This is a genomic window from Pseudomonas oryzicola (genome assembly GCF_014269185.2).
Classification (GTDB): Bacteria; Pseudomonadota; Gammaproteobacteria; order Pseudomonadales; family Pseudomonadaceae; genus Aquipseudomonas; species Aquipseudomonas oryzicola.
Genome location: NZ_JABWRZ020000001.1, coordinates 3,260,842 through 3,710,923, shown reverse-complemented (window position 1 = coordinate 3,710,923; position 450,082 = coordinate 3,260,842). Strand labels below are relative to the sequence as shown.

The following is a 450,082-nucleotide window of genomic DNA, read 5'->3' as shown; positions in this document are numbered from 1 at the left end:
GCGTATCGGCCGCCCGCTGGAGATGCTGCGCTTTCGCCCCAACCTGGTGGTGCAGGGGGCGGCGCCTTTTGCCGAGGATGGCTGGAAGCGGATTCGCATCGGCAGCCTGGAGTTTCGCGTGCTCAAGCCCAGTGTGCGCTGCATCTTCACCACCATCGACCCGGCGACTGGCGAGCGCAGTGCCGACCGCGAACCGATGGCCACGCTCAGGACCTTCCGCGAAAAAGAGGGGAATGTGTTGTTCGGGCAGAACCTGGCGGTGGATGGTAGTGGGCAGCTTGAAGTAGGGATGGAAGTCGAAATCCTCGAATGACAAGGCGGCCTGCACCGGCCTCGTCGCGCGCTTGCCCGCGACGAGGCCGGTGCAGTTTCAGCGACCCTCACATGTCGTCAAAGTACCGCTCATGCCAATCCACCAGCGGCTGCGGCGAGTTGAGCTTCTGCCCGTAGATCACCGAATACGACAGCACGTTCTGCACATACTGGCGGGTCTCGTCGAACGGGATGGATTCTACCCACACATCGAAGCTCAGGTGCTTGGCGCCTTTGAGCCACTGCCGCACCCGCCCTGGGCCGGCGTTGTAGGCCGCCGAAGCGAGCACGCGGTTGCCGTTGAACTGGCTGTGCACCTGGCTCAGATAGGCGGCGCCGAGCTGGATGTTCTTGTCCGGGTTGAGCACCTGTGCTGGCGATGCCAAGGGAATGCTGAACTTGCGCGCGGTTTCCTTGGCAGTGGAGGGCATCAACTGCATCAGGCCGCTGGCGCCCACCGGGGAGCGTGCATCTTCCATGAAGGCGCTCTCCTGGCGGGTAATGGCGAATACCCAGCTCGAGTGCAGGCCGCGGACCTTGGCTTCACGCACCAGGGTGTCGCGGTGGGCCATCGGGAAGCGGATGTCCAGGTCGTCCCAGTACTGTGCCTGGCTGATGGTGCGAATGGCCGGGAAGTACCAGCGCAGGTCGTAGCCCAGGCGCGCCTGGGCGACCATTTCGTCACGGTTGAAGTGGCGGCTGACGTGGTACCACTCACGGCGCCCTTCGACGATCTGGCCGCGGGCATGGAACTCCAGTGCGCGGCGGATGCCCGGGGTGTTGCGCACCTTGTTGACCAGCTGCGGGCTCAGCACCAGCGGCTTGTTGTTCAGCTGGTAAGGGGTCTGCGCCCGGTCGGCGGCGAGGAAACCATAGAAGTCACGTTCGCGTGCCACATTCTTGTACAGCAGCGGGATTTGCGGGTTGTTCGGCTGCGCCAGCTCCAGGCTGCGGGCTTGCCAGTACTTCCAGCGGCTGCTGCTGGCCAGGTCCTGCGGCAAGCGCTTGGTCAGCTCGTAGGCGTCCTCCCAGCGGCCCAGGCGCAGCAGCAGGCGCAGGCGCCATTCGCTGACGATGTTATCGCGCAGCTCCGGGTCGTAGCGGGTCATCAGGTCGAGTGCGCGCGGGTCGTAGCGACGGGCCAGGGTCAGGCCGATCTCGCGGGCGATCGCCACCTTCTCGTCGCGGGAAAAATGCATGCGCTGGGCGTAGTCGTCGAGCAGCGCCATGGCCCGCTCCGGGTCCTGCCGGGCCAGGCGGCGCAGGCCGAGGCTGACCACGTCGGACATGGCTTCGTTGGCCGGGGTGAAGCGCGACGGCTGATTGAGCAGTTCGGGCTTTTGCGCCACGTCGACCAGCAGGCGCCCCTGTGGGCCGAGGGTGGTCAGGGTCTGGACCAGGTTGTTGGCCAGGCTGTAGTTGCGCGCCTGGGCCGCCAGCTTGGTGCGTTGCCAGCGCTTGGCCTCGGTCAGCTGGCCTTCGGCCGCCCACATGGCGAACAGCGTGTCGCAGGTGGCCGGCTGCGACTTGCCGACATTCCACAATTTGTCGGCGGTGGCGTAGCCCTCGGCACGCAGGCCATGGCTGAGCTGGTACTGGCCGTTGAGGCAGTCCAGTTCGGTGAAGTTGAGCTTGGGGTCGTAATACTTGACGAAGGTGTCCCAGTCGCCGCGTTCGGCCAGCCAGCGCAGCCAGCGCAGTTTCATCCAGTTGGCCTGGGGCAGGTCGCCATGCTTGGCGAGGAAGTCTTCGATTTCCTGATTGCTGGCGCTTTTCAGGCGCGCGGTGAGCTCGTCGTAGGCCAGGTAGGGCGTCAGCGGGTAGTCGCTGAGGGCCTGGGCATAGCGCAGGTACGGGCCCTTGTCGCCCTTGGCCAGCGCGCGCTTGGCCTCGTCATAGTACTGGCGTTGCAGGGTAAGGTCGGCGGCCTGCGCCGCGCAGGTGGCGGCAGAGAGCAGCAGGCAGGATGCAATATGTAACAGGCGGCTGCGCATGATACGTCCGGGCAGTTGAACCATGGGGAAGTGACGGCGGAGCCAGCACTGTTGGAAGCTATAGCCTTAGCTTAGCCGTTTGCCGGCGGCGGGTGAAAGCACTGTGCTTGTATCGGGATATTAAGTTCGACCAATTGTCGCCCAACCTTGGTCCGCCGGCCCGGCAGATGCCGTCCGGGACCAAGTCAGGTAGAATGCGCGCCCGATTTATGGAGACCAACATGACCCTGCTCAAATTCAGCGATGTGTCCCTTGCATTCGGCGCCATGCCGCTGCTGGACCACGTGTCCTGGCAGATCGCTCGTGGCGAGCGGGTGTGCATCATCGGCCGCAACGGCACCGGTAAGTCGAGCATGCTGCGCCTGGTCAAGGGCGAGCAGAAGGGAGACGACGGCGAGATCTGGCGTGCCCCGGGGCTGAAGATCGGTGAGCTGCCACAGGAGCTGCCGGTGGCCGACGAGCGCACGGTGTTCGACGTGGTGGCCGCCGGCCTGGATGGCGTCGGCGAGTTGCTGGCGCAGTTCCATCACCTGAGCCTGAATATCCAGGGTGATGAAGACCTGGAAAAACTCATGCACGTGCAGCACGAGCTGGAAGCCCGTGACGGCTGGCGCCTGCAGCAGGTGGTGGAAAGCACCCTCAGCCGCCTGCAACTGCCGGCCGACAAGACCCTGGCCGAGCTGTCCGGTGGCTGGCGCCGCCGTGTGCTCCTGGCCCAGGCGCTGGTGTCGGAACCCGACCTGCTGCTGCTCGATGAGCCCACCAACCACCTGGATATCGGTGCCATCGCCTGGCTCGAAGAGGCCCTGCGCGGCTTCAACGGCGCGGTGCTGTTCATTACCCACGACCGGTCCTTCCTGCAGAACCTGGCTACCCGTATCCTCGAACTGGACCGTGGCGGCCTGATCGACTGGAACGGCGACTATGCCAGCTTCCTGGTGCACAAGGAGGCTGCGCTGGCTGCCGAGGAAACCGCCAATGCGCTGTTCGACAAGCGCCTGGCCCAGGAAGAGGTATGGATCCGCCAGGGCATCAAGGCCCGCCGCACTCGCAACGAAGGCCGGGTGCGCGCACTCAAGGCTTTGCGTGTGGAGCGCAGCGAACGCCGCGAGCGCCAGGGCAAGGCCAACATCCAGATCGAGGCGGCGGAAAAGTCCGGCAAGCAGGTGATGGTGCTGGAGAACGTCAGCTTCCATCACCCGGACGGGCCGATGCTGGTGAAGGATTTTTCCATGGTCCTGCAGCGCGAAGACCGCATCGGCCTGCTGGGTGCCAACGGTACCGGCAAGACCACCTTGCTCAAGCTGATGCTCGGCGACCTGCAGCCGACCTCGGGCAAGGTCGAGCGCGGAACCAAGCTGGAAGTGGCCTATTTCGACCAGATGCGCCACCAGCTGGACCTGGAAAAGACGGTGATCGACAACCTGGCCGAAGGCCGCGACTTCATCGAGATCGATGGCCAGAACCGCCACGTGCTGAGCTACCTGGGCGATTTCCTGTTCAGCCCGCAGCGTGCCCGTACGCCGGTCAAGGCGCTGTCCGGTGGTGAACGTGCACGGCTGTTGCTGGCCAAGTTGTTCAGCAAGCCGGCCAACCTGCTGGTGCTGGACGAACCGACCAACGACCTGGACGTGGAAACCCTCGAGCTGCTCGAAGAAGTGCTGTCCAACTACAAGGGTACCGTGCTGATGGTCAGCCACGACCGGGCCTTCCTCGACAACGTCGTCACCAGCACCCTGGTGTTCGAGGGCGAGGGCAAGGTGCGCGAGTACGTGGGGGGTTATGAAGACTGGATCCGCCAGGGTGGTTCGCCGAAGTTGCTGGGCGTGACCGAGAGCAAAGGCGGCAAGTCCGAGCTCAACAGCGCGGTGGTGGAGAAGGTCGAAGCCAAGCCTGCTCCTGCGCCGGTTGCTGCGGCGGCCGATGCCTCGAAGAAGAAGCTCAGTTACAAGCTGCAGCGCGAGCTGGAGATGCTGCCTGGGCAGATCGACGAACTGGAGCAGCGCATGGCCGAAGCTCAGGAAGAGGTGAATGCGGCGGGCTTCTATCAGCGGCCGATTGCGGAAACCTCGGCAGTGCTGGCGAAGATCGAGAAGCTGCAGGCCGAGCTGGATGTGTTGGTCGAGCGCTGGGCCGAGCTGGAAGGCTGATCGGCGTCAGCCTGGGCCGGCGTCTTCGCGGGCAAGCCCGCGAAAGGGCCGGTACAGGTCAAATCATTCTTTTTTCTGCAGCCTTACCGCCAGCACATCGCACGGCGCGCCATGCAGCACGTCATTGGCCGTGGAGCCCAGCAGCAACGCCAGGCCATGGCGGCCGTGGCTGCCGACCACGATCAGGTCGCACTTCTGGTCCTTGGCCAGCTGGTGGATTTCCTGGCGCGGCTGGCCATAGGTCAGGTGCGAGTCGCCGCGGTGGATGTCCGGGTACTTGTTGAACAGGCGTTCCATGCGCTCCTTGGCCTGGTCGAACTGCTGCTGTTGCAGTTGCGACAGGTCCATGGGTACGTCACCGCCGAACGCCATGGCCATCGGCTCGACGATATGTACCAGTGAAACCTTGGCATTTGACGGTGTCGCCAGCGCCATGGCGCGTTTGATCACCGGGTCGCATTCTTCGGTCAGGTCGACGGCGACCAGAAGATGTTCGTATTGCATGAGCGGAACTCCTGACAATCGCGATAGAAGAAGTATGGTCGCTTTCGGGCGGGTCTTCCGTGAAAAATGGCTAACCGGCTCATTTGCAACGTTTTATGGGAGCTACTGATATGACGGTATTGCTGGTGGTGTCAATCCTTGCGCTGATCCTCAGCCCGCTTTCCTGGTTGCGCACCTCGCGCAAGCAGAGCGAGCAGATGAAGTTGCGCCTGGAGGCACGGCGCATGGGCCTGGCCATGCAACTGGCGCCCCAGCAGTGGCCGCACTGGCTGGAACGGCAACCGCCAAGCCCGTGCCCGCAATACCATCGGGCGCGTCGACGCGGGCATGAGGATAGTTTCAGCTTCTGGCAGATCAGCCCGGGGGTATGGTGGAACCAGTGGCGTGAGCCCTGTGAAGACCCCCGTTTCATGGAGGCCTTGGCGCGCTTGCCAGCGAGCGCCTACAAGGTCGAAGCCGATGCGCGGATGATCGCCCTGTACTGGACCGAGCGGGGCGATACGGCAGTGTTGCGGGATGTTGCCTACGTCCTTGAAACCCTGGCCTGATCATTCACCACTCCCACAAGGGCTACGGCGTCTTCTACAGCGTTAACGACAAAGCGGCGGCCTGGCATACCCCTGAAGGGATGGGGTGCCAAGTCGCCGCTTTGCGTTCTGCTACGCAGAAAGGCCAGGCAGGCCGGGTATTCAATCATGCAAGTGGCAGTGTAGCTGCCAGGCATTGTCGCGCAAGCTGAAAAGCCGCAGCGCTTCCCCGTCGTCTGTGGTCAATCGCTGACATGAATGGTCAGCGATCACTGTCATCATGTTTTGCCCCTGGGCGATACAAAATGACTGGAAAGTCGCTTTTTCAACCAGTTCGGGAGCATTTGACAACGCCGATCTTTTCGGAGAATGTGTGCACACCCAAATCAAACGGGCGTATGAATTGAGCGTTTGTATGTCACCACGCCAAGCCATACTCCCGAATAGCGCGCTGACGGGTGTGCCTGGGGCAGGGCAGCTAGGCCTGCTTTTGCTGCAGCGATCGGCGTGTACGTTCAGCTTCCATATCGTGGAGATCAGTTGATGATTTACGAAGGTAAAGCCATCACGGTTAAGGCTCTTGAAAGTGGCATCGTCGAGCTCAAGTTCGACCTCAAGGGTGAGTCCGTCAACAAGTTCAACCGCCTGACCCTGAACGAGCTTCGCCAGGCCGTCGATGCCATCCAGGCCGACGCCTCGGTCAAGGGCGTGATCGTCAGCAGTGGCAAGGACGTGTTCATCGTCGGCGCCGACATCACCGAGTTCGTCGACAACTTCAAGCTGCCCGAGGCCGAACTGGTCGCCGGCAACCTGGAAGCCAACCGCATCTTCAACGCCTTTGAAGACCTCGAAGTACCGACCGTGGCCGCCATCAACGGCATCGCCCTGGGCGGTGGCCTGGAAATGTGCCTGGCCGCCGACTATCGGATCATGTCCAGCAGCGCCAAGATCGGCCTGCCGGAAGTCAAGCTGGGTATCTACCCGGGCTTCGGTGGTACCGTGCGCCTGCCGCGCCTGATCGGTTCGGACAATGCCATCGAGTGGATCGCCGCCGGCAAGGAAAACCGAGCCGAAGACGCCTTGAAAGTCGGGGCTGTCGACGCCGTCGTTGCGCCTGAATTGCTGATGGCCGGTGCCCTCGACCTGATCAAGCGCGCCATCAGTGGCGAACTGGACTACAAGGCCAAGCGCCAGCCCAAGCTGGAAAAGCTCAAGCTCAACGCCATCGAGCAGATGATGGCCTTCGAAACCGCCAAGGGCTTCGTCGCCGGCCAGGCCGGCCCGAACTACCCGGCGCCGGTCGAAGCCATCAAGACCATCCAGAAGGCCGCCAATTTCGGCCGTGACAAAGCCCTGGAAGTGGAAGCGGCAGGCTTTGCCAAGCTGGCCAGGACTTCGGTTGCCGAAAGCCTGGTTGGCCTGTTCCTGAACGACCAGGAGCTCAAGCGCAAAGCCAAGGCCCACGACGAAATCGCCCACGACGTGAAGCAGGCCGCCGTGCTCGGTGCCGGCATCATGGGTGGCGGCATCGCCTACCAGTCGGCGGTCAAGGGCACCCCGATCCTGATGAAGGATATCCGCGAAGAAGCCATCCAGCTGGGCCTGAACGAGGCTTCCAAGCTGCTTGGCAATCGTGTCGAGAAGGGTCGCCTGACCCCGGCCAAGATGGCCGAGGCACTCAACGCCATCCGTCCGACCCTGTCCTATGGCGATTTCGCCAATGTCGACATCGTTGTCGAAGCGGTGGTCGAGAACCCGAAGGTCAAGCAGGCGGTGCTGGCTGAAGTCGAGGGCCAGGTGAAGGACGATGCGATCCTCGCCTCGAACACTTCGACCATTTCCATCAACCTGCTGGCCAAGGCGCTCAAGCGCCCGGAAAACTTCGTTGGCATGCACTTCTTCAACCCGGTGCACATGATGCCGCTGGTGGAAGTCATCCGTGGCGAGAAGTCCAGTGACGTGGCGGTCGCTACCACCGTTGCCTACGCCAAGAAAATGGGCAAGAACCCGATCGTGGTCAACGACTGCCCGGGCTTCCTGGTCAACCGCGTGCTGTTCCCGTACTTCGGCGGTTTCGCCAAGCTGGTCAGTGCCGGTGTCGACTTCGTGCGTATCGACAAGGTCATGGAAAAGTTCGGCTGGCCGATGGGCCCGGCGTACCTGATGGACGTGGTTGGCATCGACACCGGCCACCACGGTCGTGACGTGATGGCCGAAGGCTTCCCCGACCGCATGAAGGACGAGCGTCGCTCGGCCGTCGACGCCCTGTACGAGGCCAACCGCCTGGGCCAGAAGAATGGCAAAGGCTTCTACGCCTACGAAACCGACAAGCGTGGCAAGCCGAAGAAGGTCGCCGACGCCAGCGTGCTCGACGTGCTCAAGCCGATCGTCTTCGAGCAGCGTGAAGTCAGCGACGAAGACATCATCAACTGGATGATGATCCCGCTGTGCCTGGAGACTGTGCGCTGCCTGGAAGACGGCATCGTCGAAACCGCTGCCGAAGCCGACATGGGCCTGGTCTATGGCATTGGCTTCCCTCCCTTCCGCGGTGGCGCGCTGCGTTACATCGACTCGATCGGTGTGGCCGAATTCGTTGCCCTGGCCGATCAGTACGCCGACCTGGGGCCGCTGTACCACCCGACCGCCAAGCTGCGTGAAATGGCCAAGAACGGCCAGCGCTTCTTCAACTGAGCGGTCAACGAGCTAGAGCGAGAGATTTGATATGAGCCTGAATCCAAGAGACGTGGTGATTGTCGACTTCGGTCGCACGCCAATGGGCCGCTCCAAGGGTGGCATGCATCGCAATACCCGTGCCGAAGACATGTCGGCACACCTGATCAGCAAGCTGCTGGAACGCAACGGCAAGGTCGACCCGAAAGAGGTCGAGGACGTGATCTGGGGCTGCGTCAACCAGACCCTGGAGCAGGGCTGGAACATCGCCCGCATGGCCTCGCTGATGACCCAGATCCCGCATACTTCCGCAGCGCAGACTGTCAGCCGTCTGTGCGGCTCGTCGATGAGCGCGCTGCACACCGCCGCACAGGCAATCATGACCGGTAACGGTGATGTGTTCGTGGTCGGTGGTGTGGAGCACATGGGCCACGTCAGCATGATGCATGGCGTGGATCCCAACCCGCACCTGTCCCTGCACGCCGCCAAGGCCTCTGGGATGATGGGTCTGACCGCGGAAATGCTCGGCAAGATGCACGGCATTAGCCGTGAGCAGCAGGACCTGTTCGGCCTGCGTTCGCACCAGCTGGCCCACAAGGCCACGGTCGAAGGCAAGTTCAAGGACGAAATCATCCCGATGCAGGGCTATGACGAGAACGGCTTCCTGAAGGTGTTCGACTTCGACGAAACCATTCGCCCGGAAACCACCCTCGAAGGCCTGGCCTCGCTCAAGCCGGCGTTCAACCCCAAGGGCGGTACCGTCACTGCCGGCACCTCGTCGCAGATCACCGACGGTGCTTCGTGCATGATCGTCATGTCCGGCCAGCGCGCCATGGACCTGGGCATCCAGCCGTTGGCCGTCATCCGTGCCATGGCAGTGGCCGGTGTCGACCCGGCGATCATGGGCTACGGCCCGGTGCCATCGACCCAGAAAGCCCTCAAGCGTGCCGGCCTGACCATGGCCGACATCGACTTCATCGAGCTCAACGAAGCCTTCGCTGCACAGGCCCTGCCAGTGCTGAAAGATTTGAAAGTGCTCGACAAGATGGATGAGAAGGTTAACCTGCACGGCGGCGCCATTGCCTTGGGCCACCCGTTCGGTTGTTCCGGGGCACGGATTTCCGGCACCCTGCTCAACGTCATGAAGCAGAATGGCGGTACCCTGGGGGTGGCGACCATGTGTGTCGGCCTCGGCCAAGGTATCACCACTGTCTTTGAACGCGTCTGATCGCGTTGAGGGACAGCGACCGGGGCCTTGTGCCCCGGTTTTGTTTTTTTCAGGTTTTTTTCAAGAGGGTGGGCAACATGCAGATACAACCAGGCATATACCGGCACTACAAAGGGCCTGAGTACCGTGTCTTCAGTGTTGCACGGCACTCCGAAAGCGAAGAGTGGATGGTGTTCTACCAATGCCTGTATGGTGATTACAGCTTCTGGGTACGGCCACTTTCGATGTTCCAGGAGTCCGTCGAGGTTGACGGCGAGCAGGTGCCACGCTTTGCTTTGGTCAAGGCCGAAGAGGGGCTGTCCGGGCCGCCGGGCAAGTCGCAAGCGTGATAGTCCGAACTTGACCTCACACTTTTGCCACTATATATAGCGGTGCCGCGTCTGGCACCTGACGCGTTTTTCATCTTCAGATTCAGGAATACTCCGATCCATGGGCAAATCGCTGGTCATTGTGGAATCCCCGGCCAAGGCCAAGACCATCAACAAGTACCTGGGCAACCAGTACGTGGTGAAGTCGAGTATCGGCCATATCCGAGACCTCCCCACCAGCGGTTCGGCCAGCGCCAGCAAAGAGCCGGCCGCCAAGCGTGGCAAGGCTGCGGCTGAGGCGCCGGCGCTGTCGCCGAAGGAAAAGGCCCGGCGCCAGCTGGTCGCACGCATGGGCGTCGACCCTGACCACGGCTGGAAGGCCAAGTACGAGATCCTGCCTGGCAAGGAAAAGGTGATCGAAGAACTGCGCCGCCTGGCCAAGGATGCCGACACCATCTATCTCGCAACCGACTTGGACCGCGAAGGGGAGGCCATCGCCTGGCACCTGCGCGAGGCCATTGGCGGCGACGACAGCCGCTACAAGCGCGTGGTGTTCAACGAAATTACCAAGAAGGCCATCCAGGACGCCTTCTCGCAGCCGGGCGAGCTGGATATCGACCGGGTCAATGCCCAGCAGGCGCGGCGCTTCCTTGACCGTGTTGTCGGCTACATGGTTTCGCCACTGCTGTGGGCCAAGATTGCCCGCGGCCTGTCCGCCGGCCGTGTACAGTCGGTGGCGGTGAAGCTGGTGGTGGAGCGCGAGCGCGAGATCCGCGCGTTCATCCCGGAAGAATACTGGGAAATCCACGCCGACCTCGGCACGGCCAAGAACGCCAAGGTGCGCTTCGAAGTGGCGCGCGAGAAGGGCGAGGCCTTCAAGCCGCTGAACGAAGCCCAGGCCATGGCTGCGCTGGAAAAGCTCAAGGCGTCCAGTTACAGCGTGGTCAAGCGCGAAGACCGTCCGACCAGCAGCAAGCCGTCGGCACCGTTCATTACCTCCACCTTGCAGCAGGCCGCCAGCAACCGCCTGGGCTTCGGGGTGAAGAAAACCATGATGATGGCCCAGCGCTTGTACGAAGCCGGCTACATCACCTACATGCGTACCGACTCGACCAACCTGTCGGCCGACGCTCTGGACATGGCGCGCAGCTACATCGAGCGTGAATTCGGCAAGCAGTACCTGCCGGATGCACCGTTGGTGTATGGCAGCAAGGAAGGCGCCCAGGAGGCGCACGAAGCGATTCGCCCTTCCGACGTCAATACCCACCCGACCAAGCTCAGTGGCATGGAACGTGACGCCGAGCGCCTGTACGAGCTGATCTGGCGCCAGTTCCTGGCCTGCCAGATGCCGCCGGCGCAGTACCTGTCCACCAGCGTCACCGTGGCAGCTGGCGACTTCGAGCTGCGCGCCAAGGGGCGTATCCTCAAGTTCGACGGTTATACCCGTGTGCTGCCGCAGCAGAGCAAACCGGGCGAAGACGACGTGTTGCCGGAGATGGTCCAGGGTGAAGCGCTGAAGCTGATTCAGATCGACCCGAGCCAGCACTTCACCAAGCCACCGGCGCGCTTCACCGAAGCCAGCCTGGTCAAGGAAATGGAGAAGCGCGGCATCGGCCGTCCGTCGACCTACGCGGCGATCATCTCGACCATCCAGGACCGTGGTTATGTGACCCTGCACAACCGCCGCTTCTACTCGGAAAAAATGGGCGACATCGTCACCGAGCGCCTGTCCGAGAGCTTCTCCAACCTGATGGACTACGGCTTTACCGCCGACATGGAAGAGAACCTCGACGACGTGGCCCAGGGTGAGCGTGACTGGAAGAACGTGCTCGACGAGTTCTATGGCGACTTCAGCAAGAAGCTGCAGACTGCCGAGTCCAGTGAAGACGGCATGCGCGCCAACCAGCCGACCATGACCAACATTCCGTGCAAGGAATGTGGCCGCCCGATGATGATTCGTACCGCTTCGACCGGCGTGTTCCTCGGCTGCTCGGGCTACAGCCTGCCGCCTAAAGAGCGCTGCAAGGCCACCGTCAACCTGGTGCCCGGCGATGAGATTGCTGCCGACGACGAGGGTGAATCGGAATCCCGTGTGCTGCTGGGCAAGCACCGCTGCCCGATCTGCGCCACGGCGATGGATGCCTACCTGCTGGACGAGAAGCACAAGCTGCACATCTGCGGCAACAACCCGGATTGCGCCGGCTACGAGATCGAGGAAGGCAACTATCGCATCAAGGGCTACGAAGGGCCGAGCCTGGAGTGCGACAAGTGCGGCAGCGAGATGCAGCTGAAGACTGGCCGCTTCGGCAAGTTCTTCGGTTGCACCAACCCGGCCTGCAAGAACACCCGCAAGCTGCTCAAGAGCGGCGAGGCAGCGCCACCGAAGATGGACAAGGTGGATATGCCGGAGCTCAAGTGCGAGAAGGTCGACGACACCTACGTGTTGCGTGATGGCGCTTCGGGGCTGTTCCTGGCTGCCAGCCAGTTCCCCAAGAACCGTGAGACGCGTGCGCCGCTGGTGCTGGAGATCGTGCCGCACAAGCACGAGATCGATCCGAAGTACCACTTCTTGTGCGATGCGCCACAGAAGGATCCGGACGGCCGGCCTGCGGTGATCCGCTACAGCCGCAAGACCAAGGAGCAATACGTGCAGTCCGAAGTCGACGGCAAGCCGACCGGCTGGAAGGCGTTCTACGACGGTGGTGCATGGAAGGTTGAAGACAAGCGCTGATCCTTCGGTGCTGTGATTGGGGCCGCTTTGCGGCCCCAATCATTTATGATGCAGCTATCCGCCTTGCAACCTCATGGGAGGGCACTGAGATGGCCCAGGAACTCTACACCCGCACCAACCAGAAACTGTTCTTCGCCGGCCTCGCCCTGGAGTCCATGGCCAAGGCCGAACAAAGCCAGGCGATGAACGCCCAGGGCCTGGTCCAGGCCGAGCGCGAGTCGGCACTGTTCCATCTGTACGGCGCGCTGCTGGGGCTGTGCCATGAGATCGGTGGTTTCTACCGCCTGCCTGTCGTCGCTAGCGTCGAACAGGCACTGGCCGACGATGCCTTGAACGGTATCGCCATCCCGGAAGTGGCCGAACTACTGGAACTCGCCCGCCAGCGCGAAACCTGGCTGGCACAGATGCTAGGTGCTTATGCCGATTTGTTCCGACCACCGGTCGCGAAAAAAGCGCCAAAAACCGACGTCACCCAGCCACTGATCCAGGCTGTCAACCTCGATGAGGCCGAGCATCCGGCGCTGTCGCGCATCGAGCTGGAAAGCTGGCGCAACAACCTCAAGGGCTTGGTGAGACGTTTCCGCGACGCGTTGAGTGAGTGCTGATAGCCGCTACGGCTGGTACAATACTGGCCTTTCGCGGAGAACTGCCATTTATGTCTACGTCGTTTCTGGAAATTGTCGAGTTGCCTGATGGCCGCATCGAACTGCGTCGCGCCGAGGATGAGGGCTCTCTGGTAACCCTGGATTTCTCGGAAGACGCCAAGGCGTTCCTGCAGGGTCAGCATGTGGAAGTGGCCAAGGCCATGCTCAGTGTGGGCGTGCAAATGGCCGGTCGCCTGATGGATGGCGAACTCGAGCGTGACGAGGGGCCGCGCGTGCTGCACTGAGAGGCAGCGCGGCATCAGGTGTCATGCGGTAACAGGCAAAGCCTGAACATCAGCCGAGGCGGATGTTCAGGCTTTGTGCGTTTCCGGCACTGGCTGCACGCAGCAATTGCTGGCGTGCAGTGGCATTCACATTGCCGAGCCAGCTGACCACGGTGTGGCTGCGGCCCAGGCGCAGTGCTTCGCAGGCCAGTTGCAGTGGGCTTTGATTGCCTCGGGGTTGCAGCAGCAGAATGCGTTCACGGTTGAGCCCGGCATCACGCAGCCAGGCCTGGGTCAGACTCGATGGCGGAGCGATCAAGGTCAGCCAACGGGCCTCGTCCTCTTCGCTCAGCTCGCGCAGTACCGGTGCCAGCAGGCTTTGGCAGTGCCCGGGAGCGCCGCGCAGCGAGAGTTCGCTGAACAGCTCGGGCTGGCTGCTCTTGCGTGCCAGCTCAGTGGTTTTCAGGCCTGGCAAGACTGGCTGGGCGAGGAAGGCTTCGAACAATGGCAACTGGGCTTGCTCGGGTGCGTGAATGAACTGCTGCATGACGCCTCCTGGATCAGCGGCGAATGACGCCGACGCTCAAACCCTCGATCACCAGTTCCTGTTCTTTCAGGTCGACTTCGATAGGGGCGAATTCGGGGTTTTCGGCAAGCAACCAGACCTTGCTGCCTTCACGCTTGAACCGCTTGACGGTGACTTCGTCGCCGATACGGGCCACGACGATCTGGCCGTTGCGCGCTTCGCGGCAGGTATGTACCGCCAGCAGGTCGCCATCGAGGATGCCGATGTCCTTCATGCTCATGCCGTGCACGCGCAACAGGTAGTCGGCCTGGGGGTGGAAAAAGTCGGGATTGATATTGCAGGATTGCTCGATGTGTTGTTCGGCAAGGATTGGCGCACCGGCGGCGACCCGACCGATGATCGGCAGGCCGCTTTCTTCGGCCTTGGCTTCGAAGCCGGGGATGCGAATGCCGCGAGAGGCGCCCGGGGTCATTTCGATCGCGCCTTTGCGGGCGAGGGCCTTGAGGTGTTCCTCGGCGGCATTGGGCGACTTGAAGCCCAGCTCCTGAGCGATCTCGGCGCGCGTTGGCGGGAAGCCGTTGTCTTCCAGGCAACGCTTGATGAACGCGAGAATTTCGGCTTGGCGTGGCGTCAGTTTCAACATGTTGGGCGCTCTGTCTTTTTGTACAGTGACTGGGATTATATACAGTGCCGAGTGCGCTGCAAGCTACCCGTAGCAAGAAAATGCGAAACGGCGCTGCAGCTCCTGGCTAGCGCCGCTCCTGTTTTGAAGCTTGCAGCGTGAAGCGCGCCGTCTTTTAATGGCGACCGACCAGTCATCGAGCCTTGACATAAGCAGGGCTGAAACGTATGTTTCAAACACCTGTTTGTCTGGCGGAGTAGTCGGAGTAGTCATGGCCCAATCGGAAACCGTTGAACGCATTCTCGATGCTGCCGAGCAGCTGTTCGCGGAAAGGGGGTTCGCCGAAACCTCGTTGCGGCTGATTACCAGCAAGGCCGGGGTCAACCTGGCGGCGGTCAACTATCACTTCGGTTCCAAGAAGGCCCTGATCCAGGCAGTATTCTCGCGCTTCCTCGGGCCATTCTGCGCCAGCCTCGAGCGCGAGCTGGAGCGGCGCCAGGCAAAGCCTGAGCACAAGCCCAGCCTCGAAGAGCTGCTGGAAATGCTGGTGGAGCAGGCCCTGGCCGTGCAGCCACGCAGCAACAACGACCTGTCGATCTTCATGCGCCTGCTGGGCCTGGCCTTCAGCCAGAGCCAGGGCCACCTGCGGCGGTACCTGGAAGACATGTATGGCAAGGTGTTCCGCCGCTACATGCTGCTGGTCAACGAGGCCGCACCGCGCATCCCGCCGCTCGAGCTGTTCTGGCGGGTGCACTTCATGCTCGGTGCCGCAGCCTTCAGCATGTCTGGTATCAAGGCCCTGCGCGCGATCGCCGAGACCGACTTCGGCATCAACACCTCGATCGAGCAGGTAATGCGCCTGATGGTGCCGTTCCTGGCAGCTGGCATGCGCGCTGATAGTGGCGTCACCGATGACGCCATGGCCGCCGCCCAGTTGCGCCCGCGCAGCAAGACCGGCACCGTCACTGCCAAGGCCTGAAGGCTGGGCGGGGCAGGGCGCTTCGGCTAAGCTAGCGCCCATGTCCGATCTCGATCTGCTGCACATTTCCCTTGCCGATCAGTGCCTGTATGGTTTCAGCCGTGGCCAGCTATGCCTGCGCCTGCCGGTTTCCACCGCGCGCAACGGTGCCGGCGAACGCAATGGCTCGGGCTGCACGCCGTGCGGCTTGCACCAGGTGCGGGCGAAGATCGGCGCAGGCCTGCCGTTGAATGCGGTACTGGCCGGGCGGCGCTGGACCGGCGAGGTGTGGTCGCCGGCTTTGCAGGCGCGGTATCCCGGCCGTGACTGGATCCTCACCCGCATCCTCTGGCTCAGCGGTTGCGAACCCGGGGTCAACCGCCTTGGCGCGGTCGATACCTTCCGCCGCTATATCTACCTGCATGGCACGCCGGATACGGAACCCATGGGTGTAGCGCTGTCCCATGGTTGCATACGCCTGCGCAATACCGATTTGCTCAGCCTGTTCGAGCGCGTGCCGGCCCATTGCCTGGTACGCATCGAGCAGGCCGCTTGCCCCCAGTGGGCTTCTCTCAGTCTCCAATGAAGGATTTCCCATGACTGTCAGCCTGCAAGGCTCCTTGATGGTGGACATCGCCGGTAAATGGCTGACCGCCGAAGACCGTCACCTGCTGCGCCAGCCTGAAGTGGCCGGCCTGATCATCTTTGCCCGCAACGTCGACAGCCCGCGCCAGGTGCGTGAGCTGTGCGCCTCCATTCGTGCCATCCGCCCCGACCTGATCCTGGCGGTGGACCAGGAAGGTGGTCGCGTGCAGCGCCTGCGCCAGGGGTTCGTGCGCCTGCCAGCCATGCGCGCGCTGGCCGACAACGATAACGCCGAGTACCTGGCCGAGCAGTGCGGCTGGCTGATGGCGACCGAGGTGTTGGCGGTTGGCCTGGACCTCAGCTTCGCCCCGGTGCTCGACCTGGACCACCAGCGCAGCGCGGTGGTTGGCAGCCGCGCCTTCGAGGGTGACCCGTTGCGCGCCACGCAACTGGCCGCGGCGTTCATCCGTGGCATGAACGCGGCTGGCATGGCCGCATGTGGCAAACATTTCCCGGGCCACGGCTGGGCCGAGGCGGACTCGCATGTGGCGATCCCCACGGATGAGCGCAGCCTCGAGCAACTGCGTCAGGCCGACCTGGTGCCGTTCACCCGTTTGAGTGGGCAGTTGGCGGCAGTGATGCCGGCGCATGTCATTTACCCGCAGGTCGACAATCAGCCGGCCGGCTTCTCGCGGCGCTGGCTGCAGGACATCCTGCGTGGCGAGCTGGGCTTTGACGGGGTGATCTTCAGTGACGACCTGTCGATGGCCGGCGCGCATGTGGTCGGCGATGCGGCCAGCCGGATAGAAGCGGCCTTGACTGCAGGCTGCGACATGGGGCTGGTGTGCAACGACCGGGCGGCCGCAGAGCTGGCACTGAGCGCGGCCCAGCGGATGAAGGTCAAGCCTTCGCCGCGGATTGCACGGATGCGCGGGCGTGGCTTCGCGCGCACCGACTACCGCCAGCAGCCCCGGTGGCTGGAGGCGTTGGGGGCGTTGAAGGAAGCGCAATTGGTCGACTGACCGCGTCGACCTCTTCGCGGGCACGCCCGCTCCCACAGGTGCGGCACCGCCCTTGAGAGCACTGATATCCCTGTGGGAGCGGGCGAGCCCGCGAAGAGGTCGGTACCGGCAGTGAAGGTATCTGGGCTATCGCCCGCGCTTCCCGGGCAACGGCGCGAACAACGCCTCGATTTCTTCATCCCCCAGCCGCCACTGGCCGGCCTGGCCACCATCCAGCAGGCCCGCTGCCAGCGCCGCTTTTTCCTGCTGCAACAGCTGGATCTTCTCTTCCACCGTGCCCCGGGTGATCAGCTTGAACACGAACACCGGTTTGTCCTGGCCAATGCGGTAGGCGCGATCGGTGGCCTGGTTCTCGCTGGCCGGGTTCCACCAAGGGTCGAAGTGGATCACCGTGTCTGCCGCCGTCAGGTTCAGCCCCACGCCACCTGCCTTGAGGCTGATCAGGAACACTTCGCTGTCACCCTGCTGGAATTGCTGCACCGGCGTGCGCCGGTCGCGGGTATCGCCGGTCAGCAGACTATAGCGGATCTTGCGCTTGTGCAGTTCCTCCTCGATCAGCGCCAGCATCGAGGTGAACTGTGAAAACAGCAGCACCCGGCGCCCTTCGCTGAGCAGCTCTTCGAGCATTTCCAGCAGCGCGCCCAGCTTGCCCTTGTCTGCCTGGTTGCCTTTGCTTTCCACCCCTTTGACCAGGCGCAGGTCGCAACATACCTGGCGCAGCTTGAGCAGGGCGTCGAGGATGACGATCTGGCTGCGTGCGGCACCATTGCGGGCGATTTCGTCGCGGACTTTCTTGTCCATGGCTACCCGCACGGCCTCGTAGGTGTCACGCTGGGCATCGCTGAGTTCGACCCAGTGCACCATTTCGGTCTTGGCCGGCAGCTCGGTGGCCACTTGCTCCTTGGTGCGGCGCAGCAGGAACGGGCGGATGCGGTTGGCCAGGTGGGCCATGCGCTCACTGTCGCCGTGGCGTTCGATCGGTGTGCGGTAGTCCTGGTTGAAGCGCTTCAGGTCGCCCAGCCAGCCGGGCATGAGGAAGTGGAAGATCGACCACAGCTCGCCGAGGTTGTTCTCCATCGGCGTGCCGGTCAGGCATACGCGCTGCCCGGCCTGCAACTCGCAGACGGCGAGGGCGGCCTTGCTGGTGCTGCTCTTGATGTTCTGCGCCTCGTCCAGCACCAGCACCTGCCAGGTGTGGGCGCGCAGGTGTTCGAGGTCGCGGGGTACCAGGGCATAGGTAGTCAGCACCAGGTCATAATCATGCAGCTTGGCGAAATGCTTGCTGCGCCCTGGGCCGTGCAGGGCCAGAACCCGCAGATCGGGGGCGAAGCGTTGAGCTTCATCGAGCCAGTTCGGTATCAGGCTGGTGGGCATGACGGCCAGGGCCGGTGCACTCAGGCGACCGGACTCCTTTTCCAGCAGCAGGTGCGCCAGGGCCTGCAAGGTCTTGCCCAGGCCCATGTCGTCGCCAAGGATGCCGCCGGTACCCATTTCCCGCAGCGCCTGCAGCCAGTTCAGGCCTTGTTGCTGGTAAGGGCGCAGGCTGGCCTGCAGGCCGGCTGGTGGTTGCACCTGCAGGTCGCGGGCATCGCGCAGGCGGCGGCCGAGATCGCGCACCTGCTCGCCGCCTTCCCAGCGCAACGGCAGGCCTTCGATTTCGTTCAGGCGCGCAGCGTCGGCACGGTCCAGGCGCAGCGATGGGCCTGTGGCATCGTCGTGCAGGTAAAGTTCGCCAAGGGTCCCCATGACCGCCTTGATCCGCCCGTAAGGCAGGGCGACACGCAAGGCCGGGGCGTCCAGGCGCCCGCGGTTGAGGTCGATCAGCAGGTGTTCGTCATCGCTGCGCCGGGCCAGTTCACTGGGGCGCAGCAGTTCCGGGTTGCTGCGCAGCAGTTGCAGCACGATCGGCAGCAGGCTGTGGCGCTGGCCATCGACCACGATGCCCAGCTCCAGGTCGAACCATTCATGGCCGGGCGCTTCGTCAATGCTGGCGTACCAGTCGTCAACCTCCTGCAGGTTGAAGGCAAAGTCGCGCTGGATGTCGATGTTCCAGCCGGCCTCGCGCAGGCGTGGCAAGCCTTCGCGGGCGAAGCGCAGCCAGGCTTCGTCGTCGGGCAGCTGGAGCATCTCGCCAGCGCTGTCCGGCAGCGCCTTGCTCTGCCGGGTCGCGGCTTTGAAACCGAAGTCGCGCAGCACCTTGCGCAGCGCTTGCTCCGCCTGTGGCTGGCGCTGGATGCGCTGGCTGGTGTTGCCTATCAGGCGTGTCAGTGGCTTGTCATCATTGCCGCTGGCGCGCAGCCCGTCGTAGTCGAATGCCAGCGCTGCACGGTGCTGCAACTGCCGTTGCATGCGGCCGGTCTTGGGCATGTAGGCGCTGAATTCGAGGCTGCCCAGGGTCAGACGCCCTGTAGGCCGGATGCCTTCGATTTGTTCGGTGCTGACGGCGGTTGGCGTGGGAACCTGGCGGTTCAGCGCGTTCAGGCGATGGCTCAAAGGAATGACCAGGTGCTCAGGGACAACAGGCGCGCGCGCGAGCTGGCTGGCAATGAAGGGGTCGAGGTCATGGCGCAGCTTGCCGGTCTGATGCGACTGCCGGTCAACATAGTGCATGGGCTCGATGGGTAGCACCTGCAGCGGCAGATGGCCGTCATGGTACCAGGCGCCGCGGTAGCTGCCGTTGTCCAGCCTGACCCAGCGGAATTCGGCGTCCAGCTCCGGCCCAGGGCAAAGTGGTGCAACGTCGTCTTCGAACAGAAGGCGACCCGTGGCCAGGGCATAGTCGTAGAGCTCCGCGCCCTGCTTGCCTTCCAGTTGCACCACCGGGGTGATCGTCTGGCTGCGCGCATCAATCAGGCGCAGCAGCCGGGCATCGTCCTCTGTGACGTAGCGGGGGGTGTAGTAGATCATCTCGGGCATCGATGTGATGCGGCTGATCTTCAGGGTGCCGTCTGCTTGCCGGGTAGCCTTGAGCGGTTCGAGCCGACAGTGCTCACGTTCCATGTGAATGCGGTAGTAGATGGCCGGGCCCTTGCGCGCGGGCTCGAGAGCGGGGGCGGGCTGGGCGGGTGATTCAAGGGCCTGGACCCACAGGTTGAGGTCGGGTGGCAGTGACAGTGCGGCTTGCTCCGCAGGGGCGGCGGTGTCTGGCCCGTGGGGCCCGTCCTGCAGTTGCAGCAGCGCTGCAACGCAGTGCTTGCAGTTGAGCGCGACGGGGCAGGAGCAGCGCCCGAACACGCGCAGGTCACCGTGATTGAGGAGCAGCTGGATGGTCTGCTGGTAGGTCTGGCCGGCCGAGCCCTTGCAGGTTGCCTCGACCGTTGCGCCATGCTGCGACAGGATACGCGTCCGCTCTTGGGCCGCATAAGTGCGGCCTCGTGCCAGTGCGCCGGCCTCGATGAACTTCACCCAGCCGGGGTGGGCCCTCAGCAGTTGCTGCGCATCGCCGCTGCTCACATCACTGCTCCATCATCTCCGGGTCCATTACCGGCATCTTCGGCGTGCCCGGTGGGGTCACCTTCAGCAGCAGCGCCAGGTGCCCGCCGTCAAGGAAGGTCAGCTGCCCACCCTTGACGTTGCTGTTGCTCTGCCTGAACTGCTCGCTTTGCAGCACGCTGCCGTTGCCGTCCAGCTGGTTGACCCAGAAGTTGGCCTCGACCGCGATGAAGCGGCCCTCGGTGATGCTCAGGTTGCCTTCGATGGGAAAGTGGCCGAACTGCTCGGCGCCTTCGCCCAGGGCGATGCGGCTGGGTTCGCTGCCGACCCGCTGCTGCCACGCCTTGTGCATCAGTACGGTGTAGTCGGCAGTGGCTTCCAGGCGGGTGGCTTCGTCTTCCAGGGCCGGGCGGCGCTCGGCGTCCTGTTCCAGGCGCGGGGCGCCGGCGCTCCAGTTTTCCGGGGCGAACGGGCTGGTGAAGGCGGGCACGCTGTTCTGCCGCACCAGGATCATTTCCACCTGATACAAGCCTTCGGCGAAGGCGGCCGGGGCGAACAGCGCCAGCAGCAGGGTCAGGCAACGGATGGCACGCATGGGTCTTCCTTAAGCAGGCTGTGGGGTCAGGCGCTCGAACAGCGCCTCCAGGGTATTGAAGCGTTCGTCAGAGCGTTCCATCGGTACCAGGAAGCGGAACTGGGTAGCGCCTTCGAACTTGTAGCGTTTGGGCTGGCCCTGGATCAGCTTGATCAGGGTCAGCGGGTCGACCGGGGTCTCGGCCTCGAACTCGAGCTTGCCGCCATTGGGGCCGGCATCGACTTTCTTGATGCCGAGCTTTTCCGCCTGCAGCTTGAGCGAGGTCAGGCGCATCAGGTTCTTGGTCGGCTCGGGCAGCAGGCCGAAGCGGTCGATCATCTCCACCTGCAGGTCCTTGAGGCCTTCTTCGTCGGCGGCCGAGGCGATGCGCTTGTACAGGATCAGCCGCGCGTGCACGTCGGGCAGGTAGTCCTCGGGAATCAGGGCCGGCAGGCGCAGGTTGATTTCCGGGCCGCCGCCCAGCGGTTGCTCGAGGTTGGGCTGGGTGCCCTTGCGAATCGCCTTGACTGCGCGTTCGAGCATTTCCATGTACAGGGTGAAGCCCACCGCCTGGATCTGCCCGCTCTGGCCTTCGCCCAGCAGCTCGCCGGCACCGCGGATTTCCAGGTCGTTGGTGGCCAGCACGAAGCCGGCACCGAGGTCCTGCGTGTTGGCGATCGCCTCCAGGCGTTTCTCGGCATCGGCGCTGACCTTCTGCCGGGTCGGCGTCAGCAGGTAGGCGTAGGCCTGGTGATGGCTACGGCCAACCCGGCCGCGCAACTGGTGCAACTGGGCCAGGCCAAACTTGTCGGCACGTTCGATGACGATGGTGTTGGCGCTGGGCACGTCGATGCCGGTTTCGATGATGGTCGAGGCCACCAGCACGTTGAAGCGCTTGTGGTAGAAGTCGCTCATCACCTGTTCCAGCTCGCGCTCACGCATCTGCCCATGGCCGATGCCGATGCGCGCCTCGGGGACCAGTTCGGCAAGGTCGGCGGCGCATTTTTCGATGGTTTTCACATCGTTGTGCAGGTAGTACACCTGGCCGCCGCGCAACAGTTCGCGCAGCAGCGCCTCTTTCACGGTGCTCTTGTTCTGCTCCATGACGAAGGTGCGAACCGACAGGCGCCGCGCCGGTGGCGTGGCGATGATGGACAGGTCGCGCATGCCTGCCACGGCCATGTTCAGCGTGCGCGGAATCGGCGTGGCGGTGAGGGTGAGGATGTCCACCTCGCTGCGCAGGGCCTTGAGCTGTTCCTTCTGGCGCACGCCGAAGCGGTGTTCTTCGTCGATGATGGCCAGGCCGAGGTCCTTGAAGCGCACGTCGTCCTGCAGCAGCTTGTGGGTGCCGATGAGGATGTCGATCTTGCCTTCGGCCAGGTCGGCGGCGGCGGCGGCCACTTCCTTGGCCGACTTGAAGCGGCTCATCACCTCCACGGTCACCGGCCAGTCGGCGAAGCGGTCGCGGAAGCTGTTGTAGTGCTGCTGGGCGAGCAGGGTGGTGGGCACCAGTACGGCCACCTGGCGTCCACTGTGCACGGCAATGAACGCCGCGCGCATGGCCACTTCGGTCTTGCCGAAACCGACATCGCCGCACACCAGGCGGTCCATCGGCTTGGGCGCGAGCATGTCGGCGCGCACGGCTTCGATGGCGGCTTGCTGGTCCGGGGTTTCCTCGAACGGGAAGCCGGCGCTGAAGGTGGCATAGTCTGCAGCCGGGTCGGCGAACGCATAGCCCTTGCGCGCGGCGCGGCGGGCATAGATGTCGAGCAGTTCGGCGGCGACATCGCGCACCTGTTCGGCAGCCTTGCGCTTGGCCTTCTGCCAGGCCTCCGAGCCCAGCCGGTGCAACGGCGCCAGGGCATCGTCGCTGCCGGTGTAGCGGGCGATCAGGTGCAGGTTGGCCACGGGCACGTACAGCTTGGCGCCCTCGGCATATTCCAGGGTCAGGAACTCGGCGGCCTGGCCTTCGATTTCCAGGGTGGCCAGGCCCAGGTAGCGGCCTACACCATGGTCGATGTGCACCACTGGTGCGCCTTCACGCAGTTCGGTGAGGTTCTTGATTACCGCGTCGTTGGCGGTTTCGCCGCGCTTGTCGCGGCGGCGGCGCTGCATGACGCGCTGGCCGAACAACGGGCTTTCGGCGATGAGGGCGACGGCCGGGTCGTCCAGCAGCAGGCCGTCGTCCAGCGGGGCGATGGTGATCGCCAGGCGCTCGGCGCCGGTGATGAAGTCGGCCCAGCCATCGACGTTCTGCGGTCGCAGTTTGAGCCGTTCGAGCAGCTCCAGCAGCACTTCGCGGCGGCCTGCAGATTCGGCGGTGAACAGCACGCGGCCAGGGAACTGGTCGAGGAAGTTGGCCAGTTCGGCCAGCGGCTGGTTGGCCTTGGCCTCGATCGCCAGGTTGGGCAGCGCGCGCGCCGGGAAGCGTTCGCGACCCACCCCGGCGTCGAGGTCCTCGCTACTGACCACCACCCGTGGCCATTGCTTGAGCCGGGCAAAGCAGTCTTCCACCGGCAGGAACAGCTCGGCGGGCGGCAGCAAGGGCCGGCTCAGGTCGCCACGGCGCTCTTCATAACGCCCGCGCACGTCGTTCCAGAAATGCTCGGCGGCCTGTTCCACGCCGGGCAGCGAGAACACCTGGGTGTCGGCCGGCAGGTAGTCGAACAGGGTCGATGTCTCTTCGAAGAACAGCGGCAGGTAGTACTCGATACCGGCGGGGATGATGCCGCTGGCCAGGTCCTGGAAGATCGCGCTGCGGCGGAAGTCGACATCGAAGCGTTCACGGAAGCGCGCCTTGAAGCGGGTCACTTCCTCTTTCTGCATCGGGAACTCGCGCGCCGGCAGCAGGCGTACCGAGTCGACCTTGTCGATCGAGCGCTGGGTTTCGGGGTCGAAGGTGCGCAGCGTTTCGATCTCGTCATCGAACAGGTCGATGCGGTAGGGCAGCTTGCTGCCCATCGGGAACAGGTCGATCAACGCACCACGCACGGCGAACTCGCCATGCTCGTAGACGGTATCGACGCAGCGATAGCCGCTGGCCTCCAGGCGCGTGCGCATCTGTTCGACGTCGACGGTCTGGCCGACGTCCAGCACCAGGCTGCTGCCCAGCAGGAAGCGCGTCGGTGCCAGGCGGTGCAGGGCGGTGGTGACCGGTACCACGAGGATGCCATGGTTCAGCTCCGGCAAGCGGTACAGGCTGGCGATGCGCTGGGAGATGATGTCCTGGTGCGGTGAGAACAGGTCGTAGGGCAGGGTTTCCCAATCGGGGAACGGCAGCACCGGCAGGTCCGGGGCAAAGAAGCGGAGTTCCTGTTCCAGACGATCGGCCGCCTGGCTGTCGGCGGTCAGCAGCAGGGTGAAGCGGCCCGCGCTGCTGGCGGCCTCGGCGATGGCCAGGCTGAGGGCGGCACCGGGCAGATTACCCCAGGTTTGTTTGCCGGCCGTGGCCGACATTTGCGGTAGGCGCAGAACTGACACGGGAGATTGCACTCCAAGCGTTGCGGCAAAGAGATCGATTGTACCGGTGACGGTGCCGGCTGTCAGGCTCGAAAGGGCATGAACGCTGGCTCGCATGCCGCGACAGGCGCTCATTGCCGGTTACGCGTTGGGGCGTCATAATGTAGCCCCTTTTTTCTGTCCCTACATGTGGAAGGTTCCCGTGACTCAGAAGCCCGACCAGTGTCTTGGTGAGTGGATCGATCGTGAAGCCCTGGCTGAAGCGATGATCCCGCTTATCGGTCAGCTCTACCGCAACAACAATGTGGTGAGCTCGATTTATGGCCGTAGCCTGATCAACCGTTCGGTTATCTCGATCCTCAAGGCGCACCGCTTTGCGCGTCATCGTCAAGCCGACGAAACCGAACTGTCCGTCCACGAGACATTCCCCCTGCTCAAGGCCATGAGCGAGCTGAAACTGGGCGCCGCCTCGGTCGACCTCGGCAAGCTGGCCAACAAGTTCAAGCAGGAAGGCAATGGCCGTACTGCCGAGCAGTTCGTCCGTGAGGAACTGGCCGAAGTGGTTGGCCAGCAGAACGCCTCGGCGCGCAAGGGCACCGACGTCGTACTGTACGGCTTCGGCCGCATCGGTCGCCTGCTGGCGCGCATCCTGATCGAGAAGACCGGCGGCGGCGACGGCCTGCGCCTGCGTGCCATCGTCGTGCGCAAGGGCGCCGAGAACGACCTGGTCAAGCGTGCCAGCCTGCTGCGCCGTGACTCGGTGCACGGCCCGTTCGATGGCACCATCACCATCGACGAAGCCAACAACACCATCACCGCCAACGGCAACCTGATCCAGGTTATCTATGCCAAGAGCCCGAGCGAAGTCGACTATACCCAGTACGGCATCGAAAACGCACTGATCGTCGACAACACCGGCGTATGGCGTGATGCCGATGGCCTGGGCCAGCACCTGGCCTGCCCGGGCGCTGCCCGCGTGATCCTCACCGCACCTGGCAAGGGCGCGCTGAAGAACATCGTGCACGGCATCAACCATGGTGACATCGCTGCCGATGACAAGATCATCTCGGCCGCTTCCTGCACCACCAACGCCATCGTGCCGGTGCTCAAGGCCATCAACGACCAGTACGGCATCGTCAACGGCCACGTCGAAACCGTTCACTCGTTCACCAACGACCAGAACCTGATCGACAACTTCCACAAGGGCAGCCGCCGTGGCCGTGCCGCGCCGCTGAACATGGTCATCACCGAAACCGGCGCCGCCACCGCTGCCGCCAAGGCACTGCCGGTGCTCAAGGGCAAGCTGACCGGCAACGCCATTCGCGTACCGACGCCGAACGTTTCGATGGCCATCCTCAACCTGAACCTGGAAAAGCCCACCTCGCGCGACGAGATCAACGAGTACCTGCGCCAGACCGCCATGCACTCGGAACTGCACAAGCAGATCGACTACGTCAGCTCGCAGGAAGTGGTTTCGACCGACTTCGTCGGTTCGCGCCACGCCGGTGTGGTTGACGCTGAAGCGACCATCGCCAACGACAACCGCGTTGTCCTGTACGTCTGGTACGACAACGAATTCGGTTACAGCTGCCAGGTGGTTCGCGTGATGGAAGAGATGGCCGGTGTGAACCCGCCAGCGTTTCCGCGCTGATTCGCTTGTAAGGCAATGAAAAAAAACGGGAACCTTCGGGTTCCCGTTTTTTTGTCCGGATTTTGTGTTGTCTATGCTGGCCTCATCGCGGATAAATCCGCTCCTGCACAGGCGGTGCATATCCTGCAGGAGCGGATTTATCCGCGATAAGGCCAGCACAGCCACCGAGAACCCACCCTTTGCGCAGAGCCCTCCTGTTCATCCTGATGCTCCTGACCGCCTGTAACCAGGGCCCGACCGTCGAACGCCTGGGTGGCCCGACCATGGGCAGCAGTTACAGCATCCAGTACATCCGCGAGCCTGGTGGCCCGGCGCCGGCCCAAGTCCAGGCGGCGGTCGAGGCCATCCTCAACGGCATCGATCAGCACTACTCAACCTACCGCGGCGACTCCACCGTCAGCCAGTTCAACTTGCTGCCCGCCAACCAGTGCATGGCCTTGCCGGCCGACATGCTCGAACTGGTCAGCCTGGGCCAGCAACTGGCCGAGCAGAGCGATGGCGCCTTCGACCTCACCGTCGAGCCGTTGCTCGACCTGTGGGGGTTCGGCCCCCAGGCACGCCACGCGCGGGTGCCCGACCCGCAGGCCCTGGCGCGGGTGCGTCAGCGGGTGGGCTACCGGCACCTGCATATCCAGGGCCAGGCCCTGTGCAAGGATGCCCCGGTGCAGCTCGACTTCAACAGCATTGCCGCCGGCCATGCCGTCGACCTTATCGCTGCACGCCTGCAGGCCATGGGGGTGGCCAGCTTCATTGCTGAAGCGACCGGCGAGCTCAAGGCAGTCGGTCACAAGCCTGACGGCAGCCGCTGGCGCATTGCCCTGGAGCTACCCCGCGAAGACCGCCAGATCGCCCGGCAGATCATTCCGCTCAATGGCCTTTCAGTATCAACCTCGGGTGACTATCGGCACTATTTCGAGGACAATGGCCGGCGCTATTCGCATACCTTCGATGCCCGCCTCGGGCGCCCGGTGCAGCATGACCTGGCCGCGGTCACCGTGCTCGATGCCTCGGCACTGCGGGCAGACGGCTATTCGACACTGCTGTTGATCCTGGGCCCGCAACGTGGCTGGGATTTTGCCGTGGCGCATGGCCTGCCCGCTGTTCTGGTGACTCGGGCCGAGGGTGGCTTCGTCTCCCGAGCTACGCCCGCGTTCGAACGGGCAGTGAAAGGCGAGTGAAAGCGCAAACAGGGATGATCGCCGCCAGGGAGTGGGTGAACCACATGTAGTGCGGGCAAAATTGGCCTACGACGCGACCAAGGGTTAATGTGCGCGGCGTTCACGCTTGATTAGACTGCACCCGAATTTTCTCATGGCGCCCCGGCGGCATGATCGCGCCCCGCGAGCGACCGTGGCTTGCGGGCCAGTTCTGAAGGAGTACGCATGGCTGTCTACAACTACGACGTAGTGGTGCTGGGTTCCGGCCCGGCCGGGGAAGGCGCGGCAATGAACGCCGCCAAAGCAGGGCGCAAGGTGGCGATGGTCGACAGCCGTCGCCAGGTCGGGGGCAACTGCACCCACCTGGGTACCATCCCGTCCAAGGCACTGCGTCACTCGGTGCGGCAGATCATGCAGTTCAACACCAACCCGATGTTCCGTGCCATCGGCGAGCCGCGCTGGTTCTCGTTCCCCGACGTGCTGAAGAGCGCCGAGAAGGTCATCGCCAAGCAGGTGGCCTCGCGCACCGGCTATTACGCGCGTAACCGCGTCGATGTGTTCGTCGGTACCGGCAGCTTCGCCGACGAGCAGACCATCGAAGTGGTCTGCCCGAACGGTGTGGTGGAAAAGCTCAACGCCAAGCACATCATCATCGCCACCGGCTCGCGCCCATACCGCCCGGCCGACATCGACTTCAACCACCCGCGCGTCTACGACAGCGACACCATCCTCAGCCTCAGCCACACCCCGCGTAAACTGATCGTGTACGGCGCCGGCGTGATCGGTTGCGAATACGCCTCGATCTTCAGCGGCCTGGGCGTGCTGGTGGAACTGGTGGACAACCGTGGCCAGCTGCTGAGTTTCCTCGATTCGGAAATTTCCCAGGCGCTGAGCTACCACTTCAGCAACAACAACATCACCGTGCGCCACAACGAAGACTATGAGCGCGTCGAAGGCCTGGACAACGGCGTGATCCTGCACCTCAAGTCCGGCAAGAAGATCAAGGCCGACGCCTTGCTGTGGTGCAACGGCCGTACCGGCAACACCGACAAGCTGGGCCTGGAAAACATCGGCATCAAGGTCAACAGCCGCGGCCAGATCGAGGTCGACGAGAGCTACCGCACCAGCGTGCCGAACATCTACGGTGCCGGTGATGTGATCGGCTGGCCGAGCCTGGCCAGTGCCGCCCACGACCAGGGCCGCTCGGCAGCGGGCAGCATCGTCGACAATGGCAGCTGGCGTTTCGTCAACGACGTGCCGACCGGCATCTACACCATTCCCGAGATCAGTTCGATCGGCAAGAACGAGCAGGAGCTGACCCAGGCCAAGGTGCCGTACGAAGTGGGCAAGGCCTTCTTCAAGAGCATGGCCCGTGCGCAGATTGCCGGCGAGCCGCAAGGCATGCTGAAGATCCTGTTCCATCGCGAAACCTTGGAAGTGCTGGGCGTGCACTGCTTCGGCTACCAGGCTTCGGAAATCGTCCACATCGGCCAGGCGGTGATGAACCAGCCGGGCGAGCTGAACAACCTGAAGTACTTCGTCAACACCACGTTCAACTACCCGACCATGGCCGAAGCCTATCGGGTAGCTGCCTACGACGGCCTGAACCGGCTTTTTTGAGCGGCTCCGACCGGTGGCCTGAGCCGGTCGGAGAGACCGATTTCAACCCTGCCCGAGGGTGGTCTTGGCCAAACCGGGAAAGTCTGTAATCAGGCTGTCCACGCCAAAGTCAGCGAGCCGGCGCATCAGTGCCGGTTCGTTGACCGTCCATACCGACACGTGCAACCCCTGGCTCTGCGCTTTCAGCAGGCGCTCCGGCGTGCACAGTGTCCAGTTCAATGCCAGCAGATTGCAGCCATAGTTCTGCGCCACCTTCAACGGGTCGAGCCAGGCGTATTCGGCTACCAGCCCGCGTTTCACGTCCGGTACCAGTTCCTGTGCGGCGCCCAGCACTTCGCGCGAGCTGGAGGTGATGGTCACCTTGTCCAGCAGGCCGTACTGCTGGGCCAGTTCACGGATCGCCAGCACGGTGGTGGCGGCGCGGGTGCGCGAAGCGCTTTTCACTTCCAGCTGCCAGTGCTCGAACGGGCACTTCTGGAACAGTTCTTCCAGCCTCGGGATGGGGCAGGGCTGGACGTGGCCGGGGCCGCCTTTGCGGGCGTCGATCCGGACCAGGTCGGCGGCGGTGTGTTCGACCACCTTGCCGCGCTTGCCGGTGGTGCGCTTGAGGGTGGGGTCGTGGATCACCATCAGCTCGTTGTCGGCCGACAGGTGCAGGTCCAGCTCGCAGCGGGTCACGCCGTGGGCCAGGCATTGCTGGAAGCTCTTCAGGGTATTCTCGGGCGCTTCGCCCTTGGCGCCGCGATGGCCGTAGATCAGGGTCACGTTCGTTCCTTCAAATCAGGGAAAAATGGGCTCAGGAGGCGGGGTCGTTCTGTTCCAGCTGCTGGCGCCGTTGTTGTTGCTGGCGCTGCAGGATGTAGCGCGCCAGCAGTTGACGCTGGGCATCGGTCATGTCGGTGAATTCGGTGCCGACCTCGAAGCCGCCCTCCGGGCGCGGGTCGCAATGGGTGACCTTGCCGCGCAGCAGCAGGCCATGGGCGCGCGGCATCAGCACCATCTTCACCTTTACCCGGGTACCGGGGGCCAGCCGCGTGGCTTGCGTGAATTCGATGCCGCCCTCGGAAATGACCACCGGCTGGGGCTGGCCCACTTCGCCGATCAGGGTCTGGGCAACCACCGCGCTGAGCAGATCGAGGCGTTTGTTCTGCGCGCGCAGGAACGCGGCGAGGGTGCGGTCCTTTTCGCTCAGCTGGCGCAGCAGGTGCTGCGACTCGAAGTCGGACAGGTGCAGCTCGCTGAGCAGGTTGAACAGCGGCGAATCATCTTGCAACACATCTGGGTCAAGGGCTTCGGCCGCGCTGAGGGGGCTGATTTGAAGTGCGATCTGATCTTCGATGCGGTAGTATTCGCGGCGATCTTCTTCGTCTAATGTCGTCATGGCGAACCCAAGGTAGCGGCGGTGGTCCGAGTGTAAAGCCGCCGCAGGCGCCTCGCCACAAGGACGTTCCCTTTCATCCGAACAAGCCCCGACATGTTCAGACCTCTTTTCGCATTCATCGGCACGCGTTATACCCGTGCCAAACGTCGCAATCACTTCGTCTCGTTCATTTCCCTGACCTCGATGATCGGCCTCGCCCTGGGCGTGGTGGTGATGATCGTGGTGCTCTCGGTGATGAACGGTTTCGACCACGAGATGCGCACCCGCGTGCTGGGCATGATCCCGCATGCCACGCTGGAGAGCGGCCAGCCTATAGCCGACTGGCCTGCCCTTGCCCAACAAGTAAAGCAGAATCCGCAGGTACAGGCGGTTGCGCCCTTCACCCAGATGCAAGGCCTGCTGACCCATGACGGCAAGGTGCAGAAGGTGCTGCTCAACGGCATCGACCCGGCCCGCGAGCGCGAGGTGTCGATCATCGACAAGTTCGTCCTGCAGGGCCGCCTCGACCAGCTGGCGCCGGGCGAGTGGGGCATCATGATCGGCGACAAGGCCGCGGCCAAGCTGGGGGTGTCGATTGGCGACAAACTCACCTTCGTCGCCCCCGAGGTCAGTGTGACCCCGGCCGGCATGTTCCCGCGCATGAAGCGCTTCACCGTGGTCGGTACCTTCCACGTCGGGGCGGGCGAGATCGACGGCTACCTGGGCCTGACCAACATCAGCGACCTGTCCCGCCTGCACCGCTGGAAACCCGACCAGGTGCAGGGCCTGCGCCTGAAGTTCGACGACCTGTTCCAGGCGCCGCGAGTGGCCTGGGACATCGCCCAGCGCCTGGGTGACCAGGAGTTCTACAGCCGTGACTGGACCCGCACCCATGGCAACCTGTACCAGGCGATCCGCATGGAAAAGGCCATGATCGGCCTGCTGTTGCTGCTGATCGTGGCCGTGGCGGCGTTCAACATCATTTCCACCCTGGTGATGGTGGTCAACGACAAGCGCGGCGACATCGCCATCCTGCGCACCCTGGGCGCCACGCCCGGGCAGATCATGCTCATCTTCATGGTCCAGGGCACGGTGATCGGGGTGATCGGTACCCTGATCGGCGCCGTGGTCGGGATCGTCGCCGCGCTGAACGTCAGTGCGGTGATCGCCGGCATCGAGAAACTGATCGGGCACAAGTTCCTCAATGCCGACGTGTACTTCATCGATTACCTGCCGTCGCAGATCCAGGCCCAGGACGTGTACATGGTCTGTGCTGCGGCGCTGGTCCTGAGTTTCTTCGCCACCCTGTACCCGGCCTGGCGTGCGGCGCGCACCCAGCCTGCAGAGGCGCTACGTTATGAGTGAGTCGCGCATGAGTGATAAAGCCGTTCTGAGTTGCCGCAACCTGGGCAAGTCCTACGACGAGGGCCCGGAGTCGGTGCAGGTGCTGTCCGGGCTCAACCTCGAGCTGCACGCCGGTGAGCGCGTGGCCATCGTCGGCAGCTCAGGCTCCGGCAAGAGTACCTTGCTCAACCTGCTGGGTGGCCTCGACCGGCCGACCCAGGGCAGTGTCTGGCTGGCCGGCGAGGAGCTGTCGGCGCTGGGCGAGCGGGCGCGTGGCCTGCTGCGCAACCGGGAGCTGGGCTTTGTCTACCAGTTCCACCACCTGTTGCCGGAGTTCACGGCCATCGAGAACGTGTGCATGCCGTTGCTGATCGGCCGTACCCCCATCCCCGAGGCCCGTGAGCGTGCCGAGGCGCTGCTCAAGCGTGTCGGCCTGGCCCACCGTTACAACCACAAGCCGGCCGAGCTGTCCGGCGGCGAGCGCCAGCGGGTGGCGATTGCCCGGGCGCTGGTCAACCGCCCCGGGCTGGTGATGCTCGACGAGCCCACCGGCAACCTCGACCACCACACCGCGCAGGGCATCCAGGAATTGATGCAGGAACTCTCCAGTGCCTCGCGTACCGCGTTCCTGGTGGTGACCCACGACCTCAACCTGGCGCGCCAGATGGACCGCGTGCTGAAGCTCGACGACGGTCACCTGGTGGCGATCTGATCGACTGCACGGGGTGGCCGCGCTGCCCCGTTTTCCTGTTTTCATTGGGTGTTTCCGCACATGTTCAGACCCTTGCCCATCTTCATCGGCGCGCGCTACACCCGAGCCAAGCGCCGCAACCACTTCATCTCGTTCATCTCGATGACTTCGATGATCGGCCTGTCGCTGGGCGTGCTGGCGATGATCGTGGTGCTGTCGGTGATGAACGGTTTCCAGCGCGAAATGAGCTCGCGCATTCTCGGCCTGGTACCGCACGCCGCCATCCTCGGCGTGCAGCCGCTGGACGACTGGCACAAGGTGGCCGATGCGGCCCTGCAGGACCCGGCAGTGATGGCGGCGGCGCCGATTACCGAAATGGAAGGCATGCTGTCGTACAAGGGGGCGATGCAGCCGATCCAGGTCGGCGGTATCGACCCGGCCGAGGAGGGCAAGGTCTCGATCGTCGGTCAGCACATCGTCCAGGGCCGCCTGCAGGACCTGCAGCCGGGTGAGTTCGGTGTGGTCATCGGCGAGCTGACCGCGCGGCGCTTCCGCCTCAACACCGGTGACAAGCTGACGTTGATCGTGCCGGAAATCAGCAAGGAACCCGGCGGGATCACCCCGCGCATGCAGCGCCTGACCGTGGTCGGCATCTTCAAGGTGGGTGCCGAGCTGGACGGCTCGCAGGCCTACATCCACGTGGCCGATGCTGGCACCATGCAGCGCTGGGCGCCGGGCCAGGTGCAGGGCGTGCGCCTGAAACTGCACGACCTGTATGCCGCACCGCAGGTGTCCAAGGCCATCGCAGCCAGGCTGGGCGATGCCTACCGTGCCGATGACTGGTCGCATACCCAGGGCAGCCTGTTCAGCGCCATGAAGATGGAAAAGACCATGATCGGCCTGCTGCTGATGATGATCATCGCGGTGGCGGCGTTCAACATCATCGCCACCCTGGTGATGGTGGTGAACGACAAGGGCCCGGACATCGCCATCCTGCGCACCCTGGGCGCCACGCCGGCACAGATCATGGGCACGTTCATGGTTCAGGGCAGCCTGATCGGCATTGTCGGTACGCTGATTGGCGGCGTGCTGGGGGTGATTGCAGCGTTCAATGTCAGCCAGATCGTCGGCTGGCTGGAACGGGTGAGCGGGCAGCACATCTTTACTTCGGATGTGTACTTCATCAGCAGCCTGCCTTCGCAGTTGCAATGGGGCGATGTAGCGATCATCTGCACGGCCGGGTTGGTGATGAGCTTCCTGGCGACCATCTACCCGGCTTATCGGGCATCGCAGGTGCAGCCGGCGATTGGCCTGGCTGTCTGATGTCTGCTTGAGATTTTGCGGGCGCTTTGCGCCCCATCGCGACACAAGGGTTTGAGCTCAACCTGATCGCTGTCCCCTGTAGGAGGCCTTGTGTCGCGATGGGCTGCAAAGCAACCCCCGGTTCACCGATCTTCGGTAAACTCGATCACGAACCGCGTCCAGCCATCCACACACTCTGCGCGAATGCGCCCGCCATGGGCCTGCACGATCGACCGGGTAATCGCCAGCCCCAACCCCGCATGCTCGCTATTGCCTTCGCGCCGCGCCGGGTCCACCCGGTAGAAGCGGTCGAACAGGCGCGGTAATGCGGCCGGGTCGATGGCCCCTCCGGTATTGGCCACGCACAGCGTCGGCCCAGGTGCCAGCGTCACCTGTATCTGCCCGCCCGCGGGGGTAAAGCGCAAGGCATTGTCGAGCAGGTTGGACAGCGCTCGGCGCAGCATGTGCCGGTCGCCCTGCAGGCAGGCCTCACCCTCGTGCGACAGCTGTACGTTGCTGTCCTCGGCCAATGGGGCGTAGTACTCCAGCAGCGCATCCACTTCCTCATGCAGCGCCAGCGGCGCTCGCCCCGGTACCAGCAGGCCATGGTCGGCCTTGGCCAGGAACAGCATGTCGTTGATCATCTGCGCCATCGGCTGCAGTTCCTCCAGGTTGCCATGCAGGGCCTCGCGGTACTCCTCGAGGCTGCGCGGGCGGGTGAGGGTGACCTGGGTATGGGTCAGCAGGTTGGACAGCGGTGTGCGCAGCTCGTGGGCGATGTCGGCGGAAAATGCCGACAGGCGCTGGAAGGCATCGTCCAGACGCTGCAGCATGGCGTTCATGGCGGTGGCCAGCTCGGCCAGCTCTTCAGGCATCTGCGCCACCGGCAGGCGGGTGGTCAGCGAACGCGCCGACACGCTGGCGGCCACCTGGCCCATCTGCCGCAACGGGCGCAGCCCGCGGCGTGCGGCCCAGGCACCGAGCAGTGCGGTGGCCAGCGCCGACAGGCCGACCGTCAACCAGATCAGGCGCTGCATGCCTTGCAGGAAGTGCTGATGGTGGGTGATGTCGAGGTACAGGGTCAGTTGCGGCGACTGCGCGGTGTCTTGTACCAGGCGCACGGCCAGGCTGCGGTAGTCCGTGCCTTGTTCATGCAAGGTCGCCAGCCCGTCAGGCAACGGTGCCTGGGGCAGGCCCGAGCGGCTTTCGAACCAGGTAGCGCCGTCGCTGCCACTGATGCGCAGGGCCAGGTCTGCCTGGTGGCCCAGTTCATCGCGCAGGCCGGGCAGGCGCGCCTGCAGTTCGGCCGGGGTGCTGAGGCCGGCCAGCTGGGAACGGAACAGCGACAGGCGCGAGTCGAGCAGTTGCTGGTCCAGTTCGACGAAGTGCTGCGCACTGGCCCGGCTGAATATCAGGCCTGCGCCGAGCGAGACGGCGGCAGTGCAGGCGGCGAACAGCAGGGCCAGGCGGCTGCCAAGGGAAACCCGGCGCATCATTCTTCGCGCTCTTCGAGGACGTAGCCCATGCCGCGCACGGTGTGGATCAGTTTGTTGGGGTGCGGGTCGTCGATTTTCAGGCGCAGGCGGCGGATAGCCACCTCGATCACATTGGTGTCGCTGTCGAAATTCATGTCCCACACCTGCGAGGCGATCAGCGATTTGGGCAGCACCTCGCCCTGGCGGCGCAGCAGCAGTTCGAGCAGGGCGAACTCCTTGGCGGTCAGGTCGATGCGCTGGCCGGCGCGCTCGGCGCGGCGCCGGATCAGGTCCAGGCGCAGGTCGGCCAGGCCCAGGGTGGTGTCCTGGCTAGGGCTGGTGCCCCGGCGCAGCAGGCTGCGCACCCGCGCCAGCAGTTCGGAGAAGGCGAACGGCTTGACCAGGTAATCGTCGGCACCCAGCTCCAGCCCGTGTACCCGGTCCTCGACAGCGTCGCGGGCGGTGAGGAACAGCACTGGTGTGTCCAGGCCCGCCTGGCGCACGGCCTGGAGAATCTGCCAGCCGTCCCGCCCGGGCAGCATCACGTCGAGGATCAGCAGGTCGTGGTCGCCGGTCAGGGCGAGGAACTGGCCGGTCTCGCCGTCGGTGGCCAGTTCGGTGGCGAAGCCGGCTTCGTTCAGGCCTTGGCTCAGGTACTGGCCGGTGCGGGCCTGGTCTTCGACGATCAGCAGTTTCATTGGGGACATAGCTCCAGATAGCGGCGCCGAAACCTGTGGCAGCGGCCCGCTCACACATTGATAGCGCAGGGCTTTGGCCGAGATGATACGTGACGATGCCGCCGCCCGCCCAAACTGACAAAGTTGTAATTACCTGTTGACCGCCCGGTGACTTGCGCTCCAAGGCAGGGCATAAAACCGGTAGACTAGGCACAATTTCGAACCTTCAGGTCAGTTTCCATGCATCCCGCTGCCGAACATTCCCCGCTGGGCAAGTCCAGCGAATACATTGCCACTTATTCCCCGCAGCTGCTGTTCCCGATCCCGCGTACCGCGAAATGGGCCGAACTGGGGGTCACTGCCCAGACCTTGCCCTGGCAGGGCGTGGATTACTGGAACTGCTTCGAGCTGAGCTGGCTGCTGCCGTCGGGCAAGCCGGTGGTGGCGATCGGCGAGTTCGCCATCCCCGCCGATTCGCCGAATATCATCGAGTCGAAGTCGTTCAAGCTGTACCTCAATTCGCTGAACCAGACCGTGTTCGCCTCGCCTGGCGAGCTGCAGGCCTGCCTGGAGAAAGACTTGTCCGCCGCTGCCGGCAAGCCGGTTGGGGTGAAGGTGCGCAGCCTGGCCGAGGTCGAGGCGCAGGGCGTGGTGGCCTTGCCAGGGCAGTGCATCGATGCGCTGGACGTTGCCATCAGCAACTACCAGCAGCCGCAGCCCGAACTGCTGCGCTGCAACCCGGATCAGGTGGTGGAGGAAACCCTGCACAGCCACCTGCTGAAATCCAACTGCCCGGTCACCGGCCAGCCGGACTGGGGCAGCGTGGTGGTCGAATACAAGGGCCGGGCGCTGGCCCCTGCCAGCCTGCTGACCTACCTGATCAGCTTCCGCCAGCACGCCGACTTCCATGAGCAGTGCGTGGAACGGATCTACCTCGACCTGAAGAACCTGCTGCAGCCGGAGCATTTGACCGTGTATGCGCGCTATGTACGCCGCGGCGGGCTGGATATCAACCCGTACCGCAGCACCCGTGCGATCAGCCCGCAGAACCAGCGCCTGGTTCGCCAGTAAGGTATCGGGGCTGCTTTGCGGCCCATCGCCGGCAAGCCGGCTCCCACAGGATTGCCAATGACCCAAGGCCGATACGGTCGAGCTGGGAGCTGGCGTGCCGGCGAAAGGGGGCAAGGCACCCCCGCTTTTTCAGATGCCCATGCTGTGCAGTGAGTTGGCAATGCTGCGCAGGGTGGCGGTGAGGTCGGGGTGGTCGGCCTCGAAGCGTTCGATCGCCAGGTTCACGCCGTCCACCAGGTTATGGTCTGGGGTGGCTTCTTCAAGTTTCAGTTGCGCCTCGATCTGGCGCGCTTCTTCATGCAGCGCGGCCAGTTCTTCGTCAGAAAGCGGCACGTTGCGGTCCAGTTGCTCGCGCAAGCTGTTCAGGCGCTCTTGCAATTCGCGGGCAGGCATTGGTAGTTCTCCATCAATGGCTTGGCAAGCCATGGACCTCAGCGAAGCGGCAAAGGTTCTGGCTTGTGTTCAGCGTAATCCACCTGCCGCAGCTTTGCATGATCCGTGTCAACGGTGCTGTATCAGGGTTTTTCGCCCTTGCGCCGGCGCTGGGCGATGTCCAGCAGGCAGGTGTCCAGCGCTTCCAGGTGGTCGATCACCGAATGCACACCCAGGCTGAACAGTTCCAGCGTCGCCTTGCCCCGGGCCAGGTCCTGTTCCCGCGCGGTCATGGCTTGCCATTGCCGCGAGCTGTGGTCGCAGAACGGGCTGCAAGCGGCCAGCCCCACCGTCCACAGCCCCGCGTTGAGGCCAGACTGCAGCAGGCGCGGCTCGCCGCTGACCAGCACGCAGCCATCCAGGCGTGCACTGCCTAGCGTCATCAGCGCCTGCCAGCAGGCGTTCGGCGCCGGCCAGCGTGCGCTGTTCACCGTGTGCCCCGGCAACCAGTCGGGCAGTACCTGGGCCAGGCGCTGGCTGTGGCTGGCGTCGAGCTCATCCACCCAGATGCACGGCACCTGGCGCTGGCGCAGGCTGGCAAGGCTGGCCAGTGCGCCAGGGGCAGGCGAGAGGGTGCTACTGGCGGCTTGCACCAGGCAGCCGCGCAAGCCGAACAGCACAGCGGTAAAGGCGGGTGCAGCGTCCATGGCAACGTCCCTCAAATAGTCCGCAGGCTATTCGGCGATTGTTACCGCTCCGTGACAGCGGGTATGGCGCAACAGTTGTTCACAAATTCTTGAGCAGAGCTGTGTAAAGCTGCTTATCAGCGCGCAAGCCTCTATACTGCCGCCGTACAGCAGCGCCCCGTTGCGCTTGCGACCGAGAAATCCGATGGAGAAACACCTATGCGTAGGATCGGTGCCAGTGTGATCGAACGTGTCACCCAGGCCTGTGTCTGCGCCAGCATGTTGCTGGCGCCCGTGGCAGCTACCCAGGCTGCCACCGAGGAAGATCCCTGGGAAGCGGTCAACCGCCCGATCTTCCGCTTCAACGATACGCTTGACACCTATGCCCTCAAGCCTCTGGCCAAGGGCTACCAGGCGGTCACCCCACAGTTCCTCGAAGATGGCATCCACAACATCTTCCGCAACCTCGGTGACGTGACCAACCTGGCCAACGACCTGCTGCAGTTCAAGCCCCATGCTGCGGGCGTGGACACGGCGCGGCTGATCGTCAACACCACCTTCGGCCTGGGCGGCTTCTTCGATGTGGGTACCAAGATGGGCCTGCAGCGCAACGACGAGGACTTCGGCCAGACCCTCGGCTACTGGGGCGTGCCGAGCGGCCCGTACGTGGTCATCCCGCTGCTGGGCCCGAGCACCGTGCGTGACGGCGTGGCCAAGTACCCGGATACCTACACCGAACCTTACCGCTACATCGACCATGTACCGACGCGCAATTCGATCTTCGCCCTGGACGTGATCGACACCCGCGCCGACCTGCTATCGGCCGAGAAGCTGATCCAGGGTGACAAGTACATCTTCATTCGCAATGCCTACCTGCAGAACCGCGAGTTCAAGGTCAAGGATGGCGAGGTCGAGGACGACTTCTGATCGGGTGCCTGCCTGATCCTGCGCTGCTACACGGGGCGTGCCAGGCAGGTCAATCAATGCATGGCCAGAATCCGTAGGCCGAACTTCTGCTGGCCACCCGGCTGGTCGGCAATCCACACCACTTCGGTGCTGGCATGCAACCCCTTCAGCGCCGGATGCTCGGATTCGATCCGCACTTCGATACGGTCCCCTACCTGGAAGTGCTGCGCTGCCTGTACCTGCATGCCACTGCTGGACAGGTCCAGGCACACTGCGGCAATCACCTGGCCTTCATGCAACAGGCTGACCTCGGTGTCGATGCGCATGCGGATGAAGTCACGTTTCTCGGCATGGCTGGAGGGCGTGTGGGACATGCTGCATGCTTCCTGTCGGTTACGCTGGGCGACTTTCTTATAACTCCCGGTGATTTGCCCTGTAAAGTGCGCCGAGGTCGATCCTTGCATGCTTGAAACGCCTGCCGGATGGGAGTACCGTCTGCGCCTTACAAGGTAGCTCTCGCAGTTGCCGGGCAGGTGTTCTTGTCCTACAACTCAAGTAGAGTGTGACCATAAAGAATTCCCGTAGCTGGCCGTCTGCCTTGCCGACACCGCTGCACCAACCCCAATCGGCGCCGTTCGCCCACATGCAGAAAACCAGTGCAACGCTGCTGATCATCGATGACGACGACGTGGTCCGTGCAAGCCTCGCCGCCTATCTTGAAGACAGCGGTTTCAGCGTCCTTCAGGCCGGCAATGGCCAGCAGGGGCTTCAGGTCTTCGAAGAACACCAGCCCGACCTCGTGATCTGCGATCTGCGCATGCCGCAGATGGGCGGCCTCGAACTGATCCGCCAGGTCAGCGAGCGCGCGCCGCAGTTGCCGGTGATCGTGGTGTCTGGTGCCGGCGTCATGAGTGATGCGGTGGAAGCGTTGCGCCTGGGCGCGGCCGACTACCTGATCAAGCCGCTGGAAGACCTGGCAGTGCTCGAGCACTCGGTGCGTCGGGCGCTCGACCGTTCGCGCCTGGTGCTGGAAAACCAGCGCTACCGCGACAAGCTCGAAGCCGCCAACCGCGAACTGGAGGCCAGCCTGCACTTGTTGCAGGAGGACCAGACCGCCGGGCGCCAGGTGCAGATGAACATGCTGCCGGAAAGCCCCTGGGTGGCCGGCGAGTTCGCCTTCGAGCACCAGATCATCCCGTCGCTGTACCTGTCGGGTGACTTTGCCGATTATTTCCGCGTGGACGACCGGCGCATCGCTTTCTACCTTGCCGACGTCTCCGGGCATGGCGCGTCGTCGGCGTTCGTTACCGTGCTGCTGAAGTTCATGACTACGCGGCTATTGTTCGAATTCAAGCGCGGCGGCAAGATGCGCGAGTTCAAACCTTCGCAGGTGCTCAGCCACATCAACCGCGGGCTGATCAACTGCAAGCTGGGCAAGCACGTGACCATGGTCGGTGGGGTGATCGACGAGGACACCGGCCTGCTGACCTACGCCGTGGGCGGCCATCTGCCGTTGCCGGTGCTGCATACCCCTGAGCATACCCGTTACCTGGAAGGCCGCGGCCTGCCGGTGGGGTTGTTCGACGAGGCCAACTACCAGGACCTGGTCGTGGAACTGCCGCCGCGGTTCAGCCTCACGCTGATGTCCGATGGCATTCTGGACCTTTTGCCAGGTGACACGCTCAAAGATAAAGAAACCGCCCTGCCGGAAATCGTCAGGGCAGCAGGTGGCAGCCTGGATGGGCTGCGTCAACGTTTTGGATTAGCTACGCTTGGGGAGATGCCGGATGATATCGCCCTATTGGTGTTGAGCAGGAACCTTCAATGAGTACCGGTAGAATTCAGTTCGCCGAGCAGAGCGGTACCTTTGTACTGAAATTCGTCGGTGAAGTGCGTCTGACCCTGTGTTCGGCGCTGGATGCGACGATCGAGAAGATCTTCACGGCGTTGAACTTCTCGGCGATTGTCATCGACCTGACCGAAACCGAGAGCATCGACAGCACTACCCTGGGTCTGCTGGCCAAGCTGTCGATTCTGTCGCGCCAGAAAGTGGGCCTGCTGCCTACCGTGGTCACCACCAACCCGGACATTTCCCGGTTGCTGCAGTCGATGGGCTTCGATCAGGTGTTCAACATCGTTGATCGTCCGATTCCGTGCCCGGAGTGCCTGACCGACCTGCCGTCGCAGGACCAGAATGAGGACGTGGTGCGCTCCAAGGTGCTGGAGGCGCACAAGATCCTGATGGGCCTGAACGACTCCAACCGCGAAGCCTTTCACGATCTGGTCAGTGCGCTGGAGCGGACCTGATCGTCAACCTGCGCCGGCCGCTTCGCGAGCCAACCCGCGAAGCGGCCGGCGCAGGCAGTAGAACCCCGCATCCCGCTACGCTTTGCCAACAAACTCGGTCGCTTCACCCCCACCCGCATCCAGCTGATACACCCGTGCCGGCCGCCCCTCTCGATCGAAGAACACCTGCCCCAGGCCGGCGCCATTCCACAACCGTTCGCCGGCCTTGCTACGGCTGGGCGTTCGCGGCGCCACCTCCATCTCGCGGCGCTTGGTAAACCAGTTGAGCGGCGAGCGCGGCGCATACAGCCAGCGGTTCAGCCGGTCGAGCACATCCAGCAAACGGCGGGGGAATTCGTTCTTGATCCCGCTGCTGGTCACCTGCCACAAATGCGGGCTGCGCTGGCGGTGGCGGATCAGCACTTCATAGACGAACGAGTAATGCACGTCCCCGGACAGCACCACGTAATGCCCTGGCGTGCGTGAGTGGCGGAAGATGTTGAGGATGACCTGCGCCGCACCGCGATGGGCCATCCAGTTCTCGGCATCCACCAGCAGTGGGTAGCCCAACCAGCTGAATACCTTCTGCACCGTCTCGATCAGCTTTACGCCAAAGATCGGCGCAGGCGACACGATGATTGCCGAGGGGTGGTCCAGCAACGCTTGCTGCAGCTCGCTCAACGCCTCCCAGTCCAGCAAGCCGGAGGGCTTGGCCAGGCTGCTCTCGCTGCGCCAGCGGCGGGTGCGGGTGTCCAGCACCAGCAAGGGCGGGTTGCTGGGCAGGCTGAACTGCCAGCCCTGGAAGCGCAGCAGTTCACCGATCAGCTCATCCTGGGGCTGGCTGCCAAGTGCCTGGCATCGGCCGATCAGTGCTTTGCAAGCGTCCGGGTCGTTACCCCAGGCCTGGCACAGCAGGTAGCCGAGCAGGGCGTTGCCGATGATCCGCCGCGAGAAGGGGTGGCCATAGGCGCTTTCTTCCCATTGCGCCGACAGGTTCCAGTCGTCGGTGATGTCATGGTCGTCGAAGATCATCAGGCAGGGCAGGTGGGCCATTACCCGTGCAACCTGGCCGAGGTTGTCGGCGAATGCCTGGATCAGCGGCAACTCCTGCTGGTAGCGGGCCTGGCGCGGTGCGGTGAGCCCGCTGGGCATGTCCAGGTTCACCAACTGCCAGGGCACGGGGGACCACACCAGCAAGTACATGGCCATGACCTCGGCGAAGGTCACCAGGTGGTTGTCGGCGTTGCTGGACGAGAAGATCGGCTTGCGCTTGCCGCCGAAAAAGCGCGCGCGCAGGGTTTCGTTGCGTTGCTGGGCCGGCAGCAGGTCGGCGCGGTGGTAGTAGCAGGCCGGGTGCCGGTACAGCGCCTGGCTGTCGGCGACCACAGCGCCATCAAGGGCTTCGTCGAACAGGCCCAGACGCGTGATCAGCGCGTGGATGGCGCGCAGCATCGGGCCGGCGACGTCGTCGGCGTACACTTGGTCGCCGGTCATCAGCAGCACGGCGGGGCGGTCCGCCGGTGCTGTGCAGGCCTGCAGCAGGCGGTCGGCACACAGCAGGCCATCGGCGGCCGCGTGGTGCGGCTTGCGGCAGGAACCGTGCAGCAGATGGTCGAGGCGGTCGCGCAGTACCAGGCTTGGGCGCCGGGTGCCGGGGTAAAGCAGGTGCGGTGCCCAGTCGGCAATGCCCTCGCCGTTGATCAGCAGGTCATAATCAAGCAGTTGATTGCAGGGCAAGGGGCGAGCGAACTGGATGTCCAGCAGGTGGATGAAGGCGTGCCGACCCACAGCAACCACCTGGCAATCGGCCTGTGCTTGGCCTGCCGGGCAGAGGAATTCGGCTTGCAGCGGTTGGCTGGCGACCAGCCAGATGGCCAGGCGCTGAGGTTCCAGGCGGCGCAGGATCGGGCCGGCGAGTACGAGGGGCAATGGGGTAGAGGAGGTCATCGACAGCTCGGGTGGCTATGTGGGCTGCTTCGGCGGCAAGCCCGTTCGCACAGGTACGGTGCCGACCTGGAGCCTGTCGCAACCCCTGTGGGAGCGGGCTTGCCCGCGAAGAGGCCCTGGAATTCAGTGCACTACTAACGCCAGATAAACAGACGGGCGGAAAATGCGGAACACTTCCCGCCCGTCGGTGAACGCCGAAATGTATCAGGCCTTTTCGGCCATCAACTTCTCCAGCTTCTCCTGGTCCCGGGCGAACTGGCGAATGCCCTCGGCCAGTTTCTCGGTGCCCATGGCATCCTCGTTCATCGCCCAGCGGAACTGACTTTCGTTCAGCTGTTGCTTGGCCTCGCCAGCCTTGCCCGGCTGCAGTACCCGGGGCAATGCGCCGTGATCATCGCTCAGTTGCTGCAGCAGTTCCGGGCTGATTGTCAGGCGGTCACAGCCGGCCAGCTGTTCGATCTGGCCGATATTGCGGAAGCTGGCGCCCATGACCACGGTGTTGTAGCCATTGGCCTTGTAGTAGTTGTAGATACGCGTGACCGACTGCACGCCCGGGTCATCGGCACCGACGTATTCCTGGCCGGTGCTTTTCTTGTACCAGTCGTAGATACGCCCCACGAACGGCGAAATCAGGAACACCCCGGCATCGGCGCAGGCCTGGGCCTGGGCGAAGGAGAACAGCAGGGTGAGGTTGGTCTGGATGCCTTCCTTCTCCAGTTTCTCGGCGGCGCGGATGCCTTCCCAGGTGGAAGCCAGCTTGATCAGCACACGGTTGCGGCCCACGCCGGCGGCCTCATACAGGTCGATCAGCTTGCGGGCTTTTGCCAGCAGGGCCGGTTCATCGAACGACAGGCGGGCGTCCACCTCGGTGGAAATACGCCCCGGGATGACCTTGAGGATGCCCGAACCCACGGCCACCGCGAAGCGGTCGCAGGCCAGGTCGACATCGCCCTTGGCGTCGGCTTTCACCTGCTTGAGCAGGTCGGCATAGCCGGGGATGGCGGCGGCTTTGAGCAACAGCGACGGGTTGGTGGTGGCATCGACCGGTTTCAGCCGGGTGATGGCGTCCAGGTCCCCGGTGTCGGCGACCACGGTGGTGAACTGCTTGAGTTGTTCCAGCTTGGAGGTCATGGGCGTGCTCTGTCCTGTGCAATGACTCGACATTACCCGAGCCCCAGCGGCCGCTCAAGGGCCTGGGCGCGGGCTTGCCCGGGAAGGGCAGTGCGAAAGGTGAAGATTCGAGTCGCAAGCTGGCCTGAGGTTCCGCAGCGGGTTGCCTGACGGCACATCTACTGGCTGGCGTAAGTGTCTTGCTCGGGATCCACAGGTTGCACACTCTTTGTGGCAGTGGGTATGCCCGCGGACACCGGCTAGGCCGATGCCAGCCACCGCGCCGCCTGCATCGCGGATAAATCCGCTCCTACAGTTATAGTCGTACTTGTAGGAGCGGCTTCAGCCGCGATCACCGACGAAGCCGGTGCCAGCCACATGCCACCTGCTTCAGGGGTAAATTGCTCAGCGCCCCTGCAGCAGCTCCACCGCCTGGTCGAACACCGCCAGCGGCTCCGCCGCCTTGTGGATGTCTGCCGACAGCAACTGACGGAACCGCCGCGCGCCTTTGAACCCTTGGGCCAGCCCCAGGATATGCCGGGTAACGTGATGCATGGCCCCGCCCGCCTGCATATGCGCGACGATATAAGGCCGCAACTGCGCCAGCGCCTCGCTACGGCTGACTACCGGCGCTTCGCTGCCGAACAGTTGCTGGTCCACCTCGGCCAGCAAGTAGGGGTTATGGTACGCCTCACGCCCGAGCATCACGCCGTCGAAGGTCTGCAGGTGCGCCTGGCACTCGGCCAGGGTCTTGATCCCGCCATTGAGCACGATCTCCAGGTCCGGGAAGTCCGCCTTCAACTGCGCCGCCACGTCATAGCGCAACGGTGGGATCTCGCGGTTCTCCTTCGGCGACAACCCTTCCAGGATCGCGATGCGCGCATGCACGGTAAAACTGCGGCAGCCGGCCTCGCGCACCTGGCCGACGAAGTCGCACAACTCGGCGTAGCTGTCACGGCCATTGATGCCGATGCGGTGCTTGACCGTCACCGGGGTCGACACGGCATCGCGCATGGCCTTCACGCAATCGGCCACCAGTGCCGGGTGGGCCATCAGGCAGGCGCCGATCATGTTGTTCTGCACTCGGTCACTCGGGCAGCCGACGTTGAGGTTGACCTCGTCGTAGCCGGCCTCTTCGGCCAGGCGGGCGCAGGCCGCCAGGTCGGCCGGCACGCTGCCGCCCAGTTGCAAGGCCAGCGGATGCTCGGAGGTGTCGTGGCGCAGGAAGCGGTGAGCGTCGTTGTGCAGCAGGGCGCCGGTGGTGACCATTTCGGTGTAGAGCAGGGTTTGCCTGGAGAGTAGGCGCAGGAAGAACCGGCAGTGGCGGTCGGTCCAGTCCATCATCGGCGCAACGCTGAAGCGGCGGGACGGCTCAGGGCGCGTGGTTTGTGGCTTTGAGGCTGATTCTAGGGGCATTCTGGTCTACGCATTTTTGTACCATTTTTGGGGGTTTTTGGGCGTTTTTGGTGTGACAGTGGTACGATGTACCACCGCCACTCACGCTTGTACCACCGAAAATCATGGCAACGATCAGAGCAAGGAAAAAGGCCGATGGGACGGTCAGCTACACCGTCCAGATCCGCCTCAAGAAAAAGGGTGTCATAGTTTACCAAGAAGCCCAGACATTCGCCCGCAAGCAGGCCGCTCAAGCCTGGGCGAAGCGACGAGAGACCGAGTTGGCGGTGCCTGGTGCGATTGAACGGGCCAGCCGCCAGGGGCACACGGTCAAGGAGATGATCGAGCGCTACCTGATCGAGGCGGAGAAAGCCCGGCCTCTCGGTGAAACCAAGCGGCTTACTCTCAATGCCATCAAGAAGAGCTACTTGGGGGAGAAGATCGACTCGGACATCAGCCAGCAGGTCCTGGTGGATTATGCACTTTGGCGCATGGAGCCCGAGGGCGGCTCCGTCAAGCCTCAGACTGCCGGCAATGATTTGGCTCATCTGGGATCGGTTCTGTCCTTGGCCAGGGCGGCTTGGGGGTACGAGATCAATCCCTTGGCAATGCCCGACGCTCGTCTCGTCCTGAAAAAGTTTGGTTACAACATGCGGAGCCGCGAGCGAGATCGCAGGCCTACATTGGATGAGCTCGATAAAGTGATGGAGCACTTCTTCGAGATGCTGCAGCGCAGGCCGTCAGTCATCCACATGCCTAAGGTGGTGGCGTTCGCGATATTTTCGACAAGACGAATGGACGAAATCACGCGCATCCTCTGGGACGATCTGGATGAGCACCGGAAAGCAGTGAAAGTGCGGGATATGAAAAACCCCGGTCAGAAGCTGGGTAATGATGTCTGGTGTCACTTACCAGATGAGGCATGGCAGATTGTGCAGAGCATGCCGAGGGAGTGCCCGGAGATATTCCCGTACAACACTGACTCGGTCGGTGCTGCTTGGGCTAAAGCGTGCAAGATGAAAGGTATCGAGGACCTGCACTTTCACGATCTACGCCACGAAGGTGTGAGCCGGCTGTTCGAGATGGATTGGGATATACCCAGAGTTTCGAGTGTATCTGGCCATCGCGATTGGAACTCGATGCGGCGTTATACCCATTTGCGCGGTCGAGGAGACGTGTATAAGGGCTGGAAGTGGTTGGACCAGATTATCCAGGCGCCGGTGAAGCTCGGCGCCCGGGTAGGCTAGTTAGCTTGCGCGTAGAGGTTTGTTTAACTGCGCGCATTCAAGCCGCGCAGCTTCCCTTTGTCGGTCCAGGTACATGGCCAGATCAGCGATATGCACGCCTCTGGCACTTTTCTGACTAGCTTCGAGCCTGGTTATCGGAAGCTGGATTTGTCCGGCCAGCACCTTTCTTTGAAACATATCAGGCGTCAAGTGCGTGAAATAGTCGGTGCATACCTGCTCTATTGAGATAATGGCTTTGCCATTGTATTGCGCCATTAGAACGAAAGCGGTGTTCATGCACGCCTCCCCAGTGCTCGTTTTGCCGCCACATTAGCCATGTAGGCTGACCATTTATCGCTCTCGCGCAGTTGGCGGATTCGACTGCATTTCGAGTGTCGCCTAGCCGACCTGCCTTTGCCGCATACATCGCAGATGGCAGGCAGATCGAGGCTGTGTGAGGCCATGGGTGGCCTGGTGCGCTCAGTCATAACTCACTGCCTCGCTGCCATTGTTGATGGCGTCCAGTGCGGCTTGGTCAAGCAAACGATGCATGTGGTTAGTACCTTGCTCGTCCTCACGCTGCAGTTCGTGGATGATTTCCTGTATCAATAACGTGCCGTTCTGGATGCTGATCGGAGCGCCTCTGTAGTCGACCGGCCATTCCGGTGAGCAAGTGACTGCGTGCAAGAGGCACTCGGTGGTGATGCGGATAACCAGTTGGTCGCCTTCGACTCCCACCGTTGGCAGCACGTCGATTAGCTTGGCCGATTTCGCAGTTGTTGGAGTTAGGATGCGATCCAGCTCATCAGCTACGTCCTGCATGCCAACAGCTGCTGCTGCGTCAAGGGCTTGCTCCAGCAGCTCATTGGGCACACTAACCATTCGGTTGGTGTCGTTCATGGCTGCGCCTCACGTGCCATTTGGCGATCCAGGCGTTCGATCTCGGCCAAGATCAGGGCGCCGGCCTTGATGAGCATCAATCGCGGGCTGGTTGGCTTCCAGTGCTCTTTCGCCCAAGGCCAGAGTCCTGTTGGTCTTGAATTGAGGTAGTCGATGTGATCGTCTTGGCTAGCGCCCCTAGGATCTGCCCAGAATGCGTAGGCGCCTGCAGCCTGGGCGAGTTGCCCCATGGTGTATTGGTCGTCACGCTCAAGGGTGTGGCCCTCTTCGCGAACTTGACGGCGCCGTTCAGCCAGCAGGTCTCGGATTGCAGTGCTCCAGGTTGGGCTCTGTTCCTCAAGCAGCTCGCGGGTCTCCTTGATCTGGTCGTTGAGGCCCTGGTCACTCACGCTGGTGTGTTGGACCCAGTCCTCCAGTAGGGAGCAGGATCTTTCGGCCAACAGGAGAAGCTGGAAGTTGAGGTCGGGCTGCTCGCCCTCCGCTTTGTCGAGGCTGTGGCAAGACGCTGCACCGGCGCAGGGGAGGCCGGAGAGCTGGATATTGCTGTCGGGCTTACAGCCCTCGGCGTTTATATGGCGGTGGCGCTCGATCTCGGCGATCAAGCCCAACACTGTCGCGGGCGGTAGTGCCGTCCCATAGTCATTCAGCGCGGCGGAGTCGTATTGGTTTGCGGCAGCAGCAGTGGCGAGTGCCTTCAGTCTGATGATGTCGATTGTCATGCTGTAGCCCTCCGGCTGATGATGAAGCCAGCTGCCTGGCGGACCTTCGAGCAACTCTCGTGATTGCCTTTGGTTCGCGGCTTGTTGCAGACATCACACATAACGGACATCGCCGCCCGGCAGAGGGGCTGCATGCCTGTTGGGGTGCGTGTCGTAGGGGTGTAGGTCCGTGAGGTGGTCACAGCGAATACCTCTCATGGGGGCGGCGGGCGTTCGGGCTTAGTGCTAGGTGCTCGTAGCCGGTGATGTTGTTAACAGTCGGTAACGTGCTTTCCGGAGTGTTTACAGTCGGGCGCTGGTGCGGCTGGACCAGGGCAGCGATGAGCACGCAGGCCAAGATCAAGCTGACCAGTTGCCAGATGCGTGTTGCTTTATGCACTTTGGCGGCCCTCGTTGAGCTGGCTCAGTACCTGTTTGCTAGCCAGATCGAACAGTTCGTCTGCGGAAACAGGCCTGACGGACTGCTCGAAGTTGCGCACGGCGTCAAACCGGGTGCGGTACAGCCCGGCCTGGCCGAGCCAAGCGGCTGCATTGTGCTCGGCGTTTGACACCGGACAGCCGTGAGCTTCTGGGACTGAGCCATCATGGGTGCGCCTGCATTTCCGGCAGTGATACAGGCCGCCGTCGTCTGCCTCGCTCATGTACCAATCATGGTGATGCGTGCTCATGCGGCCTCCCGCTGGTACAGATCGATCAGATCTTTGGCGTTTGCGGCGATCAGGTCTTCCGCCTCGTCGGGGCATACGCTGTTGCCAATCAGCCGGATCTGGTTGGTGTTACTGATGGCGCGCCACTCCAACTCGCCGGTGCGCTGGTTCTCGAATAGCCCGCGATCAAGGATGTAGTCAGGGCTGAAGCCCTGAGCAAGCTTCAACTCTGGCGCCTTCAGCATGCGCAGGGTGAAGTCGACCAGCGCGTAGTCGCCCAACAGCACCAGGTCGGCCGGCTCAGGGAAGTGCTCGGGCAGATAGGTGTGCAGGAAATGGGCGCACTTCCGGGCTCGCTCCATCAGTTCCGGCGGCAGAATGGCGGCTGGCACTTGCACGATGGTGACCAGCGCCATGCGCTCTCTCGTTGGCAGCGTGTGCATAGGCTCTTCCACGCCTTGCCACTGCCCGCCCGTGCCGTAGTACTTCACCAGGTAGGCGGTGGCCAGCCGCTGATTAGTGCCTCGTCCGAGAATGGTGCTCAGTGGAGCCTTTGCAGCCCGCCCGTCACCGTTGTAGAACCCGCCGTTAGCCTGCTCGAAGTGACACGCGGCCAAAGCGTGGTGCCCGCTGCCTGTGGTCAGGGCGTTGACGGGCTGCAAAAGGCTGCTGCTGGTGCAGCCCTTGCGCAGCGTCACCATGGCGGCAGTGGCCATTGCCTGTTCGCCCCGGTTTGCTCCGGTAATGGTTCGAACTGCCTCTGTGACAGGATAACCCGAGCGCTCACCATGGTGGGTCAGATGCGTGAGGTGTGCTGCTGCCATGGCGAAGTGGCCACCCTTCACTTGGGCAACCTGGGTGCGCAAAGGCTCTGCAATGCTGAAGGTTCGCTGGTTGCTCGCGTTGGCGAACTCGGTGAGGCTGGCGGCAGCCAGCTGCCGATCGTTCAACGGGATGACAAACGGTTGCTCGGCCAGCACGGTGTGCCGCCAGAATCCCTTCGCGACCCGGCGGCAGGTGTTGTCTACCAGCGGGCGCTTGCGGTCGAGGATGCTTTTGCCCAGGTCGGAAAAGTCGATGCACTCCGCCGCGGTTCGCCATGGCAACTGGTCGGCCTGAGGGTTCTCGTGTCTCTTGGGTTTGGTCCACACAATGGGACGGCCATCGGTGCGACCGATCAGGAACAGGCGCTTGCGGATGGTCGGTGACCCAGCGTTGGACGCACGGCGTTCTTTCCATTGCACGTTGCAGCCTAGGCCGCGCACCAGAGCTTCCATGGGAACCCACTGGCCGATGCAGTCCATGATTTCCGCCATGTCGGGATGATCGGCAGGCAGGCCGGTGGTAAGGCAGGATACGAACGCCCTGAAGGTGCGGCCCATCTCGGTCTTGAGCGGTTTACCAGCATCGTCCAGCGGTCCCCAAGCCTGGAACTCCTCGACGTTCTCCATGAGGAACAGGCGCGGGCGTGTCGCAAATACCCAGCGGACAACGACCCATGGCAAGGAGCGAACGCTTTTGCTGCGTGGCGCGCCACCTTTGGCCTTGGAGAAGTGCCGGCAGTCCGGTGAAGCCCACAGGATGCCAACTGGCTGGCCGCCGGTGGCCTTCAGTGGATCAACTTCGTAAATGTCGCTGATGTAATGTCGGGTCTTGCGGTGATTAGCTCGATGAACAGCGATAGCAATAGGGTTGTGGTTTATGGCCACATCCGGGTCGCGATAGGCGCGTGCGCCGCCGCTGCTGGCTCCGCCCGCGCCTGCGAACAGATCCACGTACAGCTCCCGCTGGAAGGGAAGGGCCTGCTGCTGCGCGCCTGCAACGTTGATGTGCTGAGCGGTCGTCATGCTGCCACCTCAGCGCTTGCGGCACTGGCTGGGGTTTTGCGCAGTTGGGTGTGAATGCGTTTAGCCAGACCGTCCAGTCCTGCGGCTTGTAGCCTGGCACGTGATGCCTGCTGAGTTGCCTTCATTGCGGTTAACGTCCGCTCGGTGAGGCTCAGGGTTTCCAAGGCGCTGATGAGCAGCTCGTAATCCGCCCTGGTCACTGCCAGTCCGGTATACGACATGATCCTGGCTTCGAGCTCGCGGACGTTGCCTTTGAGATCGGCTACAGCTATGTGGTGCTTGCGCTGGCTCGCCTCGGCTTGAATTCGCGCTTCGTCCAGGTCCACTTGCAGGCTTTGTATCTGCAATTTCAGATCGGCTTGCAGACGCTCTTTCCCGATTTCCAAGCCCCTGTTGAAGGCACGATGCCGAGCTTTCGCGAACAGGAAAGGCAGGATGGCCAGGGTGACCAGAAAAATGATGCCCAGGGCAAGAACTTGTTGATGCGGTTGCATGTGCTGTGCTCCAAATGTAGCCCTCCGCCGTTGGTGTGAGAGTCGGCGGGGGCCATGTGCCCCTGATGGCCGGGGCCGCCAGGTCAAGCAGATTGGGTAGATCGTTCGGCCTGCCGGTCGAGATAAGCGGCAAGGTTGTGCAGGTAGATCACGTGCTGGGCTTTCTTTGAGCTGTCGATCTTGCTCAACTGAAGATCAATACGCCCTTTGTTGATCAGCTCTTTGAATCGCCTGTCTGACCCGATGTGGGGGAAATATCGCTCTCTGACAGCAGTGAGCGTTGGGCAGGGGGTGGTCCACTCGCTGCGGAGCTGTTCCAGCGTACTCATGCGCATTTCCCGATACCGTCAGGGCTGGGCCGAAGCTTCGCGCGGACTGCTGCTGCGAGCTGCTCTTTAGTGGCTCCCGTCACTGCAGCGCAGACATCACCCTGGTCGTCAGTCACCACGGCGCCAAGGGGAAACTGTCGGTTTACGGTGGCGATTACGTAGGCTGTCTGACCCGTCCGCAGGACCTCTTCAACGCTGACTTGCGCCTCCATGAGAGCAAGCGCTTCTTCCGCCTGGGCTGCGGAGTCATCCCGGCCATTCGCGATGTCCTGCACAAAATCTCTTAAGGACTGGCACTTGGTGGAGAGGGCGCGCGGAAGTTTCAGGCGGCTGCAAAGCGGCCCAAGGGTCACCTTGATGCTGTGATGCGTACTGTCATTTTCGATCTCGATCTGAGCGTCGACCGTGACTTCAGGACGCTGCAATTTGCAGGTCGCAGTGCCGCCGTTATCCAAGGTGCGTTGCAGCAGCATGATCTGACGAAGGGGGATCCTGAATTCGCTCATGCAGCACCCCCATTGGCAGGTACAGCCTGGGCTTTACCTTCGAGCGTGACGACCAGCTGCAAGCCGGTGCTGCGCTGGAATGCCTGTATTTTTGCCACGCTGTTGCAGGCGGTTGGATGGATCAGAATTGCTACCGATCCGTTGTGCTGTGCTGGTTTCATTCTTCGTGTCCTTGATGTGAGAGAGGGGCACGAAGCTGAAATTAGCAAAAGCTAAATCATTGTTCAATAGCAGATGCTAAATTGTCCGAGCGTGGTTGCGCCCCGGCGGATGGCCGGTATGACACAACCCAAGAAGGCGTTAGAGCTTTTTCGCGTTCCAGGCCAGTAGGACACGGGCCTGGATATGCATACGCTCGATCATCGACTCGTCGATGGTAATCGGCGGGTAGATAGGATTGTCGGAGATCATTCGGAGCTGGCCTCCAGTCAGACGCTGCAGGCGTTTGATGTAGAGATCGCCGTCGAGGGTGAAGACATAAATTGCGTCTGTCTTCACCTCGGTGATCCCGCGATCCACAAGCAGGGCATCGCCGTCAGCGAATGTGCCAGACATGCTGTCGCCATCGCCAGTGATGATCGCCAGGTTGTCGATGTTGGAAAAACTAAGGCCCTGCATCCTGAGCCAGTCTAGGTGAACCGTCATGTCGCGGATGACTTCAATGTGCATTTCCGGGGCTGCCTTGCCATGCCCCATAGAAGCCGCGACATCGAGATGCGGAATCAGAACGTAGTTCTTGTCCTTTGCTGCCCTGGTGGGCAGGCGAACCACGTTGGTTGGGGCTGCGATGGAGGGTTCCTCCATTGGAGGAGATGTCAGCGTCCCTGCTGCAAGCCCAATCTTGAGCTCGAGATTAAGCGCAGCCTTTTCCCCCAGCTTGCGGTGGCCGTTGAGCAGTTGCGACAGGTACGACGCGTCTAGGTCGTGAGCCTCGGCGAATTCCTTCTGGCTCAGGTTCCCCATGATCGTACGGAGGGAGGCGATGCGCCTTTCGTTAATGTCCATCAGCAGATGATTGCTTTCCGTTAGCAAACAGTAAATTACGAGTTGCTATTGCCTTCATAATTAGCAATTGCTAATCTGCCGGGCATTGGAGGTGTCTATGACGCTTAGCGAATATTTGAAAACGATAGACAAGGACGGGGTCGACGCCCTCGCACGGCACTGCGGAACATCGGTCGGCCAACTGAAGCAAGTGGCTTATGGAAACCGCCGCGCAGGTGCGGGGTTGGCTGTCAATTTGGATCGAGAAACGGGAGGGGAGGTTACTTGTGAGTCGCTGCGACCGGACATTGACTGGGGGTACTTAAGACAAGGAAAGGGGTAAGAACGCTGGGCCAGGTCTCTCACCTCCCAGCCCAGCTATGACAGTACGAAGCACCATCACTCTCGTCGGCCGGTGGCCTCTCTCACAAGTTCAGCCGGACGACTATTACCACATGCCATGCCCGCACAGCACGCAGGGCACAGCACACAGGTCGTGGTCGTAGGATAGGTCTTACATGATCCTATGACTAGGCCGTAAACCGAGGATTTACGGTTATGAGCAGGATTGATCTTTTGCCGGGCGCAGGTCCGGTTCTCACTTTGCGGCAAGCGCTCTACCGCGCGGGTCGTGATTATCACGGCGGTATCACCAGACTCGCGTTTGACATGGGGCTCGAAGTGGATGCCCTGCAGAAGAAGTTGCACCATGCCGACGACCGCCGCTGGCCAACCCCTGACGAGCTGGAAGAGATCGTGCAGTGGACCGCTGATCCTCGGTTGCTCGATGCGCTGGTTCGTCCTGCCGGTGCGGTCTGGTATCGCCCCAAGCCTGTGCCTGCTACCAACGATGCCTTGCAGGCGGTTGCGAAGCTTCTGGCCGAGTCCGGTCAATTCGTGGGTAGCCTGCATAATGGTGCCTCGGACAACGTTTGGACCTTGGCGGAGGTGTTGAATCTGGAGCAGCGTGGCATGGAAGTTATCCGGCAAGTTCTCGCCATCATGGCGGGCGCGCGCGAAGCCATGGAGGACGCAAGCCATGGCTGATGCCGTCGATTTTGCCAATGACCGCGCTGAGTATTTCCTCCAGTTGTCGCTGCAGCGTCTTGCGCGACTCCCGGTCAAGCCAAGCGCGCAGATCTGCGAGGACTGCGATGAGCCGATTCCGCTGGCCCGTCAATTGTCGGTCTCCGGCTGCGAAACCTGCATCGATTGCCAGGAGTTGCGGGAGCGCCGGAGATGAGCGAACGCCCAACTCCTACCACAGCTGATTGGGCGCGGCGTTACATTGAAACCTTCGGTCTGGCTCTGGTTCCTATCGAACCGGGTGAAAAGGGACCGAAGGGGGCTGGATGGAACAAGCCTGGTGGCTATTTCACGGATGCCTCGAAAGCTGAAGCGTTTTGGACTGCGAGCCCGAACCACAACCTCGGAGTTGTGCTTGGGCCGAGTCGTGTCTGCTCGCTCGATGTTGATGATGTCGAGCTGACCCGGCAGGTGCTGCAGCAGACGCTTGGGCTTGATGTCGACGCACTCGCTGACGCGTACCCCACCTCCGTGGGCAACCCTGAACGATTCCGCGTGATGTTCCGCGTCCCTGAGGGGGTGGAGCTGAGTCGCCACGCCTTGGTTTGGCCAAATAAAAACGACCCGGATGGCACCATCTACAAAGGGCTCATGGTGCAAGTGAAGGCTGCCATGGACGCGGGGGATGCAGGCCGCGAGGCCGCCTTCCGCATGGCGGCTGAGCCTTTCAAGAAAGTGACAGTCTTCGAGTTGCGGGGTGGCCTGGTGCAGGACGTATTGCCACCATCCATTCACCCGGGTACTCACAAGCCTTACACATGGCGTACCCCTCCGACAGCTGAAGGCTTGCCAGAGCTGCCTGCCGACTTGTTGGCCATCTGGCAGGACTGGGATGAGTTCAAACCGAAGGGGGAGGCCGTTTGCCCGTGGAAACCGAAGGCGGCAACGCCTGCGCCTGCAGCTCGTCCCATGGCCAAACCATCAACAGCTGCAGCACGATCTCGTGACCGGCTCCCCGAGGTTATCCCTGAATTCAATCGTACCCATGACATCGCAACGATGATTGAGGCGCACGGTTACAAGCGCGTCGATGGGAAGTGGTTGAGCCCGCACAGCAGCTCTGGCCTACCCGGTGTGACAATCACGGAGGGCAAGCTCTACTCGCATCACACCTCGGACCCACTGGCAAACGGACACAAGAACGATGCGTTCGATGTGTTCTGCATCCTAGAGCACGACGGCGACCAGAAGGCTGCGACTAGGGCGGCAGCTCGGATCCTGGGTATTGACGCGAAGTCCCGTCCGCCGGCACCGCCGCCATTGGGCGAACTTCCCCGTGCCCCATCGGTGGTGGAGCCGGCCGAGCTGCCTCTGGTCGTCGATAGCAATGTCGAGCATCTTCCCCGCACCCCATCAGACGTCGAGGCCATCAGCCCGGCCGACTCCTCGGCCACCGGGGGGCCGGGGGGAGATACCTTGGACATTGATGCTGCGATGCGCCGATTTGCCCTGGTCGAAGGTTCCACGAACGTATGGGACTTCGACAAGCGACGGTCGATGAAGCGGACAGGCTTCGAGGCCTTGGTCGGCAAGCCACTCTCGAAAGCGTGGATGGAGCGGACCGACAAGAAGCTCATCGCCTCCGAGCAGGTGCAAGAGCTTGAGCAGGCCCGGAAGATGTCCAGCAAGAAGGGTGGAGCGCTGAAGCTTGAACCGCTCGACCGGTACATCTACATCGATGGGACAAAAGAGGCCTGGGATCGTGAGAAGAAGCGTCGGTTGCCCGAGGGCAGCGTCAAGATGGCCTTGGGGGATGCCTACCAGCTCTGGCTGAACAGCCCGGAACGGCGGGTGGTGGACGTCGATCACATCGTGTTCGACCCAACGATGACCAAGGACCCGGCGATCTACATCAACACTTTTGAGGGCTTGCCGCTTGAGCCGGTCCGTGACGATGCTGCGTGCGAGAACCTGCGGTGGCTGATCTCGTTCCTTTGCAACAATGACGCCGAAGCGTTGGATTGGCTGGTCAAGTGGCTGGCCTACCCGCTGCAGCACATGGGCGCAAAGATGGACACCGCGATTCTGTTCCACTCAACCATGGAGGGCTCGGGCAAAAGCCTGCTGTTCGCGGACATCATGGGCGAGCTGTACGGTCGTTACGGTGCCACGGTTGGCCAAGCACAGCTGGAGGGCAATTTCAACGCCTGGCAAAGCGGCAAGCTTTGGGCCGTGTTTGAAGAGGTGGTGAGCCGTGACCAGCGCTACAACCAGGTAGGCAAGATCAAGCACATGATCACCGGCAAGACGGTGCGCATGGAATCCAAGTTCATCAACGGCTGGGAAGAATCCAACCACATGAACTCGGCGTTCTTGAGCAACGAGATAATGCCGTGGCCGATCAGTGAAGACGACCGCCGGATGCTAGTGATGTGGCCAATGGAGACTCTGCCCGCCGAAAGGCAGAAGGCTATCGCCCGAGAGTTGGCCAACGGTGGGGTGGCAGCCTTGTACGGGTGGCTGCTCGATGTCGACCTTGGGGATTTCAACCAGCGCACGCGTCCGCCAAAAACTGAAGCCCGCCAGAGGCTTGTTGAGCTGAGTCGCACGGCTTGGCAGACCTTCTTCTACCTCTGGCGAAACGGTGAGTTGGGGCACGGTCTATGGGGCTGCTGCCTGACTTCCGATGTGTACGCCATGTTCCTTGAGTGGTGCTCCCACAACAAAGAGAACTCCATGAGCCACACGAAGTTCTCGCTGATGTTAAGCGCGAAGGTGGAGAAGACACGCCCTATCCCCTGGACTGATGGCAGTTCTCGCCGATTTGCGGCGTTCTTTGTGCCCAGCGAGGGCGATCCTTCCCTGCCCCCATCCATGAAGTCGGCCGAGCTGGGCAAGACCGTTGTCGAGTGGCGTGCCCGAGCAAAGCTGGCGGGCTGGAGCGTGGACAGTTGGGACCACATCAAGAGGCTTGCGGCATGACTCTGCCATTAAGTGTGTTGGGTGTGTTGGGTTTGTGTTGGGTTGGTTTCGGTAAGCCAACACACATTCAGGCCCCGGAATCTGTGGCTTTGGGGGTATGTGTGTTGGGTGTGTTGGGTTTGTGCGCACGCGCGCGCGCGCGATTTTTTTTAATCGCTGAAATCGAAGGGGGAAGAAATCTCTATGCGAACCCTGAAAAACCCAACACACCCAACACACTCAACACAGTTACTTCCAATCCATTGAATTCATTAAGTTCTGAGTGTGTTGGGTTTGTGTTGGGTTTGCCAAATGCGTGTTGGGTATTGGCCGGGGAGGGCTGGCGATGACGAAGGACCAAGGATTGCGCCTACAGGGGCAGGTGGATCACGCGCTGCACCGCATCAGTATGGCGGCACTTATCGACCAGTCCGAACGCCTGCGTCTGGTTGCCGAGCTGATGAAGCATTGGGGAGAGCGGCGTGGACAGCTTGGGTTGGATGCCAGCTTGGGCAGTCAAATGGGCAGCATTATGGAATGGAAGGGGGCTGCACCGCGCGGAGGCTCATCCGGTTCGCGAATTTTGGTCGGCGGTGCAGGCCTTGATCACGCGGCAGCAGAGGTTGACGCGGCAGTGGTCCAGCTGGAGCGGCGTGATCCGCGCGGGGCTACGCTGGCCAAGCTGGCCCAACTGCGCTACCTGTATGGGGCCACGGTGCGCGAGCAGATGCGCGAGGTTGGGCTGGCTGAGGACGCCGACCGCACCTACCGAAACTGGGTTAAGGCTCTTCACCTGCAGGTGTTTGCCATCCTGGCCGCCCGCGCTGGCCGCGTCCGCCAGCAGACCGTTCGTCGGGTGAATATGCGACTTGCGTGCAACATTGATGAGACATAGCCACCACATGGCGACGAACCGAAAATAGGCCCTTTTCGGTTTTTCCGGTGGCATGTAAAAAGGCGCCACGATATCAAAAGTGCGCTTAGGCGCTTCCCCCACAAGCACTGTGCTGTGCAAGCCGCTCCGAATTGTCGGCGCATCGAGAACCCTGCCAAGTGGCGGGGTTTTCTTTTTCCGGCGCCGTGCTTTGCCAATGAGGCTTACATGAACAGCGAGCAACAAACGTTAGCCGAACTGCCGATCTGGATGGTGATCGTGTTGTCCTTGGTCGGCGGTGTTTCGGGAGAGATGTGGCGGGCGGACATGGCGGGCGCTCGCGGTTGGGGGCTGATTCGTCGATTGGCGTTACGCTCTGGAGCCTGCGTGACCTGCGGTCTTTCGACCAACATGCTGCTGTACGCCCTCGGCGTTTCGGTATGGGCGGCAGCAGCGGTTGGATGCTTGGCTGCGATGGCCGGCGCCGATGTCGCTATCAACCTCTACATGCGCTGGGCCGCCAAGCGGCTGGGCGTGAGCGAGATGCCACCGCCCAGTCACCCTGGTGCCAGTTAAGACAAGCGCTTCTGTTTAGTCGTCAACCTCATTGATGCTGACTTTGAGCGTCCTCGCGAAGTAGCCGTGATGCTCTATAGCCTCGATAACCTCTTTCTTATTTAGTCCCAAGGGGAGGCTACCGACTTCGCTATCGACTTGGTTTGGTCGTTCAAGCACGTTCAGAAAACTAGGTTGGAGATCTTTAAGCTGATTGATGCTTGTGCCGCGCTTCACGATCAGAAGTCTCTCAAGCGCCTGATCGCGGTAGATATCGAACTGCATTTTCAAGTCCTTTTTGATGGGGCGTCAGAACGATGCCGCCAACCGGACTTGTTACCACGACTGCTCTTATTTTTACAGCTCACCAATCTGTGAGCTCAACCTACCTGTGAGGTGCTTATGACTCAGAAAACTTACACCGTGTTTCTGCCTGATCGTCCCTTGCCCATTTGTATCGAGGCTGACGATTTCGCGCCTTTGGGTTGCGAGCTGGTTCTGCGTAAGGGCGACGAAGCGGTGGCGCGTACTTCTGATCGCGGTTTTGTGGTTCGTACCGATTTGGCGCACGAGTCTTGCGCAAATGCTGAACTGTTGCCCTGGGAACCGAAGCGTTCGACCGTGGAGACAATTGCGCCTGGCGCCGTTGCGGAGATCAAAAGCCATCCTGCCCCTGTGTGGCCTTTTTTGGCCGGTGTCGGTGCGGCGTTGGCTGGCCTTTATGGGATCGGCTGCTGGTTGGTGTGATGAAGTACTCCGGTCGTTATTGGCTAGGGCCGGGGACCCTGGCGATATGGCCGGGGTACGGGGCAGGAAACCCGCGGCTCTTTGCTAGCGGGAGGCTTGCCAGCTTACTGAAATTCAACCTGTTGAAATTGAAAGGTTGTTCGTTGAAATGTCTCTGAAAGGGAAGGCTCATGACGGATTCGAATTTCATGTCAAAGAGCGCCTTCGCGGCTCGCATAGGGAGATCACCCAGTTACATCACCTGGCTGAAAAACAATGACCGGTTGGTGCTTTCCCCCGATGGCAAATTGGTAGACGTGCAGGCTACCGAAGCCAAGATTCAGGAGACAGCGGACCCAAGCAAATTAGCCGTCGCGGCCCGGCATGAAGAAAACCGCATCGAGCGGGATGTCCGGGCCCACCTCCAACCCGGCGCCGACACACCTCCGGTGCAGCAACCGGATCACGCGCCAGGTGGAGGGCCCAACTTCCAGCGGGCCAAGGCGCATCGAGAGTTCTATCTCGCAGGACTGGCTGAGACCGAGTTTTACAAAGTGCGGGGCAGCTTGGTCGAACGGGTTGCAGTCGAAGACGCTGCGTTCGCTGCAGGGCGGATGCTTCGCGAGCAGTTTTTCGGGCTTGCCCCCCAGCTCGCTGGCGAAGTGGTGGGCATGAATGACCTGTGGGAAGTCGAGAAACACCTCACCGACACCTTCCGGCGTGTGTTCACTGACGCAGCCAAGATGAACAGCGCCGACCTGGAAAAAGCCATTAACCACAATCGAGCCGAAAAGCAGAGCTGAGCCTATGAACACCGGATACGCAGACGGTGCAGAGGTGTACCGCGAAGCGTTTTGCCGGGGGCTGATGCCTGACCCAGATCTGTGGGTCGACGAGTGGGCCGATGAGTACATGCGCATCCCGCGAGGTACTGGTGCCGCAGAGCCTGGCAAATACCGAACTGAGCGTACCCCGTATGCACGCGAACCCATGCGCTGCCTTTCTCCCGCACATCCGTGTAAGCGGGTGGTGACCAAAATCGCTTCGCAGCTCATGAAAACACAGATCGCCCTAAACTGGATCGGGGCCCTGATCCATATGGCGCCGGCCAACATCCTTACGCTCCTTCCCACTGGCAGCCTGGCGAAGCGGGTATCTTCCCGGATTGGCAAGACCATTGATGCAGTACCGGAACTGAAGGAGCGCGTCGCGGCGGTTCGTTCCAGAGATTCCCGTAACACCCTCGACACAAAGGAATTTGATGGTGGCGCGTTGTTTGCCACAACGGCTGGTTCGGCGGCCAACCTTTCCGAGTTATCGGCGCGGTACGTGTACGGCGATGAGGTTGATCGCTGGGAGGTAGACGTTAACCAAGAAGGTGACCCCATCAAGCTGGCCGAAGCGAGGGGAAGTACCTTTGGGCGTAAGGCGAAGTTCTACTTTTCCAGCTCTCCGCTCATCAAGGGTATGTCGCGAATAGATGATCTCTACATGATGGGGGATCAGCGGCATTACTACGTGCCTTGTCCGCATTGCGGGCACATGCAGGTGTTTGTCTGGGAACGGTTGTTGTATTCACCTGATTTCAGTACCGCGCACTACCAATGTGCTGGGCCTGAGTGTGATGTGCTGATCGAAGAGCACCACAAGGCAGAGATGCTTGCCAAAGGGGAATGGCGTGCACATGCGCAGGGAGATGGCGAGACGGTGAGCTTTCACCTCAATGCGCTTTATGCCCCGTTGGGCTGGCAGTCCTGGGCCACGCTTGCCCGAGAATTTGAAGAAGCTAAGCGGGCCCAGGGCCGAGGTAACCTGTATCCCATGCAGGTGTTTTACAACACCCGCCTAGCAGAGGTCTGGGATAGCGCACTTGAGCAAACCAAGGCAGAGGTGCTGCAGGCCCGCGCTCTTCAAGAGGACTATGTACTGGGTACCTTGCCTGTGGGGGCGCTCGCGCTAACGGCCTCCGTCGACGTTCAGGCCAACCGTTTGGAAATGATGGTCATGGGGTGGGGGGCAGGCATGGAGCGCTGGGTGGTCGATCACCAGGTTATCCCCGGCGATCCAGCTGATGAACGCACTTGGGCGCTGTTGGATGAGCGCTTGAAAGTTCGATATCGGCATCCTTGCGGCGTAGCTCTAGGCATCCTAGCTACGGGCATCGACTCCGGCGGTCATCACACCCATGAGGTCTACCAGTTCGCTCGCGTACGTCGTTGGCGCAACGTGTTTGCGCTCAAAGGCGCTAGTAAACCGAACAAGCCTGTGATCGCGCAGCGCCCGTCCTTGGTGGATGTTACCTGGCGGGGCCAGACTGAACGCAACGGCGCCGAGCTGTGGATCGTCGGTACCGACACGGCCAAGGACTGGATTTACAACCGCTACAACTTCGAGTCTGGCCCAGGCGCGCTTCACTTCGCCAAGGACCTGCCGGATGAATTCTTCCAGCAGTGCGTAGCAGAACGGAAGGTCGTCCGCTATGTGAAGGGGCATGAGCGGTTCGATTGGGTGAAAAGCAAGGCCGAGCGCAACGAAGCGCTCGACCTAATGGTGTACAACCTGGCCATGGCGTACTACCTGGGTCTACATCGCTACGGCGAGCAGGAGTGGGACAAGCTACGTCAGGCCCTGGCCCAGGTGAACCTGTTCGATGAGCCGCCCACTGCGAAACCGCAGGCCATTGAGCAAGAGGACGATGACGGCGGTGCAGAGCTCGAGTCTGAAGTCCTGGCTCAGCCGCCAGCCCGGCCCGCTCCTACGGCCCCGCCAACGCCGCCTCGTCCGGCACCTCCAACAATGCAACGCCGCAGCTCAAGCAGCGGCTATCTGAAGAGACGCTGACATGGCATACACCCAGGCACACCTTGCGGCTGTCGAAGGTGCGATTGCCCGTGGCGAACGTATCGTTCGCTACAGCGACCGCACCGTCGAGTATCGGACGGTGGACGAACTCATCAAGGCCCGCGATCTGATCCGCACCGAGCTGGCCCAGGCAGCTGGCCGACGCTCACGCGTGGTTCGGCTTTACCACGGAGGTAAGGGCTTGTGAGCGGCCGCTATATCTCCACGCGCTCAGGCCTGTTGGTACCGGAGCGCATCAAGGCCAGCTACGAGGGCGCCGCCGAAGGGCGGCGTTCCTCTAACTGGGATGCCCCTGATACGGGGCCAAACAGCCTGATCATGCCCGCCCTGCGCAACCTGCGTTCGCGCTCGCGGGCAGCGGTGCGCAACGACCCGTATGCGGCCAACATCATCGACAAACGCGTCAGCAACCTGATCGGTACCGGCATCACGCCTCAACCGCGCTTGCTCGACAAGGCGCTGCGCAAGGCCATGCAGGTGTTGTGGGAGGATTGGGTGGACGAATCGGATGCGGATGAGCGCACCGACTTCTACGGACAGCAGGCGCTGGTAGCACGGACGGTCGAGCAATCCGGTGAGTGTTTCGTCCGCTTGCGGCCACGCCGGCTGGAGGATGGACTGGCGGTCCCGCTGCAGGTGCAGTGCCTTGCACCTGAATTCGTCCCGCATGACAAGTTCGAAGTGACGCGGTCCGGCAACGTCATCCGCGCCGGGATCGAGTTCAACAGCATAGGGCGGCGCGTTGCTTACTGGTGCTACCGCAACCACCCGAGCGATAAGGCCTCGCTCAGCGCCGGCTACAACCCTTTGGTACGCGTCCCGGCCGAGCAGATGTTACACATCTTCGAGCCCTTGGAACCCGGCCAGTTGCGCGGTGTGCCTCGGCTCGCGCCGATCCTGAAGCGCCTGCGCAGCCTGGACAACTACGACGACGCGGTGCTGTTTCGCCAGGAAGTGGCGAACCTGTTCGCGGGCTTCGTTCGCAAGCCCGCCCCGGAAGGGCCAGGGCATCCGCCGATGGACATGCTGACCGGCGCACCGGTTGTCCATGACCGAGATGCGTTCACGCCAATGGTGGCATTGGAGCCCGGCACCATGCAGGAACTCGGGCCGGGGGAACAGGTGGAATTCTCCGACCCGCCTGATGGCGGTAATAACTACCCCGACTTCATGCGGCAGCAACTGATGGCTGCGGCCGCTGGCGCAGGTCTGCCTTACGAGCTGATGACCGGTGACATGCGCGATGTGAACGACCGAGCGATTCGCGTGGTGCTCACTGAGTTTCGCCGCCGGCTGGAGCAGTTGCAGTTCCAGGTGTACGTCCACCAGTTGTGTCGCCCTGTGCGAGCCGCATGGATGGACATGGCGGTGCTGGCCGGGGCGTTGGAACTGGAAGACTACGTCCTGCGGCGGCGTGAGTACTTGCGCACGCGGTGGGTGCCACAGGGCTGGGCCTACATCCATCCCGTTCAAGACGTTCAGTCGCGGATGCTCGAGGTGGGGGCGGGTTTCGCCTCGCGTACGGAGATGTGCCTTCGCTCTGGTACGGACGCGGAAGTCGTGGACGAAGAGAACGCCGCAGATATCGCCCGGGCCAAGGACCTGGGCCTCAACTACAGCAGCTTGTCGGCCATCAAGGATGAGCCGGATGAGCCCGACGAGAAGGGGAAAACATGAAATCGTTGATGCCGTTCCGCATCTTCAACAAGGCCAAGTCCATGCCGCAGGTAGAGGATGGGCATTGGTACAAGATCGCTGCAGCCGCCGAGGGGAAGGCCGGGGCCAAGGTCATCGAAGTCTATGTCTACGGCGAGATTGGCGCCTGGGGCATCACCGCGAACCAGTTCATTCAGGACCTCAAGGCGGTGGACGATGGCGTTTCGGAAGTGGTGGTGGCCTTCAATACCAACGGGGGCGATCTGTTCGAAGGCCTCGCGATTCACAATGCACTGAGCCGACTGGGTGAGCGCTGCACCGGCCGGGTCGATGCCCTGGCGGCCAGTGCTGGCAGCGTGGCGGTATGTGGTGCGCACCGCGTGGTGATGGCATCGAACGCCATGCTGATGATCCACAACCCCTACACATGGGTCGGCGGCGATGCTGAGGACCTCCGCCGGGTCGCGAATGTTCTCGACCAGGCGCTCGAGGCCATCATCGCTGCTTACAAGGCCAAGGCGCCGAGCATTGATGACGCTGAGCTACGGCGTCTGGTCGATGCGGAAACCTGGCTCACCGCCCAGGAGGCATTGGACCTGGGCCTGGCCGACGAGATCGGCAACGGCGTCAAGGTCCAGGCTTGCTTAGGGCAGGGTGCCACCCTGGCGCGGTACCGAAACACCCCGCAGGCGTTGTTGGACCAGCTCCAGGCCAGCCAGGCCGAGCCGGAAGCCTCGAGCGAGCCCGCTCCGGTCGATGAGCCCCCAGCTCCCAGCACGGGTAACTCGACGGCGTTGGCTTTGATGATCACGCAGGCTTGTGCGAAAGCGGGCATCAGCAACCTGGTCGAACCGCTGATCGCATCGACCAAGCTGGCCGACGAAGCCACGGTCCAGGCAGCGTTGACTCGCGCCAAAGCCGTGCGAGACCTCTGCGTAGCGGCGCGCTTGCCCGAGATGGCGGTCGAATATGTCGGCGCTGGCCTGGACGCGACCGTGGTTCGGGCGCGCCTGTTCGACAAGCTGGTCGGCTCGGGCAAGGGCTTCGAGATCGACAACACCCTTCCACCGGCTGCCGATGATCCTGAGACAGTCCAGGCGAAGCTTCCAAACCCCAGCAATATTTGGTCTGCGCGACGGCAGGCCGCTCAACAACGCACCGGCAAAGGAGCCTAAGCATGAGCAAAAACTATGTGGAACCGGTGCATGCCGGTGAATTCCTGCTGTCCGAGGGCGCAGGAAAGATCTCCCGCGAAGTCATTGAGCTGGCACCTGGTGCTGCCTTGGTAGCCGGCCAGCTTCTTGGGCAGCTCACTGCCTCCGGCCAATTCGCTCCGTACAACCCAGAGGCCGCTGACGGCAGCGAGACGGCCAAGTGCATCTTGTTTGCGTCCGTTGGCGAATCGGACGTAGCCCGGCGCGGGCGTGCGGTAGTGCGTTTGGCCGAGGTGAGCGAGGGGCTGCTGACGGGCCTCGACCTTGATGCCGAGAAAGCCCTGGCGGCGCAATTCATCATCGTTCGCTGATAGCGAGCCAACCCATTTTCAGCCCCGCCAAGTGCGGGGTTTTGCATTTCTGGAGGGCCTTCATGGCTGACATCGATATCTTTGAAGACAACGCTTTCTCGGTTCCCGCGCTCACGGCGGCGATCAACGAGCAGCCATTCGTGCCAGGGCGCCTGGCTGAACTGGGACTGTTCGAGGAAGAGGGCGTGACCACGGTGACCGTCCAGGTCGAGAAGGACGGCGAAACTCTGGCCTTGGTGCCAGCGGGCGAGCGGGGTACTTCAGGGCTGGTGGTCAACGGTAGCAAGCGAATCCTGCTGCCATTCAATACCGTTCACCTGCCCGAGCGCTTCGCCATCAAGGCGGACGAGATCCAGGGCATCCGCGCCTTCGGTGAGCAAACTGAGCTGCAGGCGGTCCAGGACGTGGTCAACAAGCGTCTGGCGAAGGCCCGGCGGCAACTGGATGCCACGCATGAATTCCATCGCATGGGCGCGCTCAACGGCCACGTGCTGGATGCGGACGGCAAGACAGTGTTGCTCAATATCTATGCCCGCTTCGATCTTGATCCCATCGAGATCCCGATGGAGCTGACCAACCCGGACACCAATGTCCGGGTGAAATGCGTGGATGCGCTGGATGCCCAGGAGGAAGCCTTGGGCGCCGCTACCACCAGTGGCGCCCGGGCCTTCTGCGGTAAGAACTTCTGGCGAGCGCTGATCGGACACAAGAGCGTTGCGAAAACCTACGAGGGCACCCAGTACGCTGCGGCGTTGCGGGCTGACGGTCGCGAAACCTTCGAATTCGGCGGCATCACCTGGGAGCGCTACCGGGGCAAGGTTGGCGGAATCGCCTTTGTCGCGGACGACGAGGCGCGTCTGGTTCCAGAAGGTGTACCCGGCCTTTGCATCACTCGCTTCGCGCCGGCTGACTACATGGACACGGTCAACACCGAGGGCCTGCCGTACTACAGCCAGTTGGAAATGATGCCGTTCAAGAAAGGTGTGGCCGGTGAGGCCCAGTCGAACCCGCTGCACCTGGTGACCCGTCCTCGCGCCATTCTCCGCTTGAAGCTCTGACCATGGCTTTCCGGGACCTGATACCCGACGTCGACGCCACGGTGTTCGAGATCCTGGGCGATACGGTGCTGATCGAGGGGCGTGAGGTGCTGGGTATGTTCTCAGCCCCTTGGCTGCAGCCCAAGGTCGGCCAGATAAGAACCGCTTTGCGTGAGCCTCATCTGGTCATCCGCGTACAGGACAACATCGGCATCGAAGTGAAGCACAAGGTCTTCTTCGGCGTGCCCCCGGAGGATGGCGGCGGCAATTACCTCATCACCAGCATCGAGCCGGGTGGCGACGGCTTGGTGACGCTCATTCTGAGGAAGTCGTTATGAGTGTGGGCAGTTACCACAAGCAGTCGGCCAGCAGCGGGTTGATCTCGTTGCACGCCAACCCGCAGGACGTGAAGGGCTTCAAGGACTTCGCGAAGCTGGTTCCCAAGGCGGTGGCGGCGGCGCAGCGAAGGGCCGTGAACAAGGTGCTTCGCTGGCTGCGCACGCATATCGCTCGCGATGTGGGCCGGCAGGAGCGGATCGCCATCACTGCGGTGAGGCAGCGCCTCAAGGCTTTCCCAGTGTCCAGCAATGGCCAGGGGCGGCTGTGGTTTGGCATCAACCCCATCGAAGCCAGCCGAGCAGGCCGGCCCCGGCAGTCCCGTACTGGCGTGTCAGTTGCTGGTCGTCGCTACCAGGGCGCGTTCTTCAAGCGGGTATATGGCGGTAACCCGGATATCTGGATCCGCACGGCCAGCAAGCACTTCGATGCCAAGGACTACCCGGACAGTGAGGTTTCAGGTCGGGGAGGGCGCCGGACGGGGTGGGTTGCCGAGAACGACAGTCGCTTCCCCTTGGCCAAGGCCAAGATCTCGCTGGAGGAAGTCCGGCCGCATTTTGAGGCCTGGACCAATCGAGCGCATGAACGGCTGCTGGTGGTGATGGAGCAGGAGCTGAATTTCGAACTGCAGAAGTACCTACGGAGAACAGGCAATGGATGACGGGCCGATTCCCCTTGGTGCGGTGTACACCGCTATCGAGGAACACATCAAGGACGCGATTCCGGGCCTGGCCTATGTCGGGACCATGCCGGAGGGTATCGAAGTAGTGACCCCGCCAGCGGTTGTGCTCGAGCTGGTTGGGTTTGGGGACGCCGACAAGGATCCCGGCACAGGCGAGGTCGCAGTCGAGGCTCGTTTCGAGGCGCGGGTTATCGTCGGGCAAGAGGAGCCCAACTGCTTGCATGTCGCAGCATTCGTTGCAGCGCAGTTAGCGGTGCTATTGCGCATGCAGTCCTGGGGCCTTCTGGTTGAGTTCGCTGAGTTCGTGCGGGCAGAACGCGATTGGAGCCGTCCTGAGCTGGATAGCTTCGCGGTTTGGGTCGTCGAATGGACGCAGATCATCTACCTGGGCGAAGAAGAGTGGCCATGGCCCCGAGAGCCTGGCCCAGTGAAGTTCGCCTTCGATCCTGACTGTGGCCCCGGCAACGAGGGCCAGTATCGAGAACCGGAGGCGCTGGCATGAGTTACGCGGCAGCGCAGATGGATCGCATGCTGGCGGGCCTGGTAATCCCCTGTTACGTCGTGGCGGTCGACCTGGCCGCCGCGAAGGTGCGGGTATCCGACGGCGGCGCCTGGACCAGTGCCTGGGTTCGCTGGCATGCCCAATCCGCCGGCAAGGCCCGCCACTGGCGAGCGCCGAGCCTGGGTGAGCAAGGCGTGCTGGTAAGCCCGAGCGGCGAGCCCGCTCAAGGCACGTTCGTTCCTGGGCTGTACGGCAACACCGGCCCGCCGCCGGACAATCGCGATCATGTCGAGACGTGGCGGTTTGAGGATGGCGGCTCCCTGGTTTACGACTGGGCCGCCAACAGCTACACCATCAAGCTGCCCAGCGGCACGGTCAACATCGAGGTCGGCAGTAGCAAGGCGGTTATCACCGGCGCCGCGATCAACGCCGAGTCGGCCGCGATCAAGGCCAAGGCGCCAGTCATCACCCTGGAAGGCAGCGTGGAGATTGTCGGGCCGTTACGCGTAACGGGCGACATCCTCGGACTGGGCAAAATCATTGATACCGCCGGCAACACGGCAAACCACAAACACTGACAGCCCGCATTCGCGGGCTTTGTCTTTTCTGGAGCATCACATATGGCAGTCAAGAAAACCGCCGAGACTGACGCGGCAACGGATGCGGCCGAATCCGCAGTTGCACCTGGTGCCGACGGCACCGACACCGTCGTTGCAGCCGCTGAGCCGGCCGGCGTGACCTTCACCGACCGCGTTTTCACCTCGCGCTCGCTATTCCTGCAGGCCGGTGATGACCTGCGCGAGTTCAAGGTGCAGGCCGGCCGCGTGACCGTCAAGGCCAACGACGCCGAGGCGCTGGCGTTCCTGCGTGGCCATACCGACCTGCAGCAGCTGGATGGCTAAGCATGATCGGCCTGGACCGCAGGACCGGCCAGAAATCCACCGGCCTCGATCATCTGAAACAGTCGATTGAGGACATCCTGACCACGCCCCTGGGTAGCCGCCGGATGCGGCCTGAATACGGCTGCAACCTGCGCCGCTTTGTCGACCTGCCGGTTAACGAGGGCTGGAAAAGCGCCGTGCAGGCCGAGGTTGCCCGCGCCCTGGGCCGCTGGGAACCGCGCCTGCAGCTGGAGCGGGTCAAGGTCGTTTCGGTGCTGGATGGCCAAATCGGCCTGTTGCTGACGGGCCAGTATCTGGGTAGCTCGGCCGTAGTTGAGGTGAGCGCATGATTGACCTGTCTTTACTGCCCCCGCCCGACGTGGTGGAAACCCTGGCGTTCGAGACGCTGTATCAGGAGGTCCTTGGTATTTTCCGCGCCCATATGGGCGACCAGTGGACCGCGCTGTTGGAATCCGACCCGGTGGTCAAGCTGATGGAGGTCATGGCCTACCGTGAGCTGATGGTGCGCGCCCGTGTCAACGCGGCGGCCAAGGCCAGCTTGCTCGCCTATGCCAAGGGCGCCGACCTCGACAACCGCGCGGCTGACTACGGTGTGCAACGCCTGACCATCCGCGCGGCTGACCCCGACGTGGTGCCGCCCCTGGAGGCGGTGATGGAAAGCGACGAAGCGCTGCGCTACCGCACGCGGCTGTCGCTGGAGGCACTGTCCGTCGCCGGCAGTAGCGGGGCGTATGAATATCACGCGCTGAGTTCGTCAGCCGAGCTGGTGCACGTTTCGGTCGATTCGCCCCGGTTTTCCGGGGTGCCGGTGCCAGCCGCGGTTAAAGCGCAGTTGCCGGCCGGGGCCATTGTCGTGGTCTGCGACTACGATGCTGGCCTGGCCAACCCGCTGCCTGGCGATGTTTCTCTGGCCGTGTTGGCACGGCCTGAAAGCACCGTGTCGGAGGCGCAGCTGGTGACCACTGTTCTCAAGGCGCTGTCGGCCGATGACGTGCGACCGGTGACGGATCGGCCGCGCGTACAGGGCGGCATCCCGACTGACTTTCAGGTTGAGGCGGTGCTGTGGGTGGAGGCCGGGCCAGACCCTGACGTTGTCCTTGCGGCGGCCAGGGCCAGCCTGGACAAGGCCATTGCCGCAGCGCGTCGGCTGGAGGGGCAACTGCCCGTCTCGGCCGTCTACGCGTCGTTACACGTAACGGGCATCAGTCGTGTCGACCTGATCAAGCCGGCGGCAGGAGTGGTGTGTGACAAGCGGCATTACCCGCGTGCCACGTCCATTGCCCTTACCACCAAGGTGGTCACATGAGCCTGTTACCGCATAACGCCACGCTGCTGGAGCGCGCACTGGAACGCGCCGGCGAGTTCGGTGTGGACCCGGACATTATTCGGGGCGTGGCCGACTCGGCGCGCTGCCCGCCAAACTTCCTGCCCTGGTTGGGCTGGGCGCTCAAGGTTGAAGGCTGGGAAGCGGCCTACACCGACGAGCAGCGCCGCGCGCTGAGTCGCGAGGCGATCCCGGTACACAAGACCAAGGGCACCGTTGGCGCAATCCGGCGAGTGCTCAAGGCGGTGCGAGTCAATGGGGAGTTCAGGGAGTGGCACCAAATACCGAACGCTGCCCCGTACACATTCCAGGTCACGGCCTGGGCCAATGACAACCGGGCGGGCGAGGGTTCGATTATCTCGCCCGAGCTGGGCGCGCGCCTGCGTGCTTTGGTCGACGCGGCGAAGAACGAGCGCAGCCATTACGAGTTTCGGCTGGGTGCGCGCTTTGACGGCGGCCTGGTGCTGGGTAACGCGTTCCAGGCGCGTGCCGTGCAGCATCAGTCCATGGATGCCCAGGCGGTGCCGGTCGATCCCACAGCGCAGACGGCGCTGTTTGCCAACGCCATCAACGCGTCCAGTGTGTCCCGGCGGTTTGCCGAGGCGCAGGGCGTACCCATTCAAGCAGAAGGTGCCCCGCTGGTGGCCAACGCGGCGCAGGTGCGCACGGTCGTGCGGGGCTACATGGAGGCTGTTCTATGAGTACAGGTTTGCAACCTGTCATCACCAAGGCCGGCCTGGCTGCGATCCTAACGGCGACGAAAACCGGTCTCTCGGCTGAAATCGGATTTATCGCCTTGGGCAGCCAGGCCTACACCCCGTCAGCAGATCAAAAGACCTTGCGCAACGAGGTGGCGCGCTTTCCGATTTCCAGTGGCGAGAAGCTGAGCAGCACCCTGTTGCACCTGACCGCTGTCGCGTCCGGTACGACCGGCTACTGGGTCCGCGAGATTGGCATTTTTCTCACGGACGGCACGCTGTTGGCAGTTTGGTCGCACCTCACCGAGGCCCTGGCCTACAAGGCCGCCAACATCGACCTACTGCTTGCTTACGACCTGTCGCTGGCGGCGCTGCCGGCGGATAGCGTGACCATCATCAGCACGGCCGCCGGCCTAAACCTGACGCTGGCTGAGCCTCTGGCCGCGATGGCTACGGCGCTTATTGCCGAACAGCTTCGGGGCCGGGAGCAGGAGGAGCGGCTGGCCAGCCAAGAGCGCCTGCAGCGCATTGCGGGGGAGCAAATCGGCGGTCTGCTGGACCGCATGGCTACTGCCGAAAAGTCCGCTTCCGAAACGCGTGATGCTCTGCTGAGCGCGACGGTTGCCAATGCCACGGGCCTCATGGCCCTTCAATACACCGTTCTCCAACACATCTATGGATCATAACCATGAGCCTTGAAACCGAAATCGCCGCGCTGGTCGCGGTTAACAACAAGCTGGTCGACTATTACAGCGGCAAGAAGGCTGCGATTGATGCAGCTGTGTCTGCAGCTGTCGCCGCCGCGCCGTCCATTGTCCGTGTCTACTGGGTAGACCAGCAGCTGGGGGACGATGCCAATGGCCTGGGCACCGAGGCCAGTCCATTCAAGACCTTGCAGCGGGCTGTCGATGCTACCCCTGACGGGGGGCGGGTGCAGGCGTGGCTGTCCAAGGATTATGTGTTGGACAAGCACATCAACCTGACCGGCCGGCGGCTAATCGTTGCTGGCGCTGCAGGATCGGGCCGAAAGCTCATTTGCAACGAGTTCATGCCCGAGGGCGACACCCAGCTGCGCGTGGGGTCGTTCTGGCTATCGAACGACTCAACCGTACAGCTGGTGAACGTGACGGTCAGTCTCCCGGCTTCGAGCGCTGGCGAGCTGAGTGCTTACTACGCCCTTGTGTTTGCCAGCGGTTCGTCGGCGCCGATCTTGATGCAATTGCGCATGTACAACTGTGCATTCGAGCTGCGCGGCACCTACCGGGGCAAGCTGTTCGGTCCGGGCTCCGTACTGTTCGTGTTGTCGATGATCGGCACGGCGGTGCCTTCTGCACTCAATGGTCTGCTGATACCCGGCATCGCCGCCGGCACCCTGTCGAAGGATGTAGGCCACGTCATCACTAACCTGTCGAGCCTGTGAGGCAACCATGCAAAAAACCTTTCTGAACGTCGTCTACGGCGACAGCACCTATAACGGCTTTGACTTCGAGGCGCTGCCCATCGGGGCTGCGCTGCTGGTCGCCCAGCAGCAAATCGAGCAGGCGGCCGACCAGGCGCTGGCGGCGACACTGGGCGACCCGCTGCGCGCTATCGAGAACCAGTTGGCCGAGGCCGAGGCGAAGGCCTTCAAGCTGGCAGGCTACGCCGGTGAGGTGCCGCTGACTGTACAGGCCATGGTCGAGGCCCAGGGCGTCGAGCCCTCGGAGGCGGCTGAGTCGATCCTGCAGGAGGCGCAGGTCTGGCACGCGGCGGTCTGTTCGATCCGCGCAGCCCGACTCAAAGGCAAGGTCGAGGTGCTCAAGGCTACTACCCATGCGCAGGCCGAGGCCTACGCAGACGAGGCAATCAACGCCATCCGCGCGAGCGTGCCCGGCGCCGTCTGACACTCTCGCCGCATTCCCTTGAGCGCCCCGGTTTCGGGGCGTTTTCGTTTCTGCAGGGCCGCCGCGTGCGGCCCTTTCTTTTGGAGCTTTCCATGGCTGGATTCTTTCACGGCGTTACCGTAACGAACGTGGACACCGGCGCGCGCAATGTCGCGCTGCCGTCTTCCTCGATCATCGGCCTGGTCGATACCTTCACCGAGGGCGCGAACGTCTCGGCTAAGGTCGGTGACCTGTTGCTGATTACCAACGAGCGCGAGGCCGTTGCCGCGTTCGGTGCCGATGCCGCCATCACCAAGGCCTGCCGGGCGATCTATACGCGTTCCAAGGCGGTTATCGTCGCCACGGGCGTGGCCAAGGGCGCCGACGCCGCCGCGCAGATTTCCGCGATCATTGGTGGAGTGCAGGCCAGCGGCAAACGTACCGGCCTGCAGGCGCTGCTCGACGGCAAGAGCCGTTTCAACACCCAACCACGCCTGATCGTCGCGCCCAAGCACAGCGCGACTCAGGCGGTCGCGACCGCAATGCAGTCGATTGCAGAAAAACTGCGCGCCGTGGCAATTGTCGACGGCCCCAACACCACTGACGAGGCGGCGACCGCCTACGCCAAGTCGTTCGGCTCCAAGCGCATTTACATGGTCGATCCGGGCGTGCAGGTATGGGACACCGCTACCAACGCGACGATCGACGCGCCGGCCTCGGCGTGGGCTGCAGGCGTGTTCGCCTGGACCGACAGTGAGTATGGCTTCTGGTCCTCGCCATCGAACAAAGAGTTCGTCGGCATCACCGGCACCACCCGCGCCATCGAGTACCTGGATGGCGATGAGACGTGCCGGGCCAACCTGCTCAACAACGCCAATATCGCGACCATCATCCGTGACGACGGATTCCGCCTGTGGGGTAACCGCACGCTGTCGAGCGATCCGAAGTGGGCGTTCGTCACCCGCGTGAGAACCATGGACATGGTCATGGACGCGATCCTGTACGGGCACAAGTGGGCGGTGGACCGGGGTATTACCTCGACCTATATCCGCGACGTAACCGAAGGCCTGCAGGCCTTCATGCGCGATCTGAAAGCCCAGGGCGCAATCATCAACTTCGAGGTCTACGCCGACCCGGTGCTGAACACGGCCAGCCAGCTGGAGCAGGGCAAGGTGTACTGGAACATCCGCTTCACCGATGTTCCGCCGGCCGAGAACCCCAACTTCCGCATCGAGGTCACCAATCAATGGCTGACCGAAGTCCTCGACCAAGTCGCGTAAGGAGCGCATCACATGGCAATGATTCCCGAAATTCTGGCCAACATGAACCTGTTTGTGGACGGGATCAGCTTCCAGGGCGATGTGCCCAGCCTGACCCTACCCAAGCTCACGCTGAAGATGGAAGAGCACCGCCCCGGTGGCATGGATATGCCGATTGAGATGGATGTGGGCATGGACAAGATGGAGTCCAACTTCACCACCACCGGCGTGCGCAAGGAGTCGCTGAAGTTCTTCGGCCTGGCTGACGGCAACGCGTTCAACGGGACGTTCCGGGGTTCGTTCAAGGGCCAGCGGGGCGAGACCAAAGCGGTGATCGTCACTCAGCGCGGCACCCTGAAAGAGCTGGATATGGGGGACTGGAAGCCGGGCGACAAGGCTGAGTTCAAGCACTCCGTGGCGTTGACCTACTACAAGCTCGAGGTCGGTGGTGAGGTTATCTATGAGATCGATCCCGTGGCGATGAAGCGCGTCATCAACGGTGTAGACCAGCTGGCCAGCCAGCGCCGCGACCTCGGCCTGTAATCCCCGGCAACCTTTCCGCATCCTTTTCAGATTCAAGGACACCGAGTCATGAGCAAGCCAGCACCGAAGTACCTCAAGCTGACCGCCGAAAATGTCACCGTCACCCTGACCAAGCCAGCCGAGATGAATGGTATCAAGGTGGACACAATCACCCTGCGCGCGCCGACCGTGCGCGATATGCGCCTGTCCAGCCAGACCTCGGATGGCGACGACGAGCAACGCGAACTGAACCTGTTCGCCTCCCTGGCCGAGGTCAGTATCAAGGACCTGGAGGGCCTGACCTACAAGGATTACAACCGTATCTCGTCCGGTTATACCTTTCTGGTGCGAGAAGACGAACTGTAATCCTCAGACGATGAAGGCCGCCGCCAAGCGACTGGCGGCCGAGCTGAATTTCTCGGCCGAGGAAATCATGACCATGTCCTATGCCGACGTGGTCTGGTGGCTTACAGATTGAGCTTTGCATAGGGGGCTCCGGTGGCGAACAAACTAGCGTTAGCGCTGGTGATCGGCGGCACGGTCGCCTCATCGGTAGGCGCCGCATTCAAAACGGTTGAAAACGGCATCCAGAGACTGGAGGCCAAGGGCAACAGGGCCAAGGTGCTAAAAAGCACGATTGGCGAAACCATCAAGCTGCGTGAGGAATGGAAGCGCGCCCACGACAGTGGTGCTGCCGGTGCCGACAAGCTGTTGCGCAAGCTGAACGGCAACCTTGAGGCGCTGCGCAACCAGGGCGTCGAAGTCGGGCGCCTTAAGCGCGAGTATGAGCGCCTTGGCCGCGAAGCTCGTGCCACCGGTCTGCAGATGAAGGGACACCAGCAGCTGCAGGCGGGCAAGGAATCGCTCAAGTCGAACGTAGGGAAGGCAGTGGCTGCCACGGCCGCTGTCGCTGCGCCGACGATGATCAGCGCGAATTACCAGGCGATCATCCGCGACATTGCGATCAAGGCTGACATCGTCAACAAGCCCCAGGAACAGCAGCTAACCCGGACGGTAATTGGCACGGCCGCTGACACCGGGATGGCGCGCAACGACGTGGCCGCCCTGGTCAATCAGTTGGTCGGCGCCGGCATGGAGCTGGATAAAGCGCTGGCCTACGCGCCGGTGGCGGCCAAGTTCGCCGTCGGGCAAGGCGCCTCGGGCGTCGACACGGCGTCAATGATTCAGGCGCTCGAGCAGAACGCCAAGATCAGCGATCCGAAGGTCATGCAACAGGCGCTGGAGGCGATCGCCTATCAAGGGCAGGCGGGTAGCTTCGAGGCCAGCGATATGGCCCGGTGGTTCCCGCAACTGCTGGCCGGCATGGAGAAGAGCGGCATCACCGGGCTGGATGCGGTGACTTCGCTGGGCTCCATGCTGCAGGTGCAGATGAAGACCGCCGGTGGTTCTGACGAGGCTGCCAACAACCTCAAGAACTGGATGGAGAAAATCGGTTCCGGCGACGTGGTCAAGGCCTACAAAGACGCTGGCATCGATTATCAGGCTTCGCTGAATACCGGCCTGCAGAAGGGGATGAATGTCATTGAGGCGTCCATGGCCTTGGCCATGAAGTACGTTGAAAAGACTGACCCGGACAAGGCCAAGAAGATCGAGGCGGCCAAGGCGCAGATCGACAAGGAGGTCGACCCGGAGAAGGCCAGGGCAGCACTGGACGCCTTGGAGAAGACCCTGCGTACCGGCGATATCTTTGCCGACATGCAGGTCAAGGCGGCGCTGACCGCCTACGGGCAGAACCGGGGATTGTATGAGGAGCTGAAGGCCAACTCTGCCAACGTGCAGAAGGTCGGCGGCATCCTCGACAAGAACCTGGCCGAGCGTCGCGAAACCTCGGCCCAGCAATGGGCAGAGACGGTGCAAGCGGCTGACGACGCCATGCGCAGCATTGGCGATGCCATCCGCCCAGCGACTGACATGGCGGCCAAAGGGCTGACAGCGGTTGCCCGTGGCATCACCTCCCTGTCGGACACCTTCCCGGCGGTCGTGACGGGCATTGCTGGTACCGTGGCGGCCATCCTGGCGTTACGGACCGCGTCTAGCGCGTTCAAGATCGGCAAGGGTGTGGTCAACATCGCGCGCGGCCGTGGCCTGGAGCGTTTCGCCGGCCGTGCTGCACAGGCGCCCATCAAACTGCCCAAGACAGGCAACAAGGTACTCGATACCGGTTTGGGTGCGTTGGGCAAGGTGTTTGGAGCGACGACCAGTAATGATCCCGCCCCAATCGCCGACAGCGATCCGCAGCGCGTGTTTGTAGTCAATGCCGACGCTATTGGACGGGTCGGCGGTAGCGTCGCCTCTTCTGGGCCTGCCGAGCCCGGTAGCCGTCGTGCACGCCGTCGACGGCGGCGTCGAGCTGGTACGTCGACCAATGCGCGGCGCTCGCCTGTTCCGTCCGCAGCCAAGGCGCATGTGCCAACGGCGGGCGTTACGGCGCTCGCTGGTGCTGCCGAGGCAAACAGGCTGGGGCGCATGGTGCGAGGTGTGCGCGGCATCACCAAGGCTGCCGGCAAGCTGCCTGGGGGCAAGCTGATTGATGCGGTGCCCGGCGTGCTCGACGTAGCGCTGAATGCCGAAACCCAAGACGAGAAGGCCGAGGGTTACGGTGGCGTGGCGGGCGGCATGGCCGGGGCCATGGCGGGAGCAGCAGCAGGTGCGGCGATTGGTTCGATTGTGCCGGTCATTGGCACTACTGTGGGTGGCATCGTCGGGGCGGCCCTGGGCGGCCTCGGTGGCGAGTCCATCGGCGGTTGGTTGGGTAAGCGCTGGTTTGGGGAAGAAGCGCCCGAGACGGAAGAAAAGGTGCCGGTGCCGGCGGCACCAGGCGAGGCGCTACGCGTAACGCTGCAGCCGCAGGGGAACAAGCCTGTTAATCCGGTCGTGCTCGAGGCTGGCAAGCCGGCGCCGGTGCAGCCCACCATGGGCGAGTCCGTGCGCAGCCAGCCCAAGGCCAGCGCGGCCGACCCCGTTCCGCCACAGGTTAGGCCGGTGGTCATGCCAGCACCGCACGCGCTGATGGTCCCGGCAGCACCGGTGGCACCTCTGGTGCTGGCGACAACTCCGACCAAAGCCGCCCAGGTCCCGACACACCAAGCGGCCACCCAGCCGGCGCCCCGGCCGGATGCGTTGGGTGGTGTGGTGCGCGACATGCCGACCCAGGCAAAGGGGCCGGAACCAAAGCTCCCCGAGCCGGCTAAGCCAGCCCAGGCGGCCCCGCTCAAGCCGCCGGCGCCGAAGGTGGACCAGGCCTTTACGTTCGCACCGTCGATCAAGGTCGAGGTACTCGGGGATGTGAAAGAGCCAGAGCAGCTGGTGCGCGAAATTGAGTCGCCGCTGCGCCGCCTGTTTGAGGCTTGGCAGCGCGAAGCGGAGGCGCGCATGGCGTCGGCCCAGTTGTTCGATCAACCACACGTTTAAGGAGGCTCTATGCCCTACATGGAACAGCTGGAATCGTCCCTATCCGGGCTGGTTTCAGCTGGGGAGGCTGGGCGCAAGGGGGTGGATGGCATGCTGTCACCGCTCAATGGTGCTGTCGGCAGCATCACAGGCGCCGCATCCGAGCTGGAAAACATCCCGTTTGTCGGACACGAGGCCGGGGAAAAGCTAGGGCGCATCGTGCGTAGTATCAACGTGGCCCAGTCCCAGGTGGGGCAAGTGGCTTCGATGTATAGCCGTGCCGTCACCGGCGCCACCCAGGTGCAGGAGCGCCTGGGCACGTTCAAGACGATGGCGGCCAAGGTCACGGCCGAGGCCAAGCGGGTGGCGGGACTGGTTAGCCCGTCGCTGGCCAACATCCTACCTTCGGGCGGGCTGCTGGGCTCGGCCACGCCACTGCCCGAGGCGGTCGCGCCGTTTCCCCACCTGCTGATCATCCAGCCGCACGACCCCAAGCTACAGCCGTATTACTTCAACCTGGACACCGCCGCTTTTGACGAACTGCGCCGGCAGGCGTCGTTCCGCTGGGCCGGCCAGGAACGCTTGCGCCGCAGTGTGGCGCAGCAAGCCGTTGGCCTGGGTGAGGAAAAGATAACGCTCAAGGGCGCGATCTTCCCGCACCACAAGGGCGGCATTAAGCAGCTGACCGTGCTGCGCAGCATCGGCCGCAACCTGCAGGCGCTGAAGCTGGTCACGGGCTACGGCGAGGTACTGGGCGACTGGTGCCTGGTGAGCGTGGAGGAAGAACAGGGCCACCTGCTGGCAGGTGGCATCCCCCGGAAACAAGGGTTCACCCTGGAGTTTGTGAGCTATGGCAACGATCTGCAGAACGTCTAGCGGGGATTTGTTGGATGTGATCTGCCAGCACCATTACGGGCACCTCAATGGCACCGTCGAGGCGGTGCTGGAGGCCAACCCGGACTTGGCCAGGGAGGTGCAGCCGTACCGCGCTGGCCTGCTGATCCAGTTGCCCGACCTGTCGGCGCCGGCGGTGGAACTGCTGCAGCTGTTCGACCGATAACCCGGCGTTACGCGTAACGAGCCCCGCCCTGTGCGGGTTTTTCATTTCTGGAGCAAGCATGAAACCGACGTACCGTATCGTCGCGGATGGCAAGGACATTACCGCGCTGATCAATGACCGCCTGTTGCTGTTGCGGATATCGGACAAGCCCGGCATGGAGTCGGACGAGTTCGAGCTGCGCATTGACGACCGTGACCAGGCTGTTGCGCTCCCTGGGCGTGGCGGTCGGGTGGAGGTGCTGCTGGGCTATGAAGGCCAGCCCCTCAAGCGCATGGGCGCTTTTACCGTCGACGAGGTGCAGCTGTCCGGCCCGCCGGACACCATGACCATTCGCGGCAAGGCCAGCGACATGCGCGGCAGCGGCAAGACCGTGCGTAGCGGCAGCTGGGAAAACGTGCCGCTGTCGCAAATCGTCAACGATGTGGCCAAGCGCAACGGTTGGGAACCGGTGTGCCCGGTAACCACCAAGATCGAGCGCGTCGACCAGCGCAACGAGTCGGACTTCAACTTCGTCACGCGCCTGGCCAAGCAGTACGACAGCACCGCCAAAGTGGCCGAGGGCAAGCTGTTGGTCATCCCCCGGCAGGGTGGGAAAAGCATCAGCGGCAAGGCCCTGCAGGTCGTAACCCTCAACAAAACAGACGTCGAGCGTTACCAGTTTCGCCTCGGGGATCGCGGCGCGCAAAAGGCTGTGCGGACCCAGCACCAAGATCAGAAGACTGGTGCGCTGCAGGTGGTCCAGCTGGACAACGACGAGGCCCCCGACGGCCTGCCCCCGGTGCATACCGACCGCCATATCTACCCCGACAAGACCGCCGCCGAGCAGGCCGCCAAGGCGCGCCTGGCCGCGTTCAACCGCAGCACCGCCGGTGTGCGCCTGGAAATGGCCGGGCGTACTGACCTGTTTGCCGAATGCACGATCAACGCCCAAGGCTTCAAGGTCGGCCTGGATGGTGACTACCTGGTGGACAGCGTCGAGCAGGTATTCACCGCTAGCGGCTGGTCTACCACCGTGGAATGCAACGGCGGCAAGAAGGGCAAAGCCAAGGCCTCGGGCAAAAAGAAGAGAGACGACAAGCCGCTCAGGGTCGAGCAGCTGTAATCCCAAAGCCGCACGCGGCAGCAATCGGAGAAATGAATGGCTATCTCAGTACAACAGCTACACAAGATCTACCCGAACGCCGGCCCGAAAGCCGGCGTTTTTGTTCCCGGCCTCAACGCCACCATGGGTAAGTTCGCCATCATCACACGCCTGCGTATGGCTGCCTTCCTCGCCCAGATAGGGCATGAGTCGGGCCAGCTGCAATACGTGCGTGAGCTTGGCAATGACAGGTACCTGTCGAAGTACGACACCGGGCGTCTGGCCCAGCGTCTGGGCAACACGCCTGACGCAGATGGAGATGGCCAGTTCTTTCGAGGTCGTGGCCTCATCCAGGTAACAGGCCGCTTCAACTACGAAGCCTGCAGCGAGGCTCTGTTCGGTGACAGCCGTCTGCTCAATACACCGGAGCTGCTCGAGCATCCGGTCTATGCATCGATGTCGGCCGGCTGGTTCTGGCAGAAGGAGGGGCTTAACAGCCTGGCCGACAAGGGCGACATGCTGGCCATCACGAAGCGGATCAACGGCGGTACCAACGGCCTGGATGATCGCATGGCCATCTACAAGCGAGCCCTGGAGGTGCTGCAGTGATCGCCTGGGGCGGTCGCCTGTTCGCCGTGGCGACCTTGGCGCTCGCTTGCGCCATCGGTGCCCGGGCAGCGTGGGTATGGCAGGCGAACGCCTATGGGAAGCAGCTCGCCGAACAGGCTGACGACCACCGCAAGCAGCTGGCGGAAAAGGATCGCCTGCACGGCCGTGAACGTGAGGAGGCAGCTGCAGCTGCGCTCAACCAACTGGCAGAGCAGCAGGATGCGCGCCGCGCCCTGGAGGCTCGCCTGCAGGATCAGAACAACACGCACTGGAAGGAAATGAACGATGCTCAACAAGCTCAGGCTCGTCTCCGTGACCGGCTTGCTACCGCTGATTTGCGGCTGTCAGTCCTTGTCGACACCGGAGCCCTTACCGCCCAGGGTTGTGACCGTGGGATGCGAGAAGCCGCCGGCTCCGGAGGCGTGGTACATGGCGCCGTACGCGCCCAACTTGACCGAGCGCATGCTCAACGAATTGTCGCCATCACCGATGAAGGCGACCGGGGACTGATTGCGCTGCAGGCCTGCCAGGCCTACGTCCGCGAAGTCACCAAGTGAAAAGAGGCGAGCCGGGTGGATGCGCCAACATCCAGCCCGGCCCGCCGAACCCGCAGACCCTTCCTGCAAGTCCAGCCGTGGCCTCTGCCTTGTGCACAAAGCGCGGCGAGCCTAACACCTGTTTATCCATACAGTAAAGACTTGCATACCTATGACCTCTCCAATCATCCCCTGGATGGGTGGCAAACGCCGCCTGGCCGACCGCTTGATCCCTCTATTCCCCCCTCATGAATGCTATGTCGAAGTCTTCGCCGGCGGAGCCGCGTTGTACTTCATGCGTCCCCAGCCCGCCCCGGTGGAGGTGCTGAACGATCTCAACGGTGACCTGGTCATTCTTTACCGCGTTGTGCAGAACCACTTGGAGGAGTTCGTGCGCCAGTTCAAGTGGGCGCTCAGTTCCCGTCAGATCTTCGAATGGCAGAAGATGACCCGTCCCGAAACGCTGACGGACATCCAACGTGCTGCCCGGTTCTTCTACCTGCAGCAGCACGCTTTCGGTGGCAAAGTCACCGGGCAGACGTTCGGTACCGCGACCACCGGGCCGGCCATCAATCTGTTGCGTATCGAGGAAAACCTATCCGCCGCGTGGCAGCGACTCGCCGGCACCTACGTCGAGAACCTGTCCTGGCTCGCCTGCGCCGAGCGCTACGATCGAGCACACACGTTCTTCTACATGGACCCGCCTTATTGGCAGACCGCCGGCTACGGCGTGGATTTCCCCTTCGAGGAGTACGAGCGCATGGCGGACTTCATGCGGCGCTGCAAGGGCAGGGTGATGGTCAGCATCAACGACCATCCAGACATTCGGCGTGCCTTTGACGGCTTCCACTTCGAGTGTCTGGATATCCGCTACAGCAATACGAACCAGCGTCAGGGCAAGGCCGATGTGACGGGGGAACTGGTTATCATGAATTGGGACCCAGCCCCGCTAGGGCAACTGTTCTGATACCTGCACAGGCTCGATGAGCTCTGCTCCCTGATTGCGCACATTGCCAACCAGCTTGCTCACTGGATGCCACTTGAAGTCGCCGGCTGGGCGGCAGCCCAGCTGTGCGATCTCTTCGGCGCGCGCTGCTGTTGTAGTTGGATCTATCCATTCCCTGGCCAGCTCGGGCCTTAGGACAAGTGGCTTGCGGTCATGGATATCGACCATGCCTTGGTCGGCTGCGGCGGTGATAATCACAAACCCGTCGCGGTCGTCGGGCTCGATCCCTTCATGCACTTCAGCCAGTGCTGCGAAGAACAGCGGCTCATCGTCTGCAGCCGCTATGTAATAGGGCTGTTTCCGCTTCGGATCGGCTGGGTCGGGTATCCACTCGAACCAGCCGTTAGCCGGTGCGAGAGCGCGGCCTACTGGCCATAGCGCCCTAAAGAATTTCCCTGTCATCACCGTCTCGGCCCTCGCATTAATCGGGTCGGGACGCTTCCCCTTCGCCCAAAAGGGTGCCCATCCCCATTTGACTCGATCCACCCGAAGCCCTGCAGCGTTCTGCCGGATCAGCTCGACCCGTGTTGATGGCGCGACGTTATAGCGGTTGATCCGATCATGGTCATAGCCATTGATCACCACCAGATCGAGTGCCAGCTGCCTGAGGTAAACATCCATTGCCTCGTAGATCGAGTACCTTCCGCACATACTCACCTCTAACGTTTATCGGGATCCTCTCGCTCAGACATTGACCGGAGCGCGATCTATCAGTTAACTGTATGTTTATACAGTTTTCCGAGTCCGTCCATCATGTCCATCACATTTTGGGGAACGCCAATCGGTGGCCCCACGCAGTTGCCGGTGTATTCGTTCCGCGTGCCTGCAGGCTTCCCGTCGCCGGCGGCGGATCACCTCGAGCGGCACATTTCCCTGGACGAGCTCTTCGATCTTCGGGCGCCGCATATGTACCTGGTGCAGGTTGAGGGCGACAGCATGCAGGGCGCCGGCATTTACTCCGGGGATTTGCTGATCGTAGATCGTAGTCGTGATGCCGAGCACGGTGACATCGTGATAGCGGCCATCAACACGGAGCCGGTCTGTAAGCGGCTATACCGGGGTAACGGTGTGGTGATACTGCAATCTGAAAACCCAGCCTATCCACCGAGGTATGTGATGGAAGGTGATGACCTTGTGATCTGGGGTGTGGTCCGCTACAGCGTGCGTGACCATGCGCAGTGACCAAGTGTTCGCGCTGATTGACTGCAACTCGTTCTATGCGAGCTGTGAGCGTGTGTTCCGGCCGGATCTGGCCAAGACTCCCATCGTGGTTCTGAGCAACAACGACGGTTGCGTGATCGCCAGGTCATACGACGCGAAGCCGTTCGTCAAAATGGGCGCGCCTTATTTCCAATGCAGGGACACACTGCAGCGGCATGGCATCGTGGCCTTTTCATCAAATTATGCGCTTTACGGAGACATGAGCGAGCGCGTCATGTCGCTGATTGAGTCGATGGTGCCAGCCGCAGAGGTGTATTCGATTGATGAGTGCTTTGCCGATCTGACTGGGGTCCAGGGCAGTCTCACCGAGTTCGGCCGCCAGGTGCGGGCCAAGGTGCTCAAGTGCACCGGCATCCCGGTAGGGGTAGGTATTGCCCCTACCAAGACACTGGCAAAACTGGCCAACCATACCGCGAAGCGCCTGCAGGCGCAGACCGGAGGCGTGGTTGATATTTGCGACCCGTTCAAGCGGGACTGGGTGTTGCGCAACACCGAGGTCAAGGAAGTCTGGGGGATCGGCCGGCGGATGACGGCGCACCTTGAGACGATGGGAATTCGCACGGCGATGGACTTGGCCAAGACGGACCCGTGGACTCTGCGCCAGAAATTCAGTGTGGTCGTTGAGAAAACAGCCAGAGAGCTCGCCGGCACACCGTGCCTTGAACTCGAGGAGGCTGCCCCGCCCAAGCAAGAGATTTGCTGCAGCCGTATGTTTGGCAAGCGCCTGACTGAATTGGCGCCGATCAAACAGGCGGTGGCCAGCTATGCCGGCCGAGCGGCCGAGAAACTCCGGGCGCAGGGTTCTGTGTGCAAGCGTATGCGAGTGAGCATCCGCACGGGCATGTTCAACCCGGACGAAGCCAAGTATGCCAAGGGCGTGTTGGTGGAGCTGCCGTATCCCACCAACGATACGTTGCTGCTCACCAGGGCGGCCACCGAGGCGGTGGAGCAGGTCTACCGGCCAGGGTATCGGTACAGCAAAGCCGAGGTGCTACTGATGGATCTGCGGCAGCCGGGCGAGTTCACCGATGACTTGTTCGCGGTGACGCAGCCGGTGGCATGCGACCGGCTGATGTCGGTGCTGGACGCGATAAATGAGAAGTACGGCAGGGGAACGATGCGTTCGGCCAGCGTCCCACGCGCACCCGATTGGGGGATGCGCCGCGAGATGATGAGCCGTTCGTATACCACTCGAATCGACCAACTTTGGCGGGTGGGGTAGGTTGATCAGAGCTTGTATGGTTTTGTGTGTAGAGACATCATTTGGTGGTGAGCTCTCATGTGAGGAAAACCAATGGTTACCGCTGATCTGATCGCCATTCTCCGAGCGGAAATCGCTACTGCTAGGCGGAACGGCTTATCTGAGGTTTCGCTTGATAGCCTTTCGAAACTAATCGACATCATCGAGGCGGATAACCAGAATTCTCCGGATGGAGTTGACCGATCGCAGGAGGCCCTTGAAAGATTCAAGTCAATCCTGGGGGATTGGCAGAACAACAATCAGCGCGATCATGAAACCCGGTTAGAAATGCTGCGCGCCACAATTAGCACCTCACACCTTGCTATTAAGAGCGCTTTACTCATCAACGGTGGCGCGGCCGTTGCGTTTTTGGCATTCCTCGGTACGGCCTGGTCAAGATTCCCGAGTGCTGCCGTTAAGGAGCTTTTTGCCGGTTCACTTGGATACTTCATCGGGGGCGTAATGTTAACTGGCATCGGCGCTGGTTTGGCCTATATCTGCCAAGCTGCGTTCGGAGGTGAACTGGGGAAGTATGGCGACAAGATCGCCGAACCGCTGCGGTGGTTGGCCACCCTGTTAGTCCTGGGTTCATTCGTGTTGTTTTATCTGGGGTGCAGCGCAGCGATTAAGGCGTTTGTGATGGCCGGTTGATAGTGGTGGGGGTGTTCTGTCTGCGGCGAAATTTGAGAGCCGTCGCTGGCTGAGTTTTCGCTCACCCCCGCAGGCGTTCTATGCCAGATGAAATTGCTTCAGCGTGGATGTCGAGGGTTGCTAAGGCGGCCATGACGTTTTCATGTATGTGAACTGAGCCGCGATGGCTCACCCATAGCGAGAGCTCCTCCAGAGCTGCTCTGATGGCAATCTGATTCAGATGCAACAGCTCAAGGGTGTCAGCTACGGTCGAGGCTTGGTCATCCATGCGCCTGCTCCAGGTACGAGAATTTTTAAGGCAAAATTAGGGCGATACCAAGGCGTGTGAGGCCGACTGGGTGTTGCGTGTGGGGCAAAATCGGGGCAAATATACGCCATTTTACCCCAATGCATACTCTGGTGCTGGAAGGCAAAAAGGCGCTTAAGTCCCAGTAGTCCGGGGTTTGGCGCCTTCCTGTTGTGACTATAACGCAAGCAGAGTGTGTGGCTTCGAATGGCTCTAGGAAGTTACAAATTATCCAGTAGCCACTTGTTCGGACAAATGCTTTTGCTCCAAGCGGCAGTTCGTCCCGATTGAACGATGAAAACCCGGCCGTCGCTGCCTTGGCTTTCAACTAAATTCTTCAGCTCGTCTCGCAAAAACTTAGGTTCTCTGTCTGTGACGACTGCCCATAAGTTCTCGGTGATTTGCACGTGATCTCCGTATGTGCTGAGTACTATCTCCACCCCTTGGAGAAGTTCAGGGATTGTTGCCTGACAGCAAACTATAAAAGTAGCCATTACTAATCCTTTGCAAAGTAGTAGCCAATCACCATTGAGACGATTGGAATAATACTCTGCAGAACGTTGTCTATGATTTTCTCTCCGCGAGACGTTAGTTCTCCGTCGGCTACAAATGCTGATGCGAAAACAGCGGCTACGAATAGAGCCAAAACAAGCAAGATCGACTTTGCGAGCCCGATCTTAGCCTCGCTAATATTGAAGTTGCCCACGTCTTGTGCGGCTAGAGAGAACTCTTCATGGCTTTTAGGCATGTATTATAATCCGAGAATCCTGCCCACGATTTCGACTTCATCTTGCTCGTTTTCTTTTGCGACAGCTAAGAAACGACCTTTGCTCTTTTCATTCTCTGCAAGATTGAATAAGGCGAATGCGCGTCGGATGACTTCATTCTTTGAGATTTTCTCTTTTCTAGCAGTCGCCTCGACCAATGCTTCCATTTCTGGCGACAGGTTTACGCTCATTCTAGACATTTGAATTTCTCCTTTAGACGCGGCAAAATAGCAGATCGCAGTGACACCATCATGGTGCATTTTTGGTGATTTTGCAATCAATTTGACAAGGAACCGGGTAAGTGGCTAGCGAAATTGAATCTGGGGATGCAAAAAGCGAGCCACTTCCGCCTCGAGATCCTGCGCAGACAGATCCTATGCCAGAGAAGACAGTTGGGGGTTCTGGGGAGTTCCCTCCTGCTGACGGACTGGAGTCACTCGTCGAGTCCCCTGCTTACGCGGAGCCGGAGGAGGGTATCGCCAGTGATGATGACAAGGGGGAGACGCCTGGTTCTGATGGTGACTCCTTGACCCATCTTCGGATGCCGGTGTCCAGCGCAGCCATTTTTGAGTTTTTGAAGACCATTCGCTCGCGTCAATCTGATGGCGCTGAGGATGATGTCGCCAATCGAATTGACCCGGTTCCGACACCCAAGCCTGAGCCTAAATCTGAGCGCAAGATTCGTAACTTGTCTTACGTTTCAGAATTGGTCGAGAAGGCGCCAACTGATGAGCTTCTACTCGCAATGATCGAGAAAGAAATCTCGGAAATTGTGAGTGAACATGATGTTCTCGATAAGTTTGAGGTCATGTTCATTTATGATCATGCTCCTCTTAATCGTACTCATGCGAGCGCCATGTATCAGGGCTTGTCAATATGTAAGAAAAATAAAGACGTGCTGGTCGTGTTGAAGAGCGTTGGGGGTAAGGTTGAACCGGCTTATCTTATGAGTAAGCTGTGCAATCGTTTCAAGAAGGACAAGTTTTTTGTGGTGGTTCCGGCGGAGGCTAAATCAGCAGCTACGCTGTTTGCGCTTGGCGCTGACGAGATTCACATGGGGGCTATGAGTGAGCTAGGCCCTATCGATCCGCAAATCAATGACTATCCAGCGCTGGCGTTTTCGAGCGCTTTAGAAAAAATTGCACAGATTGCCCAGTTGTATCCAGGGGCCAGCGATATGCTCGCTCGGTATTTAAAAGATAGCGGCTTGAATATTCAAGATTTGGGCCACTACGATCGTATAACTGAGTCATCAACTCAATATGCGATGCGATTACTAGAATCGAAAATTGAGGAAACCGAAGGGGCGGAGCGTGTAAGGGATCTGGCAAGTTACTTTACAAATCACTATAAAGATCACAACTTTGTTATTGATGTAGAGGAGGCTCAGAAGCTGCTATCTAAAGAGGTGGTTAAGTCAGAGACTGATATTTATCATGCATGCCATGAGGTCCATAGGTTTATTGAACTGGCTGAGTTCTCGCTTAGTGTAAAGGGGCGAGCTAAGAAGGTCGTCGCAATGGGGCGTCGGTTTCATCTGCGCACTCTTGATAAAACCGCATCCCAGGAAAAGAAGTAGGCTACCGTCCTTCTGTTATGGGGCTGCCCGATCCGCCAGATGGAGCTTGGCATAGCGCATCCTCGATGAGATGGATGCTAGCGGGTGCTGGGAAGGTCCGCCTCTTGCTCGTAGCGTATGGTAGGAGCTACGGCGCAGGCCCACCATTTCGCTAGCGAGGGCAGTTGTGAGGCGTCCAGGTCAGCGCTACCCATCACAATTAGGTCATCCCGTCTAGGCGATACGACGGCATCCAGCCCGCTAAATAAAGCTAGAGCCCTAGCTGTCTAGGTACTGGTCCATGTCCAGTTCGGGAAACTTGCGCGTCATGAATTGCAGCGCATCCGGGTCACGGTTGTCCCGATAACGTCGTACGGCATTCAGGACATCGATTCCGCTCCACATCTCAGTCCATAGGATTTCAGGTTTGTGGCGCAGTAAAACCTTCAGCGCCTCCAGAGAAGTACCGCCCAAAGTAGTTACATGTCTTGCCGCTGAACGCCCGTGACGGTCGACAGCGTCAATATCGGCTCCCGCCTGCAACAGGCGCTCCATGATCTCGGGGTGATGTCTGCTGGCCGCCCACATCAAGGGTGTCATTCCATGGTAAAGCGGGTCCTTGAAGGGTTCGTCCGGATGCTTCCCGGCTGATAACAGCGCTTCGACCACTGTCAGGTCACCATTCATCGCCGCTAGCGCCAAGGTGCCATCCTCGGCATACATCCCGCCACGTCGCACTAGCTCCACAGCCAGGGCGGATTGATTGTAGCCGATGGCACAACGGACAGCGGATTCTCCCCATTCGCCACGCAAATAACGCAACCTCCACGGCTGCGCCAACTGCAACGCGGCTTGGTGATTGCCAAGTTCGATCTCTTGAAAAAGTCGAGAACGAATGGTTCGGCGAAACCAATGGTTCAAATGGTAAGAGTTCCAGTTTTCAGGAATAGTGAAAACGAAAGTTCTCCACCCAGGGATCCGTATAACGAAAACACTTGCCATTATGCACTCGGCGCTGAAATAGGTGGCCATATGCTACCACCACGCGTTGCACTCCAGAACCCACAGCTTTTACACGCACTCCTGAAACACCTCATGTGTGCCGACGCAGCCGACGCGATGACGCATTACCAAAAAGCGCAGGCCGATAGCAGCATCAGAGAGTTCATCTAAAAGTGTCCCAGTTAGGCCGAATGGAAAAATGGTTGGTACGAAATTGGTACGAAAATCGTTGGCTTAGGATGAAACGCCTGTAAACGCTGGGTCGGGTGAAGAACCAGCCCAATCCATCATCGGCGCGACAGAAAATCTCCTGACTACCGTATCGCCTGGGGTTGCCGGGTTTTCTGCTTGTTTCTGTTGCATTTCTCAATCTCTGATTGTTGCCGCTTCGTTCCGGTTCTTGCCGGTTTTGCTACTGCGGCTGCTGCAATGCAGCAATCGCAAACAGCCGTGTAGCAAATCATGGGAGCCATCACGCAGCGCAAGCGCAAGGACGGGTCTTCTGGCTTCACCGCCCAGATCCGCATTATGGAGGAAGGGAAGGCAGTTTATCAGGAAAGCCAGACGTTCGACCGGAAGGCGACAGCGCAGGCCTGGATCAGGAAGCGCGAGGCCGAGCTGGTGCTGTTCGCGCTGTTCTCCACCCGCCGCCAGGAATAGATCACACGGATTCGCTGGGATGCGCTCAACGAGCAGGAGCAGACCGCGCTGATTACCGACATAAAGAACCTCGGCCAGAAGTACGGTAACGACGTCTGGTGCCACACCGCTGTGGTTGCTGATCTGGTTGTTCATCGGTTGCTGATCGTTTGGACTAACCATCCCATGCCGCGTGTGGCAGCTGAAAAACCAAGGGTCCAATGGGGCTTACAGCGCCGATGCTGATCAGGCGATCAACGAGCGAGCGGACCTTCTGCCTGGTAGGGGATCCAGACTCGTGCCGCCCGCGAGTGGGAGCAATATGAAACGAGCACGACTCTCTGCAACTGGGCGCTGGCCGATGTAACGGCTTGCCTGGCTGTCATGGGCGACCGCGTTGACTCGGGAAGCCTCTCCCCGATCGAGCGCGTTGCTCAGAAGGCCTCCACCGCCCTGGCTGAAAAGCTGATTAAGGTGTGGGAAACTGCCGTTTCATTGGGCGCATGATCGACACGAAGATGACTGAGCTTTGATGGGGGACTCGATGATAAGGAAATTGAAGAAGCCGCTGCATTGGGTTGGAGTTTTGCTGATCGGAGGAGTTGCCATTGCCCTAGGCAAGGGGGTAGGAGGCTATTTCGCCGAGCCTGACCAGGACGAACTTCTTAAGGCCGCCATGACAAAGGGTATTCAGCTTATAAACACCAAGGCCCCAATGAAGATCGATGAATTCGCCACCTTGGTTCGAGCCGAGCAAGGGCCAGGTAGCAACGTGATCGTCCACTACGAGCTTGCGAAATTCGATGAGTGGGGCGCGTCTGCCGACTTAGCTGCGTGGAAGGCTGATGTTCTCGAAACTGTGTGTACCATGTCCAAGCAGCCGATGGCAAAAACTCTGAGCATGGGCGTAGTGTACAACTACGTCTATCATGACGAGCGCGGCAAAGAGGTATACCGCTTCAAGATCGGTATGAGTGATTGCACATAGAAAGCAGTTCCGAAAAACGATCCGCCCCGAGCGGGATTTCTTTGCCCGCTAGAAATTTTTTGCGCTTGACGCAAATCCAACTCTGCGCATAACGCAATCCCTGTTCTGCGCAGGGCGCAGATTCATGGTGGAGAGCCGGAGCCTGGCCATCTATAACCGCTGGGAGGACCGCCTGCACGGCCGTGAACGTGAGGAGGCGTGCGGCTGCGCTCAACCAACTGGCAGAGCAGCAGCATGCGCGTCGCGTCCTGGAGGCTCGCCTGCAGGATCAGAACAAAACGCACTGGAAGGAAATGAACGACGCTCAACAAGCTCAGACTCGTCTGCGTGATCGGCTTGCTACCGCTGATCCGCGGTTGTCAGTCCTTGTCCACACCGGAGTCTTTGCCGGCCAGGGTGGTGACCGCCGTACGCGCCCAACTTGACCGAGCGCATGCTCAATGAATTGTCGCCATCACCGACGAAGGCGAGCGGGGGCTGATCGCGCTGCAGGCCTGCCAGGCCTATGTCTGCGCAGTCACCAAGTGAAAAGAGGCGAGCCTAGTAGATGCATCAACATCAGGCCCGTCGACCCCGCAGAAAAGCGCGGCGAGCCTAACACCTGATTATTCAGTAATGACTTGCATACTAGGCGCTGTAATGTCGTAGACACCGGCACCAGCAAGCCCGCGTGACCAATGCGCCAAAACTTTCCGCCAGCTTGCAGTAGCGTGTATCCGGGCGGCGGTTCTGCCTCAGCCCTACGGGATCGATTATCTTAGCTGACTATGGAACTCTTTTTCAGTATTTCCCTTGACGCTGAATTTTTTCGCGACTTTACTGTTTATGCAGTATCGCGGCGGAAGGAATCCGCACCGTATGCATGTCATTCCATGGAGTGGACATATGAAATCCTCTCTTTATATCGACAGATTTGTCTCATGTCTGTCAGATCACACGTGGTTCGCCGTCATTCTGTTCAGGTATAAGGCGCAGCGCGTCCAATGGATTGAAATCAAACTCTGGTTATTGGGTTGTCCATCATTCAGGTAAGAGTGATTGCTCCCGATTCCAGGCTTTGTGCGCACCAAAGAAAGCTCAACATAACCTTTGAAATTACAAGGAGTGTCATCATGGGTTCTATTACTGATCATGATCAGCTGATCGCCTGGGTTCAATCGCTGGATATTCCTGAGTCCACCAGGACTGTTGCTCGGGCACGCAAAGCGGCGGTTCGCGCCAAGAGTGAAGAAGAAGGAGCGGCAGTGGTGCGCGGTAGCATCACATCGTTCGTTACCGGATTGGAGCAGCAAGCGCGGGAGGATGTGCAAAACAGTACGCTGCTGATGCAACTGGCGGCCGACAAGAAATACAACCCCGATACGCAGCGGGAGCAGTGGTTCAAGTTCTACACCGACGGTTTGGCCAACCTGGGCTGGGGGCGCGTCAGTTCGTTGTACCAGCAATACAACCCGCGTAACACTAATGTCACCATGGATGAAGTGGTGCTGGAGGTGATCGCTGCGGTTGTAGGGGCTGACAGTGCTGTGTACAAGGTCACCCAGAAAACCTTCGCGGCTCTGGAGAGCAATCCGAAGAATCAGGGTGCGCTGAAGCTGTTCGACAGTACCACCACTCGCGATGACATCGGCACGTTCCAGATCCTTCCGGTCATGCAGGACCGCGATGGCAACGTGGTCATGGTGCTGACCGCGGTCAACGCCAGCACCACCGTGCAGAAGGGTAGCTTCCTGTTCTGGAGCTGGAGCAAGACCACGGCCTGGATGTATCGCGCTGCGCAGCAGACGGTGCTCAATGAATCGGTGTACGCGCGCGTGCGTGAGTCGGTGATCCAGAAGCTGGGCAAAAATGCTGAAGATTTTATCGATGGTCTTGATATCTGACTGACCACAGTGGGGCTGGTGTTCGAGGCTGGCCCCACTGGCTTTGCACAGGATAGGTTCACGGAGGAACGGTCATGGCGTTATCAGTCGATGAAGTTTATGTGGTTTCGGGTAACCTGCTGTCTGCAATGCCCAAGCTCGTTGACCCAGGGGTATTCGAAGATTTTGCCAATTCCAATTTGCTCTGCCAATTGGCGGCGGACAAGAATCAAGGCGCGCGGTTTGTTGATCCGCCCGCCTGGCTGGATTTCTACAGGAACGCATTGGGCAAGGTGTTCTGGAGAATCATAAGTTCGGGGACGGTCAGTTTCAACATACCGCCTCTGGTTCGCAGTATAACGATAAAGGAAGTACTGGAAAAAACGTTCTATAAAACACTGGATCATGAGGTTGCGCTGCAATTCGATGACAGTATCGAACGTTTGGAGGAACAATCGGAAGCGAGTGATGCTGCACGTTTGTACCGTGCAAAGACCCAGGTCACTTACAAATCCGACGTCTCGGATTCAGCAGCCCGACCGCATCCCATCTCGTCCATCAACCTGCAGGTCAGCGTGGTGCAAGGTGGAGATAAAATATCGGTTTGCAGTGTCTACTTTACAACCTTGGCTGACATAGAGAGTGATGTGTTTAACCAGAAGTTTCTAGTCAGCCAGTTACGGGGAAATGTCAGTGTAAGTTCGTTTGATGCGAAATTGCTGGAGTCGAGTTACGCCGGCATCCGACAGAGCGTTATTGAAAAGTTGGGGCCTGAAAATATCCGCGAGAACATCATCCCGGTGTCAACCGAGGTGTGCTCCCTCGCGGGCCCTCGCCATGCCGGTGCCAAACGGTTCATCCAGGAGCTGGAAATCTAGGGGCTGTATGAATTGTGTCTGTGCGAAGGCCGAACAAGGCGAAACGGGGGAGGAAGCGGAGTGTGCTGGAGGACATGAGCGTTCCGAGCCCCGTTTCAACGCAGTATGGGCGAGTGCAGATACACTTCGTACAGAGCCTGTGAGCTTTCCAGTCATCTCGCTGGATGGGCTTGGCCCAGCCATGCGTCTGGATGAGTGGTGGTCGGCCTTCAAGCTCCTCAACCCCCAACCTATTTCAGCGGAACGTAAACATCCGTCTCCCACTGCTCCACCGGTGTATCCGGATACACGCTCAAGTAATGAAAGAACAACGGGTGGTCACGCAGCTCTTCATTACTCGACGGCAACCAGTCCCGATACAGCGGATAGATCGTCTCGCCGATGTAGTCCGGCGACCCACGATGGCGAACAACCGCACAGCGCCCTGCCGGCAAGGTCAGCTCATGCACTCCAAGATCATTGGCCAGCAAGGCCCCGTCAATCTCCCCGCAAATCGCGAAGCGAAAATCCTGCGCCGGGGTGGTGTCCGGGTTGTCGTACGGAATGCCGAAGGTGCGGCTGCTGGCCACCGGTGACTGGCCACTCTGCAGGCGCCACTGGCGAAAACGCGCGACGCTGTCGCCGACGCTGGCCGGCGCGCCGCGGTGTTCGAGCGCGGCCACACGGGTTTCGGCAAAGTCCACGATACGTATCTGCATGGTAATACTCCTGGATAACTGGGGAACAACGAATACCGCACTCCAGGTGTGCCAGTTAGGGGCCTTGGCGAACACGCTCGGTGTCATGCCGAAGGCTCGCCGGAACGCCCTTGCAAAGGCCTCGGGGCTTTCGAACCCGGCCGCCGACGCGGCTTCCAGTACCGAAGTGGCAGGCGAGGCGGCCAACTGATGGGCCGCGCGCCGCAGACGCATCAGTTGCACATACCGAGAAACCGGCACGCCCATGTACGCCGAAAACTGCCGATGAAAGTGAAACGCCGAGAAGTGGGCGATCCGGCTCAAGGCCGCTACCGACAGGTCACCTTCAAGATGGCTGTCGATATAGGCAAGCACGGCCTCGAACCGTTTTGCGTAAGCATGGCCGTGCTGTTGGTCAGTCAACGAACGATGTCTCCGGAGGTGCGGTGGGCGCTAGCATCCGCCGTTTCGCCAGTATTGTGCCTAGCCGTGGTTGCTATTTTCCAACACCTCGGGCGTTCAGAGCGCGCCAATGCGATCCAGCGCCTTCTGCAACCCGTCGCGATCCAGCGAGGCAAACGGCAAGCTGAAGAACGCTTCGCAGCGCTTTTGGATGTGCGCCAGGGTGGCGCGGAAGGCGGCGTCGATCAGCGTTTCGTCACCCTGGACCTCGGACGGGTCTTCCAGCCCCCAGTGGGCTTTCAGCGCGGCGCCGAAGTATACCGGGCAGGCTTCGCCGGCGGCCTTGTCGCAGACGGTGATGACGATGTCCGGCGGGTTGCCTGCAAAGGCATCGTTGCCTTTGCTGCTGAGGCCCTCGGTGGCTATGCCGGCGCGCTGCAGGGTGGTGAGGCTGCGTGGCAATACCTGCCCCCTGGGGAAACTGCCGGCGCTGATCGCCTCGAACCCTGCAGGCGCCATATGGTTGAACAGGGCTTCGGAAAGGATGCTGCGGCAACTATTGGCGGTGCACATGAACAGAACTCGCATGGAAACTCCTCGCGTGGGGCGAAATATCAGAGGCTCAGGCGCAATGCCAGCGCCGACAGGGTGATCAGCAGCACCGGCAGGGTCAGCAAAATGCCGACCTTGAAGTAATACCCCCAGGTGATGCGCACTCCCTTGCGTTCCAGCACATGCAACCACAGCAGCGTGGCGAGGCTGCCGATCGGGGTGATCTTCGGCCCCAGGTCACAGCCGATGACGTTGGCGTAGACCATGGCCTCGCGCACCAGTCCCTCGGCGCCGCTGGCCTGGATCGACAGGGCACCCACCAGCACACTGGGCATGTTGTTCATCACCGATGACAGCAGCGCCGACAGCAGGCCGGTGCCGATGGCCGCGCCCCACACGCCATGCTCGGCAAAGCGCTCGAGCAGGTGGCTGAGGAAATCGGTCAGGCCGGCGTTCTTCAGGCCGTAGACCACCAGATACATGCCAAGGGAAAAGATCACCACCTGCCACGGCGCTTCGCGCAGCACGCGGCGGGTGGAGATCCGGTGGCCGCGCGCGGCGACCGCGAACAGCAACGCGGCACATACGGCCGCGACTGCGCTGATCGGGATACCGAGCGGCTCCAGGGCGAACAGGCCGACCAGCAAGACCAGCAGCGTCCACCAACCCACCACGAACGTCGCCTGGTCGCGAATCGCCGCCCGCGGCACCTGCAGGGCCTCGACGGCGTACTGCTTCGGCAGGTCGCGACGGAAGTACAGGAACAACACCAGCAAGGTGGCAGCCACGCTCGCCAGGTTCACTGGCACCATCACCGAGGCGTACTCGGCGAACCCCAGCCCGAAATAATCGGCGGACACGATGTTCACCAGGTTGGACACCACCAGCGGCAGGCTGGCGGTGTCGGCAATGAAACCCGCAGCCATGACGAATGCCAGTGTGGCTGCCGGCGAGAAGCGCAAGGCCATCAGCATCGACATGACGATGGGGGTGAGGATCAGCGCCGCCCCATCGTTGGCGAACAGCGCCGATACCGCGGCGCCCAGCAGCACGCAGAAGGCGAACAACCGGTAGCCGCTGCCGTTGGCCCAGCGCGCCACGTGCAGCGCCGCCCACTCGAAGAAACCGGCTTCGTCCAGCAGCAGGCTGATGATGATGACGGCGATGAAGGTGGCGGTGGCGTTCCAGACGATGGCCCACACGGTCGGGATGTCGCTCAGCGATACCGCGCCGGCCGCCAGCGCGATCAGCGCACCGAGCGCGGCGCTCCAGCCGACGCCAAGGCCCTTGGGTTGCCAGATGACCAGGATCAGGGTGAACAGGAAAACGGAAGATGCGACTAGCATGGCACGCTCGAAGAAAGTGGTTCAGCAGCAGGAGGTGGTTCGGACAGGGCGACCGTCCATGTTCTGCAGGCGCTCGGTGTTGGCTTGCAACCATTGGGCATTGGCTTTCAGGGTCACCTGCAGCAGCTCGATGGCCCAGCCGGGCAGTGCCGGATTGAGGCGGTAATACACCCACTGGCCCTGGCGGCGGTCCAGCAGCAAGCCACTGCTACGCAGTTGCGCCAGGTGCCGGCTGATTTTCGGCTGGCTGTCGCCCAGGGCGCACATCAGCTCGCACACGCAGAGCTCGCCGAGGCTGGCGATCAGCAGGGTGGCACGCGCGCGGGTTTCATCGGCCAGGCTTTTGAAGAGTTCTGGAGGACTGATCATGCTGGGGCTCGTTACATATGGATGGGCGAATATACGGATTTTCATATGTTTTTCGCAAGCAGCGGATAGCCCGCGGGCCAGACGGCTTGCAGCATGGCGCGCTTGTCATGAAGGTCTGCGGACTTGACTCGTGAAATTTTTAATGTATTTTTTCATGAAAAATAACTCTAAAAATTTCACGGCAGTCCGAATCGATGAAGATGCACGAAGAGGTTGAAGCCCTCGCGATCCTTATTCACGACCTGCGCAAATTCAAGAACCTGACTCTGGGCGAGCTGGCTGCGCGCATCAATCGCTCGGTTGGCTTCCTTTCCCAGGTCGAGCGCGGGGTTTCGCGCCCGAGCGTGGCCGACCTCACCGCTATCAGCGAAGCGCTCGGCGTATCCACCGGGTATTTCTACAACCTGAGCAAGCCCCGCAGCATCAGCTGGGTCACGCGCCCTCACGAACGGCGCACGCTGTACCTGGGGTCGGGCATCACCGATGTGCTGGCCTCGCCGACCATCACCGGTGCCTTTTCCGTGCTCGACAGCCATCTTGAGCCAGGCGCCTGCAGTGGCGAGCCTCACCTGACCGACCGTTCCGAGCAGGGGGGCTTCGTGCTCGATGGCGAACTCACGGTATGGCTGGATGACGGCGACCCCGTGACCCTGCAGGCCAACGACTGTTTCCAGCTGCAACCCCACGCGCAGCTCCGTTACGCCAACCTGACGGAAAACATCACCCGTGTGCTCTGGGTCTTCAACTGAATTCGTTCACCTCACAAGGACAAGAAGATGAGTGTCATCTTTCCGGATCTGCTGACAGAAGTGCGCGCATTCCGCGCCAAGTACCCAGAAGTACGTTATGTCGACCTGATTGCGCTGGATATCCCCGGGCACTTCTACGGCAAGCGCTACCCCATGGACATGCTGGAAAAGGTGGCTGCCGGCACGCCGCTGAAACTGCCGCAGAACTGTGTGCTGCTGGGAACCCAGGGTGGCCTGTACCCGATCGGGGAATACTGCTTCGCCGATGGCGACCCGGATGCCGCCCGGCGCCTGGTGCCGGGTACCCTGAAGCCGGTGCGTTGGGAGCAGGAAGTGATTGCCCAGATGCTGATCACCTCCGACGGGACTGCCAAGCCGATCGAGTTCGAACCCCGTGAAGTACTGGCCCGCGTGCTGCAGCGCCTGGCCAGGCGTGGCATCCATCCAGTGGTAGCCTTCGAACTGGAGTTCTACCTGTTCGACCGCCAGCTCGCCAACGGCCTGCCGCAGTATCCGCGCGACACGGCGACAGGCGACCAGGATGACCAGCCAAACATGCACATCGAGCGGTTGTCGCGCTTTTCGTCGGTGCTGCACGAAATGGTCGACGCTGCCAACGAGCAAGGCGTGCCGGCCAACGTGATCACCGCCGAGCTGGGCCCGGGCCAGTTCGAGATCAACTTCTCCCACAGCGACGATGCCCTGAGTGCGGCGGACTGGTCGGCGCTGTTCTGCCGCAGCACCCGTGGTGTCGCGATGAAACATGGCTACCGTGCCAGCTTCATGAGCAAGCCGTACCTGGACGCGCCGGGCAGCGGCATGCATGTGCACGTCAGCCTGTACGACAACGCCGGCAACAACATCCTGGCGGATGCCGAGCAACGCAAGCTGCGCCATGCCGTGGCAGGCTGCCTGGAGTTGCTGCCCCACTGCATGCCGATCTTCGCCCCCAACCACAATGCCTACCGCCGCTACGGCGCGATGGTCAATGCGGCGAGCAAGGCCAGCTGGGGCTTCGAAGATCGCGATGCGTGCATTCGCATCCCCGAGTCCGATCCGCACAACCTGCGCATCGAACACCGCCTGGCGGGTGCCGATGCCAACCCTTACCTGGTGCTGGCGGCCATTCTGATCGGCCTGGAGCACGGCCTGAAGCGAGGTGTCGAACCCATTGCCCCGCTGAACGACAACCGCCAGAGCGGCATCGATTTTCCCAAGGAGGCCTTCAGCGCCCTGGCCGCCATGCGGCACCACCCGGTGGTCAACCAAGGGCTGGGCAGTGAGTTCGTGATGGTCTATTGCGAAAACAAGTACCAGGAGCAACTGGACTTCATGCGCCACATCGATGCCCGTGAATACCGCTGGTTCCTGTAGACACCAGGGTTCCCCTGAGCCCTCTCTTTCTAGCGTTTCAATACAACGCGCAACAAGGATTTGCCGGAGGAAGATATGCCACGTGTGCCCGTGATCGGCATCACCGCATGCACCCGCGTGATCGAGCTGCATGCCACCCAGACCATCAGCGAGAAGTACGCACGTGCGGCGGCCAAGGCGGCGTGCGGGTTGCCAATCGTGATTCCCAGCCTCGCCGACCTGATGGACAGCGCCGATATTCTCGACGTGGTGGATGGCCTGATCTTCACCGGTTCGCCGTCCAACATCGAACCGTTGCACTACAACGGCCCGCCCAGTGCTGCGGGCACCCATCACGATCCGCTGCGGGATGCCACCACCTTGCCGCTGATGCGTGCGGCCATTGCCGCCGGTGTGCCGGTGCTCGGCATCTGCCGTGGCTTTCAGGAAATGAACGTGGCGCTGGGTGGCACCTTGCACCAGAACGTCCACGAAACCGGGCTGTTCATGGATCACCGCGAAGGCAACGGCGAGCCCATCGAAAAGCAGTATGGCCCCCGGCACGCGCTGCATATCGAACCCGGCGGCATGCTCGACCGCATGGGTTTGCCGGCGCTCATCGAGGTCAACTCCATCCACGGCCAGGGCATCGATGTGCTGGCCGCCGGGCTGCGGGTGGAAGCGCTGGCACCCGATGGCTTGGTAGAAGCGATCTCGGTGGAGAACAGCAAGGGGTTTGCCCTGGCCGTGCAATGGCACCCGGAGTACCAGGTCATGGATAACCCGCACTACCTGACCATCTTCCAGTCCTTCGGCAAGGCCTGCCGGCAGCGTTCGGTACTCCGTCAGAAGCTGATGCTGTCCGCCTGAACGCGATCGTGCGCAACTTACAAAAATACGGCGCAGCCCGGCTGCGCAAGCAGATGGAGTGAGATCAATGAGTGAACAGAATCCCCGGACCCTGGCCTGGCAGGCAATGAGCCGCGATCATCACCTGGCGCCGTTCAGCGATGTCAGGCAACTGGCCGAGAAAGGTCCGCGCATCATCACCTCGGCCAAGGGCGTGTACCTGTGGGACAGCGAAGGCAACAAGATACTCGATGGCATGGCCGGCCTGTGGTGCGTGGCGGTCGGCTACGGCCGCGATGAGCTGGCCGAGGTCGCCAGCCAGCAGATGAAGCAGTTGCCGTATTACAACCTGTTCTTCCAGACTGCGCACCCGCCGGCGCTGGAACTGGCCAAGGCGATCGCCGATGTCGCCCCGCCAGGCATGAACCATGTGTTTTTCACCGGCTCCGGCTCTGAAGGCAACGACACCGTGCTGCGCATGGTCCGCCATTACTGGGCGATCAAGGGCCAGAAGCAGAAGAAGGTAATCATTGGCCGCATCAATGGTTACCACGGTTCCACCGTGGCCGGTGCGGGCCTGGGTGGCATGAGCGGCATGCACCAGCAGGGCGGGCTGATCCCGGATATCGTGCATATCCCGCAGCCGTACTGGTATGGCGAAGGCGGCGACATGACCGAGGCCGACTTCGGCGTGTGGGCGGCGGAGCAACTGGAGAAGAAGATTCTCGAGGTTGGCGTGGACAACGTCGCTGCTTTTATCGCCGAACCGATCCAGGGCGCCGGTGGTGTGATCATACCGCCGCAAAGCTACTGGCCCAAGGTCAAGGAGATCCTGGCCCGGTACGACATCCTGTTCGTTGCCGACGAGGTGATCTGCGGCTTCGGCCGAACTGGTGAGTGGTTCGGTAGCGACTATTACGGCCTCAAGCCCGACCTGATGACCATCGCCAAGGGCCTTACCTCCGGCTACATCCCCATGGGTGGTGTGATCGTACGTGATGAAGTGGCCAAAGTGATCAGCGAAGGCGGCGACTTCAACCACGGCTTCACCTATTCCGGCCACCCGGTGGCGGCCGCAGTGGGCCTGGAGAACCTGCGCATCCTGCGTGATGAGCAGATCATCGAGCAGGTGCGCAGGCAAACCGCGCCTTACCTGCAGCAGCGTCTGCGCGAGCTGGCCGACCACCCGCTGGTGGGCGAGGTACGCGGCCTGGGCATGCTCGGTGCGATCGAGTTGGTGCAGGACAAGGCCAGCCGCACCCGTTACCAAGGCAAAGGTGTCGGCATGATCTGTCGCCAGCACTGCTTCGATAATGGCCTGATCATGCGCGCCGTCGGCGATACCATGATCATCGCGCCACCGCTGGTGATCAGCATGGCGGAAATCGACGAACTGGTGGAAAAGGCCCGCAAGTGCCTGGACCTGACGTACGCGGCTGTCAGCTAAGCGCCAGGCAGCGTCATCGGGGCCGCAAGGCGGCCCCAATCGGCTCAGGTGAAATCTTGCTTTGTGCAATGAATCCTGTACTTTTCAGGGCACCAATTTTCCTGTCCGATAGTCGCGATTCAACATGAAAGTGCACGAAGAGATCGAAGGCCTGGCCGTACTGATTCGCGACCTGCGCAAGTTCAAGGGCCTGACACTGGGCGAACTGGCTCAGCGCATTGGCCGTTCGGTCGGTTTTCTTTCCCAGGTCGAGCGGGGCGTCTCGCGGCCAACCGTGGCCGACCTCACCGCTATCAGCGAAGAACTCGGTGTCTCGACCGCCTATTTCTACAAACTGGACAAGCCTCGCGAGCTCGACTGGGTCACCCGGCCGCACGAGCGCCGTACACTTCATCTGGCCGGCGGCATCACCGATGTGCTGGCATCGCCCACCATATCGGGGGCGTTCTCCATGCTCGACAGCCACCTGGAGCCTGGCGCCAGCAGTGGTGAGGAGTACCTGGACGACAGCTCGGAACAAGGCTGTTTCGTGCTCGAAGGTGAACTGACCGTCTGGCTGGATGGCGGTGAGCCGGTAACGCTGCGCGCCAGTGACAGCTTCCAGCTGCAACCCCATGCCAGTTTTCGTTACGCCAACCTGACCGACAAGCCTACCCGGGTGCTCTGGGTGTTCAGCTGAGTCGATAGCATTCAAGGCCTGTAACGGTTATTAACGCGCTTGGTCATAAAGCGCAGGATCTTGCGGCTGTCAGGGAGACTGCCAGCACGCCAGGAAGGAACCTTCACATGTCATACCGACTTGCCATTTTCGACTTTGACGGCACGCTCGCTGATTCCTTTCCATTCTTCGTTGCGGTGTTCAACCAGGTTGCCGACAAGCATGCCTTCAACCGCATTCACCCGGAAGAACTGGACGCCTTACGCAAACTGGGGGCCCGGGAGATCATGTCGCACATCGGCATGCCGCGCTGGAAGTTGCCGTTGGTAGCGCGAACCTTCATGGGCCTGATGAAGAAACATCGCAGCGCGATCGCACTGTTCCAGGACATCGCCGATACGTTGCGCCATCTTGATGAGCAGGGGCTGATCCTGGCGGTGGTATCTTCCAACTCCCGGGACAATGTCACGCAAGTGCTGGGCCCCAGCTGTCGACATATCCGCGTCTTCGAGTGCGGGGCTTCCATTTTCGGCAAGGCATCGCGCTTGCGTCGGGTCATGCGCAAATTCGCCGTGGCGCCAGAGCAGGTCATCTATATCGGTGACCAACCTACCGATGGTGAAGCCGCCGCAACGGCCGGTATCACCTTCGGCGCGGTTGCCTGGGGCTACGGAACCCATGAAGCATTCGGCATGCTTCACGACCATGAGTGGTTTGCCGAGGTAGGCGAATTACGACGCCTGGCAGCAAGCCCTGAACCTTCGGCAGTTGGCAGTTTCAAGCCACCTCAGGCACATGAATGATCTCGGCTTTCGTCGCTGAAGAGCTGGCCAAGCAGCCTTCAGCGTCTTGAAGACACTGCGGGGCCCATCCGGAGCTTCGCGGTCTATCGCTGGCTCAAGGCCGCAATCGAAACGCCGGAGGCGACGAAGGTGAGCCCTGCGCTCACGTTCAGACCATTCACCAGCTGCGGCCGTTGGTACCGATAGCGGGAAAGCACCGTGGCGAAAACGCCCGGGACGCCGGCAGACCTGAGCAGCAATGCAAAAAAAGGTTAACGCAATGGCCGGCGTGTCTCTAATATGAAGCGCTTTCGTACGAAACGAAATCGATCACTGGCAAAGGAATGCATCACCATGAACAACCCCGACCGGGCCTTGCTGGGCTCAGGGCTATTGATTCCAGTCTGGCTCCTGCTTGGCGTATCACTCACTTCGCTTGGCTATCCTGGCTACAGCCACCTCGATCAGGCGATGAGCCAGTTAGGGGCGACAGGCGCCCCCACTCATGCGTATTCCGCGTGGGTGAACAATTTTCCTTTGGGGCTGCTGTTCGCGCTTTTCGCGTTGGGTGTGGCGCGACGTTTCGCCGGTTCGCGCCTGGCCCTGTTCAGCGCCGCGTTGATATTGCTTCACGGCCTGGCCAGTTTCGCCACGGGCCTGTTCGCCTGTGACGAGGGCTGCACCCCGGCACAGCCGTCCATTTCCCAGCACATCCACAATGCGGCGGGCCTGGTCATGTTCCTCTCGTTGACGCTGGCGAGCGCGCTGTGGTGTTTTCTGGGCAAGCGATTGCTCTGCTCGCCGGTGTTTGTTGGCTTCTCCGGGCTTTGTCTGGTCCTGGCAATCGCCACCGTGGCGATGATGGGCAAAGCCATGGCGGACGGGCACGGGTTTGGCCTGTATCAACGACTCAATTACGGCGTGTCTGTGGTCTGGGTCGCTGCGCTGGCATGGGCTGCGCTGCGGGGCAACCAGACACAGTCCGCAGCGCTGCTCCAGCGGTAGCTGTGAGCGCCTGCCGGCCCTGCATGGACAAGGCAGTGGGCTGACGCCGGGGCCGAGCGGTTTGGCACCCTGCCAGTATTGTCTGATCAGCGCGCAGGGTTTAGCTTGCAAGGTTCTTTTCAAGGAAGATTTGCCAATGAAACGGACCCTGCCGCTGTTATTCGCCTGCACGCTCTTCCCTTTGCAAGCCTGGTCGGCGCTGGAAGTCGGCCAGTTCACCCTGGGCATGCCCAAGCCCCAGGCCACGGCCATCCTGCAGCAGCAGTTCGGCGAAGTTAAGCAATTCACGGGCTATCACTACCAGGTGCCCACCGAGTTCGTTCAGGGGCGTAAGCCGAAGGGCGATTTCAACCTTGGCGGGATTCCCATCACGCAGGTGAAGGCGTCGTTCAACGAGGCCGACCAGCTTCGTCAGGTGGAGGTGCGGCTGGCCAGCACCGACGAGGCGCGGGTTCAGCAACTGCTGCCGATGGCTCGGCAGGCCAGGCCTGTGCCGAACAGCGGTGGCCGGCTCGAGGCGTTTTCTGCCGACGGTGAGCTGGTGTACTGGGTGTCCAGGGATCGCGGCTGGACAGTGGTGACCATCGCCGACAAGGCCAGCTCGGAGCAGAACATCAAGGCCCGGGCCAGGAGCGATGAACGATTCGTCCAGCCGAACCGCAAGTTTGACAAGCTGATCGAGACGGCCGAAGCGGTGGAAGGGAAGCACTGATCGCCAGGCTGGTCCTGCAAGAGCACCCCAGCGCAGCCCGAACAGCAGTCCGAACCCCGCGTCGGTTTCAGGATGCGCCTGGTCGCTCGCACGCAATCCTCCGGCGCCACAAGTGCCATGCTTGCAGGATGCCTCGGACCAGCACGCGCAGACGTGCGGCCGCAGGCAAGGAGGCCGCTGGCACCACGCAACCGTGACGTGGCCGGTGCGCCGCAGCAGAACACGCCGGATACCTGCCCATACAACCATTCAGGCGGGTCCGTGATGCCGAGGTCCGCTGTATGCCTGAAGATTTGCTCCACCTGCCCGTGATCCACGACATCCTGGCGCGCGACAAGGATACCCCCGGCGCCCTGTTGCCGATCCTGCATGCCATCCAGCACGCCATCGGCTACGTCCCCGATGCCGCTGTCCCCGAAATTGCTCATGCCCTCAACCTCAGCCTGGCCGAGGTCCGCGGGGTGATCAGCTTCTACCACGATTTCCGTACCACACCGCCGGCACGCCACACCCTGCGCCTGTGCCGCGCCGAGTCGTGCCAGAGCCGTGGCGCCGAGGCGCTGGCCGCGCAGCTACGCGAGCAGCTGGCGCTGGACGACCATGGCACCAGCGCCGACGGCGCCATCAGCCTGCGCCCGGTGTATTGCCTGGGGGCCTGCGCCTGCTCGCCGGCACTGGAGCTGGATGGCCAGCTACATGCGCGCCTCACCCCTGAACGCCTGCGGGCGTTGGTCGACGCCTGCCGGGAGGACGCCGCATGCTGAAGCTCTACATGCCCTGCGATTCGGTAGCCCGTGCGGTTGGCGCTGACCAGGTCGTCGATGCCTTGCAGCGCGAGGCCGAACACCGCCAGCTGGCCGTGGATATCCAGCGCACCAGCTCACGCGGGCTCTACTGGCTGGAGCCGCTGCTGGAGTGCGACAGCGCGCAAGGGCGCCTGGGTTTCGGCCCGCTCACCCCTGAAGACGTACCGGCCTTGCTCGATGCCCTGGTCGCTGAACCCGCTGGCCACTCGCTGGCACTCGGGCCGGTCGAACAAATTCCGTATCTCCAGACCCAGCAGCGCCTGTTGTTCGCCCGCGCCGGCATCACCCGGCCTTTGTCGCTGGACGATTACCGTGCCCATGGCGGTTTCGCCGGCCTTCAAGCGGCTGTGGCTTTGGGCGGTGCCGATGTAGTCGCCGCCGTGCTCGATTCCGGCTTGCGTGGCCGGGGTGGCGCGGCCTTCCCGGCCGGCATCAAGTGGCGTACCGTGCGTGACGCCGGGGCAGGGCAGAAGTACGTGGTGTGCAATGCCGACGAAGGCGACTCGGGGACTTTCGCCGACCGCATGCTGATGGAAGGCGACCCGTTCCTGCTGATCGAAGGGATGATCATCGCCGGCCTCGCCGTGGGCGCCGACAAGGGCTACATCTACGTGCGCTCGGAATACCCCGACGCCATTCGCGTGCTCGACCAGGCCTTCGCCATCGCCCGTGATGCTGGCTACCTCGGCAGCGACGTGGCCGGCAGCGGCCAGGCGTTCGAGCTGGAAGTGCGGGTTGGCGCCGGTGCCTATATCTGCGGTGAAGAAACCGCACTGCTCGAGTCCATCGAAGGCAAGCGCGGCATCGTCCGTGCCAAGCCGCCGCTGCCCGCGCTGCAAGGCCTGTTCGGCCTGCCGACGCTGGTGCACAACGTACTGACCCTGGCCTCGGTGCCAATCATTCTGGCCAAGGGTGCGGGGTTCTACCGTGACTTCGGCATGGGCCGCTCGTTGGGCACCATGCCGTTCCAGCTGGCCGGCAACATCCGCCACGGCGGGCTGGTCGAACGTGCCTTCGGCCTGACCCTGCGCGAGCTGGTGGAAGGCTATGGCGGCGGCACGGCCAGCGGCAGGCCGCTGAAGGCGGCCCAGGTGGGTGGGCCGCTCGGCGCCTGGGTGCCGCCCAGCCACTTCGATACGCCGCTGGACTATGAAGCCTTCGCGGCCATGGGCGCGATGCTCGGTCATGGCGGTGTGGTAGTGGCCGACGACACCCTGAACATGGCCAGCATGGCGCGCTTTGCCCTGCAATTCTGCGCCGAAGAATCCTGCGGCAAATGCACCCCGTGCCGCATCGGCTCGACCCGCGGCATGGAAGTGGTCGACCGGCTGATCGCCACCAGCGACCTGACCGAACGCCATGACCAGGCCCTGTTGCTGCGCGACCTGTGCGACACCATGCAGTACGGATCGCTGTGCGCCATGGGCGGCATGACCGCCTACCCGGTGGCCAGCGCCCTGAAGTACTTCCCCGCCGATTTCGGGCTGACCCACACGGAGGCCGCGCAGTGATCAATTTCTTCGACCCCGCTTCTGATAAAAGCTGCGACCTCGGCACCCCGGCGCGTGACAGCGAGGTGCAGGTCAGCCTGAGTATCGATGGCCGCTCCGTCACCGTGCCCGCCGGCACCTCGGTGATGCGTGCCGCCGCCATGCTTGGCACCAGCATCCCCAAACTGTGCGCCACCGACAGCCTCGAAGCCTTTGGTTCGTGCCGCATGTGCATGGTGGAAATCGAAGGCATGCGCGGCTACCCGGCGTCCTGCACCACGCCGGTCAGCGAAGGCATGGTGGTGCGCACCGAAACCCCGCGCCTGGCCGGGTTGCGCCGCAACGTCATGGAACTGTACATCTCCGACCACCCGCTGGACTGCCTGACCTGTTCTGCCAACGGCAACTGCGAGCTGCAGACCGTCGCCGGCCAGGTGGGCCTGCGCGAGGTGCGCTATGGCTACGACGGGGCCAACCACCTGGCCGAGAAGAAAGACGTATCCAACCCGTATTTCGACTACGAGCCGAGCAAGTGCATCGTCTGCAGCCGCTGCGTGCGCGCCTGCGAGGACATCCAGGGTACCTTCGCCCTGACCATCACTGGCCGTGGCTTCGAGTCCCGCGTGGCGGCGGCGGGAGGGGAAAACTTCCTCGCCTCCGAATGCGTCTCGTGCGGTGCCTGTGTGCAGGCCTGCCCGACCGCGACCCTGACGGAAAAGAGCCTGGTGCAGCTGGGCCAGCCCGAGCGCGCAGTCATCACCACCTGCGCCTACTGTGGCGTCGGCTGCTCGTTCCGCGCCGAAATGAAAGGCGACCAACTGGTGCGCATGGTGCCGGACAAGAACGGCGGCGCCAACCACGGCCATGCCTGCGTCAAGGGCCGTTTCGCCTGGGGCTACGCCACCCACCCGGACCGCATCACCAAGCCGATGATCCGCAAGCGCCTGGAAGACCCCTGGCAGGAAGTCAGCTGGGACGAGGCGGTCAGCTACGCGGCCAGCGAGTTCCGCCGCATCCAGCTCAAGTACGGGCGCGACTCCATCGGCGGCATCACCTCCAGCCGTTGCACCAACGAAGAAGCCTACCTGGTGCAGAAACTGGTGCGCACCGCATTTGGCAACAACAACGTCGACACCTGCGCGCGGGTGTGCCATTCGCCCACCGGCTATGGCCTGAAGCAGACCCTGGGCGAGTCCGCCGGTACGCAAAGTTTCGATTCGGTGATGCAGGCCGACGTGGTGCTGGTGATTGGTGCCAACCCCACCGACGCGCACCCGGTGTTCGGTTCGCAGCTCAAGCGCCGCCTGCGCCAGGGCGCTCGGCTGATCGTGATCGACCCACGCCGTATCGACCTGGTCGATTCGCCGCATGCCCGCGCCGAGCTGCACCTGCAGCTGCGCCCGGGCACCAACGTGGCCATGCTCAATGCCCTGGCCCATGTGATCGTCACCGAAGGCCTGCTGGCTCAGGACTTCATCGACGCACGCTGTGAAACCGCGGAATTCACCCGCTGGCGCGACTTCGTCAGCATGGCGGACAACGCCCCCGAAGTGCTCGGCCCGGTCTGTGGCGTACCGGCCGAACAGATCCGTGCTGCCGCTCGGCTCTACGCCACCGGTGGCAACGCAGCCATCTACTACGGCCTGGGCGTGACCGAGCACAGCCAGGGCAGTACCGCAGTGATGGGCATCGCCAACCTGGCCATGGCCACCGGCAACATCGGCCGTGAAGGGGTAGGCGTGAACCCGCTGCGCGGGCAGAACAACGTGCAGGGCTCCTGCGACATGGGTTCGTTCCCCCACGAACTGCCCGGCTACCGGCATATTTCCAACGAGGGCGTACGCGCCGAGTTCGAGCGTGCCTGGGGTGTGACCCTGCAGCCCGACCCGGGCCTGCGCATCCCCAACATGTTCGAGGCGGCGCTGGACGGCAGTTTCAAGGCGCTGTACTGCCAGGGCGAGGACATTGCCCAGAGCGACCCCAACACCCAGCACGTGACCGCAGCCTTGCTGGCGATGGAGTGCGTGGTGGTACAGGACATTTTCCTCAACGAAACCGCCAAGTTTGCCCATGTCTTCCTGCCGGGCAGCTCGTTCCTGGAAAAGGATGGCACCTTCACCAACGCCGAACGGCGCATTTCGCGGGTGCGCAAGGTCATGGAGCCGCTGGCCGGCAAGGCCGACTGGGAGGCGACCATCGCCCTGGCCAACGCCTTGGGCTACCCGATGAACTACCGCCACCCGTCCGAAATCATGGATGAGATCGCCCGCCTGACGCCGACCTTCCACCGCGTCAGCTATGCCGAGATCGACCGCCACGGCAGCCTGCAGTGGCCGTGCAACGACGCCGCGCCTGATGGCACGCCGACCATGCACATCGACCAGTTCGTGCGCGGCAAGGGCCGCTTCATGCTCACCGGCTATGTCGCCACCGACGAGAAGGTCAACAACCGTTACCCGCTGTTGCTGACCACCGGGCGCATCCTCAGCCAGTACAACGTCGGCGCCCAGACCCGACGCACCGCCAACGTCGCCTGGCATGACGCCGACCGCCTGGAAATCCACCCGACCGACGCCGAAAGCCGGGGCATCCATGACGGTGACTGGGTCGGCATCGGCAGCCGTGCCGGGCAGACCGTGCTGCGCGCCAAGGTCAGTACGCGGGTGGCGCCGGGGGTGGTGTACACCACGTTCCACTTCCCCGAATCGGGGGCCAACGTGATCACCACCGACAACTCCGACTGGGCCACCAACTGCCCTGAGTACAAGGTGACGGCGGTGGAAGTGGTGAAAGTGTTCCAGCCTTCGCAGTGGCAGAAGCGTTACCAGGATTTCAGTGAGGAACAGCAGCGGTTGCTGCAGGAGCGCCGTGGCGCAGAGAAGGCCGAGGTGCGCCGATGAGTGCCGACAACCTGGTCAAGATGGCCAACCAGATTGCCCACTACTTCGACAGCGAGCCGGACCACACGCTGGCGGTGCAAGGGGTACGCAACCACCTGCAAAGCTTCTGGACGCCGGCGATGCGCCGGCAATTGGCGGAGTGGAGTGCGGCCCACGCGGGGGAGGGGCTTGACCCTAAGGTGCGGGAAGCGTTGGGCTAGCCAACCGGGGCTGCTTTGCAGCCCGTCACCGGCAAGCCAGCTGCCACAGGTACCGCGTCGATTGTAGGCGCGGATTTACCCGAGAAGCAGGCGACGCGGTGGCTGGCACCGGCTGTGCCGGTGATCGCGGCTGAAGCCGCTCCTACAGGGATAGCGCCAACTGTAGGAGCGGATTTATCCGCGAAGCAGGCGGCGCGGTGGCTGGCACCGGCTATGCCGGGGATCGCGGCTGAAGCCGCTCCTACAGGTGCAGCGTCAACTGGAGGCGCGGATTTATCCGCGAAGCATGCGCTGAGCTGCGAATGACGCGAGGTCAGTGCAGTCGCTGTGGGCGCTGGCTTATCGGCGATAGGGCCCGACAGGCTGGATTCAGCCGCGGGCCAATTCCGCCAGGTGGGCAATGGCCTCTTCGCTCTTGAGCACCAGCACATCCCCCACCAGCGCATCCAGCACCACCTCCGAAGTATTGCCAATCAACGCCCCGGAAATTCCCGTGCGGCACACCGTACCGATCACCGTCACCACTGCATCGAGCTTCTGCTCGGTGTGCGGGATCAGCACATCGGCCGGCCCTTCGGCCACGTGCAGGCGCTCCTCGCTGATGTCGTACTCGATCTGGAACGCCTTGCACGCCTCGCGATAACGCTTTTCGATGGTCTCGCTCAACTGGTACACCGGGTCCGAGGCCGACAGCATCGGCGAGGGATGGGCGCTGATCACATGCAGCTCGCCCTTGGCCAGTTCGGCAATCCCGAAGCCATGGTCGATGATGCTCGCATGCAGGCGCCGGTGGTCTTCGTCCTGGTTGCCCACGTCCACGGCGGCGAGAATCTTGCCGCCGGCCCACGGTCGCTCGCTCTTGACCATCAGCACCGCGCTCGGGCACTGGCGCAGCAGCTTCCAGTCGCTGGGGGTGAGCAGGGCCTTTTTCAGCGGGTTGTCGGGGCGGTGTTCCTTGATCACCAGTTCGCAGCCTTCGGCCTGCTGCACGGCGATGATCGACTCATGCAAGTTGTCATGCCAGGCCTGTTCATGGGTGACCTTGTCATAGCCGTCATCATGCAGCTGGCTGCTCAGCAGGCTCAGCAGTGCGCTGTGGTCATGCTTCTTGTCGCACATCAGCAGGTGCAGGCGCGCACCGGTGAGGCCGGCAATCAGCTTGGCCCGGGTCAGGGCCCGGCTGTGGGCATGCGCGGGGTCGAGGACGACGAGGATGCTGCGGACGGCTTGCATGGGCGTTAGCTCCGTTCAAAGGTGGCGACCAATGCCTGACTATAGTCGGCGCTTCCCCCGCTGGCGCTTGATGTACATCAAGCATAGTCACTGGCGCCGCCCGCCGCCGCCGGTATAATCGCCGGCCCTGCCTGTTCTTTGTGGTTGCACGCTCATGTCCCTGATCCCCGAAATCGACGCCTTTCTTGGTTGCCCGACGCCAGACGCCTGGATCGAAGCGGCGCTCGCCGACCAGGAAACCCTGCTGATCGACCACAAGAACTGCGAATTCAAGGCCGCCAGCACCGCGTTGAGCCTGATCGCCAAGTACAACACGCACCTTGACCTGATCAACATGATGTCGCGCCTGGCCCGCGAGGAACTGGTGCACCACGAGCAAGTGCTGCGCCTGATGAAGCGCCGTGGCGTGCCACTGCGCCCGGTGTCGGCGGGGCGTTATGCGTCGGGGCTGCGGCGCCTGGTGCGTGCCCACGAGCCGGTCAAGCTGGTGGATACGCTGGTAGTGGGGGCGTTCATCGAGGCGCGCAGCTGCGAGCGTTTTGCCGCATTGGTGCCGCACCTGGACGAGGAGCTGGGCCGCTTCTACCACGGCCTGCTGAAAAGCGAAGCGCGCCACTACCAGGGTTACCTGAAACTGGCGCATCATTACGGCGATGAGGCAGACATCGCCCGCCGGGTGGAACTGGTCCGCGCAGCGGAAGTCGAGCTGATCCAGTCACCGGATCAGGAACTGCGCTTTCACAGCGGTATCCCGCTGGCGCAGGCCGCCTGATCGCACCAGGCGGCCGCGGCGTCAGTGACGCCGGCCCAGCAGCAGGCCGACCAGCAGCCCGAGGCCTGCGGAAACCGCCACGGTCTGCCATGGATGGCCGCCAATGTAGTCCTGGGTGGCCTCCACCACTGGTTGCGCCCTGTTGCGCATCCTGTTGGCAGCCTGGCGCGCCTGACGCAGTTTCAACTGCACCTGCGCACGCAAGGTTTCTGCCTCGTCACCTACCAGGGCGGCGCTGTCGTTCAGCAGCCGTTCCGATTCTTCGATCAGCGCCTGCAGTTCGCTGAATACCTGGTCCTTGATCTGGTCGCTGTCGGTCAGCGTGGCGCTTTTCCGGGCCATGAACTCGTCCTCGTCGATGGTTGGCTGGAACAATGGATACCGGTGCACCAGAAAAGTTGCTTCGGCGTGCGCCCGGGGTGTTGGTGTAAGATAGCCGCCATTTACGATCAAGCGGGTGATTCATGAGTTTCAATCTGGCCAACATGAGCTTCGAGGAACGGGCACAGATCGAGGCGGAGAAGGCACGGCTGTTCGAGCTGTGGCAGAGCAACCTGGGCAAGGCCAAGGCCGACGCGGCGCGGCTGATCGCCGAAAAGCCGCGGCGCAAGGGCAAGTGGGCCGAGTGGGTACGTGCCGAACTGGACGGCATGGCGCCGCCGGAATACGCCAACATGGTGCGCAGCGAAGTCAACAAACTGATGGCTGCCGCCAGCGCCAACCGCTAGTCTCCATCGCCTGGTGGCTACCAGTAGCCGCCTTTGGGCAGGTCCAGCCTGCCCTCGTCGGTAAAGCGCACGGTCCCCAGCGGCCCACCGGCCAGCTTGCCGCGTAATTTGTAGGGCAAGCCTTGCAACGTGCCAACCTGGCCCAGCCCATAGGCCTGGCGCAGGAAGGCGAATGCCGTGATGCTCACCGGCACCACGATCACCGCTTCGGCATATCGGCCAATGTGCCCTTGCTGGTCACTGACCCCAGCGGCCAGCGGCTGGCCGTTCACCTCCAGGTTCAAGGCAATGCCGTTGTAGTCGATCGGCGTTTCATTAGGGTTTTGCACACGCATTTTCACGGCCATGCGTAGCTCCAATTCCTGCCCTGGCAGCGGCTCGATGCCGATCACGCTGATATTCACCGGGTCGCGTGGCTGGAACAGGGCACAGGCCCCTGGGCCGCAGGCCAGCAGCATGATCAGCAACAGGCGGGTATAACGATACAGACGGGCAGTCATGGCGGACGACCTTGCCGGAGTGAGCGGTCGGTCAGTGTGGCAAATGCGCGACAGCGTTGAAAGTGTCGGTACAGATGAAAGATACTGTTTCTCATTAACGTCCGATAATCCCTCCTACTGGCCGTAACTGATCCCATGCTGACCTCACCCGTATCGGGCCTGTTGACGAGTTTCCAGGAACACTACGACGACCTGCTGCAGTTCTTGACCCGGCGCATGAGCGACCGCCAGCGCGCCGCCGACGTGGCGCAGGAAACCTACCTGAAGCTGGTGAACATCGACCAGCAGGCGCTACCGGTGCTGCACGCGCGCCGTTTCATCTTCCGCGTGGCCGGCAACCTGGCGATCGATGCCATGCGTCGCGAACAGCGCATCGCCGCCAGCCACGAGCACAGCGATGGGGCCGGCGAGGTGGCCTGCCCGGGGCCAGCGCCGGAGGCTGCATTGCTGGCCCGGGAACGTTTGCAGGTCCTCGACCAGGCGCTGCTGCAGCTGTCCGACAACGCTCGTCAGGCGCTGTTGCTCAACCGCATCGAAGGCCTGACCCAGGCGCAGGTGGCACAACGGCTGGGCGTTTCCGAGAGCATGGTGGCCAAGTACATCGGCCAGGCCCTGCGCCATTGCCGCGACCACCTCAAGCAGGCGGGGCTGGCTGCTTCGCTGTTGCTGGCCATGGGTGTGGCGGGTTGGCAGCAGGCACCGGCGCTGCTGGCGGATTATCACACCGGGGTAGGGCAGCGGCAGGTCATCAGCCTGGCTGACGGCTCGCGGGTAACGCTGAACAGCGCCAGTGCCATCAGCGTGGCGTTCAGTGGTCGTGAGCGCCGTGTGGTGCTGGAGTCCGGGGAGGCTTTGTTCGAGACCACGGATGATCCACGGCCGTTTGTGGTCGATACCGCCGGCGAACGTGTGCAGGGCGGCGCGGCCACCTTCAGCGTGCGCCGTGATGGCCATGTGGTGCTGGCACGAGGCGAAGCCAGGGTTGGCGAGCATGCACTGCCCGTCACGGCCGATGCCGGCGCGCAGATGGCCTGGCAGCGCGGCAAGCTGATCTTCAATGGCAGGCCGCTGGGGCAGGTGCTGGCGGAGCTTGAGCGTTACCGGCATGGGCGGATCGTGTTGTCGGACAGCAAGCTGGCGGCGATGGAGGTCAGCGGGGTGTTCGACCTTGATGAGCCGCAAGCCCTGTTGCGGACCTTGGAGCAGCGCTATGGCTTGCGGGTTACCTACCTGCCCTGGCTGGCCGTGGTTTATTGAGCCGCTATAGCGGTTTTTTGCGGCTGAAGCTGCTCCTGCAGGGGCTCGATAGCCTTCCACACCTGTGGGCTTACCCGCGAAGAGGTTGACCCAGGCAGAATGAAAATTTTTTTCATTTGCCACTGCAAGTTCCGGCAAGCCAGATCGTCGTAGGGGGACTGATCAGCAACTCATTCTCATTTACGACTTGTCTGGAAGCTCATCCGTGCCTCTGATGCTCAAGCCCTTGTTCCGCCGCCGCGTTCCTCTTCACCATGCCCTGATCTCCTGCAGCGCCCTGGCCATGCTGCTCGGCCCGCTGCAGGCTGGCGCCGCGACTGCTGCCGACCAGGCCCAGGTCCAGGCGCGCCAGGTCCGGCTGGACCTGCCAGCCCAACCTTTGGATCAGGCCCTGACCACCTTCGCCGACCAGGCCGATTTGCACCTGCTGTATACCACCAGCGACGTCGCCGGCCAGGCCAGCCCGGCCATGCAGGGTAGCTACAGCATCGAGCAGGCCCTGCAATTGCTGCTGGCTGGCAGCGGCATGCGCTGGCACTTCAGCGATGCCCGTACGGTCACCCTGCACAAGGCCGAAAGCGCACCGCAGGCCGTCAACCTCAAACCGATCGAAGTCAGCGTGGCCTCGCGCACCAGTACCGCGATCAGTGAAATCCCCGGTACCGTATGGGTGGTCGACCAGCAGCAGCTGCGCGAGCAGATCGACAGCGGCGTCAGCCTGAAGGAAGCCATCGGCAAACTGGTGCCAGGCCTTGACCTGGCGCCAGAAGGGCGCACCAACTATGGCCAGAACATGCGCGGGCGCAACGTACTGGTGATGATCGACGGGGTCAGCCAGAACAGCTCGCGCGGCCTGTCGCGCCAGTTCGACAGCATTTCGCCGTTCAACGTCGAGCGGGTCGAAGTGTTGTCCGGCGCCAGCGCGATCTACGGTGGCGGCGCCACTGGCGGCATCATCAACATCGTGACCAAGAAGGGGGAGCCGGGCCCGGCACGCTTCGAGACCCAGCTCGGTGCCAGCAGCGGCTTCAACAATAGCGACGACCTGGCCACCCGCTTCGCCCAGTCGATCAGCGGCGGCAACGAGCGGGTCAACGCCCGGCTGGGTATCTCCGGCGAGCAGAACGAAGCCTTTTACGACGGCGCTGGCGAGCAGATCTTCATCGACAACACCCAGACCGACCTGCAGTACAACCGCACTGTCGACGTGCTCGGTACCCTCGGGCTGCAGTTGAACGACCAGCAGAGCCTCGACCTGCTGGCCCAGTACTACGACTCGGGTAACCATGGCAGCACCGGTATCTACTTCCCCAACCTGAACTACAACGCCCCATCCGACCTGGAGGACGCCGAACTGCGCAGCGGCTACTCGTCGGGCCTGGAGCCGCGGACCCGGCGCCTGCTGCTCAACGCCAACTACCACCACACCGAGGTTCTGGGCCAGGATTTCTACCTGCAGGCCTCGTATCGCAAGGAGGACGACAACTTCTATCCGTTCCCGTACTACAACCGCGCCACACCCACCGGCTCGCGCGGGGTGTACTTCGCCGCCTCGCAGCAGAACATCGAGGTCAGCAGCCTCAAGGGCCTGTTCGCCAAGCAGTGGGACACGCTGAAACTGACGTATGGTGTCGATCTGGACCATGAGCGTTTCAATGCCCAGCAGACTACCTTCAATGCCCAGACTTCCTCCGAGTCGGGGGGCCTGGAGCTGGACAAGGACAGCAAGGCCGCGCGCTACCCCAGCTACCAGGTCGACGGCGTATCGGTGTACGCCCAGCTGGACTGGCATGCCAGTGACAACCTGACCCTGTCCGGCGGCGCCCGGCGCCAGCAGATGGACGTGGACGTCAGCGACTTCAAGGGGGTGGCGGGTGGCAGCAATGATTACCAGGTCAATCTGTTCAACGTCGGGGCCATCTACGACTTCAAGAACGGTCATCAGCTGTGGACCAACTACGGGGAAGGCTTCGACCTGCCGGACCCGGCCAAGTACTACGGCAAACCCGGCCTGAGTGTCGCCGACAACCCGCTGGCCGGCATCAAGAGCCGCCAGGTGGAACTGGGCTGGCGCTATGCCGACCTGGACTGGGACGCCCAGGCGGCGCTGTACTACATCTGGTCGGACAAGATCATCAATGTCGATTCGCAAACCCTGACCATCGATGTGGAAGAGCAGAAGAGCCGTGACTTCGGTTTCGAAGGCGCGCTGACCCGCCACTTCCTGAGCAGCTGGGAAACCGGCGGCACCTTGCACCTTACCCGTTCCGAGCAAGAGGATGCCGATGGTGACTGGATCAAGCGAGATGCCCGCTATGCCTCGCTGTCCAAGGCCACCGCGTTCATCGGCTGGAAGGGTGATGGGCGCACGGCGCGGTTGCAGGCCAATCATGCGTTCAGCCTGAAGGACGATGCCGACCACGAGATCGACGGCTACACCACCTTCGACCTGCTGGGTAGCCAGGACACCGGCTTCGGCACCTTCAGTGCTGGCATCCAGAACTTGCTGGACAAGCAGTACAGCACGGTCTGGGGGCAGCGCGCGACGCTGTTCTATTCGCCGACCTACGGGCCGGCGTACCTGTATGACTACCAGGGGCGCGGGCGCACCTACACCCTGACCTGGAGCATGGCTTACTGACCCTGGTCCCAGGGTGGAATTGCCCCTGGCAGGAGCGGATTTATCCGCGATGCAGGCGATGCGGTGGATGGCACCGGCTGCGCCGGTGATCACGGCTGAAGCCGCTTCTGCAGATGCCGCGCCAGCTGCCGTACCTGTGGGTAAGCCCGCGATGTGGCCGGTTCAGGCAAACGCCGCCAGCAAATCCTGTGCAAATGCCTGCTGTGCCTCGCCAACCCCCTGCGCCCGATGCCGGGCCAAGGTAAACGGCACGACGAAATCCAGCCCCGGATTCAACGCCCATAACACCCCCTCGGCCTCCCAGGTCTGTGCGTAATGACGGGGCAGGTAACCGATATGCCGCCCCGACAGGACAAACGTCAGCACGCTCTCGATCTGTTCTGCCACTGCCATGCTGCGCCGGCTCTGGAACGGCTCGCCGCCTGTCAGAAGCCGGTACGGATGACGCACCTGGTCCATCTCCAGCAAGCGCTCGCGCGCCACGTTGGTGATGCCGAACAGCACATGCCCCTTACCGCAATACAGCCGCTGCCGCTCGTCGAACAGCGGCTGGTAATCGAACGCCGCCTGGTTGCCGGAGAAATAGCTGATGGCATAGTCCAGCCGCTGCTCCAGCAACAGTCGCTCCAGCTCCGCCGGCGGCGCGCTGATCAGCTCCAGCTGCACGGCCTCGGCGCGCCGGCGAAACGCCGCGATGGCCGCTGCAAGCCGCATGCTCACCGCCTTGTCCTGGTTCTCCGCCATACCAACCCGAACCGTCCCCAATAGTCGCCCGGCCACTCCATTGGCCTGCTGGCGGAAGCGCTCGATGTCCAGCAGCAGGTCACGCGTTGCGTCCAGCAGCAACGCGCCTTTTTCGGTCAGGGCAAAACCGCCCTTGCCACGGCTGCACAGGCGGTAGCCCAAGCGCGTTTCCAGCTGCGCCATGCGCTGGCTGATGGTGGGCTGGCTGAGGCCCAGCACCCCCTGGGCGGCGCTGAAGCCACCGGCCTCGACTACAGTGACGAACAGCCGCAGCAGGTGCAGGTCGGGGTCGTGCAGTTGTCCGAGCATTACATTGCTCCTGAGGAATGTCAGCTTTGCAAACTTACCATTCCTGCAATGTAACCCGGCTGGCATGCTCGCGGCATCCACCCACTTGTCGAGGTGCCTGCCATGCGTCGCTCGTTGTGCTTGCTGTCTCTGCTTCTGGCCTTGCCGCTGCAGGCCGAGGAAAAGGTCGTCAATCTCTACAGCTGGGCCGACTATGTCGCCCCGCAGACACTGCAGCGCTTCGAGCAGGAAACCGGCTACCAGGTGCGCTACGACACCTTCGACACCACCGAAGTGCTGGAAACCAAGCTGCTGACCGGTGGCAGTGGCTATGACGTGGTGGTGCCGTCTTCCACCGTACTGGCCCGGGCGCTGAAGGCCAATGCCCTGCAGCCGCTCGACGCCCAGGCCATGCCCGGCTATGCCAACCTCGACCCGGACCTGCTGGCCAAGCTCGCCGAGGCCGACCCCGGCAACCGCCATGCCGTGCCCTACACCTGGGGCACTCTGGGCCTGGGGGTGAATGTCGAAGCGGTGCGCCAGCGCCTGGGCGATGTGCCGCTGGACAGCCTCGACCTGTTGTTCAAGCCCGAGTACGCCAGCCGCCTCAAGGACTGTGGCATCGCCATGCCTGACTCGCCGCAGGAAGTGATCGGCGTCGCCCTGAACTACCTGGGCAAGGACCCATACAGCCAGAGCAAGGGCGACCTGGCTGCGGCGCAACAGCTGTTGAGCCAATTGCAGCCTTCGATCAGCTACGTCGCCAATGGCCGGCAGATCAGCGACCTGGCGAACGGCAGCGTGTGCCTGGCGTTGACCTACAACGGCGATGCCGCGATGGCCGCTGACCAGGCGCGCCGCGCCGGCAAGCCGTTCGAGCTGATTTACCGCATCCCCCGCGAGGGGACGCTGGTCTGGCAGGACAACCTGGTCATCCCCAGGGACGCCCCGCACCCCGAAGCGGCGCGGGCGTTCATTGCCTTCATGCTCAAGCCCGAGTCGGTCGCCGCGCTGACCAATACGCTGTTCTTCGCCAACGCCAACCAGGCAGCCACGCCGCTGGTGGACGAAGCCGTGCGCAATGACCCGGACATCTACCCGCCGCAGGCGGTGCGCCAGCGGCTGTATGCCGACCGCAGCATGGCCCTGGCCGACCTGCGCCAGCGCAACCGCCTGTGGACCGCCTTCCGCAGCCGCCAGTAACCCATCTCGACACAGGAGCCCGACCGTGGAGCACGCTGCAAGCAATGACCAGGCCATGACCCGCGACAGCCTGTACGGCACCGCCGCGGAAAGTACCTACGCCGGTATCACCAGTTTTTCCCGCCGCCGCTACAGCCGCGACTTGCGTGGCGTCGATGTGGTGGTCAGCGGGGTGCCGTTCGATACGGCTACCAGCAACCGCCCTGGCGCGCGCTTCGGCCCGCGGGCGATCCGCGCCGCCTCGGTGCAGCAGGCCTGGGCCCGCCACTGGCCGTGGGCGTTCGACCCGTTCGACCACCTGGCGGTGATCGATTACGGCGATTGCGCCTTCGACAGCGGCACGCCGCAATCGGTACCGGACAGCATCGAGGCCCATGCGGCGCATATCCTGGAGGCGGGCTGCGCCATGCTCACCCTGGGCGGCGACCATTTCATCAGCTACCCGCTGCTCAAGGCCCACGCCCGGCGCCACGGCCCGCTGGCGCTGATCCACTTCGATGCGCACAGCGATACCTGGCCGGACGAACACGGTGAGTCAGTGTGCAAGCGCATCGACCACGGCACGATGTTCTGGCATGCCGCCCGCGAAGGCCTGGTGGACCCGGCCTGTTCGGTGCAGATCGGCCTGCGCACCACCAATGACGACAGCCAGGGCTTTGCCATACTCGATGCCCGCCAGGTGCACCGCCAGGGCACCGAGGCGGTGATTGCGGCGATTCGCCAGCGGGTGGGTGAACGGCCGGTGTACCTGACCTTCGATATCGACTGCCTCGACCCGGCCTACGCGCCCGGTACCGGCACGCCGGTGTGCGGCGGGCTTAGCACGTTGCAGGCGCTGGAAATTCTCGGTGGGTTGCGCGGTATCAACCTGGTGGGCATGGACCTGGTGGAGGTGGCACCGGCCTATGACCACGCCGATATCACCGCGCTGGCGGGGGCGACCCTGGCGATGGAGATGTTGTGCCTGTATGCGGCGCGGCACAAGGTGAAGGAGCAGTAGTCAGGGCCGGGGAGAACGCTTCCCCTGCAGAGCGGCCTGGTGTCGCGAAGGGCTGCGAAGCGGCCCCCGAAGCCCATGTTGAAATATCAGGAATCATCTCTGCCCGCATTCACGCTTTTGCCGCGAACCCTTCGCGCCGTAGGCTATCAAACCCATCAGCCGCGGCATTTTCGTACAGGAGGTGAAGCATGGCCCCGACGTTGCCCATCCTGGCATTCGGCTTGGCGCTGTCTCTGCCCGCGCTCGCCGCTGCCGGGTCATCTGTACAAATCGCCGCCAGCGACAACCCCTACAACAGCCCGATCCAGCGCGCCAACCCCAACAGTCGCCAGGGCAGCATGCCGGCCACGCCGCCGCAGCGCGGCCCGTCCACCGCGCCGTACCTGCGCACACCCACACTGGATAATCATGGCATTGGCAACGGCGACAATCTGCGTCGCCAGCAACAAACCCCGAACCTGGAGCCCACCCGGCCGCCTCGCGACAACCCGCGCGCGCCGTGAGCCAAGTACGCAAAGGAATCCTGCATGCGCCAAGCATCCTGGCTTGTCACCGTCACTGCCGCCGCACTGCTGCCGTTGTTGGCGCAGGCGGCGGCCGAACGACAGTTTCGCAGTGAAGAAGGCAGCTTGACCGTCAATACCGTAGCCGATGGCCTGCGCCACCCGTGGGCCTTGGCGTTTCTGCCGGGGGGCAAGGACATGCTGGTCACCGAGCGTGCCGGCAACCTGCGGCTGGTCAACGCCGAAGGCAAGGTCGGCCCACCGATCAGCGGCGTGCCCAAGGTCTGGGCCGAGGGCCAGGGCGGCCTGCTGGATGTGGTGCTGTCACCGGATTTCGCCAAGGACCGCACCGTTTACCTGTCTTATGCCGAGGAAGGCAGTGATGGCAAGGCTGGTACCGCAGTGGGCCGTGGCCAGTTGTCCACGGACCGTGCCCGGCTGGAGAATTTCAGCGTGATCTTCCGCCAGCAGCCCAAGCTGTCGGTCGGCAACCACTTCGGCTCGCGCCTGGTGTTCGACCGCGCAGGCTACCTGTTCATTGCCCTTGGCGAGAACAACCAGCGCCCCACCGCCCAGGACCTGGACAAGTTGCAAGGCAAGATCGTGCGCATCCTGCCAGACGGTGAGGTACCCAGGGACAACCCCTTCGTTGGCCGGGACAATGTGCGGCCGGAGATCTGGTCGTATGGCCATCGCAACCCGCAAGGCGCCGCGCTCAATCCCTGGACCGGCAAGCTCTGGATCCACGAGCACGGCCCACGTGGCGGCGACGAGATCAACATCCCCAAGCCTGGCAAGAACTATGGCTGGCCGGTCGCGACCCATGGCATCAACTACTCGCTGCTGCCTGTTCCCGAGGCCGAGGGCAAGCATGTGGACGGGATGGTCGACCCGCACCATGTCTGGGAGCAGTCGCCGGGTGTCAGCGGCATGGCATTCTATGACAACCCGAAGTTCAAGGCGTGGGACCACAACCTGTTCATTGGTGCGTTGGCCAGCCAGGAGCTGATCCGCTTGCAGCTGAATGGCGACAAGGTGGTGCATGAGGAGCGATTGCTGGGTGAGCTGAAGGTGCGTATCCGCGATGTGAGGATGGGGCCGGACGGGTACCTGTATGTACTGACTGATGCCAAGGACGGTGCGCTGCTGAAAGTCGGGCTGGGCGACGGCAGCTGACGCGGCCCCTGTAGGAGCGCCCGTCGGGTAGAATGCCGCGCATGGCTATCGACCCTCAATCCCTCTACCAGCAGGCCCTGACCACCCAGGGCTATGTCGCTGACCCCGCCCAGGCTCGCGCCGTCGAGGCTTTGCAGGCCTGCTTCCAGGCTGTCGAACAAGGCCGTGCCAGCCACGGCATCTACCTCTGGGGCCCGGTCGGCCGTGGCAAGACCTGGTTGATGGACCAGTTCCACCGGTGCCTGCAGGCCGCCAGTCGGCGTCAGCATTTCCACCATTTCATGGCCTGGGTCCACCAACGGCTGTTTCAGCTCAACGGCACCGCCGACCCACTGCTGGTGCTGGCCCGGGAGCTGGCCGGGCAGATCCGCGTGCTGTGTTTCGACGAGCTGTTCGTCAACGACATCGGTGACGCGATCATCCTCGGTCGCCTGTTCCAGGTGCTGTTCGACCAGGGCGTGGTCATCGTCGCCACCTCCAACCAGCCACCCGAACAGCTGTATCACGACGGCTTCAACCGTGAGCGTTTCCTGCCAGCCATCGCCGCCATCCAGCGGCACATGCAGGTACTGCCGGTTGCCGGTGAGCAGGACCATCGCCTGCACCCCGGTGCCGCCCGCCAGCGTTACTGGGTGGCGCAGGCAGGGCAGGCCAGCCAGTTGGCTGAAGTGTTCCGCCAACTCAGCCCGAGCGATGCGGGCCACGATCAGCCGTTGCCCCTCGGTGCCAGGCAGGTGCAGGTGGTGCGGCGCAGCGAGCAGGCCATCTGGTGCCGCTTCACCGACCTGTGCGAACAACCGCTCGCGGCCATGGAGTTCATGGCCCTGTGCGACCGTTTCCCGGCCATCCTTGTATCGGGCATTCCGGCGCTGGGCGGTGAGCAGCGGGCCGGGCGCATTGCCCGCGGCACCGAGGACGGCGCGCGGCGGGTGGTGGCGGGCGAGCGCGAACTGCCGGCGCTGTCACCCAAGGACGATGCGGTGCGCCGCTTCATTGCCCTGGTCGACGAATGCTACGACCGCCGGGTGGCGTTGTACCTGGAGGCACAGGTGCCGCTGGAGGCCCTCTACACTCAAGGGTATCTGGCGTTCCCGTACCAACGAACCCTGAGCCGGCTACGGGAGATGCAACTGCAACGCTTCGCCTGAAAAGGAGTGTAGCCATGGAGCCGTTGTCGCATTATCTGCTGACCCAGGCCTACAACAATGGCTGGGCCAACCACCGCTTGTACAAGGCTTGCCTGCAACTGACCCAGGACGAATTCGTCGCCCCGCGCTGCAGCTTTTTCCCGTCGATCAAGGCCACCCTCAACCACCTGCTGACGGTGGACTGGTTCTACCTGCACATGCTCGAGTGCGAGCAGCGTGGGGAATTGCCTGGCGCCGATGGCGAGCGCTTTTTCGAGCCGGAGCAGCCGTTTGCCACCTGTACCGACCTGCAGGCCGAGCAGGCCCAGGCCGATCATCGGCTGATCAGCTATTGCCGTAGCTTGCGAGATGATGAGCTGGGGCGCTATGTGAACATTGTGCGGCCCGACCGGGTGCAGCGCGAACAACGCTTGCGCCTGCTGGCACATCTGTTTCAGCACCAGGTGCATCACCGTGGGCAGGTGCACGCGATGCTCAGCGACACGGCAATCTGGCCACCGCAGCTGGACGAGTTTTTCTGCGAGGAGGAGGCTGGCTTGCGGGCCGGCGATTTTGCCGAATTAGGCTGGACCGAGGCGCAAGTCTGGAAAGGGTAGAGGAACCCTGCGGGCAAACCCGCTCCCGCAGGGGCCAATAACTGGCTTGCTTGTTCAGCTACTCCATTACCGCCAATGCGGGCAGCGAGACATCAGTAGTTGGCGACCACCGTGTCCTTGCCATCCTGGGTCACGCCGATGACCTGGTAGGCGTCCTTGTGGTCACCCATTTCCATGCCCGGCGAGCCCATGGGCATGCCCGGCACGGCCAGGCCCTTGAGGTCGTTGCGCTTGGCCAGCAGGCGTACCTGCTCGGCCGGCACGTGGCCTTCGACGAACTTGCCGTCGATCACCCCGGTGTGGCAGGAGGCCAGGCGTGGCGCCACCCCCAGGCGTTGCTTGACTGCGCTCATGTTCGGCTCGACGTGGTCGTTGACGGTGAAACCATTGTCGCGCAGGTGGCTGATCCAGGCTTTGCAACAGCCGCAATTGGGATCGCGGTACACGTCGATGGTCTCTGCGGCCTGGGCCAGGCCGGTGACGGCCAGCAGGCCCAGGGTCAGCAGGTGTTTGCGCAGCATGGTGAAGCACTCCTTCCGGCGGTAGGTCAGCCGCCAAGTATAAGCGGCTTGCAGGATGTTCGCCCCTGGCAGCTGTCAGGCAGCTGAGACGCACATTACAGGATTGTCAGCTGGCCACCTCGTCACTGCCGAGGTCGCGCATCAGCAGGGCGTAGTCGAGGGCCACCTGCTCGGGAATCGGCAGATACACCACATGGCCGTCACCTGGTGCCACCTCGATCGGCTGCTGCTGGCGGTTGCACAAGCGGTGCAGGTCGAAGTGATAGTTGCCGCGCGGCGTCATCAGCTCCAGGTGGTCGCCCACCGCGAAGCGGTTTTTCACCCGGACTTCGGCCAGGCCATCGACACGCGTCCCGGTCAGCTCGCCAACGAACTGCTGGCGCTCGGATACCGAGTTGCCGCGTTGGTAGTTCTGGTATTCGTCGTGCACATGGCGGCGCAGGAAGCCCTCGGTGTAGCCGCGTTGTGCCAGTGATTCGAGGTTGTCCATCAGCGCACGGTCGAATGGCCGCCCGGCCACCGCGTCGTCGATGGCCTGGCGGTACGCCTGCACGGCACGCGCGCAGTAGAAGTGCGACTTGGTGCGACCCTCGATCTTGAGCGAGTGCACACCCATGTCTGCCAGGCGGGCGACATGCTGGATGGCCCGCAGGTCCTTGGCGTTCATGATGTAGGTGCCGTGTTCGTCTTCGAATGCAGGCATTTCGCTGCCGGGGCGGTTGCTCTCCTGGAGCAGGAACAACTGCTCGGTCGGTGCACCCAGGCCCAGGGTCGGTTGCACTTCGCGCACGATGTCGCCGGTCGCATTCTCGGTGGCGGGCGTGGCGTCGTACTTCCAGCGGCAGGCGTTGGTGCAGGTGCCCTGGTTGGCATCGCGCTTGTTGAGGTAGCCCGACAGCAGGCAACGGCCGGAATAGGCCATGCACAGGGCTCCGTGGACGAACACCTCCAGCTCCATGTTCGGCACCTGCTGGCGGATTTCCTCGATTTCGTCGAGCGACAGCTCGCGCGACAGGATCACCCGGCTCAGGCCCAGTTGCTGCCAGAACTGCACGCTGGCCCAGTTGACCGTGTTGGCCTGCACCGACAGGTGCACCGGCATCTGCGGGAAGTGCTGGCGCACCAGCATGATCAAGCCAGGGTCGGACATGATCAGCGCGTCCGGCGCCATCTCGATCACCGGCGCCAGGTCCTTGAGAAAGGTCTTCAGCTTGGCGTTGTGCGGGGCGATGTTGACCACCACGTAGAAGCGCTTGCCCAGGGCATGCGCCTCCTGAATGCCCTGCGCCAGGTTGGCATGGTCGAACTCGTTGTTGCGCACCCGCAAGCTGTAGCGCGGCTGGCCGGCGTAGACCGCGTCGGCGCCATAGGCAAAGGCGTAGCGCATGGTCTTGAGGGTGCCGGCGGGGGCCAGCAGTTCGGGCTTGGCGATAGGGTTCATGTGCGCACCGGGGCAAAAGGCGCGGATGCTAGGGCTGGTGGACATTCCGTGTATTGATCTGCATCAAGGAAAGCGTGGCACTTTTACCCGGACGGCACGCACTAATATCCAGAAGCCATGCGAGGACATGCGATGAACGAAGCTGCTTTACAGAACCGGGCCCTGGCAGTGCTTTTGGCGCTGGTAACCATCGCCTTCGTCTGGATTCTGCTGCCTTACTACGGTGCGGTTTTCTGGGCGGTGATCCTCGGCATCCTGTTCGCGCCGCTGCAGCGCCACCTGCTGATCCGCTTCGGGCGCCGGCGCAACCTGGCCGCAGCCACCACCTTGCTGGTATGCCTGCTGGTGGCGGTGTTGCCGGTCATCATCACCAGTGCGCTGCTGGTGCAGGAGGGGGCCCTGCTTTACCAGCGCATCGAGAGCGGGCAACTGGACATCGCCGGCTATGTCGAGCGCGGCAAGGACATGCTCCCGACCTTCGCCCAGCGCGGCCTGGACAGCATGGGCATGGGCAACCTGGACGGGCTGCGTGACAAGATCAGCAAGTGGGCGACCCAGGGCAGCCAGGTGCTGGCCAGCCGAGCGTTCAGTTTCGGCCAGGGCACGTTCGAATTCGTGGTCAGCTTCGGCGTCATGATGTACCTGTTGTTCTTCTTCCTCCGCGAAGGCGCGGAGGTCGCCCGCCGGGTGCGGCTGGCGGTACCGCTGCCCGAGCAGCAGAAACGCCGCCTGCAGTTGAAGTTCAACCGCGTGGTGCGGGCGACGGTGAAAGGCAACGTGCTGGTGGCCATTACCCAGGGGGCGCTGGGGGGCTTCATCTTCTGGGTGCTGGATATTCCCAGTGCGCTGGTGTGGGCGGTGCTGATGGCGTTTCTGTCACTGCTGCCAGCGGTGGGCGCTGGCATTGTGTGGGCGCCGGTGGCGGCGTATTTCCTGCTGACCGGGGCGATACTGCCGGGGGTGATCCTGACCGCTTTCGGAATACTGGTGATCGGCCTGGTGGACAACCTGCTGCGGCCGATCCTGGTGGGCAAGGATACGCGCATGCCGGATTACCTGATCCTGGTGTCGACCTTGGGCGGGCTGGCCGTGTTCGGCCTCAACGGTTTCGTCATCGGGCCGTTGATCGCGGCATTGTTCGTGTCGAGTTGGGCGATCTTCGCCGCGACCAAGCCGCAGGTGCAGTTGCCGGAGTAAGGGTATGGGCCGCAGAGCGGCCCCGATGGGCGGTTCAGGATGCCTGCGGCATCTCGCCCTTGGCCAGGCGCCGGTTGATATCGGCGATCACCTCGGGCAGTTCATTGATCGTGTCGATCAGGTAATGCGGACGGGAGCCGGCGAACAATGCATGGATGCGCTGGCGTTCGCTTTCCAGCTTCTCGGCGCTCAGCGCGCGGTAGCCTTCCCAGGTCAGCCCCAGGGCATTGCCCGAGCACACCAGGGCTACGGTCCACATGCCGGCACGGCGGCCCTCGAGAATACCCGGCACGGTGTCGTCGACCTTCACGCAGGCCGCCACATCGTCGATGCCCAGCGCGATCACGTTGGCCAGGGCCTGGGCTGGCCAGGGGCGACCGTTCGGGGTTTCGTCGGTGGCCACCACGTGGTCAGCCACGTAGCCGTTCTGCGCCGCCAGCGCCACCACCTTGTCCATCACCACTTTCGGGTAGCCCGAGCACGAGCCGATCTTCAGCCCGTCCCGACGCAGCCCGGTGAGCGTATCCAGGGCGCCGGGAATCAGCGCCGAGTGCACGGCGATCTTTTCGATCTGCAGCGGCATGAAGCGGTTGTAGATGGCGGTGACATCAGCGTCGGTCGGGGTACGGCCGAACACCTGGCGGTAGCGCTCGGCGATTTCCGGCACATTGCACAGGGTGCGAATATGGTCCCACTTGCCCATGCCCATGGGGCCGCGGGCTTCTTCGATGGAGACCTGCACATCGAATTCGGCGAAGGCTTCGACAAAGATCTGGGTCGGGGCGAAGGAGCCGAAATCGACCACGGTACCGGCCCAGTCGAGAATGGCGGCCTGCAGCCGGGTAGGGTTGCTGTAGTTCATGTGCGCTGATTCCTGAATTGGCTGGGCAAAGGTCAGATGTGCAGTACTTCCATTTCCCGCAGCACTTCGGCCACGGCATTCACGGCGGCTTGCATACCGTCTGCCCCGACCACGCCAATGCAGCCGACGCGGAAGGTTTCGACCTGGGTCAGCTTGCCCGGGTAAAGGATGAAGCCCTTGGCCTTGACCCGCTCGTAGAAGTCCTGGAACCGATAGCGGGTATCGTTCGGCGCGTGGAAGGTGACGATGATCGGCGCCTGGATCTCGGCCGGCAGGAAGCTGCGCAGACCGAGGGCGGCCATGCCGGCGAGCAGGGTCTTGCAGTTGTCGGCGTAGCGCCGCTGCCGGGCTGGCAGGCCACCTTCCTCGTTGTACTGCTGCAATGCTTCGTGCAGCGCGGCCACCACATGGGTTGGCGGGGTGAAACGCCACTGGCCGGTCCTGGCCATGTAGGCATGCTGGTCGTGCAGGTCCATGGCCAGCGAGTGGGCATTGCCCTCGGCGGCGGCCAGGGCGGCTTTTTCAGCAAACACGAAGCCCATGCCGGGTACGCCTTCCAGGCACTTGCCGGAGGCGGCGATCAGCGCCTCGAAGGGGATTTCGCGGGCATCGATGGGCAGTGCGCCGAACGAGCTCATGGCGTCGATGATCAGACGCTTGCCGTGGCCTTTGACCACCTGGGCGATCTCGGGCAGCGGGTTGAGGATACCGGTGCTGGTTTCGCAGTGGATCAGCGCGACGTGGCTGATGGCCGGGTCGGCGACCAGCAGGCGCTCGACGTCGGCGGCGGTGGTCGGCTGGTCTTCGGCCGTCTCGAAGGTGCTGTAGGTACGGCCCAGCACTTTGCAGATCTTTGCCAGGCGCTGGCCATAGGCGCCGTTGATCAGCACCAGGACCTTGCCTTCCCGCGGCACCAGGGTGCCGATGGCCGCTTCCACGGCGAACGTGCCGCTGCCTTGCAGGGGCACGCAGTGGTGGCTGGCGCTGCCGTCGATGATCGCCAGCAGTTGCTCGCAGACACTGGCAGTCAGTTGGTTGAAGTCGCGGTCCCAGGAGCCCCAGTCCACCAGCATGGCTTGGCGGGTGCGGATTGATGTGGTCAGGGGACCGGGAGTCAGCAGAATCGGGGCGTTGCTCATTCCGTTATTCCTCACAAGCGGTGGGCTGAAACTACGGGGCCTAGGTTGCAATTGGCGTTGTCATCAATCAAATTGTTTGTTGTTATTCGAGCTATAAGTCGGGCCGATACATATGAACCTGTTCCAGTTGCGTGCCTTCGATGCCGTGGCCCGTGAGGGCAGCTTCACCCGTGCCGCCGCACGCCTGTTCATCAGCCAACCGGCAGTGACCGGGCACGTCAAGGCGTTGGAGGAGCATTACCAGATCACCTTGCTGCGGCGTACCGCGCGGCGGGTGGAGTTGACGGCAGAGGGCACCCGCCTGGCGGCCATCACCCGCGCCATGTTCGGCCTGGCCGAAGAGGCGCAGGCCATGCTCGAGGCCAACCGCCAATTGCTGACCGGGCGCCTGGAGGTAGCGGCCGATGGCCCGCACCGGGTCATGCCGATGCTGGCACTGCTGCGCGAGCGCTACCCGGGCATTACCGTCAACCTGCGCTTGGGCAATGCCCAGGAAACCTTGGCTGCATTGCTCAGCGAGCATGCCGACGTGGCCGTGCTGACCGAGATCGAACCGCGCAAAGGCCTGCATTTGCAGAACCTGTGCGAGTCGCGCTTGTGCGCGTTGCTGCCGGCGGGGCATGCCTGGGCCAACAGCGAGGGTGATTTGCCGCTGGCTGAATTGCACCAGCAGATCATGGTGTTGCGCGAACCCAGCTCCACCACCCGGCGTACCTTCGACAAGGCCTGCAACAAGGCTGCCGTGCAACCTCGGGTGCTGCTGGAGCTGGATAGCCGCGAGGCGGTGACGGAAGCGGTGGCCTCGGAGCTGGGCATTGGCGTGGTGTCGTCCACCGAAGTGGCCAATGACCCACGCGTAGTGGCACGGCCGCTGGCCGGTGACGGCCTGGTCAACCAGCACCTGATCGGCTGCCTGGAGCGTCGCCGCGAGCTGCGCCTGATCCAGGCGTTCCTCGGCCTGGCGACGGGGCTGTGATGGCTGTTTTCAACGGGGCGGCCTAAGATGGCCGGCATTGAGCCGACAGGACTGTCGATGAGCGAAAAAGACACCATTTCCATGCAACTGGTGCGCGAGGCACTGTTGCAGACTTGTCCCGCTGGCGAGCCCGATACCGGCTTGCTGGCGCGGGCGGGTATCGCCGTCGAACAGCTGCACCTGCCGGCGGCACGAGTCAGCGCCGAGTCCTATGCCCGGCTCTGGCGACTGCTGGCGCGGCGCTGCAACGATGAGTTCTTCGCCATGGACCCGCGCGGTCTGCGCAGCGGCAGCCTGGCCTTCATGTGCCGTGCCAGCATGGGCCAGCCGACCCTGGGCGCCGGCCTGGAAACTGCGCTGGCGTTCCTGTCACTGATGCTTGAGGACCTGCAGCCAAGCCTGGTGCGCCAGCAGGGCCTGGCCGAAATCGTCATCAACGAACCGCGTGACACACCGCGCCGTGCTTTCACCTATTTCACCTTCTGGATGATCGTGCACGGTGTGACCTGCTGGCTGGCCGGGCGGCGTATCCCGATCCTGGCCATCGATCTGCGCTGTGCCGAGCCGCCTTTCTGTGATGACTACCGGGTGATGTTTTCGGAAAACCTGCAGTTCGAGCGCCCGCGTACGCGCATGATCATCGCTGCCGAATGCCTCGAGCTGCCGCTGCGGCGCAGCGAAGAAGAACTGCAGCGCTTTCTGGCCGAGGCACCAGGCAACATCCTGGTCAAGTATCGTGACCCGGCCAGCCTGGGGCGGCGTATTCGCACCGACCTGCTGCGCCTGGACCCGGGGCAGTGGCCCGATGGCGACAGCCTGGCGCGCCAGCTGTGCCTGTCGCCCTCTACCCTGCGCCGACGGCTGGCCGAAGAAGGGCAGAACTACCAAGGGTTGAAGGACAGTGTACGACGTGAGCTGGCGATTGCCTGGCTGAGCCAGGAAGACGCGGCCATGGGTGCAATCGCCGAACGCTTGGGTTTTGCCGACAGCAGTTCGTTCTACAAGGCGTTTCGCAAGTGGTTCGGCTGCAACCCCGGGCATTACCGGGCGCTGATCCTCAAGCGTGGCAGTGGCAGCTAGGGAACCACGCCTTCCCGCTGCCGGCCGCCGCTGCTGGCGAGCATCGTGACAAGTCGATCACTGGACCAGGAAATCGACGATGTCCCAACCTGCCTTGCATCCCAAGTTGCTTCACCCCGCCGAAGATTTCATCGCGCAAAGCTTGCCGGCCTGGCTGAAGTCGGCCAAGCCAAAGCAGCTTGCCAGGCTGCAGCTACGTTTCAACGCCTATCTCGCGAGCCAGCGGCAGATGGCAGGGTTCGCCGATCGCCTGCAGCCTCTGGACCGGTTTGCCAAGCAGCTCTTCGAGCGGGCCTTGCGCCAGGACCGCCAGCTGCAACTGCAGGTAGACCTGGACAACCTGGTGTGGCGCGAAACACGCGCACGGCTTGATCTGAGGGCCGGGTTGATCCCAGATTACCAACCGTACTTCGTGCGCATGCCAGCCTTGCAAAAGCTGTTGCAGAATTTCAAGGCCAACGAGTCCTTCTTCCTCGGCACCGCCTTGACCCTTTCGGCAGCCCGTCAGGCCGAGCAGGTGGTTAGCGAGGACATCGAGCGGATTGTCAGCCTGTGCCGCGAAGTGGATGTCGGCAGCGCTTATCAACGGCATCTGGCGCAGGTATTGACCCCTGACTTTGCAAAGGCCCTGACCACCGACCGGCGCCTGGAACTGGCCGTGGCGGTCGAGATCGCAGCCATCAAGCAGCAGCTGGATGCGGAAGACCTGCTGATGCTGCGTATCGCATGCAAGGATGAACCAGCCGTGATCAAGGGGCCGCTGCAACTGGAGATCGGGGCGCTGCAAGTGCTTGGCTGTCGGGTGGATGGCGCGCTGGCTGTTGCATTGATCGAGCACTCACGCCACCAACCCACGTTTCCCTTCGGGGTACCTGGGCGCTTGGAAAGAGTGATCCTGTACAGCCCTGACGATCAGGCGCAACCCCTGCGCGCATTCGCCAACTGGGATGAGGCGAACCGCGTCCTGGCCACGGCGATGGGCAACCAGGACTACCGACAGGCATTTGTGCGGCGCATTGCCTTGGCTGATCGCGCCACTTTTGAGCAGGCCCTGGCCACCCGCTTGCGGGATGCACAGCCTGATCTGGAGCCCTGCAGGGTGCTGGAAGCGGGGGGCGGGTTTGCGTCGACGGCCGCCTGGCATATGCAGCGAATCAAGGCCGATGCACGTTTCCTTGCAGTGCCCACCGCTCAGGCCGATGCCGCAGCTTCGGAGCAGCGCCTGCACGAGCTCCAGGGTGCCGGCCTGGTATTGCTCAACCTGGCGGGCCTGTTCGTGCCGGTCATCGGGGCTTTGCTGCTGACGGACCTGGCCAGGCAACTGTTGACCGAGACTTACGAGGGCGTGCGTGACTGGCAGTTGGGTCATCAGCATGAAGCCTTGACGCATCTGCTTCAGGTGGCCTTCAGCGTGGCAACCACCGGTGCGGTGGTCGTCGGTGCCCAGCTGGTCCGCAGCGCATTCGTCGAAACCCTGGAGCCGGTCATCACCGAAGATGGTCGGCAACGGCTGTGGCGCAATGAGCTGGCGCCTTACCAGGACACTACGCCACCCGAACAGCTGACGGCGCTCGACAACGGCTTGCTCGCCGAGGGTGAGCGCCATTGGTGGCGATTGAACGGTGCCTTGTATCGAGTAAGGCAAACCGCCAATGGCGTCTGGCGCTTGCTGCATGCCGAAGGTGACGAGGCGTTCGGGCCGGTGCTGGAACGCTGCTCTGCGCGTGGCTGGCGGCTGGCTTATGAGCGGCCATTGGAATGGCAGGGTGCCGCGCTGTTGCTCGGGCGGCTTTGGCCGGCGGCGGCTGCGATGGATGCTGTGCGGGTGGAGCAGGTGCTGAAGGTTGCGGATGTCGACGAGGCCTATCTGCGCGGCCTGCTGGTGGAACGGCGAGGCTTGCCGGTGCAGCTGCGCGACACCTTGCAGCGCTTTGCCGTGGACGCGCGCGCGCAAGCCTTTTTCAGCCGGCTGGAAGCGGGGGAGACCGATACCGATACCGAGCTGTGGCAATGGTGCATTGAACGCTTGCAACTGCGGGGTGAAAGCGTAGAGGAACAGGCGTTGTCGATCCGCGATGCGGCAATTGAGTTGCAGGAGGAGATACTCGAGCATTTCTCCAGGCTCCACCTGGCCGACGACCCGCTGCTGGGATTGATTCAGCGAGACTTCCCGACGCTGCCAGACGCCTATGCCCTGGATGTGCTGGAGCAGGCCACCGAGGCTGTGCGCAGGCGCATGCAGGCAGAGTCTCGCTTGCCGCTGGCGTTGGCCGAACAGGCGCGGGTGGCCCTGCAGTTGGCGCGCCTGACCCGCATGCGCGAAGCGTTGTACCTGCAAGGCAGTTACCGGCCGGAAGTGGTGGCGCTGTGCTTTGCCCTGCTGCGTCGGCATGGTCCCGGTGCTGCCAGGTTCAACCTGCTATTGCGCCGTGACCCGTATGCCGGAGCGGCGATGGAACGGCTGTTCGCCGAGACCGATCTTGAGCAGGCAGTGGTGCTGGTCAGGCGCAAGGGGCAGTTCCAGCTCTACAACGGCAGAGGCTTGCCGGATGAGCGCGAGGTGGCCGCGCCCCAGGGGCTGTTCGAAGTGCTGGCCGCTTGCCTGCCCGTGGAGTACCGGGTTCGACAGGGGTGGGAGGGCGCTGATGCACCGGCCAGGATCCGCAAGCAGGTCCAGGCCTGGCTACCCGGTGACCGGCAGGCTTTGCTGCGCCTGCTCGGTTGGCGGGAGGCAAGGCCCATGGCATCGCCCATGCAGCGTTTGGCCGATGGCCGAATGGGCTATCCACTGGGTGGCTGCCAGTCGTGCATCGGCTCGCCGCAGCGTGTGGTGCGGCAGCGGGTGCGCGCCTTGTATCCTGGTATCGGTGATGTCGGCGTCGAACGCTATGTCCAGAGTCTGGTGGAAATGCGTGGTGGCCTGTTCGAGAATTTGCTGCGTGTCGAGCAGCAATACCGCCGCCTGGATGACAGCTTGCTGGCTTGGGTTGGAGAGGCGGCGGGCACCGCTAGCAGCGCACGCCGACGAGTTGCAGATTCGTTGCGGCGTGCCTGGCAGATGCGTAGCGACCGCTCTGCCGGGGCTATCAGCAATGATGCGATGCTCGGCCTGAGCATCGTGGCCGTGCCGGTGGGCAGCCTGCCGGTGTTGCCGGTCGGGACGGACTTCTCGCACGTGTCGGAGTTGACCCTGTCAGCGCTCGGTCTGGACGCCATCCCGTCGGGTTTCCTCGCCTGCTTTCCTCATCTGCTGTGCCTGGACCTGAGCGACAATGCCTTGCGCGCGCTGCCTGAGGGGCTGGAGCGGCTGACCGCCTTGCGCCAGTTGCTGATGCCGCGCAATCGTATTCGTATATCGGAGCCGCAGGCCAATGTGCTGACTGGCCTGACGCTCTTGCGTTCACTGGACCTGAGTGACAATGAACTCGGCGACATCAGGCTCCACTTCGACCAGTTGCCCAGCCTGCGGATTCTGCGCTTGAACCGCGCACAGATGACGGCGTTGCCCACGGGCCTGGAATGGTGTGCTCTGCTGGTGTTCGCCGACCTTCGCAACAACCAGATAGCCGAGTTGCCGGCAGCCTTGTTCCGGGCCCCGTTGCAGTTGCGCCGTGCCATGCATCTGGAGGGCAATGCGCTGCCAGTGCAGGATCTCGACCGCCTGTATGGCACCGAACGCTTGCTGACCACGCCCCGCCCGCAACGGCACGGCTCGGCCCGGGAAGAATGGCTGCAGACCCTGGACCCAGCGGCGCGCCAGGAGCAGGAAGGGAAATGGGATGCACTGAATGCCGAGCCTGGCAGCTTGGCGTTCTTCGAGTTGCTTCGGCAACTGACGGCCACGGCCGAATTCAGCAAGGCGCCGGACGAACTCAGGTTCAGGGTATGGGCGATGCTGGATGCGGCTCATGCCGATACCGCCACGCGCAGGGCGCTGTTTGACCTGGCAGCGGAACCTACCACCTGCGTGGACAGCGTCTCCTCTTTGTTCAGCCGCCTTGAGGTGCGCATGCATGTCGAGCAAGCCACCCGTGGGGGCGACCCGATCTCGACACGCGCGGCACGCCTGCAGTTGGCCAAGCGGCTGTTTCGCGTGCACTGGATAGAGAAAATCGCCCGACGCGAAATCGACGCTCGCTACCAGGATGGACGCTGGGGGCGGGGGAACCACGATGAAGAGGAGATAGAGGTCAATCTTGCCTACCTCAGCGGCTTGGCCGAGCGTCTGGACCTGTTGGGCCAACCTCGCCATATGCAATTTCGCAGGTTGGCCAACGTGTCGCAGCTGCAACTGGAGGAGGCCTGCAAGGAAGTGCTGGAGGTGGAGGCGGGCGAGCAACGCATCGTGTTCATCAGTGAGCGTGATTTCTGGTTGCCGGTACTGCGGGCAGAGCATCCGGACGCCTTCGAAGACCTGGAAACGCAATTCACCCTTCGGCTGGAGGCATTGGATGAGCAAAGGGAAACCTTGACCAGTGACGAGTACTGGAACATGAGCAATGCCCTGCGCGATGAGCGCGAGCATGCCCTGGCCAGGCTCGCCCAGCGCCTCACGCGCGAAGCGATCATGGCGCCAGAGGCCCAGTGACGGTGCCTCACGGGCGGCATGGGCGTGCCGCCCCGCTTCTACTGCAGGGGTTCCCTCTGCGCAAGCACCGGCAAGTTGCACACCATGCGTGGCTCTCCACAGCCGTCCAGAGACCTGCCATGACCCATGAACCACACGCACGACAGCCTGCTTCTGCGTCTTCCAGCCACTTGCACGACGGTTTCATCGGTGACCGGTTGCCTGCCTGGCTCAAACAAGCCTCGCAGAGCCAGATCCGCACTTTGCGCCAAAGCCTGGAAGCCCATCATGCCACCCAGGCCCGGTTGCGCGGGATCACCCTGGCGCTGCCGTCACCACAGCAGTTCGCCGAACGGCAATTCGCCAGTTTGTTGCGCGAGCCGCTGCCAGGCGGCGTAGCGTTCTGGCAGTTGGAGTGGCTGGAGGTTTCTCATCGTTTTTCGTCTACGTTCGGCGCTGAGCCGCAGTTTCCCACTTATGGGCAACGGCGCGAAAACGGCTTGCTGCGCCTGATGCGCAACTTTGCCGCCGGCAACGATTTCTACCTGGGAACCGGGTTGGTCGCGCCGGGGCAGGAACGGGTACTTTCGCAGGGCGCCGATGAACTGGTCGAGGCTTGCCGCAAGCTGGATGCCGGGCGCCTTTATCAGCAGGAGCTGGAGCGCACATTCGATTCCGCGGCGCAGCGTGTCTTGTGTGAAGACAAGCGCTCCGGGCTGCGCCTGGCCGTGCAGGTTGCCGCGCTGAAAGGCGAGATTACCGAGCCGGTCAAGGAGGCATTGCAAGCGCTGGTGGATAAACCCGCGGGCGGGCAATCCGCTAGCCTCACTGGCCATCCGGGCCTGCTCGAAGCCCTCGGTTGCGCAGTGGCGGATGGTGTGTGGATTCAACTGCGCGACAAGCATGGGCAAACGCAGGGCGGTGTGCTCTACCTGCCCAGCGACCCGGTACAGGCGTTGCGACACTTCGACAGCCATGCCTCGATCAACAGCGCGCTGGTGGCCGAGCTGCGCCATGAACCCTATCGTCAGGCGTTCAGCCAGTTGATCGGCCTGGATCAGCGTGCCGGGTTCATGCACAAGCTGCAAGCTCGCCTGGAGGATGACCAGCCGGACCTGGAGCTTGATGGCAGCGTGCCGCAGCATGACATTTTCCAGGCGCTGGCTGCACAGCAGACAAACCGGGTGAAGCAGGATGGCCGCCAGTTGCTGGTGCCGACCGCCGATGCTGATGAAGCCGAGGCGCGTGAACGGCATGAGGCGTGGAAGGCAGCCGGGCTCGATGTGGTCAACCTCGCGGGCCTGTTCCTTCCGGTGGTGGGCGGCTTGCTGCTTGGACAACTGGTGGCCCAGACCCTCTCGGAGGTTTTCGAGGGCGCGCAGGACTGGTCGCGCGGCCATCAGCACGAAGCGCTGGAGCACATGCTGGGCGTTGCCGAGATACTGGCGGGCACCGCCGCGACGGTGGCGGGCGTCACCTTCGTGCGCAGCGCGTTCGTCGCGGCGCTGGAGCCGGTAAGGCTCGCCAATGGGGCGGGGCGCCTGTGGTCCGGTGACCTGGCGGTCTTTGCCTCGACACCTGGAACGATCACCTTGGGCGCGGACGGTGCCTATGCTGATGGCGAGCGCCGCTGGATAAAGGCCGACGGAGTGTTCTACGAGGTTCACCGGCCTGACCCCGATGGCCCCTGGCGTCTACGCCACCCCGGTCGCGAAGAGGCGTATGGCCCGGTCGTGCTGCACAATGGCGAACGCGGCTGGCGCCTGATGCACGATGAGCCGCAGCGCTGGCGCGACCCTGCGAAAATGCTCGATACCCTTTGGCCGCGCAATCAACCTTTCGATAGCCGGCAGGCGCAGCAGATCTTGCGCATGGCCGGCATCGATGAGGACGAGCTGCGTGGCCTGCTGGTGGAAAACCGGCGAGCCCCCGCGACCTTGCGGGAAACCCTCAGGGCGTTCGACGCCGATGCTCGGATCGACACGTTCTTTCGCCATCTGGAACGCGACACTGTCTCCGAGCAGGACATGCAGCTGCTGGCCTGGTGCGAGGCCAGCCCGGGGAGCAAAAAAGGGCGTGCCGCAGTGCTTGCGGACCGGTCGAGGTCAAGCGACCTGTTGTTCGCTCGGCTGACACGCCTACCAGAATCGACGGAGCCTTTGCTCAAGCCGCTGATGACGCTGGGGCTGCCTGAGCCCTACGCGCGCGATCTGGCCGACGGAGCAAGCCACGAGGCCCGCCAGCAGTTCGTCAGCGGTGGCAAGTTACCGCAACGCTTGGCCATCCAGGCCAGGTCGTTGTGCTCGCTGGCGAAGGTGAGCAGGGCGTTGGCGGGGTTATATCTGCCAAGCGCATATGGCAATGAAACGGGCATGCTGGTGTTGGCATTGCTGAATGTCGAGGCCATTGATGCGTTTAGCCTGGCGCTGAGCAATGCCGCTGCGGATGCCGTGGCGTTGAAGCGCATCGGTCCAGTTGGCGACGTGGTCGACCAGCGAGTGCTGGTGCGTGAACAAGGGATCTTTGCCCTGTATGACGGGCAAGGCCGAAGACTCGCGATGCAGCCGCCTGCTTCCTCGGACATCTTCCAGGCCGTGCTGGCCGCGTTGAAATCGCGCAATATGCTGGGCCGGTTGGGCCTGGCCGAGAACGTCAATGCCGAGCGCCTGCGCGAGAAGCTCATGGCGCACCTGGGCAGCCACGAGGAAATCGCCCGCATGCTGGGCTGGGCGTCGACGGAACGCTGGTACAACCCCGGGCAGCGCCTTGCCGATGGCCGCGTCGGCTATCTGCTCAGCGGGCGCGCGGCACTGCCCACTGCACCCAGGGAACAACTGCGGGCCGGCCTGAAGCGATTCTTCCCGGGCCTGGGCGATTCGCTGGAAACCCAGGTGGACCGCTGGCTGCTGCAGAATGTGCCAGTCGCCGATGTGCTCATGGCGCTGCAGGACGATTATGAGCAGTTGAACCGCGCGCTCAATGGCTGGGTGTCGGCTGCGCTGGGTGACGCAGCGCGGGCGCGGCGCCAGTTGTTCGCCGAACGATTGCTGCGAGCCTGGCAGGCGCTTGGCGACAATGTGGTGGTCGACAGCGACGGCCAGCGCCAGGGGCTGCGCCTGGTCCTGAATGATTTGCCAACGGACTCGCTGCCGGTGATGCCTGCGCCTATCGATTTCTATCACGTCACCACCCTGGTACTGAGCGAGACGACCATCGGGGTGGTGAACGAGGAGTTTCTGCGGGCATTTACCTACCTGCAGGAGCTGGACCTGAGTCACAACCAGCTGTTGCGCTGCCCGCGCGGGCTTGGCTACCTGATCAACCTGCGTCGGTTGCGCCTGGGGCATAACCGCATTCGCCTGGATGCCCATGCCATCGAAGCATTGAACGGGTTGCCGCTGCTCAGCCATCTCGACCTGAGTTACAACAGCCCGCTGGGAGTGTATGAAATGCGCTTCCACCACCTGCCCCATCTGATCGAGCTGAATTTGCGCCGCTGCGGGCTCAGCGAGTGGCCCAGAGGGCTCGAGCTGTGTGGCTTCCTGCAACGAGCCGACCTGCGTGACAATTTCCTGCGGGGTGTGCCTGACGGCGTGCTGGCCATGCCGCTGGAGTTTCGCCAGCGCATCCTGATCGATGGCAACCGCCTGACCATGGTCGATTTCGGCAAACTCTATGCCTTGGAGCCGCTCCTGGAGGGACCGCGGGAAGAGATCGGCCGAGCCTGGTGGGTCGGTTCCGACTCCGCCAGCCATGGGCGTGGCGAGCTTTGGGACCGGCTGAGCACGCGGGACGAAAATGCCCGCCTGTTCGATCTGCTGGAGTTTTTGCAGGGCCTGGCGAACTTCAGCTGGCCCAAGGCTTATCTGTTGCGCATGGGCTGGCAATGCCTGTCGATCATGGAGACAGACGTTGAATTCGCTCGCCAGGTGCAACTGGCGGCAGCCGCTGCGGTAAAGGATGACAATGGTGCCATCGACCTGTTCAGCCAACTGCTGCGTCTGCATGCCGAGCGTGACGCGGCAGGCGATGCTGCTCAATCCCGTGGCCCGAAGTTGCTGGCGTTGGGGCGCGCCTTGCAACGCCTGGACCGCCTTGACGAGTATGTCGAGGCCGAGCGGCAAAACCTTGAAGGTTTCGCCGAGCCTGGGGTACTGGCGACGTTGGCAATGCGCTACAGGGTGCGCTTGCGCACCAGGCTCAGGTTGCCGTTCCAGCCTGCCAGAATGCGCCTCAGGGCCTCCGCCGTGGGGTTGAGCGAACACCGGTTGCAGTCGGCGGAGGCGGCCGTGGAAAGGGCGAACACGCTCGTTAATCTAGTGGCCGACCTGTGCACGCGCGCATTCTGGCAGCGCTTTTTGCAACAGCATTTTGCCCAGCCACTCAATGACCTGGAGCAACTCGCCGCTGAGCAGCGGGCGGCCCTGGCGGTACGGCGCGATGAGTTGGGTGAAGCACAGTACCTGGATCAGGTACAGGCGCTGGATGCGCAGCTGCGGACCGATCGGCTGACGTTGCAGCTGCAGCTGACCCGGCACTACGTAATCAGCCTGGAGCGCGCACCGGGCTGACGGCCACCGGCCAAACCGGTCATCCAGTTTGACAACTTAGGCCATTGCCGCGACGCCAGCGCGGCGCGAACATCGTCGGACCGATGGTTCACTCCAAAAACAAGAAACCAGGAGTCCGACGATGCGCGATTACACCGAGGCCGCTCGTGCGTTCGACCATGGCCAGGCTGCTGCGGCGGCGCTGCATGGCAACCTCGAAGCCCTCAATGCCTGTGTCGAATGTTGCGACCGCCATGCCGGTGAGGGCAAGACCGCACTGGTCTGGGAAGACCGCGAGGGCAACAGCGCGCGGTTGAGCTTCGATCAGTTGCAGGCACTGGCTGCCCGTTTTGCCAATGTGCTCAAAGCGCAAGGCGTGGGTGCGGGTGACCGGGTCGCCGGCCTGATGCCGCGCACCCCTGAGCTGCTGGTCACCATCCTCGCCACCTGGCGCCTCGGGGCGGTGTACCAGCCGCTGTTCACCGCTTTCGGCCCCAAGGCCATCGGACACCGCCTGGAGCAGTCCCACGCCCGCGTGGTCGTCACCGACAGCCACAACCGCGCCAAGCTGGACGATGTGCACGCCTGCCCGACCATCATCACCGTCAATGCCCGCAGTGGCGAACTGGACTTCCAGCAGTGCCTGGACAATGCCGCAGGCAAATGCGAGCCGGTCATGCGCTCGGGCAACGACCCGTTCCTGCTGATGTTCACCTCCGGCACCACCGGCCCGGCGAAACCGCTGGAAGTGCCGCTGCGTGCCATCGTCGCGTTCCAGGGCTACATGCGCGATGCCATCGACCTGCGTCCCGAAGACCATTTCTGGAACCTGGCCGACCCGGGGTGGGCCTATGGCCTGTATTACGCGGTCACTGGCCCGCTGTCGCTGGGCCATGCCACCACCTTCTACGATGGCCCGTTCAGTGTTGAAAGCTGCGCGCGGGTGATCGACAAGCTGGGCATCACCAACCTGGCCGGCTCGCCCACAGCGTACCGCCTGCTGATTGCCGCCGGGGACGACTTCTCGGCACCGATCAAGGGTCGTCTGCGGGTGGTCAGCAGTGCCGGCGAACCGCTCAACCCGGAAGTGATCCGCTGGTTCGCCGACGAACTGGGTGTGACCATCCATGACCACTACGGGCAGACCGAACTGGGTATGGTGCTGTGCAACCACCATGGCCTGCAGCACCCGGTACACCTCGGCTCGGCCGGCTTTGCCATCCCCGGCCACCGCATCGTGGTGCTGGACCAGCAGGGCAACGAACTGCCAGCCGGCCAGCCGGGCATCCTCGCGGTCGACCGCGAGCAGTCGCCACTGTGCTGGTTCGCCGGCTATCACGGCCTGCCGACCAAAGCCTTCGTCGGCAAGTACTACCTCAGCGGCGATACCGTCGAGCTGAACCAGGACGGCAGCATCAGCTTCGTCGGCCGCAGCGACGATGTGATCACGACCTCCGGCTACCGGGTTGGCCCGTTCGACGTGGAGAGCGCGCTGATCGAGCACCCGGCGGTGATCGAAGCGGCGGTGATTGGCAAACCGGACCCGGAGCGCACCGAGCTGATCAAGGCCTTCGTGGTATTGGCCAGTGGTTACCAAGGCAGCGCCGAGCTTGAAGAGGCCTTGCGCCAGCACGTGCGCCAGCGCCTGTACGCCCATGCTTACCCACGGGAAATCGAATTCGTCAGCGAGCTGCCCAAGACCCCGAGCGGCAAGCTGCAACGCTTCATCCTGCGCAATCAGGAAGTCGCCAAACAACAAGCGCAACAGGCCACCCCTGCCAGCGCCTGAAAGGAAACCGAACATGCAAATAGCCAACAAACACTTCATCGTCAGCGGCGCCGCCTCCGGGCTGGGTGCCGCCACCGCGCAGATGCTGGTCGAGGCCGGCGCCAAAGTCATGCTGGTCGACCTCAATGCCCAGGCCGTCGAGGCCAAGGCCCGCGAACTGGGTGACAATGCCCGCTTCGCGGTGGCCGACATCAGCGACGAGCCGGCCGCCCAGGCGGCGGTCGATGCAGCTGTCAGCGCCTTTGGCAGCCTGCACGGCCTGGTCAACTGCGCCGGCATCGTCGGTGCCGAGAAAGTGTTGGGCAAACAGGGCCCGCATGGTCTGGCCAGTTTCGCCAAGGTCATCAACGTCAATCTGATCGGCAGCTTCAACCTGTTGCGCCTGGCCGCTGCGGCCATGGCCGAAGGGGCAGCCGATGAGCACGGCGAGCGCGGCGTGATCATCAACACCGCCTCGATCGCAGCCTATGACGGCCAGATCGGCCAGGCCGCCTATGCGGCCTCCAAGGGCGCCATCGCCAGCCTGACCTTGCCGGCTGCCCGCGAACTGGCGCGCTTCGGCATCCGGGTGATGACCATCGCCCCTGGCATCTTCGAAACGCCGATGATGGCCGGCATGAGCGAGGAAGTGCGTGCCTCGCTGGCGGCCGGCGTGCCGTTCCCGCCACGTCTGGGCCGCCCGCAGGAATATGCCGCGCTGGCCCGTCACATCATCGAGAACAGCATGCTCAACGGCGAGGTGATCCGCCTCGACGGTGCACTGCGCATGGCTGCCAAGTAAGGAGAACGAACATGACCCTCGCCAACGACCCGATCGTAATCGTCAGCGCTGTGCGCACGCCCATGGGCGGCCTGCAGGGCGACCTCAAGAGCCTGACTGCACCGCAACTGGGCAGCGCGGCCATCCGTGGCGCCGTGGAGCGCGCCGGTATCGATGCTGCCAGTGTCGAACAGGTGCTGTTCGGCTGCGTGCTGCCGGCTGGCCAGGGCCAGGCGCCGGCCCGCCAGGCTGCGCTGGGGGCCGGGCTGGACAAGCACACCACCTGCACCACCCTGAACAAGATGTGCGGTTCGGGCATGCAGGCAGCGATCATGGCCCATGACCTGCTGCTGGCCGGCACCGCCGATGTGGTAGTGGCCGGAGGCATGGAAAGCATGACCAACGCCCCCTACCTGCTGGACAAGGCCCGTGGCGGTTACCGCATGGGCCACGGCCGGATCATCGACCATATGTTCATGGACGGCCTGGAAGACGCCTACGACAAGGGCCGGCTGATGGGCACCTTCGCCGAAGACTGCGCCCAGGCCAATGCCTTCAGCCGAGAGGCTCAGGACCAGTTCGCCATTGCCTCGCTGACCCGTGCCCAGGCGGCGATCAGCAACGGCCGTTTCGCCGCCGAGATCGTCCCGGTGGAAGTCACCGAGGGCAAGGAAAAACGCGTCATCAAGGATGACGAACAGCCGCCCAAGGCGCGCCTGGACAAGATCCCGCAGCTCAAGCCGGCCTTCCGCGAAGGTGGCACGGTGACCGCCGCCAACTCCAGTTCGATTTCCGACGGTGCCGCGGCGCTGGTGCTGATGCGCCGCTCCGAAGCCGACAAGCGCGGCCTCAAGCCGCTGGCGGTGATCCACGGCCACGCCGCCTTCGCCGACACCCCGGCGCTGTTCCCGACCGCGCCGATCGGCGCCATCGACAAACTGATGAAGCGCACCGGCTGGAGCCTGGCCGAGGTTGACCTGTTCGAGATCAACGAGGCCTTCGCCGTGGTGACCCTGGCGGCCATGAAGCACCTTGACCTGCCACATGACAAGGTCAACATCCATGGCGGTGCGTGCGCCCTCGGCCATCCGATCGGCGCTTCCGGCGCACGCATCCTGGTGACCCTGCTGTCGGCCCTGCGCCAGAACAACCTGCGCCGTGGCGTGGCGGCCATCTGCATCGGCGGTGGCGAAGCCACGGCCATGGCTGTCGAATGCCTGTACTGAGGTGAAGCATGCTGGTAACTGACGAGCAACAACAGATCGCCGACGCGGTGCGCGCCTTTGCCCAGGAGCGCCTGAAGCCGTTTGCCGAGCAATGGGACAAGGAACACCGCTTCCCCAGGGAGGCCATCGCGGAGATGGCCGAGCTGGGGCTGTTCGGCATGCTGGTGCCGGAGCAGTGGGGGGGCAGCGACACCGGCTATATGGCCTATGCCATGGCCCTTGAGGAAATCGCCGCCGGTGATGGCGCCTGCTCGACGATCATGAGCGTGCACAACTCGGTGGGCTGCGTGCCGATCCTGCGCTTTGGCAGCGAGCAGCAGAAAGCCCAGTTCCTTGCCCCTCTGGCCAGCGGCGCGATGCTTGGTGCCTTCGCCCTGACCGAACCGCAGGCTGGCTCCGATGCCAGCAGCCTGAAGTCCCGTGCACGCCTGGATGGCGACCACTATGTACTCAACGGCAGCAAGCAGTTCATCACCTCTGGCCAGAACGCCGGGGTGGTGATCGTGTTCGCTGTCACCGACCCGGACGCCGGCAAGCGCGGTATCAGCGCCTTCATCGTGCCCACCGATTCGCCTGGTTACCAGGTGGCGCGGGTCGAGGACAAGCTCGGTCAGCACGCTTCCGACACCTGCCAGATCGTTTTCGACAATGTGCGCGTGCCCGTGGCCAACCGCCTGGGCGCCGAGGGTGAGGGCTACAAGATTGCCCTGGCCAACCTCGAAGGCGGCCGTATCGGCATTGCCGCGCAAGCGGTGGGCATGGCCCGCGCGGCGTTCGAAGTGGCGCGCGACTATGCCAACGAGCGGCAGAGTTTCGGCAAGGCGTTGATCGAACATCAGGCCGTGGCGTTCCGCCTGGCCGACATGGCAACGAAAATTGCCGTGGCTCGGCAGATGGTGCTGCACGCCGCAGCGCTGCGCGATGCCGGGCGCCCAGCGCTGGTGGAAGCCTCGATGGCCAAGCTGTTTGCCTCGGAAATGGCCGAAAAGGTCTGTTCGGATGCCTTGCAGACCCTGGGCGGTTATGGCTATCTGAGCGACTTCCCGCTGGAGCGTATCTACCGCGACGTTCGGGTTTGCCAGATCTACGAAGGCACCAGCGATATTCAGCGCATGGTCATTGCGCGCAATCTTTGAAGGAGCAGACTGCATGGCATTCGAAACCATCCTGTTGGACATCCACGGCAAGGTCGGCCTGATCACCCTCAACCGCCCGCAGGCGCTGAACGCGCTGAACGCGCAGATCGTCGGCGAGATCAACCAGGCCCTGGACCAGCTTGAGCGTGACCCGAACATTGGCTGCGTGGTGCTGACCGGTTCCGCCAAGGCCTTCGCCGCTGGTGCCGACATCAAGGAAATGGCCGAGCTGCAATACCCGCAAATCTACGTCGACGACCTGTTCAGCGATGCCGACCGTATTGCCAACCGGCGCAAGCCGATCATCGCTGCGGTGTCCGGCTTTGCCCTGGGTGGAGGCTGCGAGCTGGCGATGATGTGTGACTTCATCCTGGCGGCGGACAACGCCAAGTTCGGCCAGCCGGAAATCAACCTCGGCGTGCTGCCGGGCATGGGCGGCACCCAGCGGCTGACCCGTGCGGTAGGCAAGGCCAAGGCCATGGAACTGTGCTTGACCGGCCGGCTGATGGGCGCTGAAGAAGCCGAGCGGGCTGGCTTGGTGGCGCGTATCGTGCCGCAGGCGGAGCTGGTGGAAGAGGCGCTGAAGGTGGCGGCGACCATTGCCGGCAAGTCGATTCCGGTGAGCATGATGGTGAAGGAGAGCGTCAACCGGGCGTTCGAAGTGACCCTCAGCGAAGGCGTGCGCTTTGAGCGGCGGGTGTTCCATGCGGCATTTGCTACCGAAGACCAGAAAGAGGGTATGGCTGCGTTCATTGGCAAGCGTGAGGCGCAGTTCAAGGATCGTTGAGTCTTTGAGGCGCATGCCTTGAGAGGTTCCTCGCCTGTGAGATCGAGCGCCGCCCGCGCGGCGCTCGATCTCACAGGCACTGCAAATGTCGTGGCAAGCACCTGGCAGCCCGAACCAATCCCTCGCATGTTTCCCCAGGCTACCCCCCAGCACTCTGCCTAGCACCGACCAGCGGATTCTGCACAATGGAAGCAAATTCCCACCCGATTGCAGTTGCTCCACGCGACGCGGCGCCTTAGACTTCCGCCCCCTGTAAAAGAGTGCCGGTTGGCGCTTGAAGAATTCCGCCACCGATGCCAAGGCGTCGGCAGCATATGAATCGCCCAAATGCACATTTTTTCATAGAGAAATCGATGACCAAGGAACAGTTGCTGGCCATGTCGGCCGATGACTACATGAACGCTGACCAGCTGGCTTTCTTCGCTGGCCTGCTGCAGGCGATGAAAGTCGAAACCCATGAACGCATCGAGCTGAGCCGTGCCACCATCGAAGGCCTGGACACCCCGTCGGACCCTGCCGACGTGGCTTCGGTCGAAGAGGAGCGTAGCTGGCTGGTGAATGCCATCGACCGCGACCAGCGTCTGCTGCCCCAGCTGGAAATGGCCCTGGACCGTATTGCCGACGAAAGCTTCGGCTGGTGCGATGACAGCGGTGAGCCGATCGGCCTGAAGCGCCTGCTGATCAGCCCGACCACCAAGTACTGCATCGAAGCCCAGGAGCGCCACGAGCAGCTCGATCGCCACCAACGCCAGCTGTAACCCTGCGCGGTGTGCCAAGCCCCACGGAGCTATCCCTGGGGCTTTTTGCGTTTGTTTGCCGGCGGCGATTTTATTGCCTCGCGTGTAATACTGCTGTACCGGGATGCGCTGTTTCCGCGCGGTGAATGGGCGTATCATGGCTTTATCGTTAGGGTGCTAATTAAATTCCGGAGGGAATGATGAACAGCCGAGTCGATGTCGCCGTGATGATTGGCTCGGGTGTGCCGGCCACACTGCGAGCGTTGGGTAAACGCATTTGCTGGGTGGTGCTGGTCAATGGCGAGCGGCGTGGCACTGCCTTCGCCACGCGCGAGGAGGCGCTGGAGTGTCAGGGAGCCTGGTTGCAGCAGTTGAAGAAAGGCTTGGCCGCCTGAGCGCATTGATTGCGCAGGGCCTGGTAAAAAGGGGGTAGGCTGTTTTCAACGGCAAGAAATGCGCTTTGCCTCTCGACGGATTTCGGTGTTTTCGTGCATATTCTTCCCTCAGTAATGCACTGATGGATTGCAGGGCCCGTTTTCACGTGCGCTCCAGCATTGCCTGCCGCATCTTTCTGGCGGGTTTGCTGTCAGACATTACACTTCCCGGATCGGGAATATGCCGAAAGCCTTATTGAGGCCAGATCTGGCAAGCCAGAGTAAAGAATCCCGCACGCTGCATCGCTAGCGGGCGCAGACATTTCGCATATCGCTTCATTACTCTTTTCGCCTATCGACAAGAAATGGCCGTGCTTCACCGAGCTTGGGTGAGCGCGGGTTGTAACCGGTTGAGGATTACTTCATTGGCAGTCAGCACTCTTGATACCCATGCGTTATTCGCCCTGGGCGACTTGCGCGGTAAATTGGCCCAGCTGTTCCAGGGCCGCTTTGTCTACGTCACCGAACAAAATCCCGAAGGCCTGTACATGGCCGAAATCGACACCGAAAGCGCATTGGTGGTCGACGACAAGCAGCGCCTCGAACTGAAAGTCGGCGACCACTTCCGCGCCGCCGTGCTGCCCAGCCGGGAAGGTGGCAAGCTGGAAATGCGCTTTCGTGAAATCAAGCTGAACGTCTATGGCGTGGGCGATTACGCCTTTGTTTCGGTACCCGAAGGCGAGGGCATCGTGTTCCGTGAAGGCCACGGCGTGATGCTGGTATTCGCCGCGCAGCAGCAAATACAGGAAGGCCTGGGCAAGTTGCTCAAGGCGGTGACCGGCAAGGTTGCCAAATGGCGCAAAGGTGAACTGACCACCTTCAAGGCCAGTGAATGACCCACGGTGACGACACACCCACCACGCGTGCCGAGTTTCATCGCCAGCACCAGGCGGATGCCGTGGCCGAGGCCCAGCGTTTGCTGGCCAGGCGCGCGGAACTGCAAGGCGCCTGGTTGAACTGGGTAGCCGGCGAATTGTACCGCCTTGGCCCGCCGCCTTATGCGGCCATGGTCCGCCGCGAGTTGCAGCGCCTCAGCCAGGTGTGAGGCGCCTCGTCAGTTGCCTCGATCGCCACCGCTGCTGACTTCTTCCGGTACCGGCTCGTTGGCCATGCGCTTGCGGAACAGCGCTGCCCGGGCCAGCAGCAGGGTGGTGACCGGCACGGTGATGGACAGCAGGATCGGAATCAGCCAGGCGTGCAGCACCGGCGCTTGCTTGAGCCAGGAAAAGTAGGTGATCGAGGCCAGCGCGACGCACCAGGCGCCGATGGTCGAGGCCAGTGCCGGCGGGTGCATGCGCTGGAAATAGTCCTTCAGGCGCACCAGGCCCACGGCACCGACCAGCGCGAACAGGCTGCCGGCCAGCAGCAGCACGGCGGTGACCAGTTCTACCCAGAACGGTAATTGCAGGGGTTCAGTCATTCGATCACCTCACCGCGCAGCAGGAACTTGGCCAGGGCAAACGAGCCGACGAAGCCGAACAGCGCAATCAGCAATGCGCCTTCGAAGTAGGTGTCACTGGCATAACGGATGCCCAGCACCAGCATGGTCAGCATGGCCAGGATGTACAAGTAGTCCAGCGCCAGCACCCGGTCCTGGGCGGACGGGCCGCGGAATAGTCGGATCAGTGCCAGGGCCATGGCCAGGGCGAAGATGAACAGGCTGGCGAGGACAGCATTGGCGAGCAGGCCTGTCATTGGAAAATCTCCATCAGCGGGCGTTCGTAGGTGTCCTTGAAGTGCTGGATGAAGGCCGCCTCGTCGTCCAGGTCGAACACATGCAAGAGTAAAACGCTGCGGTCCAGCGCCAGCTCGGACCAGACCGTGCCTGGCACTACCGTGGTGATCATCGACAGCGCCGCCAGGCCATGCGCATCGCGCAGGCACAGCGGGATGTGCACGAACGCCGAGCGTGGCGGCTGCTTGCCGGCACGCAGCACGCCACGGGCTACCAGCAGGTTGGACATGATCACATCGATGCCGACCCGGCCGATCAGCCGGGCGACGACCAGCGGCCGCCGCACATGGGCATGCTGGGGGCGCAGTGGTGCCATCAGCAGCGGCGCCAGCACGCCAAGCGCAGCACCCAGCAGCAGGTTGCCGGGGCTGAGCGAAAGGTTCAGCAACAGCCACAGCGCAAACAGCGACACCGATAACAGTGGGGCGGGGAACAGTCGGTTCATGGCTGCACCTGTGCGTCGAGCGAGGTCGGGCCGGGGGCTGGTCGGGCGGCCATTACCGCTTGTATGTAAAGCTCGGGAGCCTGCAGGCTGGCGGCGGTGTCCTGGGTATAGCGCAGCAACGGCTCGGCCCTGAGGCTGAGAACCATGCACAGGCCGAGCAGGATGACGATGGGCAGGCATTCATAGCGGCGCAGTAGCGGTGACGGACGCTCTTCGGGCTTCCAGAAACGCTGGATGCCGACTCGGCCAAAGGCAATCAGCGAAGCCATGCCTGACAGGATCAGCAACGTCACCAGGCCCCAGCCGGACGTACCCAGCGGTTGTTCTGGGGGCACGCCGAGCCCCTGCGGGTTGAACAGCGCGCTGATCAGGTTGAGCTTGCCGATAAAGCCCGACAACGGCGGCATGCCGATGATCAGCAGGGCACAGGCGATGAAGCTGAGGCCGAGGAACGCCATGGTCCAGGGGATGATCTGGCCGATCACCACCTGTTGTTCATCATCGAGGTTGATGCCCTTGGGCGGGTGCAGTGACTCCAGCGGCGGCGGCATGGCGTCTTCTTCTTCATCCAGCGGTGCTTCGTTGGCCGAGCGCGAGCGTTCGACCAGTTCGGCGAGCAGGAACAGCGCACACAGCGCCAGGGTCGAGTTGACCAGATAGAACAACGCTGCGCCGGTCAGCGCCGACTGGGCGAAGCCGATCGCGGCGAGCAGGGTGCCGGCCGAGACCAGGATGCTGAGGGCGGCCATCCGCTCCAGGCGTTGTGCCGCCAGGATCGACACCGCCGCCACTGCCAGGGTGACCAGGCCACCGGATACCAGCCATTCGCCACCGAAGTGCGCCGAAGCCCCTGCCTGCCCCGAGAACAGCAGGGTCCACAGGCGCAGCACGGCATACAGGCCGACCTTGGTCATGATCGCGAACAGCGCCGCCACCGGCGCGCTGGCCGAGGCATAGGCCGGTACCAGCCAGAAGTTCAACGGCCAGATACCGGCCTTGGCCAGGAAGGCGATGGCCAGGATGGCCGCTCCGGCATGCAGCAGGCCACGGTCGGCCTCCGGCACCAGCGGGATCTTCAAGGCCAGGTCTGCCATGTTCAGGGTGCCAGTCACGCCATACAGCATCGCCGCGCCGACCAGGAACAGTGACGAGGCAAACAGGTTGATGGCGATGTAGTGCAGGCCCGCACGCACCCGGGCACGGCCTGAGCCGTGCAACAGCAGGCCATAGGAGGCAGCCAGCAGCACCTCGAAGAACACGAACAGGTTGAACAGGTCGGCGGTGAGGAAGGCGCCGTACAGGCCCATCAGCTGAATCTGGAACAGCGCATGGAAACTGGCCCCGGCGCCATCCCAGCGGGCCCGGGCAAACAGCAGGGCACTGAAGCCGATGGTGCCGGTGAGGGTCAGCAGCAGCGCCGACAGGTGGTCGACCACCAGCACGATGCCGAACGGCGCCGGCCAGTTGCCTGGCAGGTAGACGCCGATCGATTCCGCCTGGCCCTGGATGCGCACCCATAACAGCAGGCTGACCGCGATGGCCAGGCCAGTGAAGGTCGATAGCAGGTTCAACCGGGCCTTCAGCTGCCGGTGTTTCTCGCCCAGCAGCAACATTACCGCCGCCGTTACCAGCGGCAGCAGGATGGGCGCGATGATCAGTTGACTCATGCTGCTCATTCGTCACGCTCCCGGCCATCGACGTGGTCGGTACCGGTCAGCCCGCGCGAGGCCAGCAATACAACCAGGAACAGGGCGGTCATGGCGAAACTGATGACGATGGCGGTGAGCACCAGCGCCTGCGGCAGCGGGTCGGTGTAATGCAGCAGGTCCTGGGGCAGGCCGTCCTTGATGATCGGCTCCTTGCCGATGAACAGGCTGCCCATGCTGAAGATGAACAGGTTGACCCCGTACGACAGCAGGCACAGCCCCATGATCACCTGGTAGGTCCGTGGGCGCAGGATCAGCCATACCCCCGAGGCGGCCAGGACGCCGATGGCAATTGCAATCACTTCTTCCATCAGGCAGCTCCCGCTTGGCTGTTTTTCGCCGGGTTGCCCGGGCGGTAGGCGCGCACCGACTGGTGCGCCAGGGCCGTGAGGATCAGCAGGGTCGAGCCGACCACCACGGTGAACACGCCGACATCGAAGAACAGCGCGCTGGCCACGTGCACATCGCCAAGCAACGGCAGGTGCAGGTGGGCGGTATGGGTGGTGAGGAACGGGTAGCCCAACAGCATGGCGCCCGCCCCGGTCAGGGTTGCGCACAGCAGCCCGGTGCCCATCCAGCGCAGCGGGCGCAGGCTCATCTGCGCTTCGACCCACTGGGTGCCAGCCACCATGTACTGCAGGATGAACGCCACCGACATCACCAGGCCGGCGACGAAGCCGCCCCCTGGCTGGTTATGGCCACGCATGAACAGGTACATCGATACCAGCAGGGCGATCGGCAGCAGCAGGCGCACCAGTACTGCGGGCACCATCATGAAGCCCAGGGCAGTGTCGGTGGCATGCCGCGGGTTGATCAGGTCGGTGACCACGTCGGGCGCCAACTGGCGCTGTTGCGACGGCAGTTGCATGCTTTCCTTCGGTGGGCGGAAGCGTCGCAGCAAAGCGAACACGGTCAGCGCAACGGCCACCAGCACGGTGATTTCACCAAGGGTATCGAAGCCACGGAAGTCGACCAGCATGACATTGACCACGTTGGTGCCCCCACCCTGGGGCAGCGCGCGGCTCAGATAGAACGAGGAAATGTCGTTGGGCGTCGGGCGGGTCAACATGGCGTAGGACAGCACCGCCATGCCGCCACCTACCAGCACCGCCAGCAACAGGTCGCGCAAGCGGCGCATGCGCGCACGGTCCAGGCTGCCCGGCAATGGCGATACGCCTTCGATCCGCCGTGGCAGCCAGCGCAGGCCGAGCAGGATCAGCACGGTGGTGACCACTTCCACCACCAGTTGGGTCAGGGCCAGGTCGGGCGCCGAGAACCAGACGAAGGTAATGCAGGTCATCAAGCCGCAGACACTGACCATGATCAAGGCTGCCAGGCGGTGGTACTTGGCCTGGTAGGCGGCACCGATGGCGCAGGCAATCGCAATCAGCCACAACGCGACGAACACGCCCGAGCCGGGAATTTTCGGCCGGTCGCCCCAGCTCAGGCCGCTGTACAACATGGGGATGAGGCCGGCGAAGAAGGCGACGAGTACCAGCATGAACAGCTGCGACTGCAGGCGGCGGCTGGTAACCAGGCGCTCGATGCGCCGCGCCAGCAGCATCAGTTGCACCTGGCCGTGCTCGAACAGGCGCTTGCCGTTGAAACGCTCGATCAGTGGCGGGTAAGGGAAACGGCCCAGGCGCAGTTGTTTGCGTAGCACCAGGTACAGCACGATGCCGCCACTCATGGCCACCAGGCTCATGATCAGCGGCGCGTTCCAGCCGTGCCAGATGGCCAGGCTGTATTCCGGCAGGGTCCCGCCCACCACCGGCAGTGCGGCTGCCGCCAGCAGCGGGCCGACCGACTGGGCGGGGAAGATGCCCACCACCAGGCAGGTCAGCACCAGCAGCTCGACTGGCGCTCGCATCCAGCGGGGCGGTTCATGCGGGGTGTGCGGCAGGTCCTCGGCGCTGGGGCCGAAGAACACGTCGACGGTGAAGCGCAGGGCATAGGCCACGCTGAAGGTGCCGGCCAGGGTGGCGATCACCGGCAGCGTGGCCTCGACCCAGGCGGTGGCACTGATGAACACCGTTTCGGCGAAGAACATTTCCTTGGACAGAAAGCCATTCAGCAAGGGCACACCGGCCATCGAGGCGCTGGCCACCATGGCCAGGGTGGCGGTGTACGGCACCAGGCGGACCAGGCCGCTCAGGCGGCGGATGTCACGGGTACCGCTTTCATGGTCGATGATGCCGGCGGCCATGAACAGCGAGGCCTTGAAGGTGGCATGGTTGAGAATGTGAAACACTGCGGCAACGGCGGCCAGTGGGCTGTTGAGCCCCAGCAGTAGGGTAATCAGGCCCAGGTGGCTGATGGTCGAATAGGCCAGCAGGCCCTTGAGGTCGTTCTGGAACATGGCGGCAAACGCGCCTAGCAGTAGGGTGAGGGCGCCTGCACCGCCGACGATCCAGAACCACTCCTCGCTGCCCGACAGCACTGGCCACAGGCGCGCCAGCAGGAATACCCCGGCCTTGACCATGGTCGCCGAATGCAGATAGGCCGATACCGGGGTCGGTGCGGCCATGGCGTGGGGCAGCCAGAACTGGAAGGGGAACTGGGCGCTCTTGCTCAGGGCGCCGATGAGGATCAGCGGCAGCAGCACCGGGTACAGTGCATGCTGGCGGATGACGTCGCCGGCAGCCAGAACCTTGTCCAGGTCGTAGCTGCCCACCACATGGCCGAGCAGCAGGGCTCCTGCCAGCAGGCACAAGCCGCCCGCACCCGTGACCATCAGCGCCATGTAGGCACCGCGACGGGCGTCGGCACGGTGGTGCCAGTAGCCGATCAGCAGGAAGGAGAACAGACTGGTGAGTTCCCAGAAGAACACCAGCTGGACCAGGTTGCCGGAGATCACCAGGCCGAGCATCGCGCCCATGAAGGCGAGGAAAAAGGCGAAGAAGCGCGGTACCGGGTCTTGTGGCGACATGTAGTAGCGGGCATACAGCGACACCAGCGCACCGATGCCCAGTACCAGCAACGCGAACAGCCAGGCGAAGCCGTCCATGCGCAGCACCAGGTTCAAGCCCAGGCTGGGCAGCCAGAGGAACTCTTCGCGGATCACGCCGCCGTGGGCAACCTGAGGGTACAGCAATGCTACCTGGACAGTGCCGACCAGGGCGACGAGCCCGGCGAGAATGGACTCCGCGTTACGTGCGTTGTGCGGCAGCACGGCTGCCAGGCAACTGCCCACGAACGGCAGGAGCAATAGCACTATCAATGACATAGCGGCCTATTCTGGAGAAGTTTGCCAGGAATCATACGTGCCAGGGGGGTGATCACCAACACGCAAGCTGTCGCAGAATCCTACAAACAGGCTGTGACCAGCTGATTTTTTATAACAGTTTCTTACAAAGCATAGCCGCAGGTTTAGAGAAGGGGCGTGCTGCTAGCGTTCACTCTGTGCTTCCAGCGCTGGCTCGGTTTCGCCCGCGCGGCGCACCTTGAGTTCGCTGACCACCACCGCTATCACGATCAGCAGGCCGCCGAGCAGTGCCACGCCGGGCAAGCGTTCGCCAGCGATACGCCCGACGATCCCGGCCCACACCGGTTCGCCGGCATAGATCAGCGTGGCGCGGGTGGGTGAGACCGATTTCTGTGCCCAGTTCATCGCCACCTGGATCACCGCGCTCATCGCACCCAGGCCCACTGCACTGGCCAACAGCAGCCAGGAAAAATCGGCAATGCGCTCCTGGGTCGGCACGATCATCAGGAATGCCAGCAGCGAGGCGGTCGCCAGTTGCACCACGGTAACCCGGCGCACATCGACCTGGCCGGCATAGCGGCTGATCAGGATGATTTCGCCGGCGATGGCCACCGCGCTGACCAGGGTCACCAGCTCGCCCTCGCTGAAGTGCAGGCTGCCGCCTTCCGGGCCGGCCAACAGCATCAGCCCGGTGAACGCCAAGCCGATACCGATGCTCGGCATCAGGCCCGGCCGGCGGCCCAGCACCAGCCACTGCAACAGCGGCACGAACGGCACATACAACGCGGTGATGAATGCCGACTGGCTGCTGCTGATGGTTTGCAGGCCCATGGTCTGCAGGCCATAGCCAAGCATGATCGACACGCCGATCAGCACGCCGGCCTTGAGTTCGGTGAACGTCAGGCCAGGCAGTGCCCGGGCCGAGACCACCCCCACGAACAGCGCGGCTGCTGCGAAGCGCAGGCCGACGAAGAACATCGGGCCGCTGACGGTCATCACGTTATGCACCAGCAGGAAGGTGCCGCCCCACAGCATGGTGATGAACACCAGCACCAATTCGGCCTTGCTCAGGCGAAAGGTAAGGGCAGAGTTCGGCTTGCTGCTGGGTTGGCTCATGGTCTTGCGCACTCGGAAGGGGCGGCGCACAATCGCCGCAAAGTGGGCAGTATACTGCGCAATCTCGACCTGTGAGCACTATAGTGCACAAAGAATCTTCGCACCGGGCATCGGTGCTGCAGCATGTCAGCCTCAATGTACGCAGCCTGCGCAACGCCGCAGGTATCAGCCAGGCCGCGCTTGCCGAGCGTTCCGGGGTCAGCCGGCGCATGCTGGTGGCGATCGAGGCGGGCGAAAAAAATGTCAGCCTGACTACCCTCGACCTGATTGCCGAAGCCCTGGGCGTGGCCTTCAGCACCCTGATCCAGGCACCCGACCAACGTGACCCAGGCCGTATCGAGGAACTGGCCTGGGCGGGCGAGCACCCGCAAAGCAGGGCGGTGTTACTTGGCAGTAGTCCGGCAAGGCGCGAGGTGGAGCTTTGGGAGTGGACCCTGGCACCGGGCGAGCGCTATTGCAGCGAAGCCGATGCCGAGGGCTGGAGCGAGCAGATCTATGTGGCCGAAGGGCAACTGACACTGATCATCGAAGGGGTCGAGCATTGCCTGCAGCAAGGCCAGTTCCATGTGTTTGCCAGCAATTGCCGGTATGCCTACCGCAATGACGGGGCCGTGGCGGTGCGTTTTGTGCGCAATGTGGTGATTTGACCGAGAGGTCCTGCTGCCTCGCGGGCCTCATCGGCGGCCCTCCCTCAGGCCTGGGGCCAGTGGAGAGGGTGCTGGTTTGCTGGCGATGAGGCCGGTACGCACATCCTGAGGTTCGCGGTCAGTCTCCTATCAGTTCATCGGTCTTGACCACCTTGGCATAGGCAAATGCCAGCGCCGCCATCGCCGCTCCATGCACATCCGCCGCCGGCACCTGCTTGCCATTGAACTCCAGGGGCAAGGTCGCACAGGCATCGTGGGCCACGGTCACGGCGTAGCCCAGGTCGGCCGCGGCACGGGTGGCAGCGTCGATGCACATGTGGCTCATGCTGCCGACGATGGTCAAGGCTTCGATACCATGCTGGTCCAGCGTATGTTCGAGGTCGGTCCCGAGGAAGGCATTGACCTTGTGCTTGAGCACCACCGGCTCGCCCGCTGCGGGCCGGACCTTGGCGTGAATGGCAGCCCCCTGCGAGCCCGGCGCGAAGAACGGCGCATCGCTACTCTCGAACTCATGCCGCACATGCACCACCAGGTCGCCCCGTTGGCGGGCCGCCGCCAGCAGGCGTGCGGCATTGTCGGCTGCCTGCTCAGCGCCATCGAGGGTCCATTTGCCGCCGGGGAAATAGTCGTTCTGAATGTCGATGATGATCAGCGCCTGCTTGCTCATGCTGCCTCCTCTGGCAGTAGTCGTTGGATGCCGTTAGTTATAGGCTGTTGCCACTGACCTGAGGATTGGCGCAAACGACACTATGCGGGCAAAAACTGACAATGCCACCAGCCTGGATATCGGCCTGCTGCTGTACCAGGGCGCGCAGCGTGCTGCCGTACATGGCCTGGCCGACCTGTTTCTGGTGGCCAACCGGGTAGCTGCCGAACTGGGGGCCGTCGAGTTGCCGCGGGTACGCGTGAGCTTCTGGCAGGCCGACGAGACGGGGCAATTGCAGCCTGCCCCCGAGAGCCCGGGCGTCGCGGTGTCTGATCTGCGTGTGCTGATCATACCGCCGAGCCTGGAGTCGGCACCGCAAGCCGAACTGCTGGAGCGCCACCGTGCGTCGTTGCGCGAGCTGCACGGGCGCGGCGCGGTGCTGGCGTCGGTGTGCATCGGTGTGTTTTTCATTGCTGCCAGCGGACTGCTCGATGGGCGCCCGGCCTGTACCCACTGGAACTACGTGCAAGCGCTGGCCCAGCGGTTTCCCAGGATACGGGTCGAGACCCAGCAGCCCTTGCTCGATGACGGTGACCTGATCACCTCGGCCGGCTTGATGGCCTGGACCGACCTGGGCTTGCGTTTGCTGGAACGTTTCATGGGAGCGACCTTGGCACGCGAGACCGCCCGTTACCTTGCCGTGGAACCGGTGGCGGCGCCGCTGCCTGGTGCCGTGTTCCGCCCGCGTCTGGAGCATGGCGACGAGGCGGTGCTGAAAGTCCAGCACTGGCTGCAAGGCAATGCTGGGCAGGATGCCGACCTGGCCGGCATGGCAGCATGCGCGGGGTTGGAGGCACGCACCTTCCTGCGCCGTTTTCGTGCCGCAACGGGGTTACGGCCGACCGAGTACTGTCAGCAAGTGAGGGTAGGGCGCGCCTGCCGCTTGCTGGAGTTCACCCGGCGCAGCGTCGATCAGATCGCCTGGGGTGTCGGTTATCAGGATCCGGGCGCGTTTCGCAAAGTGTTTCAGCGAATAACCGGCCTGACCCCGAGTGATTATCGCCGGCGCTTTGCAGTATCCGGCCAGGGCGAGTGCAGCGGATCTGCGGCGGAAAAACGCTTGACCTTGACATAACTTGAGGTTTTACCCTGCCCGGCATCGCGCTGCATGCGTCCGTAGCAAGGAGACTGCTCATGATGGCAACACCTAATGCCCTGTGGTTTACCCAGATGATCGAATATGAAGTGCCCGGTGTCCGCCAGCAGGCATTGGCCCAGGCGCTGGTGGCGCGCAGCGAGGAGCTGGCCACACGCTGTGCAGGGTTGCAGGGGGTCAGTATCCAGGCCAGTGATGATGGCAGCCGAGTGTTGCAGTACTTGCAATGGCAGTCCCGCCAGGCGTGGGCGGCGGCCGCCGTGTATTTCGTCGACGAGCCGTTTCTCGAACTGCTTGCCCAGCATCAGGCGCGTGGCGTCAGATTTGCCGCCTATCAGACCCTGCGCAGCCTGGTGCGAGGGGCCGATGGCGGCCTGCATTGCCAACTGAGCGAGGCTCAGGCATACCAGGGCGCATAGTGCGGGTAGCGGTCCAGGCGGGCGCCGATGACCATTTCGCTGATCCAGGATGCCAGGATCGAGCTGTAGGCTTTCTGGCTCGCTTCGCTGGACAGTGCGTGGTCGGCACCGTCGACGATGCGGTGTGTGAGCGAATGGGCGCTGACGAATGCCGAGCGGTAACTCATCAGTGTACTGTGCGGCACGTAGTCGTCCTGTTCGGACTCCACCAGCAACACATCGCCAGCGAACTCGGCGCAGGCTGCCAGGGCGCGGTTGTCTGCCGGGCCGAGCGGGCGCTGGCGGTAAGCGTTAAGGCGCTGCCTGTCCAGGGTCTGCTTGGGAATGTGCCATTCTTCGTCCCAGTACATCGCTGGTACGCGCAGGGCCAGCCATTTGACCGGCCGCTCGCGGGTCAGCAATGTGGCCAGGTAGCCGCCATAGCTGCTGCCGATGATGGCGATGGCGCTGCTATCGACGGCCGGGTGGCTGACCAAGCGGTCGTAGGCCACCACCAGGTCCATGAGGTTCTGTTCGCGGGTAACGGTCAGCCGTTGGCTTTCGGTCTTTTCGTGGCCGCGCAGGTCGAAGGTCATGCAGACGCAGCCCAGCCCGGTAATATGCCGCGCGCGAGCCAGGTCGCGCTGCTGGCTACCGCCCCAGCCATGCACGAAGAGAATGCCCGGCATCTTGCTGCCAGGGCTGACCAGGGTGCCGACGATGCTGTCATCCTCGACCTGCAGTTCAACGGTTTCACTCTGAATGGTCATAGTCGCGAATCCGCGCAAATTTGCTGAGTTGTCCGAGTTCACTGTCGTTTCCTTGATAGAAGAGGGTGGCGTCAGTGGGCAATTCAGGGGTGCCGAATACTTCATGGGTCGAAGCCCGTACCTGTTGCAATGCCGGATCGTCGGCAAAGGCTTGCAAGGCCAGCAGCTCGGCAGTGCTGGCGCCGCCCAGCCGCCAGGATTGTTCGAGTACGCCACTGCGCAAGTGGCCCTGGCCATTGTGGCCGCGGGCGATGTCATAGTTGCGCCGCGAGGCGATGAAGCCAGGCAGGTGCCGTTCGGCTGCCTGCTCGTAGACGATTGCCTGGTTGATGGCCAGGCGCAGGTGTTCCTCCAGCGGTAGCTGCAGCAGCGCCTCGTAGCCGCCGCGCACCACCACCAGGTCGGAGCCACCGTAGACTTCGGCGCCCTGGTGATCGTGGGTCAGGTGCTGGGTGCCGTGGTAACTGCAGGTCTGGCCGGCGACGCGCACCTGGCCGACGCTGAAGGTCTGCACCTCGCTCAGGTCTTCTTCCAGTACCAGCCCCCACAGGGCCAGCTCCTGCTCATCCATACCGGCCAGCAGCGGCTCCAGCGCATCCAGCGTGGTGACGACCTGCTGCCCGCGACCTGCGCAAGCCAGCACGGGCTTGATCCGCAATGGGCCGTCCAGCAGTAGCAGCTGCGCGGCATTACGTGCGTCGGCTTTGCTGAACACCGTGTAGCCGCGCAACAGGGCGTCGCTGGCTTGCCGGGCGAAGGCATCGGTCCAGCCTGGAGGGAAACTGGCGCCGGCCGGCAATGGGTGGGAGATCGCCTTGGTCGCCATGTAGGGATAGGTGACCAGGCCACCGAACAGGTCGTGCTCGCTGCAAATGCCCAGGGTGGCCTGGCGCTTGGGGTCGACCAAGGTTTCGGTAGGCAGGTAGTAATAGCCATCGCTGGCTGTCGGCGGCTGGCTGGGCTGCACGTGTGGGCAACCCAGCAGGCGGGCCAGGCCTTCGGCGAGCTTGAGATGCACGGCATGCTCGTGGTCAGGGGTGTGCACGCGGGTGTCGAGCAGCACCACACCGCTTTTAGGGGCGCAGACATCGGGCATGGTCATTTGCCTGTATGCAGTGAATGTATCTGTGTGAAGCCGTTACTTTGGCGAAGTTCAGCCGGACTTGATCGGTGGTCCCAGCCGCACTGTAGGAAATGTCCCGCTTGCGCAGGGCGTGGCGGGCAATGCATGCCGCGTGTCGGTCGCCACGATTGCAGGGCATCGACGGCTGTTCCATTATCGGCACACTGGATCAACCGTGATGTAGCCGCAGGAGAGCGCATGAACGTTCAGACCAACCTTGGGCAAAGCGTGCCACAGCGCCTGGCGCGCGTGCGCCAGGTCATGACAGCAGAAGGCATCGATGCCTTGCTGGTACCTTCGGCCGACCCCCATCTTTCCGAATACCTGCCGGCATACTGGCAAGGGCGCCGGTGGCTGTCTGGCTTCCACGGTTCGGTCGGCACGCTGGTGGTCACGGCTGGCTTTGCCGGGTTATGGGTCGATAGCCGCTATTGGGAGCAGGCGGAGCACGAGCTGGCAGGCAGCGGCATCGAGTTGATGAAGCTGTTGCCAGGCAAACCCGGCGCGCTGGAATGGCTGGGCGATCACGTCAAGCCCAACGGCAGCGTGGCGGTGGATGGTGCCGTCATGGCCCTGGCTTCGGCACGCCAGCTAGGCGACCGGTTGAAGCTGCGTGGGGCGCGGCTGGTGACGGATAAGGACCTGCTCGAACAGGCCTGGGACGGGCGCCCGGCGCTGCCGGGCAACCCGGTTTACCAGCACTTGCCACCGCACGCCACGGTGAGCCGGGCAGAAAAACTCAAGCAGTTGCGCCAGAGCCTGCAGGCCAAGGGCGCCGACTGGCACTTCATCGCCACCCTGGACGACATCGCCTGGCTCTTCAACCTGCGCGGCAGCGATGTCTCCTACAACCCGGTGTTCATGGCCTTTGCCCTGATCAGCCAGCAGCAAGCCATCCTGTTCGTCGGCCAGGACAAGCTCGATGACCATCTGCGCCAGGTATTGGCAGTGGATGGCATCGAGGTGCGTGACTACGCCGAAGCCGGCAGGGCGCTCGGCGCCCTGCCGGGCGGCAGCCGTTTGCTGATCGATCCGGCGCGGGTCACCTGTGGTCTGCTGGATAACCTGCCCGGCGCGGTTGAGCTGGTCGAAGGCATCAACCCCACCACCCTGAGCAAGGCGTGCAAAGGTGAAGACGACCTGGTGCACATTCGCCAGGCGATGGAGCAGGACGGCGCGGCCCTGTGCGAATTCTTCGCCTGGTTCGAGGCCAGCCTCGGTCAGGAAACCATCACCGAGCTCACCATCGACGAGCGGCTGAGCGCTGCGCGTGCCCGTCGCCCGTGCTTCGTTTCGTTGAGCTTCGCGACCATTGCCGCCTTCAATGGCAACGGCGCCATGCCGCATTACCGCGCCACCGAACAGTCGCACGCGGTGATCGAGGGCGATGGTTTGCTGCTGATCGATTCGGGTGGGCAATACCTGGGCGGTACCACCGACATCACCCGCATGGTGCCGGTGGGCAACCCCAGCCTGCAGCAGAAGCAGGATTGCACGCGCGTGCTCAAGGGCATGATTGCCCTGTCGCGCGCCAGCTTCCCGCGTGGCGTGCTGTCACCGTTGCTCGACGCCATTGCGCGGGCACCGATCTGGGCTGACCAGGTGGATTACGGCCATGGCACAGGGCATGGGGTGGGTTACTTCATGAACGTGCACGAGGGGCCGCAGGTGATTGCCTATCAGGCGGCGCCGACACCGCAGACTGCAATGCAGCCGGGCATGATCAGCTCGATCGAGCCAGGCACCTACCGCCCGGGGCAATGGGGTGTGCGCATCGAGAACCTGGTCGTCGCCCGCGAGGCCGGCAAGAGCGCCTTCGGCGAGTTCCTCGACTTCGAAACCCTGACGCTGTGCCCGATCGACACCCGTTGCCTGTTGCCCGAGCTGCTGGCGAAGGACGAGCTGGGCTGGTTGAATGGCTATCACGTCCAGGTGCGCGAGCGCCTGGCACCCTTGCTCAAGGGCGAAGCGCTGGCCTGGCTTGAGGCGCGCACAGCGCCGTTGTAGGACAAATGAAAAGGGCAGCTTGCGAGCTGCCCTTTCTTCTACTTGCAGATGACGATCATGCTGCGGCTGGTGTAGCCCGCCGGGTTGATGCCGAACAAGTAGTCACCCGCTTCTTCATCGGTATCGCCCGAGCGTGCAATGACGCGATAGCCACGTGTGCTGCAGGCGCTCGCAGCCTTGCTGTAGCAGTTGTCCCATGAGGAGGAAAGGCCGGAACAATTGATGTGCAGGCCCTTCTTGCCCCTTTTGACCTCGGTCTTGGCCGTGGCGGCGCATCCAGCAATGGCCAAGATGGCCAGGATGAGAAAAATACGTTTCATTCCTGTCCTTAAATGCGGGGCGGATCAGCTGCCTGGCCCCGTCGTTATCGCTTTGGTTCTTCCTGAAATTTCCCCAGCGTCCGTGTTCTGTTCAGTAGATAGCTTAGAGATGATGATTTTGTGACAGCTTAATCAGCGAGGCGGGCCGCCACAATCACTATTCTTATCTCAAATGAAAATATTTCTCATGTCAGTCTGCGGCGACCGCCGGGCTGGGCTCCTTGCGCATGGACAAGGTGGTGCCGACCGAGGCCATGATGATCGCCAGAATCGCCAGCCATTGAGTGAGCGTCAGCACTTCGCCGAGCAACAGCAGGCCGGAGAGTGCCCCGAACGCCGGTTCGATGCTCATCAGGGTGCCGAACGTGCGTGCCGGGATGCGTGTGAGTGCGACCATTTCCAGGCTATAGGGCAGGGCAGTGGACAGAACTGCAACGCCCAGGGCCATGGGGATCACGGCGGGTGTGAGCAATGTGCTGCCAGCGTGGGCGATACCGATGGGCGCGACGAACAGGGCAGCGACTACAACCCCCAGCGCGGCAGTCTGGATGCCGTGTTCGGCCCCGGCGCGTTGGCCGAACAGGATGTACAGGGCCCAGCATACCCCGGCGCCCAGGGCGTAGGCAGCGCCGACCGGGTCGAGCGCCTGCCCGCCATCAGCGGCCGGTAGCAATAGCAGCAGGCCGACGATGGCCAGGGCAATCCACAGGAAGTCGATTGGCCGCCGCGAGGACAGGATCGCCACGGCCAATGGCCCGGTGAACTCCAGTGCCACGGCGATGCCGACCGGTACCGTGCGCAGCGCCATATAGAAGAGGAAGTTCATGCCGCCCAGGGCCATGCCATAGATGATTACGTTACGCAGGGTGTGGGCAGTCATGCGCACCCGCCAAGGGCGCAAAATCAGCAGCATGATGATGCTGGCGAAGATCAGGCGGAGGGTGGTGGTGCCTTGGGCGCCGACGATGGGAAACATGCTTTTCGCCAGAGAGGCACCGGACTGTATCGATGCCATGGCGATGAGCAGCAGGCCGATCGGAAAGAGGGTAGCGGCCAGGCTGCGAGGCTGGGTGTTCATTTCTGTGCGGCGATCCTTGGCAGGTTGAGGATGCGCACTATAGTGCGCATCCGGGCTGAAAGGGAACAGCCAAGGCGGACAGTGGCGAAACAGATAATTGAAATTAAAGGTTGACCGCCTCGAATATCACCCTATAATGCGCCCCACTCCAACGCGGTAGCGAAGCAAAGCAAGCCAACCCGTTGAGTCAAGTGTTTGAAGCTAAACGAGTTTCTCGCAAAAAACTTCAAAATAAACGCTTGACAGCAAATGAGGAAAGCGTAGAATGCGCGCCTCGGTTGAGACGAAACGCTCTTAACCAAACGCTCTTTAACAAATCGAATCAAGCAATTCGTGTGGGTGCTTGTGAGTACGGACTGATAGTCACAAAGATTATCAGCATCACAAGTGGCCATGCGAGAAATCACATAGTCATTTGAGATTGCTGAGCCAAGTTTAGGGTTTCTTAAAAACCCAAGCAGTATTGAACTGAAGAGTTTGATCATGGCTCAGATTGAACGCTGGCGGCAGGCCTAACACATGCAAGTCGAGCGGATGACGGGAGCTTGCTCCTTGATTCAGCGGCGGACGGGTGAGTAATGCCTAGGAATCTGCCTGGTAGTGGGGGACAACGTTTCGAAAGGAACGCTAATACCGCATACGTCCTACGGGAGAAAGTGGGGGATCTTCGGACCTCACGCTATCAGATGAGCCTAGGTCGGATTAGCTAGTTGGTGAGGTAATGGCTCACCAAGGCGACGATCCGTAACTGGTCTGAGAGGATGATCAGTCACACTGGAACTGAGACACGGTCCAGACTCCTACGGGAGGCAGCAGTGGGGAATATTGGACAATGGGCGAAAGCCTGATCCAGCCATGCCGCGTGTGTGAAGAAGGTCTTCGGATTGTAAAGCACTTTAAGTTGGGAGGAAGGGCAGTAAGCTAATACCTTGCTGTTTTGACGTTACCGACAGAATAAGCACCGGCTAACTCTGTGCCAGCAGCCGCGGTAATACAGAGGGTGCAAGCGTTAATCGGAATTACTGGGCGTAAAGCGCGCGTAGGTGGTTCGTTAAGTTGGATGTGAAAGCCCCGGGCTCAACCTGGGAACTGCATCCAAAACTGGCGAGCTAGAGTACGGTAGAGGGTGGTGGAATTTCCTGTGTAGCGGTGAAATGCGTAGATATAGGAAGGAACACCAGTGGCGAAGGCGACCACCTGGACTGATACTGACACTGAGGTGCGAAAGCGTGGGGAGCAAACAGGATTAGATACCCTGGTAGTCCACGCCGTAAACGATGTCAACTAGCCGTTGGAATCCTTGAGATTTTAGTGGCGCAGCTAACGCATTAAGTTGACCGCCTGGGGAGTACGGCCGCAAGGTTAAAACTCAAATGAATTGACGGGGGCCCGCACAAGCGGTGGAGCATGTGGTTTAATTCGAAGCAACGCGAAGAACCTTACCAGGCCTTGACATGCAGAGAACTTTCCAGAGATGGATTGGTGCCTTCGGGAACTCTGACACAGGTGCTGCATGGCTGTCGTCAGCTCGTGTCGTGAGATGTTGGGTTAAGTCCCGTAACGAGCGCAACCCTTGTCCTTAGTTACCAGCACGTCATGGTGGGCACTCTAAGGAGACTGCCGGTGACAAACCGGAGGAAGGTGGGGATGACGTCAAGTCATCATGGCCCTTACGGCCTGGGCTACACACGTGCTACAATGGTCGGTACAGAGGGTTGCCAAGCCGCGAGGTGGAGCTAATCTCACAAAACCGATCGTAGTCCGGATCGCAGTCTGCAACTCGACTGCGTGAAGTCGGAATCGCTAGTAATCGCGAATCAGAATGTCGCGGTGAATACGTTCCCGGGCCTTGTACACACCGCCCGTCACACCATGGGAGTGGGTTGCACCAGAAGTAGCTAGTCTAACCTTCGGGGGGACGGTTACCACGGTGTGATTCATGACTGGGGTGAAGTCGTAACAAGGTAGCCGTAGGGGAACCTGCGGCTGGATCACCTCCTTAATCGACGACATCAGCCTGCTGATGAGCTCCCACACGAATTGCTTGATTCATTGTATAAAGACGATCAAGACCCAAAGTTTTACCCTTAGGTCTGTAGCTCAGTTGGTTAGAGCGCACCCCTGATAAGGGTGAGGTCGGCAGTTCAAATCTGCCCAGACCTACCAATATGCGGGGCCATAGCTCAGCTGGGAGAGCGCCTGCCTTGCACGCAGGAGGTCAGCGGTTCGATCCCGCTTGGCTCCACCACTTGCTTTACTTGATCGAACTCAGAAATGAGCATTCGCCTCGAATGTTGATTTCTGACTTTTGTCAGATCGTTCTTTAAAAATTCGGATATGTGATAGATATAGACTGATGACCAGTTTCACTGCTGGTTAATCAGGCTAAGGTAAAATTTGTGAGTTCTGCTCGAAAGAGCAACATGCGAATTTTCGGCGAATGTCGTCTTCACAGTATAACCAGATTGCTTGGGGTTATATGGTCAAGTGAAGAAGCGCATACGGTGGATGCCTTGGCAGTCAGAGGCGATGAAAGACGTGGTAGCCTGCGATAAGCTTTGGGGAGTCGGCAAACAGACTGTGATCCAGAGATCTCTGAATGGGGGAACCCACTCAGCATAAGCTGAGTATCTTGCACTGAATACATAGGTGCAAGAGGCGAACCAGGGGAACTGAAACATCTAAGTACCCTGAGGAAAAGAAATCAACCGAGATTCCCTTAGTAGTGGCGAGCGAACGGGGACCAGCCCTTAAGTTGATTTGAGATTAGTGGAACGCTCTGGAAAGTGCGGCCATAGTGGGTGATAGCCCCGTACACGAAAATCTCTTGTCAATGAAATCGAGTAGGACGGAGCACGAGAAACTTTGTCTGAACATGGGGGGACCATCCTCCAAGGCTAAATACTACTGACTGACCGATAGTGAACCAGTACCGTGAGGGAAAGGCGAAAAGAACCCCGGAGAGGGGAGTGAAATAGAACCTGAAACCGTATGCGTACAAGCAGTGGGAGCCTACTTTGTTAGGTGACTGCGTACCTTTTGTATAATGGGTCAGCGACTTATATTCAGTGGCGAGCTTAACCGAATAGGGGAGGCGTAGCGAAAGCGAGTCTTAATAGGGCGTTTAGTCGCTGGGTATAGACCCGAAACCGGGCGATCTATCCATGGGCAGGTTGAAGGTTAGGTAACACTGACTGGAGGACCGAACCGACTACCGTTGAAAAGTTAGCGGATGACCTGTGGATCGGAGTGAAAGGCTAATCAAGCTCGGAGATAGCTGGTTCTCCTCGAAAGCTATTTAGGTAGCGCCTCATGTATCACTCCAGGGGGTAGAGCACTGTTTCGGCTAGGGGGTCATCCCGACTTACCAAACCGATGCAAACTCCGAATACCTGGAAGTGCCGAGCATGGGAGACACACGGCGGGTGCTAACGTCCGTCGTGAAAAGGGAAACAACCCAGACCGTCAGCTAAGGTCCCAAAGTCATGGTTAAGTGGGAAACGATGTGGGAAGGCTTAGACAGCTAGGAGGTTGGCTTAGAAGCAGCCACCCTTTAAAGAAAGCGTAATAGCTCACTAGTCGAGTCGGCCTGCGCGGAAGATGTAACGGGGCTCAAACCATGCACCGAAGCTACGGGTGTCATCTTCGATGACGCGGTAGAGGAGCGTTCTGTAAGCCTGTGAAGGTGAGTTGAGAAGCTTGCTGGAGGTATCAGAAGTGCGAATGCTGACATGAGTAACGACAATGCGAGTGAAAAACTCGCACGCCGAAAGACCAAGGTTTCCTGCGCAACGTTAATCGACGCAGGGTTAGTCGGTCCCTAAGGCGAGGCTGAAAAGCGTAGTCGATGGAAAACAGGTTAATATTCCTGTACTTCCAGTTATTGCGATGGAGGGACGGAGAAGGTTAGGCCAGTCTGGCGTTGGTTGTCCAGGTTTAAGGTGGTAGGCTGAAATCTTAGGCAAATCCGGGATTTCAAGGCCGAGAGCTGATGACGAGTTGCCTCTAGGCGACGAAGTGGTTGATACCATGCTTCCAAGAAAAGCTCCTAAGCTTCAGATAACTGGGAACCGTACCCCAAACCGACACAGGTGGTTAGGTAGAGAATACCAAGGCGCTTGAGAGAACTCGGGTGAAGGAACTAGGCAAAATGGCACCGTAACTTCGGGAGAAGGTGCGCCGGCGAGGGTGAAGGACTTGCTCCGTAAGCCCATGCCGGTCGAAGATACCAGGCCGCTGCGACTGTTTATTAAAAACACAGCACTCTGCAAACACGAAAGTGGACGTATAGGGTGTGACGCCTGCCCGGTGCCGGAAGGTTAATTGATGGGGTTAGCGCAAGCGAAGCTCTTGATCGAAGCCCCGGTAAACGGCGGCCGTAACTATAACGGTCCTAAGGTAGCGAAATTCCTTGTCGGGTAAGTTCCGACCTGCACGAATGGCGTAACGATGGCGGCGCTGTCTCCACCCGAGACTCAGTGAAATTGAAATCGCTGTGAAGATGCAGTGTATCCGCGGCTAGACGGAAAGACCCCGTGAACCTTTACTATAGCTTTGCACTGGACTTTGAATTTGCTTGTGTAGGATAGGTGGGAGGCTTTGAAGTGGGGACGCCAGTTCTCATGGAGCCATCCTTGAAATACCACCCTGGCAACTTTGAGGTTCTAACTCAGGTCCGTTATCCGGATCGAGGACAGTGTATGGTGGGTAGTTTGACTGGGGCGGTCTCCTCCCAAAGAGTAACGGAGGAGTACGAAGGTGCGCTCAGACCGGTCGGAAATCGGTCGTAGAGTATAAAGGCAAAAGCGCGCTTGACTGCGAGACAAACACGTCGAGCAGGTACGAAAGTAGGTCTTAGTGATCCGGTGGTTCTGTATGGAAGGGCCATCGCTCAACGGATAAAAGGTACTCCGGGGATAACAGGCTGATACCGCCCAAGAGTTCATATCGACGGCGGTGTTTGGCACCTCGATGTCGGCTCATCACATCCTGGGGCTGAAGCCGGTCCCAAGGGTATGGCTGTTCGCCATTTAAAGTGGTACGCGAGCTGGGTTTAGAACGTCGTGAGACAGTTCGGTCCCTATCTGCCGTGGACGTTTGAGATTTGAGAGGGGCTGCTCCTAGTACGAGAGGACCGGAGTGGACGAACCTCTGGTGTTCCGGTTGTCACGCCAGTGGCATTGCCGGGTAGCTATGTTCGGAAGAGATAACCGCTGAAAGCATCTAAGCGGGAAACTTGCCTCAAGATGAGATCTCACTGGAACCTTGAGTTCCCTGAAGGGCCGTCGAAGACTACGACGTTGATAGGTTGGGTGTGTAAGCGCTGTGAGGCGTTGAGCTAACCAATACTAATTGCCCGTGAGGCTTGACCATATAACACCCAAGCAATTTGCTGACGCAGATTGCGGTGGTGAAGATGATACGAACCGAAAGTTCGCAACGAACCACGAACATCACATATCCGGATTCGCTGGAGTGTCTACCAAGACCTTCTGGCAACAGAATTTCTTGACGACCATAGAGCATTGGAACCACCTGATCCCATCCCGAACTCAGCAGTGAAACGATGCATCGCCGATGGTAGTGTGGGGCTTCCCCATGTGAGAGTAGGTCATCGTCAAGATTCATTTCGCAAAACCCCTATCTGCGCATGCAGGTAGGGGTTTTGTCTTTTTGGCTCAAAAATCCTCAGCACCGCACCAAGTACGCACAGCGCTCAACCGCAATCATGAAAAGTGCGTCATTTAGGTCTGAGGAATCCGCGCACAATGTTACCCTCGCGGAAACACTCAGCACGGAAACCCACCATGGAAATGAACTGGCACCAGGCCCTGCAAGAGAGCCTGAGCTGGCTGGCAATCGCCTCGTTCACCACCCTTGTCTGCTTTGCTGCAGCCGCCACGCTGGCCGTGCGCTTTACGCGCTGGGGCAGCCAGTTCTGGCAGCTTGCCGGGCCCTATTTCAATTTCAGGCGCAGTTGGCGGCCACTGCTGGTGTTCGCACTGCTGCTGGTGCTGACGCTATTCTCGGTGCGCCTGAACGTGCTGTTCTCGTTCTGGTACAACGGCTTCTACAGCGCCTTGCAGGGCCTTGATCAAGCTGCCTTCTGGTACCTGCTGGGCGTCTTCGCGGTGTTGGCCACCATCCACGTACTGCGCTCGCTGTTCAACTTTTATGTAAGCCAGGCGTTCAGCATCAAATGGCGGGTGTGGCTGACCGAGCGCCTGACCCACGACTGGATGCAGGGGGATGCCTACTACCGTGGCCAGTTCCTCGCTGAGCCGGTAGACAACCCCGACCAGCGAATCGAGCTGGACGTCAACGCCTTCGTCAGCAGCTCGGTGAGCCTTGCGCTGGGCGCGGTCAGCGCGCTGGTGTCGCTGGTGGCCTTCACCGGGATTCTCTGGGGGCTGTCCGCCCCGTTGGCGATCGCCGGCGTGGAGATCCCCCGGGCAATGGTGTTTGCCGTATATCTGTATGTCATCGTCGCCACCTGGATTGCCTTCCGCCTCGGCCGCCCACTGATCCGCCTGAACTTCCTCAACGAGAAGCTCACGGCCAACTTCCGTTATGCACTGATGCGCCTGCGCGAGAATGCCGAAAACATCGCCTTCTACCAGGGCGCTCAGGTTGAGCGGGGCACCTTGCTGAGCTGCTTTGGCGCCTTGATCCTGAATGCCTGGGCACTGGTTTACCGAAACCTCAAGTTCAGTGGTTTCAACCTGGGTGTCAGCCAGGTTGCGGTGGTATTCCCGTTCATTCTCCAGGCCCCGCGCTTTTTCAGCGGGGCGATCAAGCTGGGTGATGTCATGCAGACCTCCCAGGCCTTTGGCCAGGTGCAGGATTCACTGTCGTTCTTCCGCGAATCGTATGATACGTTCGCCCAGTACCGGGCGACCCTTGACCGTCTTACCGGCTTCCTCGATGCCAACGCGCAGGCGAGTGCCCTGCCGCGTGTCACCACCCAGGACCAGGCACAGGCCCTGGAGATTGCAGGTCTGCAGGTGCTGCGCCCGGACGGGCATACCCTCATTGCCGACCTTGAGTTAAACCTGAGCGCCGGCCAGGCGCTGCTGATCAAGGGCCCGTCGGGCAGCGGCAAGACCACGCTGCTGCGTGCCCTGGCAGGCCTGTGGCCGTATGCCGAAGGCGCGGTCAGGCGGCCAATGGGTCATCAGGCTCTGTTCCTGTCGCAGCGCCCGTACCTGCCACTGGGCGATCTGCGCACCGTCATCGCCTATCCGGAGGCTGGCAATCCGGCAGACGCAACCCGAATGCAGCAGGTGTTGCGTCAGGTCAACCTTGCCCACCTGGCCGAGCGGTTGGAGGTCAATTGTGACTGGTCACACATTCTCTCGGTCGGTGAACAGCAGCGCCTGGCATTCGCGCGGGTTCTGTTCAACCGGCCCCAAGTGGTATTCCTCGACGAATCCACTTCCGCCATGGACGAAGGCCTCGAGCATGCCTTGTACGCGCTGTTGCGTATGGAAATGCCGACCACCTTGCTCGTCAGTGTGGGGCATCGCAGCACGTTGGCGGGGTTCCATACCCATCGCCTGGAAGTGGACGGGCAGGGTGGTTGGTCGTTACTGGAGCAGCATCCCGCGCTGGTGTAATGCCTTTCAGCGCGCATAGCCATGATCTGGCCGCCAGCTGGGCTCAGCGCAACAACACTACGCCCAGCAGGGTGGCGCTGGCAAAGCCTGCGCCGGCCAGGAAGGTCGCCTGGAAACCGGCACCGTCCCACAGCAGCCCAGCCACCACGCTGGCCGCCAGCAGCGCCACCCCGGTCAGCAGGTTGAACAGCCCGAAGGCTGTACCACGCAGGTCGACGGGGGCGCTGTCGGCAATCATGGCGGCAAAGATGCCTTGGCTGAAACCCAGGTGCAGGCCCCAGGCGGCAACCCCCAAGGCAAGCCCGGCCCAGCCTGGCACCAGGGCCAGCAGCAGGTCGGCGGCAATCAGCAGGCCCAGCCCGATTATCAATACCGCACGCCGGCCCATGTGGTCCGACAGGGCCCCGGCGGGATAGGCTGACAGCGAGTAGGCCAGGGCCATCAGCACCAGCACCGCCGGTGCCCACAAAGGTTCCAGGCCCATGCCCTGCGCGCGCAACAGCAGGAACGCCTCGCTGAAGCGGGCGAGGGTGAACAGCGTGGCCAGGCCGATCAGCCGCCAATAGGCCGGCCCCAGGCGAACCAGTGCGCGCAGTGCCAGAGGTGAGCGCACCGGCTTGGCGTTGGCGGGTGTTTCAGGCTCGCGCACGAAGGCGACAAGGATGTACACCGCGACGAACGCCGGGATCACCGCCACCCAGAACACGGTCTGGAAATGGCTCGCCGTCATCCACATCAATGCGATGGCCAGTAACGGCCCCACGAAGGCGCCGACCGTGTCGAGTGCCTGGCGCAGGCCGAAGGCCGCACCGCGCAGTTCAGCCGGGGTGACATCGGCCACCAGCGCATCCCGCGGCGCCCCGCGAATACCCTTGCCGACCCGGTCGATGAAGCGCGCCGCGATCAGCCACCCCAAACCCGCGGCCAAGGGAAACACCGGCTTGGTCAGCGCCCCCAGGCCATAGCCCAGCACCGTCAGCAGCTTGCGTCTGCCCAGGCGGTCGCTCAGGGCTCCAGAAAACACCTTGGTGATCGAGGCCGTCGCCTCGGCGATGCCCTCGATAAAGCCCACCGCGACCACCGAGGTGCCGAGCACCGTGACCATGTACAACGGCAGCAGGGCGTGGATCATTTCCGAAGAAATATCCATGAACATCGAAACGAAGCCCAACGCCCAGACGCTACGGGGGATCTTCAGCAGGCGTTTGCCGGCGCCCAGGGGACGGCTTGGTTGGTGGCTATGCATGGTGGACTCTGCAGGGTCGCTACGCTCCAAACTGTAGGAGGCGGCGTACAGGATGCAAATTGCGATTGGCACACACGCGGTGCGCTGCGCGCTACATCGGTGGTTGCCGGCCACGATTGTTGCGGCAAAAATTGCCTCGGCATGCTAAACCATGCGCCCCTGCCTTCAACGAGAGATGCCCGGTGAAAGCCGTCCGCCTGACCCTGATCTGCCATGCCCTGACCCAGGCCCAGAAGACCGGGCGTCTACACCATGCCGACGACGCTATCCTGCCGTTGGCCAGCTCGCCTTTCGCTGACCTTTCCGGGGTGTCGGTGCTGACCGCGCCAGAGCGGCGGGCGTGCGAAACAGCGGCATTATTGTCAGGAGGGGTAGAGGTCGAGCCAGCGCTGGCTGATTGCGACCTGGGGCGTTGGCGCGGGCTGGCGTTGAAGCAGTTGCAGGCCGAGCAACCGCAGGCTTTGGCCGAATGGCTGCAGAACCCGGCCAGTGATGTGCACGGTGGGGAGTCGTTTTCCGCGCTTTGCCAGCGCATGGCCGACTGGCTGGCGGCCTTCGACAGGTCGGGTGAATGGATTGCAATCACCCACCCGATGAACATGCGCGCAGTGCTGGTGCAGGTGCTCGGCTGCCCGCTGGGTGCCGGCCAGCGGATCGACGTGTTGCCGCTGTCGCGCCTGGACCTGAGTTTTACCGGGCAGTGGCGCCTGCGCCTCGGATGAGGCTCAGAACGCCAGTTTGTAGCCGATCAGCAGTAGCATCGTCGCCAGGCACGGGCGCAGCACGCGGTCGGAAATCCGCCCGGTGAGGTGGCTGCCAAGGTAGATGCCCGGCAGCGAGCCCAGCAGCAGGTAACCCAGCAGCGACCAGTCCATGTTGCCCATGCCCGCATGGCCCAGGCCCGCCACCAAGGTCAGTGGCACGGCGTGGGCAATTTCGGTACCGACCAGGCGGCGCGTGACCAGGAACGGGTACAGCAGGAACAGCGCCACGGTACCCAGTGCGCCGGCACCGATGGAGGTGAGGGTGACCATCACCCCCAGCACCACGCCGGTGAGCACGGTAAGGATGTTCAGGTTGCGCTCGCTGAGGTGGTAGTGGTCGCCGGCATGACGGCTGGCGAAGGCTTGCAGGCGCGATTTGAACAGGATGGCCAACGCGGTGAGGATCAGCACCACCGCCAGGCCTTGCTTGATGATCGCGTTGAGCGCCGAAGTGTCGGTATGCAAGGTACTGAGGAACCACAGGGTCAGCGCCGCTGCGGGCACGCTGCCCAGGCTCAGCAGGCCAGTGATCTTCCAGTCGACGTTCTGGTTACGCGCATGCACCCAGACGCCACTGGCCTTGGTCACGGCGGCATAGAGCAGGTCGGTACCGACCGCTGTTGCCGGGCTGATGCCAAACCACAACAGGATCGGGGTCATCAGCGAGCCGCCACCGACGCCGGTCATGCCGACGATGAAACCCACGATCAGGCCCGCAATGGTGAAACCGAAAGAACCTACATCCATACGCTACTCGACCGCCCAACTTTGCCCGTTATCGGATGCAGCCAGCATATAGATTTTTTTATAGCCAAATAGACTTGTTCGTTATTAGGTTATAACCGCGGCTGGCCTCGGCCGGGCGGCCAGGCACGTTTCAACAGGGACAGTTGCGCTGACCAGGACAACTCAGCGATCGGTCATCACCACCATCACATGCGCATCGCCGCCGTCGTCACTCTCCGACAGGTAGATATGCCCCACCTGGCTGTCGAAATACGCGGTCTCCTGTGGCCCGATGCTCACTGCTTCGCCGGTTTCGAATTCGATGCGCACGCGCCCGCGCAGTACCACGGCGAACTCTTGCCCAGGGTGACGGATGAAATCATCGAACTGCCCGCGTTCGCGCGCGATGATGCGCGCATAAGCCGGGGTCATGCGGCGCTCGGGGAAGTCACCGGCGATCGGGTGATAGTCATAGGTGCCGGTCGAGTAGCCCGCCGCCGTCGGCAGCGAATCGACCACTACGGTCACCGGTGCCGGAGCGGCGACCGTGCCACCAGCACGCAGCAGCTGGGCAATGTCGACATTCAGCGCCCGGGCGGCGGCGGCGAGTTTTTCGTAGCTCACCGAAACCTGGGCCAGTTCCATTTTCGACAAGGTGGACACTGGTACACCACTGGCCTCGGACAATTGCTTCAGGGTCATCTGGCGTGTCTTGCGCACCTGGCGCAGGCGCTGGCCGACAACGGCACGGTCCAGCAGGGGTAGGGCAGCGGGCATTCGGGTTCTCGGCATGCGTCCTTGGTCGGCTATCTTACCTTGGACACTTGCACTCGGCTAAATTCTCATATATTAGAATTCTCATAAATGATAATTACCGACAGGAGCGTGCATGGACCCTATCTACGACACCCTGATCATCGGCGCCGGCATCGCCGGAGCATCGCTGGGCTATCGCCTGGCGGGTCAGCAGAAGGTGCTGCTGCTCGAGCGTGAGGCGCAGCCTGGCTACCATTCCACCGGGCGTTCGGCAGCGATGTTCATGGAGGCTTATGGCACTCCGCAGATCCAGGCATTGACCCGCGCCAGCCGGGCCTTCTACCAAGCGCCACCGCAGGGCTTCTGCGAGCACCCGCTGCTGGAGCCGCGTGGCTGCCTGTATGTGGCCAGCCTGGAACAGCGTGGGCTGCTCGAGCAGGCCCATGCACAGAACCTGGCCAACGGCACCGAAGTCAGCTTGCTCGACCGCGATGCCGCCTTGGCCCTGGTGCCGTGCCTGCGTGGCGAGACGCTGGCCGGCGCGGTGCTGGAACCGGGTGCGATGGATCTGGACGTGCACGCCCTGCACCAGGGGTTTCTGCGCGGCTATCGGGTTGCCGGCGGCGAGTTGCGCTGCAACGCCGAGCTGATCCGGGCCTGCCACCAGGATGAGTTGTGGCAGGTTGAGCTGGGCGATGGCAGCAGCGTGCAGGCGCGCCAGCTGGTCAATGCTGCAGGTGCCTGGGCCGACCGCGTGGCCGAGCAGTGCGGCGTAGTGCCGATCGGCCTGCAACCGTGCCGGCGCAGCGCGTTCACCTTCCCCGGCCCGGCAGACCAGGACTTCGCCCGCTGGCCGGCGGTGATTGGCGTCGACGAAAGCTTCTACTTCAAGCCCGACGCCGGCCAACTGCTGGGTTCGCCAGCCAATGCCGACCCGGTCGAACCCCAGGACGCCGCGCCTGAAGAACTCGACGTGGCACTGGGTATCTTCAACATCGAAGCCATGACCACCCTGGCGATCCGTCGGCCAAGCCACACGTGGGCCGGGTTGCGCTCGTTCGTCGCCGACGGTGATCTGGTGATCGGTTTCGACATGCACGCGCCAGGGTTTTTCTGGCTGGCGGCACAAGGTGGCTATGGTATCCAGTCCGCTGCAGGCGCCTCGCGCCTGGCTGCCGACCTGCTGCTCGGCCAGCCGTTGTGCCCCGCACTTGTCAGCCAGGGCGTGGCGCCCGAGCGCCTGTCTCCGGCCCGTTTCCAGCAACCTTGAAAGGAGCATCACATGAGTAATGAAATCCAGCGTTTTCCCAGCAACCTGCCATTCCCGTTTTCCCGCGCGGTGAAGGCTGGCGGCTTTCTTTTCCTCTCCGGTCAGGTGCCGATGAGCGCGGCTGGCGAAGTGGTGCGTGGTGACATCCAGACGCAGACCCGTGCGGCCTGCGAGCGTATTGGTGAAAGCCTCGCGGCCTGCGGCGCACGTTTCGACCAGGTGGTGAAGGCCACGGTGTGGCTGTCGGACATGAGCCACTTCGCCGGATTCAACGAGGTGTACAAGGAATTCTTCGGCGCGGCGCTGCCGGTGCGGTCGACCGTGGCCTCGGCGTTGGCGCTGGGGGTGGATGTGGAGATCGAAGTGCAGGCATTCATCGGCGAGGGCTGACCTGACGTGTAGGGGCGCGAAGCGGGCCCAGGATTTCAGTTTCGCAGCAAAAAAGTGCCAGGGCTGCCCTGCAGCCCATCGCGACGCAAGGCCGCTCCTGCAGGGGCATGCGCTGCCAGTGACACAACAACAATAAAATCCGGAGGTGCACATGCAAGAGCAACTGAAGATTGCCGGCGCGTTCGTTGGCGTGATAGTGGGGGCGGGGTTCGCCTCGGGGCGGGAACTGCTGTTGTTCTTCGTCGATTTCGGAGTTTGGGGGCTGCTCGGTGCGTTGGTCAGCGCGGCCTTGTTCACGTTGCTCGGCATGGCCTTGGCGGGGCTGGGCAATCGCCAGCGGGCGACCTCGCACAAGGATGTGATCCAGGCTATCTGCGGCCGTCACCTGGGCCTGTTCGTCGACGGGTTGATCACCTTCTTCATGTTCGCCGTCACCGTGGTCATGCTGGCTGGCGGCGGCGCCTTGCTGGAGCAACAGTTCGGCATACCGGCACTGAGCGGCAGCGTGCTGGTGACGCTGATAGTCGTGGGCATTGTGTGCCTGGACGTGCGTAAGGTGATATTGGCCATCGGCGCCATTACGCCGCTGTTGATTTTGGTGGCGTCGGCGATCGCGCTGTATGCCGTGTTCACCCGTGAGCAAAGCTTTGCCCAGCTCGATCAACTGGCCAGCCAGCAGCAGGCGGGTACGCGTCACTGGCTGCTGGGGGCGTTCTTGTATGTGTCCTACAACATCGTTGCCGGTGCGCCGATCCTGGCCATTCTGGGCGGTTCGGCCCAAGGCGAGAAAACCGCAATGTGGGGTGGCCTGCTCGGTGGCGCAGCTCTGGGTGGCTTGATGCTGGTGATGAGTGCGGGGTTACTGTCGCGCCTGGACAGCGTCGCTGACCTGCCGATGCCGATGCTGTCAATTGCCAACGAAGTGTCGCCGCTGTTGGGGGTGGTGATGTGTCTGATCATCTTCGGGATGATCGTCAACACGGCGGTGGGTACGCTGTTTTCGTTCCTTTCGCGGCTGTTGCCGGCGGGCACGACGAAGTTCCGCTGGGCTTCGATGGTGACCGGGTTGGTGGCGTTCGGCTGCAGCCTGGTGGGGTTCATCAGCCTGGTGAGCGAAGTGTATCCGCTGTGCGGCTATCTGGGCTTCGTGCTGATGCTGGCGGTGTTGCTGGCCTGGGTGCGGCGGGGCAGGGCTGTGAAAGCGGCGGTGGTGTAGCGGTCCGTTACAGGCGGCAACAGGTTGTTGCCGCCTGAGTCCACGGGTTAGATCCTGAAGCTGCCCACCAGCTGCTTCAGGCGCCCTGCCTGCTGGGCCAGTTGGTCGCAATGGCGCAGGGTTTCGTTGAGGTTTTCCACCCCTTGCTGGTTCAGCGCGTTGATCTGGATGATGTCCAGGTTGAGGCTCTCGACCACGGCGGTCTGTTCCTCGGTAGCGGTAGCCACCGACTGGTTCATGCCATCGATCTCACCAATGCGCTGGGTCACGCTGGCCAGGCGCTCGCCGGCCTGGTTGGCCACTTGCACAGTCTGCTCGCTGGAGACCTGGCTGGTGTTCATGGTATGCACCGCTTCACGCGAGCCGACCTGCAGGCTGGTGATCATGCGGTGGATCTCTTCCGCCGACTCCTGGGTGCGGTGCGCCAGGTTGCGCACCTCATCGGCCACCACGGCAAAGCCACGGCCGGCTTCACCGGCACGGGCCGCCTCGATGGCAGCGTTCAACGCCAGCAGGTTGGTCTGTTGCGAGATGCCCTTGATCACATCGAGGATCTTGCCGATTTCGTCGGTGCTGGCATTGAGCGTTTCGATCTGCGCGCAGGACTCGCTGATGCGCTGTGACAGGGCGGTCATCGCGTTGATCGCCTCTTCGACCACTTCCCGGCCGCCATGGGCCTGCTCGCTGGCACCGCTGGCATGCTGCGAGGCATCCGCCGCATTGCGGGCGATTTCCTGAGTGGCGGCGCCCAACTGGTTGATCGCCGCAGCCACGCTGTTGGTGCGCATGCTCTGCTCTTCAGAACCGGTGATCGAGGCGTTCGAGGCGTTGATCACTTTCTCCGACAGGTCGTGTACCAGGCGGGTAGCCGACGACACTTCGCTGATCGAGGCGTGAATGCGCTCGACGAAGCGGTTGAACGAGCTGGCCAGTTCGCCGAATTCGTCCTTGTTTTGCACAGCCAGGCGACGGGTCAGGTCGCCTTCGCCCTCGGCAATGTCGCGCATGGCGCGGCCCATGGTGGTCAGCGGCCGCATCAGCACCGGGATCAGCAAGCCGAGCAGCCCGCCGATGGCGGCCACGGCGATCAGCATGGCGATGATCGCCGAGGTGCGGAACTGGCTGAGCGCGGCGTAGGCTTTGTCCTTGTCAATCGACAGGCCAATGTACCACTGCGCCGAAGGCAGGCCGGTCACCGGGGCGAAGGAGATGATGCGGTCCTGGCCATTGAGGGTGACATCCTGCATGCCGGCGGCCACTCGCAGGTTGCTGCCAGGGTAGATGTCCTTGAGATTCTTCATCACCTGGTCTTTGTCCGGGCTGACGATCACCTGGCCATTGCTGTCGGCGAGGAAGGCGTGGCCGATGCCGCCGAAATCGACCGAGTTGATGATTTCGACCAGGGTGTCGAGGGTGACGTCACCGCCGACCACGCCCGTAAGCTCGCCATTGGCCTTGCTTTTCACCGGAGTGGCGATGGTGACCATGAGGCCGCCGACGGCGCCTTGGTACGGGGCGGTCAGTACGGTCTGCCCGGCGCTGGCCGCAGCGCCATACCATGGACGCTGGCGTGGGTCGTAACCGGCCGGCATCTGCGCATTGGGGCGCTGGGTGAATGCACCGTTGGCCTGGCCCAGGTAGGTGAACAGGAAATTTCGCGTGTAGGACGGCTGCTCGATCAGCCCGGCCAGGTTCTCACCGGCACCTTGCTCGGCAATGTCCTGGGCCAGGTTTTCCAGCACCAGAATGCGCCCGCTCATCCAGTTCTGCACGCTGCTGGCGGTCAGTGCACCGGACTGCTGCACCGAGGCTTCGATGTTCTGGCGGATGGTGTTGCGCTGCAGGTAGTCGTTGTAGAGCGTGAACAGGGCGAATGCCAGGACCACGACACCGCAGGCACTGAGCAGGATCTTGTGGCGAAATTTCAGGTTCATGTTTCGAGACCTTGGGCCATTGAGGGGAGGGCGCAGCGCGCTCATGACGCATTGCGGAACCTATCGATAGGGATATCGGCTTACGGGGTAAAAGGTTGAAGCGCCTACAGAAATTTCTGACGGTCGTTTCGACGGACGGTATTCACTGGCTACACAGCTGCTCGATCAACAGGCGCGCGGCCTGCTGCAGGGGTTGTTGCTTGCGCCACAGGATGTGCACCGGCAGCTGCAATTCGTTGCGGGTGTTGTGAAAATCCAGCCGTACCAGGCGCCCGTTGGCCAGCAATGGCGCGACCCGCGACAGCGGCAGGTCGCCCCAGCCCAGGCCGGCCTCGACCATCTGCAGGGCCAGGTCGAAGCTGTCGGTGGACCAGTGTGTGGCACCAATCAGCGGGCGCGGGTCGGTCAGCGGCAAGTCGCGGCTGCGCACCAGGATCTGGCGTACCCGGGTCAGGTCTTCGAGGTAGTGGATGCGTCCTTCGCGCAAGGCCGGGTGGGCAGGCGACAGGGTGGCCACCAGCGACTCCATGCCGATGTGCTGGAAGCCGCGGCGGGCATCGACCTGCAGCCCGGCAAAGGCCACGCAGAGGTCGACACGGCCGCTGTCCAGCAGCTGCAGGGCTTCTTCCTGGGGGGCGCTGAGCAAGGCGATGTCCAGCAGCGGGTGGCGTTCACCGAGCTGAGCGATGGCGGCCAGCACAGGGCGGTGGTCGATGTCTGGCACCACGGCCAGGGTCAGGCTGCTCTCCAGGCCTTGGGACAGCTCCAGCGCGTGCACCTGGAGCAGCCCCAATTGCTCGGCGATCAGCCGGGCGTGCGGCTCCAGGGCCAAGGCCCGTGGGGTCGGGCGGACTTCGCGCGGGCCGCGTTCGAACAGGCTGTAGCCCAGTTCAGCCTCGAGGTTGGCAATGCCCATGCTGACCGCTGATGGCACGCGCTGCAGTGCCCGCGCGGCGGCAGAAAACGAACCGCGATCGAGCACGGCGAGAAACAGCTGGATGTTGTCGCTGGAAAAGTTCATGGCAGCCTCCTGTCAGCAGATCTGACAGCTGCTGACTTTTGCTGTCAAGGACAATGAAGCATGATCGCCCCTATCGCTTTTCAACAGCACGAGGTAACCCGGGTGCAGGGACTCAAACGGAAACTGGTCTACGTGACTTTCTATGAACTGATCGGGCTGTGCATGTCGACCCTCGGTCTGGCCTACCTGTCTGACACCCAGGCTTCGCATACCGGCCCTCTGGCCGTGATGATCACCACCATCGCCATGCTCTGGAACCTGATCTACAACACCTTGTTCGAGTGGTGGGAAAGCCGCCAGACCACGCGCGGGCGCAGCGTGACGCGACGGCTGGCGCATGCCATCGGCTTTCAGCTGACGCTGGTGGTCTACCTGATCCCGTTGATTGCCTGGTGGCTGGACATGACATTGCTGGAGGCATTGCTGGTGGACATGGCTTTCATCGTGCTGGTGCCTTGCTACACCTTTGCCTACAACTGGGCGTTCGACCGGATCTTCGGCCTGCCCAGTTCGGCCATGGCGCCAGCCTGATGTGGCTTGCGCCGGTACCGGCAGCCGCTAAGGCGGCAGCAATATGATCGCAGGCTCCTGCTGCTTCACCTGCTGCTCGACCGGTTGTTCGATTGGCCGCGGCGCACTGGCCAGCAGGCTGTCCTCGATTTGCCCCGACAGGTAATACACGCCGGCCATCGCACCACTCTGGCGGTTCTCCATCAGCTCTTGCCATTCCTGGTTCAACGCCACGTTGAGGATGACCCGCAACTGCTCGACCATTTGCGGGTGTTCACGGTCATGGGTCATGATCCCGTAGCCGGCCGCGGCAATCGAAATCATGGCCCCGGCGACCTTGCCCACCGCCGATGCCACGGCACTGGCGATGCCGCGCGGGGCCAAGGTGGCGCCGAGCTTTTCGCTGGCCTGGGTGGCCACCGAGTTCAGCCCGGCATCGGTCTTGCCGGGGCCTTTGCTGGCTTGCTGGTGCAGGTGCTGGCGCATGGCTTGCCAGGCCGGTTGCTGGGCCAGCGACTTGGCCCGCAGCAGTTGATACAGGCTGGCATTGCGCGCATCCGGCGGCCCCAGGGCGATGGCGGGAATGCGGTTGAGGCGCTGACTGAACTGCTCGGGTGGGGCGTTGTAGCGGTCGATGATGGCGGGCAGTTGCTGGCCGAGCAGTTGCAGGTACAGTTCGCAGGCCCGGTCGCGGATCCCCTCGGGGTCGATCTGCTCGGCAACTGGCTCGATAACCCGTTTGTGGTATTGCTCCTGCAGGTACAACGCCAGGCGCTTTTCTGCCGGTTCCCGGCCTTCGCCGCTGTCGAGTTTGTACCAGGCCACCTTGAGGGTCAGCCATTGCTGGGTCCAGTAGCCGGTGAACCACGGAATGAAGTCGCTTTCGGTGCGCTGCTGGACCTGTTCCTTCCACACCCGCATGGAGCGCCGGGCATAGTCGTTGGCCGAGCCGGTGGCACCGACCGAGGCGTCGATCAGTTCCTGGTCGATACGCTGCCAGGTGGCGGTGGTGAGTACCACCGGTGGCGGCGGAGCAGGCGGACGCTTGCCCGCGCAACCGGCAAGCGCCAGCAGCAGGCATGGCAGCAGAAGGACTCGAACGCTCACGCAACCGCCTCCCTGATAGAGGCCGAGGTGGTTATCGGAGTATAGGGTCGGCTTCAGGGGGCTGCTGTGCAGCCCATCGGCCAACGCGGTCCTACAGGCTTTATTCCAGGTCGAGTTTTTCTTCCAGGCGGTCGAGGTGCTGGTGCATCAGGGTCAGGGCCGCCTCGGCATCGCCCAGGGCCACGGCGTCGATGATCGCCGCATGCTCTTGCCAGGCGCAGTGGTCGCAGCAAGGCGATTCGTAGCGGGCGATGATCAGCGAGGTCATCGGCACCAGGCCATTGAGAAACCGGGCCAGTGGCGCATTGGCGGCCACCTGCGCCAGTTTCAGGTGAAACTCCCCACCCAGGCGGATCGCTGCGCAGCGCTCGCCGCTTTCGTGGTGCTGGCGTTCACGCTCCACCAGTTGCCGCAGCTGGCGAATCTGCACCGGCCGGGCGCGTTGGGCGGCCAGGGTGATCAGCGTGGTTTCGGCCAGGCGCCGGGCACTGAGTACCTGGCGCGCCTGCTCCGGGTCGGGCGTGGCCAGGTGCGCGGTGTGGCTGGGGCGCTGCACGACCACCTGCTGGTCGGACAGGCGTCCGAGCACGCGGCGGATCACTGTGCGGCTGACACCAAACGCATGCCCCAGCGCCTGCTCGGGCAAGAGGCTGCCAGGTGGCAGGCGCTGTTCGAGGATGGCGTCGAACAGCCGCGGGTAGATCTGCTCGGCGGACAGGCGGGTTTCGCCGGCCGCGAGCAGGGCCGGCAAGTGGGGGGCGGCGTTCATGGTCGCTCTCCTGGGTCATGGATGCGGGTGTTCGTCCGGAATGTTCAGGGCGATGCCCATGCGCAAGCCTTCGGCCAGGATGTGCTGGCGCATCTGGGCACTGGCCTGGGTGCTGTTGCGTTCGCGGATGGCGCGCACCACTGCTTCGTTTTCCTTCAGCCGTGCGGCCAGGTGCTCGGGCGACTTGCGCAGCATGTCGGCGCTCTGCTTGAGGGCATTGCCGGTCTGCTGCACCACGCTCTGGAAGATCGGGTTGGTGGTCAGGGCGAACAGCGCTTCATGAAAGGCGATGTAGGCCCTGACCCCGGCTTCGCTGTCTTCGGCTTCCAATGCTTCGCGCATGTCCATCAGGGTCAGGCGCAGCTGGCCGATGTCCTGGCTGTTGGCCGATTGCGCCACCAGGCCGACGATGAACGGTTCCAGGGTGTAGCGCAGCTCCAGCACGTCGGCCAGGCTGGCCGCCGCGCTGGTGTCCAGGCCTGGTTCCTGGGCGGCGGCTTCGGCGTCCAGCACCAGCACACCCTTGCCCGGCAGCGAACGCACCAGGCCCAGGGTTTCCAGTACGGTCACCGCTTCGCGCAGGCTGGGGCGGCTGATACCCAGTTGTTCGGCCAGCTCGCGCTGGCCTGGCAGCATGTCGCCGCTGCGCCATTGGCCACGGGCGAGGGCCTGGCGCAGTTTTTCCACCACTGAGTTGACGACGGTCGATGAGCTGATCACGGTTTGCTCCTGGAAGGGCCGGCATCGGTGCCGGCCACGTTGGCTCAGAATTCCTGTTGATGGTTGTTGGGCTGCTTGCGTGGCGTGGCAGCGAAGCCAGGTTTGCCGTCCAGCACGTTCTGCGCCCGCTCCAGGTCGATGTCCTTCTCCCAGCGGGCGATGGCCACGGTGGCCACGCAATTGCCGATCAGGTTGGTCAATGCCCGGCCGATGCCCATGAACCAGTCCACCGCCAACACCAGTACCAGGCCCACTACCGGGATCGCCGGCACGGCGGTCAGGGTGGCGGCGAGGATCACCAGTGCCGAGCCTGGGATGCCGTGAGCGCCCTTGGAAGTCACCAGTGACACCAGCAGGATGGTCAGCAGGTCGGTCATGGCCAGTGGCGTGCCGGTAGCATTGGCGATGAACACGATGGCCAGGGTCAGGTAGATGGAAAAGCCATCGAGGTTGAACGAGTAGCCAGTCGGGATCACCAGGCCGACGGTGGAGGTGCCGATGCCCAGGTGCTCGAGCTTGCGCATGACCTGTGGCAGCACGGCGTCGGAAGAGGCAGTGCCGAGGACGATGGTCAGTTCTTCGCGCAGGTACTTGATCAGTGGCAGCAACTTCAGGCCCGACAGGCGCATGACCGTACCCAGCACGATCAGCACGAAGCCGGCACAGGTCAGGTAGAACAGCGCCACCAGCCCGCCCAGGTGTTGCAGCGATTCCAGGCCATATTTGCTGGTAGTGAAGGCGATGGCGCCGAAGACGCCAAGCGGCGCCAGGCGCACGATCATGCCCATGATGCGGAAGATCACGTGGCTCAGCTCGTTGATCAGCCGCGAGATGCCGGCTGCCGAATCGCCAACCAGGTTCAGCGCACTGCCGAACAGCACCGAAAACAGCAGCACCTGGAGGATGTTGTTGTCGGCGAAGGCACCGATCACCGAGGTGGGGATCAGCTCCAGGAAGAACGCCGTGGCACCGTGAATGTGCTGGCCGCGCTCGGCCAGGCTACTGGCGTCGGCACTGGCCAGCTGGTCCAGGTGGATATTGGCGCCGCTGCCGATACCGCTGCTGAAGGCGAACACCAGGCCGATCACCAGTGCCAGGGTGGTCAGCACTTCGAAGTAGATCACCGACTTCAGGCCGATGCGCCCGACCTTCTTCAGGTCGCCGGCACCCGAGATGCCGCTGACTACCACGCAGAACACGATCAGGCCGATGAGCATCTTGATCAGTTTGATGAAACCGTCGCCAAGCGGTTTCAGTTGCAAGGACAGGTCGGGGAAGCTGAGGCCGCAGGCGATGCCGAGGGCAAGGCCGAGCACGACTTGAAGGAAGATCGAACGCGAGCACCATTTAAGCATGGGAGGGATCTCTGATCGGTGTCCTTGCTTCGGTAGCCGCACGGGGCGAAAGAGCGCAGGACTTAATTATTGTGGTCTTACCGGTTTGTTCAGCGCGAAGCCATAAAAGCGCGAAAAATCCGCCATTGCAAGAATTTTTGGCCTTACCGGTCTGACCAGTTTGAGGGCGTTCCAGCCTGCGAGGCTCTAGTTCGGTGCATGCCGCATAAGGCGTTAACGCACACCAGAGCAAGTTTCAGCGGGTACCTGATACAGCACTGCAATCCGCTTGCCAGGCCCCAGCCCGACCTCAATTTTTTCGATAACGCCATGATTCATAAGGTTTATTTGCTTTATGCGGCTGACCTCGTAGAATCCGCGCGCGACCGGGCAGTCACTACGAGGCCGATTGTGGGTGTGTTATCCCGATAATCGTCCCAGAGCAGGCGTCTGGCGTTTAAATGAATGGAGTCTCATAGTGCGTCTCAATCTCCCGGTTACCCCGGTCGAGCAACGTTTCCCCGCCGATCAGCGGCTGATTTCCGCAACCGACACGGCCAGCCTGATCACCTACTGCAACCCCGAATTCGCCGCCATCAGTGGCTATAGCGAGGCCGAACTGATCGGCAGCCCGCATAACCTGGTGCGGCACCCGGACATGCCGCCGGCAGTGTACGAACTGATGTGGCGCTACCTGAAGGCCGGCAAGAGCTGGATGGGCATCGTCAAGAACCGCTGCCGCAACGGCGATTACTACTGGGTCAACGCCTACGTCACGCCAATCCTCGAAGCCGGGCGGGTGGTGGGCTATGAGTCGGTACGGGTATGCCCCTCGCGTGAGCAGGTGGCCCGTGCCGAGGCCCTTTATGCACGTATGCGCAACGGCCAGGCCGTATTGCCCTGGTCACGGCGCGCGACCCTGCTGGCGCGCGACCTGGCCGTACCGCTGGCGAGCGGGGGGCTGGCGCTGGGGGCCAATCTGCTGTGGCCAGGCCTGGTTGCGCAAGGGCTGACCCTGGGCCTGTTCCTGGCTTATGGCCTGTTGGTACGCAACGCCGTGGGGCGGCAGATGCAGCGCGTGGTAGAGGGCGCCGATGGGACCTTCGCCGACCCGATCGCCGCCTTGACCTACAGCGACCTGCCCGGTGCTGCCGGACAACTGCAACTGATGCTGATCAGCGAGGAGGCGCGGCTGAAGACCGCGCTGACCCGGTTGAGCGACCTGGCGGCACAGATGGCCGTGGCTGCTCATGATGCTGGAGAGTTGTCACGCAGTACCGAAGCGGCGTTGCTGGAGCAGCGTGCAGAAACCGACCTGAGTGCCACGGCCATGAACCAGATGGCAGCTTCCATCGGTGAGGTGGCCAACCATGTACAGCTGACCGCTGCCGAGGCCCACACCGCGCACCTGCTGGCCGAGCAGGGCAGCCAGGTGGCCGATGCCAGCGGTGCGGCGATCCGCACCCTGGCGGGTACCGTGACGCAGATCAACCAGGCTGTCACGCAGTTGGCTGGCCAGACCGGCTCCATCGCCGAGGCCACCGGGATGATTCGCGGCATTGCCGAGCAGACCAACCTGCTGGCGCTCAATGCCGCCATCGAGGCGGCCCGTGCCGGCGAGCAGGGCCGCGGCTTTGCCGTGGTAGCCGATGAAGTGCGGGCACTGGCCGACAAGACCCGGCAGTCGACCCTGCACATCCAGACTATCATTGATGGCTTGCGCAGTGGTGCCGAGGAGGCCGTGGCGATCGCCAGCCAGGGCATCGACGGTGCCGAGCAGGGCGTCGCCCAGGTGCAGGAAGCCCGTCAGGCGCTGCATGGCATCCGTGAAGCGGTGCAGCGCATCAGCGCCATGAGCCAGCAGATGGCCACGGCCTCGCAGCAGCAGTCGGCTGTGGCCGAAGACGTCTCGAGGCAGATAAATGGCGTGGCCGGCATAGCCCAGCACAGCGCCCGAAGCGCCAACGCCGCCGCCTCGCGCGGAGCCGAACTGGAACAGGTGTGCGCCGGATTGCGTGCCCTTGTGGAGCGCTTCAACCGTTAAGGCAGGATGCTTTATGGATGACAACTACCGTGCGGCCGTGGACGCGGCTGCGATTTTTTCCGAAACCGACCTGCGTGGGAACATCACTTACGTCAACCAACAGTTCTGTACCATCTCCGGTTACAGCCGCGAGGAACTGCTCGGTGCCAACCACCGCATCCTCAATTCCGGCCTGCACGAGCCGGCATTCTTCGTCGGCATGTGGCGGGCCCTGGCCGCCGGGCGGGTGTGGAAAGGCGAGATCTGCAATCGTGCCAAGGATGGCACGTTGTACTGGGTCGACAGCACCATGGTGCCGCTGGTCGACCCGCTCAGCGGCCAGGTACGCAAATATGTGTCGATCCGCTTTGATGTCACCGAGAAACGTCAGCTGCTACATACCCTGCAATGGCGGGTGGGCCACGATGTGCTCACCGGCCTGCCCAACCGCACTTACCTCTCTGACCTGCTGAACCAGGCCTTGGCCTGTTCGCGCCGTGAAGGTATCGAGCTGGCGGTGTGCATGCTGGACCTGGATGGCTTCAAGGCGGTCAACGACGGCTACGGGCATGCCATGGGTGATTTGCTGTTGGTCGAAGTGGCGCAGCGCCTGAAGCATATCCTGCGCGAGAGTGATGTCGTGGCCCGGTTGTCGGGGGACGAGTTTGTGCTGATCTTGCGTGATGTCGACGAAGGCCGTCAGTTGCATGCGGCGCTGCGCCGGGTGCTGCGGGCTTTGGCGGCGCCCTATGTAATACGTGAGCAGCACTTGTCGCTCAGCGCCAGTATCGGTGTGACGCTGTACCCGCAGGATGATGAGGACGCCGACACCCTGGTGCGCCATGCCGACCAGGCCATGTACGTGGCCAAGCAGCGTGGGCGCAACCGCTACCACCTGTTCGACGTGACTCAGGAGCAGGAACTCAAGGCTACCCACCAGACCGTGGCGCGGGTGCGCCGGGCGCTGCACAACGACGAGCTGTGCCTGTATTACCAACCCAAGGTCAACCTGCGCAGCGGCCAGGTGCTGGGCTTCGAAGGTTTGCTGCGCTGGCAGCGGCCGGGCCGTGGGTTGGTGCCGCCTGGCGATTTCCTGCCATGGGTCGAGCAGACCGACCTGATCATCGAAATTGGCGAGTGGGTCCTCGACAAGGCCTTGAACCAGCTGCAGGCCTGGCAGCGCGAAGGGCGGCCCTGGTCGTTGAGCGTGAATATCGCGGCGCGGCATTTGCAACGCAGTGACTTCGCCGAGCGTCTGCGCCAGTTGCTGGCAGCGCACCCGGAGGTGGACCCGGCGCGGCTGGACCTGGAAATCGTCGAGTCAGTGGCCATCGACAACCTGCAGCACGTCAGCCGCTGCCTTGACGCCTGCCGCGCGCTGGGCGTGCGCTTCTCCCTGGATGACTTTGGCACCGGCTACTCGTCGCTGAGCTACCTGAAGCGTTTGCCAACCCAGACGATCAAGATCGACCAGTCGTTCGTGCGGGACATTTTGCATGACCAGGACGACCTGGCGCTGACCCGGGCGGTGATTGGCCTGGCACGGGCATTTGGCCGCGAAGTGATTGCCGAAGGGCTGGAGAGTGTCGAGCATGGGCGGGTGCTGATGGGCCTGGGCTGCGAACTGGCACAGGGTTACTGCATTGCCCGGCCGATGCCGGCCAGTGAGGTACAGCGCTGGGCCCAGACCTACCGGCAGCCGAAGCTGTGGCGCGACCCTTGATAGGCCAGCCGGCGATGAGGTAGGCCTGGGCCTGCTCGGCAACCGGCCGGGGCGCTGGATGGCTGCGGCAATGCCAGTGTTCGCGCTGGCTAGAGCTGGCGCAAGCGCTTGTACAGCGTGGTGCGGCTGATCCCCAGTGCGCGAGCCACCGCAGACAGGTTGCCATTGGCTTGCTGCACCAGCGTTGGCAGGTCTGCCGCTTCGGGCGCCTGTGGTACAGGCAGCTGCGCCTCGGCCAGGAAGCCCGCAGGCAAGTGTTCCAGGCCGACCGGGCCGTTGCCGGCCAAGGCCAGCGCCACCTGTAGCACACTCACCAGTTCACGTATATTGCCTGGCCAAGGGTGCTGATCGAACAGCTCGACAATGGCTGCCGGCAGTCGCGCAGGCTGCCCGGGTTCGCGGTATTGGGCATGCACCTGCTCGATCAGCTGGCGCCGGTCGCTGCGCTCGCGCAGCGGCGGCAACCGCACTGCCAGCCCGGCGATGCGGTAGTACAGGTCCTGGCGAAAGCGCCCGGCACGCACCTCTTCAGCCAGGTCGCGGTTGCTCGCCGACACCACGCGGATATCCACGGCCACCGCTGCACCGCTGCCCAGTGGCTGGATGCTGCGTGACTGCAGGACGCGCAACAAGCGGGCCTGAGTCGGCAGCGGCATGTCGCCGATTTCATCGAGGAACAAGATGCCGTGGTCGGCCTTGCGGATCAGCCCCGGGTTGCCCTTGTGGTGAGCGCCGGTGAACGCGCCTTTGTCGTAGCCGAACAGCTCCGACTCCACCAGTTCGGCGGGGATTGCCGCGCAGTTGATCGCGACCAGCGGCTGGCCGGCGCGGCTGCTGGCACGGTGCAAGGTATCGACGAACACTTCCTTGCCCACGCCGGTTTCCCCCTGCACCAGCACCGGGATGTCCTTTTCCAGCAGCAGGCTGGCCTGCGCCAGGGCCTTCTCCAGGCGCGGGTCGATGCTGCTGGCGGCGGCGCGGCAAGTGGCCTCGCGCGCAGGCTGCCACTGGCAATGAAAGCGATTGCGCCCGGTGGCCTGCAAGGCGAAGGGCTGTTGCCGGGGGTGGCTGAGCAGGTGCTGCAGCGGCAACTGGAACAGCTGCTCGATATTCTGCCCCAGCGGGTTGCCACCGAGCAGGCTGTCGGCCCGATGATTGGCCGCCAGTACCTGGCCCTGCTCATCGAACACCAGCAGGCCGGCCCAGGGGCTGTCCAGGTTGTCGGAGGCGCTGTTGAACATCAGCTGGGCATGCCGCTGGTCATGTTCGGCAAGGATCAGGCGGTTTTCCAGGCTCTGGCTCATCATGCGCACCAGGCCCAGCGTCTGGCTGCCGGGCAGGTAGCCATCGCTGGCCACGTCGAGCACCCCGACCAGTTGCCGCGCCGCGTCGAACAGCGGCGCCGCGGCGCTGGACATGTAGCGGTTCTGCCGCAGGAAGTGCTCGTCCTGGCCCACGTGAATCGCCTCGGCGCAGATCAGCGCGGTGCCCAGGGCATTGGTGCCGACCCCGCGCTCGTGCCAATGGGCGCCAGCGCTGAAACCGTGCTGCTGGCGCGGTTCGATGAAGCGCCGCGAGCCCCAGGTGTCGAGCACGCAGCCAGTGGCATCGGCCAGCATCACCAGGTAGCTGGCGTTGCCCAGCAGGTGGGCGTAATGCGGCAGTACTGCCTCGCGGGTCAGGCGCAGCAGGGCCTGGCGCCGCTCCAGCAGGGCGCTCAGTTCGGCGCGGGTCAGGCAGTCGAAGTCCGGGGCGTGCTGGGGGTGCAGACCGTGGTCGCGGCAGCGGGCCCAGGAGGCCTGGATCAGTTGGGCATGGGTCGAAGCGGATGCGGCCATGGGCCTGTCCTGTGTGATTGTTGTAATGGAAACGACCGCTGTTCAGTGTTGTTCACAGCTGTTCAATGTCAAACCCGCAAGTGTTCAGTTGTTCAGCGATTGTGTTCACTTGTGAACCAGTGCTTTGACGGGGCTGCCGGGCAGGGCGCGGGCCAGACGGGGTGTGGCTAACCTGGCACGAAACTGGCTGTACCCGGCAGACAACAATCACAAGAAGGCCACGCCATGTCCCTGGTGCTGGAACAGGTCAGTCGCAGCGTCGACAACCAGGCCTGGATCGTCGATGCGTCTCTGCGCTTCGAACCCGGCTCGTTCAATGTACTGCTGGGCCGTACTCTGGCCGGCAAGACCAGCCTGATGCGGCTGATGGCCGGGCTCGACCGCCCGGACCGCGGGCGCGTGCTGATGGATGGCCAGGACGTGACCGGCGTGCCGGTGCGTCAGCGCAATGTGTCGATGGTGTATCAGCAGTTCATCAACTACCCCACCCTCAGCGTGTACGAGAACATCGCCTCGCCGCTGCGCCAGGCGCGCATGGCCGAACCGGAGATCCGCCGGCGGGTGCAGGAAACCGCCGAGATGCTACGCATCGAAGCCTACCTGCAACGCCTGCCGCTGGAGCTGTCCGGTGGCCAGCAGCAACGCACGGCGATGGCCCGGGCGCTGGTCAAGGATGCCTCGCTGATCCTGTTCGACGAGCCGCTGGTCAACCTGGATTACAAACTGCGCGAGGGCCTGCGCCAGGAGCTGCGCGAGCTGTTCGCGGCGCGCCATTGCATTGCCGTGTATGCCACCACCGAGCCCAACGAGGCGCTGGCATTGGGCGGCACCACGACCCTCGTCCACGAAGGCCGGATCGTCCAGAGTGGGCCCACCGCCGAGGTCTATCAGCGGCCACGCAGCGTGCTGGCCGCCGAGCTGTTTTCCGAGCCGCCGATCAACCTGGTTACCGGCCGTATCAGCGATAACGAGGTAAGCCTGGCCCAGGCCGTGCATTTTGCCCGCAATGTCGACTTGCAGCCGCTTGCCGAGGGCGACTACCGCTTTGGCGTGCGGCCCAGCCACATCAGCCTGGTGCCGGCCCACGACGATGACCTGGAGCTGGCCGTGCTGGTGGAGCTTGCCGAAATCAGTGGCTCGGAGACTTTCCTGCATGTGCGCAACGACCACTGGCGCATGATCCTGCACTTGCCAGGGGTGCACGAATACCAGGTGGACACGCCGATCCGCGTGTTCATCCCCACCCACAAGCTGTTCGTGTTCGACAGCGCCGGGGCGCTGGTGCAAGCCCCCGGGCAGCGCCAGGCAAGGAGAGGGTGATGGCCGAAATCCGTCTGCGCCAACTGGCGCACAGCTACAGCCGCCAGCCCGCCAGTGAGGCGGACTATGCCCTGCACGCACTGGAACATGTGTGGGAGCAGGGCGGTGCCTATGCTTTGCTGGGGCCGTCGGGCTGTGGCAAGTCGACCTTGCTGAATATCATTTCCGGGTTGTTGACGCCATCCCATGGCGAGGTGCTGTTCGATGGCAAGCCGGTCAACCAGTTGCCGCCGCAGGCGCGCAACATCGCCCAGGTGTTCCAGTTTCCGGTGGTGTACGACACCCTGTCGGTGTACGACAACCTGGCGTTTCCCCTGCGCAACCAGGGGCTCGACGAAGCCCGCGTGCGTGCCCGGGTGGAGGAGATTGCCGAGGTGCTCGACCTGACTGCGGCGTTGCCCAAAAAGGCTCGCAACCTCAGTGCCGACGAAAAGCAGAAAGTCTCCATGGGCCGTGGCCTGGTGCGTGACGACGTGTCGGCGATCCTGTTCGACGAGCCGCTGACGGTGATCGACCCGCATCTCAAGTGGAAACTGCGGCGCAAGCTCAAGCAGATCCACGAGCAGTTCAACATCACCATGATCTACGTCACCCACGACCAGCTGGAAGCCTCGACCTTCGCCGACAAGATCGCGGTGATGCACGGCGGGCGCATCGTCCAGTTCGGCACCCCGCGTGAGCTGTTCGAGCGGCCACGGCACACTTTCGTCGGCTATTTCATCGGCAGCCCTGGGATGAACCTGATCGAGGTGCGTGCCGAGGCGGACGGGGTGAGCTTCGGCGATATACACCTGCCACTGCCAGATGGCTTGCGTGAGCGCCTGGCAGCGACGGCAGGCGGGCGCCTGCAGGTCGGCATCCGCCCCGAGTTCGTGCAGCTGTGGGACAGCCCGTTCGATGATGCCTACCCGGCACGGGTGCTGGACGTCGAGGACCTGGGCACCTACCGCATCGTCACCCTCGAGCTGGGCGGCGTCGCGCTCAAGGCCCGCCAGGGTGAGGACCGCCCACTGCCCGTGGCCCAGGCCTGGGTCAGCCTGCCGGCGCAGTGGCTGATGCTGTACCTCGACGATGTGCTGCTGGAGGTGGTGCCATGAACAAGGTGCCCAACAACAAGGCCTGGTGGCTGGTGCTGCCGGTGTTCCTGCTGGTGGCGTTCAGTGCCGTGGTGCCGATGATGACCGTGGTCAACTACTCGGTGCAGGACATTTTCGACCAGTCCAACCGCTACTTCGTCGGTGCCGACTGGTACCGCCAGGTGCTGCGCGACCCGGCGCTGCATGACGCGCTGCTGCGTCAGTTCATCTATTCCGCCTGCGTGCTGCTGATCGAGATCCCGCTGGGCATCGCCATTGCCCTGACCATGCCGACCAAGGGGCGCATGGCTTCGGTATGCCTGATCGTCATGGCCATCCCGTTGCTGATCCCATGGAACGTGGTCGGCACCATCTGGCAGATCTTCGGCCGTGCCGACATCGGCCTGCTCGGCGCCACCCTGGCCCGGCTGGGGGTCAGCTACAACTACGCCGGCGACCCGTTCGACGCCTGGCTCACCGTGCTGGTGATGGACGTCTGGCACTGGACCTCGCTGGTGGCGCTGCTGTGCTATTCAGGGCTGCGCGCCATCCCCGACGTGTATTACCAGGCCGCGCGCATCGACCGCGCCTCGGGCTGGGCGGTGTTCCGCCATATCCAGTTGCCCAAGCTGAAGAACGTGCTGCTGATCGCGGTGATGCTGCGCTTCATGGACAGCTTCATGATCTACACCGAGCCCTTCGTGCTGACCGGTGGCGGGCCCGGCAACGCCACCACCTTCCTCAGCCAGACCCTCACGCGCATGGCCGTGGGCCAGTTCGACCTGGGCCCGGCGGCGGCGTTTTCGCTGGTGTACTTCCTGATCATCCTGCTGGTGTCGTGGCTGTTCTACACAGCCATGACCCATGCCGACAAGGACTAGGCCATGAGCATACGCAAATCGCTGGCCCTGCTGCTGTACTTCTTCTTCCTGCTGGTGCCGATCTACTGGCTGCTGAACATGTCGTTCAAGAGCAACAGCGAGATCCTCGGTAGCCTGACCCTGTGGCCGCAGGCATTCACCCTCGACAACTACCGGGTGATCTTCACCGATGCCAGCTGGTACAGCGGTTATATCAACTCGCTGTATTACGTGTGCCTGAACACGCTGATTTCACTGCTGGTGGCGTTGCCGGCAGCGTATGCCTTCTCGCGCTACCGCTTCCTCGGCGACCGACACCTGTTCTTCTGGCTGCTGACCAACCGCATGGCGCCACCGGCGGTGTTCCTCCTGCCGTTCTTCCAGCTGTATTCGTCGATCGGTCTGTTCGATACCCATATCGCCGTGGCCCTGGCCCACTGCCTGTTCAATGTGCCGCTGGCAGTGTGGATCCTGGAGGGGTTCATGTCGGGTGTGCCTAAGGAGATCGACGAAACGGCCTACATCGACGGGTACAGCTTCCCGCGCTTCTTTGTGAAGATCTTTATTCCCCTGATCGGCTCCGGCATCGGCGTCACGGCATTTTTCTGCTTCATGTTCTCCTGGGTCGAACTGCTGCTGGCGCGCACGCTGACCTCGGTGAATGCCAAGCCGATCGCCGCGGTGATGACCCGTACCGTGTCCGCATCAGGCATCGACTGGGGGGTGCTGGCTGCGGCGGGCGTTCTGACCATCCTGCCCGGCATGCTGGTGATCTGGTTCGTGCGCAACCATGTGGCCAAGGGCTTTGCCCTGGGCCGGGTCTGAGGAGGGTTACGGCATGGAATGGATGGCCTGGACCTTGCCGACGGCGCTGTTCTTCGCTGCCGTGGGTGTACTGCTGCTGGGCATGACCTTGCTCGAGCTGCGCCGACCTTGTGTGGAGCGACGCGGCTTTCTACCGCTGGTCACCAGCCGTGGCGACCGCTTGTTCATCGGCCTGCTGGCCAGCGCCTACCTGCATCTGCTGGTGGTTGGCGTCAGCGAGTGGCCCTTGTGGGTAGCTTCGCTGCTGTCTCTGGCGTGGCTGCTGGTGGTGCTGCGCTGGGGCTGAGCGAGCGGCCCTGTGGGATAACTGAAACGGGAGATCACAATGTTCGACAACAAGTACAACAGGCGACATTTGACCCTGGCCGCGTTGCTGGTGCTGGCCAGCGCGCAAGGCACAGCCTGGGCCGACCAGTACGAGGACGCGGCAAAGAAATGGATCGGCAGCGAGTTCAAGCCGTCGACCCTCCCCCCTGAACAGCAACTGGCTGAACTCAAGTGGTTCATCAAGGCAGCCGAGCCGTTCCGTGGGATGAAGATCAATGTGGTGTCGGAAACCATCACTACTCATGAATACGAGTCCAAGGTACTGGCCAAGGCCTTCAGCGAAATCACCGGTATCCAGCTGACCCACGACCTGCTGCAGGAAGGCGACGTGGTGGAAAAGCTGCAGACACAGATGCAGTCGGACAAGAACATCTATGATGGTTGGGTCAACGATTCCGACCTGATCGGTACGCACTTTCGCTATGGCAAGGTGGAATCGATCACTGACCTGATGGCCAACGAGGGCAAGGACTACACCTCGCCGACCCTCGACCTGAAGGACTTCATCGGCATTTCCTTCACCACGGCGCCTGATGGCAAGGTCTACCAGTTGCCCGACCAACAGTTCGCCAACCTGTACTGGTTCCGTGCCGACTGGTTCGAACGGCCCGAGCTCAAGGCCAGGTTCAAGGAAAAGTACGGTTACGAACTGGGCGTGCCGGTGAACTGGTCGGCCTACGAGGACATTGCCCGGTTCTTCACCGAAGACGTCAAGGAAATCGACGGCAAGCGCGTCTATGGCCACATGGACTATGGCAAGAAAGACCCGTCGCTGGGCTGGCGCTTCACCGACGCCTGGTTCTCCATGGCCGGTGGTGGCGACAAGGGCCTGCCCAACGGCCTGCCGGTGGACGAATGGGGCATCCGCGTGGAGGACTGCCACCCGGTGGGTTCCAGCGTGACCCGCGGTGGTGACACCAACGGCCCGGCTGCGGTCTACGCCACGCAGAAGTATGTGGACTGGATGCGCGCCTATGCACCCAAGGAAGCCCAGGGCATGACCTTCTCCGAAGCCGGGCCGGTGCCCGCCCAGGGCAACATTGCCCAGCAGATCTTCTGGTACACCGCGTTCACCGCCGACATGACCAAGCCTGGCTTGCCAGTGGTCAATGCCGATGGCACGCCGAAGTGGCGCATGGCGCCATCGCCAAAGGGGCCGTACTGGGAGGAGGGGATGAAGCTGGGCTACCAGGACACCGGTTCGTGGACCTTCTTCAAGTCCACCCCCGAGAAGCAGCGGCTGGCGGCATGGCTGTATGCGCAGTTCGTCACGTCCAAGACCGTATCGCTGAAAAAGACCATCGTTGGCCTCACGCCAATTCGTGAATCGGACATCAGCTCCCAGGCCATGACCGACTTGGCGCCCAAGCTCGGAGGTCTGGTGGAGTTCTACCGCAGCCCGGCGCGGGTGCAGTGGACGCCCACCGGTACCAACGTGCCGGATTATCCGCGCCTGGCGCAGTTGTGGTGGAGCCACATTGCCGAGGTGGCCAGCGGCGAGAAAACCCCGCAGGAAGCCCTGGATGGGCTGGCTCGCGACCAGGACCGGATGATGGAGCGCTTGCAGCGGTCCAATGCCCAGGCCACCTGTGCGCCGAAGCTGAACCCGGAGCGGGATGCCCAGTACTGGTTCGACCAGCCCGGTGCACCGAAACCGAAACTGGCCAACGAAAAGCCCAAGGGCGAGACCGTCAGCTACAGCGAACTGCTGAAGTCGTGGGAGGCGGCCAGGAAGTGATCGGCTGAGGATTTGGGTTGATGCGTGAATCGAGCGCCGCCCGCGCGGCGCTCGATCTAGTAGGCGCTAAACCTCCCACGCCAGGCAAAAAAAACGGCACCTGCCAGAGGTGCCGTTTTCCTGTCACGCGGTATTACTTGTGCAGCTCTTCTGCCGCATACAGCGTGTTCTCCAGCAGGCACGCCCGGGTCATCGGCCCGACGCCACCCGGCACCGGGGTGATCCAGCCCGCGCGCGGCAGGGCGGTCTCGTAGACCACGTCGCCGACCAGCTTGCCGTCTTCCTGGCGGTTGATGCCGACGTCGATGACGATGGCACCTTCCTTGATCCATTCGCCCTTGACCAGGCCCGGCTTGCCGGCAGCCACGACCACCAGGTCGGCACGCCCGACATGGCCGGCCAGGTCCTTGGTGAATCGGTGGCAGACGGTCACGGTGCAGCCGGCCAACAGCAGTTCCATGGCCATCGGGCGGCCGACGATGTTGGACGCGCCGACGATGACCGCGTTCATGCCGTACAGGTCCTGGCCGGTGCTTTCCAGCAGGGTCATGATGCCCTTCGGCGTGCACGGGCGCAGCAGCGGGATGCGCTGGGCCAGGCGGCCGATGTTGTACGGGTGGAAACCGTCCACGTCCTTGTCCGGGCGAATGCGCTCGAGCAGCAGCGAGGCATCCAGGTGCGCCGGCAGCGGCAGTTGCAGCAGGATGCCGTCGACGGCCGGGTCGTCATTGAGGCGATCGATCAGCTCGGTCAGGGCCTGCTGCGTGGTGTCGCTGGGCAGGTCGAACGCCTGGGAAATGAAGCCGACCTCTTCGCAGTCCTTGCGCTTGTGCGAGACATAGACTTGGGAGGCGGGGTCGGTGCCGACCAGGATCACTGCCAGGCCTGGTGTACGCAGGCCTTGCTGGCGACGCTCCACGACACGTTGAGCGATCTGCTGGCGCAGGCTGGCGGCGATCGCCTTGCCATCGATTAGGTGTGCAGTCATAGACGCGTGATTAACCATCGAGAAGGAAACAATTAAAGAGGGCGCATTCTCGCACGACACGGGCCAAGGGCAAAGGCGGGTGGTCGGGCAAATCCCCTAAGCCCTTAAATAATTTAAATTTTTTTGAGAAAGGTGTTGACGACATTCAGGCTCGCCTATAAGATTCGCCGCACTTGTCGGGCACAGCCTAGCACTGGTTGGCGAAGTCGGGCAGAATGAGTGGTTTAGCAGCTATCTGTTAAGGTCTCGTTCGGTTAGGCTTCAAGCTTAAGCGCCCGTAGCTCAGCTGGATAGAGCATCCGCCTTCTAAGCGGATGGTCGCAGGTTCGAGTCCTGCCGGGTGCGCCATTAGGCAGCTTTGGCAAGCAAGCAAGTAAGTTGTAATGCGATATGGTGGGCGTAGCTCAGTTGGTAGAGCGCTGGATTGTGATTCCAGTTGTCGTGGGTTCGATTCCCATCGTCCACCCCATATTCTTCAAAGGCGCCGCGATTGCATCTGGCGCCTTTGTTTTAAGCGTTACGCGGACGTGGTGAAATTGGTAGACACACTGGATTTAGGTTCCAGCGGCGCAAGCTGTAAGAGTTCGAGTCTCTTCGTCCGCACCATGTTTCTGTAAGGTTGTACCGCAACATCGCAAGACCGCAATATGGTGGGCGTAGCTCAGTTGGTAGAGCGCTGGATTGTGATTCCAGTTGTCGTGGGTTCGATTCCCATCGTCCACCCCATATTTTCGAAGGCGCCTTGGTCGTGAGACCGGGCGCCTTTGTTGTTTTTGGGGTGTATGTCTTGGTGGTTGTGGTGCCTGTGAGATCGAGCGCCGCCCGCGCGGCGCATCGCGGATGAATCCGCTCCTACATTTGTTGCAACGTGCCGAACCTGACAGGCCATGGTTGCCCGCCTTGGCGCATGTCTCAAGGCATGTGAGGCGGCATCGATGCCCACCCCAAAATCCCGTCATGCCAACAGAGCTGACAACCATGGCCTCACAGGCATGGCCACGTTGCAACAAATGTAGGAGCGGATTCATCCGCGATGCGCCGCGCGGGCGGCGCTCGATTTCACAGGTGCTACAAGGCTCAAGTCATGAACTTTGCAGCCATGACTCAATCCCCCCTTGTAATCCTCTGGTGGCACCCCAATAAAAGCTGTTAGATTTCAGCCGGTTGAAACACCGGCCCAGCTGGCCGGCAGAGGAACAACCCGATGATCGCAAAAGAAGCTCGCCAGGCCCTGGCGCTGCAACGCTTCGCCGAAGCCAACCCGCAACTGCTCGAGGAAATCCGCGAACTGGATGCACGCGAGCAGGCCCAGCAGATCGAATGGGCCTTCGAAGATGCAGCCGAGGAGCAGGGCATCCAGCCCTGGGAGCTGGCCCTGCAACTGATCGCCGAAACCCCGGAGCAGTTGCAGGCCATGCGCCTGGAGACGCATCGCGAGGTGGCTGAAGCGCTGGGGATGGAATGGGAAGAGTACTGCCAGTTCAACGAGATCGATCCTGAATAAAGGCAGCGAATTCGTCCCGGCAGTTGTTTGACAAGGTATTTCGGCTGTTGGGCGTCCAAGGCGCCGCGCAGCCCTTTTTGAAGCAGGCCCTGCGGCATGCCGTACGGGCCTTGAAAGTTAATCGACCGGCGTGGTTTCCCGTCGTCCCGAGTGGGGTGACTTCTGCTGCGCGACTCACTAGAATGCTTGCCCTTGATTCTGGAGTCGGGCTAACGCCGGCTAACGTCTGTGCAACGAGGAATATCCATGCAAGTTTCTGTTGAAAACACTTCCGCTCTCGAGCGCCGCATGACCATCGCCGTTCCGGCCGAGCGCGTCGAGAACGAAGTCAACAAGCGTCTGCAACAGACTGCCAAGCGCGCCAAGGTTGCAGGCTTCCGCCCAGGCAAGGTGCCGATGAGCGTGATCCGTCAGCGCTTCGAGGCCGATGCCCGTCAAGAGGCTTTCGGTGACCTGGTTCAGGCTTCCTTCTACGAAGCCATCGTCGAGCAGAAGCTGAACCCGGCTGGTGCCCCTGCAGTAGAGCCGAAGTCCTTCGAGAAGGGCAAGGACCTGGAATTCGTCGCCATCTTCGAAGTGTTCCCCGAGTTCACCGTTGCCGGCCTCGAGTCGATCAGCGTCGAGCGCCTGAGCGCCGAAGTGGCTGATGCCGACCTGGACAACATGCTTGAAGTGCTGCGCAAGCAGAACACTCGCTTCGAGGCCGTCGAGCGCGCTGCGCAGAAAGACGACCAGGTCAACATCGACTTCGTCGGCAAGGTCGACGGTGAAGCGTTCGCTGGCGGTTCGGCCAAGGGTACCCAGCTGGTACTGGGCTCCGGCCGCATGATCCCGGGCTTCGAAGACGGCCTGGTTGGCGCCAAGGCAGGTGAAGAGCGCGTTGTCAACGTGACCTTCCCCGAGGACTACCAGAACCTGGACCTGGCTGGCAAGGCCGCCGAGTTCACCATCACCGTCAACAGCGTTGCTGCCCCGGTGCTGCCAGAACTGAACGAAGAGTTCTTCGCCCAGTTCGGCATCAAGGAAACCACCCTGGAAGGCTTCCGCGCCGAAGTTCGCAAGAACATGGAGCGTGAACTGCGCCAGGCCATCAAGGCCAAGGTGAAGAACCAGGTCATGGACGGTCTGCTGGCCGCCAACCCGATCGAAGTGCCGAAAGCCCTGCTGGAAAACGAAGTCAACCGTCTGCGCGTGCAGGCTGTTCAGCAGTTCGGTGGCAACATCAAGCCTGAGCAACTGCCGGCCGAGCTGTTCGAAGAGCAAGCCAAGCGCCGTGTGGTCCTGGGCCTGATCGTCGCCGAAGTGGTCAAGCAGTTCGAACTGAAGCCGGACGAAGGCAAGGTTCGCGAAATGATCGAGGAAATGGCTTCGGCCTACCAGGAGCCAGAGCAGGTCATCGCCTGGTACTACAAGAACGACCAGCAACTGAACGAAGTCCGTTCGGTTGTGCTGGAAGAACAAGTTGTAGATACTGTTCTGCAGAAAGCGACTGTGACCGACAAGTCGGTCTCGTACGAAGATGCCGTTAAGCCAGCACAGGCTCCTGCCGCCGCTGAATAACAGGCTTCTCTCGTAGGAAACCCCCACAAGCCAGCCTTCGAGCTGGCTTGTGCGTATTCAAGCCATGACTATTTGGGAGTGAGCGCAGGACATGTCCCGCAATTCTTATATTCAGCAGAGCTCTGACATCCAGGCCGCAGGCGGCCTGGTCCCGATGGTTATCGAGCAGTCCGCCCGTGGCGAACGCGCTTACGACATCTACTCGCGCCTGTTGAAGGAGCGTGTGATCTTCCTGGTTGGCCCGGTAGAGGACTACATGGCCAACCTCGTCGTGGCGCAACTGCTGTTCCTGGAAGCGGAAAACCCGGACAAGGATATCCATCTGTACATCAACTCGCCGGGCGGTTCCGTCACTGCCGGCATGTCGATCTACGACACCATGCAGTTCATCAAGCCGGACGTCTCGACCATCTGCATCGGCCAGGCCTGCAGCATGGGCGCCTTCCTGCTGGCTGCCGGTGCCAAGGGCAAGCGTCACTGCCTGCCGAACTCGCGCGTGATGATCCACCAGCCGCTGGGCGGCTTCCAGGGGCAGGCCACCGATATCGAGATCCACGCCCAGGAAATCCTCAATATCAAGGCCCGTCTGAACGAGCTGCTGGCCTATCACACTGGCCAGGACCTCGAAACCATCAAGCGTGACACCGAGCGTGACAACTTCATGAGCGCCTCGCGCGCGGCCGAGTACGGCCTGATCGACTCGGTCTACGACAAGCGGCAACTGGCCTCCTGAACCGGGGTGCCAGAGCAGGTAGGCGCGGAAAGCGCCTACCTGCGGACTTGAAAAAGCCCGCAATTGCCTTCATCTTGTGTTGCAAGCCTACCGGATTGGATCGATCGAATGACTGACACCCGTAACGGCGAGGACAGCGGCAAATTGCTCTATTGCTCCTTCTGCGGCAAAAGCCAGCACGAAGTGCGCAAATTGATTGCCGGGCCCTCGGTATTTATCTGCGACGAGTGCGTCGACCTGTGCAATGACATCATCCGTGAGGAGGTGCAGGAAGCCCAGGCCGAAAGCAGCGCGCACAAATTACCTTCGCCGAAAGAAATCAGCGGCATCCTGGACCAGTACGTGATTGGTCAGGAGCGCGCGAAAAAGGTGCTGGCCGTAGCGGTGTACAACCACTACAAGCGCCTGAACCAGCGTGACAAGAAGGGTGACGAAGTCGAACTCGGCAAGAGCAACATCCTGCTCATCGGGCCGACTGGCTCGGGCAAGACCCTGCTCGCCGAAACCCTTGCACGCCTGTTGAACGTACCGTTCACCATTGCTGACGCCACCACCCTGACCGAAGCCGGTTACGTGGGTGAGGACGTCGAGAACATCATCCAGAAGCTGTTGCAGAAGTGCGACTACGACGTGGAAAAGGCCCAGATGGGCATCGTCTACATCGACGAGATCGACAAGATTTCGCGCAAGTCGGACAACCCGTCCATCACCCGTGACGTTTCGGGCGAAGGCGTGCAGCAGGCTCTGCTGAAGCTGATCGAAGGCACCGTGGCCTCGGTACCGCCGCAGGGCGGCCGCAAGCACCCGCAACAGGAATTCCTGCAGGTTGATACCCGCAACATCCTGTTCATCTGCGGTGGCGCCTTCTCGGGCCTGGAAAAGGTCATCCAGAACCGCTCCACCAAGGGTGGCATCGGTTTTGGCGCCGAAGTGCGCAGCAAGGAAGAAGGCAAGAAGGTTGGCGAGTCGCTGCGTGAGGTCGAGCCGGACGATCTGGTCAAGTTTGGCCTGATCCCGGAATTCGTCGGCCGTCTGCCGGTGCTGGCGACCCTCGACGAGCTGGACGAGGCTGCGTTGATGCAGATCCTCACCGAGCCGAAGAATGCCCTGACCAAGCAGTATGCCAAGCTGTTCGAGATGGAAAGCGTCGACCTCGAGTTCCGCAGCGATGCGCTCAAGGCCGTCGCACGCAAGGCCCTGGAGCGCAAGACCGGCGCCCGTGGCCTGCGTTCGATCCTCGAAGGCGTGCTGCTCGACACCATGTACGAGATCCCTTCGAAAAAGGATGTCAGCAAGGTGGTGATCGACGAGAGCGTCATCGAGGGTACTTCGCAGCCGCTGATGATCTACGAAAACAGCGAGCCGCAAGCCAAGGCTGCGCCGGACGCCTGATTCCAGGCGATGGCCGCTGCGGTTGCAAGCAAGAAGGGGGCCTACGGGCCCCTTTCTGCTTTTCCTGCGCGAGCGCTTGTAATTTCCCAGGCGTGCCCCCACATTAGGTCCAAGCATCATTTCCACCGTTTTCCGGCCATAAGGCCGCTGTAGAGGCGAAATCATGAAGACCACCCTCGACTTGCCTCTTTTGCCATTGCGCGATGTCGTTGTTTACCCGCACATGGTCATCCCGCTGTTCGTGGGGCGCGAAAAGTCCATCGAAGCCCTTGAGGCGGCGATGACGGGCGAAAAGCAGATCCTCCTGCTGGCCCAGAAAAACCCGGCCGACGATGATCCGGGCGAAGACGCGCTGTATCGCGTCGGTACTGTTGCCACCGTGCTGCAACTGCTGAAACTGCCCGATGGCACCGTCAAGGTGCTGGTCGAGGGCGAGCAGCGCGGCGCAGTCGAGCGCTTCAGTGAAGTGGAAGGGCACATCCGTGCCGAGGTTTCCCTGATCGACGAAGCGGATGCCGCCGAGCGCGAGTCGGAAGTCTTCGTGCGCACGCTGCTGTCGCAGTTCGAACAGTACGTGCAGTTGGGCAAGAAAGTACCCGCCGAGGTGCTGTCGTCGCTGAACAGCATCGAAGAGCCGGGGCGCCTGGTCGACACCATGGCCGCGCACATGGCCCTGAAAATCGAGCAGAAGCAGGAAATTCTCGAAATCGTCGACCTGCCGACCCGCGTCGAGCACGTGCTGGCGCTGCTGGATGCCGAAATCGACCTGCTGCAGGTCGAAAAACGCATTCGCGGTCGGGTCAAGAAGCAGATGGAGCGTAGCCAGCGCGAGTACTACCTGAATGAGCAGATGAAGGCCATTCAGAAAGAGCTCGGCGATGGTGACGAAGGCCACAATGAAGTCGAAGAGCTGAAAAAGCGCATCGAAGCCGCAGGCCTGCCCAAGGACGCCTTGGCCAAGGCCCAGGCCGAGCTGAACAAGCTCAAGCAGATGTCGCCGATGTCGGCCGAGGCTACCGTGGTCCGCTCCTACCTCGACTGGCTGGTGCAGGTGCCGTGGAAAGCCCAGAGCAAGGTGCGCCTGGACTTGGCCAAGGCCGAGGAAATCCTCGATGCCGACCATTATGGCCTGGAAGAGGTCAAGGAACGTATTCTCGAATACCTTGCCGTGCAGAAGCGCGTCAAGAAGATCCGTGGCCCGGTACTGTGCCTGGTCGGCCCGCCTGGCGTCGGCAAGACCTCGCTGGCCGAGTCGATCGCCGCTGCCACCAATCGCAAGTTCGTGCGCATGGCCCTGGGTGGGGTGCGTGACGAGGCCGAGATCCGTGGCCACCGCCGCACCTACATCGGTTCCATGCCTGGTCGCCTGATCCAGAAGATGACCAAGGTGGGGGTACGCAACCCGCTGTTCCTGCTGGACGAAATCGACAAGATGGGCAGTGACATGCGTGGCGACCCAGCTTCGGCATTGCTCGAAGTGCTCGACCCCGAGCAGAACCACAATTTCAACGACCATTACCTGGAGGTCGACTACGACCTTTCGGACGTGATGTTCCTGTGCACCTCGAACTCGATGAACATCCCGCCGGCGCTGCTCGACCGGATGGAAGTCATCCGCCTGCCGGGCTACACCGAGGACGAGAAGATCAACATCGCGGTCAAGTACCTGGTGCCCAAGCAGGTCAAGGCCAACGGCTTGAAGAAGGAAGAGCTGGAGGTCGATGTATCGGCAATCCGCGACATCATCCGCTACTACACTCGCGAAGCGGGTGTGCGTGGGCTGGAGCGGCAAATTGCCAAGGTCTGCCGCAAGGTGGTCAAGGAACATACCGGGCAGAAACAGGTCAAGGTCAAGGTGGCCAGCGAACAGCTGGAGCACCTGCTGGGCGTACGCAAGTTCCGCTACGGCCTGGCCGAGCAGCAGGACCAGATCGGCCAGGTCACCGGCCTGGCCTGGACCCAGGTGGGTGGCGAACTGCTGACCATCGAAGCCGTGGTCATCCCTGGCAAGGGCCAGTTGATCAAGACCGGTTCGCTGGGCGATGTCATGGTCGAATCGATCACCGCCGCGCAGACCGTGGTGCGCAGCCGCGCCCGCAGCCTGGGGATCGCAGCCGACTTCCACGAGAAGCACGACGTGCATATCCACATGCCTGAAGGCGCCACGCCGAAGGATGGCCCGAGCGCCGGTATCGGCATGTGCACGGCACTGGTCTCGGCGCTGACGCAGATTCCGGTACGTGCCGATGTCGCCATGACCGGCGAAATCACCTTGCGTGGCCAGGTGCTGGCCATTGGCGGGCTGAAGGAAAAACTGCTGGCGGCACACCGTGGCGGTATCAAGACGGTGATCATTCCCGAGGAGAATGTTCGCGATCTGAAGGAGATTCCGGAAAATATCAAACAGGATCTGCAGATCAAACCGGTCAAATGGATTGACGAAGTCCTGCAAATTGCGCTGCAATACGCCCCGGAGCCCTTGCCAGATGTGGCTCCGGAGATTGTCGCGAAAGATGAAAAGCGCGACGGCGATGCTAAGGAAAGAATCAGCACGCACTAGTAGTTTCTGGCTGGGGGGCGTTTCTTGACAGTTTTTTCGGGGCCTTGCTATAAAGCGGCACGCCAGTGTCATCAGGCCACCCAGCGCACGTTTCATAAGCTTTTCATTACATACTTAGAAACAAACTCAATTGAGAAATAAAGGGGACTTAGAGTGAACAAGTCGGAACTGATTGACGCTATCGCCGCATCTGCTGACATCCCGAAAGCTGTAGCCGGCCGTGCGCTGGACGCAGTCATCGAATCCGTCACCGGCGCCCTGAAGCAAGGTGACGATGTGGTACTGGTTGGCTTCGGTACCTTCTCGGTCAAGGAGCGTGCTGAGCGCACCGGCCGCAACCCGCAAACCGGCAAGGCAATCAAGATCGAAGCCGCCAAGGTTCCAGGTTTCAAGGCTGGCAAAGGCCTGAAAGACGCCGTCAACTAAGTCGTCTCTTTCAGCCGGACCCGGCCTGGCCAGGTCCGAGCACGCTGATGGCGGGGGCGCAAACGTTCCCGCCTGACACGTTTGCTAAGAAAAGGCGCATCCTCGGATGCGCCTTTCTTTTATCAGGTTTCTACCCACGCTCCGCGGTTGTCGACGCAGTGGTACAGCCGTTTCTGGGGGACGCATGCTGCAAAATATCAGGGACAATTCACAAGGTTGGATTGCCAAGACCATCATCGGCCTTATCGTCGTGTTGATGGCGTTGACCGGCTTCGAAGCCATTTTCCAGGCCGCCACTCATAGCCAGGATGCCGCCAAGGTGAATGGCCAGACCATCAGCCAGAACGAGTTGAGCCAGGCGGCCGACATGCAACGCCGCCAGCTGATGCAACAGCTGGGCAAGGATTTCGACCCGGCGCTGCTGGATGACAAGTTGCTGCGTGAAGAGGCACTCAAGGGCCTGATCAGCCGCAAGCTGCTGTTGCAAGGCGCCGAAGACGCCAAGTTCGCCTTCTCCGAGGCCGCGCTGGACCAGGTTATCCTGCAGACGCCGGAATTCCAGGTGGACGGCAAGTTCAGCGCCGACCGCTTCGACCAGGTCATCCGCCAGATGGGCTACGGTCGCATGCAGTTCCGCGACATGCTGGCCGAGGAAATGCTCATCGGCCAGCTGCGCACCGGCCTGGCCGGCAGCAGCTTTGTCACCGACCAGCAGGTCGATGCCTTTGCCCGCCTCGAGAAGCAGACCCGCGACTTCGCCTCGCTGACCTTCAAGGCCGACCCGGCTGCGGTCAAGGTCAGCGACGAAGAAGTCAAGGCGCACTACGACCAGCACGCCAAGGAGTTCATGTCGCCTGACCAGGTGGTGATCGACTACGTCGAGCTGAAGAAGTCGGCGTTCTTCGACCAGGTCAAGGTGACCGACGAAGAGCTCAAGGCCCAGTACGAGAAGGAAATCGCCAACCTCGCCGAGCAGCGCCACGCTGCGCACATTCTGATCGAGGTCAACGACAAGGTTACCAACGAACAGGCCAAGGCCCGCGCCGAAGAAGTCGCGCAGCGCCTGGCCAAGGGTGAGGACTTTGCCGCACTGGCCAAGGAGTTCTCGCAGGACCCCGGTTCGGCCAACAGCGGTGGTGACCTTGGCTTCGCTGGCCCGGGCGTCTACGACCCGGCGTTCGAGGATGCCCTGTACAAGCTGCAGGTCGGCCAGGTCTCGGCACCGGTGCGTAGCGAGTTCGGCTACCACCTGATCAAGCTGCTGGGCGTGCAGGCCCCGGAAGTGCCGAGCTTTGCCAGCCTGAAGGACAAGCTGACCCGCGACCTGAAGATCCCGCTGGTCGAGCAGCGCTACGTCGATGCCAGCAAGCAATTGCAGGATGCTGCCTACGAGGCTTCCGACCTGGCTCAGCCGGCCCAGGACCTGAACCTGAAGGTACATACCTCGGCAGCCTTCGGCCGTGAGGGTGGCGAAGGTATCACCGCCAACCGTGCGGTGGTGCAGGCCGCGTTCTCCGAAGAAGTGCTGGATGAAGGTGCCAACAGCACTGCCATCGAACTCGACCCGGAAACCACCGTGGTGCTGCGCGTCAAGGAGCACCGCAAGCCGGAGCAACTGCCGCTGGAGGCCGTGGCCAAGAACATTCGTGAACACCTGGCCAAAGAGAAGGCCACTGCCGAGCTCAAGGCCAAGGCCGACAAGCTGATTGCCGGCCTGCGTGACGGTTCCGTCAGCGCGGGTAGCGTGCATGAAGGGCAGGGCTGGAAGGCTTACGAAGCGGTCACCCGCGGTGAGGACGGGATCGACCCGATCGAACTGCAGGCGCTGTTCCGCCTGGCCAAACCGCAGGCCAAGGACAAGCCGGTGTATGGCAGTGTGGTGCTGCGTGATGGCAGCCTGGTGGTACTGCAGCTCAAGGGTGTCAACGAAGGCGCTACCGCTACCGACGAAGAGAAGCAGCAGATTCGCCGCTACCTCGCCTCGCGTGCCGGACAGCAGGACTTCGCGGCCTACCGCAAGCAGCTGGAAGCCAAGGCAGACATCACCCGTTACTAAGGTGATCGCTGCATGACAACAGGCCGCCTTGTGCGGCCTGTTGTATTTTCGCCGCCTGTACCGGCGATGAGGCTGGTACAGGCAGGACAAGGCCTAGCGCTTCACCCCTTCGTGGTTATCCAGCGTATCCCGCGCAATCTCCCGCCCCAGGGCAATCAGCTCGGGGGCCTTGTAGAACTCGAAAAACCGGCACACCCGCTTGGGCACGTTGATCAGGACATCCGGTGGATAGCCCGCGATCTTGTACTGCGCCAACGACGTCTGCATCACCTCGAAACTCTGGTTGATCAGGTCCAGCAGCGAAGCAGGGCCCACGTTGTCGATGATGAACGAGCCGGTCGCCGACTTTGGCGCGCCCTCGCGCTCCGGTGCCGCTGCCGGCTGCTGGGCTTCCGGGTCGGCGGCATCGGCCAGCCATGGGTTTGGCGGTGCAAGCCCTTCGGCGACGATCTCCTGTTCGATGCGGATCAGCTCTTCTGCCGGCTTGCGCCGGAACGGCAGGCGTGACCCCAGCGAGCTGAGCAAGGCATCGAAACGCATCCTGAACGCGGCGGGGCGTTCGATCACCGGCAACTGGTACTGCTTCTGGTTGGTGGCGTTGAGGTTGACCGCAATGATCAGGTCGCAGTGGCTGGACACCACCGGTACGATCGGCAGTGGGTTGAGGATGCCGCCGTCGACCAACATGCGGTTGCCTTGCATCACCGGCGTGAACAGGCTGGGGATGGCCGCGGAGGCGCGCATGGCCTGGTGCAGGCAGCCTTCCTGGAACCAGATTTCCTGCTGGTTGGTGAGGTCGGCTGCAACCGCAGTGTAAGGAATGCGCAATTGCTCGATGTTGATTTCGCCGACGATCTTGCGGATCTGTCCGAACACCTTGTCGCCGCGAATTGCGCCGAGGCGAAAGCTGACATCGACCAGGCGCAGCACGTCCAGGTAGTCGAGGCTTTCAATCCAGTGGCGGTATTCGTCCAGCTTGCCGGCAGCGTAGATCCCCCCGATCACCGCGCCCATGGAGCAGCCGGCAATACAGGCAATGTCGTAGCCGCGACGCTCGATTTCCTCGATCACACCGATGTGTGCATATCCCCGGGCTCCGCCCGATCCCAATACCAGTGCCACGCGTTTACTCATGAACGTTCCCCGGCCAGTGCAACCCTGGTTCTACAATGCACCCATCGCGGCCTGTGCTTCAATGTAGACCGCGCTGAGCTACTGTAATAAAACTGGCAAGACAAAGCTGGCCGGGAACGGCACTTTTGAGCAGCCGTAGCGTCGAACGGCCACTGTTTTTTTCCATTGAGGTCATTACTGATGAAAGCCTGGATCTGCCTTCCACTGATTGCCTTGGCCCTTGCAGGCTGTGCGGGCAAGACGGCCTACCGTGAGAGCTGCGCAACCCAGTTGGATGCCGCCTGGAAAGAGCTGGACCTGGCCAAGGCCGAAGGCTTTGCCGGTGCCGTGAGTTACTCCAAGGCCTTGTCGCTGTTGACCGGGGCCAAGACCCAGCAGCAGTTCGAAGGCTATGAAAGCTGTACCCGCAAAGCCGAGAAGGCGCGCTTCTACATCCGTGAGTCCCGCGCCGGGCGCTGATCAGGGAGCGTCATTGAATGTCTGCCATGCTCGATCATGTAGTTGCCCAGATACTGGCCTTGCAAGTGCGTCTGCTGGCCTGTCGTGAACGCCTGGCTGCCAACACCGACAGCGAGGCCTTGCACGACCTGCGCACGACGCTGCGGCGTCTGCGCAGCCTGCTGCGGCCACTGCGTGGTCTACCGGGGGTGGAACAGCTGGAGGACGCCGCCAGGGCGCTGGGTGCCCTGACGACACCGCTGCGTGACCGCGAGGTACTGGCAGCCGAACTGATCGGGCGTGGCTTTGCCGAGGCCGGGCAGCGCCGCGTGGAGGGTCGCGAGCGGACTTTCGCCAGTGTCGCTGACAGCTCGCAGCTGGCGCGGGTGTTGGCGATTGTCGATGCGTTTCCGCTGTTCTTGCGAGCGGCTGGTCGCGAAGGCTTGGTCAAGGCCCTGGACAAGCGTATCGACAAACGCCTGGTCAAACAGTGGCGCAAGTTGTACCAGGCCCTGCAGGACCCGGCTCACGACCGTCACCGCCTGCGCTTGCTGATCAAGCGGGCGCGCTACGGCGACGAGGCCTATCCCCAGCTCGAGCATGCGGGCAAAAAGCTGCAGCGTCTGTTGAAGCAGGCTCAGAGTGACCTGGGCGACTGGCATGATCGCCTGCAATGGCTGTTGCAGGCACGCGAGCAAGCCGATCTGGCCCCGTGCACGCCCACCTGGGAGCAGGAACTACATGAGGCCGAGCGCCAGTCGGATACTACCCTGGAAGCCCTGCAACAGGCGCTGGCGCGGCGAAAGCCCGAACAATGACCGATTTGCGGGCTGAACGCCAAAGGGTTGCTGGCTAGGATGGCAGAACCTTTCGCGGCCTGCAGGAGCCAGCCAATGAATTTCAAGCAATTGCTCGACGCCGTGCGGGCCAGCCCCGATGCGCTCAGTATCCCGCCCAGTTGGGCTCAGGGCCGCGCCGTCTTTGGCGGGCTGATGGCAGCGTTGGTGTACGAAACCATGCGCCAGAAGATCACCGATGGCCGCCCGGTACGTTCGTTGGCTATCAGCTTTGTCGCACCGGCAGCGGCGGATGTGCCGATTCGCTTCGAGGTCGAGGTGCTGCGTGAAGGCAAGGCGGTCAGCACCTTGCTGGGCCGTGCCGTTCAGGAAGGCCAGGTGGTGACCCTGGTGCAGGGCAACTTTGGTGCAGGGCGGCCGTCTGTGGTGGATGTGCCGGCGTTGCCGGCCATGGACATGAAGGCGCTCGAACAGGCGGCCCCCGAGTTGCCGCATATCAAAGGCATCACTCCGGACTTCATGCAGCACGTGGCCTTGCGCTGGGCGGTCGGTGGCCTTCCGTTCAGTGGCAACCCGTCGCGCCATATGGGGGGCTGGGTGCGCTTGCGCGGGCTTGCTGAAGAGCCAGTCAGCGAGGCGCACCTGCTGGCGTTGGTCGACGCCTGGCCGCCAAGCCTGATGCCGTTCCTCAAGCAGCCCGCTGCGGGTAGTACCCTGACCTGGACCATTGAATTCGTCCAGCCCACGCCACGGTTGTCGACCCTCGACTGGTGCCGCTACTGCGTGGAAACCGAATATGCGCGCGACGGGTACGGGCATGCCGCCGCTGCCCTGTGGACGGCGCAGGGCGAGTTGCTGGCCTTGAGCCGGCAGACTGTGACGGTGTTCGCCTAGCCTGATACCGCCGGCTCATGGCGCGACCTGGCCGCAAGCGATCACTGACGGTGTTTGTGGCGTTCCCGCCAGGCCTTCCACCAGGCGCCGCTCAGCACGAAGCGCGGAAAGGTGATGAACTGCTCGGTGAGCAGGCGTTGCACGGCGTCCTTGCGGTTGGCGAACGGCTCTGGCTGTTCTGCCTCCAGGCGATGGCCCTGGCGTTGCAGGCCCAGGCCGGCGATCAGGGCGATGATGCCAACGGCGATTTGCCCAAGGTCCAGGCTGAACAGCCCGGACAGGATCAGCAGCGCGCCAAGAATGAACAACGGCACGGCGATCAGGTGCAGCACCAAGTTGGTCGGGTGGCGGTGGTTATGGTGGTAGCCGCGCCATTGCCAGGCGGGCAGGTTGGGCAGGCGTTTGCTCATGGGCATTTCCTCTCGCTATGCCCAAAGCTTAGTGCGGCCCCCGAACGGGGGCCAATCGAGGCTGGCTATGATGACTATAGCTTGAGCTGGCCAATGGCCTTGTTCAGCTCGCCGGCCAGCGTCGCCAGTTCGCTGCTGGTGGTCGCCGAGCCGACAGTCTGCTGCACGGTCTGCTCGGTGACATCGCGGATGCTCACCACGGCACGGTTCATTTCTTCTGCCACCTGGCTTTGCTGCTCGGCGGCCACGGCAATCTGGGTGTTGCTTTCACGCATCTGCGCCACGGCACCGGTAATTTCGGCCAGTGCTTCACCGGCCTCCCGGGCCTGCCTGACACAGTCGTCGGCTTTGTACGAGCTCTCTTGCATGAACTCCACCGCATCACGAGTGCCCGACTGCAGGGCCGAGACCATGGTGGTGATCTCGTCGGTCGAGGTTTGCACGCGCTTGGCCAGGTTGCGCACTTCATCGGCCACCACGGCAAAACCACGCCCGAGGTCGCCGGCGCGCGCTGCTTCGATGGCGGCGTTGAGTGCCAGCAGGTTGGTTTGCTCGGCGATGCTGTGGATCACACTGACCACACCGTTGATCTTCTGGCTGTCCTCGGCGAGCTGACGGATCATCTCGGCGGTCTGCTGCACGCCGCTGGACAAGCCGGAGATCGAGTCCTGCACCCGGCTGACCACCTCCTGGCCGCTACCGGCCAGGGTATCGGCTGTTTGTGACAGGTCACGGGTGGCGCCGGCATGCTGGGCGATGTGGTGCACCGTTGCCGACATTTCGTTGATGGCGGTAGCGGCCTGGTCGGTCTCGCTCTGCTGGCCGAGCATGCCGTGGCGCACATCGCTCATGCTCGCTGCCAGGCGCGCGGCACCGGAGTCCAGCTGAGCGGCGGTGTGGGCGACGGTGCTGACCACCCGGTGATAGGTCGCCTGCATGGCATTGAACGCTCCGGCCATCTGGCCGACCTCGTCGCCACAGGCCAATGGTACGCGGGCTGCCAGGTCGCCAGTTTTTTCCACGTGCAGCATGACGTCCTTGAGGGTGTTGAGCTGGCTGAGCAGGAAGCGGATCAGCAGTTGCGAAGCACCCAGCATGGCCAGCATCAGGATCAGCACACACACCGCGTAATTGCTGAAACGGTCGAAGAATACCTGGCGCAGGCTTGGCGACTGGGCCAGTACCGCCACTTGTTGATCGCCGCGACGCAACACCTGCGCGCCGCGCAACGGGTTGTCGCCGAGAAGCCAGGCGCTTGGCAGTTCGACCCAGCCCTGGGCGTTGCGCAGGCTATCGAGGGGCTGGCCGGCAAAGGTAGGTGTTTGTCCGGCCGACCAGCTGATGACGTTGGCCGGGTGCGGCAGCGGCTGCCCCGCTGGCCAGCCGGCCAGCAGTTGCGCTTGGGCAGCGGCCTGGGCCTGCGCTGCTTCGGCGCGGGCACGCTGCTCGAGGTGCACGGCATAGAGCACCAGCAGCAGGGTCGTGACAAAGGCCACCGCGTTGACGGCCCAGAACTTGTACTTCAAGGAAACATTGCTAAGCCAGGCACCCATGGGCAGGTCTTCTCTGAGTTGAGCGGAAACAATATTGGCAAGGTGCCATCATTGTGCCCGCGCCAGCCAGGCCCGTTGTTGATGTGTATCAAGAAACTTCAGCCGCCCTTGTCGCGTCAGCCCTGGATCTGGAAAAACGCCCGCGCCGTCGCCGTGGTATGTGCCGCCGTACGCTCGGCTGCTTCCCCTCGATGCAAGGCGACTTCGCGCAGCACCTCTGGCAGGAACGCCGGCTCGTTGCGCCCGTTCTTCGGCTTGGGGCGCAGGCTGCGCGGCAGCAGGTAAGGCGCATCGCTCTCCAGCATCAAACGGCCCTCGGCGATGCTGCCCACCAGCGGATGCAGGTGGGTTCCGCGGCGCTCGTCGCAGATCCAGCCGGTAATACCGATGTGCAGGTCCATGTCCAGGTAGGCGAACAGCGCCTCGCGTTCGCCAGTGAAACAGTGCACTACCGCGCCAGTCAGGTGGTCACGGTAGTCCTTGAGAATCGCCAGCAGACGTTCGCTGGCATCGCGCTCATGCAGGAACACCGGCAGGCGCAGCTCGGCGGCCAGGGCCAGTTGGGCTTCCAGGGCTTTTTCCTGCAGCGGGCGAGGGGAGAAGTCGCGGTTGAAATCCAGGCCACATTCACCCACCGCGCGTACGCGCGGTTCAGCCAGCAGCTGGCGCAAGCGGTGCTCGCTGCCTGCATCCCAGGTCTTGGCATCATGCGGATGAACACCCGCCGTGGCGAACAGGTGCGCACCGCTCGAATCCAGCTGCTGGCAGAGTTCCAGCGCCTGCTCGCTGACCGTCAGGCTGGTGCCTGTCAGCACCATCTGGGTAACGCCGGCTTCAAGCGCACGCTCGACGATGGCTGCCTGCTGGTCGTGAAAACTGCTGTTGGTCAGGTTGACGCCGATATCGATCAGTTGCATGGTGCTACCTCGTGCCGCGGGGCGGCCAGCATAGCAAAAACCGTGTTTTTGCGAAAAAACCAAGAACTTCATGCTGTTGCCATGGTCTTTTGCCGTCATTTCTCTCTGGCGGTGAATCCATATGTACTGCCCACTGACCACGGACGTTTCTGCATGCCGCGATGCTGGCTCATTCTACTGGTGACGTTCGGTCTGGCCCTGACGGGGCCAGCGCACGCGCGTCTGCCGGGACCACAGCAGAACACCCCGCCGGCCAAGGTCCGTGACTTGCAGCAGATTCGCAGCAGCCAGGTGCTGCGGGTGCTGGTCAACCAGAGCCGCAACAGCTCTGGTGAGGTCAAGGGCGAGCCGGTCGGCATCGAATACTATCGCCTGCGAGCCCTGGAGCATTACCTCAATGCCCGTGCCGCCGACGATCAGGAGATCCAGCTCAAGTTGATCCCCCGTGCCAAGGAGCAACTGCTGGGCGCCTTGGCGCGTGGCGAGGGAGACCTGGCGGTACCGGGCGAACTGCTTGACCCCAGCATGGTTCGCGGGGTCAGCAGCAGCGCGCCGGTGCTCGACCAGGTGCCATTGGTGCTGGTGGGGCGCAAGGGCGAACGCAGCTTCAGCCATGTCGAGCAACTGTCCGGGCGTACGGTGGCGCTGACCAGCGCCAGCGCCGCCGGCCCGCTGATCCAGCAGTTGAACCAGCAGCTGGCACTGCGCAAACGTGCGCCGATCAAGGTGGAATGGGTCGATGCGACCCTGGCGGTGGAGGACGTGCTGGAGATGGTCCAGGCTGGCATTTATCACCTGACCGTGATCGAGCAACCCATTGCCCGACGCTGGGCCCGGGTGATGCCGCGTCTGCGCCTGGACAGCCGTGTACAGCTGGGCCCGCCGCAAGCCATGCGTTGGTATGTCGGGCGCGATGCGCCACAGTTGCTGGCCACGGTCGACCGCTTTTTGCAAGGCTACCGCGCACCGGACAACCAGGATGCCGCGTTCGAGCGCATCTACCGGCGCCAGTACCGGGTGCATAACCCATTGGCCAGCAAGGACCGCCAGCGCCTGAACGCGTTGCGGCCGGTGCTGCAGAAACACGCTGAGGCGCAGCAGATCGACTGGCTCAACCTGGCCGCGCTGGCTTTCAAGGAATCGACGCTCAACCCGACGGCGCGCGGCACCGGCGGCGCCCATGGCTTGATGCAGATCACCCCCTCGGCAGCGCAGCGCGTGGGGGTGAGCAATACCGCCACGGTGGATGGCAATGTCCAGGCCAGCGCCCGTTACCTGGCGCTGATCCGGCGCAAGTTCTTTGCCAGCGCCAGGATCAATGAGCGTGAGCGCATGGCGTTCGTGCTGGCGGCCTACAACCTCGGCCCGGAACGGGTCCAGGCCATGCGCGCCGAAGCGCGACGGCGTGGGCTGAACGGCAACCAGTGGTTCTTCCAGACTGAACGTATCGCCATGGAGCAGGTGGGCATGGGGCCGGTCAATTTCGTCAACAGCGTGAACAAGTACTTTGTGGCCTTCAATCGCGAGCGTGCCGGGCTGGAGCGTGTGGCGAAGCGCTGACAAATCGATTTTGTCGATTGTTATGTTGGGTTTTTTGCGGTTTTCATATTTGTATAACTGATTATGATGGCGCCATCCCAACGCAACTTCCCATTTTCAAGGACGCTTCGACATGAACAACATCACCCTCAACGCTCTGTTCTCCACCCGTGCCGGTGCAGGCCTCAGCATCATCCGCATCCTGGTCGGCATCATCTTCATGGCGCACGGTGCGCAGAAACTGTTTGGCCTGTTCGGCGGCTATGGCCTGGAGGGCACTGGCCAGTGGATGGAAAGCATTGGCCTGGCCCCGGGTTACCTGATGGCCTTGCTCTCCGGTAGTGCCGAGTTCTTCGGCGGCCTGGCCCTGGTGATTGGCCTGCTGGCCCGCCCGGCAGCCCTGGCGCTGACCGTGACCCTGGTGGTGGCGATCTTCTCGGTGCACATCGGTAATGGCCTGTTCATGTCCAACAACGGCTATGAGTTTGCCCTGGCATTGCTGGCCGGCACCGTCGCGGTGCTGATCGAAGGCGCTGGCCGCTTCTCGCTGGACCGCCTGATCGCTCGGTAACCTGCCGCAGCGCCGCAAGCCGCAGGCAACAGCAGGCCGACGATTGGCCTGCTGTTGCTTGCGGCTTGCAACTTGCGGCTCGTCGCTCTAGCATACCGCTTGCGCCGATTTAAACAGCTACTTGCGGGGCGCGGGACAGCCCCACCGGGTCATCCGAAATACCGCTAAAGCGCTGGTTCGGTGACGCCTCCCACCGCTGCCCAGCGGGATTCGCGAGGCGGAGAGAAGCTCCATGAGTTGCCCACGTACCAGTGTCTGTTTGAGCCCTTTGCCTGCCAGCCAGGCGTCCCGCACACCGCGCATCCTGCTCGGCGGCCAGCATCAGCCCACTCTTTTACGTCATCTCGAAGGTCTGTCCCGGCGCAAGGGGCAGGCGCGTGCCTTCCTGATCCAGTTCGCCGATACCGGTTGCCACCTCGCGCAGTATGGCGATGACCGTTTCGACCTGGCCGTCATCCAGGCCCCGGTGCCGGACGAAGCCGCCGAAGTCATCGGTCATCTCACCCGCATCGCGCGCCAAGGCCTGATTACCCGACGCTGACTATTCATTGTCGCCATCACTGCAGCTGTGCTTGACAGGGTGGTGGCTGATCTGGAGGCACCTCAGGGTTTGATGAACCGGGGTGCGTCTTCCGCCTCACTGTATTCAATTTCGGTGACTTCCCAGTAGGCATCGCCAGTGGGAGTCCGTACAACAATCTCATCACCTGCACACTTACCAATGCATGCGCGTGCCATCGGGGAGTCGATTGAGATAAAGTCCTTCCTGTCGTAAATCTCATCAGCACCTACAATGCGGAATTTCTTGCTGGTGTCTTCCTCGTTGATAATAGTTACCCAGGCCCCAAAAAATACCTTGCCTTCCTGAGTAGGAGAATAAGGAACTACCCGAAGATCTTCGATACGCTTACGGAGGTATCTTACGCGCCGGTCTATTTCCCTTAGCCTCTTTTTATTGTACTGGTAGTCAGCATTTTCACTTCTGTCGCCCAAAGATGCGGCCCAGGTTACTTTTCTGGTGATCTCCGGCCGCTCTTCGCGCCAGAGCCAATCTAGTTCATCCTTCAAGGACTGATAGCCAGCTTCAGTAATGAGATTGGTAGCCATTTTTTTGCCTGTTATTGATTGAAAGACCGGTCACAATGCCCTGAGAGCCTTCTGTTCATTGGCAACCTGTTGTGCCTGGAAGCATGGTCTGACAAGCATCTGATTCAGAGCGACGAAAAAGGCTTGGTTGATTGCGTTCCAGTCAATTTCTCGACAGCCAGCCCGACACGCAGTACCTCATCGTCCTGGCCCTGGGGAGCGGAGATCAGGATCGAAGTCGGCAGCCCCTGCGGGTCGCTTCCGCTGGGAATGGCCACGCCTGGCATGTCGAGAAAACTGCCGATCATGGTGTAGGCCAGGGTTTGCAGGTTCGTCGTGGCGAACAGCTCATCATCCGCTTCCAGCGCGGCTAGGGGTGGAGCGACATGCTTGACAGTGGGCATCAGTAAAACGGCGCCGTCGAGTTCTTCCCGAATGTCGTGCATCAACTCCTCCCGCACGCGACGAAGCTCGCTTTCAGTGCTGGCGGGCAGTGCCTTGGAGGCCAGCAGACGCTTGCGTACACGACGATCCAGAAGTGCTCCCTGCGGGCTCTCGACAATGCTCCCCAGCAAACGCCAGGCCTCTATCGCCCCTAGCCAGCCCAGGCGCTTGATAATTTCGCGAGTGCGGCTGACCGCGGCCAGTTCACGGTATTGCAGTTGTGCCCCGGCGCGTTCGAGGCGGTCCACGACGGCGTGGAAATTCGCGCGGACCGCGGGCTGGAGTTCTGGGTCCTGGATTATCCGGGTCTCTACCACAAAAAGGACACCGTTGAGGTCGACCGGGTCATCGTCGGATTCAGGCGCGCCGCGCATCAGGCGATCCAGCGTCATGCAGTCCTGCACGCTGTGGGCAAAACAGCCGAGGCTGTCGAAAGTCATCGCCAGCGGATGAATCCCGGTCATATCGTATCGCCCGCTGGAGCCCTTGAACCCAACCAGGCCATTGAACGCGGCAGGAACCCGAATCGAGCCGGCCGTGTCGGTGCCGATGGCCACGCAGACAATACCGCGTTGCACCGCAATCGCCGACCCGGACGAAGACCCGCCGGGCGCCCGCGTCTCGACCTGCTTGAAGTCTGCCGTAGGCGTACCGTAATGCGGGTTCAGCCCTAGGCCCGAATAGGCAAACTCGCTGAGGTTGGTCTTGCCGAGCAGGACCATGCCTGCGGCGCGCAGTCGGGCGACGACCGGAGCATCCCGGGTCGCAGGCGCCAGCTCGTCGCGGGTAATGGAGCCGGCCGTGGTACGGCTGCCGGCCACATCGACGAGGTCCTTCACCGCCAGTGGAATGCCATCCACAACACTCAGCGGCCGGCCCTGCCGCCAACGCGCCAGGGATGCCTGCGCCGCTGAAAGGGCTGGGGTCTCAAGCAGGGAGGTGAACACATGCTCAGTCTCCTCATTCTTGCGCAGCGCCGCACGAACCAGTTGCAGAGCGTTGGTCGCGCCCTGCGCCAAGGCTTCAATTGTCTCGCTCATCGTTTTCATGCTGACCCATTCCCTTGAGAAATCCCTGAACAGTGCGCCGCCCTTTGGCAACACCTTCCGGTCTTCGATGAACCACTCAGAACATCGAGGCCCCCTTTGACTTGGCTAGGTAACGCCCCGGCGAATCGCCGAGGTTGCGGCGAAATACCGAGGTGAACGCACTCGGGCTGCTATACCCCAGATCGATCGCCACTTCGGTGATCGATGAACCGTTGCTCAGCCGCGATGTCGCCTCGAGCAGGCACACCTGCTGACGCCATGACACGAAACTCATGCCAGTCTCTTCGCGGAAATTCCGCGTGAAGGTGCGCCGACTCATGCTCGACCAGTTGGCCATTTCACTGATGGAGATTTTCTGTGTCGGTGCGTCGAGAAACCGCTGGCACGAACGGGCCAACCGTGGTTCCGAGGGCAGTGGCGCGCTCAGCGGAAGCTGCGGCATGGCACTGATTTCATCTACCAGCAGCGTCAGCACACACTGGTTGCGTAGCGTCACGGCTTCGCTCGGATCGATCGCCAGCGCGGCTTCGAACAAATGCCGCAGCAGCGGCGAGACACCGAACACCTGGCAGTGCTCAGGCAAACCGGCACGGTTGGCGGCGCCGGCATCCAGATAGGTGTTGAGCATGGTCACGTCGCCACGCATGTGCATCTCGTGGGGCACCCCGGCCGGAACCCACAGGGCCCGTTGAGGTGGAACGACCCAGTTTCCCAGGTCGGTGAACATCTTCATCGCCCCGGTCGCAGCATAGGCGAATTGCCCGCGATTATGGGTATGCCGCGCAAAGACGGTACCTGACGGGTACTCGCGCAGGCTCACCACGGCTTCGGGGCTGCCGTGCTGATAGGGGTCTAGTGGCAGTTTGGAGTTCATGGCCCAATTTTGCCAAAAATAGACCTGCTTTAACAAGCGGACCATATAGCCCACTCGTAGAATCCGCACTCCCAAAGTTGGGACTATTCGAAGGGAATTTCGGAAAATGAGTGTCAACAGATACTTGGATGTCAGAGTAGAAGGCGCTGTCTTGTTGGTGGGCCTGAATCGGCCACAAAAACGTAACGCGATGTCTCTGGAGGTCATGCACGAGTTGCGTGAAACCTTCTCCAACATTCCTGAAGGCGTAGGGGCTGCGGTGCTCTACAGTACCAGCCAGCACTTCTGCACCGGCCTGGATCTGTCGGAAATCCGTGATCTGTCGGTCATCGATAGTGTGCACTCCTTCCGCCAATGGCATGCGACGTTCGACCTGATTCAATTCGGTAAGGTCCCCGTGATCGCGGCCATTTCAGGCGCGGCCATCGGCGGCGGGCTGGAAATCGCCACGGCTTGCAGCCTGCGCGTAGTGGATGACAGCGCGTTCTTCTCATTGCCTGAGGGCATGCGCGGGTTGTACGTGGGAGTGGGTGCCTCAGTGCGCTTCCCGCGGATTGCCGGTGTCGCCCTGATGACCGACATGATGCTCACGGGGCGCACTTTGTATGCCCAGGAAAGCTATGAACGCGGCATCGCCCAATACCTGGTGCCCACCGGGCAGGCGTTGGAAAAAGCCATCGAACTGGCGAACAAGGTGGCCAGCAATCTGCCCATGACCAATTACGCAGTCACCCACGTGTTGCCAAGAATTGTCGATCAGAGCCAACAGGATGGTCTGGTCACCGAGGCACTGATTGCCGCGGTGGTGTCGTCCGATGCCCGCACCCAGGATCGTCTAGCAGACTTCCTCGACCGCAAGAACAACAAGATCCAGATCGCGCCTGCCTCGTAACTTCCTGATGCGATAGTTGCCGAGGGGCTCGGCAAGCCTGTGGAAGGCTATGAAATAACAACTGTAATTGGTGAGCGATGTTTCAGCATAGTATTCAACGAAGCCTATATTCCCGATGCGGGAAATAGCCGCCTGGCGAATCAATCTGTCGCAACTTGTCGGGCTGTATGGCGACCCGCCCCGGGCATTGCTCACGCACTTCATCGACACCGGTGAGGCAGATTACTCCGCCATGCCGGAGCTCCCAGTTCGGTCAAGGTCCCGCCGAGCACCGACAAACTCGGCAACCCATGCTTTATTAAAAAAATTACCGCTGCCGTTTAAATAACAAGCGTTTTTAGCGGGCTAAAACACCCATAGAGTAATTCATATGTGCGGATACATTGGCGTCTTCTCCAAGCAACCTCGCGTGTTCAATCCGAACATGTTCGATGCCGCCCTGCGCGCCATCCATCACCGCGGCCCGGATAGTTCGAGCCAGTGGTTCGACCCGCAAGGACAAGCCGCTTTCGGTTATGTGCGACTAGGCTTGGTCGGCCTGGGGAACGGAACTCAACCAATTGTCGCCGACGAAGGCGACCTGGTGATGATGGTCAACGGCGAGTTCTACGACTACCAACGCATTCGCCAGGAACTGGAAAGCGTCGGCTGCCGCTTCAAGACATCGTCGGACAGTGAAATCGCCATGCACCTGTACCGTCGCCACGGTGTGCGCGGCCTCAAGCAACTGCGCGGTGAGTTCACCATTCTGATCTTCGATCGCCTGCGCAAGCAACTGTTTGCCGTGCGCGACCGCGTCGGGGTCAAACCGCTGTATTACACCGAGCACGAAGGCGCCTGGTATTTCGCCTCTGAAGTCAAAGCCTTGCTCGCCGCCGGTGTTCCGGCGCAATGGGACCATGAGGCCTACGCCAACCGCGGCTTCATCCTGCGTGACCGCACTGTGTTCAAGAACATCCGCAGCGTGAAACCGGGTTGCTGGATCATCGCTGACAGCAGCGGTCTGCAGACCGAACAGTACTGGGACTGGGATTTCCCGACAGCCGACACGCCTACCGGCAACCAGTCCGAAGCCCAGATGATCGAGTCCCTGCGCAACACCATCGAAGAGTCCGTGCGGCTGCGCCTGCATGCTGACGTCCCCGTGGGCGTGTGCCTGAGCGGTGGCCTGGATTCCTCGGCCATGCTGGGGATCGCCACGGAGATGACGGGACGCTCCCTGGAAGCCTTTCACCTGTCGTTCGAAGGCTCCGAAGGGTTCGACGAACGCCACTACGCGGAGATTGCCGCCCAGCACAATCGGGCCAACCTGCACGTACTCTCGGTTGATTCCTCGGACATGGCCGACAACTTCGAGAATGCCCTATGGCATGCGGAAATGCCATTTGCCAACGCCCACAGCGTGGCCAAGTACATGCTGTGCAAGTTCGTGCAGAAGCAAGGCATGCGTGCCGTGCTGACTGGCGAAGGTGCCGACGAAGTGTTCGGCGGCTACCCTCATTACCGCCGTGACATGGTGTTGTACAACCATGAGCATCAGGACATGGCCGTCATCGCCACATTGGCCAAACGCCTGCATGAAAGCGAAAACCGCTACCTGCCGGGCGGTGCCAGCAGCGTCGACTGGGTGCACAACGAGCTTGGCCACGGTGTGTCCTGGCTCGAAACCCAGGCCGCGCTGTTCGGCCCTCTGGCGCACCTGTACAGCGACGACTTCCGTGAGCGTTTCCGCGACGTGGATGCCTATCGCCAGTTCTATGAGCGCCTGAGCCCGCGAGCGCTCACTGGCTGGGAGCCGATTAACCGTTCGCTGTACATGGTCGCCAAGTCCAGCCTGGCGAACGTGGTCCTGACGTCCCTGGGCGATCGCATGGAAATGGCCGGCAGCCTGGAAGGCCGCCCGCCACTGCTCGATCACCAGGTGATTGAAGCGGCATGCCGCCTTCCTGTTTCGATGAAAGTCCGTGGGGCCACCGAAAAGTACGCCCTGCGCGAAGCCATGCGGCCGTATGTGCCACAGGCGGTGTACGACCGTAGAAAACAGTACTTCCGTGCGCCACCTGCCGCCCAGAGCCCGCAATCGAAGCTCTACGAAATGATCCACGATGTGTTGAACGGTCCGGCATTGAGCCAGGTTCCGTTCTTCGACCCAGTCAAGGTTCGTGGGCTGCTGGCCAGGCTGCCTTCGCTGACCGTGGCGCAACGCGCCTCGGCAGATAACCTGCTGATGGAAATCGCCGGGCTGTGCCTGATGCAGAAACGGTTCGCTTTGAACTGACTTGAATGCGGCATGCCACCTGCGGTGGCATGCCGCTTAACGTGAGGCTGGAAATGCAGAAAAAACATTTAATGCTGGCGATACTCGTCACCCTGGTCTGGGGCGTGAACTTTCCAATCACCAAGCTGGGGTTGCGTTCAATCGATCCCTTCGTGCTGACCGGCATACGTTTCGCACTAGCCGCCGTCCCCCTGGTGTTCTTCATCAAGCGCCCCGCCATCAAGTTCAGCTATGTCGTCGCCTACGGCTTCATCTTCGGACTGGGTATGTGGGGCGTGATCAATTACGGCATCCAGGTCGGCGTCAGCCCCGGCATCGCTTCGCTGATCATCCAGCTCAGTGTGTTCTTCACCATGGGGTGGGGGGCGTTGCTGTTCAAGGAAAAGCTTCGTGGTGCACAGCTGCTGGGAGCATTGCTGGCGATGCTCGGGCTGGCAGGCATCATTTCGACCCAACCAGGGGAGCACGCCATTTTTGGCGTCTTGCTGATTGTGTTCAGCGCCGTCGCCTGGAGCATCGGTAACGTCATCATCAAGAAGTCAGGGGTCAAAGAGATCTTTTCGTTCATGGTCTGGGCCAGCCTGTTTCCGCCCATCCCTCTGTTTCTGGTGGCCTGGCTCATGCACGGCACCGCGCCTTTCGAGACCCTGCAAGGCAGCCTCGACCTGACGGCCGCGCTGTCGATTCTGTTTCAGGTGTATCTGGCCACCCACTTTGCCTATTGGGGCTGGAACTCGTTGCTCAAGCTGTACCCCGTTTCTACGGTAGCCCCGCTGTCGCTGTTGATTCCGGTATTCGGCATCGGCAGCTCGATGCTGATCCTCGGCGAGCAGATTTCCACCCCGAACATGATCTCGATCCTGATCATCATTGTCGGGTTGGCAGTGGGGCTCTATCGCAAGATGCCTACGCCATCCACGTCAGGGCTGCGCCCGGTTGAACCGTCTGGCGCCAAGAAATGACCTAAACCCGCGACCGCAAGGTTGCGGGCGCTTTTGCTGATGGCGATGATTGTCGTTGTGGCGCTCTGGGGAAGCTTCAAGCTACCTGCTATGTGAACAGCAGCAGCTACGGCCAGTGATTGGTGTTGCCTGGGCTGGCCTCAATTTTCCCGCAAGACCGCCAATGGGCTGGCATCCAGCGCCCGCTGCGTCCCCAGCACCCCGGCACCGCCGACCAGCAGCGCGCCCGCCAGTGGCAACGCCAGCAGCCACGGATGCGGGCTCCAGTGCAGATCGAACGCATAGCGGTACAGCACCAGCGTTATGAGTTCGCAACCTATCGCCGCCAGCAAGCCGCTGGCGGCGCCCAGCAAGCCGAACTCGATCCGCCGCGCCTTGACCAGCAATGGTCGCGCCGCCCCCAGCGCGCGCAGCAAGGCGCCCTGGCGGATGCGCTCGTCCAGGGTCGCCTGCAAGCCAGCGAACAACACTGCCAGGCCCGCCGCAAGCACGAACAGCAACACGTATTCCACCGCCAGGGTGACCTGGGCAAGGATGCTGCGCAACTGATCGAGCAGGGCGTCCACCTGCAGGATGGTCACCGCCGGAAATGCCCGTGACAACGCTATCACGTCCAGGTCATGGCCCGGTGCCAGATAGAAACTGGTCAGGTAGGTGGTGGGCAGCCCTTGCAGCGTGCCAGGCTGGAAGATCATGTAGAAGTTCGGCTGGAAGCTGTCCCAATGCACGCTGCGCAGGCTGCTGACCCTGGCCTGGTGCTGCTGGCCGCCGATGTCGAAGGTCAGCAGGTCGCCCAACTGCAGTTTCAGGCTGCCGGCCAGTTCCGCCTCCACCGAGACACCGGGTATCTCCTCTGCCGGAGGCAATGCCTGCCACCAGCTGCCTGCGGTCAGTACATTGCCTTCGGGCAGGTCGGCGGCCCAGGTCAGGCTGAGGTCACGTTGCACGGCGCGCTCGCCGGCCGAATCCTTGCTGACCACCTGCTGCACCGGCTGCGCATTGATTTGCACCAGGCGACCCGGTGTCACCGGGTATAGCGGCGCTGAGGCGGCATTGACCTGGTGCAGCTGGCGGGCGAAGGGTTCACGGTCATCCGGTAGGATGTTCAGAGCGAAATGGTTGGGCGCATCCTTGGGTAACTGCGCTTGCCAGGTGTCGAGCAGTTCGGCGCGTAGCAGGGCGACCAGAGCCATGGCCAGCAGGATCAGGCCAAAGGCCAGGGCCTGGCCGGCGGCGGCCATGGGGTGGCGCAACAGTTGGCCCAGGCCCAGGCGCCAGGTTAGTGGTGCCCCGGCCAGCAATTGGCGCAGGCTGCGCAAACCGAGCAACAGCAGGCTGCCAAGCAGCAGCGCGGCGACCAAGCCGCCACCGAGCAGCGCGAAGGTAAGCAGCAGGTCGAGGCTCAGGCGCCACATGATCAGGCCGAGGGCGAGCAGGGCGGTGCCATATACCAGCCAGCTGCTGGTCGGTATTGGCAGCAGGTCGCGGCGCAGCACGCGTAGCGGCGGTACCTTGCCCAGTGCAGCGATGGGGGGCAGGGCGAAGCCTGCCAGGGCTACCAGCCCGGTAGCGATGCCGGCCAACGCCGGGACGATGCCGCCAGCGGGTACCACGCTTGGCAGCAAGCCATGCAGCAGACGGAACAGGCCGAGTTGCGCCAGCCAGCCGAACAGGGCGCCGGCCACGGCGGCGACCAGGCCGAGCATGGCCAGTTGCAGGCAATGCAGGCCCAGTGCCTGGCGTTGCGAGAGGCCCAGGCAACGTAGCAGGGCGCTTGCGTCCAGGCGGCGTGCTGCGTAGCGGCTGGCCGACAGGGCCACGGCCACGCCGGCCAGAAGCACCGCCACCAGGCTGGCCATGTTCAGGTAACGCTCGGCTTTGCCCAGGGCACCGCCGATCTGCTGGTTGCCATCGCGGGTGTCACGCAAGCGCTGGTTGGCGGCCAGGTCTTTTTCCACGGCCTGGCGGTAACGGGCCAGTGCTTCAGGTTCGCCGCGCCACAGGTCACGGTAGGTCACCCGGCTGCCTGGCTGAATCACGCCGGTGGCTTGCAGGTCGGCCAGGTTCATCATCAAGCGCGGGGTCAGGCTGTAGAAATTGTTGGCGCGGTCCGGCTCGTAGGTCAGCACACGGCTGATGCGCAGGGTTTTCATGCCGACATCGATGCTGGCGCCTACCGGCAGCCCCAGCGCCGCCAGCAGGCGCGGTTCGACCCATGCCTCGCCCGGCGCCGGCCCGCCGCCCGGGGTCTCTGCCGCATACGGTTGTGCGGCGCTGCGCACTTGCCCGCGCAACGGGTAGGCACCGTCGGTGGCCTTGACGCTGGACAGCTGAATGCCGTTGTCGCCACCCACCACGCTGGTGAACTCGACCACCTGTGCATGGCGCAAGCCAAGCGCCTGGCCGGCGGCGAGCTGTTGTTCGCGGGCCGGCGCGCTGCCCTGCAGGACCAGGTCGGCACCGAGGAATTCACTGGCACGCAGCTGCATGGCGCCGTTGAGGCGTGCGCCGAAATAGCCGATGGCAGTGCTGGCCGCGACGGCAACCAGCAGGGCGAAAAACAGCACGCGTACTTCGCTGGCGCGAATGTCGCGCAGCAACTGGCGCAGGGCCAGGCCGCACAGGCGGGACAGCGGCATGTGGGTCATCAGGCCTCCACCGGCGCCACCAGGCGGCCCGCGTCCAGGCGGATCTGGCGGCGGCAGCGCCCGGCCAGACGTTCGTCATGGGTGACCAGCACCAAGGTGGTACCGCGTTCCTTGTTCAGTTCGAATAGCAGGTCGCTGATACGCTCGCCGGTATGGCTGTCGAGGTTGCCGGTGGGTTCGTCGGCGAACAGCACCGCCGGGTGGGCGGCAAAGGCACGGGCAATGGCCACCCGCTGCTGTTCGCCGCCCGACAGCTGCCGCGGGGTGTGGCTGAGGCGCTTGCCCAGGCCGACCCGTTCGAGCAGTGCGCGAGCCTGTTCCCGGGCATCGCAGCGGCCGTCCAGTTCCAGCGGCAACATGACGTTTTCCAGGGCGTTGAGGCTGTCGAGCAGCTGGAACGACTGGAACACGAACCCCACATGTTCGGCGCGCACTCGCGCGCGCTGGTCCTCATCCAGCGGCCCCAGGTCGTGGCCGGCGAGGATCACCTTGCCAGCGCTGGGCTGGTCGAGCCCGGCGAGCAGGCCGAGCAGGGTCGACTTGCCCGAACCCGAGGCGCCGACGATGGCCAGGCTGTCGCCCTGGGCCAGGTCAAGGGACAACGCCTGCAGGATGGTCAGGTCACCTTCCGCGCTGGGGACCACTTTGCTAAGGTTCTGCGCAACGAGAATGCTGGGGCCCATGGAGAATCCGATGCGAGTGTGGTGGTTGAGTGCCGGTCTGGCCCTGTATTGCCTGGCCCAGAGCGCGGCGGCGGGAACGTTGCTGGTTGTCGGCGATAGTATCAGCGCCGGTTTCGGCCTGGATACCCGCCAGGGTTGGGTCTCCTTGTTGCAGACCCGCCTCAGGGACGAAGGTTTCGACGACCAGGTGGTCAACGCTTCGATCAGTGGCGACACCAGTGCCGGTGGCCAGGCGCGGCTGCCGGCGCTGCTTGCAGCGCACAAACCGAGCCTGGTGGTGCTGGAATTGGGTGGCAATGATGGCCTGCGCGGGCAGCCGACTGCGCAATTGCAACAAAATCTTGCCTCGATGATCGAGAGTGCACGCCAGGCCGGGGCTCACGTGGTGTTGCTGGGCATGCGCCTGCCACCCAATTACGGCGTGCGCTACACCACGGCCTTCGCCCAGGTGTATGAACAGCTGGCTGCGGAAAAGCAGGTCCCGTTGGTGCCATTTTTCCTCGAAGGGGTGGGCGGCGTGCCGGAGTTGATGCAGGCCGATGGTATCCACCCGGCCCAGGCCGCCCAGCAGCGCCTGCTGGAAAATGCCTGGCCGGCGATAAAACCCTTGTTGTGATGCTTTAAACGGCGCCGGCTTTCGGCTAATGTTGCGCCCCCCGTTTCGAGTGCCCCCGATGCCGCGTCCTGCCTGGTCCTTGTATGCCTACCAACTGATCGAGCCCGATGAGCAGCTCGACCTGTTCGCCTGCCAGGAAATCCGCGTCCATCTGGTGGCCCGTCAGCTGGAGCTGGGGGTGCCGGTCGACCGTACCTTGTGCGGAGGCCTGCTGCCGGCGCAACCGCGCTGGTCGGGCGTGCCGCGTTCGATCTACCGCGACGGCCGCCTGTGCGACTTGTGCCGCGCCATTCTCGATGCCCAGCGGCGCGGCATGCGCCCGGTGTGGCCGGAGCTGCAGAGCAGCTGAGCGTCGCGCCTTTCATCATCTGAAACGCTTGCTTGCTGCCAACGCCTCCCGCTTGCGTCAGCACAGGTGTACAATCGATTCTCTTGACCCATCTTTCGAAGGATTTACCGGATGTTGCCGCGCTTTCCTGCCGTCACCCGTAGCCTGTCCCTGGCCGCCCTACTGGTAGCGGGTCCCGCTGCTGCGCTGGAGCTGCCACTGCCACCGCCCGGTGAAGACATCGTCGGCCAGGTGCATGTGATCAAGGCGAAGTACGAGGACACCTTCGCTGACATAGGCACCGCCAACGACCTCGGCTACCTGGAAATGATCGCTGCCAACCCGGGCGTGGACCCGTGGTTGCCGGGCGCCGGCACCGAAATAATCCTGCCGACCCGCTACATCCTGCCGCCGGGCCCGCGCGAGGGCATCGTCATCAACCTTGCCGAGTACCGCATGTACTACTTCCCGAAAGGGCAGAGCGTGGTGCATACCTTCCCGCTGGGCATCGGTCGCGAGGGCTGGGGTTCGCCGATCGCCAACACCAGGATCACCGCCAAGACGCCGAACCCGACCTGGACCCCACCAGCGTCGATCCGCGCCGAGCACGCCGCTGACGGCGACATCCTGCCGAGCGTGGTACCGGCTGGCCCGGACAACCCGCTGGGGCCGTTCAAGTTCACCCTGGGCGTGCCGGGTTACCTGATTCATGGTTCGAACAAGAAGTTCGGCATCGGCATGCGTACCAGCCACGGTTGCTTCCGCATGCTCAACAACAATGTGCTGGAGCTGTCGAAGATGGTGCCGGTGGGGACACCGGTGCGTATCATCAATGAGCCTTACAAGTTCGGTATCAGTGGCGGCAAGGTCTATCTGGAGGCGCACACGCCGCTGGACGACCAGGGTAATCCGTCGGTGGTCGACAAACACACAGCTGTTATTAATGCCTTGCTCAAGCGTGAAGACCTGGCCAACAACCTGCGCATGAACTGGGATATGGTGCGCGACGTGGTGGCGGCCGAAGATGGCATGCCAGTGGAAATTGCCGTGCCCACCCAGGGCCAGGCTGGCTCGCCGATGGTTTCGAGCATTCCCGCCGAACTGCAATAGAGTAATTGCGGCACACCCGGGCCTGCCTTAGTGCAGGCCTTTTCGTTTCTGTCGGACGCGTTTGCCTGCTTTGCAGGCAATAAAAAAGCCGACCCACAAGTGGGTCGGCTCCATAACAATCCGTGAGGATTATTACTTGCGGCTGGCTTTGTCCAGCATACGCAGAGCGCGCTCGTTGGCTTCGTCAGCGGTCTGCTGAGCCTTCTGAGCGGCTGCCAGTGCGTCGTCAGCCTTACGGTAGGCTTCGTCAGCACGAGCTTGAGCGCGAGCTGCTGCGTCTTCAGTCGCAGTCAGACGAGCTTCGGTTTCTTTGGATACGCTGCTGCAACCGGTAGCCAGAACTGCGGCCAGAGCCAGAGCAGAGAATTTCAGAACGTTGTTCATCGTGTTCCCCTTCAAGGACTTTCTATTAAATAGCCATCTCTCGGAAAAGAGAAACTGGCCGGCGTACATAGTACCCATTACTTGTAGTAAGTAAACTGACTAAGCGCAAGAACTGCAAAAAAAATGTTGCTTGACGCCATCCGGGCAAGGTGTGTGACGCGATTGTGTAAAAAACGTGCAGGATTCGCAAGCGGTTGTAGTACAGGAACTTTTTTGCTGAACTAACGGTGACTTTAACTGTCTGCCAGCGTCTTAAACCCTAGTACATCCGGTGGCTGCCGACCTGCGGCCAAGAGTCGCTCTGGCGGCGTTCTCGCCATTTTTTTAACCGCCACCACCTTGAGCAATCCTGCTTGCGGCGCCTACTATCTTGTGAGTGCCAGAGGATCCGAACGATTGCAATCGTCCAGTGGTCGAAGGGGCAACAGGTGGCGTAGAGGATTCTGTGCCGGGTAAACCACCATCGGTTAAGGTATGGGTCTGCCGAGAAGACCTGCGAGGAGTAGTGATGAGCGAAGCGCTGACCATCCACCATGACCAGGCCGGTCATCAGTTCGAGACCAATGTGGACGGTCATCGTGCCTACCTGACGTACATGGATCTGGGCAAGCAGACGCTGGACATCTATCGTACCTTCGTGCCCAACGCCCTGCGCGGTCGCGGCATCGCAGCCGCCTTGACCGAGCGGGCCCTGGAGTATGCCGAGCAGATGGGCTACACGGTGATTCCGTCCTGCTCGTATGTGGAACGCTACATGGAGCGCCAGCAACGGCATTCCAGCAAAGTCTGAGTCTGTAAAAAAAGCGGGGCGCGAAACGGCCCCGCTTTTTCATATCAGCCGCGCTTACGCTGCGGCAGTACGTCCTTCAGCTTGGCGCGCATGCTGCGCAGGGTCTTCTCGGTAGTCGACCAGTCGATGCAGGCATCGGTGATCGACACGCCATACTGCAGCTCGTCCAGGTTCTTCGGAATCGACTGGCAACCCCAGTTCAGGTGGCTCTCGACCATCAGGCCGATGATCGACTGGTTGCCTTCGAGAATCTGGTTGGCAACGTTTTCCATTACCAGCGGTTGCAGGGCCGGGTCCTTGTTGGAGTTGGCGTGGCTGCAGTCGACCATGATATTGGCCTTGATCCTGGCCTTGGCCAGGTCCTGCTCACACAAGGCCACGCTGACCGAGTCGTAGTTCGGCTTGCCGTTGCCACCGCGCAGGACCACATGACCGTACGGGTTGCCCTTGGTGGTGACGATCGACACACCACCTTCCTGGTTGATGCCGAGGAAGCGGTGCGGTTTGGACACCGACTGCAAGGCGTTGATTGCAACGGTCAGGCCGCCATCGGTGCCATTCTTGAAACCGACCGCCGAAGACAGGCCCGAGGCCATCTCGCGGTGGGTTTGCGATTCGGTGGTACGGGCACCGATAGCCGACCAGCTGATCAGATCCTGCAGGTACTGCGGGGAAATCGGGTCGAGCGCTTCGGTGGCGGTCGGCAGGCCCATTTCGGCCAGGTCCAGCAGCAGCTTGCGGCCGATGTGCAGGCCATCCTGGATCTTGAACGAGTCATCCAGGTACGGGTCGTTGATCAGGCCTTTCCAGCCGACGGTGGTACGCGGTTTTTCGAAATACACGCGCATGACCAGGTACAGCGTGTCGGATACTTCCTCGGCCAGTGCCTTGAGGCGCTCGGCGTACTCGTGGGCCGCCTTGATGTCGTGGATGGAGCAAGGGCCGACCACGACGAACAGGCGATGGTCCTTGCCGTCGAGAATATTGCGCACGACTTCACGGCCAGCAGTCACGGTCTGCAGGGCCTTGGCGCTGAGGGGGATTTCCTTCTTCAGCTGATCGGGGGTGATCAGCGTCTCGTTGGAGGCAACGTTCAAGTCATCGATCGGTAAATCAGCCATCGTGTTACTCGTCAGGTCACGGTGCCGGCCGCCAACTATCCCCGTGCGGCCCAGCAGCAAGAATAATCGCAGCGGGGAGCCGAACCTTAGCGCGTTACAGGTGGCGCGACAATGGGCTGGGCCCGGTCCGTGTGGGGTTTTTCCGAGATGGCGGGTGTTTGCCGCAAACAGGCTGCCCAGCGCTGCGCAACCTGTGTAAAAAGAAGCCTGACTTTTACCGGGAGATCGGCATGCATTCGTATACCCCACGTATTGGCATTATCGGCAGTGGCGCCATCGGCGGCTTCTATGGGTTGATGCTGGCCCGGGCCGGCTGCGATGTGCATTTTCTGTTGCGCAGCGAGTACGACATTGTCCGTGAACGTGGGGTGACCCTGGAGAGTGCCGTGCACGGCACCCTGCAGATGAACGTGCAGGCCTATGCCAGTGCCGCCGACATGCCGCCGTGCGACTGGCTGCTGGTGGGGGCCAAGGCTACCAGCAATGACCAGTTGGCGCCGTTGATCGTGCAGGCCGCGGCCGCTGGCGCCAAGGTGGTGCTGCTGCAGAACGGCCTGGGCGTGGAGGAGCAGCTGCGTCCGGCCTTGCGCAATGACATGCACCTGCTTGGCGGCCTGTGTTTCATCTGCGTCAACCGCCAGGCGCCCGGCGTGATCCGTCACCAGGCGCTTGGTGCGGTCAACCTTGGCTATCACAGTGGCCCGGCCAGCGATGGCGGTGCCGCGCTGGTCGAGGAAGGCGCGGCGTTGTTCCGGGCTGCGGGCATCGACTCGCAGGCCATGCCCGACCTGGCTCAGGCGCGTTGGCAGAAGCTGGTCTGGAACGTGCCGTATAACGGCCTGTCGGTGTTGCTTGGTGCCAGTACCACAGCGCTGATGAGCGACAGCCACAGCCGTGCCCTGATCCAGGCGTTGATGGAGGAGGTGGTGCAGGGCGCGGCGGCGTGTGGCCATGTGTTGCCCGCGGGCTATGCCGAGCACCTGTTTCAGGTGACCGAGCGAATGCCCGATTACTGGCCCAGCATGTACCACGACCACGTGCACAAGCGCCGGCTGGAGTTGCAGGCCATCTATGCCGAGCCATTGGCCCAGGCCCGTGCGGCAGGCTGCCGCTTGCCGCGCATGGAAATGCTGTACCAGGCGCTGGCCTTCATCGATCACGGCGGGCAGGCCGGCTAAGCCGCTGTGGGCCGTGCTGGCAGTGCGCCGGACGGCAAGGCGTGCGTCCGGGGCGCTGCTAAGCTGAAGCTTGCTCTGCCGCAGCGGCAGTCGAGGAGGTCGAATGATCCGCGCCATGCTGTACGCCACTGACCTCGGTGTCTACGCCCCTTTTGTCATGCAGCACGCACTGGCGCTGGCGCGTACCTTCGGTGCCGAATTGTATGTGATCCATGCGGTGGAACCCATGGGGCAGTTCGCCGAATCGCTGCTGCAAAGCTACCTCGATGAGCAGACGCTCGACCAACTGCACAGCCAGGGGGTGAACACGGTAATGGCCAATATCGAGCAACGTGTGCTGGAGAATTTTCGCGACGAGCTGGGCGAGGAGGCCGACCTGGCGTTGATCAAGGCAGTGCGGGTGCGTCAGGGCGACCCGGCGCAGGTGATCCTCGACCAGGCGCAGCGGCTGAGCGTCGACCTGCTGATTTTCGGTAGCCACAGTGCCGGTGCGGGCGTGGATGTGCCCCTGGGGCGTACGGCGGTGCGGCTGCTGCAGCTGTCGCCGGTGCCGGTGTACATGGTGCCCTTGGCGCAGCACTTGGGGCGTAGGAAAGCATGAAGATGGCCGTAGGCCATTTCCCCGGCGTATGTAACAAAATAGTTCTAGATTTATTTCCAGAACCACTAATATAGTTATATATCAACGCTGCCTGCTGCCGCGGACTCATTGCTGAACCGAGGGGAACCTATGAAGCTTCAACAATTGCGCTACATCTGGGAAGTGGCGCACCATGACCTCAACGTCTCCGCGACGGCGCAGAGCCTGTATACCTCCCAGCCAGGTATCAGCAAGCAGATCCGCCTGCTCGAGGATGAGCTGGGTGTTGAAGTCTTTGCCCGCAGCGGCAAGCACCTGACCCGTGTCACCCCGGCCGGTGAGCGCATCATCAATACCGCCGGCGAGATCCTGCGCAAGGTCGAAAGCATCAAGCAGATAGCCCAGGAATTCTCCAACGAGAAGAAGGGCACGCTGTCCATCGCCACCACTCACACCCAGGCGCGTTATGCCTTGCCGCCGGTGATCAGCAGCTTCATCAAGCAGTACCCGGAAGTGTCCCTGCACATGCACCAGGGTTCGCCCATGCAGATCGCCGAGATGGCCGCGGACGGTACGGTTGACTTCGCCATCGCCACCGAGGCGCTGGAGCTGTTCGGCGACCTCATCATGATGCCGTGCTACAAGTGGAACCGTTGCGTGGTGGTGCCGCAGGGCCACCCGCTGGCGAAGCTGCCCAAACTTACCCTGGAAGCTGTCGCCGAATACCCGATCGTGACCTATGTGTTCGGCTTCACCGGGCGTTCGAAGCTGGACGAGGCCTTCAATCATCGTGGCCTGACGCCGAAAGTGGTGTTCACTGCGGCGGATGCCGACGTGATCAAGACCTATGTGCGCCTGGGGCTGGGCGTCGGTATCGTCGCCGGCATGGCGGTGGACGCCAAGCTGGACAGTGACCTGGTGGCGCTCGATGCCAGCGAATTGTTCGAAGCCAGCATCACCAAGATCGGCTTCCGCCGTGGCACCTTCCTGCGTGGCTTCATGTGCGACTTCATCGAGAAATTCGCCCCGCACCTGACGCGTGAGGTCATGGCCAAGGCCATCCAGTGCCATAACAAGCAGGAGCTGGAAGAGCTGTTCGAAGGCGTCGAACTGCCAGTGCACTGATTCAAGGCTGCCGGGGCACGTTTCGCGCCCCGGCAATTTCAGGCCTTGGTAATCAGGTTGCCCGCGTGCAACCCGCACTCCTTCTGGGTCGACTCCTCCCACCACCAACGCCCCTCGCGCTCATGCTGGTTCGGCAGCACCGGCCGGGTGCAGGGTTCGCAGCCGATGCTGATGAAGCCGCGCTCGTGCAGGCTGTTGTAGGGCAGTTCGAGCATGCGGATATAACCCCATACCTCTTCGCTGGTCATCTGCGCCAGCGGGTTGAACTTGTACAAGGTGCGCTCGGGGGTAGAGAAGGCGCTGTCGATTTCCAGTGCCGCTACCTGGCTGCGGGTGCCCGGGCTCTGATCGCGCCGCTGCCCAGTGGCCCAGGCGCTCACGGTCGCCAGCTTGCGCCGCAGCGGCTCGATCTTGCGGATGCCACAGCATTCACCATGACCGTCCTTGTAGAAGCTGAACAGGCCCTTTTCCTTGACGAACGGGTCGAGCTTGGCGCGGTCGGGGCTGAGAATTTCGATCGGCAGGTTGTACTGCTCGCGCACCTGGTCGATGAACCGGTAGGTTTCCGGGTGCAGGCGCCCGGTGTCGAGGCTGAACACCTTGACCTGCTTGTTCAGCTTCCAGGCCATGTCGACCAGCACCACGTCCTCGGCACCGCTGAAGGAAATCCACAGGTCATCTCCGAAGTGCTCGAAGGCGAGCTTGAGGATGTCCTGCGGGGACTTGTTGGCGTAGGTCGCGGCCAGGGCGGCGACGTCGAAGGGTTGGCTCATCAGGCGGTTTCCATCTTGGCTGTGGCGCTGTGCGCTCGTAGTAGGCTGATGGTAACAAAAAATGGCGGGGTAGACGCCGATCACAAGCCTTGCAGCGTCTCCATCAACACGCGCACCTTGGCAATCGATTCTTCATATTCTGCCTGCCACTCGGAATCGGCCACCACGGCGCCGCCGCCCCAGCAGCAGGCCTGCCCACGCCTGACCAGCAGGCTGCGAATGGCGATCGAGCTGTCCATTTCGCCGCGCACGTCCACGTAAAGCAGTGAACCGCAGTACAGTGTGCGGCGCGTCGGTTCCAGCTCGTCGATGATCTGCATGGCGCGGATCTTCGGTGCGCCGGTGATCGAGCCGCCGGGGAAGCTGTCGCCGATCAGGTCCAGGGCGTCCTTGTTGCTGGCCAGCCGACCGGTGATGCTGCTGACCAGATGATGCACGTTGGGGTAGCTTTCCAGGCTGAACAGTTCCGGTACCTTCACCGAGCCGATTTCGCAGGTGCGCCCCAGGTCGTTGCGCAGCAGGTCGACGATCATCAGGTTTTCCGAGCGGTCCTTGGGGCTGTGCCGCAGCTGCTCGGCATTGTACGCATCCTCGACGGGGTCGCTGGCACGCGGGCGGGTGCCCTTGATCGGCCGAGTTTCCACCTGGCGCTGGCTGACGCGGATGAAACGCTCGGGCGAAAAACTCAGCAAGGCGCTGCCGTCGGCCAGCTGCTGGTAGCCGGAGAACGGCGTGGGGCAGGCTTTGCGCAAGGCTTGGTAGGCGTGCCACGGGTCGCCCTGGCAGGGGGCCCGGAAGCGCTGGGTGAGGTTGATCTGGTAACAGTCGCCCGCCTGGATATAGCGCTGCACCTGGTCGAAAGCCGCCTTGTACTGCGCGGGTTGAAGGTCGCCGGCCATTGGTGCCAGTAGCTCGAAGCTGCCGTTTGCACTGTTGTCGTCACCTTCGAACAGGCTGATCAGGCGTTCGCGTTCCTGGCTGGCCAGGCTTGGGTGAAAGACCAGTTGGCTGGTCGCGCACTGGTGGTCGCTGACCAACGCCCAGGCATACAGGCCCAGCTGCGCATCTGGCAGGCCGAGATCGTCGATGGCCAGGCTGGGCAGTTGTTCCAGGCGTCGGCCAAAGTCATAGCTCAGGTAGCCGATCAGGCCGCCAGCGAACGGTAGCTCGCTGTCGTCAGGCAGCTGTGCATGGCCCAGTTGTACCAGGCCCTGGCGCAGGCGCGTGAGGAAGGCGCGGCCATCTTCGCCAGGTTGCGCCTGCAGCTGTTGCACCGGCCAGGCGCTGAGCAGGTCGAAGCGGCCGCGTTCGGCGCCGGGGCGGGCGCTGTCGAGCAGGATCGCACCGGGTGCCTGGCGCAGACGAGCGAAATAGATGGCAGGATCAGGCTGGTAGGGCAGAGGGTGGAGCGTACAGGTCGGCATCAGTGTGGACGGCGATGTAAAAGCGAGGAGGGCGATTGTAGTCCTGTGCAGGAAAAGCGCCTAGCACTGGGCGCGACATTCAACATTGTGTTTGGCATCTGGGGCTGCTCTGCAGCCCGATCACGACACAAGGCCGCTCCCACAGGATTGCGCGATCTCCTGTGGGAGCGGCCTTGTGTCGCGATTGGGCCGCAAAGCGGCCCCGGCGTTTTCAGCGCGGATGCACATGCCCGAACAGCCCTTGCGACACCCGCACCCGCTGTTCGGCATCCTCGGTGACGCCATCCTTGGCCAGCGCTTCCAGATGGGCCTCGATGGCATGGGTGCGCTGGGTCAGCCCGCAGTCGTTGGCAATCTGGATGTTCAGGCCCGGGCGGGCGTTGAGTTCCAGAATCAGCGGCCCCTTGTCCTGGTCCAGCACCATGTCGACACCGATGTAGCCCAGGCCACACAGCTCGTAGCAGCCGGCGGCCAGCTTCATGAAGCCGTCCCAGTTCGGCAGCTGCACGCCATCGACCGCGTTGGTGGTGTCCGGGTGCTTGCTGATGATGTTGTTCAGCCAGGTGCCGCGCAAAGTCACCCCAGTAGCCAGGTCGACTCCCACGCCGATGGCGCCCTGGTGCAGGTTGGCCTTGCCGCCGGACTGGCGGGTCGGCAGGCGCAGCATGGCCATTACCGGGTAGCCCATCAGCACGATGATGCGGATGTCTGGTACACCTTCGTAGCTGATGCTCTTGAAGATCTGGTCGGGGGTTACCCGGTATTCGATCAGCGCACGGTCGCGGTGGCCGCCCAGCGAGTACAGGCCGGTGAGGATGCTGGAAATCTGGTGCTCGATCTCCTCATGGCTGATGATCTTGCCCGACACCGTGCGGTAGCGGTCTTCGAAGCGGTCGGCGATCACCAGGATGCCATCGCCGCCGGCACCCTGGGCCGGCTTGATGACGAAATCGCTGCGCCCGCCAATGATCTGGTCGAGCTTGTCGATTTCCTTCTCGGTTTCGATGATGCCGTACATCTCCGGCACATGGATGCCGGCCGCCAGGGCACGCTCCTTGGTGATGATCTTGTCGTCGACGATCGGGTACAGGTGGCGCTTGTTGTACTTCAGCACGTAATCCGCGTTGCGCCGGTTGATACCCATGATGCCCCGGGCCTCCAGGGCTTTCCATGTCTTGATCAGGCCAAACATCAGGCGTCAGCCTTCTTCAGGAATGCCTTGAAACGCACGAGCTCGGTCAGGCGGTAGCCGCGGTAACGGCCCATCGCCAGCATGAAGCCCACCAGGATCAGCAGCACCGCCGGGAAGGTGAACACGAAGTACACCAGCTCCGGCACCATCATCAGCAAGTGCGCCAGGGACGCGGCGAACAGGGTGCCGATGGCCACTTTCATGGCATGGCCGCCGCCACGTTCTTCCCAGGTGATGGACAGGCGTTCGATGGTCATGGTCAGGATCACCATCGGGAACAGCGCCACCGACAGCCCGCGCTCCAGGCCCAGCTTGTGGCTGAACAGGCTGATGGCGGCGATCAGCACCACGACGAAGGTCAGGACCACCGACAGGCGTGGCAGCATTTGCAGTTTGAGGTGCTCCAGGTACGAGCGCAGCGACAGGCCCAGGGCCGTGATCACCGTGAACAGCACGATACCGAAGCCCAGCTGGGTTTCGCGGAAGGCCAGGGCAATCAGTACCGGGGTGAAGGTACCCAGGGTCTGCAGGCCGACCAGGTTGCGCAGCACCAGGATCACCAGCACGCCGATCGGGATCATCACCATGATCATGAAGGTTTGCTGGGTCTGCAGCGGCAGGCCGTACAGCGAATACTCGAGGAAGTCGGCGTCGGTATTTTCGTCGGTCAGCTTGGCCAGGCGGATGGCGTTCATCTCGCTGTTGTTCATGCTGAAGGTGACGTTGGCCTTCTTGCCGCCATCGACGGTGATCAGGTTGTCGTCACCGGTCCACCACAGCAGGCGGTCGCTGGGCAGGCCTTGCTCGCCGGTGTCCGGGTTGAAGTACAGCCAGTCGGTACCGTTGAAGCTGCGCAGCCACAGTTCCGGGGTTTGCGGCGTGTCGGCCACCAGGCGGATGGTGTGCACCTTCTCCATCGGAACGTGGGCGATCGACAGCAGCAGGTCGATCACCTGGGCCTTCTTCATGGCCGTGGTGTCGCCGGCCAGCAGCAGCTTGACGTTGTCGTCGTTGAGGTTGTTGACCCGTTTGATGGTCTCGCTGACGAAGGTCTCGACATCGGCCGAGTGCTGGCGGATCGGCGCCATCAGGGCCTCGGCGGCGATCTTCTCGGGGCCCTCCACGGCCAGGCTGTCACGGAAGGTCGGGCCTTTGACCGTGGCTTTCTCCTTGCTGTAGCGCTTGGTCAGTACCAGGCGGTAGTAGAGGGTCTGGTTGCCGCTGGCGCGACGCGCCGACCAGGTGACCTTGCGGTTGCCGTCGGCCCGGTTGACGCTCACCCCGTAGTTATTGGAGATGAAGCTCTCGTTGAGGCTGACGTAGTCGCGGTTCAGCGGTGGCACAAACATCTGCACCTTGACCGGGTCCTTGGTGCTGGCCACGAACTCGACCTTGGCGTCGATGTTCCACAGGTCGTCGGTTTCATCCTCGGTGACCGGGATGCCGAGTACGAAGATCTGATAAGCGGTGACCGCCACGCCCAACAGCACCAGCACGGTGATCAGGACTTTCAGATGGAGGGTAAGAGAGCGCATCGGGATTACTCTGCTTTGGGAGCGTCGGTGGCACAGGCAGGTTTGCCGGCCGCGTATTTAAGGCTTGGGTCGACCAGCGCGTCGAAGTGCTTGAGTGCCTCGGAGCCGATCAGCAGCGGGAACTGGAAGGCGCTACGGTCGGTGAGGTTGACTTCGATGGTGCGCATGGCCTGGCCCATGCAGATTTCAAGTTCGATGACCGGGCGTGCCGTGTAGGCCTTGCCCGATTCGGCATCATAATCGCCGGCCCGGCGCTTGATCTTGCTTACGCGCGCCAGCGGGCGTTCGATGGGGTGGGAATGGGCGGCGTCGATGGCCAGGTAGAAGCGCACCCAGCTTTCGCCGTTGCGCTTGAAACGCTTGATGTCGCGGGCACTGAGCGAGGCGGTCTTGGCGCCGGTGTCGAGCTTGGCTGCCACTTCCAGGTCCAGGTCGCCCAGGCGTGCATATTCGTTGAGACCGTAGACGGTCTTGCCTGCGGCCTGGCCAAGGGCCGGCAGCAGGGTGAGGCAGAGCAGCAATAGAACGGGTGTAGGTCTCATATTCCTGGCGCGGTGCAGTGCAAGGTTCGGGGCTTTTTTTGGAGCTCTGTCGAGAGCGATCTGCAGAGCAATCTTCAAGCCGTGTTCAGAGCAAGGCGACTGGCAACGACTGCGCAAGCTTCCTCGTTCATCTGTCAACAACATGAACGGATGACAAATGGGCTATCCATACTCCAACGGAGGCGCGGCATTCTATCACGCCGACGTCTTGACGCCAGCGGTGCGCGATCTGACAGCGGTGGGGCGGTGTTAGTTCGTTCTTAGACGATTGTCGACAATATTCATTTTGTCTTTGACTGCCGCGCTTGGATTCGTTAGTTTCTGGCGAAGAGATTTGCAAGGTGTCGACAATATGCACGACCTTTCCACCCCCAGCCCGGTGCTGACAGACGAAACGGAAACCTTGTCCGAAAACGTCTTCCGGCGCATCCAGGCGGCCATCGTGAAGGGTGATATCGCCCCCGGCAGCAAGATTTCCGAGCCGGAACTGGCGCGCACCTATGGCATCAGCCGCGGGCCGCTGCGCGAGGCCATTCACCGCCTCGAAGGGCAGCGCCTGCTGGTGCGGGTGCCGCACGTGGGGGCGCGGGTGGTGTCGCTCAACCACGCCGAACTGATCGAACTGTATGAAATACGCGAGTCGCTGGAAGGCATGGCCTGCCGCCTGGCCGCCGAACGCATGAGCCAGGCCGACATCGACGAACTGCGCCGGGTCCTCGATACCCACGAGCGCGATGCCGCGTTCCAGGCGGGGCTGGGCTACTACCAGCAGGAAGGCGACTACGATTTCCACTACCGGATCATCCAGGGCAGTGGCAACCAGACGCTGGTCAAGATGCTGTGCGGCGAGCTGTACCAGCTGGTGCGCATGTACCGCATCCAGTTTTCGGCCACGCCGAACCGGCCACGCCAGGCCTTTGCCGAACACCACCGTATTCTCGACGCCATCGCCGACCGTGACGGCGAGCTGGCCGAACTCCTGATGCGCCGCCACATCGGCGCGTCCAAGCGCAATATCGAGCGTCACTATCTGGACGCCCAGAACAACAGCCCACGAGGTGAGAAATGACTGTGAAGAGCACCCCCGGTCAGCGTTTCCGCGACGCCGTTGCCGCCGAACATCCATTGCAGGTGGTTGGCACCATCAACGCCAACCATGCGCTGCTGGCCAAGCGCGCCGGCTTCAAGGCCATCTACCTCTCTGGTGGTGGCGTGGCCGCCGGCTCGCTGGGCCTGCCGGACCTGGGCATCAGCAACCTCGACGACGTGCTCACCGACGTGCGCCGCATCACCGATGTGTGCGACCTGCCACTGCTGGTGGATGTCGACACTGGCTTCGGGGCCTCGGCCTTCAACGTCGCCCGTACCGTGCGTTCGATGAGCAAGTTCGGCGCTGCCGCCATCCATATCGAGGACCAGGTAGGCGCCAAGCGTTGCGGCCACCGCCCCAACAAGGAAATCGTCAGCCAGCAGGAAATGGTCGACCGCATCAAGGCCGCGGTCGATGCCCGTAGCGATGACAGCTTCGTGATCATGGCGCGTACCGATGCCCTGGCCGTCGAGGGCCTGAACGCTGCGCTGGATCGCGCCGCCGCCTGCGTCGAGGCCGGCGCCGACATGATCTTCCCGGAAGCCATTACCGAGCTGCAGATGTACAAGACCTTCGCCGACCGGGTGAAGGCCCCGATCCTGGCCAATATCACCGAGTTCGGCGCCACGCCGCTGTACACCACCGAAGAGCTGGCCTCGGTCGATGTGTCGCTGGTGCTGTACCCGCTGTCGGCCTTCCGCGCCATGAACAAGGCGGCCGAGAACGTCTATACCGCGCTGCGTCGCGACGGTACGCAGAAGAACGTGATCGACACCATGCAGACCCGCATGGAACTCTACGAGGCAATTGGCTACCACGCCTTCGAGCAGAGCCTGGATGCCCTGTTTGCCCAGAAGAAAGGCTAAGCCTGTGCAAGCCTCATCGCCGGCAAGCCGGCGACAGGGCTGGTACAGCCACCGCGAATTAGCCAGAACGAATCCATAACAAGTTCAAGAAAGGAGAAACACCATGGCCGAAGCAAAAGTACTCAGTGGAGCAGGCCTGCGCGGCCAGGTGGCCGGTCAGACCGCATTGTCCACCGTGGGCCAGGCCGGTGCCGGGCTGACCTACCGGGGTTATGACGTGCGTGACTTGGCCGCCGGTGCCGAATTTGAAGAAGTCGCCTACCTGCTGCTGTACGGCGAGCTGCCGAGCAAGGCCGAACTGGCCGACTACAAGCGCAAGCTCAAGGGCCTGCGTGACCTGCCACAGGCGCTGAAGGAAGTGCTCGAACGCATCCCGCGCGACGCCCACCCGATGGACGTGATGCGCACCGGTTGCTCGGTGCTCGGTACCCTGGAGCCGGAGCTGACCTTCGAAGCCCAGCGCGAGAAGACCGACCGCCTGCTGGCGCTGTTCCCGGCGGTGATGTGCTACTGGTACCGCTTCACCCATCACGGCGTGCGCATCGACTGCACCAGCGACGAAGACACCCTCGGCGGGCATTTCCTGCATCTGTTGCACGGCAAGAAGCCCAGCGACCTGCACGTCAAGGTGATGAACGTGTCGCTGATCCTTTACGCCGAGCACGAATTCAACGCTTCCACCTTCACCGCCCGCGTGTGTGCCTCGACCTTGTCCGACCTGTATTCGTGCATCACCGCTGCCATCGGTTCGCTGCGCGGTCCGCTGCATGGTGGCGCCAACGAGGCGGCGATGGAACTCATCGAGCGTTTCCAGAGCCCGCAGGAAGCCACTGCCGAGCTGCTGCGCATGCTTGAGCGCAAGGACAAGATCATGGGCTTTGGCCATGCCATCTACAAAGAGTCCGACCCGCGCAACGAGGTGATCAAGGGCTGGTCGAAACAGCTGGCCGACGAAGTGGGTGACAAGGTGCTGTACCCGGTTTCCGAAGCTATCGACAAGACCATGTGGGAGCAGAAGCGCCTGTTCCCCAATGCCGACTTCTACCATGCCTCGGCGTATCACTTCATGGGCATCCCGACCAAGCTGTTCACCCCGATCTTCGTCTGCTCGCGCCTGACCGGCTGGGCGGCGCATGTCTTCGAGCAGCGCGCCAACAACCGCATCATCCGCCCGAGCGCCGAGTATGTCGGTGTCGAGCAGCGCCAGTTCGTGCCGATCGAACAGCGCTGATACGCCGAACCTGTGGGAGTGGCCTGTGCTGGCGTCACCGCCAACCTGCCAGCTCCCACAGGTTTCGCACTGCCCTCGAGGCTTGTGCTGTCTCTGTGGGAGCCGGCTTGCCGGCGATGAGGCCGCAACGGCCGACACAGGGCTGCAACTGGAAAGCTATCCACGACCGTACCGTGACCGAGCCTGATAACGATATGAACACTGCATTCCGCAAGCACTTGCCAGGCACCGACCTGGACTATTTCGATGCCCGCGCGGCGGTCGAGGCGATCAAGCCCGGCGCCTACGATGGGCTGCCTTACACTTCTCGCGTGCTCGCCGAAAACCTGGTGCGCCGCTGCGACCCGGCCACCCTCGACGCCTCGTTGGGCCAACTGATCGAGCGCAAGCGCGATCTCGACTTCCCATGGTTCCCGGCGCGGGTGGTGTGCCACGATATCCTTGGCCAGACCGCGCTGGTCGACCTCGCCGGCCTGCGTGACGCCATTGCCGACAAAGGGGGCGACCCGGCCCAGGTCAACCCGGTGGTGCCAGTGCAACTGATCGTCGACCATTCGCTGGCCGTCGAGTGCGGTGGCTTCGACCCGCAGGCCTTCGAAAAGAACCGTGCCATCGAAGACCGTCGAAACGAAGACCGCTTCCACTTCATCAACTGGACCAAGAAAGCATTCAAGAACGTCGACGTGATCCAGCCGGGCAACGGCATCATGCACCAGATCAACCTGGAGAAAATGTCGCCGGTCATCCATAGCGACCGTGGCGTGGCCTACCCGGACACCTGCGTCGGCACCGACAGCCATACCCCGCATGTCGACGCCCTGGGTGTGATCGCCATCGGCGTGGGTGGCCTGGAAGCGGAAAACGTGATGCTTGGCCGCGCCTCGTGGATGCGCCTGCCGGAAATCATCGGCGTCGAGCTGACCGGCAAGCTGGCGCCAAACATCACTGCCACCGACCTGGTGCTGGCCCTCACCGAATTCCTGCGCAAGCAGAAGGTCGTCGGTGCCTACCTCGAGTTCCACGGCGAGGGGGCTCGCGCCCTGACCCTGGGTGACCGTGCCACCATCTCCAACATGGCCCCGGAGTACGGCGCCACCGCAGCGATGTTCGCCATCGACCAGCAGACCATCGACTACCTGCGCCTGACCGGTCGTGAAGAGCAGCAGGTCAAGCTGGTGGAAACCTATGCCAAGGCCACCGGCCTATGGGCCGACAGCCTGGGCGGCGCCGTGTACGAACGCACCCTGAGCTTCGACCTGGCGAGCGTGGTGCGCAACATGGCCGGCCCGTCCAACCCGCATGCCCGCGTCGCCACCAGCGACCTGGCGGCCAAGGGCATCGCCGGCAAGTGGGAAGAGGTACCCGGGCAGATGCCGGATGGCGCGGTGATCATCGCTGCCATCACCAGTTGCACCAACACCAGCAACCCGCGCAACGTGATTGCCGCAGGCCTGCTGGCACGCAACGCCAACAAACTGGGCCTGGCCCGCAAGCCATGGGTCAAGTCGTCGCTGGCCCCAGGCTCCAAGGCCGTGCAGCTGTACCTGGAGGAGGCGGGGCTGGAAAAGGAGCTGGAGCAGCTCGGCTTTGGCATCGTCGCCTTCGCCTGCACCACCTGCAACGGTATGTCCGGCGCCCTGGACCCAGCGATCCAGCAGGAAATCATCGACCGTGACCTGTACGCCACCGCCGTGCTGTCGGGCAACCGCAACTTCGACGGGCGTATCCACCCTTATGCCAAGCAGGCATTCCTTGCCTCGCCACCGCTGGTGGTGGCCTACGCTATCGCCGGTACCATCCGCTTCGACATCGAGAAGGATGTGCTGGGCGTGGTGGATGGCAAGGAAATCCGCCTCAAGGACATCTGGCCCAGCGACGAGGAGATCGACGCCGTTGTGCGTGCCGCGGTCAAGCCGGAGCAGTTCCGCAAGGTGTACATCCCGATGTTCGCCATCGAGGAAGACCGTGGGCCGAAGGTGGCACCGCTGTACGACTGGCGCCCGATGAGCACCTACATCCGCCGCCCGCCATACTGGGAAGGAGCATTGGCCGGCGAACGTACCCTGCGCGGCATGCGCCCGCTGGCGCTGCTGCCGGACAACATCACCACTGACCACCTGTCGCCGTCCAACGCTATCATGCTCGACAGTGCCGCCGGGGAGTACCTGGCCAAGATGGGCCTGCCGGAAGAGGACTTCAACTCCTACGCCACCCACCGTGGCGACCACCTCACCGCCCAGCGTGCCACCTTCGCCAACCCCAAGCTGTTCAACGAAATGGTGCGCAAGGAAGACGGCAGCGTGAAGCAGGGTTCGCTGGCGCGAATCGAGCCGGAAGGCAAGGTTACCCGCATGTGGGAGGCGATCGAGACCTACATGGAGCGCAAGCAGCCGCTGATCATCGTCGCCGGCGCCGACTACGGCCAGGGCTCGTCGCGTGATTGGGCGGCCAAAGGCGTGCGCCTGGCCGGGGTCGAGGCGATCGTCGCCGAAGGCTTCGAACGTATCCACCGCACCAACCTGGTAGGCATGGGTGTCCTGCCGCTGGAGTTCAAGCCGGGTACCGACCGCAAGACCCTGGGCCTGGATGGCAGCGAGACCTACGACGTGCTGGGTGCGCGTACGCCACGGGCGACACTGACGCTGGTGGTGACGCGGGCCAGCGGTGAGCGCCTGGAAGTGCCGGTGACCTGCCGCCTGGACACCGCCGAGGAAGTGTCGATCTACGAGGCCGGCGGGGTGCTGCAGCGCTTTGCCCAGGACTTCCTCGAAGCGACCGCGTAATGGCAGGGGCCGCTTTGCGGCCCCAGTGGCCATAGGCATTTCAAACAGGACAGCAGATCAATGGCACATGCACCCCAGATCAGAATCCCCGCCACCTACATCCGTGGCGGTACCAGCAAAGGCGTGTTCTTCCGCCTGCAGGACCTGCCCGAGCAGGCGCAAATTCCTGGCCCGGCGCGCGACGCCCTGCTGCTTCGGGTCATCGGCAGCCCCGACCCCTATGGCAAGCAGATCGATGGCATGGGCGGCGCCACCTCGAGCACCAGCAAGACCGTGATCCTGTCGCGGAGCATCAAGCCCGATCACGATGTCGACTACCTGTTCGGCCAGGTCAGCATCGACAAGGCTTTCGTCGACTGGAGCGGTAACTGTGGCAACCTCTCTGCCGCAGTCGGCTCGTTTGCCATCAGCAGCGGCCTGGTCGACCCTGCACGCATTCCACGCAATGGCATCGCCATCGTGCGCATCTGGCAGGCCAATATCGGCAAGACCATCATCGCCCACGTGCCGATCACCGAAGGTGAAGTGCAGGAAACCGGTGATTTCGAGCTGGACGGGGTGACCTTCGCGGCCGCCGAGGTGCAGCTTGAGTTCCTCGACCCGGCGGCCGACGAAGATGGCGACGGTGGCGCGATGTTCCCCACCGGTAACCTGGTCGATGACCTGGTGGTGCCGGGCGTGGGTACCTTCAAGGCGACCCTGATCAATGCCGGTATCCCGACCATCTTCGTCAACGCGGCAGACATCGGCTACACCGGTACCGAACTGCAGGATGCGATCAACGGTGACGCGCAGGCGCTGCTGCGTTTCGAGACGATCCGCGCCCATGGCGCCGTACGCATGGGCCTGATCGACAACGTTGACCAGGCTGCCGGGCGTCAGCACACGCCGAAAGTGGCTTTCGTCGCGCCGCCGAGCACCTACACTGCGTCCAGTGGCAAGGCAGTACAGGCGGGTGATATCGATCTGCTGGTACGGGCCTTGTCGATGGGCAAGCTGCACCATGCCATGATGGGCACGGCCGCAGTGGCCATCGGCACTGCGGCGGCCATTCCAGGGACGCTGGTCAACCTCGCCGCAGGCGGGGGCGAGCGCAGTGCCGTGCGTTTCGGCCACCCCTCGGGCACCCTGCGGGTCGGGGCCGAGGCGCGCCAGGTGAATGGTGAGTGGACAGTGACCAAGGCAATCATGAGCCGCAGTGCTCGGGTGCTGATGGAGGGCTGGGTTCGCGTGCCTGGCGATAGCTTCTAACGCACCAACTGGCGCTCGGCTTCAAGCGGGGCCGCTGCGCGGCTCATCGCCGGCAAGCCGGCTCCCACAGGGATCGCACCGCTGTTGAGGCTTGTGCACTACCTGTGGGAGCTGGCTTGCCGGCGATGGGCTGCACAGCCGCTCCGGCACTTTTGAAGGGAGCTGCATATGAGCGCCAACGTAGACCTCAATGACCGCCCGGATTACGACCAGGTGCTGCAAACCCTCGCCGACTACGTCCTCGGCTACCGGGTCGAATCCACCGAAGCCCTGGACACCGCCCGCAACTGCCTGATGGATACCCTCGGCTGCGGCCTGCTGGCCCTGCGCTTCCCGGAATGCACCAAACTGCTCGGCCCGCTGGTGGAGGGTACCGTGGTGCCCCATGGTGCACGTGTCCCCGGCACTGCCTACCGCCTCGATCCGGTCAAGGCCGCCTGGGACATCGGCTGCACAGTGCGCTGGCTGGACTATAACGACACCTGGCTGGCGGCCGAATGGGCCCACCCCTCGGACAATCTCGGTGGCATCCTGGCGGTTGCCGATCACTTGTCGCAAAAGCGTGTGGCCGCCGGTGAAGCACCGCTGCTGATGCATGACGTACTGGAAGCCATGGTCATGGCCCACGAGATCCAGGGTGTGCTGGCGCTGGAAAACGCCTTCAATCGCGTTGGCCTCGACCACGTGATCCTGGTCAAGGTGGCCTCCACCGCCGTGTGCGCAAGGTTGATGGGGGCCAACCGTGAACAGATGCTCAGTGCCTTGTCGCACGCCTTCGTCGATGGCCAGGCGCTGCGTACCTACCGCCATGCACCCAATGCCGGCTCACGCAAATCCTGGGCTGCCGGTGATGCGTCCAGCCGTGGCGTGCGCCTGGCCGATATCGCCGTGCGTGGAGAAATGGGCGTGCCGGGCGTGCTCACTGCGCCACAATGGGGCTTTTACGACGTGCTGTTCAGCCACACCAACAAGGATCTGGCGCTCAAGCCTGCCGAGCAGCAGGCGTTGCACATGCCGCAGGCCCTGGGTAGCTACGTGATGGAAAACGTGCTGTTCAAGGTCAGTTTCCCAGCGGAGTTCCATGCCCAGACTGCTTGCGAGGCGGCAGTCACCTTGCACCCGCTGGTCCGTAATCGCCTGCATGAGGTCGATCGCATCGTCATCACCACCCAGGAGTCGGCAATCCGCATCATCTCCAAGAGCGGCCCGCTGGCCAACGCTGCCGACCGCGACCATTGCTTGCAGTACATGGTGGCAGTGCCTTTGATTTTCGGCCATCTGGTGGCCGAGCATTATGAGGATGCCTTCCACGCCAACCACCCAAGCATCGACCGTCTGCGCGAGAAAATGGAAGTGGTGGAAGACCCTCGTTTCAGCCGTGAATACCTGGAACCGGACAAGCGCTCGATCGCCAATGCGCTGCAGGTGTTCTTCAAGGATGGCAGCAGTACCGAGCAGGTGGTGGTGGAGTACCCGATCGGTCACCGGCGCCGGAGGGCGGAGGGCATACCTTTGCTGGAGGCGAAATTCAGGGCCAACCTGGCGACGCGTTTCGCGCGGCAGCGGTGTGCGGAGATCCTGGCTGTATGCAAGAACCAGCAGACGCTGGAAGAGATGACAGTGCACCGGTTCGTGGATTTGTTCGTGGTTTGAGCTCGCCTGTAACGATCTCTTCGCGGCTATAGGCGACACAAAAAAGCCCCGGCATCGCTGCCGGGGCTCTGTTTACAGCGTGTAACTCAGCTTACGCTTGAACCACCGGGATCTTGGCGTTGGCTGCCGCTTCGCGGAACTCGGCGATCTGGTCGAAGCTCAGGTAGCGGTAGACGTCGGCAGCCATGCTGTCGATGTCTTTGGCGTACTGCATGTACTCTTCGACGGTCGGCAGCTTGCCGATGATCGAAGCGACAGCAGCCAGTTCGGCCGATGCCAGGTACACGTTGGTGGCGTCGCCCAGACGGTTCGGGAAGTTACGGGTCGAGGTGGACACCACGGTCGAGCCGGTCTGTACGCGTGCCTGGTTACCCATGCACAGCGAGCAGCCTGGCATTTCCATGCGCGCACCGGCTTTGCCGTAGATGCCGTAGTAGCCTTCTTCGGTCAGCTGGTGAGCGTCCATCTTGGTTGGTGGCGCCAGCCACAGGCGGGTCGGGATACCGCCCTTGACCTTGTCCAGCAGCTTGCCGGCAGCGCGGAAGTGACCGATGTTGGTCATGCACGAACCGATGAACACTTCGTCGATCTTCTCGCCCTGTACCGAGGACAGCAGGCGGGCATCGTCCGGGTCGTTCGGCGCGCAGAGCACAGGCTCCTTGACGTCGGCCAGGTCGATTTCGATGATTTCAGCGTACTCGGCATCGGCGTCGGCCGACAGCAGCTCAGGCTTGGCCAGCCAGGCTTCCATGGCCTGGGCGCGGCGCTCCAGGGTGCGGGCATCGCCGTAGCCTTCGCCGATCATCCAGCGCAGCAGGGTGATGTTGGACTGCAGGTACTCGGCAATGGCCTTTTCCGGCAGCTTGATGGTGCAGCCGGCAGCGGAACGCTCGGCCGAGGCGTCGGACAGCTCGAAGGCTTGCTCGACGGTCAGCTCGTTCAGGCCTTCGATCTCGAGGATGCGGCCGGAGAAGATGTTCTTCTTGCCCTTTTTCTCGACGGTCAGCAGGCCTTTCTGGATGGCGTAGTAAGGGATGGCATGCACCAGGTCACGCAGGGTGATGCCAGGCTGCAGTTTGCCCTTGAAGCGCACCAGGACCGATTCCGGCATGTCCAGCGGCATGACGCCGGTGGCGGCGGCGAAAGCCACCAGGCCGGAGCCGGCCGGGAACGAAATGCCGATCGGGAAGCGGGTGTGCGAGTCGCCACCGGTACCCACGGTGTCAGGCATCAGCATGCGGTTCAGCCAGCTGTGGATGATGCCGTCGCCCGGGCGCAGCGACACGCCGCCACGGGTGCGGATGAAGTCTGGCAGGGTGTGGTGGGTAGTGACGTCGATCGGCTTTGGATAGGCCGCGGTGTGGCAGAACGACTGCATCACCAGATCCGCGGAGAAGCCCAGGCAAGCCAGGTCCTTCAGCTCGTCGCGGGTCATCGGGCCAGTGGTATCCTGGGAGCCGACGGTGGTCATCTTCGGCTCGCAGTAGGTACCTGGGCGTACGCCCTGGCCTTCCGGCAAACCGCAGGCACGGCCGACCATTTTCTGTGCCAGGGTGAAGCCTTTGCCCGAATCGGCTGGCTGCTCCGGCTTCTTGAACAGGTCGGAGGCACCCAGGCCCAGTTCGGCGCGGGCCTTTTCGGTCAGGCCACGGCCGACGATCAGCGGGATACGGCCGCCAGCGCGGACTTCATCCAGCAGCACTTCGGTCTTCAGCTGGAAGGTGGTGACCAGTTCGTCGCTGCCGTGGCGGCGCACTTCGCCCTTGAACGGGTAAACGTCGATGACGTCGCCCATGGCCAGGTTGGTGCAGTCGAATTCGATCGGCAGGGCGCCGGCGTCTTCCATGGTGTTGTAGAAGATCGGGGCGATCTTGGTACCGAAGCAGAAACCACCGGCACGCTTGTTCGGTACGTACGGGATGTCGTCGCCGAAGAACCACAGCACCGAGTTGGTAGCCGATTTGCGCGAGGAACCGGTACCGACCACGTCACCGACGTAGGCAACCGGGAAGCCCTTGGCCTTGACCGCTTCGATCTGGGCCAGCGGGCCGACCGAACCAGGCTGCTGCGGCTCGATGCCGTCACGGGCCATTTTCAGCATGGCCAGGGCATGCAGCGGGATGTCAGGGCGCGACCAGGCGTCCGGGGCAGGCGACAGGTCGTCGGTGTTGGTTTCGCCAGGCACCTTGAACACGCTCAGGGTGTACTTGTCGGCGATGGCCGGACGCGAGGTGAACCACTCGCCGGCAGCCCAGGATTCCAGCACGGCCTTGGCGTGGACGTTGCCGGCCTTGGCCTTTTCAGCCACGTCGTGGAAGGCATCGAACATCAGCAGGGTGTGCTTGAGCTGTTCGGCCGCGACGGCGCCCAGTTCGGCGTCATCCAGCAGCGCAACCAGCGTTTCGATGTTGTAGCCGCCCTGCATGGTGCCCAGCAGTTCGGTGGCGTGCTTGCGGTCGATCAGTGGCGACTTGGCTTCGCCCTTGGCAATGGCAGACAGGAAGGCGGCCTTGACGTAGGCGGCTTCGTCGACCCCTGGTGGTATGCGGTGAGTGATCAGGTCTACGAGGAAGGCTTCTTCGCCGGCCGGCGGGTTTTTCAGCAGCTCGACCAGGCCTGCAGTTTGTTCGGCGTTCAGCGGCTGGGGCACGATACCCAGGGCGGCACGCTCTTCGATGTGTTTGCGGTAGGCTTCAAGCACAGTTATTTCCCTCATCAGTGGTCCCTAAAGGGGGTCCGGGACGCTCATCCAGCATTCAATGCACCCATGCGCTGCCACGGCTTTGTGGGCCGCCCAGCCAGAGTCGCAAGGAATCCTTACAGAAGCTGCTTTCAAAGTTTTACGCCTGCAGAACGGAAAGCTGATGAGGGCTGGCACGGGCATGCGAGGGATGCATGGCCCGGGCCAACGCCGTTCTACCGGATGAACTGTGCTCGTGACGCTTTGAAAACAGCTTCCAACGGACATTGTTGCCTTTGAAAAGGCGGGATGATTCTACGGTAAAAAAAGTCTGAAGGTAAGGCGGCGATGATGACTTTAACGAGTGACCCTGGTTAGACAAAGGGCTAACATGGGCCCGTGTTCCACCGCCAAGCTGTTGTTTTTCATGTCCAACAAGTCCATCAAGACCCCTTGCGTCGGCCTGTGCTCAACGGTGTACGGAGACACGGTGTGCCGTGGCTGCAAGCGTTTCCACCACGAAGTGATCAACTGGAACGGCTACGACGATGCGCAGAAGCGCGCCGTGTGGCTGCGCCTGGAGCAGTTGCTGGTGCAGGTGATGATGGCCAAGCTGGAAGTGTTCGACAAAGGCCTGTTGCGCCAGCAACTGGAGCAGCGTTCCATCCGCTTTGTCGAGCAGCAGTCGGAATATTGCTGGGCGTACCAGCTGATTGCCCGCGGGGCGCGGATGATCCGTGACCTGGAGGCCTATGGCATGGCGCTGTTGCCGGAATTCCGCGACTGGGAGTTGCCGCAACTGCGCGACGCCATCGATCGCGAGTTCTTCCTGCTGTCCGATGCGCATTACCAGCGCTACATTGCCCCGGCGTTCATGCAAAAGGCTTTGGAGTAGGCTGTTTCCCGCTGATTTCGGCTGGCATTGTTCGCGTAGTGTCCGGCGTTTCCCATGCACAGGAAACGCCCATGAGTGACTATGTCTACCACCCGCAATTTTCCTTTCTGGCTCGCTGCTGGTGGCAGTTGAGCGATGACATCCTGCGTCCCGACCAGTGGGACGCTTCGATCGCCAAGCTTGCCCCCATGTGGCTGCATTCTGGCGGGGCCGGGTTTCACAACGACCACTGGTACAGGTATCTGCGGGCCGAGCCCGAAGGTGCCGGGCCATTGCGGCTGGAGCCATGGAGCTACACCGCGCCCAGTCATGTCTATGGCGAGCTGTTCTGGTTCGGTGCCTACATCAGCGGTACGGACCGGACCGGTGCGACGCTGCGCTATGAAATGCGGCCTTATGACCGGAACTGGAAACCGCTGAACCGGATTGTGCACAGTGCCCCGGGGTTGCTGTCAGGCCATGCAGGCTATGCAGGCGTCAAGGAGCAGGCCGAGGCGGCGGCCGGGCGCCAGCGTCTGACTGACCCGCAGCACCTGTGGAGCCTGTCGGGTATCAATCACAAGGATATCAAGCGCGGGGCGCGGTTATGCAATGTCGTTCTGGTCAACGCCGCCGGGCAACAGGCGAGGCGCCTCGCCAACCAGGGGGCGTGGCTGATAAACACCCTGTCCGGCCAGCCGGGCCTGATGGCCCTGGAAGTGCTGGACTACGGCCATGAAGCGCGTGATGTCGCTTGGGGTTCGGGCCTGCAGCGTGAGGGCAGCAGTTATGCGTTCAAGGCAGAGCACAGTTTCATCGCCAGTTTGTGCTGGCGGCCCGACGAGACGCCAGCCGGCCCAACCGGCTCCACGGGCGGCCCGCAGGGTTTGGTGGCAGCTCGCTTTGACGACGGCTGGGAGTGGAACCCGAGGGCAAGGTTGAGTGTGGAGCAGACCGATGCCTTGGGCGCGCGCTGGCGTGGCGATGAAACCCGCCCGGCATGCGAGCGTTTCTGGTTTGCCGCCTACCTCAACAACGGGGTCTATGCGTATGAGATCTGGCCGCTCGACGAGCGTGGTCGGCGCCTTAACTTCACCCTGCGCAAGCAGAAGGGCTGGACCATGAGCCTGGCACAGCGTTGGCAATCGGTTCGTGCGAAGGCGGATTTTCTCTGGCATCTGGACGGATTGGACCCGGCTGCCCTGCAGGTGGGGGCAACAGTGGCCAACGTGAAGCTCAGGCACAGCAGTGGCCTAGTCGTGAAACTGGCAGATATTGGCGAACGCAGGCTAGGTACGGAGGCGCTGGGTGAGGTAGGATCCCTGACTGTGCAGGTGGTGGAAACCTCAGCCAAATTCTAGAAGGGCGCAAGGGCGCTGATACAGCGCCCTTGCCTGGGCTCAGTCGCCGCTGTACTCGCAGCCGCTGGTGCAGGTTTCGTGGATGCGGACCTTCGACAGTTCCGGCAGCAGCGGTTTTACCTGGTCCCAGATCCACTTGGCGATCACTTCGCTGGTGGGGTTTTCCAGGCCCGGGATGTCGTTGAGGTAGTTATGGTCCAGCTGCTCGTAGATCGGCTTGAAGATCGCCTTGATCTCGGCGAAGTCGCGGATCCAGCCGGTGTGCGGGTCGAGCGGGCCGGTCAGGTGCAGGCCGACCTTGAACGAGTGGCCGTGCAGGCGGCCGCATTTGTGCCCGGCCGGGACATTGGGCAGGCGGTGGGCCGATTCAAATGTGAATTCCTTGAAGATTTCCACGCTGTCATAACTCTTTGTGAATCAAGAATGCGCGCAGTCTACCAGCATGGCCGCTACAAGGCTTGCAGCCGTTCGTGCAACCGCCCGGTGGCAATCAGTTCCAGCAACTCGTCGCCCAACCGCTGGCTTTCCGCAATCGCCGTGTACCAGTAGCGTTTGCGGCTTGGTGCATCACCCATGAAGCGCTTGAAGTCGTTACGGTCGGGCAGTTTGCCGTAGGGCAGGGCGGCGAGGTATTGCGGTGAGGGCGTCATGAGCAGCACGTTCTGCAGGCGCGTGGCATCGCCCTTGCGCCAGGGCAGGGCCTTGTCGAACCAGCCAGGCACGACCTTGTCGGTGAAGTGCGGGTAAAGCACAAGGTCATCGCCGCGGTAGGGCAGGTCGAGATGGTAATCGAGCAGGCCGCCGTCGCGGTAGGTGCCTGCGCCGGCGCCGGGGATATCTTTCACACCCTCCATGACCATGGGGATGGAGCCCGAGGCGAGCAGGGCATGGCGCAGGTTGGCCAGGTCCAGGGGCAGGCAGCGCGAGGGGAAGTCGGTGAGCGCGTCGAGCGGTGGCGTGGCCCGGCCATCGTGCAGGATGATGCGTTCGAAGTGACGGCCCAGGCGCGCACGGCCAAGCAGGTTGCTCGCAACCACCGAACCCAGGCCTAGGCCCAGGCGTGCGCGATGGTCATGGGCAAGATGCCCATGGCTCTTGACCACCAGGATGTTCAGGCGATAGTGCGGGTTCGCCAGCAGTTCGCCGTCGCGGCCCTGCAGCAGGTCATCGAGCATGCGTTGGCAACTGCGGCTGATCTCGGTTGCGGTGACGCCCTTGGCAAAATCCTGCTCGGTATACAGTTCGCCCAGGCGGCGGATGCCGGCGACCGGGTCGTCGAGGCAGGCGCTGGCGAAGCGCCAGGCACCGATCGAAGCACCGATCAGGGCACGCTGACGAGGCGCCGACGGCAGCCATTCACCGAACAGAGCCAGGTCCAGGCCCTGGATGCCCAGCGGCTTCGGCCCACCTGCCGCGCCCGGCAGCACCCCTACATCGGCCGCCTGCAGGCCACGCTCGCGGACCTGCCGCAGGGCGCGCTGGCCGGCCTTGAAAGTGAGGGCGGGGTATTTCACATGGATGGCGCTCATGACAGGTCTCTTGGGCGGTAGATGGGCATTATAGGGACGCCACAGGGAATCTGCGCAGGCCGGCAAGCCGCAGGCCCATTGACCTGCGCTATCATGCCGGCAGCTGTTTTCAGGTTGAATTAAGGACCGCTGGGTAATCTTAACCCCGTAGACAACTTGTACAGTTCTCAGGAGAGAAGAACGATGAAAACCTTGACTGCCCTGTTCACCGCCGCCGCCCTCGCGTTCGGCGCCAACGCCGCCTTCGCCAAGGATGTGCAGCCCGACGAAGTGGTCAAACTGGTCAACGACAAGACCATCAAGTCGCTGGACGAACTCAAGGCCGCCGCCGTGGCCAAGCACCCGGGCGCCACGGTCACCGACTCCGAGCTGGAAGACGAATACGGTCGCTACATCTACAAGGTCGAGCTGCGCGACAGCCAGAATGTCGAGTGGGATGTCGATCTGGATGCCAAGACCGGTGAAGTCCTCAAGGACGAGCGGGACAACTGATGATCCACCTACCGCGGTCGGCACGCTACCTCGCGCTGGTGCTGCTGGCCGCTTGCTCGCTGGCCATGGCCCGCGACCTTGACCAGGACGAAGCCCTGGCGTTGCGCCAGAAGGGGGTCATCCTGCCGCTCGAACACCTGCTGGAAGCTGCCCTGGGGCGTCACCCCGGGGCGCGCCTGCTGGAGGCCGAGCTGGAGGAGGATGACGATCGCTATGAATATGAAGTCGAGTTGCTGACGGTTGAAGGTGTGGTGCGCGAGGTCAAGCTCGATGCCAGCACCGGCACCCTGCTCAAGGACGAGGAAGACGACTGAATGCGCCTGTTGCTAGTCGAAGATAATGTACCGCTGGCTGACGAGCTGACCAGCGGCCTGCAACGCCAGGGCTACGCTGTCGACTGGCTGGCCGATGGTCGTGATGCTGTGTATCAGGGCCAGAGCGAACCGTACGACCTGATCATCCTCGACCTGGGCTTGCCGGGTTTGCCGGGTCTTGAGGTACTGGCCCACTGGCGCGCCGCCGGCCTGGTCACGCCAGTGCTGGTCCTCACCGCGCGCGGCTCTTGGGCCGAGCGTATCGAAGGGCTGAAGGCCGGGGCCGATGACTACCTGAGCAAACCCTTTCACCCCGAAGAGCTGCAACTGCGCATCCAGGCGTTGCTGCGCCGTGCCCGTGGCCTGGCCAACCAGCCGACGCTGGAAGCGGCCGGCCTGCATCTGGACGAAAGCCGTCAATGCGTAAGCCGCGACGGGGTGGATATCCAGCTGACCGCTGCCGAATTCCGTCTGCTGCGCTACTTCATGCTGCATCCCCAGCAGATCCTGTCCAAGAGCCACCTGGCCGAGCATCTTTACGACGGCGAAACCGAGCGCGATTCCAACGTGCTGGAAGTGCATGTCAATCACTTGCGGCGCAAGCTCGGCCGCAGCGTCATCGAGACTCGCCGTGGGCAAGGCTACATCTATGCCGGGAGCACCGCGTGAAGTCGATCCAGGCGCGCCTGAGCCTGGGCCTGGTGGCGGTGCTGGTAGTGGTCGGCCTGCTGCTGGCGCAACTGACGCTGTGGCTGTTCGAGGCCGGCCTGCAGCGTTACCTGGAGAACGGCCTGCGCAAGGAAAGCGAGAACCTGTTGGTAGCCCTGGTGCGCGGGCCTTCGGGCCTGCAGCTGGACGAGCGGCGTATCTCGGCGGCGTACCAGCGGCCGTTTTCCGGCTACTACTTCCGCATCGATTTCGAAAAAGGCACCTGGCGTTCTCGCTCGCTGTGGGACCTGGACATGCCCAAACCTGCTGCGCCGGGCCTTTCCGACAGCCACCAACTGGGGCCGGAAGGCCAGCAATTGCTGGCCTTGCGGGCCGATTACCGGCGCCTGGGGCAGGACATTTCGATCAGTGTGGCACAGGACTATTCGCCGGTCCGCGAAGGTTTCCGACGCATGCAGCAGATCGGCCTGGGCATGGGCCTGGTGGCGCTGATACTGGTGCTGGTGTTGCAACGCATCACCGTGACCCGCTCGCTGCGGCCCCTGGAGCGGGCGCGTCAGCAGATCGCCCAGTTGCAGCAGGGCCAGCGCTCGCAACTGGATGCCGAGGTGCCCAGCGAACTGGCGCCGCTGGTAGGGCAGATCAACCATCTGTTGCTGCATACCGAAGACAGCCTGCGGCGCTCGCGCCATGCATTGGGCAACCTTGGTCATGCGCTGAAGACACCGCTGGCGGTGCTGCTGAGCCTGGCCTCCAGCGAGCGTCTGAAGGACCTGCCCGAGGTTCGCGCGCAGATGCGCGAACAGCTGGAGCAGATTCAGCAGCGCCTGGCGCGGGAGCTGAACCGTGCACGGTTGGCAGGGGATGCGTTGCCGGGCGCGCAGTTTGATTGTGACGCCGAATTGCCGGGGTTGCTGGCAACGCTGGGCATGATCCATGGTGAGGGCTTGTTGCTGGCCAGTGATGTGCGGCCCGGGTTGTTGCTGCCATGGGACCGCGAGGACTTCCTCGAATTGCTCGGCAACCTGCTGGACAATGCCTGCAAGTGGGCCGACAGCGAGGTGCGGCTGGGCATCGCGGCGGATACCGAGGGCTATCGCTTGTGGGTCGATGATGATGGCCCAGGCATTCCCGAGAGCCAGCGGCAGCAGGTGCTGGAGCGTGGTTCGCGGTTGGACGAGCAGGTTGACGGGCATGGCCTGGGCCTGGGTATCGTGCGCGATATCGTCGAGGCCTGGGGCGGGCGCCTGGCGTTGCTGGAGAGCCCCTTGGGCGGGCTGCGGGTCAGCATCGACCTGCCGCGCAAGGTGCGATAATACCGGGGCCCCTTTGCGGCCCATCGCCGGCAGGCACGATAGCCTTCAATACCACCAATGCAAAAAAATTGCAGTGCAGGCGCATTTTTTTGCATTAGTCCAATCGCACTCTGCCCGGCAAAATCCCCTGCATGAAACCCTACGGTTTCCATCCCTCCACGGACGGAGCCCCTTTTGGCGATTGCCGATGCAATACGCGGCCCAGGCCATCACGGCTGGGCTTTCTTTTCCAACCAGAAAAACCAAAGACCTCGATTACCTTCATGTCTGCCTCGCGTTCCGAAACTCGTCTGCAGCGGCTGTTGCCTGCGCCCCTGAATATTCCCCCCAGAGAATGGTTGCGTGCCGGTATCGGCGCGCTGCTCGGCCTGTTGCTCGCCGGTTGGCTGACCAGCATGGCTTTTGGCCCCGGCATTGCCCTGCACCTGCTCGGTCCGCTGGCGGCTTCGGCGGTGCTGGTATTCGCCGTGCATTCCGGCCCGTTGGCCCAGCCCTGGCCGGTGCTGGGCAGCTATGCCGTGGCCGGTGCGGTCGGCCTGGCCATGCGCCAGGGCTTCGGCCCGGAGCTGTGGGTGGCCGCTGCAGCCCTGGGCCTGTCGATCCTGGTGATGTGCCTGCTGCGCTGCCTGCACCCGCCAGGCGGCGGGGTGGCGGTGAGCGCGGTGCTGGCCGATCCGGGGCTTGCCGCCATGGGCGATCGGTTACTGGAGCCGGTGCTGCTCAATGCGTTGATCCTAGTGACAGTGGCAATCCTCTACAACCGGCTGACCGGCGTGCGTTACCCGAAAGGCGCCGCGCCGCGCAAGGACCTGCACCATACCCATGACCCACTGCCTGGCGAGCGGGTCGGCATCCGTGGCGAGGACCTGGACCAGGCCCTGGAAGAACTGGGCGAGTTCGTCGACGTCACCCGTGACGAACTGGAACGGATCATCCTGGCCACCGAGCAACATGCCCTGCAGCGCAGCCTTGGCGGCATCACCGCGGCCTCGGTGATGTCCCGTGACGTGCAGTTCGCCACGCCCGACACCACCCTGGAGCAGGCTTGGCAAATGCTTGCCAGCCATCATCTGAAAACCCTGCCGGTGCTGCAACACGGCAAGTTGGTGGGCATCGTCAGCCTCAGCGACCTGGTCGGCCCGGCCATGCAGCGTGGTCGTTTCAGTTGGCGCGGCTTGTTCAGCCGCAAGGCGGTGCGCATGGAGCAGGTCATGAGCCGGCGGGTCATCAGCGTCAGCAGCCAGCACCCGCTGGAGCGTTTGCTGCCGTTGCTGTGCGAGCAGGGCCTGCATTGCCTGCCGGTGCTCGATGCTGGCCAGCTGGTGGGGGTGATCACCCAGACCGACCTGATTGCTGGCCTCAAGCGCCAGTTGCTCAGCCGAACCGAGGCTTCAGATCAGCGGGTCCCAGCGTTGTGACCAGTCGCTGGCGCCGGCGGCTACCAGCCGGCGCAGGATGGCAAAGGCTTGTTGCAGGGCGTCGCCGTCACGTTTGCGCGGGTACACCAGATAGGTCGGGTAGGTGAATTCCGGCGCCTGCGGTACTCGCTCGAACACCCCGTTATCCAGGTAGGCTTGCACTACCCGGGTGCGGAAGTATCCACTGCCGCCCTGGTCGAGAATGAACTGCAACGCCAGTGGGCCCAGGTTGAAACTCAGCGCCGGGCGTGCGCAGTCGGGCAGGGCGGCATCGTGTTGGCGGCGGAAGGCTTCGCCCCAGTCGATGTAGATGTATGGGTCGGGGCGGTCGACCCGGCGCACGCGGATCAGCTTTTCCTCCATCAGCTGCTCCACCTGCAGCCCCGGGCCATAGTTCGGCTGGTAGACCAGCGCGGCATCCAGCAGGCCCATTTCAACCTTGCGCAGCAGCGACTCGCCGTCACTCACCTCGCTGCGGATGGCATGGCTGGGCAACTCATGGTGCAGGGCGCTGACCCAGTCGAGCATCATCGGGTTGCCCAGGCTCACCTCCCCGCCCACGTGCAGCACTTGCTGGCAGCCTTGCGGCAGCGGCAGGTCGCGACGGGCCGCTTCCCAGGTTTGTACCAGCTGGTTGGCATAACTGACGAAGGCTTTGCCGTCGCTGGTCAGGCTGGCGCCGTTGCGGCTGCGCACGAACAGTTGGCAACCCAGTTGCTGCTCCAGGCGCTGCACCCGTGCGGTAATCGCCGTCTGCGACACGAACAGGCGTTCGGCAGCGGCGACCAGGCTGCCGCACCGCACGATTTCCAGAAAGGTTCGGGCCTGATCGATGTCCATGAGCTGCTCGCGGGTTGAAGGCGTGGCCTATTCTAGAGGCTTTGCACCGTCATGGGGCGCTTTTGTGCTGTCTGCAAATTTGCAGGTCGGTTGTGACTTTAGTCCCATGGCGGTGCCGGTGCGGCGGTCCATACTCAGGTTTCGCCCTTCAATAACAACAAGTACCGGGTTTTCCTCGATATGAGCTACCAGCACAGCTACGCCCATTCCATTTCCGACCCTGCCGCATTCTGGGCAGAACAGGCCGCGCACCTGGCCTGGCACCGCAAGCCAGCCCTGACCTTGCAGGACAACGCCGACGGTACCCACCGCTGGTTCGCCGATGGCCGCCTGAACAGCTGCTACCTGGCCCTTGATCACCAGATCGAGCAGGGACGAGGCGAGCAGCTGGCGCTGATCTACGATTCGCCAGTGACCGGTGTGCAGCAGGCCTACACCTATCATCAGTTGCGTGACGAGGTGGCGCGCCTGGCCGGTCTGTTGCGCCAGCTGGGGGTGAACAAGGGTGATGGCGTGATCATCTACATGCCCATGGTGCCGCAGGCGGCCATGGCCATGCTGGCGTGTGCGCGGATCGGTGCGGTGCATTCGGTGGTGTTCGGTGGTTTTGCCGCCAACGAGCTGGCCTTGCGTATCGACGATGCCCGGCCAACATTGCTGCTGACGGCATCCTGCGGGCTGGAATTCGACCGGGTGATCGCATACAAGCCGCTGGTCGACCGTGCCCTGCAGCTGGCCCGCCACCAGCCGCGCAACGTGCTGGTGTTGCAACGGCCGCAAGCCCGCGCCGAGCTGCAGGCGGGCCGTGACCTGGACTGGCAGGCGAGCTTGGCGCAGGCCGAGCCGGTGCCACCGATCGAGCTGGATGCGTGCGACCCGCTGTACATCATGTACACCTCGGGTACCACCGGCAAACCCAAAGGCATCGTGCGGGAAAATGGCGGCAACGCCGTGGCCCTGTGCTATGCCATGCGCCACATCTACGGCATGCAGGCGGGCGACGTGTGGTGGGGAATCTCCGATGTCGGCTGGGTGGTCGGCCATTCGCTGATCGTCTATGGGCCGCTGATGAGCGGCTGCACAACGGTGTTCTACGAAGGCAAGCCGATCCGCACCCCGGACGCTTCGGCCTACTGGCGGGTGGTGGAGCAGTACAAGGTCAATGCCCTGTTCTGCGCGCCCACTGCCATGCGTGCCATCCGCAAGGAAGACCCGGACGGCGAACTGATCCGCAAGCACGACCTGAGTTCGCTGCGCCAGTTGTTCCTGGCGGGCGAGAAACTGGATTCCAGCACCCACGAATGGCTGGAGCGGGTCACTGGCAAGCCGGTGCACGACCATTGGTGGCAGACCGAGACCGGCTGGCCGGTCACCGCGCCCTGCGTAGGGCTGGAAGGCAGTGCGGCGAAGCCGGGGTCGAGCAACCGGGCGGTGCCGGGCTACCACGTGCAGGTGCTGGATGACGAGGGACACTTGCTGGGGCCGAACCACCAGGGCTCGATCGTCATTGCCTTGCCACTGCCGCCCGGCTGCAGCCAGACGCTGTGGGGCGACCACGAGCGCTACCTGCAGGCCTACCTGCGCACCTACCCGGGGTATTACCACACTGGTGATGGCGGCTATCTGGATGATGATGGCTTCGTCTACATCATGGGGCGCACCGATGACGTGATCAACGTGTCCGGGCACCGGCTGTCCACCGGCGAAATGGAGGACCTGGTGGCGCGTCATCCAGCGGTAGCCGAGTGCGCGGTGATTGGCGTGCATGACGAGATCAAGGGGCAGGTGCCGTTGGCCCTGGTGGTGCTCAAGGACGGCGAGGACATCGCCGAGGCGCAGTTGCTGGTGGAGCTAGTGGGCAGCGTGCGCGAGGAGATTGGTGCGTTGGCCTGCTTCAACCGGGTGCGGTTGGTGAAGCGCTTGCCCAAGACCCGCTCCGGGAAAATTCTGCGGGCGGTGCTACGCAAGATTGCCGACGGGCAGGTCTATGTGCCGCCTTCGACCCTGGATGACCCGGCGGTGCTGGGGGAGATCGAGGCGGTGCTGGCGGACTTGCCCAGGGCCGGCTGACGGGATGATCTTCTTGCAGGCCTTTTCACGGGTTACCCGCGAAAAGGCCCGTCAGGCAATCATGTCCTGGGGGCCTGCCTGATGCAACTGCCCCAGCCGGCTACGCGTACGCATCAGGTCGGCAAGCGGCCCGTTCAGGCTCTCTTCCAGCGGCCGTTTACCGATCACTATCATTTGCCGGTCCTGGTCATAGAGCACATCCACCAGGTTGACCAAACGCTGCTGCGCCGCCAGCGAGCATTCCGACAGATCGTCCAGCCCGTCGATGATCCATTCATCGTATCGCTCGGCCAGCACCAGGTAGTCGATAACCGCAGTGGCGTTCTCGCACAGGTCTGCAAAGGCAAACAGCACCCGCCGGCCATCGCTGGCCAGGGCGCGCAAGGGGCGTTTGTTCACCTCCAGCATCAGCGGTTGTCGTTGCGGAACCCTGAGCGCCTGGCGTTGTGCCGCCGTGCCTGGCCAGGCATAGCAGCCCCGGGTAAAACGCTGATGTTCGCGGTTGGCCGGCAGGCTGCGGAAATCGGTGTCGCCACTGACCTCGAGCACTTCCATCGAGCTGTTGATCAGGCGGATCACCGGCAGGAAGCGCTCATGGTACAACGGGTTGGGCAGCAAACCTTCGGGCGCATAATTGGACGTCAACAGCAACAACACACCGCGGCTGAACAGGGCGTTGAACAAGCGGGTGAGCAACATGGCATCGCCAATGTCGTGCACGTGGAACTCGTCGAAGCACAGCACCCGGCAGCCGCCCAGCAGTTCGTCGAGGGTGGCGTCCAGCGCATTGTCCAGCGCGCGGTGGCGGTGCATGCCCTGGTGCAGGCGGGCAAAGAAGTCATGGAAATGCAGGCGCTGCTTGGCCGCTACCGGCACGGCCTGGAAGAAACCATCGAGCAGCCAGCTCTTGCCGCGCCCCACTGGGCCGTACAAGTACAGGCTGCGCGGCTGGCCTTGTTCGAGTTGTGCCAGTTGCCTGGCCATGCACTGGATTACCCGGCGCTGGCCGTCGCTGAGCTGATAACCGCGGCTGCGTGCCTTCTCTTCGAACCAGCCGAGCAGTTCGCTCTGCTGGGCGGTGCCACGCAGGCGTTGGCCGAACTGGCGTAGCGGAGTAGGGATCCAGGCAGGCAAAAGCAAAGCTCCTTGGGCGATGGCAGGGCAGGATGCAGCTTGCCCGAGGGCGGCCAATTTGACCAATACAGAAAGTGCGCGGCAATCATCGCCTGGCGAGATAGGTCGGACCTGCAGGCGTACAGTGAAGGTCGTGAACAACACGAGGAGGGGCGAGTATGCAAAGCGGCTCTGATCTGGAGCGCTTCGTCGAGGCGCAGAACCGAGTGTACGGCCAGGTGATGCAGGAGCTGCAGGCCGGGCGCAAGCGCAGCCACTGGATGTGGTACGTGTTCCCGCAGCTCGATGGCCTGGGCCGCAGTGCCATGGCCGAGCGTTATGCGTTGGCCGGGATCGACGAAGCCCGGGCTTACCTTGCTCATCCCCTGCTGGGGCCGCGGCTGCAAGCTTGCGTGACCGCGCTGCTGCAGCACCGCGACAAGAGCGCCCGTGAAATGCTCGGCAGCCCCGACCACCTCAAGCTGCGCTCGTGCCTGACCCTGTTCGCCCAGGCCGCGCCCGACAACCCAGTGTTTCAACGGGCGCTGGTGCAGTTCTATGACGGCGAGCCAGACCCCCTGACGGTGGCCGCCTTGGCGGGTTAGTTCAGGGCTTGCGCTCCAGTTGGCGCTCGATCATGTATTTCACCGCCAGCCGGCGCTCTTTCAGGTGGCGCAAGTCTTCGTCTTCGAAATTGCCGGCCGAGATCGACTCGGCGGCGAGCACCTGGTTGTCGATGTCCATGTACTCGTCGAGCAGCCGGTCCAGCGCCTTGTCCTGCTGGCGGCGTTGCTGGACGATTTCGCGCGGGTAGTGCAGGTCCTGGTAAAGATCGTGAGAAACAGGCATGGGAGTCCTCCATGGTCAATGCAGTTGCCTCATCTGATTGGAAGGGAGGAATACGATTGTGTTGAAGCGAGGCGGGGGGAAAGCGACGGATGGTCGCCGCAGGAAAGGCGAAAATGACTAACTCGCTGTTTTCTGGCAATTTTTTTTCATCAGGGGGTTCACAGACCGAAAGTTTGTTGTTAAAGTGCCGCGCATTCCAAGACAACAACCCAGTTGTCACTCAGTTGGAATTGTCAGGGCAGCAAACGCTGCATCCGATACAGGGGCGTCGCCAAGCGGTAAGGCAGCAGGTTTTGATCCTGCCATGCGTTGGTTCGAATCCAGCCGCCCCTGCCATTTTCTTGCTTCAAACATATTTCGGTCCGGTGCTTGATTGGTAAGCGCTGGGCTTTGTCGTTTCTGCCTTCTGCCTTCTGCATGTCCTTGTAGGCGCGGCTTTGTGTCGCGATGGGCTGCTCCTACACGCTCTTGGTCCCCAGCATCTCATTCAGCACCCGGGCCAGTTCCTCGGCCTGTACCGGCTTCTGAACCACCAGGCTGTCCGGCAACTCCAGCCCCTGCAATTCTGCATAACCGGTAAGCAACACCACCGGCAGGCGCGGATACCGTTCGCGTGCCGCCAAGGCCAGTTGCGCACCGTTGAACTCGGGCATGGCGAAATCGCTCAGCAGCAAGTCGATCTGCTCATCCAGCAAGGCCAAGGCCTGTTCGCCGCTGTGCGCCTGACGCACTTGGTAGCCATATTGGCGTAGCACATCGCCGAGCATGTCGCGCACCAGGTGGTCGTCATCCACCAGCAGTATCGTCCGATTACCGCCGCTTGCGCTGATCGAGTGGCTGAGCCGCGGCGGCAGCGGTTCACTCACCGCTTCATCCTTGACCGCCGGCAGGTACACCGCCACTTGCGTGCCACGCCCCGGCATGGTGTCGATGTGCACGCCACCCCCAGACTGCTTTGCGAAGCCGAACACCTGGGCCAGGCCCAGGCCCGAGCCCTTGCCGATGTCCTTGGTGGTGAAGAACGGCTCGAACACCTTGGCCAGCACCTCTTCGTTCATGCCGCAGCCGGTGTCGCGGATGCTCAGCATCACATACTCGCCCGGGTCCGGGTCTTCGGGGCGTTGCGGGCGGGCTTCAACACGGGTGTTACGGGTCGACAGGGTCAGTTGGCCACCGTCAGGCATGGCGTCGCGGGCATTGATCGCCAGGTTGAGGATGATCATCTCGGTCTGGGTCGGGTCGGTCAGGGCCTGCCACAGGGTGGGCTCCAGGTCCAGGCGTACCGAGATATTGCCACCCAGTGTGCGGCGCAACAACTCCTCCAGGCCGGCCAAGGTACTGTTGAGGTTCAGCGGTACTGGCTCCAGGCGCTGGCGGCGGGAGAATGCCAGCAGTTGCGAGGTCAGTTTGGCACCGCGTTCGCCGGCTTCGCGGATGTGCGTGAGGCGGGAGCGGGCCTTGTCCACATCGCCCTTGGCCAGGTCGCGTTCGAGGAAGCTGGCACCGGTGAGAATCACCGTCAGCAGGTTGTTGAAGTCGTGGGCCACGCCAGCGGTCAGCTGGCCGACCGCTTCCAGGCGTTGCATCTGTTGCAGCGCAGCTTCGATGCGCTCGCGTTCGTCGATCTGCTCGCGCAGGCGCGCGTTGGCTTCGGCCAGGCCCATGGCTGCCTCGCGTTCACTGGTGATGTCGCGTGCCACCACATACAGCAGGGTGTCTTCCGGCACCACCACCCACGACAGCCAGCGCTGCTGGCCGCCAGCATGCAGCACGCGGCCGACGAAGCGGACACTGGTACGGCCATGGGCGAGGGCGGCCAGTTCGGTGAGCAGCAGTTCCTGGTCGGGTTCGGGCAGCAGGTGCAGCAGCGACGACTGGCTCAGGCGCTCGCGGGAAAAGCCCAGGCTGGCCTCCCAGGCGGGGTTCAATGCAACCGGGGTCAGGTCCTTGTTGAGCACCGCCAGCAGGTCCTGCGACAGCTCCCAGGCGCGGTCGCGTTCGCGGGTGCGACGCTCGACCCGTTCACCGAGCATCTCGTTGAGCTGACGCAGCGCCTGGGTGGCCAGGCGCTGGGTATGGATGTCCTGCAGTACGCCGGAAAAGCGCACGCACTGGTCGTTGACGAACTGGCTCTGGCCGCTGCTGAGCAACCAGCGCGGCTCCCGGCCATCGGGCTGGGCGATGCGAAATTCCACCCGGTACTGGCCACCGCTTTGCGGACGCATGGCGCGGTCTACCGCTTCGCGCACCAGCGGCAGGTCGTCGGGATAGATGCCGGCATAGAACACGTCCAGGGTCATTTCGGTGCTGGTGGGCAGGCCGAACAGGGTCTTGCAGCGAACATCCCACAGCAGCAGGCCTTCTTGCGGGCGCATGTCCCAGGTGCCCATGCCGGCTGCGTCGATGGCAAAGCGCGCACGTGCCTCGACGTCGGCCAGGGCTTCTTCGGCGCGACGCCGGCGCTGGCGCTCCTGCACCTCGGTCAGGGCCCGGCGCACCGCCTTGGGCAGCAGTGGCAGGTTCTTCTTCAGCACATAATCGGTGGCACCCAGGCGGATCATTTCCACCGCATGCTCTTCGCCATAGATACCGGACAGGAAGATGAACGGGATGTCCGGTGCCAGGCGCTGGGCAATCGCCAGCACTTCAGTGCCGGACGAGCCTGGCAACACGCAGTCGCACAGGATCAGGTCGTAGCGGGCCTCGCGCAGGGCGTGCTCCACGCCAACATGGTCGAATACCAGTTGCGCCTGCACATGCAGCCCGCTGCGCTCCAGGCGCATCAGGGTCAGCTCGGCATCCATCGAGCTGTCCTCGACCATCAGCAGTTTCAGCGGCATCGGCTGCATCGTCGCGGCGGCCTCAGTTGCTGCCGCGCCGGGGCAGGCGCAGCGAGCCGGGGGGGGGTTCGTTGAGGACTGCCCAGAATATCCCGAGGTCGGAAATGGCGGCGACGAACTCCTTGAATTCCACCGGCTTGACCACGTAGGCGTTCACCCCCAGCTCGTAGGCGCGCAACAAGTCGGGCTCTTCGCGCGAGGAGGTCAGCATCACCGTCGGGATGCTGCGCAGTTCGGGGGTGGCACGCACTTCCTTGAGCACTTCCAGGCCGTCGACCTTCGGCAGTTTCAGGTCCAGCAGCAGCACGGCGGGGTTGCCATCGTCACGTTCGGCGTAGGCATTGCGGCGCAGCAGATAGTCCAGCGCCTCGGCACCGTCACGCAGCACGATGACTTCGTTGGCCAACTGGCTGCGCTCCAGCGCCAGGAGCGTCAGCTCCAGGTCGCGTGGATTGTCTTCGACCAGCAAGATGGGTTTGAGCATGATGGTAGCGGTGCCTCAGGTGGTCGCGGGATGGCGCGGGAGGGTGAAGTGGAAGGTGGCGCCCTGGTCGATCTTGCCATGCGCCCAGACCCGGCCGTCGTGACGTTCGATAATGCGCCGCACGCTCGCCAGGCCGATTCCGGTACCTTCGAAATCTTCCATGCGGTGCAGGCGCTGGAACACGCCGAACAGCTTGTTGGCGTAGGCCATGTCGAAGCCCACGCCGTTGTCGCGAATGCAGATCTCGGTTTCGTCCGGGTGTTGCACGGCGCTGATGCCGATGCGTGCCGGGGTGCGGCCGCGCGTGTACTTGATGGCGTTGGCCAGCAGGTTGTGCAGGGCCAGGTTGATGAAGGCCGGGTCACCGATCACCTTGGGCAGCGGGGCAACGTCCCAGACGATATCGCGGCCTTCGTAGTCGGGCGCCAGCTCGCTGCGAACGGCTTCGACCAACGCGTTGAGGTCGACGTCCGACAGGCGCAGGGCGGAGCGGCCCATTTGCGAGAAATTCAGCAGGTTGTCGACCAGGCTGCCGGCAAAGTGTGCGGCCTCCCCGATGTGTTGCAGGAAGCGCTTGCCACGCTCGCTCAGGCTCTGCTCTTCGATTTCGCCGAGCAGTTCGGTGTAGCCGGCAATATGCCGCAGGGGCGCCCGCAGGTCGTGCGACACGCTGTAGGAGAAAGCTTCGAGCTCCTTGTTCGAGCGGCGCAGTTCGCTGGCCAGTTGCGCCAGTTCCTCGGCCTTGCGCAGGACGATGCCGAGCACGGCGGTGCGCAGCTCCAGCACGCCTTCGAGGAGCAGCGGGTGCCAGGGTTCGCAGTAGCCACGCAGCTGTTCCTGCCAGCGCTCGAAACTGTGGCGTGGGTCGAGGTTGCCCTGTGGCCCGACCTGCTTGCTCGGTTGTCCGGCCCAGTTCACTGTGCGCACCTGCTCGGGGCGGAACCACAGCAGGTAATGCGAGTGAATCTGTGAAATGGCCACTGCCAGCACGCCACCGGCATGAGCCGCGAGCTCGGGCAGTTCGTCGATGTCGCGCTGCAGGTTGTCGCTGTGGAAGACCGTCTCTGCGCTCCGTTGCGTCAGCCAGTGCACCAGTGCGGTCACTTGTGCGGCGGGCGGGGTCTTGCCGATCAGGTCGCAACGTTCGGCCGAGATTACCGCAGCCCCCTGGGCACCCGCGAATGCCAACAACACGTCGGGCAAATCGTGCAGGCCGTCACTGACGCTGTCATGGTCGGCCATCGACGAAATCATGCGTACGATGTGCTGGCGCAGCTCCAACAGCTGGCGCGTATTGGCGTGGGACTCGCGCGATTCGATCTGCAACGACAGCACGCTGGCCAGCAGCTCGCAGGCGGTGCGGGTGCGCAGGTCGACCGGGCGTGGTTGCTGGTGGTGGCAGGAGATCAGCCCCCACAATTGCCCATCGACCACGATAGACAGCGACATCGAGGCCAGGGTGCCCATGTTGCGCATGTATTGCAGGTGTACCGGCGATACGCTGCGCAGCGCGGCAAAGCTCAGGTCCAGTGGCTTGCCGGTGCGCGGGTTGGCAGCAGGCAGCAGCGGCGAGGGCTGGTAGTTGGCGTCCTCGATTACGCGGATACGGTTGACCCGGTACAGCTCGCGCGCCTGGCGCGGGATATCGGCAGCCGGGAAGCACAGCCCCAGATAGCTGGGGTAGCCCGGGTCGGCGACTTCGGCCAGTACCTGGCCGTTGCCTTCGGCGTCGAAACGGTAGGCCTTGACCCGGCCAAAGCCAGTGATGCGCTTGAGCTGCAACACGGTTTGCTGCAGCAGTTCCTCAAGGCTGGTCGCCTGGTGCAGGCGGCCGACGAAGCTGCGCACCAGCGGGTAGTAATCACCTTGCCCGACGAGGTCCGCCGGCAGCCGCGGGGGCTCGAATTCGGCAATCAGCACCTGGTCATGACGATGCGCCAGCAGGTGCAGTTTGTCGCTGTACGGTGCACCCTGGCGCAGTTGCACGTCACCGATATGGAACGGAAACACCTCGTCCTCGGGCAGGCGGGCCAAGTGCAGGCGCAGGTCGAATTCACCACTGACCAGCTCGGCGAAGCGGCAACCGATCATTTCCCTGGCGGGTATGCCCAGCCACTGCTCGACATTTTCACTGGCTTGAAGCACGCGCAGATCGGCTTCGTCCAGCACCAGCAGAAACCCTTGAGGCTGGATGCTGCCAGGTAGCTGGATGGGCTCCTGGGCACAGCGTTCAAGCGCCTGGGTGAGCGTGCTGTCTGCAGTCATCGATGAAACGCTCCTGTCATGTCTGTCCATGCGTACCGTTTGCCTGGTGCAGGATGAGAGTGGTTCACCCTAACAGATTATCGACACATGTGCCGGCCTTGCCCATTGGAGGCCGGAACAGCCGCTGGGTTCTGCGTCACGCCGGCTGTTTTCATCGTGGGTATATCGCTTTGTTGCTAACACAAAAAAATGGCTGTATGCCACCACTGTGATGTCAACTCGCTGCTACGCTCAGGTCTGCACACATCGACAAGGATAATCAAGGTGACGGAGCGCTACCTGCCCGCGCTGTTGGGCCTGATGCTGAGCAGCAGTGCCACGGCGACAGACTTGCTGGTGGAGGTACGCGTGCTGGTGCAGCGCGGCTGCATGCTGGTCGGCCAGCCGCGGGATGCCGGTGCCCAGGCGCTGGGGCTTGTCGACCTGGGCGCAGCCGCACGCCTCGACGGCCCCGGCGCGCCGCTCAGCGGTGCGCTGCTGAGCCAGCGCCCGCCACGCCTGGAGTGCAATCCGCAAACTCCATATCAGGTCCGCGTCGACGGTGGCCAGCATGGCGGTATCGGCGAGCTGCGTTTTCTCGCCAGCGACGATGGGCAGGCTCGGCCTATCCCTTACCGCCTGTACCGAGACGCTGCCTGGCGCGAACCGTTAGCGGTGAATGTGGTGCATACGGCGTGGGTGCCGGACAGCGGCTCGGTCGCGCTGCCGTTGTACGCACGCATCGACAAGCTGGCCTGGGTACCGCATGCCGGCAGGTATGCCGACCTGCTCAAAGTCACTGTCACCTGGTAGGGAGGCCGCCATGCACAGGAACTCGACGCCATGAGCCGAACCCCGATCCTGCTGCTTGCCCTGGGCCCGTTGCTGGTGGCCAGCAGTGCCGCGCATGGCACCAGCACCGGCTTCATCCAGGCGCGCCTGGTGATCAGCGCGGCCTGCCAGGTCAGCAGCAACGGCACGCAGGCGACCCTGGTGGGCAACCCGGGGGTGCTGGATTTCGGCGAGCGGGGCCCAGGCTGGGAGCAGCCGCTGCGCAGCCAGGTCGATGACCTGAGCGGCGAGGGCAGCCTGCAGATCAGTTGCACCCCGGAGGTGCGGGCCTTCAACGTGCGCATCAACGGCGGCCTGAATGGCAGCGATGGCATACGGCGGTTGAGCAATGGCCGCGAACTGATCCCCTATCAACTGGCGATCGACCCGGGCGGCAACAGCCACTACGGCATTGGCCAGGCGCGTGCCTTCACCATCAGCGGCACCCGCCAGGTGCCGGTCCCCATTTACGGTGTGGTAGTGGCGCAACCGCGCGCGCTGCCGGCCGGGTTGTACCGTGACACCCTGAGAGTGACCCTGGACTGGTAACAACGCTTAGGAGACTCCGATGCGATCGAACCTTTCACGCTGCATCCTCGCCGGCCTTGGCCTGGTGCTGGCCTTTCAGGCCCATGCCGCCACGACCGGGAACATCAACTCGACGCTGACCCTGACCGCTGCTTGCCAGGTCAATGGCAGTTCAGGCACCTCGGGGATGAACTTCGGTACCTTGGATTTCGGTACCCAGGATGCCCTGTTCACGACAGCCGGTGCCCAGGTAATGGGCGGTGGCGGAGGGGCAATGAGCGTGCTGTGCTCGGCCGGTACGATACCGGTGATCCGCGTGCGCGCAGGGGTCAACGACGGCCAGTCGACCGGGGGCACGCGTGCGCTGGCCGATGGCGCCGGCAATTTCGTGCCGTATGACTTCTACACCGACGCCGGGCACTCGCAGCTGCTGGCCATCGACGGCACCATCACTTTGCCGACCAGCTCGGGCGTGGCCCAGACCGTCAATCTGTACGGCCAGGCGCGTGGCAAGGCCGGCTTGCCGGCGGGGGTGTACACCGACACGGTCTCGGTCGAGCTGTCGTTCTGAACCATGCGCAGGTGGCTGGCGGGCGGGCTGACCTGCCTTGGCATGCTGCTGGGCGCGCCGCTGGATGCGGCGACCACCAGCAGCTTCGCGGTGACGGCACAGATCGTCGCCGGGTGCCTGGTGGTGGGAGGCGTGAGCAGCTACGGAACGCTTGACTATGGCTCGCAATCGGCGCTGGCCACCGGGCTGCTCGGCACCTCGCTGGGCGGTTCCACGGTGACCTTCCAGTGCACCCCGGGGGTGACCCTGAACATGAGCGTGGACGGCGGGCAGAACAGTGCCGGCGGCACACGCAACCTCAAGCGTACGGATGGCACGCAGGTGCTGGCCTACCAGCTGTATCGGGATGCGGCCTACAGCCAGAACCTGGGGATCGGCCAGAGCGTGGCCGTGAGTTACACCGACCCGACGGCGATCAAGCTGCCGGTGTACGGGCGGGTCCAGCTGACCGGCACATTGCCGGCCGGGACCTACACCGATGTGGTGCAAGTCACGGTGAGCTGGTGAACACAGTGGCACCAACGACCAGTATTCAAGGAGAGCATCATGGGGGCAGGCGCGAAATGGAGGCGTGGTCTGATCGCAGTGATGGGGCTGGCGAGCCTGCCGGCCGGGGCGGCGACTTCGGTGCTGATCTGGCCGATCGATCCGGTACTGGAAGCGGACCAGAAGGCCGGCGCATTGTGGCTGGAAAACCGTGGCACGACAGCGGCCAACCTGCAGGTGCGAGTGTTCGCCTGGCGCCAGGGGGACTACCAGGAGCAGTTCCAGGCCCAGCGCGAGATCATCGGCAGCCCGCCGGTAGCCAGCATTGGCCCCGGGCAGAGGCAACTGATCCGCCTGACCCGTATTGCCCCCTCCCCAGTCGGGCAGGAGCAGGCCTACCGCATCATCATCGACGAAATCCCGCCGGCTATCCCGGTCGACAAGGCCGAGCCTGGCACCACCGCGGCGATTCGCCTGCAGATGCGTTACTCGGTACCCCTGTTCGTCTACGGCGAAGGCCTGTGGGGCAGGCCCGACCCTGAGGGCAAACGCAACGCCGAGGGCCTGGGCAAGCCGCAGCTCAGCTGGCGGGCGATGACCGTGCAGGGCAAGCCTTATGTGGAGCTGCGCAATACCGGCCCGGTGCATGCACGCCTGACCGATGTGGTGGTGCAGCAGGGCAGCCAGAGCAAGCCACTGGCAGAAGGCCTGTTGGGCTATGTGCTGCCAGGGGCCAGCATGCGCTGGCCGGCACCGTTGGCCGCGGGTGCGGGCAGTGTGTTGAAAGGGCGGGTCAACGGCCAGAGCAGCGCGGACACCATCCGCCAAGGCCAATGAGCCAGCGCCTGAATGCCGTTCATGGGCCAGGGGGGACCCGGCAATGGCTGGAAACCGTGTGTGAGGTGGCTGACGACGATGCCCCGCTGGTGCGTGGGGCTGGCCATGCTCGGCTCTGCCCTGGTGCGGGCCGACGACCTGCCGCCACCGCCCTTGGAGCTCTCCGCCGTAACCGACGCCACGCTATACCTCGAGCTGCTGGTAAACCAGATGCCGAAGGCTGATTTGGTAGTGGTCCAGCAGCGCGCCGGGCGGTTGTACCTCGACAGTGAGGTGGTGCGGGCGGCCGGTGTCTCGCTGCCGGGCAACCCCCAGGGCGAACTGGCCCTGGAGGCCATCGCGGGGCTGCACGCCGACTACGACAGCCAGAACCAGCGGCTGTTGCTGCAGGTGCCGCCTGCCTGGCTGCCCGACCAGCAGGTGGGCGAGCGCAACCTGTACCCGGCGACCACTGCGCGCAGCAGCTTCGGCGCCCTGTTCAACTATGACCTGTACCTTAACGATACCGATGATGCCGGAAGCTACCTGGCAGCCTGGAATGAACTGCGCCTGTTCGACAGTTGGGGCACTTTCTCCAGCACCGGGCAGTGGCGCCAGTCATTTAACGCTGCGCAGGCCGACGGCACGCGCCAAGGCTTTCTGCGTTACGACTCCACCTGGCGCTTCACCGACGAGCAGCGCCTGCTGACCTACGAAGCCGGTGACTTGGTGACCGGCGCCTTGCCCTGGAGCAGCTCGGTGCGGGTCGGGGGCCTGCAGTTGTCTCGCGATTTTGCTGCACGCCCTGACCTGATCACCTACCCATTGCCGGCGTTCGCCGGAGAGGCAGCGGTGCCGACCTCGCTGGACCTGTTCATCAATGGTTACAAGTCCAGCTCCACCGAGTTGCAGCCGGGCCCCTACACCTTGACCAACGTGCCGTTCATCAATGGCGCCGGGGAAGCGGTAGTGGTCACCACTGATGCGCTTGGCCGACAGGTGTCGACCACGCTGCCGTTCTACGTCACCAGCAGCCTGCTGCAGCAAGGCCTGGCGGATTACTCGGTTGCAGCCGGTAGCCTGCGCCGTGACTACGGCGTGCGTGACTTTGCCTATGGCCCCGGGGTGGCTTCGGCCAGCCTGCGCTATGGGGTGACTGACGCCTTCACCATCGAGACGCATGCCGAAACCGCTGCATCGCTGATGCTGGGCGGCCTGGGCGGCAACCTGCGGCTGGGCAACATCGGCGTGCTCAACGCGGCCTTGGCGCAGAGCCAGTTCGACGGCGACAACGGCCACCAGGTCGCCCTCGGCTACCAGTACAACAGCCAGCGTATCGGCATCAGCTACCAGCACCTGCAGCGTCACGGCGCCTATGCCGACCTGACCCGTGTCGACAGCCAGGACATGCAGCTGAGCCAGCGCAGCGAACAGGTCACGTTCAACCTCAACCTGAACCAATACGGCAACATCGGCGCCGGCTACTTCGACGTGCGGGCTGGCGATGGCACGCGTACCCGGCTGCTCAACCTCAGTTACAGTCGGCCGTTGTGGGGCGGCAGCAGCCTGTATCTTTCGGCCAACCGGGAAGTGGGCAACAGCCAGTGGGCACTGCAGGCGCAACTGGTCATCCCGTTCGACTTGCACGGCACCCTGGCCGTGGCGTCGGAGCGCAGCCAATCGGGCGAGCGCCTGCAACGCGTGAACTACAGCCGTGCGGTGCCAGTGGGCGGCGGTGTTGGTTACAACCTGGGGTATGCCGCCGGTAGTGAGCGCGACGCCTACCGCCAGGCCGATGTCACCTGGCGCCTGCAATCGGTGCAGTTGCAGGCGGGGGTGTATGGCAGCAGCGGCGAGATGACCCGCTGGGCCGATGCCAGTGGCTCGCTGGTGTGGATGGATGCGGGTTTGTTTGCTGCCAACCGCATCGACGATGCCTTCGTGGTGGTCAGCACCCAGGGCTACGCCGATGTGCCGGTGCGCTATGAAAACCAGGAAGTCGGCCGCACCGATGCCGGCGGCCACTTGCTGGTGCCGTACAGCAGCGGCTACTACCGCGGCAAGTACGAGATCGACCCGATGGATTTGCCGCCGGACATCCTGGCGACGGAAGTGGAGCAGCGCGTGGCAGTGCGCCGTGGTAGCGGCTATCTCCTGGAGTTTCCCCTACGGCGTGTGCTGGCGGCCAGTATCGAACTGGTGGACGGTAACCGGCAGGCGCTTGCGCTGGGCAGCCGCGTCACGCATGCCGAGAGTGGCAGCCAGGCGGTTGTCGGTTGGGACGGCCTGGTGTACCTGGAAAACCTGGCACCGCACAATAGCCTGCAGGTGGAACTGGCGGGCGGCGGGCATTGCCAGGTGGCGTTCGACCTGCCTGCAGCGCAAGGTTCGATCCCCTTGGTCGGCCCGCTGGAGTGCAAGTGATGGGCTGCTGGCGTGGCTTGCTGGCAGGCGCCTCGTTGCTGGCAGCGGGTACCGCCTGGGCCCAGTGCACCTCCGTGGTGACTGCGCCGGCGGCGTTTGGCTCGCTCAACTCGACGCAGGTGCGCAGCACGGTACAGATGGCTTCCAGTAGCAATTCAGGCCTGCAATGCAGCGGTTCGGTGCTCAGCGTGCTCAGCAGCACCGACTCGTTCAAGATCAAGATCACCGCCACCACCAGCGGCCTGGTTGGGCCGACCGGGGATGTCATCCCTTACACGCTGTATGCCGATGCCACAACCACCTATCCGATCACCCGTGGTACCTCCTTCGAATACCGCACCACCGGCATTCTGGATGTACTGGGCCTGCTCAACGGTACCCCCAAGAACGTGCCCCTGTACATGCGCACGCAAGTAGGCAGCAACGTTGCCGCAGGCGCCTATCAGGAAACCCTCAACGTCGAGTGGACGTGGGATTACTGCACCGGGATCGGGGCCGGCGGATTTTGCATAGGCCGGGACACCGGCAGCGGTAGCAAGACCCTGACAGTGAGCCTGACAGTGACCAATGACTGCCAGATCACCACGCCCGACATCAGCTTCGCCAGTGCGCCGGTGGTGGCGGGGTTCGCTACGGTAAACCAGAACCTGAGTGTGTCGTGCACCAAGGGCAGTACCTATACCGTGGGCCTGGACGATGGCCAGAACGTGGCCAGCGGGCGTCGGCGCATGAAGTCGCCGGTAAACGACTACCTGGCCTACGACATTTTCAAGAGCGCCGGGGTGCAGCGCTGGGGCTCGGTGGGGGCTGCGCGGCGGGCCAGTAGCGATGCCGATGTGAACCCCGGAGTGGGGACTGGTACCGGTAGCCAGGTGTTCAACTACAACGCCAGGGTCTATACCGACCAGGCCACACCGCCGGCTGGGAGTTATGCCGACAGTGTGATCCTGGATGTGCAGTTCTGAACGAACCCGAGCACATGTCGCAGTGGGAGCGGCGTGCCCGCGAAGCAGGTGCCGTGGATGGCACCGGCTTTGCCGGTGTTCGCGGCTGAAGCCCCCAGGTATGGAGTCAACTTGAGGTCAGCTCAAACGCCGCGGGGCTCAACGCAAATCGTCCACCATCTGCGCCAGGGTCTCCAGCACCGCCCCGGCCAGTGCCTTCGAACGTGCCCCCGACCACCCGGTGATCGGGTCGGGCGCGTCGTCATGGTCCTTGAAGGGCATTTCCAGCGTCAGCGACAGGCAGTCATGCGCCATACCCACGGCGTTGCAGGCCAGTGTCGTGTTGGCCTGCCCCGGCTCGTCGCGGGTGTAGCCGTGCACGGTCTGGAAGTCACGGGTCAGGCTGCACAGGGTGTTGCGGAACTGCGTTTCCAGCTGCGCCAGCCGCGGCGTATAGCCCGGGTTGCCTTCGCAGGCCGCGGTGAACACATGGGGAATCTCTTCGTCGCCATGCACGTCGATGAACGCATCCACACCGTACTGCTTCATCTGCGCCTGGGCGAAGAACACCTCGGGGCTGAACTCGACACTGGCGTCCTGCCAGGCACGGTTGAGGTCCTTGCCCTTGAAGTTGGTGCGCAGGTGGCCATGGAAGGCGCCGTCGGGGTTCATGTTGGGGATCAGGTACAGGTCGGCCTTGGCCAGCAATTGGCGGATCATCGCGTCGTCGGCCTGCAGGCGGTCGATCACCCCTTCCATGAACCATTCGGCCATGTGTTCGCCCGGGTGTTGCTGGGCAATCAGCCACAACTTGCGCTTGCCTGCGGCGCCATCGCCGGCACGCAGCAGGGGAATGTCACGGCCCTGAACGCTACGGCCGCTGGCCAGCAGCTCGACCCCTGGCAATTGCCGGGCACGTTCGATCAGCTGGTTGTGGCGGGTGCGCGAGTAGGGTTCGAAGTAAGCGAACCAGATCTGCGGCTGTTCGGCTTTTACCTCGAACGACAACGCCGTGCCATCGAACTGGCTGGGCACGCGGAACCAGCTTTGCTGGTCATAGGAGGCAACGGCGTTGTAACCGCTCCAGGCGTTCTTGTAGGACGAGCCGGAGGCGTTGTCGAGGCTGAAGCGATGGACCTGGCCCGGCGTCAGCCCGCTGACCTTGAAGTGGAACCACTGGTAGTGGCCGCTGTGAGTGTCGGGGCGAATGGCCAGGTGCACCCGGGCCGGGTTGCTGGCATCCAGTACCTGGATGTTGCCGGAGTCGAAATCGCAGTCGATCTGCAGGGGGGACAGCGTCGCGGTCATGTGCCGGGCTCCTTCTGGGCTTTGTTGTGAGCCTACTGTACACGCCATGAGCAGGTTGCTGCGTGAGATCATGCAATGTTTGTTTTTCAGGTCATCTGAAGAACTGGCTGGGCGTGGTGCCGAACTGGCGCTTGAACATGCTGGCGAAGGCGCTTGGGCTGTCGTAGCCCAGCGCCACCGCGACATCGATGATCCGCTCGCCCAGGGCGATCCGTTCCAGCGCCTGCATCAGCCGCGCCTGCTGACGCCACTGGCCGAAGGTCATGCCGGTTTCCTTGCGGAACAGCCGTTGGATGGTCTTTTCGTCCACCCCCAAGTGCACGCCCCAGTCGGCCAGGGTGGCATTATCGTAAGGTCGTTCGTGCAACGCCGAGCAGATTGCCCGCAGGCGCTTGTCGGCGGGTTGCGACAGCTTCAACGGCAGGGTTGGCAGCACGCAGACCTCATCGAGGATCAGGCGCATCACCCGGCCTTCGCGCGAGTCATCGGCAAACGGCGCCGAGAAGCCCACCGAGGCCTTGATCAGTTCGCTGAGCAAAGGCGAAATGCTGATGACCTTGCTCTGCCCGGGCAGTGGCACGGCGGTGTCGGCGCGCACGAACACACTGCGCATCTTCACCTCGCCCACGCAGCGTATTGCATGCACCTGGCCGCAGGGCATCCACACCCCGCGGCTGGGTGGCACGGTCCAGCGTTCATTGCCGGACTCGACGATCATCAGGCCTTTGATGGCATAGATCAGTTGATGCTTGGCATGGCTGTGCGGCTCGATGAACCAGTCGGTCGGGTAGTCGGTTGCGCGGCTACCCACTTCCCAGGCCCATTCATCGACCTCCACCAGCAATTCATGCTGCGGTTTGAGCATTTCTACCTCGTGTTCAGGCTGCCCGGCCCAGCCACTTTAACAGCAGCGGGCGGGGCGGGCTTGCGAGCGGGTTGCCGGCAGCAGCGCAGTGGCCAGCCCCAGCAGTGGCAAGAACGCGATTGCCTGGTACACCCACTCGATGCCATGCCGGTCGGCCAGCTCGCCGAGCCCGGCGGCACCGATGCCGCTGATGCCGAACATCAAGCCGAACATTACCCCGGACACCATGCCGACCCGCCCCGGCACAGCCTCCTGGGCATAGACCACCAGCGCGGCGAAGGCGGAGGACATCACCAGCCCGATGACTACCGCCAGGGCTGCCGTCCAGGCCAGGTTGGCATAGGGCAGGGCGAGGGCGAAGGGGGCCACGCCAAGGAACGAGACCCAGATCACCGCCTTGCGCCCGATCCGGTCACCTACCGGGCCGCCAGCGAAGGTGCCCAATGCCACCGCTGCGAGAAATATGAACAGGTACAGCTGGCTGTGTTGCACGCTCAGGCCGAAATGTTCGATCAGGTAGAAGGTGAAGTAGTTGGTGAACGAAGCGATATAGACGAACTTGGCGAACATCAGCACGGCGATTACCCCAACGGCGCGCCACATGGCGCCAGGGGCCAGCCCGGGCGGCTGCTGGCCGGCGAAGGTCTTGAGCCGGGTCTGGCCGTGGCTCATGGTCCAGCCGGTCACCCGCCACAGCACCCACACCGCCAGCGCCGCCGCCAGCATGAACCAGGCAATGGCAGGCTGGCCATGCGGGATGACGATGGCGGCGGTCAGCAGCGGGCCAAGGGCCGAGCCGGTGTTGCCGCCCACCTGGAAGGTCGATTGCGCAGTGCCGAAGCGCCCGCCGGAGGCCATCCTCGCCACCCGCGAGGCTTCCGGATGGAAGGTGGCCGAGCCCACGCCGACCACGGCGGCGGCCACCAGCAGCATGGCATAGCTGCCGGCGAAGGCGAGCAGGGCGATGCCCACCAGGGTCACCAGCATGCCGGCTGGCAGCAGGTAGGGTTGCGGATGCTTGTCGGTGTACAGGCCGACCCAGGGTTGCAGCAGCGAGGCGGTCACCTGGTAGACCAGGGCGATCCAGCCGACCTGGGCGAAACTCAGTGCGAAATCGCTCTTGAGCATCGGGTAGATCGACGGCAATACGGCCTGGATCAGGTCGTTGAGCAGATGGGCGAATGCGGCAGCGCCGACGATGCGGACCAGAAAGCCCTGAGGTGGGTCGGCAGGCGTGGTGGCGGCCATGGAGGCGGAGGGTGTCGTCATGGGCAAAGTTCTTCTGTCGAAAGGGAGCAAGGCAACGCCAGAAGAGGGTAGCCAGCGCCACGGTTGCCTGTCTCGCGCCGAACAGGCAGCGCCTGTCGCGTTTCGGACATTGGCAAATCCGCTTCTGCTGATTTATCGCCCCTGCCGGGCCATCCAGCGCAGCAAGGTGGCGATCGGTATGCTGCGGTGAGCCTCGTGGCGGTAGGGTTTGCCTTCGGCGGTAAAGCGTTCCCGATAGCGGCTCAGCACCAGGCTGCGACCATCGGCAGATACGCGGGCTTCCAGTTCATGCAGCAACAGCGGCTGGCGGGCGGCGCCTTCCAGGCGCCTGAACAACAGCACGGCGGTCTGGCTATCAGTTTTCACGGGCACCCCCGGCACAATCTGCCTGCCATGTGCCTGGCTCGCCGGCCTTGCCTTCTGCCACCCGGATGCTGCGCCGTTGCGCAGTGTAGTCACGCAGCGCGACGTAGTAATCCGGCCAGGTCCGCAGCAGGTCGGTCAGTGGCAGGGCTGCGGCCCGTGCGTCGACGAAGCCTCCCGCCGTGGCGACATTGCCCAGTGTGGCGACGGTATCGCTGTTGCCGCCAAACGGGTCCAGCGCCATGCCCAGTAGCGTGCCGGTGGCATCGCGCAAGTTGTGTGAACCCAGCAATGGCAGCTCGACGATCGGACCATTGGCGATGCCCCAGACGCCGAAGGTCTGGCCAAAGTCGGAGCGGTGCTGGCTCAACCCCATTTGCCCCGATACATAGACCAGTCCCGCCACACCCAGGGTGGTGTTGAACATGAAGCGCGTGAGGCTGGTCATCGCCCGCTCGCCGTTGCCCTGCAGCACATCGTTGATGAACACCTTGGGCTCTGCGAAGTTGCTGGCAAAGTTGTGCATGCCCTGCCGGGCGAAACCGGGGAGCGCCTCATAGCCTCGGGCGATGGGGGCCAGCAGGTAGTCATCGACGCTGCGGTTGAAGGCGAATACGGCACGGTTGGCAGGTTCTGCCGGGTCGCTGACCTGACAGGCGACATTGCCGCAGGCGGCTGTGGCAAGGGCGCGTTGGCTGCAGCCTCCCGCGGCCAGCAGCGACAGCACCAGTACGGTAGAGCGCGCTGAGCGGGAGGCGGAGGGTGAACGGGACATAGGGGTCTTCCTGGCAAGAACTGGCGGCAATGCTGCGCAGTTTTGTTTGCCGGGGAATGTCCGGATTGTCTCGGCGTCGACACTTTGTTACCGGGTTGAAATAAATGACGGCCAGCGCAGGATGGCCTTAAAGTACGGCTTGAAATCTTGTTTTGGTGGGTGTTCGTGAGCCATTTGCTGATAGTCGACGACGATGTCGAAGTACTCGACCTGCTACAGAAGTTCCTTCGCCAGCACGGTTACGAGGTTGACGTGGCCAGGGACGGCAAAGCGCTCTGGCAGGCCGTCGAACGGCGCGTGCCAGACCTGGTGATTCTCGACGTGATGCTGCCCGGCGATAGCGGCCTGGTGCTGTGCCAGCGCTTGCTGGCCGAGCACAAGGTGGCGGTGATCATGCTCACTGCCATGGGCGAGCTGAGTGACCGCGTGGTGGGGCTGGAATTGGGCGCGGATGACTACCTGACCAAGCCGTTTGCTGCCCGCGAACTGCTGGCGCGGGTCAGGGCAGTGCTGCGGCGTGCCGGCGAAGCGGTTGATCGCGCAGCCGCTGGTGCGGCGGGCCATGCCTGTGCGGTGTTCGAGTTTGCCGGCTGGCGGCTGGATGTGGTGCGGCGCGAATTGCGATCGCCGGCCAACGTCATGATCCCCTTGTCCAACGGTGAGTTCGAGCTGTTGCTGGTGTTCGCCGAGCATCCACGCCGGGTGCTCAGCCGCCAGCAGCTGCTGGACCTGGCCCGTGGCGATGCCTACGAGGCCTATGACCGCAGCGTTGATGTACAGGTGAGCCGGCTGCGTCGCAAGCTTGAAAGCGATCATGGCCACGAGCCCCTGATCCGCACCTTGCGCAACGCTGGTTACCTGTTCACACCAACGGTCGCCAGGCGATGAGCCTGCTTGCCCGGGTTCGCCAGGCCCTGCCACGGCCGAAGATCACCATTGCCCGCTGGATCGCGCTGACCACCCTGACGGCGATGCTCTTTCTGTTGCTGCTCAAAGGGCTGTTCAGCCTGCTGCTGAGCGTCTGGGCGCAGCCACCGCTGCTGGAAAGCGGAGTGATCGAAAAGGTTGCGGCGGTTACCCGCATCCTCGATGTCGCGCCCTTGGCGCAGCGTGCCAGCATCGCCAGCGCGGCGGGCGACGGCAGCTACTCGGTGCGCTGGCTGCGCCGCCATGACGAAGCGGGCGTACCAGCGCTGGTCGATGCCGAGTTCAGCAAGGGCACGCCTATCCTGCGCGCGCTGCTCAAGCGCCCGGATGCCAGGATCGAAGCCTTCGAACCGTCCGACATGCCGGAATACGCTCCTGAGCGGGGTTATGCGCTGATGATCGAGCTGAGCGACAAGTCCTGGGTGCTGTTCCGCGCCACCGCCCGCAGCTGGGGCCTGGATGAGCTGCCGCGCAACCTGATCATCCTGACCTTGATGCTGGTTTCCAGCCTCGCCGTCGCGTTGCTGGCCACGCGCTACCTGGCCAAGCCGCTGGAGCGTTTTGCCGAAGGCGCGCGGCGTTTTGGCCAGGACTTCAATGCGCCACCGATTCCGGAGGTCGGCCCGCACGACCTGCGCCAGGCGATTCTCGCGTTCAATGCCACCCAGGCGCAGCTCAAGCATTTCCTCAACGACCGCACCCAGATGCTCGCGGCCATTTCCCATGACTTGCGTGCACCGTTGACGCGCATGCGCCTGCGCGCCGAGTTCATTGATGACCCACAGCTGCAGGCCAGGCTGTTCAATGACGTCGACGAAATGCAGGCGATGGTCGATGCGGCGTTGGCGTTCTTCCGTGACGATGCCCGGCTGGAGCAAACTACCGTGTTCGACCTGGGCGAGTTGCTGTCGACCGTGGTGGACGATTTCCGCGACGCCGGCGTGGAGGTCGGGCTGAGCGGGCCGCGCCGCTGTGTATACGAGGGGCGGCCGGTGGCGATCAAGCGCGTGCTGGTCAACCTGATCGACAATGCCGCGAAGTACGGCCGTGAGCCTGCGGTGGCCTTGGCGCCAGGTGCCGGGCACATCGAGATCACCGTGCAGGATCGCGGGCCCGGCATTGCAACAGAGCTGCATGAACAGGTATTTGCGCCGTTCTACCGTATCGAAGGTTCACGCAACCGTGATACCGGCGGCGTCGGGCTGGGCCTGCCGGCAGCACGGGCCATCGTGCTGGAGCAGGGCGGCAGCGTGACCTTGGGCAATCGCCCGGGGGGTGGCCTGGAGGTCAGGGTCACGCTGCCAGCAGGCTGATCAGAGCCCCAGCTCGCTGAGCCCCGGGTGATCATCCGGGCGCCGCCCCAACGGCCAATGGAACTTGCGCTCGGCCTCGCTGATGGGCTGTTCGTTGATGCTCGAATGGCGGTTCTGCATCAGCCCGTCGTCGGCGAATTCCCAGTTTTCGTTGCCATGGGCACGGTACCACTGGCCGCTGTCGTCGTGGTACTCGTAGGCATAGCGCACGGCAATGCGGTTGCCGCTGAAGGCCCACAACTCCTTGATCAGGCGGTACTCCAGTTCGTGGTTCCATTTGCGCGTCAGGAAGGCCTCGACCTCGGCGCGGCCGCGGGGGAACTCGACGCGGTTGCGCCACACGGTGTCGACGGTATAGGCAAGCGCGACCTTGGCAGCGTCGCGGCTGTTCCAGCCATCCTCGGCCAGACGGACCTTTTCGACGGCGCTTGCATGGGTGAAAGGCGGAAGGGGTGGGCGGGACATGGGTTACTCCTCGGGTCGATTGGCTGGTAAGGAGCTTAGCCGTCGAGGGGCAGGCAGAGAATGGATGTGCCTGGCACTTCATAATTGCATTGCCTGGAACAATGCGAAGGTGCCATGCCAGGCACAGTCCCGGTGCAGGAGCGATCAGGCCGCGTCGGCGGCAGTCTTTTCGACAGCCTTGCTGCGCCCACCCAGCCAAACCAGCAGCAGCCCGGCTGCCGCGAGTACACCACCGGCCATCGGCACCGCCGCATAGCCCAGGTCCAGGCTGATCACCGCACCACCCAGCGCAGCGCCCAGGGCGTTACCCAGGTTGAATGCACCGACGTTGATCGACGAGGCCAGCCCCGGCGCCTCGATGGCCGCGATCATCACCCGCATCTGCAGCGGTGGCACCACGGCAAAGGTGAACATGCCCCACACCAGCAAGACCAGGGCGGCGCCGATATGGCTGCCCAGTACCAGTGGCATCAGCAGCATGATTGCCGCCAGCGCTGCGAGGAAGATGCGCGCTGCACCGTCCAGCGACCAGTCGGCCAGGCGCCCCCCCAGGCTGTTGCCCAGGGTGAAGCCGACGCCGATCAGCACCAGGCCGAGGGTGACGAAGCTGTCCGAGGCGCCGGTCAGTTCGGCCAGCACCGGCGCGACATACGTGTACAAGGTGAACATGGCACCGGCGCCGAGCACGGTGGTAGCCATCGCCAGCAACACGCTGGGGCGGGCGATCACGGCCAGCTCCCTGCGCACATGTGGCACGCTGCCGCGTTCTCCCTTGGGCAGGGCGAACCACAGCGCGGCCATGGCCAGCAGGCCCAGCGCGGCGGTGCCGGCAAAGGCCATGCGCCAGCCGACCTGCTGGCCGACCCAGGTGGCCGCTGGCACGCCGCCAATGTTGGCGATGGTCAGGCCCATGAACATGGTCGCCACGGCACTGGCCTGTTTCTCCTTGGGTACCACGCTGGCCGCTACCACCGCGCCAAGGCCGAAGAACGCGCCGTGGTTGAGGCTGGTGACCAGCCGCGAGGCGAGCAGGGTGTAATAGTCCGGCGCCAGCGACGACAGCAGGTTGCCCAGGGTGAAAATGGCCATCAGCGCCATCAGTGCCGCGCGCTTGCCGAAACGGCTGAACAGTAACGTCATTACCGGCGCGCCGACCATCACGCCAATGGCATAGGCGGTAATCAGCATGCCGGCACTGGGGATGCTCACGTCGACGCCCTGGGCGATCACCGGCAACAGGCCCATCGGGGTGAACTCGGTGGTGCCGATGCCGAAGGCGCCGATGGCCAGGGCGAAGAGTACCCGGCCGCTTTGCATTGCTTGAGAAGTCATGGCGATCAATCCCAGGCAGGGGCCAGGCCGTCGGGGCTGACTTCGCGGCCATTGCGTTCCAGCGTGGCAATCCGGGCCATGTCATCGGCGTCTAGCAGCAGGCTCTGGGCGAGCAGGTTGCTGGCCAGGTTCTCGCGCTTGGTAGACGACGGGATTACCGCGTAGCCCTGCTGCAGGGCCCAGGCCAGGGCAACCTGGGCGACCGTGGCCTTGTGCCTGGCGCCGATGTCGGCGAGTACCGGGTCTTTCAGGACCTTGCCGTAGGCCAGCGTCATGTACGAGGTGACGGTGATGCCTTGTTCTTTGAGAAAGCTCACCAACTTGTGGTTCTGCAGATACGGGCTGAGCTCGATCTGGTTGGTGGCGATCTCGCCTTTGCCGACCACTTCGATGGCTTGGCGAGTCAACTCGATGTTGAAGTTGGACACACCGATCTGGCGGGTCAGGCCCAGCGCTTTGGCTTCGGCCAGGGCGGCCATGTACTCGGGCAGTTCAACGCCGTTGCCTGGGGCTGGCCAGTGGATCAGCAGCAGGTCGACATGGTCGGTGCGCAGTTTGTGCAGGCTTTCGCGCAGGCTGGGGATCAGTTTGTCGGCGGCGTAGTTGGCTACCCAGATCTTGGTAGTGATGAACAGCTCGCTGCGCGGCACGCCGCTTTCGGCGATGGCCTGGCCGATTTCTGCCTCGTTGTCGTAGATCTGCGCGGTGTCGATGACCCGGTAGCCCAGCTCCAGGGCTGCCTTGACTGAATTGATGACGGCCTGGCCAGTGAGGCGGAAGGTGCCAAGGCCGAAGGATGGAATGCTCATGATCTGTTCCTGGTAGAGGGGTGAACAAACCGAGCCTGGAGGCTCAGGCTCGTGCGATCTTGGTGTGGCGAACAGTGTGCGGCTTCGGCGAGCATTGATTAAGCGCGGCCGGCGCCAAGATCATTTGACCTGAGGGCAAGAATCCGCCGTCGGGCCGTGATCGAAAGGCAGCCAATTGAAGCTGGTGGCCCCTGAGGCCGGTCCGAGGGCGCCAGGGACGGCAATGATCGCGGTCAATCGTCGATCAGCGCCGGGATGGGCTGCAGCAGCCACAAACCTCGAAGCGACTGGATTTGTTGCTCCAGGCTGGAGGCAACGCCAAGGCGCCGCGCCTGTCGGTCCTGGGCAAGGAGGTTTTCCAGGATCTCCAGCAGATCGCGTGACTGATCGTTCGCAGCGCTGGTGGTGACATCGGTTTGTAGTTCGGCCTGCTGATAGGTGCGCACACGCTCCTGCTGAGAGGCCTGTTGCGTCGCTGTGGCCTCGATCATCACGTTATTGACAAATGCCATGCGCGTAGAGCTGCTGGCCTGGTCATGGACCTCATGGTAACGGTAGTCCTGCGATTCGCTGTCAAGGCCGAGTCGCAGTTCCACCCATGGATTGAGGCTTTCGTGCCAGGACGCCTTCAGCTCGCTTCGCTGGTCCTGTTGCAGGCTCAGGTTCGCTGCTCCTCCCTTGAGGGTGGTCGTCTGGGAGACGTTGTAGTCGAAGCTATCTACTTCATTCTTGCGCATGGGATTGCTTCGCCGCTCGGGCTGGGTCACCGAAGCAGTGAAGTCGGCCATGCCACTGAGCAGCAGGCGGCTGGTCTTGTTCAGCAGGGTGTGATGATTCGTTGGGCGCGGGGTGGTGTCGTCCACGCTATTAAGTTGGCGGAACGCATCCTTGAACAGCGTCATCAGCTGTTCATCGCCGTTTCCGCGTTTCTGCGCGGCATCGAATTGATTCAGGTAGTTTGACACTGCCGCTTGCCGTTGCACCTCGCTGCCCAGCAAGGTGCCACCTTGGGTGTCGAAGTTCAGTTTCACGTTGCCGGATGGTGCTTGCAGCTCCAGGCTGCGCGTGTGCTCGTCCATTTCCAGGGCAAACGTCTGCTGAGCGCCGCCTGCGGTTTGCAGCTGTGCCTTGAATTGCAGGCCGGTGAAGAGCGTGGGGTCAAGCTTTACCAGCGAGCCGAGCCTGAGGCTCGGGGGTTCTTGGGTAAGGCCGTTGAGGGCGGTCTGGAAAGTGCCTGCCATCATCGACAGGCCTTTGAGTTCGTTGGCAGTCAGACTGCCTCCGAGAACCTCGGCATCTACAGCCAAGCCGCTGGCGCTGTTGAACAGCCCTAATGAAACGGTCGCGCCAGAGGCCGTGTTCAGGGTGAAAGTCACGCTATCCGTGGCGAATTCACGCAGCCTGGCCTGTTGCAGGGCAAGCAGCATGGGCTCGGTTGCCGCGCCGTTGTTCACTGCCAACCCTGACTGCGAGATACGTTGCCCGCCAGTGGCTGCCAGTTGTTCCAGCAGGGCTGCGCCCAGGCCCTGAAACCGGGCTGCGGTGGAGGAGGATTGAATTGCGCTGTACATCAACATGCTCAGCTTGTCGATACCGTCCTGCTCCCAGACATAGCGAACCTGGCCACTGCCGAGGGTGCCTTTGGCATTGTAAGTATCAATGTCGGCGCTGGAGGGTGACTGTCCGATGCTGACCCTGCTGCTTGCAGCCGTTGACCTTGCGGCTTCTACGGAATTGCCTGATGGTGTCGTTGATGCAGTAATGTAGGTCGGTGTCGTGCGTATGATCGCTGTAATCGGATTCATTCACGCTCCCTGCGTTTTCCGGTACGTTCGTCCATGATTGTCGGCGAGCCAGCAGCGAACTTGAATTTTTGAGCAGACAACGAAACGGCCCGCCATGAAGGCGGGCCGCAAGGTATTGCAGGGGACGATCAGCGGCGGCGGAACAGTGGCAGCGGCTCGTCGGTGGCGGCCTGGTAGGTCACCGAGAAGTCTTTCAGGCTTTGCAGGGCGTCGTCCGGGTCCTTGTCGGCACGGATGGCGAAGGCGTCGAAGCCGCAACGGGCCATGAAGAACAGCTGGTCGCGCAGCACGTCACCAATGGCACGCAGCTCACCCTTGAAGCCGTAGCGCTCACGCAGCAGGCGCGCATTGGAGTAGTTGCGCCCATCGGTGAAGGCCGGGAAGTTCAGGGCGATGACCTGGAAGTGCTGCACGTCGTCGCCGATTTCTTCCGCTTCTTCATCGCTGTCCAGCCACACACCCAGGCCACCGTCGCGGGCCTTCAGTGCATGGGCATGGTCGCGCCACATCTGCAGCGGGACAATGTAGTCGTCGCAGTTGGTCAGCTCGTCGAATGAGGTGTCCTTGGGCAGCAGGTGCCAGGTTTCGTCGACGATCTGGTTGTTCTTAATGATTCGCTGCATAGACGCGTTCCTTGAAGGGGTCGATGCCGATACGCTGGTAGGTGTCGATGAAACGCTCTTCCTCGGTACGTTGCTCGACGTACACGGCGATCAGCTTCTCGATCACATCGGCCATGTCGTCCTGGGCGAAGGACGGGCCGAGGATCTTGCCCAGGCTCGCGCCACGCGCGGCATTGCCGCCCAGCGACACCTGGTAGAACTCCTCGCCCTTCTTGTCCACGCCGAGAATGCCGATGTGGCCCACGTGGTGGTGGCCGCAGGCGTTCATGCAGCCGGAAATGTTCAGGTCGATTTCGCCGATGTCGAACAGGTAGTCCAGGTCGTCGAAGCGGCGCTGGATGGATTCGGCGATCGGGATCGACTTGGCGTTGGCCAGCGAGCAGTAGTCACCGCCCGGGCAGCAGATGATGTCGGTGAGCAGGCCGATGTTCGGGGTGGCGAAGCCGGCCTCGCGCAGCTCCAGCCACAGTGCGTGCAGCTGGCGCTGCTCGACGTCGGCAAGAATGATGTTCTGCTCGTGCGAGGTGCGCAGGAAACCGAAGCTGTAGCGCTCGGCCAGGTCGGCCACGGCGTCCAGCTGCTTGTCGGTCAGGTCGCCCGGGGCTACACCGGTGGGCTTGAGCGACAGGGTCACGGCCACATAGCCCGGGCGCTTGTGGGCGCGGGTATTGCGCGAACGCCAGCGGGCAAAACCTGGGTACTCGGCATCCAAGGCGCTGTAGTCGACGTTGTCGAGTGCCAGGTAGTCCGGGTCGACGAAGTGGCGCGAAACGCGCTGCACTTCGGCCTCGGTCAGGGTGGTGCTGCCGCCGCGCAGGTGGACCATTTCGGCCTCGACCTTCTCGGCGAACACTTCCGGGGTAAGGGCCTTGACCAGGATCTTGATCCGCGCCTTGTACTTGTTGTCACGGCGGCCGTAACGGTTGTACACACGCAGGATGGCATCGAGGTAGCTGATCAGGTCCTGCCAGGGCAGGAACTCGTTGATGAACGAGCCGACTACCGGGGTACGGCCCAGGCCGCCGCCGACCAGCACGCGGAAGCCCAGTTCGCCAGCGGCATTGCGCACCGGCTCCAGGCCGATGTCGTGCACTTCGATGGCGGCACGGTCTTCCTGCGAGCCGTTGATGGCAATCTTGAACTTGCGCGGCAGGTAGGCGAATTCCGGGTGGAAGGTGGTCCACTGGCGGACGATTTCACACCAGGGGCGTGGATCGATGATTTCATCTGCAGCGACACCGGCGAACTGGTCGGTGGTGGTGTTGCGCAGGCAGTTGCCGCTGGTCTGGATCGCGTGCATCTGCACGGTGGCCAGCTCGGCGAGGATGTCCGGGACGTCTTCCAGCGCCGGCCAGTTGAACTGTACGTTCTGGCGGGTGGAGATGTGGGCATAGCCCTTGTCGTAGTCGCGGGCGATCTTGGCCAGGGTGCGGACCTGGCGGGCGTTCAGCTGGCCGTACGGCACGGCGACACGCAGCATTGGTGCGAAACGTTGGATGTAAAGGCCGTTCTGCAGGCGCAGAGGGCGGAATTCTTCTTCGCTCAGTTCCCCGGCCAGGTAGCGGCGGGTCTGATCACGGAACTGCTTGACGCGGTCCTCGATGATCCGCTGATCGTACTCGTCGTATACGTACATAAAAGTCCTGTCTCAGGCATGCAGCTATTCGCGCGCACGGCCGCGCACTCCGCATCGGAGCCGGGGAACGATAGCAGGTTGCGTTTATGCGCTAAAGTGATGTTTTTGCATATGAAAAGAACCAAACGGACTATGTGAGACTGAATGCCGTTTGTGCGCTGGCTGCGCCCTCGCGTTTATAATGCCGGGTTTGTTTTGCAGGGATTCCCCCATGCTCAAGGCGTTGTGCCAAAGCTTGTGTCTTGTCTTGCCACTGGCGGCAAGTGCGCAACCGGTTTCGGTGGTTTTCCTCAACCCGGGGCTGTCCACCGAGACGTTCTGGACCACGTATACCCGCTTCATGCAAGCGGCTGCGGACGAGCTGGGCATGACCCTGCGCGTGGAATACAGCGAGCGCCGCGCTGACCTGGCGCTAAGCCACGCCAGGGCGATCCTGAACGGGCCGCAGCGGCCGGATTACCTGGTGCTGGTCAACGAGCAGTATGTGGCCCCGGAGATCATGCGCCTGTCGCGTGGCACCGGGGTCAAGCTGTTCCTGGTCAACAACGGCCTCACCGCCAGCCAGGCGCTGAGTATCGAGGCCCAGCCTGACAAGTATGCCGAGCCCCTGGGCACCTTGGTCAGCAACGACGAGGAGGCAGGCTTCCAGATGTTGCACCAGATGGTCGCACAACTGCCCCGTGACAGTGGGCCGGTGGACCTGTTGGCCTTTGCCGGGGTCAACACCACCCCGGCCTCGCAACTGCGCGTGGAGGGCATGCGCCGCGCCTTGGCCGACTACCCTCAGGTGCGCCTGCGCCAGGTGGTATACGGTGGCTGGAACCGTCAGCGCGCCTATGAGCAGGCGCAGCAGCTGCTGTTGCGTTATCCGGACACCCGCCTGGTGTGGTCGGCGAATGACGAAATGGCTTTTGGCGCCATGCAGGCGTTCGAGGAGGCAGGGCGCCGACCGGGGCATGACGTGCTATTCGGTACCATCAACAGTTCGCCCGAGGCGCTGCGTGCACGTATCGACGGGCGCCTGAGTGTCCTGTTGGGCGGGCATTTCACCCTCGGTGGCTGGGCCATGGTGATGCTGCATGATGATGCCCAGGGGGTGCCGGTGAACCGTGACGGCCTGCGCGAGCACCGCGTGCCGGTGTTGCAGGTGATCGACCAGGCCAAGGCAAAGCGCTGGCTGGAACTGCTGGAACGTAGCGACTACGGCGTCGATTTCCTGCATTACAGTGCCGAAGGGCGGCCGGCCAGCTACCAGTACCCGTTTCTGACGTCACCGATCAATTATTGAAAGACCCTGCTTGAGCGAAGGGCATTGCTCGTCTTAACTGCTGGTGGTGAAGTGCATTCCCATAACCACTACAAGAGGCAATGCAATGGGAAACTCAACCAAAGTCCGCAAAGCTGACAGTAGCGTCGATGCCTGGGCGATCCTCTGCCTGATCGTTCTGGTGGTGGTCACCGCCGTGTATTGGGTCAGCCACCAGTAGACTTGTATTCAAAGACCGTGATGCAGCCAGTGCACCTGCGGGAGGGAATCCCGCAGGCGTTTTCCTGCTGCCGGCGATGTGGCGAATGCAGGCTAGCGGGCCAGGTGCAGGGCCAATTGCACCAGGCCGATCAGTATGGCGATGAACACCAGGGTGAACAGCGTCCCCAGCGCGATGAAGTGGCTGGCCTTGCCGTGAGTGAAGTCGCGGGCGCGGTTCTTGCCGCTTTGCACGCCGAAGGCGGCGGCGAGGATGCTGTGCAGCATCTGCCAGAAGGTTGGGGGTTTGCCCTGGCTGGAATCGTCCATGGTGGCTCCTGGGGAAATCGGAGGCTATCAGGGACAGTGTAGGCAAAGAGGTTGAGGCTGGCTTTACCGGTTTCTTCGCGGGCAAGCCCGCGAAGAAACCAGTGGCGAATTAGCTGTCGTATCCGAGGTTGGGCGCCAGCCAGCGCTCGCTCACGCTGATGTCCTGGCCTTTGCGCGCGCTGTAGTTTTCGATCTGGTCCCGGTCGACCTTGCCTACGGCAAAGTACTGCGCCTGCGGGTGGGCAAAGTACCAGCCACTGACCGCCGCCGCCGGGAACATCGCAAAGTGATCGGTAAGGAACACGCCGCTCGGCCCGGTCTCGCCGATGGCCGTGCCATCGAGCAGGCGGAACAGGGTTTCCTTCTCGGTGTGGTCCGGGCAGGCCGGATACCCCGGCGCCGGGCGGATGCCGCGGTACTGCTCCTTGATCAGCGCCTCGTTGTCGAGGTGTTCGTCGCGGGCATAGCCCCAGTGCTCTTTACGCACCTGCTCGTGCAGCCATTCGGCACAGGCCTCGGCCAGGCGGTCGGCGAGGGCCTTGACCATGATCGAACTGTAGTCGTCGCCCTTGTCCTGGTAGGCCTTGGCCACTTCCTCGGCACCGATGCCGGCGGTGGTGATGAAACCGCCCACGTAGTCGGTAACGCCACTGGCCTTCGGTGCGACGAAGTCGGCCAGCGACCAGTTGGGCTTGCCGTCCGGCTTGATGGTCTGCTGGCGCAGGTGATGCAGGGTGGCCAGGGCCTGGCCGTTGTCGCCGTACACTTCGATATCGTCATCGGCCACCTGGTTGGCCGGCCAGAAGCCGAACACCGCGCGGGCGCTGATAAGCTTTTCGTCGATCAGCTTGTCGAGCATCTCGCGCGCATCCTTGTACAGCGCCGTGGCAGCCTCGCCCACCACCTCGTCGGTGAGAATGCGCGGGAACTTGCCGGCCAGGTCCCAGGAAATGAAGAACGGTGTCCAGTCGATGTATTCGGCCAAGGTGCGCAGGTCGATGTTCTCCAGCACCTTGACGCCAGTGAAGGAGGGCACTGCCGGCTGGTAGCTGGCCCAGTCGTACTGCGGCTTGGCTGCAATGGCCTGGGCGTAGCTCAGGCGCTCGGTGCGGGCACTGCGGTTGGCGGTGCGCTCGCGCACTTCTTCATATTCCTGGCGGGTCTTCTCGACGAAGCCGGCTTTCAACTCCCTGGACAGCAACTGTGTGGCCACGCCCACGGCACGCGATGCGTCGGTGACATAGACCACCGCGTCGTTGCTGTACTTGGGCTCGATCTTGACTGCAGTGTGCGCCTTGGAGGTGGTGGCGCCACCGATCATCAACGGCAGTTCGAAGCCCTGGCGCTGCATTTCGCGCGCCACGTGGACCATCTCGTCGAGTGACGGCGTGATCAGGCCGGACAGGCCGATGATGTCGCACTTCTCGTCGCGAGCGGTTTGCAGGATCTTTTCGGCCGGCACCATCACGCCAAGGTCGACGATGTCGTAGCCGTTGCAGCCCAGCACCACGCCAACGATGTTCTTGCCGATGTCGTGCACGTCGCCTTTCACCGTGGCCATCAGGATCTTGCCCTTGGCCTCTGGCTTGTCGCCTTTCTCGGCTTCGATGAACGGAATCAGGTGCGCCACCGCCTGCTTCATCACGCGGGCCGACTTGACCACCTGCGGCAGGAACATCTTGCCCGCACCGAACAGGTCGCCCACCACGTTCATGCCGCTCATCAGCGGGCCTTCGATCACTTCGATGGGGCGCGCGCATTGCTGGCGGCATTCTTCGGTGTCTTCGACGATGAACGCCGTGATGCCTTTCACCAGCGCGTGCTCCAGGCGCTTCTCCACCGGCAGCGAGCGCCACTCTTCGTTTTCCACTTCACGGGTTGCGCCGCCGCCCTTGTAATTGTCGGCGATGGCCAGCAGTGCGTCGGTGCCATGTGGGGTTCGGTTGAGCACGACGTCTTCGACCTTTTCCCGCAGCTCGGCAGGGATCTCGTCGTAGATCTCCAGCTGGCCGGCGTTGACGATACCCATGGTCAGGCCGTTCTGGATCGCGTGGTACAGGAACACCGAGTGGATCGCTTCACGCACCGGGTTGTTGCCACGGAACGAGAACGACACGTTGGACACGCCGCCCGAACTCAGTGCGTACGGCAGGTGGTCGCGGATGTAGGCACAGGCCTCGATGAAATCGACGGCGTAGTTGTTGTGCTCCTCGATACCGGTGGCGACGGCGAAGATGTTCGGGTCGAAGATGATGTCTTCCGGCGGGAAGCCCACTTCGTTGACCAGGATGTCATAGCTGCGCTGGCAGATTTCCTTCTTGCGCGCGGCGGTGTCGGCCTGGCCGACCTCGTCGAATGCCATCACCACCACGGCGGCGCCATAGCGCTTGCACAGGCGGGCATGGTGCTTGAACTGCTCGACGCCTTCCTTCATGGAAATCGAGTTGACGATGCCCTTGCCCTGGATGCACTTCAGGCCGGCCTCGATCACCTCCCACTTGGACGAGTCGATCATGATCGGCACGCGCGAGATATCGGGCTCGCCAGCGATCAGGTTGAGGAAGCGGACCATGGCGGCCTGGGAGTCGAGCATCCCTTCGTCCATGTTGATGTCGATCACCTGGGCGCCGGCCTCGACCTGCTGCAGGGCGACTTCCAGGGCTTCGGTGTAGTTCTCCTCGCGGATCAGCCGGGCGAACTTGGCGGAGCCGGTGATGTTGGTGCGCTCGCCGACGTTGACGAACAGCGACTGGCGGTCGATGGTGAACGGTTCCAGGCCTGACAGGCGGCAGGCCTTGGCGATTTGCGGAATCTTGCGCGGCGGGTACTTGGCCACGGCTTCGGCGATGGCCTGGATGTGGCCCGGGGTGGTGCCGCAGCAACCGCCGATGATGTTGAGGAAGCCGCTGGCGGCGAATTCCTCGACCACGGCGGCCATTTCCGCCGGGGTCTCGTCGTACTCGCCGAAGGCGTTCGGCAGGCCGGCGTTGGGGTGGGCCGAGACGTGGGTGTCGGCCTTGGTCGCCAGCTCCTCCAGGTATGGGCGCAGGTCCTTGGCGCCGAGCGCGCAGTTCAGGCCCACGGAAATCGGCTTGGCATGGCGAACCGAGTTCCAGAAGGCCTCGGTGGTCTGGCCCGACAGGGTGCGCCCGGAGGCGTCGGTGATGGTGCCGGAGATCATGATCGGCAGTTCGATGCCGTCGTCTTCGAACACTTGCTGCACGGCGAAGATCGCTGCCTTGGCGTTGAGGGTGTCGAAGATGGTCTCGATCAGCAACAGGTCGGCGCCGCCCTCGATCAGGCCGCGGGTGGCCTCGATGTAGTTGGCGACCAGTTCGTCGAAGGTGACGTTACGGTAACCGGGGTCGTTGACGTCCGGGGAAATCGAGCAGGTGCGGCTGGTCGGGCCGAGTACCCCGGCGACGAAGCGTGGCTTGTCCGGGGTTTCCAGGGTCTTGGCGTCGGCCACCTGGCGGGCGATGCGTGCGCCCTCGACGTTCAGCTCGTAGACCAGCGACTCCATGCCGTAATCGGCCTGGGAAATCTGCGTGGCGTTGAAGGTGTTGGTTTCGAGGATATCGGCCCCGGCATCCAGGTAGGCCTTCTCGATGGCCGCGATCACATCGGGGCGGCTGAGCAGCAGCAGGTCGTTGTTACCTTTGACATCGCTTGGCCAATCAGCGAAACGCGTGCCACGATAGTCGTGTTCCTCCAGCCGGTAGCTTTGGATCATAGTACCCATGCCGCCGTCGAGGATCAGGATGCGCTGCTGGAGTGCGTTCTGGAGTGCTTGGAGACGAGCGCTACGGTCGGACATAGGAACTACCTGGTCGGGCAAATTTCAGAAGGTGCCGAATCATAACAAAGCTGCGCGGTTTTTAGGCATGTCGCCCATTTGCATGAAAACTGCTCATGTTGGCGGGCGTCTGCAAGCGGTGCATCCAAGGACGACCAGGCAAACGTGATGGCTTTCAACACCCAGGACTTTCCGCACATGGTGCATCGTATCCTTGCCGCCGCTTTCGCGCTGTTGATCAGCAGCGTGGCGTTCGGGCAAGCCCCCCAATCGAGCCCGGCTATCTCCTATACCCGGGACATCCAACCGATCTTCACCGAGAAATGCGTGGCCTGCCACGCCTGCAACGACGCCGCCTGCCAGCTGAAGCTGGAAAGCCCTGAGGGCGCGGTGCGGGGGGCCAGCAAGGTCCCGGTGTACCAGGGTGACCGCAGCAAGGCGGTGCCCACCACGCGGCTGTTCTACGATGCCCACAGCGAGGCGCAGTGGCGCAAGAAGGGCTTCTACTCGGTGCTCGACAGCCAAGGCAGCCAGGCCGCGCTGATGGCGCGCATGCTCGAACTGGGGCACAAGACCCCGCTTACGCCCAATGCCAAGCTGCCCGAGGACATCGTCCTGGGCCTGAATCGGGAAAACATGTGCCCCTTGCCTCACGAGTTCGACGCCTATGCCGGCGCCCACCCCAGGGAGGGCATGCCACTGGCGGTAACCGGGCTGACCGACAAGGAGTACGACACCCTGCGCCGCTGGCTGGCCGCCGGGGCGCCGGTCGAGTACCAGCCAATCAAGCCAAGCGCAGCCGAAGCCACGCAGATCGCCGAATGGGAAGAACTGCTCAACCGCCCCGGTTCCACCGAGGCACTGGTCGGCCGCTGGCTGTACGAGCACCTGTTCCTGGCCCACATCTACTTCGCCGGTGGCGAGCAGGGCCACTTCTTCCAGTGGGTGCGCTCGCGCACGCCAAGCGGCCAGCCGGTCGACCTGATCGCCACGCGCCGCCCCAACGACCCGCCGGGCACCGATTTCTATTACCGCCTGATTCCGGTGCAGGGCGTGATCGTGCACAAGACGCATATCACCTACCCGATGGGGCCGCAGAAACTCAAGCGGGTCAAGCAACTGTTCTACGCCGGCGACTGGCATGCCACCGCGCTGCCAGGCTACGGGCCGCGCCACCGGGCCAACCCGTTCGAGACCTTCGAGGCGATCCCGGCGGTGGCGCGCTACCAGTTCATGCTGGATAACGCCGAGTACTTCGTGCGGACCTTCATCCGTGGCCCGGTCTGCCGTGGCCAGATCGCCACCGATGTGATCCGCGACAACTTCTGGGCGTTGTTCCAGGAGCCGGCCCATGACCGCTACATCACCGACGCCAAGTACCGGGGCGAGGCCACGCCGCTGCTGGCCATGCCCGGGCAGATCGATGACGTGGGCAGTGTGCTGAGCCTGTGGCACGCCTACCGCGACAAACGCAACGAGTACGAGAAACTGCGCCGCGAAGCCTATGCCGACATGCCGGCGCCGGGCTGGGCGACGTTGTGGGCCGGCAACGATAATGCGCTGCTGAGCATCTTCCGCCACTTCGACAGCGCCTCGGTGACCAAGGGCCTGGTCGGCGATGTGCCGCTGACCGTGTGGCTGTTCGACTACCCGCTGTTCGAGCGCACCTATTACCAGTTGGCGGTCAACTTCGACGTGTTCGGCAACGTTTCGCACCAGTTGCAGACCCGTCTGTACTTCGACCTCATCCGTAACGGTGCCGAAGTCAACTTCCTGCGCCTGATGCCGGCCGACCAGCGCAAGGTGATCCTCGGCGACTGGTACCAGAACAGTGGCAAGGTGAAGATGTGGATGGACTACGAGGAAATCGACACCGACACCCCAACGGGCATCAAGCTCGACCCGCGCGACCCCAAGCGCGACTTCGGCCTGAAACTGTTGCAGCGCACCGGCAGCCTGAATGCCGCGCCCGACCCGATCAACCGCTGCCAGGGCGCATACTGCTCTCGGCCGCAGATAAGCGCAGAATTCCGCAATGTCGAGCAGGCACTCAGCCGCCTGGTGTCGCGCCCGGCTGCCGGGTTGAAGGTGATCAACCAGCTGCCCGAGGCGACCATGCTGCGCATCGAAGGGGCGGGTGGCCAGCGTCAGGTGTACAGCTTGCTGCGCAACCGCGCGCACAGCAACGTGGCTTTCCTGCTGGGAGAGGCATACCGCTACCAGCCGGGGCTGGATACCCTGACCCTGTACCCGGGCGTGCTCAGCAGCTACCCGAACTTCATCTTCAATATCCCGGCCGGGGATGTGCCGGAGTTCGTCGAGGACATGGAATACGCGAAGGATGATGCCGCGCGCTTAGAGCGCATCGTCATGCGCTGGGGTGTGCGTCGCAGCCACCCCGAGTTCTGGCGCTACTTCCATGACCTGAACAGCTTCATCAAGGAGACCGAGCCGGCCGAGGCGGGCGTGCTGGACATGAACCGCTACGAGAACCTCTGATCGGGCGGGCTGACCTTTCCGCATACCCTGCGGTCGGAAGCGCTGGGTGGCCCGGGCTGCCATGCAGCCCAAAGGCCTCAACGCACCGGCAATCGCAGGGTATTCCATGCTGTATTCGCTTCAGGCACTGCGGGCGTTCGCCGCCTGGGTGGTGGTCTGCCACCATTTCATGCAGATCTTCTTCGACTTCCATGCCACGGGCCCCATCGGCCAACTGCTTACCGACCGTGGCGCTGTAGGCGTCGATATCTTCTTCGTCATCAGCGGGCTGGTCATCTACCTGTCGACCCGTGACAAGACCATCGAGCCTCGCCAGTTCCTGCTCAACCGGGTGCTGCGCATCGTTCCGGCCTACTGGTTCTACACGGCGTTGATGGCCACGCTGCTGCTGGCCTTCGGTCAGTGGATGCCACACCAGGCATTCAGCTGGCATCACCTGATGCTGTCGCTGTTGTTCATCCCGGCGGAAAACCCGGGTGGCTACGGCTTGTATCCGACCCTGAACGTGGGCTGGACGCTGAACTTCGAGATGTTCTTCTACCTGCTGTTCGGCCTGGCCTTCCTGGTGCGCCAGCGTCATCACCAACTGCTGGTTACCGCCGCGCTGCTGCTGGCCAGCGAAGTGTTGGGGCGGCTGGGCGTGCTCAGCCGCTTCTACAACAACGACATCATCTACGAATTCCTGCTCGGCATCGGCCTGGGCGTGCTGCACCGCAGCGGGCTGATCCGTCAGGGCCGCTGGATGCCGTTGATGCTGCTGGTACTGGCCGGCCTGGCGATCTATTACCTGGACGCTTCCCGGCGGTTGCTGAACTGGGGGCTGCCGAGCGCAATGATCGTGCTGGCCTTCGTCGCCCTGGAGCCGCTGTTCCGTGGCAACCGGCTGCTCAAGGCCCTGGGCGACTGCTCGTATTCGGTGTACCTGGTGCATGTGCTGGTGCTGTATGTCGGCTGGTTCGCCAGCCAGCGCCTGCAATTGAACCCTTACCTGGTGTTCGCCCTGTGCGTGCCGTCCATTGGACTAATGTCGTGGTTCAGCTACCGCTGGCTGGAGCGCGGCCTGTACCGGCGCCTGCAGGCCTGGCTGGCGGCGCCACGGGAGCCAGCCCCTGAATATGCGCTTTCCCGAGTCAAATACTAGGACTTTGTTCGAAGGCCGGGTTGGCGTACACTTGGCCGCAAGTCTGTGAGGAACCTACATGAGCGCTATAACCATTACCGACGCCGCCCATGATTACCTGGCCGATCTGCTTTCCAAGCAGAATACGCCTGGCATCGGCATTCGCATTTTCATCACCCAGCCAGGCACCCAGTACGCCGAAACGTGCATCGCCTACTGCAAGCCGGGCGAAGAGAAACCTGACGACACCGCCGTGGGCCTGAAGAGTTTCACTGCTTACCTGGATGCCGTCAGCGTGCCGTTCCTGGAAGACGCGCTGGTCGACTACGCCACCGATCGCATGGGTGGCCAGCTGACCATCAAGGCGCCGAACGCCAAGGTGCCGATGGTCAACGAAGACAGCCCGATCAACGAGCGCATCAACTACTACCTGCAGACCGAGATCAACCCTGGGCTGGCCAGTCATGGCGGCCAGGTGAGCCTGGTGGACGTGGTCGACGACGGCATCGCCGTGCTGCAGTTCGGGGGCGGTTGCCAAGGTTGTGGCCAGGCCGACGTAACCCTGAAGGAAGGCATCGAGCGCACGCTGCTCGAGCGCATTCCCGAGCTGAAGGGCGTACGCGACGTGACTGACCACAGCCAGAAAGAGAACGCCTACTACTAAGGCTGGGTGGCCGCTCCTGCAAGGCCGCGCACTTAGCAACAAAGTGTTACTGTTTCAAGCCCTGCGACAACAGGCCGCAGCCCGTATTCAAAGGGCTGCAGCCGACCATCGTCTTGCCCGGGTAGAACCCCTCGGGGTGTCATGCCAGAATGCCCCGGCTTTTCGTCCGGCCCGTCCCGAGGGTCGGCACCTTCCCTGTAAAGGACGGTTTCATGAATGATCTATATACCCGGCGCGCGGTTGTCGCCGGGATGGGCGTTCTCGGGCTTGGCCTGCTGGCAGGCTGCAGCCCGGCCCGGGGGCTCGAGTTCAAGTACGGCAAGAACATGAGCAACGAGATCCTGGGGCGCAAGTTCAGCCTCAAGGACACCCAGGGCAATGTGCGCACCCTGTCGAGCTTCTACGGCAGCATGCCGATGATCTTCTTCGGCTTTACCCAGTGCCCGGCGGTCTGCCCGACCACGCTGGCGCGCGCTGCACAAATCCGCAAGCTGCTCAGAGGCCGCGATCGCGACCTGTTCCAGGTGGTGCTGATTACCCTGGACCCGGAGCGCGACACGCCGGAAGTGCTCGATGCCTACGTCAAGGCGTTCGACCCGTCGTTCACCGCACTTACCGGCACCCCCGAGGAAATTGCCGCAGTCGCGAAGGAATTCAAGGTGTTCTACGAGAAGGTCCCGGCTGGGGATACCTATACCGTTTCCCACTCGTCCACCAGCTATGTCTACGATACGCGCGGCACGCTGCGCCTGAGCCTGGGCCATTCGCTGACCGCTCAGGAATGCGCCGAAGACCTGGTTACCCTGATGGAGATCTGCTGAATGTCGATGCAACCGATCAAGCGCGGCCTGGCCGCCCTGGTCCTGATGGGCCTGGCCCTGCCAACCCTGGCCCAGACTACCGTGAGCGATGCCTGGGTGCGTGCCAGTGTGCCGCACCAGCAGTCCACCGGCGCCTTCATGACCCTGACCGCCAGCAGCGACAGCAAACTGGTGGGCGTGGCATCCAGGGTGGCCAAGACCGTTCAGGTGCACGAGATGACCATGAACGGCGACGTGATGGGCATGCGCGAGGTGAAAACCGTCGAGTTGCCAGCCGGCAAAGCCGTGACGCTGAGCCCGAATGGCCTGCACGTGATGCTGATGGGGCTGAACAATCAGGTGAAGGAGGGTGAGAAAGTGCCGCTGTCCCTGACCTTCGAAGATGCCAAGGGCGCCAGGGAAACCGTGGACGTGCAGGCTGAAGTGCGAGCGCTCACCGCCGAGGCGGACGCAGGGCATGAACACATGCACATGAATCACTGACAGATTTGAAACAGGGCCGCAAAGCGGCCCTGATCTTTTCAGCTGCGAAACTTGGGCAGTGGCCTGTCGAGCGTCAGCGAGGTAAGGGTCTTGCGTACCTGGGCCTCGTCGGCCTCCAGGGCCTTGAGGTTCGCGCGGATCTTGCCGGCGGCGGGCACATCGCCCTGCCGGTCGATCCAGTCGGCAATCTCCTTGCAGGCGCTGCTCAGGCAGGCTTGGCGCTGGTTTATCAGCGACAGCAGGGTCGTGAGCTCTCTTTCGGACATGGCAGGATCCTCCGTTCAGCTCTGTCAGTGTAGCAGTGGCTGGCTGGAACGCCTGAGGCCGGCTGTCGCAGTTCAGGCCTGCAGGCAAGCGCTGCGGTAGGCCCCTGGTGTCACCCCATAGGCCTGCTTGAACTGCCGGCTCAGATGACTCTGGTCGGCATAACCCAGGTCGAATGCCACCTCCGAGGCTGCCCAGCCACGCTTGAGCATCTCCCGTGCCCGAGCCAGGCGGCGCTGCTTCAGCCAGGCATGTGGTGGCAGGCCGGTGGCCTGGCGGAACACCCGGGCGAAATGGAACGGTGACAGGTTGACCGCCGCCGCCAGCGCTTCCAGCGAGGGCGGGTCGGCCAGCTGGCTTTCCAGCAATTCGCGGGCGCGAGCCACTGCCAGCGGTTCCTGGCCGGGAGCCGCAGGTTCGGCGCATTGCCCGTGGCGCTGCACCAGGGCCAGCACCGCCTGGCGCCAGGCGGTCTGTTGCTGCAGGGCACTGGCGCCGGCTTCGGACAGCTGGTGCAGCTGGCTGAAGGCGCTGGCCAGGGCCGGGTCCTGGATTACGCTGTCCTTGAAGCGGGGCATGCCGTGGCGGCCCAGTTCCAGTTCCTTGAGCACCCCGGTTACCCGCTCGTGCTCCGGGTAGAAGCCACGGTAGCGCCAGCCGGCTTCGTGGGCGGTGGCGCCGGTGTGCAGCTCGTCTGGGTTGATCAGCACCATACTGCCGACCGGTGCCAGGTGTTCGCTGCCACGGTGCCAGAAACGCTGGGCGCCCGACTCGATCACGGTGAACACATAGCCTTCATGCACATGCGGGGCGAAGCGCTGCTGGAAATAGCGTGCGTGCAGCATCTCGACGTCGCCGAGTGCCGGCGCCTGCCAGAGGTGTGTCTGTTCGCGCAGGGGCGTGCTCATGCCAGCCAGCTGCGCAGGAGGTAGAAAATCACCATGCTCACCAGCATGCTCAGCAACACGCTGCGGGTCAACAACACCAGGGCGACGGCCACCAGCGAGCCCAGCAGGTAGGGGTTGAGCAGGCTCAGGTTGAGTTGGTGCCCGGGCATGAAGATGATCGGGGCGCAGATCGCGGTAAGCATGCCCGGAACGGCAAAACCGAGGAATTGCCGGGCGTTGGAGCTCAGGCGCAACGGCAGGCGTGGCTCCAGGAACGCATAGCGGTTGAGGAACACGATGACGCCCATGGCGAAAATCAGGATCCAGGTCATGCTCGGGCTCCGGCGAATTTCTGGCAGATGAAACCGGCACTCATACCCAGCAGGCCTGCCGCTACCAGGGCGGTTTCCCAGTGCCAGTGGCTGAACAGTACCGAGCAGAACAGCGATACTGCCACGCATACCAGCGTGGCCAGGTTGCGCACCAATGGCGCGATCAGGGCAACGAAGGTAGCGACGATGGAAAAGTCCAGGCCGAACTGGTCCAGATGGGGAATGTTCTGGCCCAGCACGATGCCGGCCAGGGTAAACAGATTCCAGGCGATATAGAACGTCAGGCCCACGCCCAGGGCATACCAGCGGTTGAATTGCTGCTGGTCGTACTGGCTGGTAAGGGCAAAGAACTCGTCGGTCAGCAGGAAACCCAGGCCCAGCCGCCAGCGCAACGGTTGGCGCGATAGCAGCGGGCGCATCGACAGGCCATACAGCAGGTGTTGTGAGGTCAGCAACAGGGTGGTCAGCAGGATTGACGCCAGGTTGGCACCGCCCTTGAGCATGCCGATGGCGACCAGTTGCGCTGCCCCGGCGAAGACAATGGCCGACAGCCCTTGCCCCTGCCAGGCGCTGAGGTTGGCCTCGATGGCCATGGAACCGGCCAGCAGGCCCCAGGGGGCGACGGCCAGCGACAGCGGCAGGCTGGCGATGGCGCCGTGGAGGAAAGCTTGGCGTGCAAGGTGGGGCATGATGGCTGCAGTGCGTGTACAAGGTAGGCCAGCATGCCAGATGGCGCGGGGGAATGGCTTGAACGATCTTGCTGGTCGACGCGGTTCCTTGTCGGCGCACCTGTGTCGCAATGGGGCGTGCTCAGGGGTGGCTGCTCAGATGCTGTTGCGCCGTTACGCAGCCGTTTATCTCAACCGCCTTTTGCAGCAGGCTCTGGCGGTGTTGCGGGTCGAGGTCGCCGAGCAGGCGGTACACCTCGGCCTGGTAGTCGCGCTGGCGCCCCCATTGCATTTCCAGCCCTTGTGGCCTGCTGCGGTTGCAAGCCAGACGTGTGGCGGGCTGCGGGTAGTAAGGAGCATACAGAGTGGCCATGCTGGGGATGGCTTCCAGCGCGGCACGGTACTCGCTGCTGGCGTTGTAGGGCGGGCACCAGGTGGCGATGGCCGGCGCCGCTGCGGCAAAGCCCTGCTTGAGGCTGGCTTCGAGCAACGGGCAGGCGGCATCCGGGATTTGTGCAGCGGGCAGGTAGGTCATGTAGTACAGCGCCAGGCGGTACTGTGCAACCGGGTGGCCCAGCTCCACCGACTTTTTCAGCAAGGCAACCGCAGTGGGCAGCGTGTGGGCCATGGCCTGGCCCTGGCGGCTGAGTTCCGGGTCAGCGCTCATGACCGTACGCAGCGTGCTGGCACTGTCGTCCGGGCTGTCGGCCTGCTCCAGCAGTGGCAGTGCCTGGCGGTAGAGCAGGTCGGCATGCGGATCGATGCGTACCTCAAGCGCCTGCGTGGCCAGCGGTATCAGGGCGATCAACAGCGGGGGCAAGCGAAGCATGCGGCTCACAGGCAGGCTCCATGGCGGGCCAGGTACTGATGGACGGCTTCGATGTTCATGGCGGTCAAGCGTGCGCCTCGCGCAGATCGGAACGACGGCCTATTCTAGCCACCCAAGGGGCCTGGCCGGAAGAGCATCCGGCAACTGTCAGACGAGCTTGACGGGCGTGCCCTTGCGTTGCGCGTGTTTTTCCTGGGCCAGGCCAAGCTTGGCGGTGATGACCTTGGCCAGCGCATTGTTGCCCAGGTCGTTCAAATGCAGGCGGTCGATGAACAGGTCGGCGCCGAACACCGGTGAGCTGCTGAGCATGCAGTTCATGTCGTAGCAAGGGACCGGGTCGGCCTGGTGCTTGATACGGCGGAAGAAGGCCGAGTGCAACTGACTGTCGAATGCGCCGTCCAGCAGCCGGTCGAAATTTGCCGGTTGCCGCTCCAGCGCGTCCAGCATGGCTTGCTCGCCAGCTGGCAGGCTATCCCGGCACCAAGGTAGCAGCGGTTGCAGGATGAAGGTGAGGGTGGAGTGGTTGTCCGCCAACAGACGGTCCCATTGCAGCAGGGTGCGGCCAATGTGGTCGGCGGCGCGAGCCATGCGTTTTTCCGGGGGCGACAGCGGCCAACTGGCTGGTGTTTCGACCGGAGGCGGCGCCACCAAGGCCTGGCTGATGCGCCGCCAAAGTGACGGCCGGCGGGGCGCCGCGGCAGGCTGCATGCCTTCGCTGAAACTGTTGAGAAAGTCCTGATAGGCCTTGGCGTGCTGCGGATCGTGCGGGTTACCGAGGACTTCGCAGAGGGCTTCATGGGCCAGGCTGTTGACGCCGCTGAGCACCACCACATGCCCAAGCTGGCCAAGGCGATGCTGGTGGGTGAGAAACATCAGCAGCTCCTGGCTGGCATTGAGCCCGCAACCGGCCAGGCTCAGCCAGACTTCGCCGGTAAGCATCGACAGGTGCGAAGCGACCGTGTGTTCATCGGAGCTCGCGCCGATGCCCAGGGCGGTGGAACCACCGACCAGCAGGTTGATGCGCGCTGCACCACCGCGCTCGGCCGCCGAAAAGCGCTTGCCGGCGCAATGACTGTAGCGCAGGCCCAGGGCATCGGTGTTGATGGTGCCGGAGCGGTAGCCGGTTTCATGGATATGCGCAATGTGCGGGGCACGCCGGCTGCCCAGCAGCAGAAAGCGCTGGTAGTCCTGTTGCAATGCTGAAGGCGCCCGGTTCGGGTCTGTCGCTGTCATGGGTTCTCCTTCTGTTGCAACGGGCGCCTGCAGCACTCAGGCTGCCAGTTCCCTGAGGTTGTACAGCAGGCCACCGGCAGCGATCAGCAGTAGGGCGACGCCCGAGGCCAGGCTGATCATGCGGTTGCTGCGCTGCGAGGCGATCTTGCCGATGGCGAAGATGTACAGGCTGAGTACGGCAAAGTCGATGGCCACCCACAGCAGCGACAGCACCACCATGCTCTTGCCGAACGATTCGGTAATCTGGATGAACTGCGGGAAGAACGCGATGAAGAAGATGATGTCCTTGGGGTTGGAAATGCCCACCATGAAGCCTTGCAGCAGCCCGCCGCGGCCGGGCTTGGCCACCTCGGCCGGGGCCTCGTCTGCAGTTGCCCCCAGGGCTTCCCTCAGGGTGCCCACGGCGATATAGCCGATGAACAGGCAGCCCAGCAGGCTCATGGCGCTCAGCCAGGTCTTGTCGATGGCGGCGCTGGTGAGGATGATCCAGGCGGCCGCGCCGATCAGCACCAGTGAAGCCCAGTTGGTACCGACGGCGGTGAACATGGCCTTGCGCGAGCCAGAGGCGGCTGCGGTGTTGACGATCAGTGCCACCACCGGGCCAGGTGTGGCGATCAGCAGCAGGACAGTAAGGGCGTAGGTAGCGGTGAGTGCGGTATTCACGGTCAGGTCTCGATCAGTAGGTCGGGTGTGGCCGAGTGTGCGGCATGGGCATGGAATGGGCAGCGGGAGGGATTGAGCGACCCTGCCTCCTGCAGTTGGTACTGCTTCCACTCGTAATTGTCGGCATCGCCGAAGAAGCCAAGGGTGTCGGGCATGACACCGTCGTTGTAGTGGCGCACGCGTTCGCGAATGCGTTCGCGGATCCGCTGGCCACTTTCGGTATTGGCGTTGGCCACTTCGTCGAAGTTGGCCCGAGGGTTGATGACGAAGGTGATGTGCGGCCCCAGGTTGCGGCTTTTCATCTGCTGGTGGCCGGGGAAATTCATGTTGATGAACAGCGGCATGCCGGCATAGCAGAACGACCAGCCATTGTCTTCTGGATCGGTCGGTATGCCTTGCGGCCAAGGGTGCGGATCGCGCGCATGCACGCCACGCAACACTTTCCAGGCCAGCGCCTGTTGTTCGGCCAAGGTGTAGTCGGCAGCGGTTTCGAGGAATACCACCAGCGGGCTGCCGATACGCTGCTTGGTTGGGATCGGTGCGACCGTGCGCACGTAATCGGCCAGGCCCTGGGCAATGTCGTCGGCCAGTTGCTCGGCGCGGGCGAAGAGGATGTGGCAGGTAGCGCCGTTCACAGCCTTGCGGCCGAACAGGCAAGGGAACTCGGGGTTGGCGAGGACAGTGCGAAAATGTTCTATGGTTTTGTAGGTCCAGTGTTGCGTGTACCGGACATGTTCAGCGGCCAGCTCCAGTGCGTCCAGGCGATAGCAGGTTCCATAACCCGTAAACATGATTTCCCCAGGCGTTTATTAGATGATTTTTCCAGTCATATGCAGGCAGGATCTTGGTTATCTTTATTATTTACCTGCATTTTCCGAGACGATTCGGGCGTTGTAAAACGCGTGGAACTATGACCTACTATTAGTCTTGTTCATGCTCGGGGCGTCGCCATGTCGGAACGGATTCAGGCCTTGCACGCGCTGCGTGCCTTCGAGGTGGCCTCTCGCTATGGCTCATTTACCCGTGCCGCGGAAGAGCTGGCCCTGACCCAAGGGGCCGTCAGCCATCACATCAAGACGCTCGAAGCCATGTTCGGTTGCGATCTGTTCGAGCGGCGCGGGCCGAAACTGGCCCTGACCGAGCACGGCCGCCTGCTGGCACAGGAGCTCAAGGTAGGCTTCAAGATCATCGAGAATGCCTGCGCCCTGCTGCGCCAGGATCGCTATGGCCTGCGCCTGAAGGCTCCGTCCACGCTCACCGTGCGCTGGCTGCTGCGGGCGCTGGATGCGTTCAAGAAAGTCGAGGACACCTGTAGCGTGCAGCTGTCCAGCGTGTGGATGGACATTGACAACGTGGACTTCTATTCCGAGCCCTACGACTGCGCAATCCTCCTGGCCAACGGGCGCTTCCCCGCCGATATCGAGAGTTTCAAGCTGTTCGACGAGTGGCTGGTCCCGGTGTGTCATCCCGACTACCTGACCCAGGCGCAACCGGACCTGGCCGACCTGGCTCAGTGCGAGCTCCTGCACCCGTCTCCCGACCGGCGCGACTGGCGGCGCTGGCTGGCACGCATGGATGCGCTGGACATCAGCATCGACCGTGGGCAAGTGTTCGATACCCTCGACCAGGGTATCTCTGCTGCCCAGCAAGGCCTAGGTATCTCGGTGGTCGACCTGGTGCTGGCCAGCGCCGACCTCGGGGCGGGGCGCCTGGTCACACCATTCAAGCACGCGGTGGCCACTGGCGACGGTTATTACATGACTTGGCTCAAGGCCAGCCCCAAGGCGCGGCAGATGCACAAGCTGCGCGAGTTCCTGTTCAGCCAGGTGCCGCCGCTGGCCTGCAAGGACATCAACTACCTGTATGGCTGAAATCGTCCTCGGGCAGGACGTATGCCGGCGAAGCGGTCTTGTGGCGAGGCATTTGTCTTTGGGGGTTCAGCGCGTGCTGGTGCCAAGCCCAATTCCCGTCAGGGCCGGTGCGCTCGCAAAAGGTAAATGAGCGGTCACAGGCACAGCCGCCATGGAGGTAGAATCAATCCTCAACAGCTGATTCAGAGGTCGACGCGGTGGAGTTGCAGCAGGGCTTTGTCCTGACCCGGCATTGGCATGACACTCCCGAAGGCACCTGCGTGGAGTTCTGGCTGGCCACCGACCGGGGGCCAAAGCAGTTGCGCCTGGCACCGCAGGTGTCGGTGGCATTCATTCCCCAGGCGCAGGAGGCGCACGCCCGGGTACTGCTGGCCAACGAACCCGGTGTGGAACTGCGACCGCTGCAGCTCAAGGACTTCGACCAGCGCCCGGTGCTGGGCCTGTACTGCCGCCAGCACCGGCAGTTGATGCAGCTGGAGCAACGCCTGCGCACGGCCGGTATCGAGGTGTTCGAAGGCGATATCCGCCCGCCCGAGCGTTACCTGATGGAGCGCTTCATCACAGCCCCGGTGCAGTTCACCGGCCAGGCCGATGCCCATGGTGTGCTCTGCGATGCCCAGATCAAGCCTTTTCCGGGCTATCGCCCGCCGCTGCGCCTGGTGTCGCTGGACATCGAGACCAGCGAGCGGGGTGAGCTGTACAGCATTGCCCTGGAAGGCTGCGGCCAACGGCAGGTGTACATGCTTGGCCCGGCCAACGGCACCGCCGCCGGCCTCGATTTCGACCTGCACTACTGTGCCGACCGCGCTGCGCTGCTCACCTGCCTCAACCAGTGGGTCGCCGAGCATGACCCGGACGCCATCATCGGCTGGAACCTGGTCCAGTTCGACCTGCGCCTGCTGCATGAACACGCCAAGCTGCTGCAGGTGCCGCTGGCCTTGGGGCGCAAGGGCACGCCTATGACCCTGCGTAGCCATGCCAGTGGTGGCCACGTGTTCGCCGAGGCCCCGGGGCGCCTGCTGATCGACGGTATCGAGGCCCTGCGTTCGGCAACCTGGAGCTTCCCGTCGTTCAGCCTCGAAAGCGTCGCCCAGACCTTGCTCGGCGAAGGCAAGGCCATCGACACACCGTACCAGCGCATGGATGAAATCAACCGCCGCTTCGCCGAGGACAAACCGGCCCTGGCGCGCTACAACCTCAAGGATTGCGAGCTGGTCACGCGCATTTTCGCCCACACCCGCCTGCTCGAGTTCCTCCTCGAACGTTCGTCGGTTACCGGCCTTGCCGTGGACCGCAGTGGTGGTTCGGTGGCAGCGTTCTGTCACCTGTACATCCCGCAGATGCACCGCCTGGGCTTCGTCGCTCCCAACCTCGGTAGCCGCCCCGATGAAGCCAGCCCCGGTGGTTTCGTCATGGATTCGCGCCCGGGCCTGTACGATTCGGTGCTGGTGCTGGACTACAAGAGCCTGTACCCGTCAATCATCCGTACCTTCCTGATCGACCCGGTCGGGTTGATCGAAGGCTTGCGCCTGCCTGACGAGGCGCATGCGGTGGCAGGCTTCCGGGGCGCGCGTTTCTCGCGTAGCCAGCATTGCCTGCCGGCCATTGTCGAGCGGGTCTGGCAGGGCCGGGAAGCCGCCAAGCGCGAGGGCAACGCGCCGTTGTCACAGGCACTGAAGATCATCATGAATGCCTTCTACGGCGTGCTGGGTTCCAGCGGTTGCCGGTTCTTCGACCCGCGCCTGGCCTCGTCGATCACCCTGCGTGGCCATCAGATCATGCGCCAGACCCGGGCGTTGATCGAAGCCCGGGGCTATGAGGTCATCTACGGCGATACCGACTCCACCTTCGTCTGGCTCAAGGGGCCATATGAGGACGAGGTCGCAGCACGCATCGGACGCGAACTGGTGGCCGAGGTCAACTTGTGGTGGCGCGAACACCTGCGCCAGCAGATGAACCTGGAAAGCGCGCTGGAGCTGCAGTACGAGGTGCATTACCGTCGTTTCCTGATGCCCACCATCCGTGGTGCCGATGAAGGCAGCAAGAAGCGTTATGCCGGGTTGGTGCTGCGCGCCGATGGCCGCGAGGAAATGGTCTACAAGGGCCTGGAGTCGGTGCGCACCGACTGGTCGCCGTTGGCCAGGCAGTTCCAGCAGGCGTTGTACGCACGGATCTTCCGTGGCCAGCCGTACCGCGATTACGTGCGTGACTATGTGCGGCAGACGTTGGCAGGCGAGCTGGACGAGTTGCTGGTGTACCGCAAGCGCCTGCGCCGGCCGCTGGCCGACTATCAACGCAACGTGCCGCCGCATGTGCGCGCTGCACGCCTGGCGGATGACTACAACAGCCGCCTGGGTCGGCCAAAGCAGTATCAGCGCGGCGGCTGGATCAGCTACCTGATGACCACCGCAGGCCCCGAACCGTTGGAAAACCGGCAAGCGCCGATCGATTACGATCATTACCTGAGCCGCCAGCTGCAACCGGTCGCCGATGCCATTCTGCCGTTCGTGGGTGATGATTTCGCTGCGCTGACCGATCGCCAGCTTCCGTTGTTCTGACGCGGTGGTACCTGGCTAGCACTCGCTGGCCTGGGGCAGCTACTAATTTCGCACCTCCCATTCCCCTGGAGGCGCGACATGCAGAACCGTCTGAATCCGACCCGAGCATTGCCCACAACCCTGGACCTGGAGCGAGGCTTTCAGGACGGCATCCTCGCCCGCCGCTTACCGGCCTGGCTGAGCGGGCTGAACCTGGTAAGCCCCGACAGTGCGCCGCAGCCGCCTTCTTCGGTAACGGCGGAACAACTGACAACGCTGCTGCAGGCCCTGCAAGACAGTTTCGACTGCCACCAGCGTCTGCAGCGCCAACTGGCGCCGCTGCAAGGCATTCGCGCGTTGTGCAAACCGCTGCTGCAGCGGGCGTTGCAGGAGAAACTGCATGCCCTGCACGACCCCGATACGTTGTTCTACCGCCACACCTACTTCACCGTTTCGCCTGATTCCGAACTGGCCACGGGCCACTTGGCGCAGCAGGAAAAAAACCACTACGACATCGCACTTGTCGACGCTGCGCTGGCCAATTTCACCGAGGATGAAGCGAGACCGGGCACCCTGCCGCGCAGCGACTGCCTGGTGGACGCGGCGGGTGTGATGGTACCGGGGGTGAGCGCTCCGGCGTTGGCCAAGCTGTGCCGCCAGCTGGATCTGGGCGAGCGTTACCAGGAGCACCTGGACACCGTCCTGTACCCGCCCGCCAGAGGCACCGAGGGCGTGCAAGCCACGCTCAAGGCGCAACTGGTGTCGAACATGCAGGTGGATGCCTTCAAGGCAATGGCCGGGGCGGCCCTGACCGCTGCAGAACTGGCCCTGGTCCTGGGGTTGTGCAGCAGCGGTGAGCCTGGCAGGTTCGCGGGCGACCCGGTCGCCGCCAGGCGTCTGCAAGCCTTTGGATGCACGCTGGAGCAGATCATCGTGCTGCACGTCACTCGTACCACGCTGGGTTTTACCAGCACCAGACGGGTGCTGGTGTACCTGCCTGGTGATCCGGTCTGCCCATGGTGTGCTGCACCAGACCTCGACACGTTTGTTCGCAGGACGTTAGGCAAACGCCTCGCCGACCCTCAATACCAGCATTTCTTCAGGCGTTTCCTACGCCTGCGTGATCAGGCCGGTTTTTTCGCCCGGGTTACCGCAGAGCTTGCAGATGTCACCGAAGCGGCTTCGCGGGATATGGAACAGTACCTGGTGGACTGTGCACTGCCTTTGTTCGACCACCAGGCCCAGGCGCGTATCGATGTGATCAAGGATGACGCGGCATTCATCGCGGTACCGGTGCGCATGATCGATAGCGGTGTACAGCAGGCGCAGCGTGAACGCCTGGAAGCCGGCGCCTGGGCTGCGGCAGGGGTAGCAGGGCTGTTCGTGCCGCTCATTGCTGCGGTGATGGTGGCAGCCACGGCCTGGGACATGCTCAAGGCCGCATTCCATGCGCTGGAAAGCTGGCGCGAAGGTGATACCCGTGCTGCCCTCCAGCACCTGCTGGATGTCGCCAGGACACTCATCACGGCGGGCATCACGTCTGTGCTGGGTGGCGCGGTGACGCGTAAAACCGACCTGGTCGAGCAACTGGTCACGGCACGGCTCGAGGATGGCAGCGAAAAGCTTTGGCGCTTCGATCTGGCGCCCTTTCGCACTACGCCGCCTGCGCTGCAGGCGCAGCCCGATGCTGCAGGTGTGTATCGTCTGGGCGAGCGTTGCTGGGTGAACATGCAAGGCTATTTCTACGAAGTGGTACAAGGCGACGACGAGCAATGGCGCCTGCTGCCCAGGCAAGGCCACGGCCCGCAGTTGCGCCACAACGGCGCCGGTGCCTGGCGGGTCTGGTGCGAGCAGCCGCTGGAGTGGGACGACACGCACGCTATGTTTCGGCGGCTGGGCGGCGAGTTCAGGCAACTGGAAGACGACCAGATCGATCACGTGCTGGCCATTCACGGGATGGAACCGGACGACTTGCGCGGCTTGCATGTGTGCGGCCAGGCAGCGGATGCCTGCGTGGTGGACACCGTCAGCCGGATCAGGCTGGCGAACCGCATCAAGGCCTTGGTCAGCCAGCTGCGCGCAGGCGGGCCGGTGGCCGATACGGCACTGCTTGCCCGGGCCCAGCGTTGGCAAGGTACAGGGGATGTGGCGAATGACGAGCTGGCTGATTACCTCTGGAACCGTCGCCGTTCGTTGCTGGGGCAGTTGTACTACGAACAGTACCCTCTGACGGAGGATACGCAGGCATTACAGCGCGATTTTGCCAGCCTGCACCGGCTGGCGGCGGAACACCTGCTGCGCACGGCAAGCCCGGACGACCTGTTGCTCTCGGCAGCGACACTGGTCAAACGCATCCGTTGCATACGTGTACACGAAGCCCTGTTGTTCGACACGCCGCAAACCCTCGACCTTGCGCGCTTCACCCTGGGCATGCTCGAGCGCGTGCCTGACGCGGACACCGGCCCGCGCTGGCAATTGTTCGACGGTGACGCCGGCGCGCCGCTGCTCAGTACACGGGGGAGCGGGCGGCAGTTGCAGCTCAGGTACCGGGATGGCCTGTTCCACCTCAGCGATGACCAGGGGCCGTTGGGCCCTGCCGGTGAGTTGTTCCAGCAGATCGCCAGCGGGTATACCCGTGAGCAGCGTGCGGCATTGGCCATTGGCAGACCGTTCGCCTTGCAGCTACGCAACGAGCTGGCACGGCAAGTGGCGCGACAGCGGGACGTGATTGCCGAGGTGCTTGGCATCAAGCCCTCGAATGGCAGCATGTTCATGCCGTTACGCCTGGCCAACGGCCGCATCGGTTACCCGTTGAGTGGTTGGCGCCAGTGTCTGGGGCTCGACCGGGCAGTGGTCAGGAACCTGGCCGCCGAACTGCGTGACCTTTATCCGGGTTTCGACGATGACGAAGTCGAGCACTGGCTGGAACGGTTGCGAGCGTCGCAACGTGACCCAGCGACGGAACTGGCCGAGCTGAAGCAACAGCTGGCGACCTTGCGGCGAACCCTGAAGAGCTGGCAGGTGGGCACGGTCAAGGCCTGGGCCTGGAAGGCACGCCGCGAGTTCGCCCGGGGGCTCATTGACTGCTGGCGCTACCTGGTGCCCAAACAGCTGAGGGCTGTAGAGGCGGGCCGCGGCTATTTGCTGAGTTGCTACAACAGTGATCTGGATGCCCTGCCGGCGATCCCGGCGACGGTCAGCTTCGCGCATGTGTCGGACCTGGCTTTGCGATCACTGCAGATAACCACCGTGCCGCACACGTTTCTGCACGCCTTCTCCACGCTGAGCACGTTGCACATCAGCAATTGCCGACTGCGTACGTTGGCGTTGACCCAGGCCATGGCCGAGCGCCTGCAGGTGCTGGACCTGTCGAACAACCAGATCGGGCCCGAGGGGGGTATGCCAGCCCTGTTGCAGGCCTGCCGCTCGCTGGTTTACCTCAACCTGTCCCACAACCCGCTGAGCAGTGCGCTGTCAGTGACAGGCATGCCCCGGCTCAATGCCTTGATGCTGCGGGGCGCGCGGTTGACGCAGATGCCGGCCGGGGTCATGGAGGCACCGCACCTTCATACGCTGGATGTGAGCCACAACGCGATCCGCACCTTGCCCTACGGGTTCTATCGCTCGGACTTGTGGCACGCGGGGCGGGTCTGGCTTGCAGGTAACCCGTTGCTGCGCGACCAGGATTCCTGGCATGAGGTAGTCGAAGACCAAGTGCCGACGATGCTGCGCTGGACCGACCTGGTGCAACCCGCTGAACGCGATCGCATGGCCGATATCTGGGGCAAGCTCAATGGCCAGGAGGCGTCGAGAGACTTCTTTCACCTGCTGCAGCGTTTGACCGGTTCGGCCGATTTCCAGCACGAGTTCCTGGCGCGCTACCTGGCCCTCAGGGTGCTGCGCATGCTGGTGTCGATGAATGAACAACCTCTGCTGCGCACGGAACTGTACGCACATGCGCTGACCGAGCATTGCCAGGACAATGCAACCTTGCGCTTCAGCGATCTGGAAGTACGCATGCGCAAATGGAAAGCGCTGCACGGCAGCGTGGCCGACGACCCTGAGCGGGCGCTGTTGCACCTGGGCGGGCAATGCTGGCGGTTGGATACCCTGGACCAAGTGGGTAGCTTGCACGCTGTGCGCGCCGGCCGGCCTGAGGAGTCGCTGGAGTTCGCACTGGCCTACCGACTGGCGCTGGCCGACGCGCTGGACCTGCCTGTCGAGCACGACGAAATGCTCAACCCCGGCGTTGCCAACCTGTCGCCGGCGGATATCGATGCCGCCGCGCAGCTGGTGCGGGTTGCCCAGTCCAGGGACGCACTGGTCGATTATCTCTCGACCACACCGTTCTGGAAGGAGCACCTGGCACGCGCCTTCGCGACGCGCCTGAGCACACCACATTTCTTCCATGCCGAACTGGAAGCGCTGGTCGAGCGTAACGCCGCGCAAGCGGACATCGATCGGCTTCAGGAGCGCGTGCAGCAGTGGGAACTCAATGTGACCAAACAACTGACACGGGAGGCGTTGGGCCGCCACCTGACGGCGGTGATGATGCCTGTGGCTGCGCCGAGGTAGCGGTGCCCGGGTACAGCCCTTGCCGGTGCAGCAGGTGGTAATCCGCTAGGCACCTGGGGGGCTCGTCCGTCGATAGCCTTGCGTTTTCTCAGCACGCGGAGGCGGCATCATGGGTAATTTGCAAGCCACACACGACCTGCTCGAACAAGCCGAGCAGGACGCCATCATCGCCAAGCGCTTGCCCGGCTGGATGCGCCCGGGCAAGCCCGAGCACATGAGGGTCCTGTGCCAGGCACTGAGGGGCAGCCTGGACTGCCGATACCGCTTGCAGGCCTTGTTGCAGCAGATTGTGCCGATCGATCGCTTCGCCACACCCTTGCTGAGCCAGGCACTGCAGGCCCGCTATGGCTTGGATCACGACCTTGGCCATTTGTGGATGCGTACGGCATTTGAAAAGCCGCTGAGCACCTATGCGCCGATTCGCGTGCCTTTGACCCAACGGGTCTATTACCAGATTCCCCTGCTCGAGGCAGCGTTGCACGGCTTTGCTGCTGCTGAAGCAAAGGCCGCTGGCCAGGCGCCGGGCTGTGGCCTCTATCAGGCCGACGGCACGCCACTGGAGTCGCCCAGTGCCGTGGCTTTCGCCAGCCTGGTTCGCGAACTGGACCTGGGTGAGCGTTACCAGCAGCATCTGGACAGCTACCTGGCAACGCCGCAGAGCAAGGCGTTGCTGGCAGACAGCGTGCGTCACGGCATGCTGATCGATGCCATGCAGGCTCACCATGCGGGTGTGCTCGACGAAGCAGAGCTTGAATTGCTGGTCAAACTCTGGCGTGACGGCTGGTTATCCCAGCTCAATGACACACGGGTACTGGGCAAGCGCCTTGAAGTGCTGGGTTGCCCGCTGCAGCAGATCGTGGTGCTCGACGTTCGCGATGAAACCTTTGCCCCGCTGCATACCAGTACCAGGCGCGTGCTGGTGCATATCCCGGGTGACCCTCACGGCGCGTGGAGCGCCCATGACGATCTGCAGCAGTTTGCCCGGCGTGTGCTGGGGCAGCGCTTGCGAATGGCCAGCTACCGGCAGTTTTTCGCTCGCTTCGTACGGGCACGTGACAGCCAGGCGTTTTTTTCGCACATCGAGGCGGGCTACGACGACCTGACGACATGGGCCAACATCGACCTTCACGAACGCATGCAGCCTATGGGGGCTTATGTGTTCAAACACCTCGCGGCACTGCGCGTTGCTCAGGTCAAGGATGATGCCGAGGTGTTCGCGCCCCCTGTCGCGAAGCTGGACCGGCAGGTCCAGCTGGCGTACGAGCAACGCCTGAAGGCGCTGGGGCTGACCGTTCTGAGCGCTGCCAGTCTTTACCTGCCCGCACTGGGGACCGTGCTGGTGGCCATGCTTGCCTGGAAATGGCTGGATGATGTGTTTCAGTCGGTGGCGGCGTGGCAGGAGGGGGATGTCCGTGAAGCACTGGACCACATCACCGAGGTGGCCACCGACCTGGCCGTGATCGCTGCCACAGGCACCGCACTGGGCGCGGCACGGCGCCTGTGGCAGCGCTCGCTGCGGGTCGACTGCATGCCCCAGGCGCGCCTGGAGGATGGCACCGTGTGTTTATGGGACGGTGACCTGGCAGCCTTTCGTGGCGAGTCGCCACCTGCCGATGCGGTGAGTGATGCGCAAGGTGTGTGGCGCCACGGGGAGCGCACCTGGGTAGTCATCGATGAGCACTTCTACCGGGTGGTGCAGCGCAGTACCGATGGCTGCTGGCAATTGCGGCCGCGCAACGGCCACGGGCCGCTGCTGGTGCACAATGGTGCCGGCGCCTGGAGGCTCTGGTACGAACAGCCGATGCAGTGGGATGCGCCTCGCTACCTGTTCAGGCGCCTGGGTGGCCAACTGGCGCAGTTACAGGACGAGCAGATTGACGAAGTGCTGGGCATCCACGACCTGGACAGCGACCAGCTACGCGCCTGGCATGTACTGGGACGCGCGCCCGAGCCGGGAGTAGTCGACAGCGCCCAGCGGGTGCTGATAGACCAGCGGATTCGTACATTGGTGGCCCGCTTGCGGGCCGGGCAGCCGCCCGAAGACAGTGTGGTGCGGGCGCAGCTCGACGGCCTTGCAGGGAGTGCGGGCCTTTCCGGGCAAGCCCTGGCGGACCTGGCCTGGGCCCAGCGGCGGAGGTTGTTCGAGCAGGTCTATCAGGCTGAAGCCCAGGTAGTGGCAGGCGACCCTGATGTCATGGCGCTGCGGCGCGTGTTCCCGGGGCTTCATTGGCGTGCCGCACAAGCGTTGCTGGCCAAGGCCAGTGCAGCGGACCGGGAACGCCTGCAACTGACCGGGCGCATCTCGTTACGCCTGGCCGAGGCCGCCAGGCAGCGACTGACTGACGTGCGCATGGTGCGGGTGTTCGAAGCGCTGCACTGGGATACCCCGCAAAACCTCGACCTTGCCCGCGTTGTGCTGGCGATGCTCGAGCATTTGCCGGCGGCCAGCGACGGGATACGCTGGCGGCTGTTCAATGGCGGGGAACGCACTGTACCGGTTGCGACGATGCAGGCGGGTAGCCCGGCCTGCGACCTGGTCTTCGACAACGGGCTGTTCCAGCGTATCGACCCGCAAGGGCTGGCCGTTGGCGAGGCGGGCGAGCTGTTCGAGGTCATCAGCCATGCCTATGGCGATGACCTGCGCGCAGCCCTGCAGGTGCCTGAGCCTTTTGCCCATAACCTGCGGGTGCTGCTCACGCGCCAAGCCCTGGCCAGGCGTCAGGCTGTCGAGCAACTGCTCAGCCCTTCGCCCACGTCGGGGCTGCACCTGCCCACCCGGCTGGCGGACGGCCGTATCGGCTACCCCTTGAGCGGGCGCCTACCCGGCCGCTCGCCAAGCGCGTATCGACCAGGGCCGATCCTGCGCCGCGTGCGCTACCTGTACCCGACCTTCACCGATGACCAGGTGTTTGCCTGGGTAGAACAGGCGCGCAGCTCGGTTCTGGGGCTGGAGCGCACGTTGCAGCAGTACGAGCAGACCTTCGATGCACTCACCACGCAGTTGCGCCGCTGGGTTCATGCCGCCACCAACACCACCGAGCGAGAGAACCGGCGCCGGTTGCGTCATGCATTGCGCAGTTGCTGGCAACAGATGACCGAGGAGGGCGCGCAAGAGGTGGGGCCCGGCATGGTGTACCGGTGGGACATGGCCGAAACGCGCACCAGCAGCCTGCCGACGTTTACCGAACAGGTGGTGTTTGCCCATGTAAATGCGCTGACGCTGCAGAATATGCAGCTTGAAGATGTGCCCGAGAGTTTCCTGCGCGCATTCCCGAACATCCGTGGCCTGGAGATGCCCAGCAACCGGCTTGTCCGGATCCCGCAAGCGCTGCTGCGCATGCCCAACCTGCAGCGTCTGAGCCTGCAGCGAAACCGCATCAGCCTGGATCCCGGGCAAGCCACCATTCTGGCCAGTTGCCCCAATCTGGTGTACGTCGACTTGTCGCATAACCCTTTGGGTCGGCCGTTCTCGTTGAGTGGGCTGCCGCGCCTGCGCGAGCTGCGGCTTGCCGAAACCGGTATCCGGAGCGTCCCTTATGGACTCCTCCAAAGCACCTCCCTGAGGGTGGTGGATTTTCGCGACAACCTCATAACCAGCATGCCGGAGGGTTTCTATGATTCGCGGCTATGGACGGAGTACGAAGTGCACCTCAGAGGTAACCCTTTTGACGAGCTCGAAGCCCAGCGGCTGCATACGGTGTTGCTTGCCGCAATGGCCGATGGTGGCGCGGCGGCGGTACCCGCACGGTTGCGCTGGATGGATGCGGCCGGGGTCAGCTTGCGTACCGAGCTCGGCGCCCACTGGGAGGCCCTGGAAGCCATGCCTGATGCCACGCAGTTCTTCAACCTGCTTGAACGCTTGATGGAGACCGAAGACTTCCAGCGCCTGACCGGGGCACGTTACCTGGCTGGCCGGGTGCTGGAGGTGCTGCGCGCCATGAGAGGGTCGGACGAGCTGCGCGAGCTGATGTTCAATGACGCCGAGCAGTTGACCTGCCAGGACAGCGTGGCCCTGCGTTTCAGCGACCTGGAGCTGCGTTTGCTGGTGTGGCGGGCCCGTACCCAGGCGACGGGTGGGCAGGAGCAGGCACTGCTGCGGCTCGGCCGGCAAATGTGGCGGCTGGATGAGGTCGATCAGTTTGCCCAGCAGGACGTGCTCGCGCGTGAACTCGATGGGCGAGGCACAGATCCGATCGACATAGTACTGGCTTATCGCCTGGGGCTGCGCGAGCAGCTCGAGTTGCCGGTCCTCACCAGTGGCATGACTTTTCGTACGCTCGCCCAGGTAGGGGCGCGGCAATTGGCGCAGGCGCAGAACTGGGTGCTGGCCAATGAAACCGGAGAGCGGCTTGCCAGTTCATTGATCGTGCGTGACTTCTGGCAAGCGCACCTGCGCGCAGCCTATGCAACGCGGTTCGAGTTGCTCGACGCTCCCTTTCACGAGCGCGTGGAGGCGTTGCAGGGCGACTTCAACCTGCCCGAGGCGGAGCGTTTGGCCGAAATCAATCGGGTGGCAGGCGAGCGGCAGGCGGCGGAACGCGAACTGATGATGACGCTGACACTCGATGCGCTGGACCGGCAGGCAGAACAGGCGGCGGCTTGAAGTAGTCGGTGCCGGCACGGGCAGGGGTATGGCGATGAACTATGCTCAATATCGGGCATCGGCGGTGTGCTGAGCAGCGCATGTGCCTGGGGGGGAAATGCCAGGTTACCTTTGCATACGCACGTGCCGGCCCGGTTGGTTTAGGCTTGCCTGCAGGATTTTTCTCCCTGATCTGTAGTCTTTGGTTTATCGAGAGAATAAGGAGATACGCATGCTCGTCCGGTCATTGACCCTCGCCACCTTGCTCGCACTGGTCGGCCCTGTGTCCGCTGCCGATAGTGACGCGCCGCTGGCCAAGGAGCTGGGCAAGGCCAGGCCCTTGGTCGTCATTGCCCCCAGCAGCGCCGACCCGACGTTGCGCGGGTTGAACAAAGCCCTCGAGGATCCGGCGACCCAGGCCGCCTTCAAAGAGCGCAACCTGGTGATCTACAGTGTCGCCAACATGATGGGCAAGCGTGAGGACAAGAACCTGGAGCAGCAGACCACCATGGCCCTGATCCGCGAGCTGAAGCTGGGTGCTAGCAAGGGCACCAAGGTGATACTGGTGGGCAAGGACGGCGAGCGGCACATGCTCAAGGACGACGAGAGTGGCGAGGTTATCGACCCGCAGGTAATTCTCAAGGCGGTCGATGACCTGCCCGCCAGCGAAAAAGCCGTGACGGCGCCCGAGCCTGTGGCCGCGGCGGCAGCGGAAACCAAAGCCAAGGCCAAGGACAGCAAGCCTGCCAAGCCCGCCAAGCCGGCCGCGCCGCCCAAACCGCTGGAAGACTGACCCGGTACAACGGCCCCGGTGCACCTGGGGGCCGTTGTGTATCCCACTGTATCTGCCCGCGCCGCAGACCCATTCCCATACAAAACCGCTTCCTGCTAGATACATCCACGACATACCGCAACGGCCTAATGGCTCCACATTCCAACCACAGTGGAGCGACACCATGACTCAAGTACGAAACACCCTCGGCCTGCTCGGCGCCGCCCTGATTGGCAGCATGGCATTGGGCAGCAGCGCGTTTGCCGTCGAACCGTTGGCCCAGGGTTACCAACTGGCTTCGGCCAAGGTGGCAGGCGAGGGCAAATGTGGTGAAGGCAAATGTGGTGGCAGCGCCAAGGCCACCCAGGGCGAAGGCAAATGCGGTGAGGGCAAGTGCGGCGCCAGCGCCAAGGCCGGTGCCGAAGGTAAATGTGGCGAGGGCAAGTGTGGTGATGCCTCGTTCGCCAAGACCGACAGCAACCACGACGGCAAGGTCTCGCGCGACGAGTTCATGGCGGTAGCCAAGGACCGTGCCGGCGACTTCGACAAGATCGACAGCAACCACGATGGCTTCATCTCCGAACAGGAGGCGGCGGACCACCTCAAGGCGGTCTACCAGGCTAATGGCAAGACCATGCCCGAAGGCTTGTTCAGCCACCTGACCGGTAAGTCCTGAGCCTCTACCCCATGAACCGCGCAACGCCCCTCCTGCTGGTCAGGTGGGGCGTTGCGCCTGTTGCGGAGACCTGTTCATGCACCCCACATCTTTGTCCCCTGCACCGTTACAGACCGGGCTTGGCCTGCGCCGCGGCCTGTTGCCGGAACTGCTGGCCATGGAGGCTGGCGCTGTGGACTTTCTCGAATGCGCGCCGGAAAACTGGATTGCCGTGGGTGGTGCCTATGGCAAGGGCCTGGCGCAGTTGGCCGAGCGTTTTGCCATTACCTGCCACGGGCTGTCGTTGTCGCTGGGTGGCAGCGAGCCGCTGGATCGCCATTTCCTTGGCCAGACCCGGCAGTTTCTCGATCGCCACCAGGTGCGCCTGTACAGCGAGCACCTGAGCTACTGCAGCGATGACGGACATCTGTACGACCTGATGCCCATCCCATTCACCGACGAAGCGGTGCGCCATGTGGCCGCGCGGATTCGCCAGGCCCAGGATCACCTGGAGCGGCGTATTGCCGTGGAAAACATCAGCTACTACGCCGCACCTTACCAGGCGATGAACGAACTCGATTTCATCTGTGCGGTCCTCGATGAGGCCGACTGCGACCTGCTGCTGGACGTCAACAATGTCTTCGTCAATGCCTGCAACCACGGTTACGACGCCCGTGAATTCCTTGCGGGCTTGCCCCAGGCGCGGGTGACCGGCATGCACGTGGCCGGCCATTACGATGAAGCGCCGGACCTCAAGGTCGACACCCATGGGGCTGCGGTGAAGGAAGAAGTGTGGGCGCTGTATGCGGTCGCCTGTGCGCGCTTTGGTGTGCAGCCGACCGTGCTCGAGCGTGATTTCAACTACCCACCGCTGGCCGAACTGCTTGCCGAAACGGCGCGCATTCGCACTGTGCAGCGTGCTTCGGGAGGGCATGCAAATGAATGACACCTTGCGTGAGCAGCAGTACACCTTGGCCCGCCACCTGCGTGACCCGCAGCGCCATGCACCGCCGCCGGGGGTGGAGGCCCGGCGCCTGAGGGTTTACCGCGAGTTGTTCTATGGCGCTATCGAAGGTTTGCTGGCCGGCAGTTTTCCGGTGATGCGCCAGGCGTTGGGCGAACCGCGTTGGCATGCCCGAGTGCGAGATTTCTATGCCAACTATCGCAGCCAGACACCGTTGTTCACCGAGATAGCCGAAGCGTTCGTCGATTACCTGCAAGGCATTGAGCTGGATGCGCCCTGGCAGCTGGAGCTGGCGCACTATGAGTGGGTCGAGGCGCAGTTGTATCTGAGCGATGCCGAGGATCCGGCCCATGACCCGGCAGGCGACCTGCTGGAAGGGGAGCCACTGTTGTCGTGTGTGGCGCGGGTGTTGGCCTATCGCTGGCCGGTGGAGCGGATCGGTGCGGATTACCAGCCTGTGGCTGCGCCTGAGGCGCCGACCTTGTTGCTGGTTTACCGTGATGCCGGGTTGCAAGTGCGCTTTGCACGCCTGGCGCCATTGGCGTATCGCTTGCTGGCACTGGAGCAGGGTACTGGGCGCGCGCGGCTGGAGGCATTGGGAGGAGATGTCCAACAGGGGCTGGCATTGCTGGAGGGGCTGCGCCGGCAAGGAATCATCATCGGTACAAGGTGAAACGTGGTATCGGGGCGCTTTGCGTCCCCTCGCCGGCAAGGGGCTGCAAAGCAGCCCCAAGGCAATTACCTGCAGAACCGCGCCCTGAGCCAATGGTCCAGGCTCAAGCGCCCGGCCCCCTTGAGCAGCAGTGGCAGCAACGCCACCAGGTAGATCAACGGCAATTTGAAATTGCCAAAGCCCTGGTCGGTAATGGCATAACCCTGGGCCAGTTCGGCCAGGCTTGACCAGTGCGCCGGCCAATGCACCGCAGCAATCGCCACCACCGTCACCACCATCAGTCCCGCCGATGCCAGCCGAGTACCCAGGCCGAGTAACAGCAGCAACGGCAGGATCAGCTCCGCCCACATCGACAGCTGCCAGTTCAGTTCCGCAGGCAGCAGGTTGAACGGGAACGGGAAGCTCGATTGCAAGTCAGCGAACCAGTTGCTGCCGTTGAACTTCTCCCAGCCGGATTCGAAAAACTCCCAGGCCAGGAATAGCCGCAACGGCAGGTCGGCACTCCATGTGCCGAAGCGGTCAAAGGTGTTCAGGGTGCGGGTCAAGGTGATCATGCTGTTTTATCTCCTCAGGAAATGGCGCGGGCGTGACGGCGTTGCTGGCGGGCCAGCTTGGCCGTGAGTTTCATGGTGATGGCGCTGAACATCAGGGCGAACGCCAGCGGGTACCAGCCGCCCATGGGGATGCGTTTGTAGAACGACAGGCAGAACACTGCCGCCAGTAGCCACATGCCGGTGCTGTGCAGGGCCTGCCAGGTACGCCCGCCCAGCAGGCGCATGGGGGCCTTGAACGAGGTCACGGTGAGCAGCAGCAAGAACAGGTAGCCGAGGGTGCCGGGCAGGCTGGAAGCGACCGTGCGGTTGGCCCAGAACAACTCGGGGAACTGCTGGGCATAGCGATAGATCAGCACGCCGTGCACTGTGTGGGAAAAGGCGAATGCCAGCCCCAGGTAGCGTCGTTCGTGAAGGATGCGGCGGCTGTGGGCGCCTGGCAGCAAGGTCACCAGGGATGAGGCCAGGAATGCCAGTAGGAACAGCGCGAACGAGCTGCGAGCGGTGGCGCGGATGGCGCTGCGCAGGCCGTCCGGGTCAGGTTGGCTGGCCAGGACCACGGCGGTCATCGCCAGGGTCAGGCCGGCAAGGGCGGCGAACAGCTTCCAGCCAGAGGGCAGGGTGACGGGTTTCATCTGGGGGCTCCCGGAGTGTGGTTGTAACCGGGATTGTGTGGGGGTGGGGTATCTGCAGTGTGTCGAGGGTGATGGGGTCGTGTATCAGTTTGTACTCGGGCGCCGGGCGACGCCCACTCTCACAAAGGCCGATCGTTCAATTCGATCTGTGCGCACAGCCCGCCGTTCGAGCGGTTGCTCAGGGTCAGTCGGCCGCCCATGGCCTGGCTCAACTGGTAGGCGATGGCCAGACCCAGCCCGGTACCACCGGTACTGCGGTTGCGTGAGCCTTCCACGCGGTAGAACGGCTTCAGCACCTCATCCAGCTCGCCAGCGGGTATTCCCGGCCCTTCGTCGAGCACGCGGATCACCGTCAGGTCGCCCTCGCGGCACACTTCCAGCTCGGCAGCACCGGCGAACTTGAGGGCATTGTCCACCAGGTTCACCAGGACCCGGCGCAAGGCATGCGGCCGGGTTTCCAGCAGGCTGCCGCTGCTGCCACGGCGCTCGACCCGGGCACCACTGTCCTGATAGTCGAACACCAGGCTGTCGAGGAATGCATCGAGGTTGACCCGGCATGGGGCCTCGGTGCTGGTGTCCATGCTTCGCGCATAGGCCACGCCTTCGCGCACCAGATGTTCCATCTCGCCCAGGTCACTCCACAGCTTGTCCTTTTCCACCCCGTCGTCCATCACCTCGACACGCAGCTTCATGCGCGTGATTGGCGTTTGCAGGTCGTGGGAGATTGCCGCCAGCAACTGCATGCGCTCTTTCAGGTAGGCGGCGATACGCGCCTGCAGGGCGTTGAAAGCCACTGCGGCGTAGCGCACTTCGCGCGGCCCGCTTTCATCCAGCTGCACTCCGGGCTTGTCCGGGTCGAGGTTGTCCACCGCGCGGGCCAGACGGGTCAGCGGGCTGATGGCCAGGCGCACGGCCAGCCAGGTGCACAGCAACAGCACGGCCAACTGGATCAGCAGCACCACCGGCAGCCAGCGCGCCACCGGGACGGGCGCCGGGGTCACGTCGATGGTCAGCGGGGCACCGTCGGCCAGGTTCAGGTGTGCCTGGAAGTGCGCGATCGGGCCGGGGATTTCCTGGAAGGTCAGGCGATAGTCGCTGCCGATTGCCTTGACGATCGAATCGGCGGCCATGGGCGGGTCGCTGCTCGGCATCGCTTCACCCGCCAGGCCCTGGTCCAGTCGGTAGCGGTAGGTGCGCCGCTCCAGGCGCGGCAACCAGGCGGCGCGTTCGGCTGCGGGCAGGCGGTCGAGGATGGCCACCGAAGTGGCCACGTCCTGTTCCAGGGTGCTGAGCATCATCGAGCGGCTGCTGATGTAGCGCTCGTAGGCCTGCAGGCCGAATGACAGGCCGTAGGCCAGTACCAGGCCGGTGAAGAAGATGAGCGCCAGGCGCGAGGCGAGGGTGCGTGGCCACTTCATGACGGCGACTCGAGCAGTTGCACCGGCAGCGAGAACACATAGCCCTCGCTGCGCACGGTCTTGATGCAGTTGGGTTCGCGCGCGTCGTCGCCCAGGCGCTGGCGCAGGCGGCTGACCAGCAGGTCGATGGAGCGGTCGAAGATGTCGGCCTCGCGGCCTTGGGTCAGGTTGAGCAGCTGTTCACGGCTGAGCACCCGCTGCGGGTGGTCGAGAAACACCCGCAGCAGGCGGTACTCGGCACCGCTGAGGGCCACCAGGGTGCCTTCGCTGTCGAGCAGGTGGCGCGCGGTAGTGTCCAGGCGCCATTGGCCGAAGCCCAGCAGCCGGCTGCTTTCGCTGATGGTCAGGTTGGGCGGCAGCATGCGTGTGCGACGCAGCACGGCATTGATGCGGGCGAGCAGCTCGCGGGCCGAGAACGGCTTGGTCAGGTAATCGTCGGCACCCATTTCCAGGCCGATGATGCGGTCGGTCTCGTCGTTACGGGCGGTCAGCATCAGCACCGGGGTGTTGCGATGCTTGCCGGCGCGCAGCTCGCGGCACAGCAACAGGCCGTCGTCGCCGGGCATCATGATGTCGAGCACGATCAGGTCGACACTGTTGGCTTCGAGGAAGGCGCGCATCTGCCGGCCGTCGGCGACGATGCTGGTGCGCAGGCCGTTCTTCTTCAGGTAATTACCGACCAGTTCGCGGATTTCGCGGTCGTCGTCGACGATCAGGATGTGATCGACATGTTCCATGCTGCGTTCCTGTGCAGAGGGTGTGGGTGCAGTGTACCGAGCGCATGCGTGCTTGCCTGCTGGGTTTTGTATTGCAGTGTATCTGGCTCGGGAGCTGATACAGGACGAAGCAGATCACGGCGGTGGGTGACACATACGGGATACCTGGCAGAGGTGAAATGGCCCTCGACCGGGGAGCACGACTCCCTACCCCCAAAGCGTCACACAGGAGAGATGCCATGAACTTCAAGACCTTCGCCAGCGCCAGCCTGTTCGCCGTGCTCGGCTTCGGCACCCTCGCCGCACACGCGGCCAGCGCACCGATGGACGACGCTGCCGTGATGCAGTACCGCTACGGCGACCACCTGGATGTACAGAAAGTGTTATCGGTGCAGGATGACCAGAGCAATGCCTGCGGCCTGGTGAACACCCGCATGGACTACCTCGACTCCAAGGGCCAGCAGCAAAGCGTGCAGTACCGCACCTACGCCACCGGCGGTTGCCATGAAAACTGATCGTCGCCAGATGTTGAAGGTGGGCAGTATTGCCCTGGCGCTGATCGGCCTGGGCCTGGCCGGGCACCTGTTGGCCCGCGACAGCTACGGTGTCATGCCGTCGCTGTCGGGCGCCAGCCAGTGGCTCAATTCGGCGCCGCTGGATGCCCCGGCGCTGAAGGGCAAGGTGGTGCTGGTGGATTTCTGGACCTGGGACTGCATCAACTGCCAGCGCAGCCTGCCGCATGTGAACGAGTGGGCACGGCGCTATGCCGACCGGGGTCTGGTAGTGGTCGGCGTGCACACACCGGAGTACGACTACGAGCACGATGTCGGCACCTTGCGTGACAAGGTGGCCAGGCTGGGGATCGGTTACCCGGTGGCGGTGGACAACGACTACAAGGTGTGGAACGCCTGGGGCAACCAGTTCTGGCCGGCGCACTATTTCGTCGACCGCAAGGGCCAGGTGCGTCATGTGCATTTTGGCGAGGGCGATTACGCCGGGCAGGAGCAGGTGATACAGGCGTTGCTGGATGAGAAGGGATGATTGGCCTGAGTCCGCCTGTTTGCGGGTGAACCCGCGCCCACAGTGGGGCGCAGTACCTGTGAGGGCGGGTTACCTGCGAAGCAGCATGCGCCGAATCATCAGGTAAAGCTGGCAAAATGCGCCTGCATCCTCGCCGCATCAGCCTGGCGCCCGCTGAACAGTTCGAACGCTTTCACCGCCTGAAACACTGCCATGTTGCTGCCATCCAGCGTGCGGCAGCCCAGTGCCCGGGCAGCGCGCAGCAGTTCGGTTTCCAGCGGGAAGTAGATGATCTCGGCTACCCACAAGCGCGCATGCAGCAGCTCCACCGGCAGCGGTGTGCCAGGCAGCTTGGCCATGCCCACCGGGGTGGTGTTGACCAGCCCGTCCGCGTCGGCCAGCGCCACGGCCAGGTCGCTGCCGACCACGGCGCGTCCACTACCGAAATGCGCATTCAGGTTGTCCACCAAGGCCTGCGCACGCGCCGCGTCCACTTCGAACAGCACCAACCGCTCGACCCCTTCCCCCAGCAGGGCATGGGCCACAGCCGAACCTGCGCCACCGGCACCCATCTGCACCACCTGGCGCCGGGCCACGTCGGGCAGGCCACGGCGCAAGCCTTCGGCAAAGCCCAGGCAATCGGTGTTGTGGCCGACCCGCTTGCCGTCCTTGAGCACCACGGTGTTCACCGCGCCGATGCCGCGGGCTTCCTCCGACAGCTCGTCGAGCAATGGCAGGATTGCCTGTTTGAACGGGTAGGTGATGTTGAGCCCGGTGAAGCCGGTGTACTGCGCGGCGTCGAGCAGGCCAGGCAGGGCACTGTCGTCCAGTTGCAGTTGGTCGGCGTCGATCAGCCGGTACAGGTAGCGCAGGGCCTGGGCATCGCCTTCATGTTCGTGCAGGGCCGGGGTACGCGATAGCTGGATACCGCGGCCGATCAGGCCAGCGAGGATGGCTTGCTGGCTCATGCGCCGTGCTCCTGCAGCATTTCGGCGAAGTGGCTGAGGGCCATGCGGTAGCCGTGGCTGCCCAGGCCGCAGATCACGCCAACGGCAACGGAGGATACGAAGGACAGGTGGCGGAAGGGTTCGCGCTTGTGCACGTTGGACAGATGTACTTCGATAACCGGCAGTTCGGCGGCGACCAAGGCGTCGCGGATGGCCACCGAGGTGTGGGTCCAGGCACCGGGGTTGATCACGATGCCGGCGCAGCGACCACGGGCGGCGTGGATCCAGTCGATCAGTTCGCCTTCATGATTGGTTTGGCGGAATTCGATTTCCAGGCCATGGGCATGGGCAGTATCGGCACAACCCTGGGCCAGGTCGGCGAGGGTTTCGTAGCCATACTGGGCAGGCTCACGGGTGCCCAGCATGTTCAGGTTGGGGCCGTTGAGCACGAGAATGAGAGGCTTCATGACGAGCATCGCTTTGTTGTTGTTGGATGCATCCAGTTTTGTACCGACTGGTTAGTTTAGTCAATCGAGCTGAAGCGTGACACCGGGAAAGTGGGCGATTATCGAACCGCGCTTACCGAGAAGCGCGTACTGATTACAGAATTGTCATTTTGCCGCCACCGCCCCGATAAGCAGCGCTTTCTACAGTGCCTCGCCAACGTTCGCCGACGAGGAGCTGTTTCGTGCCCATCCCCCGCAAGTTCGTCTTGCTCTGTCTGTTGCTGGCCGGCGCCGCCAGCGCCCAGGCCAGCCCGAGCCTGAGCCTGCCCCAGGCGCTGGCCGCCGCCTTTGCGAATAACCCGGAGCTGGCTGCGGCCGGCCAGGAAATCGGCATCGCCGACGGCGAACGGCGCCAGGCCGGGCTGATCCCCAACCCGGAGCTGGCCTGGGAGCGGGAGGACACCCGCCGCGATACCAGCACCACCACCGTCACCCTCAGCCAGCCACTGGAACTGGGCGGCAAGCGCGGCGCGCGCATCGCCGTGGCCAGCGCCAGCCAGGCCATTGCCCAGCTGGGCCTCGAGCGCCAGCGCAACGGCCTGCGCGCCGACGTGGTGCAGGCCTTCCACGCAGCCCTGCGCGCGCAAACTGCCGTGGAGCTGGCGCAGCAATCGCAGGCATTGACCGAGCGTGGGTTGCGGGTGGCGCAGGGACGCGTAGCAGCCGGCCAGTCGGCACCGGTGGAGGCCACTCGCGCCCAGGTGCAACTGGCTCAGGCCGTGGCCGCAGTGCGCCGCGCGCAAACTGAGAGCAGCGTGGCCTACCAGGCCCTGGCACGGTTGACCGGCAGTCCGCAGGCAAGCTTCGGGCAATTGCAGGCGGCCAACCTGTCCCCCGGTGTTGCGCCCAGCGCTGACGCTTTGCTCGGTCAGGTCGAGCAGACTGCCGAGTGGCGCCTGGCTGCCGCCCAGGTCGAGCACGGCGACGCGTCCCTCTTCTCGGAAAAGGCCCTGCGTATTCCCAACCTCACCGTCAGCCTCGGTAGCCAGTACAGCCGCGAAGACCGCGAGCGGGTCAATGTGGTTGGCCTGTCGATGCCTTTGCCGCTGTTCGACCGCAACCAGGGCAACGTGCTGGCCGCAGCCCGCCGGGCCGACCAGGCGCGGGATCTGCGTAATGCCGTGGCGCTGCGTCTGCGTAGTGAAACGCGCAGCGCTGTCAGCCAGTGGGCGATGGCCATGGAGGACGTGCAGGCCTATGACCGCACCATCCTGCCTGCTGCGCAGCAGGCAGTGGACACGGCCACTCGCGGCTTTGAAATGGGCAAGTTCGCCTTTCTCGACGTACTCGATGCCCAGCGCACGCTGATCGAGGCACGTGGGCTGTACCTCGAGGCGCTGGCCTTGGCGAGCGATGCACGGGCGCAGGTCGAGCGCATCTATGGCGACCTCGATGACCTCAGCAAATATCCGCACAGCAGGAGCAACAATGACTAACCCACGCAAGATCGCCCTTCTGGTCGCGGCGGTTGCCGTATTCGGCCTCGCTGGTCTGGCCTGGACCGGCGCCCTCGGCAAGGCTTCCAGTGCTGAAGCCCTGCACGATGAGCATGATGACGACGGCCACGAGCATGCTGAACAACCGGCTGGCGAAAGCCACGACGAGGAAGCGGGCAAGCTGCACCTGACTCGTGCCCAGGTCGAGGCTGCCGGTGTGCAACTGGCCACCGCCGGCCCTGGTGAACTGGGCTCCGTCATCAGCTTTCCGGGTGAGATCCGCTTCGACGAAGACCGTACGGCGCATGTCGTGCCACGCGTGCCAGGCGTGGTCGAGACGGTGCAAGCCGAGCTGGGCCAGGCGGTCAAGCGTGGCCAGGTGCTGGCAGTTATTGCCAGCCAGCAGATTTCCGATCTGCGCAGTGAACAGCAGGCCGCCCAGCGGCGCCTGGAACTGGCGCGCCTGACGTTCGAGCGCGAGCAACAGTTGTGGCAGGCACGCATCAGCGCCGAGCAGGACTACCTGCAAGCCCGCCAGGCGCTGCAGGAGGCCGAGATCGCCATGGCCAATGCCCGGCAGAAGGTTGCCGCCGTGGGCCCGGCAGGCGCCGGCAACCGCTATGAACTGCGTGCACCGTTCGATGCGGTGGTGGTGGAGAAGCACCTGTCCGTGGGTGAGGTGGTCGATGCGGCCAGCAACGCCTTCACCCTGTCCGACCTGAGCCGGGTCTGGGCCACCTTCGCCGTGGCCCCGCGTGATCTTGGCAAGGTGGTGACTGGCCGTCATGTCACGGTCAGCGCACCGGATCTGGAGGCCCAGGTCGAGGGCCGGGTGAACTATGTCGGCAGCCTGCTCGGCGAGCAGAACCGCGCCGCCACCGTGCGCGCCACCCTGGGCAACCCCAATGGTGCATGGCGCCCTGGGTTGTTCGTCAATGTCGCGGTCAGCATCGAACGCTTCAATGCCGCCGTGGTGGTACCGGAAAGCGCTCTGCAAACCTGGGAAGAGCAGACCGTGGTGTTTGCCCGTACCGAGGAAGGTTTCGAGGCTCGCCCGGTGCAGACCGGCCGCCGCGACGCTGGCCAGGTGGAAGTCACCGGCGGCCTGGCCGCCGGTACCCAGGTGGCCGCCGCCGGCAGCTTTGTCCTAAAGTCCGAGCTGGGCAAAGGCTCGGCCGAACACAGCCATTGATCCCGGGGAACCCTGCATGTTCGAACGCCTGATCCAATTCGCCATCGAGCAGCGCCTGGTGGTGATGCTGGCTGTGGTCCTGATGGCCGCGGTGGGTATCCATAGTTACCAGAAACTGCCGATCGATGCTGTACCGGACATCACCAACGTCCAGGTGCAGATCAACACCGCCGCGCCCGGTTTTTCGCCGCTGGAGACCGAGCAGCGCATCACCTTTGCCATCGAGACCGCCATGGCCGGCCTGCCCGGGCTCAGGCAGACCCGCTCGCTGTCGCGCTCGGGACTGTCGCAGGTAACGGTCATTTTCGACGACGGCACCGACCTGTTCTTCGCCCGGCAATTGGTCAACGAGCGCCTGCAGGTGGCCCGCGAGCAGCTGCCCGACGGTATCGAAGCGGGCATGGGGCCGATTTCCACTGGGCTGGGTGAGATCTTCCTGTGGACGGTGGAAGCCGAGCCGGGCGCCCTGAAGGAGGACGGCACGCCCTACACCCTCACCGACCTGCGGGTGATCCAGGACTGGATCATCAAGCCACAGTTGCGCAATGTACCGGGGGTAGCCGAGGTGAACAGCATCGGTGGCCATGCCAAGCAATACCTGATCGCACCGGAGCCCAAGCGCCTGGCGGCGTACAAGCTCACCCTCAACGACCTGGTCACGGCGCTGGAGCGTAACAACGCCAACGTTGGCGCCGGTTATATCGAGCGTAACGGCGAACAGTTGCTGATCCGCGCGCCGGGGCAGGTGGCGTCGACCGAGGACATCGCCAACATCGTCATCTCCACTGTCGACGGTAGCCCGATCCGGGTCAGCCACGTTGCCCAGGTGGGCCTGGGGCAAGAGTTGCGCTCGGGTGCGGCTACCGAAAACGGTCGGGAAGTGGTGCTGGGCACCGTGTTCATGCTGATTGGCGAGAACAGCCGTTCGGTGTCCCAGGCGGTCGCCGCCAAGCTGGTGGAAATCAACCGCAACCTGCCCAAGGGCGTGGTTGCCGTGACGGTGTACGACCGCACCAACCTGGTGGAAAAAGCCATTGCCACGGTGAAGAAAAACCTGGTCGAAGGCGCCATCCTGGTCATCGCCGTGTTGTTCCTGTTTCTGGGCAACATCCGCGCTGCGCTGATCACTGCCATGGTCATCCCGTTGTCGATGCTGTTCACGTTCACCGGTATGTTCGCCAACAAGGTCAGCGCCAACCTGATGAGTCTTGGCGCGCTGGACTTCGGCATCATCGTCGACGGCGCGGTGGTGATCGTGGAAAACGCCATCCGCCGCCTGGCCCATGCCCAGCATCGCCATGGCCGCATGCTGACTCGCGCCGAGCGCTTCCATGAGGTGTTTGCCGCGGCACGCGAGGCACGCCGACCGCTGATCTACGGGCAGCTGATCATCATGGTGGTGTACCTGCCGATCTTTGCCCTGACCGGGGTGGAAGGCAAGATGTTCCATCCCATGGCTTTCACCGTGGTCACGGCCCTGCTGGGCGCGATGGTCCTCTCGGTCACCTTCGTACCGGCGGCCATCGCCCTGTTCGTCACTGGCAAGGTCAAGGAAGAAGAAGGCTTGCTGATGCGCACGGCGCGTCAGCGCTATGCGCCGCTGCTGGCCTGGGTACTGGGCCGGCGCAAGCTGGCGTTTGCCGTCGCTGCCAGCCTGGTACTGTTGTCCGGACTGCTGGCCAGCCGCATGGGCAGCGAGTTCGTCCCCAGCCTCAGCGAGGGCGACTTCGCCCTGCAGGCCTTGCGCGTGCCGGGCACCAGCCTGTCGCAGTCGGTGGCCATGCAGCAGCGCCTGGAGCAGGCAATCATCGCCCAGGTGCCGGAAGTGCAGCGGGTGTTCGCCCGTACCGGCACCGCCGAGATTGCCTCCGACCCGATGCCGCCCAACATCTCCGACGCCTATGTGATGTTGCGCCCGCGCGCGCAATGGCAAGACCCGGGCAAGCCGCGAGAGCAACTGATTGCCGAGGTGCAGCGCGCCGCGGCCAGCGTGCCGGGTAGCAACCACGAGCTGTCGCAGCCCATCCAGTTGCGTTTCAACGAGCTGATATCCGGGGTGCGCAGCGATGTGGCGGTGAAGCTGTACGGCGATGACATGGACGTGCTCAACCGCACTGCCGGGCAAATCGCCAGGCGCTTGCAGGGCGTACCGGGCGCCTCCGAGGTGAAGGTCGAGCAGACCACCGGCCTGCCGGTGCTGACCATCGACATCGACCGCGACAAGGCGGCCCGGCATGGCCTCAACGTCGGTGAGGTGCAGGACGCCATCGCCATCGCCGTGGGGGGGCGCACGGCCGGTACGTTGTATGAAGGTGACCGCCGTTTCGACATGGTGGTGCGCCTGTCGGAACCCTTGCGCACGGATGTCGACGGGCTGGCCAGCCTGTTGATTCCGGTACCTGCCAGTGCGGCGGCGGATACCGGGCAGATCGGCTTCATCCCGTTGTCGCAGGTGGCCACGCTGAACCTGCAACTGGGGCCGAACCAGGTCAGCCGCGAGGACGGCAAGCGGGTGGTGGTGGTCAGTGCCAATGTGCGTGGCCGTGACCTGGGCTCGTTCGTCAAGGAGGCTGAACAGACGCTGCTCGAGCAGGTGCAGATTCCGCCGGGTTACTGGACACGCTGGGGTGGCCAGTTCGAGCAACTGCAATCGGCGGCTGCGCGCCTGCAGGTGGTGGTGCCGGTGGCCTTGCTGCTGGTCATGGCCCTGTTGCTGATGATGTTCAACAACCTCAGGGATGGCCTGCTGGTGTTCACCGGCATCCCCTTCGCCCTCACTGGCGGGGTGCTGGCGCTGTGGGTGCGGGACATCCCGCTGTCGATTTCCGCGGGCGTCGGCTTCATTGCCTTATCGGGGGTGGCGGTGCTCAACGGGCTGGTGATGATCGCCTTTGTGCGAAGCCTGCGTGAACAAGGGCGCACGCTGCGGGTGGCGGTCGAGGAGGGCGCGCTGACGCGCTTGCGGCCGGTGCTGATGACGGCACTGGTGGCGTCGCTGGGGTTCATTCCGATGGCCTTGGCCAGCGGGACCGGAGCGGAGGTGCAGCGGCCGCTGGCGACGGTGGTGATTGGCGGGATCCTGTCCTCCACCGCGCTGACCTTGCTGGTGTTGCCGGCGTTGTATCAGTGGGCGTATCGGCGCGAGGAGGGGCAGGAGGGTTGAGGTTGTCGGGGCTGCAAAGCAGCCCCAAACGCTCAGGCCGTACGACGAGCCTCAGCCCTCGCGCCGTCGCCTCCCACCTCATCATGCAACGAAATCCGTGAAGTCTCCGGCAGCGCCAACCCACCCAGCAATGCCACCAGCGCAATCACCACCAGGTAGAACGCCGGAGCCAGGCTGCTGCCGGTCTGCCCGATCAGCCAGGTCGCCACCAGCGGTGCGGTACCGCCAAACAGCGTATAGGCCACGTTGTAGGTAATCGCCGAAGCGGTATAGCGGGTACGGGTAGGGAAGCTTTCCGACAGCAATGCCGCGGTCACCACGCCACTGCACAACGCCCCGACCGCCAGCAGGATTACCCCCAGCAGTGCGCCCGGTATCGAACCGGAGCTGGCCAGCCAGTATGCCGGGAACACGCACAGCATCACCCACAGGCAGGTGAAGCCGATGGTCCTGCGCCGCCCGACGCGGTCCGAGAACGCCCCGGCCAACGGACAGCCCACAGCAGCGAACAGCAAGGCCACAGTGGTCACCAGCAGTGCCTGCGCCCGGGTCAGGTTGCCGACCAGTTGCAGGTAAGTGGCGAAGTAGGTGGTGAACATGTAGAACGACAGCGCGGTGAGCGAGATGAAGGCGCCCAGGTTGCGGATCGCCCGGCCATGGTGGCGCAGGGTTTCCTTGAGCGGCGAATGTTCATGCGCCTTGCCTTGGGCGAGGGCTTCGCGGAACGCCGGGGTTTCTTCCATGCGCCAGCGCAGGTACAGGCCAACCAGCCCCAGAGGTGCAGCGATGAGGAACGGGATGCGCCAGCCCCAGGCATTCATGGCTTCGGCCGACAGGCCGGCTTCCAGGCCATAGGCAATCACGGCCGCGCAGGCAAAGGCGGAAAAGGTCGATACCGGCACGAAACTGCCATAGAAGGCACGCTTGTCGTTGGGCGCATGTTCCATCAGGTAGGCGCACGCCCCGGCATACTCGCCACCGGCAGAAAAGCCTTGCAGGCAGCGCGCCAAGGTCAGCAGTGCGGGGGCCGCCAGGCCGATGCTGGCGTAGGTCGGCAGCAGGCCGATCAGGGTCGTCGAGCCGGCCATCAGCAGGATGGTCAGTGACAGGATGCGCTTGCGCCCCAGGCGGTCACCCAGCGCGCCAAACACGATACCGCCCAGCGGGCGCAGGGCAAAGGCCACGGCGAACACGGCGAAGGTTTTCAGCAAGGCCACGCTGGCGTCGCCGCTGGCGAAGAACTGGCTGGCGATCAGGGTAGCGAGAAAGCCATAGACGGCGAAGTCGAACCATTCCACGAAATTGCCGATGGCCGAGGCGGCGATCACCCGGCGCAGGGTGGCGGGTGATACCTCATGCGATGCAGACATACGGAAGCTCTCCGGTTTCCATAGGCAGCCTGGATGAATGTGGCACGCTTCAGCACGCCATCGTTGTTATCAGGGCCAGTAGACCGAGTCGGGCAGCGGCGCGCTTCGTTCAGGGCGACCTCGGGATGCCTGTTTCGACCGCTTGGGACAGGCGCTATACGGAAAACACGACCCCGGTGCGTGAAGCTGCATTGCGAATGTGCTCCTGCATCGCCTTTTGCGCCGCGGCCTGCGAGCGACGGCTGAGGGCGCGAAGGATCTTGCGGTGTTCCTGCCAGGTCTCCATGGCCCGCTCCGGGCGAATGAACGGCAGCTTCTGGCTTTCCAGGAAGATGTCCTGGCTGGCGGTGATTACCTGCAGCATGGCGTGGTTGCCACAGGCCTGCAGCAGCAACTGGTGGAAGGCGTAGTCCAGCTGGGCAGCGGCTTCGAAGTGGCCAGCACGCAGCTCCTGGCGCATCGCCTCGACATTTTCCTCAAGGCGGTCGATGTCGTCCGCCGTCAGCGCCAGCGCCGCCTGACCGGCGGCAAACCCTTCCAGGGCGTAGCGCAGCTGGAAGGTGTCGCTGGCCGACACCTGTTCGGCGTAGGGCCAGATGAACGCCGCGGGCGGCGGTACCTGCACGAACACGCCCTTGCCCGGCTGCACGCTGACCAGGCCCAGGGCGCTGAGTGAAGACAGGGCCTCGCGCAGCGACGCCCGGCTGACCCCCAGCCGCTCGGCCAGGTCGCGCTGCGAGGGCAGGGCATCGCCGGGCTGATAGGCGCCTTCATCGATCAGTTTACGGATGCCTTGCAGGGCCTGTTCGGGGACGGCGCGGGGAAGGGTGTCGAGCATGCTGTTCAGACCGGTCGGAGGGCGATGACCATGGCTTTTTACGGCTATTGCCCAGCCCTGGCAAGCGTTGCGCCGTGCTGGCGCAAGGGGCGGCGTGCTGCACAAAAGCGGGGCGTGGCCATTTGACCAGTGATCAATGCCTGCCGACTGTTCAGACCAGTAAGACCGTTCAGTTCGCGCCTTCGTCAGGTGCGTGCAGGGTTGCAGCGCATGCTGGCATGCCCTGTGCACTGCCCAGCGGGCACCTTCTTTCTCCTGATCTCTGCGAGGCCGTTCGATGAAGACATTCCGCACCCTGTTCCTGGCCAGCCTGTTCTGCAGCGGCGCCCTGGCGCTGCCAACCGCCCAGGCCGATGCGCTGGCCGACATCAGCGCCCGTGGCGTGCTGAAAGTGGCGGTGCCGCAGGACTTCCCGCCCTTCGGCTCGGTCGGCCCCGATCTCAAGCCCCGTGGCCTGGACATCGATACCGCGCAGTTGCTGGCCGACAAGCTTGGCGTGAAGCTGGCACTGACGCCGGTGAACAGCACCAACCGCATCCCGTTCCTCACCACCGGCAAGGTCGACCTGGTGGTCTCGAGCCTGGGCAAGAACCCCGAGCGTGCCGCGGTAATCGACTTCTCGCGCCCCTATGCGCCGTTCTACCTGGCAGTGTTCGGCCCGGCCGACGTGGACATCGCCGGCATCGACGCGGTCGATGGCAAGACCATCAGCGTCACCCGTGGCTCGATCGAAGACATGGAGCTCAGCGCCGTGGCGCCCAAGGGCGCGGTGATCAAGCGCTTCGAAGACAATAACTCGACCATCGCCGCCTACCTCTCCGGCCAGGTCGAACTGATCGCCAGTGGCAGTGTGGTGATGGCGGCCATCGCCGAGAAGAACCCGGCCAAGGTGCCGGTGGTCAAGGTCAAGCTCAAGGACTCGCCGGTCTACGTGGGCGTGGCCAAGAACGAGCCGGCGCTGTTGGAAAAGGTCAACGCCACGCTGGACGCCGCCAAGGCGGACGGCAGCCTGAACCGCAATGCCGAAAAATGGCTGAAGCAACCGCTGCCGGCGGACCTTTGAGTGTTGCCTGGAGCCTGTAGACATGGCTTATGAATTCGACTTTGCCCCGGTGCTGGCCCAGGCCGACCTGTTGCTCAAGGGCGCCGGGTTCACCCTGCAACTGACGGCGGTTGGCACGCTGCTGGGCGTGGCCATCGGTGTGCTGGGCGCCGGTGTGCGTGCCTGGCGCGTGCGGCCTTTCGATGCACTGTTCGGCCTGTATGTCGAGCTGATCCGTAACACGCCGTTCATCGTCCAGCTGTTCTTCATCTTTTTCGGCCTGCCGGCGCTGGGCCTGCGCCTGACCGAGTGGCAGGCGGCTGTGCTGGCCATGGTGATCAACCTTGGAGCCTATTCCACCGAAATCATCCGGGCCGGCATCCAGGCCATTCCCAAGGGCCAGCTGGAAGCCGCCGCTGCACTGGCCATGAGCCGCTTCGAAGCCTTCCGCTATGTGGTGCTGCAGCCTGCGCTGGCCAAGGTCTGGCCGGCGCTGTCGAGCCAGATCGTGATCGTCATGCTGGGCTCGGCGGTGTGTTCGCAGATCGCCACCGAAGAGCTGTCATTTGCCGCCAACTTCATCCAGTCGCGCAACTTCCGCGCGTTCGAGACCTACCTGCTGACCACTGCACTGTACCTGCTCATGGCCATTCTCCTGCGCCAGTTGCTGGCGTGGCTGGGGCAGCGCCTGCTGATGGGGAGACGCTGATGGATTTCACCTTCTGGGACATTCTGCGCAACTTGCTGATCGGCCTGCAATGGACCTTGCTGCTGTCGTTGGTGGCGTTTCTCTGCGGCAGCGTGGCCGGCTTGCTGGTACTGGTCGCACGGCTGTCCGGGCAGCGTCTGTGGCGCGGCCTGGCGCGTGGCTATATCGAGTTGTTCCAGGGCACGCCGCTGCTGATGCAGCTGTTCATGGTGTTCTTCGGTATCGCCCTGTTCGGCCTCGATGTCTCGGCGTGGCTGGCTGCGGCCATTGCCCTGACGCTGTTCACCAGTGCCTTTCTCGCCGAAATCTGGCGCGGTTGTGTCGAAGCGATCCCGCGTGGCCAGTGGGAAGCCTCCGGCAGCCTGGCGTTGAGCCGGCTGGAGCAGCTGCGCCACGTCATCCTGCCGCAGGCGCTGCGTATCGCCGTGGCGCCGACCGTGGGCTTTTCGGTGCAGGTGGTCAAGGGCACCGCCGTCACTTCGATCATCGGTTTCACCGAGCTGACCAAGACCGGCGGCATGCTGGCCAATGCCACTTTCGAACCCTTCATGGTCTACGGCCTGGTCGCGCTGGGCTACTTCATTCTCTGCTATCCGCTCTCGCTGAGCGCCCGTTACCTGGAAAGGAGGCTGCATGCCCCTGCTTAGAGTGTCTGCTTTGCACAAGTACTACGGCGACAACCACGTGCTCAAGGGCGTCGACCTCAGCATCGAGGAAGGTGAGGTGGTGGCCATCATCGGCCGCAGCGGCTCGGGCAAGAGCACCTTGCTGCGCACCCTCAATGGCCTGGAGTCGATCAGCGACGGGGTGATCGAGGTGGGCGGGGAATACCTCGACGCCAGCCGCGCCGACCTGCGCGCCTTGCGTCAGAAGGTGGGCATGGTGTTCCAGCAGTTCAACCTGTTCCCGCACCTGAGCGTGGGCGAGAACGTGATGCTGGCGCCGCAGGTGGTGAAGAAGACCAGCCGCGCCGAAGCGCGCCGCCTGGCCGAACAGATGCTGGCGCGGGTGGGGCTGGCGGAGAAGTTCGATGCCTACCCCGACCGGCTCTCCGGTGGCCAGCAACAGCGGGTGGCGATCGCCCGCGCCCTGGCCATGTCACCGAAAGTGTTGCTGTGCGACGAGATCACTTCGGCGCTCGACCCCGAACTGGTCAACGAAGTGCTCGGCGTGGTGCGCCAGCTGGCCAGCGAAGGCATGACGCTGATCATGGTCACCCATGAGATGCGCTTCGCCCGTGAAGTGGGCGACAAGCTGGTGTTCATGCACCAGGGCAAGGTGCATGAAATGGGCAACCCCCGTGAAGTGTTCGCTGCGCCGCAGACGGCGGAGCTGGCGAATTTCATCGGTGCGGTGGCCTCGGTCTAGGGGGCGGCCTATGGCTGTGGCGATGCGTTTCCGATTTGCGGGCCCGTATCGGCTGTGGCAATGCCCAGAGGCTTTATGGGGTTCGTATGTAGGAGATGTCTTGATTGGTGGTGTCGGTGCCAAGGTCGACACCACCTTCAGCGAACCCGGATCAATGGACGGGAAGCGCGTTCGCCTGTGGTTGCCGAGCGCTGCCGTGCAGCCCGTCGCGGTACATGGCCTCAGGCAATGACAACCCGGTTCCTTCCTTCTTGCTTGGCCTGGTAAAGCGCCCGGTCCGCGGCACTCAGCACATACCCCGGCTCACCACCAGTCTCAACATCCCAGCGTGCCACTCCCAGCGAAATCGTAACCGCACCTACCGGCTCGACCGGGGTATCCTGTACGGTCACCCGCAACCGCTCGGCCACCACCGCCGCCACGTCCACGCTGGCCCCTGGCAGTAGCATCAGAAACTCCTCGCCGCCGGTGCGGCACAGCAGGTCACCCTCGCGGCAGCAGCGGCGCATCAACTCTGCCAGCCGGCGCAGCACCTGGTCACCCACTTCATGGCCGTGGTTGTCATTGACCCGTTTGAAATGGTCGATATCCAGCACGATGGCGGCAAACGGCCGCCCTTCGGCCTCCAGCAATGACAAGCTGAACTCCAGGCCGCGGCGGTTGCCCAGCCCGGTCAGCGGGTCGGTCTGGGCATCGCGGTTGAGCCGGCCGATGCGCTCATGCAGCAGGTTGAGCCCGAACAGCAGCGCGCGTTTGAGCTGGGCTGCCTCGAAGTACCAGGCCGATACCCGATGCAGGCGCTCGGCGGTGCCGGCGCGGTCCATCGAGCGGGCGCCGGCGGCCAGTTGCCAGAGGGGCTGGGCAATGGTCATGGCCAGCCACCACAGCAACAGGCTGCCGATCAGCGCAAAGGGGGCGGAAGTCCCCACCACGGTCAGGACCAGGTGGTTCAATGGCGCAATCGTTTGCGCCAGGGGCTGCTGCGCAACCACGCCCCAGCCGGCGCTGGGCACGGTGGCGAAACCGGCAAGCATCTCCACGCCCTGGCTGTTTGTCACCTGGCGGGTCCCGCTGCTCAACGCAGCCAGCTGGTCGATCAGTGCGTTGCCTTCGACCACCGTACCCACCCGCTGGCTGTCGGGGTGGTAGAGCAACCGACGGTTGCGGTCGACCACATACAGGTAAGAACCGTCCTTGTAGAAATGCTTGCCCAGCAGGCTGTTGAGAATGTTGCGTTCACGCAGGTAAAGGCTGCCGCCGACATACCCCAGGTAGCGACCATCGCTGTCGAAAATGGGCTGCGACAGTGCTACTACCAGGTTGTTGGCTGCTGACATGTAGGGCGTCGACACCAATGGCGAGCGCGCGTTCAACGCCTCCTGGACACCGGGCGTATGTACGCGGTTGCCGACCAGATGCCGCAGCGGCGCAGGAGAGACGGCCAACAGCACACCATTGGCATCGACTACAAAGGTGGAGTTGAAGGCCATGCTCTGGCTCAGGACACGGTCTGTTTCGGCCAGCAGCGCCTTGGCATCACCTAGCTGCCGCCCTTGCACGCCAGCGCTGAACGACAACTGTTGCTGGGCATTGCTGATAAAGGTCTCGGTAATGCTGGCCAGCTTCATCGCGTACACCCGGTTGGCCTCCAGGGCGTGGTCGATCAGCAGCTGGCGCTGCACCCGGTAGCTGGCAAAATAGCTGGCGCACAGCATGACCAAAGCGGTAAGGGCGCAGAGCACCAGGATGAGTGTGCGCAGATCCAGGCGAATTCCATGCTTACTGTGTGGCAATCCTGACCTCGAATAATGGAATAAGCATCTACCAAATAGGAATAACCTTACGCGTTATGAACGCGATGGGAAACCGTATTCACGAGCCTGTCTTTTCCAGCGCGTCGAGTTCGTCTTCCACCTGTCGCATGCGCTGCTCGGCCAGGGCCTGGACTTTTGCGTCGCGGGCTGTCTCGCGCATCAGGGCAGAGAGTTTCTCGCCCAGGCGCTTACCGGCTTCGGTGTCTTCCAGGGCGCGGGCTTTGGCCGGATCCTGAGTGGCCTCGACGATGGTGGCGAACTCGGCATCGCTGAAGTTCTTTTCGCTGTAAAGGCGGAACAGGTCCTGGCGCTGGTCTTCGACGGTCAGGTGCTTGCGTAGCACATCTTCGATGGTCGCCTGCGACAGCTGCGGGTGCCTGCGGCCAAGTAGCGCGGCCATGCGCTCGATGTTGTGCACATAGGCATCCTGCAGGGGCAACTGGGCCAGGATCTGTTGTTCACGCGAGGGCTTCTGGTCGCAGGCGGTGAGGGTAGCAGTCAGCAGCAGGGGCAACAGCAACGTGAGGAAGCGAGGCATGGCGTGGCCTGGTCGGGCAGTGATAGCGAGGATTATACCGATGTCAGCCGGGCCACGACGACCCGTCATTTGCCTTCGCCTGCAGTTGTTGCTGCGTTGACGGCTCAGAAAATGCCTACAAAGGTCCTGGGTTGATGATCTACGCGTTCATTTCAAAACCTGCCTGCCTTGCTTACCTTCCGGGTGCACGGATTGTTCATTGCACCAAGGAGATTCACGATGCCACACCTGGCCCTGTACAAGCTCAAACTGCTGGATGAGTTCGAAGACCGCAGAGACCTGTGGACCTTCGGTGATTTCGAGAACAGGTTGATGGACCTGTGGCGTGGGGCGACCTATCACGACGCCAAGAGCATCATCAATGCGGCGCACAAGGAACGACGTTGGCCCAGGACAGTGAAGCGCTATCTGCTGACCAATTACCAGGCGTTTGGCAATGTCAGTTCGGAGCTTGAGCGTACGTTTGCCGAGGTGGTGGCGGCGATGACTGCACAGGAGCGGGCGCAGTGGGGGTTGCAGCCTGCCGGCAGTTCGCTCGCCTGAGAGACCCCGGGGCTGCCTGGCAGCCCCGATTCGGCTGACGCGGCCCATCAGAACGCACCCGATAACGGCCATTCCACCGCCAACCGGATCTGGTCCCCGTCCAGTTCTGCCTGGGCCGTATTCCCCCGATGCACGTTATGTCTTAGCGAAAACGCGGTGCCCTTGGCCTTGCCAGCCTGTACCACATACCGCGCCTCCAGGTCGCGCTCCCAATGCTTGCCTCCCTTGCCATACCCCAGGTAGGCATAACCGCCCGCTGGGTCGACATGCGTGCCATCGATATCGAAGCCGCGCACATACAAGGCCGTCAGGTTCAAACCCGGTACACCGTAGGCGCCCATGTTCAGGTCATAACGTGCCTGCCACGACTTTTCGTTGGGCGCGTTGAAGTCGGACATCTGCACCGCGTTGGCCAGGTAGATCGCACCACGCGTCACGTAATCGAAGGGCGTATTGCCGTGCACCTGCTGCCAGCCCAGGCTGAAACCGTGCGGCCCCTGGTCGTAACGCGAGACCAGGCTCCAGGTGGTGTTGTCGATGCGCCCGGACAGCGCCTTGCCGGTGTCGGTGGTGCGGTACAGGTTGAGGTCCAGGCTGAGGCTACGGCGTTCGTCCAGGGCGTGGCTGAAGGTGCTGCCCAGGTAATGCTGGTTCCAGCTGTCCTGATAGCGTGAGGTGTACAGGCTGCCGCGCCAAGCGGCGCCGGGGTCCCATGCCACGCCAGCCAGGTCGAAGCTGTTGCCCTGGCGGCCGTTGGAATAGTTCACCACGAAGCCCTGGTCGTGGCTGGAGGCATTGCGGTCGGTGTCCTCGGTGAAGTGCCCGGCCACCAGTTTGAGGTTGTCGAGTTCGTTGCTGGTGAGCAACAGGCCGGTGACGGTTTCCGGTAGCAGGCGGCTATCGGAGGCGCTGAATACCGGGGTTTTGACCCTTTGCTCACCGTAGGACAGCACCGTATCGGACAGGCGTAGTTTCAGTGCCGCGCCGGCACGGCTGTAATCGCTCTTGGGGTGCCCGGCGTTATCGACCGCGAGCAGGCGCGCCTTGCCCGCCCGCCCGCCACCACTGTCGAGTTGCACGCCCAGGTAGGCGTGGGCATCGACCCCGACGCCGATCAGCCCCTGGGTGAAACCGGACTGCAAGGTTGCCATCAGGCCATAGGCCCATTCCTCAGCCTTGCCGTTACGTTCATTGCGCGGCTTGTAGGCGTTGCGCGCCGCGCTGTTGCGCCCACCGTGCTTGTAGTCGCGCTGGTCGAATACGCTGCGGTTGAGCAGGCTCCAGCTGCCATCCGCGACAAAGCCATTGCTGTGCGATTGCGCGGAATCGGCCAGCGCGGTCGGGGCCAGCAGGGTGCTGGCGAGCAGCAGGGCAACAGGGCGCGACATGGTAGAACTTCCTGTTCAGGGGGCGCGAAAACGCAGGATGCGCGCGCCGTCGAAGGGGTCGGTGAGGTAATGGGCGCGCACGCCGAAGGTGCTCAGCAGGCGTTCTGGCGTCAGCACCTCGAGTGGCTTGCCGAGGGCAACCAGGCGGCCCTTGTCGAGCACTGCCAGGCGGTCGCAGGTGAGCGCTTGGTTGAGGTCATGCAGCGCCACCAGGGTGGTCACCGGTAGCGCTTGCACCTGTTGCAGCAGGCTCAGTTGGTGCTGGATATCCAGGTGGTTGGTCGGCTCGTCCAGCAGCAATACCTGCGGCCGTTGCGCCAAGGCGCGGGCGATGTGCACGCGCTGGCGTTCGCCACCGGACAGCGAACCCCACAGGCGCGTGCGCAGGTGCAGGGCGTCGAGGTCGGCCAACGCCTGCTCGACGATGGCCTGGTCTTCGCGCGAGAACGGCGCCAGCGCCGACAACCAGGGGGTGCGGCCCAAGGCAACGGCGTCGAACACGCTGATCGCATCGAGGGTTTCGGCCTGCTGTTCGACCAGCGCCAGGGCCTGGGCGATACGCCGACGGGGCAACTGTGCCAGCGGTTCGCCCAGCAACTGCACGCTGCCGCTGCCTGGCTTGCGCAGCCCGGCCAGCACCTTCAGCAATGAGGACTTGCCAGAGCCGTTGGGGCCGACGATGCCCAGCGTTTCGCCGACGACGACTTGCAGGTCTACCTCGCACAACACGTCGTTGCCAGCCAGCTGCAGGCACAGACCCTGGCAAACCAGGGGCGAAACGTTCGCAGCGATCAACGCGGTCATGGGCGCCCCCGACGGCTGACCAGGATCAACGCGAACACCGGTGCGCCGATCAGTGCGGTAACCACACCCACGGGGATGACCTGGCCCGGGATCAGGGTGCGCGACAGGATGTCGGCGGCAATCAGGAACAATGCGCCACCCAGTGCGCTGGCGGGCAGCAGGCGGCTGTGCCCCGGGCCGAGCAGCAGACGCAGCGCATGGGGGATCACCAGCCCGACGAAACCGATGGCGCCGACGATCGACACCATGACGGCGGTGACCAGCGCCGCGCAGCTGATCAGCAGCAACTGGGTACGCCGCACCGGTATGCCCAGCGATGCCGCCGAGTCGGCACCGAAGGTGAACGCATCCAGCGTGCGGCGGTGCCACAGGCACACCAGCAAGCCGAACACCGCCACCGGCACGGCCAGCCACACCGAAGGCCAGCGTACGCCACTGAGGTTGCCCAGTAGCCAGAACAGGATGCCGCGCGCCTGCTCGGCAGTGGCCGACATGGTAATGAGCAATGCGGTGAGGGCATTGAACAGTTGCGAACCGGCGATACCAGCAAGGATCACCTGGGCGTTGTTGCTGCCGCTGCCGGCCGCGCGAGCCAGTACCAGCACCAGGGCGAATGCCGCCAGGGCACCGGCGAAGGCTCCGCCGGACATGCTCAACGCCAGGCTGCCGAAGCCCAGCAGGCCGACCAGTACTGCACCGGTCGAGGCGCCGGCAGACAACCCCAGCAGGTAAGGTTCGGCCAACGGGTTGCGCAACAGCGCCTGGAGGACCACGCCGCAGGTGGCCAGGCCGGCGCCGCAGGCTGCGGCAACCAGGGTGCGGGTCAGGCGGTAGTTCCAGACGATCCCGGCATCGATCGGATCGACCGGGTAACCGGCCTGCCACAGCTGGTTGGCCAGAACCTGGGCGACCACACCAGGCGCCAGGTTGCTCTCGCCGATGGCGGTACCGGCGAGCACGGCCACCAGCAATGCCGCCAGGGCCACCGTGATGGAAAATGAGAAGCGCATTATCACTGGCTTGCGTTACCGCTGGCGAAGGCGGCCGACAAGGTCTGCAGGCCGCTGAACAGGCGAATGCCGGCCTGCATGGCATCGGCATCGAGGACGATGATGCGGTTGTGCTTCACCGCTTCCATGTGGCGGGTTACCGGGTCGCTGCGCAGGAACGCCAGCTTCTTCTGGTAGTCATCGGCAGGGTAGCGGCGGCGGTCCATGCGGGCAATGATCAGCCAGGTGGGGTTGGCCTTGGCCAGGGTTTCCCAGCCGACGGTTGGCCATTCTTCGGTGGAGGTCACCACGTTGCGCACGCCGAGGGTGCGCAGCATGAAATCGGCAACGCCCTGGCGGCCCGCTACATAGGGCGCGATGCCCAGGTCGGCGCTGGAAAACCAGAACAGCGCCGAGGTGGTGGACAAGTCCTTGCCAGCGAGCTGTGCCTTGGCGCTGTCCAGGCGGCCCTTCAGCTCGGCGTTGAGGGCGCTGCCGCGCGCCTGCACGTCGAAGATCTCGGCCAGCTGGCTGATGCTTCTGTAGATACTGTCGACCCGGAACGCCTGCAGGCGGGTGCCGTCGGCACCGACCAGGTTGTCCTTGCCTTCGCAGTCCGATGGCAGCAGGTAGGTGGGGATCTTCAACTCGTCGAACTGTTCGCGGGTGGCTACCGCGCCCTGGGCACCGACCATCCATTCGAACTGTACCGTAACCAGTTGTGGGCGCTTGCCAACCACCGCCTCGAAGCTGGGCTCGTTGTCGGCCAGGCGCGGCACCTTGGCATCCTGTACCTGGTACTCGGGCAGCACGTTGTTGAACCACAGCGAAGTGCCTGCCAGCCTGTCGCCAAGCCCCAGTGCGTAGAGCATCTCGGTGCTGGCCTGGCCAATGGTGACGGCGCGTTCCGGTGCCTGGGCGAAGGTCTGCGGCTTGCCGCAGTTATCCACGGTCAGCGGGTAATGGGTCGCTGCGGCCTGCGCCAGGCCGGCGAGGCCGAGGCCGGCGAGCAGGGTGGCGAAACGGGGCAACATGCTGGGCGATCTCCTATCGGACAGTTCTGGTGAGGAACGCGCGGACAGGCATCGCCGAGCCCCCGCGGCAGCAGCAGGGGCAACACTGATGGCCAATCCCGGACACCCCGCCGGTTGGTGAATGTAGGCCGGCAGGTCTCCTGACTGGTGCGTCATAGCCTGGCTCCGGCCTTCCCGGGCAATCACCCAGTGGCGTCGTTGGAGCAGGCTCGGCACCTACAGTTGCGGGGGCAGTTCCGTTTGGCCCGTTTGGTTGGGCCTGGGATTCCCTATTGATTCCGTGGATGGAAACCGGCGGCCGGCATGGTAGACCATCGCGCCGCCGGCTGAAAACGCTTTTCAGAAGTACTTCAGCCAGGCCATGTCGCGCCGCCGCGCCTTCAGCCGGGCGAACCAGCGCACTGGCAGGTACAGTGCAGACGCCAGCAGTACCGCGCCTAGCCACACGGCGGTGATTCCATCGAAACCGTAGTAGTCACCCTGATTGCGGCCATACAGCGCCACGCTGGCGAGGTAGAGCAGCTTCAGCACATACAGGTGCAGCAGGTAGAAGAACATCGGCGCTGCGCCGAATACTGCCAGGCCATTGATCCAGCGCGCCTGCCCGGCGCGTTCGAAGGCACGCAGCAACAGCAGGCCGCAACCCAGGGTCAACGCCAGGAACAGCAGCGACGGCGGGTACTTGGTGATGTTGAAGAAGCTCATCAGGGTTTGCGTAAGGCTAGGGTAAATGCTCCACGGTGCCTCGCCGTAGCCGTTGAACAGGCGCAGCACGACGAAGCCTAGCAGCGCTACCAGGCCGGCCAGCAGCAAGCGTTGCCGGCGCAGGCCGTTATCGCTGCTGCGGCCGAACCACGGGCCCAGGCCATAGCCCAGAACGATCACGCCGATCCACGGCAGTACCGGGTAGGAAGTGCGCAGGCGCAGGTTGTCGGAGACTTCCAGCCAGCCGCGATCATGCAGGATCGCCCAAGGTACATGCAGCGCCGATCCGACATCGAAGTGCACTGTGTCGAGCAGGTTATGCCCGGCGACCAGGATTGCACCCAGGGCGATCAGCGCGCCACGTGGCAGCCAGACCAGCAGCGACAAGGCCATCATGCTGATGCCGATGGCCCAGATCACCTGCAGGTAGATGACGCTGGGCGGCAGCTGGAAGGTCCAGGCGAAATTGACCAGGGTGAACTCCAGCACCACCAGGAACAGCCCGCGCTTGAACAGGAATGCCGAGACATCACTGCGGCCCTGGTGCTTCTCGCCGTACAGCCAGGCCGACAGGCCGGTCAGCAGGACGAACACCGGGGCGCACAGGTGGGCCAGGGTGCGGCTGAAGAACAGCGCGGGCTCGGTGCTGTCGATGGCCATCGGGTCGCTGACCTGGCGGTGCAGGAAAAAGGTTTCGCGCACGTGATCGAGAAGCATGAACAGGATCACCAGGCCGCGCAGGGCATCGATGCTCTGCAGGCGCTGGGTGAGCAGGGTGGGGGGGGCACTGGCGCTTGTCATGACGGGTCGCTGCTAGGAATGAATGTCAAATGAAACGTTATCTTATAACTAAATCGTCCCGGGTTGGTAGTGGTTTTTGCCTGCACCGGTCTCTTCGCCGGCACGCCCGTTCCCACAGGTACGGCGCCAGCCTGGCGAGCGGCCGATAGTTGTGGGGCGGGGCGTGACCGCGTGGAAGATGCGCTTAGCGCCCGCGGCGACGTGAAACCCGCGCCTCGATATTCTTGCGCCCGATCAGCAGCGGCGGTTTCTCCACCACCGGCTCATCCGCCAGCCACTTGTACATCACAAGGCAGTCCACCAGCCCCAGGCTGGCATGGCGATAGGCCCTGGGCAAACGGCCAACGGTTTCGAAGCCGAGCTTGTGCCAAAGTGCCACCGCCACCTCGTTGGTGGCGACCACCGAGTTGAACTGCAACGCCAGAAACCCCTCCTGGCGCGCCAGTTTCTGTGAGTGTTCGCACATCAAGCGCGCCACGCCCTGCCCACGGGCGCGCGCGCAGACCATGTAGCCGCAATTGCCCACGTGTGCTCCAGGCCCGGCGGCGTTGGGTTTGAGGTAGTACGAACCGAGCAATTCGCCGTCAGCCTCGGCGACCAGCGTGCGCAACGGCAGTTCCAGCCACAGCTGGCGCGCCTGCTCGAAGCTCAGCGCCGGGTCGAATGCGTAGGTTTCCCGGGCCTGGACGACAGCCTGGAAGGTGGGCCAGAAGCGTTCGAAGTCTTCGGCCGTCATGGGGCGGATGTGGATCATGCGGGTTCCTGCAAGGGCTGGGCCGCCCAGTCTGGTTGGCGCGGCGCCGTCGCGCAAGGGCGGCGACGCCGATTGCGCTCAGTCGCTGGCTTTGCCCACTGCATCCATGGCCCGTGCCGAGTAGACCAGCGCGGCACCGGCATTCATCGCCACGGCCACGCCGAGGGCCTCGGCGATTTCCTCGCGGCTGGCACCGTGCCTGACGGCTTGCTGCGAGTGCACGGCAATGCAGCCGTCGCAGCGGGTGGTCACCGCCACGGCGAGGGAAATCAGCTCGCGGGTCTTGGCGTCCAGGTGGTTGGTCTTGGCGCCAGCGCCGCTGGCGGTCATGTAGCCGGCAACGGTGTCGGGGGAAAGTTGCTTGAGATCGCCGATGCCGGCCATCAACTGCTTACGGTAGGCGTCCCAGTCCATCATGCTCATTGTCTTCACCTTGGTAAGGTTGCGAGTGGAGCTTTCAGGCTAGTCGAAGCGCGGGAAGTGAGACTTGTACTTTGGTGCTGGCCAGCTTTGAAGCGGCCGGGCATGGCCGCTTGCGCAATTGCCAGCGTGACGGTCAGATGTAGATGAACACCAGCACCAGTGCAGCGACGAACGCCCACTTTTCCAGGTAGTAGCGGGTGCGGTTACGCTTTTTCAGTGCTTTGCCCCGCTCGCGGATCTTGTAGATACGGGTGAACAGCCGGTTGATGCCACCAGTCTTGTCGCCAGCATCGTTGGGTGCGGCGGCCGCGGCCATGACGTTGCGGCTGAACCAACGGTTGAACGCGGTTGCCCAGCGGTACTTGAGCGGGCGTTCGACATCGCAGAACAGGATGATGCGGTTGTGCTCGGTGGTGTTGGCCGCATAGTGGATGTAGGTCTCGTCAAATACCACACCCTCGCCATCGCGCCAGGAGTACTTCTCGCCGTCCACGTCGATGTAGCAACCGTCATCGTTGGGCGTGTCGAGGCCGAGGTGGTAGCGGTACGAGCCGGCATACGGGTCACGGTGACGCACCAGTCTGGCGCCCGGTGGCAGGGTGGCGAACATCGCGGCCTTGACCGTGCCGATGCCTTTGAGCAGCTCGGTGGTGCGCGGGCACAGAGTCATTGCCGATGGGTGGCTTTCGCCGTACCACTTCAGGTAGAAGCGCTTCCAGCCGGTCTTGAAGAAGGAATTGAAACCGACGTCATCGTAATTGTCGGACTTCTTGATTTCGCCCACGTGCAGCAACTGGCGAGCCTCTTCGCGGATCTCCTGCCAGTGGTCCTGCAGCGTCTGCAGTTCCGGAAAGGCTTCCACCGGCAGGTAAGGTTTGGCCGGGTGTGTGGAAAACAGGTACAGGAAGCTGTTGACCGGGGCCAGGAAGCTGGAGTGATCGCCCAGCTGACGGGTCAGCTTGTGGCGTACCCGACCGCGCAGGTGAACATAGGCGATCGAGAGGACGAAGAGGAGTACGAGTGCAATTTTCATGGACGTTTACTTGTCGAAAAATGGCCATGCGCCATGGCATTAGCCCACCAGCATAAACAATCATGGGGGTAGTTTGTATCAATTGTTACGAAACACCGGGGCGACTTAGGTGTAATACCCTACAGTCTTGCGCAAACGTTTCGTGCTAGGGAGTTCCCATGATTCAGGATGTACGAAGCACTGGCACCCCCTTCAAGCGGCTGTTCTTCGCGTTGCCGGTAGGCGATTCCCAGCGACGGGCGCTGGCCCAGTGGCGACGCAGCCTGAACTTGCGCAGCGGCAAGCCGGTGCCGGCTGCCAATTTCCATGTGACGCTGCTGTTTCTCGGCGATGTGGATGTCGCCCAGGTGCCCGCGATCTGCGCGGCGGTCGATAAACTGGCGCTACCCGCCACACCAGCTCGCCTGCTACTCGATCGTTTGCAGGTGTGGCAGCGGGCCAACGCCCTGGTACTGGAGGCACAGCAACCACCTGGCGCGCTGTTGCAATTGGTGTACGGCCTGCAGCAGGCGCTGTTGCCGCTAGGGATGGAAGCGGCCAGCCGCGACTATCGCCCGCACCTGACACTGGCAAGGGATTTTCGCGGCCAGCCGCCAGAGGCCGGCAGCGCGCCGGATTTCTACCTCGCTGTCCGCCATTTCACCCTCTACGAGTCGCGCAAGGGTGCCTACTGGCCATTGGCGCAGTGGCCGCTGTCGTACTGATTCAGGCCGCCACCTCGCAATCTGCGAACAAGCGTTCACCCAGTGCATGTGCCGTGCGCAAGTGTGGGGTCGGGTCCATGCCTTCGCTATCGTCCAGCAGGTTGGAGCTGAGCACCTCGGCGCCGCAATAGTCGAAGATGCCGTGCTCGATCTGCACGCGCATCGCTTCGCCATAACCATGCCGTTCAAAGGTGCCACGGTCGGCGCCGGCGACGCCGACCAGGTGCACCTTCATGCCGCGCAATTTCTTCACGGTGGTGCTGCCGTCAAAATCGAACGCCCAACCGTTGCTGAACACCCGTTCAACCCAGCCTTTGAGCAGGGCTGGCAGTGACCACCAGTAGATCGGGTATACCAGTACCAGTGCATCGGCGCGATCGATACGTGCCTGCTCCTTGCGGACATCCGTCGGCGGGGCGGCCAGCCGGCGGTGCACGGCATGGTCGGCCAGGCCGAACCGCGGGTCGAAACCTTCACTGGCCAGGTCGGCGATTTCGCTGCTGTGGCCGGCTTTGGCCAGGCCATTGGCGACCTGCCGGGCCAGGGCGTGTGTCAGTGAGTGTGGGTCGTGATGACCGACAACGATCAAGGCGTGCATGATGAACACTCCAGAACGGGGATGCAGGATCACCTTCAGCGCTATATACTCAAGGTAAGTTACGTTTAGTAAGTTACTTTTGGTAGGTAGGCGATGTCAAGCGATCATCCAACCCGCTCGCGCAAGCGCCTCAGCCGCGAAGAGCGCCGTCGCCAGTTGCTCGATGTGGCTTGGCAGCTGGTACGCGAGGAGGGCACCGATGCCCTTGGCCTGGGCCGTCTGGCCGAGCAGGCGGGGGTGACCAAGCCGGTGGTCTATGACCATTTCGAAACCCGTACCGGGCTGCTGGTGGCGCTGTATCAGGAATACGATGCCCGCCAGTCTCGGATGCTGGAGCAGGCCCTGGCGCGCTGTGACGCCAGCCTGGCCAGCCGCGCCTGGGTGATTGCCGAAGCCTACGTCGACTGCGCGATGAGCCAGGGGCTGGAAATACCTGGCGTCTCGGCCGCGTTGGCCGGTTCGCCGGAGATGGAAGCGCTCAAGCGGGCCTATGAGCAGCCATTCCTGGACAAGTGCCGGGAGGCACTGGCCGGTTTTTCGCCCAGCGGTACCGTCGGGGCCGCTGGCATGCGCCTGTTGGTGGGGGCGGCAGATGCCTTGTCCCAGGCGGCTGCGGCGGGAGAACTGGAGGCTGAGGCGGCCAAGGCCGAACTGCAGGCCGCCATCATGGCGATGGTCGAGCGCCAGTGAAGGCTTGAAATTGCCCGGCTGCAAAGCCCATCACATCAAACCGGCAAGCTTTGATAGGGTAATTCGTCTCCGGGGCTGCGGTTGAACTGGCGTTTGTATTCGCGGCTGAACTGCGAGGTGCTCTGATACCCCACCCGGTGTGCGGCCTGAGCCACCCCCAGGCCTTCTCCAATCAGCATCTGCTGTGCCTTGAGCAACCGCAGGCGCTTGAGGTATTGCATCGGCGCCATATCAGTGCAGCGCTTGAAATGCTCGTGGAAGGTTGAAACGCTCATGTTGGCGCGCGCGGCCAGCGCTTCCACGCTCAGTGGCTCGGCATAGCGCTCGCGCAAGTGGGCGAGGGCGGCGCCAATGCGCGCGAAATGCCCCTGTTGCTCGACCAGTGCCCGCAACACATCCGCCTGCGGGCCACGCAAGGCGGTATACAGCACTTCGCGTACCCGTGCCGGGCCCAGCACCTTGGCATCCATTGGGTCCTGCAGGCAGCGCAACAGCCGCTCCACGCAGTCGCGCATCGGTGCATCCAGGGCCGCCGAGGTCATCGATTGCGGGGTTTGCGCCTGCATTGCTGCATGGGTGCCAAGGTTCATGCTTTGTACCAGCTCTCCCAGCACGCCACGGTCGATGTGCACCGCCACGCCCAACAACGGCGCTTCGGGGGTGGCGAAGGTTTCACACATGAACGGCACCGACAAGGCCTGCACCAGATAATGCCCGGCACCGTACTCCAGGGTGCGCAGCCCCAGGCGCGCGAGCTTGCTGCCCTGGGCCAGGATCATCAGGCTGGGTTCGTAGATCTGCGGGCTGCTGGCCACATAGTGGTCCCAGCTCAGGACCTGGACTTGGGGAAGGCAGGTGGGCACGAAGCCCGGACGCGTGGCGAGGCTGCGGATCAGTGCGCAAAGCGACGCATTGGCATCGACGTGGCGGGTCAATTGCATGATGGACCAGGGCAGAGAATCAGACAGTTTGATCATCGCAGATTGTAGGCTGGGCGCCAGCTGCGGCAGCACATTTTCGGAGAAACAGGCATGAATGCCGGAGGATCAGCGGTGGGCGGGGCGGTACATGGCGGGCAAAATCCGCCGCCTGAATCGTTTCACTCCACAGCGAGGCCCTGTATGTACACTGCCATCGGTTACGCCGCCCAGACGCCAACCAGCCCCCTGGCCCCCATGACCTTCGAACGCCGCAGCCCGCGCCCGGACGACGTCGCCATCGAAATCCTGTATTGCGGCGTGTGCCACTCCGACATCCACCAGGCACGCAACGAATGGGGCATTGCCGTCTATCCGCTGATGCCTGGCCACGAGATCATCGGCCGCGTCACCGCAGTGGGGGACAAGGTGACTGCGCACAAGGTCGGTGACCTGGTTGGCGTAGGCTGCATGGTCGACGCCTGTCGCCATTGCGAAGCCTGCGCCAAGGACCTGGAGCAGTACTGCCTGGAAGGCCCGACCATGACCTACGCCACCCCGGACCGGGTCGACGGCAGCAATACCATGGGTGGGTACTCCAGCAGCATCGTGGTCAGCGAGCATTTCGTGCTGCGCATCCCGGCCGGCATGGACCTGCCCAGCGCGGCCCCGATCCTGTGTGCCGGTATCACCACCTATTCGCCACTGAAGCACCATGGCGTCGGCCCCGGCCACAAGGTCGGCATTCTCGGCATGGGCGGCCTGGGCCACATGGGTATCAAGCTGGCCAAGGCCCTGGGCGCCGAGGTCACGCTGTTCACCCGTTCGCAGGCCAAGGCCGACGAGGCGCGTCGCCAGGGCGCCGACCATGTCATCGTGTCCACCGATGCCGAGCAGATGTGCGCGGCTGCCGGGCGGTTCGATTTCCTGCTCGACACCATCCCGGTCCAGCATGACCTCAATCCCTATCTGGAAACCCTGAAGTTCGATGGCGTGCATATTCTGGTGGGCCTGATCGAACCGATCGACCCGGCGCTGCATGCGGCCAATCTGGTGTTGAAGCGTCGGGTGCTGGCCGGATCTCTGATCGGCGGGATTGCCGAAACCCAGGAAGTGCTGGATTTCTGTGCTGAGCACGACATTCGCTGTGATATCGAACTACTGGATATCCGCACCATCAACCAGGCCTACGAGCGGATGATTGCCGGCGATGTGAAGTACCGGTTCGTCATCGACATGGCCACACTCCAGGGCTGATCGAACACTTGCCTGGCGGCCTCGTCGCGGGCACGCCCGCTGCCACAGGGCCAGTGCCGATGGAAGCGGGCCAGCGCGTGCGGTTACCAGGCCAGCGGCTTGTCCCAGCCTTTCCAGAACAACCAGCGCCGCACCTCGCCATGTGCTCCGGTGCCAATCTGCCAGGCTGGCCGCTGGCTATCCAGTGCAATCAGCGAAACGAACCCGGCATGGCTGGCCGCCACCAGCGTCCGCCCGTCGGCACTGATATCCATGGCACTGATGGTCGAGCCCAGGTAATGCTGCCAGTGCTCCACGCCATCTTCACCAAATGCCCGCAGGTAACCATAGGCATCCCCGACGATGTATTCGCCATCGCGCGCCACGGCGGCATATACCCGTGCACCGTCCTGCACCTGTGGGGTAAGCGGGTCCTGGCTGTAGTAATCGGTATCCAGCCCCGGCAGGTCGGCCACCCTGACCGCCAGTGTGGCACCGCTGTAGAAATGGCACGCGTTGAGTATCAGCTGGTCCCCTGTGCGGTTGAACAGGGCGAAGTGCGGGTATTCACTGGCAGGCCCGATTGTGGCTACGGGCCTGAGCTGGTCGTCCAGCACCAGGTGGCGGCTTCCCTGCTCACCGATCACGATCAAGCGGCCATCCGCCGACACCGCTCCGTGCTCCATGCTCAGCCCCAGGCTGATGTCGTCCGGGTCGCTGCCTTCGGCCAGTTCATCGAGTACCCGTGCTTGCTGCGGCAGCAGCCGGGTCGCGCCCTGGCTGGTAAGCAGGAAGATACCCTCGGCACTCACCAGCAATACCCGCTGGCCATCCGGGAAGGGGATCAGTGCGGTGGGGGTGGGCGGTAGCTCGAACGGCTCGAACGGGTAACCTGGCGGCAACCCCTCCAGCCCCGTTGGCCAGGCCAGCCGCTGCACCTGGCGACCGCCCCAGCCATCGGTCACGCGTACGCCTTCGGCATTGGCTAACGCGAAGTAGCGACGCCCAGGGCAGCGGCCGAAATGCTCGACACCAATCACCGGCGTTATCCCGAGGTCATCGATACGCACGACCTGGCCTTTTTCATAGGGCATGCCAATGCGCGCCAGCAGGCTGCCGTCATCCAGCAGCAGGAGGCTGCTGATAGCCTGGCCGTGGGTATCGAGCAACGGCACCAAGGGATGGTGCGCAGGCGGCCAGGCCTCGCGGAAGGCCCGGCGCTGCTGGTCATCGACGCCGGGGCGGTTGGCCGCCTGCAGGGCTGCCAGCCAGGCCTCCAGCAAGTGCTCGGTCGCGGCGGCCTGCGGTGCTTCGAGGTGGTCCCAGCCGTGCGCGCGGCCCTGCGTGACGTAGTCATTGACGGCCTGGGCATAGGCGGTGACTGCCTGCAGCCACTGCTGTTGGGGAAGTTGCTTGTCCATGCGTGGGAAAGGCTCCTGGTTGCACACGCGTCTCACATGAAGCGCGCATGGTACCCCTTCTGCCTGCCCCGCGGTTGTGAGGCCCGGATGTGACGCGTACCATGCCGGGCATTCCTTCCAATAACAAAGCGTACGTCGACACCGGTGCAACCGGGTGGCCGGCGCGCGGTCTGTTGCCTTGTCTGCGGAGAACCGGTTTCAACCCATGAATGGACCCATACCCACCCACATGCCCCCCACAGCAGGCAACGGCAGCTGGCTGAGCGTGATTGCCCTGGCCCTGGCGGCGTTCATCTTCAATACCACCGAGTTCGTCCCGGTGGCGCTGCTCAGCGACATCGGCCGCAGCTTCGCCATGAGCACCGCCCAGGTCGGCCTGATGCTGACCATCTACGCCTGGGTGGTGGCGCTGGCCTCGTTGCCGATGATGCTGCTGACCCGCAACATCGAGCGGCGGCGCCTGTTGCTGCTGGTGTTCCTGGTGTTCATTGTCAGCCACCTGCTGTCGTGGCTGGCACAGAGCTTTGCCATGTTGCTGGTCAGCCGTATCGGCATTGCCCTGGCGCATGCGGTGTTCTGGGCCATCACGGCCTCGCTGGCGGTGCGTGTGGCGCCGCCGGGCCAGCAGGCCAAGGCGCTGGGCCTGTTGGCTACGGGCACTACGCTGGCCATGGTCCTGGGTATCCCGCTGGGCCGTGTGGTGGGTGAGGCGTTGGGCTGGCGGGTGACTTTCCTGAGCATTGCTGGCGTGGCGCTGGCGACCATGTTGTGCCTGATGAAGTCGCTGCCACTGCTGCCCAGCCAGAACTCCGGCTCGTTGCGTAGCCTGCCGATCCTGTTCAAGCGCCCGGCGCTGATGATCACCTATGTGCTGGTGACGTTGGTGATTACCGCGCAGTTCACCGCCTACAGCTACATCGAACCGTTCGCCCTGCACGTGGCACAGATCGGCGGTGAACGCACCACCTTGCTATTGCTGCTGTTCGGTGGCGCCGGGGTATTCGGCTCGTTGCTGTTCAGCCGTTACAGCGATCGCTTCCCGCATGGCTTCCTGGTCGGTTCGATCGGCCTGCTGGCGGCCTGCCTGCTGCTACTGTTGCCGCTGTCGGGCAACTTCTACGTGTTCGCCGTGCTGAGCATGTTCTGGGGGGTGGCAATCCTCAGCTTCAGTCTGTCGCTGCAGTCCAAGACCCTGAAGCTGGCCTCCGATGCCACCGACGTGGCCATGGCGTTGTTCTCGGGTATCTACAACATCGGCATCGGCGGTGGCGCGTTACTGGGCAGTATCGTCAGCAGCCAGCTGGATGTAGCGGACATCGGCCTGGTAGGCGGTAGTGTGGCCGTGCTGGGCCTGCTGCTGGCCATTGCCAGCGGCAGGCGGTTCCGTGAGGCGCTGGGCGGGATGCCTGGGCATTCCTGAATGCGCCCCGGAAAGCTCAAACCAATACGCCAGCCCATGCAGCAATCAATAACATCCCGGCCAATACCTGGTTGAACAGCTGCCACCGCTGCGGCGCCTGCAACCACCGCGCGCTGCCTGCCCCCAGCAGCGCCCATGCCGTCATGCTCGGCAAGGCGATCAGCAGGAACACCAGCGCCAGTTGCCACACCGGTCGCGACGGTGCGGCAAATACCCCGATCACCGCCACGGCCATCAGCCACACCTTGGGGTTCACCACTTGCAACGCGGCCGCACTGAGCGCACTCAAACCTTGTACCGTGGCCGCCTGCAGCGGGGCGGCGGCACTGCGCAGCATCTTCCACGCCAGCCAGCTCAGCCACAGCACTCCGGCGCCGCTCATCAACTGCTGGGCCTGCGGGTGGCGCAGCAGCAGCTCACCCAGCCCCAGGCCGACCATCAGCACGATCGCGGCAGCTGCGCCACAGGCTGCCACGATCGGCGCCAGGCTCGCGCGCAGGCCGGCGCGGGCGCCATGGGCAAGGATCAACAGGTTGGTCGGCCCGGGGCTGATGCTGGACACCAGGGCGAACAGGATGAAAGGCAACAGCGACTGCGTCATGATCAAGGGCTCCGGATGAACGAAGCACCATGCTGGCTGGCTGCGGCCGTTCAGTCTGGAAGGTTTGAGCAGCGCTTGCGGTAGTCGGCCGGGGTCAGCCGGTAGGCGCGGCGGAACCAGCGCCCCAGGTGGCTCTGGTCGGCAAAGCCCAGGGCCATGGCCACCTCGGAGGGCGTCTGGCCCTCGGCGAGCAGGCGCCGCGCGCGGGCCAGGCGCAGCTGGATCAGGTAGGCGTGCGGCGCCAGGCCGTACGCGGCCTTGAACGCGCGCGTCAGGCGGAAGCGGTCGATGCCACAGGCCTGAGCCAGGTCTTCCAGGCCAATGTCGCGCCCCAGGTTGGCGTGCAGGTAATCCCGCGCCCGCTGTGCAGTCAGCGGCAGGCGCGGGTCGGGGTCGATGTGCCGGCGCCAGTGCAGATGGCGCGTCAGGCAGCCCAGCAGGTCGTCCATGGCCGTCTGGCGCACAATGCGCCAGTCCTGCTCGTGCACGGCGCGGAAGGCGAGGGCGGTGGCCCGGGCCAGGCGCGCGTCCTGGCACAGGGTATCGGCAAAGCTGGGCAGGCTGTCGCCTGGCACGTGCTCGAACAGCGCCCGCAGCTGCTGGTCGAGCCAGGCTGGCTGCAGGTACAGCGTCGAATAGGTGAAGCCTTCCGCAGTCGGTGCCAGGCCGTCGTGGATGTCGCCGGGCTCGAGCAGAAACACCTGCCCCGGTGTACTGCGATGGCGCACCCGGCGACAGTTGAACTGCTGCACACCCTGTTCGGTCACGCCGACCAGGAAGCTGTCGTGCCAGTGCGGGTCGTAGGCATGCCCGACGAAATGCGCGCGGACCGACTCGATGCCGGTATCGGCGTCCTGTCTAAGGTCGATCCAGTTACTCATTGGCGGCGTGCCCTGGCGGAAATCACTACCTTAGCGTAATGGCCTGGCTCAGTCTGGAACGATTGTGCAGCCGTTGCTCAGGGCCCGTGTGCGCAGGGCCTCGAAGCGTTCGCGCAGCCACAGATGCAATTGCCTGATGGCGGGCGTGAGTTGCTTGCGGTGCGGACATACCAGGGCGACCGGGGCAGCCTCACCGAGGTGCTCGGGCAGGATGATTTCCAGTTCGCCGGCTACCACGTTGGCGCTCACGTCCAGCCACGACTTGTAGACGATACCTTCGCCTTGCAGGGCCAGGCGGCGGATCACGTCGGCATCGTCGCTGACCAGCGGTCCGCGCACCTGCACGGTATGGCTGCCCACCCGCCATTTGTCGTAGACCCGGTTGTGCTGCATGTACAGCAGGCAGGCGTGCTGTTGCAGAGCTTCTGGTGTGAGCGGGCGGCCGTGGCGGGCCAGGTACTCGGGTGAAGCGACCAACACCCGGCGGTTCCAGTCGGCCAGCGGCAGGGCAATGTAGTTGGCGTCCTGGTTGAGGCCGTAGCGAATGGCCACGTCCACCGGGTCGCGGTTGAGGTCGGCGATCTGGTCGGACAGGAAGAAGCGCAGGTGCAGCGCCGGATGCTCGCGACGAAAGGCGCTCAGCCACGGCAGCAGCATGTTGCGGCCCAGGTCTGAAGGTGCCGACACCTGCAGGATGCCGCGCAGCACGCTGGAGTTGCCATGCAGGTCTTCGCGGCCCTGGCGCAGGCTTTCCAGCACATTCACCGCAGTCGGCAGATACAGCTCGCCTTCGGCTGTCAGGCGCAGGCTGCGGGTGGTGCGGGCGAACAGGCGTACATCAAGGTCGCGTTCCAGGCGCTTGATCGCGGCGGCCACCTGGCCGGGCAACAGGTCGGACTCGTGGGCGGCGGCAGTGAAACTGCCCAGCACGCTGCTGCGGACAAACAGTTCGAGGTCGGCGAGGCGCAGCATTTTCACTCCTAGAATTAAAGTGTTGTTACATTGTGCCGGTTTTTCTTTTTTGCGGGGAAGATAGGATTGCCGGCACATCCCCCGTTCGTTTCAGGAGTTGCTGCATGGATACCGTCTCGCTGGCCAAGCGCCGCTACACCACCAAAGCCTACGACGCCTCGCGCCGCATTCCCCAGGCCACTGTCGACGCTTTGCTCGAGCAACTGCGGCACAGCCCGTCTTCGGTCAATTCGCAGCCGTGGCATTTCATCGTTGCTGACACTGCCGAAGGCAAGGCCCGCCTGGCCAAGAGCACTGCGGAACGGTTTGCCTACAACTCGCCGAAGATCCTCGATGCGTCGCACGTGATCGTATTCTGTACCCGCACCGAGATGACCGAGGCCCACCTGAACGCCCTGCTCGAGCAGGAGGCAGCGGATGGGCGTTTCCGCGATGAGCAGGCGCGCGCCGCGCAGAACCAGAGCCGCCGGCACTACGTCGACCTGCACCGTTTTGACCAGAAAGACCTGCAGCACTGGATGGAAAAGCAGACCTACCTTGCATTCGGGACGGCCATGCTGGGGGCTGCAGCCCATGGCCTGGACGCGACACCGATCGAGGGCTTTGACAGCAAGATCCTCGATGCCGAACTGGGCTTGCGTGAACGCGGGTTCACCAGCGTGGTGATCCTCAGCCTGGGTTATCGCAGCGAGACGGATTTCAATGCCGGGCTGAACAAGTCGCGCCTGCCAGCTTCGCAGGTGTTCACCTTCCTGTGACATTTGCCGGGGCCGCTCTGCGGCCCGGCCATTTACCAAGGAGGTGCGCTCGACCGCTCGGCATCCTGGTTGGCAAGCGCCCGGCATATACCGCATACTTGTCGGCAAACGCCGGAAAGGAGCTTGCCATGCTTGCCGAAGTGCTTCGCGACAACGGTTACCACGAGTACCGGGCGCGCCTGCATGCGCTGCTGGAAATCCCCGAGCTTGCCAGTGATTTCGAGATCCACACGCGCATCACCCATGGTTTTGCCGCCACCTGGTTGGTAAAGCTGACCGAGCTCGGCGTGTTCACGCCAGTGGAGCGTGACCAGATCATTCCGCTACGCACCCTGAAGTCCCGCATCCAGCGTGACCAGCCGCTGACTGTCGAGGAAAGTGACCGGCTGTTCCGCTCGGCGCACATCACCGCCATGGCCGAAGCCGTGTTCGGCGACGCGGTCAAGGCCAAGCGCTGGCTGTCCAAGCCCAAGGAACGCTTTTCGGGGCTGACGCCGATGCAGATGCTCACCACCCAGCAAGGCACCACCCAGGTCGAGGAAATGCTGCTGCAGATCGCCGAAGGCTTTGGCTTGTGATCCTGTGGCGTATCAGCGCCTACGCGGACCTGAGCGGCACCGGCGGTTTGCGTGTCAGCGGCCGCTGGCACCAGGCTGGCCGGCCAGTGGTGTATGCCGCCACCAGCCCGGCCGGGGCCATGCTCGAGGTGCTGGTACACCTGGAGATCGACCCCGAGGATTTTCCCACTACCATGCGCTTGCTGCGCATCGAGTTGCCCGACACGGTTTCGCAAGCGCACCTGCCACCTTTGCAGCCCGGCTGGTCGACGCAGATCGAATTTACCCGGGGCCTGGGCAATCGTTTCCTCGATGACTGTTCGGCATTGCTGCTGCCGGTGCCCAGCGCGATCATGCCCAGAACTACCAATTACCTGTTCAACCCACGGCATCCGCAGGCGCACAGTGCCAGGCTCGAAGTCGAGGACTTCACCCCGGACAGCCGGCTGTTCTAGGGCGTGCCTACCAGAGCGCCGCCGCTGCCGCCGCCAGCACCCTGGCAAACACTTCGATCGCCTTGTCCACTTCAGCCGTGTTGCTGAAACGCCCGATGCTCAGGCGCACGCTATTGCGTGCCCGGCGTTCGTCCAGCCCCAGTGCCAGCAGCACGTGCGAGGCCGCATTGCTTGCCGAATTGCACGCGGAGGTGCTCGACAATGCCAGCTCGCTGGCCAGTGCTGCACTGTTGAAACGCGGGTTGTCGATGCACAGGTTCAGCAAATGCGGAATGCGCTGGTGGGCGCAGCCATTGAGGGTGACGCCAGGCAGCGCCAACAGGCCCTCGCGCAGGCGCCCGGCCAACTGCTCGAGGCGCTGGTACTCGCTATCACCGGGCTGGCCGGCCAGGGCAAAAGCGCTGCCCATGCCGACGATCTGGTGGGTTGCCAGGGTACCGGATCGCAGCCCCTGCTCATGCCCGCCGCCGTGCATCTGCGCGCACATCAGCGGGCGCGCGCGCGGCCCGACGTAGAGTGCACCGATACCTTTGGGGCCATATACCTTGTGCGCCGAAAACGACATCAGGTCCACGGCCATCACGCTCAGGTCGATGGCCAGTTTGCCCACCGCCTGCGCCGCGTCCACGTGCAGCAGGGCCCCGTGGGTGCGCACCTGTTCGCCAATCGTGGCGACGTCAGTGAGCGTACCCAGCTCGTTGTTGACCGCCATCAGCGACACCAGCCGAGTGTCGGCGCGCAACGCCGCCCGCACGGCTGCAGGCTGGATCAGGCCTGCAGCATCCGCTGCCAGGCGGGTGACGGCCCAGCCCTGGCGCTCCAGCTCGGCCACGGTGTCGAGCACGGCCTTGTGTTCCAGCTGGCTGGTGATCAGGTGCCCGGGCTTGCCGAGGCCTTGAGCGATGCCCTTGAGCGCCAGGTTGTTGGATTCGGTCGCACCTGAAGTCCAGACCAGTGCGTCAGCCTGCGCGCCGACGCGTTCGGCCACTTGCTGACGGGCCTGCTCGACAGCCTGACGGGCGGCCTGGCCGAAGGCGTGGCCAGTGGAGGCCGGGTTGCCGAAGTTGGCCTGGCTGCCGAGGCAGGCGAGCATGGTTTCGATGACCCGGTCGTCGACCGGAGTGGTGGCGGCGTAGTCGAAGTAGAGCGGGGCGCTAGGCATTGGGCGGGTCCGTGTCTGCTGCCGTGAAATCGGCGATCGTTGGAGCAAGCGTACCCGCCACTTCGGCGATGGTTTTCGCTTCTTGCGGCCTTTTTTCCAAATCATCGAACAGATAATTCTACCTGTTGATAAATTCGTAGAAAAATTTTCTCTCGGCTGCCTGCGGTTCACCCAAAGCCCAATGGGCTATCCCTTCAGGCCGCTGTCAGCGCCTTCTCTTCCTCGGCGACGACGCGTTCGCACAACTCGGTGATCTGTTCACGCATCCAGCGGTTGGCCGGGTCCTGGTCGGTGCTTTCATGCCAGTACAAGTGGGTCTCCAGTGCCGGCACTTCCACCGGCAGTGGCTGGTAGCGCAACTGATGACGGCGGGCGAAGCGCTCGGGGACGGTCATTGCCATGTCGGTCTGTTGCAGTACCTGCGAGGCCATCAGGTAATGCTGCGAACGCAAGGCAACCTTGCGTTGCACGCCCATCTTGCCCAGGGCCAGGTCGACATAGCCCAGGCCGTTGCGGCGGCTGGAGATATGGATATGGGTCATGCCCAGGTAGCTTTCGAGGGTCAGTTTGCTGTCTGCCAATGGGTGGCCCTGGCGCAGGGCGCAGACATAGCGATCCTGCATCAGCTTGACATGGCGGACTTGCGGGTCGGTATTCAATGGCGCGTCGATGGCGAAGTCCAGGCGGCCGGCGGCCAGTTCCTTGGTGGTCTCGCGGCGCTTGCACAGGAAGCTTTCGATCAGTACCGCCGGTGCCAGGCGGCGCAGGCGCTGGAACAGCGGCGGCAGGATGACCGCCTCGGTCAGGTCGGTCATGCTGATGCGGAAAGTCTTGTTGGCCTGTTGCGGGTTGAAGATGCGGCTTTCCTGCACCGAAGTGCGCAGCAGCGCCAGGGCGTTGCGCACCGGGCCGATGATGTTCTGCGCCATGGGCGTGGGCACCATGCCTTGCGCGGTGCGCACGAACAGCGGGTCGTTGAAGGTTTCGCGCAGCCGCGAAAGGGCGTTGGACACCGCCGGCTGGGTGATGCCGACAATCTGCCCGGCGCGGGTCAGGTTGGCTTCGGTGTAGATCGCATCGAACACGATGAACAGGTTGAGGTCGACCTTGCTGAGGTTCATGGGCGCCGCTCTTTGTTGGAATTATCGGCCGATCATATATCGGTTATGAATGTTTATACACGCGGAAAATAGACTAGGTGGATGGGGCAGGCTGCTCTAGGCTCTGCCCCATGTACTTTGAACCGTGAAGGTAGCCCCGATGGATTTCGCCTATTCGCCCAAGGTCCAGGCACTGCGTGAGCGCGTCAGCGCGTTCATGGACGCCCATGTCTACCCCGCCGAGGCGGTGTTCGAGCAGCAGGTCGCCGAGGGCGACCGCTGGCAGCCCACTGCGATCATGGAGGAACTCAAGGCCAGGGCCCGTGCCGAGGGGCTGTGGAACCTGTTTCTGCCTGAATCGGAATACGGTGCCGGGCTTGGCAACCTGGAATATGCCCCGCTGGCAGAGATCATGGGCCGCTCGTTGCTCGGGCCAGAGCCGTTCAACTGTTCGGCACCGGACACCGGTAACATGGAAGTGCTGGTGCGTTACGGCAGCGAAGCGCAGAAACGTCAGTGGCTGGAGCCGCTGTTGCGCGGCGAGATCCGTTCGGCATTCGCCATGACCGAACCAGACGTGGCCTCTTCGGACGCTACCAACATGGCGGCCACGGCTGTGCGTGACGGTGACGAATGGGTGATCAATGGCCGCAAGTGGTGGACCTCGGGCGCCTGCGATCCCCGCTGCAAAGTGATGATCTTCATGGGCCTGTCCGACCCGCAGGGGCCACGCCACCAGCAGCATTCGATGGTGCTGGTGCCCACCGATGCGCCCGGGGTGAAGATCGTTCGGCCGCTGCCGGTGTTCGGCTATGACGACGCGCCCCACGGCCATGCCGAAGTCCTCTTTGAAAACGTGCGGGTGCCGTACGAAAACGTCATCCTCGGCGAAGGCCGCGGCTTCGAAATTGCCCAGGGGCGTCTTGGCCCGGGCCGTATCCACCACTGCATGCGCTCGATCGGCATGGCCGAACGCGCATTGGAGCTGATGTGCAAACGCGCGGTGGAGCGCACCGCTTTCGGCCAGCCGCTGGCGCGCCTGGGCGGCAACGTCGACAAGATTGCCGACTCGCGCATGGAGATCGACATGGCCCGGCTGCTGACGCTGAAAGCGGCGTACATGATGGATACGGTCGGCAACAAGGTGGCGCGCAGCGAGATTGCACAGATCAAGGTGGTGGCGCCGAACGTGGCGTTGCAGGTGATCGACCGGGCGATCCAGATCCATGGCGGGGCTGGGGTGAGCGGCGACTTCCCGCTGGCCTACATGTATGCCATGCAGCGTACCCTGCGCCTGGCCGACGGGCCGGACGAGGTGCACCGGGCGGCGATTGGCAAGTATGAAATCGGCAAGCACATGCCGGTGCGCAAGGGGCACGGCGAGCAGTGATTCTGCCCGCCGGCGTCGAGCGCTTCGCGGCTACGCCTGCGCCATTGAAGCGGCGCAGCCAGGCTAGCGGCTGGAACGGCTGTTGGTGTTTTCCGGTGTCGCCCTGGTGGGGCGGTGCAGGTGGGCGCCGGTCGGGTCGACGATCTGGATCACATCGCCCCGTTGCCAGCCGTTGGCCTGCGGGTCTGGCGTGGGTACCCTGATGTCGGCCCGTTGCGCCTTGCTTTTGGCCGCATCGATACCCAGGCGCCGGTTGCGTTGCTCGACCATGGCAGGGTTGGCCTGGCCATCGGCGGTAAAGCCCATCATCAATTGCGGGACGCCGAGCGGCAGCGCCTTGTCCTGGTCGGTGTGCCAGGTATGCCAGGTTTTTCCATAGGTATGCGCCAGGCGCTGCATCAGCGCGTGCTCTGCCGGTGCGGGGATGCCTGGCGCAACCAACTGGCCAGACGATACTTCATGGCCATGGCTGTGCCACATGGCTTTCTCCTTTGCCGGCAAGTGGCTGAACAGCTTCTGGTCGATGATGTACTCGACACCCATGATCTTGGCACTACGGGTATTGCCGTCGTAGATCACGCACTGGATGGCATCCTCGCTCAGCACCGAGCAGTAATGGTGGGCTTCCATCTGGATGTCGGGGTGGCCATTGTAGAAGTGGAAGCCATCCAGATAGGCATTGAGCGCTTCGATGGGGGGCTTGTCCTGCAACAGCGCTGCGCCTGCCTCCAGCAGTTTGGTGGTTCCGGACTCGGCGTTTCCGGGTGCGTCGACCGGCGATACTGTTCGGGGCGTCGAGCAGCCCCAGAGGGCGAGACAGGCGGCTGAAAGGCCCAGGCAGCATGTGATGAACTTCATGTAATCGGTCTCCATGGGGTGTGGGCAGAAGACCGCCAGTTGCTGCATAACATTGAATTTACGGGACGGGCGGTACGGCTGGTGCAATGGCCTGGAACTTACTCCTTGGCCGGCTGCACTGATCTGTTGTCAACCCAGACAATCCAGGCCGTCCTGAGGAAGGTACCGCTAATGTCCCGTCTTGCAGAATTCCGCCAGCTGGAACAGAAACTGGCTGCTCAACTTGCCGAACTGGAAGCCATGAAAGGCAGCCCCGAACTGCAAAGAGAAATCGAGTTCGAAACCAAGCTGCGCAACTTGTTGGCCAAGTATGAGTTCAGCCTGCGCGACATCATCAGCCTGCTGGATCCGCAAGGCGGTCGGCGCCCGGCCCAGCCCGCCGTTGCGCCGAAAGCCAGGCGTCGCGCGCGCCAGGTGAAACAGTACAAGAACCCGCATACGGGGGAGGTGATCGAAACCAAGGGCGGCAACCACGCGAAGATGAAGGCCTGGAAAGCTGAACATGGCGCTGATGAAGTTGAGAACTGGCTGGTTCGTTAGCCTGCCCAGGCAGGTGAAGCCAGGCGAAACTGCAAGCTTGGCCAGCCCGTAGGAAACTTCTGATTTTTGACTCCCTGTCCTCGAAGCCCCCCTGCGGATGCTAGGTTTCCATCCCTGAACCGGGTACAGGGAACTTGTGGATGCGCGTCAATCTGGAGGGAAGAGGGCAGGCAGTCGATGGTGATGTCACCACTACGGGTGCTGTCTGTATTGCGACGAACGCCGGCTATCTCGCCGAGGGTCGAATGGTGCTTCGCGAAGGTGACCGCACCACGCCATGCCCGCTCTGCGGGCAGGTGGGCACTGTCGCCGAAGGCGTGGACCACTTTATTTCCGGCGGCCAGCGGGTGGCCGTGGACGGTGCGCTGGTGCTCTGTGGCTGCCCGCCGGGCAGTAATCGGGTTGTCGCACCGTTGCATGAGGCACCGCCGTCTACGCAGCCTGTTGCGGGCCGGGCCAATACCCACTTTGCCGAGCCGTCAAACGTCTTGTACCCCGAACACTTCTCCCAACCGGTAGTGGGGGCGTTGCCCGGTACGCTGGAGCCCGGGTTCTACGTAGTGCCACGGCGCATGTCGTTCGCGCAGGTGCTGCTGCAATTGGCCGAGCACGATGCCACGTTGCCAATCTCACGGCTGCAGCGGCTCAACCCGACGTTTGAACAGGGCTTCAAGGCAGGGGAAATCTTCGTCATCGGTGACCCTGACAACGGTAATGCCTGCACCCGTGAGGAAGGCCAGCTGATGGCGGCGGCCGAGCATGCACGCCGTGCGCTGGCAGTACTCGATTTCGCCGAAGCGGACTTCATGATGGAGCACCAGGCCGAAATCGCCGGCTTGCTCAGCAATGCCAGCCAGTCCATGGGCGTGGGCAAGGACATGCTGGAACAAGGGTTAAAGCAGGTCAGTAATACGCTGACCAGTATCGAGTTATTGCACCAGCGCGAGTTCATGCAGCATGGCCACCTGAACAGCCCGAGCTTCTTTGCCGAGCGGCGAAAGTTGCTGCAGCAACTGGATGGTCAGTTGAAGGCGGCGCTGCTTAACAAACAGCTTTACTTGGGCAGCTATGAGCGGCTGAAGAAAAGCTTGAATATTTCGACCAAGAGCCTTGTACACCATTGGTCGAAGGCTGGCGGGCCAGGGCAGATTCCGGGGTATGCAACACACTTGGACAAGGTGGCAAGGCTCAGCAAGTACCTTGAATATGGCGGGTATGCTGCGATTGGGTTGGGTGGGACTTCTTCTTATCTAAAAGTGCAGGAAGTGTGTCGGCCCGGTGAGACAGAGGAATGTAAAAAGATTCGGTTCACTGAAACGGGTAGCTTCGCTGGCGGTCTGGGGGGCGGCATGCTTGGCGCATGGGGAGGAGGTGCTGCTGCAACTGCCCTCTGCGGTGTCTTCGCGATAGGTACTGGTGGACTTGGCGTTCCGGTCTGCGGGATTGTCATTGTTGGCGCCGCTTCTGCGGCAGGCTCTACCGGCATTGGTGCACTAGGAGAGAAGTCTGGTGAAATGCTGTATGAGGTGACAAATGACTGACTTTGACAGTTGGCCGCCGCTATTTAAACTGGCATTCCTGATTGGGCCGTTTGCTATTGGGTTCTTAGGTCTTGCTATTAATGTGCAAATCGCGGTGTCTCGCGATTATAAAGTCGCGTTGTCCGCTATCACAAGCAACCCTTATCTGGAACAAATGAAGCCTGTTTGGGGGGGAGGAAGCCTGAGGTCTCGCTGTTTGTTGTTAAGTACGGTGAGCGCCTTGGTTGCGTTTCCCAAGTTGCACCTATATATGGGCTGGCTTGATGAGCAGGAGCTGAAGGACTTTCCGCCGTGCTTGAAGCGAAAGATGATTATTGCGTTGTGGATGATTCTTATTGCGCTGCTTTGGTCGTTGGTGGGTTACCTTATGATTAAAGGATAACGAAACCTCAGACCCGCATCTGCGGGTCTTCCTCTTTCTGCTCGATTGTACGATTGGAATTTGCAGGTTGTTCGACTGACTGATCTACGACAGCCACCTTCTCCCCCCGCGTCTTGACCAACGAAACCACCACCCCACCCAACAGCAACCCGAACGTCACCCCCAACGACAGCAACGCCGGCACCTTGCCCACCATGCCGTGGTAGAAAATCTTGCAGCCAATGAAGATCAGCACCATCGCCAGCGCGTACTTGAGATAAACGAACCGGTGCATCAGCGCCGCCAGCGCAAAATACAGCGAGCGCAACCCCAGGATGGCGAAGATGTTCGAGGTATAGACAATGAACGGGTCTTGGGTAATCGCGAAGATCGCTGGCACGCTATCGACGGCGAACACCAGGTCGGCCAGTTCGATCAGCACCAGCGCCAGGAACAGTGGGGTGGCATGGCGCAGCGCCTTGCTTTGGCCGGGCGGAGCAAGGCGTACGAAGAAATGCGCGCCGTGGATCTCCTCGGTGACCCGCATGTGCCGCCGCACGAACTTCAGGATCGGGTTGTTGGCCAGGTCCGGCCGGTGGTCTTCCTTCGACAGCGCCATCTTCACGCCGGTAAACAGCAGGAACGCGCCGAAGATGTACAACACCCAGGCAAAGTTCTGCACCAGCGCCGCGCCTACACCGATCATGATCGCCCGCAGCACGACTACGCCGAGGATGCCCCAGAACAGCACGCGGTGCTGGTAGCGGCGGGGGATGGCGAAATAGCTGAAGATCATCGCCATGACGAACACGTTGTCCATCGACAGCGACTGCTCGACCAGGAAACCGGTATAGAACTCCAGCGCCGGTTGTACGCCCAGGTAATACCAGACCCCGAGGCCGAACAGCACGCCGACGCTGAAATAGCCTGAATACAGCAACAGGCTTTCGCGCATTTCGATTTCCCGGTCGTGGCGATGCAGCACGCCAAGATCGAGCACCAGCAGGCCGACGACGATGGCCACGAACAGCAGCCACAACCAGGCGCTGGTACCGAGGAACGGGGTGGTGAGGACTGTGTGTAGAGCTGTCATGAGCCCCTCCTTGAATGTCGACGTTGCATGGCAACAGTGATCCGACATGGCGGCCTGGCAGCCGTCAGAGGGGCCCGGTATCACATGGTCTTGAGCCTAGACCTGATTGCCGGGGATGCCGAATGGGGAGCTGTTACATTTTTTTGCCGGGACCTGTACAGCGCCGAACCGCAGCGGCGGTCAGTTCACCCACACCTCGACCCGGCGGTTGCGCAGGCGGCCTTGCTCCCGTTCGTTCCCTGCCACCGGTAGTTCATCGCCCATGCCCATCACCTGCAGCACCTCGACACCATCGCGCGCCAGCTCGCGGCGCACCGCCTGGGCGCGCAGGCGGGAAAGCAGGGCGGCACGGCCGGGCGTTTCCTTGGGGTCGCCAAACCCCACCAGCACCGCCTTGCCGTTCAGCTTGCCGGCCTGGCGCAGGTACTCGGCCACTCGCTGCACATCGCGCAATGCCTTGGTGTCGAGGCTGGCGCTGCCCTCCTGGAAGCGGAAGTTCACGCTCAGCCGCTGCGCTTGCTGGGCCAGGGCGCGATAGCGTGGCGGCATGTCAGCCAGCGGCACCACAGGTTGGGCATTGATCTGCTGCGAGACGAAACCCTGCTGGGCGACGATCGCCTGGCCGGCCGGGCTCTGGGCGAAGTCTGCCAGGGCCTTGGCCTGCGGTTTCGGATTTGCCGGCAGGTAAAAGTACAGGCGCCGCGACAGTGGGTAGTCTTCGCTGGCCACCAGCGCGCGCTCGGGGAGCATCGCCGGCGCGTCACCTTCAGCCACCGCCAGCACCTTGGCCCGGTGCACGGCCGGCAGGCTGCTGAAGCCGATGGCCTGGCGGTCGGCGCTGACTCGCGCGGCCAGCTCATCGCTGGACTCGAAGCGCCTGGCCGTGGCCGACAACGTCCGATCCTGCGGTTCCAGCACCAGCGCCTTGAAGGTTTCGTAGGTGCCGGAGCGGTCGTCACGGGCGTAGAGATGGATGGTTCCACCGGCAATGCCCAGTTGCTCCCAGCGCTGTATCTGGCCGGAGAAGACCTCGGCCAGTTGTGCTGTAGTGAGTTGGGGTAGCGGGTTGTCGGGGTGGACGATGACCGCGACGCCATCGAGGCCGATCACCTGCTCGGCGGCGGCACTGCGCAGGTCGCCGAGTGCGCGCAGCTGGCCCGCTTCGCTGTCGTTGATCGGCCGCGAAGCGGCGGCCAGGTCGGCCTCGCCACGCCCCAGGGCGGTGAAGCCGGTACTTGAACCGTGGGCGGCGATATCGACGCGTATAGGCTGCCCTTTAGCATCACGCGCGGTGATCACGGTTTCATTGGCAAGTTGCCCGGGGTGCTGTTCGATCGCAGTAGCTTGCCGGGCGCGCAATTGCGCCTGGACCAACGCCGGCAGCAGCGCTGCGCCGATGGTGTTGGATCCTTGCACCCGCAGGTGCTCGGCGTGGGCCGTCAGCGGTAGCAGGGAAAGCAGCAAGACAAGCAGGCGGGGCATGCCGGTTAGCCCTGTGGCATAGAGTTGGCCGGCAGATTACGACAGTAGCGTGATGATAATGTGACAGTTGCCGGGCAATACTTGCGAAGCTGGCGATGGGCCGCGTAGCGGCCCCGGTTATTTCAATGCGCCCCGGCGGATTTGCTCAAGTCACTCTCGGCCCATTCGGTGTAGACGCAGGCATCCGCCACCGCCCAGCGCACCTTCACGGTATCGCCTGGCCGCATCGGCATGCCGGCAGCCGACAGTGCCTTCACGGTCAGCTCGGTGCCGCCCGCAGTGACCACATGGCAGGTCTGGCTTTCGCCCAGGAACAACACCTCGCCAACCTTGGCGCTGACCTCGTTCCAGCCCGCCGGCAGCGGCTCGCGTGCGGCCTGCTCGGTGGTGAGGGCCAGAGCCTTTTCCGGGCGCACCATGATCAGCACCTCCTGCGCGGCGGCCAGGCCCGGCGTCAGGCGGATCGCCACTGGCTGCCCTTCGAAGCTGCCTGCACCATTGCTGCTGGCCTTGATCCGCAGGAAGTTGGAGTTGCCGAGGAACGAGGCGACGAAGGCATTCGGCGGGTTCTGGTACAGGTCGTAACCGGTGCCCAGGCCGACGATCCTGCCATGGCTGAAAATGGCGATGCGCTGGGACAGGCGCATGGCTTCTTCCTGGTCGTGGGTGACGTAGACGATGGTGATGCCCAGGCGTCGGTGCAGCTGACGCAGTTCGTCCTGCAAGTCTTCACGCAGTTTCTTGTCCAGCGCGCCCAGCGGCTCGTCCATCAGCAGGATGCGTGGCTCGTACACCAGCGCCCGGGCGATCGCCACGCGTTGCTGCTGGCCGCCAGACATCTGCGACGGCTTGCGGTGGGCGAACTGCTCCAGCTGCACCAGCTTGAGCATGGCGTCGACGCGCTTGCTGGTCTCGGCGGCGCTCAGCTTGCGAATGGCCAGCGGAAAGCCGATGTTGTCGCGCACGTTCAGGTGCGGGAACAGCGAATAGCGCTGGAACACCATGCCGATGTCGCGCTTGTGCGGCGGCACGTTGACCAGCGACTGGCCGTCAACCAGGATTTCGCCGCTGCTGGGCGTTTCGAAACCGGCCAGCATCGACAGGGTGGTGGATTTGCCCGAACCGCTGGAGCCGAGAAAGGTGAGGAACTCGCCTTCCTGGATGTCCAGATCGAGGTTGTCGACGGCGGTGAAGTCGCCGTAATGCTTGTTCAGGCCGCGCAGGCTGACCAGGGTCTTGCCTGGCGCGGTTGCTTTGATCACTGCACTCATTGTTGTTTTCTCCGCGCGCTCAGGCGTTGACTTCGGTGCGCCGGCGCAAGGCGGCGGCAATGAACATGACAAGCAGCGACAGGCCGATCAGCAGGGTCGAGGCCACGGCAATGACCGGGCTGAGGTCCTGACGCAGGGTGGTCCACATCTTCACTGGCAGCGTCTGCAGGTCGGGGCTGGCCATCATCACGCTGAGCACTACTTCATCCCACGACACCAGGAAGGCGAACAGGCCGCCGGCGATCATGCCCGGGCGAATCGCCGGGAAGGTCACCTTGAAGATCGCCTGCAGCCGCGAGGCGCCGCAGATCACTGCGGCATCCTCGATCGACTGGTCGAACAGCTTCAGCGAGTTGATGATCGAGATGATGGTGAAGGGCAGGGCGACGATCACGTGGCTGACCACAAAGGCGAACAGCGTGCCGGTGTAGCCAAGCTTGAGGAACAGCGCGTACACCGCCACCGCGATGATCACCAGCGGCACGATCATCGGCATGGTGAACAGCCCGTACAGCAGCTCACGGCCAGGGAAACGGCCACGCACCAGGGCGAACGCAGTGGGCAGGCCCAGCAGCACGGCCGCCACGGTGGTCAGCAGCGCCACCTTGAGGCTGGCCAGCGCAGCGTCCATCCACTCCGGGTTGGAAAAGAACTGGCCATACCATTTGAAGGTCCAGCCCGGTGGCGGGAACACCAGCCACTGCGACGAGCCGAACGACAGCAGCACGATGAACACCACCGGCAGCAGCAGGAAGGCCGCGATCACCCCGGTGGTCAGGTACAGGCCGGTACGTAGCGGGCGGCCCATGGCATTGGGAGACAGGAGCATGGCGGTTACCTCGCGTTGCCGACCGGGGATTCCGGCTGCAGCTTCAGGTACAGGTAGAAGAGCACCAGCGTGATCACCACCAGCAGTGCGGCGGCGGCGCTGGCCAGGCCCCAGTTGAGGAAGGACTGCACCTGCTGGATGATGAATTCGGGCAGCATCATGTTCTGCGCACCCCCCAGCAGGGCGGGGGTGACGTAGTAACCGAGCGACATCACGAACACCATCAGCGCCCCGGAGAACAGCCCCGAGCGGCACAGTGGCAGAAACACCTTCCAGAAATTGGTCCACGGGCTGGCGCCGCAGATCGAGCCGGCCTGCAGCACCATCGGATCGATCGCGTGCATGGTGGCCTGCAGCGGCAGCACGATGAACGGGATCATGATGTAGCTCATGCCGATCACCACGCCGGTCAGGTTATGCACCATTTCCAGTGGCGTATCGATGATTCCCATGGCCATCAACGCCTTGTTGATCACCCCCGAACTCTGCAGCAGCACCAGCCAGGAATAGGTGCGTGCCAGCAGGCTGGTCCACATCGACAGCAGTACGATGTTCAGCAGCCAGCGGCCCCAGCCCTTGGGCACCAGGGTGATTGCCCAGGCCAGCGGGAAACCCAGCAGCACGCTGATCAGGGTGACCACGCCAGCCACCGAGAAGGTGTTGAACAGCACCCGCGCATAGGCCGAGTTGGCGAACAGCTGCTCGTAATTGCCCAGGCCCGGCGTCGGCTCCAGCACCCCGCGCAGCAACAGGCCGGCCAGTGGGGCGAAGAAGAACAGGCCAAGGAACAGCAGGGCCGGCAACAGATTGCGGCTGCCTTTCCAGCGCTGGCTCAGGCCGGTGCGGCGCGCGGTCGCGCCCGGTGCGCCGGTGCCCGTGGGGGCACCTTGCGCGCTATGCAGGGCGTTGATGGCGACTTTCATTTGACCAACCACTCATTCCAGCGGGCTGCGATGGCCTGGCCGTTCTTGGCCCAGTAGGCGAAGTCGAGGGTGACCTGGTCCTGGGCGTAGGCGGTGGGCAGGTTCTGTGCAAGGTCCTTGTCCAGCTTGGCCACGCTGTCGACGTTCACCGGCGCGTAGGCGGTCTTGTTGGCGAACTCGGCCTGGCCTTCGGCGCTGCTGGCGTTGGCCAGGAACTTCATGGCCGCATCCTTGTTCCTGGCACCTTTGGGCACCACGAGGAAGTCGGCCATGACCAGGTTCTGCTTCCAGCTCACGCCCACCGGCGCACCGTCCTGCTGCAGGGCGTAGACGCGGCCATTCCAGAACTGGCCGAGCGAAGCTTCACCTGAGGCGAGCAACTGCTGGGACTGGGCGCCACCACCCCACCAGACAATGTCTTGCTTGATGGTGTCGAGCTTCTTGAAAGCGCGGTCCAGGTCCAGCGGGTAGAGCTTGTCGGGGGCTACGCCATCGGCCAGCAGGGCCAGTTCCAGCACACCAGGGCTGGGCCATTTGTACAGGGCGCGTTTGCCGGGGTAGGTCTTGGTGTCGAACAGCGCGGTCCAGTCCAGTGGTTTGTTGGCGCCGAGCTTGCCTTCGTTGTAGCCGAGCACGAAGGAGAAGAAGAACGAACCGACACCGTGGTCGGAGACGAAGCGCGGGTCGATCTTGTCGCGCTTGATCTGAGTGAAGTCGAGGGGTTCGAGCAGGCCTTCGCTGGCAGCCCGCAGGGCGAAGTCGGCTTCGACGTCGACCACGTCCCACTGCACGTTGCCACTTTCGACCATGGCCTTGAGCTTGCCGTAGTCGGTGGGGCCGTCCTGGACCACCTTGATGCTGGTGGCCTTGGTGAAGGGTACGGCCCACGCTTCTTTCTGGGCGTCCTGGGTGGTACCGCCCCAACTGACGAAGTTCAGGCTGTCGGCCGCCTGGGCGGCCTGGCAGGCCAGGGTCAGCAGGCTGGCGGACAGCACTGCGGTTACACGTTTGCTCAACAGCATGGTTACGCCCTCGTTGCTTTTGTTATTCGAGGCGGGGCCTGTGTGGTGCGCCCGCCAATCGTGTTCGGGGAGCCGCTAAAACAAGGTGTCTGATGGCCGTTTGTAGTTGTAGGAGCCGGCCGGCAGAATTAAGGTCTACGGGATGTCATATTATGGTATTCCAAACTTTTGGCAAGAGGTATGGAGCTACCGGCCATCACTCCGTCCTCTACAAGCTGTCGCGAACCCGTGTAGGAGCGGCTGCGTATCAGCCCACCAGCCCAGGCTCGAAGGGGATGCTCTGCACTACTTCCAGCTCGTATCCGGCCAGCCCCGCATATTTCAGCGGCGGGCCCAGATGGCGCAGCTTGCCCACGCCCAGGTCCTGCAGAATCTGCGCCCCGGTGCCGACCTCGGAGTACACCTTCGATGGCCCTCGCTGGTAAGGCCGTACCGGGTGGGTGAGCTGCGGTACGCGCTCGAGCAAGGCCTGGGAGGACTCATGGTTGGCCAGGATCACCACCACACCTGCACCTTCCTCGGCCACCTTCTGCAGCGCCGCCCACAGCGTCCAGTTGGGCGGGCCGGCGTACTCGGCACCGACCAGGTCGCGCAGTGGGTCGATCACATGTACCCGCACCAGGGTTGGTTGTTCGCGGCGGATGTTGCCCATGACCATGGCCATGTGCACACCCCCTTCGATGCGGTCCTCATAGGTGACCAGGCGGAAGCTGCCATGCACGGTCGGCAGTTCGCGTTCGCCGATACGCTTGATGGTCTGTTCGGTACTCAGGCGATAGTGGATCAAGTCGGCGATGGTGCCGATCTTGATGCCATGCCGGGCGGCGAATACTTCCAGGTCGGGGCGGCGGGCCATGGTGCCGTCGTCGTTGAGCACTTCGACGATCACCGAAGCCGGGGTGAAGCCCGCCAGGCGCGCCAGGTCGCAGCCGGCTTCGGTATGCCCGGCGCGGGTCAGCACGCCGCCTTCGCGGGCGCGCAGGGGGAAGATGTGCCCCGGTTGCACCAGGTCCTCGGGGCGGGCGCCGGGGGCCATGGCTGCAGCCACGGTGCGCGCCCGATCGGCGGCGGAAATACCGGTGGTCACGCCGCTGGCTGCTTCGATCGACACGGTGAAGGCGGTGCTGAACACGCTGCCGTTGGCCGGTACCATCTGTTCCAGGCCCAGGCGCTGACAGTGTTCTTCGGTCAGGGTCAGGCAGATCAGGCCGCGCGCTTCGCGGGCCATGAAGTTGATGGCCTGGGCGTCGCAACGCTCGGCGGCGATCAGCAGGTCGCCTTCGTTTTCCCGGTCCTCGTCATCCACCAGCAGGACCATCTTGCCCTGCCGGTAATCGTCGAGTAGCTCCTCGATGGTGTTGAATGCCATGTTGCACGCTCACAGTGATAGGGTGATTATTATGGTATACCATCATACATAAATATCGCCGTAACAGGAGAGCAGCGCATGAAGGCCTACTGGATCGCCCATGTGGACGTGACCGACCCCGAGCAATACCAGCAGTACACCCAGCGCGCCCCGGCTGCCTTCCAGGCGTTCGGCGGTCGCTTCCTGGCCCGTGGCGGGCGCAGCGAGGCGATGGAAGGGCGGCCTACCCCTCAGCGTAGCGTGGTGATCGAGTTCGATTCGTACGAGCAGGCGTTGGCGTGCTACCGGTCGGCGCTGTACCAGGACGCGTGCAGCCATCGCCAGGGGGTGGCGCAAGCCGAGGTGATCATCGTCGAAGGGTTCGAGCCTTGAGTGCCTGATGCCCTCTTCGCGATTCAACCCGCGAAGAGGGCGGACCTGCGTCAAGGCATGCCAGGCAGCTCATGCGGCCGAAGGTCAAACACCAGTACCTCGGCACCCACCCCATGACTCAGCTCCAGCACCTGTTCCTGCCTTACCCGTACACCATCGCCTTCACCGAGCACCTGCCCATTCAGCGCGATGCTGCCCCGGGCCACGTGCACATAGGCATGGCGATGTTCCGGCAAGGTCAGCGTGGCGCGTTCGTCACCGTCGAACAACCCGGCATACACCCGCGCATCCTGGCGCACCTGCAATGACCCTTCGGCACCCTCCGGCGAAATGATCAGGCGCAGCTTGCCGCGCTTTTCCTCGGCGCTGAAGTGCTGCTGCTGGTAACGCGGCGTGGCGCCTTGCACGTTCGGCACGATCCAGATCTGCAGAAAGTGCACCGGCAGCACCTTGCTGTGGTTGAACTCGCTGTGCGCCACGCCATGGCCGGCGCTCATCAGTTGCACGTCGCCCGGGCGGATGACCGAGCCGGTGCCCAGGGTGTCCTTGTGCTCCAGCGCGCCTTCGAGCACGTAGGAGAAAATCTCCATGTCACGGTGCGGGTGCTGGCCGAAGCCCTTGCCGGCGATGACGCGGTCGTCGTTGATCACCAGCAGGTCGGAGAAACCTTGCTCGTCCGGGTTGCGGTAGTGGCCGAAGGAGAAGGTGTGGAAGGATTTCAGCCAGCCATGGAAGGCCAGGCCGCGGTCTTGAGCGTTGCGTACGGTAAGCATGGTGATTCTCCTTGATAAGCCTGATCCGCTGGGGCATCAGGCTGCTGATGGGAGAAGTTTAACTGTCAGCTTGTCTGTTAAAAATAAGCGCCTACGTGAATTACTGTCTCTTCTAGACTGACTATCTGGGCAGTGATGCGGAGGACAATACAACGTGTCCTGTAAGACTGTTCCTGTACCGTTCGGGCGCGATTTAACCTTGGGAAATCGCACTGCATCCGGGCCAAACCCAGATGACCAAGTATTGATATCTACATCGGTGCGGACGGTGCCATAGACAGCCGCACTGACAACAGACTCATCGAAGCCTGCGGGCCATTTCCGCAATAGCAGCAAAAGACCCGCCTGGGCGGGTCTTTTGCTCATCGACTCACTGCAGATGCACTTTGAGTTCGCTGCCCGCCTGCCTCATCGCCGCCTTCACCGCTGGCACCTGGCTCAACGGGTTCAACAACCCATAGTCATGAATCATCCCGTTGTAGCGCACCGACGTCACCGTCACACCTGCCGCATTCAACTTGCGGGCATACGCTTCACCTTCATCGCGCAGCACGTCGAACTCGGCCGTTTGCACCAGTGCCGGCGGCAGGCCCTTGAGCTGTTCGCTGCTGGCGCGCAGCGGCGAGGCGTAAATCTGCTCCCGTGCCTTGGCATCGGTGGTGTAGTTGTCCCAGAACCATTTCATCATCCCGGTGGTAAGGAAGTGCCCCTCGGCAAACTGCTTGTAGGAAGCCGTCTCGAAGCTGGCATCGGTGACCGGCCACAACAGCAGCTGGAAGCGCAGCGCCGGGGTACCGGCTTCTTTGGCCTTGAGCGCAACCACCGCCGCCATGTTGCCGCCGACGCTGTTGCCGGCCACGGCCAGGCGCTTGCCGTCCACGCCGATTTCCTTGCCATGCTCGGCCACCCAGCGGGTCGCGGCGTAGGCCTGGTTGATCGCGGTCGGGTAGTGCGCTTCCGGTGAAGGCGTGTAGTCGACGTAGACCGCCACCGCACCAGAGCCGACCACCAGGTCGCGGATCAGCCGCTGGTGGGTCGGGAAGTCACCGAGCACCCAGCCGCCGCCGTGGAAGAACATGAACACCGGCAACTCACCCTGCACATTGGCCGGGCGTACCACCTGCAGCCTGATCGACTGGCCATCGGCCTGGATGGTGTGTTGCTTCACCTCGACACCGGAGAGGTCGACCTTGACCGAAGCCTGGGCGCCGGTCAGCACGGCACGGGCGTCTTTCGCGCTGAGCTGTTCCAGTGGCTTGCCGCCACCTTGTTGCAACGCTTCGAGGAACGCCTGGGTGTGGCTTTCGACACCCGGGCTGCCGGCCGCGAAAGCGCTGGAAACGGACAGTGCCAGCAGGGAAGCGGTGAGGGTTTTGTGGACAATGTTCATGAGCGAATCCTTTTCTATGCAAGTGTTGGTAATGCGCGTTTTGCCTGGCCTGGAGGGCCATCGCTGCGACCTGTGCGTAGATTAGGGAGATGCACTGATGGGAAAAAGCCGCTATAAAGCGTTTGACTGTCATCAAGAGCGAGACAATGAACCCTTACGAAGACATGCGCATCTTTGCCCAAGTGATGGAGGCCGGCAGTTTCACTGCCGCTGCCGAGCGCCTGGGCATGTCCAAGCAGTCGGTCAGCCGGCGCCTCATGCAGCTTGAAGAGCGCCTGGGTGTGCGCCTGCTCAACCGCTCCACGCGGCGCCTGGACGCCACACCGCTGGGCCAGCACTACTACCAGTCGGCGCTGCGCCTGCTGGGTGAGGTGCAGCAGGTGGAGCACGACATCAGCGGCCAGGCCCAGGCCTTGCGTGGCACCTTGCGCCTGAGCGCGCCGCTGTCGTTCGCCATGGCCCACCTGGGCTGCCTGTTGACCGAATTCCTGCAGTTGCACCCGCAGGTGGATGTGGAAGTCGACTTGAGCGACCGTGCCGTGGACCTGATCGGCGAGGGGTATGACCTGGCGCTGCGGATTGGCGTGCTGGAGGACTCCAGCCTGATTGCGCGGCGTATTGCGGGTGTCGAGCGGGTTTACTGCGCAAGCCCGGCGTACCTGCAAGCGCGGGGTGTACCGAGCCGTCCCGACGAGCTGGCCGGGCACGACTGCCTGCCTTACGGGCATTCGCGGCAGGTGCAGTGGCAGTTTCGCCAGGGTGGCAAGGCCCAGGCGCTTCAGGTGACCGGGCGCATGCGGGCGAACAATGGCGAGTTGCTCAGAGATGCGGCGATTGCCGGGATGGGTGTGACTTACTTGCCAACCTTTATCGTTGGGCAGGCGTTGGCCGATGGGCGGCTGGTGACTGTGCTGGATGAGTGGCGGCCGCCGGCGTTGCAGCTGTCGGCAGTCTACCCGCAACACCGACAGGTGGCGCGGCCGGTACAGGGGTTTGTGGCCTTCCTGCGCGAGCGGTTGGTGCAGCTGTGACAAGCTGGAGAGCCCGCCACGGGCTATGCTTGCTGGCATGAGCATACCGCCCCCTTTGCGCCAGCCTTGCCCCCCTGGCGCCTGCGATTGCGGCCGCGAACAGCTGGTCGACCACCCGCAGGCCGCCCAGCGCATCCTCCTGCTGACCCGTCAGGAGGAAAAGCGCCTGCTCGAACGCCTGGAAAACCTCAAGGACCTGCAAGACCTGCAACGCCTGCAGCAACGGATGTACGAAAACCTCGGCATCCGTGTGCACATCGCCCCCGGTTTCAACGAAGTGCGAACCATGCGCGGCATCATCATCGAACTGGACGACCAGCTCGGGCTGTGCCGCAAGACCCGTCAGTCGATTCCGGCGGCGATTCGCCGGGGGCTGGAACGCAACCCGCAGGTTGCCTTCCGTCTGCTCGATACCCATGATTTGCTGCGGGATACCTGAGGGCCAGCCAGGCGCGTTCCTGCAAGTTACCAGGCCCCTAATTTTCCTGCAGCTTGCTACGTCTACCACAAAGCTCCCCTGCGCCACGCGCGCAGTGGCAACCATCACTCAAGGAGACAGGCAATGACTTCCGTTTTCGACCGCGACGATATTCAGTTCCAGGTAGTGGTCAACCACGAAGAGCAGTACTCGATCTGGCCCGACTACAAGGCCATCCCCAATGGCTGGCGCGCCGTCGGCAAGAGCGGGCTGAAGAAAGACTGCCTGGCCTACATCGAGGAAGTCTGGACCGACATGCGCCCGCTGAGCCTGCGCCAGAAAATGAACGAAGCCGCCGCCCAGTGACTGCACTGAACCTGCTGTGCCTGCCATATTCAGGCGCCAGCGCCATGGTCTACAGCCGCTGGCGGCGCAAGCTGCCGGCGTGGCTGCAAGTGCGCCCGGTGGAACTGCCCGGGCGCGGCGCGCGCATGGCCGAGCCGCTGCACACCGACCTGCAGGCCCTGGCCCGGCAACTGGCCGCCGAGCAACGCCTGGCGGCGAGTGCCCCCTATGCGCTGCTTGGCCACAGCCTCGGTGCGCTGCTGGCCTTCGAGCTAACCCACGAGCTGCAAGCGTTGGGTTGCCCGCCGCCCCTGGCCCTGTTCGCCTGTGGAACCGCTGCACCAACCCGCCGCGAGGACTACGAGCGCAACCATTGGCGCGAGCCCAAGGCTGACGCCGAGCTGATCAGCGAATTGCGCGAGCTGCAGGGCACGCCCGAGGAAGTGCTGGCAAACGCCGAGCTGATGAGCCTGACCTTGCCCATCCTGCGTGCCGACTTCCTGCTCTGCGGTACCTACGCTTATCGCCAGCGCCCTGCATTGCAGTGCCCGCTGCATGTGCTGGGCGGCGTGGTCGACCGGGCCAGCGACGAACAACTGCAGGCCTGGCGCCAGGAAACCCATGGCCCATTCTCTCTGCAGATGTTCCCGGGCGGGCACTTCTTCATCCACGAACAGGAGGACCAGGTGCTCGCTGCGCTGGTCGCATCGCTCGAACCGCTTCGGCTTTCCGCCTGATTGACGTCACCGCTTGCCTGGGGGAGGCTAGGCCTTTTTTCGGGTAGGGGCAGGCAATGCTGATCGATCCACGCAAGGCGACGCTGCTGGTCGTCGACATTCAGGAAAAGCTCATCGGCGCCATGAGCGACCCAGCAGGCACCCGCGCACGGGCACGCTGGTTGCTGGCAGCAACGGCCGAACTGGAGCTGCCGACGGTGATCTCCGAACAGTATCCCAAGGGCCTGGGGCACACCCTGGCCGAGCTGCTGGCCGTGGCGCCAGCCGCTGAGGTGGTGGAGAAAAGCCACTTTTCCTGCGTGGCCGCTGCGTGCCTGCCAGCGAGCCTGATGGCGCGCGAGCAAGTGATTGTCTGCGGCATGGAAACCCACGTCTGCGTACTACAGACCGTGCTCGGCCTGCTGGCGCTGGGCAAGCAGGTGTTCGTGGTCGAGGATGCCTGTGACAGCCGCACCCCGGCGAGCAAGGCCGCCGGCCTGGCGCGCATGCGTGCTGCGGGCGCGCAGGTGGTGACCCGCGAGATGGTGGTGTTCGAGCTGATGGGCAGTGCCGGCCACTCACTGTTCCGTCACATCAGCAAGACCTACCTGGTCGGTGAACAGCCCTGAACGGCCGGATTCTGGCGGCCGGGCTGATGGCCCTGGCGCTGCTGCAAGGTTGCGCCGGGCGCCGTGAGGCAGCACCCGAAGCAGACCCCGCCAAGGTCCGCGCGCAACTGCTGCGGTTGTTGCCCGCCCAGGCCAGCGACCGCGAGGGTTGGGCCCGGGACATTCAGCAGGCATTCGAAAGCCAGCGCATTGCCCCCAGCAAGAGCAACCTGTGCGCGGTGCTGGCCGTGACCGAGCAGGAGTCGACCTTCAACGCCGACCCGCAGGTGCCCAACCTGGGGCGCATTGCCCGCCAGGAAATCGACCGCCGTGCCGCACGCCTGCATATTCCCAGGCTGCTGGTCGACGGTGCGCTGAAGGCACCTTCGGCCAATGGCAAGAGCTACCAGCAGCGGTTGCAGGCGGTGCGCAGCGAGAAGCAACTGAGCGAACTGTACGATGAGGTCATCGCCCGCGTGCCGCTGGGCAAGACCTTGCTCGGTGGGTTGAACCCGGTGCATACCGGCGGGCCAATGCAGGTCAGCATCGATTTTGCCGAAAAACACGCAGGCGATTACCCCTACAGCCACACCGGCAGCATCCGCCAGGAAGTCTTCACCCGCCGTGGCGGCATGTATTTCGGCATCGCCCACTTGCTGGGCTACCCGGCGAGCTACGAACGCCAGCTGTATCGTTTTGCCGATTTCAATGCGGGGTGGTACGCCAGCCGCAACGCGGCCTTCCAGGCAGCACTGAGCAAGGCGACCGGGGTAACACTGGCCCTCGACGGTGACCTGATCGCACCGGGTTCGATCATGCCGGGGGCCACGGAACGGGCGGCGCGTAAGCTGGGGTCCCGGCTCGGGTTGCGCAACCCGCAGATTCGCAGCCAGCTTGAGCAGGGCGACCGCCTGGCATTCGAAGACAGCGAACTGTACAGCGGGGTGTTCGCCCTGGCCGATACCGCGGCGGGCAAACCGTTGCCGCGGGCGGTGTTGCCGGGGATCGAGCTGAAGAGCCCGAAGATCACCCGCAAGCTGACCACGGCGTGGTTTGCCGGGCGGGTGGATGAGCGCTATCAGCGGTGCATGAAGCGTTAGCAGTGGGGCGCCTGTATCGGTCTCAGCCCCCGCTCAGTGCGCCCACCACCTGGTCGACACTGGCCTGCAATCCGGCAAATGCATCTTCAGGGTCACTCTCCACTACCACCAACTTCGCCCCAGCGGCCCTGATCACCTCGACTACCGCCGGCTCCGGCTGGCGATGGTCCAGCACCACCGCCACCTCCTGGGTCTTCAGGTTCTGCTCCAGCGCCTGCAGCGCTGCTGCATCCCATGTGGCCGGCAGCGGCTGTTCCACCACGTCCAGGTTCAGCCCGCTGGCGAGGTAGCCCAGGCGCTCCGACAGGCTCGCCACGGTCAGGTTGTCGACCTTGGCCAGGCGTGCCTGGTTGCTGGCGGTCAGCTCCAGCAACTGACGCTTGAGCCTGGTCAGGTTGCCCTGGATCGTCGCCTTGGCGTCCGGCACGAGCCGTTCCAGGTCATTGGCTATCACGTCGGCCATGCGCCCGAGGTTGGTCGGGTTCAGCCAGGGGTAGGCGCCATAGGCATCATCGCCGGTGACGGCAATGCCAGGCAGCGCGCCGTCCACAGGCCGTGCGGCGTCGATTTCGACAATGCGGATATTGCTGCGCCGCGCCATCGGATACAGCGGGTCGTCACGCCAGATCGAACGTACACCGATCACTGCGTCGGCCTGCTGCGCGGCCTCATGCAGGCTGGCGCCGCCACGCCCGCTGAAATACGAAGGCTGGCGGCTGGCCGGCAGGTTGGCCGGTGCCGCGCGCGTGAGCTGTACCGCAGTGCCATCGAGCAGGGCGCTGGCCAGGCTGTGGGTGACCGGCAAGCTGGTCAGCACCTGGGTGGCGAAACACAGCGATGGCAGGCCGGCCAGGGCCAGCGCCAGGGTCAGGCGTTTAACGTTCATGCCGGGTTTCCTTGCAGGCGGGGAATGAGGGCGCGGGCCAGCGCAGCCAGGGCAAAGCAGATGCCGGCCACCAGGATGATCGCGGCACCCGATGGCACCGGCAGGTCGAAGACGATCGGCAGCAGGATGCCGAGCAGCGTACTCAAGGTGGCGATCAGCACCGACAGGAAGAAGAACCCTTTGAGCGACTGGCTGACCAGGCGCGCAGTGGCAGCCGGAATCACCAGCAGCGCCCCGACCAGGATCGCACCGATCACCTTGACTGCCGCTACAGTCACCAAGGTCACCAACGCCACGAACAGGTAATCCAGGGTCTTCACTGCCACCCCGCGCACTGCCGCCAGCTGCGGGTTGAAGCTGGCCAGCATGATGCGGTTGTACAGGGGCACGGCCAGGGCCAGTACCAGCAGCGCGACGATGCCCAGCACCAGCAGGTCCTGGCCGCTGACGGTCAATACCGAGCCGAACAGGACGTTCTCGAGGATATGCACATTGATCTTGCCTGCCAGCATCAACAGCAGGCTGGCGCCCAGCGCCAGCGATACCGAGAGAAACACACCGATCAGCGTGTCCGGCGACAGCCCGGTACGGTTGCGCAGGAAGTTGAGCAGGATGCCGAACAGCAGGCAGTAGCCGAACAGGCTGCCGTACGGGCCGGTATAGGGCTCGCCCAGCAGGATGCCGATGGCCACACCGGTCAGCGCGGCATGGCCGACTGCCTCGGAGAAAAAGGCGAAGCGCTTGACCACCACCAGCGTACCCAGGCCGCCCAGTACCGGGCCGATCATCAGGCCTGCCAGCAAGGCGTTGACCACGAAACCGTAGGCCAGCGCCTCGGGCAGGTAACCGGCCGTGGCCCAGCCCTGGACCAGCTGGCGCAAGGATTCAAGACTCATCAGGCACGCCCCTCGCTGCGCGGGTGAACGGAGAACAGCCCCAGCAGACGCTCCGGGGTCAAGGCCTGGGCCGGTGGGGCATCGAACAGCACCTGGCGGTTCAGGCCAGTCACCCGGTCGCTCAGGCGCAGCACGGCCTGCAGGTCGTGCTCGATCCACAGCACGGTGGTGCCGGCCTGGCGCCAGCCGCGCAGCAACTGTTCGAACACCTGGATACCGGCTTCATCAAGGGCCGACATCGGCTCGTCCAGCACCAGCAACTGCGGCGCCGGGACCAGGCCCTGCGCCAGCAGCACGCGCTGGCGTTCGCCACCCGACAGCGCACCCATGCGCCGCTTGCGCTTGTCGAGCATGCCGACCCGCGCCAGAGCCGCGTCGATGGCCGGCTGCACTTGCCGCGACAGGCCGAGGAAGGCCGGGCGGCGCTGGCACAGCGCGGCCATGAAGTCATTCACGGTCATTGGCAGGCCACGGTCGAACTCCAGCGCCTGTGGTACGTAACCGATCACCTCGTGCCCTGCGGGCCAGTGCAAGGCCAACCGGCCCTGGTGCGGCATCTGCCCGAGCAGGGTCTTGATCAGCGAGCTCTTGCCACCGCCGTTGGGGCCGACGATGGCGTGCACGCTGCCGGCGGCCACGCTGAAGCTGACCTGGTCAAGGATGCGGGTGCCGCCCAGGGTCAGGTCGATGCCGGCGAACTCAATGCGTGGCCCGCAGGTCGCCAGCAGGTTGGCAGCGGCGGTCATGTGCGGTTCTCCTGGATGGCGCGCACGACAGTGTCGAGGTTGCGCTGCATTTCCACTTCGTACTTGTCCCTGGTGTATTCGCCATAGGAAATGTGCGTGAGCGGGTAGAGGCGCACGCCGGATTCACGCTGGATGGTTTCGACATAGGCGGACGGAAAATCCATTTCCGAAAAAATCACCCGCACATCCAGGGCCTTCAGCTGGTCGATGGTTCTCTTCAACTGGGCCGGGCTGGGCTCGATGCCATGGGCTGGCTCGACCACCGCTGTCACCTCCAGGCCGAAGTCGCGCACCAGATAGTCGTAGGCGGCATGGATGGTGGCCACCCGGAAGCTGGCGCCGGGTGCTTCGGTGACCTTGGCCAGGGCCTCGGCCCGCAGGATGCGCAGGCGCTTGGCGTAGGCTCGGGCATTTTGCCTGTACAGCCTGGCGTTGTCCGGGTCGAGCTTGCCCAGCTCGCGAGCGATATTGTTGACCTGGGCGATGCTGGTGCTGATCGACAGGAAGGTGTGCGGGTTGACTACCTTGCCGGCACCGCGGGCGGCAATGCCGGTGGCCGCCAGCAACGGCACGTTCTGGTTGGCCTCGATGGTCTGGATAGCGGGCTTTTCGCTGGCGGCGATCATGCGCCCGGCAAAGTCGTCATGGCCCACGCCGTTGAGCACCACCACATCCAGCGTACCGATACGCTTGATGTCCTGCGCCCGTGGTTCGTAGGCATGCGGGTTGAAACCTGCCGGGATCAACGGCACCACTTCGGCCTTGTCGCCGACGATGTTGCTCACGTAGCTGTAATAGGGGTGCAGGGTGATGCCGATGCGCAGCGGCTTGCCGTTATCGGCCATGGCCGATGCCGGCAGGGCAAGAGCCAGGAGCAGGGCGAGGGCGGAGCGGAACATGGGGGAGTCCTTGGGTTCAGTGACGGTGTTCGCGGGTGACCCCGGCGTCGTAATGACTGACTACTTGCCGCCAGCCGGCAGCGATCAGTGCGGCCTGGCCGAGGTCGCCCGGGGGCGCGGCGGCGGTGTCGCGGCGCAGCCAGATATCTGCTTCGCCAGCGCTGTCGTTCGGTACGATCAACAACAGGCTGCCGGCTACTTCCGGGGCCTGGCTGCGACCCAGGTAGGCACCGGCCTGCAGCCACGACCACTGATGGCTGCCGCGGCGCTGGCTGCCGGCGTCGGCCACGAACGGCGGCAGGCCGTCCTCGGCCAGGGTGCTTACGCTGGGGACGGCGGCGTTTTCTTCATGCAGCAGGCGGATTTCGTCGAAGGCCACCCGCAGGTCGGTGTACAGGCCTTGCTCGGCAGCGGTGAGGTCGCGGCGGGCATCGATCTGGTGGCTGGCGATGGCCTGTTCGTCCTCGCGCTCACCACGCATCAGCACCACGCTGGCGGCGAGCACCACGATCAGCAGGCTGACCAGCAGCACGTACAGGGTTTCGTGCCCGGCACCGGCCGGGCGGATCACTTGGCAGCGGCTCATGGCTGGCTGATATCGGCATGGTCGACTTCCACCACATGCCCGGGGCCGGCATCGAACAGCACATAGAATTCGCCGTCCGGACGCTTGAAGGTCAGCGTCGAATCATCGCCGAGCTTGCCGCCGACCAGTACCTGTTCGTCGTAGCCGATCACATCCAGAGTCACCCCGGGGGCGCCGCTGCCGTCCGAGAAGCCGCCGGTGCACTTGACCTGGCCACCGGCCAGCCCTTCGCACTCGCACATCGGGTTGTGTGCCAGGGCTGGGCCGGCGCTTAGCACCAGCACAGGCAGGGCGAGGATGCGCAACAGGTGTTTCATTTCTTGCCTCCTTGTTTCTCGAGCCAGGCCACGGTGGCTGGCGATGCCTTGGCCAGGGGCACTGACGCCTGGTGCAGGCTGCCGTCCCAGCCTTCCAGGGTGATCCAGATCTGCGCGTCCGCGCGGGTGCGGGGTGGGATGGGCAGCGAAGTGCCCATGTGGTATGGCGCGCCAAAGAAAATGGTGCCGGCGGCGCGCAAGCTGCGCGGTTTGCCGATGCGCAGGTAAGCGGCCTTGACCTCCTTGATACAGGCCTTGCACAACGCGGCGTTGAATACCTTGAAATACCCGGCCGGGCCGTCGACGCGGGGGGCCTCGTCACGCAGTTCGGCCAGGTCGAGGCGGTAGGGGCCGACCTGAATGTCGCTGATCACATTGGCGCCAAGGCCGGCTTCGCCACGGAACAGTTTGGCATCGGCGAAGTACTTCGGCATGAAGCCCAGCGGGATGAGAATCAGCAGGGCATTCAGGTGGAAGCGCCATTTCAGCCACAGCCGCTTCAGCGGGCTGCCGGGCAGGGTTTGAACCTTGCTCATGGGTGCACCCCCGCGGTGGTGTCAGGGTGTGCCGGGCGCGGCGCGCGTTCGCTGCGCTTGAGCGCGGCGGCGGTGGCCTGGGCGGTGCGTCTGGTCCAGATCAGCAAGCCGCTGAACACCATCAGGGTGAGGATCAAACCGAAGAAGAACCACACCAGCTTGATCGGCAGGCCGCCGAAATCGCCGGTATGCAACGGGCGCATGGATTCGGTGACGAACTCCAGTGCCGAGCGGTCGCTGAGCAGGAACTGGCTGTCGACCTTGCGCGTATAGGGGTTCACCGAAGCACTCTGGAACATCAGCGGGTACCAGCCCGGCCCGGCCAGGGTGACGTGGCTGTAGGCGGAGGCGGGCAGGGTGATGAAGTTGATCTGCAGCCCCGGCACCGCCAGGCCGGCAATACGCGCGGCTTCATCCAGGTCGATGCGTGGTGCCGGGCTGCCATCCGGGCTTTGCGGCACGTCCTCGCGGGCGATCACCGGCACGACCGGGCGGCTGGAAATGGTGATGTGGTTGTCGAACAGGATCGCCTGGATCAGAAACCAGGTGCCGGTAATGGAGATGACCGCAATGAACCAGATCGACCAGACCCCGGCCAGGCGATGCAGGTCGCCCCAGAAAATCCGCGAGCCATGGCCGGTGCGCACCGGCTTGAAGAAGCCTTTCCAGAATTTCTTGTACACCACCAGGCCGGTGACCAGCGACGCCAGCATGGGCAGGCCGAGCAGCGACACCAGGTACCAGCCCCAGCTGAAGCCATGGGTGAACGGCACCAGCCACCAGCCGTGCAGGGCACGGGTGAAGGCCTCGAAGTTGAAGTCGGGCGTCTTGCCCTGGATCGCGCCGGTGTACGGGTTTACGTACAACGTCGGGCTGCTGCCGTCAGGCAGGGTGACATCGGCCTTGACGGCAAAGTGCGAACCGTCGGGTTGGGTCAGGCGCTCCACCACCATGTCCGGTTCGGCCCTGTGCAACGCATCCAGCACCTGCTGGAAAGTCAGGCGTTCGACGTTGCCATCGGGCTTGTTGGCGCGTACATCCGGGTTGGCCAGCCAGACGATTTCCTGGCTGACCACGGCGAGCATGCCGGTGAAACAGACGATCAGGACAAAGAACCAGATCGGCAGGGCGAGCCAGCTGTGGACAAGGAACCAAAGCCTGGATTTCGATTTTTTCGCGGTTTTCGCCATCGGACAGTCTTCTGCAAGGGTGGTCGAGCGTGTGCCCAGCCAAAGCGGCTGTACTGATAAGGACGAATGAGAATCAAAATCCTGCCGTTTTAAATGCAAACAAATGTTTCAGAAGCACCAAGGCCGGCCCGCGCGTATTGCGCCGGGCCGGCCAGGCAGTGGTAGGCAGCGGCTCAGGCGCGGGTCAGGGCGACGGCCGGCTGCTGCCTACCGTGCAACTGCGCCAGGTCCTGGTACAGCGCGCGGCCGATCTCTGCCGCGCGTGCAGGTAGTACCGAAAGCAGGGTGTCACTTAGGCCGTGGCTGTTTTCGCAGAAGCCTTGCAGGTACACCGAGGCCTGCAGGTCGGGGCTGGCCAGCACGCGGTAGTTGCGGTCGACACGGAAATCGTCAAGGTAGCCGGCCAGCGGTGCCAGCAGGTCACGGTGCGAGCGGCGTTCGTAGCCGGTGGCGAGGATCACGGCGTCATAGCGGTGGGTTTGCTGCTGGCCGGTAGCAAGGTCGCGCAGGGTCAGTTCCAGCCCCTCGCGGGTGGCTACCACCGTTTCCACCTGGCGTCGGCACAGGACATTGTGGCGGTACTGGTGAGCCACTTTCTGCCGGTAGAGGATGCCGTAGATGCGCTCGATCAGGTTGAGGTCGACCACCGAGTAGTTGGTGTTGTGGTATTCGCCGAGCAGCTTGCTGCGCTGGTCGGCCGGTTCGTTGTAGACCAGGTCAGTGTAGTCCGGCGCGAAGATCTCGTTGACGAACGGGCTGTCATCGGCCGGCTTGAGTGCCGAGCCGCGCAGAATCATGTCGACCTTGACCGACGGGTAGCTGTCGTTGAGGTCGATGAACGCCTCGGCGGCGCTCTGGCCTGACCCGATCACGGCAATGCGCATCGGTGTGCCGGCGGTGCACGGCAGCTTGTTCAGGCTGCTCAGGTACCGGGAGTGGTGGAATACCCGCGGGTCTTCGCTGAAGGCGGCGAACTTCTCCGGTATTTTCGGCGTGCCGCCGCTACCGACCACCACCGAACGGGTACGGCGGCTGTATTCCCGCCCTTGTCCGTCACGCGAAACCAGGCGCAGGTGTTCGACCCGGCCGGCCTGCACTTCCGGCTCGATGCGCAGCACCTCTTCGCCATACACCGCCTGGGTAGCGAAGTGCTCGGCGGCCCAGCGCAGGTAGTCGTTGTACTCGAGGCGGCAGGGGTAGAAGGTGCCGAGGTTGATGAAGTCGGCCAGGCGCTGCTTCTGGTGCAGGTAGTTGACGAAGCTGTAGGGGCTGGTGGGGTTGCGCAGCGATACCAGGTCCTTGAGGAACGAGATCTGCAGCTCGCTCTGGGTCGCCAGGGTTTCGCCGTGCCAGCGGTAGTCCTGCTGCTTGTCGATGAACAGCGCATCGAGGGCATGGCCCTGGGACTCGGCGAGTTCTTCCAGGGCGATGGCCAGGGCCAGGTTGGAAGGGCCGAAGCCCACGCCGATCAAGTCCTTGACAGTTTCCGGGTGTGCAGACTGGCTCATGGCTGCGATTCCATAGTGATCGAAGGTGGACGCACGCCGGGCATGAGCCGGCGCCTGCGTAGGTACATGGGTTGGAACGAGCCAAACACTCGGGAATTTACCGGCGGCCGGCTGCTTGGTAACAAGCCGGGGCTAAAGACCTGCGCCTTGCGGCCGATAGGCAGATCAGATCAAGGACTCATTTTTTTGCAGGGAGAAACACATGAGCGCCATTGCAGCAATCAGCGTCGGCACCGCGGGCCAAGTGTCGGGCAGCACCTCGGCGGTCGCCAGCCCGGATGTGCAGAAGAACGAAGAGGGCGGGGCAGCCAGCACTCAGGTCGACCTGTCGAAAGTCAGCGCTGACAGCAAAGCCCAAGGTGCCGAGAGCAGCAGCGACAGTGCTGAACCTGCGCATATCAAGCAATTGCGCGAGATGATCAAGCGGCTGCAGAAGCAGTTGGCCGACGAGCAGAAGCAATTGGCCCTGTTGATGGCTCAGCCGATGGAAGAAACGGCCAAACTGGCTGCGGTGAGTGCCAGGCAGGCGAGCATCGCCACGCTCAATGGTGAAATCCTGCAGGCCACCGCCCAGTTGCTCGAAGCATTGCAGACCACCGGTGGCAGCAGTGCGGGTGGGATGGTCAGTACCCAGGCCTGACGCTGGATACAGCCTCGAGCGTGCGCGATGGTGCACTGGCTGAGCAGCTTGAGCGCCGCCCGCGCGGCGCATCGCGGATAAATCCGCTCCTACATTTGTTGCAACGTGCCGAACCTGTTACACCATGGTCGCCTGGCGGGGGACACATCTGCAAACCCTATTGTCCCACTGCCTTTTGCAGGCAATTCTAAGCTGAAGCGGGAATCGCATAGTCATGGATGACCATCATGCACTTCCCGAAAGGTTGTCTGCTGCGCCGTGGCAGGTGCTCAGAACCCGGCAGAATCTATCTGCTCACAACCGTCACCCAAAACCGTCGCCCGCTGTTCGTGAACTTTCAACACGCTCGCATCGTGATTCGCCATCTGCGCATGACAGAGCAGGAACACAGTTGCCATTCATTGGCCTGGGTTGTCATGCCTGACCATGTTCATTGGCTGATCGAACTGAAAGAAATAACCCTGAGCACACTGATGCGCCGCTTCAAAGCGAGGTCGAGTCACAGTTTGCGAAAGACGGGAAGCATTACGGCCCCTGTCTGGCAAGCCGGATATCACGACCGCGCCCTACGCAGGGACGAAGATGTGGTCAAGGCCGCAAGGTACATCGTTGCCAACCCACTGAGAGCGGGCTTGGTGAACAGAATCGCAGACTATCCGCATTGGGATGCAATATGGATCTGATCCCCAAAGGCTGACCAGGCTCGGCAGATTGCAACAAATGTAGGAGCGGATTCATCCGCGATGCGCCGCCCGCGCGGCGCTCGATCCGATAGACGCAATCCCTCTTTCGACGGACACCCGCGCCCCTGGCCTAAACAGCGCTGTCACCAAGCGCCGTCATTCCGCCGCCAGGCGCCCTTTGTTCTGCCGCTCTGCCTTGTACTGCATGGCCACCGCCGGCGCTGGCTTGGCGGCACCGGTTTCCAGCCACTGGCGCATGCGGCTGGCATCGGCGAAGTGGGTGTACTTGCCAAACGCATCGAGGATGACCATGGCCACCGGGCGGTTGTCCATGCGGGTCAACAGCACCAGGCAGTGCCCGGCCTCATTGGTGAAGCCGGTCTTGGTCAGCTTGATGTCCCAATTGCTCTTGTTCACCAAATGGTCGGTATTGCGGAAGCCCAGCGTGTAGTTGGGCTTGCGGAAGGCCACGGTCTTCTCGCGCGTGGTCGACAGCTCGCTCAGCATCGGGTACTTGCGCGAGGCCATCAGCAGCTTGGCCAGGTCGCGGGCGGTGGACACGTTCTGCGTCGACAGGCCGGTCGGTTCGACGTAGCGGGTGTGCGCCATGCCCAGGCTACGGGCCTTGGCGTTCATCGCCTTGATGAACGCCGGGTAGCCCCCCGGGTAATGGTTGGCCAGGGTATTGGCCGCCCGGTTTTCCGACGACATCAGGGTAATCAGCAAGGTTTCGCGGCGGTCCAGCTGGCTGCCCAGGCGCACACGCGAATACACGCCTTTCATTTCCGGGTTGTTGGCGATGGTCATGGTGAGCATTTCATCCATGGGCTGCTTGGCGTCGAGCACTACCATGGCGGTCATCAGCTTGGTCACCGAGGCGATCGGCACCACGCGGTCGGCGTGGTTCGAATACAGCTCCTGGTTGGTGTTCAGATCGATCAGCAGAGCGCTGCCCGAAGCCAGGTGCAGCTTGGACGGGTCACGTTGAACCTGGGCCGGGGATTGTGCAGCAGCGGTCGACGGGAGGGTCGCGGTACCTGTGAGCAACAGCAGCAGGCTGAGGATGGACAGGGATGTTTTCACGTTCAGGCTCACTAAAAGTTGGTATGTCGTTGGCTGTGCAAGGGTTTTCCCCCAAAAACCGCTGCATTCTGGAGTATGGCTGAAATGCTGTCGAATGCCTTATGACTAAAGGGCGCAAGGTGAACGAAATTTAATCCTGTACCAATTCTGTACCAATTACGTTCGCTTCCAGCTTCGCCAGTTCGGCCCAGTCATTGGCGGAATTCAGCCATTTGGCGTAGGTCGAGAGGAGGACCTGCACCGAGTGTCCAGGCGGCCCTGCAATGAATGCCGGATTCATCTCCCCTTGGCGGTCTCGCGGTACGCCTCGGCGATACCGCTGCTGGCGAAGAGATCGACGACCAGCTCCTTTTCGAAGGGTAGGGCGAGGGAGGTCATACAGGTCTTGTTGTCGTCCTTGCGTGCAGGCGCTGCCCTCGCCGGGGAGGCGTGTCAGAAGAATTGATGTGATGGCAAAGTGATATGATTTCAGCTACAAGGGAGACTGGTAGCCAGTGCAGTTCGCATGTGCGCGATGACAAAGAGGAAGTCGAAGTGCGTATTCTCGGAGCTTTTGCAATTAGTGTGTTGCTCGCTGCTTTCGGGGCTGAAGCAAAACAAAATCATATGTCTGATGATCAGGTGGCTAAGCAGATCATTGCGGAATCGATCGCTTCATATCCTGGACCTTGTGCCTGCCCTTTTAACACGACAAGAAACGGAAGCTCTTGTGGCAGAAGGAGCGCTTACAGCAAGCCTGGTGGGTATTCGCCAATCTGCTATCGAGAGGACGTAACGGATGAAGACATCGCTGAGTATAAACAGCGAATGTTAAAAAAGTGACAGAGCACTCCTCGCCGGGAGGGATTGTCGTTGAATAGGGTAAGGCGCTGGCGGGCAGCGCGTGGTGTCAGTTTTTGCGGAGGGATTCGATCTTTGGTATAACGCCCGACCATTTCACAGGAAGGATCCTTATGAAACGCACCATCATGGGTGTCATGCTCGTTGCCGTTACTGCGCTTTCGCTGAGCGGCTGCTTCGAATCCGAGGCCGAGAAGAAGGCGAAGGAGCAGCAAGAGGCCAGCGAGAAGTTTTGGAAAATCACTCCGCCAGACGAGAGCCAGGACCAAGGATTTAAGCCATGATCCGCGCCTTCGCACTAGCTATCATTGCTTTAGTCAGCGCTGGACTACTCAGTGGGTGTCTGGAGTCAGAGACAGAGAAGCGGGCCAAAATCGACGAGCAGAAGTCGAAGGACTTTTGGGACATGGGCGGTCCTACTGATCGCAGCAAGAGCAAGGGTTACACGCCCTGATGCACCGCAACTCTTAACGCCGCCGACATAGGCGGCGTTTTCATATGCGCGGTTGCGCTGGCGGGCAGCGCCGGAGGGTCAGGGCAGTTGCTCGCGCCGCAGTTCCGGCAGTTGTTGAGGAATCGGCCGTCCCAGCTGATGAAGCGTCCGCAGCCGTGGCAATTTAGCGGTCGCTTCCAGGCCTTGCGCTGCTTCCTTGGTTTCACCAACTCAATGCCGGTGCCTTGCAGAGCCTCTTTGATATTCACGTCCCGCTTGTGCACCAGTCGCCTGGCCTTTGCCTCGAGGTAAGGAAAGGACCAGATCACCGCTTCCTCTGGCGTGGCTGGCATCACAGCCGAAGCGTTTCCCAGTGAGCAAGCGCTAACGCCTGAACCCAGCCATTGCGCTGGGTTTTTTATTGCCTGGAGACCGCACCCCGTACCGAAAGATGCGGCAGCATCAGCCCCTTGGCGATGGCACTGGCCTCAAGCTTTTTACGTTCCGTATCGAGAGACGCATAGGCGGCCTGCAGGGCGATGATCTTCGCCTGGATTTCGGCCATCTTTTCCGCAATCAAGGCCGCGCCTTGTGCGCAATCGATGGTGTTGCCGCGCTTGGCTGCCAGGATGTCGCCGATCGCCGCGAGTGAAAACCCCATGCTCTGGGCAGTCTGAATGAATTGCAGGTCGGCAACGGTCTGTTCGCTGTAACTGCGATAGTTGTTGGTCCGTCGATGGGCGACGATAAGCCCGAGCTTTTCGTAATAGCGCAATGCGTGACGGCCGATGCCACTGCGGCGCTCCAACTCTCCAACATTCACAGCGAAATTCCTTGACTGTAGACCAGGCTCTATACCTTAGCCTGCACCGATCATGCAAACAAGGATTCGGTCATGGGTGTGGAATGCTTCGTTACAGGCGGCAGCGGGTTTGTCGGGCAACATCTGCTGGCCCGTCTTTCCGCGACTGGGCACAAGACCTGGGTGCTCATGCGCAACCGGGACCACCTTGAGCGTCTCAGGGAGCAGGTCGGCCAGCTGGGCGGTAACCCGGCGAATATTCATGCCGTTGCGGGCGATATCAGCAGGGACGGGCTGGGGCTCAGCGAGGCAGACAGGCAGAGCGTGTCCTGCGCCTCGGTGGTTTTCCACCTGGCGGCGGCGTTTTCCTGGGGGCTGACCATGGAGCGTGCCCGCGCGGTCAATGTGCAAGGCGCCCTGAGGGTCGCCAGGTTGGCGGCGAGCTTGCGCGTCCGCTTGGTGATGGTGGGCGGCTACATGGTGCAGAACTTTGCCTTCCTTACCCGTATCGGGGTTGATTACGATTGCCCCGCAAACACTGACTGGCCCGCAGTCTATAGCCGCGTGGGTGGCTACGAAGGCAGCAAGCTCGAGTCGCATTTCGCGGTCATCCGCTACATGCAGCAAGCGGGTGCGGATTACACCATCGTTCATCCGGCGACGGTGTGTGGCCACAGCGAGAGTGGGCACATCCTGGCAGGTCAGCCGCTGGTCGAACTCATTCGCAATCTGGCGCAAGGCCGTTTCAAGGCGGTGCCTGGTTCCACCCGGCACTGGTTGCCAATGGTCAGCGTCGATTACCTGGTGACGCTGATAACCTGCGTGGCGTTCGACCCTTTGCTGGCCAACCGGCAGGTGCTGGCGCTCCATGAGCACACGCCCAACCTGCAGGGGCTGCTCAGGGAGCTGGCGAAAACGCTGGGGGTCAAGGCACCCCAGCGCCATGTCGCGATCGGATTGCTCCGCTGGCTAGCGATGATTCCCGGGCTGGCCGCCCGCTTGGAGATCCGCGCCGAGTCGTTGAACTTCATCCAGACCCAGCGCTTCGACATGAGCGAGAGCGAGCATCTGGAGCGCAAGTATCGGTTAACGCAGCCCGACATGGCGCAGACACTGGAAAGGACGGTGCGCTACGTCATGGCTCACCTGCCCGATTGAGCCAACCACCCATGGCCGTGCTTGGCGCATGCCATTGAAATCAAGACCTGGAAGCCGCCGATACCAATCAGTACCGGCAGGTTCGTGCCAGCGCTTCAATACGGGTTGCAGAACTGCGCTACGGCCGTGGCCTGGTCGACATACGGGCGCGCCGGCTCAAGGTTCCATTCGGGCTTGTCCCTGACCGGTTTGTTGTCATAGCTTGCTGCCAGGTGGCACACCAGCTGGCGACGCAGCGAGCCACCGTTGATGCTGTAGCGCCGCCATTGCGCATCGTCCTTGTGCTTGTTGTACAGCTCGGCGAACATCCGGTCGGTCTGGTCGTCCTTGATCGCACGCCCGCACGCGGTGGGCACGACCTGCAGCGACCAGGTGTCCGGCCCCAGCTTCGGATCGGGGCGCTGTACCCAGCTGCTGGACTGGATGTATTTGTCACAGAACTGCTGGGTGGGCAGCGGCGCGGCCTGGGTGCAGGAGAAGCTGGCCTTGCCAGTGGGTGTACGCGGGAAGTCGATCTTGACGATGTTGCGGTCCTTGCCGGTCTTGTTCTTGTAGTCGCGCTGATTGGCCAGGGCATCGTTCAGGCCGCGCTGATCACTGTAGAAGAACGCCAGGATCGGCAATTCATCATCTTTCGGGTTGCCCAGGCGCAGCTCGGTCTGGGTCTGGAACTCACGGGTGTTGATGGCACGTCGGGCACCCATGAAGTTGCGGAACGCATTGACCCGGTCCTGGCTGCTCATCGGGTTGCGCATGTTGAAGCCACATTGCAGCTGGTCCTGCTTGCGGTCGTTGTTGAACCGGGTGAAGTGGGCGACCCAGGCACTGGCGTTGGTGATGGGCGGGGCCATGGCCTGGCATACGGCTTCGGTCTGGCTGGTATTGCGGTTATTGCCGCAGCCCCGGTCATCGCGGAAATCGGTCCAGGCGTCGTTGGGGAAGGCGCAGTACACGTGCACCGGCGTCTCGGGGGCGCGCACCAGGTCGATCGGCTTGATGATGTAGCCGTTCTGCGTGCTCATGCCCGGGTCTTCATAGCTGATGCCGTCGGCACGCATCCAGGAGGCGGCAAAGGTCCCCAGCTCTCGCGCCTTGGGGCTTGGGTTCCATACGTCCCATTGCTGGCCCTTCGCCGGGTCGGCGCGGTGGGTACCCCTGATCAACAGGCCGGAACAGTCGGATGCCGGGTCATTCCCGCAGCTGTCGACGGTCTTGTTGTAGAGGCTTTCCACCTGCCTCAGTGTCTCTTCGCAGGACTCGGCGTTCGCCGAGGTGATGTGCAGAAACAACGGCAAGGTCAGTAGCGGGACAATCCTGTTCAAACGCTTTTGCATGGCATGTATCTCCCTGATTAGCCAAAAACAACCTGCGGTCCAACTTCATTTCGGGTACAGCTGCCCCCCCTGCTCGCCAGGTGAACAGTCAAACGGTCAAGTGGTCAGCGCGGAACCGGATTGCAACCTGCGGCGCGGGTTTCGCTTTCGGATAGCCTTGGCCGGAAAGGCTCCAGGTTCCACGGCGTCTTGGCCCGGTAGTTGACCAGCACGCAGCTCAATTGCTGGCGCATGCTGCCGGCAGAGGTCTCATTCTCGCGCCATTGGCCGTCGGCACCTCTGAGGGCAAACAGCTGGTCGTACAGCGCCCCGACTTGTACGTCGGGCAAGGCGCGTCCCGCCGGGGTCGGCACCACGCTCAGGGTCCATTCCTCCCGGCGGGTGCCGGGGTCGTAGCGCTTGATCCAATCGGCAGAGGCGATGTACCTGGGCGCTTGCGCTGGCACAGGGTTGCAGCCGGCCTTGGCCGCCTCCTCAGGAGTGACGGTGGGGCGGAACGGCTCCAGGTTCCATTCGGTCTTGGCCGGGTAGTTACGCACCAGGCAGGCCAGTTGCTGGCGCATGCTGCCTGGGTATTTCTCAGTCTCGCGCCATTGGCTGTCCATACCGCGCAGTTCGAACAATTCCTTGTACAACGCGTCCTGGTCGCTGGCCTGGATCGCCTTGCCCTCGGCAGTAGGGATGACGTTGAGTGTCCATTCGTTTTTCTTGCTGCCGGGGTCGTAGCGCTCTGCCCAGCTGGTCGCGGCGATATAGCGCGGCGCCGCTGGCACTGGCGCGGGTTGCCCGCCACCGGCAGGGGACAGGTCGATTGCCTGGTCGGCGGCGACATAGCTGAAGCGTTGCTCCGGCGGTTGGGTGAAGTCCAGCCGCAGAATCGGCACGCTATAGCCCTGCGCCTGAAGTTTCTTCTGGAAGTTGCGCGCACTGTTCAAGCCATTCTCCGGTCTTGGTGGTGCCACGTCACCGCGGGTGGCGAAGTTCTGCGTGCTGTTGACGTTGTAGATGAAGGCATCGATGTGCTTCATGTTCTCGCTGCCGTCGTTGCTCGCCGAGGCATTCTTGAGCATGAATTCGGTGACCTGGGCGCTGTAGGCGAAGGGGTCCTTGTGGGTGGGGTTCAGGCGCGATTCGTGGACCTTGATCATGGCATTCCAGTCACTCGGTTTTTCCGCGTTCCAGGAGCACTGGTTGTACTGGATGGGGCCCTTCAACACGCCGGTGTATTTCTGTGTCCACTGCTCGGCGGTGGCGACCCCAGCTTCCGCGCAGGTGCCATAGGCCAACGCGGCATTACGGTTGGTCAGGGTGCCCTGGGCGGTGCGCGGCGGTTCGCGGTTGTCGAAGAAGCCGCAGCCGTACCATTTGCGTTCTGGCCCGGTGCCGCCGTCGAAGGCGTAGATGCACGTCCAACCCTGCTCCTTCACCGGCAGTTTCAAGGCCACCGCGTCGGTGGGCAGGCGCAGGATGAAACCGGCCGGGTGGATGAGAATACGCGTACTCAGGTCCTTGCGCAGCCAGCTATAGGATGTGGCGCCGATCTTGACCGCATAGGGGCTGTAGTCCCAGGGGTTGAACGGCCCGTCATTGACCATGCGCAAGGTCACACCGCTGCAGTAGTAGTGGCCGCGTGCGGCACCGGTGTCGGCCTCCTGGCAGTGGTTATTGATGGTGTTGTAGTTGCGGTTGATGCGCTTGACGGTTTCCAGCGGATCGAGCGGCGCCTGGGCGGCCAGCGCACTGAGGGTGAAGGGCAGGGCACAGGCGATGAAAAACGAGGAACGAACATGCGGGTACATTGCCGACACTCCTTGTCGCACAAAAATGGTTCACGCTTGTAGCCGCAGCGTAGTTAGCCGGCCCCTTGCGGTCAAATGCGCTGGCCAGACAACGGCGACCTCGTCGCAGAACGTCCCGTGCTGTCTGCGCCGGAGCACAGGGCATCGGGACGTCTTTTCGGCTAGGCAAGTTCAGGCATGGACCAGTGACAGATCGCTGATGATGCAGATCGAGCCATCATCGGGTGGGGTCGTATCGGTGTAATCGACCTGGTTGTACACCCCACCATGGAATTCGAACTGGTGCGCTGCCCAGCTGCTGTCGAACGGCAGGTCGCCGGAGCTGCCGGTCACCCCGTTGCAACTGGCGGTCACGTTGACGGTGCCCTGGGCGGTGGCGTGGATGCTCACGGAAAACTTCGCCCCCAGCGGTACACCCCTGAGCACCGTCGAGTTCACCGGATCGGTCTGGTTGTAGGTCTGCCGGAACCCCAGGGTGATATCGCCTTTTCTCCAGAACACCTTCACCGGCGGGCTGTCGTCGCCGTACACGTGCATCTGCGCCACGACCACCTTCTGCGCCCAGTTGACCTTGGTCAGGGTCATCACTTGCCGATTCCAGTGATTCGGGGCACCGGCCAGCGTCCAGTAGGTCGGCTCCGACCACTCGCAGCGTGTCCGGTGGGTGCTTTTGCTCGACGCGCCTTTGGTTGGGGCAGACAGCTGCACCGAACCGTCGTCGAGCACTGACACATATTCTGGATACTGGACGATGGCTTCGCTGCCGGTGAGTTCGTCGGCGACCAGACTGGTCGAGGATTCGGCCACCGGAACGGAAAGGATGAGATTGCTGATGTCTACGCTCATGGAGGTACTCCTTGATAATCGATAACGGATTGTGCCCTTTGGGCTGGCAGCGACGATGACGGCGCTGTCGATAAAAAAGTTAGCTGTCCGCTAAATTCGTGTCAATAGCCAATAGCTAAATTAACTTCGCTCATCGACAAATTTTTTCCCGGTCAGACTTTTCCCGGAAACGGGCTTTACCTTGGTTTCGGCAGTGGGCTATCCTTTATCCGAATACTGTACAAAAATACAGGTGTGGGAGTGAGCCTATGTCCAAGCACATGAAGCCGACGCTGCAGCAGCGCCAGCAAATGACCGGGTTAGAGCGGCTTAGCCTTCGGGTGTCAGCGATGATCAACCACCCGCTGGCACAGACCCAGCGTTGGGTTGTGGTCCATCGCCTGGATACGGACGGTGAGGCTGAGTGGGAAGAAGTGATGGGCCTGCTGGCTGAAACGCCTGAGTTGGACCTTGCCTTCAACGATGACGACACTGTCACGCTGCGTTGGTCGCGCAGCGGCCTGGGTACGCGCGACGATCTTGCCGTCGAGCAGCAGGTCGGGAAGGCTGCACCGTTCTGAGTTGCAGAAAAAAGCCCGCCGGGAGGGCGGGCTTGGCGTCATACCAGGTGCGCATTCCACACCAGCAGCACCCTGGCCTGGATATAGGTTTCTTCTCGCCGGACCATGCGGTCCTTGTGTCGCGAGTTGTCGGAAATCATTTCGAAATGCTCTTCATCGGCAATCTGCAGCCGCTTGATATAGAGGTGATCACCCCAGCAGAACAGGTAGATGCCATCGCCGACGAACTCCCGGATGCTGACGTCCACGATCAGCGGGTCACGGTGCCTGATGGTCGGCTCCATCGACTGGCCCCAGCCGGTCACCATCTTCAGGTGGTGATGGTCGCTGAATTCCACGCCCAGCTCGCGCAGGTGGCTTGGGCTGACGCGGACGTCCTTGAACATCTCGGGGTAGTCGTGGGGGATCTGCCCGCCGCCCATGGCCGCCCGCACGTCATAGTGGGCAATCCATACCTCGTCACCCACCAGGCCGGGCTGAGCCAGGTCGGCCTTGACCAGCGTGGCCTTCAGCGGCTCCTCGGCAGCAGCCAGCAGCCGTTGCCGGGTTTCTTCGGGAATGCCTTTGCCGCTTCTGGCCAGCATCTGCTTGACCAGGTCAGTTGCGCACAGCCTGCTGTCGCCAACGTCAGCCTGTACCTGCTCATCCACCGCCATGGTGTCGAACCACCCCCGGGGCAAGCCTTCGATACCCTCGATTCTACGGGCCACGTCATCACCCAGGTTCTTCGCTGTCTTGTTCGAGAGGATCTGACTGAGGTGTGCAGGAGCCATGCCCCAGCGTTCTGCACAGGAGCCTTTTCGCTGGTTGCCGATCAGCTTGACCAGGTTGTGCTTGCGGATTTCGTAGATGTCCATGAGGCGAAGCATGCCAGTGTTTAGCTCATTGCTAAATAGGCGTGAAGGTAAATTTTTTCTGCCGTAGCTGGCGCCAGGCTGAATCGACTACGCCGACAACACAAACCAGCCGGCCTGCGCCAATGAAAAAAAAGACCCGCCAATAAGGCGGGCCAGAAGGGCGTAGGGAGCAACGCACAACAAATACGGGTCAGGCGACCAGGGTGCCTGGTTGCAGCTGTTCGATCAGCGCCTGGGCCGAGGCCCGGCTCGGCATCGGGCCGCTAACGGCTTCGCCGTTGCGTACCAGGTACCAGCAGGCCAGCAGGCCTTGCTCACGCAGCGAAGCGGGGACGGCACTGCCGACAACGGACATGATCTGGATAGTGGCCATGGGGACCTCCTGTAAACATGGCTCCACCATACGCAGCAGCCGAGGCGGTTTGAAATCAACTTCCTCGATAGTGGTCATTAGTTCTATCAACTCTCACCAGCGAGGCGGGCCGTAATACACCGGCGGCGGGCCGTAGTATCTGCGGTAGCCCGGGGGTGGCGCATAGTACGGTTGGTAATACACCGGCGGTGGCGGCTGCACGTACACCGGAGGTGGCGCGTAGTACACCGGCTGACGCTCGACATACACGGTACGCTCGCGCCCGCCATACACCGTAGCCCCGACCACCGCTCCAACCACGGCGGCACCTAGCAGCGGGCCTGGGCCATACCAACCACCGCCGCCATGGCCACCGTGGGCGGCAGCGGGCCCGCTGATGGCCAGGGCACCGGCCAGCAGGGCAATTCCAGGAATGAGGCGGTTCATAAGCAACCTCGCAAGGACACCCCAACTGTGGGGTCCTATTACTATGACCTCACTCTTTGTCTGCCGAGCACAGGGAGACGGTAAAGGTTGTGTAAGGGACGACCAATGGTTGCCTCTGCTACGCTGCACAAACGTTTCAGTTATGACAAAGGAGCAGGTTATGTCGACAAACCCCAGCAGAGATACCGTGTTGTGCATCTCCCTGGCCGGTCGCCCCGGTACCTTCGGGGTCCGGTTCCATAACCACCTGTACCAGCAGTTGGGCCTGGACTTCTACTACAAGGCCATGCGCACTGATGATCTGCCGGCAGCGGTGGCGGGTATCCGCGCCCTGGGTATCCGCGGCTGCGGCGTATCGATGCCGTACAAGGAGGCCTGCATGGCGTTGGCCGACGAGGTCGACCCCTCCGCGGCAGCCATCGAGTCGGTCAATACCCTAGTCAATACCAATGGCCATCTGAAGGCCTACAACACCGACTACCTGGCGGTACGCCAGTTGCTGGCGCAGCACCAGGTCGACCCGCGCACGGCGTTTGCCCTGCGTGGTAGCGGTGGCATGGCCAAAGCCGTCGCCAGTGCGCTGCGTGATGCCGGGTTCGCCGAGGGCATCATCGTTGCGCGCAACGAGCAGGCCGGGCGGCAGTTGGCGGATGTCTGTGGCTATCGCTGGGTGGCTGAGCTGGAGGACCTGTGCCCGCCGATGCTGGTCAACGTGACGCCAATCGGCATGGCGGGCGGTGCGGAAGCCGAGCAGCTGGCGTTTTCCGAAAACGCCATCGCTGCGGCGGAGCGGGTGTTCGACGTGGTTGCGATGCCGGCGCGTACACCATTGATCCGGCGGGCGCAGGCGTTGGGTAAACCGGTGATCACCGGGCTGGAGGTGATCGCGCTGCAGGCGCTGGAGCAGTTCGTGCTGTACACCGGGGTGCGACCGACGTCGGCGCAGGTGGAGGCGGCGGTGGCTTACGCCCGGGATATCTGATTACGCCTGTCTTGCCCTTTTGCGGTTTCGCCCGCGAAAGGGCAAGACAGGCAGATCGGGATCAGAACACCTTGTGCCCTTCATCCAGTTGCTGGTCCACCAGTGCCCGGCCATGGGCCAGCGACACATGCTGCGCGTTCTCAAGGTCGGAGAAGAACTTCATCGGCATGGACATGCGCTTGCTGGTATGCCCGTCGGGGTCGGTAATCAGGCACCCGGCGGCATAGGGCAGGGGAGAATCGGGGTGGGGCATCACGCTGGCGGTGATGGTGTGCTGGCGGTATTCACAGTGAAGAGATTGCATCGTCCTTACCTCGCTGTGGCATGTGAAGCAGTTACCTCCATATACCACAGCAAGGGGCCGGGAGTTCCCGGCCCGACGAGCGCACCGCGAGGAACGCTCAGCCCTTGAGTTCGCTCGGCTGGATGACTTCGACCCAGTAACCGTCCGGGTCCTTGATGAAGGCCAGGTGGTTCATGCGCCCATCCTGCAGGCGTTTCTGGAACGCTACGCCCAGTGCCTCGAAGCGAGCGCAGGCGGCGCGCACATCCGGTACCGAAACGCAGATATGGCCAAAACCACGCGGGTCGGTGTTGCCGTTGTGGTAGGCAAACTCGGCATCGTTCTCGGTACCGTGGTTGTGGGTCAGCTCCAGCACGCCGGGGATCGACTTCATCCACTGGTGGCGTTTGGCGTCATCGGCGGGGATCTGCGCCGGGTCGACCAGGGCCAGGAAATACAGGCTGAAGGCCGCTTCGGGGAAGTCGCGTTTGTCCACCAGGCGGAAGCCCAGCACGCGGGTGTAGAAGTCCAGGGACTTTTCGATGTCCTTGACCCGCAGCATGGTGTGGTTGAAGACGAACTGCGCAGTGGCAGCGTCCGGTTGTGCGGTGACGCCAGGCAGGGTTTGCAGATCGTGCAGGCTCATGGGAACTCCTGAGGCAAGGCCGGGCGCAGGGGACCGGCAAAACAGACAGGCTGGCCATGATACGGCAGTACGCCGATTGCGCAAATGAAAGCGCCCTGCATGAGGCAGGGCGCTGGAATTAGAGGCCCGCATGTGCGGGCGCGTGATGGGGTCGCTAGTCCTTTAGCTGTCTCGATACTGAGCCAGCCGTTGTGAAAAAAGTGTGAAGTGCACGTGGACGTTTCATCAGCGTACCCAGCTTTCGACCGTGGCGGCTCCGTACTGCTCTTTCCAGGCCTTCAGGCCACGGTGATTACCGCCTTTGGTTTCGATTCGTTCGCCGGTGTGCGGGTTGGTGTAAACCTTCACTACGCGGGGGCGACGCTGTTGTTTGGGGGCTGCAATGGGCGCCCGGGTCACGGCCTTCGGATCGAGAATGGCAATGATATCGCGCAGGCTCTTGTCATAGCTTTTCATCAGGCCGACTAGTTTCTGCTCGAATTCGATTTCGCGTTTGAGGCCGGCATCCTTTTTCAACGCTTCCAGTTGCGCCATCTGTTCCTGGAGCGCTTTTTCGGCAGCACGAAACTCTGCAAGTCTGGACACTGTAATCACTCCTGTACGTCGGGGTGGCAGGGCGTGACGAACATTGAAGAAATAAAAACGCCGGCCACGCGGGTGGGTTCTGTTGTTCGCTGATATCGAGTGTAGTCATTCACGAGTACCGGGTAAACTGCAAACTTTTTTTGAAGTAAGCGGGGAACTTTCTCGGCGTCACGTGCGTTATTTTTCTTTTCCTTCAACGTTGCCCTTCCCGGCGCTTAGACCATGGTCCAATTGCCCGTTCCAGAGCGGTTGAGCGACGATTTCAGATGATGGCCGTCTATTCTTCGGTCGCGCCGCAATACCGTGGCCAGCTTGTGCCACAGGTTACTTACTCGCCTTGATTCTGGATGTTTCCTCGCATGTTTGCCCCTTTCCCCCTCGCCCCCGGGCGTCGTGTTGCCGGCCTGTTCCTGTTGTGTGCCGGTGCCAATGCCCAGGCCGCCGGTTTTCTTGAAGACAGCAGTGCCAAGGTTGAAGCACGCAATGTCTATTTCAACCGAGACTTTCGTGACGGCCACAGCAGTTCCAGCCAGGGTGCGTCCAAGCGCGAAGAATGGGCGCAGGGCTTCATTTTCAATGTGCAGTCCGGTTTTACTCAGGGGCCGGTAGGGGTTGGCGTGGATGCACTGGGCATGTTCGGTTTCAAACTGGATTCCAGCCCGGCGGACAGTAACAGCGGCCTGTTGCCGTCTTCTGGCCACGACCCGCGGCACTCTGCCGATCAGTACGCGAAGATGGGCCTGGCCGCCAAGGCCAAGCTGTCCAGTACCGTACTCAAGTACGGTTCGATGATGCCGGATGTGCCGCTGCTCAAATACAACGACGGCCGTCTGCTGCCGACCATGTTCCATGGCGCCATGCTCACTTCCGAAGAGTTGCGCGACCTGAAGTTCACCCTGGCACGCCTGAACCAGTACACCGCGCGCGATTCCACCGACCGCCAGGACATTCGCGTGCACTGCAAGAACAAGCGTTATGCCTGTGATATCGAAGCCGACCATTTCGACCTGGCCGGTGTCGATTACCGCTTCAGCGAGCGGCTCAGCGCCCAGTACCAGGTGGCCAGGCTGGACGACATCTACCGCCAGCATTTCCTCGGCCTGGTGGCCAGCCAGCCGCTGGCGGTGGGCAGCCTGTCGGCCGACCTGCGTGTCATCAAGAGTGACGATATCGGCAATGCGCGCGCGGGCGAAATCGACCACCGTGCATTCAGCAGCATGCTCGGCTACAGCCTGGGTGGCCACAAGATCAGTGCCGGCTGGCAGCGTATGTACGGCGACAGTGCCATGCCGTACCTGGATGGCAGCAACCCATACCTGGTCAACTATGCCCAGGTCAACGATTTCGCCGCCGCCCAGGAACGCTCCTGGCAAGTGCGTTATGACTATGACTTCAAAGCCCAGGGTGTACCCGGCCTGACCTTCTTCACCCGTTACATCAACGGCGACAGTATCAAGGTGCCGGGCAGTATGGCCGAAGGCAAGGAATGGGAACGCGACACCGAATTCAAGTACCAGGTGCAAACTGGCACGTTCAAGGACGTCAGCGTACGCCTGCGCAATTCCACTTACCGCAGCAACTATGAACGTTGGGCGCGTGACATGGACGAGACACGGGTCATCGTCAGCTACAACTTCTCGCTGTTCTGATCGCTTGCTTTGCCAAATACCGGCAGCCGCCTGACAATGGCTGCTGGTTCGCGCAAAGGGCAGGGCAATGAAAGACCTGTTGTTGATCGGCATCGGCTCCGGTGACCCGCGCCAGATCACCTACGAGGCGGTCGAGGCGCTGGGCCAGGCCAGCGTGTTCTTCGTGCTCGACAAGGGCTCCGACAAGGATGAGCTGGTGCAATTGCGCAAGGCCATCCTGCAACGTTACCGGCCCGAGGGCGGCTATCGCCTGGTGCAGGTGGCCGACCCTGTGCGCGAGGCGCATGCCGATGGCTACCTGGGTGCGGTACAGCACTGGCACCGCCAGCGTGCGGTCCTGTACGCGCAGCTGATCAACCAGGAAGTCGGCGCCGGGGAAGTGGGCGCCTTCCTGTTGTGGGGCGAGCCGACCTTGTATGACAGTACCCTGCGCATTCTGGACCTGGTTCGCGAGCGCGGCGTCGCGCTGCGCCTGCGGGTGATTCCCGGCATCAGCAGCGTGCAGGCCCTGGCTGCGCGTCACCAGGTGCCGCTCAACCGTATTGGTGAACCACTGACGGTGCTGCCAGGGCGATGCCTGGCGACACAGGGGCGTATCGACAACGTGGTGGTGATGCTCGACGGCCAGTGCGCATTTGCCCAGCTCGATGACCCGGCGTTGATGATCTACTGGGGTGCGTATCTGGGGACCGAAGATGAAGTACTGATTGCCGGGCCGTTGCCGGCGGTGAAGGCGCAGATCCTGGAAGTGCGCGAACGGGAGCGGGCGCGCAAGGGGTGGATCATGGATACCTATCTGTTGCGCAGGGCCTTGTAAGGTGCGGATACCAAAATCAGCTGGCGGCCACGCGGTCAGCCTGGGAGCGGGCAAGGCCCGCGAAGCCTGCTGCGCCCATCTCAAGCCGGGCCCACGATGGCCATCACCTTATCCCGCAATTGGTCAATGGTGAACGGTTTGCTGATCAGGTGCATGCCTGCTGGCACATCGACGCTTTCGGCATAGCCGCTGGCGAACAGCACCGGCAGTCGCGGGCGCAGTTCGCGCGCCTTGGCCGCCAGCGCCTCGCCGCGCATGTCCGGCAACCCCACGTCGGTCATCATCAGCGCCAGCGCCTGGTCCGGTTTTTCGAGGATGCGCAGCGCTGCGCTGGCGTTTTCCGCCTGAATGACCGTGTAGCCTGACTCGTCGAGCACTTCGACCATCAGCATGCGGACGATGTCGTCGTCTTCGACTACCAGAAGGTGCATGGTTGCGATCCTGTACAAATGGAATGTCTTTAATCTGTGCTCCGGGTGGCAGCAGAAGTTCCCCGAGGATACCGGTCCATGCAATCAGATGGAACGATTGGCGCACACCACCTTCAAATACTGGCTAAATGCCCTGCCAGACCCGGTAAAGCTGGTTAGACTCGCTTGACAGGACGGTGCAGTGGCAGATAACGACAACGATTGATCGGCCACACTCTTCATGGACTTTTCTTGCTCGGGCGTTTTCACATGATTCAAGCAGCCTCGATGGACCAGCGCAGCTTCCGCAAGTTGTTGACCCGCAACGTCGGCCTCCCTTTGGGGGTGGGCCTGCTGGGGGCCTTGGCCTTTGTCGGGGTGATCAACTACCTGCTGTCGGCCATGCAGTGGGTCGAGCACACCGACCGGGTCATCGGCAATGCCAACGAGACGGTCAAGCTGTCGATCGACATGGAGACCGGTATGCGCGGCTTCCTGATCACCGGCGACGAGAGTTTTCTCGATCCTTATGAGGTGGCCAAACCGCGTATTTTCGGCAGCCTGCAGGGCCTGCGCAGCATGGTCGAGGACAACCCGCAGCAGGTCGAGCGCATTGACCGCTTGATCGCCTTGCAACAGGCCTGGAACGCCTTTGGCAGCGAACTGATTGCCCAGCGCCGCAGCCAGGGCGACTACCGCGCGACGATCGGCAGTGGTCGCGGCAAGCGCCTGACCGATGAGATCCGCAAAGAGTTCGATGCCCTGATCAGTGCCGAGCAGCAGCTGCGCATGGCCCGTAACGAGCGGGTCAGCAGTGTCACGGTGACGGTCATGCTGTCGTTCGTGCTGTTCATCGTCGGCCTGAGCGCCTTGCTCGCCTACCTGGGGCGGCGTGACCTGCTGGCGCTGTCAGCCAGCTACGATGCAAACCTGCACGCCCAGCAACGCGCCACCGAGCACCTGGAACATCAGGCCTGGCTGCGCAACGGCCAGACCCAGCTTGCCGAGCAGGTACTGGGCCAGCTGACCCTGTCCATGCTGGGCGACAATATCCTGCGCTTTTTTGCTGGCTACCTGGGCAGCGTGGTCGGGGCCATGTACGTGCGTGACGAGCACGGCCACCTGGTGCGGGTGGCCTGTTACGGCCTGGATGCCGAAGAACAGGCCCGCGAACAGCTGCTGGGCGACCACGAAGGCTTGCTGGCCCAGGCCGTGCGCGAGGGGCGCCTGCTGCGCCTGGAGAACTTGCCAGAGGGCTATTTCCACCTCAGCTCCGGCCTGGGCCGGGGCTTGCCGCTCAGCGCTGTGCTGATGCCGGCTGGCGAGGGCACGCAGGTCAATGGCGTGCTCGAGCTGGGCTTCCTGCGGCCCTTGCAACCACGTGACGAGGAACTGTTGCAACGGCTCGGTGGCAACATCGGTATCTCTATCGACAGCGCCCGTTACCGCCAGCGCCTGCAGGAAGTGCTGGCCGAAACCCAGCAACTGAACGAAGAGCTGCAGGTGCAGCAGGAAGAGCTGAAAACCGCCAACGAAGAGCTGGAGGAACAGTCCCGCGTGCTCAAGGAGTCCCAGGCTCACCTGGAAACCCAGCAGGCGGAGCTGGAGCAGACCAACGAGCAGTTGTCCGAGCGCACCGAGGCGCTGGACCGCAAGAACGATGAGCTGCTCCACGCCCAGGAGCAACTGCAGGCGCGCGCCGAGGAGTTGCAGCGTTCGAGCAAGTACAAGTCCGAGTTCCTCGCCAACATGTCCCACGAGCTGCGCACACCGCTGAACAGTTCGCTGATCCTGGCCAAGCTGCTGGCCGAGAACGTGGAAGGCAACCTCAGCGAGGAACAGGTCAAGTTCGCCGAATCCATCTACTCGGCCGGCAACGACTTGCTCAACCTGATCAACGACATCCTCGACATCGCCAAGGTGGAGGCCGGCAAGCTGGAAGTGCGCCCGGAAACCACCCAGCTGGAGCGCCTGGTCGAAGGCCTGCGCGGCATGTTCGAACCGTTGGCAGGGCACAAGGGCCTGGCCTTCGAGGTGGTCACCGACGCCCAGGTGCCAGCCACCCTGTTCACCGACCGGCAGCGCCTGGAGCAGATCCTCAAGAACCTGCTGTCCAACGCCATCAAGTTCACCGAGCGCGGCCAGGTCAGCCTGAACATCGGCTACCAGCCCGACAGCGGCATCATCTTTGCCGTGCGGGATACCGGCATCGGTATTGCCGCCGACCAGCAGCAGGCGATCTTCGGTGCCTTTCATCAGGTCGATGGCACCAGCAACCGGCGTTATGGCGGCACCGGCCTGGGGTTGTCGATTTCTCGCGACCTGGCGCATTTGCTGGGTGGGCAGATCACTGTCAACAGCAGCCCCGGCCAGGGCAGCGTGTTCAGCCTGACCCTGCCGGAGCGCTACGAGCGTGAGGCACAGACGGCCGAACCGCTCGCCCTGCGCCCGGCGGTCGATGCCTTGCCACCGGCTTCGCCGACACCCGTCGCGGTGAAGCCGCAGCGCCCGGCCCCGGCATTCGCCGACGACCGCGAGCATGCGCCGTTCGCCAACCGCTGCATCCTGGTGATCGAAGACGAACCGAACTTCGCCCGTATCCTGTTCGACCTGGCCCACGAGCTGGGTTACAGCTGCCTGGTCGCGCAGGGCGCCGACGAGGGCTTCGAACTGGCCGTGCAGTACATTCCCGATGCCATCCTGCTGGACATGCGCCTGCCCGACCATTCCGGCCTCACCGTGCTGCAACGCCTGAAGGAACAGGCCAGCACCCGGCACATCCCGGTGCATGTCATTTCCGTGGAAGACCGGGTCGAGGCGGCCATGCACATGGGCGCCGTCGGCTATGCGGTCAAGCCCACCAGCCGCGAGGAACTCAAGGAAGTGTTTGCTCGCCTGGAAGCCAAGCTGACCCAGAAGCTCAAGCACATCCTGCTGGTGGAGGACGACGACCTGCAGCGCGAGAGCATTGCCCGGCTGATCGGCGACGATGATGTCGAGATCACCGCTGTGGCCATGGCCAAGGATGCCCTGGCGCTGCTGCGCGAGAACATCTACGACTGCATGATCATCGACCTCAAGCTGCCGGACATGCTCGGCAACGAGCTGCTCAAGCGCATGACCGCCGAGGACATCCGTGCCTTCCCGCCGGTGATCGTGTATACCGGGCGCAACCTGACCCGTGAAGAAGAAGCCGACCTGCTCAAGTATTCGCGCTCGATCATCATCAAGGGCGCGCGCTCGCCGGAACGCCTGCTCGACGAAGTGACACTGTTTCTGCACAAGGTCGAATCGCAGTTGTCCAACGAACGCCAGCGCATGCTCAAGACTGCGCGCAGCCGCGACAAGGTGTTCGAGGGCCGCAAGGTGCTGCTGGTGGACGACGACGTGCGCAACATCTTCGCCCTCACCAGCGCGCTGGAACAAAAGGGCGCGATCGTCGAGATCGGTCGCAACGGGCGAGAAGCCATCGAGCGCCTGGAGCAGCATGATGACATCGACCTGGTGCTGATGGATGTGATGATGCCGGAAATGGACGGCTTCGAGGCTACCCGGCTGATCCGCCAGCAAGCGCGGTGGCGCAAATTGCCGATCATCGCCGTGACCGCCAAGGCGATGAAGGATGACCAGCAGCGTTGCCTGCAGGCTGGCGCCAACGATTACCTGGCCAAACCGATCGAGCTGGACCGCCTGTTCTCGCTGATCCGTGTCTGGCTGCCGCAACTGGAGCGAATTTGACTAGCGAACGTAACACCGACATCGAAATCCGCTTGCTGATCGAGGCCATCTATCTCAAGTACAGCTACGATTTCCGCAACTATTCCGGCGCTTCGATCAAGCGCCGGATCCTGCATGCGCTGCGCCAGTTCGATTGCCTGACGGTATCGGCACTGCAGGAGCGCGTGCTGCACGACCCCGGCATGTTCATGCAATTGCTGCAGTACCTGACGATTCCGGTCAGCGAGATGTTTCGCGACCCGGAGCACTTTCTGGCGCTGCGCAACGAGGTGGTGCCGCTGCTGCGCACCTGGCCATCGATCAAGGTCTGGATTGCCGGCTGCAGTACCGGCGAGGAGGTCTATTCGATGGCCATCCTGCTGCGCGAAGAAGGGTTGCTGGAGCGCACCATCATCTACGCCACCGACATCAACCCGCATTCGCTGGACAAGGCCAAGCAGGGTATCTACTCGATGCAGAGCATGTACGAATACGCTGAAAACTACCGCCTGGCCGGTGGCCGGCGGGACTTTTCCGACTACTACACGGCGGCCTACGGCAATGCCATCATGGATAGCTCGCTGCGCGAAAACGTGACCTTCGCCGACCATAGCCTGGCCACCGACAGCGTGTTTTCCGAAACCCAGCTGGTGTCGTGCCGCAACGTCCTCATCTACTTTGACAAGGTATTGCAGGACCGCGCCCTGGGGCTGTTCCACGAGTCCCTGTGCCACCGCGGCTTCCTGGTGTTGGGCAGCAAGGAGTCGGTGGACTTTTCCGCCTATGCCGAGCGTTTCGAGCCGCTGGTCAAGCCCGAACGGATCTACCGCAAGTCATGAACGGCGTGCGCGCAGTGGTGATCGGCGCCTCGGCGGGCGGGGTAACGGCCCTGTTCAAGGTGCTCGGCGCGTTGCCGGCCGGCTTTGCCCTGCCGGTGGTCTGCGTGCTGCACCTGCCGGATGACCGCGACAGCCAGCTGGCCGAAGTGCTGCAACGCCGTTTGCATCGGCCCGTGTGCGAGGCGCGCGACAAGGAGTCGCTACGGCCCGGGCAGATCTACGTGGCCGGGCCGGGTTACCACCTGTCGGTGGAGCGCGATTTCACCCTGTCGCTCAGCCAGGAGCCGCCGCTGCATTATTCCCGGCCAGCAATCGATTACCTGTTCATGTCGGCAGCCGATGCCTACGGTGCCGGCCTGCTCGGCATGCTGCTCACCGGTGCCAATGAAGATGGTGCCGCAGGGCTTGCCTATATCAAGAACAGCGGGGGCCGGACCATCGTCCAGGACCCTCGCGACGCACAGGTCGCGTTGATGCCAGAGGCTGCCTTGGCCCTGCACCAGCCTGACCATATCCTTACTTTGAGTGGTATCGAGCAGTTGCTCGCTGCCCTGGAATCCAGCGCATGCTAAGCCACACCGTCGCCAAACTGCTGATCGTCGATGACCTGCCGGAAAACCTGCTGGCCCTCGACGCCTTGATCCAGGGCGAAGACCGCGAGGTGCACCAGGCCCAGTCTGCCGAAGCCGCGTTGTCGCTGTTGCTCGAACATGAGTTCGCCCTGGCCATCCTCGATGTGCAGATGCCAGGCATGAACGGTTTCGAGCTGGCCGAGCTGATGCGCGGTACGGAAAAGACCCGCAACATTCCCATTGTCTTCGTCACTGCCGCCGGGCGTGAGATGAACTACGCCTTCAAGGGCTACGAAAGCGGTGCGGTGGACTTCCTGCACAAGCCGCTCGACACTCTGGCGGTGAAGAGCAAGGTATCGGTGTTCGTCGACCTGTACCGCCAGCGCAAGGTTCTCGACCGCCAGTTGCAGGCGCTGGAGCGCAGCCGCCAGGAACAGGAAATGCTGCTGGCGCAGTTGCAGACGGCGCGGGCCGAGCTGGAGCATGCCGTGCGCATGCGCGATGACTTCATGTCGATCGTGTCGCATGAGGTGCGCACCCCGCTCAATGGCCTGATCCTGGAAACCCAGCTGCGCAAGCTGCACCTTTCGCGCGGCAACCTTGCCGCGTTCAGCAGCGACAAGCTCCAGGCCATGGTCGAGCGCGACGAGCGGCAGATCAACAGCCTGATCCGCCTGGTCGAGGACATGCTCGATGTATCGCGCATCCGTACCGGGAAACTGTCGCTGCGGCCCAAGGCGTTCGACCTGGGCCAGTTGGTGCGGGGCCTGGTGGAGAACTTTGCGGCCCAGGCCATCGCCCTGGATACCCACATCGAACTGCAACGCTGCGAGCCGCTGCACGGTGAATGGGACGAGTTTCGCATCGAGCAAGTGCTGGCCAACCTGTTGTCCAATGCCTTGCGCTACGGTGAGCGCAAACCGGTGCAGGTGCGCGTCTTCGAGGAAGATGGCCTGGCCTGCGTGCAAGTACAGGACCACGGCATCGGCATTGGCGCGGCCAACCAGCAGCGCATTTTCCAGCAGTTCGAGCGGGTGGCTACCCAGCAGGCCAGTGGTGGCCTGGGCCTGGGGCTGTACATATCGGAGCAGATCGTCCAGGCCCATGGCGGGCGTATCCTGCTCGACAGCGAGGAGGGCAAGGGTGCCACGTTCACCCTGCAGTTGCCGTTGGCAGCCTGCGAACAACAAAACGACCAGGCGCGGGCAACCTCTGCATGAGCCTGGGGTCTGATGGCTGTTGCAAGCATTTCAAGGCGTTGACATGAGTGAAGATGCACAAGATGTGGTGCTGGTTGTCGAGGATGAACCGGCAATTCGCATGATTCTGCGTGATTACCTGGCAGGCGAGGGCTACCACGTACTGGTGGCCGAGGATGGCGAGCAGGCGTTCGCGATCCTCGCCAGCAAACCGCACCTGGACCTGATGGTGACGGACTACCGCCTGCCCGGTGGAATATCCGGAGTGGAAATTGCCGAACCGGCGGTCAAGTTGCGGCCAGACCTCAAGGTGATTTTCATCAGCGGCTATCCGGCCGAGATCCTTGAATCCGGCAGCCCGATCACGCGCAAGGCGCCGATCCTGGCCAAGCCGTTCGACCTGGACACCCTGCACGAGCAGATCCAGTCGCTTCTGCGCTAGCCTGCACTGGCCCTTTCGCGGGTAAACCCGCTCCCACAGGAACTGTGCAAGTCTCAAGGTTTGCACAGTTCCTGTGGGAGCGGGTTTACCCGCGAAAGGGCCGTAACAGGCTAGCGCAGTGTCCGCTCCAGCCCACCCACCAGCATGCTTTCCATTAATCCCAGCCCCTGTTCTTCGGGCAAGGCCTGCAACAGCCCCGGCAACTGGTTCAGCAGCGTCGCCACCACATGCGCGGTAGCCACCAGGGCTTCCCCCTGCAGCTTCGCCTGTGGTGCGATCAACCTCAGCAACCCCGCCTCATAGCGTTTGCGCAACAAGGCCAGGCGCGCCTGCTGGTCGTCACTCAGGCAACACAAGTCGCGTTCTGCCAGGCGAAACTGCATCGGCCGCTCGGCGTGCAACTGCCAGTGTGCGGCAATCAGGCAACTCAACGCCGATGCCCCGCGGGCCATGGCCCGGCGGCCCTGGTCCAGGGTGGCCTGCAACTCTTCGTACAACTCTTCGATCAAGTCGTACAACAAGTCCTGCTTGCTGGGGAAGTGATGGTACAGCGAGCCGGCGGTCAGCCCCACATGGGCCGCCAGCTCGCGCATGCTGACCTGGCCAAAGCCCTTTTCGGCAAACAGCGCCATGGCCCGCTCACGTCGCTCCTCGAAATTGGCACAGCGCATCGCGGCATTGACCGGGGGCATGGCGTTCGCTCCTCAGTAGGTGAAGAAGCCGCGGCCGCTCTTGCGTCCCAGCCAACCGGCCGCGACCATTTCCTTGAGCAGCGGGGCAGGGCGGTACTTGCTGTCGTTGAAACCTTCATGGAAGGCTTCCATGATCGCCAGCAGCGTGTCCAGGCCGATCAGGTCGGCCAGGGCCAGCGGGCCGATCGGCTGGTTGCAGCCCAGGCGCATGCCCGTGTCGATGTCCTCGGCACTGGCCAGGCCTTCCTGACGCACGAAGATCGCTTCGTTGATCATCGGCACCAGGATGCGGTTGACCACGAAGCCCGGGCGGTTACCGGCAGTGATCGGGGTCTTGCCGACCTTTTCGGTCACCACCAGCGCCTGGGCATAGGTGCTGTCGCTGGTCTGCAGGCCGCGGATGATCTCGACCAGAGCCATCATCGGCACCGGGTTGAAGAAATGCACGCCGATGAAACGCTCGGGGTGCTCGATGCTGGCGGCCAGCTGGGTGACGGAAAGCGATGAGGTATTGGTGGCGATGATGCACTCGGCTGCAACATTGGCTGCAACCTGCTGCAGGATGCGTTGCTTGAGTTGCAGGTTTTCGCTGGCCGCCTCGATCACCAGTTGCGCACCGCTGAGCAGGGTGTAGTCGGTGCTGGTGCGGATACGCGTCTTCGCCGCCGCAGCCTTGTCCGCATCGAGGGTGCCCTTGCTGACCTGGCGCTCGAGGTTCTTGCTCAGGGTGGCCACGCCGCGCTCCAGCGCCGCGTCGGAAACATCCACCAGCAACACCTGGTAGCCGGCTACTGCACACACCTGGGCAATGCCGTTGCCCATGGTGCCGGCGCCAATCACGGCGATCTGTTCGATGTTCATGTGTCAGCCTCCCTCAGACGCGCTCGAAGACCACGGCGATGCCTTGGCCACCGCCGATGCACATGGTGGCCAGGGCGTAGCGGCCCTGGATGCGCTGCAGTTCATGGATGGCCTTGGTGGCGATGATCGCGCCGGTGGCACCCACCGGGTGGCCAAGGGAAATACCCGAGCCGTTGGGGTTGACCTTTTCCGGGTCGAAGCCCAGTTCGCGGGCCACGGCGCAGGCCTGGGCGGCAAACGCTTCGTTGGATTCGATCACGTCCAGGTCCTGCACCTTCAGGCCGGTCTTTTCCAGGACCTTGCGGGTCGCCGGGATCGGGCCCAGGCCCATCAGTTCCGGTTCGACGCCGGCATGGGCGTAGCCGACCAGGCGTGCCAGCGGTTTCAGGCCCAGGCGGCGCACTGCGTCACCGCTGGCCAGCACCAGGCCGCCAGCGCCATCGTTGATGCCACTGGCATTGCCGGCGGTGACGGTACCGTCTTTCTTGAACACCGGCTTCATCCCGGCCAGTTGCTCGGCGGTCACTTCACCACGGACATGCTCATCGACACTGAACTGCACGCTGCCTTTGCGGGTTTTCAGCTCCAGCGGGACGATCTGGCTGGCGAAGCGGCCTTCGGCAATGGCGCGGGCGGCGCGGCGCTGGCTGGTCAGGGCCAGTTCGTCCTGCATTTCGCGGGTAATGCCGTGTCTGGCAGAGACGTTTTCGGCAGTGATGCCCATGTGGAAGTGCTCGAACGGGTCCTGCAGCACGCCGACGGTGTAGTCGATACCTTGCAGGTCACCCATGCGCGCACCCCAGCGTGCCTGTGGCAGCAGGTACGGGCCACGGCTCATGGATTCGGCGCCGGCCGCCACGGCCACGTCGGTGTCGCCCAGCAGCAGGCACTGGGCCGCCGAGACGATGGCCTGCAGGCCTGAGCCGCACAGGCGGTTGACGTTGAAGGCGGGGGTTTCCTTGGGGATGCCGGCGTTCATCGCCGCGACCCGGGCCAGGTAGGCATCGCGCGGTTCGGTGGGGATCACCGTGCCCATCACCAGGTGGCCGATCTGCTCGGCGGCAACGCCCGAGCGCTCGATGGCGGCACGGGTGATGGCGCTGGCCAGGTCAGCCAGCGGCAGGTCCTTGAGGGAACCGCCAAAGCCACCGATGGCTGAACGGACGGCACTGACGACGTAGATTTCTGCGCTGCTCATAGGGGCTCCGATTGCGAAGGCATGGCGGGACCGGGCCAGGCTCTGCGAGAATGGCCGGCGATCCCGGAGTGGGATCGAGTCTAGGCAAAGGCTCTGTTGCAGCCTATGCCGGAACTGTTCAAACAACCTGGCACTTTTTGCCACTCAGCATAGACAGCGAAAACCGCCATGCGCGATAGCGATTCGGTCGCCGTGTACTTCCTCAATGCCATGCTCCACGCCCTGCGCGACTGCCCCACCGAGCGCGATGCGCAGCTGCGCGCGGTGGGCATCGACCCGCAACTGCTCGAGCAGCCCCAGGCCCGGGTGCCGGCCAAGGCCTTTGCCCAGCTGTGGCTGGCGCTGATCCAGCGCCTGGATGACGAGTTCTTCCGCCTCGACAGCCATGGCATGCCGCAGGGCAGTTTCGCGCTGATCTGCCGGGGGCTGATCCTCGAGCCTAACCTGGAAAAAGCCCTGCGCCAGTGCATGGCTGGTTTCGGCCTGTTCCTGCGCGACTTGCGCGGCAGCCTGACGGTACGGGGCGGGCGCGCAGTGATCAGCGTGCACTCGGACATCGCCGACCCGCTGACCCGGGTGTATGCCGAGGAAACCTACCTGGTGCTGATGATCGGCATGCTGTGCTGGCTGGCTGGGCGGCGGATCGCCATCGACCGCACCGAGCTGGCGGTGTCGCGTCCGGCGCAAGAGGACGACCTGTTGTTGTGGGGGCCGGACCTGCGCCTGGGTAGTGGGCGCACCGAGGTGGAATTCGACAGCGCCTACCTGCGCCTGCCGGTGGTGCAGGATCTGGCCGCCCTGAAAACCTTCCTGCGCAGCGCGCCACAGGGGCTGGTGATTCGCTTCCGCAACCAGAACGGGCTGGTGGCCGAGGTGTACCGGCACCTGCGGGCGCGGCGCTACGGGCAGTGGCCGACACTGGCGGCGCTGGCGCAGCAGCAGGGGGTCAGTGCCAGTACTTTTCGCCGCCAGCTCGAACGGGAAGGCCGCTCCTACCAGCAGATCAAGGACGAAGTGCGCCGGGCAATGGCCTTCGAGCGCTTGCGCGAAGGGGTGTTGAGCATTGCCGAGATTGCCGAGCAGGCGGGCTTCCAGGAGCCCAGTGCGTTTCACCGGGCGTTCAAGAAGTGGACCGGGCAGAGTCCTGGCAGCTACCGGGCGCGGTTGGCCGGGCGCTAGCACTTGCCTGCACCGGCCTTGTCGCCGGCGAGCCGACTCCCACAGGTACAGCGCAACTTCCAGGTTTTGTGAATTCCCGTGGTAGCGAACTCGCCCGCGAAGAGGCCGGGCCAGGCTAGCGCTCACTGATCAGGCCGGCACCATGGCAAACCCGACCCCGAAGCGGTTCCAGGCATTGATGGTGGCAATCGCCAGGGTCAGGTTGACCACCTCGACCGGTTCGAAGTGTTCCTGCAGGGCTGCATATTGCGCCTGCGGCGCGCCTTGTTCCGGCAAGCGCGTCAAGCTTTCGACCCAGGCCAGTGCGGCACGTTCGCGTGGCGTGAAATAAGTGGTTTCCTGCCAGACGCACAACGTCTGCAGGCGTGCTTCGGTCTCACCGGCCTTGCGCGCATCGTTGGCGTGCAGGTTGACGCAGTAGGCGCAGCCGTTGATTTGCGAAGCCCGCAGGCGCACCAGTTCCAGCAGTGAGTTCTCCAGGCCGCTCCGGGCCAGGGCCTGTTCCAGTCCGATCATCGCCTGGTAGGCCTCAGGCGCGTGCTTGGCCCATTCGATACGGTTGTGCATGGCTATCTCCAAGGATGTGAGGGGATGGCGCTACTGTAGCGTCGGCGATGCGCCGCCCCGATAGCCAATCACGCACATAAGCGGGAGGCCAATCGGCCATTCGGCCGGCCACTGACAGGCATCCAATCTCTTCATTTCTGCCAGGGCGTCCGGGTCGGGATAATGACCGGACGTTGCTACAGGAGAAATTATTCATGTCCGCAGAACAATTCATGCGCGAAGCCCTCGATCTGGCCCGTGCCAACATCCGCGCCGGTGGCCGGCCCTTCGGCGCCGTGCTGGTGTACCGGGGGCAGGTGCTGGCGCGCGCGGTCAACGAGATCCACAACACTCAGGACCCCACCGCCCACGCCGAGATGCAGGCCATCCGCAAAGCCAGCCACGCGCTCGGCCAGGCGCGCCTGGATGGTGCCGAAATCTATGCCAGTGGCCATCCGTGCCCGATGTGCCTGGCAGCCATGCACCTGTGTGGCATCGAGCGGGCCTGGTTCGCCTATGACAACAGCGAGGGCGAACCCTACGGCTTGTCCACCGCGGCGGTCTACGCGCAGATGGCCCGCCCGCCGCAACAGCAGAGCCTGCCACTGCGTGCGCTGAAGCCCAGCGGCGAGGCCGGCCTGTACCTGGAATGGCAGCAGGCCAACGCGCAATGAGGACGGCGTTGAACCTGTTGCTGGTGGTCTTGCTGGCAGTGAACCTGAGGCCGATCCTGACCAGTATCGGCCCGTTGCTCGAAGCCATGCGCGCCAGCACTGGCCTGGGCTATCAGCAGGCCGCCTTGCTGACGGCATTGCCGGTGCTGTGCATGGGCCTGGTGCCGCTGCTGCAACCCTGGTTGCGACGCGGGATCAGCGAGCATGGCGGCATGCTCGCCGGCCTGGCGGCGATCGCCCTGGCCTGCCTGTGGCGCCTGCAACTGGACAGCGCCTGGGCGCTGATCGCCAGTGCGCTGCTGGCCGGCCTGGGGGTAGCGCTGGTGCAAGGCATGATGCCAGGGTTGGTCAACCGCTGGTTCCCTGGCCGCCTGGCGGCGGCGATGGGCCTGTATTCGGCGGCGCTGATGAGCGGTGGCGGCCTGGCCGCAGTGCTCGGGCCGCATGTCAGCGGTTATTTCGGCCACTGGCAGGTTGGCCTGGGCCTGTGGGCAGCCCCTGCGATTCTGGCGCTGCTGGCCTGGGCCATGCTGCGGCCTCGCCAGCACCTGCCGACGCTGGCCGGTGCCACGGGTGGGCACTGGTTCGGTACGCGCCGAGCCTGGTTGCTGGCGCTGTATTTCGGCCTGATCAACGGCGGCTATACCAGCATGGTCGCCTGGTTGCCGGCCTATCACATCGAGCACGGCGGCAGCGCCCAGGGTGGCGCAGACCTGGTGGGCCTGATGACCCTGTTCCAGGTGGCCGGGGCACTGGGCCTGCCGCTGCTGTTGCGGCGCTGGGCAGACCGCCGTCCCGGCCTGTGGCTGGCGCTGGCGATTCAGTTGGCGGGTTTCCTCGGCCTGCTGCTGGTGCCCACCCTGGCCCCGGGACTATGGGTGGCGTTGATCGGCTTTGGCCTGGGCGCCTGTTTCAGCCAGAGCCTGACGTTGACCCTCGAACATCTGAAGACACCGGCCGAGGCGGGCAGCCTGGCGGCATTCGTGCAGGGGATCGGATTCATCATCACCGGTATCGTGCCGTACATCACCGGCTGGTTGCGGGATGTGAGCGGCGACTTTCAGGCGTCATGGACGTTGCTGAGCATGACCGTGCTGGCGATGCTACTGGTGACCGCCTGCTTCAACCCACGCGGCTATGCTGCGGCCATCGCCCGCCCGCTGGCTCCAGGCAAGGCCGCGCCAGTCAACCGAGGCGCTGCAGGGTGTCGCGCACCCGGTCCAGCGCCGGGTCGATATCCAGCAGTTCGATGGCGCCGAAGCCCAGCAGTAGCCCGGGGCGTACCGCTGCCTCACTGAAGAACGGTGCCAGCGAGTACAGGCCGACCTCCACCTTGCGTGCCAGGGTGGTCAGCAACTCGACATCCACCCCTGGGCTGGCCAGGGCGCTGAGGTGGAAGCCGGCGCTGGCGGGGATGGCGCTGAACCATGGCGCCAGGTCGCCGCCCAGGCGCGCCAGGATGCGTTCGCGACGGGCACTGTAGATATCGTGGCAGCGGCGGATGTGCTTGTTCAGGTGGCCTTCGGCCAGAAAGCGCGCCAGCGCCCACTGCAGCAGGGTCGGGCTGTGCCAGTCACTGAGGTGCTTGGCCACGCAGGCGGCTTGCAGCACGGCCGGCGGAAGCACGGCATAGCCCAGCCGCAGTTCTGGCAGCAGAGTCTTGGAAAACGTCCCCACGTAGGCCACCAGGCCATGGCGGTCGAGGCGCTGCAGCGCGTCCGCAGCCGGCCCGTGGTAGCGGAACTCGCAGTCGTAATCGTCTTCGATGATCAACGCCCCCAGCGCGGCGGCCCGCGCCAGCAGGGCGTGCCGGCGTGGCTCGCTCATCGGCATGCCGAGCGGGAACTGGTGCGAAGGCGTCACATAGATCAGCCGAGTGCCGTCGGCGATCTGTTCCACGCACAGGCCTTGGTCATCCACCGGCACCGACTGCAGGCGCGCGCCCAGCGCCAGGAACAGCTGCCGTGCGGGTGGGTAGCCAGGGTCCTCCATGGCCACCTGGCAACCCGGCTCGACCAGCACCCGGGCGATCAGGTCCAGTGCCTGTTGTGCGCCGTTGCATACCAGCAGGTCGGCGGCGCTGCAGTGCACGCCTCGGGCATAGGCGATGTGGTGGGCGATGGCCTCGCGCAACTCGGGCAGGCCCTGGGCCGGGAAGTGCCGCTCGGGGTGGCGCTGGCTGCGGCGCAGGGCGTAGTTCAGGCAACTGCGCCATTGGTCGAACGGGAACTGCGCCTTGCTCGAAGCCCCGCCGATGAAGTCATAGCGTGAGGGTGATTCCAGCTGCCGTCGGCTGAGCACGGTGGCGCGCTGCTGCCAGCGTTCGAGCGCGGCGGCACTGGCCAGGGGGATGGCCGATGTGTCAATGCTGCGCAGCGGCTGGCGCGGGGTGACGAAGGTGCCACGGCCGACCACGCCGCTCAGCAGGTTGTCATAGGTCAGCCGGGAGTAGGCTTCGGCCACGGTCTTGCGTGACACGCCAAGTTGCTCGGCCAGCAGGCGGCTTGGCGGCAGTTGGGTGCCGGCAGCCAGGTGGCCGCTATCGATCCCGGCACGCAATTGCTGGTAGAGCTGGTCGGCCAGGCCTTTGCGGCCGTGCAGGCGGATGTGCAGTTCCATGGGCGGGTCCGGAGCGGGGGAAGCGCTCAGGATAGCGGATAGACGAGGGAAGGGCATGCGGCCGCCTTGCGGTCCATCGCCGGCAAGCCAGCGATGGTTTGACCAGGCCGCTGACAGGCTGCTGGTCAGCGGAAACAGGCGGTACTCACCGTGATGTAGCCTTTGTCCGCCAACGCTATGCGTATCACCGTTTCATCCGCCGGTGCCGTGCGGTTGCGCTTGATACGCACGCCTTCCACGGCTGCCGCCTTCATATGCTGGGCAATGGCCCGCCCGTTGGCGTCGAAGAACACTTCGCTGGCCAACAACTCGATACGCTCGATCAGTTGCCTGGAGCGTTCATCCGTGGCGCAGAAGAACATCACCCCCGACAGGTGGGGGTCTTCATCCGGGTTGTCCATGTCGTGGGCCAGCAGTTCGCGCAGGGTGCTGCGCAATTCGGCGGTGGAGCGAGCGTACAGGTGCATGCGGAGCCTCCTCTGGATCGCGACCTTGCGTCATCCAGTGCCGATCATGTTTTCATCGGCCAGGGGCAACAAGTAAGACACTTCCGAGCGCCGCGTAGGAAAATACTGCGCGTGACAGATGCCACCCTCGACTGGCGGGGAGCAGTGAGGAAAGCGGCCAGTCGTAACACCAGGCCGCTTCCCTTAGGGATACCTGGCGCCTCTAGCGCTGGACCTCCTGTTTGAAGCGCAGCCGCCAGCCGTGCAGCAAGGGTTCGGTGTAGCCGCTCGGCTGCTTCCGCCCTTCGAACACCAACGCCCGTGCGGCGCGGAACGCGTGTGAAGCGGCGAAATCGAGCGCCATTGGCCGGTACGCAGGGTCTGCGGCATTCTGCTGGTCGACCACGGCGGCCATGCGCTGCAAGGTCGCCTCGACCTGCTCGGCATCGACCACCCCATGGTGCAGCCAGTTGGCAATGTGCTGCGCCGAAATCCGCAGGGTGGCGCGGTCTTCCATCAGGCCTACGTCGTGAATATCCGGCACCTTCGAGCAGCCGACGCCTTGTTCGACCCAGCGCACCACATAGCCGAGGATGCCCTGGCAGTTGTTGTCGAGCTCGGCCTGGATTTCGGCGGCAGTCCACGGGCGCTCGGGGCTGACCGGGACACTGAGCAGGTCATGCAGCAACTCCGCGCGCTGGGCATCCAGGTCAACCTGTTCCAGCGCTTGCTGCACCGCTGCCACATCCACCTGGTGATAATGCAGCGCATGCAGTGTCGCGGCAGTGGGCGAGGGCACCCAGGCGGTGTTGGCGCCAGCCCTGGGCTGGGCGACTTTCTGTTCGAGCATGGCCGCCATCAGGTCGGGCATGGCCCACATGCCCTTGCCGATCTGCGCCTTGCCACGCAGGCCGCAGGCCAGCCCGACCAGCACGTTGCTGCGCTCGTAGGCCTGGATCCAGGCGCTGCCCTTCATGTCGCCCTTGCGCAGCATGGCCCCGGCTTCCATGGCCGTGTGCATCTCGTCTCCGGTGCGGTCGAGGAAGCCGGTGTTGATGAATACCACCCTTGACGCGGCGTTGGCGATGCAGGCCTTGAGGTTGACGCTGGTACGCCGCTCCTCGTCCATGATGCCCATCTTCAACGTGTGCGCAGGCAAGCCCAGTAGCGCCTCGACGCGGCTGAACAGTTGGTCGGCAAACGCCACTTCGGCCGGCCCGTGCATCTTCGGCTTGACGATGTACAGGCTGCCCTCGCGGGAGTTGCCACGGCGCTTGAGGTCGTGCAGGCCGATCAGGCTGGTGACCACGGCATCGAGGATGCCCTCCGGAACTTCCTGCCCATCACGGTCGAGAATGGCCGGGTTGGTCATCAGGTGGCCGACGTTGCGGATGAACAGCAGCGAGCGGCCCGGCAGGGTCAATGGCTGGCCATCCGGGCCGTGGTAGTCGCGGTCTGTCGCGAGGCTGCGGACGAAGCTTTTGCCACCTTTGCTGACCTGCTCGCTGAGGTCGCCCTTCATCAGGCCGAGCCAGTTGCGGTACACGTTGACCTTGTCGTCGGCATCCACCGCGGCTACCGAGTCTTCGCAATCGATGATGGTGGTGAGCGCCGCCTCGAGGAGAATGTCCTTGACCCCGGCCAGGTCCTGCTGGCCGATTGCGTGGTTGGGGTCGATCTGGATTTCGAAATGCAATTGGTGGTGCTGCAGCAGGATCGCTGTCGGCCTGTTCGGCTCACCTTGGTAGCCGCGCAGCTGCTCGGGGTGCTCAAGGCCGACCTGGCGGCCATCGGCCAGGGTGACCTGCAGCCTGCCCTGGTCGACCGCGTAGGCCCTGGCAGCGTTGTGTGATGCCCCTTGCAGCGGCGTGCTGGCGTCGAGGAACTGGCGACCAAAGGCAATCACCCTGGCGCCGCGCACCGGGTTGTAGCCGTGGCCCCGTTCGGCACCCTCGGTTGCGGCGATGGCATCGGTGCCATACAGCGCATCGTACAGCGAGCCCCAGCGGGCGTTGGCGGCATTCAGGGCATAGCGGGCGTTGCTCAGCGGCACCACCAGCTGCGGGCCGGCCTGAACGGCAATTTCGCGGTCGACGTTGCGGGTACTGACGCGCACGTTCGCGGGCGCCTCCACGAGGTAGCCGATGCCTTGCAGGAACTGCTGATAGGCGGCCATGTCAGTGATCGGGCCGGGGTGTTGGCGGTGCCAGTTGTCCAGTTCGGCTTGCAGGCGCTCGCGTTCGGCCAGCAGGGCGCGGTTTTGCGGGGCGAGGTCGTGAATCAGGGTGCTGAAACCCTGCCAGAAGGCACGGGCTTCGATGCCGGTGCCGGGCAGCACTTCGTCTTCGATGAAACGCTGCAGGGTGGGCGCGATGTGCAGTGGGTGGTTTGGCATGGTCGGTTCGCTCGATAGTCTGTCTTCGGGAAAGTGAGTGCAGGTGCCGGCCTCTGTGCGGGTTTACCCGCGAAGAGGCCGGCACAGGATTCAGAGGGCCGCAGCCCCGGCCATGGCCACCTGGGCATCCTGCCCGGGCTTGACCCCGGACACGCCAATCGCGCCCACCACCTGGCCCTCCACCCGCAGCGGCACGCCCCCTTCGAGGCTGGTCAGCAGCGGCGCGGTGACGAACGCGGTGCGGCCGGCATTGACCATTTCCTCGTAATCCCGCGTCTCTCTGCGCCCAAGTGCTGCGCTGCGTGCTTTCTCCATGGCGATGTAGGCGCTGGCCGGGGCGCAGCCGTCCAGGCGTTCCAGGGCCAGCGGGTGGCCGCCGTCATCGACCACGGCAATGGTCACGCTCCACTGTTGCGCCAGGGCTTGCTGGCGGGCGGCGCTGAGCACACGGGCGACTTCGGCCTGGCCGATCACGGGCTTGCTATGCATGGTGGTTCTCCGGGTTCAAGGCTGCTTCGACAATTTCGATCCAGTGCCGCACCGGTGTGCGCCCGGCCCCGTCGAGGTGGGCCTGGCAGCCGATGTTGGCGGTGGCAATGACTTGCGGTTTGCCGCTTTCCAGGGCGTTGAGGCGGTTGTCGCGCAATTGCCGCGACAGCTCGGGCTGGGTCAGCGAGTAGGTGCCGGCCGAGCCGCAGCACAGGTGGCTGTCGGCAACCGGGGTCAGGGTGAAACCCAGGCGCGTGAGCAAGGCTTCCACGGCGCCGCCCAGCTTCAGCGCGTGTTGCAGGGTGCACGGGCAATGGAAGGCCAGGCGCTGGTCGGCGCACAGGCCCAACTGCTCGACCGGCTCGTCGCGCAGTACTTCCACCAGGTCGCGCGACAGCGCGCTGACGCGTGCGGCCTTGGCGGCGTAACGCGGATCCTTTTCCAGCAGGTGGCCATAGTCGCGCACGAATGCGCCACAGCCGCTGGCGGTCTGCACGATGGCCTCGGCACCGGCTTCGATGGCTGGCCACCAGGCGTCGATATTGCGCCGCGCCCGTTGCAGGCCTTGTTCCTGGGCATTGAGGTGGTAGTCCACCGCGCCACAGCAACCGGCCTGCCGGATCGGCTCCACGCTGATGCCCAGGCGGTCCAGCAGGCGTGCGGCGGCAGCGTTGGTGTTGGGCGACAGGGCCGGTTGCACGCAGCCTTCCAGCAGCAGGACCCGGCGCGCATGGCGGGCTACCGGACGCACGCCGGGGGCGGCGACCCGTGCCGGCAGCTTGTGCCTGAGCGTGGCCGGCAGCAGCGGGCGCAGCGCCTGGCCGCTGCGGGTCAGGGCCTTGAACAGCGCCGGGCGCGGTACCACCGCGCGCAGGCCCTGGCGCAGCAGGCGCTGGCCGAAAGGGCGCGGCACCTGCTGGTCGACCACGGCGCGGCCGATATCCAGCAAATCGTGGTACTTCACCCCGGAAGGGCAGGTGGTTTCGCAGTTGCGGCAGCTCAGGCAGCGGTCCAGGTGCACTTGGGTGCTGGCGGTCACCGGCTCGCCTTCGAGCATCTGCTTGATCAGGTAGATGCGCCCGCGTGGGCCGTCCAGCTCATCGCCCAGCAACTGGTAGGTGGGGCAGGTGGCCGTGCAGAAGCCACAATGCACGCATGAGCGCAGGATGCTTTCGGCTTCGTCGGCGCGGGCCAGGCGCCGGGCGGTTTCGCTCAGGTTGGTTTGCATGGTCTGGGCTCACAGGTCCGGGTACAGGCGGCCAGGGTTGAATATGCCCTGGGGGTCGAGTTGCTGCTTGAGGGCACGGTGATAACGCATCAGCGCGGCGGGCAGCGCTGGGCTGCTGGCCGCGTCAGGGGCGTAACAGGTGGCATGGCCACCAACCTTGGCAGCCCGCTCGCGGATGTCCTGGGCTGCTGCGGTGGACTTCAGCCAGCGCTGGGCGCCACCCCAGTCGAGCAGTTGCCGGCCGGGCAGTTCCAGCTCGCCAGTGGCCAGCGGCACGGACAGGCGCCATAGCGGTGCTGGGTCGGCGAAGAACGCCAGGCGCTGTTCGCGCAGGTCGCTCCAGAAGCGGCTGTCGAGCGGTTCGCCGCCCAGGCGCTGGCGCGCTGACTGCACGGAACCTTCACCGCCTTCCAGGCGCAGGTACAGCGCTTCGCCGTCATGGCAGGCAGCGCTGATCGGCAGCGGCTGCTGGCCCCATTCGGCGAGTTCCACCAGCGCTTCGTGGCGGCTCATTGGCAGGCGCAGGCTCAGGCACTGGCGCGGCCGCGGCAGCACTTTCAGCGACACCTCGGTCAACAGCCCCAGGCAACCGAAGCTGCCCACCATCAGCCGTGACACGTCGTAACCGGCGACGTTCTTCATCACTTCGCCGCCAAAGCGCAGCAACTTGCCGTGGCCGGTGATGACCCGCGTCCCCAGCACGTAATCGCGCACCGACCCGGCCCACGGCCGCCGCGGCCCTGACAGCCCGGCGGCGACCATGCCACCGAGGGTGGCCTCGGGGCCCAGGTGTGGTGGTTCGCAGGGCAGCATCTGCCCGGCTTCGTGCAGCACTGCCTCGATTTCGCGCAGCGGTGTACCGGCCCGGGCGGTGAGCACCAGCTCGGTCGGGTCGTAGCTGACGATGCCCCGATGGCCGCGGGTGTCCAGCACTTCGCCGGCACCCGGGCTGCCGAGCATGGCCTTGCTGTTACCACCCTGGATACGCAGCGCCGTGGCCTGGTTCAATGCCTGGCTGACCTGCTCCAGCAGGGCCTGGCTCATATCACGGTCCATGCTCATCAGAAGCGCTCCAGGTCGGGGAAGGGCAACTGCCCGTGGTGCACGTGCATCGCGCCGAACTCGGCGCAGCGGTGCAGGGTGGGGATGTTCTTGCCCGGGTTGAGCAGGCCCTGTGGGTCGAAGGCGGCCTTGACCGCATGGAACAGGGTGATCTCGTCAGCATTGAACTGCGCGCACATCTGGTTGATCTTCTCGCGCCCGACGCCATGCTCGCCGGTGATGCTGCCGCCGACGGCCACGCACAGCTCGAGGATCTTGCCGCCGATGGCCTCGGCGCGCTCCAGTTCGCCGGGCAGGTTGGCATCGAACAGGATCAGCGGATGCATGTTGCCGTCGCCGGCATGAAAGACATTGGCCACCCGCAGGCCATGCTCGCGGGACAGCTCACTGATGCCCTTGAGCACCCGTGGCAGCTCGCGGCGCGGGATGGTGCCGTCCATGCAGTAGTAATCCGGGGAGATACGTCCCACCGCCGGGAAGGCGTTCTTGCGTCCGGCCCAGAAGCGCACACGTTCGGCCTCGTCGCTGGCCAGCCGCACCTCGCGCGCCCCGGCCTGGGCCAGCACGCCGGCGACCCGTTGGCAGTCGTCGTGCACGTCGGCTTCGACGCCATCCAGTTCGCACAGCAGGATGGCCGCCGCGTCCACCGGGTAGCCGGCATGGATGAAGTCCTCGGCGGCGCGAATCGCCAGGTTGTCCATCATTTCCAGGCCGCCGGGGATGATCCCGGCGGCGATGATCTCGGCCACCGCCCGGCCAGCCTCCTCGACACTGTCGAAACTGGCCAGCAGCAGCCGTGCCACCTGGGGTTTGGGCAATAGCTTGACGGTGACTTCGGTGACGATGCCGAGCATGCCTTCGGAGCCGGTGAACAGTGCCAGCAGGTCGAAGCCGGGGCTGTCCAGGGCATCGCTGCCCAGGGTCAGGCGTTCGCCTTCGACCGTGAGGATCTCGACCTTGAGCAGGTTATGCACGGTCAGGCCGTATTTCAGGCAGTGCACGCCGCCGGCGTTTTCGGCAACGTTGCCACCGATGGAACAGGCGATTTGCGAGGACGGGTCTGGCGCATAGTACAGGCCGTGCGGTGCGGCGGCCTGGGAGATGGCCAGGTTGCGTACGCCGGGCTGCACCCGGGCGAAGCGGCCCTGCGGGTTGACTTCCAGGATGCGGTTGAAGCGCGCCATCACCAGCAGGATGCCCTTGGCCAGCGGCAAGGCGCCGCCCGACAGGCCGGTACCGGCGCCGCGTGCGACCACCGGCACGCCGCGCTGGTGGCAGAGCCTGAGCAATGTCTGCACCTGCTCCAGGCGCTCGGGCAGCACCACCAGCAGCGGCACCGTGCGGTAGGCCGAAAGGCCATCGCATTCGTAGGGTTTGAGGTCCTCCTCGCGGTGCAGCACTTCGAGGTCCGGCAGGGTTTCACGCAGCGCCTGCAGCAGGGCGGCCTGGTCCACGGCGGGCAGTGCGCCATCGACGCGTTCGTCGTACAGGATGTTCATGGGTTCACTCGGCAACGGTTTTTGTCGTTATTGGCACATCGCTCACCCTGTTCAGCCTGAGCGTCATAGCGGTTGGGGTCGAGTAGTCGAGGAACTGGTCCTACCAGTTTTTGTAGGCGGTACTGGTTATTGACGGGTTTGCTCGGCAAGATTGAGGCGGGCAGGCAAAGTGGTCCTACCAGCAGGAGGGTGCGCATTGGGTACGGAAGGCAAGGCCAAGGTCGCCGACCAGGTGGCCGAACGGGTCGAACGGCTGATCGTCGAGGGCGTGCTCAAGGTCGGCCAGGCGCTGCCGTCGGAACGGCGCCTGGTGGAAAAGCTGGGCTGCTCGCGCTCGGCGCTGCGGGAAGGCCTGCGCATCCTGCGCGGGCGCGGCATCATCGACACCGAACAGGGGCGCGGTTCGTTCGTCGCCGACCTGACCGGCCAGGCGGGAGGCACGCCGTTGATGCACCTGTTCAGCTCACAGCCGCGCACGCTGTTCGATCTGCTGGAAGTGCGCGCGCTGCTGGAGGCGGAATCGGCGCGCCTGGCTGCCTTGCGTGCCACCGATATCGACCGTTTGCTGATCCGCCGGCGCTATGAAGAGATGCTGGCCGCGCACGCCGCCCAGGAGCCGCTCGATGCCCGTGAACATGCCCGTCGCGATCATGCCTTCCACCGCGCGATCAGCGAGGCATCGCACAACCCGGTGCTGGTGCACACTTTGCAATCGCTCAGTGACCTGACCTTGAGCACGGTCTTCGCGTCGGTCAACAACCTGTATTGCCGCCCCGCGCAGAAGCGCCAGATCGACCGTCAGCATGCTCGGCTGTATCACGCGGTGATGGAGCAGTTGCCTGAGCAGGCGCAGCGCGCCGCACGGGAGCACATCAACGGGATACGCGACAGCTTGCGCGAAATCGAGCAGGAGGAGCAGCGCCTGGTACGGGCGACCATGCGCATGGATGGCTGGGGGTGAACTTGACTGTGCAGGCCCTTTCACAGGTGAACCCGCTCCCACAGGGGGCCGCAGTGGCCTTTGGGGAGCGGGTCAGCTGCGGGCTGGCCCTATCACTGACTGGCTACGGTATCGTCCTGCGACAGGATGGCCCGGGCCAGTTCTTCATCACTGGCCTGTAGGCCAGGGTGGTCCTTGCGGGCCTGTTCCAGCGCCGCCTCCACGTAGGCGCCACGGATTGCACCGCCGCTGGCGACATAAGCGGAAAGCTCGTCACGCGCCGGGATGATCCGTTTGTCGTCCTTGAAGGTCGAGTAGAGCGAAGCGGAAACACCGGCTGAGGTGGCGACGTCGCCCGCGTCGACGTCAGCCAGGGCAGCACCGGCAGGCAGCAGGAGCAGCAAGGCAGGGGCGAGGAGTAGGTGGCGCATGGCATGTTCTCCAGTAACGTGAAGCACAGGGAAATAAACCACTCAGTGTTTAAGAGCGCGCGAACATGGCTGGAGTTCCATGGGTGTTCCACGGCAGGGGCGGTCACCTGCTGCACGCGTGCATTGACTGTAGCGAGCCCGGCGTGATTTGCTCGGGCTTGCCCACTACGGGCCTGCGCGATCATTCAACGGAATCTGAAGGTCCTCTCATGCCCGACTACAGACTGCATTGCTTCGCCGAGTCCGGTAACGCCTACAAGGTTGCCCTGATGCTTGAGCTCACCGGCCAGGACTGGCAGCCGGTGTTCGTCGACTTTTTCAACGGCCAGACCCGCGCGCAAGCCTGGCGCGACGCAGTGAATGAACAGGGCGAGGTGCCGGTGCTGGAACACGCCGACAAGACCTTCACCCAGTCGGCACTGATCCTTGACTACCTTGCCGCGCAGACCGGGCAGTTCGGCCCTGGCGACGAAGAGGAAAAGCGCGAAATCTGGCGGTGGATGCTGTTCGACAACCACAAGTTCACCAGCTACTACGCAGCGCTGCGCTTCCTGTTCTGCCTGAAGAACACCGGCGAAACCGAGGTGACCCGGTTCCTGCGTGAACGCGCCCTGGCGGCCTACCGCATCGTCGACGCCCACCTGGCAAACACCCCGTTCATGGTGGGTGGGCGCCTGACCATCGCCGACCTGTCGCTGGCGGGCTATGTGTACATGCCGGAGGACACTGGCATCCCGCTGGCGGAGTTCTCCCATATCGAGGCCTGGAAGGCCCGGATCCAGGCGTTAGCGGGCTGGAAGCACCCGTATGAGCTGATGCCTCGCGCGGCAGCCTGAGGCGTACTGCTGCCGCGTTGTCACGCCGTTTTCACGCCTAGCTGTGTGGCGCAGCATGTGCGCCTGCGCCACCGGCATATTCAGGCTTCAGGTGCCCCTGTTCGTCCAGCAGATAGGCATCCATCACTTCCCGTACTACCGGGCCCGCCACCCGCCCACCGGCTTCCCCGTTCTCGATCATCACCGCCACCACCACGCTTGGGTGGTCAGCGGGCGCAAAGCCGACGAACAGGGCGTTGTCGCGGTGCCGTTCCTGGGTCTTGTCGCGGTTGTAGCGCTCGCCCTGCCTGATCGCCACCACCTGCGCGGTGCCGCTCTTGCCGGCAATCCGGTACTGCGCGCCAGCCGCTGCGGCACGGGCGATACCGCGCGGGTCGTGCATGACCATCTGCATGCCCTGGCTGACCTGGTCCCAGGCGTGCCGGTCATGCAGCACGATGTCGGGCATCGGGTGGGGGTCGACCGGTGCAGCGCCGCCCACGGTCATCGCCAGGTGCGGGCGGTGCCACACGCCCTTGCTCGCCAGCAGGCTGGTAGCCTGGGCCAGCTGCAGCGGGGTGACCTGCATGTAGCCCTGGCCGATGCCGAGGATCAGCGTCTCGCCGGGGAACCAGGCCTGGCGCCGCGTGGCCCGCTTCCACTCGGGCGACGGCATCAGCCCGGCGGCTTCCTCGAACATGTCCAGCGACACCTTCTGGCCCAGGCCGAACTCGGCCAGATAGTCGTGCAGGCGGTCGATGCCCAGCTTGTGTGCCAGGTCGTAGAAGTAGGTGTCGTTGGAGCGCATGATCGCGGTGTACATGTCCACCCAGCCATCGCCGCTGCGGTTCCAGTTGCGGTACTTGTGGTCATAGTTGGGCAGTTCGTAGTAGCCCGGGTCGAATACCCGGCTGCCTGGGGTGATCACGCCGCTGTCGAGGCCGGCAATCGCGACCTCCGGCTTGACCGTCGAGCCCGGTGCATACAGGCCGCGCAGCACGCGGTTGAACAGCGGCCGATCGATGGAGTCGCGCAGCGCGGCGTACTGCTTGAAGCTGATGCCCTTGACGAACAGGTTGGGGTCGAAGCTGGGGTTGCTGACCATGGCCAGCACATCACCGTTGGCCGGGTCGAGCACCACCACCGAGCCACGGCGGTCGCCAAGGGCTTTTTCCGCCGCCAGTTGCAGGTGAGCGTCCAGGGTCAGGACGATGTCCTGGCCGGGGGTCGGGTCCTTGTGGTTGAGCACGCGCATCACTCGGCCCTGCGCGTTGGTCTCGACCTCTTCATAACCCACATGGCCGTGCAGCTGGCTTTCGTAGAAATGCTCGATACCAGTCTTGCCGATCGACTGGGTGCCCCGGTACTCGGTGTTGTCGAGGGCCTTGGCCTCTTTTTCGTTGATGCGCCCCACGTAGCCCACCGAATGGGCGAAGTGCTCGGCCAGCGGGTACTCGCGGATGAACTGCGGCTCCACTTCCAGGCCGGGCAGACGGAACTGGTTCACCGCCACCAGGGCGATCTGCTCTTCGCTCAGGCCGACCATCAGGGTGACCGGCTCGAACGGCTTGCGGCCCCGGCGCAGGTCCTTGTCGAACTGCTTGCGCTCGTCTTCGCCCAGGCCCAGCACCTGCGCCAGGGTGTCGAGCACCCTGGCCGTGTCGCCGCCGGCCCGTTCGCGGGTCATGGTCAGGTCGAAGCTGGGCTTGTTGTCGGCCAGCACCACACCGTTGCGGTCATAGATAAGCCCGCGCTCGGGGGCGATGGGCAGCACGTGCACGCGGTTGTTTTCCGACACGGCGCTCTGCTGGTCATGCTGCAGTACCTGCAGCACGTAAAGCCGGCCCACCAGCACGGCACACAGGCTGAAGACCAGGGCCGCGCAGGCCAGAAGCCGGCGGTTGACCAGGTGCTTTTCCTTTTCGTGGTCCTTGAGGGGGATGGGTTGCGGCATCGGCGGTTCTATCTGCGGGTGGCGTGGCTGGGTGAGGGCGGCGCTATGGAAGCTGACCTGTGAGAGCGAGCGCTGCGGGAGCGGGGCGGTGATGCTACGCAAGGTGCCAGGCCCTCTCAAGGCAAGAGCCTGTAGGCGCAAGCGCAAGGGCGGCTGCTACGCCCGTAACCACGCGGGCCGCCGGCAACATGAAGATTTGTTCATCACGGTGGTACGGTGCTGGGCCCTGGCCCTGGAATGACGCATGCGCATTGCCCTGAACCTGCTATGCCTAAAAGGACACCTGAACCCGACAAGGCCTATCGATGCTGGTCATCGAACAACTGCACAAATCGTTCTCCACCCCTCAAGGCCTGTTGCCGGTATTGCAGGGCGTCGACCTGCGCCTGGCGCGTGGCAGCAGCCTGGCGCTGATGGGCGAGTCGGGCAGTGGCAAGAGCACCTTGCTGCACCTGGTGGCCGGCCTCGACCGCGCCGACAGTGGCCGCATCCTGATCGACGACGACCCGCTTGACGGCCGATCCGAGGCATCGCTGGCGCTATGGCGGCGGCAGGCTGTGGGCCTGGTGTTCCAGCAGTACAACCTGATCAGCAGCCTGGACGTGGCGGCCAACCTTGCCTTCCAGGCCCGGCTGGCCGCGCGGCATGACCCCCAATGGCTCGCCTACCTGGTCCAACGCCTGGGCCTGGCGAGCCTGCTTGAGCGCTACCCGGAACAGCTCTCCGGCGGCCAGCAGCAGCGGGTTGCCATCGGCCGCGCGCTGGCCGGGCGCCCGGCCTGGCTGCTGGCCGACGAGCCCACCGGCAGCCTCGATGAAGCCAGCAGCGACGAGGTGCTGAACCTGCTGTTGCAACTGGTCGCCGAGGCCGGCAGTGGTGTGCTGATGGTGACCCACAGCCCGCGCCTGGCGGCACGGTTGCAGCAGCGTTGCTACTTGCAGGGCGGCCGCGTGCAGGCTGAGCAGGGCTGATGAGACTGCTGGCATTGGCCCTGTGGGCGCTGCTCAGCCATTGGCGGCGCCACCGGGTGCAATGCTTCAGCATTTTCACCGGCCTGTGGCTGGCCACGGCCCTGTGGACCGGTGTGCAAGCGCTGAACAGCCAGGCGCGCAGCGACTATGCCCGGGCCAGTGCGGTACTGGCGGCGCCGCTGCAGGCGCAGTTGGTGGCGCGCAAGGGCGAACGCTTCGACCAGGCGCTGTACGTGCAACTGCGCAGGCTGGGCTGGGCGGTTTCACCGCTGCTGGAAGGCCGCCTGCGTTTGCCGGGCGAGCCGCCGCGCAGTGTGCACTTGATCGGCATCGAGCCATTGAGCCTGCCGCCGGCCAGCAGCGTTGCCGGGGTGCAGCTGCAGGCTTTCGACCTGCAGGCGTTCATCGGCTCGCCTGGGCAAGCCTGGGTTGGGCCAGATACCTTGCGGCAGTTGAATGTGGCCTCCGGGGAGGCTGCACGCGACAGCGAAGGGCAGGTGTTGCCACCGGTGGTGCTGCAGCCTGCGCTGGCCCCCGGGGTGATCGTGGTCGATATCAGCCACGCGCAGGCATTGCTGCACGCGCCTGGGCAGTTGTCGCGCCTGCTGCTGGCCACTGCGCCTGGGCCGCTGCCTGCAGCATTCGCCGCTGATCTTGAATGGCAAGCCCGGCAGGACGATGGCGGTTTGCAGCGGCTGACCGACAGTTTTCACCTCAACCTCACGGCACTCGGCCTGCTGGCGTTCGTCGTCGGCCTGTTCATCGCCCACGCCGCGATCGGCCTGGCACTGGAGCAGCGGCGCGGGCTGATACGCAACCTGCGTGCCTGTGGTGTCCAGCTGAACATCCTCTTGTGGGCCTTGGTCCTGGAACTGGGCCTGTTCGCCGTGCTGGGTGGCGTCGCCGGGGTGGCCAGTGGGTACGCCTTGGCGGCATGGTTGCTGCCTGATGTGGCCGCCAGCCTGCGCGGCCTGTATGGCGCCCAGGTGGCCGGCACGCTGAACCTGCCGACGTGGTGGTGGTTGTCGGGTGTGCTGGTGAGCGTACTGGGGGCGTTGCTGGCCGGGCTCAGCAGTGTCTTGCGGGCCGCCCGGCTACCGCTGCTGGCGCTGGCACAACCCCAGGCCTGGCGCCTGGCGCAAGGGCCGTGGTTACAGCGGCAGGCTATGTTGGCGGGCGTGCTGCTAGTGCTGGCTTTGGGCTGCGGCGTGCTGGGAAACAGCCTGCCCAGCGCGTTCGGCATGCTGGCAGGGTTGCTGCTGGCAGCGGCATTGTTGTTGCCAGCCTTGCTCGACAGGGCGCTGGCCTGGCTGGCGCGTCGCTGCCGGCGGCCGTTGGCGCAATGGTTCGTTGCCGATAGTCGTCAGCAACTGCCGGCCTTGAGCCTGGCACTGATGGCCCTGTTGCTGGCGCTGGCCGCCAGCGTCGGTGTCGGCAGCATGACCGAAGGTTTTCGCAAGACCTTTGTCGGCTGGCTTGACCAGCGCCTGTCGGCCGCGCTGTACATCACCCCACGGGATACCGCCCAGGGCCTGCAGATCAGCCAGTGGCTCGGGCTGCAACCCGCGGTCAGCACGGTACTGCCTGTCTGGCGCGTGGAAACGCAGTTGCAAGGTTGGCCGGTGCAGGTTCAGGGCATCCTCGACCATCCGGCCTATCGAGCACGCTGGCCATTGCTGGAACAACAGCCACGTGCCTGGGAGCAATTGGCCCGCGGGCAGGCCATGATGCTCAGTGAACAGTTGGCCAGGCGCCTGGAGCTGCACCTGGGTGACCGCTTGAGGTTGCCGGCAGACACCTCGTCGGTGCTGACTGTCGTGGGGATATATGCCGATTACGGCAACCCCAAGGGCCATGTCCTGGTCGATGCCGGCTGGTTACGCCAGCACTGGCTGCAGGCTTCCCTGACTGGCTTGAGCGTCGATATAGGTGCAGAACAGGCGCCATCGCTCATCGCCGCATTGCAGCAGCGCTTTGCCCTGGACGACAGCCGGGTGGTCGAGCAGGCCCGCCTGAAACGCTGGTCGACCGAGGTGTTCAACCGTACCTTTGCCGCCACCGCGGCACTCAACAGCCTGACCCTTGGCGTGGCCGGTGTGGCACTGTTCATCAACTTGCTGACCCTGGGCCAGACCCGCCTGGGCCAGTTGGCGCCATTGTGGGCGTTGGGGGTGCGGCGTGCGCAGCTGGCCTGGTTGAGCCTTGGGCAGACCCTGCTGCTGAGCAGCCTCACCGTGCTGCTGGCGATTCCGCTGGGTATCCTGTTGGCCTGGTGCCTGGTCGCGGTGCTGAACGTGCAGGCATTCGGCTGGCGCCTGCCGCTTTACGTGTTCCCCGCACAATTGCTGCACTTGGCCCTGTTGGCCTTGCTGAGCAGCCTGTTGGCCAGCGCCTGGCCCCTGTGGCAGCTGGCGCGTCGCCAGCCGCGCGAACTGTTGAGGCCGTTCACCGATGAGGCGTAGCCTGCGCGTACTGCTGTGTGGCTTGCTAAGTGGCTTGTTGGGTGGCTGCGAGCAGCCAACGGAGCAGAGCTATGCCGGGCTCGGCCAGCAGGCGGCGGCGTTCAGCCAGGTGACTCGTGGCCAGCACCTGGCCTTTCCACGCGACCATGGGGCGCATGATGGGTTTCGCATCGAATGGTGGTACGTCACCGCCAACCTGCAGGATGCCCGCCAGCGGGACTGGGGCGTGCAGTGGACACTGTTCCGCTCGGCCCTGCGCCCCGGCCCGGAAACTGCCGGCTGGAACAGCCCGAACCTGTGGCTGGGTCACGCGGCGTTGACCGGCCCGGGCGGCCACCAGTCGGCTGAGACCCTGGCGCGCGGCGGCATCGGCCAGGCCGGCGTTCAGGCCCAGCCGTTCCGGGCGTGGATCAATGACTGGACGCTGCAGGGCAGCGCTGGCATCGACAACCTGCAGATGCTGGCCGCTACCGAAGGCTTTCGCTATGACTTGCAACTGCACAGCGACGGGCCCTTGGTGTTGCACGGCGAGCAGGGCTACAGCGAGAAGTCCGGCAAGGGGCAGGCTTCGTACTATTACAGCCAGCCGTTCTACCACGTGCGTGGGTACGTACAGCGTGGTGGTCAGTGTATTGCTGTCACAGGCCGGGCCTGGCTGGACCGGGAGTGGAGCAGCCAGCCATTGGCCCCCGGGCAGACCGGCTGGGACTGGTTTTCGCTGCACCTGGACAACGGCGCCAAGCTGATGCTGTTCCAGGTGCGCCAGGCCCAGGGCGAGGCGTATCGCGCCGGCACCTGGGTGGGCCCGCAAGGTCAGGTGGTGGCGCTGTCGGGCGCGCAGATCCAGCTGCAGGCGCAGGCCTGGGCGCGGCAGAAAAACGGCAAGCAGGTGCCGACGCGGTGGCGGGTTCGGGTGCCGGGGCAGGGCCTGGATGTGCAGGCCGAGGCGCTGGAGCCGCAGGCGTGGATGGACACCCGCTTCCCATACTGGGAAGGGCCGGTGCGGTTGACCGGGAGTGCGGGTGGGCGCGGTTATCTGGAAATGACCGGGTACTAGGTTCTGTACGAAAAAAATGTCGCGAACACCGCATGGAACAGGCCAGTGAAACCATGGCGGCATAGTTTTCCGCGAGCTTGTTGAAGCGTGTCACGATGCGGCGCTTCTCTTTCAGCCAGCCAAACCGCCATGGTCTCACTGGCCTGTTCCATGCGGTGTTTGCGACATTTTTTTTCGTATAGAGGCTAGCCGGTGTTGGCTGGGCGCGACACAGCTGGCCATATCCCCAATGGCTGTGGCACCCTCGCTGACGGCGTGCCGAGCACCAATACCCTTGGGTCTTTCCGGCCGCATACATCACCAAAAAAAGAATAGAGAAATCACCATGCCATTTCGCCGTACCCTCCTGGCTGCCTCCCTCGCTCTGCTGATCACTGGCCAAGCCCCGCTGTACGCCGCACCGCCGCTGTCGATGGACAACGGCACCACCGCCCTGACTGTGCAGAACAGCAACGCCTGGGTCGAAATCAGTGCCAGCGCGCTGCAGCACAACATTCGTACCTTGCAGGCCGAGCTGGGCGGCAAGTCCAAGCTGTGCGCCGTGCTCAAGGCCGATGCCTATGGCCACGGCATCGGCCTGGTGATGCCATCGATCATTGCCCAGGGCGTGCCCTGCGTGGCGGTGGCCAGCAACGAGGAAGCCCGAGTGGTCCGTGCCAGTGGCTTCACCGGGCAGCTGGTGCGGGTGCGCCTGGCCAGCCTCGGTGAGGTGGAGGATGCCCTGCAGTACGACATGGAAGAACTGGTCGGCAGCGCCGAGTTCGCGCGCCAGCTCGATGCCCTGGCCGAGCGTCACGGCAAGACCCTGCGCATCCACCTGGCGCTCAATTCCAGCGGCATGAGCCGCAACGGCGTGGAAATGGCTACCTGGTCCGGCCGTGGCGAAGCACTGGAAATCACCGACCAGAAGCACCTCAGGCTGGTCGCGCTGATGACCCACTTCGCCGTGGAAGACAAGGACGATGTGCGCAAAGGCCTGGCTGCCTTCAACGAGCAGACCGACTGGCTGATCAAGCATGCCAAGCTTGACCGCAGCAAGCTCACCCTGCACGCGGCCAACTCCTTCGCGACGCTGGAAGTGCCGGAAGCGCGCCTGGACATGGTGCGCACCGGCGGCGCGCTGTTCGGCGATACCGTGCCGACGCACACCGAATACCAGCGTGTCATGCAGTTCAAGTCGCATGTGGCGGCAGTGCACAGCTACCCGGCCGGCAACACTGTCGGCTACGACCGCACCTTCACCCTGAGCCGTGATTCGCGCCTGGCCAACATTACCGTCGGCTACTCCGATGGCTACCGCCGCGTGTTCACCAACAAAGGCCATGTGCTGATCAACGGCCACCGCGTACCGGTGGTGGGCAAGGTGTCGATGAACACATTGATGGTCGATGTCACCGACTTCCCCGATGTGAAGGGTGGCAACGAAGTAGTGTTGTTCGGCAAGCAGGCCGGGGGCGAAATCACCCAGGCCGAGATCGAGGAAATCAACGGCGCGCTGCTGGCCGACCTGTACACCGTATGGGGCAGCTCCAACCCGAAGATTCTCGTCGACTGACATTGCCATTCCACGAAGCCCTGGCGCTGCCGGCCCAGGGCTTGTGTCGCGAAAGGGCTGCAAAGCAGCCCCAACACTTCGGCACCTTTGGCATCTGTGCCGTCGGCGCTGTTCGCACGGTGCATCGACGGGGTTGGGTGCAATCAGATGGCCCGGCCTTTGCCCAGGTAGGCGGCGAATTCCGCCGCCGGCACCATGCTGCCACCGGTCCCCCACACCAGGTGCGTGGCCCTGGCCATACGCTCGCTCGACAAGCCCATGCGTGCCAGGTATTCGGGCGAGTCGAGCACCTTGACCAGCCCCGGCATGCCGGCCAGCGCCGAAGGCTCCAGCCGTGCATTTTCCAGGTCATGGGCCAGCACCAGCAACCGGTACAGGGTTTCGTCGCTGACCGTGTAATAGCCATCGAGCAAGCGCTGCATGGCCTTGCCAACGAAGCCGGAAGGGCGGCCCACCGCCAGGCCGTCGGCGGCGGTGATGTTGTCGATGCCGAAATCCTGCACGCTGGTGGCGTCATGCAGCCCGCTGTAGACCCCCAGGAACATGCACGGCGAGTGGGTGGGTTCGGCGAACAGGCAGTGCACATGGTCGCCCCAGATCAGCTTCAGGCCGAACGCCACGCCACCAGGCCCACCACCGACGCCGCAGGGCAGGTAGACGAACAACGGGTGCTCGGCATCCACCTGGATACCGGCCGCGGCAAACTGCCTGGCAAGCCGCTCGGCGGCCACGGCGTAGCCGAGGAACAGGTGCGGCGAGTTCTCATCGTCGACGAAGTAGCAGGTTGGGTCCGCCGCCGCCTGCTGGCGCCCTTGCTCCACCGCCATGCTGTAGTCGCTGGCATACTCGACCACGGTCACGCCATGGCTGCGCAGTTTGTCCTTCTTCCACTGCCGGGCATCGGCCGACATGTGGACGGTGGCCTGGAACCCCAGCCTGGCACTGATGATGCCGATCGACAGGCCGAGGTTGCCGGTCGAACCGACCGCAACCTTGTACTGGCTGAAAAACTGCCGGGCCGGGTCGCCGGCCAATACCCGATAGTCGCTGTCGAGGTTGATCAGGCCGGCCGCCAGGGCCAGCTCCTCGGCGTGCTTGAGCACCTCATGAATACCACCGCGGGCCTTGATCGAGCCGGCGATCGGCAGTTCGCTGTCGGCCTTGAGCCACAGGGAACCGCTGAGGGGCAGGCCGGCCGCCTGCAGCAAGGTGGCGTGTAACTTGGGCAGTGGGCGCAATGGCGATTCGATGATGCCGCCAGAGGCGCTGGTATCCGCGAATACGCTGGCCAGGTACGGGGCAAAGCGTGCCAGCCGGGCGCTGGCCGCACTGACGTCGGCGGCGTTCAGGCCGACATCGGCCAGGGCCTCTGCGGCCGGGGCGATGTGCGGGTTGAACCAGCGGGTTTCGCGCAGTGCGACCAGGTCCTCGATCAGGGGGTAGCTGTTGCACCATGCTTGCAGCGTCTTGCCGTGAATCATCGTGGAATTCCTGAGGATGGGGCCGGGGCTGGCTGAGCGAAATAATCAGATTTGCCCCTCGTGGGCAAGGCCGGTCAGTCGCATTCGTATTCCCGCGCCCCGGCAATATGCCGCCCGGCCACATAGCCGAAGGTCAGCGCCGGGCCCAGGTTGATGCCACCGGACGGGTACCAGCCGCCGAACACACTGGCCATGTCGGTACCCGCTGCGTACAGCCCGGCGATCGGTTGCCCGGCCTCATCCAGCACGCGGGCATTGCCGTCGGTGCGCAGCCCGGCGAAGGTTCCAAAGCAGCCCGGTTGTACCTTCACGGCATAGAACGGCCCGTGCTCGATCGGTGCCACACAGGGGTTGGGCCCTTCATGCTGCGGGTCGCCCTGCTTGCGGTTGAACGCTGTGGAACCACGGCCGAAGGCGGGGTCCTGGCCGTTACGGGCGTGGCTGTTGAAGTCGCTGACCGTGGCGCACAACCCGAACGGGTCGATACCGCAGGCCTTGGCCAACGCTTCGAGCGTGGCGCCGCGCCTGAGGTAGCCGCTGCGTATGTGCGGCCACACCGGCAATGGGGCCGGGCGAGCGTGGCCCAGGCCATAGCGGCGCAGGAAACGGTGGTCGCAGACCAGCCACGAACACACCTCGTCATCCGGCGGTACGGCCGCAACCATGGCCGCCACGTAATCGTAATAGCCATGTGCTTCGTTGACGAAACGCTTGCCGTTGGCCAGCACGCCGATGATGCCCGGCTTGCCACGCTCGATGATGTGCGGGAAGTGGCCGACGCTACCGTCGCGGCGCGGTACTTGTGAAACCGGCGCCCACGCCACCGGCGATTTCAGGTCGGTCGCAACCACGCCGCCAGCCGACTCGCCCAGGCGCAGGCCGTCGCCCGAGCAGCCCTTGGGCGGCAGGGCCAGGTGGTCATGGCCGCTGGCATCGCGCGGGAACAGTTGCTGGCGCCGCACCGTATCGTTGGGGAAGCCGCCTGCCGCCAGCACCACGGCTTTGGCACGCACCGGTCGATCGCCCTGCGGTGTGGCTATCACTGCCCCGCACACCTGGCCGTTCTCGATCAGCAGGCGCCTGGCCGGTGCCGACGCTTGCAGTTGCACGCCGAGGTCCTGTGCCGACTTGGCCAGGCGCGCCACCAATGCCACACCGTTGACCAGGTGCATCGCCCGGCCATAGCGGGCCAGGTGGTACAGGTGGTGGCCAAGGCGCTTGCATACATGCAGCAAGGCCTTGGGCGAACGGGTCATGTTGAGGAAGGCGGCCAGGTCGGCACCGGCCATGATCGGCATGCCGATGAACGAAGTCTCGCGCAGGGTCTTGCGCAGGCGGGGCAGCAGTGCTTCCACCTCGCGGGCGTCATAGGGCGCGGCAATCACCTGGTGCCCACCCTGGGCCGCACCCGGGGTATCGCCATGCATGTCCGGTATCCCGTTGCCATCGGCAAACTGCAATGCCGTGTGCTTTTCAAAGAACGCCACCATGTGCGGGCAGGCTTCGAGGAAGGCGTCGACCCGCTCGGCGTTGTAATACGCCCCCAGTTCGTTACGCAGGTAGGTGCGCGGTTGCTCGATGCTTTCCTCGATGCCGGCCCGGCGTGCCAGCGGGTTGCGCGGCACCCAGGCCCAGCCGCCGGACCAGGCGGTGGCGCCGCCGAACACCGGCTCCTTTTCCACCACGATGACGTTCTGCCCATGCCAGGCAGCCGTCACCGCAGCAGCCAGCCCGGCGGCGCCGGACCCTACGACCAGTACATCGCATTCGGTTTCAATGAGAGCGGAAGGCATTGCAAGTGTCCTGTAGTTTTATTGGAACAAGGTTCCACATTCTTCTTGCGCGACCTGTCGACCCGCAAGGGCATCCTGGCCTTCTCAGGCAACTAATGGGCGATAAACGGACAATTCCAGTGGTTCATGCTGCGGCGGCTATCGAGCCTGTGGAATCATCTTCTAGAATTCGCAAAAATTTCAGGGACCTGAGTCATGGCTGGTAGTCAGATCGAACGCGCCTTCAGTCTTGTCGAACACCTTGCCGGTGAGCCGCAGGGGCTGCCGTTGCAAACCCTGGCCGAGCGCCTGGACATCCCCAAGAGCGCTGCCCACCGCATGCTCGCCGAGCTGGTACGGCTGGGCTACGTGCGGCAGAACCGGGACAACAGCCGCTACCAGCTGTCGGCCAAACTGGTGGCATTGGGCTTCCGTTACCTGTCCAGTAGCGGTGCCGACATCATCCAGCCGATTCTCGACCGCCTGGCCCAGGACAGCGGCGAACTGGTGCGCCTTGGCGTGATCGACGGCGCCCGCCAGACCTGGATTGCCAAGTCCCAGGGCGCCCGCTCGGGGCTGCGCTACGACCCGGACATGGGCCGCGACGCACCGCTGTTCTACACGGCGTCCGGGCATGCCTGGCTGGCCAGCCTGAACGACGAGCAGGCGTTGCAGATGGTGTTGCGCCAGGGCATCGCCGACCCGGCCCGGTTCGGCCCGAATGCGCCACGCTCAACCGATGAGCTGCTGGCGTACCTGCACCGGGCCCGTGAACGCGGTTATGCCTGGGTCGAGGAAACCTCGGCCGTTGGTACCTCGGCCATGGCTGCGGTCGTGCGGCGCCCGCAAAGCGACGAGGTAATCGGCGTGTTGAGCATCGCCGGGCCCAGCGCGCGTCTGGCGCAAGGCCGCCTGGCAGAGCTGGCGCCGCTGTTGTTGGCGGCGACGGAGGAGTTGTCGGCAGCCAGCCGGGCCAGCGAACTGTTCGCCTGAGGCACATTTGCGGGCGATAACCGCACAGTCTGATCTGCCAGTGCTTCTGAAATTCAGAACTTGGTTCTAGATTATTGGTCGCGGATTATGGAACTTCGTTCCAGAGTCATCAGCACAACAATCACAAGAGGACAGGCTGTTGAACGCACCCCTTCGTATCGCCTTGATCGGCGCTGGCAGCATGGGCCGCCAGCATTACCGGCATCTGCTCAATGTGCCGCAAGCGCGCCTGTGTGCCGTGGCCGACCCAGGCCCGCAGGCCGAGGCCTTCGCCGCGGAATGCGGCGTGCCCTGTTTCGCCGACCATCGGCACATGCTGGAAAGCGTACGGCCCGATGCCGTGATCGTCGCCAACCCGAACAACCTGCATGTCGTCACCGCGCTGGACTGCATCGAGGCCGGCGTCCCCGTGTTGGTCGAAAAGCCGGTGGGCGTGCACCTGGAGGAAGTACGCGCACTGGTCGAGGCCTCGCGTCGGCGCAATGTGCCGGTACTGGTCGGCCATCACCGCCGGCACAACCCGCTGATCAGCCGAGCCCGTCAGGTGATCAGCGCTGGCAAGCTGGGGCGGTTGATCAACGTCACCGCGCTGTGGCAATTGCAAAAGCCCGACAGCTACTTCGAAACCCCATGGCGCCGCGAGCCGGGTGCCGGTTTCCTGCTGACCAACCTGATCCATGACCTCGACCTGCTGCGTCACCTGTGTGGCGAGGTGGAGCAGGTGCAGGCCTTCACCCGCAGCGATGTGCGCGGTTATGCCAACGAAGACAGTGCAGCGGTGCTATTGCAATTCGCCAATGGCGCGTTGGGTAGCCTGACCGGTTCCGACGCGGTAGCCGCGCCCTGGAGCTGGGAGCTGGGCTCTGGCGAAAGCCCGGTGTACCCGCGTCAGCACGGCCAGCCTTGCTACCTGCTGGCTGGCACCCTGGGCGCGCTGAGCATTCCCCAGCTCAAGCGCTGGCACTACGCCGAGGCGGGCGCGGGTTGGCATGCGCCGCTGTTGCAGAGTGAGGAAAGCATCCCCGCCGGCGAGGCATTGACCCTCCAGCTGCAGCACTTTGTGCGGGTGGCCCGAGGCGAACAGGCGCCGCTGGTCGATGCGGCCGATGGAGGGCGTACCCTGGCCTTGATCGAAGCGATCCGCAAGGCAGCGGAAAGCGGTCGGGCCTGTATGCCCGAGCAGGTGGTCTGAATGCGCCATTCATTCTCGCGGGTGACGACTGATGACTGATCGAATGTTTTCGCTGGCGGCACTGACTGTGCTCGAACTGTCGCCACCCGACATGGTTGAAGCGGCAGCCCGCGCCGGTTACAGCCACGTTGGCCTGCGCCTGGTGCCTGCCACCGAACAGGAACAGCATTTTCCGCTGGTGGCCGATGGCGACCTGCGCCGCAAGACCCAGGCGCGTTTGCGCGATACGGGCGTCAAGGTGCTGGACCTGGAAATCCTGCGCCTGAAGGCGGACTCCTGTGTGGCCAGTTTCGAGCCGATTCTGGCAGTGGGTGCAGAACTGGGCGGTACAGAGCTTCTGGTGGCTGGCAACGATCCGGACGAGGCGCGCTTGACCGAGCGTTTTGCCGCGCTGTGCGACCTGGCGGCGGGCTACGGTATTTATCCGCATCTGGAGTTCATGCCCTGGACCGATGTGCGTGACCTGCGCCAGGCCATGCGGGTGGTGGCCAATGCCGACCGCGTCAATGGCTGCGTGCTGGTGGATGCGTTCCACTTCAACCGCTCCAGCTGTTCGTTGCATGACCTGGCGCAGCTGGCGCCGCAGCGCATGCGCTACGCCCAGTTGTGCGACGTCGCTGGCCCGGTGCCGGCCGACATGAACGAAATCCTGCGCCAGGCACGCAATGAACGGCGCTTTCCGGGCGAGGGCGATGCCGACCTGGTCGGCCTGCTGCGCGGCTTGCCATCGAACGTACCGCTGAGCCTGGAAATACCCACGCGGCAGCTACTGGCGCAGGGCATCAGTGGGGAACAGCGTGCGCGCATGGCACTGGAGAAAGCCATGGCGGTGCTGGGCAAGGTCTGACCGAAACCTGTTCGCCGGCAAGCCAGCTGCTGTGCGGCAGGAGCCGGCTTGGCGACGACGGGGCCGGTGCAAGCATTGCCATTGCGGCCTGAACCAAAAAAGGCCCGCAAGGGGCCCCGTAGAGGTAAGTGGCTGCGCGCCTAGGCGTGCTCGACCTTGCGCGGCGCCATGAAGTACATCCACACCAGCGCCAGGAAGTACATGGCCGGAATCAGGGTGAACAACAGCGCATAGTTGTTGTTTGTGGCGGTCAGTACGCTGCCGACGATCTGGGTCATGAACATGCCGCCAATCGCCGCGCACATGCTGCCGAAGCCGAACACCGTACTCACCAGGTGCCGGGGTGTGTAGTCCATCACCAGGCTCCAGATATTGGCCGTCCACGCCTGGTGCGCGCCCACCGCCAGCGAAATGGCGGCCACCGCGACCCACAGGCCACTGGCGTTGGCGGCGAAGGTGACGCTGAGCATGGTGCAGGCGAAGATCAGCATCGATACCAGCCGCGCCGTGGTGGCGCGCATGCCACGCCCGATCAGCCAGGACGACAGGACGCCGCCGCCGATGCTGCCGAAGTCCGCTGTCAGCCAGATGATGATCAGCGGGATACCCATCTGGGTCACGTTGATACCCAGGCTGTACTGTTGGTTGAGGAACGGTGGCAACCAGTACAGATAGAACCAGAACACCGGCGCGGTAATCGCATAGGCCACCGCGAAGGCCCAGGTGCCACGCAGGCGCAGAATGCGGCTGAACGGCACGCGGCTTGGCTCGGCGGTATCGCCCTGCTGGATGTATTCCACCTCGCTCTGGCGCACGCGGGGATGGTCTTCCGGGTTGTAGTACTTCAGCACCCACAGCACCACCCACACCAGGCCCAGGCTACCCATGGCGATGAACGCGGCCTGCCAGCCCCACACCGCCAGGATCAGCGGTAACAGGGCCGGGGTGACCATGGCGCCGACGTTGGTACCGGCATTGAACAGGCCGGTGGCGATGGCGCGCTCCCCCGCCGGGAACCACAGGCGCACGGTCTTCACACAGGCCGGGTAGTTGGCCGCCTCGGTCAGGCCGAGGATGAAGCGGCAGACCATGAAACCGGCGGCCGACGTGGCCAGGCCATGGGCGCCGGTGGCCAGGCTCCATAGCAGCACGGCGCAGAAGAACGCGCGCTTTACCCCGACCTTGTCGATCAACCGGCCTTGCAGCAGGAATCCGATGGCGTAGCCGACCTGGAACCAGAAGTTGATGTTGGCGTAGTCCATCGCCGTCCAGCTCATTTCCTTGGCCAGGATTGGCTGCATGATGCCCAGCGCGGCACGGTCGATGTAGTTCAAGGTGGTGGCGAAGAATACCAGGGCAAGCATGCCCCAGCGGGTCTTGCCGACGGCGAAGGCGCCGCGAAGCTTGTCGCCGATCGAACCTTGGTGCGTCCGAGGGGCGGCGGGAGTGGTCCTGGAGTGGTTCATAAACTGCTCGTTCTTGAAATTGTATTCAGCTGCGGTGCTACGGGTAGATCGCCGGGTCCCAGGCAGGGGACATGCAAGGCCGGTGCATGGTGGGCAGTGAAGGCGGCAGCGTCAATTCAAGTGAGAGGCTAGTGTTCGGTTACCGAACGGTTGCGGTGGCCTGTGGGCGAGGCGGTGGTTCGGACCATGCCGAAGGAGACGGGGCCGTCGTTACTCGGCACCGCAGGCCGGTAAAGTATCGGCAGGGCAGAGCATGAGTTGGCGCCAAGGTGTCAGTACCACACAGTTGCCCAGCGTTTCACCTCCTCGCGGCCGTACTGTTGCATCCACAATTGTAGTGTTTTGTTTAACGTGCTCTTCGCTTCTACCATCTCACCGGTGTACGGGTTTCTGTAGTACTTGCATTGCCGTGCCCTGAAGCGGCGGAGTGGTAAAGGGGGCGACCATGAATGCTTGCTATCTTCGTCCTCGATCCCTCTGATTGCCAATATATCCGATAAGCCGAATTGGTATTCGGCGAGCAGGTCGCGGAGTTTGCCTTCGAACTCGAATTCGCGCTTGAGGTGCGGATCGATTTTTATGAAAGAGAGTTCGGACTTCTTGGCGGCGAGCAGGTGTTCGAGTGCACGGAATTCGGCAAGTCTGGACATGTTATCTCTCCATCGATTGATGGGGTAGTGTTAGTGGCTGTCGAACGATAATGCAAGCGCGGAAATAATTTGTGAAATGTTTAGGTTTGGCAGTTCGTGCATCGTCTTGGGTGGGATGTTTAATTCCGGTTTGTTTTTGTAAGTTTGTTCCCGCAGTAAAGTTGATTGGATGTAATAAATTGTGATGACTACTTTGTTCCGGAGGGGCGTTGCCGTTGGGCCGCAAGGCGGCCCGACTGTTTGGTTGAGGGCTTTATCCGAATCGTGGGCCTTCGCCCTGGACCGTGCAGCTATGTCGATGGCCAACCGCGGGTTTCATCTGCGCTTCTTTTTAAAGGGTTGCACGGTGGCGTTCTGAAAGGCTTCCGGAGGTGGTGCGGCTGCGCGGACATTGAACAGCCGACAGACGCCGTACCAGCAGATGGCGACTGTCAGGTTGTAGGGAAACAGTACGGCCCAGAACGGTAGTTGCCAGTTCTTCTTGCCCTGCATTTCACCGGGCTCGCCTGTCCGCCAGGGGGCGTAGTGGCGCCAGGCCTCTGCCGGGGTCAGGCAAATGGCGTGAAGCGGCCGGTGCCACCAATTGGGTTCACCAGGTGGGGGGAGTTTGTCGAGACCGTGGTCCATGAAGTGACGTAGGTATTCCCATACTTCGGCGACATGCTTGACGCTGGCTTCGGTGGGTTCGTTGCTGTCGACCCAGAGGCAGTCCTTTTGGTGAAGGCTGCCGTCTTTCCGGCGAGGGGCGAAGGCGAGGGCATAGCAGGTGCTGAAGGAGGCGCCGCCAAACTCGGTGCGTTTGAAGATACCACCTCCGGTGTTATTCCAGTCAAAGACTAATGTCTTGCTCAATCGCTGATAGTAGATTTTTTTGGAATAGCGGTTCAGGCAAATAGCCGATAAGCCTTTTATGAAGTAGATTCTATAGATCAGGAATGGCGTGAATGTGAAGGGCGCCATTAAAAACATTAGCATTAACGTGGTATCTTCAGTGTATAAGTCTGAAAGGCTTGGAAAGAGATAGGGATAAAAGCCAATTAATAGGGTGATCGTCATTGCGCAGTACAGCTTTCCCATGAAAACCGAATCTGTTACCCATGGGTTTCGCAGGCATAGGGTGTTATTGGATAGGCTCATTAGCTGTCCGCCAATCGCAGGTTTGTGTCCTGATTTTGATGTTGTGTCGAATGTCCAGATGGTTGCCATGATCAGCGCTCTAGATGAAAGGTTGCAGAAATCTCATTGTTTTCATCCAACCCTTGATTGGCCCTATAGGCTAGGTGCAGTGAGACATGTCTTTGATTGGTTAGCGTGGTTTTGAAATGTAAAACCAAACCAGCGTCGACGATGAAGCCGGTTGGGATGAGTGGAAACACGTCTACGCCCCGATCATCAAAAAAGCCACTCAATTTTCCGGACCATTCGCTCACCCCAGTTACGAAACCCGGTAGAAGTACTGTAAACTCCACGGTTGGTTGAAGCGTGGCAACTTCGTTAGATGTGATAGCTGTCCAGTTTGGCAGCGTCCAGTGGTCGTTCTGATGCCACCGAGTGTCAACTTCAGTTATGCCAAGTGATCGGGCTTGCTCGGCTGATAGGAGTTTTGGTCCATAATGCTCGTTGTGCCAAGTTTTAATTTCAGCATGCAGCGATGGGAATGTAGGCAGTTTTTTTTCATGATCCAACATGATTCCAGGGCGGACTTCGCCATCGTTATGGCGATTGCCGAAGATGCCACGTGCTGCCCAAAGCTCTATTGGACTGTGAAGTCGCTCATGTGCCTTGGTGTGCAGGTATAGACCCCCTGCAATGATGGCTGTTCCGACAAGTACAAGGGCAGCTGCGGCCCATCCGGCGAAGGGCACAACCAATGTTGCACCCGCAACAGCAAGTCCAGCCTCAAGAACCACAGCAGAACCAATAGCCATGGTAAATCCACCAGCCATTGTGTATCTCCCAGCAGTAGAATCACCGTTATCGAACTGGCGCAGCCCCTTGGCGCCATCAGAGAATAGGCCAAATGCTATTGCCGGATATCCTGCTAAACGCGCAAAGAGATTACTGCTCAGGTAGCTAATGAACCCATTGCCAAACGCCATTCCTGGCGCAGTCGAACTCAATCTCATCATCACGGCTTTCTGCGTTGCGCGCACGCTGACCAATGTCGACGCGGCCGCACCGATAACACCGAAAATCGATGAAGCGAAGCCCGTGGTGTATTCCGGCGCATCACTTTTCTGCAGGCTGTTGTAGGCCGTCTTCAGCGATAACACGTTGAACCACAGCATCCCGGCGTTCAACCCGCCGCCAACGCTGGATGTCAGCAACCCGAGGAAGTTGGGTTTCACCCGTACGGTAGTGGTCATTTCAACTGAAATCGTCCGGCTCCCCGAGATCCGCAGGCGCTTCATTTCCTCCACCTGCGCCATGCCGCTTTTCAGGTACTTCTGCACCTCCTGGCTGAATGGATTTTCCCTGATCGCCTGGTCGGTAATCCGATAGCGTGCCGCCAACAGCCCGAGTGCCTTCTCGGCATTGGCTTCACCTGCCGCCAGCAGCACTTGCTGGCGCAGGCCA

The 450,082-nt window shown here is 63.2% G+C and carries 425 protein-coding genes, 7 tRNA genes, 3 rRNA genes, 8 pseudogenes and 1 riboswitch (2 of these 444 running past the window's edge); of the genes and pseudogenes, 248 read left to right on the top strand and 195 right to left on the bottom strand.

Annotated features, from left to right (window positions below; genetic code table 11):
• On the top strand, positions 1–313 hold the 3' end of the coding sequence (locus tag HU760_RS17105) for an MOSC domain-containing protein (RefSeq protein WP_186678747.1). The gene continues 491 nt to the left of window position 1, outside the view; the window shows 313 of its 804 coding nt (coding positions 492–804); its start codon lies off the left edge, out of view; its stop codon occupies positions 311–313.
• 67 nt (positions 314–380) lie between these two features.
• Here the strand turns inward: HU760_RS17105 and HU760_RS17100 are convergent, their stop codons facing one another.
• Entirely contained in the window at positions 381–2,306 is a 1,926-nt protein-coding gene (locus HU760_RS17100; RefSeq protein WP_186678744.1) for a transglycosylase SLT domain-containing protein, read from the bottom strand.
• A gap of 221 nt (positions 2,307–2,527) precedes the next feature.
• On the opposite strand from HU760_RS17100, the gene HU760_RS17095 reads away from it, so the two are divergent.
• Positions 2,528–4,456 carry an ATP-binding cassette domain-containing protein gene (locus HU760_RS17095; RefSeq protein WP_186678733.1) on the top strand — a complete coding sequence of 643 codons (1,929 nt, stop codon included), beginning with the start codon at positions 2,528–2,530 and terminating at the stop codon, positions 4,454–4,456.
• Between the two features lie 63 nt (positions 4,457–4,519).
• Here HU760_RS17095 and HU760_RS17090 read toward each other — a convergent pair whose 3' ends face one another.
• On the bottom strand, positions 4,520–4,960 hold the full coding sequence (locus tag HU760_RS17090; RefSeq protein ID WP_186678717.1) for a universal stress protein: 441 nt from the start codon (positions 4,958–4,960) through the stop codon (positions 4,520–4,522).
• 110 nt (positions 4,961–5,070) lie between these two features.
• Here HU760_RS17090 and HU760_RS17085 point away from each other — a divergent pair, with 110 nt between their 5' ends.
• The 7 genes from HU760_RS17085 (at position 5,071) to HU760_RS17055 (ending at position 13,313) form a co-directional block, all read left to right on the top strand.
• Positions 5,071–5,508: a hypothetical protein gene (locus HU760_RS17085; RefSeq protein ID WP_186678714.1), complete on the top strand. Its 438-nt coding sequence runs from the start codon at positions 5,071–5,073 to the stop codon at positions 5,506–5,508.
• 522 nt (positions 5,509–6,030) lie between these two features.
• The gene (fadB, locus tag HU760_RS17080; protein WP_186678711.1) at positions 6,031–8,178 is read left to right on the top strand and encodes a fatty acid oxidation complex subunit alpha FadB; all 2,148 of its coding nucleotides are present in this window, start codon (positions 6,031–6,033) and stop codon (positions 8,176–8,178) included.
• A gap of 31 nt (positions 8,179–8,209) precedes the next feature.
• Entirely contained in the window at positions 8,210–9,385 is a 1,176-nt protein-coding gene (gene fadA / locus HU760_RS17075) for an acetyl-CoA C-acyltransferase FadA (protein WP_186678709.1), read from the top strand.
• 77 nt (positions 9,386–9,462) lie between these two features.
• Positions 9,463–9,714 (top strand): DUF1653 domain-containing protein, encoded by a 252-nt coding sequence (locus tag HU760_RS17070; protein WP_186678707.1) that lies wholly within the window; start codon positions 9,463–9,465, stop codon positions 9,712–9,714.
• Between the two features lie 100 nt (positions 9,715–9,814).
• Positions 9,815–12,424 carry a type I DNA topoisomerase gene (gene topA / locus HU760_RS17065; RefSeq protein ID WP_186678706.1) on the top strand — a complete coding sequence of 870 codons (2,610 nt, stop codon included), beginning with the start codon at positions 9,815–9,817 and terminating at the stop codon, positions 12,422–12,424.
• Between the two features lie 89 nt (positions 12,425–12,513).
• Positions 12,514–13,029, top strand: a complete 516-nt coding sequence (locus tag HU760_RS17060; protein ID WP_186678698.1) for a DUF6586 family protein — start codon at positions 12,514–12,516, stop codon at positions 13,027–13,029.
• A gap of 50 nt (positions 13,030–13,079) precedes the next feature.
• The gene (locus tag HU760_RS17055; RefSeq protein ID WP_004376430.1) at positions 13,080–13,313 is read left to right on the top strand and encodes a hypothetical protein; all 234 of its coding nucleotides are present in this window, start codon (positions 13,080–13,082) and stop codon (positions 13,311–13,313) included.
• A gap of 49 nt (positions 13,314–13,362) precedes the next feature.
• On the opposite strand, the gene sulA is transcribed toward HU760_RS17055, so the two are convergent.
• Positions 13,363–13,839 carry an SOS-induced cell division inhibitor SulA gene (sulA, locus tag HU760_RS17050; protein ID WP_186678696.1) on the bottom strand — a complete coding sequence of 159 codons (477 nt, stop codon included), beginning with the start codon at positions 13,837–13,839 and terminating at the stop codon, positions 13,363–13,365.
• Between the two features lie 13 nt (positions 13,840–13,852).
• A complete protein-coding gene (lexA, locus tag HU760_RS17045) occupies positions 13,853–14,461 on the bottom strand; it encodes a transcriptional repressor LexA (protein ID WP_186678694.1) in 609 nt (202 codons plus the stop codon).
• 250 nt (positions 14,462–14,711) lie between these two features.
• On the opposite strand from lexA, the gene HU760_RS17040 reads away from it, so the two are divergent.
• The 3 genes from HU760_RS17040 to nagZ are packed head-to-tail and all read left to right on the top strand — an operon-like array spanning position 14,712 to position 17,005.
• Positions 14,712–15,419: a TetR/AcrR family transcriptional regulator gene (locus tag HU760_RS17040; RefSeq protein WP_186678692.1), complete on the top strand. Its 708-nt coding sequence runs from the start codon at positions 14,712–14,714 to the stop codon at positions 15,417–15,419.
• 40 nt (positions 15,420–15,459) lie between these two features.
• A complete protein-coding gene (locus HU760_RS17035) occupies positions 15,460–15,984 on the top strand; it encodes a L,D-transpeptidase (RefSeq protein WP_186678690.1) in 525 nt (174 codons plus the stop codon).
• Positions 15,985–16,006: 22 nt separating this feature from the next.
• The gene (gene nagZ / locus HU760_RS17030) at positions 16,007–17,005 is read left to right on the top strand and encodes a beta-N-acetylhexosaminidase (RefSeq protein ID WP_186678795.1); all 999 of its coding nucleotides are present in this window, start codon (positions 16,007–16,009) and stop codon (positions 17,003–17,005) included.
• A 126-nt stretch (positions 17,006–17,131) separates the two neighbouring features.
• Here the strand turns inward: nagZ and HU760_RS17025 are convergent, their stop codons facing one another.
• The 3 genes from HU760_RS17025 to mfd are packed head-to-tail and all read right to left on the bottom strand — an operon-like array spanning position 17,132 to position 24,491.
• Positions 17,132–20,458: a DEAD/DEAH box helicase gene (locus HU760_RS17025; RefSeq protein ID WP_186678688.1), complete on the bottom strand. Its 3,327-nt coding sequence runs from the start codon at positions 20,456–20,458 to the stop codon at positions 17,132–17,134.
• 1 nt (position 20,459) lies between these two features.
• On the bottom strand, positions 20,460–21,032 hold the full coding sequence (locus HU760_RS17020) for a CsiV family protein (RefSeq protein ID WP_186678681.1): 573 nt from the start codon (positions 21,030–21,032) through the stop codon (positions 20,460–20,462).
• A gap of 9 nt (positions 21,033–21,041) precedes the next feature.
• A complete protein-coding gene (gene mfd, locus HU760_RS17015) occupies positions 21,042–24,491 on the bottom strand; it encodes a transcription-repair coupling factor (RefSeq protein WP_186678678.1) in 3,450 nt (1,149 codons plus the stop codon).
• A gap of 166 nt (positions 24,492–24,657) precedes the next feature.
• On the opposite strand from mfd, the gene HU760_RS17010 reads away from it, so the two are divergent.
• From HU760_RS17010 to sthA, 3 genes are all read left to right on the top strand, one after another.
• Complete coding sequence (locus HU760_RS17010; RefSeq protein WP_186678675.1) at positions 24,658–26,121, top strand: glyceraldehyde-3-phosphate dehydrogenase; 1,464 nt, start codon at positions 24,658–24,660, stop codon at positions 26,119–26,121.
• A 179-nt stretch (positions 26,122–26,300) separates the two neighbouring features.
• Positions 26,301–27,299, top strand: coding sequence for an FAD:protein FMN transferase (locus HU760_RS17005; RefSeq protein ID WP_186678672.1), 999 nt, complete (start codon positions 26,301–26,303; stop codon positions 27,297–27,299).
• Positions 27,300–27,503: 204 nt separating this feature from the next.
• A complete protein-coding gene (sthA, locus tag HU760_RS17000; RefSeq protein ID WP_170029103.1) occupies positions 27,504–28,898 on the top strand; it encodes a Si-specific NAD(P)(+) transhydrogenase in 1,395 nt (464 codons plus the stop codon).
• 42 nt (positions 28,899–28,940) lie between these two features.
• Here sthA and HU760_RS16995 read toward each other — a convergent pair whose 3' ends face one another.
• Together HU760_RS16995 and HU760_RS16990 are read right to left on the bottom strand one after the other, a co-directional pair.
• Positions 28,941–29,663, bottom strand: a complete 723-nt coding sequence (locus tag HU760_RS16995) for a glycerophosphodiester phosphodiesterase (RefSeq protein ID WP_186678669.1) — start codon at positions 29,661–29,663, stop codon at positions 28,941–28,943.
• 31 nt (positions 29,664–29,694) lie between these two features.
• Positions 29,695–30,279 (bottom strand): PilZ domain-containing protein, encoded by a 585-nt coding sequence (locus HU760_RS16990; protein WP_186678666.1) that lies wholly within the window; start codon positions 30,277–30,279, stop codon positions 29,695–29,697.
• A 93-nt stretch (positions 30,280–30,372) separates the two neighbouring features.
• Between HU760_RS16990 and HU760_RS16985 the strand changes: the two genes are divergently transcribed.
• The 3 genes from HU760_RS16985 to HU760_RS16975 are packed head-to-tail and all read left to right on the top strand — an operon-like array spanning position 30,373 to position 33,616.
• Positions 30,373–31,623 carry a lipoprotein-releasing ABC transporter permease subunit gene (locus HU760_RS16985; RefSeq protein WP_186678663.1) on the top strand — a complete coding sequence of 417 codons (1,251 nt, stop codon included), beginning with the start codon at positions 30,373–30,375 and terminating at the stop codon, positions 31,621–31,623.
• A gap of 7 nt (positions 31,624–31,630) precedes the next feature.
• Complete coding sequence (gene lolD, locus HU760_RS16980) at positions 31,631–32,314, top strand: lipoprotein-releasing ABC transporter ATP-binding protein LolD (RefSeq protein ID WP_170029107.1); 684 nt, start codon at positions 31,631–31,633, stop codon at positions 32,312–32,314.
• Positions 32,315–32,374: 60 nt separating this feature from the next.
• The gene (locus HU760_RS16975; protein WP_186678651.1) at positions 32,375–33,616 is read left to right on the top strand and encodes a lipoprotein-releasing ABC transporter permease subunit; all 1,242 of its coding nucleotides are present in this window, start codon (positions 32,375–32,377) and stop codon (positions 33,614–33,616) included.
• A gap of 122 nt (positions 33,617–33,738) precedes the next feature.
• Here HU760_RS16975 and HU760_RS16970 read toward each other — a convergent pair whose 3' ends face one another.
• Positions 33,739–35,091 carry a heavy metal sensor histidine kinase gene (locus tag HU760_RS16970; protein WP_186678648.1) on the bottom strand — a complete coding sequence of 451 codons (1,353 nt, stop codon included), beginning with the start codon at positions 35,089–35,091 and terminating at the stop codon, positions 33,739–33,741.
• Positions 35,088–35,768, bottom strand: a complete 681-nt coding sequence (gene cinR / locus HU760_RS16965) for a two-component system response regulator CinR (protein ID WP_186678646.1) — start codon at positions 35,766–35,768, stop codon at positions 35,088–35,090. The genes HU760_RS16970 and cinR overlap by 4 nt, the downstream gene beginning before the upstream one ends.
• Before the next feature lie 219 nt (positions 35,769–35,987).
• Between cinR and queF the strand changes: the two genes are divergently transcribed.
• Complete coding sequence (gene queF, locus HU760_RS16960) at positions 35,988–36,818, top strand: NADPH-dependent 7-cyano-7-deazaguanine reductase QueF (RefSeq protein WP_186678645.1); 831 nt, start codon at positions 35,988–35,990, stop codon at positions 36,816–36,818.
• Between the two features lie 129 nt (positions 36,819–36,947).
• Here the strand turns inward: queF and HU760_RS16955 are convergent, their stop codons facing one another.
• Positions 36,948–37,211 carry a DUF4404 family protein gene (locus HU760_RS16955; RefSeq protein ID WP_015269548.1) on the bottom strand — a complete coding sequence of 88 codons (264 nt, stop codon included), beginning with the start codon at positions 37,209–37,211 and terminating at the stop codon, positions 36,948–36,950.
• Positions 37,212–37,333: 122 nt separating this feature from the next.
• A complete protein-coding gene (pcrP, locus tag HU760_RS16950; protein WP_186678640.1) occupies positions 37,334–37,897 on the bottom strand; it encodes an HAD superfamily inactivated hydrolase PcrP in 564 nt (187 codons plus the stop codon).
• Between the two features lie 198 nt (positions 37,898–38,095).
• Between pcrP and HU760_RS16945 the strand changes: the two genes are divergently transcribed.
• Complete coding sequence (locus tag HU760_RS16945; protein WP_186678638.1) at positions 38,096–38,803, top strand: MlaA family lipoprotein; 708 nt, start codon at positions 38,096–38,098, stop codon at positions 38,801–38,803.
• 53 nt (positions 38,804–38,856) lie between these two features.
• On the opposite strand, the gene HU760_RS16940 is transcribed toward HU760_RS16945, so the two are convergent.
• Positions 38,857–39,156, bottom strand: a complete 300-nt coding sequence (locus tag HU760_RS16940) for a PilZ domain-containing protein (RefSeq protein ID WP_186678636.1) — start codon at positions 39,154–39,156, stop codon at positions 38,857–38,859.
• A 269-nt stretch (positions 39,157–39,425) separates the two neighbouring features.
• On the opposite strand from HU760_RS16940, the gene rssB reads away from it, so the two are divergent.
• Complete coding sequence (rssB, locus tag HU760_RS16935; protein ID WP_186678634.1) at positions 39,426–40,610, top strand: two-component system response regulator RssB; 1,185 nt, start codon at positions 39,426–39,428, stop codon at positions 40,608–40,610.
• Complete coding sequence (gene rssC, locus HU760_RS16930) at positions 40,607–41,089, top strand: anti-sigma factor antagonist RssC (RefSeq protein WP_051098867.1); 483 nt, start codon at positions 40,607–40,609, stop codon at positions 41,087–41,089. Before rssB ends, rssC begins: the two co-directional genes overlap by 4 nt.
• A 75-nt stretch (positions 41,090–41,164) precedes the next feature.
• Here the strand turns inward: rssC and HU760_RS16925 are convergent, their stop codons facing one another.
• The 3 genes from HU760_RS16925 to dusA all read right to left on the bottom strand — a co-directional run bounded on the left by HU760_RS16925 (position 41,165) and on the right by dusA (position 45,541).
• Complete coding sequence (locus HU760_RS16925) at positions 41,165–43,015, bottom strand: alkaline phosphatase D family protein (RefSeq protein WP_186678625.1); 1,851 nt, start codon at positions 43,013–43,015, stop codon at positions 41,165–41,167.
• Between the two features lie 204 nt (positions 43,016–43,219).
• Complete coding sequence (tal, locus tag HU760_RS16920) at positions 43,220–44,146, bottom strand: transaldolase (protein ID WP_186678623.1); 927 nt, start codon at positions 44,144–44,146, stop codon at positions 43,220–43,222.
• A gap of 384 nt (positions 44,147–44,530) precedes the next feature.
• Entirely contained in the window at positions 44,531–45,541 is a 1,011-nt protein-coding gene (dusA, locus tag HU760_RS16915) for a tRNA dihydrouridine(20/20a) synthase DusA (protein ID WP_186678621.1), read from the bottom strand.
• Positions 45,542–45,645: 104 nt separating this feature from the next.
• Here dusA and HU760_RS16910 point away from each other — a divergent pair, with 104 nt between their 5' ends.
• A complete protein-coding gene (locus HU760_RS16910) occupies positions 45,646–46,767 on the top strand; it encodes a site-specific integrase (RefSeq protein ID WP_186678617.1) in 1,122 nt (373 codons plus the stop codon).
• Here HU760_RS16910 and HU760_RS16905 read toward each other — a convergent pair whose 3' ends face one another.
• The 3 genes from HU760_RS16905 to HU760_RS16895 form a co-directional block, all read right to left on the bottom strand.
• Entirely contained in the window at positions 46,768–47,043 is a 276-nt protein-coding gene (locus HU760_RS16905) for a pyocin activator PrtN family protein (RefSeq protein ID WP_122048393.1), read from the bottom strand.
• Positions 47,044–47,226: 183 nt separating this feature from the next.
• Entirely contained in the window at positions 47,227–47,646 is a 420-nt protein-coding gene (locus tag HU760_RS16900) for a hypothetical protein (protein WP_186678616.1), read from the bottom strand.
• Positions 47,643–48,365 (bottom strand): hypothetical protein, encoded by a 723-nt coding sequence (locus tag HU760_RS16895; protein WP_186678615.1) that lies wholly within the window; start codon positions 48,363–48,365, stop codon positions 47,643–47,645. Before HU760_RS16895 ends, HU760_RS16900 begins: the two co-directional genes overlap by 4 nt.
• Before the next feature lie 320 nt (positions 48,366–48,685).
• Between HU760_RS16895 and HU760_RS16890 the strand changes: the two genes are divergently transcribed.
• Positions 48,686–48,913 carry a hypothetical protein gene (locus tag HU760_RS16890; protein WP_186678614.1) on the top strand — a complete coding sequence of 76 codons (228 nt, stop codon included), beginning with the start codon at positions 48,686–48,688 and terminating at the stop codon, positions 48,911–48,913.
• A 116-nt stretch (positions 48,914–49,029) separates the two neighbouring features.
• Here the strand turns inward: HU760_RS16890 and HU760_RS16885 are convergent, their stop codons facing one another.
• The 6 genes from HU760_RS16885 to HU760_RS16860 all read right to left on the bottom strand — a co-directional run bounded on the left by HU760_RS16885 (position 49,030) and on the right by HU760_RS16860 (position 53,193).
• A complete protein-coding gene (locus HU760_RS16885; protein WP_186678611.1) occupies positions 49,030–50,859 on the bottom strand; it encodes a DNA cytosine methyltransferase in 1,830 nt (609 codons plus the stop codon).
• Positions 50,856–51,353 (bottom strand): hypothetical protein, encoded by a 498-nt coding sequence (locus HU760_RS16880; RefSeq protein WP_186678607.1) that lies wholly within the window; start codon positions 51,351–51,353, stop codon positions 50,856–50,858. The genes HU760_RS16885 and HU760_RS16880 overlap by 4 nt, the downstream gene beginning before the upstream one ends.
• A gap of 83 nt (positions 51,354–51,436) precedes the next feature.
• Positions 51,437–51,682: a pyocin activator PrtN family protein gene (locus HU760_RS16875; protein ID WP_019096608.1), complete on the bottom strand. Its 246-nt coding sequence runs from the start codon at positions 51,680–51,682 to the stop codon at positions 51,437–51,439.
• Positions 51,679–52,188 (bottom strand): hypothetical protein, encoded by a 510-nt coding sequence (locus tag HU760_RS16870; RefSeq protein WP_186678604.1) that lies wholly within the window; start codon positions 52,186–52,188, stop codon positions 51,679–51,681. Before HU760_RS16870 ends, HU760_RS16875 begins: the two co-directional genes overlap by 4 nt.
• Positions 52,185–52,349, bottom strand: a complete 165-nt coding sequence (locus HU760_RS16865; protein WP_186678602.1) for a hypothetical protein — start codon at positions 52,347–52,349, stop codon at positions 52,185–52,187. The genes HU760_RS16870 and HU760_RS16865 overlap by 4 nt, the downstream gene beginning before the upstream one ends.
• Before the next feature lie 139 nt (positions 52,350–52,488).
• Positions 52,489–53,193: a LexA family transcriptional regulator gene (locus tag HU760_RS16860; protein ID WP_019096611.1), complete on the bottom strand. Its 705-nt coding sequence runs from the start codon at positions 53,191–53,193 to the stop codon at positions 52,489–52,491.
• Positions 53,194–53,290: 97 nt separating this feature from the next.
• Here HU760_RS16860 and HU760_RS16855 point away from each other — a divergent pair, with 97 nt between their 5' ends.
• The 6 genes from HU760_RS16855 (at position 53,291) to HU760_RS16830 (ending at position 58,609) form a co-directional block, all read left to right on the top strand.
• A complete protein-coding gene (locus tag HU760_RS16855; RefSeq protein WP_186678599.1) occupies positions 53,291–53,515 on the top strand; it encodes a transcriptional regulator in 225 nt (74 codons plus the stop codon).
• A 215-nt stretch (positions 53,516–53,730) separates the two neighbouring features.
• A complete protein-coding gene (locus tag HU760_RS16850; RefSeq protein ID WP_186678597.1) occupies positions 53,731–54,219 on the top strand; it encodes a phage regulatory CII family protein in 489 nt (162 codons plus the stop codon).
• Positions 54,212–54,415, top strand: a complete 204-nt coding sequence (locus tag HU760_RS16845; protein ID WP_019096614.1) for a TraR/DksA C4-type zinc finger protein — start codon at positions 54,212–54,214, stop codon at positions 54,413–54,415. Before HU760_RS16850 ends, HU760_RS16845 begins: the two co-directional genes overlap by 8 nt.
• The gene (locus HU760_RS16840) at positions 54,412–57,180 is read left to right on the top strand and encodes a bifunctional DNA primase/polymerase (RefSeq protein WP_186678595.1); all 2,769 of its coding nucleotides are present in this window, start codon (positions 54,412–54,414) and stop codon (positions 57,178–57,180) included. The genes HU760_RS16845 and HU760_RS16840 overlap by 4 nt, the downstream gene beginning before the upstream one ends.
• A 325-nt stretch (positions 57,181–57,505) precedes the next feature.
• Complete coding sequence (locus HU760_RS16835; RefSeq protein ID WP_186678588.1) at positions 57,506–58,054, top strand: hypothetical protein; 549 nt, start codon at positions 57,506–57,508, stop codon at positions 58,052–58,054.
• A gap of 207 nt (positions 58,055–58,261) precedes the next feature.
• The gene (locus HU760_RS16830; protein WP_186678586.1) at positions 58,262–58,609 is read left to right on the top strand and encodes a phage holin family protein; all 348 of its coding nucleotides are present in this window, start codon (positions 58,262–58,264) and stop codon (positions 58,607–58,609) included.
• 15 nt (positions 58,610–58,624) lie between these two features.
• Here HU760_RS16830 and HU760_RS16825 read toward each other — a convergent pair whose 3' ends face one another.
• Positions 58,625–58,873, bottom strand: coding sequence for a hypothetical protein (locus tag HU760_RS16825; protein ID WP_186678584.1), 249 nt, complete (start codon positions 58,871–58,873; stop codon positions 58,625–58,627).
• 117 nt (positions 58,874–58,990) lie between these two features.
• Here HU760_RS16825 and HU760_RS16820 point away from each other — a divergent pair, with 117 nt between their 5' ends.
• The 29 genes from HU760_RS16820 (at position 58,991) to HU760_RS16680 (ending at position 82,145) form a co-directional block, all read left to right on the top strand.
• Positions 58,991–59,335 (top strand): hypothetical protein, encoded by a 345-nt coding sequence (locus tag HU760_RS16820; protein WP_186678583.1) that lies wholly within the window; start codon positions 58,991–58,993, stop codon positions 59,333–59,335.
• A 170-nt stretch (positions 59,336–59,505) separates the two neighbouring features.
• The gene (locus tag HU760_RS16815) at positions 59,506–60,117 is read left to right on the top strand and encodes a terminase small subunit (RefSeq protein WP_186678581.1); all 612 of its coding nucleotides are present in this window, start codon (positions 59,506–59,508) and stop codon (positions 60,115–60,117) included.
• A gap of 4 nt (positions 60,118–60,121) precedes the next feature.
• The gene (locus HU760_RS16810; protein WP_186678579.1) at positions 60,122–62,155 is read left to right on the top strand and encodes a phage terminase large subunit family protein; all 2,034 of its coding nucleotides are present in this window, start codon (positions 60,122–60,124) and stop codon (positions 62,153–62,155) included.
• A 1-nt stretch (position 62,156) separates the two neighbouring features.
• Positions 62,157–62,363 carry a phage head-tail joining protein gene (locus tag HU760_RS16805; RefSeq protein WP_021785548.1) on the top strand — a complete coding sequence of 69 codons (207 nt, stop codon included), beginning with the start codon at positions 62,157–62,159 and terminating at the stop codon, positions 62,361–62,363.
• Positions 62,360–63,853, top strand: coding sequence for a phage portal protein (locus HU760_RS16800; protein ID WP_186678577.1), 1,494 nt, complete (start codon positions 62,360–62,362; stop codon positions 63,851–63,853). Before HU760_RS16805 ends, HU760_RS16800 begins: the two co-directional genes overlap by 4 nt.
• Positions 63,850–65,007: a head maturation protease, ClpP-related gene (locus tag HU760_RS16795; protein ID WP_186678575.1), complete on the top strand. Its 1,158-nt coding sequence runs from the start codon at positions 63,850–63,852 to the stop codon at positions 65,005–65,007. Before HU760_RS16800 ends, HU760_RS16795 begins: the two co-directional genes overlap by 4 nt.
• Positions 65,008–65,009: 2 nt before the next feature.
• A complete protein-coding gene (locus HU760_RS16790) occupies positions 65,010–65,357 on the top strand; it encodes a head decoration protein (protein WP_186678573.1) in 348 nt (115 codons plus the stop codon).
• A gap of 62 nt (positions 65,358–65,419) precedes the next feature.
• On the top strand, positions 65,420–66,415 hold the full coding sequence (locus HU760_RS16785; RefSeq protein WP_186678571.1) for a major capsid protein: 996 nt from the start codon (positions 65,420–65,422) through the stop codon (positions 66,413–66,415).
• A gap of 2 nt (positions 66,416–66,417) precedes the next feature.
• Positions 66,418–66,732, top strand: coding sequence for a head-tail joining protein (locus tag HU760_RS16780; RefSeq protein ID WP_186678568.1), 315 nt, complete (start codon positions 66,418–66,420; stop codon positions 66,730–66,732).
• The gene (locus tag HU760_RS16775) at positions 66,729–67,391 is read left to right on the top strand and encodes a hypothetical protein (protein ID WP_186678564.1); all 663 of its coding nucleotides are present in this window, start codon (positions 66,729–66,731) and stop codon (positions 67,389–67,391) included. The genes HU760_RS16780 and HU760_RS16775 overlap by 4 nt, the downstream gene beginning before the upstream one ends.
• Entirely contained in the window at positions 67,384–67,914 is a 531-nt protein-coding gene (locus tag HU760_RS16770; protein WP_186678561.1) for a hypothetical protein, read from the top strand. The genes HU760_RS16775 and HU760_RS16770 overlap by 8 nt, the downstream gene beginning before the upstream one ends.
• Positions 67,911–68,492 carry a phage baseplate assembly protein V gene (locus tag HU760_RS16765; protein WP_186678559.1) on the top strand — a complete coding sequence of 194 codons (582 nt, stop codon included), beginning with the start codon at positions 67,911–67,913 and terminating at the stop codon, positions 68,490–68,492. Before HU760_RS16770 ends, HU760_RS16765 begins: the two co-directional genes overlap by 4 nt.
• A 42-nt stretch (positions 68,493–68,534) precedes the next feature.
• Positions 68,535–68,816 carry a hypothetical protein gene (locus tag HU760_RS16760; protein ID WP_186678557.1) on the top strand — a complete coding sequence of 94 codons (282 nt, stop codon included), beginning with the start codon at positions 68,535–68,537 and terminating at the stop codon, positions 68,814–68,816.
• 2 nt (positions 68,817–68,818) lie between these two features.
• Positions 68,819–69,145: a GPW/gp25 family protein gene (locus tag HU760_RS16755; protein WP_019096799.1), complete on the top strand. Its 327-nt coding sequence runs from the start codon at positions 68,819–68,821 to the stop codon at positions 69,143–69,145.
• Positions 69,142–70,122 (top strand): baseplate assembly protein, encoded by a 981-nt coding sequence (locus HU760_RS16750; RefSeq protein WP_186678555.1) that lies wholly within the window; start codon positions 69,142–69,144, stop codon positions 70,120–70,122. Before HU760_RS16755 ends, HU760_RS16750 begins: the two co-directional genes overlap by 4 nt.
• Positions 70,119–70,841 carry a phage tail protein I gene (locus tag HU760_RS16745; RefSeq protein ID WP_186678548.1) on the top strand — a complete coding sequence of 241 codons (723 nt, stop codon included), beginning with the start codon at positions 70,119–70,121 and terminating at the stop codon, positions 70,839–70,841. The genes HU760_RS16750 and HU760_RS16745 overlap by 4 nt, the downstream gene beginning before the upstream one ends.
• Positions 70,838–71,524: a phage tail-collar fiber domain-containing protein gene (locus tag HU760_RS16740; protein ID WP_186678546.1), complete on the top strand. Its 687-nt coding sequence runs from the start codon at positions 70,838–70,840 to the stop codon at positions 71,522–71,524. Before HU760_RS16745 ends, HU760_RS16740 begins: the two co-directional genes overlap by 4 nt.
• Before the next feature lie 2 nt (positions 71,525–71,526).
• A complete protein-coding gene (locus HU760_RS16735) occupies positions 71,527–72,258 on the top strand; it encodes a hypothetical protein (RefSeq protein WP_122048368.1) in 732 nt (243 codons plus the stop codon).
• Positions 72,259–72,265: 7 nt separating this feature from the next.
• Positions 72,266–72,721, top strand: a complete 456-nt coding sequence (locus tag HU760_RS16730; RefSeq protein ID WP_122048367.1) for a hypothetical protein — start codon at positions 72,266–72,268, stop codon at positions 72,719–72,721.
• A 92-nt stretch (positions 72,722–72,813) separates the two neighbouring features.
• Entirely contained in the window at positions 72,814–73,980 is a 1,167-nt protein-coding gene (locus tag HU760_RS16725; protein WP_186678544.1) for a phage tail sheath subtilisin-like domain-containing protein, read from the top strand.
• A 12-nt stretch (positions 73,981–73,992) separates the two neighbouring features.
• Positions 73,993–74,502: a phage major tail tube protein gene (locus tag HU760_RS16720; RefSeq protein WP_186678542.1), complete on the top strand. Its 510-nt coding sequence runs from the start codon at positions 73,993–73,995 to the stop codon at positions 74,500–74,502.
• 48 nt (positions 74,503–74,550) lie between these two features.
• Entirely contained in the window at positions 74,551–74,847 is a 297-nt protein-coding gene (locus HU760_RS16715; protein ID WP_186678539.1) for a phage tail assembly protein, read from the top strand.
• A 132-nt stretch (positions 74,848–74,979) separates the two neighbouring features.
• Entirely contained in the window at positions 74,980–77,913 is a 2,934-nt protein-coding gene (locus tag HU760_RS16710; RefSeq protein WP_186678537.1) for a phage tail tape measure protein, read from the top strand.
• 9 nt (positions 77,914–77,922) lie between these two features.
• Entirely contained in the window at positions 77,923–78,768 is an 846-nt protein-coding gene (locus tag HU760_RS16705) for a phage tail protein (RefSeq protein ID WP_186678534.1), read from the top strand.
• Positions 78,743–78,952 carry a tail protein X gene (locus HU760_RS16700; RefSeq protein ID WP_019098343.1) on the top strand — a complete coding sequence of 70 codons (210 nt, stop codon included), beginning with the start codon at positions 78,743–78,745 and terminating at the stop codon, positions 78,950–78,952. The genes HU760_RS16705 and HU760_RS16700 overlap by 26 nt, the downstream gene beginning before the upstream one ends.
• Before the next feature lie 58 nt (positions 78,953–79,010).
• Positions 79,011–80,054, top strand: a complete 1,044-nt coding sequence (locus HU760_RS16695; RefSeq protein ID WP_186678530.1) for a phage late control D family protein — start codon at positions 79,011–79,013, stop codon at positions 80,052–80,054.
• Between the two features lie 36 nt (positions 80,055–80,090).
• The gene (locus tag HU760_RS16690) at positions 80,091–80,642 is read left to right on the top strand and encodes a glycoside hydrolase family 19 protein (protein WP_186678528.1); all 552 of its coding nucleotides are present in this window, start codon (positions 80,091–80,093) and stop codon (positions 80,640–80,642) included.
• Complete coding sequence (locus HU760_RS16685; RefSeq protein ID WP_186678525.1) at positions 80,639–81,199, top strand: lysis system spanin subunit; 561 nt, start codon at positions 80,639–80,641, stop codon at positions 81,197–81,199. Before HU760_RS16690 ends, HU760_RS16685 begins: the two co-directional genes overlap by 4 nt.
• Before the next feature lie 151 nt (positions 81,200–81,350).
• Positions 81,351–82,145, top strand: a complete 795-nt coding sequence (locus tag HU760_RS16680) for a DNA adenine methylase (protein ID WP_161750978.1) — start codon at positions 81,351–81,353, stop codon at positions 82,143–82,145.
• On the opposite strand, the gene HU760_RS16675 is transcribed toward HU760_RS16680, so the two are convergent.
• Positions 82,128–82,835 carry an SOS response-associated peptidase family protein gene (locus HU760_RS16675; RefSeq protein ID WP_186678523.1) on the bottom strand — a complete coding sequence of 236 codons (708 nt, stop codon included), beginning with the start codon at positions 82,833–82,835 and terminating at the stop codon, positions 82,128–82,130. The two genes, HU760_RS16680 and HU760_RS16675, sit on opposite strands and share 18 nt — an antisense overlap.
• A 102-nt stretch (positions 82,836–82,937) precedes the next feature.
• Here HU760_RS16675 and HU760_RS16670 point away from each other — a divergent pair, with 102 nt between their 5' ends.
• The 3 genes from HU760_RS16670 to HU760_RS16660 all read left to right on the top strand — a co-directional run bounded on the left by HU760_RS16670 (position 82,938) and on the right by HU760_RS16660 (position 85,296).
• Positions 82,938–83,366 carry a LexA family protein gene (locus tag HU760_RS16670; RefSeq protein WP_186678516.1) on the top strand — a complete coding sequence of 143 codons (429 nt, stop codon included), beginning with the start codon at positions 82,938–82,940 and terminating at the stop codon, positions 83,364–83,366.
• On the top strand, positions 83,356–84,627 hold the full coding sequence (gene umuC, locus HU760_RS16665) for a translesion error-prone DNA polymerase V subunit UmuC (RefSeq protein WP_186678514.1): 1,272 nt from the start codon (positions 83,356–83,358) through the stop codon (positions 84,625–84,627). Before HU760_RS16670 ends, umuC begins: the two co-directional genes overlap by 11 nt.
• 72 nt (positions 84,628–84,699) lie before the next feature.
• Positions 84,700–85,296 carry a hypothetical protein gene (locus tag HU760_RS16660; RefSeq protein ID WP_186678507.1) on the top strand — a complete coding sequence of 199 codons (597 nt, stop codon included), beginning with the start codon at positions 84,700–84,702 and terminating at the stop codon, positions 85,294–85,296.
• Between the two features lie 61 nt (positions 85,297–85,357).
• Here the strand turns inward: HU760_RS16660 and HU760_RS16655 are convergent, their stop codons facing one another.
• Both HU760_RS16655 and HU760_RS16650 read right to left on the bottom strand, forming a co-directional pair.
• Positions 85,358–85,564 carry a hypothetical protein gene (locus HU760_RS16655; RefSeq protein WP_186678505.1) on the bottom strand — a complete coding sequence of 69 codons (207 nt, stop codon included), beginning with the start codon at positions 85,562–85,564 and terminating at the stop codon, positions 85,358–85,360.
• A 769-nt stretch (positions 85,565–86,333) separates the two neighbouring features.
• Entirely contained in the window at positions 86,334–86,549 is a 216-nt protein-coding gene (locus HU760_RS16650) for a ribbon-helix-helix protein, CopG family (protein WP_186678503.1), read from the bottom strand.
• A 101-nt stretch (positions 86,550–86,650) separates the two neighbouring features.
• Here HU760_RS16650 and HU760_RS24605 point away from each other — a divergent pair, with 101 nt between their 5' ends.
• On the top strand, positions 86,651–87,928 hold the full coding sequence (locus HU760_RS24605) for an SDH family Clp fold serine proteinase (RefSeq protein WP_186678498.1): 1,278 nt from the start codon (positions 86,651–86,653) through the stop codon (positions 87,926–87,928).
• Positions 87,929–88,186: 258 nt separating this feature from the next.
• Here HU760_RS24605 and HU760_RS16640 read toward each other — a convergent pair whose 3' ends face one another.
• A complete protein-coding gene (locus tag HU760_RS16640) occupies positions 88,187–88,939 on the bottom strand; it encodes an ankyrin repeat domain-containing protein (protein ID WP_186678495.1) in 753 nt (250 codons plus the stop codon).
• A 336-nt stretch (positions 88,940–89,275) separates the two neighbouring features.
• Positions 89,276–89,704: a hypothetical protein gene (locus HU760_RS24760; protein ID WP_186678493.1), complete on the bottom strand. Its 429-nt coding sequence runs from the start codon at positions 89,702–89,704 to the stop codon at positions 89,276–89,278.
• A 400-nt stretch (positions 89,705–90,104) separates the two neighbouring features.
• Here HU760_RS24760 and HU760_RS16630 point away from each other — a divergent pair, with 400 nt between their 5' ends.
• Both HU760_RS16630 and HU760_RS24500 read left to right on the top strand, forming a co-directional pair.
• A complete protein-coding gene (locus tag HU760_RS16630; protein ID WP_186678492.1) occupies positions 90,105–90,536 on the top strand; it encodes a hypothetical protein in 432 nt (143 codons plus the stop codon).
• 163 nt (positions 90,537–90,699) lie between these two features.
• Positions 90,700–91,064: pseudogene (locus HU760_RS24500) on the top strand (lysis protein); the annotation flags it as partial.
• A gap of 99 nt (positions 91,065–91,163) precedes the next feature.
• Here the strand turns inward: HU760_RS24500 and HU760_RS16625 are convergent.
• A pseudogene (locus tag HU760_RS16625) lies at positions 91,164–91,262 on the bottom strand (IS5/IS1182 family transposase); the annotation flags it as partial.
• Between the two features lie 386 nt (positions 91,263–91,648).
• On the opposite strand from HU760_RS16625, the gene HU760_RS16620 reads away from it, so the two are divergent.
• Positions 91,649–92,419 (top strand): hypothetical protein, encoded by a 771-nt coding sequence (locus HU760_RS16620; RefSeq protein ID WP_186678488.1) that lies wholly within the window; start codon positions 91,649–91,651, stop codon positions 92,417–92,419.
• 74 nt (positions 92,420–92,493) lie between these two features.
• Positions 92,494–93,276: a hypothetical protein gene (locus HU760_RS16615; protein WP_186678486.1), complete on the top strand. Its 783-nt coding sequence runs from the start codon at positions 92,494–92,496 to the stop codon at positions 93,274–93,276.
• A 230-nt stretch (positions 93,277–93,506) separates the two neighbouring features.
• Here HU760_RS16615 and HU760_RS16610 read toward each other — a convergent pair whose 3' ends face one another.
• The 4 genes from HU760_RS16610 to HU760_RS16595 form a co-directional block, all read right to left on the bottom strand.
• The gene (locus HU760_RS16610; protein ID WP_186678483.1) at positions 93,507–94,376 is read right to left on the bottom strand and encodes an AraC family transcriptional regulator; all 870 of its coding nucleotides are present in this window, start codon (positions 94,374–94,376) and stop codon (positions 93,507–93,509) included.
• Between the two features lie 96 nt (positions 94,377–94,472).
• Positions 94,473–94,943: an arsenate reductase ArsC gene (locus HU760_RS16605; RefSeq protein ID WP_186678481.1), complete on the bottom strand. Its 471-nt coding sequence runs from the start codon at positions 94,941–94,943 to the stop codon at positions 94,473–94,475.
• Between the two features lie 26 nt (positions 94,944–94,969).
• Positions 94,970–96,253, bottom strand: a complete 1,284-nt coding sequence (locus HU760_RS16600) for an arsenic transporter (RefSeq protein ID WP_186678480.1) — start codon at positions 96,251–96,253, stop codon at positions 94,970–94,972.
• Positions 96,254–96,274: 21 nt separating this feature from the next.
• Positions 96,275–96,622: a metalloregulator ArsR/SmtB family transcription factor gene (locus tag HU760_RS16595; RefSeq protein ID WP_186678478.1), complete on the bottom strand. Its 348-nt coding sequence runs from the start codon at positions 96,620–96,622 to the stop codon at positions 96,275–96,277.
• Positions 96,623–96,816: 194 nt separating this feature from the next.
• Here HU760_RS16595 and HU760_RS16590 point away from each other — a divergent pair, with 194 nt between their 5' ends.
• The 6 genes from HU760_RS16590 (at position 96,817) to HU760_RS16565 (ending at position 102,481) form a co-directional block, all read left to right on the top strand.
• Positions 96,817–97,371 carry a helix-turn-helix domain-containing protein gene (locus HU760_RS16590; RefSeq protein ID WP_186678465.1) on the top strand — a complete coding sequence of 185 codons (555 nt, stop codon included), beginning with the start codon at positions 96,817–96,819 and terminating at the stop codon, positions 97,369–97,371.
• Between the two features lie 27 nt (positions 97,372–97,398).
• Positions 97,399–98,745 carry a glutamine synthetase family protein gene (locus tag HU760_RS16585; protein ID WP_186678462.1) on the top strand — a complete coding sequence of 449 codons (1,347 nt, stop codon included), beginning with the start codon at positions 97,399–97,401 and terminating at the stop codon, positions 98,743–98,745.
• Positions 98,746–98,820: 75 nt separating this feature from the next.
• Positions 98,821–99,594 carry a gamma-glutamyl-gamma-aminobutyrate hydrolase family protein gene (locus tag HU760_RS16580; RefSeq protein WP_186678460.1) on the top strand — a complete coding sequence of 258 codons (774 nt, stop codon included), beginning with the start codon at positions 98,821–98,823 and terminating at the stop codon, positions 99,592–99,594.
• Between the two features lie 67 nt (positions 99,595–99,661).
• Complete coding sequence (locus HU760_RS16575) at positions 99,662–101,020, top strand: aspartate aminotransferase family protein (protein WP_186678459.1); 1,359 nt, start codon at positions 99,662–99,664, stop codon at positions 101,018–101,020.
• Positions 101,021–101,144: 124 nt separating this feature from the next.
• On the top strand, positions 101,145–101,699 hold the full coding sequence (locus tag HU760_RS16570; RefSeq protein WP_170029128.1) for a helix-turn-helix domain-containing protein: 555 nt from the start codon (positions 101,145–101,147) through the stop codon (positions 101,697–101,699).
• A 107-nt stretch (positions 101,700–101,806) separates the two neighbouring features.
• Entirely contained in the window at positions 101,807–102,481 is a 675-nt protein-coding gene (locus HU760_RS16565) for an HAD hydrolase-like protein (RefSeq protein ID WP_186678457.1), read from the top strand.
• A gap of 83 nt (positions 102,482–102,564) precedes the next feature.
• On the opposite strand, the pseudogene HU760_RS24495 reads toward HU760_RS16565, so the two are convergent.
• Positions 102,565–102,693: pseudogene (locus HU760_RS24495) on the bottom strand (LysE family translocator); the annotation flags it as partial.
• Positions 102,694–102,814: 121 nt separating this feature from the next.
• Between HU760_RS24495 and HU760_RS16560 the strand changes: the two are divergent.
• From HU760_RS16560 to HU760_RS16535, 6 genes are all read left to right on the top strand, one after another.
• On the top strand, positions 102,815–103,465 hold the full coding sequence (locus HU760_RS16560) for a DUF998 domain-containing protein (RefSeq protein WP_186678455.1): 651 nt from the start codon (positions 102,815–102,817) through the stop codon (positions 103,463–103,465).
• Between the two features lie 136 nt (positions 103,466–103,601).
• The gene (locus HU760_RS16555; RefSeq protein WP_186678453.1) at positions 103,602–104,177 is read left to right on the top strand and encodes a hypothetical protein; all 576 of its coding nucleotides are present in this window, start codon (positions 103,602–103,604) and stop codon (positions 104,175–104,177) included.
• 281 nt (positions 104,178–104,458) lie between these two features.
• The gene (locus tag HU760_RS16550) at positions 104,459–104,941 is read left to right on the top strand and encodes a formate dehydrogenase subunit gamma (protein ID WP_186678451.1); all 483 of its coding nucleotides are present in this window, start codon (positions 104,459–104,461) and stop codon (positions 104,939–104,941) included.
• Entirely contained in the window at positions 104,935–106,494 is a 1,560-nt protein-coding gene (locus tag HU760_RS16545) for a formate dehydrogenase beta subunit (protein WP_186678449.1), read from the top strand. Before HU760_RS16550 ends, HU760_RS16545 begins: the two co-directional genes overlap by 7 nt.
• Positions 106,491–109,373 (top strand): formate dehydrogenase subunit alpha, encoded by a 2,883-nt coding sequence (gene fdhF, locus HU760_RS16540; RefSeq protein WP_186678447.1) that lies wholly within the window; start codon positions 106,491–106,493, stop codon positions 109,371–109,373. Before HU760_RS16545 ends, fdhF begins: the two co-directional genes overlap by 4 nt.
• Complete coding sequence (locus HU760_RS16535) at positions 109,370–109,573, top strand: formate dehydrogenase subunit delta (RefSeq protein ID WP_186678445.1); 204 nt, start codon at positions 109,370–109,372, stop codon at positions 109,571–109,573. The genes fdhF and HU760_RS16535 overlap by 4 nt, the downstream gene beginning before the upstream one ends.
• A 369-nt stretch (positions 109,574–109,942) precedes the next feature.
• Here HU760_RS16535 and HU760_RS16530 read toward each other — a convergent pair whose 3' ends face one another.
• The gene (locus HU760_RS16530; protein WP_186678443.1) at positions 109,943–110,806 is read right to left on the bottom strand and encodes a universal stress protein; all 864 of its coding nucleotides are present in this window, start codon (positions 110,804–110,806) and stop codon (positions 109,943–109,945) included.
• Between the two features lie 154 nt (positions 110,807–110,960).
• Between HU760_RS16530 and HU760_RS16525 the strand changes: the two genes are divergently transcribed.
• Positions 110,961–111,578, top strand: coding sequence for a MiaE family protein (locus tag HU760_RS16525; RefSeq protein WP_186678418.1), 618 nt, complete (start codon positions 110,961–110,963; stop codon positions 111,576–111,578).
• 21 nt (positions 111,579–111,599) lie between these two features.
• On the opposite strand, the gene HU760_RS16520 is transcribed toward HU760_RS16525, so the two are convergent.
• Positions 111,600–111,920 (bottom strand): ElaB/YgaM/YqjD family protein, encoded by a 321-nt coding sequence (locus HU760_RS16520; RefSeq protein WP_186678792.1) that lies wholly within the window; start codon positions 111,918–111,920, stop codon positions 111,600–111,602.
• 122 nt (positions 111,921–112,042) lie between these two features.
• On the opposite strand from HU760_RS16520, the gene HU760_RS16515 reads away from it, so the two are divergent.
• Positions 112,043–112,306 carry a hypothetical protein gene (locus HU760_RS16515; protein ID WP_186678415.1) on the top strand — a complete coding sequence of 88 codons (264 nt, stop codon included), beginning with the start codon at positions 112,043–112,045 and terminating at the stop codon, positions 112,304–112,306.
• Positions 112,307–112,323: 17 nt separating this feature from the next.
• Here the strand turns inward: HU760_RS16515 and HU760_RS16510 are convergent, their stop codons facing one another.
• Positions 112,324–112,806 carry an LEA/WHy family protein gene (locus HU760_RS16510; protein ID WP_186678413.1) on the bottom strand — a complete coding sequence of 161 codons (483 nt, stop codon included), beginning with the start codon at positions 112,804–112,806 and terminating at the stop codon, positions 112,324–112,326.
• A gap of 135 nt (positions 112,807–112,941) precedes the next feature.
• Here HU760_RS16510 and HU760_RS16505 point away from each other — a divergent pair, with 135 nt between their 5' ends.
• Both HU760_RS16505 and HU760_RS16500 read left to right on the top strand, forming a co-directional pair.
• Positions 112,942–114,063: a sigma-70 family RNA polymerase sigma factor gene (locus HU760_RS16505; RefSeq protein WP_186678411.1), complete on the top strand. Its 1,122-nt coding sequence runs from the start codon at positions 112,942–112,944 to the stop codon at positions 114,061–114,063.
• A 214-nt stretch (positions 114,064–114,277) separates the two neighbouring features.
• Positions 114,278–116,704 (top strand): TonB-dependent receptor, encoded by a 2,427-nt coding sequence (locus HU760_RS16500; protein WP_186678790.1) that lies wholly within the window; start codon positions 114,278–114,280, stop codon positions 116,702–116,704.
• A 162-nt stretch (positions 116,705–116,866) separates the two neighbouring features.
• On the opposite strand, the gene HU760_RS16495 is transcribed toward HU760_RS16500, so the two are convergent.
• Positions 116,867–117,757, bottom strand: a complete 891-nt coding sequence (locus HU760_RS16495; protein WP_186678409.1) for a LysR family transcriptional regulator — start codon at positions 117,755–117,757, stop codon at positions 116,867–116,869.
• A gap of 102 nt (positions 117,758–117,859) precedes the next feature.
• Here HU760_RS16495 and HU760_RS16490 point away from each other — a divergent pair, with 102 nt between their 5' ends.
• The 6 genes from HU760_RS16490 to HU760_RS16465 all read left to right on the top strand — a co-directional run bounded on the left by HU760_RS16490 (position 117,860) and on the right by HU760_RS16465 (position 123,362).
• Entirely contained in the window at positions 117,860–118,939 is a 1,080-nt protein-coding gene (locus HU760_RS16490) for a polyamine ABC transporter substrate-binding protein (protein ID WP_186678407.1), read from the top strand.
• A gap of 25 nt (positions 118,940–118,964) precedes the next feature.
• Positions 118,965–119,939 carry an agmatinase gene (gene speB, locus HU760_RS16485; RefSeq protein ID WP_186678405.1) on the top strand — a complete coding sequence of 325 codons (975 nt, stop codon included), beginning with the start codon at positions 118,965–118,967 and terminating at the stop codon, positions 119,937–119,939.
• Between the two features lie 188 nt (positions 119,940–120,127).
• Complete coding sequence (locus tag HU760_RS16480; protein ID WP_186678403.1) at positions 120,128–120,442, top strand: hypothetical protein; 315 nt, start codon at positions 120,128–120,130, stop codon at positions 120,440–120,442.
• A 24-nt stretch (positions 120,443–120,466) separates the two neighbouring features.
• A complete protein-coding gene (locus HU760_RS16475; protein WP_186678401.1) occupies positions 120,467–121,618 on the top strand; it encodes a PQQ-dependent sugar dehydrogenase in 1,152 nt (383 codons plus the stop codon).
• Positions 121,619–121,659: 41 nt separating this feature from the next.
• Positions 121,660–122,766: a cell division protein ZapE gene (zapE, locus tag HU760_RS16470; RefSeq protein WP_186678398.1), complete on the top strand. Its 1,107-nt coding sequence runs from the start codon at positions 121,660–121,662 to the stop codon at positions 122,764–122,766.
• A gap of 14 nt (positions 122,767–122,780) precedes the next feature.
• Positions 122,781–123,362, top strand: coding sequence for a DinB family protein (locus tag HU760_RS16465; RefSeq protein ID WP_186678395.1), 582 nt, complete (start codon positions 122,781–122,783; stop codon positions 123,360–123,362).
• Positions 123,363–123,454: 92 nt separating this feature from the next.
• Here the strand turns inward: HU760_RS16465 and HU760_RS16460 are convergent, their stop codons facing one another.
• On the bottom strand, positions 123,455–123,883 hold the full coding sequence (locus tag HU760_RS16460) for a DUF411 domain-containing protein (protein WP_085625662.1): 429 nt from the start codon (positions 123,881–123,883) through the stop codon (positions 123,455–123,457).
• Positions 123,884–123,989: 106 nt separating this feature from the next.
• Positions 123,990–125,324 carry a prephenate-dependent tRNA uridine(34) hydroxylase TrhP gene (trhP, locus tag HU760_RS16455; protein WP_186678391.1) on the bottom strand — a complete coding sequence of 445 codons (1,335 nt, stop codon included), beginning with the start codon at positions 125,322–125,324 and terminating at the stop codon, positions 123,990–123,992.
• 132 nt (positions 125,325–125,456) lie between these two features.
• Between trhP and HU760_RS16450 the strand changes: the two genes are divergently transcribed.
• Positions 125,457–126,521: an AI-2E family transporter gene (locus HU760_RS16450; protein WP_186678389.1), complete on the top strand. Its 1,065-nt coding sequence runs from the start codon at positions 125,457–125,459 to the stop codon at positions 126,519–126,521.
• 34 nt (positions 126,522–126,555) lie between these two features.
• On the opposite strand, the gene phnX is transcribed toward HU760_RS16450, so the two are convergent.
• Together phnX and HU760_RS16440 are read right to left on the bottom strand one after the other, a co-directional pair.
• Positions 126,556–127,383, bottom strand: coding sequence for a phosphonoacetaldehyde hydrolase (gene phnX, locus HU760_RS16445; protein ID WP_186678387.1), 828 nt, complete (start codon positions 127,381–127,383; stop codon positions 126,556–126,558).
• 32 nt (positions 127,384–127,415) lie between these two features.
• Entirely contained in the window at positions 127,416–128,522 is a 1,107-nt protein-coding gene (locus HU760_RS16440) for a 2-aminoethylphosphonate--pyruvate transaminase (RefSeq protein ID WP_186678384.1), read from the bottom strand.
• Positions 128,523–128,634: 112 nt separating this feature from the next.
• Here HU760_RS16440 and HU760_RS16435 point away from each other — a divergent pair, with 112 nt between their 5' ends.
• From HU760_RS16435 to HU760_RS16375, 13 genes are all read left to right on the top strand, one after another.
• The gene (locus HU760_RS16435) at positions 128,635–129,498 is read left to right on the top strand and encodes a LysR substrate-binding domain-containing protein (protein ID WP_186678381.1); all 864 of its coding nucleotides are present in this window, start codon (positions 128,635–128,637) and stop codon (positions 129,496–129,498) included.
• A gap of 57 nt (positions 129,499–129,555) precedes the next feature.
• Positions 129,556–130,578, top strand: a complete 1,023-nt coding sequence (locus HU760_RS16430; RefSeq protein WP_186678378.1) for an AraC family transcriptional regulator — start codon at positions 129,556–129,558, stop codon at positions 130,576–130,578.
• Between the two features lie 79 nt (positions 130,579–130,657).
• Positions 130,658–135,166 carry an NEL-type E3 ubiquitin ligase domain-containing protein gene (locus HU760_RS16425; protein ID WP_186678375.1) on the top strand — a complete coding sequence of 1,503 codons (4,509 nt, stop codon included), beginning with the start codon at positions 130,658–130,660 and terminating at the stop codon, positions 135,164–135,166.
• Between the two features lie 119 nt (positions 135,167–135,285).
• Complete coding sequence (locus HU760_RS16420; protein ID WP_186678372.1) at positions 135,286–139,716, top strand: dermonecrotic toxin domain-containing protein; 4,431 nt, start codon at positions 135,286–135,288, stop codon at positions 139,714–139,716.
• 121 nt (positions 139,717–139,837) lie between these two features.
• Positions 139,838–141,484, top strand: coding sequence for an acyl-CoA synthetase (locus HU760_RS16415; RefSeq protein WP_186678369.1), 1,647 nt, complete (start codon positions 139,838–139,840; stop codon positions 141,482–141,484).
• 13 nt (positions 141,485–141,497) lie between these two features.
• Positions 141,498–142,265, top strand: a complete 768-nt coding sequence (locus HU760_RS16410) for an SDR family NAD(P)-dependent oxidoreductase (protein ID WP_186678366.1) — start codon at positions 141,498–141,500, stop codon at positions 142,263–142,265.
• A gap of 11 nt (positions 142,266–142,276) precedes the next feature.
• On the top strand, positions 142,277–143,470 hold the full coding sequence (locus tag HU760_RS16405) for an acetyl-CoA C-acyltransferase (protein WP_186678352.1): 1,194 nt from the start codon (positions 142,277–142,279) through the stop codon (positions 143,468–143,470).
• Positions 143,471–143,478: 8 nt separating this feature from the next.
• The gene (locus HU760_RS16400) at positions 143,479–144,606 is read left to right on the top strand and encodes an acyl-CoA dehydrogenase (protein ID WP_186678350.1); all 1,128 of its coding nucleotides are present in this window, start codon (positions 143,479–143,481) and stop codon (positions 144,604–144,606) included.
• 13 nt (positions 144,607–144,619) lie between these two features.
• Positions 144,620–145,393: an enoyl-CoA hydratase gene (locus tag HU760_RS16395; protein ID WP_186678334.1), complete on the top strand. Its 774-nt coding sequence runs from the start codon at positions 144,620–144,622 to the stop codon at positions 145,391–145,393.
• A gap of 353 nt (positions 145,394–145,746) precedes the next feature.
• On the top strand, positions 145,747–146,151 hold the full coding sequence (locus tag HU760_RS16390) for a TraR/DksA family transcriptional regulator (protein WP_186678331.1): 405 nt from the start codon (positions 145,747–145,749) through the stop codon (positions 146,149–146,151).
• Between the two features lie 179 nt (positions 146,152–146,330).
• Complete coding sequence (locus tag HU760_RS16385) at positions 146,331–146,525, top strand: hypothetical protein (RefSeq protein ID WP_186678328.1); 195 nt, start codon at positions 146,331–146,333, stop codon at positions 146,523–146,525.
• 404 nt (positions 146,526–146,929) lie between these two features.
• Positions 146,930–147,400 carry a hypothetical protein gene (locus HU760_RS16380; protein WP_170029162.1) on the top strand — a complete coding sequence of 157 codons (471 nt, stop codon included), beginning with the start codon at positions 146,930–146,932 and terminating at the stop codon, positions 147,398–147,400.
• Positions 147,397–147,609 carry a hypothetical protein gene (locus HU760_RS16375; protein ID WP_186678325.1) on the top strand — a complete coding sequence of 71 codons (213 nt, stop codon included), beginning with the start codon at positions 147,397–147,399 and terminating at the stop codon, positions 147,607–147,609. The genes HU760_RS16380 and HU760_RS16375 overlap by 4 nt, the downstream gene beginning before the upstream one ends.
• 9 nt (positions 147,610–147,618) lie before the next feature.
• On the opposite strand, the gene HU760_RS16370 is transcribed toward HU760_RS16375, so the two are convergent.
• The 7 genes from HU760_RS16370 to HU760_RS16340 form a co-directional block, all read right to left on the bottom strand.
• Entirely contained in the window at positions 147,619–147,984 is a 366-nt protein-coding gene (locus tag HU760_RS16370; protein WP_186678322.1) for a Na+/H+ antiporter subunit G, read from the bottom strand.
• Entirely contained in the window at positions 147,981–148,259 is a 279-nt protein-coding gene (locus HU760_RS16365) for a K+/H+ antiporter subunit F (protein WP_003259015.1), read from the bottom strand. The genes HU760_RS16370 and HU760_RS16365 overlap by 4 nt, the downstream gene beginning before the upstream one ends.
• The gene (locus tag HU760_RS16360; protein ID WP_186678320.1) at positions 148,256–148,744 is read right to left on the bottom strand and encodes a Na+/H+ antiporter subunit E; all 489 of its coding nucleotides are present in this window, start codon (positions 148,742–148,744) and stop codon (positions 148,256–148,258) included. Before HU760_RS16360 ends, HU760_RS16365 begins: the two co-directional genes overlap by 4 nt.
• The gene (locus tag HU760_RS16355; RefSeq protein ID WP_186678318.1) at positions 148,741–150,420 is read right to left on the bottom strand and encodes a monovalent cation/H+ antiporter subunit D; all 1,680 of its coding nucleotides are present in this window, start codon (positions 150,418–150,420) and stop codon (positions 148,741–148,743) included. Before HU760_RS16355 ends, HU760_RS16360 begins: the two co-directional genes overlap by 4 nt.
• Positions 150,417–150,761: a Na+/H+ antiporter subunit C gene (locus HU760_RS16350; protein ID WP_170029168.1), complete on the bottom strand. Its 345-nt coding sequence runs from the start codon at positions 150,759–150,761 to the stop codon at positions 150,417–150,419. The genes HU760_RS16355 and HU760_RS16350 overlap by 4 nt, the downstream gene beginning before the upstream one ends.
• Positions 150,761–153,676, bottom strand: coding sequence for a monovalent cation/H+ antiporter subunit A (locus tag HU760_RS16345; RefSeq protein ID WP_186678316.1), 2,916 nt, complete (start codon positions 153,674–153,676; stop codon positions 150,761–150,763). Before HU760_RS16345 ends, HU760_RS16350 begins: the two co-directional genes overlap by 1 nt.
• A gap of 162 nt (positions 153,677–153,838) precedes the next feature.
• A complete protein-coding gene (locus tag HU760_RS16340) occupies positions 153,839–154,771 on the bottom strand; it encodes a DMT family transporter (protein WP_186678314.1) in 933 nt (310 codons plus the stop codon).
• An 83-nt stretch (positions 154,772–154,854) separates the two neighbouring features.
• Here HU760_RS16340 and HU760_RS16335 point away from each other — a divergent pair, with 83 nt between their 5' ends.
• Positions 154,855–155,418 (top strand): helix-turn-helix domain-containing protein, encoded by a 564-nt coding sequence (locus HU760_RS16335; protein ID WP_186678312.1) that lies wholly within the window; start codon positions 154,855–154,857, stop codon positions 155,416–155,418.
• A 118-nt stretch (positions 155,419–155,536) separates the two neighbouring features.
• Here HU760_RS16335 and HU760_RS16330 read toward each other — a convergent pair whose 3' ends face one another.
• A complete protein-coding gene (locus HU760_RS16330; RefSeq protein WP_186678310.1) occupies positions 155,537–156,085 on the bottom strand; it encodes a cysteine hydrolase family protein in 549 nt (182 codons plus the stop codon).
• An 82-nt stretch (positions 156,086–156,167) separates the two neighbouring features.
• On the opposite strand from HU760_RS16330, the gene HU760_RS16325 reads away from it, so the two are divergent.
• Both HU760_RS16325 and HU760_RS16320 read left to right on the top strand, forming a co-directional pair.
• Entirely contained in the window at positions 156,168–157,199 is a 1,032-nt protein-coding gene (locus HU760_RS16325) for a GlxA family transcriptional regulator (protein ID WP_186678308.1), read from the top strand.
• 59 nt (positions 157,200–157,258) lie between these two features.
• The gene (locus tag HU760_RS16320) at positions 157,259–157,639 is read left to right on the top strand and encodes an antibiotic biosynthesis monooxygenase (RefSeq protein ID WP_186678306.1); all 381 of its coding nucleotides are present in this window, start codon (positions 157,259–157,261) and stop codon (positions 157,637–157,639) included.
• Here the strand turns inward: HU760_RS16320 and HU760_RS16315 are convergent.
• Together HU760_RS16315 and HU760_RS16310 are read right to left on the bottom strand one after the other, a co-directional pair.
• A complete protein-coding gene (locus HU760_RS16315) occupies positions 157,618–158,388 on the bottom strand; it encodes an alpha/beta hydrolase family protein (protein ID WP_186678295.1) in 771 nt (256 codons plus the stop codon). The two genes, HU760_RS16320 and HU760_RS16315, sit on opposite strands and share 22 nt — an antisense overlap.
• Positions 158,372–159,490 (bottom strand): DUF3182 family protein, encoded by a 1,119-nt coding sequence (locus HU760_RS16310; protein WP_186678292.1) that lies wholly within the window; start codon positions 159,488–159,490, stop codon positions 158,372–158,374. Before HU760_RS16310 ends, HU760_RS16315 begins: the two co-directional genes overlap by 17 nt.
• A 219-nt stretch (positions 159,491–159,709) precedes the next feature.
• On the opposite strand from HU760_RS16310, the gene HU760_RS16305 reads away from it, so the two are divergent.
• Positions 159,710–161,518 carry an aminopeptidase P family protein gene (locus HU760_RS16305; RefSeq protein WP_186678289.1) on the top strand — a complete coding sequence of 603 codons (1,809 nt, stop codon included), beginning with the start codon at positions 159,710–159,712 and terminating at the stop codon, positions 161,516–161,518.
• 38 nt (positions 161,519–161,556) lie between these two features.
• Here HU760_RS16305 and HU760_RS16300 read toward each other — a convergent pair whose 3' ends face one another.
• Positions 161,557–161,838, bottom strand: coding sequence for a hypothetical protein (locus HU760_RS16300; RefSeq protein ID WP_186678286.1), 282 nt, complete (start codon positions 161,836–161,838; stop codon positions 161,557–161,559).
• A gap of 190 nt (positions 161,839–162,028) precedes the next feature.
• On the bottom strand, positions 162,029–162,916 hold the full coding sequence (rhtA, locus tag HU760_RS16295) for a threonine/homoserine exporter RhtA (protein ID WP_186678284.1): 888 nt from the start codon (positions 162,914–162,916) through the stop codon (positions 162,029–162,031).
• A 465-nt stretch (positions 162,917–163,381) separates the two neighbouring features.
• Here rhtA and HU760_RS16290 point away from each other — a divergent pair.
• The 6 genes from HU760_RS16290 (at position 163,382) to HU760_RS16265 (ending at position 170,532) form a co-directional block, all read left to right on the top strand.
• A 16S ribosomal RNA gene (locus HU760_RS16290) occupies positions 163,382–164,918 on the top strand.
• 87 nt (positions 164,919–165,005) lie between these two features.
• Positions 165,006–165,082, top strand: a tRNA-Ile gene (locus HU760_RS16285).
• Between the two features lie 6 nt (positions 165,083–165,088).
• Positions 165,089–165,164: transfer RNA gene (locus HU760_RS16280), tRNA-Ala, on the top strand.
• Positions 165,165–165,397: 233 nt separating this feature from the next.
• Positions 165,398–168,289, top strand: a 23S ribosomal RNA gene (locus HU760_RS16275).
• A gap of 134 nt (positions 168,290–168,423) precedes the next feature.
• Positions 168,424–168,539: ribosomal RNA gene (gene rrf / locus HU760_RS16270) — 5S ribosomal RNA — on the top strand.
• The 16S, 23S and 5S rRNA genes sit together here with 2 tRNA genes alongside, the layout of an rRNA operon.
• Before the next feature lie 184 nt (positions 168,540–168,723).
• Positions 168,724–170,532, top strand: coding sequence for an ABC transporter ATP-binding protein/permease (locus HU760_RS16265; protein ID WP_186680381.1), 1,809 nt, complete (start codon positions 168,724–168,726; stop codon positions 170,530–170,532).
• A 43-nt stretch (positions 170,533–170,575) separates the two neighbouring features.
• Here the strand turns inward: HU760_RS16265 and HU760_RS16260 are convergent, their stop codons facing one another.
• On the bottom strand, positions 170,576–171,778 hold the full coding sequence (locus tag HU760_RS16260; protein ID WP_186680378.1) for an MFS transporter: 1,203 nt from the start codon (positions 171,776–171,778) through the stop codon (positions 170,576–170,578).
• Between the two features lie 182 nt (positions 171,779–171,960).
• Here HU760_RS16260 and HU760_RS16255 point away from each other — a divergent pair, with 182 nt between their 5' ends.
• Positions 171,961–172,500, top strand: a complete 540-nt coding sequence (locus tag HU760_RS16255) for a histidine phosphatase family protein (protein ID WP_186680375.1) — start codon at positions 171,961–171,963, stop codon at positions 172,498–172,500.
• Between the two features lie 3 nt (positions 172,501–172,503).
• On the opposite strand, the gene HU760_RS16250 is transcribed toward HU760_RS16255, so the two are convergent.
• Complete coding sequence (locus HU760_RS16250) at positions 172,504–173,289, bottom strand: sulfite exporter TauE/SafE family protein (protein ID WP_186680372.1); 786 nt, start codon at positions 173,287–173,289, stop codon at positions 172,504–172,506.
• 162 nt (positions 173,290–173,451) lie between these two features.
• Complete coding sequence (locus HU760_RS16245; RefSeq protein WP_186680369.1) at positions 173,452–174,045, bottom strand: helix-turn-helix domain-containing protein; 594 nt, start codon at positions 174,043–174,045, stop codon at positions 173,452–173,454.
• Positions 174,046–174,157: 112 nt separating this feature from the next.
• Here HU760_RS16245 and HU760_RS16240 point away from each other — a divergent pair, with 112 nt between their 5' ends.
• The 3 genes from HU760_RS16240 (at position 174,158) to HU760_RS16230 (ending at position 176,900) form a co-directional block, all read left to right on the top strand.
• A complete protein-coding gene (locus HU760_RS16240; protein WP_186680366.1) occupies positions 174,158–175,294 on the top strand; it encodes an NAD(P)/FAD-dependent oxidoreductase in 1,137 nt (378 codons plus the stop codon).
• Positions 175,295–175,306: 12 nt separating this feature from the next.
• Complete coding sequence (locus HU760_RS16235; RefSeq protein ID WP_186680363.1) at positions 175,307–175,684, top strand: RidA family protein; 378 nt, start codon at positions 175,307–175,309, stop codon at positions 175,682–175,684.
• Between the two features lie 151 nt (positions 175,685–175,835).
• The gene (locus HU760_RS16230) at positions 175,836–176,900 is read left to right on the top strand and encodes a YkvI family membrane protein (protein ID WP_186680360.1); all 1,065 of its coding nucleotides are present in this window, start codon (positions 175,836–175,838) and stop codon (positions 176,898–176,900) included.
• 47 nt (positions 176,901–176,947) lie between these two features.
• On the opposite strand, the gene HU760_RS24755 is transcribed toward HU760_RS16230, so the two are convergent.
• The 3 genes and pseudogenes from HU760_RS24755 to HU760_RS16220 form a co-directional block, all read right to left on the bottom strand.
• Positions 176,948–177,688: a methyl-accepting chemotaxis protein gene (locus tag HU760_RS24755; protein ID WP_437179859.1), complete on the bottom strand. Its 741-nt coding sequence runs from the start codon at positions 177,686–177,688 to the stop codon at positions 176,948–176,950.
• A gap of 114 nt (positions 177,689–177,802) precedes the next feature.
• Positions 177,803–178,834, bottom strand: a pseudogene (gene mcpA / locus HU760_RS24750) (methyl-accepting chemotaxis protein McpA); the annotation flags it as partial.
• A 142-nt stretch (positions 178,835–178,976) separates the two neighbouring features.
• Positions 178,977–179,855, bottom strand: coding sequence for a LysR family transcriptional regulator (locus HU760_RS16220; RefSeq protein ID WP_186680354.1), 879 nt, complete (start codon positions 179,853–179,855; stop codon positions 178,977–178,979).
• Positions 179,856–179,957: 102 nt separating this feature from the next.
• Between HU760_RS16220 and HU760_RS16215 the strand changes: the two genes are divergently transcribed.
• Entirely contained in the window at positions 179,958–180,386 is a 429-nt protein-coding gene (locus HU760_RS16215) for a PACE efflux transporter (RefSeq protein ID WP_186680397.1), read from the top strand.
• Between the two features lie 27 nt (positions 180,387–180,413).
• Here the strand turns inward: HU760_RS16215 and HU760_RS16210 are convergent, their stop codons facing one another.
• The 4 genes from HU760_RS16210 to HU760_RS16195 form a co-directional block, all read right to left on the bottom strand.
• Positions 180,414–181,472, bottom strand: coding sequence for a hypothetical protein (locus tag HU760_RS16210; protein ID WP_186680352.1), 1,059 nt, complete (start codon positions 181,470–181,472; stop codon positions 180,414–180,416).
• A 100-nt stretch (positions 181,473–181,572) separates the two neighbouring features.
• Entirely contained in the window at positions 181,573–182,241 is a 669-nt protein-coding gene (locus HU760_RS16205; RefSeq protein ID WP_186680349.1) for a GntR family transcriptional regulator, read from the bottom strand.
• Between the two features lie 15 nt (positions 182,242–182,256).
• A complete protein-coding gene (locus HU760_RS16200; RefSeq protein WP_186680346.1) occupies positions 182,257–182,961 on the bottom strand; it encodes a FadR/GntR family transcriptional regulator in 705 nt (234 codons plus the stop codon).
• A gap of 44 nt (positions 182,962–183,005) precedes the next feature.
• The gene (locus tag HU760_RS16195; RefSeq protein WP_186680344.1) at positions 183,006–184,316 is read right to left on the bottom strand and encodes a C4-dicarboxylate transporter DctA; all 1,311 of its coding nucleotides are present in this window, start codon (positions 184,314–184,316) and stop codon (positions 183,006–183,008) included.
• Between the two features lie 394 nt (positions 184,317–184,710).
• Here HU760_RS16195 and HU760_RS24745 point away from each other — a divergent pair.
• From HU760_RS24745 to HU760_RS16185, 3 genes and pseudogenes are all read left to right on the top strand, one after another.
• Positions 184,711–185,055, top strand: a pseudogene (locus tag HU760_RS24745) (PAS domain-containing protein); the annotation flags it as partial.
• Between the two features lie 114 nt (positions 185,056–185,169).
• Complete coding sequence (locus HU760_RS16190) at positions 185,170–186,339, top strand: methyl-accepting chemotaxis protein (protein ID WP_437179858.1); 1,170 nt, start codon at positions 185,170–185,172, stop codon at positions 186,337–186,339.
• 13 nt (positions 186,340–186,352) lie between these two features.
• On the top strand, positions 186,353–188,041 hold the full coding sequence (locus HU760_RS16185) for a putative bifunctional diguanylate cyclase/phosphodiesterase (protein WP_186680338.1): 1,689 nt from the start codon (positions 186,353–186,355) through the stop codon (positions 188,039–188,041).
• Positions 188,042–188,130: 89 nt separating this feature from the next.
• On the opposite strand, the gene HU760_RS16180 is transcribed toward HU760_RS16185, so the two are convergent.
• Positions 188,131–189,879 (bottom strand): sigma-54-dependent Fis family transcriptional regulator, encoded by a 1,749-nt coding sequence (locus HU760_RS16180; RefSeq protein ID WP_186680335.1) that lies wholly within the window; start codon positions 189,877–189,879, stop codon positions 188,131–188,133.
• A 225-nt stretch (positions 189,880–190,104) separates the two neighbouring features.
• Here HU760_RS16180 and HU760_RS16175 point away from each other — a divergent pair, with 225 nt between their 5' ends.
• Genes HU760_RS16175 through HU760_RS16150 form a run of 6 tightly spaced genes read left to right on the top strand, consistent with a single transcriptional unit; the run spans position 190,105 to position 196,025 of the window.
• On the top strand, positions 190,105–191,199 hold the full coding sequence (locus HU760_RS16175) for an ABC transporter ATP-binding protein (protein WP_186680333.1): 1,095 nt from the start codon (positions 190,105–190,107) through the stop codon (positions 191,197–191,199).
• Positions 191,199–192,296, top strand: coding sequence for an ABC transporter ATP-binding protein (locus HU760_RS16170; protein WP_186680330.1), 1,098 nt, complete (start codon positions 191,199–191,201; stop codon positions 192,294–192,296). The genes HU760_RS16175 and HU760_RS16170 overlap by 1 nt, the downstream gene beginning before the upstream one ends.
• Positions 192,293–193,156, top strand: a complete 864-nt coding sequence (locus tag HU760_RS16165) for a carbohydrate ABC transporter permease (RefSeq protein WP_039614302.1) — start codon at positions 192,293–192,295, stop codon at positions 193,154–193,156. Before HU760_RS16170 ends, HU760_RS16165 begins: the two co-directional genes overlap by 4 nt.
• Before the next feature lie 3 nt (positions 193,157–193,159).
• On the top strand, positions 193,160–193,960 hold the full coding sequence (locus HU760_RS16160; protein ID WP_186680327.1) for a carbohydrate ABC transporter permease: 801 nt from the start codon (positions 193,160–193,162) through the stop codon (positions 193,958–193,960).
• Positions 193,961–193,973: 13 nt separating this feature from the next.
• Positions 193,974–194,246, top strand: coding sequence for a DUF2160 domain-containing protein (locus tag HU760_RS16155; RefSeq protein WP_170029201.1), 273 nt, complete (start codon positions 193,974–193,976; stop codon positions 194,244–194,246).
• Between the two features lie 39 nt (positions 194,247–194,285).
• A complete protein-coding gene (locus tag HU760_RS16150; protein WP_186680324.1) occupies positions 194,286–196,025 on the top strand; it encodes an ABC transporter substrate-binding protein in 1,740 nt (579 codons plus the stop codon).
• Positions 196,026–196,158: 133 nt separating this feature from the next.
• Here the strand turns inward: HU760_RS16150 and folD are convergent, their stop codons facing one another.
• A complete protein-coding gene (folD, locus tag HU760_RS16145) occupies positions 196,159–197,013 on the bottom strand; it encodes a bifunctional methylenetetrahydrofolate dehydrogenase/methenyltetrahydrofolate cyclohydrolase FolD (protein ID WP_170029203.1) in 855 nt (284 codons plus the stop codon).
• Between the two features lie 271 nt (positions 197,014–197,284).
• Here folD and HU760_RS16140 point away from each other — a divergent pair.
• The 11 genes from HU760_RS16140 to HU760_RS16090 all read left to right on the top strand — a co-directional run bounded on the left by HU760_RS16140 (position 197,285) and on the right by HU760_RS16090 (position 207,244).
• Positions 197,285–197,361 (top strand) — tRNA-Arg (locus HU760_RS16140).
• Positions 197,362–197,406: 45 nt separating this feature from the next.
• Positions 197,407–197,482: transfer RNA gene (locus HU760_RS16135), tRNA-His, on the top strand.
• A 52-nt stretch (positions 197,483–197,534) separates the two neighbouring features.
• Positions 197,535–197,619: transfer RNA gene (locus HU760_RS16130), tRNA-Leu, on the top strand.
• Positions 197,620–197,663: 44 nt separating this feature from the next.
• Positions 197,664–197,739 (top strand) — tRNA-His (locus HU760_RS16125).
• 478 nt (positions 197,740–198,217) lie between these two features.
• Positions 198,218–198,517 (top strand): DUF6388 family protein, encoded by a 300-nt coding sequence (locus HU760_RS16120; RefSeq protein WP_025338418.1) that lies wholly within the window; start codon positions 198,218–198,220, stop codon positions 198,515–198,517.
• A 246-nt stretch (positions 198,518–198,763) separates the two neighbouring features.
• Entirely contained in the window at positions 198,764–200,077 is a 1,314-nt protein-coding gene (gene tig / locus HU760_RS16115; protein ID WP_186675924.1) for a trigger factor, read from the top strand.
• A 91-nt stretch (positions 200,078–200,168) separates the two neighbouring features.
• Positions 200,169–200,810, top strand: coding sequence for an ATP-dependent Clp endopeptidase proteolytic subunit ClpP (clpP, locus tag HU760_RS16110; RefSeq protein ID WP_003259400.1), 642 nt, complete (start codon positions 200,169–200,171; stop codon positions 200,808–200,810).
• Between the two features lie 108 nt (positions 200,811–200,918).
• Entirely contained in the window at positions 200,919–202,202 is a 1,284-nt protein-coding gene (gene clpX / locus HU760_RS16105) for an ATP-dependent Clp protease ATP-binding subunit ClpX (protein WP_003250242.1), read from the top strand.
• A 163-nt stretch (positions 202,203–202,365) separates the two neighbouring features.
• The gene (gene lon, locus HU760_RS16100; RefSeq protein ID WP_186675920.1) at positions 202,366–204,762 is read left to right on the top strand and encodes an endopeptidase La; all 2,397 of its coding nucleotides are present in this window, start codon (positions 202,366–202,368) and stop codon (positions 204,760–204,762) included.
• 153 nt (positions 204,763–204,915) lie between these two features.
• Entirely contained in the window at positions 204,916–205,188 is a 273-nt protein-coding gene (gene hupB, locus HU760_RS16095; RefSeq protein WP_003250246.1) for a nucleoid-associated protein HU-beta, read from the top strand.
• A 184-nt stretch (positions 205,189–205,372) separates the two neighbouring features.
• Positions 205,373–207,244: a SurA N-terminal domain-containing protein gene (locus HU760_RS16090; RefSeq protein ID WP_186675916.1), complete on the top strand. Its 1,872-nt coding sequence runs from the start codon at positions 205,373–205,375 to the stop codon at positions 207,242–207,244.
• A 93-nt stretch (positions 207,245–207,337) separates the two neighbouring features.
• Here HU760_RS16090 and HU760_RS16085 read toward each other — a convergent pair whose 3' ends face one another.
• On the bottom strand, positions 207,338–208,378 hold the full coding sequence (locus HU760_RS16085; RefSeq protein WP_186675913.1) for a patatin-like phospholipase family protein: 1,041 nt from the start codon (positions 208,376–208,378) through the stop codon (positions 207,338–207,340).
• Between the two features lie 180 nt (positions 208,379–208,558).
• Between HU760_RS16085 and HU760_RS16080 the strand changes: the two genes are divergently transcribed.
• The 3 genes from HU760_RS16080 to HU760_RS16070 all read left to right on the top strand — a co-directional run bounded on the left by HU760_RS16080 (position 208,559) and on the right by HU760_RS16070 (position 210,507).
• A complete protein-coding gene (locus tag HU760_RS16080) occupies positions 208,559–208,837 on the top strand; it encodes a hypothetical protein (protein ID WP_003259403.1) in 279 nt (92 codons plus the stop codon).
• A 17-nt stretch (positions 208,838–208,854) separates the two neighbouring features.
• Complete coding sequence (locus HU760_RS16075; RefSeq protein ID WP_186675909.1) at positions 208,855–209,634, top strand: CHAD domain-containing protein; 780 nt, start codon at positions 208,855–208,857, stop codon at positions 209,632–209,634.
• Between the two features lie 75 nt (positions 209,635–209,709).
• Complete coding sequence (locus HU760_RS16070) at positions 209,710–210,507, top strand: acyl-CoA thioesterase (RefSeq protein ID WP_186675907.1); 798 nt, start codon at positions 209,710–209,712, stop codon at positions 210,505–210,507.
• Positions 210,508–210,548: 41 nt separating this feature from the next.
• Here HU760_RS16070 and HU760_RS16065 read toward each other — a convergent pair whose 3' ends face one another.
• The 3 genes from HU760_RS16065 to HU760_RS16055 all read right to left on the bottom strand — a co-directional run bounded on the left by HU760_RS16065 (position 210,549) and on the right by HU760_RS16055 (position 213,387).
• Positions 210,549–210,917, bottom strand: coding sequence for an Mpo1-like protein (locus HU760_RS16065; protein ID WP_186675904.1), 369 nt, complete (start codon positions 210,915–210,917; stop codon positions 210,549–210,551).
• A gap of 74 nt (positions 210,918–210,991) precedes the next feature.
• Positions 210,992–212,470, bottom strand: coding sequence for a methyl-accepting chemotaxis protein (locus tag HU760_RS16060; protein ID WP_186675901.1), 1,479 nt, complete (start codon positions 212,468–212,470; stop codon positions 210,992–210,994).
• Positions 212,471–212,586: 116 nt separating this feature from the next.
• Complete coding sequence (locus HU760_RS16055; RefSeq protein ID WP_186675900.1) at positions 212,587–213,387, bottom strand: TatD family hydrolase; 801 nt, start codon at positions 213,385–213,387, stop codon at positions 212,587–212,589.
• A gap of 153 nt (positions 213,388–213,540) precedes the next feature.
• Here HU760_RS16055 and HU760_RS16050 point away from each other — a divergent pair, with 153 nt between their 5' ends.
• The 3 genes from HU760_RS16050 to HU760_RS16040 all read left to right on the top strand — a co-directional run bounded on the left by HU760_RS16050 (position 213,541) and on the right by HU760_RS16040 (position 216,038).
• A complete protein-coding gene (locus HU760_RS16050) occupies positions 213,541–214,947 on the top strand; it encodes an MltF family protein (protein ID WP_186675899.1) in 1,407 nt (468 codons plus the stop codon).
• A 112-nt stretch (positions 214,948–215,059) separates the two neighbouring features.
• Positions 215,060–215,497 carry a DoxX family protein gene (locus HU760_RS16045; protein ID WP_186675891.1) on the top strand — a complete coding sequence of 146 codons (438 nt, stop codon included), beginning with the start codon at positions 215,060–215,062 and terminating at the stop codon, positions 215,495–215,497.
• A gap of 232 nt (positions 215,498–215,729) precedes the next feature.
• The gene (locus HU760_RS16040) at positions 215,730–216,038 is read left to right on the top strand and encodes a hypothetical protein (RefSeq protein WP_170029215.1); all 309 of its coding nucleotides are present in this window, start codon (positions 215,730–215,732) and stop codon (positions 216,036–216,038) included.
• Between the two features lie 62 nt (positions 216,039–216,100).
• Here the strand turns inward: HU760_RS16040 and greB are convergent, their stop codons facing one another.
• From greB to HU760_RS16025, 3 genes are all read right to left on the bottom strand, one after another.
• Positions 216,101–216,604 carry a transcription elongation factor GreB gene (greB, locus tag HU760_RS16035; protein ID WP_186675888.1) on the bottom strand — a complete coding sequence of 168 codons (504 nt, stop codon included), beginning with the start codon at positions 216,602–216,604 and terminating at the stop codon, positions 216,101–216,103.
• Positions 216,605–216,708: 104 nt separating this feature from the next.
• The gene (locus HU760_RS16030; RefSeq protein ID WP_186675876.1) at positions 216,709–218,076 is read right to left on the bottom strand and encodes an amidase family protein; all 1,368 of its coding nucleotides are present in this window, start codon (positions 218,074–218,076) and stop codon (positions 216,709–216,711) included.
• 76 nt (positions 218,077–218,152) lie between these two features.
• Positions 218,153–218,950 carry an AraC family transcriptional regulator gene (locus tag HU760_RS16025; RefSeq protein WP_186675956.1) on the bottom strand — a complete coding sequence of 266 codons (798 nt, stop codon included), beginning with the start codon at positions 218,948–218,950 and terminating at the stop codon, positions 218,153–218,155.
• Between the two features lie 106 nt (positions 218,951–219,056).
• On the opposite strand from HU760_RS16025, the gene HU760_RS16020 reads away from it, so the two are divergent.
• The 3 genes from HU760_RS16020 to HU760_RS16010 all read left to right on the top strand — a co-directional run bounded on the left by HU760_RS16020 (position 219,057) and on the right by HU760_RS16010 (position 223,082).
• Positions 219,057–219,842: a crotonase/enoyl-CoA hydratase family protein gene (locus HU760_RS16020; RefSeq protein ID WP_186675873.1), complete on the top strand. Its 786-nt coding sequence runs from the start codon at positions 219,057–219,059 to the stop codon at positions 219,840–219,842.
• A 370-nt stretch (positions 219,843–220,212) separates the two neighbouring features.
• Positions 220,213–222,120, top strand: a complete 1,908-nt coding sequence (gene asnB / locus HU760_RS16015; protein ID WP_186675870.1) for an asparagine synthase (glutamine-hydrolyzing) — start codon at positions 220,213–220,215, stop codon at positions 222,118–222,120.
• A gap of 53 nt (positions 222,121–222,173) precedes the next feature.
• The gene (locus HU760_RS16010) at positions 222,174–223,082 is read left to right on the top strand and encodes an EamA family transporter (RefSeq protein WP_186675953.1); all 909 of its coding nucleotides are present in this window, start codon (positions 222,174–222,176) and stop codon (positions 223,080–223,082) included.
• Positions 223,083–223,222: 140 nt separating this feature from the next.
• Here the strand turns inward: HU760_RS16010 and HU760_RS16005 are convergent, their stop codons facing one another.
• Together HU760_RS16005 and HU760_RS16000 are read right to left on the bottom strand one after the other, a co-directional pair.
• The gene (locus HU760_RS16005; RefSeq protein ID WP_186675868.1) at positions 223,223–225,730 is read right to left on the bottom strand and encodes an ABC transporter permease; all 2,508 of its coding nucleotides are present in this window, start codon (positions 225,728–225,730) and stop codon (positions 223,223–223,225) included.
• A complete protein-coding gene (locus HU760_RS16000; protein WP_186675866.1) occupies positions 225,730–226,413 on the bottom strand; it encodes an ABC transporter ATP-binding protein in 684 nt (227 codons plus the stop codon). The genes HU760_RS16005 and HU760_RS16000 overlap by 1 nt, the downstream gene beginning before the upstream one ends.
• Positions 226,414–226,423: 10 nt before the next feature.
• Here HU760_RS16000 and HU760_RS15995 point away from each other — a divergent pair, with 10 nt between their 5' ends.
• The 3 genes from HU760_RS15995 (at position 226,424) to HU760_RS15985 (ending at position 228,467) form a co-directional block, all read left to right on the top strand.
• A complete protein-coding gene (locus tag HU760_RS15995; RefSeq protein WP_186675864.1) occupies positions 226,424–227,029 on the top strand; it encodes an arylesterase in 606 nt (201 codons plus the stop codon).
• 58 nt (positions 227,030–227,087) lie between these two features.
• Positions 227,088–227,378 carry a hypothetical protein gene (locus tag HU760_RS15990; RefSeq protein WP_170029220.1) on the top strand — a complete coding sequence of 97 codons (291 nt, stop codon included), beginning with the start codon at positions 227,088–227,090 and terminating at the stop codon, positions 227,376–227,378.
• 111 nt (positions 227,379–227,489) lie between these two features.
• A complete protein-coding gene (locus HU760_RS15985) occupies positions 227,490–228,467 on the top strand; it encodes a L,D-transpeptidase family protein (protein WP_186675861.1) in 978 nt (325 codons plus the stop codon).
• 132 nt (positions 228,468–228,599) lie between these two features.
• Here the strand turns inward: HU760_RS15985 and oprI are convergent, their stop codons facing one another.
• Complete coding sequence (oprI, locus tag HU760_RS15980; protein ID WP_003259780.1) at positions 228,600–228,851, bottom strand: outer membrane lipoprotei OprI; 252 nt, start codon at positions 228,849–228,851, stop codon at positions 228,600–228,602.
• A 508-nt stretch (positions 228,852–229,359) separates the two neighbouring features.
• On the opposite strand from oprI, the gene HU760_RS15975 reads away from it, so the two are divergent.
• A complete protein-coding gene (locus HU760_RS15975) occupies positions 229,360–229,641 on the top strand; it encodes a GNAT family N-acetyltransferase (protein ID WP_025338432.1) in 282 nt (93 codons plus the stop codon).
• Between the two features lie 44 nt (positions 229,642–229,685).
• Here the strand turns inward: HU760_RS15975 and HU760_RS15970 are convergent, their stop codons facing one another.
• The gene (locus HU760_RS15970; protein WP_186675858.1) at positions 229,686–230,762 is read right to left on the bottom strand and encodes a 3-deoxy-7-phosphoheptulonate synthase; all 1,077 of its coding nucleotides are present in this window, start codon (positions 230,760–230,762) and stop codon (positions 229,686–229,688) included.
• Between the two features lie 230 nt (positions 230,763–230,992).
• Here HU760_RS15970 and HU760_RS15965 point away from each other — a divergent pair, with 230 nt between their 5' ends.
• The 3 genes from HU760_RS15965 (at position 230,993) to cysB (ending at position 233,645) form a co-directional block, all read left to right on the top strand.
• Positions 230,993–231,940, top strand: coding sequence for a putative 2-dehydropantoate 2-reductase (locus HU760_RS15965; RefSeq protein ID WP_186675854.1), 948 nt, complete (start codon positions 230,993–230,995; stop codon positions 231,938–231,940).
• A gap of 103 nt (positions 231,941–232,043) precedes the next feature.
• Positions 232,044–232,541: a universal stress protein gene (locus HU760_RS15960; RefSeq protein WP_170029224.1), complete on the top strand. Its 498-nt coding sequence runs from the start codon at positions 232,044–232,046 to the stop codon at positions 232,539–232,541.
• Between the two features lie 129 nt (positions 232,542–232,670).
• A complete protein-coding gene (gene cysB / locus HU760_RS15955) occupies positions 232,671–233,645 on the top strand; it encodes an HTH-type transcriptional regulator CysB (protein WP_010953293.1) in 975 nt (324 codons plus the stop codon).
• Between the two features lie 38 nt (positions 233,646–233,683).
• On the opposite strand, the gene HU760_RS15950 is transcribed toward cysB, so the two are convergent.
• The 5 genes from HU760_RS15950 to rloA form a co-directional block, all read right to left on the bottom strand.
• Entirely contained in the window at positions 233,684–234,418 is a 735-nt protein-coding gene (locus HU760_RS15950) for a phosphoadenylyl-sulfate reductase (protein WP_189665487.1), read from the bottom strand.
• A gap of 80 nt (positions 234,419–234,498) precedes the next feature.
• The gene (gene pabB / locus HU760_RS15945; RefSeq protein WP_186675851.1) at positions 234,499–235,842 is read right to left on the bottom strand and encodes an aminodeoxychorismate synthase component I; all 1,344 of its coding nucleotides are present in this window, start codon (positions 235,840–235,842) and stop codon (positions 234,499–234,501) included.
• A 211-nt stretch (positions 235,843–236,053) separates the two neighbouring features.
• Positions 236,054–237,034, bottom strand: a complete 981-nt coding sequence (locus HU760_RS15940) for an alpha-L-glutamate ligase-like protein (protein ID WP_186675849.1) — start codon at positions 237,032–237,034, stop codon at positions 236,054–236,056.
• Positions 237,034–238,569 carry an osmotic stress tolerance membrane protein RloB gene (rloB, locus tag HU760_RS15935; protein ID WP_170029228.1) on the bottom strand — a complete coding sequence of 512 codons (1,536 nt, stop codon included), beginning with the start codon at positions 238,567–238,569 and terminating at the stop codon, positions 237,034–237,036. Before rloB ends, HU760_RS15940 begins: the two co-directional genes overlap by 1 nt.
• A 5-nt stretch (positions 238,570–238,574) precedes the next feature.
• Entirely contained in the window at positions 238,575–239,111 is a 537-nt protein-coding gene (gene rloA, locus HU760_RS15930; RefSeq protein ID WP_186675847.1) for a retropepsin-like aspartic peptidase RloA, read from the bottom strand.
• A gap of 352 nt (positions 239,112–239,463) precedes the next feature.
• On the opposite strand from rloA, the gene HU760_RS15925 reads away from it, so the two are divergent.
• The 6 genes from HU760_RS15925 to prpD all read left to right on the top strand — a co-directional run bounded on the left by HU760_RS15925 (position 239,464) and on the right by prpD (position 247,985).
• On the top strand, positions 239,464–240,180 hold the full coding sequence (locus HU760_RS15925; protein ID WP_186675846.1) for a GntR family transcriptional regulator: 717 nt from the start codon (positions 239,464–239,466) through the stop codon (positions 240,178–240,180).
• Entirely contained in the window at positions 240,177–241,067 is an 891-nt protein-coding gene (gene prpB / locus HU760_RS15920; protein ID WP_170029231.1) for a methylisocitrate lyase, read from the top strand. Before HU760_RS15925 ends, prpB begins: the two co-directional genes overlap by 4 nt.
• A gap of 103 nt (positions 241,068–241,170) precedes the next feature.
• Positions 241,171–242,298, top strand: a complete 1,128-nt coding sequence (gene prpC, locus HU760_RS15915; protein WP_186675845.1) for a bifunctional 2-methylcitrate synthase/citrate synthase — start codon at positions 241,171–241,173, stop codon at positions 242,296–242,298.
• Between the two features lie 194 nt (positions 242,299–242,492).
• Complete coding sequence (gene acnD / locus HU760_RS15910) at positions 242,493–245,081, top strand: Fe/S-dependent 2-methylisocitrate dehydratase AcnD (RefSeq protein WP_186675844.1); 2,589 nt, start codon at positions 242,493–242,495, stop codon at positions 245,079–245,081.
• 60 nt (positions 245,082–245,141) lie between these two features.
• Entirely contained in the window at positions 245,142–246,332 is a 1,191-nt protein-coding gene (gene prpF, locus HU760_RS15905; RefSeq protein ID WP_186675843.1) for a 2-methylaconitate cis-trans isomerase PrpF, read from the top strand.
• Positions 246,333–246,500: 168 nt separating this feature from the next.
• Positions 246,501–247,985, top strand: coding sequence for a 2-methylcitrate dehydratase (prpD, locus tag HU760_RS15900; RefSeq protein ID WP_186675841.1), 1,485 nt, complete (start codon positions 246,501–246,503; stop codon positions 247,983–247,985).
• A 91-nt stretch (positions 247,986–248,076) separates the two neighbouring features.
• On the opposite strand, the gene acnB is transcribed toward prpD, so the two are convergent.
• Positions 248,077–250,686, bottom strand: a complete 2,610-nt coding sequence (gene acnB, locus HU760_RS15895) for a bifunctional aconitate hydratase 2/2-methylisocitrate dehydratase (protein WP_186675950.1) — start codon at positions 250,684–250,686, stop codon at positions 248,077–248,079.
• 406 nt (positions 250,687–251,092) lie between these two features.
• Between acnB and HU760_RS15890 the strand changes: the two genes are divergently transcribed.
• Together HU760_RS15890 and HU760_RS15885 are read left to right on the top strand one after the other, a co-directional pair.
• The gene (locus HU760_RS15890; protein WP_186675839.1) at positions 251,093–251,560 is read left to right on the top strand and encodes a DUF1289 domain-containing protein; all 468 of its coding nucleotides are present in this window, start codon (positions 251,093–251,095) and stop codon (positions 251,558–251,560) included.
• Positions 251,561–251,631: 71 nt separating this feature from the next.
• Positions 251,632–252,900: a hypothetical protein gene (locus HU760_RS15885; protein WP_217858973.1), complete on the top strand. Its 1,269-nt coding sequence runs from the start codon at positions 251,632–251,634 to the stop codon at positions 252,898–252,900.
• 39 nt (positions 252,901–252,939) lie between these two features.
• Here the strand turns inward: HU760_RS15885 and queD are convergent, their stop codons facing one another.
• Both queD and HU760_RS15875 read right to left on the bottom strand, forming a co-directional pair.
• Positions 252,940–253,296: a 6-carboxytetrahydropterin synthase QueD gene (gene queD / locus HU760_RS15880; RefSeq protein ID WP_043213989.1), complete on the bottom strand. Its 357-nt coding sequence runs from the start codon at positions 253,294–253,296 to the stop codon at positions 252,940–252,942.
• 53 nt (positions 253,297–253,349) lie between these two features.
• Positions 253,350–254,429: a patatin-like phospholipase domain-containing protein gene (locus HU760_RS15875; RefSeq protein ID WP_186675835.1), complete on the bottom strand. Its 1,080-nt coding sequence runs from the start codon at positions 254,427–254,429 to the stop codon at positions 253,350–253,352.
• Between the two features lie 183 nt (positions 254,430–254,612).
• Here HU760_RS15875 and HU760_RS15870 point away from each other — a divergent pair, with 183 nt between their 5' ends.
• The 5 genes from HU760_RS15870 (at position 254,613) to HU760_RS15850 (ending at position 258,638) form a co-directional block, all read left to right on the top strand.
• Positions 254,613–254,921 (top strand): PepSY domain-containing protein, encoded by a 309-nt coding sequence (locus tag HU760_RS15870; protein ID WP_186675833.1) that lies wholly within the window; start codon positions 254,613–254,615, stop codon positions 254,919–254,921.
• Positions 254,921–255,235, top strand: coding sequence for a PepSY domain-containing protein (locus HU760_RS15865; RefSeq protein WP_186675831.1), 315 nt, complete (start codon positions 254,921–254,923; stop codon positions 255,233–255,235). The genes HU760_RS15870 and HU760_RS15865 overlap by 1 nt, the downstream gene beginning before the upstream one ends.
• On the top strand, positions 255,236–255,904 hold the full coding sequence (locus HU760_RS15860; protein WP_186675829.1) for a response regulator transcription factor: 669 nt from the start codon (positions 255,236–255,238) through the stop codon (positions 255,902–255,904).
• Positions 255,901–257,220 carry an ATP-binding protein gene (locus HU760_RS15855; protein ID WP_186675825.1) on the top strand — a complete coding sequence of 440 codons (1,320 nt, stop codon included), beginning with the start codon at positions 255,901–255,903 and terminating at the stop codon, positions 257,218–257,220. Before HU760_RS15860 ends, HU760_RS15855 begins: the two co-directional genes overlap by 4 nt.
• A 263-nt stretch (positions 257,221–257,483) precedes the next feature.
• Entirely contained in the window at positions 257,484–258,638 is a 1,155-nt protein-coding gene (locus tag HU760_RS15850) for an HPP family protein (protein WP_186675822.1), read from the top strand.
• On the opposite strand, the gene HU760_RS15845 is transcribed toward HU760_RS15850, so the two are convergent.
• On the bottom strand, positions 258,612–259,478 hold the full coding sequence (locus HU760_RS15845; RefSeq protein WP_186675819.1) for a LysR family transcriptional regulator: 867 nt from the start codon (positions 259,476–259,478) through the stop codon (positions 258,612–258,614). The two genes, HU760_RS15850 and HU760_RS15845, sit on opposite strands and share 27 nt — an antisense overlap.
• Positions 259,479–259,658: 180 nt before the next feature.
• Between HU760_RS15845 and HU760_RS15840 the strand changes: the two genes are divergently transcribed.
• Complete coding sequence (locus HU760_RS15840; RefSeq protein ID WP_186675817.1) at positions 259,659–261,548, top strand: propionyl-CoA synthetase; 1,890 nt, start codon at positions 259,659–259,661, stop codon at positions 261,546–261,548.
• 51 nt (positions 261,549–261,599) lie between these two features.
• On the opposite strand, the gene zapE (HU760_RS15835) is transcribed toward HU760_RS15840, so the two are convergent.
• Positions 261,600–262,682 (bottom strand): cell division protein ZapE, encoded by a 1,083-nt coding sequence (gene zapE / locus HU760_RS15835; RefSeq protein WP_186675815.1) that lies wholly within the window; start codon positions 262,680–262,682, stop codon positions 261,600–261,602.
• 158 nt (positions 262,683–262,840) lie between these two features.
• Between zapE (HU760_RS15835) and HU760_RS15830 the strand changes: the two genes are divergently transcribed.
• On the top strand, positions 262,841–263,266 hold the full coding sequence (locus HU760_RS15830) for a DUF1810 domain-containing protein (protein ID WP_186675812.1): 426 nt from the start codon (positions 262,841–262,843) through the stop codon (positions 263,264–263,266).
• A gap of 1 nt (position 263,267) precedes the next feature.
• Here HU760_RS15830 and HU760_RS15825 read toward each other — a convergent pair whose 3' ends face one another.
• The gene (locus HU760_RS15825) at positions 263,268–263,510 is read right to left on the bottom strand and encodes a hypothetical protein (RefSeq protein WP_170029248.1); all 243 of its coding nucleotides are present in this window, start codon (positions 263,508–263,510) and stop codon (positions 263,268–263,270) included.
• 261 nt (positions 263,511–263,771) lie between these two features.
• Here HU760_RS15825 and HU760_RS15820 point away from each other — a divergent pair.
• A tRNA-Gln gene (locus HU760_RS15820) sits at positions 263,772–263,846 on the top strand.
• Between the two features lie 122 nt (positions 263,847–263,968).
• Here the strand turns inward: HU760_RS15820 and HU760_RS15815 are convergent.
• Genes HU760_RS15815 through HU760_RS15805 form a run of 3 tightly spaced genes read right to left on the bottom strand, consistent with a single transcriptional unit; the run spans position 263,969 to position 269,099 of the window.
• Complete coding sequence (locus tag HU760_RS15815; protein ID WP_186675811.1) at positions 263,969–266,359, bottom strand: response regulator; 2,391 nt, start codon at positions 266,357–266,359, stop codon at positions 263,969–263,971.
• A 13-nt stretch (positions 266,360–266,372) separates the two neighbouring features.
• Positions 266,373–266,834: a response regulator gene (locus HU760_RS15810; protein ID WP_186675810.1), complete on the bottom strand. Its 462-nt coding sequence runs from the start codon at positions 266,832–266,834 to the stop codon at positions 266,373–266,375.
• A 15-nt stretch (positions 266,835–266,849) separates the two neighbouring features.
• A complete protein-coding gene (locus HU760_RS15805; RefSeq protein WP_186675808.1) occupies positions 266,850–269,099 on the bottom strand; it encodes an ATP-binding protein in 2,250 nt (749 codons plus the stop codon).
• Between the two features lie 264 nt (positions 269,100–269,363).
• On the opposite strand from HU760_RS15805, the gene HU760_RS15800 reads away from it, so the two are divergent.
• The 7 genes from HU760_RS15800 (at position 269,364) to HU760_RS15770 (ending at position 275,699) form a co-directional block, all read left to right on the top strand.
• Complete coding sequence (locus HU760_RS15800; protein ID WP_186675798.1) at positions 269,364–269,891, top strand: Csu type fimbrial protein; 528 nt, start codon at positions 269,364–269,366, stop codon at positions 269,889–269,891.
• Between the two features lie 30 nt (positions 269,892–269,921).
• Complete coding sequence (locus HU760_RS15795) at positions 269,922–270,458, top strand: Csu type fimbrial protein (RefSeq protein WP_186675796.1); 537 nt, start codon at positions 269,922–269,924, stop codon at positions 270,456–270,458.
• Between the two features lie 19 nt (positions 270,459–270,477).
• On the top strand, positions 270,478–271,008 hold the full coding sequence (locus HU760_RS15790) for a Csu type fimbrial protein (protein ID WP_186675794.1): 531 nt from the start codon (positions 270,478–270,480) through the stop codon (positions 271,006–271,008).
• A gap of 3 nt (positions 271,009–271,011) precedes the next feature.
• On the top strand, positions 271,012–271,515 hold the full coding sequence (locus HU760_RS15785; protein ID WP_186675792.1) for a Csu type fimbrial protein: 504 nt from the start codon (positions 271,012–271,014) through the stop codon (positions 271,513–271,515).
• Positions 271,516–271,554: 39 nt separating this feature from the next.
• Positions 271,555–272,331 carry a fimbrial biogenesis chaperone gene (locus HU760_RS15780; protein ID WP_186675791.1) on the top strand — a complete coding sequence of 259 codons (777 nt, stop codon included), beginning with the start codon at positions 271,555–271,557 and terminating at the stop codon, positions 272,329–272,331.
• Between the two features lie 78 nt (positions 272,332–272,409).
• Positions 272,410–274,734, top strand: a complete 2,325-nt coding sequence (locus HU760_RS15775) for a fimbria/pilus outer membrane usher protein (RefSeq protein WP_437179845.1) — start codon at positions 272,410–272,412, stop codon at positions 274,732–274,734.
• A complete protein-coding gene (locus HU760_RS15770) occupies positions 274,734–275,699 on the top strand; it encodes a Csu type fimbrial protein (protein WP_186675789.1) in 966 nt (321 codons plus the stop codon). The genes HU760_RS15775 and HU760_RS15770 overlap by 1 nt, the downstream gene beginning before the upstream one ends.
• 138 nt (positions 275,700–275,837) lie before the next feature.
• Here HU760_RS15770 and HU760_RS15765 read toward each other — a convergent pair whose 3' ends face one another.
• The 5 genes from HU760_RS15765 to HU760_RS15745 all read right to left on the bottom strand — a co-directional run bounded on the left by HU760_RS15765 (position 275,838) and on the right by HU760_RS15745 (position 280,258).
• Positions 275,838–276,986 (bottom strand): M14 family metallopeptidase, encoded by a 1,149-nt coding sequence (locus tag HU760_RS15765; protein WP_186675787.1) that lies wholly within the window; start codon positions 276,984–276,986, stop codon positions 275,838–275,840.
• Positions 276,987–277,077: 91 nt separating this feature from the next.
• Positions 277,078–277,851 (bottom strand): AraC family transcriptional regulator, encoded by a 774-nt coding sequence (locus tag HU760_RS15760; protein ID WP_186675785.1) that lies wholly within the window; start codon positions 277,849–277,851, stop codon positions 277,078–277,080.
• 36 nt (positions 277,852–277,887) lie between these two features.
• Positions 277,888–279,120: an MFS transporter gene (locus tag HU760_RS15755; RefSeq protein WP_186675783.1), complete on the bottom strand. Its 1,233-nt coding sequence runs from the start codon at positions 279,118–279,120 to the stop codon at positions 277,888–277,890.
• 132 nt (positions 279,121–279,252) lie between these two features.
• On the bottom strand, positions 279,253–279,486 hold the full coding sequence (locus HU760_RS15750) for a hypothetical protein (protein WP_186675781.1): 234 nt from the start codon (positions 279,484–279,486) through the stop codon (positions 279,253–279,255).
• On the bottom strand, positions 279,476–280,258 hold the full coding sequence (locus tag HU760_RS15745; RefSeq protein ID WP_186675779.1) for an MlaA family lipoprotein: 783 nt from the start codon (positions 280,256–280,258) through the stop codon (positions 279,476–279,478). The genes HU760_RS15750 and HU760_RS15745 overlap by 11 nt, the downstream gene beginning before the upstream one ends.
• A gap of 165 nt (positions 280,259–280,423) precedes the next feature.
• Between HU760_RS15745 and HU760_RS15740 the strand changes: the two genes are divergently transcribed.
• Together HU760_RS15740 and HU760_RS15735 are read left to right on the top strand one after the other, a co-directional pair.
• Positions 280,424–281,146: a response regulator gene (locus HU760_RS15740; RefSeq protein ID WP_186675776.1), complete on the top strand. Its 723-nt coding sequence runs from the start codon at positions 280,424–280,426 to the stop codon at positions 281,144–281,146.
• Positions 281,143–282,498 carry an ATP-binding protein gene (locus tag HU760_RS15735; protein WP_186675774.1) on the top strand — a complete coding sequence of 452 codons (1,356 nt, stop codon included), beginning with the start codon at positions 281,143–281,145 and terminating at the stop codon, positions 282,496–282,498. Before HU760_RS15740 ends, HU760_RS15735 begins: the two co-directional genes overlap by 4 nt.
• Here HU760_RS15735 and HU760_RS15730 read toward each other — a convergent pair whose 3' ends face one another.
• The 6 genes from HU760_RS15730 to HU760_RS15705 form a co-directional block, all read right to left on the bottom strand.
• Positions 282,499–282,963 (bottom strand): nuclear transport factor 2 family protein, encoded by a 465-nt coding sequence (locus HU760_RS15730; RefSeq protein ID WP_186675772.1) that lies wholly within the window; start codon positions 282,961–282,963, stop codon positions 282,499–282,501.
• 144 nt (positions 282,964–283,107) lie between these two features.
• A complete protein-coding gene (locus HU760_RS15725; protein WP_225932819.1) occupies positions 283,108–284,295 on the bottom strand; it encodes an MFS transporter in 1,188 nt (395 codons plus the stop codon).
• A 5-nt stretch (positions 284,296–284,300) separates the two neighbouring features.
• Positions 284,301–285,104, bottom strand: a complete 804-nt coding sequence (gene dkgB / locus HU760_RS15720; protein ID WP_186675769.1) for a 2,5-didehydrogluconate reductase DkgB — start codon at positions 285,102–285,104, stop codon at positions 284,301–284,303.
• A 233-nt stretch (positions 285,105–285,337) separates the two neighbouring features.
• Complete coding sequence (locus HU760_RS15715; RefSeq protein ID WP_186675766.1) at positions 285,338–286,909, bottom strand: hypothetical protein; 1,572 nt, start codon at positions 286,907–286,909, stop codon at positions 285,338–285,340.
• Between the two features lie 128 nt (positions 286,910–287,037).
• The gene (locus HU760_RS15710) at positions 287,038–287,532 is read right to left on the bottom strand and encodes a DUF934 domain-containing protein (RefSeq protein WP_186675763.1); all 495 of its coding nucleotides are present in this window, start codon (positions 287,530–287,532) and stop codon (positions 287,038–287,040) included.
• On the bottom strand, positions 287,516–289,168 hold the full coding sequence (locus HU760_RS15705) for a nitrite/sulfite reductase (protein WP_186675760.1): 1,653 nt from the start codon (positions 289,166–289,168) through the stop codon (positions 287,516–287,518). Before HU760_RS15705 ends, HU760_RS15710 begins: the two co-directional genes overlap by 17 nt.
• A 211-nt stretch (positions 289,169–289,379) precedes the next feature.
• On the opposite strand from HU760_RS15705, the gene HU760_RS15700 reads away from it, so the two are divergent.
• Positions 289,380–290,456: an ABC transporter substrate-binding protein gene (locus tag HU760_RS15700; RefSeq protein ID WP_186675757.1), complete on the top strand. Its 1,077-nt coding sequence runs from the start codon at positions 289,380–289,382 to the stop codon at positions 290,454–290,456.
• A gap of 291 nt (positions 290,457–290,747) precedes the next feature.
• On the opposite strand, the gene HU760_RS15695 is transcribed toward HU760_RS15700, so the two are convergent.
• Positions 290,748–290,963 (bottom strand): DUF2970 domain-containing protein, encoded by a 216-nt coding sequence (locus HU760_RS15695; RefSeq protein WP_024086649.1) that lies wholly within the window; start codon positions 290,961–290,963, stop codon positions 290,748–290,750.
• Between the two features lie 109 nt (positions 290,964–291,072).
• Positions 291,073–294,780, bottom strand: coding sequence for a methionine synthase (gene metH / locus HU760_RS15690; RefSeq protein ID WP_186675754.1), 3,708 nt, complete (start codon positions 294,778–294,780; stop codon positions 291,073–291,075).
• Between the two features lie 177 nt (positions 294,781–294,957).
• Between metH and HU760_RS15685 the strand changes: the two genes are divergently transcribed.
• From HU760_RS15685 to HU760_RS15665, 5 genes are all read left to right on the top strand, one after another.
• Positions 294,958–297,258: a fatty acid cis/trans isomerase gene (locus tag HU760_RS15685; protein WP_186675943.1), complete on the top strand. Its 2,301-nt coding sequence runs from the start codon at positions 294,958–294,960 to the stop codon at positions 297,256–297,258.
• A gap of 106 nt (positions 297,259–297,364) precedes the next feature.
• Positions 297,365–298,399, top strand: a complete 1,035-nt coding sequence (locus tag HU760_RS15680) for an acyltransferase family protein (RefSeq protein WP_186675746.1) — start codon at positions 297,365–297,367, stop codon at positions 298,397–298,399.
• 58 nt (positions 298,400–298,457) lie between these two features.
• Positions 298,458–299,042, top strand: a complete 585-nt coding sequence (gene nfuA / locus HU760_RS15675) for a Fe-S biogenesis protein NfuA (RefSeq protein WP_003250416.1) — start codon at positions 298,458–298,460, stop codon at positions 299,040–299,042.
• Between the two features lie 212 nt (positions 299,043–299,254).
• Positions 299,255–299,863, top strand: coding sequence for an SCO family protein (locus tag HU760_RS15670; RefSeq protein WP_024086651.1), 609 nt, complete (start codon positions 299,255–299,257; stop codon positions 299,861–299,863).
• The gene (locus HU760_RS15665) at positions 299,864–300,346 is read left to right on the top strand and encodes a copper chaperone PCu(A)C (RefSeq protein ID WP_186675744.1); all 483 of its coding nucleotides are present in this window, start codon (positions 299,864–299,866) and stop codon (positions 300,344–300,346) included.
• Positions 300,347–300,384: 38 nt separating this feature from the next.
• Here the strand turns inward: HU760_RS15665 and HU760_RS15660 are convergent, their stop codons facing one another.
• From HU760_RS15660 to HU760_RS15625, 8 genes are all read right to left on the bottom strand, one after another.
• Positions 300,385–300,612: a hypothetical protein gene (locus HU760_RS15660; RefSeq protein ID WP_186675742.1), complete on the bottom strand. Its 228-nt coding sequence runs from the start codon at positions 300,610–300,612 to the stop codon at positions 300,385–300,387.
• 72 nt (positions 300,613–300,684) lie between these two features.
• A complete protein-coding gene (locus tag HU760_RS15655) occupies positions 300,685–301,518 on the bottom strand; it encodes an AraC family transcriptional regulator (protein WP_186675740.1) in 834 nt (277 codons plus the stop codon).
• Positions 301,515–301,829 (bottom strand): AzlD domain-containing protein, encoded by a 315-nt coding sequence (locus HU760_RS15650; RefSeq protein ID WP_186675738.1) that lies wholly within the window; start codon positions 301,827–301,829, stop codon positions 301,515–301,517. The genes HU760_RS15655 and HU760_RS15650 overlap by 4 nt, the downstream gene beginning before the upstream one ends.
• A complete protein-coding gene (locus HU760_RS15645) occupies positions 301,826–302,518 on the bottom strand; it encodes an AzlC family ABC transporter permease (RefSeq protein WP_186675736.1) in 693 nt (230 codons plus the stop codon). Before HU760_RS15645 ends, HU760_RS15650 begins: the two co-directional genes overlap by 4 nt.
• 121 nt (positions 302,519–302,639) lie before the next feature.
• Positions 302,640–303,335, bottom strand: coding sequence for a sel1 repeat family protein (locus HU760_RS15640; RefSeq protein ID WP_186675734.1), 696 nt, complete (start codon positions 303,333–303,335; stop codon positions 302,640–302,642).
• 138 nt (positions 303,336–303,473) lie between these two features.
• The gene (locus HU760_RS15635; RefSeq protein WP_186675732.1) at positions 303,474–304,559 is read right to left on the bottom strand and encodes a hypothetical protein; all 1,086 of its coding nucleotides are present in this window, start codon (positions 304,557–304,559) and stop codon (positions 303,474–303,476) included.
• Positions 304,560–304,595: 36 nt separating this feature from the next.
• On the bottom strand, positions 304,596–305,222 hold the full coding sequence (locus tag HU760_RS15630) for a LysE family translocator (protein ID WP_186675730.1): 627 nt from the start codon (positions 305,220–305,222) through the stop codon (positions 304,596–304,598).
• Positions 305,223–305,224: 2 nt separating this feature from the next.
• The gene (locus HU760_RS15625) at positions 305,225–306,013 is read right to left on the bottom strand and encodes a YqcI/YcgG family protein (RefSeq protein ID WP_186675728.1); all 789 of its coding nucleotides are present in this window, start codon (positions 306,011–306,013) and stop codon (positions 305,225–305,227) included.
• 159 nt (positions 306,014–306,172) lie between these two features.
• On the opposite strand from HU760_RS15625, the gene HU760_RS15620 reads away from it, so the two are divergent.
• The 8 genes from HU760_RS15620 to HU760_RS15585 all read left to right on the top strand — a co-directional run bounded on the left by HU760_RS15620 (position 306,173) and on the right by HU760_RS15585 (position 321,851).
• Complete coding sequence (locus HU760_RS15620) at positions 306,173–307,093, top strand: LysR substrate-binding domain-containing protein (protein WP_186675726.1); 921 nt, start codon at positions 306,173–306,175, stop codon at positions 307,091–307,093.
• A gap of 197 nt (positions 307,094–307,290) precedes the next feature.
• Complete coding sequence (locus HU760_RS15615; protein WP_186675724.1) at positions 307,291–309,651, top strand: DNA polymerase II; 2,361 nt, start codon at positions 307,291–307,293, stop codon at positions 309,649–309,651.
• Between the two features lie 78 nt (positions 309,652–309,729).
• Positions 309,730–314,205 (top strand): NEL-type E3 ubiquitin ligase domain-containing protein, encoded by a 4,476-nt coding sequence (locus HU760_RS15610; protein WP_186675723.1) that lies wholly within the window; start codon positions 309,730–309,732, stop codon positions 314,203–314,205.
• Positions 314,206–314,314: 109 nt separating this feature from the next.
• Entirely contained in the window at positions 314,315–318,808 is a 4,494-nt protein-coding gene (locus tag HU760_RS15605) for an NEL-type E3 ubiquitin ligase domain-containing protein (protein WP_186675722.1), read from the top strand.
• 211 nt (positions 318,809–319,019) lie between these two features.
• A complete protein-coding gene (locus tag HU760_RS15600) occupies positions 319,020–319,580 on the top strand; it encodes a DUF4174 domain-containing protein (protein WP_186675721.1) in 561 nt (186 codons plus the stop codon).
• 163 nt (positions 319,581–319,743) lie between these two features.
• The gene (locus HU760_RS15595; protein ID WP_186675719.1) at positions 319,744–320,235 is read left to right on the top strand and encodes an HvfA family oxazolone/thioamide-modified RiPP metallophore; all 492 of its coding nucleotides are present in this window, start codon (positions 319,744–319,746) and stop codon (positions 320,233–320,235) included.
• Between the two features lie 76 nt (positions 320,236–320,311).
• Positions 320,312–321,160, top strand: a complete 849-nt coding sequence (locus tag HU760_RS15590) for an HvfB family MNIO-type RiPP peptide maturase (RefSeq protein ID WP_186675717.1) — start codon at positions 320,312–320,314, stop codon at positions 321,158–321,160.
• Entirely contained in the window at positions 321,153–321,851 is a 699-nt protein-coding gene (locus tag HU760_RS15585; RefSeq protein WP_186675715.1) for an HvfC family RiPP maturation protein, read from the top strand. The genes HU760_RS15590 and HU760_RS15585 overlap by 8 nt, the downstream gene beginning before the upstream one ends.
• Positions 321,852–321,916: 65 nt before the next feature.
• On the opposite strand, the gene HU760_RS15580 is transcribed toward HU760_RS15585, so the two are convergent.
• The 4 genes from HU760_RS15580 to HU760_RS15565 all read right to left on the bottom strand — a co-directional run bounded on the left by HU760_RS15580 (position 321,917) and on the right by HU760_RS15565 (position 325,192).
• Positions 321,917–322,405, bottom strand: a complete 489-nt coding sequence (locus HU760_RS15580; RefSeq protein WP_186675701.1) for an HvfX family Cu-binding RiPP maturation protein — start codon at positions 322,403–322,405, stop codon at positions 321,917–321,919.
• Positions 322,406–322,419: 14 nt separating this feature from the next.
• Entirely contained in the window at positions 322,420–323,037 is a 618-nt protein-coding gene (locus HU760_RS15575; RefSeq protein ID WP_186675699.1) for a ferric reductase-like transmembrane domain-containing protein, read from the bottom strand.
• Positions 323,038–323,156: 119 nt separating this feature from the next.
• Complete coding sequence (locus HU760_RS15570) at positions 323,157–324,455, bottom strand: sensor histidine kinase (protein ID WP_186675689.1); 1,299 nt, start codon at positions 324,453–324,455, stop codon at positions 323,157–323,159.
• Positions 324,452–325,192, bottom strand: a complete 741-nt coding sequence (locus tag HU760_RS15565; RefSeq protein ID WP_016714679.1) for a response regulator — start codon at positions 325,190–325,192, stop codon at positions 324,452–324,454. The genes HU760_RS15570 and HU760_RS15565 overlap by 4 nt, the downstream gene beginning before the upstream one ends.
• A 218-nt stretch (positions 325,193–325,410) precedes the next feature.
• On the opposite strand from HU760_RS15565, the gene HU760_RS15560 reads away from it, so the two are divergent.
• Positions 325,411–325,686: a DUF2790 domain-containing protein gene (locus HU760_RS15560; protein ID WP_186675686.1), complete on the top strand. Its 276-nt coding sequence runs from the start codon at positions 325,411–325,413 to the stop codon at positions 325,684–325,686.
• A 10-nt stretch (positions 325,687–325,696) separates the two neighbouring features.
• Positions 325,697–326,212 carry a thioredoxin family protein gene (locus tag HU760_RS15555; RefSeq protein WP_186675941.1) on the top strand — a complete coding sequence of 172 codons (516 nt, stop codon included), beginning with the start codon at positions 325,697–325,699 and terminating at the stop codon, positions 326,210–326,212.
• 98 nt (positions 326,213–326,310) lie between these two features.
• Here HU760_RS15555 and HU760_RS15550 read toward each other — a convergent pair whose 3' ends face one another.
• Together HU760_RS15550 and aroQ are read right to left on the bottom strand one after the other, a co-directional pair.
• On the bottom strand, positions 326,311–327,159 hold the full coding sequence (locus tag HU760_RS15550; protein ID WP_186675683.1) for a shikimate dehydrogenase: 849 nt from the start codon (positions 327,157–327,159) through the stop codon (positions 326,311–326,313).
• A complete protein-coding gene (aroQ, locus tag HU760_RS15545) occupies positions 327,156–327,605 on the bottom strand; it encodes a type II 3-dehydroquinate dehydratase (protein WP_186675680.1) in 450 nt (149 codons plus the stop codon). Before aroQ ends, HU760_RS15550 begins: the two co-directional genes overlap by 4 nt.
• A gap of 221 nt (positions 327,606–327,826) precedes the next feature.
• Here aroQ and HU760_RS15540 point away from each other — a divergent pair, with 221 nt between their 5' ends.
• Genes HU760_RS15540 through HU760_RS15530 form a run of 3 tightly spaced genes read left to right on the top strand, consistent with a single transcriptional unit; the run spans position 327,827 to position 333,435 of the window.
• Positions 327,827–329,080, top strand: coding sequence for a TolC family protein (locus HU760_RS15540; protein ID WP_186675677.1), 1,254 nt, complete (start codon positions 327,827–327,829; stop codon positions 329,078–329,080).
• Positions 329,073–330,272, top strand: a complete 1,200-nt coding sequence (locus HU760_RS15535) for an efflux RND transporter periplasmic adaptor subunit (protein ID WP_186675665.1) — start codon at positions 329,073–329,075, stop codon at positions 330,270–330,272. The genes HU760_RS15540 and HU760_RS15535 overlap by 8 nt, the downstream gene beginning before the upstream one ends.
• 16 nt (positions 330,273–330,288) lie before the next feature.
• Complete coding sequence (locus tag HU760_RS15530) at positions 330,289–333,435, top strand: efflux RND transporter permease subunit (RefSeq protein WP_186675663.1); 3,147 nt, start codon at positions 330,289–330,291, stop codon at positions 333,433–333,435.
• Positions 333,436–333,467: 32 nt separating this feature from the next.
• Here the strand turns inward: HU760_RS15530 and HU760_RS15525 are convergent, their stop codons facing one another.
• Both HU760_RS15525 and HU760_RS15520 read right to left on the bottom strand, forming a co-directional pair.
• On the bottom strand, positions 333,468–334,805 hold the full coding sequence (locus tag HU760_RS15525; protein WP_186675661.1) for an MFS transporter: 1,338 nt from the start codon (positions 334,803–334,805) through the stop codon (positions 333,468–333,470).
• Positions 334,806–334,959: 154 nt separating this feature from the next.
• Entirely contained in the window at positions 334,960–335,643 is a 684-nt protein-coding gene (locus HU760_RS15520) for a FadR/GntR family transcriptional regulator (RefSeq protein ID WP_186675659.1), read from the bottom strand.
• 277 nt (positions 335,644–335,920) lie between these two features.
• Here HU760_RS15520 and HU760_RS15515 point away from each other — a divergent pair, with 277 nt between their 5' ends.
• Genes HU760_RS15515 through HU760_RS15500 form a run of 4 tightly spaced genes read left to right on the top strand, consistent with a single transcriptional unit; the run spans position 335,921 to position 338,762 of the window.
• Entirely contained in the window at positions 335,921–336,706 is a 786-nt protein-coding gene (locus HU760_RS15515; RefSeq protein ID WP_186675657.1) for a transporter substrate-binding domain-containing protein, read from the top strand.
• A gap of 22 nt (positions 336,707–336,728) precedes the next feature.
• The gene (locus tag HU760_RS15510) at positions 336,729–337,394 is read left to right on the top strand and encodes an amino acid ABC transporter permease (protein WP_186675654.1); all 666 of its coding nucleotides are present in this window, start codon (positions 336,729–336,731) and stop codon (positions 337,392–337,394) included.
• The gene (locus HU760_RS15505; RefSeq protein WP_186675939.1) at positions 337,391–338,041 is read left to right on the top strand and encodes an amino acid ABC transporter permease; all 651 of its coding nucleotides are present in this window, start codon (positions 337,391–337,393) and stop codon (positions 338,039–338,041) included. Before HU760_RS15510 ends, HU760_RS15505 begins: the two co-directional genes overlap by 4 nt.
• Positions 338,028–338,762 (top strand): amino acid ABC transporter ATP-binding protein, encoded by a 735-nt coding sequence (locus HU760_RS15500; protein WP_186675651.1) that lies wholly within the window; start codon positions 338,028–338,030, stop codon positions 338,760–338,762. Before HU760_RS15505 ends, HU760_RS15500 begins: the two co-directional genes overlap by 14 nt.
• Positions 338,763–338,983: 221 nt before the next feature.
• Here HU760_RS15500 and HU760_RS15495 read toward each other — a convergent pair whose 3' ends face one another.
• Together HU760_RS15495 and HU760_RS15490 are read right to left on the bottom strand one after the other, a co-directional pair.
• A complete protein-coding gene (locus HU760_RS15495) occupies positions 338,984–340,555 on the bottom strand; it encodes a sensor domain-containing diguanylate cyclase (protein ID WP_186675649.1) in 1,572 nt (523 codons plus the stop codon).
• Positions 340,556–340,634: 79 nt separating this feature from the next.
• Positions 340,635–341,114 (bottom strand): FHA domain-containing protein, encoded by a 480-nt coding sequence (locus HU760_RS15490; RefSeq protein ID WP_186675937.1) that lies wholly within the window; start codon positions 341,112–341,114, stop codon positions 340,635–340,637.
• 219 nt (positions 341,115–341,333) lie between these two features.
• Between HU760_RS15490 and HU760_RS15485 the strand changes: the two genes are divergently transcribed.
• Positions 341,334–341,657 (top strand): hypothetical protein, encoded by a 324-nt coding sequence (locus HU760_RS15485; protein ID WP_186675638.1) that lies wholly within the window; start codon positions 341,334–341,336, stop codon positions 341,655–341,657.
• A gap of 47 nt (positions 341,658–341,704) precedes the next feature.
• On the opposite strand, the gene HU760_RS15480 is transcribed toward HU760_RS15485, so the two are convergent.
• The 8 genes from HU760_RS15480 to lpxO all read right to left on the bottom strand — a co-directional run bounded on the left by HU760_RS15480 (position 341,705) and on the right by lpxO (position 349,588).
• On the bottom strand, positions 341,705–343,045 hold the full coding sequence (locus HU760_RS15480; protein ID WP_186675636.1) for an OprD family porin: 1,341 nt from the start codon (positions 343,043–343,045) through the stop codon (positions 341,705–341,707).
• A 15-nt stretch (positions 343,046–343,060) separates the two neighbouring features.
• Entirely contained in the window at positions 343,061–343,849 is a 789-nt protein-coding gene (locus HU760_RS15475; protein ID WP_186675630.1) for an ABC transporter ATP-binding protein, read from the bottom strand.
• Positions 343,846–344,859, bottom strand: coding sequence for a FecCD family ABC transporter permease (locus HU760_RS15470; RefSeq protein WP_186675628.1), 1,014 nt, complete (start codon positions 344,857–344,859; stop codon positions 343,846–343,848). Before HU760_RS15470 ends, HU760_RS15475 begins: the two co-directional genes overlap by 4 nt.
• Before the next feature lie 2 nt (positions 344,860–344,861).
• Complete coding sequence (locus tag HU760_RS15465; protein ID WP_186675626.1) at positions 344,862–345,872, bottom strand: ABC transporter substrate-binding protein; 1,011 nt, start codon at positions 345,870–345,872, stop codon at positions 344,862–344,864.
• Between the two features lie 113 nt (positions 345,873–345,985).
• A riboswitch (cobalamin riboswitch) is annotated at positions 345,986–346,183 on the bottom strand.
• Positions 346,184–346,211: 28 nt separating this feature from the next.
• Positions 346,212–347,378 carry an acetyltransferase domain-containing protein gene (locus tag HU760_RS15460; protein WP_186675622.1) on the bottom strand — a complete coding sequence of 389 codons (1,167 nt, stop codon included), beginning with the start codon at positions 347,376–347,378 and terminating at the stop codon, positions 346,212–346,214.
• Positions 347,379–347,562: 184 nt separating this feature from the next.
• On the bottom strand, positions 347,563–348,132 hold the full coding sequence (locus tag HU760_RS15455; protein ID WP_186675619.1) for a GNAT family N-acetyltransferase: 570 nt from the start codon (positions 348,130–348,132) through the stop codon (positions 347,563–347,565).
• A 78-nt stretch (positions 348,133–348,210) separates the two neighbouring features.
• Positions 348,211–348,555 carry a carboxymuconolactone decarboxylase family protein gene (locus tag HU760_RS15450; RefSeq protein ID WP_186675615.1) on the bottom strand — a complete coding sequence of 115 codons (345 nt, stop codon included), beginning with the start codon at positions 348,553–348,555 and terminating at the stop codon, positions 348,211–348,213.
• A 133-nt stretch (positions 348,556–348,688) separates the two neighbouring features.
• A complete protein-coding gene (gene lpxO / locus HU760_RS15445) occupies positions 348,689–349,588 on the bottom strand; it encodes a lipid A hydroxylase LpxO (protein ID WP_186675613.1) in 900 nt (299 codons plus the stop codon).
• Between the two features lie 158 nt (positions 349,589–349,746).
• Between lpxO and thpR the strand changes: the two genes are divergently transcribed.
• A complete protein-coding gene (gene thpR / locus HU760_RS15440; protein WP_186675607.1) occupies positions 349,747–350,292 on the top strand; it encodes an RNA 2',3'-cyclic phosphodiesterase in 546 nt (181 codons plus the stop codon).
• Between the two features lies 1 nt (position 350,293).
• Here thpR and HU760_RS15435 read toward each other — a convergent pair whose 3' ends face one another.
• Positions 350,294–350,890: an NAD(P)H-dependent oxidoreductase gene (locus HU760_RS15435; RefSeq protein WP_186675592.1), complete on the bottom strand. Its 597-nt coding sequence runs from the start codon at positions 350,888–350,890 to the stop codon at positions 350,294–350,296.
• 93 nt (positions 350,891–350,983) lie between these two features.
• On the opposite strand from HU760_RS15435, the gene HU760_RS15430 reads away from it, so the two are divergent.
• A complete protein-coding gene (locus HU760_RS15430; protein ID WP_186675589.1) occupies positions 350,984–351,580 on the top strand; it encodes a TetR/AcrR family transcriptional regulator in 597 nt (198 codons plus the stop codon).
• 35 nt (positions 351,581–351,615) lie between these two features.
• On the opposite strand, the gene HU760_RS15425 is transcribed toward HU760_RS15430, so the two are convergent.
• Positions 351,616–352,521 carry an AraC family transcriptional regulator gene (locus tag HU760_RS15425; RefSeq protein WP_186675587.1) on the bottom strand — a complete coding sequence of 302 codons (906 nt, stop codon included), beginning with the start codon at positions 352,519–352,521 and terminating at the stop codon, positions 351,616–351,618.
• 180 nt (positions 352,522–352,701) lie between these two features.
• Between HU760_RS15425 and calA the strand changes: the two genes are divergently transcribed.
• On the top strand, positions 352,702–353,754 hold the full coding sequence (gene calA, locus HU760_RS15420; protein ID WP_186675585.1) for a vanillin reductase: 1,053 nt from the start codon (positions 352,702–352,704) through the stop codon (positions 353,752–353,754).
• Positions 353,755–353,837: 83 nt separating this feature from the next.
• Here calA and HU760_RS15415 read toward each other — a convergent pair whose 3' ends face one another.
• On the bottom strand, positions 353,838–355,154 hold the full coding sequence (locus tag HU760_RS15415) for a PQQ-binding-like beta-propeller repeat protein (RefSeq protein ID WP_186675583.1): 1,317 nt from the start codon (positions 355,152–355,154) through the stop codon (positions 353,838–353,840).
• A 205-nt stretch (positions 355,155–355,359) separates the two neighbouring features.
• Here HU760_RS15415 and HU760_RS15410 point away from each other — a divergent pair, with 205 nt between their 5' ends.
• Entirely contained in the window at positions 355,360–356,574 is a 1,215-nt protein-coding gene (locus HU760_RS15410) for a sugar transporter (RefSeq protein ID WP_186675580.1), read from the top strand.
• A 16-nt stretch (positions 356,575–356,590) separates the two neighbouring features.
• Here HU760_RS15410 and HU760_RS15405 read toward each other — a convergent pair whose 3' ends face one another.
• Genes HU760_RS15405 through HU760_RS15395 form a run of 3 tightly spaced genes read right to left on the bottom strand, consistent with a single transcriptional unit; the run spans position 356,591 to position 359,028 of the window.
• Complete coding sequence (locus tag HU760_RS15405) at positions 356,591–357,175, bottom strand: LysE family translocator (protein ID WP_186675577.1); 585 nt, start codon at positions 357,173–357,175, stop codon at positions 356,591–356,593.
• Positions 357,176–357,225: 50 nt separating this feature from the next.
• Positions 357,226–358,056, bottom strand: a complete 831-nt coding sequence (locus HU760_RS15400; protein ID WP_186675575.1) for an AraC family transcriptional regulator — start codon at positions 358,054–358,056, stop codon at positions 357,226–357,228.
• Positions 358,057–358,104: 48 nt separating this feature from the next.
• Positions 358,105–359,028 (bottom strand): LysR family transcriptional regulator, encoded by a 924-nt coding sequence (locus HU760_RS15395; RefSeq protein ID WP_186675573.1) that lies wholly within the window; start codon positions 359,026–359,028, stop codon positions 358,105–358,107.
• 104 nt (positions 359,029–359,132) lie between these two features.
• Here HU760_RS15395 and nfsB point away from each other — a divergent pair, with 104 nt between their 5' ends.
• From nfsB to HU760_RS15380, 3 genes are all read left to right on the top strand, one after another.
• Positions 359,133–359,786 (top strand): oxygen-insensitive NAD(P)H nitroreductase, encoded by a 654-nt coding sequence (gene nfsB, locus HU760_RS15390; protein WP_186675570.1) that lies wholly within the window; start codon positions 359,133–359,135, stop codon positions 359,784–359,786.
• A gap of 128 nt (positions 359,787–359,914) precedes the next feature.
• Positions 359,915–360,364: an Xre family toxin-antitoxin system antitoxin gene (locus HU760_RS15385; protein ID WP_186675567.1), complete on the top strand. Its 450-nt coding sequence runs from the start codon at positions 359,915–359,917 to the stop codon at positions 360,362–360,364.
• A complete protein-coding gene (locus HU760_RS15380) occupies positions 360,361–360,798 on the top strand; it encodes an RES family NAD+ phosphorylase (RefSeq protein ID WP_186675564.1) in 438 nt (145 codons plus the stop codon). The genes HU760_RS15385 and HU760_RS15380 overlap by 4 nt, the downstream gene beginning before the upstream one ends.
• 7 nt (positions 360,799–360,805) lie before the next feature.
• Here the strand turns inward: HU760_RS15380 and HU760_RS15375 are convergent, their stop codons facing one another.
• Both HU760_RS15375 and HU760_RS15370 read right to left on the bottom strand, forming a co-directional pair.
• Positions 360,806–361,960 (bottom strand): cysteine desulfurase family protein, encoded by a 1,155-nt coding sequence (locus tag HU760_RS15375; protein ID WP_186675561.1) that lies wholly within the window; start codon positions 361,958–361,960, stop codon positions 360,806–360,808.
• A gap of 194 nt (positions 361,961–362,154) precedes the next feature.
• Positions 362,155–363,081, bottom strand: a complete 927-nt coding sequence (locus HU760_RS15370) for a LysR family transcriptional regulator (RefSeq protein WP_186675550.1) — start codon at positions 363,079–363,081, stop codon at positions 362,155–362,157.
• Positions 363,082–363,220: 139 nt separating this feature from the next.
• Between HU760_RS15370 and HU760_RS15365 the strand changes: the two genes are divergently transcribed.
• Positions 363,221–364,450, top strand: coding sequence for an acyl-CoA dehydrogenase (locus HU760_RS15365; RefSeq protein WP_186675548.1), 1,230 nt, complete (start codon positions 363,221–363,223; stop codon positions 364,448–364,450).
• A 63-nt stretch (positions 364,451–364,513) separates the two neighbouring features.
• Here HU760_RS15365 and HU760_RS15360 read toward each other — a convergent pair whose 3' ends face one another.
• Positions 364,514–365,308, bottom strand: coding sequence for an OBAP family protein (locus tag HU760_RS15360; protein WP_186675546.1), 795 nt, complete (start codon positions 365,306–365,308; stop codon positions 364,514–364,516).
• A 171-nt stretch (positions 365,309–365,479) separates the two neighbouring features.
• Between HU760_RS15360 and HU760_RS15355 the strand changes: the two genes are divergently transcribed.
• From HU760_RS15355 to HU760_RS15345, 3 genes are all read left to right on the top strand, one after another.
• Positions 365,480–365,848: a histone-like nucleoid-structuring protein, MvaT/MvaU family gene (locus tag HU760_RS15355; protein ID WP_186675935.1), complete on the top strand. Its 369-nt coding sequence runs from the start codon at positions 365,480–365,482 to the stop codon at positions 365,846–365,848.
• Positions 365,849–365,988: 140 nt separating this feature from the next.
• Positions 365,989–367,389 carry a PAAR domain-containing protein gene (locus HU760_RS15350; RefSeq protein ID WP_186675544.1) on the top strand — a complete coding sequence of 467 codons (1,401 nt, stop codon included), beginning with the start codon at positions 365,989–365,991 and terminating at the stop codon, positions 367,387–367,389.
• Positions 367,382–367,771, top strand: coding sequence for a hypothetical protein (locus tag HU760_RS15345; protein WP_186675541.1), 390 nt, complete (start codon positions 367,382–367,384; stop codon positions 367,769–367,771). The genes HU760_RS15350 and HU760_RS15345 overlap by 8 nt, the downstream gene beginning before the upstream one ends.
• 7 nt (positions 367,772–367,778) lie before the next feature.
• On the opposite strand, the gene HU760_RS15340 is transcribed toward HU760_RS15345, so the two are convergent.
• The 7 genes from HU760_RS15340 to ribBA form a co-directional block, all read right to left on the bottom strand.
• Entirely contained in the window at positions 367,779–368,843 is a 1,065-nt protein-coding gene (locus tag HU760_RS15340; RefSeq protein WP_186675539.1) for a TerC family protein, read from the bottom strand.
• Positions 368,844–369,023: 180 nt separating this feature from the next.
• Complete coding sequence (locus tag HU760_RS15335; protein WP_186675536.1) at positions 369,024–370,325, bottom strand: substrate-binding domain-containing protein; 1,302 nt, start codon at positions 370,323–370,325, stop codon at positions 369,024–369,026.
• 122 nt (positions 370,326–370,447) lie between these two features.
• Positions 370,448–371,596 carry an ABC transporter ATP-binding protein gene (locus HU760_RS15330; RefSeq protein ID WP_186675533.1) on the bottom strand — a complete coding sequence of 383 codons (1,149 nt, stop codon included), beginning with the start codon at positions 371,594–371,596 and terminating at the stop codon, positions 370,448–370,450.
• 19 nt (positions 371,597–371,615) lie between these two features.
• On the bottom strand, positions 371,616–372,425 hold the full coding sequence (locus HU760_RS15325) for an ABC transporter permease (RefSeq protein ID WP_170029338.1): 810 nt from the start codon (positions 372,423–372,425) through the stop codon (positions 371,616–371,618).
• 5 nt (positions 372,426–372,430) lie between these two features.
• Positions 372,431–373,348 carry an ABC transporter permease gene (locus HU760_RS15320; protein ID WP_186675530.1) on the bottom strand — a complete coding sequence of 306 codons (918 nt, stop codon included), beginning with the start codon at positions 373,346–373,348 and terminating at the stop codon, positions 372,431–372,433.
• Positions 373,345–374,370, bottom strand: coding sequence for a polyamine ABC transporter substrate-binding protein (locus HU760_RS15315; protein WP_186675526.1), 1,026 nt, complete (start codon positions 374,368–374,370; stop codon positions 373,345–373,347). The genes HU760_RS15320 and HU760_RS15315 overlap by 4 nt, the downstream gene beginning before the upstream one ends.
• A 247-nt stretch (positions 374,371–374,617) precedes the next feature.
• On the bottom strand, positions 374,618–375,739 hold the full coding sequence (ribBA, locus tag HU760_RS15310) for a bifunctional 3,4-dihydroxy-2-butanone-4-phosphate synthase/GTP cyclohydrolase II (RefSeq protein ID WP_186675522.1): 1,122 nt from the start codon (positions 375,737–375,739) through the stop codon (positions 374,618–374,620).
• Between the two features lie 78 nt (positions 375,740–375,817).
• Here ribBA and HU760_RS15305 point away from each other — a divergent pair, with 78 nt between their 5' ends.
• Entirely contained in the window at positions 375,818–376,111 is a 294-nt protein-coding gene (locus HU760_RS15305) for a DUF1330 domain-containing protein (RefSeq protein WP_186675521.1), read from the top strand.
• A 50-nt stretch (positions 376,112–376,161) separates the two neighbouring features.
• Here the strand turns inward: HU760_RS15305 and HU760_RS15300 are convergent, their stop codons facing one another.
• Both HU760_RS15300 and HU760_RS15295 read right to left on the bottom strand, forming a co-directional pair.
• Positions 376,162–376,884 carry a pirin family protein gene (locus HU760_RS15300; RefSeq protein ID WP_186675520.1) on the bottom strand — a complete coding sequence of 241 codons (723 nt, stop codon included), beginning with the start codon at positions 376,882–376,884 and terminating at the stop codon, positions 376,162–376,164.
• Positions 376,885–377,254: 370 nt separating this feature from the next.
• Positions 377,255–378,274: an alpha/beta hydrolase gene (locus HU760_RS15295; protein ID WP_186675519.1), complete on the bottom strand. Its 1,020-nt coding sequence runs from the start codon at positions 378,272–378,274 to the stop codon at positions 377,255–377,257.
• Positions 378,275–378,420: 146 nt separating this feature from the next.
• On the opposite strand from HU760_RS15295, the gene HU760_RS15290 reads away from it, so the two are divergent.
• The 6 genes from HU760_RS15290 (at position 378,421) to HU760_RS15265 (ending at position 382,492) form a co-directional block, all read left to right on the top strand.
• Positions 378,421–379,305, top strand: a complete 885-nt coding sequence (locus HU760_RS15290) for a LysR family transcriptional regulator (RefSeq protein ID WP_186675518.1) — start codon at positions 378,421–378,423, stop codon at positions 379,303–379,305.
• Positions 379,306–379,342: 37 nt separating this feature from the next.
• Positions 379,343–379,744: a hypothetical protein gene (locus HU760_RS15285; protein WP_186675516.1), complete on the top strand. Its 402-nt coding sequence runs from the start codon at positions 379,343–379,345 to the stop codon at positions 379,742–379,744.
• 123 nt (positions 379,745–379,867) lie between these two features.
• Positions 379,868–380,089 carry an MbtH family protein gene (locus HU760_RS15280; protein WP_186675513.1) on the top strand — a complete coding sequence of 74 codons (222 nt, stop codon included), beginning with the start codon at positions 379,868–379,870 and terminating at the stop codon, positions 380,087–380,089.
• On the top strand, positions 380,086–380,805 hold the full coding sequence (locus HU760_RS15275) for a thioesterase II family protein (protein ID WP_186675510.1): 720 nt from the start codon (positions 380,086–380,088) through the stop codon (positions 380,803–380,805). Before HU760_RS15280 ends, HU760_RS15275 begins: the two co-directional genes overlap by 4 nt.
• A gap of 56 nt (positions 380,806–380,861) precedes the next feature.
• On the top strand, positions 380,862–381,413 hold the full coding sequence (locus tag HU760_RS15270; RefSeq protein ID WP_186675507.1) for a hydrolase: 552 nt from the start codon (positions 380,862–380,864) through the stop codon (positions 381,411–381,413).
• Positions 381,414–381,439: 26 nt separating this feature from the next.
• Complete coding sequence (locus HU760_RS15265; protein WP_186675504.1) at positions 381,440–382,492, top strand: DUF1615 domain-containing protein; 1,053 nt, start codon at positions 381,440–381,442, stop codon at positions 382,490–382,492.
• Positions 382,493–382,514: 22 nt separating this feature from the next.
• Here the strand turns inward: HU760_RS15265 and HU760_RS15260 are convergent, their stop codons facing one another.
• The 9 genes from HU760_RS15260 to HU760_RS15220 all read right to left on the bottom strand — a co-directional run bounded on the left by HU760_RS15260 (position 382,515) and on the right by HU760_RS15220 (position 390,056).
• Complete coding sequence (locus HU760_RS15260) at positions 382,515–383,378, bottom strand: metal ABC transporter substrate-binding protein (protein ID WP_186675501.1); 864 nt, start codon at positions 383,376–383,378, stop codon at positions 382,515–382,517.
• The gene (locus HU760_RS15255; protein WP_186675488.1) at positions 383,375–384,274 is read right to left on the bottom strand and encodes a metal ABC transporter permease; all 900 of its coding nucleotides are present in this window, start codon (positions 384,272–384,274) and stop codon (positions 383,375–383,377) included. Before HU760_RS15255 ends, HU760_RS15260 begins: the two co-directional genes overlap by 4 nt.
• Positions 384,274–385,020 (bottom strand): metal ABC transporter ATP-binding protein, encoded by a 747-nt coding sequence (locus HU760_RS15250; protein ID WP_186675486.1) that lies wholly within the window; start codon positions 385,018–385,020, stop codon positions 384,274–384,276. Before HU760_RS15250 ends, HU760_RS15255 begins: the two co-directional genes overlap by 1 nt.
• Complete coding sequence (locus tag HU760_RS15245) at positions 385,017–385,919, bottom strand: metal ABC transporter substrate-binding protein (protein WP_186675484.1); 903 nt, start codon at positions 385,917–385,919, stop codon at positions 385,017–385,019. Before HU760_RS15245 ends, HU760_RS15250 begins: the two co-directional genes overlap by 4 nt.
• A gap of 16 nt (positions 385,920–385,935) precedes the next feature.
• Positions 385,936–386,505: a DUF6162 family protein gene (locus HU760_RS15240; protein ID WP_186675482.1), complete on the bottom strand. Its 570-nt coding sequence runs from the start codon at positions 386,503–386,505 to the stop codon at positions 385,936–385,938.
• Positions 386,502–386,822, bottom strand: coding sequence for a hypothetical protein (locus HU760_RS15235; RefSeq protein ID WP_186675480.1), 321 nt, complete (start codon positions 386,820–386,822; stop codon positions 386,502–386,504). Before HU760_RS15235 ends, HU760_RS15240 begins: the two co-directional genes overlap by 4 nt.
• On the bottom strand, positions 386,819–387,358 hold the full coding sequence (locus HU760_RS15230) for a PA2404 family protein (protein WP_186675477.1): 540 nt from the start codon (positions 387,356–387,358) through the stop codon (positions 386,819–386,821). The genes HU760_RS15235 and HU760_RS15230 overlap by 4 nt, the downstream gene beginning before the upstream one ends.
• On the bottom strand, positions 387,355–388,548 hold the full coding sequence (locus HU760_RS15225) for a PepSY-associated TM helix domain-containing protein (RefSeq protein ID WP_186675474.1): 1,194 nt from the start codon (positions 388,546–388,548) through the stop codon (positions 387,355–387,357). The genes HU760_RS15230 and HU760_RS15225 overlap by 4 nt, the downstream gene beginning before the upstream one ends.
• Positions 388,549–388,721: 173 nt before the next feature.
• Entirely contained in the window at positions 388,722–390,056 is a 1,335-nt protein-coding gene (locus HU760_RS15220; RefSeq protein ID WP_186675472.1) for a lysine N(6)-hydroxylase/L-ornithine N(5)-oxygenase family protein, read from the bottom strand.
• Positions 390,057–390,258: 202 nt separating this feature from the next.
• On the opposite strand from HU760_RS15220, the gene HU760_RS15215 reads away from it, so the two are divergent.
• Together HU760_RS15215 and HU760_RS15210 are read left to right on the top strand one after the other, a co-directional pair.
• Complete coding sequence (locus tag HU760_RS15215; RefSeq protein WP_186675470.1) at positions 390,259–390,696, top strand: hypothetical protein; 438 nt, start codon at positions 390,259–390,261, stop codon at positions 390,694–390,696.
• Between the two features lie 227 nt (positions 390,697–390,923).
• Positions 390,924–391,379 (top strand): REP-associated tyrosine transposase, encoded by a 456-nt coding sequence (locus HU760_RS15210; RefSeq protein ID WP_186675468.1) that lies wholly within the window; start codon positions 390,924–390,926, stop codon positions 391,377–391,379.
• A gap of 156 nt (positions 391,380–391,535) precedes the next feature.
• On the opposite strand, the gene pbpG is transcribed toward HU760_RS15210, so the two are convergent.
• Positions 391,536–392,462 carry a D-alanyl-D-alanine endopeptidase gene (gene pbpG, locus HU760_RS15205; protein WP_186675466.1) on the bottom strand — a complete coding sequence of 309 codons (927 nt, stop codon included), beginning with the start codon at positions 392,460–392,462 and terminating at the stop codon, positions 391,536–391,538.
• 130 nt (positions 392,463–392,592) lie between these two features.
• Positions 392,593–392,742, bottom strand: a pseudogene (locus tag HU760_RS24490) (site-specific integrase); the annotation flags it as partial.
• A gap of 227 nt (positions 392,743–392,969) precedes the next feature.
• Between HU760_RS24490 and HU760_RS15200 the strand changes: the two are divergent.
• The 3 genes from HU760_RS15200 (at position 392,970) to HU760_RS15190 (ending at position 393,756) form a co-directional block, all read left to right on the top strand.
• Complete coding sequence (locus HU760_RS15200; protein ID WP_367615774.1) at positions 392,970–393,284, top strand: hypothetical protein; 315 nt, start codon at positions 392,970–392,972, stop codon at positions 393,282–393,284.
• Between the two features lie 131 nt (positions 393,285–393,415).
• Positions 393,416–393,586 carry a hypothetical protein gene (locus HU760_RS15195; RefSeq protein WP_186675464.1) on the top strand — a complete coding sequence of 57 codons (171 nt, stop codon included), beginning with the start codon at positions 393,416–393,418 and terminating at the stop codon, positions 393,584–393,586.
• Positions 393,583–393,756, top strand: a complete 174-nt coding sequence (locus HU760_RS15190) for a hypothetical protein (protein WP_186675462.1) — start codon at positions 393,583–393,585, stop codon at positions 393,754–393,756. Before HU760_RS15195 ends, HU760_RS15190 begins: the two co-directional genes overlap by 4 nt.
• Here HU760_RS15190 and HU760_RS24485 read toward each other — a convergent pair.
• Both HU760_RS24485 and HU760_RS15180 read right to left on the bottom strand, forming a co-directional pair.
• Positions 393,744–394,004 carry a hypothetical protein gene (locus HU760_RS24485; RefSeq protein ID WP_225932818.1) on the bottom strand — a complete coding sequence of 87 codons (261 nt, stop codon included), beginning with the start codon at positions 394,002–394,004 and terminating at the stop codon, positions 393,744–393,746. The genes HU760_RS15190 and HU760_RS24485 overlap by 13 nt on opposite strands.
• 149 nt (positions 394,005–394,153) lie before the next feature.
• Positions 394,154–394,558, bottom strand: a complete 405-nt coding sequence (locus HU760_RS15180; protein WP_186675460.1) for a MerR family transcriptional regulator — start codon at positions 394,556–394,558, stop codon at positions 394,154–394,156.
• Positions 394,559–394,630: 72 nt separating this feature from the next.
• Between HU760_RS15180 and HU760_RS15175 the strand changes: the two genes are divergently transcribed.
• Complete coding sequence (locus HU760_RS15175) at positions 394,631–395,695, top strand: SDR family oxidoreductase (protein ID WP_186675458.1); 1,065 nt, start codon at positions 394,631–394,633, stop codon at positions 395,693–395,695.
• A gap of 95 nt (positions 395,696–395,790) precedes the next feature.
• On the opposite strand, the gene HU760_RS15170 is transcribed toward HU760_RS15175, so the two are convergent.
• The 3 genes from HU760_RS15170 to HU760_RS15160 all read right to left on the bottom strand — a co-directional run bounded on the left by HU760_RS15170 (position 395,791) and on the right by HU760_RS15160 (position 399,674).
• Positions 395,791–397,029 carry a DUF2599 domain-containing protein gene (locus tag HU760_RS15170; RefSeq protein WP_186675449.1) on the bottom strand — a complete coding sequence of 413 codons (1,239 nt, stop codon included), beginning with the start codon at positions 397,027–397,029 and terminating at the stop codon, positions 395,791–395,793.
• Between the two features lie 104 nt (positions 397,030–397,133).
• On the bottom strand, positions 397,134–398,828 hold the full coding sequence (locus HU760_RS15165) for a DUF2599 domain-containing protein (RefSeq protein WP_186675447.1): 1,695 nt from the start codon (positions 398,826–398,828) through the stop codon (positions 397,134–397,136).
• Between the two features lie 171 nt (positions 398,829–398,999).
• A complete protein-coding gene (locus tag HU760_RS15160) occupies positions 399,000–399,674 on the bottom strand; it encodes a polysaccharide lyase family 7 protein (protein ID WP_186675445.1) in 675 nt (224 codons plus the stop codon).
• A 248-nt stretch (positions 399,675–399,922) separates the two neighbouring features.
• Between HU760_RS15160 and HU760_RS15155 the strand changes: the two genes are divergently transcribed.
• The gene (locus HU760_RS15155; protein ID WP_186675443.1) at positions 399,923–400,234 is read left to right on the top strand and encodes a DUF1654 domain-containing protein; all 312 of its coding nucleotides are present in this window, start codon (positions 399,923–399,925) and stop codon (positions 400,232–400,234) included.
• Between the two features lie 38 nt (positions 400,235–400,272).
• Here HU760_RS15155 and HU760_RS15150 read toward each other — a convergent pair whose 3' ends face one another.
• The 3 genes from HU760_RS15150 to HU760_RS15140 form a co-directional block, all read right to left on the bottom strand.
• A complete protein-coding gene (locus HU760_RS15150; protein ID WP_186675929.1) occupies positions 400,273–401,091 on the bottom strand; it encodes a S24 family peptidase in 819 nt (272 codons plus the stop codon).
• Between the two features lie 190 nt (positions 401,092–401,281).
• The gene (locus HU760_RS15145; RefSeq protein WP_186675441.1) at positions 401,282–401,464 is read right to left on the bottom strand and encodes a hypothetical protein; all 183 of its coding nucleotides are present in this window, start codon (positions 401,462–401,464) and stop codon (positions 401,282–401,284) included.
• Positions 401,465–401,557: 93 nt separating this feature from the next.
• Positions 401,558–401,890 carry a hypothetical protein gene (locus HU760_RS15140; RefSeq protein WP_186675439.1) on the bottom strand — a complete coding sequence of 111 codons (333 nt, stop codon included), beginning with the start codon at positions 401,888–401,890 and terminating at the stop codon, positions 401,558–401,560.
• A 160-nt stretch (positions 401,891–402,050) separates the two neighbouring features.
• Here HU760_RS15140 and HU760_RS15135 point away from each other — a divergent pair, with 160 nt between their 5' ends.
• The gene (locus tag HU760_RS15135; protein ID WP_186675437.1) at positions 402,051–402,872 is read left to right on the top strand and encodes a shikimate 5-dehydrogenase; all 822 of its coding nucleotides are present in this window, start codon (positions 402,051–402,053) and stop codon (positions 402,870–402,872) included.
• Between the two features lie 61 nt (positions 402,873–402,933).
• Here the strand turns inward: HU760_RS15135 and HU760_RS15130 are convergent, their stop codons facing one another.
• From HU760_RS15130 to HU760_RS15120, 3 genes are all read right to left on the bottom strand, one after another.
• Positions 402,934–403,176 carry a hypothetical protein gene (locus HU760_RS15130; protein ID WP_186675430.1) on the bottom strand — a complete coding sequence of 81 codons (243 nt, stop codon included), beginning with the start codon at positions 403,174–403,176 and terminating at the stop codon, positions 402,934–402,936.
• A gap of 97 nt (positions 403,177–403,273) precedes the next feature.
• A complete protein-coding gene (gene gloA / locus HU760_RS15125) occupies positions 403,274–403,801 on the bottom strand; it encodes a lactoylglutathione lyase (RefSeq protein ID WP_186675429.1) in 528 nt (175 codons plus the stop codon).
• A gap of 225 nt (positions 403,802–404,026) precedes the next feature.
• Positions 404,027–404,386, bottom strand: coding sequence for a histone-like nucleoid-structuring protein, MvaT/MvaU family (locus HU760_RS15120; protein WP_186675428.1), 360 nt, complete (start codon positions 404,384–404,386; stop codon positions 404,027–404,029).
• 359 nt (positions 404,387–404,745) lie between these two features.
• On the opposite strand from HU760_RS15120, the gene HU760_RS15115 reads away from it, so the two are divergent.
• Positions 404,746–406,035, top strand: a complete 1,290-nt coding sequence (locus HU760_RS15115; protein ID WP_186675427.1) for an OprD family porin — start codon at positions 404,746–404,748, stop codon at positions 406,033–406,035.
• 67 nt (positions 406,036–406,102) lie between these two features.
• The gene (gene cobF / locus HU760_RS15110) at positions 406,103–406,852 is read left to right on the top strand and encodes a precorrin-6A synthase (deacetylating) (RefSeq protein ID WP_186675426.1); all 750 of its coding nucleotides are present in this window, start codon (positions 406,103–406,105) and stop codon (positions 406,850–406,852) included.
• A gap of 80 nt (positions 406,853–406,932) precedes the next feature.
• Here cobF and HU760_RS15105 read toward each other — a convergent pair whose 3' ends face one another.
• Positions 406,933–407,283, bottom strand: a complete 351-nt coding sequence (locus HU760_RS15105) for a response regulator (RefSeq protein WP_186675425.1) — start codon at positions 407,281–407,283, stop codon at positions 406,933–406,935.
• A gap of 249 nt (positions 407,284–407,532) precedes the next feature.
• Between HU760_RS15105 and HU760_RS15100 the strand changes: the two genes are divergently transcribed.
• Genes HU760_RS15100 through HU760_RS15080 form a run of 5 tightly spaced genes read left to right on the top strand, consistent with a single transcriptional unit; the run spans position 407,533 to position 414,031 of the window.
• Positions 407,533–411,000 (top strand): response regulator, encoded by a 3,468-nt coding sequence (locus HU760_RS15100; protein WP_186675423.1) that lies wholly within the window; start codon positions 407,533–407,535, stop codon positions 410,998–411,000.
• Entirely contained in the window at positions 410,997–411,818 is an 822-nt protein-coding gene (locus HU760_RS15095; RefSeq protein WP_170029378.1) for a CheR family methyltransferase, read from the top strand. The genes HU760_RS15100 and HU760_RS15095 overlap by 4 nt, the downstream gene beginning before the upstream one ends.
• Positions 411,815–412,390: a chemotaxis protein CheB gene (locus HU760_RS15090; protein WP_186675421.1), complete on the top strand. Its 576-nt coding sequence runs from the start codon at positions 411,815–411,817 to the stop codon at positions 412,388–412,390. The genes HU760_RS15095 and HU760_RS15090 overlap by 4 nt, the downstream gene beginning before the upstream one ends.
• The gene (locus HU760_RS15085; protein WP_186675419.1) at positions 412,384–413,610 is read left to right on the top strand and encodes a hybrid sensor histidine kinase/response regulator; all 1,227 of its coding nucleotides are present in this window, start codon (positions 412,384–412,386) and stop codon (positions 413,608–413,610) included. The genes HU760_RS15090 and HU760_RS15085 overlap by 7 nt, the downstream gene beginning before the upstream one ends.
• Positions 413,611–413,653: 43 nt before the next feature.
• On the top strand, positions 413,654–414,031 hold the full coding sequence (locus tag HU760_RS15080) for a response regulator (RefSeq protein WP_170029381.1): 378 nt from the start codon (positions 413,654–413,656) through the stop codon (positions 414,029–414,031).
• A gap of 110 nt (positions 414,032–414,141) precedes the next feature.
• Here the strand turns inward: HU760_RS15080 and HU760_RS15075 are convergent, their stop codons facing one another.
• The 3 genes from HU760_RS15075 to HU760_RS15065 are packed head-to-tail and all read right to left on the bottom strand — an operon-like array spanning position 414,142 to position 416,782.
• Positions 414,142–414,723 carry a TetR/AcrR family transcriptional regulator gene (locus HU760_RS15075; protein ID WP_186675418.1) on the bottom strand — a complete coding sequence of 194 codons (582 nt, stop codon included), beginning with the start codon at positions 414,721–414,723 and terminating at the stop codon, positions 414,142–414,144.
• Between the two features lie 12 nt (positions 414,724–414,735).
• Positions 414,736–415,584, bottom strand: coding sequence for a 3-hydroxybutyryl-CoA dehydrogenase (locus HU760_RS15070; RefSeq protein ID WP_186675416.1), 849 nt, complete (start codon positions 415,582–415,584; stop codon positions 414,736–414,738).
• 13 nt (positions 415,585–415,597) lie between these two features.
• Complete coding sequence (locus HU760_RS15065; protein WP_186675414.1) at positions 415,598–416,782, bottom strand: acetyl-CoA C-acyltransferase family protein; 1,185 nt, start codon at positions 416,780–416,782, stop codon at positions 415,598–415,600.
• Positions 416,783–416,950: 168 nt separating this feature from the next.
• Here HU760_RS15065 and HU760_RS15060 point away from each other — a divergent pair, with 168 nt between their 5' ends.
• Complete coding sequence (locus HU760_RS15060; protein ID WP_186675412.1) at positions 416,951–417,961, top strand: AraC family transcriptional regulator; 1,011 nt, start codon at positions 416,951–416,953, stop codon at positions 417,959–417,961.
• A gap of 129 nt (positions 417,962–418,090) precedes the next feature.
• Here the strand turns inward: HU760_RS15060 and HU760_RS15055 are convergent, their stop codons facing one another.
• The gene (locus HU760_RS15055; RefSeq protein ID WP_186675410.1) at positions 418,091–418,528 is read right to left on the bottom strand and encodes a carboxymuconolactone decarboxylase family protein; all 438 of its coding nucleotides are present in this window, start codon (positions 418,526–418,528) and stop codon (positions 418,091–418,093) included.
• Positions 418,529–418,722: 194 nt separating this feature from the next.
• Between HU760_RS15055 and HU760_RS15050 the strand changes: the two genes are divergently transcribed.
• Together HU760_RS15050 and HU760_RS15045 are read left to right on the top strand one after the other, a co-directional pair.
• Complete coding sequence (locus HU760_RS15050; RefSeq protein ID WP_186675408.1) at positions 418,723–419,181, top strand: nucleoside deaminase; 459 nt, start codon at positions 418,723–418,725, stop codon at positions 419,179–419,181.
• A pseudogene (locus HU760_RS15045) lies at positions 419,178–420,371 on the top strand (cyanate transporter); the annotation flags it as partial. The gene HU760_RS15050 and the pseudogene HU760_RS15045, both read left to right, overlap by 4 nt.
• On the opposite strand, the gene pdxR reads toward HU760_RS15045, so the two are convergent.
• From pdxR to glcD, 7 genes are all read right to left on the bottom strand, one after another.
• Positions 420,367–421,800, bottom strand: coding sequence for a MocR-like pyridoxine biosynthesis transcription factor PdxR (gene pdxR, locus HU760_RS15040; RefSeq protein ID WP_186675406.1), 1,434 nt, complete (start codon positions 421,798–421,800; stop codon positions 420,367–420,369). The pseudogene HU760_RS15045 and the gene pdxR sit on opposite strands and share 5 nt — an antisense overlap.
• A gap of 125 nt (positions 421,801–421,925) precedes the next feature.
• The gene (locus tag HU760_RS15035) at positions 421,926–422,267 is read right to left on the bottom strand and encodes a hypothetical protein (protein WP_186675404.1); all 342 of its coding nucleotides are present in this window, start codon (positions 422,265–422,267) and stop codon (positions 421,926–421,928) included.
• A 202-nt stretch (positions 422,268–422,469) separates the two neighbouring features.
• Positions 422,470–424,641, bottom strand: coding sequence for a malate synthase G (locus HU760_RS15030; RefSeq protein WP_186675396.1), 2,172 nt, complete (start codon positions 424,639–424,641; stop codon positions 422,470–422,472).
• Positions 424,642–424,731: 90 nt separating this feature from the next.
• The gene (locus HU760_RS15025; protein WP_186675394.1) at positions 424,732–425,130 is read right to left on the bottom strand and encodes a heme-binding protein; all 399 of its coding nucleotides are present in this window, start codon (positions 425,128–425,130) and stop codon (positions 424,732–424,734) included.
• Positions 425,123–426,358, bottom strand: a complete 1,236-nt coding sequence (gene glcF / locus HU760_RS15020) for a glycolate oxidase subunit GlcF (RefSeq protein WP_186675392.1) — start codon at positions 426,356–426,358, stop codon at positions 425,123–425,125. Before glcF ends, HU760_RS15025 begins: the two co-directional genes overlap by 8 nt.
• A gap of 9 nt (positions 426,359–426,367) precedes the next feature.
• Positions 426,368–427,420 (bottom strand): glycolate oxidase subunit GlcE, encoded by a 1,053-nt coding sequence (gene glcE / locus HU760_RS15015; RefSeq protein WP_186675390.1) that lies wholly within the window; start codon positions 427,418–427,420, stop codon positions 426,368–426,370.
• On the bottom strand, positions 427,420–428,919 hold the full coding sequence (glcD, locus tag HU760_RS15010) for a glycolate oxidase subunit GlcD (RefSeq protein ID WP_186675388.1): 1,500 nt from the start codon (positions 428,917–428,919) through the stop codon (positions 427,420–427,422). The genes glcE and glcD overlap by 1 nt, the downstream gene beginning before the upstream one ends.
• A 196-nt stretch (positions 428,920–429,115) precedes the next feature.
• Between glcD and glcC the strand changes: the two genes are divergently transcribed.
• Positions 429,116–429,880, top strand: coding sequence for a transcriptional regulator GlcC (gene glcC, locus HU760_RS15005; RefSeq protein WP_170029396.1), 765 nt, complete (start codon positions 429,116–429,118; stop codon positions 429,878–429,880).
• Between the two features lie 92 nt (positions 429,881–429,972).
• Here the strand turns inward: glcC and HU760_RS15000 are convergent, their stop codons facing one another.
• Positions 429,973–430,290 (bottom strand): DUF2388 domain-containing protein, encoded by a 318-nt coding sequence (locus HU760_RS15000; protein WP_186675386.1) that lies wholly within the window; start codon positions 430,288–430,290, stop codon positions 429,973–429,975.
• Between the two features lie 209 nt (positions 430,291–430,499).
• On the opposite strand from HU760_RS15000, the gene HU760_RS14995 reads away from it, so the two are divergent.
• On the top strand, positions 430,500–431,126 hold the full coding sequence (locus HU760_RS14995) for a glutathione S-transferase family protein (protein ID WP_186675375.1): 627 nt from the start codon (positions 430,500–430,502) through the stop codon (positions 431,124–431,126).
• Between the two features lie 37 nt (positions 431,127–431,163).
• Here the strand turns inward: HU760_RS14995 and mrdA are convergent, their stop codons facing one another.
• On the bottom strand, positions 431,164–433,059 hold the full coding sequence (gene mrdA, locus HU760_RS14990; RefSeq protein WP_186675373.1) for a penicillin-binding protein 2: 1,896 nt from the start codon (positions 433,057–433,059) through the stop codon (positions 431,164–431,166).
• Between the two features lie 305 nt (positions 433,060–433,364).
• On the opposite strand from mrdA, the gene HU760_RS14985 reads away from it, so the two are divergent.
• Genes HU760_RS14985 through HU760_RS14975 form a run of 3 tightly spaced genes read left to right on the top strand, consistent with a single transcriptional unit; the run spans position 433,365 to position 437,549 of the window.
• Positions 433,365–434,030, top strand: coding sequence for an ABC transporter ATP-binding protein (locus HU760_RS14985; protein ID WP_186675372.1), 666 nt, complete (start codon positions 433,365–433,367; stop codon positions 434,028–434,030).
• Positions 434,030–436,492: an FtsX-like permease family protein gene (locus HU760_RS14980; RefSeq protein WP_186675371.1), complete on the top strand. Its 2,463-nt coding sequence runs from the start codon at positions 434,030–434,032 to the stop codon at positions 436,490–436,492. Before HU760_RS14985 ends, HU760_RS14980 begins: the two co-directional genes overlap by 1 nt.
• Complete coding sequence (locus tag HU760_RS14975; protein ID WP_186675370.1) at positions 436,482–437,549, top strand: lipocalin-like domain-containing protein; 1,068 nt, start codon at positions 436,482–436,484, stop codon at positions 437,547–437,549. Before HU760_RS14980 ends, HU760_RS14975 begins: the two co-directional genes overlap by 11 nt.
• 10 nt (positions 437,550–437,559) lie before the next feature.
• Here the strand turns inward: HU760_RS14975 and HU760_RS14970 are convergent.
• Positions 437,560–437,673: pseudogene (locus HU760_RS14970) on the bottom strand (IS5/IS1182 family transposase); the annotation flags it as partial.
• 201 nt (positions 437,674–437,874) lie between these two features.
• Here HU760_RS14970 and alr point away from each other — a divergent pair.
• Positions 437,875–439,104 (top strand): alanine racemase, encoded by a 1,230-nt coding sequence (alr, locus tag HU760_RS14965; RefSeq protein ID WP_186675369.1) that lies wholly within the window; start codon positions 437,875–437,877, stop codon positions 439,102–439,104.
• Positions 439,105–439,247: 143 nt separating this feature from the next.
• Here alr and dsdA read toward each other — a convergent pair whose 3' ends face one another.
• Together dsdA and HU760_RS14955 are read right to left on the bottom strand one after the other, a co-directional pair.
• Complete coding sequence (gene dsdA, locus HU760_RS14960) at positions 439,248–440,585, bottom strand: D-serine ammonia-lyase (protein WP_186675367.1); 1,338 nt, start codon at positions 440,583–440,585, stop codon at positions 439,248–439,250.
• A gap of 74 nt (positions 440,586–440,659) precedes the next feature.
• Positions 440,660–442,378 carry an FAD-dependent oxidoreductase gene (locus HU760_RS14955; RefSeq protein WP_186675365.1) on the bottom strand — a complete coding sequence of 573 codons (1,719 nt, stop codon included), beginning with the start codon at positions 442,376–442,378 and terminating at the stop codon, positions 440,660–440,662.
• 195 nt (positions 442,379–442,573) lie between these two features.
• Here HU760_RS14955 and HU760_RS14950 point away from each other — a divergent pair, with 195 nt between their 5' ends.
• The 3 genes from HU760_RS14950 to HU760_RS14940 all read left to right on the top strand — a co-directional run bounded on the left by HU760_RS14950 (position 442,574) and on the right by HU760_RS14940 (position 445,389).
• On the top strand, positions 442,574–443,350 hold the full coding sequence (locus tag HU760_RS14950; protein ID WP_186675363.1) for an IclR family transcriptional regulator: 777 nt from the start codon (positions 442,574–442,576) through the stop codon (positions 443,348–443,350).
• A gap of 139 nt (positions 443,351–443,489) precedes the next feature.
• Positions 443,490–444,542 carry a Gfo/Idh/MocA family protein gene (locus tag HU760_RS14945; protein WP_186675361.1) on the top strand — a complete coding sequence of 351 codons (1,053 nt, stop codon included), beginning with the start codon at positions 443,490–443,492 and terminating at the stop codon, positions 444,540–444,542.
• A 31-nt stretch (positions 444,543–444,573) separates the two neighbouring features.
• Positions 444,574–445,389: a sugar phosphate isomerase/epimerase family protein gene (locus HU760_RS14940; RefSeq protein WP_186675359.1), complete on the top strand. Its 816-nt coding sequence runs from the start codon at positions 444,574–444,576 to the stop codon at positions 445,387–445,389.
• A 140-nt stretch (positions 445,390–445,529) separates the two neighbouring features.
• Here the strand turns inward: HU760_RS14940 and HU760_RS14935 are convergent, their stop codons facing one another.
• The 4 genes from HU760_RS14935 to HU760_RS14920 form a co-directional block, all read right to left on the bottom strand.
• On the bottom strand, positions 445,530–446,855 hold the full coding sequence (locus HU760_RS14935) for an MFS transporter (RefSeq protein WP_186675357.1): 1,326 nt from the start codon (positions 446,853–446,855) through the stop codon (positions 445,530–445,532).
• A 272-nt stretch (positions 446,856–447,127) separates the two neighbouring features.
• The gene (locus HU760_RS14930; protein ID WP_186675356.1) at positions 447,128–447,505 is read right to left on the bottom strand and encodes a histone-like nucleoid-structuring protein, MvaT/MvaU family; all 378 of its coding nucleotides are present in this window, start codon (positions 447,503–447,505) and stop codon (positions 447,128–447,130) included.
• 315 nt (positions 447,506–447,820) lie between these two features.
• Positions 447,821–448,711, bottom strand: a complete 891-nt coding sequence (locus tag HU760_RS14925) for a hypothetical protein (RefSeq protein WP_186675353.1) — start codon at positions 448,709–448,711, stop codon at positions 447,821–447,823.
• Positions 448,712–448,713: 2 nt separating this feature from the next.
• On the bottom strand, positions 448,714–450,082 hold the final stretch of the coding sequence (locus HU760_RS14920) for a T6SS effector BTH_I2691 family protein (RefSeq protein ID WP_217858972.1). 1,622 nt of this gene lie beyond the right edge of the window; 1,369 of the gene's 2,991 nt are visible here — the last part of the coding sequence; the start codon falls outside the window, past its right edge — the gene reads right to left on this strand; it ends in the stop codon at positions 448,714–448,716.

Excerpts from the sequence above, each read along its gene's own strand:
- HU760_RS15150 (WP_186675929.1), bottom strand. The coding sequence starts at position 401,091 with ATGGACATCTACGAAATCCGCAAGCACAACCTGGTCAAGCTGATCGGC.
- HU760_RS15145 (WP_186675441.1), bottom strand. The coding sequence starts at position 401,464 with ATGGCCACTATCCAGATCATGTCCGTTGTCGGCAGTGCCGTCCCCGCT.
- HU760_RS16050 (WP_186675899.1), top strand. The coding sequence starts at position 213,541 with ATGCCGCGATGCTGGCTCATTCTACTGGTGACGTTCGGTCTGGCCCTG.
- HU760_RS16850 (WP_186678597.1), top strand. The coding sequence starts at position 53,731 with ATGAGCAGGATTGATCTTTTGCCGGGCGCAGGTCCGGTTCTCACTTTG.
- HU760_RS16640 (WP_186678495.1), bottom strand. The coding sequence starts at position 88,939 with ATGGCCACCTATTTCAGCGCCGAGTGCATAATGGCAAGTGTTTTCGTT.
- HU760_RS17020 (WP_186678681.1), bottom strand. The coding sequence starts at position 21,032 with ATGCGTGCCATCCGTTGCCTGACCCTGCTGCTGGCGCTGTTCGCCCCG.
- HU760_RS15795 (WP_186675796.1), top strand. The coding sequence starts at position 269,922 with ATGAGCCGAACCCCGATCCTGCTGCTTGCCCTGGGCCCGTTGCTGGTG.
- HU760_RS15950 (WP_189665487.1), bottom strand. The coding sequence starts at position 234,418 with ATGAGCCAACCCTTCGACGTCGCCGCCCTGGCCGCGACCTACGCCAAC.
- HU760_RS17040 (WP_186678692.1), top strand. The coding sequence starts at position 14,712 with ATGGCCCAATCGGAAACCGTTGAACGCATTCTCGATGCTGCCGAGCAG.
- lolD (WP_170029107.1), top strand. The coding sequence starts at position 31,631 with ATGAGTGATAAAGCCGTTCTGAGTTGCCGCAACCTGGGCAAGTCCTAC.
- HU760_RS16695 (WP_186678530.1), top strand. The coding sequence starts at position 79,011 with ATGAAACCGACGTACCGTATCGTCGCGGATGGCAAGGACATTACCGCG.
- HU760_RS16670 (WP_186678516.1), top strand. The coding sequence starts at position 82,938 with ATGTCCATCACATTTTGGGGAACGCCAATCGGTGGCCCCACGCAGTTG.
- HU760_RS16535 (WP_186678445.1), top strand. The coding sequence starts at position 109,370 with ATGAGTGCCGACAACCTGGTCAAGATGGCCAACCAGATTGCCCACTAC.
- HU760_RS15925 (WP_186675846.1), top strand. The coding sequence starts at position 239,464 with ATGCACGACCTTTCCACCCCCAGCCCGGTGCTGACAGACGAAACGGAA.
- HU760_RS16775 (WP_186678564.1), top strand. The coding sequence starts at position 66,729 with ATGAGTGTGGGCAGTTACCACAAGCAGTCGGCCAGCAGCGGGTTGATC.
- HU760_RS15485 (WP_186675638.1), top strand. The coding sequence starts at position 341,334 with ATGCCACACCTGGCCCTGTACAAGCTCAAACTGCTGGATGAGTTCGAA.
- clpX (WP_003250242.1), top strand. The coding sequence starts at position 200,919 with ATGACTGACACCCGTAACGGCGAGGACAGCGGCAAATTGCTCTATTGC.
- oprI (WP_003259780.1), bottom strand. The coding sequence starts at position 228,851 with ATGAACAACGTTCTGAAATTCTCTGCTCTGGCTCTGGCCGCAGTTCTG.
- HU760_RS16530 (WP_186678443.1), bottom strand. The coding sequence starts at position 110,806 with ATGCAAGCCGTCCGCAGCATCCTCGTCGTCCTCGACCCCGCGCATGCC.
- HU760_RS16675 (WP_186678523.1), bottom strand. The coding sequence starts at position 82,835 with ATGTGCGGAAGGTACTCGATCTACGAGGCAATGGATGTTTACCTCAGG.
- sthA (WP_170029103.1), top strand. The coding sequence starts at position 27,504 with ATGGCTGTCTACAACTACGACGTAGTGGTGCTGGGTTCCGGCCCGGCC.
- HU760_RS16515 (WP_186678415.1), top strand. The coding sequence starts at position 112,043 with ATGAGTTTCAATCTGGCCAACATGAGCTTCGAGGAACGGGCACAGATC.
- HU760_RS16400 (WP_186678350.1), top strand. The coding sequence starts at position 143,479 with ATGCTGGTAACTGACGAGCAACAACAGATCGCCGACGCGGTGCGCGCC.
- HU760_RS15565 (WP_016714679.1), bottom strand. The coding sequence starts at position 325,192 with ATGGAACATGTCGATCACATCCTGATCGTCGACGACGACCGCGAAATC.
- HU760_RS16005 (WP_186675868.1), bottom strand. The coding sequence starts at position 225,730 with ATGACCCACATGCCGCTGTCCCGCCTGTGCGGCCTGGCCCTGCGCCAG.
- HU760_RS16555 (WP_186678453.1), top strand. The coding sequence starts at position 103,602 with ATGAAACGGACCCTGCCGCTGTTATTCGCCTGCACGCTCTTCCCTTTG.
- HU760_RS16745 (WP_186678548.1), top strand. The coding sequence starts at position 70,119 with ATGAGCCTGTTACCGCATAACGCCACGCTGCTGGAGCGCGCACTGGAA.
- HU760_RS16240 (WP_186680366.1), top strand. The coding sequence starts at position 174,158 with ATGGACCCTATCTACGACACCCTGATCATCGGCGCCGGCATCGCCGGA.
- HU760_RS16750 (WP_186678555.1), top strand. The coding sequence starts at position 69,142 with ATGATTGACCTGTCTTTACTGCCCCCGCCCGACGTGGTGGAAACCCTG.
- glcE (WP_186675390.1), bottom strand. The coding sequence starts at position 427,420 with ATGAGCATGGACCGTGATATGAGCCAGGCCCTGCTGGAGCAGGTCAGC.
- rloB (WP_170029228.1), bottom strand. The coding sequence starts at position 238,569 with ATGCGCTCTCTTACCCTCCATCTGAAAGTCCTGATCACCGTGCTGGTG.
- HU760_RS16805 (WP_021785548.1), top strand. The coding sequence starts at position 62,157 with ATGGCATACACCCAGGCACACCTTGCGGCTGTCGAAGGTGCGATTGCC.
- HU760_RS15270 (WP_186675507.1), top strand. The coding sequence starts at position 380,862 with ATGCTGATCGATCCACGCAAGGCGACGCTGCTGGTCGTCGACATTCAG.
- HU760_RS16880 (WP_186678607.1), bottom strand. The coding sequence starts at position 51,353 with ATGCAACCGCATCAACAAGTTCTTGCCCTGGGCATCATTTTTCTGGTC.
- HU760_RS15430 (WP_186675589.1), top strand. The coding sequence starts at position 350,984 with ATGTCAAGCGATCATCCAACCCGCTCGCGCAAGCGCCTCAGCCGCGAA.
- pcrP (WP_186678640.1), bottom strand. The coding sequence starts at position 37,897 with ATGGACGCTGCACCCGCCTTTACCGCTGTGCTGTTCGGCTTGCGCGGC.
- HU760_RS15550 (WP_186675683.1), bottom strand. The coding sequence starts at position 327,159 with ATGAGCCAGCAAGCCATCCTCGCTGGCCTGATCGGCCGCGGTATCCAG.
- fadA (WP_186678709.1), top strand. The coding sequence starts at position 8,210 with ATGAGCCTGAATCCAAGAGACGTGGTGATTGTCGACTTCGGTCGCACG.
- HU760_RS16320 (WP_186678306.1), top strand. The coding sequence starts at position 157,259 with ATGATGGCAACACCTAATGCCCTGTGGTTTACCCAGATGATCGAATAT.
- HU760_RS15475 (WP_186675630.1), bottom strand. The coding sequence starts at position 343,849 with ATGACCGCGTTGATCGCTGCGAACGTTTCGCCCCTGGTTTGCCAGGGT.
- HU760_RS16810 (WP_186678579.1), top strand. The coding sequence starts at position 60,122 with ATGAACACCGGATACGCAGACGGTGCAGAGGTGTACCGCGAAGCGTTT.
- HU760_RS15710 (WP_186675763.1), bottom strand. The coding sequence starts at position 287,532 with ATGCAGCGAATCATTAAGAACAACCAGATCGTCGACGAAACCTGGCAC.
- HU760_RS15655 (WP_186675740.1), bottom strand. The coding sequence starts at position 301,518 with ATGAGCACGCCCCTGCGCGAACAGACACACCTCTGGCAGGCGCCGGCA.
- HU760_RS15385 (WP_186675567.1), top strand. The coding sequence starts at position 359,915 with ATGCTTGCCGAAGTGCTTCGCGACAACGGTTACCACGAGTACCGGGCG.
- HU760_RS15465 (WP_186675626.1), bottom strand. The coding sequence starts at position 345,872 with ATGTTGCCCCGTTTCGCCACCCTGCTCGCCGGCCTCGGCCTCGCCGGC.
- HU760_RS15285 (WP_186675516.1), top strand. The coding sequence starts at position 379,343 with ATGAGCATACCGCCCCCTTTGCGCCAGCCTTGCCCCCCTGGCGCCTGC.
- HU760_RS15470 (WP_186675628.1), bottom strand. The coding sequence starts at position 344,859 with ATGCGCTTCTCATTTTCCATCACGGTGGCCCTGGCGGCATTGCTGGTG.
- HU760_RS15635 (WP_186675732.1), bottom strand. The coding sequence starts at position 304,559 with ATGACAGCGACAGACCCGAACCGGGCGCCTTCAGCATTGCAACAGGAC.
- HU760_RS16360 (WP_186678320.1), bottom strand. The coding sequence starts at position 148,744 with ATGAACCGACTGTTCCCCGCCCCACTGTTATCGGTGTCGCTGTTTGCG.
- HU760_RS16305 (WP_186678289.1), top strand. The coding sequence starts at position 159,710 with ATGAACGTTCAGACCAACCTTGGGCAAAGCGTGCCACAGCGCCTGGCG.
- HU760_RS15455 (WP_186675619.1), bottom strand. The coding sequence starts at position 348,132 with ATGATCCACATCCGCCCCATGACGGCCGAAGACTTCGAACGCTTCTGG.
- HU760_RS16230 (WP_186680360.1), top strand. The coding sequence starts at position 175,836 with ATGCAAGAGCAACTGAAGATTGCCGGCGCGTTCGTTGGCGTGATAGTG.
- HU760_RS16000 (WP_186675866.1), bottom strand. The coding sequence starts at position 226,413 with ATGGGCCCCAGCATTCTCGTTGCGCAGAACCTTAGCAAAGTGGTCCCC.
- HU760_RS15610 (WP_186675723.1), top strand. The coding sequence starts at position 309,730 with ATGCAGAACCGTCTGAATCCGACCCGAGCATTGCCCACAACCCTGGAC.
- tal (WP_186678623.1), bottom strand. The coding sequence starts at position 44,146 with ATGACCTCCAAGCTGGAACAACTCAAGCAGTTCACCACCGTGGTCGCC.
- HU760_RS14955 (WP_186675365.1), bottom strand. The coding sequence starts at position 442,378 with ATGCCTTCCGCTCTCATTGAAACCGAATGCGATGTACTGGTCGTAGGG.
- HU760_RS15035 (WP_186675404.1), bottom strand. The coding sequence starts at position 422,267 with ATGCACCTGTACGCTCGCTCCACCGCCGAATTGCGCAGCACCCTGCGC.
- rloA (WP_186675847.1), bottom strand. The coding sequence starts at position 239,111 with ATGAGACCTACACCCGTTCTATTGCTGCTCTGCCTCACCCTGCTGCCG.
- pdxR (WP_186675406.1), bottom strand. The coding sequence starts at position 421,800 with ATGGAACTGCACATCCGCCTGCACGGCCGCAAAGGCCTGGCCGACCAG.
- HU760_RS15660 (WP_186675742.1), bottom strand. The coding sequence starts at position 300,612 with ATGTCCGAAAGAGAGCTCACGACCCTGCTGTCGCTGATAAACCAGCGC.
- lexA (WP_186678694.1), bottom strand. The coding sequence starts at position 14,461 with ATGTTGAAACTGACGCCACGCCAAGCCGAAATTCTCGCGTTCATCAAG.
- HU760_RS17060 (WP_186678698.1), top strand. The coding sequence starts at position 12,514 with ATGGCCCAGGAACTCTACACCCGCACCAACCAGAAACTGTTCTTCGCC.
- HU760_RS15370 (WP_186675550.1), bottom strand. The coding sequence starts at position 363,081 with ATGAACCTCAGCAAGGTCGACCTCAACCTGTTCATCGTGTTCGATGCG.
- HU760_RS16910 (WP_186678617.1), top strand. The coding sequence starts at position 45,646 with ATGGCAACGATCAGAGCAAGGAAAAAGGCCGATGGGACGGTCAGCTAC.
- HU760_RS15030 (WP_186675396.1), bottom strand. The coding sequence starts at position 424,641 with ATGCCAAACCACCCACTGCACATCGCGCCCACCCTGCAGCGTTTCATC.
- HU760_RS16730 (WP_122048367.1), top strand. The coding sequence starts at position 72,266 with ATGCAAAAAACCTTTCTGAACGTCGTCTACGGCGACAGCACCTATAAC.
- fadB (WP_186678711.1), top strand. The coding sequence starts at position 6,031 with ATGATTTACGAAGGTAAAGCCATCACGGTTAAGGCTCTTGAAAGTGGC.
- HU760_RS15940 (WP_186675849.1), bottom strand. The coding sequence starts at position 237,034 with ATGTTTGGCCTGATCAAGACATGGAAAGCCCTGGAGGCCCGGGGCATC.
- HU760_RS16840 (WP_186678595.1), top strand. The coding sequence starts at position 54,412 with ATGAGCGAACGCCCAACTCCTACCACAGCTGATTGGGCGCGGCGTTAC.
- HU760_RS15290 (WP_186675518.1), top strand. The coding sequence starts at position 378,421 with ATGAACCCTTACGAAGACATGCGCATCTTTGCCCAAGTGATGGAGGCC.
- HU760_RS15165 (WP_186675447.1), bottom strand. The coding sequence starts at position 398,828 with ATGTACCCGCATGTTCGTTCCTCGTTTTTCATCGCCTGTGCCCTGCCC.
- HU760_RS16575 (WP_186678459.1), top strand. The coding sequence starts at position 99,662 with ATGAGTGAACAGAATCCCCGGACCCTGGCCTGGCAGGCAATGAGCCGC.
- HU760_RS16315 (WP_186678295.1), bottom strand. The coding sequence starts at position 158,388 with ATGACCATTCAGAGTGAAACCGTTGAACTGCAGGTCGAGGATGACAGC.
- HU760_RS15885 (WP_217858973.1), top strand. The coding sequence starts at position 251,632 with ATGAGTGACTATGTCTACCACCCGCAATTTTCCTTTCTGGCTCGCTGC.
- HU760_RS15100 (WP_186675423.1), top strand. The coding sequence starts at position 407,533 with ATGATTCAAGCAGCCTCGATGGACCAGCGCAGCTTCCGCAAGTTGTTG.
- HU760_RS16860 (WP_019096611.1), bottom strand. The coding sequence starts at position 53,193 with ATGGACATTAACGAAAGGCGCATCGCCTCCCTCCGTACGATCATGGGG.
- HU760_RS16155 (WP_170029201.1), top strand. The coding sequence starts at position 193,974 with ATGGAATGGATGGCCTGGACCTTGCCGACGGCGCTGTTCTTCGCTGCC.
- HU760_RS15865 (WP_186675831.1), top strand. The coding sequence starts at position 254,921 with ATGATCCACCTACCGCGGTCGGCACGCTACCTCGCGCTGGTGCTGCTG.
- HU760_RS15415 (WP_186675583.1), bottom strand. The coding sequence starts at position 355,154 with ATGGACAAGCAACTTCCCCAACAGCAGTGGCTGCAGGCAGTCACCGCC.
- HU760_RS16970 (WP_186678648.1), bottom strand. The coding sequence starts at position 35,091 with ATGATGCGCCGGGTTTCCCTTGGCAGCCGCCTGGCCCTGCTGTTCGCC.
- HU760_RS16150 (WP_186680324.1), top strand. The coding sequence starts at position 194,286 with ATGTTCGACAACAAGTACAACAGGCGACATTTGACCCTGGCCGCGTTG.
- HU760_RS15830 (WP_186675812.1), top strand. The coding sequence starts at position 262,841 with ATGCAAAGCGGCTCTGATCTGGAGCGCTTCGTCGAGGCGCAGAACCGA.
- HU760_RS16875 (WP_019096608.1), bottom strand. The coding sequence starts at position 51,682 with ATGAGTACGCTGGAACAGCTCCGCAGCGAGTGGACCACCCCCTGCCCA.
- HU760_RS15480 (WP_186675636.1), bottom strand. The coding sequence starts at position 343,045 with ATGTCGCGCCCTGTTGCCCTGCTGCTCGCCAGCACCCTGCTGGCCCCG.
- HU760_RS16835 (WP_186678588.1), top strand. The coding sequence starts at position 57,506 with ATGACGAAGGACCAAGGATTGCGCCTACAGGGGCAGGTGGATCACGCG.
- HU760_RS16020 (WP_186675873.1), top strand. The coding sequence starts at position 219,057 with ATGAGTGTCAACAGATACTTGGATGTCAGAGTAGAAGGCGCTGTCTTG.
- HU760_RS16245 (WP_186680369.1), bottom strand. The coding sequence starts at position 174,045 with ATGCCCGCTGCCCTACCCCTGCTGGACCGTGCCGTTGTCGGCCAGCGC.
- HU760_RS15580 (WP_186675701.1), bottom strand. The coding sequence starts at position 322,405 with ATGATCACCTTGACCCGCACCCTGAACACCTTTGACCGCTTCGGCACA.
- sulA (WP_186678696.1), bottom strand. The coding sequence starts at position 13,839 with ATGCAGCAGTTCATTCACGCACCCGAGCAAGCCCAGTTGCCATTGTTC.
- HU760_RS14950 (WP_186675363.1), top strand. The coding sequence starts at position 442,574 with ATGGCTGGTAGTCAGATCGAACGCGCCTTCAGTCTTGTCGAACACCTT.
- HU760_RS16820 (WP_186678583.1), top strand. The coding sequence starts at position 58,991 with ATGACTCAGAAAACTTACACCGTGTTTCTGCCTGATCGTCCCTTGCCC.
- pabB (WP_186675851.1), bottom strand. The coding sequence starts at position 235,842 with ATGCCGACCTGTACGCTCCACCCTCTGCCCTACCAGCCTGATCCTGCC.
- ribBA (WP_186675522.1), bottom strand. The coding sequence starts at position 375,739 with ATGGCATTCAACACCATCGAGGAGCTACTCGACGATTACCGGCAGGGC.
- HU760_RS16375 (WP_186678325.1), top strand. The coding sequence starts at position 147,397 with ATGACCCACGGTGACGACACACCCACCACGCGTGCCGAGTTTCATCGC.
- HU760_RS15650 (WP_186675738.1), bottom strand. The coding sequence starts at position 301,829 with ATGACCTGGATCCTGATTTTCGCCATGGGCGTCATCGTGTTCCTCAAC.
- dsdA (WP_186675367.1), bottom strand. The coding sequence starts at position 440,585 with ATGATTCACGGCAAGACGCTGCAAGCATGGTGCAACAGCTACCCCCTG.
- HU760_RS24760 (WP_186678493.1), bottom strand. The coding sequence starts at position 89,704 with ATGAACAACCAGATCAGCAACCACAGCGGTGTGGCACCAGACGTCGTT.
- HU760_RS15585 (WP_186675715.1), top strand. The coding sequence starts at position 321,153 with ATGAATGACACCTTGCGTGAGCAGCAGTACACCTTGGCCCGCCACCTG.
- HU760_RS15870 (WP_186675833.1), top strand. The coding sequence starts at position 254,613 with ATGAAAACCTTGACTGCCCTGTTCACCGCCGCCGCCCTCGCGTTCGGC.
- HU760_RS15560 (WP_186675686.1), top strand. The coding sequence starts at position 325,411 with ATGAACTTCAAGACCTTCGCCAGCGCCAGCCTGTTCGCCGTGCTCGGC.
- HU760_RS16790 (WP_186678573.1), top strand. The coding sequence starts at position 65,010 with ATGAGCAAAAACTATGTGGAACCGGTGCATGCCGGTGAATTCCTGCTG.
- HU760_RS15070 (WP_186675416.1), bottom strand. The coding sequence starts at position 415,584 with ATGAACATCGAACAGATCGCCGTGATTGGCGCCGGCACCATGGGCAAC.
- HU760_RS15315 (WP_186675526.1), bottom strand. The coding sequence starts at position 374,370 with ATGCTGTTGAGCAAACGTGTAACCGCAGTGCTGTCCGCCAGCCTGCTG.
- HU760_RS15160 (WP_186675445.1), bottom strand. The coding sequence starts at position 399,674 with ATGAGCGTAGACATCAGCAATCTCATCCTTTCCGTTCCGGTGGCCGAA.
- HU760_RS16990 (WP_186678666.1), bottom strand. The coding sequence starts at position 30,279 with ATGACGACATTAGACGAAGAAGATCGCCGCGAATACTACCGCATCGAA.
- HU760_RS16845 (WP_019096614.1), top strand. The coding sequence starts at position 54,212 with ATGGCTGATGCCGTCGATTTTGCCAATGACCGCGCTGAGTATTTCCTC.
- HU760_RS16025 (WP_186675956.1), bottom strand. The coding sequence starts at position 218,950 with ATGAACTCCAAACTGCCACTAGACCCCTATCAGCACGGCAGCCCCGAA.
- HU760_RS16780 (WP_186678568.1), top strand. The coding sequence starts at position 66,418 with ATGGCTTTCCGGGACCTGATACCCGACGTCGACGCCACGGTGTTCGAG.
- HU760_RS15300 (WP_186675520.1), bottom strand. The coding sequence starts at position 376,884 with ATGCTTACCGTACGCAACGCTCAAGACCGCGGCCTGGCCTTCCATGGC.
- HU760_RS16330 (WP_186678310.1), bottom strand. The coding sequence starts at position 156,085 with ATGAGCAAGCAGGCGCTGATCATCATCGACATTCAGAACGACTATTTC.
- HU760_RS16450 (WP_186678389.1), top strand. The coding sequence starts at position 125,457 with ATGAACGAAGCTGCTTTACAGAACCGGGCCCTGGCAGTGCTTTTGGCG.
- HU760_RS15975 (WP_025338432.1), top strand. The coding sequence starts at position 229,360 with ATGAGCGAAGCGCTGACCATCCACCATGACCAGGCCGGTCATCAGTTC.
- HU760_RS15555 (WP_186675941.1), top strand. The coding sequence starts at position 325,697 with ATGTTGAAGGTGGGCAGTATTGCCCTGGCGCTGATCGGCCTGGGCCTG.
- prpB (WP_170029231.1), top strand. The coding sequence starts at position 240,177 with ATGACTGTGAAGAGCACCCCCGGTCAGCGTTTCCGCGACGCCGTTGCC.
- HU760_RS16600 (WP_186678480.1), bottom strand. The coding sequence starts at position 96,253 with ATGCTAGTCGCATCTTCCGTTTTCCTGTTCACCCTGATCCTGGTCATC.
- HU760_RS16090 (WP_186675916.1), top strand. The coding sequence starts at position 205,373 with ATGCTGCAAAATATCAGGGACAATTCACAAGGTTGGATTGCCAAGACC.
- HU760_RS16890 (WP_186678614.1), top strand. The coding sequence starts at position 48,686 with ATGAGCACGCAGGCCAAGATCAAGCTGACCAGTTGCCAGATGCGTGTT.
- HU760_RS16365 (WP_003259015.1), bottom strand. The coding sequence starts at position 148,259 with ATGACAGGCCTGCTCGCCAATGCTGTCCTCGCCAGCCTGTTCATCTTC.
- HU760_RS16475 (WP_186678401.1), top strand. The coding sequence starts at position 120,467 with ATGCGCCAAGCATCCTGGCTTGTCACCGTCACTGCCGCCGCACTGCTG.
- HU760_RS15680 (WP_186675746.1), top strand. The coding sequence starts at position 297,365 with ATGCTGTATTCGCTTCAGGCACTGCGGGCGTTCGCCGCCTGGGTGGTG.
- HU760_RS17100 (WP_186678744.1), bottom strand. The coding sequence starts at position 2,306 with ATGCGCAGCCGCCTGTTACATATTGCATCCTGCCTGCTGCTCTCTGCC.
- HU760_RS16770 (WP_186678561.1), top strand. The coding sequence starts at position 67,384 with ATGGATGACGGGCCGATTCCCCTTGGTGCGGTGTACACCGCTATCGAG.
- HU760_RS16425 (WP_186678375.1), top strand. The coding sequence starts at position 130,658 with ATGTCCCAACCTGCCTTGCATCCCAAGTTGCTTCACCCCGCCGAAGAT.
- HU760_RS15090 (WP_186675421.1), top strand. The coding sequence starts at position 411,815 with ATGAACGGCGTGCGCGCAGTGGTGATCGGCGCCTCGGCGGGCGGGGTA.
- acnD (WP_186675844.1), top strand. The coding sequence starts at position 242,493 with ATGAACACTGCATTCCGCAAGCACTTGCCAGGCACCGACCTGGACTAT.
- HU760_RS15405 (WP_186675577.1), bottom strand. The coding sequence starts at position 357,175 with ATGACGCAGTCGCTGTTGCCTTTCATCCTGTTCGCCCTGGTGTCCAGC.
- HU760_RS16075 (WP_186675909.1), top strand. The coding sequence starts at position 208,855 with ATGTCTGCCATGCTCGATCATGTAGTTGCCCAGATACTGGCCTTGCAA.
- HU760_RS16905 (WP_122048393.1), bottom strand. The coding sequence starts at position 47,043 with ATGAACACCGCTTTCGTTCTAATGGCGCAATACAATGGCAAAGCCATT.
- lon (WP_186675920.1), top strand. The coding sequence starts at position 202,366 with ATGAAGACCACCCTCGACTTGCCTCTTTTGCCATTGCGCGATGTCGTT.
- HU760_RS15745 (WP_186675779.1), bottom strand. The coding sequence starts at position 280,258 with ATGTCCCGTTCACCCTCCGCCTCCCGCTCAGCGCGCTCTACCGTACTG.
- HU760_RS16830 (WP_186678586.1), top strand. The coding sequence starts at position 58,262 with ATGAACAGCGAGCAACAAACGTTAGCCGAACTGCCGATCTGGATGGTG.
- HU760_RS15665 (WP_186675744.1), top strand. The coding sequence starts at position 299,864 with ATGTCGATGCAACCGATCAAGCGCGGCCTGGCCGCCCTGGTCCTGATG.
- HU760_RS16055 (WP_186675900.1), bottom strand. The coding sequence starts at position 213,387 with ATGCAACTGATCGATATCGGCGTCAACCTGACCAACAGCAGTTTTCAC.
- HU760_RS24755 (WP_437179859.1), bottom strand. The coding sequence starts at position 177,688 with ATGCGCACCAACAGCGTGGCTGCGGCGATCAACCAGTTGGGCGCCGCC.
- HU760_RS15220 (WP_186675472.1), bottom strand. The coding sequence starts at position 390,056 with ATGAGCCAGTCTGCACACCCGGAAACTGTCAAGGACTTGATCGGCGTG.
- HU760_RS16870 (WP_186678604.1), bottom strand. The coding sequence starts at position 52,188 with ATGAGCGAATTCAGGATCCCCCTTCGTCAGATCATGCTGCTGCAACGC.
- HU760_RS16465 (WP_186678395.1), top strand. The coding sequence starts at position 122,781 with ATGGAGCCGTTGTCGCATTATCTGCTGACCCAGGCCTACAACAATGGC.
- HU760_RS16705 (WP_186678534.1), top strand. The coding sequence starts at position 77,923 with ATGCCCTACATGGAACAGCTGGAATCGTCCCTATCCGGGCTGGTTTCA.
- HU760_RS15970 (WP_186675858.1), bottom strand. The coding sequence starts at position 230,762 with ATGGCTGATTTACCGATCGATGACTTGAACGTTGCCTCCAACGAGACG.
- clpP (WP_003259400.1), top strand. The coding sequence starts at position 200,169 with ATGTCCCGCAATTCTTATATTCAGCAGAGCTCTGACATCCAGGCCGCA.
- HU760_RS16755 (WP_019096799.1), top strand. The coding sequence starts at position 68,819 with ATGATCGGCCTGGACCGCAGGACCGGCCAGAAATCCACCGGCCTCGAT.
- HU760_RS16430 (WP_186678378.1), top strand. The coding sequence starts at position 129,556 with ATGAGCGAAAAAGACACCATTTCCATGCAACTGGTGCGCGAGGCACTG.
- HU760_RS14935 (WP_186675357.1), bottom strand. The coding sequence starts at position 446,855 with ATGAACCACTCCAGGACCACTCCCGCCGCCCCTCGGACGCACCAAGGT.
- HU760_RS16160 (WP_186680327.1), top strand. The coding sequence starts at position 193,160 with ATGAGCATACGCAAATCGCTGGCCCTGCTGCTGTACTTCTTCTTCCTG.
- HU760_RS15280 (WP_186675513.1), top strand. The coding sequence starts at position 379,868 with ATGACTTCCGTTTTCGACCGCGACGATATTCAGTTCCAGGTAGTGGTC.
- HU760_RS15210 (WP_186675468.1), top strand. The coding sequence starts at position 390,924 with ATGCACTTCCCGAAAGGTTGTCTGCTGCGCCGTGGCAGGTGCTCAGAA.
- HU760_RS15305 (WP_186675521.1), top strand. The coding sequence starts at position 375,818 with ATGAAGGCCTACTGGATCGCCCATGTGGACGTGACCGACCCCGAGCAA.
- HU760_RS15490 (WP_186675937.1), bottom strand. The coding sequence starts at position 341,114 with ATGCCTCGCTTCCTCACGTTGCTGTTGCCCCTGCTGCTGACTGCTACC.
- HU760_RS16480 (WP_186678403.1), top strand. The coding sequence starts at position 120,128 with ATGGCCCCGACGTTGCCCATCCTGGCATTCGGCTTGGCGCTGTCTCTG.
- HU760_RS17085 (WP_186678714.1), top strand. The coding sequence starts at position 5,071 with ATGACGGTATTGCTGGTGGTGTCAATCCTTGCGCTGATCCTCAGCCCG.
- HU760_RS16080 (WP_003259403.1), top strand. The coding sequence starts at position 208,559 with ATGAAAGCCTGGATCTGCCTTCCACTGATTGCCTTGGCCCTTGCAGGC.
- HU760_RS15570 (WP_186675689.1), bottom strand. The coding sequence starts at position 324,455 with ATGAAGTGGCCACGCACCCTCGCCTCGCGCCTGGCGCTCATCTTCTTC.
- HU760_RS16795 (WP_186678575.1), top strand. The coding sequence starts at position 63,850 with ATGAAATCGTTGATGCCGTTCCGCATCTTCAACAAGGCCAAGTCCATG.
- HU760_RS15575 (WP_186675699.1), bottom strand. The coding sequence starts at position 323,037 with ATGAAACCCGTCACCCTGCCCTCTGGCTGGAAGCTGTTCGCCGCCCTT.
- HU760_RS16235 (WP_186680363.1), top strand. The coding sequence starts at position 175,307 with ATGAGTAATGAAATCCAGCGTTTTCCCAGCAACCTGCCATTCCCGTTT.
- HU760_RS15060 (WP_186675412.1), top strand. The coding sequence starts at position 416,951 with ATGCGCGATAGCGATTCGGTCGCCGTGTACTTCCTCAATGCCATGCTC.
- HU760_RS15530 (WP_186675663.1), top strand. The coding sequence starts at position 330,289 with ATGTTCGAACGCCTGATCCAATTCGCCATCGAGCAGCGCCTGGTGGTG.
- prpF (WP_186675843.1), top strand. The coding sequence starts at position 245,142 with ATGGCACATGCACCCCAGATCAGAATCCCCGCCACCTACATCCGTGGC.
- HU760_RS16040 (WP_170029215.1), top strand. The coding sequence starts at position 215,730 with ATGAGTTGCCCACGTACCAGTGTCTGTTTGAGCCCTTTGCCTGCCAGC.
- HU760_RS17070 (WP_186678707.1), top strand. The coding sequence starts at position 9,463 with ATGCAGATACAACCAGGCATATACCGGCACTACAAAGGGCCTGAGTAC.
- HU760_RS16650 (WP_186678503.1), bottom strand. The coding sequence starts at position 86,549 with ATGTCTAGAATGAGCGTAAACCTGTCGCCAGAAATGGAAGCATTGGTC.
- HU760_RS15355 (WP_186675935.1), top strand. The coding sequence starts at position 365,480 with ATGTCCCGTCTTGCAGAATTCCGCCAGCTGGAACAGAAACTGGCTGCT.
- HU760_RS15670 (WP_024086651.1), top strand. The coding sequence starts at position 299,255 with ATGAATGATCTATATACCCGGCGCGCGGTTGTCGCCGGGATGGGCGTT.
- HU760_RS16265 (WP_186680381.1), top strand. The coding sequence starts at position 168,724 with ATGGAAATGAACTGGCACCAGGCCCTGCAAGAGAGCCTGAGCTGGCTG.
- HU760_RS15000 (WP_186675386.1), bottom strand. The coding sequence starts at position 430,290 with ATGCGCCACCTACTCCTCGCCCCTGCCTTGCTGCTCCTGCTGCCTGCC.
- HU760_RS15255 (WP_186675488.1), bottom strand. The coding sequence starts at position 384,274 with ATGAGTCTTGAATCCTTGCGCCAGCTGGTCCAGGGCTGGGCCACGGCC.
- cobF (WP_186675426.1), top strand. The coding sequence starts at position 406,103 with ATGAAAGACCTGTTGTTGATCGGCATCGGCTCCGGTGACCCGCGCCAG.
- rssB (WP_186678634.1), top strand. The coding sequence starts at position 39,426 with ATGCAGAAAACCAGTGCAACGCTGCTGATCATCGATGACGACGACGTG.
- HU760_RS16010 (WP_186675953.1), top strand. The coding sequence starts at position 222,174 with ATGCAGAAAAAACATTTAATGCTGGCGATACTCGTCACCCTGGTCTGG.
- HU760_RS16945 (WP_186678638.1), top strand. The coding sequence starts at position 38,096 with ATGCGTAGGATCGGTGCCAGTGTGATCGAACGTGTCACCCAGGCCTGT.
- HU760_RS16720 (WP_186678542.1), top strand. The coding sequence starts at position 73,993 with ATGGCAATGATTCCCGAAATTCTGGCCAACATGAACCTGTTTGTGGAC.
- HU760_RS16735 (WP_122048368.1), top strand. The coding sequence starts at position 71,527 with ATGAGCCTTGAAACCGAAATCGCCGCGCTGGTCGCGGTTAACAACAAG.
- HU760_RS15705 (WP_186675760.1), bottom strand. The coding sequence starts at position 289,168 with ATGTACGTATACGACGAGTACGATCAGCGGATCATCGAGGACCGCGTC.
- cysB (WP_010953293.1), top strand. The coding sequence starts at position 232,671 with ATGAAGCTTCAACAATTGCGCTACATCTGGGAAGTGGCGCACCATGAC.
- alr (WP_186675369.1), top strand. The coding sequence starts at position 437,875 with ATGCCATTTCGCCGTACCCTCCTGGCTGCCTCCCTCGCTCTGCTGATC.
- HU760_RS16250 (WP_186680372.1), bottom strand. The coding sequence starts at position 173,289 with ATGGATGTAGGTTCTTTCGGTTTCACCATTGCGGGCCTGATCGTGGGT.
- HU760_RS15135 (WP_186675437.1), top strand. The coding sequence starts at position 402,051 with ATGTCGACAAACCCCAGCAGAGATACCGTGTTGTGCATCTCCCTGGCC.
- HU760_RS15535 (WP_186675665.1), top strand. The coding sequence starts at position 329,073 with ATGACTAACCCACGCAAGATCGCCCTTCTGGTCGCGGCGGTTGCCGTA.
- HU760_RS16740 (WP_186678546.1), top strand. The coding sequence starts at position 70,838 with ATGAGTACAGGTTTGCAACCTGTCATCACCAAGGCCGGCCTGGCTGCG.
- HU760_RS15515 (WP_186675657.1), top strand. The coding sequence starts at position 335,921 with ATGAAGACATTCCGCACCCTGTTCCTGGCCAGCCTGTTCTGCAGCGGC.
- HU760_RS16310 (WP_186678292.1), bottom strand. The coding sequence starts at position 159,490 with ATGACCATGCCCGATGTCTGCGCCCCTAAAAGCGGTGTGGTGCTGCTC.
- tig (WP_186675924.1), top strand. The coding sequence starts at position 198,764 with ATGCAAGTTTCTGTTGAAAACACTTCCGCTCTCGAGCGCCGCATGACC.
- dkgB (WP_186675769.1), bottom strand. The coding sequence starts at position 285,104 with ATGAGCATTCCATCCTTCGGCCTTGGCACCTTCCGCCTCACTGGCCAG.
- HU760_RS16120 (WP_025338418.1), top strand. The coding sequence starts at position 198,218 with ATGATCGCAAAAGAAGCTCGCCAGGCCCTGGCGCTGCAACGCTTCGCC.
- HU760_RS15235 (WP_186675480.1), bottom strand. The coding sequence starts at position 386,822 with ATGAAACACCTGTTGCGCATCCTCGCCCTGCCTGTGCTGGTGCTAAGC.
- HU760_RS15435 (WP_186675592.1), bottom strand. The coding sequence starts at position 350,890 with ATGCACGCCTTGATCGTTGTCGGTCATCACGACCCACACTCACTGACA.
- HU760_RS15810 (WP_186675810.1), bottom strand. The coding sequence starts at position 266,834 with ATGCTCAAACCCATCTTGCTGGTCGAAGACAATCCACGCGACCTGGAG.
- HU760_RS16340 (WP_186678314.1), bottom strand. The coding sequence starts at position 154,771 with ATGAGCCAACCCAGCAGCAAGCCGAACTCTGCCCTTACCTTTCGCCTG.
- HU760_RS15875 (WP_186675835.1), bottom strand. The coding sequence starts at position 254,429 with ATGAGCGCCATCCATGTGAAATACCCCGCCCTCACTTTCAAGGCCGGC.
- HU760_RS15790 (WP_186675794.1), top strand. The coding sequence starts at position 270,478 with ATGCGATCGAACCTTTCACGCTGCATCCTCGCCGGCCTTGGCCTGGTG.
- HU760_RS15155 (WP_186675443.1), top strand. The coding sequence starts at position 399,923 with ATGTCCAAGCACATGAAGCCGACGCTGCAGCAGCGCCAGCAAATGACC.
- gloA (WP_186675429.1), bottom strand. The coding sequence starts at position 403,801 with ATGAGCCTGCACGATCTGCAAACCCTGCCTGGCGTCACCGCACAACCG.
- HU760_RS15065 (WP_186675414.1), bottom strand. The coding sequence starts at position 416,782 with ATGAGCAGCGCAGAAATCTACGTCGTCAGTGCCGTCCGTTCAGCCATC.
- HU760_RS16085 (WP_186675913.1), bottom strand. The coding sequence starts at position 208,378 with ATGAGTAAACGCGTGGCACTGGTATTGGGATCGGGCGGAGCCCGGGGA.
- HU760_RS15265 (WP_186675504.1), top strand. The coding sequence starts at position 381,440 with ATGGCCCTGGCGCTGCTGCAAGGTTGCGCCGGGCGCCGTGAGGCAGCA.
- trhP (WP_186678391.1), bottom strand. The coding sequence starts at position 125,324 with ATGAACCCTATCGCCAAGCCCGAACTGCTGGCCCCCGCCGGCACCCTC.
- HU760_RS16260 (WP_186680378.1), bottom strand. The coding sequence starts at position 171,778 with ATGCATAGCCACCAACCAAGCCGTCCCCTGGGCGCCGGCAAACGCCTG.
- prpD (WP_186675841.1), top strand. The coding sequence starts at position 246,501 with ATGAGCGCCAACGTAGACCTCAATGACCGCCCGGATTACGACCAGGTG.
- cinR (WP_186678646.1), bottom strand. The coding sequence starts at position 35,768 with ATGAAACTGCTGATCGTCGAAGACCAGGCCCGCACCGGCCAGTACCTG.
- HU760_RS16725 (WP_186678544.1), top strand. The coding sequence starts at position 72,814 with ATGGCTGGATTCTTTCACGGCGTTACCGTAACGAACGTGGACACCGGC.
- HU760_RS16490 (WP_186678407.1), top strand. The coding sequence starts at position 117,860 with ATGCGTCGCTCGTTGTGCTTGCTGTCTCTGCTTCTGGCCTTGCCGCTG.
- HU760_RS16865 (WP_186678602.1), bottom strand. The coding sequence starts at position 52,349 with ATGAAACCAGCACAGCACAACGGATCGGTAGCAATTCTGATCCATCCA.
- HU760_RS16030 (WP_186675876.1), bottom strand. The coding sequence starts at position 218,076 with ATGAAAACGATGAGCGAGACAATTGAAGCCTTGGCGCAGGGCGCGACC.
- HU760_RS16495 (WP_186678409.1), bottom strand. The coding sequence starts at position 117,757 with ATGCTCGGACAACTGCACGACCCCGACCTGCACCTGCTGCGGCTGTTC.
- lpxO (WP_186675613.1), bottom strand. The coding sequence starts at position 349,588 with ATGAAAATTGCACTCGTACTCCTCTTCGTCCTCTCGATCGCCTATGTT.
- HU760_RS15960 (WP_170029224.1), top strand. The coding sequence starts at position 232,044 with ATGATCCGCGCCATGCTGTACGCCACTGACCTCGGTGTCTACGCCCCT.
- HU760_RS15510 (WP_186675654.1), top strand. The coding sequence starts at position 336,729 with ATGGCTTATGAATTCGACTTTGCCCCGGTGCTGGCCCAGGCCGACCTG.
- HU760_RS17055 (WP_004376430.1), top strand. The coding sequence starts at position 13,080 with ATGTCTACGTCGTTTCTGGAAATTGTCGAGTTGCCTGATGGCCGCATC.
- HU760_RS16940 (WP_186678636.1), bottom strand. The coding sequence starts at position 39,156 with ATGTCCCACACGCCCTCCAGCCATGCCGAGAAACGTGACTTCATCCGC.
- HU760_RS14940 (WP_186675359.1), top strand. The coding sequence starts at position 444,574 with ATGACTGATCGAATGTTTTCGCTGGCGGCACTGACTGTGCTCGAACTG.
- rssC (WP_051098867.1), top strand. The coding sequence starts at position 40,607 with ATGAGTACCGGTAGAATTCAGTTCGCCGAGCAGAGCGGTACCTTTGTA.
- HU760_RS15230 (WP_186675477.1), bottom strand. The coding sequence starts at position 387,358 with ATGAGCAAGGTTCAAACCCTGCCCGGCAGCCCGCTGAAGCGGCTGTGG.
- HU760_RS15325 (WP_170029338.1), bottom strand. The coding sequence starts at position 372,425 with ATGCTCCTGTCTCCCAATGCCATGGGCCGCCCGCTACGTACCGGCCTG.
- greB (WP_186675888.1), bottom strand. The coding sequence starts at position 216,604 with ATGGCTACCAATCTCATTACTGAAGCTGGCTATCAGTCCTTGAAGGAT.
- HU760_RS16420 (WP_186678372.1), top strand. The coding sequence starts at position 135,286 with ATGACCCATGAACCACACGCACGACAGCCTGCTTCTGCGTCTTCCAGC.
- HU760_RS15350 (WP_186675544.1), top strand. The coding sequence starts at position 365,989 with ATGCGCGTCAATCTGGAGGGAAGAGGGCAGGCAGTCGATGGTGATGTC.
- HU760_RS15730 (WP_186675772.1), bottom strand. The coding sequence starts at position 282,963 with ATGTCCCGCCCACCCCTTCCGCCTTTCACCCATGCAAGCGCCGTCGAA.
- HU760_RS17010 (WP_186678675.1), top strand. The coding sequence starts at position 24,658 with ATGTGGAAGGTTCCCGTGACTCAGAAGCCCGACCAGTGTCTTGGTGAG.
- HU760_RS16760 (WP_186678557.1), top strand. The coding sequence starts at position 68,535 with ATGGCAGTCAAGAAAACCGCCGAGACTGACGCGGCAACGGATGCGGCC.
- HU760_RS16410 (WP_186678366.1), top strand. The coding sequence starts at position 141,498 with ATGCAAATAGCCAACAAACACTTCATCGTCAGCGGCGCCGCCTCCGGG.
- nfsB (WP_186675570.1), top strand. The coding sequence starts at position 359,133 with ATGGATACCGTCTCGCTGGCCAAGCGCCGCTACACCACCAAAGCCTAC.
- HU760_RS16660 (WP_186678507.1), top strand. The coding sequence starts at position 84,700 with ATGGTTACCGCTGATCTGATCGCCATTCTCCGAGCGGAAATCGCTACT.
- HU760_RS16680 (WP_161750978.1), top strand. The coding sequence starts at position 81,351 with ATGACCTCTCCAATCATCCCCTGGATGGGTGGCAAACGCCGCCTGGCC.
- HU760_RS15785 (WP_186675792.1), top strand. The coding sequence starts at position 271,012 with ATGCGCAGGTGGCTGGCGGGCGGGCTGACCTGCCTTGGCATGCTGCTG.
- HU760_RS15375 (WP_186675561.1), bottom strand. The coding sequence starts at position 361,960 with ATGCCTAGCGCCCCGCTCTACTTCGACTACGCCGCCACCACTCCGGTC.
- HU760_RS15595 (WP_186675719.1), top strand. The coding sequence starts at position 319,744 with ATGACTCAAGTACGAAACACCCTCGGCCTGCTCGGCGCCGCCCTGATT.
- HU760_RS15175 (WP_186675458.1), top strand. The coding sequence starts at position 394,631 with ATGGGTGTGGAATGCTTCGTTACAGGCGGCAGCGGGTTTGTCGGGCAA.
- metH (WP_186675754.1), bottom strand. The coding sequence starts at position 294,780 with ATGTCCGACCGTAGCGCTCGTCTCCAAGCACTCCAGAACGCACTCCAG.
- rhtA (WP_186678284.1), bottom strand. The coding sequence starts at position 162,916 with ATGAACACCCAGCCTCGCAGCCTGGCCGCTACCCTCTTTCCGATCGGC.
- HU760_RS15400 (WP_186675575.1), bottom strand. The coding sequence starts at position 358,056 with ATGAGTAACTGGATCGACCTTAGACAGGACGCCGATACCGGCATCGAG.
- HU760_RS16500 (WP_186678790.1), top strand. The coding sequence starts at position 114,278 with ATGCTCAAGCCCTTGTTCCGCCGCCGCGTTCCTCTTCACCATGCCCTG.
- umuC (WP_186678514.1), top strand. The coding sequence starts at position 83,356 with ATGCGCAGTGACCAAGTGTTCGCGCTGATTGACTGCAACTCGTTCTAT.
- HU760_RS15840 (WP_186675817.1), top strand. The coding sequence starts at position 259,659 with ATGAGCTACCAGCACAGCTACGCCCATTCCATTTCCGACCCTGCCGCA.
- HU760_RS15760 (WP_186675785.1), bottom strand. The coding sequence starts at position 277,851 with ATGCTCAAACCGCAGCATGAATTGCTGGTGGAGGTCGATGAATGGGCC.
- HU760_RS16955 (WP_015269548.1), bottom strand. The coding sequence starts at position 37,211 with ATGCCTGCCCGCGAATTGCAAGAGCGCCTGAACAGCTTGCGCGAGCAA.
- HU760_RS15425 (WP_186675587.1), bottom strand. The coding sequence starts at position 352,521 with ATGCAATTGACCCGCCACGTCGATGCCAATGCGTCGCTTTGCGCACTG.
- HU760_RS15625 (WP_186675728.1), bottom strand. The coding sequence starts at position 306,013 with ATGTTTACGGGTTATGGAACCTGCTATCGCCTGGACGCACTGGAGCTG.
- HU760_RS15190 (WP_186675462.1), top strand. The coding sequence starts at position 393,583 with ATGATCCGCGCCTTCGCACTAGCTATCATTGCTTTAGTCAGCGCTGGA.
- dusA (WP_186678621.1), bottom strand. The coding sequence starts at position 45,541 with ATGCCCCTAGAATCAGCCTCAAAGCCACAAACCACGCGCCCTGAGCCG.
- HU760_RS16545 (WP_186678449.1), top strand. The coding sequence starts at position 104,935 with ATGCTGAAGCTCTACATGCCCTGCGATTCGGTAGCCCGTGCGGTTGGC.
- HU760_RS15215 (WP_186675470.1), top strand. The coding sequence starts at position 390,259 with ATGAGCGCCATTGCAGCAATCAGCGTCGGCACCGCGGGCCAAGTGTCG.
- HU760_RS16300 (WP_186678286.1), bottom strand. The coding sequence starts at position 161,838 with ATGAAACGTATTTTTCTCATCCTGGCCATCTTGGCCATTGCTGGATGC.
- HU760_RS14985 (WP_186675372.1), top strand. The coding sequence starts at position 433,365 with ATGCTGGTCATCGAACAACTGCACAAATCGTTCTCCACCCCTCAAGGC.
- HU760_RS16510 (WP_186678413.1), bottom strand. The coding sequence starts at position 112,806 with ATGACTGCCCGTCTGTATCGTTATACCCGCCTGTTGCTGATCATGCTG.
- HU760_RS16345 (WP_186678316.1), bottom strand. The coding sequence starts at position 153,676 with ATGTCATTGATAGTGCTATTGCTCCTGCCGTTCGTGGGCAGTTGCCTG.
- HU760_RS16220 (WP_186680354.1), bottom strand. The coding sequence starts at position 179,855 with ATGAACTTTTCCAGCGACAACATCCAGCTGTTTCTCGCCGTGCTCGAT.
- HU760_RS15590 (WP_186675717.1), top strand. The coding sequence starts at position 320,312 with ATGCACCCCACATCTTTGTCCCCTGCACCGTTACAGACCGGGCTTGGC.
- HU760_RS15295 (WP_186675519.1), bottom strand. The coding sequence starts at position 378,274 with ATGAACATTGTCCACAAAACCCTCACCGCTTCCCTGCTGGCACTGTCC.
- HU760_RS15765 (WP_186675787.1), bottom strand. The coding sequence starts at position 276,986 with ATGACCGCGACGCTGTCCCCCCTGCAGATCGACTGCGATTTCGACTCC.
- HU760_RS16170 (WP_186680330.1), top strand. The coding sequence starts at position 191,199 with ATGGCCGAAATCCGTCTGCGCCAACTGGCGCACAGCTACAGCCGCCAG.
- HU760_RS16975 (WP_186678651.1), top strand. The coding sequence starts at position 32,375 with ATGTTCAGACCCTTGCCCATCTTCATCGGCGCGCGCTACACCCGAGCC.
- HU760_RS14980 (WP_186675371.1), top strand. The coding sequence starts at position 434,030 with ATGAGACTGCTGGCATTGGCCCTGTGGGCGCTGCTCAGCCATTGGCGG.
- HU760_RS16580 (WP_186678460.1), top strand. The coding sequence starts at position 98,821 with ATGCCACGTGTGCCCGTGATCGGCATCACCGCATGCACCCGCGTGATC.
- aroQ (WP_186675680.1), bottom strand. The coding sequence starts at position 327,605 with ATGAAGCCTCTCATTCTCGTGCTCAACGGCCCCAACCTGAACATGCTG.
- HU760_RS15995 (WP_186675864.1), top strand. The coding sequence starts at position 226,424 with ATGCGAGTGTGGTGGTTGAGTGCCGGTCTGGCCCTGTATTGCCTGGCC.
- HU760_RS16415 (WP_186678369.1), top strand. The coding sequence starts at position 139,838 with ATGCGCGATTACACCGAGGCCGCTCGTGCGTTCGACCATGGCCAGGCT.
- HU760_RS16565 (WP_186678457.1), top strand. The coding sequence starts at position 101,807 with ATGTCATACCGACTTGCCATTTTCGACTTTGACGGCACGCTCGCTGAT.
- HU760_RS15860 (WP_186675829.1), top strand. The coding sequence starts at position 255,236 with ATGCGCCTGTTGCTAGTCGAAGATAATGTACCGCTGGCTGACGAGCTG.
- HU760_RS16700 (WP_019098343.1), top strand. The coding sequence starts at position 78,743 with ATGGCAACGATCTGCAGAACGTCTAGCGGGGATTTGTTGGATGTGATC.
- HU760_RS15450 (WP_186675615.1), bottom strand. The coding sequence starts at position 348,555 with ATGAGCATGATGGACTGGGACGCCTACCGTAAGCAGTTGATGGCCGGC.
- zapE (WP_186678398.1), top strand. The coding sequence starts at position 121,660 with ATGGCTATCGACCCTCAATCCCTCTACCAGCAGGCCCTGACCACCCAG.
- HU760_RS15360 (WP_186675546.1), bottom strand. The coding sequence starts at position 365,308 with ATGAAGTTCATCACATGCTGCCTGGGCCTTTCAGCCGCCTGTCTCGCC.
- HU760_RS16620 (WP_186678488.1), top strand. The coding sequence starts at position 91,649 with ATGGGTTCTATTACTGATCATGATCAGCTGATCGCCTGGGTTCAATCG.
- HU760_RS16045 (WP_186675891.1), top strand. The coding sequence starts at position 215,060 with ATGAACAACATCACCCTCAACGCTCTGTTCTCCACCCGTGCCGGTGCA.
- HU760_RS15345 (WP_186675541.1), top strand. The coding sequence starts at position 367,382 with ATGACTGACTTTGACAGTTGGCCGCCGCTATTTAAACTGGCATTCCTG.
- HU760_RS16825 (WP_186678584.1), bottom strand. The coding sequence starts at position 58,873 with ATGCAGTTCGATATCTACCGCGATCAGGCGCTTGAGAGACTTCTGATC.
- HU760_RS15460 (WP_186675622.1), bottom strand. The coding sequence starts at position 347,378 with ATGACAAGCGCCAGTGCCCCCCCCACCCTGCTCACCCAGCGCCTGCAG.
- HU760_RS15770 (WP_186675789.1), top strand. The coding sequence starts at position 274,734 with ATGGGCTGCTGGCGTGGCTTGCTGGCAGGCGCCTCGTTGCTGGCAGCG.
- HU760_RS15395 (WP_186675573.1), bottom strand. The coding sequence starts at position 359,028 with ATGCTGCGCCTCGCCGACCTCGAACTGTTTGTCCGCAGCAGCGTGCTG.
- HU760_RS15245 (WP_186675484.1), bottom strand. The coding sequence starts at position 385,919 with ATGTTCCGCTCCGCCCTCGCCCTGCTCCTGGCTCTTGCCCTGCCGGCA.
- HU760_RS16205 (WP_186680349.1), bottom strand. The coding sequence starts at position 182,241 with ATGAACGCCGCCCCCCACTTGCCGGCCCTGCTCGCGGCCGGCGAAACC.
- HU760_RS16185 (WP_186680338.1), top strand. The coding sequence starts at position 186,353 with ATGGATGACAACTACCGTGCGGCCGTGGACGCGGCTGCGATTTTTTCC.
- mrdA (WP_186675373.1), bottom strand. The coding sequence starts at position 433,059 with ATGCCGCAACCCATCCCCCTCAAGGACCACGAAAAGGAAAAGCACCTG.
- HU760_RS15075 (WP_186675418.1), bottom strand. The coding sequence starts at position 414,723 with ATGCCCCCGGTCAATGCCGCGATGCGCTGTGCCAATTTCGAGGAGCGA.
- HU760_RS16655 (WP_186678505.1), bottom strand. The coding sequence starts at position 85,564 with ATGGATGACCAAGCCTCGACCGTAGCTGACACCCTTGAGCTGTTGCAT.
- HU760_RS16815 (WP_186678581.1), top strand. The coding sequence starts at position 59,506 with ATGACGGATTCGAATTTCATGTCAAAGAGCGCCTTCGCGGCTCGCATA.
- HU760_RS16060 (WP_186675901.1), bottom strand. The coding sequence starts at position 212,470 with ATGGGTGCCTGGCTTAGCAATGTTTCCTTGAAGTACAAGTTCTGGGCC.
- HU760_RS16190 (WP_437179858.1), top strand. The coding sequence starts at position 185,170 with ATGCGCAACGGCCAGGCCGTATTGCCCTGGTCACGGCGCGCGACCCTG.
- HU760_RS15050 (WP_186675408.1), top strand. The coding sequence starts at position 418,723 with ATGTCCGCAGAACAATTCATGCGCGAAGCCCTCGATCTGGCCCGTGCC.
- HU760_RS15335 (WP_186675536.1), bottom strand. The coding sequence starts at position 370,325 with ATGCCCCGCCTGCTTGTCTTGCTGCTTTCCCTGCTACCGCTGACGGCC.
- HU760_RS15130 (WP_186675430.1), bottom strand. The coding sequence starts at position 403,176 with ATGCAATCTCTTCACTGTGAATACCGCCAGCACACCATCACCGCCAGC.
- asnB (WP_186675870.1), top strand. The coding sequence starts at position 220,213 with ATGTGCGGATACATTGGCGTCTTCTCCAAGCAACCTCGCGTGTTCAAT.
- HU760_RS15715 (WP_186675766.1), bottom strand. The coding sequence starts at position 286,909 with ATGAATCCGATTACAGCGATCATACGCACGACACCGACCTACATTACT.
- HU760_RS15240 (WP_186675482.1), bottom strand. The coding sequence starts at position 386,505 with ATGAGCCGCTGCCAAGTGATCCGCCCGGCCGGTGCCGGGCACGAAACC.
- HU760_RS15845 (WP_186675819.1), bottom strand. The coding sequence starts at position 259,478 with ATGGACATCGATCAGGCCCGAACCTTTCTGGAAATCGTGCGGTGCGGC.
- HU760_RS16175 (WP_186680333.1), top strand. The coding sequence starts at position 190,105 with ATGTCCCTGGTGCTGGAACAGGTCAGTCGCAGCGTCGACAACCAGGCC.
- HU760_RS15330 (WP_186675533.1), bottom strand. The coding sequence starts at position 371,596 with ATGAGTGCAGTGATCAAAGCAACCGCGCCAGGCAAGACCCTGGTCAGC.
- HU760_RS15055 (WP_186675410.1), bottom strand. The coding sequence starts at position 418,528 with ATGCACAACCGTATCGAATGGGCCAAGCACGCGCCTGAGGCCTACCAG.
- HU760_RS17090 (WP_186678717.1), bottom strand. The coding sequence starts at position 4,960 with ATGCAATACGAACATCTTCTGGTCGCCGTCGACCTGACCGAAGAATGC.
- HU760_RS15340 (WP_186675539.1), bottom strand. The coding sequence starts at position 368,843 with ATGACAGCTCTACACACAGTCCTCACCACCCCGTTCCTCGGTACCAGC.
- HU760_RS15890 (WP_186675839.1), top strand. The coding sequence starts at position 251,093 with ATGTCCAACAAGTCCATCAAGACCCCTTGCGTCGGCCTGTGCTCAACG.
- HU760_RS16855 (WP_186678599.1), top strand. The coding sequence starts at position 53,291 with ATGACGCTTAGCGAATATTTGAAAACGATAGACAAGGACGGGGTCGAC.
- HU760_RS16885 (WP_186678611.1), bottom strand. The coding sequence starts at position 50,859 with ATGACGACCGCTCAGCACATCAACGTTGCAGGCGCGCAGCAGCAGGCC.
- HU760_RS15825 (WP_170029248.1), bottom strand. The coding sequence starts at position 263,510 with ATGCCTGTTTCTCACGATCTTTACCAGGACCTGCACTACCCGCGCGAA.
- HU760_RS15250 (WP_186675486.1), bottom strand. The coding sequence starts at position 385,020 with ATGACCGCCGCTGCCAACCTGCTGGCGACCTGCGGGCCACGCATTGAG.
- HU760_RS17095 (WP_186678733.1), top strand. The coding sequence starts at position 2,528 with ATGACCCTGCTCAAATTCAGCGATGTGTCCCTTGCATTCGGCGCCATG.
- HU760_RS16390 (WP_186678331.1), top strand. The coding sequence starts at position 145,747 with ATGACCAAGGAACAGTTGCTGGCCATGTCGGCCGATGACTACATGAAC.
- prpC (WP_186675845.1), top strand. The coding sequence starts at position 241,171 with ATGGCCGAAGCAAAAGTACTCAGTGGAGCAGGCCTGCGCGGCCAGGTG.
- HU760_RS16525 (WP_186678418.1), top strand. The coding sequence starts at position 110,961 with ATGTCCCTGATCCCCGAAATCGACGCCTTTCTTGGTTGCCCGACGCCA.
- HU760_RS15525 (WP_186675661.1), bottom strand. The coding sequence starts at position 334,805 with ATGTCTGCATCGCATGAGGTATCACCCGCCACCCTGCGCCGGGTGATC.
- HU760_RS14995 (WP_186675375.1), top strand. The coding sequence starts at position 430,500 with ATGCCCGACTACAGACTGCATTGCTTCGCCGAGTCCGGTAACGCCTAC.
- HU760_RS15225 (WP_186675474.1), bottom strand. The coding sequence starts at position 388,548 with ATGGCGAAAACCGCGAAAAAATCGAAATCCAGGCTTTGGTTCCTTGTC.
- HU760_RS16165 (WP_039614302.1), top strand. The coding sequence starts at position 192,293 with ATGAACAAGGTGCCCAACAACAAGGCCTGGTGGCTGGTGCTGCCGGTG.
- HU760_RS15085 (WP_186675419.1), top strand. The coding sequence starts at position 412,384 with ATGCTAAGCCACACCGTCGCCAAACTGCTGATCGTCGATGACCTGCCG.
- HU760_RS15965 (WP_186675854.1), top strand. The coding sequence starts at position 230,993 with ATGCATTCGTATACCCCACGTATTGGCATTATCGGCAGTGGCGCCATC.
- HU760_RS16180 (WP_186680335.1), bottom strand. The coding sequence starts at position 189,879 with ATGGCCGCATCCGCTTCGACCCATGCCCAACTGATCCAGGCCTCCTGG.
- HU760_RS16560 (WP_186678455.1), top strand. The coding sequence starts at position 102,815 with ATGAACAACCCCGACCGGGCCTTGCTGGGCTCAGGGCTATTGATTCCA.
- HU760_RS16070 (WP_186675907.1), top strand. The coding sequence starts at position 209,710 with ATGAATTTCAAGCAATTGCTCGACGCCGTGCGGGCCAGCCCCGATGCG.
- calA (WP_186675585.1), top strand. The coding sequence starts at position 352,702 with ATGTACACTGCCATCGGTTACGCCGCCCAGACGCCAACCAGCCCCCTG.
- HU760_RS16985 (WP_186678663.1), top strand. The coding sequence starts at position 30,373 with ATGTTCAGACCTCTTTTCGCATTCATCGGCACGCGTTATACCCGTGCC.
- HU760_RS16765 (WP_186678559.1), top strand. The coding sequence starts at position 67,911 with ATGAGTTACGCGGCAGCGCAGATGGATCGCATGCTGGCGGGCCTGGTA.
- HU760_RS15080 (WP_170029381.1), top strand. The coding sequence starts at position 413,654 with ATGAGTGAAGATGCACAAGATGTGGTGCTGGTTGTCGAGGATGAACCG.
- HU760_RS14930 (WP_186675356.1), bottom strand. The coding sequence starts at position 447,505 with ATGTCCAGACTTGCCGAATTCCGTGCACTCGAACACCTGCTCGCCGCC.
- HU760_RS15780 (WP_186675791.1), top strand. The coding sequence starts at position 271,555 with ATGGGGGCAGGCGCGAAATGGAGGCGTGGTCTGATCGCAGTGATGGGG.
- phnX (WP_186678387.1), bottom strand. The coding sequence starts at position 127,383 with ATGAACTACAGCAACCCTACCCGGCTGCAGGCCGCCATTCTCGACTGG.
- HU760_RS15105 (WP_186675425.1), bottom strand. The coding sequence starts at position 407,283 with ATGCACCTTCTGGTAGTCGAAGACGACGACATCGTCCGCATGCTGATG.
- HU760_RS15695 (WP_024086649.1), bottom strand. The coding sequence starts at position 290,963 with ATGGACGATTCCAGCCAGGGCAAACCCCCAACCTTCTGGCAGATGCTG.
- HU760_RS15365 (WP_186675548.1), top strand. The coding sequence starts at position 363,221 with ATGGATTTCGCCTATTCGCCCAAGGTCCAGGCACTGCGTGAGCGCGTC.
- HU760_RS16585 (WP_186678462.1), top strand. The coding sequence starts at position 97,399 with ATGAGTGTCATCTTTCCGGATCTGCTGACAGAAGTGCGCGCATTCCGC.
- HU760_RS16595 (WP_186678478.1), bottom strand. The coding sequence starts at position 96,622 with ATGATCAGTCCTCCAGAACTCTTCAAAAGCCTGGCCGATGAAACCCGC.
- HU760_RS15850 (WP_186675822.1), top strand. The coding sequence starts at position 257,484 with ATGTCTGCCTCGCGTTCCGAAACTCGTCTGCAGCGGCTGTTGCCTGCG.
- HU760_RS14975 (WP_186675370.1), top strand. The coding sequence starts at position 436,482 with ATGAGGCGTAGCCTGCGCGTACTGCTGTGTGGCTTGCTAAGTGGCTTG.
- HU760_RS15170 (WP_186675449.1), bottom strand. The coding sequence starts at position 397,029 with ATGCAAAAGCGTTTGAACAGGATTGTCCCGCTACTGACCTTGCCGTTG.
- queF (WP_186678645.1), top strand. The coding sequence starts at position 35,988 with ATGCATCCCGCTGCCGAACATTCCCCGCTGGGCAAGTCCAGCGAATAC.
- HU760_RS15990 (WP_170029220.1), top strand. The coding sequence starts at position 227,088 with ATGCCGCGTCCTGCCTGGTCCTTGTATGCCTACCAACTGATCGAGCCC.
- HU760_RS16550 (WP_186678451.1), top strand. The coding sequence starts at position 104,459 with ATGCCTGAAGATTTGCTCCACCTGCCCGTGATCCACGACATCCTGGCG.
- glcD (WP_186675388.1), bottom strand. The coding sequence starts at position 428,919 with ATGAACATCCTGTACGACGAACGCGTCGATGGCGCACTGCCCGCCGTG.
- HU760_RS16505 (WP_186678411.1), top strand. The coding sequence starts at position 112,942 with ATGCTGACCTCACCCGTATCGGGCCTGTTGACGAGTTTCCAGGAACAC.
- HU760_RS16590 (WP_186678465.1), top strand. The coding sequence starts at position 96,817 with ATGAAGATGCACGAAGAGGTTGAAGCCCTCGCGATCCTTATTCACGAC.
- HU760_RS16615 (WP_186678486.1), top strand. The coding sequence starts at position 92,494 with ATGGCGTTATCAGTCGATGAAGTTTATGTGGTTTCGGGTAACCTGCTG.
- HU760_RS16385 (WP_186678328.1), top strand. The coding sequence starts at position 146,331 with ATGAACAGCCGAGTCGATGTCGCCGTGATGATTGGCTCGGGTGTGCCG.
- thpR (WP_186675607.1), top strand. The coding sequence starts at position 349,747 with ATGATTCAGGATGTACGAAGCACTGGCACCCCCTTCAAGCGGCTGTTC.
- HU760_RS15985 (WP_186675861.1), top strand. The coding sequence starts at position 227,490 with ATGTTGCCGCGCTTTCCTGCCGTCACCCGTAGCCTGTCCCTGGCCGCC.
- HU760_RS16785 (WP_186678571.1), top strand. The coding sequence starts at position 65,420 with ATGGCTGACATCGATATCTTTGAAGACAACGCTTTCTCGGTTCCCGCG.
- HU760_RS16325 (WP_186678308.1), top strand. The coding sequence starts at position 156,168 with ATGCGGGCAAAAACTGACAATGCCACCAGCCTGGATATCGGCCTGCTG.
- HU760_RS16570 (WP_170029128.1), top strand. The coding sequence starts at position 101,145 with ATGAAAGTGCACGAAGAGATCGAAGGCCTGGCCGTACTGATTCGCGAC.
- HU760_RS15700 (WP_186675757.1), top strand. The coding sequence starts at position 289,380 with ATGCTCAAGGCGTTGTGCCAAAGCTTGTGTCTTGTCTTGCCACTGGCG.
- HU760_RS14925 (WP_186675353.1), bottom strand. The coding sequence starts at position 448,711 with ATGGCAACCATCTGGACATTCGACACAACATCAAAATCAGGACACAAA.
- HU760_RS15735 (WP_186675774.1), top strand. The coding sequence starts at position 281,143 with ATGAGCCTGCTTGCCCGGGTTCGCCAGGCCCTGCCACGGCCGAAGATC.
- HU760_RS15605 (WP_186675722.1), top strand. The coding sequence starts at position 314,315 with ATGGGTAATTTGCAAGCCACACACGACCTGCTCGAACAAGCCGAGCAG.
- HU760_RS16370 (WP_186678322.1), bottom strand. The coding sequence starts at position 147,984 with ATGACTGAACCCCTGCAATTACCGTTCTGGGTAGAACTGGTCACCGCC.
- HU760_RS16405 (WP_186678352.1), top strand. The coding sequence starts at position 142,277 with ATGACCCTCGCCAACGACCCGATCGTAATCGTCAGCGCTGTGCGCACG.
- HU760_RS16900 (WP_186678616.1), bottom strand. The coding sequence starts at position 47,646 with ATGAACGACACCAACCGAATGGTTAGTGTGCCCAATGAGCTGCTGGAG.
- HU760_RS16690 (WP_186678528.1), top strand. The coding sequence starts at position 80,091 with ATGGCTATCTCAGTACAACAGCTACACAAGATCTACCCGAACGCCGGC.
- HU760_RS15725 (WP_225932819.1), bottom strand. The coding sequence starts at position 284,295 with ATGACTTCTCAAGCAATGCAAAGCGGCCGGGTACTCTTCGCCCTGGCC.
- HU760_RS15805 (WP_186675808.1), bottom strand. The coding sequence starts at position 269,099 with ATGACTGCAGACAGCACGCTCACCCAGGCGCTTGAACGCTGTGCCCAG.
- HU760_RS15140 (WP_186675439.1), bottom strand. The coding sequence starts at position 401,890 with ATGAACCGCCTCATTCCTGGAATTGCCCTGCTGGCCGGTGCCCTGGCC.
- HU760_RS15620 (WP_186675726.1), top strand. The coding sequence starts at position 306,173 with ATGTCGGAACGGATTCAGGCCTTGCACGCGCTGCGTGCCTTCGAGGTG.
- HU760_RS15685 (WP_186675943.1), top strand. The coding sequence starts at position 294,958 with ATGGTGCATCGTATCCTTGCCGCCGCTTTCGCGCTGTTGATCAGCAGC.
- HU760_RS15320 (WP_186675530.1), bottom strand. The coding sequence starts at position 373,348 with ATGAAAGTCGCCATCAACGCCCTGCATAGCGCGCAAGGTGCCCCCACG.
- HU760_RS15600 (WP_186675721.1), top strand. The coding sequence starts at position 319,020 with ATGCTCGTCCGGTCATTGACCCTCGCCACCTTGCTCGCACTGGTCGGC.
- HU760_RS16355 (WP_186678318.1), bottom strand. The coding sequence starts at position 150,420 with ATGAGCAGCATGAGTCAACTGATCATCGCGCCCATCCTGCTGCCGCTG.
- HU760_RS16715 (WP_186678539.1), top strand. The coding sequence starts at position 74,551 with ATGAGCAAGCCAGCACCGAAGTACCTCAAGCTGACCGCCGAAAATGTC.
- HU760_RS15500 (WP_186675651.1), top strand. The coding sequence starts at position 338,028 with ATGCCCCTGCTTAGAGTGTCTGCTTTGCACAAGTACTACGGCGACAAC.
- HU760_RS16435 (WP_186678381.1), top strand. The coding sequence starts at position 128,635 with ATGAACCTGTTCCAGTTGCGTGCCTTCGATGCCGTGGCCCGTGAGGGC.
- HU760_RS15755 (WP_186675783.1), bottom strand. The coding sequence starts at position 279,120 with ATGACGACACCCTCCGCCTCCATGGCCGCCACCACGCCTGCCGACCCA.
- HU760_RS17035 (WP_186678690.1), top strand. The coding sequence starts at position 15,460 with ATGTCCGATCTCGATCTGCTGCACATTTCCCTTGCCGATCAGTGCCTG.
- HU760_RS16895 (WP_186678615.1), bottom strand. The coding sequence starts at position 48,365 with ATGACAATCGACATCATCAGACTGAAGGCACTCGCCACTGCTGCTGCC.
- HU760_RS16520 (WP_186678792.1), bottom strand. The coding sequence starts at position 111,920 with ATGGCCCGGAAAAGCGCCACGCTGACCGACAGCGACCAGATCAAGGAC.
- HU760_RS15775 (WP_437179845.1), top strand. The coding sequence starts at position 272,410 with ATGCCCCGCTGGTGCGTGGGGCTGGCCATGCTCGGCTCTGCCCTGGTG.
- HU760_RS16395 (WP_186678334.1), top strand. The coding sequence starts at position 144,620 with ATGGCATTCGAAACCATCCTGTTGGACATCCACGGCAAGGTCGGCCTG.
- HU760_RS15410 (WP_186675580.1), top strand. The coding sequence starts at position 355,360 with ATGAATGGACCCATACCCACCCACATGCCCCCCACAGCAGGCAACGGC.
- HU760_RS16350 (WP_170029168.1), bottom strand. The coding sequence starts at position 150,761 with ATGGAAGAAGTGATTGCAATTGCCATCGGCGTCCTGGCCGCCTCGGGG.
- folD (WP_170029203.1), bottom strand. The coding sequence starts at position 197,013 with ATGACTGCACACCTAATCGATGGCAAGGCGATCGCCGCCAGCCTGCGC.
- HU760_RS16440 (WP_186678384.1), bottom strand. The coding sequence starts at position 128,522 with ATGAGCAACGCCCCGATTCTGCTGACTCCCGGTCCCCTGACCACATCA.
- HU760_RS16605 (WP_186678481.1), bottom strand. The coding sequence starts at position 94,943 with ATGCGAGTTCTGTTCATGTGCACCGCCAATAGTTGCCGCAGCATCCTT.
- HU760_RS15520 (WP_186675659.1), bottom strand. The coding sequence starts at position 335,643 with ATGCTCGACACCCTTCCCCGCGCCGTCCCCGAACAGGCCCTGCAAGGC.
- HU760_RS15260 (WP_186675501.1), bottom strand. The coding sequence starts at position 383,378 with ATGAACGTTAAACGCCTGACCCTGGCGCTGGCCCTGGCCGGCCTGCCA.
- glcF (WP_186675392.1), bottom strand. The coding sequence starts at position 426,358 with ATGCAAACCAACCTGAGCGAAACCGCCCGGCGCCTGGCCCGCGCCGAC.
- HU760_RS15115 (WP_186675427.1), top strand. The coding sequence starts at position 404,746 with ATGTTTGCCCCTTTCCCCCTCGCCCCCGGGCGTCGTGTTGCCGGCCTG.
- HU760_RS15815 (WP_186675811.1), bottom strand. The coding sequence starts at position 266,359 with ATGCAGCCGATGCCGCTGAAACTGCTGATGGTCGAGGACAGCTCGATG.
- HU760_RS16065 (WP_186675904.1), bottom strand. The coding sequence starts at position 210,917 with ATGAGCAAACGCCTGCCCAACCTGCCCGCCTGGCAATGGCGCGGCTAC.
- HU760_RS15645 (WP_186675736.1), bottom strand. The coding sequence starts at position 302,518 with ATGCCCCACCTTGCACGCCAAGCTTTCCTCCACGGCGCCATCGCCAGC.
- topA (WP_186678706.1), top strand. The coding sequence starts at position 9,815 with ATGGGCAAATCGCTGGTCATTGTGGAATCCCCGGCCAAGGCCAAGACC.
- HU760_RS15195 (WP_186675464.1), top strand. The coding sequence starts at position 393,416 with ATGAAACGCACCATCATGGGTGTCATGCTCGTTGCCGTTACTGCGCTT.
- HU760_RS16195 (WP_186680344.1), bottom strand. The coding sequence starts at position 184,316 with ATGCTTAAATGGTGCTCGCGTTCGATCTTCCTTCAAGTCGTGCTCGGC.
- HU760_RS15025 (WP_186675394.1), bottom strand. The coding sequence starts at position 425,130 with ATGCATAGCAAGCCCGTGATCGGCCAGGCCGAAGTCGCCCGTGTGCTC.
- HU760_RS16460 (WP_085625662.1), bottom strand. The coding sequence starts at position 123,883 with ATGCTGCGCAAACACCTGCTGACCCTGGGCCTGCTGGCCGTCACCGGC.
- HU760_RS16925 (WP_186678625.1), bottom strand. The coding sequence starts at position 43,015 with ATGACCTCCTCTACCCCATTGCCCCTCGTACTCGCCGGCCCGATCCTG.
- nfuA (WP_003250416.1), top strand. The coding sequence starts at position 298,458 with ATGAGCGCTATAACCATTACCGACGCCGCCCATGATTACCTGGCCGAT.